This window comes from Streptomyces sp. NPDC111516, from assembly GCF_055635345.1.
In genome coordinates, this window is the sequence record NZ_JBVKBV010000001.1 from 1 (window position 1) to 458131 (window position 458131).

Sequence of the window (458131 nt, forward strand, 5' to 3'; positions counted from 1 at the left end):
TGCGTTTCCGACTCTATCAGACTCTTTCGTGTCCGATTCCCGGTCGAAGCGGGGTCGCTTTCCAGTTCTTCGCTTTCGCGTTTCCCTTTCCGGCGGTTCCAACCTTACCAGACTCTATTTCGTTCCGTTTCCGGTTCGAATTTGAATTCTGGTGGCCCTTGGAATGGCCTCGCCTTTCGGCGCGTCCGCTACATTAACCGATTCTTCTGGCAACTCATAATCGAGTCGATGGGATCGAATTACGGCATGCCGAATTCGCACCCGCCAGGGTGATTCATAGGTAGTGGTTGGCCGCTTCCGGATGCTCGGGGCGGTCCTGTGGACCGTACCGACAGCAGTACCCGTTTCAAGCGGCTCGGGCTACATTAGGCGGCTCCCGAGAGCGAGTCAAGTTGCGCGGCGGCGTGGCGCATGGGCCTTGTAGGGGCTCACGGTGGGATCCTTGTCGATCCAGAAGCGCCAGGGGTGTACGGATCCGTCGCCGCCCACTCCGGTGCGCGGGCCGCTGCGTACCTGGTCGCGGGATGGTGGGGTGCCGTGCAGTACGACCAGCGGGGCGCCGGCGTGGGCGATGGTGTCGGTGCCGTTGAGTGCGCGGTCGATGCCGAGGGCCGTGGCCAGTCGCGCCGGGCCTTTGGCCAGTTCCTTGTCATTACGGGCCGAGATTCGACGTTTACGAGCGAGGTCCGCGCCGACCTGGATGTCTCCTGCACGGAGCAGAACACCGCTTGCCTTGCCCTCGGGGCCGCACACCAGGTTGAGGCAGTGCCACATCCCGTACGTGAAGTAGACGTACGCGTGGCCGGGTGGTCCGTACATGACGCTATTGCGTGAGGTGCGGCCTCTGAACGCGTGCGATCCGGGGTCGATCTCGCCTGCGTAGGCCTCCACCTCGGTGAGGCGGAGCTCGATGGGACCGTCGGGCGTGGTGCGTACCAGGGTCCGGCCCAGGAGGTCGGGTGCCACCTCCAGTACGGGGCGGTCGAAGAAGTCGCGTGTCAGTGGAGTACGGTCCGGGCCCTCGATCATGGCCTTCGAGGGTACCGGGAACCGTCTACGGTCGCGGTGCGTATCTAGGGGTCAGGACCAAGGAGGAGTAAAGATGGGCTTCAAGCGGCTGCTCGCGAGCATGGGTGCCGGCGGTGCTTCGGTGGAGACCGAGCTGACCGAACTCAATGTCGTACCGGGTGGGGTCGTCCAGGGTGAGGTGCGGATCCAGGGCGGGTCCGTGGATCAGCAGATCGAGGGGCTCTCCGTCGGTCTGCAGGCCCGGGTCGAGGTCGAGGGCCAGGACATGGAGACCAAGCAGGACATCGAGTTCACCAAGCTTCGGCTCGGTGGCGCGTTCGAGGCGCGGGCCGGTGCCGTGCACGTCGTCCCCTTCGGGCTCGAAATTCCGTGGGAGACGCCGATCACGATGTTCGCCGGTCAGCATCTGCACGGCATGAACATCGGGGTGACCACGGAGCTGGAGATCGCGCGGGCGCTGGACTCGGGCGATCTGGACCCGATCAATGTGCACCCGCTGCCGGCCCAGCAGGCCATCCTCGACGCCTTCGGGCAGCTCGGTTTCGGCTTCCGCAGTGCGGACATGGAGCGCGGCCACATTCGCGGTACGCGCCAGCGGCTGCCGTTCTACCAGGAGATCGAGTTCTTCCCGCCGCAGCAGTACCGCGGGCTTAACCAGGTCGAGCTGACGTTCGTCGCGGACGACCGCGAGATGGACGTCGTCCTGGAGATGGACAAGAAGTCGGGGCTCTTCAGCGAGGGCAGCGACTCGTACCGCGCGTTCAAGGTCGGGCTGAACGACTTCCACGGGACCGACTGGGCGGCGTACCTCAACCAGTGGCTCGCCCAGGTCGGCGGCCGGCGCAACTGGCTCTAGGGTCGGGTGGGAGACCTGCTGACAGCAGGAGAGCGATCAGGAGAGGTGCTGACGTGACCGAGCAGAAGAGGGCGCCACTGCCGCACGACTTCCATCCCGTGGTGCCGTCGTTCACGGTGGTGAGCGAGGACCTCGCCCCCGGGGCCGTGCTGGCGGACGACCAGGTGTTCGCGGCCGGGAACACGTCGCCGCAGCTGCGGTGGGAGGGGTTCCCGGACCGCGCCAAGAGTTTCGCAGTGACGTGTTTCGATCCCGATGCTCCGACGGGCAGCGGATTCTGGCACTGGGTGGTCTTCGACATCCCGGCGTCGGTCACGGAGTTGCCGGCCGGTGCGGGCAGCGGGAAGTTCGAAGGGCTGCCCGCCGGTGCCGTACAGGTCCGTAACGACTACGGGTCGAAGGAATTCGGCGGTGCCGCTCCGCCGGCCGGGGAGAAGCACCGCTATGTCTTCACCGTGTACGCGGTGGACACCGAGAAGCTGGGTGTCGACAGCGATGCGTCCCCCGCGGTCGTCGGATTCAATCTTCGGTTCCACACGCTGGGCCGTGCTCAGCTGATCGGCGAGTACACGGGCCCTGCCTAGTGCCCCTCCCGGCGAGCCGAGAGTTCGCCTGCTGTTTGCCCTGCCCTGGTCTTGGAGAGATCAGGGCAGGGCATTTTTATTGCGTTGTCCATCACAGCCTGCCCAGCCAGAGTTGATCCGGGCCTGCCAGGGGGCGGGTGGCACACGGGAGGTGGGCGAGATGCGGGACACGCTGGTACTGAACGCGAGCTTCGAGCCGCTGTCGACGGTGACACTGAACCGTGCGGTGGTGCTGATTCTGCAGGACAAGGCCGTCGTCGAGCAGTCGCACCCCGATCTCCGTATGCGTGGCGCCGCCGTCGACATTCCGGTGCCCCGGGTGATCAGGCTCTGCCGGTACGTACGGGTGCCGTTCCGAAGACAGGCCCCGTGGTCCAGAAGAGGCGTGCTGATCCGGGACCAGCACCGGTGCGCGTACTGCGGGCGGCGGGCGAGCACCGTCGACCATGTGGTGCCGCGTGCCCAGGGCGGGCAGGACACCTGGCTCAACACGGTGGCGTCCTGTGCGGAGGACAATCACCGCAAGGCGGCCCGGACGCCGGAGCAGGCGGGGATGCCCCTGCTGCGGCAGCCGTTCGTGCCGTCTCCGGCGGAGGCGATGCTGCTGGCTCTGGGGGCGGGTGAGCGGTCGGCGCTGCCGGAGTGGCTGGACCGCACCGCGGCCTAGTCGCCGTGGTGCGTGCGTGATCGACGTAATCGACGTACGCATGTTGTCGTACCGGAAGCCCGTCTCCTGCGGGGGGGGCGGGCTTCCGTGTGTCAGCGGAGCAGCAGTTGGACGATGGCGACCGTGCCGACGGCGACGACGAGGACGCGCAGGACGGTGGGGCTGAGGCGGCGGCCGACCTTGGCGCCGATCTGGCCGCCGAGTGCCGAGCCGACCGCGATCAGTACGACGGCCGTCCAGTCGAAGTCCGCGACGAAGAGGAAGAAGAGCGCGGCGACGCTGTTGACGATGGCAGCCAGGACGTTCTTGACGGCGTTGAGGCGCTGCATCGTGTCGTCGAGCAGCATGCCCATGAGGGAGAGGTAGATGATCCCCTGGGCGGCGGTGAAGTAGCCGCCGTAGACGCTGGCGAGCATCAGTCCGACGAAGAGGAGCGGGCCGCCGTCGGGGCGTGCGGGGGTGCCGTCGTGCTCGCGTCGGCGCTGGACCGCTTTGCTGATGCGGGGTTGCAGGATGACCAGGACGAGGGCCAGGGCCACCAGGATCGGGACGATCGTCTCGAAGGCCGTGGAGGGCAGGGTCAGCAGGAGGGCGGCGCCGGTGAGGCCGCCGATCAGGGCGCCGATGGCGAGCTTGAGGACGCGGCGGCCCTGCCCCGCGAGTTCCGCGCGATAGCCGATGGCGCCGCTGACGGAGCCGGGTATCAGGCCGAGGCCGTTGGAGACGGTGGCGGTGACCGGGGGCAGACCGGTGGCGAGCAGCACCGGGAAGGTGATCAGAGTGCCCGACCCGACGATCGTGTTGATCGTGCCGGCGCTGATGCCCGCGGCGAAGACGGCGAGCATCTCCCAGGTGGTCATGGCGAATCCCCCGTGCATGATCGGTGGTTGGTGCACTGATCATGCACGAGGGCGTGAACGCGTCAGTCGACCGGGGGCTGTTCCCGGCGTTCCTTGCCGGTGTCGAACCCTGGAACGCCGTTGCCGAGGTTGCCGAAGGCTCCGCTGAGGCCCTTGAGTGCGTCCCCGATCTCGCTGGGCACGATCCAGAGCTTGTTGGCGTCGCCCTCGGCGATCTTCGGAAGCATTTGGAGGTACTGGTACGAGAGGAGTTTCTGGTCCGGGTCGCCGGCGTGGATGGACTCGAAGACCGTACGGATGGCCTGGGCCTCGCCCTCCGCGCGCAGGGCGGCGGCCTTGGCGTCACCTTCGGCGCGCAGGATCGAGGACTGCTTCTCGCCCTCGGCGGTGAGGATCGCGGACTGCCGGGTTCCTTCGGCCTGGAGGATCGCGGCGCGCTTGTCGCGGTCGGCGCGCATCTGCTTCTCCATCGAGTCCTGGATGGAGGTGGGCGGTTCGATCGCCTTGAGCTCGACGCGGTTGACGCGGATGCCCCACTTGCCGGTCGCCTCGTCGAGGACTCCGCGCAGGGCGGCGTTGATCTCCTCGCGGGAGGTCAGGGTCCGCTCCAGGTCCATGCCGCCGATGATGTTGCGGAGGGTGGTGACGGTGAGCTGCTCGATCGCCTGGATGTAGCTGGCGACTTCGTAGGTCGCGGCCCTCGCGTCGGTCACCTGGTAATAGATGACCGTGTCGATGTTGACGACCAGGTTGTCCTGGGTGATCACCGGCTGGGGCGGGAAGGGCACGACCTGTTCACGGAGGTCGATGCGGTTCCTGATCGAGTCGATGAACGGAACGACGATGTTCAGGCCTGCGTTGAGCGTGCGGGTGTAGCGGCCGAAGCGCTCCACGATGGCGGCGCTGGCCTGCGGAATGACCTGGATCGTCTTGATCAGGGCGATGAAGACGAGCACCACCAGAATGATCAGGACGATGATGATCGGTTGCATCGTGTTCCTCGTTGCCCTTCGGTTGCCGACGGATCGCGATGATCGAGATCGTGGGAGGGGCCGTATGTTCGTGCCGGGTCGGTCCCGATCTCATGATCATCGACATCGAGTCTGACAGAACGTGCTCTGTCGTGTGGGTGGTTCGGTCACATGACGACTGCTGTGGCACCGTCGATCTCTACGACATCGACCTGTTGGCCCGGATCGAAGCTCCGGTCTGCGTCGAGTGCGCGGGCGGACCAGATCTCTCCGGCCAGCTTGATCCGGCCGCCACTGCCGTCGACGCGTTCCAGGACGACTGCCTGACGTCCTTTCAGCGCATCGATACCGGTGGCGAGTTGGGGCCGGTTGGCACGGTGTCTGGCGGCGATCGGCCGGACCGCGGCGATGAGCGCCACGGAGACCACGACGAATACCAGTACTTGGGCCACGATGCCGCCGCCGAGTGCCGCGACGACCGCCGCGGCGACCGCTCCGACGGCGAACATGCCGAACTCGGGCATCGCGGTCAGGACGAGCGGGATGCCCAGTCCCACCGCGCCGATCAGCCACCACACCCACGCATCGATGTCCACGTGGTCATGGTAGGACCGCGGGTGCCCTCGCGGACAGGGCGCAGGCGGAGGTCGCGCCGGACAGGTTCCGGTCGGAGGGGTTCCGGTCGGAGAGGTTTCGTTCTGCCGGACCGGTTCCGTTCGTCGGACCGGTTCTGGTTCAGGAGAGCGGGAGTCCGTGGGCCGTGTAGCGGTCGCCGGTGTGCTCGACGACGAGCGGCAGGCCGAAGCAGAGAGAGAGGTTGCGGGAGCTGAGCTCGGTCTCCATGGGGCCCGCCGCGAGCACCTTGCCCTGGCGGATCATCAGGACGTGGGTGAAGCCGGGGGCGATCTCCTCGACGTGGTGGGTGACCATGATCATGGAGGGGGCGTACGGGTCGCGGGCCAGGCGGCCGAGGCGGCGGACCAGGTCCTCACGGCCCCCGAGGTCGAGTCCCGCGGCCGGCTCGTCGAGAAGCAGCAGCTCGGGATCGGTCATCATGGCGCGGGCGATGAGGGTGCGCTTGCGCTCGCCCTCGGACAGGGTGCCGAACTTGCGGTCGAGGTACTCGGTCATGCCGAGGCGGTCGAGGAAGGCGCGGGCGCGCTCCTCGTCGACGGCTTCGTAGTTCTCGTGCCAGGTGGCGGTCATGCCGTAGGCGGCGGTGAGCACCGTCTGCAGAACGGTCTGGCGCCTGGGCAGCTTCTCGGCCATGGCAATGCCCGCGATACCGATGCGGGGGCGGAGATCGAAGACATCGGTGCCGACGCCCCCGAGTTGCTCGCCGAGGATCTTGGCGGTACCGGTGCTCGGGAAGAGGTAGCTGGACGCGATGTTGAGGAGGGTGGTCTTACCGGCGCCGTTCGGGCCGAGGATGACCCAGCGCTCCCCCTCCTTGACCTGCCAGGAGACGTCGTCCACCAGAGCACGTCCGTCGCGGACCACGGATACGTCCACCAGCTCCAGTACATCGCTCATGGCGCGTTGTCTCCCCATGCAGTGTCGAGATCGTCGCGTGCCTGTGGGCACAGCTCCCAGGGAAATCTACGCCACCGCAGGATTGCTTCAGGCGCTGGGCCCGCATGAGGACAGGCCCCTGGTCCGTTCCCTAGGCTGTTCCCATGCTTTCGGAACCACGCTCAGGGCTGCTGGCCGCTTGGGGAAACGCGCTTCTGGCGGGGCTTGTGTCGCCGGACGACGCGGCGCTCGCCATTGTCGGGGAGGACGCGGTGCACCGCGTGGAGGGACTGCCGGGCGAAGCGGGGCCGGTCGGGCTCACGCTGGCGCTCGGGCGGTTGCGGGCGCTGGGGGTGGCCGGCTTCCGGGTCGCGCTGCCGGCCCCCGGGCATCCGCTGGGGCTGAGCGGTCCACCGGACTTCAATGCGCGGGCGTTGGAGGCCGAGGAGGCGGTGGTCGCGTTCGGTGCGCCGTACGGGCTGGTTCCCGAGGTCCATGCGGTGGGGCCGGAGGGAGATCTGCACGTCGAGGTGGTGTGGCACTGTCTGCCCGTGCGGGAGGCGCCGCCGGCCGATGTGCCGTCGCTGGGTGAGGCGGAGCGGGAGCTCGCCGAGGCGTTGCGCGATGCGACGGCGGTGCTGTCGCGGTTGGATGTGGCGGGTTCCGGGCCGGTGGCGGAGGCGGCGGTGGATGCGTACCGGGCGCGGACGGAGCGGGGGCGCGAGGTGCTGGCGCCGGGGTATCCGCCGCGGGCGGTGCGGGTGCTGGAGCTGGCGCAGCGGGTCGGGCTGCTGATCTCGGTAGCGTACGAGAACGGGCACGGCGGGGCCGTGAGCGCATCGGAGATCGCGGCTCGGGGGGAGGCGCTGAGGCCGGTGGAGCGGGTGGCTCGGCGGGCCCAGGTTGCCGCGTACAACGCGTATGTGGAGGAGAGGGAGCGGTAGGCCCTGGGCGGCCGGCTAGCGCTTGTGCCCGGGCGTACCGAGTGCCGCTTTGTCCTCAATCGCCGGACGGGCTTGAGGGTGCCGGGGTGAGCGTGCGCGTGCGGGTCGCCGGACGGGCTCGATGCGCCCGGCCGGCGCCACAAAACCGCCGTGGTCGGTCAGCCGTTCAGGCCGACGTTGCCGAAGGCCGGGTTGAGCAGGCCGATCACGTTGACGGTGTTGCCGACCAGGTTCACCGGGACGTGCACCGGGACCTGGACGACGTTGCCGCTGACCACGCCCGGGGAGTGGGTCGCGGCACCCTGGGCGTCGGCGCCGTGTCCGGTGGCAGAGGCCGCGCCGTCACCGGCGGCGATGATTCCACCGGTATGAATCCCAGTTCGGAGTGAGACGGTCCGCTTCGGTACCGGTCAGCCCGCCGCCCCGTGCCGGACGGCCCAGAGGGCCGCCTGGGTCCGGTCCGAGAGATCCAGCTTCATCAGAATGTTCGAGACGTGTGTCTTGACGGTCTTCTCGGAGAGGACCAGGGCTCGCGCGATCTCGCGGTTGGAGCGGCCGTCGGCGATGAGGCCCAGCACTTCCCGCTCCCGTTCGGTGAGGGTGCTCCCCCGGCCCGTGCCGCTGCCCGCGTCGTCCTGGGCGAGCAGGGCTCCCGCGACCTCCGGCTGGAGCAGGACGTGACCGGCGTACACCGAGCGGATGGCGCCCGCCAGGGCGTCCGGGTCGACGTCCTTGTATACGTAACCGGAGGCTCCGGCCCGCAGGGCGGGGACCACGGTGCGCTGTTCGGTGAAGCTGGTGACGATGAGGACCTTGGCCGGGTTCTCCAGCTCGCGGAGCTTGCGCAGGGCCTCGATCCCGTCCGTGCCGGGCATCTTGATGTCCATCAGGACGACGTCGGGACGGAGTTCCTCGGTCCTGGCCACCCCTTCCGCCCCGTCGGACGCCTCACCGACCACTTCTATGTCGTCCTGCACCTCGAGGAACGTACGCAGACCGCGGCGGACCACCTGGTGGTCATCGACCAGCAGCACCCTGATGATCTTGTCAGCCACCGGGTACCTCCATCTCGATCGTGGTGCCCTTGCCGGGCGCCGATTCAACGGTGAGCCTTCCGCCGACCCCGCTCGCGCGGTCCCGCATCGACACCAGGCCCAGGTGGCGGCCTGCCTGCCGGGTCGCCGCGGGTTCGAAACCGCTGCCGTCGTCGGTGATCCGCAGCAGTGTGCCGCCGCCGTGCCGGGCCAGTGTGACGCCGACATGCTCGGCGCCCGAGTGGCGCAGTGCGTTGTGCAGGGCCTCCTGGGAGACCCGGAGCAGCGCCTCTTCCTGAGCGGCCGGCAGGGCCCGTACGCCCAGGCTCTCGAAGGTGACCCGGGCCGAGTGGGCACGGTCCAGGACCTGGATCTGGGTGCGGAGGGTGGCGATGAGGCCGTCCTCGTCGAGCGCGGCCGGACGCAGTTCGACGACGGCGGCGCGCAGTTCCTCCACGGCCTCCGCGGCGAGCGCGGCGACCTGGTGGAGCTCGCCCTTGGCGCGGGCCGGGTCGCGGTCGATCAGAGTGGTGGCGGCCTGGGCCGTCAGCCGCAACGAGAACAGCTTCTGGCTGACCGCGTCGTGCAGTTCATGGGCGAGCCGGGAGCGCTCCTCGGCGATGGTGAGCTCCCGGCTGCGTTCGTACAGCCGGGCATTGGTGAGGGCGATCGCCGCATGCTGGGCGAGGATCGACAGCAACTCCTCGTCCTCGGCGGTGAAACCGCAGCTGCCCTCTGGTTTGGGACACCGCTTGTTGGCGAGGAAGAGTGCGCCGATGATCTCGTCGCCGTCCCGGACGGGCAGGCCGAGGAAATCGGACATGTCGGGGTGGGCGGCGGGCCAGCCCTCGAAGCGGGGGTCCTTGCGGACATCGGCGAGGCGCTCGGGCTTCGCCTCGTGGAGCATCGCGGCGAGGATGCCGTGCTGCCGGGGCAGGGGGCCGATGGCCTTCCACTGCTCGTCGCTGACGCCGTCGACGACGAACTGGGCGAAGCCGCCGTGGTCGTCGGGCACGCCCAGGGCGGCGTACTCGGCGTCCAGCAGTTCGCGGGCCGAGGCGACGATCGTCTTCAGGACGTCGCGCACTTCGAGATGCCGGCTCATGGCGAGCAGCGCGGCACTCACCGCTGCGAGGCCCGACGGAGGGCGATGACTCATGGCCTCACCGTACCGGCGGGGTGCGGGCGCCGTATCGGCCTGTGGACGGCCGCTGACTAGGGCGCACGGACTAGGGCCGGGGTCGGGTACGGCGAGGTCCGGCCTGGACCGGTACGGGTTCTACCGCGGTCCGGTACGGGGTTCGGCCCGGTCCGGTACGGGGCACGGTGCGGAGGCCGGGGCCTGCCGGGCCAAGGGGAAGGACGTCCATCCACCTCCCGAGAACCGGAGTCTCACACTCCGAATTGCTCGAGCAACCGTTGGTGAGTTTGTTGCCTGGTCTATGTGAGGCCGGGCATAGGACCCACGTCACTTACGAAGTCGGCTAGTCGATGGTTAAGTGCCACATCGGTGAGCATGAGCGCGAGCCGCCGCTTACGAGCAGAGGCGTGATCCACTACCCGGCATCGTACGTCACACCTTTGCCACGCCATTTTGCCGACGCTAAGAATTGCACTCGTCCCCGACGGAGAGGCGACATCACCGCCTCCCGTCTTCGTCCTCCGTGAGGACTCCCGCGATTCGAAGAGGTACGTCTGCATGTCCGAGTCCAGCATCCCCGGCCGTCGCCGTCGCCTGAACAAGGCCCAGAAGCTCTCCGTCGCGGGTATCTCCGCCGTCGCCGTCGCCTCGCTCTCGTTCTCGCTCGTCCCCGCCAATGCCGAAGGCAAGCCCAAGGCCCAGACGCCCGAGGCCGCCGCCCCCGTGGTTCTCACTTCGGCCGCCGGCACTCCGCAGGCCAAGGCACTGCAGGCCAGCCTCATCGAGCAGAACTCGACCGCCGAGCAGCTGGTGAAGGCCTCCGACCTCGCGAGGGCCAAGAAGGCCGCCGCGGTCGAGGCGAAGGTGCAGGCCGCCGCGGAGGTCAAGGCCGCCGCCGCTGCCAAGGCCTCCGCCGAGAAGCGCACCGGCACGCAGGCCGCCAGCCGTTCCGAGGTCCGTACCCCGGTCTACGCCAACAACCTGGACGGCTGGATCCGGCAGGCCCTGGACATCATGAAGTCGCGCGGTATCCCCGGCTCGTACGACGGTCTGCACCGCAACATCATTCGGGAGTCCTCCGGCAACCCGAACGCGGTCAACGGCTGGGACATCAACGCCAAGAACGGCACCCCCTCCCGCGGTCTGCTGCAGGTCATCCAGCCGACGTTCAACGCCTACCACGTCTCCGGCACCTCGTGGAACATCCACGACCCGGTCGCCAACATCACCGCCGCGGCCAACTACGCCGCCGACCGGTACGGCTCGATCGACAACGTCAACAGCGCGTACTGATCGAGTCCGGATATCCACGGACGACTTACGGATCCGCATGCGCATACGCCGAAGGGCGGCACCCCGCGCGGGGTGCCGCCCTTCGGCGTATGCGCATGCGGGTGTCCGCGCCTACTTGCGCATGACCTCCGGCTCGTGGCGGCGCAGCAGTCGCGAGACGACGACGCCGCAGATGATGCCGAGCAGCAGAAGCACCGAGATGTTGATGCCCCACTGACCGGCCGAGTGTTCCCACAGCGGGTCCAGGTCGGTCGGATTCTTCTGGTCCCACGGCGCCATGAGGTGCGACAGGTCGAGCGTCGTGCCCGCGCCGGCGATGGCCCAGCGGGACGGCATCAGCCAGGCGAACTGCTCCAGGCCGGGCGACCCGTACACCTGGAAGAGGATGCCGGTGAAGACGACCTGGACAATAGCGAACATGACCAGCAGCGGCATGGTCTTCTCGGCGGTCTTCACCAGTGAGGAGATGACCAGGCCGAACATCATCGAGGTGAAGCCGAGCGCGATGATCGTCACGCAGAGCTCGACGGCCGGCGGCATGATCAGGCCCTCTGCGGGCAGCTCGCGGGTGGCGAAGCCGATGCCGCAGATGATGACGCCCTGGATGGCCGTGATCACGCCGAGGACGATCACCTTCGACATCAGGTAGGCGGAGCGGGAGAGACCGGTGGCCCGTTCCCGCTCGTAGATGACGCGTTCCTTGATCAGTTCTCGTACGGAGTTGGCCGCACCGGAGAAGCACATGCCGACCGCGAGGATCAGCATGATCGTTCCGGCGGCTCCGTTGAACCGGGACGGCGGCTTCGGCGGGGCCAGGCCGAAGTCGGCGGGGATGACCACACTCACTACGCCCAGCACGGCGGGCAGGGCCACCATCAGGCCCATGAAGCCCTTGTCGGACGCGATCACCGAGATGTAGCGGCGCATCAGTGTGAACAGCTGAGCCGTCCAGCTCTGTGGCTTCGGCGGGCGGATCTGCTGCGGGTGCGGCATGTGTACGGACTGCACGGCGACGGCGTCGATGTCCGCGGCGTACATCTGGTAGTGCTGCGAACCGCGCCAGCGGCCCGCCCAGTCGTAGTCGCGGTAGTTCTCGAACGCGGAGAAGACATCGGCCCAGGTGGTGTAGCCGAAGAAGTTGAGCGCTTCCTCCGGCGGGCCGAAGTAGGCGACGGAACCGCCCGGCGCCATGACGAGCAGCTTGTCGCAGATCGCCAGCTCGGCAACGGAGTGGGTGACGACGAGGACCGTACGGCCGTCGTCGGCCAGGCCGCGCAGCAGCTGCATGACATCGCGGTCCATGCCCGGGTCGAGGCCGGAGGTCGGCTCGTCCAGGAAGATCAGCGACGGCTTGGTGAGCAGCTCCAGGGCCACGGAGACACGCTTGCGCTGGCCGCCGGAGAGGGAGGTGACCTTCTTGTCCTTATGGATGTCGAGCTTGAGCTCGGCGAGGACTTCGAGGATCCGGGCCTCGCGCTCGGCCTCGGTGGTGTCCGCGGGGAAGCGGAGCTTGGCCGCGTACTTGAGGGCCTTGGTGACGGTGAGTTCCTTGTGCAGGATGTCGTCCTGCGGGACCAGACCGATGCGCTGGCGCAGCTCGGCGAACTGCTTGTACAGGTTCCGGTTGTCGTAGAGGACGTCGCCCTGGTTGGCGGGCCGGTAGCCGGTGAGTGCCTTGAGCAGGGTGGACTTGCCGGAGCCGGACGGGCCGATGACCGCGATGAGCGACTTCTCCGGGACGCCGAAGGAGACGTCCTTGAGGATCTGCTTACCGCCGTCGACCGTCACCGTGAGGTGGCGGGCGGAGAAGGAGACCTCACCGGTGTCGACGAACTCTTCGAGCCGGTCGCCGACCAGGCGGAACGTCGAGTGACCGACGCCGACGATGTCGTGCGGGCCGATGAGCGCGGAGCCGGACTTGGAAAGCGGCTGACCGTTGACGTAGGTGCCGTTGTGGGATCCGAGGTCACGGATCTCGAAACGGCCGTCGGGGGTCGCGTGGAACTCGGCGTGGTGGCGCGAGACCTGGAGGTCGGAGACGACGAGTTCGTTCTCCAGCGCACGACCGATGCGCATGACGCGGTCGAGGGCCAGCTGGTGGAACGTGGTCGGGCTGCGGTCGCCGTACACCGACGGTGCCCCCGCGGCACCGCCCGCGCCGGGTGTACCGGGTGTATTCGCCACGCCCTGCTGGTGCGGGACCTGGGGCTGCTGAGACTGCGCGGGCTGCTGCGGCTGGGCCTGGGGCGGATTCTGCCAGCCCTGCTGGTGCGGCTGCGGCTGCTGTGGAATGGGGGCGGCCTGCTGGCCGGGCCAACCCGCGCCACCCTGCTGGGGCTGCTGGACGGGGGCCTGCTGCGCATCCGCGCCCTGCCCGCTGTACACGTCGGCACCCGCAGCGGCGCTGATGCTCAGCCGCGGTCCGTCAGTGGCGTTGCCGAGGTGCACGGCGGAGCCGGGCCCTATCTCAAGCTGATGGATTCGCCGGCCCTGCACATAGGTGCCATTGGTGCTGCCGTGGTCCTCGATGAACCAACTGTGGCCCCCCCAGCTGATCGTGGCATGCCGCCACGACACCCTGGCGTCGTCGAGCGTCAGGTCGCCCTGCGGATCACGCCCCAGGGTGTACGACCTGGACGGATCGAGCGTCCAGGTCCTGCCATTCAATTCCAGTACGAGTTCCGGCACTCCGCGCCCCACTAGTTGTCCCCCGAATTACCCCCGTCGCAGGGAGTCTAGGGATGCTGAACATCGTGGGGAACTATTCCAGGAGCGGTCCCCGATACAAAAGTCGGGCGGAGTGAAGACCCGGCCGAGGCCTGTGGTGTTGTGCCGTCGCCCCAGGATGAATCCGTACAGAAATCGGCAGGCACGTATGAGTACGTACGAACTGTGAGTGAACGGTTCAATCCAGGGTGATTACGCCTGCTCGGGGCCGGATCCGCTCGGGTCCGTCCGTGGCCGCCGGGCGTGCCCGAGCGTGTCCCGGCCGTCGTCGCACTGTGTTGCGTGTCGGTGGCGTGCGGAGACGGGGCGACGACGCGCTGTCCGGTCCTCGGGACGGGCCCCCGAGGCCATGGAGCGGACCGATACGGTGGGAGCACCATGAGCGCATCTCAGCCACCTCAGTCCTCCCCGTCTCCTGAGCCCCCTGAGTCCCGTCAGGGCACGGACAACCCCACCCTTCTCGTGAAGATCTTCGGGAAGGACCGCCCCGGGATCACCGCCGGGCTCTTCGACACCCTCGCCGCCTACTCGGTCGATGTCGTCGACATCGAGCAGGTCGTCACCCGTGGCCGCATCGTCCTGTGCGCACTGGTCGCCGCCCCGACCGCGGGCGGCACCACCGAGGGCGACCTGCGGGCGACCGTGCACAGCTGGGCCGACTCGCTGAAGCTGCAGGCCGAGATCATCTCCGGTACGGGTGACAACCGCCCGCGTGGCTCCGGACGCTCCCATGTGACGGTGCTCGGGCACCCGTTGACCGCGGAGTCGACCGCCGCCATAGCGGCCACGATCACTTCGACCGGCGGAAACATCGACCGGATCTTCCGGCTCGCGAAGTACCCGGTCACCGCAGTCGAGTTCGCGGTCTCCGGCACCGGGACCGAGGAACTGCGGACAGCGCTGGCGACGGAGTCCGCCGGGATCGGCGTCGATATCGCGGTCGTATCGGCCGGGCTGAGCCGCCGGGCGCAGCGGCTGGTCGTCATGGACGTCGACTCGACGCTCATCCAGGACGAGGTCATCGAACTCTTCGCCGCCCATGCGGGCTGCGAGGACAAAGTCGCCGAGGTGACCGAGCAGGCGATGCGCGGCGAGCTCGACTTCGAGCAGTCGCTGCACGCGCGGGTGGCGTTGCTGGCGGGGCTCGATGTGTCGGTGGTGGACAAGGTGCGCGCCGAGGTGCGGCTGACCCCGGGGGCCCGCACGCTGATCCGTACGCTGAAGCGGCTCGGCTACCAAGTGGGCGTGGTTTCGGGCGGGTTCACCCAGGTCACCGACGATCTGAAGGAACGGCTCGGGCTCGACTTCGCCTCTGCCAACACCCTGGAAGTGGTCGACGGAAAGCTCACCGGACGGGTCGTCGGCGACATCGTCGACCGGGCCGGCAAGGCCCGGCTGCTGCGCAGTTTCGCCGAGCAGGCAGGGGTGCCGCTGGCGCAGACCGTCGCGATCGGCGACGGCGCGAACGACCTCGACATGCTGAACACCGCCGGGCTCGGGGTGGCCTTCAATGCCAAGCCGGTGGTCCGCGAGGCGGCGCACACCGCGGTGAACGTGCCGTTCCTGGACACCGTGCTGTATCTGCTCGGTATCACCCGCGAGGAGGTCGAGGCCGCCGACGGTCTCGTCGACTGACGCGCACCCGCGTATGAGCAGGGCCCCGGGGATTTCCGCACCGGGGCCCTGTTCGTACGACGGCGGGAGCTGCGCGACGGCGGGAACCGTGCGACGGCGGGATCAGTCGTTGGGGGTCCAGTACTCGACCAGCTTGCCCACTCCGTGCTCCACACCCTTCCAGGAACCGGAGAATTCCACGACGGCGAAGGCGGCGGTCGGAAAGCCGCCGCGGTTCATCCGGGCCAGGGCGTCACCCTCGGCCGATTCCGAGAGGGCGTCGGCGACCGCGTGCATCCCGGGGTTGTGGCCGATGACAAGAAGGTCGTGCACATCGTCAGGGGTCTCGTTGATCAGGGCGATCAGTTCGCCGGGAGACGCCTCGTACAGTCGCTCCTCGTACACGGTCCTGGGACGGTGCGGCATCTCGTGCACCGCCAGCTTCCACGTCTCGCGCGTCCTGGCGGCGGTCGAGCAGAGGGCCAGATCGAGGACGATCCCGGAGTCGACGAGTTTGCGACCTGCGACGGGGGCATCCTTGCGGCCGCGCTCCGCGAGCGGCCGCTCATGGTCGGAGTCCTGCGACCATTCCGCCTTGGCATGCCTGAGAAGGACGATCCTGCGAGGTGTATCGACGCTCATACACCTCAGCTTCGCACGAAATGTGCCGCCCGGCGCAGGGTGTTGAAGGGCTTCCACGGGCCGCGCGGGAGCCGTCAGCCGGTCATCAGGACCACAATTCGCTCGAGCAACCGGCCGAGCGCGGGGTCGGTCGTCGTCGCGTGTGCGTCGCCGGATCCCACGATCATCAGCAGGAGTGCGGCGAACGCGATCGCGGGCAGCGCGACGGCCCACCATGGAAGCCGGACCTCGACGCTGCCCGTGGCCGGGTGGGTGGACCGGGTGTGCGTACGGGCCGGCATGTCCGCCTCCGTGAGTCATCGGTTCTGATACCCAGAACCTACGGACTCGGGGGCGCCGGTCCCATCCGGTGACCCACCCACTTCACCCTGACCCTGTCCCCCTAGGGGACGGTGGTGCTAGCCCTACCACCGGCCGTCGTCGGCCGCGCGGTTCAAGGGGTTCAGCGGGTTCAGGCAGGTTCAGGGGGATGCGATCGAGGCGATCACCCCGATGATCACGGTGACCAGCAGCATCGCCCCGAGCACGAGGAGAAGCTTCTTCTGGCCGTTCTGGGGATTCGGATCGAGTACAGGAGACATGGGCTCAGTCTCGCATCTCAGCATTCGTCCTCGATCGTCCGGTCCCGTCCGGCCAGAACCCCGACCACCATCTGCGGCACCATGAGGCCCGCCATCAGTGCGATCGGCAGCCCCCAGCCACCGCTGTGCTGGTGGAGCACGCCGATGAGCAGCGGGCCGGGGATCGAGATCAGATAGCCGGTGGACTGCGCGAACGCGGACAGCCGGACCACTCCGGCACCACTGCGGGACCGCATGCCGATCATGGTCAGGGCAAGCGGGAAGGCGCAGTTCGAGATGCCGAGCAGCAGCGCCCAGACCCAGGCACCGCCGGCCGGTGCGAGGTAGAGGCCGGCGTATCCGATGAGGCCGCAGGAGCCGAGGACGACGACGATCGGGCCCTGGTTCTTCATGGCGCCGGCGACCCGGGGGATGACGAACGCGAGCGGCACGCCCATCGCCATGGTCACGGCGAGCAGCACGCCCGCCGTACCGGCCGAGACCCCCGCGTCGCGGAAGATCTGCGGCATCCATCCCATGGTGATGTACGCGGCGGTGGCCTGCAGGCCGAAGAAGCAGGCGAGGCACCACGCGGTACGGCTGCGGGTGATCCTGAGCGTCGGGACATCCTGGTGGCGGGTGGCGGGCTGCCCCGGGGCACCGCGCCGGTCCCGTACCAGCGGTATCCAGGGCAGGATCGCGACGGCAGCGAGTACGGCCCAGATACCGAGGCCTGCCTTCCAGCTGCCGCCCAGCGCACCGGTCATCGGCACGGTCACGGCGGCGGCGAGCGAGGTGCCGAGGGCCAGCGCCATCGAGTAGAGCCCGGTCATGGAGCCGACGCGGTCCGGGAACCAGCGCTTGACGATCACCGGCATCAGGATGTTGCTGACGGCGATGCCCATGAGAGCGAGGGCGCTCGCAGCGAGGAAGCCGACCGTGCCGCCGACGAGCGGCCGGATCACCAGACCGGCAGTGATGGCGATCATGCCGACGCAGACGATCGCGCCCGGGCCGAAGCGACGGGCGAGTCGCGGCGCCATGACGCCGAAGACCGCGAAGCAGAGCGGTGGTACGGAGGTGAGGACACCGGCGACGCTGCCGCTCATGTGCAGCCCGTCCTGCACCTCTTCGAGGAGGGCACCGAGGCTGGTGATGGCGGGACGGAGGTTGAGCGCGGCAAGGACGAGCCCGATGGCGACGAGACGGAGCAGCCATGGGGACGGCCCGGGGTCGGTCTGCATGGCCTGTGCGGGCTGCGCGGCTTCCGGGGCCTGGGTCTTCGTCGGGGTGTCCGCGGTGGTGGCGGGGTTCAGGGTCCGGGTCGGGGTCGAGGTCCGGGGCTGCGGCTGGGTCTCGTCGTCGGGCATGAACGTCATCATAGAATCATGGGATGATTGATTGTCCAATCGTGCGCAACAACCCTTCACCACCCCCTACTCCTCTCCCCTCTCGTCACCGCAGCAACCCGTCACCGAAGCAACCCGAGCAAGGAGCACCATGGCGCTGACGTCTCCGCGGCGTTCGGCACTCGCCGACCAGGTGATTGCCCAGCTGAGGAATCAGATCACCTCGGGCGAGTGGCCCGTTGGTTCACGGATTCCCACCGAGCCCGAACTGGTGGAGCAGCTGGGCGTGGCCCGTAACACCGTTCGCGAGGCCGTGCGCGCGCTCGCGCACAACGGCCTGCTCGACATCCGGCAGGGCTCGGGTACCTATGTCGTCGCCACCAGCGAACTGGCCGGGGTGATGCACCGCCGCTTCGCCACCGCCGATCCGCGCCATGTCGCCGAGCTGCGCTCCACCCTGGAGTCGTCGGCGGCACGGCTGGCGGCTGCCCGGCGCACCGAGCGGGATCTGAAGCAGCTGGACGCGCTCATGGCGCGGCGGGAGGAGACCTGGGCCGCGGGTGATGCCGAGGCGTTCGTCGCGGCGGACGCGACGCTGCATCTGGCCGTGGTCGCGGCCTCGCACAATGATGTGCTGACCGGTCTCTATGCCGACCTGGGCGATCTGCTGCGCGACTATCTCAGGGTCGATGTCGGCCATGAGCTGGGGCCGGAGAGCCTCATGGACCACGGCCGACTGGTCGAGGCGATCCGGGCGGGGGACACGGAGACGGCGGCGGCCGAGGCCGCGAGTCATGCGCTGAGCTGTCTGGTGGACCGGGTGTGAGGGGGCGCGGCTGCCCGGCGGACCAGGCGTGAGGGCCGGAGTCACCTCGGACCGACCGAGGTCGCGTCGCGTCGAGTGGAGTCACTTCGCGTCGACCGCGGTCGCGTCGCGCGTCAAACAGAACTCTGCACCCGGTGTGTGACCCAGACCGAGCCGACTTCCTTCCAGCAGCGGTCGTCGAGCCGCACGGTCTGCCCCGGTCCCACATCGACCGGGGTGGCGTCGGCGTCCACGTCCCACCAACGGCGGCACTCGGTGTGCAGCTGCACGCGGTCGGTGGAGGGGTACGGGTTGTGGCAGTAGGCGACGACCCGGGAGCCCACGACCGACGTACGGCATTCGGATCCGGCGGGCTCCGGGTTGGGAGCGTCGGGGGCGGATGCTCCGGTTCCGGCCCGTCCCGCCATGGATATGACGGATATGCCCAGGGGTGCGAACAGTCCGGCGACGGCCATGGAGACCGCCAGCAGGGCCCAGGTTCGGCGACGTGCGGAGCGCACAGCGACCTCCTCACCGCAGCCTGACCAAAAGTCCGGTTCCACCACATTCTGCGGTGGATCGACCATCTTTTCGACTTGAGTGGGTCCAGGCCGGGCGCAGACGCACGACGGCCGCGTACCGCCTGCTCAGAGGCGGTACGCGGCCGTGTCACAGCCTGTCGGCGCGGGTTCAGGCACCCATCATGTGCACGCCACCATCGACGTGGACGATCTCGCCGGTGGTCTTCGGGAAGAAGTCCGAGAGCAGGGCGACGACACCGCGGCCGGCCGGCTCCGGGTCCGCCATGTCCCAGGCCAGCGGGGAGCGGGTGTCCCACACCTTGGCGAGGTCGGAGAAGCCCGGGATGGACTTGGCGGCCATGGAACCGAGCGGTCCGGCCGAGACCAGGTTGCAGCGGATGTTGTCCTTGCCCAGGTCACGGGCGAGGTAGCGGGAGGTGGCCTCCAGCGCGGCCTTGGCCGGGCCCATCCAGTCGTACTGCGGCCAGGCGAACTGCGCGTCGAAGGTGAGGCCGACGATCGAGCCGCCCTCGCTCATCAGCGGCTTGCAGGCCATGGCGAGCGACTTCAGCGAGAACGCCGAGACGTGCATCGCCGTGGCGACGGACTCGAACGGAGTGTTCAGGAAGTTGCCGCCGAGCGCGTCCTGCGGCGCGAAACCGATGGAGTGCACGACGCCGTCGAGCGAACCGAGCTCGTCACGGACCAGCCCGGCGAGGCGGTCGAGGTGCTCGGCGTTGGTCACGTCCAGCTCGATGACCTTGGCCGGCTTCGGCAGCTTCTTGGCGATGCGCTCCGTCAGCGTGGGCCTGGGGAAGGCGGTCAGGATGACCTCGGCACCCTGCTCCTGAGCCACCTTGGCGGTGTGGAAGGCGATGGACGACTCCATCAGCACACCGGTGACGAGGATGCGCTTGCCGTCGAGAATTCCGCTCATGGTGATCAGTGACCCATGCCCAATCCGCCGTCAACGGGGATGACGGCTCCAGTGATGTACGACGCGTCGTCGGAGGCGAGGAAGCGCACCGCGGCGGCGATCTCCTCGGGCTGCGCGTAGCGGCCGAGCGGCACCTGGGACACGATGCCCTTGCGCTGCTCCTCGGTGAGCGCCTGCGTCATGTCGGTGTCGACAAAACCGGGTGCGACGACGTTGAAGGTGATGTTCCGCGAGCCGAGTTCACGGGCCAGCGACCGGGCGAAGCCGACCAGACCGGCCTTGGAGGCGGCGTAGTTCGCCTGCCCGGCCGAGCCGAGGAGCCCGACGACGGAGGAGATGAGGACGACACGGCCCTTCTTGGCCCGCAGCATGCCGCGGTTGGCACGCTTGACGACCCGGAAGGTGCCGGTGAGGTTGGTGTCGAGTACGGACGTGAAGTCCTCCTCGGACATCCGCATCAGCAACTGGTCCTTGGTGATACCGGCGTTGGCGACCAGCACCTCGACGGGACCGTGCTTGTCCTCGATCTCCTTGTAGGCCTGCTCCACCTGTTCGGCGTCCGTGATGTCGCACCGGACGGCCAGAACGCCCGCCTCGGTGAGGATCTGGGGGGGCTCACCCGAGCGGTACGTGATCGCGACCTTGTCGCCGTTGTCGGCGAAAACGCGGGCGATGGCGAGGCCGATGCCCCGGTTTCCTCCGGTGACGAGAACCGAGCGGCTCAACGGATCACCCTTTCGATAGCGGTCTGGTACCTCGAAAACCTATCGGTACCACCCGCTCCGCAAGCAATCGGCCCCTGACAGCGCCTCACCCCGGGCACTGTGGGGTTCCTACAGTCGGCAGCGACCCGGCCTCATTCCACCATTCCGGGCGCATGCGCGGACAGGCCCTCTTCCCTCGCCGTTTCCAGCATTCGCTTGTCGTACGTGATCAGGGAGTCGAGGGCTCCGCCGATGACGAGCGCGCTCGCGACGTGGATGGCGTCAAGGGATCTCAGGGCCCCGGAGACCCTGGCGGCCAGATCTCGGACCTCTTCGGTCAGCAGGATCTCGGTGACCATCCCGTCCAGATCCGACAGCGCGTCGGGGAATGATCCGACCTTGTCGAGCTGCCGGACGGTCTCGACGATGCCGATGGTGCTGGTGGCCAAGGGCAGCCCGGGCCGGTCGGACAGGAAGGTCCTGAGTTCGGCGGCACCTGCCCTGCCCGTGAGCAGAGTGATGAGCGCCGAGGAATCCACGTAGATCAACGGTCGTCCTCCGCACGTTCGGCCAGGAGGAGCTCCAGCGGATCGGGGACACCTGAGGGGAGGTCGTATCGCGGGAAGTGGTCGAGGTCCGAGGTGGTCGCGGCCTTGAGTCGGATCTTTCCCTGGGTCACCAGGTCCGCATATCGGGAAATCTTCCCGGAACCCGGAAGCAGTATGGCGATCACCTTGCCGTGCCGGGTGACCTGGACCGCCTCCCCCTTCTCCACGCGGGCGAAGACGGCGCTCGGGTTGTACGAGAACTCTCGGACCGAGATTGCGCTCATCGGGACTCCCTTCATCGCGCAGCCCAGAAAGTACCTACACTTGTGGATTGTACCTACATGTAGCGGCCGACACTGCGTAGATGTCGCTGGCCTCCCCGGCGGAGCAAAGGCCGTACGCGACTCGAAGAACCTGCGCACCCCGCTGCGGTTCACGGCCTCGGGGTGGGCCGCGTTCAGGGCGGGCGTGATCGAAAGCGAGCTCTGATCGGCTGAGGCGCGCGCACGGCCGACTGCGCGTCCCCGTGTGCCCGTCCGGGGAAACCTGTGGCAGGTCGCCCTCGACGCACGGCATGGTTCACTGCGGACACATGCCGAAAAGACGGAGTACTACATGCCTCATGAGGTAGATCAGTCGTTCCTGGCCCTGCCCCTACGGGCCCTCGCCGACGCGGCGCTCGCCCGCGCGCGTGCGCTGGGGGCCGTGCATGCCGACTTCCGGTTCGAGCGGGTGCGCAGCGCGTCCTGGCGGCTGCGGGACGCCCGGCCCGCCGGGACCTCGGACACCACCGATCTCGGGTACGCGGTACGCGTGGTGCACGGCGGGGCGTGGGGGTTCGCGTCGGGCGTGGATCTGACGATGGACGCCGCGGCGAAGGTGGCCTCGCAGGCCGTCGCCATGGCGAAGCTGTCGGCGAAGGTGATCGCGGCGGCCGGGACCGATGAGCGGGTGGAGCTGGCGGACGAGCCGGTGCACGGTGAGCGGACCTGGGTCTCGGCGTACGACATCGATCCCTTCGACGTACCGGACGAGGAGAAGGCGGGGCTGCTCGCCGAGTGGAGCAGCCGGCTTCTGGGCGCGGAGGGTGTCGCCCATGTGGACGCCTCGCTGATGACCGTCCACGAGAACAAGTTCTACGCGGACACGGCAGGCACCGTCACCACCCAGCAGCGGGTGCGGCTGCATCCGGAGTTCACCGCGGTCGCCGTGGACGGGACCACCGGTGAGTTCGACTCGATGCGGACGATCGCCCCGCCGGTGGGCCGCGGCTGGGAGTACCTGACCGGGACCGGCTGGGACTGGGACGCCGAGCTTGAGCGGATTCCCGGGCTGCTGGCCGAGAAGATGCGGGCGCCGAGCGTCGAGGCGGGGACGTACGACCTGGTTGTCGACCCGTCGAATCTCTGGCTGACCATCCATGAATCGATCGGCCACGCCACCGAGCTCGACCGGGCACTGGGGTACGAGGCGGCGTACGCCGGGACCTCGTTCGCCACCTTCGACCGGCTGGGCAAGCTGGCGTACGGCTCCCCCGTGATGAATGTGACGGGCGACCGCACCACTGAGCACGGGCTCGCGACCATCGGGTACGACGACGAAGGGGTCGAGGCGCAGTCCTGGGACCTGATCAAGGACGGGACGCTGGTGGGATACCAGCTGGACCGGCGGATCGCGAAGCTGACCGGTCTGGGCCGGTCCAACGGGTGTGCCTACGCCGACTCGCCGGGCCATGTTCCCGTGCAGCGAATGGCGAACGTGTCGCTGCGGCCGGATCCGGGCGGGCTGTCCACGGAGGATCTGATCGGCGGGGTGGAGCGCGGGATCTATGTGGTCGGCGACCGGTCCTGGTCGATCGACATGCAGCGCTACAACTTCCAGTTCACCGGGCAGCGGTTCTTCCGGATCGAGAACGGCAGGCTGGCCGGGCAGCTGCGCGATGTCGCCTACCAGGCGACGACGACGGACTTCTGGGGCTCGATGGAGAAGGTCGGCGGCCCGCAGACGTACGTCCTGGGCGGCGCCTTCAACTGCGGCAAGGCCCAGCCGGGCCAGGTCGCGGCGGTCTCGCACGGCTGCCCTTCCGCCCTCTTCCGGGGCGTGAACATCCTCAACACGACGCAGGAGGCCGGACGATGAGCGGTCACCACGGAACCGGCCGGGGGTCCGGGGGTCGTCCCCCGGGACAGCACAGTCTCAACACGACGCAGGAGGCCGGACGATGAGCCGCGTCAGCAAGCCGCACGAGATCGTCGAGCGGGCGCTCGAACTGTCCACCGCCGACGGCTGTGTGGTCATCGCCGACGAGGAGTCGTCCGCGAATCTGCGCTGGGCCGGTAACGCGCTCACGACGAACGGGGTGACGCGGGGGCGGACCCTGACCGTCATCGCGACCGTCGACGGTGCGCAGGGCACCGCGTCCGGGGTGGTGTCGCGGTCCGCGGTCACCGCCGACGATCTGGAGCCACTGGTACGGGCCGCCGAGGCCGCCGCGCGCGGGGCCGGTCCTGCGGAGGACGCGCAGCCGCTGGTCGGCGGGGTGCCCGCCTCGCCCGACTTCGCGGACGCGCCGGCCGAGACGGGATCGGACGTCTTCGCGGAGTTCGCCCCGGCGCTCGGCGACGCCTTCGCCCGCGCCCGGTCCGGTGGCCGTGAGCTGTACGGCTTCGCCCACCACCAGCTGACCTCCACGTACCTCGGTACGTCGACGGGGCTGCGGCTTCGCCACGACCAGCCGAACGGGACGCTGGAGCTCAACGCCAAGTCCCCCGACCGGACCCGGTCGACCTGGGCCGGCCGTTCCACGCGCGACTTCAAGGACGTCGACCCGGCCGAGCTGGACGCGGAGCTGGCGCAGCGGCTGCGCTGGGCGGAGCGCCGTATCGAGCTGCCCGCCGGGCGGTACGAGACGCTGCTGCCGCCGACCGCGGTGGCCGATCTGCTGATCTACCAGCTCTGGTCGTCGACGGCACGGGACGCCGCGGAGGGCCGGACGGTGTTCTCCAAGCCGGGCGGCGGGACGAGGATCGGCGAGACCCTGTCCGAGCTGCCGCTGTCGCTGCGCAGCGACCCGCACGCCCCGGGCCTGGAGTCGGCTCCGTTCGTGATCGCCCATGCCTCCGGGGACGGCGCCTCCGTCTTCGACAACGGTCTGCCGCTGACGTCGACCGACTGGATCCGGGACGGCAGGCTGGAGCATCTGACGACCACGCGGCACACGGCGGGGCTGACCGGGCTGCCGGTCGCGCCGGCGATCGACAATCTGCTGCTGGAGGCCGGCGGTGAGCGGTCCCTGGCGGAGATGGTCGCCGCGACGACCGGCCGCGGGCTGCTGCTGACCTGCATGTGGTACATCCGGGAGGTCGATCCGGCGACGCTCCTGCTGACCGGGCTGACCCGTGACGGGGTGTATCTGGTCGAGGACGGCGAGGTCGTCGGCGAGGTGAACAACTTCCGGTTCAACGAGTCGCCGGTGGATCTGCTGTCGCGGGCCACGGAAGCGGGCCGTACGGAGAAGACGCTGCCGCGCGAGTGGGGCGACTGGTTCACCCGGGCCGCCATGCCCGCGCTGCGGATCCCGGACTTCAACATGAGCTCGGTGAGCGCGGGCGTGTGACCCGCCTAGACTGACTGATGCCTTTCGATACACGTAGCTGAGGAGACACGGAACCGTGACGGACATCGTCGACGAGCTGAAGTGGCGTGGGCTGTTCGCCCAGTCCACTGACGAGGACGCACTGCGCAAGGCTCTCGCGGACGGTCCCGTCACGTTCTATTGCGGCTACGACCCCACCGCGGCGAGTCTGCACGTCGGCCATCTGGTGCAGGTGCTCACCATGCGCCGACTCCAGCAGGCCGGGCTGCGGCCGCTCGCCCTGGTGGGCGGGGCCACCGGTCAGATCGGTGACCCGCGGCCGACCGCCGAGCGCACGCTGAACGACCCGGAGACGGTCGCCAACTGGGTGTCGCGGCTGCGCTCCCAGATCGAGCCGTTCCTGTCCTTCGAGGGCGAGAACGCGGCCGTCATGGTGAACAACCTGGACTGGACCGCGGGCATGTCCGCGATCGAGTTCCTCCGGGACATCGGCAAGCACTTCCGCGTCAACAAGATGCTGACCAAGGACTCCATCGCCCGGCGGCTGGAGTCCGACGAGGGCATCAGCTACACCGAGTTCAGCTACCAGCTGCTCCAGAGCATGGACTACCTGGAGCTGTACCGGCGCTACGGCTGCACCCTCCAGCAGGGCGGCAGCGACCAGTGGGGCAACCTCACCGCGGGCCTCGACCTGATCCACCGGCTGGAGCCGGGTGCCGAGGTGCACGCGCTGGCGACCCCGCTGATGACGAAGGCGGACGGGACCAAGTTCGGCAAGTCCGAGAGCGGGGCCGTCTGGCTCGACCCGGCGATGACGACGCCGTACGCGTTCTACCAGTTCTGGCTGAACGTGGACGACCGGGACATCTCCCGGTACATGCGCATCCTCAGCTTCCGGACCCCCGCGGAGCTGGAGGAGCTGGAGCAGGTCACCGAGGAGCGTCCGCAGGCCCGGACGGCGCAGCGCGCGCTGGCCGAGGAGCTGACGACGCTGGTGCACGGCGCCGACCAGTGCACCGCGGTCATCGCGGCGTCGAAGGCGCTCTTCGGCCAGGGCGAGCTCGGCGAGCTGGACGAGGCGACGCTGAGCGCCGCGCTGTCCGAGGTGCCGCACGCGCAGGTCACCGAGCTCGGCCCGCTGGTGGACCTCCTGGTGGAGGTCGGCCTGGCGCCGAGCAAGTCGGGCGCCCGCCGCACGGTGAAGGAGGGCGGTGCGTACGTGAACAACGTCAAGGTCACGGACGGCGAGAGCGCACCGGCCCGTGAGGAGCTGTTGCACGGTCGCTGGCTGGTGCTGCGCCGGGGGAAGAAGAACCTCGCCGCCGTCGAGGTCACCGGCTGATCCTGGAGAACGGACGTCGCACTGCGGCCGGGCACGCGTGAGGCGTGTCCGGCCGCGGTTGCGTTGTGGCCCGGCGGGCCGGGGGCCCGGCGCCGCCCGAGCTGCCCGTCGGCTCAGGGGCGCGGCCCGTCGGTTCAGGCCTTCTGTCCGGTACCCCGGAACGACGTCCACAGCATGTCGCCGACCCCGACGATGACCACGGCACCGATCAGCTGGAACAGATGGCGCGTCCAGTCGATACCCCTGGTGTCATTGACCCCGATCCAGGTTGCGGCGGTATTGCCGAGGACGCTGCCGAGGATGCCGAAGATCGTCGTCAGCCAGAGTGGGATGCTCTGTTTGCCGGGCAGGATCGCTTTCGCGATCAGGCCGAGTACCAGGCCCACGATGATTGCCCACAACCAGCCCATGTCACCTCCTCGTGCGACGTGATGTCGCGTACGTGCGCCCAGTCTCGGCCCGTGGGCCGTGGGCCGCATGCCGGACGCGTCCGTATGCGCGGCCCGGCTTCGGGTCGCACGAATACGGCGCGCCCCGGTCTCGAAGCCGTAGGACACCGGGCGTACCGTGGGTGCGGTCCGGTCCGGGGAGTGTCCGGCGCGGGAATGTGGTCTTCCCCGACCCGTGAGAGGTGCTGGGGATGGGTGGTGGAGGCGTGATGCGGAAGCAGAGCGGTGTCGAGGTCTTCCGGATCACGGGGGCGCGGCAGGGGCTCGCGGACGATGTGCGTGGCAGGCAGCGACGCTACGTGATCTCGATGTCCGTGCGGACGGTCTCGGTGATCCTGGCGGCTGTGCTGTGGAACGTCGAGCGGTACGTCGCGATTGTCGCGCTGGCGCTCGGGGTGCTGCTCCCGTACGTGGCGGTGGTCATCGCCAACGCGGGCCGGGAGAACGCCCCTTCGCTTCCTTCGACCTTCGTTCCGGCGCCGGTGCGGCCGGTGCTCGACGCCGCGCCCGGGGCGGGTTCCGCGGAATCCGGCCCGGAGGCCGACGGGGTCCGGCGCGCCGGGGAATCGGCATAGGCACAGTTGAGGCCGCGCCACACCCAGGGCTTGTGAAAACGACAGACCAATCATGAAGTTACGGTGCACCGCACCCGGGTCTGCGTGACATACTTCGTAAGCGCTCCGCATCCCCCGTCGGAGCGACAGACCGACGCCGGGCAGCTCCCCCCGTGGCTGCTCGGCGTCGCTTTTTCTCCGGTGGGGGTTGTCCCGGCGGCCGGTTCGCTCGGCCGTATGGGAGCTGACCTAGGGTTGAGTCCGTGAACTCCCCTGATTCCGCGGCCGAGAGCGCTGCCGCCGCACCCATCTGTTCTGCCAAGGGCTGCCGGGCCGACGCCGTGTGGGTGCTGGCCTGGAACAACCCGAAGCTGCACACCCCGGAGCGCCGTAAGACGTGGCTGGCCTGCGAGGAACACCGGGAGCACCTCTCCTCGTTCCTCGGCGTCCGGGGCTTCCTCAAGGATGTCGTGACGCTGGCGGAATGGGAGTCCGAAGGACCGGGATCGGGCCGGCCCTAGTGCCCCTCCCGGCACTAGCCACCGGACCGGGCCGGTCCCAGGGCCTGGTCGGCGGATCAGGTCCTAGCCACCGATCGCCGACATCGGCCGGTCGGGCTGCAGGAAGGACGGGTCGTCCAGACCGGACCCGGCCTTCTTTCCCCACATCGCGAGCGTCCAGATCCGAGCGATCTCCTCGTCCGGCGCGTCGGAGCGCAGGGCGCCTCGCAGGTCGGTCTCCTCGCGGGCGAACAGGCAGGTGCGCACCTGGCCGTCGGCGGTGAGCCTGGTCCGGTCGCAGGCCCGGCAGAAGGGGCGGGTGACGGAGGCGATGACGCCCACTCGGTGGGGTCCGCCGTCGACGAGCCAGCGCTCGGCGGGGGCGGAACCGCGCTCCGAGTCGCCCTCCTCGGTCAGGGTGAAGCGGGTGCGCAGCGACTGGAGTATGTCGCCTGCCGTGATCATGCCGTCACGCCTCCAGCCGTGCTGGGCGTCGAGCGGCATCTGCTCGATGAAGCGGAGCTCGTAGCCGTGCTCGACGGCCCACGCGAGCAGGTCGGGGGCCTCGTCGTCGTTGAGCCCCGGCATCAGGACGGTGTTGACCTTGACCGGGGTGAGACCGGCGTCGCGGGCGGCTTCGAGGCCGGCCAGCACGTCGTGGTGACGATCACGGCGGGTGAGTGTCTTGAAGGCGTCGGGGCGCAGGGTGTCCAGCGAGACGTTGACCCGGTCCAGGCCGGCGGCCTTGAGTGCGGCCGCGGTGCGCTTGAGTCCAATGCCGTTGGTGGTGAGCGACATCCTGGGGCGCGGGGTCAGCGCCGCGCAGCGCTCGACGATGGAGACGAGCCCGGGGCGCAGCAGCGGCTCACCGCCGGTGAAGCGGACCTCGGTGATGCCCAGCCGGGTGACGGCGATGCGGACCAGGCGGACGATCTCGTCGTCGCTGAGCAGGTCGGGCTTGGCCAGCCATTGCAGGCCCTCTTCCGGCATGCAGTACGTGCACCGCAGATTGCAGCGGTCGGTCAGTGACACGCGCAGGTCGGTGGCGACCCGGTCGTAGGTGTCGATGAGCATGTGGGCCCCCTCCCGCGGCTGCTTCCCGGCTGCCGTGTCCGGCTTTCCGGGCTGACTTCTCCGAGACTACGCGAGACCTGCGACATCGCAGGGGGCCCGTATGACACGAGGAGCGGAACGGTCGTGTCGTAGGACTCTACGACACGGCCGTTGCCGTACCCGGTTCCTTCTCGCTCAGTGCGCTCCGACACCGGTGAGGGACTTGACCTCCAGCTCGGCGTACTTGCCCTTGTCCGGCTCCTCCTTCGAAAGGAGGGAGCCGATCCAGCCGAGCAGGAAGCCCAGCGGGATGGAGATCAGGCCCGGGTTCTCCAGCGGGAACCAGGCGAAGTCGACGCCCTTGAACATCGAGGTCTTCGGGTTGCCGGAGACGACCGGGGAGAACAGCACGAGGATCACCGAACTCGCCAGACCACCGTAGATCGACCACAGCGCGCCCTGCGTGGTGAAGCGCTTCCAGAAGAGGCTGTAGAGGATCGTCGGCAGGTTGGCGGAGGCGGCGACGGCGAAAGCGAGCGCCACCAGTCCGGCGACGTTCATGTCGCGGGCGAAGGCTCCCAGGACGATCGCGACCGCGCCGATGAGGACGGTGGCCCAGCGCGCGGCCCGCATCTCCTCCTTCTCGGTGGCCTTCCCCTTGCGGATGACGTTGGCGTAGATGTCGTGCGCGAAGGAGGACGAGGACGCAAGGGTCAGCCCCGCGACGACGGCGAGGATGGTGGCGAAGGCGACGGCCGAGATGACGGCCAGCAGCACGGCGCCACCGGTGGAGCCGACCCCGCCGAGGTATTCGGCGAGCTGCGGGGCGGCCGCGTTGCCGGCCGGGTTCTTCGCCTTGATCTCGTCCGGGCCGATGAGCGCCGCGGCGCCGAAGCCGAGCGCGATCGTCATCAGGTAGAAGGCGCCGATGATGCCGATGGCCCAGTTGACCGACTTACGGGCGGCCTTGGCGGTCGGCACCGTGTAGAAGCGGATCAGGATGTGCGGGAGACCGGCGGTGCCCAGGACCAGGGCGATGCCGAGGGAGAGGAAGTCCAGCTTGGAGGTGCCGGTGGCGCCGTACTTGAGTCCGGGCTCCAGGAACGCCGCTCCGTGACCGCTCTTCGCGGCGGCCGTGCCCAGCAGGTCGGAGATGTTGAAGTCGAACTTCAGCAGCACCAGGAAGGTCATCAGGAGGGCACCGGCGATGAGCAGCACGGCCTTGACCATCTGGACCCAGGTGGTGCCCTTCATGCCGCCGATCGTGACGTACACGATCATCAGCACGCCGACCAGCGCCACGATGAGGATCTTGCCCGCGTCGCTGGTGATGCCGAGCAGCAGGGAGACCAGGACGCCCGCGCCCGCCATCTGCGCCAGCAGGTAGAAGATCGATACGACGATGGTGGAGACGCCGGAGGCGGTGCGGACCGGGCGCTGCCGCATCCGGTAGGCGAGGACGTCGCCCATCGTGTAGCGGCCCGAGTTGCGCAGCGGTTCGGCGACCAGCAGCAGGGCCACCAGCCAGGCGACGAGGAAGCCGATGGAGTACAGGAAGCCGTCGTAGCCGAAGAGGGCGATGGCCCCGGCGATCCCGAGGAACGAGGCCGCCGACATGTAGTCGCCGGAGACGGCGAGCCCGTTCTGGAACGCGGTGAACTGCCGTCCGCCCGCGTAGAAGTCGGCGGCGCTCTTGGTCTGCCGGCCGGCCCAGACGGTGATGCCCAGGGTCGCGGCGACGAACACCGCGAAGAGCGTGATGATCAGCGGCCGGTGCTCGGTGGTCGAGGAGGCGGCCAACTGGAGGGCGGGGTGCGAGTGGTACGCGGCGCTCATGCGTCGGCCTCCATACGGGACTTGATGGCCTCGGCCTTCGGGTCCAGCTTCGCGGCCGCGTGGCGCGAGTAGAACCAGGCGATGAGGAATGTGGTGACGAACTGGGCGAGGCCGAACACGAAGGCCACGTTGATGTTGCCGTACACCTTGGTGCCCATGAAGCCGCCCGCGTAGTTGGACAGCAGCACGTACAGCAGGTACCAGAGGACGAAGGCGATGGTCAGCGGGAAGGCGAACGAGCGGTACGTGTGGCGCAGTTCGCCGAACTCCGCGCTCTCCTGCGTCGCGATGAACGCCTCGGTCGTGGGCTCGGCAGGGCTGGTGGCCGTACTGACCTCGGGTGGCGGTGCATCGGTAGCCACGGAATCTCCTCGCGACGCGGGTGCGGTGGTGGGGACGGTGGATTTCACTGGGGAACCTCGATGTCGGGGATGGTGGTGCGTCTCCCCTGACAACGGCACGGACGGCGCCACGAAGCGGTTCACCGCGGCTGCGTACTTCTCGGACTCGGCTCCCCGAGCCCATCCGGGCGAACTGGGTGGTCCGAACTCATTGATCAATAGGGATGATCAGCGATAGCTTCACTCGTCATGTACGCGACTGGGCACGCCTGATGTCCGGTCGCCCGGCACGGATGATGTGGAGACCCCATGGCTCATCTGGGATCCAGACGGACGCGCGCACTGACGCTGCCCGTCGGATTGGCACTCACGGCCTCGCTCGGCTTCCTGCCGATGGGGGCCGCTTCTGCCGCACCGGTGGACGCGCAGCCCACGGCGGCGGTGTCGACGGACGGCCCGAAGCTCTCGTACGTCGTCAACACGCGGAGCAATCACGGGACCGTCAAGCAGGTGACGAAGGCGATAGCCGAGGCCGGTGGCACGGTCGTGGTCGCCTATGAGCAGATCGGCGTCATCGTCGTCGAGTCGCAGAACCCCGACTTCGCGAAGTCGATCCGTCGGGTCAAGGGTGTCGATTCGGCCGGGGCCACCCGCACCAGCCCCATCGTTCCGCAGGCCACCACGGACATCGGGGTCGCGCAGCCGCTCACCGCCGAGCAGGCCCGGAGCGCGGCGGCGGAGGCGACGGCGGACCAGGATCCGATGGAGCCCCTCCAGTGGGATCTGCCCGCCATCAAGGCGGACCAGGCACACCAGAAGACGCTGGGCAGCAGCAAGGTCACCGTCGCGGTCATCGACACGGGTGTCGACGACACCCACCCGGACCTGGCGCCGAACTTCAACCGCGGGGCCTCCGCGAGCTGCGTGTCCGGGGCGCCGGACACGACGGACGGCGCCTGGCGTCCGAAGGCCGGTGAGAGCGACCACGGCACGCACGTCGCGGGCACCATCGCCGCCGCGAAGAACGGCATCGGGGTCACGGGCGTCGCGCCGGGCGTGAAGGTCGCCGGGATCAAGGTCGCGAACCCGGACGGCTTCTTCTACACCGAGTCGATCGTCTGCGGCTTCGTCTGGGCCGCCGAGCACGGCATCGATGTCACCAACAACAGCTACTACACCGACCCGTGGATGTTCAACTGCAAGAACGACCCGGACCAGGGCGCCCTGGTCGAGGCCGTCACCCGCGCCACCGGGTACGCGGAGCGGAAGGGCACGGTGAACGTCGCCTCGGCCGGCAACAGCAAGTTCGACCTGGCCTCCGGCGCGATCGACGACACGACCAGCCCGAACGACACCACGGCCGTGACCCGGACGATCAACCCGCGCGAGTGCCTCGATATCCCGGCGATGCTGCCGGGCGTCGTGACCGTCTCGGCGACCGGTGCCAAGGGTCTGAAGTCCTCGTACTCGAACTACGGGAACGGCGTCATCGACGTCGCGGCTCCCGGCGGTGACTCGACGGTCTACCAGACGCCCGCACCGCCCGCCACGAACGGTGCGATCCTCTCCACGCTGCCGGGCGGCAAGTACGGTTACAAGAACGGTACGTCGATGGCTTCCCCGCATGTCGCGGGTGTCGCGGCCCTGATCAAGTCGACGCACCCGTACGCCTCGGCGGCCGAGGTGAAGGCGCTCCTGACGTCCGGAGCCGACGCCACCGCCTGCGGCGCGCCGTACGACATCAACGGTGACGGCAAGATCGACGCCGTCTGCGAGGGCGACGAGAACCACAACGGCTTCTACGGGGCCGGTGTGGTGAACGCGCTGAACGCCGTCCGCCGGTAGCAGCCCGCCGGGTCGTGCGATGCGGCGGGAGGGTCCGGAGCCTTCGGGCGGCCCCTCCCGCCGCCTCTTCCCGGCTGGTGGCACTCAGTGCCATAGTGCGGGAATGAGTCATGCACGAATGTCCGGTACGGAGCAGGCCTGGGCGGCGCTCGGCGGTGCTCCCGCGCTTCTCGCACACCTCGGAACGGGTGGCCCCGAGGGGCTGCTGCCCGCCCGGCTGCCCGTGATGGAACTGGCCCGTTCCGCCGTCGCGGTCTGCTCACTGGCCGCCGCCGAACTGGCCGCCCGCCGCACCGCGCGCCCCGTGCCGCAGGTCCGCGTCGACGACGGTGCGGTGGCCACGGCGTTCACCAGCGAGCGCCATCTGCGGATCGACGGCCGCGCGGCGACGACCTTCGCGCCGCTGTCCCGGTTCTGGCGCACGACGGACGGCTGGGTCCGTACGCACGCCAACTACCCGCACCACCGGGCCCGGTTGCTCGCCACGCTGGGGCTGCCCGCGGACACCTCGGACGACATCGCCGTGGACGCCGTCGCCACCTCCTTCGCCGGGCGCCCGAGCAGCGAGATCGAGGAGACGGTGTACGCGGCGGGCGGCCTGGCCGTCGCCGCCCGTACACCGAAGGAGTGGGCGGCCGACCCTCGGGGCGCCGCCGTCGCGGGTACGCCGCTGGTGGGCAGGGAACGCATCGACAGCGCGCCCGTCCGCCGGACGACGCCGCTCACCGGTGAACCGCTGTTGCCCGCCGCCGGGGTGCGCGTGCTGGACCTCACCCGGGTCATCGCGGGGCCCGTCGCCACCCGTACGCTCGCACTGCTCGGCGCGGACGTCCTGCGGATCGACGCCCCGCAGCTCCCGGAGAGCCAGGACGCGCACAGCGACACCGGTTTCGGAAAGCGGTCGGTGGATCTGGATCTCGGCAGCCGCTCCGGCGCGGCCGCCTTCGACGAACTGCTGGCCGACGCGGACGTGGTGGTCATCGGTTACCGGCCCGGTGCCGTCGAGCGGTTCGGCCTGACTTCGCAGGCCCTGGCCGCACGCAGGCCGGGGCTGGTGATCGGGCGGCTCTCGGCCTGGGGGCACGGCCCGTGGGCGCGGCAGCGCGGCTTCGACAGTCTGGTGCAGGTCGCCACCGGCATCGCCTCGGTCGAGGCCACGGCCGGGGCGGAGCACCCGCCCGGTGCGCTGCCCGCCCAGGCGCTCGACCACGGCACGGGCTATCTGCTGGCCGCCGCCGTGCTGCGCGCCCTGACCGAGCAGCACGACGAGGGCGGCTCCCGGCTGGCCACGCTCTCGCTCGCCCGTACCGCCGCCTGGCTCCTGGACGAACTGCCCGCCGGCCGGGAGGCCGAAGCCGCGGGTTCGTCGTACGCCCCGGAGAAGTGGCTCACGGAGACGGAGAGCCCGCTGGGACGGCTGCGTCATGCCCTGCCGCCGGTCGCCTTCGACGGCTCCCCCGCCGACTGGTCGCGTCCGCCAGGAGAGCTGGGGGCGGACGCGGCCGCCTGGCTCACGGCTCGATGAGGACCTTCGTGCGGCCGCCGGGTGCGAGCGCTCCGACGGTCAGCAGGAACTGCGCGGCGACGTAGGTGAGCATGACCCAGAAGTCGGGTACGGGAAGCTGCGGCCAGTCGGCGATGCCGGTGGCGATGAGCGCGTCGGAGAGGAGGAAGAGCGCCCCTCCGGCGGCCGCGTACCGGCCGAGGGTGCCGGCCCGGTACGCCATCGCCGTGAGCAGCAGGCTGTAGCCGGCCATCGGGATCCGCAGGTCCGGCGGAAGGCCGCCCCAGAGCAGAGCGACGAAGACGGCCAGGACGGCCGCGTACCCGGCCCCGGCGAGCAACGGGCTCCGGGCGCGTCCGAAGAGCCACAGATAGCAGACGTGGCCCGCGGCGAAGGAGCCCATCCCGATGAGGAATGCGGCGTCGGAGTCGGACAGCAGCAGCGTGTCGCCGCCCCAGCCGAACAGGAGCGCCGCGATGAGCAGCCGAGGGCCGCGCCGGGCGGCGGCGTACCCGGCCAGCAGTGGCATCAGCAGGGGCTTGGCAAGGACGTGGGCGACCGGGACGTCGGCGAGTACGCCGACGAGGTCGACGGCCGAGGCCACGAGAAAGGCGATGAGCAGCGGGCGTACGAGACGTTCCTGCCGGTCCGTGACGACGTCGGCGCTCATCCGGTGCGCTCCCGGTCGGGGACGGCCGTAGGGGCGGCCGCTCCGGTGGGCTGCCAGCCGGGCCCTCGGAAGACCCGTCCGGCTCGCTCGCTCCAACTGTCCGCCGCGCGCACGTCGCGGGCGATCGCGCCGTACTCGTGGGTGGCGACGCGGAGTGGGTTGAACGTGTCGATGTTCTTGGTGAGGCCGAACACGGGTCGCTCCGTCTCGGCGGTGAAGGACCCGAAGAGCCGGTCCCAGAGGATCAGGATGCCGCCGAAGTTCCGGTCCAGGTAGCCGCCCTGCGACGCGTGGTGCACCCGGTGGTGGGAGGGAGTGTTCAGTACGTACTCGAAGGGCCCGGGAAGCTTGTCGATGCGCTCCGTGTGCACCCAGAACTGGTAGACGAGGTTGGCCGACGAGCAGAACGCGAGTGCGGCCGGATGGACACCGCAGGCGATGAGCGGCACGTAGAAGGGCCAGACGGTCAGCGACGTCCAGGGCTGGCGCAGCGCGGTGGACAGGTTGAACTTCCGGCTGGAGTGGTGGACCACATGGCATGCCCAGAGGATCCGGATGACGTGGTGGCCGCGGTGGGACCAGTAGTAGAAGAAGTCCTGCGCGAGCAGCATCAGCAGAACCGTCCACCACAGCACGGGGACACGGAGCGGCGTCAGCTCGTAGACGGCGGTGTAGATGGCGACTATGGGCACTTTCCACAGCAGGTCGAAGACCAGGCTGCCGAGCCCCATGGTGATGCTGGTGACGGCGTCCTTCGTCTCGTACCCGGCGGCTTCCTCATCGGGATGGAAGTGGTGGAGGGCCATTTCGAGGACAGTGAGCAGGACGAAGGCCGGTATGGACCAGAGCACGACATCGGGCAGGTTCGGCGGCATGGGAGCACCGTAGAGCCCAGGATCGGCCGCGCACCAGACGTTGTTACCAACAAGTATGCGAGACGCGATGTCAGCAGTCTTTGGTGACATCCGCCAATGCGGACGTCGCGCGATCCCTGTACCGGGGCTTCCGCGAGTCGGGTTCGTACGCGCCCATGGGGACCCGTCACATGGAACCGCCAAGGCGCCAGGCACACTCTGCGTGTTGTAGTCCCCTTGACAAAAGGATGATTCACGCATGATCACGCTCACCAAGGAAGACGGCCCGGCGGACCTGGACGGAGTGACCCATCTGTCCATCGGCGTGTCCTGGGACCCCACGGCCGGCAGCAGCGGCGGTGTCATGGGCCTGCTCCGCCGCAAGGCCGGAACGGACCTCGACCTGATAGCCGTCGCCACGCAGGACGGGGACCCGGTGCGCCTGGCCGGCCTCGACTCGCTGGACCCCATGGGCAACGGCTCCCTGGTGCACAGCGGCGACAACCAGACCGGACGCGGGGACGGCGACGACGAGACCGTCACGGTCGAGTTCGCGCGCATCCCGCGCAACATCACGTCGATCGTGTTCGTCGCTGCCGCCTTCAAGAAGGGCAGCTCCTTCCAGAAGGCCCGCAATATCAGTTTCAAGGTCTACGACGCGACCGGGGGAAGCTCACAGCAGGTCGCCGACATATGGCCCAGCCTGCTCACCCAGGACAACGGCTGCGCGGTGGCCAAGGCCGTGCGGGTCGGCGACACGTGGAAGCTCGAAGTGATCAATGTGACGGGGAAGATCAAGCAGGGTGACGAGCATGCGCTGATGCGCTTCGCCGTCAGCAAGTAGCACGTCCCCGGGGCCCGGCGTCCGAGTGGTGCGCGGGCCCCTGGACGCGGCCCGCGCACGAGAGGCCGGAAGGACGTTCGCCCGTCCACGGTCCATCACGAGTCAGCGTGGCGTCGAGGCCGGCCAGGCGCGCGGGTACGGAACGCGCAGCGACTCGGCCGCGACCGGGACATGTTCGGCGGCCGCGTGGAGGCGCCCGTCGCGCAGCACCACGGCGCCGCTGCCGAGCATGGTCGTGACCAGCTCGGCGGCCAGCTCCTCGGGCGTGAGGCCCAAGAGGCGTGCCGCGTCCGTCAGCCACGCCCGCGCGTGCAGATACGGCTCGACCTCGTCGGCCTGGATCCCTTCGCGGATCATCAGGGCGAAGGCAAAGATCCGGCGGGCGCCATATCGGACCGCCCCGTCCGGGTCGTCGACGAGCCGCTGGGCGCGGCGCAGGCCAGCGGCGAGGGCGGCACCGGGGTCGGTGGGGATCGGTCCGTGCGAGGGGAGGACCACGCGCGGGGCGAGGTCGGCCATCCGCTTGAGAGAGGCGAGCGCTGTGCCGGCCGCGTCGAGCCCGTCGAGCGCGAGGTTCACCCAGCCGACGTCGTAGTCCGACAACGCGTCCCCGACCACGAGCAGCCGCTCCTCGGGCTGCCACAGCGCCAGATGCCCAGGTGTGTGCCCGGGGGTCCGGACCACCTCCCACTCGGCGTCCCCGAGCCGCAGGACCTGCCCGTCGTCGAGCGGCATGTCGACCGTGTACGGGGCGACGGGCTGGTCGAGATACTCGGCCGCGCAGCAGCCGGGGTCCCGCCGCCCGATGGCCTCGGCCTCCGGCGCCCCGGCGGCGACGGCGGCGCCTTGCGCCTGGAGGAGGGCGTTGCCGCCGACATGGTCGGAGTGCCAGTGCGTGTTCACGACCAGGTCGACGGGTCCGGCGTGCTCGCGTGCCCAGGCGGCGGTCTCCTCGGCATGGCCGACGAACCCGCTGTCGATGAGGGCCGGTTGCCGCCCGTGGAGCAGCAGCGCGTTGGCGTCGGGGAAGGGCCGCTGCCACCACGTCGCCCAGGCCGGCAGCGACGGCGCATCCGGCTGCGGGCTCACTGCTCGGGCCGGTTCACACGGATCAGCGTCTGCTGCCCGTTGGCGACGAGCTTCCGCTCCCCGTCGTTCTGGACGCCGAACACCTCCAGCCGGCACACGGTCAGCGTCCGGCCGGACTTCAGGGCGGTCCCGATCGCCTCGATGTGGTCGCCGGTGGCAGGCGCGAGGAGGTTGATCTTGTACTCGACGGTGAGCACCTCGGCGCCCTCGGGGAACAGGGTGTAGGCGGCGTAGCCGCCGGCGCTGTCCGCGATGGCGCTGGTGGCGCCGGCGTGAACGTAGCCGTGCTGCTGGGTCACCTCGGGACGGTTCGGGAGCACGATGTGCACCCGGCCGGGTCCGATGTGGGATATCCGTGCGCCGAGGTGGCTCATCAGCCCCTGGCGGTCGAAGCTGTCCTGGATGCGCTTCTGCACCTCGGGGCTCGCCTGCTCCTGGTGCGTCTGGTCTTCCACGTGCTCTCCTTCGACGGACATCACGATCTGTGAACGGGGTGGGGCGGGTTCGTCAGCCGGCCAGGCGTTCCACCAGCAGAGACCCGCCGATGCCGATCATCATGGCACCGGAGGCCCGGGCGACCGCACTGGCTGCCGACGTCCGGGTCCTCAGGACGGTGCGGGCGGCACTAGACCCCCACCGCCCCCAGCAACTCCCCCGCCGCATAGGTGACCGCCATCGCCAGCGCTCCCCCGCACATGTTCCGCAGCACAGCGGGCCCCGCCGTCGCCTCGCCCAGGCGGGCGCTCCACCAGCCCGTCACCGCCAGCGCCGCCAGTACCGACAGCACGGTCACGATCAGCCGCAGCGACGCCGGGGGCAGCACGATCGCGAGCAGCGGCAGCAGCGCGCCGACCGTGAACGCCAGGAAGCTCGCTGCCGCCGCGTGCCAGGGGTTCGTCAGCTCGTCCGGGTTGATCCCCAGCTCGACCACCGCGTGGGCGCGCAGCGCATCGCGTTCGGTGAGCTGGACGGCGGCGTCGCGGGCGACCTCGTGGCTCAGGCCCTTGCTCTCCAACAGGCCGGTCAGCTCGATGAGTTCCGCCTCGGGGGTCTCCTTCAGTTCCCGTTTCTCCGTCGCCAGTGCGGCCCTCTCCGAATCGCGCTGGGTGGAGACCGAGACGTACTCGCCCACCGCCATCGACATGGATCCGGCCAGCAGGCCGGCCAGGCCCGCGGTGAGCAGGGTGCCGCGGTCGGCGGTGGCTCCGGCCACGCCGACGACCAGGCCGGCGGTGGAGACCACACCGTCGTTGGCGCCGAGGACCGCGGCGCGCAGCCAGTTCAGCCGCGCGCCGAGTCCGTTGCCGTGCGGTTCGTCATGCGCCTGGGTATCCGTCACCCGGGGATGGTCTCACCCCGCCCGGTCACCAGACGCGTACCGACCCGCCCGGCGCGAAGGCGGGGCTGGTCGCGTCGGACGGGGTCTCCTTGAGGGGTTCGGCGATCTCGTCCACCGTGGGGCCGACGGTCGCGGCGATCCGGTCCAGGACGGCGAGGTCGAATCCGTAGACGCGTGCGGCGTTGCCGCCGGCCATCGCCGCGATCTCCTCGGGCGGCAGGCCCGCGTACGCGATCCGCAGGCCCTCCCGCGAGTACGGGGCGGTGCCTTCGTCGTGCGGGTAGTCGCTGCCCCACATGATCTTGTCGAGTCCGATCCGGTCGCGCAGCGGAACTTCGTGGGGCCGCATGAAGCTGGCACCGACGTAGCAGTTCTCACGCCACACCTCGCCGGGGCTCGCGCCCATCGAACCGGCAAGCCCGGCACCGAACTTGGACTCGGCAGTGGATGCCCGGGCCGAGGCCGCCACCAGCCGTCCGTGGTAGTAGTCCAGCATCTCGACGACGCCCGGGATCCAGCCGGAGCCCTGCTCGGTGAGGACGAGTCTGAGTCCGGGATGGCGGCGGAACGCACCGCCGAAGATCAGGTGCCACAGCGCCCGGTGCGAGAACCAGGTCGTCTCCACCATGAAGACGGCCCGGGCCGCCGGTTCGTCACCGAGCGGCGGGGAGGCCGATCCGCCGTGGTGGTTCACCGGTACGTCCAGCTCTTCGCAGACCGCCCACAGCGGGTCGTACACCCGGGAGTAGAGCTCCGGGACGCCGGAGCCGGGCGGGGCGCCGGGCAGCAGGATGCCGCCGGTCAGGCCCGCCTCCTTGGTGCGGCGGACCTCGCGGGCGGCCTCCGCCGGATCGTTGAGGAGGATCTGCGCGACGCCCGCGCGCCGGCCCGGCAGCTGCGCGCAGAAGTCGGCGAGCCAGCGGTTGTGGGCACGCAGGCCGGCCCAGCGCTGCTCGTACTCCGCCCGCGACGGTGCGGGCGCCATCAGGGAGGCGGAGGGGAAGAAGGGCGGGATGGTGTTGGGGAAGACGACCTCCGCGACGATGCCGTCCGCCTCCAGTTCCGCGGCGCGGCGCGCGGAGTTCCAGTTCCGGTCGGCGGTGTCGGCGAGGAGGTCCTCGTACGGATTGACGTAGGCCGCCGCCCACGCGTCGAAGTCGTCGTGGTACCTCGTCTCCAGGTACGGCCGGTAGTCGAGGAGGTCGGCTCCGGCGTGGCAGTCGGCGGAGATGACGGTGTAGCGGTCCATGTCGTGGTCCGTGTGCCGGTCCATCACGAGGCGCCCAGGACCGGGAAGTCGTGGTCGGTCAGCCAGTGCCGGCCCACGTCGCGCGACCTGGCCCAGGACGCCTCGACCGCTGTCTGGTCGGCGCTCTGGCCCAGGTCCTCGGGTGTAGGGCCGATGCGTTCGGCGATCGGGGCGAGCTTCGCCGTGTCGAAGCCGAAGACCTCGGCCGCGGCAAGGCCCAGTATCCGGCGGGTCTCGGCCACCGGGATGTCGTGAAAGGTGTCGCGCAGCCAGTTCGCGGTGTTCGGCCAGGTGCCTTCGGGGTGCGGGAAGTCGCTGCCCCACAGGATGTTGTCGACGCCGATCTCGTACCGCTGGGCGAGTTCGCGGCGTTTGGTGTTGGTGGCGCAGATGAAGACCTGGCGGTCGAGGTACTCGTGCGGCGGCCGCTTCAGTTCGGCGAACGGGGAGAGCTTCTTTCCGCCGTGGGCGCCGAGGTAGAGCCGGTCCATGAACCAGAGGAGGTTCGGCAGCCACCAGCAGCCGGACTCGGCGACGCCGAACCTCAGCCCGGGGTGGCGTTCGAAGGCGCCCGACCAGAGCAGGAACCAGAGCGGGCGGGACGGCCACCAGGTGACCTCGGAGACGTAGATCCCCAGGTGGTCGCCGTACTCGTGGCGCGGGGCCGCACCGGAGTGGGTGACGACCGGCATGGCCGTCTCGGCGGCGGCGGCCCACACGGGGTCGTAGCGGCGGTCGTGGTACGGGGCCTTGTCCACCCACATGGAGGGGATCATCAGCGCCCCGAGACCCGACTCCTTGGCCCGGTGGATCTCGGCGACGACCCGGTCGACCTCGCCGGTGACGGGCAACAGGGCTACACCGCAGTGGCGTTCGGGGTTCTGCGAGACGAAGTCTGCGAGCCAGCGGTTGTGGGCCTGTGCGCCCGCCATGCCGAGATCCGGATCCTGGTCGCCGGAGAGCCCGAGGCCGACGCCGAACGGAGCGGCGGTCCGGCTGTCGACGGCGTCCGCGTCGGGGAAGACTACCTCGGCCGCCACCCCGTCGCCGTCGAGCTCCTTGAGACGCTGCGCCGCGTCCCAACCGCCTTTCAAACCTTGCTCGTTGTCGTGGAACCACTTGTCTGCGAAGGCCTCGTTGCGTACGCCGAGGCGGGTCATCTCCGCACGGCGGCGGTCGCGTCCCGCGAGGAATTCGTCGAACTCCCGGTGGAAGCGGGCGTCGAGATAGGGCCGGTACTCCTCGGTGGGCAGCCCGGCGTGGCAGTCGGAGGAGATGATCAGGTACGGGTCGTCGGTCATCGCTCGCTCCTCAGTCGAGTATGAAGCTCTCCAGATACGACGGTTCGGCCCGGTCGAGCATCGACTGCGACCGGGCGCGGATCTGCCGGTCGCTGTGCTCGCTCTCCGGCAGCATCCAGAAGCGGTCGGCGCGTATCCCGTCGACGACGGTCGCGGCGACCTCCTCCACGGGGGTGAACTCCACCTGGTGGCCCGCCGACCGCATCGCGGACTCCCACTGGTCGAGGCTTCGGTACGGGGTCCTGCGCGGACGCTCCTTGGCGTACCGCGCGGGCCGGTTGCGGTGCGACTCCCACAGTCCGGTACGGAGCATGTGCGGGCCGGGGAAGAGGACCGAGGCGCCGACCGCCGCGCGCTCGGCCTTCAGATGCGCATACAGGGACTCGGTCATCGTGACGACGGCGGCCTTGGTGACCGCGTAGACGGAGGCGGTCGGCAGCGGGGCGATCCCGCCGTCGCCGGACGATGTGTTGACGACATGGCCGGGGCCGCCGTCCGCGATCATGCGCGGTACGAACGCCTGGATGCCGTGGAAGACACCCCACACGTTGACCGCGAACGCCCACTTCCAGTCGTTCGGCTCGTGCTCCCACATCCGGCCCTCGGCCCCGGAGCCGACACCGGCGTTGTTGCACAGCACATGCACGGCACCGAAGGTGTCGTACGCGGCTTCGGCCAGGGCCTGTACGGAGTCGCGTTCGCTCACGTCGACGACCTGCGCCAGTACCCGCGCACCGTCCTCGCGCAATCCGCCCGCCGCCTTGTCGAGCGCACCCTCCTCCACATCGGCGAGGACGACCTTCAGCCCCTCGGCCGCGAACCTGCGCGCCATCGCGAGGCCGATGCCGCTCGCCGCGCCGGTGACGACGGCGACCTGCCCCTCCTCCAGCCTCATCGGACGCTCCCCTCCGGCGGGCCGTCGTGGATCTGCTGCGGGTCGTCGTAACGCTGGTGGATGTACGGCAACAGCGCCTTTGCGCTCACCCGTTCCACGGCCCTGCCCCGCTGGTCGCTGGTCTTCTCGCCGATGGTGATGTCGACCAGTCGGCGTACAGGGAGGTCGGCGACCGGGTCGTACACCGACTCGCGCAGCACCACGTCGCCCGAGACGCGTTCCAGTCGGCGGACCTTCTCGTGGCGGGTGCAGTGGATCAGCACGGGGTCGGAGTCGAAGCCCTCGCCGCCCACGGCGGGCAGGAACTTGAAATAGAAGTCGAGCTTGTCGGCCGGTTCGGGCAGCGGGAGTGGTCCGCTCACCGCGCCGCGCACCTCGACGAACGCGATGCCGTGCCGGGCCAGCGCGGCCCGGATGACGAGGCCGTCGCGTTCGACGGTCACCTCGCCGAGCTTCTTCGGTTCGCCGAACACCTCGCGACCGCCGATCAGCGCCCGTTCATGGGTCATCGGCATGACGAGCGGGTACCAGCCCTCGTTCCCGTCATGGACGGCGGCGACCGCGACGGAGCCGGCACCGAGCGGGTAACCGGGGATTTCCACCGTGCTGATGGCGGCCCGGACGAGCGGGCGCGGGGCGGGCTTCAGGGGCGGCGGCAGGACGGCCGCCACCGCGTCGGGGTCGCTCTCCCAGAGGGCCACCACGCCGGTGGACCAGATGTCGGGGAGCGTGGAGCGGGCCGCGCGGGCCGCCGCGATCTCGGCCTCGGTGCGCGCGCCGTACCGTACACGTGCCATGGACCTACCACCCTTCTCGGTTGTCCGATGCCGGGGTTCTGTAACACAGTTACACCGACCCGGATGAAGGGTAAATAGGCGTGCACGTAACGGAGTTCGAAGAGCTGGGAGCACTGTGGCCCGATCGTCGCTGACCCGCGAAGAGGTACTGGACACCGCCACCGCCCTGGTGAGGCGGCACGGCCCGCAGGCCCTCACCATGCGCGGGCTCGCCGCCGAACTGGGCACCGCGGTCACGTCGATCTACTGGCACGTCGGCAATCGCGAATCGCTGCTGGACGCCCTCGTCGAGCGCACCGTGCAGGAGATGGGCACCCTCCGCCCGGCCGGCCGGACCCCGGCGGCCCGGATCGTCTCCGTCGCCCGCAGCCTGCGCCGCGAACTGCGGGCCCGGCCGCATCTGATCGCGATGGTCCACGAACGGGGGCTCACCGAGCGGATGTTCCTCCCCGCACAGCGGGCCCTCGTCCACGAGGTGCACGCGGCGGGGCTGCGCGGGGCGCGGGCCGCGGCAGCTGTGCGGGCGGTGCAGTTCCAGACCGTCGGCTTCCTGCTCGTCGAACGCAATCGGGAGCGGTCCCCCGTCCAGTCCCCCGGCGAGGGCGATCTGTGGGCCGCGTCCACCGCGGACGACGACCCGGCACTGGCCCGCGCGCTGGCCCGGCCCGCCGATCCGGACCGGCTGTTCGCGGACTCCGTGCGGGCCCTGGTGGAGGGGCTGCTGGCCGGCCCCGTACGTCGGGCGCCCGGGCGGGAGACGGTCGAATAGGAGACTGTCAGGGGCGGCCCGTATTCTCTGTGACCATGCTCGACGACCGCCAGACCGCAGCACCGTGGCCGACCGCCTACCCACAGGGGTACGCGGTCGTCGACGTGGAGACCACCGGACTCGCACGGGACGACCGGATAGTGTCCGCGGCCGTCTACCGCCTGGACGCGCAGGGCAATGTCGAGGACCACTGGTACACCCTCGTCAATCCGCAGCGTGATCCCGGTCCGGTCTGGATCCACGGGCTGACCAGCGAGGTCCTGGACGGTGCTCCGCTCTTCCCGGAGGTCGCCGCCCAGCTGTCCGAGCGGCTCGCGGACCGCGTGCTGGTCGCGCACAACGCGGCCTTCGACTGGTCGATGCTGGCCCGGGAGTACGCACGGGCCTCGGTCACCGCCCCCGTCGAGCAGCGGCTGTGCACCATCGCGCTCTCCAAGGAGCTGCGGCTGCCACTGCCCAACCACAAGCTGGAGTCGCTGGCCGCGCACTTCGGGGTCGTGCAGCAGCGCGCGCACCACGCGCTGGACGACGCCCGGGTGCTGGCCGAGGCGTTCCGGCCGAGTCTGCACGCGGCGGCACGGGGCGGGGTGCGGCTGCCGCTCCTGGAGTGCCGGCCGCTGACCGAGTGGTCGGACTCCCCGGTCACCCCGCGGATCGGCTACCAGCCCTCGTACGGTCAGGGCAGCTGGCGTCCCTCGCGCAAGCGTCAGGCATGCCCGTATCCGAACCCCGGGCGGTACGAGAAGGACAAGCCCCTCATGCAGGGCATGCGGGTCGCGTTCTCCGGGGACACCTCCATCGACCGCGAGCTGCTGGAGGACCGGGCCGTGGAGGCCGGGCTGCACGTGGCGACCAGCGTGTCCCGGCTGACCAGTCTGCTCGTCACCAACGACCCGGACGCGGCGACGTCGAAGACGGTGAAGGCGAAGTCGTTCGGGACACCGATCCTGGACGAGAGCGCGTTCACCCATCTGTTGCGCGATGTGGCGCCGGCGGCGGCGCAGCCTGCCGCGCGGTCATAGGAGTGAACCGGGGGCGACTCGCCCGCCCGCCGCTCGCCCGCCGCCGCTCCGGCGTCCCACCCTGTGGCGCATGGCACGATGTGAGGTTTGCGGAAACGACTACGGCATGTCCTTCGAGGTGCACGCGCAGGGCGCGGTGCACGTCTTCGACTGCTTCTCCTGCGCCATTCACCGCATGGCGCCCATCTGCGAGCACTGCCGGGTCCAGATCATCGGCCAGGGGGTCGAGGTCGACGGCCACTGGTTCTGCGGAGGTCACTGCGCCCGCGCCGAGGGGAAGGTGGGCATCATCGACAAAGTCTGAGCACCGGCCGTCGCCGCGCCCTCTTCCCCCACCCCTCCGCGATGCACCCCATGACGCAGTTGTACCGTCATGGGGTGTACCGCTTCCTGTTGACCCGGCAGTGGCTGATCCTCGCCCTCCTCGCCCTCGTACTGATTCCCACGATGGTCGAGCTGGGCTTCTGGCAGCTGCACCGGCATGAGCACAAGGTCGCGCAGAACTCCCTGATCTCCCGCAACCTCAAGGTGAAACCGGTTCCGGTCGCCTCGCTCACCTCGCCGGGTCACACGGTCCCGCGCTCCGACTACTGGCGCGCGGTGACGGCCACAGGTACGTACGACACCGCGCACGAGGTGGTCGTACGCCGCAGGACCTCCACCGACGGCCGGATCGGCGTCCATGTGCTGATCCCGCTCGACCTCAAGGGTGGCGGCACGGTCCTGGTCAACCGCGGCTGGGTACCCGCCGCCGACAGTCAGAGCGCCTTCCCGGACGTACCGGCCGTGCCCAAGGGCGAAGTGACCGTGACCGGCCGGCTCAAGGCCGACGAGACGACGAGCGCCAGCGGCATCAAGGACATCTCCGACCTGCCGGACCGCCAGGTGATGCTGATCAACAGCGCCCAGGAGGCCAAGAGGCTCTCCCGGCCGGTGCTGGGCGGCTACATCGAACAGACCGCACCGGAGCCGTCCGGCGACTCCCCGGAATTGATCGCCGCCCCCGACGACGGCTCGATCGGCCCGCACATGGCGTACGCCGTGCAGTGGTGGCTGTTCGCCGCCGGGGTCCCGGTGGGCTTCGTGGTCCTCGCCCGCCGGGAGAAGCGCGACCGGGTGGAGGCCGCGGCCAAGGCCGCCGTCGGGGAACGGGACGCCTCCGAGCCGAAGACGCCGGGGCAGCCTGGGCAGCCGGAGAAGCCGGAGAAGCCGGAGAAGCCGGAGCCCGCGACGGCCTGACGCCGTCTTCGGCGGGGTGCGGGGGGTGCCTTCGTGTTCCGGCGTATCGAGGTGACCCCTGCTCTCGAGGGACGGGACTGCTTAACGAGGCCCATGTACGGGAACACGCCAGAACGTGACCCCACGTATCGAGGACTACGCCCTCATCGGTGATCTGCAGACAGCCGCCCTGGTCGGCAGGAACGGTTCTGTCGACTGGCTCTGTCTGCCCCGCTTCGACTCGGGCGCCTGTTTCGCGGCCCTGCTCGGCGACGAGGAAAACGGCCACTGGCGGATCGCCCCGAAGGGCGCCGACGTCTGTACCCGGCGCGGCTATGCGGGTGACTCCCTCGTCCTGGAGACGTACTGGGAGACCCGTACCGGCACGGTCAAGGTCATCGACTTCATGCCGCAGCGCGACCGGGAACCCGATGTCATGCGGATCGTCGAGGGCGTAAGCGGCACGGTCGAGATGAGCTCCGTGATCCGGCTCCGCTTCGACTTCGGCTCGGTCGTGCCGTGGATGCGCCGCTCGCAAGGGCACCGGGTGGCGGTCGCGGGGCCGGACTCGGTCTGGCTGCGCAGCGAGCCGCCGGTCAAGACGTGGGGCCAGCAGTTCTCCACCCGCTCGTCGTTCAGCGTCTCCGCGGGCGAACAGGTGGCGTTCGTCCTGACCTGGCACCCCTCGCACTCGCCCCGCCCCGATCTCGTCAACCCGTTCGACGCGTTGGAGAACACCCTGTCCGACTGGACCGAGTGGTCCGCGCGGTGCAGGTACCGGGGCCCCTACCGGGAGGCGGTGATCCGCTCGCTGATCACGCTGAAGGCGCTCACCTTCGGCCCGACCGGCGGCATCGTGGCGGCACCCACCACCTCGCTGCCCGAGGAGATCGCCGGCGTACGGAACTGGGACTACCGCTTCTGCTGGCTGCGGGACTCCACGCTGACCCTCGCCGCGCTCATCTCGGCCGGCTATCTGGAGGAGGCCGCGGCCTGGCGGGACTGGCTGCTGCGGGCGGTCGCCGGGGACCCGGCCGATCTGCAGATCATGTACGGCCTGGCGGGCGAGCGCAGACTGCCCGAGGCGGAACTGGCGTGGCTGAGCGGCTACGAGAACTCCGCCCCGGTCCGGATCGGCAACGCCGCGGTCCGCCAGCGTCAGCTCGATGTGTACGGCGAGGTCATCGACTCGTTGCGGCTCGCGCGCGAGGCCGGTCTGGACGACAAGCCACACGCCTGGAATGTGCAGCTCAGCCTGCTCGGCTTCCTGGAGTCCACCTGGCGCGAGCCGGACGAGGGGCTGTGGGAGATCCGGGGCCAGCGCCGCCACTTCGTGCACTCCAAGGTGATGGCCTGGGTCGCCGCCGACCGTGCCGTACGCACCCTGGAGAAGAACCCCTCGCTGGCCGGCGACGCCAACCGGTGGCGGGCGATGCGGGACGCCGTGCACCGGGAGGTGTGCGAGAAGGGATACGACCCGGTACGGAACACCTTCACGCAGTCCTACGGCTCCCGGAACCTGGACGCCGCGACGCTGCTGATCGCCCGGACCGGTTTCCTGCCGACGGACGATCCCCGGATGATCGGAACGGTCGACGCGGTCAGGGACGAGCTGAGCAGCGGCTGCCTGGTCCGCCGCTACAGCACGGACGGCGCCTCGATCGACGGGCTGCCCGGCAGCGAAGGGGCCTTTCTGGCGTGCTCGTTCTGGCTGGCGGACGCCCTGCACCTGACGGGGCGCAGCGAGGAGGCCCGAGATCTCTTCGAGCAGCTGCTGGCGCTCCGCAACGATGTGGGGCTGCTGGCCGAGGAGTACGACACCGTCGGGCACCGACAGCTCGGCAACTTCCCGCAGGCGTTCAGCCACATCGGACTGGTGGGCACGGCCATGGCCCTGGCCGGGGAGGACACGCTGGAGGGCGAGGCGGCAGGATAGGGCCCATGGATCTTGGACTGAAGGACCGCGTGTACATCGTCACCGGGGCGACCCGGGGGCTGGGCAACGCCACGGCACGGGCGCTCGCCGAGGACGGGGCGCGGGTGATCATCACCGGGCGGGACGCGAAGCGCGTCGAGGCGGCCGCCGCCGAACTGGGGCCGGACGTCATCGGCCTCGCCGCCGACAATGCCGACCCCACCGCCGCGCAGCGTCTGGTGGACAGCGCGCACGAGCGGTTCGGGCGGCTCGACGGCATCCTCATCAGCGTCGGCGGACCGGCGCCCGGCTTCCTCGCCGACAACACCGACGAGCAGTGGCAGTCGGCCTTCGATTCGGTGTTCCTGGGTGCGGTACGTCTCGCCAGGGCCGCGGCCGCCACGCTCGGCGAGGGCGGGGTCATCGGATTCGTGCTCTCCGGCTCCGTGCACGAACCGATCGCCGGGCTGACGATCTCCAACGGGCTGCGCCCCGGCCTGGCCGGCTTCGCCAAGTCCCTGGCCGACGAGCTCGGTCCCCGGGGGATCAGGGTGGTGGGCGTGCTGCCGGGCCGGATCGACACGGACCGGGTGCGTGAACTGGATACGCTCTCGGGCGACGCGGAAGCCTCCCGAGCGGCCGGCGAGGCACGTATTCCGCTGCGGCGGTACGGCACGCCGGAGGAGTTCGGCCGGACCGCGGCATTCCTGCTCTCGCCCACGGCGTCGTATCTGACGGGCATCATGCTGCCGATCGACGGCGGCTACCGGCACGGCTTCTGAACCCGCGCCTCCCTGAACCGGACCGGTCTGCGAAGCGGCCCGGCCTCGTTCACCGTCCTGCCGGACGGGCGGGCCGGTCAAGCCTGTCCGACGGTACGTCAACTCACCCTTTCCGCACGGTGCTTGACTGCCCGCAGTCGTACCTCGGCCGGCAACTCGGCCAGCCCCGCCGAATCCCGCGCATGCGCCAGCGCCTCGTCGGTGAGGCGGCCGAGCGCCTCGTCCGGCGCCGCGTGCGGCTCCATCAGCAGGCGGATCCCGGCATGCGGCGCACTGCGTCGGCCGGTCAGCGTGACCTGGGCGCGGGCCACCCCGTCCAAGGTCCCCGCCTCCTGGGCGAGCACCCCTTCCAAGGCCCGGCCCCGCAGCAGCGCGCCCTCGCCGTCGCCGCTGTCCACCAGCACCTCGGCGAGGCGGGCCCGGCGCAGTTGGGCCAGCAGCCACCACAGGGCGAGGACGACCACGACGGCCAGGACCACGATCACCGTCGGCCACCACCAGCCCTCGCCGCGCCAGCGGTCCCGATCGGCCTGGCTGAGGAGCACATCGCCCTTGCCGTACCAGGGCCACCAGGACGGTACGGAGAGACCGAGTCCCGCGGCGAGCACCGCGCCACCGACACAGATCAGCACCAGCCCGGCCAGGCCGAGCAGTACCCGGTTGACGGTCCTGAGCAACGGGCTCACCCCTTCTTCGCCGGACGGCGGACCTGCACGGACAGGCTGGGCGGCCTGGCCAGCCCCAGTTCTCTGATGGCGGTGGAGAGCACGGTGTCCAGATCGGCCCGTACGTCGTCGAGTTCGCGGAAGTGCGACACTGCGCGCACCCCGGCCTTGCCGCGGCCCATCCGGACCCGTACCGACTGCACGCCGGACACCTCGACGGCCCGGTCGCGCAGGACCAGTGCCGCCGCGGCGCGGTCGAGACCGGCGCGTACGCCTGGACGGTCGCGGCGCATCGGCAGCAGGTCGCGGAGTCCGGGGGTGACGGCGAGCACGAGCAGCCACAGGCCGATCGCCAGGGCGGCCACCGCACCGGCCAGCACCCAGACGTTGTCCAGCGGCCGCTCGGCGAGTTCGTCGGCGAGCACGCGGCGCCACCGCATCGCCGGCCGGTCGGCCCGTACCGCCGCCACGTCGTAGAGGAGGAGGCCGGTGCCGCCGAGGGTCACCAACGCGAGGACCGCTGCGGGGATGCGGCGCGGGGACCAGAATCGGCCCGCCCTGTCGCCGCTCCCCTGCTGCGCGGGCACCGGGTCGTACGCGGCGGACGAGGCGGACTGGTCGAGTTCGAGCACGTCCCCCTGTTCGACGGGCCGGACGGCGGGCCGTTGTTCACGGTGTTCCGGGTCGTGGGGCTCGGTCATCGGATCCTCCCCTGTGCCGCGATGCCCGCTCCCGTCGGGTGCAGGCGCTCGACCTGTACGGCAACCTCGGGCACTTCCATTCCCGTCAACGCCCTTACCCGTTCGGCGACATGCCGACGCACCCCGCCGCACCGGCGGCCGATGTCGGTGGGGTATCCGAGCTCCAGGCTCACCCGTACCCGCGCGCTGCCACGTTGCACCGTGACCGTGGCACGCGGCGAGGCACCTTGCTCCGGCAGCTCGTCGATGGCCTCCTTCGCCGCCTGTGCGGCGATCTTCGCGACCACCCGGTCGGCGATCCGGGTCTCCCCGCGCTCACCGGCGGCGATCCGGCCGCCCACCCCCGACAACGCCGTCACCGCTGTCGGTCGCCGCGCTCGCGACTCCGGAAGAAGTCGCCGGGTTCCAGGTCACCTTCCAGGAACCGGCCGACGACGAAGCCGACCGCTCCCAACGCCGCCACCAGGAGAAAGGCCCCGAATCCGCCGAAGTACCCGGCGAATCCGAGCGCCATGCCGGCCACCATGCCGACCACCGCCATGCTCATCGTGCGCTCCTCAACTGGCTCGGTTCCGAGGCCCACAGGTTCGCAGGCCTAGTGAAGGCGTGGTTCGGACTCCTCTTCGTCGGGCTCGTCGGGCAGCTTCACATCGCTCACCGCGATATTGACCTCGACGACTTCCAGGCCGGTCATCCGCTCGACCGCCGCGATCACGTTCTCCCGTACATCACCGGCGACATCGATGATCGACACGCCGTAGTCGACGACGATCTCCAGGTCGAGAGCGGTCTGTGATTCGCCAACCTCCGCCTTGACCCCCCGGGTGACGGACTTGCCACCGCCGGGTACCCGTTCGCGCACCGCTCCGAACGTACGCGCGAAGCCACTGCCCATCGCATGGACACCGACCACGTCACGTGCCGCCATTCCCGCGATCTTCTCGACCACGCCGTCGGCGATGGTCGTACGGCCACGGGTGGCGGGGTCTCCGCCACCGCGCTTGATGAGCGGGGTCGCTTCTTTGTCGGGGCTCTCGGGCCGGTTCCGCTGCGGAGTCTCCGTCATCGCCACTCTTCCCTTCGGGCAGGTTGGACCTCGTTGCCCACATTAAGTGCGCTTGCCACGTCTCGCGCCATGGATGCGGCAGGCTGGGGAGATGACGACGGCTGACGGTCCGCACAGGGCCGACGGATGGACGGCGGCGGTACGGCAACGGCTCGGCCTCGGCCGGCTGCTTCCGCTGGGCGGTCCGGCGGACGGGGCCTGGATCTCGGAGCGGGCCGCGGTCGCGGTGCTGCGCGCCGCGGTGGGCGGGCCGGGACCGGGACCGGTGCTCGGGAAGCTCAGGATCTCGGTGGCGGATCCGGACGGGGCCCCGGCTCCGGAGGTGGAGCCACCGCCGAGTGCCCTGCCGCCGGGGCCGTTGCGGATGGAAGCGACCATGTCGGCGATGTCCGGTCTGCCGCTGCCCGCCGCTGCCGCGGAGCTGCGCTCGGCGCTGCTGGCGGCGGCCGGGCAGCGGCTGGGCCTGGTGGTCGCCGAGGTGGATCTCCGGGTGACGGAGCTGCTGGACACATCACCCGTACGGCCGACGCCCGAACCGGCCGGGGTGCGCGCGGCGAGTCCGGAGGGGGTGGCGGGGGCCGCCGCCGCGGGTGTTCCCGGTGTTGTGGCGCTGACCGGAGTGCTGGGCAAAGCGGTGCACACGGGCCCGGGCCGGCTACGGGTCGAGCTGGCGACGGACTCGGGCCACCGGGCGCTCGACGTGGCTCGCGGGGTGCGGAGCGCGGTGGCAGCGGCGGTGGAGGGGCATCCCTCGGTCGCGGTGCTGGTCACGGCGGTGGTGGAGCGGGACTGAGACCGGGCCCGGGACTGCCCCACCGGGCGGCTGCCGCACGGCGCCGGGCCGCGACTGCCGGGCGCGGCCGACCCGCCGGCCGCCTGGGGATCGGGCCTGTCCGGCGGCCGGGTCGGGTCCCGCTTCCGCTCAGTCGGTGATGCCCGCCAGGTCGCGCAGTCGACGGCCCTGCGCGGCGCGTTCGGCGATGCGCTGCTCCTCGTAACCACGGGAGACGGCACCGCTCAGCAGCGCCTTGGTCTCCACGACCGCGTCGCGCGGGGCGGCGAGCAGTGCGGCAGCCAGGTCGCGGGCCGCCGCGTCCAGTTCACCGGCGGGGACCACGAGGTTGGCCAGGCCGGTGCGCTCGGCCTCCTCGGCGTGCACGAAGCGGCCGGTGGCGCAGATTTCGAGCGCTCGGGCGTACCCCACCAGGTTCACCAGGGGGTGGGTGCCGGTGAGGTCGGGGACCAGGCCGAGGCTGGTCTCACGCATGGCGAACTGCACATCCTCGGCGACGATGCGCAGATCGCAGGCGAGGGCGAGCTGGAAGCCGGCCCCGATCGCATGCCCCTGGACGGCCACAACCGACACGATGTCGTTGCGGCGCCACCAGGTGAACGCCTCCTGGTACTCGGCGATGGTCGCGTCGAGTTCGGACTCCGGGCCGCGCGCCATGTCGAGGAAGGACGGCTCACCGTCGAACCCCTCGGGGGTGAACGCCTGCCGGTCGAGGCCCGCGGAGAAGGACTTGCCCTCGCCGCGGAGCACGACGACCCGCACGCTGCCGGGCAGTGCCCGTCCGGCCTCGGTCAACGCCCGCCACAGAGCGGGGGACTGAGCGTTGCGCTTGGCCGGATTGGTGAGGGTCACCGTGGCAACCGCGTCGTCGACGGTGAGTCGTACGCCGTCCTTGTCGAGCACAGAGTCGAGCGAGGTCATGGGGCGCCTCCGGATCGGTTCAGTCAGCATGTCCAACTAAGTGACTGAACAGTAACCACCCGGTCGACAGCCTGGTCGTCCGGGTGGCCACCGCCGAAACCGGTGAGCCCCGGGAAAGGTCCGGACGGACCTGTCCCGATCCGCCGAAGGCCGTCAGGCCGCGGCGGCCTTCTTGCCCCGCGTCGCTCCGCCGCGTCCACGCAGCGTGACTCCGGACTCACTGAGCATCCGGTGGACGAATCCGTAGGAGCGGCCGGTCTCTTCGGCCAACGCCCGGATGCTCGCACCGGAGTCGTACTTCTTCTTCAGGTCTGCCGCGAGCTTGTCGCGCGCGGCGCCGGTAACCCGGCTGCCCTTCTTCAGAGTCTCGGCCACCCGTGCCTCCTCATGGGAAGTGCGCTCTGGACTCTCATGATCACCCCTCGGGGACTTCCTGGCCACCCATTCGGCAAGGTCCGTACAACCGGATTCTGGTCCGGGGAACGGGCCGACACGACCGGAATCCCTCATTCCACGGGGCTCCTGGGGCGGGTGGGGACAGCCTCGGGATGAACTGCCAGGTCAGGGCCACACGGGGAATGCGGCCCCTCATGGGTGCGCCCGGCAGGTACCTGCCGGGCGCCGGTGTCGAGGTACGAGACGTACTCACGCAGATGATGGATCACGCATGGGCCGAATGATCCATACGGAGTGGATCAGACGGTGACCGGGCCGGGATCAGGCCAGTGCGACCAGATCCTGGTAGTCCGCGCCCCACAGGTCCTCGACGCCGTCGGGCAGCAGGATGATGCGCTCCGGCTGGAGGGCCTCGACCGCCCCCTCGTCGTGCGTGACGAGGACGACGGCACCCTTGTACGTGCGCAGCGCGCCGAGGATCTCCTCGCGGCTCGCCGGGTCGAGGTTGTTCGTCGGCTCGTCCAGGAGCAGCACATTGGCGGAGGAGACCACGAGGGTCGCGAGCGCGAGACGGGTCTTCTCGCCGCCGGAGAGCACCCCGGCGGGCTTGTCGACGTCGTCGCCGGAGAAGAGGAACGAGCCCAGCGTCTTGCGGACCTCGACGAGGTCGAGGTCTGGCGCCGCGGAGCGCATGTTCTCCAGGACGGTGCGGTTCGGGTCGAGGGTCTCGTGCTCCTGGGCGTAGTAGCCGAGCTTGAGTCCGTGGCCCTCGATGACCTGGCCGGTGTCGGGCTTCTCGGCGCCGCCGAGGAGTCGCAGCAGGGTGGTCTTGCCCGCGCCGTTGAGGCCGAGGATGACGACCCGGGAGCCCTTGTCGATGGCGAGGTCCACATCGGTGAAGATTTCGAGGGAGCCGTACGACTTGGACAGGCCCTCCGCCATCAGCGGGGTCTTGCCGCACGGTGCGGGCTCGGGGAAGCGGAGCTTGGCGACCTTGTCGGAGATCCGGACGGCCTCCAGACCGGAGAGCAGCCGCTCGGCGCGCTTTGCCATGTTCTGCGCGGCGACGGTCTTGGTGGCCTTGGCGCGCATCTTGTCGGCCTGCGAGTTGAGGGCCGCGGCCTTCTTCTCGGCGTTCTGCCGCTCGCGCTTGCGACGCTTCTCGTCGGCCTCGCGCTGCTGCTGATAGAGCTTCCAGCCCATGTTGTAGACGTCGATCTGCGAGCGGTTGGCGTCGAGGTAGAAGACCTTGTTGACGACCGTCTCGACGAGCTCGACATCGTGGGAGATCACGATGAAGCCGCCGCGGTAGGTCTTGAGGTAGTCGCGCAGCCAGACGATCGAGTCGGCGTCGAGGTGGTTCGTCGGCTCGTCGAGCAGCAGGATGTCGGCGTCCGAGAACAGGATGCGGGCCAGCTCGACGCGGCGGCGCTGACCGCCGGAGAGTGTATGGAGCGGCTGTCCGAGCACCCGGTCGGGCAGGCTGAGGGCGGCGGCGATGGTGGCGGCCTCGGCCTCGGCGGCGTATCCGCCCTTGGTGAGGAACTCCGTCTCCAGGCGCTCGTACTTCTTCATCGCCTTCTCGCGGGTGGCGCCCTTGCCGTTCGCCATCCGCTCCTCGTTCTCCCGCATCTTGCGCAGGATCTCGTCGAGACCGCGGGCGGAAAGGATGCGGTCGCGTGCGAGTACGTCGAGGTCGCCGGTGCGCGGGTCCTGCGGGAGGTAGCCGACCTCACCGGCGCGGGTGATGGTGCCGCCGACGGGATTGCCCTCGCCGGCGAGGCACTTGGTGAGGGTGGTCTTGCCCGCTCCGTTGCGGCCGACGAGGCCGATGCGGTCGCCCTTGGCGATACGGAAGGACGCGGACTCGATGAGGATGCGGGCGCCGGCGCGCAACTCGATGCCGGAAGCGGTGATCACGGTAAAACTCCAAGGCGGGTGGACTGCGGACGGGACGAGGGCGGAGGTGTCTCGACGCCGCCTAATGCACAAGGAGAATTGCCATACGGGTCATTCTACTGGCGCTGTGCAACTGCTTTTCCGCATGCGCTCACGGCACTTGTCCCGCCCCTGCTCGGCGCCGCCGTCCCGGAGCGGGCCGGGCCGAATCGGGCCGTTGTCAGTGGCGGGTGGAAGACTGAGACGCAGATCACAGAGATCGCAGAAGCGCGTTACGGGAGCACGAGAAGGGGTGAGCGTCATGGCTGGCGCACCGGCCGGAGTTCCGACGATCTATCCGACGATTCTGTACGACGACGCGAAGGCCGCGATCAAGACGCTGACGGAGGGCCTCGGCTTCAAGGAGGAGGCGGTGTACGAGGGCGAGAACGGCCAGGTTCTCCATGCGGAGCTGTCCTGCGGCAACGGCAGAGTGATGCTCGGTTCCAAGGGCCGCGAGGGCGTCTTCGCCAAGGCGATGCGGGAGGCGGGCCCCGCCGGTGTCTACGTCGTCGTGGACGAGGTCGATGCGCACCACGCGCGGGCCGTGGAGCACGGGGTGGAGATCCTGATGCCGCCCACGGACCAGGACTACGGCTCGCGGGACTACATGGCGCGGGACGGGGAGGGCAATGTGTGGAGCTTCGGGACGTACGCACCGGGGTCGGCGGGCTGACGGCCGGGCGGACGGTCGCGTGGAACGACCCGCCGAGGTGGCCGGCTGAGTGGCCGACTCACCGGCGGACGCGCGGCCGGACGGGCTCGGGGCGGGCCCGTCCGACGTGGTCGTACGCGTGCTACGCGCCGCCCGTGTGCACCTGGAACGCGGCCCGGCGCACCGCTTTGGCCAGTGCGGGGTCCGGATGCGCGGCGGCCAGGGCCACCAGGACCTGCACGGTGCGCGGGTGGCCGACGGCGCGTACTTCGTCCAGCAGCGCCGGCACCGTGCCCTGGACGGCCGAGTCGAGGTGCCGGACCAGCAGCGTGGTCTCGCCGTGGTCGGCGACGGCCGCCGCGGTGTCGACCCAGAGCCAGGTGGCCTCCTCCCGGCTGAGGACGTCCTGGGCGTCCTCGGGGTCGGTTCCGTCGTACTCCGCCAGCCAGAGCAGCGCGTAGGGGCGCAGCGAGAGGTCGCCGACGACGGAGCGCACCTCGGGTTCCGCCGGGGCGCCGACGACCCGGAGGGCTTCGAAGGCGAGGCCGCGCAGCAGTGCGTCCTCACCGCGGGCCACGGCGAGAAGTTCGGCGACGGCGCTGCCGACGGGGCGGGCGGCGAGCCAGGCGCGGTATTCGTCGCGGGCCGGGCCGGGGGTGAGCCGGGCGCAGCCGAGCAGCATGTCGGCGGCGGACTGCTCGATGTTCCCCGCGGGGCTCTGGGCTGCGACGCAGATCTGCTCCAGCTTGACCCAGACCGCCCAGTTGCCGAGCGGGGTGAGGGTGGCGTGTCCGGCGCCGAGCGTGAGCGCGCCGACGGCGGCCAGTCCCTCCAGGGCCCAGTCGAGGAGAAGGGCGACCAGGGCGGCGGGGTGCGCGGCGGGGGCGGATCCGGCCGGTGCGGGCAGCGGCTGCGGTCCGTACGGCACCTCGCAGCGCTCCTCGTGGAGTTCGGCGACGCGCTGGCCGAGCAGGTCCAGGAGGGCGGGCACGGTGACCGGGCCGGCCGAGAGCTGGAGGAGGGACAGCACCTGGGGCACGGCCTCGACGGCCTCGGCGACCGCGGTGGACTCGATGCCCTCGGGTGCGGGGTGGACGAGCGACCAGGCGTCGAAGAGCGCCACCCAGCCGCGGAGCACGGCGGAGTCGTCGCGGTCCCAGGCGCGCAGCCGCCAGCCGGGGCGCGCGGTGCCGCCGTGCAGTTCGACGAGACCGGCCAGGCGGGCCCGATCCCAGCCGGAGCGCACCTGGGCCGGGGACAACTCCAGGGCCGTCGCGGCCCGTTCGAGAGCCTGGGCGGCCGGTGGCGGTGCGCCGGGGATCGCGCCGCCGGCTGCCCAGTGGGCGATCCGTACGGCGTCGGCGAGGACCGTCCTGGCCTGGCGGGCCAGTTCCGTCCGGGGCGGGGTGCCCTCCGGAGGGCGGGGCGCCGGCCTGGTGCGCCGGGTGGTCACCGCCTTGCGAGCGGTGGCGATGGGTCGGGGGCGGACAAGTCGCAGCCTGGAGTCGCGCGGAGTACGGGACGTCACGGGGAGCAGTCTTGCCTCTGACTGCCCGAAAGCCCAAACGGAACCCGAATTCGCGGGAGACGGCGGTGCCGGGCGGGGTCCGGCACCAATCAGTCGATCCCTCTCATCAGGTCACATCAGGGGCGTGAGGAAGCGCCGCAGCGCCTCTTCGTAGTGGACCGGGTCGGCATTCCACATCGCCGCATGCGGAGCCTGCGGCACGGCACGCAGGGCGACCAGATCCGGGCGGCGTGCGGCGAGATCGCGGGACGGCTGCCAGGGGGCCAGGGTGTCGTCCGGGCCGTGGAAGATCAGGGTCGGGACGCGCAGCGCCGATGCGAGGGAACCGTCCAGGAGCCGGGCGCCGCGCAGCCCGGTCTGCCCCTGGGCGGCTCGGACGGCGAGCGGCAGCAGCGCGGCCGGGACGCCATGGGCGACGGCCAGGGCGCGCAGCGTGGTGACCCAGTCCAGGACCGGGGAGTCGAGGACGAGACCGCGGATCCGGTCGCGCAGCGCGGAGTTGACGGCCGCGTGCAGCGCCATCGAGGCACCGGTGGACCAGCCGTACAGGACGACCTTGTCGGCTCCGTACCGCACGGCGAAGCGGACGGCCGCGTCCAGGTCGCGCCATTCGGATTCGCCGAGGTGGGCGAGGCCGTCGGGGGAACGCGGGGCTCCGGCGTCGCCGCGGTAGGCCAGGTCGAGGACGGGCAGCCGCAGGTCGTGCAGGAACTCCATGACGTTCATGGGGTGTTCCCTGGTGGTGCCGAGTCCGTGCACGGTGATGACCCAGGTGTCGCGGGCGGCAGGCAGGAACCAGGCGGGCAATGTGCCCAGTTCGCCGGGGATCTCGACTTCGTTGTGATCGAGGCCGAGGGCCGAGGAGGGGTCGCCGCTGTGCAGCTGCGGGGTGATCCGGACCTTGGCGCCGGGTTCCAGGCTGCCGCGGTTGACCCGCTCCAGTCGGCGGACGACGGTGTCGGGGGCGTGATGGGCGTGTTCGATCACCGGGCCGACGACCGCGTGGACGTCGTCGCCCACCAGTCCGTACCTGCCGGGCCGCAGCGCGGCGAACGAGCGGGTCAGGGTGATCTGCCCGGCCGCCGTGGCGTGCACGGTGAGTCTGCGGTCGGCGGGGAGCGGTCGTCCGGACGGCGCCCTGAGTGCGGCGTCGCTGGCGTACCGGCCGGCCGCGACAGCTGCCGCACCGACGCCGAGGATCGTGGTGACGGCTGCTGCCGTGACTGTTGCCGGGCGCACGGTTCCAGTGTCGGGGCGTGTGCCGCACCCTGCCAGCGGACGGGAGCCGTCCGGTGTCCCGGCAGGGGGTCGCGGGACGGCCGGGAGCGGGTCAGCCGGGCTGTCCGTATCCCTTCAGGGCTTCCTGTACGTCACGCAGCTGGGCCGGGGAGAGCAGGCTCGGCGTGTGTCCGGGTACGGAGCTCGCGGTGAGCCAGAGCCGGCAGAGCCATTCCAGCTGGGCGGTCCTGTCGTACGCCTCGTCCAGAGTGGCTCCGTAGGTGACGGTTCCGTGGTTCTGGAGCAGGCAGCCCGTACGGTCCCGCAGGGCGGCCAGCATGTTCTCGGCCAGTTCCCCGGTCCCGTAGCGCGCGTAGGCCGCGACCCGGACGGGACCGCCGAGCATGGCGGCGGCGTAGTGGACCGGGGGGACCTCGGGAACCAGGGTGGAGACGGCCGTGGCGTGCACCGCGTGGGTGTGCACGACGGCGGCCGCGTCGCTGTTCCGGTAGACCGCGAGGTGGAGTGGGAGTTCGCTGGTCGGGGCCAGTTCCCCGAGGACCCGGTTGCCTGCCAGATCGACGCCGACGACGTCCTCGGGGCCGAGCCGGTCGTACGGCACTCCGCTCGGGGTGACCAGGACCGTCCCGCCGACCCGGGCCGACACGTTGCCCGAGGTCCCGACGACGAGGCCGTCCGCCGCCGTCCTGCGGGCGGTGGCGACGACACCCTCCCAGGCCCGTCCGATCGCGTCCCGCTGCTGATCGCTCATACGGAGATCCTGTCAGCCACTGAGGCCCGGGTCAGCCCGGAAGGCGAACAGACATGCGGTCGACCGAAAGTCATCACCATCACAAATCGGAAACGTTCACAAATAGGGGTGATGAGGGGCCGAAACGGGCCTCGCAGGACCCTGCGCCCCAATCGTGCCGCCCGCGGAGGGCAGGGGGAGAAGAAACAGAGCGACCGGACTCCGCTTGGAGTCATCGTGACGCCCCGTCCAGTTCATCTTCCGTTCACTCAGGTTGCCTACGGTCCACATGCCAATGACGTCGAACGATTGCCTGGGTAAATGGAACACATCACGCTGCTCCTCGCGATTGTGATCGTGACAGCTCTAGTGTTCGATTTCACGAACGGTTTCCATGACACCGCCAACGCGATGGCGACGACCATCTCGACCGGCGCACTCAGACCGAAGACAGCGGTGGCCATGTCCGCCGCTCTCAACCTCGTCGGCGCGTTCCTGTCCGTGGAGGTCGCCAAGACGATCTCCGGCGGGATCGTCAACGAGGACGGGCTGCGGACAGAAGTCATCTTCGCGGCACTCGTCGGCGCCATCCTGTGGAATCTGCTGACCTGGCTGGTCGGGCTGCCGTCCAGTTCCTCGCACGCCCTGTTCGGCGGCCTGATCGGCGCGGCGGTGATGTCGGCGGGCTGGTCGTCGGTCAACGGCGGCACCGTCGTCACCAAGGTGCTGCTCCCCGCGGTCGCCGCCCCGATCGTCGCCGGTCTGGCCGCGATGCTGGCCACCAGGCTGACGTACCGGATCGGCGGGAAGATCCGTAACGACGCCCAGGAAAAGGCCACCGCCAAGGGCTACCGCGCCGGTCAGATCGCCTCGGCCGGACTCGTCTCCCTCGCCCACGGCACCAACGACGCGCAGAAGACCATGGGCATCATCACCCTGGCGCTGGTCACCGGGGGCGTCCTGCACCCCGGTTCCAACCCGCCGGTCTGGGTGATCGTCTCCGCCGGTCTGGCCATCGCGCTCGGCACCTATCTGGGCGGCTGGCGCATCATCCGCACCATGGGCAGCGGCCTCACCGACCTCAAGCCGCCGCAGGGCTTCGCCGCCCAGACCAGTGCGGCCACGGTCATCCTGGCCTCCTCGCACCTCGGCTTCTCCCTCTCCACCACCCAGTCCTGCTCCGGCGCCGTGATGGGCGCGGGCCTCGGCCGCCAGGGCGGTGTGGTCCGCTGGTCCACCGCCACCCGGATGTTCGTCGCCTGGGGTCTGACCCTGCCGGCCGCGGGCCTGGTCGGCGCGGGCGCGGAATTCCTCACCAAACAGGGCACCTGGGGCGTCGTGGTCGTCGCGGCGCTGCTGGTCGTGGGCTCCGGGGCGATCTGGATGCTGTCGCGCCGCAAGCCGGTCGGCCACGGCGATGTCGCACCGGCTGACGGCATCACCGAGCCCGCGGGTGTCGTCACCACGGCCATCGCCGCCGTCAGCCCACCGCTCACCGCGGCCCAGGCAGCGGCGCAGGACCTCAAGACCACCATTCCGGCCCCGGCCGGAACCACCCCGGACCCGGCGCGACCCGCCACCGTCTAGGCCGACCGTCCAGGCCGGTCCGCCCGGGCCCGCCGTCCGGGCCCGCCGTCCGGGCCCGCCGTCTAAAGGATTCAGCATGAAAATCGACTGGGCAGCCCTCGGCACCGTCTTCGGCGTCTCCCTCGTCGCCACCGTCGCGCTGGTCGGCCTCTTCACCCTGGGCATCGTCGGCCTCTCCAAGCAGCCCGAACCGGCCACGCAGGGCGGCTCCGGCGGCTCACTGCTACTGGCCCGCGCCGGTGCGTACGTCTGCTTCGCGCTGTGCGCGGCAGCGGTCGCGTACGGGATCTATCTGATCGTCGCCTGAGAGCGGCCGCGCGCGCTCCCACTTCGGGCCGGACACACGCCGTGTGTCCGGCCCGAAGTGCTGCGCCCGACCCGGTGTGGGCCTCAGCACACTGCGCCGTCGCAGGTCAACGGCAGGTTGACGGGCGTTCGCGGAGCGTGATGGACTGCCGGAGCCAATTACGGCGACAGCAGAGGAAGCCGGTGCGAATCCGGCGCGGTCCCGCCACTGTCACCGGGGAGCAGTCCCCCACACGGAAGTCACGGCACGCGCGAGCGGGCTGGAAGGCCGGGGGAACTGCGGATCCGGGAGCCAGGAGACTCTCGTCGCCGGTCACGTCGAACCAGGGCGCGGACCCTGAGTGAGGACATATCGCCATGCCTGGCTGCCGTGCGTCCGTTGCTGTGGCGCTCTCGTCGAGAGCCGCCTGTACGAAGCTCCTTCGAGGCGTAACGGCCGGTTGAGCCGTGCGTGCCGACCGCGTTTTCGCGTACGGCGCCACAGCCGGCCTGATCGGCGATCTGCTGCTCGGTGACCCCCGCAGGGGGCATCCGGTCGCCGCCTTCGGGCGGGCCGCGGCGGGCGTCGAGCGCCGGTTGTGGCGCGACCACCGCGGGTGGGGCGCGCTGCACACCCTCGTCTGCGCCGGAGGTGCCGCGGGTGGTGCCGCGCTGATCACCCGTGCCGTACGCGGCCACCCAGCCGCCGCCGTCGCGTTGACCGCGGCCGCCACCTGGTCCGTCGTCGGTGGTACCTCCCTGGGGCGTGAGGCCCGGAGCATCGGCGACGCCCTGGCCGCCGGTGACATCGACCGCGCCCGCGAGCGGCTGCCGCATCTGTGCGGGCGCGATCCGCACTCCCTCGACGGGCCGCAGATCGCCCGTGCCGTGGTGGAGTCCGTGGCCGAGAACACCTCGGACGCCGTGGTCGGCGCCCTGGTGTGGGGTGCGCTGGCCGGTGTGCCCGGGCTCGTCGGCTTCCGGGCCGCGAACACGCTCGACGCCATGGTCGGCCACAAGTCGCCCCGCCACCGGCGCTACGGCTGGGCCTCGGCCCGCCTCGACGACCTCGCGGGGTGGCCCGGTGCCCGGCTCACCGCCCTGCTCGCCGTGGCCTCCGGGGGGCGGTCACGTGGAGCGGCACGGGCGTGGCGAGCCGACGCGGCCAAGCACCCGAGCCCCAACGCGGGCCCGGTGGAAGCCTCGTTCGCGGGCGCGCTCGGCGTGCGGCTCGGCGGGACGCTCGCGTACGGCGGCCGCGTCGAGCACCGTCCCGTCCTCAACGGGGAGACGGGCCGGGCGGTGGAGAGCCAGGACATCGAACGCGCGGTACGGCTGTCGCGCCGGGTGAGTGCGCTGGCCCTCGGCGTGTGCGTGGCGGGCCGACTGGGCGTGGCCCTCGCCGCCCGACGGATCGCGGAACGCCCGATGGCAGGACGTTCGATCGCAGGACCTTCGATCGCAGGACGGAGACGGACATGAGCGGCGGACTGCTGGTCGCCGGAACCACCTCGGACGCGGGCAAGAGCGTCGTCACCGCGGGCATCTGCCGCTGGCTCGTACGCCGGGGTGTGAAGGTGGCGCCCTTCAAGGCGCAGAACATGTCGCTGAACTCGTTCGTCACCCGCGAGGGTGCCGAGATCGGCCGCGCCCAGGCCATGCAGGCCCAGGCCGCACGGGTCGAGCCGACCGCGCTGATGAACCCGGTCCTGCTCAAGCCCGGCGGCGACCGATCCAGCCAGGTCGTCCTGATGGGCAGACCGGTGGGCGAGATGAGCGCGCGCGGCTACCACGGGGGCCGGCAGGAAGCGCTTCTCTCCACGGTCGTCGACTGTCTGGAGCAGCTTCGGGGCACGTATGACGCAGTGATCTGCGAGGGGGCGGGCAGTCCGGCCGAGATCAATCTGCGGCGCACGGACATCGTGAACATGGGCATCGCACGGGCGGCGCGCTTCCCGGTGGTGGTCGTCGGCGACATCGACCGCGGCGGCGTCTTCGCCTCCTTCTTCGGCACGACGGCGCTGCTCGACGCCGAGGACCAGTCGCTGATCGCGGGCTACCTCGTCAACAAGTTCCGCGGTGACGTGTCGCTGCTGGAGCCGGGCCTGGAGATGCTGCGCGGGATCACCGGACGGCGGACGTACGGGGTGCTGCCCTTCGCCCACGGCCTCGGCATCGACGAGGAGGACGGGCTGCGCGTCTCGTTGCGCGGGGCCGTGCGCGAGTCGGTCCTCGCGCCGCCGCACGGCGAGGACGTGCTGCGCGTGGCGGTGTGCGCCGTGCCCCTGATGTCGAACTTCACCGATGTGGACGCGCTGGCAGCCGAACCCGGCGTCGTCGTGCGGTTCGTGGACCGCGCCGAGGAGCTGGCCGACGCCGACCTCGTCATCGTGCCGGGCACCCGCGGCACCGTGAAGGCGCTGGCCTGGCTGCGCGAGCGCGGTCTCGCCGACGCCCTGGTGCGGCGCGCCGCCGAGGGCCGGCCGGTCCTCGGGATCTGCGGCGGCTTCCAGATCCTCGGCGAACACATCGAGGACGAGGTCGAGTCCGGGGCCGGGCACGTCGACGGCCTCGGCCTGCTGCCCGTACGCGTCCGCTTCGACCGCGAGAAGACCCTCGCCCGCCCCGTCGGCGAGGCGCTCGGCGTGCCCGTCGAGGGGTACGAGATCCACCACGGCGTCGCCGATGTACGCGGCGGCGAACCGTTCCTGGACGGCTGCGGGGTCGGCGCCGTACGGGGCACCCACTGGCACGGCTCGCTGGAGAGCGACGCGTTCCGGCGCCGCTACCTGACCGAGGTCGCGCGGGCCGCCGGCCGGCGCTTCGTCCCCGCCCCCGACACCTGTTTCGCCGCGTTGCGCGAGGAACAGCTCGACCGCCTCGGCGACCTCATCGAAGAACACGCGGACACCGACGCGCTGCTGCGGCTCATCGAGTCGGGCGCACCGTCCGGACTTCCCTTCATCGCCCCCGGAGCACCTGGAGCACGCGCATGAACGCCCCTACGAGCACCGTGCTGTTGTTGTCGACCGCCGACACGGACCTCCTCGCCGCCCGCGCCTCCGGCGCGCCGTACCGGATCGGCAACCCCACGCGCATCGACGTCCGCGAGGAACTTCCCGCACTGATCGAGGGCTCCTCGGTCGCCGTCGTCCGTCTCCTCGGCGGCAAGCGCGCCTGGGAGGACGGGCTGGCCGTCCTCAAGGCGTCCGGCATCCCGACGGTGCTGCTGGGCGGCGAGGCCGTACCGGACGCGGAGCTGATGGCCGAGTCGTCCGTACCGGCCGGTGTGGTCGCGGAGGCGCTGCGCTACCTCGTGGAGGGCGGCCCGGGAAACCTCGTGGAGCTGGCCCGCTTCCTGTCCGACACCGTCCTGTTGACCGGGCACGGCTTCGCCGAGCCGCAGCGGATGCCCGAGTGGGGCCTGCACGGCGGACGCGCGTTCGTCGAGGGCCGTCCGACCGTCGGGGTGCTCTTCTACCGGGCGCACCAGCTGTCCGGGAACACCTCGTTCGTGGACGTCCTGTGCGACGCGGTCGAGGCGCGCGGCGCCAACGCCCTGCCCGTGTACTGCGGTTCGCTGCGTGGCGCGGACGCCGGTCTCTACGAGCTGCTCGGCAGGGCGGACGCCCTGGTCGCCACGGTCCTCGCGGCGGGCGGCACCCGCGCGTCGGACGCCTCCGCCGGGGGCGACGACGAGGCCTGGGACATCGGCGCGCTCGCCGAGCTGAACATCCCCGTGCTCCAGGGCCTGTGCCTGACCTCCTCGCGCGCCGCGTGGGACGCCTCGGACGCGGCGCTCTCCCCCATGGACGCCGCGATGCAGGTCGCGATCCCGGAATTCGACGGCCGGCTGATCACCGTCCCGTTCTCCTTCAAAGAGCAGGGTCCGGACGACGTGCCCGTCTACCGCGCGGACCCCGAACGCGCCGCGCGCGTCGCCGGAATCGCGGTGCGCCACGCCGTCCTCAAGCACAGGTCGAACGCCGAGAAGAAGCTCGCCCTCGTCTTCACCGCCTACCCGACCAAGCACTCCCGCGTCGGGAACGCCGTCGGCCTGGACACGCCCGCATCCGCGGTACGGGTCCTGGACGCCCTGCGCGACGCCGGTTACCGGGTCGACGGGCACCCCGACAACGGCGACGAGCTCATCCACCGTCTCATCAACGCCGGTGGCCACGACGTGGAGTGGCTGACCGAGGAGCAGCTCGCGGCGGCCCCCGCACGCGTCCCGCTCGCCGACTACCGGGCCTGGTTCGAGAAGCTGGAACCGGAGCTGCGCGACTCGATGCTGGAGCACTGGGGCGAGCCGCCGGGCTCGCTGTACGTGGACGGGGACGACATCGTTCTCGCCTCGTTGCAGTTCGGGAACGTGGTGGTGCTGATCCAGCCGCCGCGCGGCTTCGGCGAGAACCCGATCGCGATCTACCACGACCCGGACATGCCGCCGTCGCACCACTACATGGCGACGTACCGCTGGCTGGAGGCCGCAACATCGGAGGCGGGCTTCGGCGCGGACGCCGTCGTCCACATGGGCAAGCACGGCACCATGGAGTGGCTGCCGGGCAAGGGCCTCGGCCTGTCCGCCGCTTGCGGCCCCGATGCCGTGCTCGGCGAACTGCCGCTGATCTACCCGTTCATCGTCAACGACCCGGGCGAGGGCACCCAGGCCAAGCGGCGCGGGCACGCCACCGTGGTGGATCATCTGGTGCCGCCGATGGCGCGTGCCGACACCTATGGCGACCTGGCCAAGCTGGAGCAGTTGCTCGACGAGTACGCGCTGGTCAGCGATCTCGACCCGACGAAGGCTCCGTCGGTGCGGGCGCAGATCTGGACGCTGGTGAAGGCCGCCGAGCTGCACCACGACCTCCATGTCGACGAGCAGCCCGGCGACGACGACTTCGACTCGTTCGTCATGCACATCGACGGCTACCTCTGCGAGATCAAGGACGTCCAGATCCGAGACGGCCTGCACATCCTCGGCGGCGGTCCCGTCGACGAGGCGCGGGTCAACCTGGTGCTGGCCGTGCTGCGCGCCTCCCAGGTGTGGGGCGGCACGGCGAACGCGCTGCCGGGGCTGCGGGCGTCGATCGCCGGGCACTTCGGGCTCAGCGAGAAGGAGTTGCTGGCCGAGCCGGGCGCCGCGGTGAAGGTGCCGGCCGAGCTGACCGAACTGGTCGACGGCCCGGCGCGCACCGGTGCGGACGCGATCGATCTGCTGGAGAAGCTGTGCCGCCGGCTCGCGGAGGGCATGGAGGAGCGCGGCTGGGACCTCGCGGCCGCGGCAGGGCTGGTACGCGACGTCCTCGGCTTCGAACTACCCGACGCCGTTGCCGTGTTGGGCTTCGCATGCGAGGAGGTCGTGCCGCGGCTGGCCCGGACGACGGACGAGATCGACCACATCCTGCGGGCGCTGGACGGCGGCTTCGTACCGGCCGGTCCGTCGGGCTCGCCCACGCGCGGTCTGGTCAACGTGCTGCCGACCGGACGCAACTTCTACTCGGTGGACCCGAAGGCGATTCCGTCCCGGCTGTCGTGGGAGGTCGGCCAGTCCCTCGCGGACTCCCTGATCGCCCGGTACCTCGCCGACACGGGCGACTACCCGAAGTCGGTCGGCCTGACCGTGTGGGGCACCTCCGCCATGCGCACGCAGGGCGACGACATCGCGGAGATCCTGGCGCTGCTCGGCTGTCGGCCGGTGTGGGACGACGCGTCGCGGCGGGTGACCGGCTTCGAGGTCGTACCGGTGAGCGAGCTGGGCCGGCCGCGCATCGATGTGACGGTGCGGATCTCCGGGTTCTTCCGGGACGCGTTCCCGCATGTGGTGGGGCTGATCGACGACGCGGTACGGGCGGTGGCGGAGCAGGACGAGCCGGCCGATGCCAACTACGTACGGGCGCACGCCGACGAGGACACGGCGGTCCACGGCGACCGGCGCCGGGCCACGGCACGCGTCTTCGGTTCGAAGCCGGGGGCGTACGGTGCGGGGCTGCTGCCGCTGATCGACGCGCGGAACTGGCGGTCGGACGCGGACCTGGCCGAGGTGTACGCGGTCTGGGGCGGTTACGCGTACGGGCGCGGGCTCGACGGGCGCGCGGCGCGCGGGGACATGGAGACGGCGTTCCGGCGGATCGCGGTGGCGGCGAAGAACGTCGACACGCGTGAACACGACCTGGTCGACGCGGACGACTACTTCCAGTACCACGGCGGCATGGTCGCCATGGTGCGGCATCTGACCGGCGAGTCGCCCGAGGCGTACGTCGGCGACAGCGCCACGCCGGACCAGGTGAAGACGCGGACGCTCGGCGAGGAGACGCACCGCGTCTTCCGGGCGCGGGTGGTGAATCCGCGGTGGATGGCGGCGATGCGGCGCCACGGGTACAAGGGCGCTTTCGAGATGGCCGCGACGGTGGACTACCTCTTCGGGTACGACGCGACGGCGGGGGTCGTCGACGACTGGATGTACGAGAAGTTGTCGGCGGAGTACGTGTTCGACGAGACCAACCGGGACTTCATGAAGAAGTCCAACCCCTGGGCGCTGCGCGGGATTTCGGAACGGCTGCTGGAGGCGGCCGACCGAGGGCTGTGGGCGGACCCGGACGCGGAGACGCTGGAACGGTTGCGGGCCACGTATCTGGAGCTCGAGGGCGATCTGGAGGGGGACGAGTGAGCGGAGTGCGCACGCCTGCTGTCCGGGGGCTCCGCCCCCGGACCCTCGCTCCTCGAACGCCGAAGCGGCCGACATCACGCCGTTCACCCAAGGAGGCATCGTGAGTACGCCGTACCCCTTCACCGCCATCGTCGGACAGGACGATCTCCGGCTCGGGCTGCTGCTGAACGCCGTCTCGCCCGCCGTCGGCGGCGTGCTGGTGCGCGGCGAGAAGGGCACCGCCAAGTCCACCGCCGTGCGTGCGCTCGCCGCGCTCATGCCGGAGGTCCCCGTGGTCTCCGGGTGCCGGTTCTCGTGCGACCCGGCGTCGCCCGATCCGGCGTGTCCCGATGGCCCCCATGAGGCCGGCCCCGGCGTGTCGCGGGACGCGCGCACGGTCGAGCTGCCCGTCGGCGCGTCCGAGGACCGTCTCGTGGGGGCGCTCGACATCGAGCGGGCGCTCGCCGAGGGCGTGAAGGCGTTCGAGCCGGGGCTGCTCGCCGATGCGCATCGCGGGATTCTCTACGTCGACGAGGTCAATCTCCTCCACGACCACCTCGTGGACCTGCTGCTGGACGCGGCCGCCATGGGCGCCTCGTACGTGGAGCGCGAGGGTGTGTCCGTACGGCACGCGGCGCGCTTCCTGCTCGTCGGGACGATGAATCCCGAAGAGGGCGAACTGCGGCCGCAGTTGCTGGACCGGTTCGGGCTGACCGTCGAGGTCGCCGCGTCCCGCGAGACCGAGCAGCGGGTCGAGGTCGTGCGGCGGCGCCTCGCGTACGACGACGATCCCGCCGCCTTCGCCGCCGAATGGGCCGACGAGGAAGGCGCGTTGCGGGCCCGGATCGTCGCCGCGCGTGCGCTGCTGCCCGACGTGCGGCTCGGGGACGGGGCGTTGCGGCAGATCGCGGCCACCTGTGCGGCCTTCGAGGTCGACGGGATGCGTGCGGACATCGTGATGGCACGGACGGCCACCGCGCTGGCCGCCTGGGCGGGACGTACGGATGTGCTGGCCGAGGACGTACGCCAGGCCGCCCTGCTCGCCCTCCCCCACCGCCGCAGGCGCAACCCGTTCGACGCGCCGGGCCTGGACGAGGACAAGCTCGACGACACGCTGGAGCAGAACAGCGGCGAGGACGACGATCCGGACCCGGACGGCCCCGGTGGCGGCGGCCGGCCCCCGCAGGGCGACGGGCCCGACACGCCGCCGCAGCCCGAGGGCGAGGCGGGCGACACGCCCGCGCAGTCCGTTCCCGAGCAGGGACAGGGACAGGAACAGCAGCCTTCCGGGGGCGGCGAGCAGCAGCCCGTACGGGCCGCCGAGCCGTTCCGTACGAAGATGCTGAGCGTGCCGGGTCTGGGCGAGGGCGCGGCGGGGCGGCGGTCCCGGGCGCGTACCGAACACGGGCGTACGACCGGCGCGCGGCGCCCGCAGGGCGCCCTGACCAAACTGCATCTGGCCGCGACCGTGCAGGCCGCTGCCCCGCATCAGCGGGCGCGGGGGCGGACGGGGCGGGGACTGGTGGTCCGGCGGGACGATCTGCGGCAGGCGACCCGGGAGGGACGCGAGGGAAACCTCGTTCTCTTCGTGGTGGATGCGTCGGGATCGATGGCTGCCCGGCAGCGGATGAGCGCCGTGAAGGGTGCGGTGCTTTCGCTGCTGCTGGACGCGTACCAGCGGCGGGACAAGGTCGGGCTGATCACCTTCCGGGGCAAGGACGCCGACGTGGTGCTGCCGCCGACGTCGTCGGTGGACGCGGCCGCGGCGCGGCTGGAGATGCTGCCGACCGGTGGGCGTACGCCCGTCGCGGCCGGGCTGTTGAAGGCGCACGAGGTGTTGCGGGTGGAGCGGCTGCGTGATCCGTCGCGGCGGCCGTTGCTGGTCGTGGTGACCGACGGGCGGGCGACCGGGGGGCCCGAGCCGGTGGCGCGGGCGGCACGGGCGGCGCGGCTGCACGAGGCGCAGGGCGTCGCGTCCGTCGTCGTGGACTGCGAGTCGGGGCCCGTACGGCTCGGGCTCGCGGCCGGCCTCGCACGGGATCTCGGCGGCACCGCCGTCACGCTCGACGAGCTGCGGGCCGACTCGATCGCCGGGCTCGTCAAGGACGTTCAGGGAACCAGCAGGAGGGCCGCGTAATGCCGCAGGGACAGCCGACCACCGTTCCGGACGACGGGCTCACCACCCGGCAGCGCCGCAACCGTCCGCTGCTGGTGGTGCACACCGGCATCGGGAAGGGGAAGTCGACGGCGGCCTTCGGGCTCGCGCTGCGGGCCTGGAATCAGGGGTGGCCGATCGGGGTCTTCCAGTTCGTCAAGTCGGCGAAATGGAAGGTCGGCGAGGAGAACGCGCTGAAGGTCCTCGGGGCGAGCGGCGAGGGCGGGTCCGTGGCCTGGCACAAGATGGGCGAGGGCTGGTCGTGGGTGCAGCGCGACAAACAGCTGAACAACGAGGAGGCGGCGCGCGAGGGCTGGGAGCAGGTCAAGCGCGACCTGGCCGCCGAGACGTACCGGCTGTACGTCCTCGACGAGTTCGCGTACCCGATGCACTGGGGCTGGGTCGACACCGACGAGGTGATCGAGGTGCTGCGGGACCGTCCCGGTACGCAGCATGTGGTCATCACCGGGCGCAACGCGCCGCAGGAACTGGTGGAGGCCGCCGACCTGGTGACCGACATGTCGAAGGTCAAGCACCCGATGGACGCCGGTCAGAAGGGTCAGCGGGGCATCGAATGGTGAGGGGCCCGCGGTGAACGTTCCGCGTCTGGTGATCGCCGCGCCCTCCTCGGGCAGCGGCAAGACCACCGTGGCCACGGGGCTGATGGCGGCCTTCGCGGGCCGGGGTCTTGCCGTGTCCGCGCACAAGGTCGGGCCCGACTACATCGACCCCGGCTATCACACGCTGGCCACGGGGCGGCCGGGGCGCAACCTCGACGCGTACCTGTGCGGTCCGGAACTGGTCGCTCCGCTGTTCGCGCACGGGGCGCTCGGCTGCGACCTGGCGGTCGTCGAGGGGGTGATGGGGCTGTACGACGGGGCGTCGGGGAAGGGTGAGCTGGCGTCGACCGCCCAGGTGGCGAAGCTGCTGCGGGCGCCCGTGGTGCTGGTCGTGGACGCGTCGTCGCAGTCGCGGTCCGTGGCCGCGCTGGTGCACGGCTTCGCCTCGTGGGACCCGCGGGTGCGGATCGGTGGCGTGATCCTGAACAAGGTCGGCTCGCAGCGGCACGAAGCGCTGCTGCGGGAGGCGCTGGACGAGTCGGGGGTGCCGGTGCTGGGGGTGCTCCGGCGGGCGGAGCAGGTGGCTGTGCCGTCGCGGCATCTGGGGCTGGTGCCGGTGGCCGAGCGGCGGGGCGACGCGGTGGCCGCTGTCGCGGCGATGCGGGGGCAGGTGGTGGCGGGGTGCGATCTGGAAGCGCTGATGGCGTTGGCGCGGTCGGCGCCCGCGGTGCCCGGTGAGGCGTGGGACGCGGTGGCGGCGGTGGGCGCGGGCGGGGCGGGGAAGCCGGACCTGGGCGCCGGGGTGGTCGCCGTCGCGTCCGGGGCCGCGTTCACGTTCTCCTACGCCGAGCAGACCGAACTGCTCGGCGCCGCCGGGGCCGAGGTCGTACCGTTCGATCCGCTGCGGGACGAGGTGCTGCCCGAAGGGACTCGGGGGCTCGTCATCGGGGGCGGGTTCCCGGAGGTGTACGCCCCCGAGTTGTCCGCCAACGAGCCATTGCGCAAGGCGGTCGCGGAACTGGCGGCCTCCGGGGCTCCGGTGGCCGCCGAGTGTGCGGGGCTGCTGTATCTGGCGCGTTCGCTCGACGGTCTGCCGATGTGCGGGGTCCTCGATGCCGAGGCGCGGATGTCCGAGCGGCTGGCGCTGGGCTACCGGGAGGCCGTGGCGGTCTCCGACAGCGTGCTGGCTGCGGCCGGGACGCGGGTGCGCGGGCACGAGTTCCACCGGACCGTGCTGGAGCCGGGCGCCGGGGCCGAACCGGCATGGGGCCTGCATCAGCCGGAGCGACGCGTGGAGGGGTTCGTGCAGCGGGGCGTGCACGCGAGTTATCTGCATACGCATGGGGCTTCGGCGCCCGCCATGGCCCGCCGATTCGTTGAGAGGTGCAAGGGATGAACCACGGTGACGTGACGCGCGGGCTGGTCGGTGTGGGGGTCGGGCCCGGTGACCCGGAGTTGGTGACCGTCAAGGGTGTGAACGCGCTGCGCGCTGCCGCGGTCGTCGTCGTGCCGGTGATGGACACCGGTGAGCGGGGGCGGGCCGAGGCGACCGTGCTGCATTACGTGGCGGCCGACAAGGTCGTACGGGTGGTGTTCGCGCTCAATGAGCGGACCGACCGGGCGCGCCGGGAGGCGGCGTGGGACGCGGCGGGCGAGCGGGTCGCCGAACTGCTGCGTACGCATGGTTCGGTGGCGTTCGCGACGATCGGTGACCCCAATGTGTATTCGACGTTCACGTATCTCGCGCACACGATCGGTGAGCTGCTGCCGGGGACGGCCGTGGAGACCGTGCCGGGTATCACGGCCATGCAGGATCTGGCCGCCCGCAGCGGTGCGGTGCTGACGGAGGGCACGGAGCCGTTGACGCTGGTGCCGGTGACCGCGGGGCCCGCGGTGCTGAAGGAGGCCCTCGAAGGTCCCGGGACGGTCGTCGCGTACAAGTTCGGGCGGCTGGCGGCGGAGGTGGCCACGGCACTGCGGGAGACGGGACGTACCGAGGACGCGGTGTGGGGTTCGGCGCTCGGGCTGCCCGAGGAGTCGATCCGGCCGGCGGCGGAGCTGGCCGAGGGGCCTTTGCCGTATCTGTCGACGCTGATCGCGCCGGCGCCGCGCGACGGCGGGCGGGGCGGGAAGTTGTGAGGCGCCCGGGTGCGGCCCGGTGGTCAGTCCGCGATGCCCACCACCAGCCAGATGAAGCCGACTCCGGCCACGGTGCACAGCAGCGTGGAGCGGGCCGGGTGTTCGTGGTGTGCCTCGGGCAGGATCTCGGCGGCGGCGAGATAGAGCAGTACGCCGCCGAAGAAGCCGAGATAGCAGCCGAGCGGTTCCTCCGGAAGGGTGAACAGCAGCGTCGTCGCCGCGCCCACGAGCGGTGCCAGGGCATCCGCGAACAGCATGAACAGGGCACTGCGGCGGGCGTTTCCGTACAGGCTGGTGACCGTGTAGGTGTTGAAGCCGTCGGCGAAGTCGTGCGTGATGACGGCGAGGGCGACGGCGGCTCCCATGCCGGCGCCCACCTGGAAGGCCGCGCCGAGCGCGACACCGTCCATCAGGCTGTGGCCGACCATCGCCGCCGCTGCCGTGAGTCCGACCTGCGGCACCCGCTCCTCGCCCGCGCCGTGTGCCGCCTGGCGTACGGCGAGCAGACGCTCCACCAGGTGCGCGACGAGGAAGCCGCCCACGAAGAGCAGCAGGGCGGCGGGGACGCCGAAGACGGGTTCGCCCGCGGCGTCGATCGCTTCCGGCAGCAGGTCCAGTCCGACCACGCCGAGCATCAGTCCGCCGGCGAAGCCGAGCACCAGATGGCGGCGGTCGGTGACGCGTTGGGCGACCCAGCCGCCGGCCAGGGTCATCAGGAACGCGCCGAGCGCGACGAACACCGCCATGCGCTCTTGCTAGCCGATTGACCCCGGTGCGCGCACCTCAGCGCGCGCTGCCATCCGCCCCGCCCTTCATCTCCCGTATTCCGTTTCCCGAAAGGACCCCGTCCCATGTCCGAAGCAGTCGACGCAGCCGGCCCGGTCGCCGCGCCCACCCACGGCAGAGTGACGTTCGTCGGTGCCGGCCCCGGCGCCGCCGATCTGCTGACCTTCCGGGCGGCGCGGGCCATCGCGGATGCCGACATCGTCATCTGGGCGGCGAGCCTGGTCCAGGCGGAGGTCCTGGAGCATGCCCGGGAGGGCGCGGAGATCCTCGACTCGGCGCAGATGTCGCTGGAGCAGGTCGTCGCCGTGTACGAACGTGCGGCGGCCGAGGGGCTGAAGGTGGCCCGTATCCACTCCGGCGACCCGGCCCTGTGGGGCGGCACGCAGGAGCAGGTCGACCGGTGTGCCGGGCTGGGGGTGGCGGTCGAGATCGTGCCAGGGGTGTCGTCGTTCTCGGCGGTCGCGGCGATCGCTCAGCGGGAGCTGACGATTCCGGAGGTCGCGCAGTCCGTGATCCTGACGCGTCTCGGTGGCGGCAAGACGCCGATGCCGCCGGGCGAAGAGGTACGGGAGTTCGCGCGTCACGGCACGACGATGGCGCTGTTCCTTTCGGCGGCCCGGTCCGGGCAGCTCACCCAGGAGCTGTTGGAGGGCGGCTATCCGACGTCGACGCCGGTCGTGATCGCATACCAGGCGACCTGGCCGGAGGAGCTGATCCTGCGCTGCACGATCGGGACGCTGGAGGAGACGGTCAAGGAGCACAAGCTCTGGAAGCACACCCTCTTCCTGGTCGGTCCGGCGCTGTCGGCGTCGGGGACGCGTTCGCACCTCTACCACCCGGGGCACTTCCACGGTTTCCGCAAGGCCGACAAGGCGGCGCGGGCCGAGCTGCGCGCCCAGCGGTCCGGCTCGTGACCGGGGTCTTCGGTACGGGGACCGCCGCACGGATCCGGGGATTCGGTACGGGTACCGCCGCGCCGATCCGGGTCTTCGGTACGGGGACGGGCGAGCCGCTCGGTCGCGAGGCCCGGGAGGCGCTGACCGTGGCCACGCTGGTGGTCGGCGCCCGGCGCCATCTGGAAGCCGCGGGGCTGCCGGAGCGGGTGCGGCGCGTCGTGCTCGGTCCGCTGGCGCCCGCGCTCGACCGAATCGCGGAGCGCGCGCCCGAGGCCGGTGAGCGGGTGGTCGTGCTGGCCTCCGGCGACCCCGGATTCTTCGGGATCGTACGGGCGCTGACGGAGCGTTTCGGGCCGGAGGCGCTCGATGTGCGGCCGGGTGCGCCGTCCGTCGCGGTCGCGTTCGCCCGGCTCGGGCTGGCGTGGGACGACGCGGTCGTGGTCAGCGCGCACGGCCGCGACCCGAGGACCGCCGTGAACGTGTGTCTGGCGCATCCGAAGGTGGCCGTCCTGACCGGGCCCGGCGCCGGGCCCGCGGAGCTGGCGGCCGGTCTTGTGCACGGAGCCGGGGGACGCACCCTGGTCGTCGCGACGGCGCTCGGCGATCCGGAACGGGAGCGCGTGGAGCGACTGACTCCGGCCGAGGTACTGGCCCGTGACTGGCCGGATCCGGTGAGCGTGGTGCTGTGCCTGGACGAGTCCCGGGTGCTCTCGCCCGTACGGACCATCGCGGGAGCATCCGCCGGGCCGGGGCAATGGGCACTGGACGAGGCGGAGTTCGAGCACCGCGACTCGATGATCACCAAGTTCGAGGTGCGGGCACTGGCGCTGGCCCGGCTGGGGCCGCGCACCGGTGACCTGGTGTGGGACATCGGCGCGGGTTCGGGTTCGGTGGCGGTGGAGTGCGCGCGCCTCGGCGCGGCCGCCGTCGCCGTGGAGAAGACCCCGGACGGGGTCGGGCGGATCAGGGCGAACGCGGCCGCACACGGGGTGTACGTCCGTGCGGTGCACGGCTCCGCGCCCGCCGTGCTCGACGGTCTGGGCGAGCCGGACGCGGTGTTCATCGGGGGCGGCGGGCGTGAACTGCCCGCCATCGTGACGGCGTGCGCCCGGCGTGCGCGGCGCTCGGTGGTGGTGGCGCTGGCGGCGCTGGACCGGGTGCCGCAGGTGCGGGCCGCACTGGCCGGTGCCGGGCTCGTGCCCGAAGGCGTGCTGCTGCAGTCCTCCCGACTGGCACCGCTGCCCGGCGAGGTGACGCGGCTCGCCGCGGCCAACCCGGTCTTTCTGCTGTGGGGCACCCGCCCCGCGGTTCGTGCAAGTGAAGGAGCAACCCAGTGATCGGCCTGATCTCCGCCACGGCGGCGGGCACCGTCGCCCGCGACCGGCTGGCCGCGGCGTGGCCCGGCCGCACCGCGGTCTACGAGGGACCGGTGCGCGAGGCCGTGCAGCGGGCGTTCGCCGAGTGCGAGCAACTGGTGTGTTTCCTGGCGACGGGGGCCGTGGTGCGGCTGCTCGCGCCGCTGCTGTCGGACAAGTCCTCGGACCCGGGTGTCGTCTGCGTCGACGAGGCGGGCCGCCATGCGGTGGCACTGCTCGGCGGGCACGGTGGCGGGGCGAACGCGCTGGCCGAGGCGGTCGGTGAGGTGCTGGGCGCGGCGCCGGTCGTGACGACGGCGACGGACGCGGCGGGAGTGCCGGGGCTGGACATGCTGGGCCTCCCCGTGGAGGGGGACGTGGCGGGCGTGTCGCGCGCGATGCTCGACGGGGCTCCGGTGGAGCTGCGCGCGGACGCGGTGCGCCCGTTGCCGCCGCTGCCGCCGAACGTGTCTCCCGGTGCCGGGGGCCCTGCGGTGCTGCATGTCACCGACCGGATCGTCGAACTCGGTTCTCCGGCCGCCGTGTTGCGGCCCGCGTCACTCACCGTCGGGGTCGGTGCGTCCAGGGGCGCACCGGTCGAGGAGGTCGTCGGGCTGATCCTCGACACCGTGGACGAGGCCGGGCTCTCGCCGCTGAGCATCGCGGAGCTGGTGACGGTCGACGCGAAGGCGGACGAGCCGGGGATCGTCGCGGCGGCCGAGCGGTTCGGCGTACCGCTGCGGACGTACGCCGCCGAGGAGCTGGCCCGTATCGAGGTGCCCAACCCGTCGGGCGCGCCGCTCGCCGCGGTCGGCACGCCGTCCGTGGCGGAGGCCGCCGCGCTCGCCGCGGGGGGCGAACTCCTCGTACCGAAGCGGAAGTCGGCGCCTGAGGGGCGGGCCGCGATGGCCACGTGTGCGGTGGTGCGCCGCAGCCCGCGCGGGCGCCTGGCCGTCGTCGGTCTCGGCCCGGGTGCGCGCGATCTGCTGACCCCGCGCGCCCGCGACGAACTGCGGCGGGCCTCGGTGCTGGTCGGGCTCGATCAGTACGTGGACCAGATCAGGGACCTGCTGCGGCCCGGCACCACCGTCCTGGAGTCGGGGCTCGGCGCCGAGGAGGCGCGGGCCCGCACCGCGGTCGCCGAGGCGCGCAAGGGGCATGCGGTGGCGCTGATCGGCAGCGGTGACGCGGGCGTGTACGCGATGGCGTCGCCCGCGCTCGCCGAGGCGGGCGCCGATATCGACGTGGTGGGCGTGCCGGGTGTGACGGCCGCGCTGGCGGCTGCCGCGATCCTGGGCGCCCCGCTGGGCCACGACCACGTGTCGATCAGCCTCTCCGATCTGCACACGCCGTGGGAGGTCATCGAGCGCCGGGTCCGGGCGGCGGCCGGGGCCGACCTCATCGTGACGTTCTACAACCCGCGCAGCCGGGGCCGCGACTGGCAGCTCCCGAAGGCCCTGTCGATCCTGTCCGAGCACCGGGAACCGGCGACGCCGGTCGGTGTCGTGCGCAACGCCTCGCGCCCGGACGAGAGCAGCCGGGTGACCTCGCTGGCCGCTCTGGACCCGGCGACGGTCGACATGATGACGGTCGTGACGGTCGGCAACACGGCCACCCGGGAGATCGCGGGCCGCATGGTGACACCGCGCGGCTACCGCTGGCAGTCGGCCACCACGGCCCCGGCGCGGGAGGGAGCCTAATGAACCGGCCCTGGGAGAGAACCGTTCACCCCATCGAGCAGGAGTCCTACCGGCGGCTGCGCGCCCGGCTGGACACCTCGCACTTCGCACCGCTGACCCGGGCCGTCGTGGAGCGGGTCATCCACTCCGCGGCGGATCTGGCGTACGCGACCGATCTGGTCTGCGACGAGGCTTCGCTCGTCGTCGCGCACGCGGCGCTGCACGCCGGTGCGCCGGTCGTCACCGATGTGGAGATGGTCGCGGCGGGCATCACCCGCCGCGAGACCGTGTGCCGGCTGAAGGAGGCCCGGTCGGGCCCCGGGCTGACCCGTTCGGCACACGCGATCCGGCTCGCGTACGAGCGGGTCGGACCCGGCGCGATCTGGGTGATCGGCAACGCGCCGACCGCGCTGGAGGAGTTGCTCGTCCTCGATGCCGCGCCCGCGCTCGTCATCGGGCTGCCGGTCGGTTTCGTCGGCGCGACCGAGTCGAAGGCGGCGCTGCGCGAGAGTGGTCTGCCCGCCGTGAGCAATGTGTCCGAGAAGGGCGGCTCGGCCGTCGCCGCCGCCGCCCTCAACGCCCTGCTGTACCACCCCGTACCGCGCACGACCACCGAGGAGAACCTGTGACCACCCCGGCCACCCGGCCCGCACTGCTCATCGCCGGCCACGGCACCAGGGACGAGGGCGGGGCCGCGGCGTTCCGTGACTTCGTGACGGAACTGGGCGAGCGCCACCCCGAACTGCCCGTCGCGGGCGGCTTCATCGAACTGTCCCCGCCGCCCCTCGGTGACGCCGTGACCGAGCTCGTCGGGCGCGGTGTCCGGCGTTTCGCCGCCGTGCCGCTGATGCTGGTGTCGGCCGGGCACGCCAAGGGGGACATTCCGGCGGCACTGACCCGTGAGAAGGAGCGCCACCCCGGCATCTCGTACACCTACGGCCGTCCGCTCGGCCCGCACCCGGCGCTGCTGAAGGTGCTGGAGCGCCGGGTCGACGAGGTGCTGGGCGACACCGACCGGTCCGAGGTGACGGTGCTGCTGGTGGGGCGCGGTTCGACCGACCCGGACGCCAACGCCGAGGTGTACAAGGCGGCGCGGCTGTTCTGGGAGGGCCGGGGTTACGCGGGGGTGGAGACGGCGTTCGTCTCGCTCGCGGCGCCCGACGTACCGTCCGGTCTCGACCGTTGCGTGAAGCTGGGTGCCGGGCGCATAGTCGTTCTGCCGTACTTCCTCTTCACCGGCATCCTGCCGGACCGGGTGCGTCGTCAGACCGAGGAGTGGGCCGCCGCCCACCCGGAGCCGGATGTCCGCTCGGCCGAGGTCATCGGCGCCGCCGAGGAACTGTACGACCTGGTCATGGAGCGCTACCGGGAGGCCGTCGAGGGCGATCTGCGGATGAACTGCGACTCTTGCGTGTACCGGATCGCGCTGCCGGGCTTCGAGGACAAGGTGGGGCTGCCGCAGCAGCCGCACTTCCACCCCGACGACGACGGCCACCATCACCATCACCCCCATGGCGGTCATGCACACTCACATTGAAAGCCCCGACGCGACAGGCGCGGGCACGCACGATCTGCGGCACCACGGTGACGCTGAAGTACGGGGACGGGGCCGGGATCTGACCGATCTCGCCGTCAACGTACGGACCGGTACGCCCCCCGCCTGGCTGCAGAAGCGGATCGCCGCGTCGCTGGGCACGCTCGCCGCCTACCCGGACGGCCGTCCGGCGCGGGCGGCGGTCGCGGCCCGGCACGGGCTTCCGGTGGAGCGCGTGCTGCTGACGGCGGGTGCGGCGGAGGCGTTCGTACTGATCGCACGGGCGCTGCCGGCCTGCCGTCCGGTGGTCGTCCATCCGCAGTTCACCGAGCCGGAGGCGGCGCTGCGCGCGGCCGGGCACGAGGTGCGGCGGGTACTGCTGCGGGCCGAGGACGGTTTCCGGCTGGACCCGGCGGCCGTGCCCGAGGACGCGGATCTGGTGGTGGTCGGCAATCCGACCAACCCCACCTCGGTCCTGCATCCGGCGGCCGTGCTGGAGAAACTGGCGCGTCCCGGGCGGATGTTGGTGGTCGACGAGGCGTTCATGGACGCCGTGCCGGGCGAGCGTGAGGCACTTTGCGGACGCCCGGACGTCCCCGGGCTCGTGGTGCTGCGCAGCCTCACCAAGACCTGGGGGCTTGCGGGGCTGCGGATCGGTTACGTGCTGGCCGCCCCGGAGACGATCCGCGTGCTGGAGAGGGCGCAGCCGCTGTGGCCGGTGTCGTCCCCGGCGCTGGCGGCGGCCGAGGCGTGCATGGAGCCGCGGGCCCTGGGCGAGGCGGCGGCCGCGGCGGAGCGGATCGCGGTGGACCGGGCCCATCTGGTCGCGGGACTGCGGGAGTTCTCCGAACTGCGGGTGGCGGAGCCCGCCGAGGGGCCGTTCGTCCTGGTGCGGCTGGAGGGGGCCGCCGAGGTACGGGAGCGGTTGCGGGCGCTGGGGTTCGCGGCACGGCGTGGAGATACGTTTCCGGGGCTGGGCCCGCAGTGGCTGCGGCTGGCGGTACGCGACCGGGCGACGACGAACCGCTTCCTCCAGGCGCTCGACCAGGCGCTGCAGACGCTGACCGCGGTCACACGCTGACCGGTCGGCCCACGGGGAGCGGCGCTCCGTCACACGAACGCCGCTCCCCGCTCCCCTCCTGGCTACGTCTGCCCCCCTCGGGCCTTGAGCCGTGCGGGGGTCAGCCCTGGGCGCGGCGCCTGGCCACGACCATCGCCCCCGCGCCCGCCGCCAGCAGCAGGGCGGCGCCGCCCGCGATGTACGGTGTGGCCGAACTGCCGCCGGTCTCCGCGAGGTTGGAGTCGACGGCCGGGGCGTGGCCGGTGCCGGTCTGGGGCTTCACATGGCCGCCGTCACCGCCACCGGTGGCACCGGAGGTGCTGCCCGACGTACTGCCGGAGGTGCTCCCGCCGGTCGCGCCGCCGTTGCCGGAACCACCGTTGCTCGCACCGCCGTTGTCGCCGCCCGGTCCCTTCGGGGTCTCGCAGGTCGCCTCGGCGAGCGTGACCTCGCCCCGCACATCGGCGACGTTCAGCTTGAGCGGGTTGACGGAGACCTTCAGCTGCAGTGCGACCGCCGCCGCGGTGCGCGAGGTGGTGTGTGTCTTCGACAGGTCGAGGGTCACCTCGCCGACGCCCGGCACCTGGACCTGCGTGGTGCCGCCCGCGCCGAGGTCGATCCGCTTGCCGAGGACCGACACATGTCCCAGCACGTTCGACTCGGCGACCGGCTTCCTGCCCACCTCGCAGACGGCCTTGGAGGTGACCTTCTCGACCTCGATCAGCGAGAGCAGCGGCAGTCCGGGCACATGGACCCGGGCCTTCGCCACATTGCTGTAGCCCTCGGCCCGGTGCTTGCCGACGGTGGCCTTCGCGGTGGCCACATCGGCACTCAGGACGCTGAACGGCCGTCCGCCGTCCACCCCGTCGAGCCGCACGCTCAGCGCGGTCTTCTCAGCACTGGCGGGTGCCTGCACTTCATTGAGCGTGGCCTTGAGCGGCACATCGATGGTCTTGTTCAGGAGCGAGACGTCGAGTGCGGTACGGAGCACGACCGCGCTCGCCTTCCCGTCGCCGGTGGTCGTGCTGGTCGCGGTGGTGGCGTGCGCCGGGACGGCGACCAGCAGGGCGACGGGAGCGGCGGCGACCGCCAGGGCAGCCAGGCGGAAGGTGTTGCTGTTCAAGATGGTGGAACCCCCACAAGAGATATGGAGCCACCGGCACCGTCCAATGGGGGACATCGCGAGCGCCGGTGACCTCGACCCCGAAAGTTTTACGCACAGAGGGTGAACCGTCAGACACCTGACGTGAGTTCACCCCAAAGGGGGGTTTCCGCGCCTGTATTCGAATATCTCGGTACGTTCGTTCCTCGGAGTCACCCGATCCGCTGAGCGCGGACGGCGCAGGCATCGACTACGCCGGGGTGCGCGCCAAGGTGTTTCAACGGCCCGGCAGCGATGCGGTAACTGCCGGTCAACACGGCACACCCCGGCCGGAAGGCGGCCTCGTGAGCCGCCCTCAGCCGATCACCCGCCCGTTCAGCACCACCCGTCGCGGCGCCGCCAGCACCCGTACGTCCGCCCGCGGGTCCTCGTCGTACACCACCAGGTCCGCCGGGGCCCCCTCCTCCAGCACCGGCCGCCCCAGCCACCGACGCGCACCCCAGGTGGTCGCCGACAGCGCGTCCAGGGCCGGGATGCCCGCCTTGACCAGTTCGGCGACCTCGTCCGCCACCAGCCCATGGGCGAGGACCCCGCCCGCGTCGGTGCCGACGAAGACCGGAATGCCGGCGTCGTACGCGGCGCGCACGGTGTCGTATCGCCGCTCGTGCAGCCGCCGCATATGGTCCGACCAGCGGGGGAACTTGGCGTCGCCGCCCGCCGCGAGCGAGGGGAACGTGGCGATGTTGACCAGCGTGGGGACGATCGCGACACCGCGCTCGGCGAAGAGCGGAATGGTCTCCTCGGTCAGCCCGGTGGCGTGCTCGATGCAGTCGATCCCGGCCTCGACGAGATCGCGCAGCGAGTCCTCGGCGAAGCAGTGCGCGGTGACCCGGGCGCCGAGCCGGTGCGCCTCGGCGATGGCCGCCCGGGCCGCCTCACGCGGCCAGCAGGCGGTCAGATCGCCCACCTGCCGGTCGATCCAGTCGCCGACCAGCTTCACCCAGCCGTCGCCGCGGCGCGCCTCCTGGGCGACGTACGCGACCAGCTCGTCCGGCTCGATCTCGTACGCGTAGTTCCGGGTGTACCTGCGGGGCCTGGCGATGTGACGGCCGGCCCTGATGATCTTCGGGAGGTCCTCGCGGTCGTCGATCCACCGGGTGTCGGCCGGCGAACCCGCGTCCCGCAGCAGCAGCGCACCCGCCTCCCGGTCGGCGACGGCCTGCTTCTCGCTGGTGGCCTCGTCGACGGCGCCGTGGTGGTCGAGCCCGACGTGGCAGTGGGCGTCGACCAGCCCCGGCAGCGCCCAGCCGGTGACGGTCACCGCCTCGTCCGCGCCGGGCGGCCTCGTGTACGAGATCCGTCCGTCGACGGCCCAGAGCTCGTCCCGGACGTCCTCCGGTCCGACGAGCACCCGCCCCTTCACGTGCAGCACCCGCGGTGCCGTGTGATCGCTCATGAACAGCACTGTACGAGGCCGCGCCCGGCCCCCTGGGTACGCTTCGACGGAAGCACTGTCCGTACGCGGCACCCGCGGCGCACCGACCCGATCCGAAGAGAGCACCACCGTGACGCACCCCTTCCTCGACCTCGCCCCTCTCACCGCCCCGCGTTTCGCGGCCATCGAGAAGCGGGTGGCCGGCCTCCTCGCCACCGAGCAGGACGTCGTCATCATGCAGGGCGAGGCGCTGCTCCCCCTCGAAGGCTGCATCCGGGGCGGCGCCCGGCCCGGTTCGACCGCGCTGAACGTGGTCACCGGTCCGTACGGGCAGACCTTCGGGAACTGGCTGCGGGACTGCGGTGCCAATGTCGTCGATCTCGCGGTTCCGTTCCACACGGCGGTCACCGCCGACCAGGTGGCGCGGGCACTGGCCGAGCACCCGGAGATCGACTTCGTCTCCCTGGTGCACGCGGAGGCGGCAACGGGGAACACCAATCCGGTCGCCGAGATCGGCGAGGTGGTCCGTTCGCACGGGGCGCTGTTCATGCTGGACGCCGTCGCCTCGGTGGGCGCGGAGCCGCTGCTGCCGGACGTGTGGGGCGTCGACCTCTGTGTGATCGGCGCGCAGAAGGCGATGGGCGGCCCGGCCGGGGTGTCGGCGGTGTCGGTGAGCGAGCGCGCCTGGGAGCGGATCGCGGCCAACCCGCAGGCCCCGCGCCGCTCGTACCTCTCGCTCCTGGACTGGAAGGAGCGCTGGATCGACAGCGGTCGCAGGACGCTGCTGCACGCCCCCGCCCAGCTGGAGATGCTGGCGCTGGAGGCCTGCGTGGAGCGGATCGAGGCCGAGGGCCTGGACGCCCTCATGGCCCGCCACGCCTCGGCCGCCGCGGCGACGCGTGCGGGCGCGGTGGCACTCGGCGGGGGCCTGTCGCCGTATGTGCACGAGGCGGGGGACGCGGCGCCGGTCGCGACGACCCTGCGCGCCCCCGAGGGAGTCGACGCCGCCGAGCTGGTCGCGCGGGCGCTCGCGGCCGACCCGTCGCTGCCGCTGATCGCGGGCGGGGGCGCGCTGTCCAAGGAGATGATCCGGGTCAATCACTACGGTGTGGATGCGACGCGGGGCGCGGTGCAGTCCTCGCTCGCGGCTCTGGGGTCGGCGCTGGCCGATGCGGGCCGGCAGGTCGACTTCGAAACTGCCCGCAAAGCCGTTTCGGAAACCTGGCCGAGCGAATAAACGCACACCGGAACGCCGGTATTCAACAAATGCGGGGAGCTGCTTTATTCAGAGCAGCTCCCCGCATTCTTCTGCCCGCTTTCCCTGACCCTAAACACCCGAGTTTCCAGGACCTCGATCCGGGCTCGATCGACACAATTCCGATGCGTCACCCGAGAGTTATGACCTTGTGACCGACTCCACATCACGCCCGTTATGCCGGATACATAGCGCCCAAAACAGGGGAAAGTGCGACCGGATCGCGCCGGGGCCCGCGCCCGCGTGATAGCACAGCGGATCACCCCACCCAACCCCTCGCATCGATGCAATTTCGAAATTTGCTCGGTAAATTCAATTCCCATGACCGCCGCACCCGCAGATTTTGCACGTGCCCGAAGCCAATTCCTCACCATCGACACCCCACGAGTGGAGGACGGAGCCGCGATCTGGCGCATCGCCCGCGACTCCGAGGTCCTGGACCTCAACTCCTCGTACAGCTACCTGCTGTGGTGCCGTGACTTCGCGGCCACCTCCGTGGTCTGCCGCGACGAGACCGGCGAGCCCGTCGCCTTCGTGACGGGGTACATCCGGCCGGACCGTCCAGAGACGCTCGTCGTCTGGCAGGTGGCCGTCGACGACGCCCACCGTGGGACCGGCCTTGCGGGAAAGCTCCTGGACGCGCTGACCTCGCGGGTCGCGGCCGAGCAGGGCCTGGCCTCGGTCGAGACGACCGTCACCCCGGACAACACCGCGTCGGACCGGCTGTTCACCTCCTACGCGCGGCGCCACGACGTGGCCCTGGAGCGCGAGGTGCTCTTCGACGGCGGGCTGTTCCCGGAGGGAACGCACCTCCCCGAAGTGCTGTACCGCATCGGCCCGTTCCACGCGTGAGCGCACCCGCACCGCCACCCGTCACACACCCCCCTCAAGCAGGAGATTCCCTGTGACCATCACCCCGCCCGCGCTGAGTGTCTTCGAGACCCTGGAGTCGGAGGTACGGAGCTACTGCCGCAACTGGCCCGCCGTGTTCGACCGTGCGCAGGGCGCCCGTCTGACCGACGAGGACGGCCACGGCTACCTCGACTTCTTCGCCGGCGCCGGATCTCTCAACTACGGCCACAACAACCCGGTGCTGAAGCGCGCGCTGATCGACTACATCGAGCGCGACGGCATCACCCATGGCCTCGACATGGCCACCACCGCGAAACGGGCCTTCCTGGAATCCTTCCAGAACAACGTGCTGCGCCCGCGTGATCTCCCGTACAAGGTGATGTTCCCCGGCCCGACCGGCACCAACGCGGTCGAGGCAGCGCTGAAACTGGCCCGCAAGGTGAAGGGGCGGGAGTCGATCGTCTCCTTCACCAACGCCTTCCACGGCATGTCGCTGGGCTCGCTCGCCGTCACCGGCAACGCCTTCAAACGGGCCGGGGCCGGCATCCCGCTGGTGCACGGCACCCCGATGCCGTTCGACAACTACCTCGACGGCCGGGTGCCCGACTTCCTCTGGTTCGAACGGCTCCTGGAGGACCAGGGCTCCGGTCTCAACAAGCCCGCCGCCGTGATCGTCGAGACGGTGCAGGGCGAGGGCGGCATCAATGTGGCGCGCCCCGAGTGGCTGCGGGCGCTCGCCGATCTGTGCCGTCGCCGCGACATGCTGCTGATCGTCGACGACATCCAGATGGGCTGCGGGCGTACGGGCGCGTTCTTCTCCTTCGAGGAGGCCGGCATCACCCCCGACATCGTGACCCTGTCCAAGTCCATCAGCGGCTACGGACTGCCCATGTCGCTCTGCCTGTTCACACCGGAGCTGGACGTCTGGGGGCCGGGCGAGCACAACGGCACCTTCCGCGGCAACAACCCGGCATTCGTCACGGCCGCGGCCGCGCTGGACGCCTACTGGGCGGACGGCCAGATGGAGAAGCAGACCCTGACCCGCGGCGAGCAGGTCGAGCAGGCGCTGCTGGCGATCTGCGACGAACACGCCCGGCTCGGCGCGCAGTTCCGAGGTCGTGGACTGGTCTGGGGCATGGAGTTCACCGACAAGGCGCGCGCCGCCGCGATCTGCACCCGCGCCTTCGAGCTGGGCCTCCTCGTCGAGACCTCCGGTCCGCAGAGTGAGGTCGTGAAGCTGCTGCCGCCGCTGACCGTCACCCCCGAGGAGCTGGACGAGGGCCTGCGGACGCTGGCCCGCGCGGTCCGCGAATCCGCCTGAACCCGACCCGGACCCGGACCGACCCGGCGCGGGTCCGACGAGAAACACCCCCGCAGAGAGAAAGGCACCGAACCACCGTGATCGTCCGATCGTTCAGTGACATCGAGAACACCGACCGGCATGTGAAGGCCGCCTCCGGAACCTGGGAGAGCAAGCGCATCGTGCTCGCCCGGGAGAAGGTGGGCTTCTCGCTCCACGAGACCACGATGTACGCGGGTACCGAGACATCGATGTGGTACGCGAACCACATCGAGGCCGTCCTGTGCATCGAGGGCGAGGCCGAGCTCACCAATGACGAGACCGGCGAGAAGCACTGGATCACCCCCGGCACGATGTACCTGCTGAACGGGCACGAGCACCACACCATGCGACCGAAGACCGATTTCCGTTGCGTCTGCGTCTTCAACCCTCCGGTCACCGGACGGGAGGAGCACGACGAGAACGGTGTCTACCCACTGCTGACCGAGGAGGGCTGAACCATGACCACCGATGTACGCACCGATCCGTACCCCACCCGCGGCGCGGCCGAGATGATCACTCCCCGTCAGGACCCGGTCATCTGGTCGGCGCCCGGTGCCCCGGGGCCGGTCGCCGTGAAGGATCTGCAGGGCTTCGAGCGCGACGGATTCCTCACCGTGGACCAGCTGATCACCCCGGACGAGGTCTCCGCCTACCACGCCGAACTGGACCGGCTGATCGCCGATCCGGCGGTGCGGGCCGACGAGCGCTCGATCATCGAGCCGAAGTCGCAGAAGGTGCGGTCGGTCTTCGAGGTCCACCGGATCAGCGAGGTCTTCGCCCGGCTGGTCGGTGACGAGCGCGTGGTGGGCCGGGCCCGGCAGATCCTCGGTTCGGACGTGTACGTCCACCAGTCCAGGATCAACGTCAAGCCGGGCTTCGGCGCTTCGGGGTTCTATTGGCACTCGGACTTCGAGACCTGGCACGCCGAGGACGGCCTGGCGAACATGCGGGCGGTGTCCGTGTCGATCGCGCTGACCGAGAACCACGACACCAACGGCGGGCTGATGATCATGCCCGGTTCGCACAAGTCGTTCCTCGGCTGTGCGGGCGAGACGCCGAAGGACAACTACAAGAAGTCCCTGAAGATGCAGGACGCCGGCACCCCCTCGGACGAGGCGCTGACGAAGCTGGCCGACCGGCACGGCATCAAGCTCTTCACGGGCAGGGCGGGTTCGGCGACCTGGTTCGACTGCAACTGCATGCACGGCTCGGGGGACAACATCACCCCGTACCCGCGCAGCAATGTCTTCATCGTCTTCAACAGCGTGGAGAACGCCGCCCAGGAGCCGTTCGCGGCACCCGCGCGGCGTCCGGAGTTCATCGGCGCGCGGGACTTCACTCCGGTGAGGTGATCCGGTGAGGGGGTGGGCGGCGTCCATCGCCCGCTCCCTCTCCTGAAATCGGTGGACCGCGAGGCCGTCACCAACGACAGTGTGGCCCATGACCTCACTCGTACGTCACATCACGATCGACTGCGCCGACGCCTACGAGCTCGCCGGCTTCTGGTCCGGGGTGCTCGGCGCGCCGCTCTCCGACGAGGACGCGCCCGGCGATCCCGAAGCGCTCGTCGAAACCCCCGGCGCCGCGCTGCTGTTCATCTCGGTGCCGGAGCCGAAGAGCACCAAGAACCGTCTCCATCTGGACATTCAGCCGCAGGACCGCACCCGGGACGAAGAGGTCGAGCGGCTGCTCGGTCTGGGCGCCACCCTCGTGGCCGACCACCGCAAGCCGAACGGCCGGGGCTGGGCGACGCTCGCCGATCCGGAGGGAAACGAGTTCTGTGTCGAGTGCAGTGCGGCGGAACGGGCCGCGTTGACCGGGACCCGGCTGCCGGTCACCGCGGACGACGTGACCACCGCGGTCCGTCTCGCGGTCGACGCGCTTCGCGGGTCCTCGGTGAGCGACTGGCTGGTCCCGGCCGGAGCGCTGGAGTGGAACTGCTGGGAGACCACGGAGCACCTGAGCGACGATCTCTTCTCCTACGCGGCCCAGTTGGGCCCGCAGCGGCCCCCGCTGGACGCGTATGTCCCGTACCGCTGGAACAGCGAACACCAGGGGGGTCCGGCGAACGCGGTCTTCGCGGACCGGTCTGCCGGACCCGCCGGCCTGCTCCGGACGCTGGAGGCGAGCGGCGCGCTGCTCGCGGCGATGGTACGGACGGCCTCGCCCGAGTTGCGCTCGTACCACTCCTACGGGGTGTCCGACCCGGAGGGCTTCGCCGCCATGGGCATCCTGGAGACCCTTGTCCACACGCATGACCTCGCCGCCGGTCTGGGCGTCCCCTGGGCACCGCCCGCCGGTCTCTGCGACCGGGTGCTGGCCCGGTTGTTCCCGGACGCCCCGAAGGACGCCGACCGGTGGACCGTCCTGCTCTGGGCCACCGGCCGCGCGGAGCTGCCCGGCCGGACCCGGGTCACCTCGTGGAAGTGGCACAGTGCGCCGCTGGAGGAGTCCGGTCAGGAGTGACGGGAGACCCACTTCGGGCAGTCGTGGCGGGGTGTTGCCACCTGTTCGGCGGTGCCCGGCCCGATGGTCCTGCACCCCTCGGGGTCTTGCCGAGCCAGCAGTCAGAGTTTCGCGTCGAGGACGTCCGACCACGCCGTGAGGTCCGTGATCCCGTCGGACCGGGGCAGCGACAGCTCGGCCCAGATGACCTTTCCCTGGGGGGTGTAGCGGGTGCCCCAGCGTTCGGTCAGCTGCGCCACGAGGAACAGGCCGCGGCCTCCTTCATCCGTCGCGGCGGCATACCGCAGGTGGGGTGAGGTACTGCTGCCGTCGGCCACCTCACAGGTCAGGGTGCGGTCGTACAGCAGTCGGATCGTGACCGGCGCGGAGCCGTAGCGGAGGGCGTTGGTGATCAGCTCGCTGAGCACCAGTTCCGTGGCGAACGCAAGCTCGGACAGACCCCAGTCATCGAGCTTCTCGATCACGGCGGCACGCGTCCCCGCCACGGCGGCGGGATCGAACGGCACTGCCCATTGGGCGACACGATCGGGCGGGATCGCTCGTGTGCGGGCGATGAGCAGCGCCACATCGTCCTTCGGCCGACTGGGCAGGAGCGCGTCGAGCACCGCCTGACAGCTCTCCTCCGGCGACCGGTCGGGGTGGGACGCCAGGGCCTGACGCAGCAGCTCGATCCCCACATCGATGTCTCGGGTGCGGTCCTCGATCAGCCCATCGGTGTAGAGGACGAACTGCGTACCCTCCACCACGTCCAGTTCCGCGGTCTCGAACGGCATACCGCCCACGCCCAGGGGCGGACCGGCCGGCAGGTCGGGGAACGAGACACTGCCGCCGGGCCGGACCAGTGCGGGCGGGGGATGCCCGGCCCGTGCCATGGCGCAGTGACGGGAAACGGGATCGTAGATCACGTACAGGCAGGTGGCTCCCGTGACCCCCGCACCGACGGCCGTCTCCGCCTCCTCCTGGTCGATGCGCCCGACCAGGTCGTCGAGGTGACTGAGGATCTCGTCGGGCGGCAGGTCGAGTGTGGAGAAGTTGTGCACGGCCGTACGCAGCCGTCCCATCGTGGCGGCTGCGTGCAGGCCGTGGCCGACAACATCCCCGACGACCAGCGCCACCCGACTGCCCGGGAGCGGGATCACATCGAACCAGTCGCCGCTCACCCCGGAGAGTGCGGGCAGGTAACGATGGGCGACCTCAAGGGCGCTCTGCTCGGGCAGGGCCCGCGGCAGCAGGCTGCGCTGCAGAGTCACGGCCATGACGTGCTCACGGGTGTAGCGGCGGGCGTTGTCGATGCTGACCGCCGCCCGGGCAACCAGTTCTTCGGCCAGGGACAGGTCGTCCTCCTCGAACGGCTGAGGCTTCTCCGAGCGCCAGAAGTTGGCCATGCCCAGGATGACGCCACGCGCCTGGAGGGGCACCGTGATGAGCGAATGGATGCCGTACTCGACGATCATTTCCGTCCGTTCCGGGTCCTGGGTGAGCCAGCCGGGTGTGGTGGCCAGGTCGGGCACCAGTTGCGGCCAGCCGGTGCCGAAGGCCCTTGCCTGCGGCGTGGGGGGAAGGAAGTTGATCAGGTGGCCGACTTCATAGAGGGGAGAGTCGTCCCGGATGCCGCGGACGGCGGCACGGCGCATTTCCGCGCCCGTACCGGTCGGCTCGTTCCCATGCAGGACCGGTTCGGCCAGATCGACGGTGACGAAGTCGGCGAGTCGGGGAACCGCGACTTCTGCCAGTTCCTCGGCCGTACTCATCACGTCGAGGGTGGTACCGATGCCGATCCCGGCGTCGTACAGCAGCCTCAGCCGCTCGCGGGCGCTCTCCGCCCTGCCGGACAGGGACCGCAGCTCTGTGGAGTCACGCAGAGTCGCGACCGTCCCCTCGGGGCCACCGTAACGATCCGTGAGCCGCTGGTTCACCGCGAGCAACCGGTTTCCCGCGAGGTGAACTTCGTCCGTGGCCGCGCGCCCCGAGGTCAGCAGCTCCACCGTGCCGGGATCAAGGCCGGGCAAGTCCGAGATGTGTCGCCCCTCCGCGTCGTGCGGCAGATCCAGCAGTCGTCGGGCCTCGTCGTTGGCCAACAGCAATCGACCGTCGTTGCTGACGATGAGCACGCCTTCGCGTACGGCGTGCAGCACCGCGTCGTGATGCTCGTACATGCGGGTCATCTCGGCGGGGCCCAGGCCGTGGGTCTGCCGCTGCAGCCGCCTGGCCACCAGCGCCGTCCCGGCCGTGGCCACGGCGAGCGCGGCCGCTCCGGCGCCGAGGATGATCGGAATCTGCCGGGCTGCCACACTCGTCACTTTCTCGGCCCTCATGCCGGCAGACACCAGGCCCACGACCTTGCCCGGGCGAGCATTGATGGGGACGGTCGCCTGCACCTCGCGGCCGAGCGGGCCGTTGACGGTCTCGGTATACACGTGGCCGGCCAGTGATGGCCCGATGGTGCCGACGATCCTCTTCCCGATCAGTTCCGGCCGGGGATGGGTGTAGCGGATCCCCCTCGTGTCCGTCACCACGATGAAGTCGACGCCTGCCGCCTTCCGTCCCGCCTCGGTGAGCGGCTGGAGCACCTTGGTGGGGTCGGGGGCCCTCAGCGCGGCCACAATGCCCGGGGAGTGCGCGAACGTCTGCGCGACGGCAATGGAACGGTCCCTCGCGTCCGCGTTGCTGTCGCGCTCGGACTGCAGAAGGAACGCCAGCACCACGGCCGCCACCAGGAGCACGACCACAGCCGCCTGCAGGGCGAAGACCTGCCCGGCGAGGCTCCGGGGGTGCTTGCCCGTGAGTGACCGAACCTGTGCGCTCCGGGATCGGCCGAAACGATTGCCCACATGGCCCTTTGTAACACCGCAAGGTCGAAGGTGCGTTCGGTAACCGGCCAGTGGTTTCTCCGGGAGGGGAACACACGACCGCGCTGACGGCGATCCGTCAGCCGTGGTTCCGGACCGGCGCCGAGACGGCATGGGCGCGGCCGGCCCGGATCGGCGGTGGAGGACCCGGCCGCGACGACCCTCCCCACCGAACGAGCGGTTCAGCGGGAGGGCATTCCCAGGACTTCAACGGGAGAGCACGTCCAGGGCCCGGTCCACGTCGGCCTCCGTGTTGTACAGGTGGAAGGCCGCGCGCAGACTCCCCGCCCGGTCCGAGACCACCACCCCGGCCCGCAGCAGCTCCGCCACCCGTCCGCCGAGTCCGGGCACGGCCACGATGACCGACTCCCCCGGTACCGCCTCGTGCCCCAGTCCGGCCAGCCCCGCCCGGAAGCGGGCCGCGAGCCCGGTGGCGTGGGCGTGGACGGCGTCGATGCCGACCTCGCCCAGCAGCGCGAGCGAGCGTTCAGCCCCGTGGTACGAGAGGAAGGACAGTGGTTCGTCGTAGCGGCTGGCGGTCGGCGCGAGCCGCTCGACGGAGCCGTACGTGCTGTTCCAGGGGTCGTCGGAGGCGACCCACGCGGCAAAGACGGCCGGCGGTTGAGCGAAATAGTCTCCATGCGCCCAGCGTGAAGCCCCCTTTATTCATCGTCAATTACCACGAATCAAGGTGCGCACCCAAGTAATGCTTACGACCTCCCCCACGACAGGGAACGGGCTCCCTGTCGTGGGGGAGGTCGTTATGCATGCGGCCCAGGGCAGGCCGTCGCACGTCGCCACCGACGTGCGGGCCGCACAGGCGACGCCACAGCCCGCCGACGGGCCGGTACAGGCACCACCACCGCCCGATTTCAGGCCCGCTCAGGCGTTGCTTCCCGTCTGCGGGACCTCGCAGGCGCCGTCGGCGTCGCACGCCGCGGCGTCGCCGCCGATCGCGGTCAGCGGCCGGTCCTTCCAGGCCTGCTCGAGCGCCTGGGCGAACACCTCGGCGGGCTGGCCGCCTGAGATCCCGTACCGCCGGTCGAGCACGAAGAACGGCACGGCGTTGGCCCCGAGCTCGGACGCCTCCCGCTCGTCAGCCCGCACCTCGGCGGCGTACGCCTCCGGATCGGCGAGAACGGCGCGCGCCTCGTCGGCGTCGAGACCGGCCTCGACGGCCAGCTCGACCAGCACGTCAGCGTCGAAGACGGAACGCTCCTCGGCGAAGTTCGCCCGGTAGGCGAGGCTCAGCAGCTCGTCCTGGCGGCCGCGGGCCTTGGCCAGGTGGAGCAGCCGGTGGATGTCGAAGGTGTTGCCGTGGTCACGGCCCTCGGTGAGGTAGCCGAGCCCTTCGGACTGCGCGTTGGCCGCGACGTTCGCCTCCATGGCCCGCGCCTCTTCGCGGGTGTGCCCGTACTTCTGCGCCAGCATGTCGATCACCTGCACGGTGTCACCCTTGGCATGCGTGGGGTCGAGCTCGAAGGACCGGTGCACGACCTCGACCTCGTCGCGGTGGGCGAACCCTGCCAGCCCCTTCTCGAAGCGGGCCTTCCCTATGTAGCACCAGGGGCAGGCGATGTCGCTCCAGATCTCGACGCGCATGTCTCTTCTTCTCTCCGTGTTCCCGTACGTACGGCTCAGGCGACGCGGAGCCACCCTCCGCTCCCGTCCACAACGTGCGAGCGGACCCTCTCATTCCCCGGCTGCGTCCGGACGGTCCTCCGCCACCCCGCGGACGCCTACGACGGCGCAATCCGACTCCACGTATCGGGCACCGTGAACAGTCCGACGAGCGGAGCCCGAAACAGCCTCGGCTACTCCGCGGTGCTGAGTTCCCAGAACCGGAAGACAGTCGATGTGTCCAGGCAGTTCTGCAGGCCCCGGACGTTCTCGTGGGCGACCGCGTACTGCTTGCCCTGCCAGAGCGGCAGGAGCGGGAGCTGGCGCGCCACGATGTCCTGCAGCTTCATGAACTCCTGCCGGGTGTCCGCGCGGTCGGTCATGGACGAGGTCTTCGGGATGATCCGCTTGGATATCTCGCTGTTCTCGTAATTGTTCGACAGGACGTTGCCCTTACCGAAGAACGGCTGGGTGAAGTTGTCGGGGTCGGGGTAATCCGGTACCCAGCCCTTGACATAGACGCCGTACTTGCCGTCGGCGATGTCCTTCTCGTATTGCTCGAACGGGACGGACTTCATCCTGGCGTCGAAGAGTCCGCTCTTGTTCAGCTGATCGGCGATGGTCCGCAGTTCGTCGTCGGTGGCGGGTCCGTAACGACTCGGGGTGGACCAGAGGGTGAGTTTCACCTTGTCGGTGATACCGGAGTCCCGCAGGACATCCCTCGCCCGTTGCGGTTGCGGGCCGTCGCCGTACGTGTCGAAGAAAGAGGTGCCGTGGCCGGTGATGCCGACCGGGACGATCGAGTAGAGCGGTGTCGCGGTGGACTGGTAGACCTGGCTGACCAGGGAGTTGCGGTCGACGAGATAGGCGATGGCCTTGCGCACGGCGAGCTTGCCGACCACGGGGTCGGCAACGTTGAAGACCATGTGCTGGACTTCGGCGCTGCTCCCCTGGACGACTTCGAGGCCGTCCTTCTGAGCGGTGGGCGAGGTGTCCAGGGCGGCTATCGCCTTGGCGGTGAGGCCACGGTAGGCGATGTCGACCTTGCCCTTTTCCAGGGACGTTTCGAGGGCCTGCTGATCGCCGTGGAAGAGTTCCAGCGTCACGCCGGAGTTCTTCACCTCGGCGTTTCCGTGGTAGCCGGGGTAGACCGAGAAGACGGCCCTCGACTTGTCGAAGGAGTCCAGCTGATAGGGACCGGAGCCAACCGGCTTGCCGCCCTTGAGCAGCCTGTTCTTTGGATAGGTGTGACGGTCCACGATGGAACCGGCACCCGATGCGATCTTGCTGGGAAATATCGCATCGGGCACGTTGAGGTGGAAGACGACGGTCTTCTCGCTCGGGGTGGTGATCGACGAGATGGTGGAGAGCAGCGGCGCCGGGCCCGCCGGGTCGTTGATTCCGATCGCCCGGTCGAAGGAGTATTTGACGTCCTCCGATGTGAGGCTGTTGCCGTTGCTGAACTTCAACCCGTCACGCAGGGTGCAGGTGTAGGTCTTGCTGCCGTCCGAAAAGTGGCACTCCTCGGCGGCCTCCGGCACAGGGGTGGAACTCCCGGGCGGGAAGCTCAACAAAGACTGGAAGACGTTGCTGAACAGCAGCCAGGACCCCGGGTCGTACCCCGCGGCCGGATCTGTCGCGAGAATGTCGTCGGACATCCCGACGACCATCTTCTCCTTGGCCTCGAACGGCCAGATCTGATCCTGTGAGCCACAACCCGTCAGCAGCACCGCTGCTAATCCCCCGGCGATCAGGGTGCTCGACCGCCTCGTACGAACCTTCACAGAACGCGCCTCATACTCTCGGCCGGCCACAGGGGCGTATCCGGACAACCGGGTCAGGACAGGAAATACTGCGAATGGCGCGCCCGACCGGCATTTTCGGCGCAGCCGGGCGCGGTGGTGCGGACCGAACATCGTGCCTGGACCCGGCGTTCACCAAGAATTCCAGGCATAATGACCAACTTTCACATTCCCAGCCGGTGAACGGCACGGGGCAGGCTATGGCCGGTCTCGTGGTGCCGTCGGCCAATCTAGTAGTTGACCGCATTGCGCGATGGCACATCATGCGCCAATTAATCCCCACGGTTCGCCGGTGATGTTGGCCTGGTTTGCCTAATATCACATGCTGATGTTCGAGTTGATCAACCCGGTCGCCACCCCGCCCGGCCATTCGACGAACCGGCCCTTGAGGGCGGTACGTGGGGCCACATGAGGGCGCCAAAAGCCCCCTTCCCGGACACCCGGGACTGCCCATCGGCCCCAGAGCTCGGTCCCGATCCACCGCCGCGCCATCGAGGCCGAAAATCGTCGGATCACCGCGGAACCCTCGAGGAGGACTTGAACACCTCCCGCTTGGAGCGGGCGGCCACTACAGCCTCACCACGCCGCGTCGAGCCGCCTTCGTATCCGGGCCACGCGCTCAGGAATCGGGCGCTGCCTGAGAGCAATGATGGGACTGGTCAACTCCCGCAGGAAGGAGCAGTTCTCAGGATCGACCGACGCGACGTCCTTGGCGCGCACAATCGCCGGGAACCCGGTCAGGGCCGGGTCGTCCGGGGTGAGGGCCTCGCGAGGCGGTGGCACCTCGCCATGGAAGGACTCCGGTTCGACCAACCCCACCAACGGCTCCTCCAGCAGCACGACGCTGTCGTCGGCGCGTCCCAACTCCTTGACCAGTTCGAGTTCCTGCAGCAGGGCGGGGGTCTTCTCTGCCGCCCAGACGACGACACGCTCGGCGAGGACGATGAGGACACGGACGATGTCCAGCCAGCCGTCGTCAGGCAGGTACAGGAACCGCTGCAGCCTCTTGGAGATGCCGAGCAGGGACTCGATCTGACCGTCGATCCCCAACGCGGCTGCATTGGTGTTGGCGACCTGCACGACATCAGTGATCTCGGCTATCCGATTCAGTAGAGGCTGACCATCCGCATAACGAAGAATCCGGGTATAGCCATCCGGATCGTCAGGACCGAATACTGGATCGGGTTTAGAGCTCACGAAGGAGGTCTCCGTAAGGTCGAAGTTGCGCAGCAACAGAACGGTAGGATCTCCCGAGCATGCTGACCGTCGCACGAGGTTCGTCGTCGCATGATGGATCTGTCCAGCCAAACGGAGGGCATGGACATCAAGATCTCGCGGGACGCCGACGAGCCCCTTCGGGTCGTAACGCCCCGTCCGGCGAGCTGCCCGCATCATCGCTTCCAAGTATCCGGTCTTGAACTCCGGGTCTGGGATTCGCACCGTGTCCAGTACGTCCAGCGCATGCCGAGCGATGTAGACATGCTCGCTCAGCTTGCTGTTCCCGGTATCAGCGATGTCCGCTGTGAACAATTCGACGATGCGCGCGTAGGTCTGCCCGGCCTCCGACTCTTCGCCGATTTCCATGCAGTTGATCGCCTTGTTGACCAAGGTGGCGGCGACGTTCACTCGCAGCCAGGCTTCACTGCTCGACTGCCAGCGCTCGACGATCTCGTCGCAGACTTCGATACTCGCCCGTGTGTGCTGCTGGTTGTTGTGAACATCTCTGCCGATGACGAGGAGCGTGCTGAGGTCCATGAGCGCCTTGCAGCTCAGCCATTCCATCTCCGTGTCTCCCCCTCGAGGGATCAACTCGACCATCCGCCTCAGCGACCCGGTCGCGTGTGCATGCAGCTCGGGCACCAGAGCTGCGTCACGGTAGAGTTCGATGGCTCCCGAGATCGTCTGCCGGGCGAGGCCGTCGCCACGCGGTGCATACAAGCCGACTAACCAATCGGTCAACATGAGCGAGTCGTCGAACCGGCCGAGCGAAACGCAGCGGTCGGCCGTCGCGCCAACTGTCATGCAGTGCGCCAGATCCTCATCGGGCGCCGGCCCGAGCTCACGGGCGAGCGCCGGCAGGGTGCGCATCAGCCAGACGTGAAACTCCGCATCCGCATCCACCCGCCTCGTCGCATGCTGACGCGCCGAATCCCATCGCGCCAGGACGTTGTCCACAGTCGCTTCCATATCGAATTCGGGCAATGAGATCAACCCTTTCCGGGTCGGGTGGCCCGAGGGTCTCTCACCCCCGGGCTACCCGATCCACGATGGCGCAGAAGCCCACCAAGCAGAAGAGAGCGAAGACGGCTGGTACCCACTGCTCGACGTAGGACAGGGGCAGGTACTTCGTCTCGCCCCGGCGACCGGATCGCCCACCGGTGCAGTGGCCGGGGACACGGGCTGTCCTACTTGGCGGTCCAAAGGCCCAGGTCATTCGGGCGGGCGTCGGCCGCTCGCCGCAGCGCGTCCGGGGAACCCAGCATGCCGTGTGGCAGATAGCCGGACCGGACGCCCAGCTCCCACCCGTGTACTTGGACCGCGAGGGCGGCCAGGGCAAGGGCGCCGATCGGCAGCAGGGTCCTGGGGGCGGGATCGGAGCCCACACTCTCCCGGTGCTCGATGAGCCGGGCCACGAGAGCCTGCTCGAAGGCGTCCTGATCGTCGTCGAGAAGCACGCGAAGGAGGCGCTGGTCCGGTGTCATGGGGCCGGCCGCGTCCAGTTGCCGGGCCGCCTCGGTGCGCCCGTCGGCGTCCGGCTTGCACAAGGTCACCGTGGGCCAGTCGCGGGGCAGGTGCCCGCGTGCCCGGGGCAGGTAGCCGCACAGCGCGTCCATCTCCGCAAGATCTGCCGGTTCCGACGTCGAGGTCGGCTTCGAGTACGGCACCCCCTCCCGGATCGCGGGCGCGTAGTCGTTCCGCAGCAGCAGACCGATCACCCGCTGCCAGTCCCACACCAGGCCGCTGACCATGCACATCGCAAACGTTTCGACCCACGTGGCGGCCGTGGGGGCCTGCTCGACGATGTCGCCGAAAGCGATGTTCTCGCTGCTGAGACTCTCGTCGATGAGCGGGAAGACGATCTCCTGGTCACCGTCGGGGAAGCAGCCGACGCTCAGCACCCCCAGGGAGCACTCCGCCGCAGTCCGCAGTGCCGTGTGCGCCTGCTCGTCGAGCACCGGCTCCTCCACGGTGCGGGCGGCGATGTGGTCGAGGAGTTCGTCACGCATCTCCTGCATCTTCTCCGGGGACGGGTCGTCGTAGCGCATCCAGTGCCACCGCCCCCGGGTCCGTCGGGCGATGTCGTCGAGGGCCTGGGATATCCGCTGTCCGCTGACCTCGTGGCGCGTCACTTCTTGCACGGCTGCCGTCCTCCCGTGATCTTTCCGGCTGAACGCGGCACGCTACCAGCGGGCTCGGACATCGGGTCCGGCCGCGAGATCCGGGCATCAACAGGGACATCGAGTGGGCGGTACCGCCCGGGAAGTCGCCCGGCCACAGGCCGCAGAGCACGGCCGGGCATCCCCGCGGAAGGAGCCGCCGGGTCCGGGACGTCCTGTCGGACCACGGGAGTCAGGCGTAGCTGAGGATCAGCAACGCCGTCATGAACTGCGCCGCGACGTGCAGACCCAGGAGCCAGCCGCGTGCAAAGGCGAATGGCAGCCACTTCCTCGGCCAGGCGACCGCCGCGACGCCGAGCACGACCGCTGCCAGAAGGCCCCCGGGAATCCAGCCGTGGGGGACGGTGGCGCAGTCCTCGCCGTACGTCACACAGCCGGAGGCCCGGGGTGTGCTCAGCACGAAGAAGATGGAGCCGAGGAGTACGGGCACGAGCATGCCGAGCGCGATCCAGGAAGCCGTGCGGATGCCGCGGTCGGTGCGTTCCGGGTCGGCCGCGCGCTCCTCTGCGGGGACGAGGGCAGGAGTGGTGTTCATGTGGACCACCCAACCCCCCGGCGGCGCCGCAGGGTTGGGGACCAGTACCCGATTCCGCTGAGTACACGTGCTCATTCGTCCGGTGGCGCGACACACGTGCGGGACGGATCAGCTCCCGTCGCGCAGATCCTCAAGTCCCGTCGCACGGAAGGCGATCCGGTCGAAGGTCGCCGCGCAGCCCTCGCCCGTGGGCGACTGGACCAGGAAGCCGACGGAGGCCTCGGCCGCGCGCTGCGGATCGCCGAGTGCGAAGACGCGCACGAAGGTCCACTGCTCGCCGTCGGCCGAGGCGTGGAAGGCGAACGCGTTGCCGGTGCGGCTGAGGCGCAACCAGCAGCTGTCGCCGTCCACGACGAAGGAGTTGGCGTCGTCGGAGTGACCGCGGGTGACGACCGTGCAGACGGTGGGCAGGTCCGGGGAGAGCTCCAGACAGATCTTGGCCCACTCCCGTTCCCCGACGTGGAGGTAGAGGACCCCCGCGTCGAAGGCCGCGGTGAAGTCGACCCGGACCCGGGCGAGCAGCTGGAAGTCGCCCCGAGGTGCGGTGCCGAGGAGGCGGGGTGCGTCGCTCGCGGAGTCCAGGGCTTCATCGCCGGGTGGTACGAAGCGGTCCTGACGGGCTCCGGCACGGCCGGTCAGTGTGCCGTTCTCGTACGTCCAGTCGGACGCGGGGCCGAACGGACGTAGTTCAAAGGGGAGTTCGGGAAGGTGCGGGGTCATGCGCGGCGGCCGTTCACTCGGCGGGGCAGGTTCAGGGGGTTGTCGTCGCGGAGCTCCGGGGGGAGCAGGGCCTCGGGGGTCGTCTGGTAGGTGACCGGGCGCAGCCAGCGTTCGATGGCGGTGGCGCCGACCGAGGTGGAGGTGGAGGTGGTGGCCGGGTAGGGGCCGCCGTGGTGCTGGGCGGGGGCGACGGCGACGCCGGTCGGCCAGCCGTTGACGAGGACCCGGCCGGCCAACGGGGTGAGGGCCGCGAGGAGTCCGGGGGCGTCGGTGTCGGCGCCGTCCGTGGCGATCTGGAGGGTGGCGGTGAGGTTGCCGGGAAGCCGGGAGAGGACGGCGGTGATCTCGTCCGCGGAGGCGTAGCGGGCGACGACGGTGACCGGGCCGAAGCACTCCTCCAGAAGCGCGTCGTGCGGGCCCTCGGCCGTCAGGAGGTGCGCCGGTACGGTGAGGAAGCCGGCCGCGACGGTGTGCTCGCCGCCCGCGCCGGGGGTGACCGGGGCCTCCACATCGGGCAGTTCGGCCCGTTCGCGTACGCCTGCGACGAAGGCGTCGCGCATCCGGTGGTCGAGCAGAACCCCGGCCTCGGTGTCGCTGACCGCGTCGGTCAGCGACTTCAGCAGCCGGTCGCCGCTCTCCCCCGCCGGGGCCAGGACGAAGCCGGGCTTGGTGCAGAACTGGCCCGACCCCATCGTCATCGAGCCCGCGAGCCCGGCGCCGATCTGCTCGCCGCGCTCGGCGGCGGCGGCCTCGGTGACGACGACGGGGTTGAGGGAGCCCAGCTCGCCGTGGAAGGGGATGGGGGCGGGGCGGGCGCCCGCCGCGTCGAACAGGGCGCGGCCGCCGCGTACGGAGCCGGTGAATCCGGCGGCGGCGACGAGCGGGTGCTTGATCAGTTCGATGCCCGCGTCGAAGCCGTGCACCAGGATCAGTACGTCCTCGGGCAGGCCGACGCGGGCCGCCGCCCGGCGCAGTACGGAGGCGCACAGTTCGGATGTGGCGGGGTGGTCGGGGTGCGCCTTGACGACGACCGGGCAGCCGGCGGCCAGTGCGCTCGCGGTGTCACCGCCGGGGACGGAGAAGGCGAGCGGGAAGTTGCTGGCCGCGTACACGGCGACGACGCCGAGCGGGATCTTGTAGCGGCGCAGGTCGGGCCAGGGCGGGGTCCTGGTGGCGTCCTCGTGGTCGATGTGGATGTCGAGGAAGGCGCCCTCGTCGACAACCTCGGCGAAGGCCCGCAACTGGGCTGCGGTGCGCGCGAGTTCACCGGTGAGCCGGGCCGGGCCGAGTGCGGTCTCGGCGTCGGCGGCCTCGATGATGTGCTCCCCGGCCTCGGTGAGCAGTTCGGCGGCGGTACGCAGGAACGCGGCGCGCATGGTGCGGTCGGCGAGCGATGCGCGTACCGCGTGGGCGGCCCGGACCGCACGGTCGACCTCCTCCGCCGTAGCCTCCACCGCAACCTGCTCACGCGGGTTCCCGGTGCGGGGGTCGACGCTCCAGACTGGTGCTGCTGCCACCGTGATTCCTTCCGCTCCACTGCCACACATCAGAAGTTGTTCGGTATTCTGAACAGGGTTCCCGATCGTGAATATGCGGCGACTCTATTTCCGGGCGTTCGGTGTTGGCAAGAAGTCGCTGGGTTCAAGAGGTCGCAGGATTTCGTAAGTGGGCTGGAAGGGGCGTAGAGCGATGTCGGCTGCCGAGTCTGGTGGGGCACAGGTCAAGTCCGCCGTGCGGACGGTGGAACTGCTCGAATACTTCGCCGGGCGACCCGGCATGCACTCGCTCGCCGCGGTGCAGGAGGCGGTCGGCTATCCCAAGTCCAGTCTCTACATGCTGCTGCGCACGCTGGTGGAGCTCGGCTGGGTGGAGACCGACGCGACGGGTACGCGGTACGGGATCGGCGTACGGGCCCTGCTCGTCGGCACCTCGTACATCGACGGCGACGAGGTCGTCGCGGCCGCCCGCCCGACGCTGGACCGGCTCTCCGACGACACGACGGAGACCATCCACCTGGCCCGCCTCGACGGTACGAACGTGGTGTACCTCGCCACCCGGCAGTCCCAGCACTATCTGCGCCCCTTCACCCGCGTCGGCCGTCGGCTGCCCGCCCATTCCACCTCGCTCGGCAAGGCGCTCCTGGCCACCCACAGCGACGAGCAGGTCCGCAAGATGCTCCCTCAGACGCTGCCCGCGCTGACCGAACACACCATCACCGACCGCGAGAAGCTCATCGAGGAGCTGCACCTCATCCGCGAACAGGGCTACGCGGTGGACCGCGAGGAGAACACCCTCGGGCTGCGCTGCTTCGGCGTCGCCGTCCCGTACCGCACCCCCGCCCGCGACGCCATCAGCTGCTCGGTGCCGGTCGCCCGGCTCACGCCCGCGCACGAGCAAATGGTGAAGGACGCGCTGTTCGACGCGCGGGACCGCCTGGCGCTGGCCACCCGGAGGCTCTGACCGTGCAAGTTGCCCTGCGCGAGGTGCGCGACAGCGATCTGCCCCTGTTCTTCTCGTTCATGTCCGACCCGGAGTCGGTCAGGGCGGCCGCCTTCACCAGCGAGGACCCCACCGACCGGCACGCGTTCGACGCCCACTGGCGGCGCATCCTGGCCGACGGCTCCGTCGTGATGCGGACCGTGGTCGCGGACGGCGCGGTGGTCGGCAGCGCCGGAGTGTACGGGTCGCCGGACGACCGCCAGGTCACCTACTGGATCGACCGGACGCACTGGGGCCGCGGGCTCGCGACGACCGCACTGCGGGCGCTGCTCGACGTCGTACCGGAACGCCCGCTGCACGCACGGGCCGCGGCCGACAACACCGGCTCGCGCCGGGTGCTGGAGAAGTGCGGGTTCGCCGTCACCGGCAAGGACCACGGGTACTCGCACGCCCGCGGCGAGGAGACCGACGAGCTGCTGTTCACCCTGCCGGGGTGACCGGGCGTTGATCCCTCGCCGCGCCGGGACGACCGGGGGAGGGTCCACTCACGCCGTCGGGACGACCAGCAGGTGGTCCGCCTCCGCCGTGCGGCGGAGGCGGATCGTCGTACGGCACGACGTGCGGGCGCGGGCCGCGCGGCAGCGTGGGTGCCATGACGCAGACACCGCTCGCACCCGCCGCCGTCACGACGCGGCGGACCGCCCGCTCCGCACTCCGTACCGTCGCCATCGCGTCCTGCCTTCCGTACATGGCCCTCAAGACCGCCTGGATCTCCGGCAGCCACCTCGGTGTGCCGGACGGCAGTCCGCTGCTCGACCACCGCACCACGATGGCCGCCGCCAACGCCGCGACACTCCTGATGGACAGCGCGGTCCTGGTCATCGCCCTGCTGCTCACCCAGGCATGGGGACGGCGGGTTCCCGCCTGGGTGCTCGTCCTGCCGATGTGGGTGGCCACCGGGCTGCTGCTGCCGATCATGACCGGGTACCCGTCGCAGCTCCTCGTCGGCCTGGCCGGCGGCGATGTCCAGGGCTCCGGACATGCCTCGCGTCCCTTCCTCGACGCGTGGGTCTTCGGCGTCGTCTACACAGGCTTCATCGTCCAGGGCCTCACCCTCGGCACCCTCTTCGCGCTGTACGCCAGGGACCGCTGGGGCCATCTCTGGCAGGGCGCGTTGAGTGATCTGCCGAGGAGCCCCACCGGTCCCGCCCAGCGTCTCGCCGCGACCGCGGCCTCGCTGCTCGCCGTCGTACCGGGCACCATGCATCTGCTCTGGGCCACGGGATCGGCCACGGGATCGGCCACGGGACTCGACGCGAGCCGGATCGCAGAACGCGACGCCGGGTTCCGCGTCATGGAAGCGATCGCCGTGTTCTTCGTCGCCGCCGCTGTCGCCGGGGTGCTGCTGCTCGCCTTCAGTCGCCGTTCCACGTTGCCTCTCGCGGTGCCGCTCGCCCTGTCCTGGGGCGGTTCCGGAGCCACGGCCTGCTGGGGCGGCTGGCTGGCCATCGCCTCGTTGAGCGGGGTTCAGGACGCCGCCGAACAGCCCACTGCCGCGATGATGCTGACATACGCTGTGCAGATGCTGGTCGGGACGCTGGTGGTCACCCTCGGCGCGTACTTCTTCTCGGAACGCGCGGCGGAACGGGCCTCCCGTCCCTCGGACTCGCACCCGTCGGAGCCACGCACCTCGGTGTCGGCCGCGCCTGCGCCGGGCTCCCTTTCGTCGGGCTCGTTCGCGGCGGCACCGCCCGCCCGTCCGTCCGGCTCCGGCACGTGACGCCGCTGCTCGGGCGGCGGGCCCGGCTGCGCTGGCTGCATCTGATCATCGGCGGCGCCCTGCTGATGCCGTACTTCCTGGTCGGGCTGGTGATCGTCGGCTCGCACCGACCCGGCACGAACATCCTCTCCGACCCCACCGGTCAGTTGACCGCATTCGCGTACGCGCTGCCCATGGTCGCGGTCACCACGCTCTTCGCACCGGCCCGGCCGTTGTCGGTGGCCACGGCCCGTGCGCTGTGCGGCATCCCCCGTGACCGGCCGCTCGCCGACGGTCCCGCGAGGACGCGGCAGGCGCGCGTCCGGACCGCCGGCTGGTACACGCTGCATCTCGCGCTCGGCGGCATCATCAGCGGGATGACGCTGGCGCTGACACCGTACGCGGTGGGCGTCATGATGTTGCCGTTCTCCGAAGCGGTACGGAACTCCCGTGTTCTCGACCTGCCCGAAGGGCTCGACCGGCCATGGATCCTCGCCCTGTCCCCACTCGCCGGCGCCGCGATGCTCGCTGCGCCGGCCGGTTGCGCTGCACTGGCGGGGGCGCTCCTCGCCGACCGGGCGCCGGTGCTGCTGGGCCCGACCCCGGAGGACCGGCTGGCGGCGGCGGAACGCCGAGCGGCCGATCTGGCGGCACGCAACCGGCTCGCCCGGGAGCTGCACGACTCGGTCGGTCATGCGCTGAGCGCGGTCACCCTCCAGGCGGGCGCGGCCCGCAAAGTCCTGGGCAGCGACCCGGAGTTCGTGCGCGAGGCACTGGCCGCGATCGAGGAGACCACCCGACGGACGGTCGGCGAACTCGACTGGGTGCTCGGCCTGTTGCGCAACGACGAGGAGCACGGCGGGCCCGGGGCGGCGGGCCCGGCGCTCGACGCGCTGAACGGGCTGCTGGAGCGCTGCGGGGTGCCGGTCTCGTGCGTCGTGGAGGGTGACACCGGCACGGTCCCGGCCGCTGTGTCGAGGGAGGCGTACCGGATCGTGCAGGAGGGACTGACCAACGCGCTGCGGCACGGCGTGCGCGGGGCGCCGGTGGAGCTGCGGATCGGGGTGGACGGGGAGGAGCTGGGGATCACCATGGACAATCCGTTGCCGGACCTGCCACCGGTGGTACGGCCCGGGGGCGGCCGCGGACTGCGAGGCATCACCGAACGGGCCGTGCTGCTGGGCGGCCGCACGGAAGCCGGACCGCACGACGGCACCGGCCTGTGGCGGCTGACCGCCCGGCTCCCCCTGCACGCCCCCGAGGAGAACCGATGAGCACGACGGTCCGGGTGGTCCTGGCCGATGACGAGCGCATGGTGCGTACGGCGTTGCGCGTCATCCTGGACGCGGAGCCCGACCTGGAGGTCGTCGGCGAGGCGGCAACCGGCGCGGAGGCCGTGTCCGTGGTGCGTGAGCTGCGCCCCGATGTCGTGCTGATGGACGTGCGGATGCCGGAGATCGACGGCATCCGGGCCACCGAGCAGATCCTCGGCACGCTCGACGATCCGCCGCGGATCGTCGTCGTCACCACCTTCGAGAACGACTCCTACGTGTACGACGCGCTCGTCGCCGGTGCTGCGGGTTTTCTGCTGAAGCGCGCGGCGGCCGAGGACCTCGTACAGGCGGTGCGGCTGGTCGCGCGGAGCGACTCGCTGCTGTTCCCGTCGGCGCTGCGGACGCTCGCCGACGAGCACGCGAGCCGACGGGCATCCGCCCCGCCGTCGTGGGTGGCCCGGCTCACCGACCGGGAGGCGGAGGTGCTGCGGCTGGTGGCGGCGGGGCTGACCAACGCGGAGATCGCCGAGCGGCTGCTGGTGGGGGCCTCGACGGTGAAGACACATGTGGCCGCGGTGCTGGCGAAGACCGGGGTGCGGGACCGCACCCAGGCAGTGATCGCGGCGTACGAATCGGGGTTCATCGCCCCCGGCCGGCCCGCCCGATCATGAGAAATCGGTGAGAAACGGCACAACCGGGAACACCTCACGGCGCCCCGCTCGTCCCCCCAGCGGGATGAACAAAACGATCAGGCACACCTCGGTCTTCTGTCTGCTGCTGATCCTCGCCCTGCTGGTGCGGGCGACCTGGGTGCAGGCATACCAGGGACAGGCGCTCGCAGACGACGAACACAACCGGCGGAACACCATCGCGCAGTACGCGCAGCCGCTCGGCGACATCATCGTGGCCGGGAACCCGGTCACCGGATCGAAGAGGACGGTGGGCAGCGACCTCGCGTACAAGCGCACCTACAAGCAGGGCGATCTCTACGCGGCCGTCACCGGCTACAGCTCGCAGGCGTACGGCGCCACACAGCTCGAAGGGATCTACAGCCATGTGCTGGACGGCACCGACGACCGGCTGAAGAACCCGATGGACGTGGTGACGAACAAGCAGGCCTCCCCCGGCAACGTCCTGACGACGATCGACCCGGCTGTGCAGAAGGCGGCGTACGGGGCGCTCGGCAACGACAAGGGGGCGGCGGTCGCGATCGACCCGAAGACCGGGCAGATCCTGGGCATGGTCTCCACCCCGTCGTACGATCCGTCGACGATCAGCGGGACGGCGGACGAGGACGCCTGGAAGAAGCTGCTCGCCGACAAGAACAAGCCGATGGTCAACCGCGCGCTGCGGCAGCCGCTGGCGCCCGGTTCGACGTTCAAGCTGGTGGTGGCTTCCGCAGCGCTGGAGAACGGGCTCTACAGCTCGGTCGACCAGCGCACGGACAGCCCCGACCCGTACACCCTGCCCGGCACCAGCACCGTCCTGAGGAACGAGAGCGCCTCGGCCCCCTGCGAGAACGCCACGCTGCGGACCGCGCTCCAGTACTCCTGCAACAACGTCTTCGCGAAGGTCGCCGCCGACCTCGGCCAGGACAAGGTCAGGGCGATGGCGGAGAAGTTCGGCTTCAACACCGAGAAGCTCGATGTGCCGGTACGGGCCACCAAGAGCATCTACCCGTCCGGCATGGACAAGGCGCAGACGGCGCTGACGGGCATCGGTCAGTTCGAGGTCACCGCGACGCCGATGCAGATGGCCATGGTCTCGGCCGCCCTCGCCAACGGCGGCGAGCTGGCCGCACCGCACATGGTGTCCGAGGTGACGGACTCCAAGGGCAATACGTTGCAGGACTTCGCCGACGGGGACACGAAGCGGGTCGTCTCGCAGTCCACCGCCGAGCAGATGCGCAGCGCGATGGTCACCGTTGTCGAACAGGGCACCGGCACCAATGCCCGGATATCCGGGGCCGAGGTGGGCGGCAAGACGGGTACCGCGCAGAACGGCGTGGGCAACAGCAACACCCCGTACGCCTGGTTCACCTCGTATGCGAAGGACAAGTCCAGCGGCAAGGAGGTCGCGGTCGCCGTGATCGTCGAGGACTCGGGCTCGGCCCGCTCGGAGGTCAGCGGCAACGGTCTGGCGGCACCGATCGCCCAGAAGATGATGAAGGCGGCGCTCAAGGGGTGAGGCCGAGGGGCGGGGCGAGAGCGGCGCGCCGGTGCGCTCTCGCCCCGCCCCGTCGGCGGCTCCTCACGGTCCCGGCCCCCTGGGTGGGCGCAGTGGCGGGCATCCGGCATGTGCCGTACACCCGTGCTGGGCCGTCGGGCGCGGCCTGCTGCGAAGTAGGGCATCTGCCCGATGCCGCCGGGCGTCCTCAGTCACCAGCCTGAACACGTGACGAACGTGCGGGTCAGGAGGGTTGCGGTGGGTGTGATGGCGAGGTCGGCGACGGTGCGGGTGTTGCGGGACCGTACGGCGGGGCTGTTCCTGGCGGCGGTCGTCGTCTCCGGTTTCGGGACGTCCGCGATGTGGCTCGCGGCCGGGGTCTGGGTCAAGTCGCTCACCGGCTCGGACAGTCTGGCGGCACTCGCCGTCTTCGCGATGTGGCTGCCGGTGCTGGTCGGGCCCGCGCTCGGTGCGATCGCCGACCGGCTCCCCAGGAAGCCGCTCCTCGTTGCGTCGAACCTCGTCATGGCGGGGCTGGTGGCCTCACTGGTCGTGGTCGACTCGGCGGGGCGGGTCTGGATCCTCTTCGCCGTGCTCGTCCTGTACGGAACGAGTTCCGTGCTGATGGACGCGGCCGAGTCGGCGCTGGTCGCCGGGGCCGTCGACGCCCGGCTGCTGGGTGATTTCAACGGGCTGCGGATGACGGCGAACGAGGGCATGAAGCTGCTGGCGCCGCTGACCGGCGCGGCACTGTACGGCGGGTTCGGGGGCGGCGCGGTGGCGCTGCTGGACGCGGTGTCGTTCGCGCTGGCGGCCGGGGTCTACGCGCTCCTGCCGGTGCGGGAGCCGGTCGCGACCGCCACGGCCGGATGCCGGTGCGAACTCGCCGCGGGTGCACGCCAGTTGTGGCGATCTCCGGCGCTGCGTCCGCTCGTGCTGGCGGGATCGGTGACGATGCTGTGCGCGGGACTCAACGGGGCGGCGGTCTACGCCTTCGTCGACGACGGTCTCGGGCACTCCCCCACCTACGCGGGCGTGCTGTACGCGGTGCAGGGCGCCGGGTCCGTCGCCGTGGGGCTGCTGGCAGGGCCGTTGCTGCGGCGGCTGCCGGAGCGGGTGTTCACGGCGGCCGGGATCGCGCTGTTCGCGGTGGCGGTGGGGGCACGGGCGCTGCCGTACGACGCGGTGGCGCTGGTGGGGAGCGCGGCCATCGGGATCGGGCTGCCGTGTGTGCTGATCGCCGCGATGACGGCGGTACAGCGGGAGACCCCGGAGGCCCTGCTGGGCCGCACCGCCGCGACGGTGAACACGCTGATGATGGTGCCGAACGCGGTGGCGCTGGCGCTCGGCGCCGGGCTGATCGCGCTGGTGGACATCCGGGTACTGCTGCCGCTGGTCGGTGCGGCGGCGCTGCTGACCGCAGCGCTGCTGGTCACGGGCCGGCGGGGGTTGCTGACAGCCGCCCCCACCGGCCCGCTTCCCTCATCGACCGAGGCGTGACAGCGCTCCGGCGACGGCACCCAGGGCCGCCGGTGCACGGCAGCACCGCGCCCCGCCGCCTCCGCCGCCAGGTCCACCGGACAGCCGCGGACCGCGGGCTGCGCGATGCAGGACGCCATGCCACGGTCCGCGAAGGTAAGGGAACGGCAAAGCCGGGTCGTTCGTTACCCCGGGCATGACCGCTATGACCCCCGGCTCGAACATCCCTCTCTCCGCCGCCCGCGTGGTAGTGGACGTCTCCGCCCCGGTGCGGCTCGACGTTTCGGGCCTGCTGCTCACCTCCGACGGCAAAGTGCGCTCCGACGACGACTTCATCTTCTACAACCAGCCCACCGGCCCCGGCGTGACGTACCGCTCCGGCGGCGGCACCGCGCCGGACGCGATCGTGGTGGACACCACCGCGGTCCCGCCCGGCATCGAGAAGATCGTCGTCACGGCGAGCCCGGACGCGGCGGGCCAGACCTTCCAGGGCATCGAACCCACCGCGACTGTGCGCAACGCCGACGACAGCAGTGTGCTCGCCACGTTCACGCCGCCCGGGCTGGGCGCCGAGACGGCGCTCGTGGTCATCGAGGTCTATCTCCGCAACGGTGCCTGGAAGGCCCGGGCGGTCGGCCAGGGCTATGCGAACGGACTGGCCGGAATCGCCACGGACTTCGGCGTCTCGGTCGAGGAGGAGCCCGCCGTCGCGCCCGCGCCCGTCGTGCCCCCGATGCCCGCCGCCCCGCCCGTGGACCCGCGGATCGCCGCGTCCGCGGCCCCCGCCGCCCCGCCCGCGCCCGCCGCCTCCGGCAAGATCAACCTCGACAAGGGCCGGGTCAGCCTCCAGAAGAACCAGACGGTCTCCCTGGTCAAGGCCGGCCGGCCGCTGCTCTCCCAGGTCAAGATGGGCCTCGGCTGGGAGCCCGCGTTCCGCGGCAAGGACATCGACCTCGACGCCTCGGTGATCGCCTACGGCCCCAACCGGAACCACCTGGACAGCTGCTACTTCGGCAAGCTCTCCATCCTGAACGGCGCGATCAAGCACTCCGGCGACAATCTCACCGGCGAGGGCGCGGGGGACGACGAGGTGATCGTCGTCGACCTGGGCCGGATCCCGGCGGAGGCGACCGGCCTGGTCTTCACGGTCAACTCGTTCACCGGCCAGAAGTTCACCGAGGTCGCCAAGGCCTACTGCCGGCTGATCGACGCCACCACCGGCGAGGAGCTGGTCCGCTTCGACCTGACCGGCGCCGAGCCGCAGACCGGCGTGATGATGGCCAAGCTGATCAAGCAGTTCTCCGGCGAGTGGGAGATGACGGCCATGGGCGACTTCGTGAAGTCACGCACCGTCCGCGGCATGGTGAAGCCCGCCGCCCAGGCGCTGTAACGCCGCAAAGGGCTTCCGGCGACAACCTCCGATACGGCTTCAGGGGCACCTGCGAGTGCCAGGTGCCCCTGAAAACGGAGAGCGTGACGGAACGGCGGACGCTGCGCGTGCTCGCCGGCCCTCTCAGAGCTTGGTCAGCTTGGAGTACGGGCTCAGGATCCTCCCCTGTCGCCCCGAGAAGTCGATGAGTACTGCGTCGTTGTCGCCCTCGACAGCGAGGACGCGACCCAGTCCGAACTGGTCGTGCGACACCCGGTCGCCCACATCGAACAATTCGACCGGTGGGGCCGCCTGGGCCGGGCGGTTGAAGGGACTGGAAGGCAGGTGGCGCCGGGAACCGGCTGACTGTTTCATTACCTTGAGTATGCGCCCTGGGAACGCCCGACGCCATGCCCGTCCACTCCTGGGGGCCCACTGATGCCGGATTCGTAATCAGCGATTCCAGGGCCAGTCCGCGTCCCGGCCCGCTTCCAGCAACGGCACCATGCGGAACGCCGCGTCCGAAAGACCCCCGAACGTGTGGCGGTTCCCACCTCCTGACGGGGCGTGCCCGACCCGGTATCCGGCCAGGTTCCAGGTGTAGACGGGCACCCCGGACGGCACGGCCGCGGTCGCGTCCGCGGCGTACGAGAACGACGCCTGCTCGTCGGTGACGACCAGTACCCGGTCATGCTTCTTGTAATGGCGGCGCACCGCCTCGGCGGTGTTGGTGCCGCCGAGGTCACCGAAGCGCTCCAGGACCTTCAGCACGGACTCGCGCCGGCGGTACCTCACCGGTGCGCTGTTCGTACCGAACTGCACCAGATCGGCATCGGCGGCCCGCAGCGCCAGCGCCGTGCCGAAGATCGCGGCGGCGTCGGCCCGGTTGAGCTGCGAGCGGTCCGACAGCGGCGACCACATCGAGCCCGAGCGGTCGACCAGGATCAGCGTCCGCCCCGGCAGCGCGGGCACATTGCTCAGGGAGTGTCCGAGCGCCTTCTCCAGCGGGTGGGCCCAGCGCAGTGAGGGCGCGTGCTGGTAGGCCGCGAGGTAGCGGAACGGGAACTGCCGCGACGCGGCGACCACGTCCGGGTCGCAGATCTTCGCCGCGACCTGCGCGGCGACCTCGTCGGATACGCCCGCCTCGTCGAAGTTGCGCAGATTGCGGACGAGCGCCATCGCGCCCATCGACGGAATCACCGCTTCCCAGGCCGCGGCGTCCATCGGCCCCTGCAGCCAGCCCGCCAGGGCCTCCCAGGTCATGCCCGCGGCCGCGAGCCGCTCCGCCCCGTCCGCGCCCTCGACCACGGCCCGGCGCTCCCCGACCGGAAGTTCCATCAGCACGCGGTGAGCGGTGAGGGTGCGGTCGGAGACCGGCACCACGGCCGCCTCCGGGTGGTGACGGCGGTCGAGGGCGTACCGGAACAGCTCGCCCTGCCACGGTTTGTGAGGGTCGGGCGAGGCGTGCACCAGGTTCAGGATGTCGCCGAAGCGGTAGCCCTTGGACGCGGTGTCGTACTTCAGCAGCGACTTGCCGTTGTAGAGGCGGCGTACGGCATCGGCGATGCCGCGCTTGACGGGCTTGGGCACGGCACGTCCGTAGCGCGAGGTCCAGTATCCGAGGAGCTCGCCGGGCTCGTCGGCGCGCAGCAGGACGGAGTCGACGACCTGGCGGTTGGAAGGTCCGTCCTCGGCCCCCGCGTCGAGCCGCGCCTTCACGTACTCGGCGGCGCCGACGATCGAGGCGGTACGCATCCGGCCGTCGCGGCGCAGCCAGTGGAGCAGGCCGGCGGTCCACTCCGGGTCGCCGACGGCGAGTACCCGCACCATTTCCGCGAAGCGGTCGTCGCGCTGCTCGCCGTTCTCGTAAAAAGTCTGCTGCGATACGAAATTGGCGACGGCGAGCAGGAAGAGTTCCGAGCGGTTGTCCCGGAGATGTCCTCGGCCGCCCTGATGGGTGGGCGCGGTGCGCCCGGTCGACTTCACGGGCGAGGTGACGCGGGACTTGGTGGTGTGGATGTTGAAGCGTGCCATGTGGATTCCCCCGAATTCATTGGGAGAAGGCACAGCGGAAAAGGGGGTGCCCGAGGTCAGGAGTCGGTGACGGGCTTTCCTGATGCTCTACCGCTTTGAGCTACCGGCCGTGGCCGGGCGGGACTTGAACCCGCAACCGTCAGACCCCATGAAGTATCCGTCACCTGCGCACCGGGCACCCCCCGATGTCTGTGCCTCCCGAGATCAGAGTCGGCGGCGGCGTTTTTCGTTTCAAGAAGTAGCCGCAGCCTGCGCACCGGGAGGTGCATGCAGTCATTGCTGATGAAGTTGTGATGTCCGGAGATCAGGGTCGGCGGAACCGACGAAGGCGCTCTGCCGCTGAGCCACGCCTGTACGAATACGGGCGGCGGGACTCGAACCCGCGACATCCTCCTGGGAAGTAGGTCCTGCCTGCGCACCTGGACACGGACAGGACTCTAGAGGGGAAACTCCACGGAGCGCGAGGGAATTACTCCCGCCGCGTCACCGGCCGTCAGGCGCGGTTCGGCTGACGCTTCCACGGACCGGTGATGGCGAGCATGATGCCCGGCGTCTGGATGTTGGCGTACAGCGTCTTGCCGTCGGGCGAGAACGTGACACCGGTGAACTCGCTGTACTCCGGCTCCTGTTCGCTGCCGATGTTCAGCTCGTTGCGCGCGATCGGGTAGGTGCGGCCGCTGTCGGTCGCCCCGAACAGGTGCTGGATGCCGTTGCCGTCCTCGGCGATCACCAGACCACCGTACGGCGAGACGGTGATGTTGTCCGGGCCGTCGAAGGCGCCGTCCTTCGACGGGTCGGCGTTCACTCCGAGGAGCACCTTCAGCGTCAGCGTGCGGCGCTTCGGGTCGTAGAACCAGACCTGGCCGTCGTGCTGGACGGGACTCTCGTCGCGGGCGAACGAGGAGACGAGGTACGCGCCGCCGTCGCCCCACCACATGCCTTCGAGCTTGCGGGCGCGGGTGATCTCGCCGGCCGCGAACTGCTTGCGCACGGAGACGGTCTTCGCGTCACGGTCGGGTACGTCGACCCAGTCCACGCCGTACACCGTGCCGGTCTTCGTGGCGCGGGACAGGTCGTCGACGAACTTGCCGTTGCTGTCGAAGCACTTGGTGGCCTGGAGGACACCGGCGTCGTCGGCGAGCGTGCGCAGCTTGCCGCGGCCGTGCCGGAAGCCGTGCGGCGGAACCCAGCGGTAGAGGAGCCCGTTGGGGCCCGCGGCGTCCTCGGTCAGGTAGGCGTGGCCGAGCTTGGGGTCGATGACGACGGCCTCGTGGGCGTACCGGCCGAACGCCTTGATGGGGCGCGGGTCGCGGTTGGCGCGCTTGTCGTACGGGTCGACCTCGAAGACATAACCGTGGTCCTTGAGCAGGCCGTTCTTGCCGGCCTTGTCCTCGGTCTCCTCGCAGGTGAGCCACGTGCCCCACGGGGTGGCGCCACCGGCGCAGTTGGTGGACGTACCGGCGATGCCGACCCACTCGGCGGTACGGCCGTCGCGGCGGGTCTCCACAACGGTGCAGCCGCCGGCCGCGATCGGGTCGTAGACGAGGCCCTCGGTGAGCGGTACCGGGTGCTCCCAGCCTGCGCGGGTGCCGCTCAGCTCATGGTTGTTGACGAGCAGGGTGACGCCGCGGGGGCCCTCGAAGGTGGCCGTGCCGTCGTGGTTGGAGGGGGTGTACTCGCCGGTCTCCAGCTTGGTGACACCGCAGTGGGTGATGACCTCGTACTCGAAGCCGGCAGGCAGCGCGAGGAGGCCCTCGGGGTCGGCGATCAGCGGTCCGTAGCCCGGTTCGCCGTGGTTTCCGTGGCCGTTCCCGTGCTCCTGGTCGCTGTTGCCGTGCTTCGCGTCCTCGGCGGCCAGGGCGCCGGGTGCGGTGGCGAGCGCGGCGACGGTACCGGTCAGGGCGATGCCGGCACCGGTGAGAGCGGACTGTTTGGTGAATTCCCTGCGAGTGAAGGGCATCACGTACTCCTGGAGCAACTGAGCGGGTTGTTGGCGCGCCCACGGTCGCGCCCCTGCCCGAACACCAGTTGAACTGTGGGCGACGTCGAGTGGCCTCCTTCCTGTGCAGTTGGCCGAAACGGCACCGCCGGATGCGGTGCCGGATGCGGATACAGACGGCCGGATGCGGACGGGCAACAGCGGCCGGCCGCGTACAGCTGCCCGTAGACGGCTGTCCGTAGCCGGCCGATGCCACGCCCGGTCGTGTGTCTCAGGCCCGCGACCGCGCCTTGAACGCCGCCTTGCGGGCCTCCTTGGCCTTCTTCTTGTCGCTGTGCAGCCGCCCCATCGCCTCGAGGACGTCCGCCGTCGCCGGGTGCTCCACCCGCCACGCCTCGCCGAAGAAGCCGCTGTGCTGACCCGCCAGGCCCTCCACCAGGCCCTGGAGCTCGTCGAGGTCGCCCTCGGCCTCCAACTGGGCCGCGATCGTGTCGATGGCGAGCCAGAAGATCATCGACTCGGGCGGCGCGGGCACGTCCGCCGCGCCCAGCTCCGCGAGCCAGACCCGGGCGAGGCCGCCCAGTTCGGCGTCGTCCAGCACCGCGCGTACCGCGGGCTCCGCCTCCGCGCCGACCAGGGCGAGCGCCTGCTGGCAGTTGAGCCGCCGCAGCGGCGCCTGCCGGTCCGTTCCGCGGGCCGCCGCCAGGAGTTCGGCCGCGGCGCCGTCCGCGCCGCGCCGGGTGAGCCACAGCTCGATCTCGCCGCGCGCCGCCTCCTCGGGGTAGTACGCGATGCCGCCGAGGAGTGCGTCGGCCCCCTTGTCCGCGAGGTCGCCGATCGCCGGGGCGTCCACCCCGGCCTCCAGCATCCGGGCCCGGATGCCGTACAGGCCGAGGGGGGTCAGCTTCACCATGCCGTACCGGGTGACGTCCTCGTCGTCGGCCGCGACGGCGGCTTCCTCGCCCTCCTCGGCCAGCAACGCCTCGTCCACCGGGCGGTATTCGACGATCCCCATGGGTTCGAGGACCCGGAACTGGTCGTCGAGGCGCATCATCGCCTCGGACACCTGTTCAAGGATGTCGTCGGTGGGCTCGCCCATGTCGTCCGGCACCAGCATCGACGCCGCGAGCGCGGGCAGCGGTACGGGCGCCACGTCCGCGCCGCCGTCGCCGACGGTGAGCAGGTACAGATTGCCGAGGATCCCGTCGAGGAATTCCGCCTCGGCCTCCGGATCCCAGTCCAGGGAATCGAAGTCCACCGTGCCGTCCTCGCCGACGAGGTCGGCGAAGTCCTCGAAGAAGGGCGCGGTGGCATCGGCGTGGACGGCATCCAGCCCGTCGAGCCAGATCGACAGGACGTCCTGCGGCGAACCTCCGGTGATCAGCGCCAGGTTCTCACCGGCGGCGGCGGTCCCCTCCGCGTCCTCCCCGTCGGTCTCCTCCGGGTCCTCGACGTCGACCAGTCCCGTGTCGACCGCGAGCCGCCACGCCTCGCTGGCCTCCGCCGCGCCGTCCTCGTCCGCCGTGCGGCCGAGGTGCTCGGCCGCCGCGGGCAGCTGCGCTTCGACGAGCTCGCCACCGGCGCCGACCCGGGTCTCCGGGCCGGCCCAGCGGGCGAGCCGGACGGCGCGGGCGAGCAGCGGCGCGGCGAGCGCGTCCCGTGCCAGCTCGGCCTCGGTGCGCAGCCTTACGGGCGGCAGGGTGGGGCGCTCTGCGGACATCAGGTGGTTCTCCTCGGGACGTACGGGGCGTACGGGGCGCGTACGGGATCGGGCGGCCCAAGCGTAGACGCATTTCGCCCCATGCCACCCGGTTCATGAAACGGACAGCTTCCGTCCACCGGGAGGTTCTTGACAACGAATGTGGCCACACAAGAGATTGACGCGCGTAGACCCAATCGTCCCCCTCGATATTCCGGAGCTCTTGATGCCCGCCGTATCGTCCAGAACAACCGCCGTATCCGCCGTGGTCGCCGCCGCGCTCGCCGCGGGCCTGCTCACCGGCGCAGCCACCGCTTCCGCATCCGCCTCCTCCTCCCCGGCCGTCTCCTCCCCGCCCGCCGACGGCCAGGTCCGGATCCACGACATCCAGGGCACCACCCGGATATCCCCGCTCGTCGGCCAACAGGTCGGCGGGGTCGCGGGCATCGTCACGGGTGTGCGGACGTACGGCTCGAAGGGCTTCTGGTTCCAGGACCCGAACCCCGACGCCGACCCCGCCACCAGCGAGGGCATCTTCGTCTATACCGGCTCCGCGCCGACCGTCGCGGTCGGTGACGCGGTCACGGTCGCGGGCACGGTCGCCGAGTTCGTCCCGGGCGGCGCCTCCTCCGGCAACCAGTCGCTCACCCAGATCACCAAGCCCACCGTCGCCGTGGTCTCCTCGGGCAACGCCCTGCCCGCGCCGGTGACGGTCTCGGAGCGCTCGGTCCCCGCCCGGTACACCCCGGCGGGCGACCCCGCGGCGGGCGGCTCGATCGACGCGCTCCCTCTCGCCCCGTCCCGCTACGCCCTGGACTACTACGAGTCCCTGGAGGGTATGAACATCCGCATCGGCTCCTCCCGGGTGGTCGGCGCCACCGACCCGCACGCCGAGCTGTGGGTGACGGTGAAGCCGCACGAGAACGCCGACAACCGCGGCGGCACGGTCTACGGCTCGTACACCGCGCAGAACACCGGCCGGCTCCAGATCCAGTCGCTGGCGCCGCTCACCGAGCAGCCCTTCCCGGCCGCGGATGTCGGCGATGTGCTGTCCGGTACGACCGAGGGCCCGCTCGACTTCAACCAGTACGGCGGCTACACGCTGACCGCCCGCACCCTGGGCAAGGTCACCGCCAACGGGCTGCGCCGGGAGACGACCCGCAAGCAGCACGACGACGAGCTGGCGGTGGCGACGTACAACGTCGAGAACCTCGACCCCGGCGACCCGCAGGAGAAGTTCGACGCGCTCGCCGCCGCGGTGGTCGACAACCTCGCCTCGCCCGACATCGTGGCGCTGGAGGAGATCCAGGACAACAACGGCGCGACGGACGACGGCACGGTCTCCGCCGACCGGACGGTCAAGATGTTCACCGACGCGATCGTGGCCGCGGGCGGCCCGGCGTACCAGTGGCGTTCCATCGACCCGGAGAACAAGAAGGACGGCGGCGAGCCCGGCGGCAACATCCGCCAGGTATTCCTCTTCAACCCGGAGCGGGTGTCGTTCACCGACCGCGCGGGCGGCGACGCGACGACCGCGACCGATGTCGTACGGGCCGGGGGCGGGGCGGCCCTGACCCTCTCCCCCGGCCGGATCGACCCGTCGAACCCGGCGTGGACGAACAGCCGCAAGCCGCTCGCCGGCGAGTTCTCCTTCCGCGGCCGTACGGTCTTCGTCGTCGCCAACCACTTCGCGTCCAAGGGCGGCGACGAGTCCATCGTCTCGCAGCACCAGCCGCCCACCCGCTCGTCGGAGGTCCAGCGGCACGCGCAGGGCAAGGCGGTCAACACCTTCGTCAAGAAGCTGCTGAGTGTCCAGAAGAACGCGGACGTCCTGGTCGTCGGCGACATCAACGACTTCGAGTTCTCCGGCACGACCGAGGCGCTGACGGCCGGTGGCGTGCTCTATCCGGCGATCAAGTCCCTGCCGCGCCAGGAGCGTTACTCGTACGTGTACCAGGGCAACACCCAGGTGCTCGACCAGATCCTGACCAGCCCGTCGATCCACGGCTTCCACTACGACAGCGTCCACATCAACGCGGAGTTCGCCGCGCAGAACAGCGACCACGACCCGCAGGTGCTGCGCTTCCGTCCGTAGCCCGGCCCCTACACGCCCGCCCTCGGCCGCATGCTGAGCGCGGGCGTGTACCGGTGCGCACCGCCGCCGGTCATCCCCGGGTACGACTGCACCCGCTCCCACTGCGGCGTCCTCGACCCGATCCCGTCGCCGGTCGCGGCCAGCGCCTCGACATGGGCCCGCGCGCTCTCCCATTCGGCGTAATTGAGTACGCGCGTTCCGTCGGTGCTGACGTGGAAGTGCCCGGAGAGGCCGCCGGGTGCGGGCGCCGGATCGGTCCCCAGCGCCTCGAACACGGCGTCCACCCAGTCCCGCTGCCGCGCCTTGTCCGGCCCCTCGAACTCGACGTCGACTATCACGACGCACCCCGGTTCCCGCTCGTCTCCCTCCCCCAGCGGTACGGAGCGGTACATCTCGAAGGTGTGCAGCCCGAGCCGCCGGATGCCAGGCACGGCGGCGTCGATGTCCGCGTTCCGCTCGTCCCGGCCGTGCCGGAAGAACTCCTGGTACGCCTGCTCATCACTCCACTGGCTGTAGTGGAACAAGGTCTTCCCGTCCTCACCGACATGGACGGTGTACGAGAGCAGCCCGGGATGCGGCCACTCCCGGCTTTCCCACGCGGTACGGGTGGCCTCGACCGTCCGTCGCTGCCGCTCGGGGGTGCCGACATCCCAGGTGCTCGCCTTGACCAGTCCGACGTCGTTACGGGCAGGATCGGGACGGGATTCGAATCGCACGCTCATGACGGGTCCTCCTGACCGGTGCACCCGCGTGGTGCGCCGCTGCCGACCACACTGGTAGGTCAAGTGCGCTTGAGGTCAACAACACTCTTCCGATGACGCCGTCAGACACACCGACGGGACAACGAACGGAGTACCGCATGGCACCGCATCTCAGGGCGATCACCCGCGAGGAGCATCTGGCGTTCGTCGCGAGCCGACCCGCCGTGAGCCATATGCAGGTTCCGTCGTGGGGCGATGTGAAGCCCGACTGGCGAGCGGAGAGCATCGGCTGGTTCGACCGCGACGCCACCGGCCGGGACCGGATCGTCGGAGCCGGGCTCGCCCTCTACCGGCCGATCCCCCGGGTGAAACGCTATCTGGCGTATCTGCCGGAGGGCCCCGTCATCGACTGGCACGACGCCGGTCTGGGGCGGTGGCTGACGCCGATGCTGGCCCATCTGAAGGCGCAGGGCGCGTTCTCGGTGCGCATGGGCCCGCCGGTGGTCGCCCGCCGGTGGGACGCCCGGACGGTCAAGGACGCCATCGCGGATCCGGCCGCCGGACGGCTGCGCGACGTACCGGCGGACACGGACGAGCCGCAGGCCGCCGCGCTGGTGGAACAGCTGCGCGCACTGGGCTGGCGGCAGGGCGAGGACGGCGGCGAGGACGGCTTCAACGCCGGACAGCCCCGGTACGTCTTCCAGGTGCCGTTCGCCGGCCGGTCGCTGGAGGAGATCCTGGGCAACCTGAACCAGCAGTGGCGGCGCAACATCAAGAAGGCGGAGAAGGCGGGCGTCAAGGTCGTCGAGGGCGGTTACGAGGACCTCCCGGCCTTCTACGAGCTGTACCGCGAGACGGCCGAGCGCGACCGCTTCATCCCTCGCCCACTCGGCTACTTCCAGCGCATGTGGACCGTGCTGCGGGCCGAGGACCCCGACCGGATGCGGCTCTATCTGGCCCACCACGACGGCGAAACGCTCTCCGCGGCGACGATGCTGACCGTGGGGAACCACGTCTGGTACTCCTACGGCGCCTCGACCGGCCGCAAGCGCGAGCTCCAGCCCAACAACGCCGTCCAGTGGCGCATGATGAGCGACGCGCACGAGAGGGGCGCGGCCGTCTACGACCTGCGCGGCATCACCGACACCCTGGACGAGAGCAACCATCTCCTGGGCCTGCTGCGCTTCAAGGCCGGCACCGGCGGCCGGGCCGCCGAGTACATCGGCGAGTGGGACTACCCGATCAACAGGGTGCTCCACAAGGCCTTCTCCCTCTACATGGCGCGTCGCTGACCCTCACCACCCGCGCCGGCCTGCCCGCCGAGCTCGCCCTCCGGTCCGAGGCCCGCCGCGGCACTACTGCGAGGAATCGGTCCGCCAGGCGGTCATGTACAGCTCGTCGAGCAGCCGTACGTCGCTGCCCTCCAGCGGGAAGGTGCGCGCCTCCAGTCCGGGGGCCGGCGCGATCTCCAGCGCGTCGCCCTCGATGAGATCCCCGCCGGTCGGGGTGGAGACCCACGCGAGAAGCGACCGCACCGTCTCCCCCGGCTTCAGCATGACCTCCTCCGGGCCCCGGTCGGTCCCCATGTACGAGGAGCCCGGATTCACCGGGACCGGCAACGGATCACCGGCCTCGTCCAGTGCCCGGACCGACGGATAGCCGTGGACGCGGTACGGCTTGCTGCCGCAGTTGGTGAGGGTGAGGCCGACGGCCCGGTGGCCCAGCGCGGCCTCGATCTCGCCCATGTCGACGACGACGCCGGAGGTCGGGCAGTCGGCCCGGTCGGCGCTCCCGGTGGGTGTGGGGCCGGGCCCCTGCGCCGACGGAGGCGGCGGCCGGTCGGGAAGCGCTGCGGGGACGCTCGGAAACGATGACGGCAGCTTGTCGGCGTGCACCCGGTACGAAAAGCTCGGTGTCGGCTCCGGCTCGCCCTCGCCCGCCGGCACGAGAAACCCGGCGCAACCCGAGAGCGACAGGCCCAGCGCCCCGGCCATGAGCACGGCCACCACCGGCCGCCGCCTCCCGGCCCCGGTTCTGTTCCCCGCCCCTGTCCGTTCCCGTACAGTCATGCACCCGCCCCCGGTGTCGGCCTGCCGCATAGGCGTTCGATCATGCCAGAGCGCGGATCCCCTTCTCGCGACTGTTGAATATCTCTTCCACGGTCACGGCGGAGGCATCGCTCGGCGCCGGACCGGTCCGCGAACCGCCGCAGCCCGCCGGGCGCGAGGCGACCGACGGGCTGCGGAGGGCGTACGGGGAACTGCGGCGGACGTACGAGGAACTCCTCGCCGCTACGCGCTAGTGCCCCTCCCGGCAAGCTTTGCCCCGTCGCGCCGCCCAGCACGCACTCCCCCAAGGCCTTAAGGGCCAGGGGGAACCCCCTTCCGCGTTGGCCAAAAGCCCTGGTAGCTCCTTCCCCAAGCTCTCAACTTCGTTCGAGCAGGGGAGACCCCACCCAAGGACTTCCGGCCGCCTTGCGATCGCACGCACCGGACGACGCTCCCTACGGGGCAAACATTGCCGGTCACGGCACTAGTTGTGGCTGTGCAGGATGTCGTTGAGACCGCCCCAGACCGCGTTGTTGGGGCGGGCCTCGACGGCGCCGGTGACCGAGTTGCGGCGGAAGAGGATGTTCGAGGCGCCGGAGAGTTCGCGGGCCTTGACGATCTGCCCGTCCGGCATCGTGATGCGGGTACCGACCGTGACGTAGAGCCCGGCCTCGACGACGCACTCGTCGCCGAGCGCGATCCCGACACCGGCCTCGGCGCCGATCAGGCAGCGCTCACCGATGACGATGCGCTCCTTGCCACCGCCGGAAAGGGTGCCCATCGTGGAGGCGCCGCCGCCGATGTCGGAGCCGTTGCCGACGACGACACCCGCGGAGATCCGGCCCTCGACCATGGAGGTGCCGAGGGTGCCGGCGTTGAAGTTGACGAAGCCCTCGTGCATGACGGTGGTGCCGGAGGCGAGGTGCGCGCCGAGCCTGACCCGGTCGGCGTCGGCGATCCGGACGCCCTTCGGTGCGACGTAGTCCGTCATCCGGGGGAACTTGTCGACCGAGGTGACCTGGAGGTGCAGGCCCTCGGCGCGGGCGTTCAGCCGCACCCTCTCCACGTCGTCCACTGCGACCGGGCCGAGCGAGGTCCAGGCGACGTTGGCGAGGAGGCCGAAGAGGCCGTCCAGGTTCTGGCCGTGCGGCTGGACGAGGCGGTGCGAGAGGAGGTGCAGGCGCAGGTACGCGTCGTGCGCGTCGAGCGGCTTGTCGTCGAGCGAGGCGATGACCGTACGTACGGCGACGACCTCGACACCGCGGCGGGCGTCCACGCCGATGGCCTTGGCGGCACCCTCGCCGAGGAGGCTGACGGCCTGGTCGGAGGTGAGCCGTTCGGTTCCGGCCGGGCCCGGCTCGGCGGTGAGTTCGGGGGCGGGGAACCAGGTGTCGAGAACGGAACCGTCGCCGGCGATGGTGGCGAGGCCGGCGGCGACGGCGCCGGTGGTGCGAGCAGGAGTCGTGTCGGTCATGACACGAAACCTAACCGGCGGGGCGCCGTCGTCGCCAACCGGTCTCGCCGGGTGGTCGCGCACGCACCCCGGGGCCCCGGCCACCCGCTCAGCCGGGCTGCGTCCGCCGCTCGGGTGCCGGTACGGGTTCCTCCACACGCACCGGCACCGTCGCGGGTCCGCACAGCCGCCGCGCCGCCAGCACCGCCGCCCCCGCACCGCCCGCCAGCACCGCGCACGCCGGCCACAGCAGTCCGGGCGCGGCGGCGTAGAGGGCGCCGCCGAGCGGTGGTGCCAGCACCTGCCCGCTGATGGAGGCGCCCGCGTACAGGCTCTGGAAGCGGCCCTGGGCATGGGCGGGGGCCTGATCGGCGACGTACGCCGTCGCGGTGGTCTTGTAGAGGATCTCGCCCGCCGTCAGCGACGCCATCATGGTGACGGCGAACAGCGCCCCGGCCCCCGGGATCAGCACCGCGTAGCCCAGTCCCACCAGCAGCAGTCCGGCGCCCACGATGCTCAGCGGCGCGCGCCGGCGCAGGGCGTGGGCCGCGGGGAGTTCCAGCAGGAGGATGAGGCCGCCGTTGATGGAGAGCAGCCAGCCGTAGAACTGGGCGCTGTGGCCGTGCCCGGTCAGGAAGGCGGGCAGGGTCGAGTACTGCTGGCGGTAGACGAGGTCGACGCAGAGGATCGAGGCGAGCAGGACCAGTACCGCGGGCCTGGCCCGCAGCTCCCGCCACAGCCCGGGTGCGCCGGGCGCGCGCACCGGCCGGCCGTGTGCGGAGCCGTGCGCCGGGAGCACCGTCGCCGCGTATCCGGCGAAGAACAGCGTCCCGAGGCCGTCGGCGACGAACAGCCAGTCGTACGAGAAACGGGCGGCGATCAGGGCGCCGAGCGGCGGGCCGACGGCGAACGCGGCGTTGCTCCCGGCCCGCACGAGGGCGAAGCTCTGGCGGCGGCCGCCCTCGGGAACGGAGACGGCGACGAGTGCGGAGTTGGCGGCGCGTACTACACCTGCCGCGTACTGCGCGAGCGGCAGCACCCCGTACATCGTGACGACCGGCAGGACCGGCAGGGTGGCGAGTGCCGTCCCGCTGACCAGTGCACCGGTCAGAAGCATCCGGCGGTGGCCGTAGTGGTCCCCGAACCAGCCGCCGGTGAAGTTCCCCGCGACCAGGCCGATGCCGCCGACCCCCGCGATCACTCCGGCCTGCGGGACGGTCAGCCCGCGCGGGCCGGTCAGATAGACGAAGAGAAAGACGAAGGTGAAGCTGACGACCCCGTTGAGGAAGGAGCCGAAGGCAAGCAGCCGTACCGTGCGCGGTACGTCCCGCACGAGTCCGAAGACCCTCATCAGCAGCACCCTCCCCAGTAAGTTCCTCTTGGGAACGGACTATGGCATCATGCTTGACTGCGGGTCAATCAGGTAGGAGACGGCAGCGGCGGACCGACGGAGGAGCCCATGCCCCAGCGCACCAGCCTGGCCGACGCCGACTGCGCGATCGCCCAGGCACTCGATGTCGTCGGCGACTGGTGGACCCTGCTGATCGTGCGGGACGCGGCGCGCGGGGTGCACCGCTTCGACGCGCTCCAGGAGGAGCTGGGCGTGTCCCGCAAGGTGCTGACCGAGCGGCTGCGGCTGCTGGTCGACGCGGGGGTGCTGTCCCGGGAGCCGTACCAGGACCGGCCGCCCAGGTACGAGTACCGGCTCACCCGGCGCGGGCGCGCGCTGCTGCCCGTGCTGATCGCGCTCCAGGACTGGGGTGACACCTGGGTGATGGGAGACGGGGAGACGATGGCGACCGCCACCGAGGCGTCGAAGGAGGCGGCCCGGGTGCACGCCCTGGTGGGCACGCGCCTGCCCGAGCTTCGACTGCTCGACCACGACGGCGTGCCGCGCGACCCGGTCGCCGACACCCCGTTCACCGTCCTGTACTGCTTCCCCGGCGCCTACGCCCGCCGGGACGCCTATCCGCCGGGGTGGGCCCGGATCCCCGGCGCCGGCGGCTGCACCCTCGAATCCTGCACGTACCGCGACCAGTTGGCCGAGTTCACGGCGGCGGGCGCGACCGTGCACGGGGTGTCCACCCAACGCCCGGACGAGCAACGGGCGTTCGCGGACGCGGAGCGGCTGCGGTTCCCCCTGCTGTCCGACGCGGAGCTGGAGCTGACGGCGGCTCTGCGACTGCCGACGTTCCGCGCAGCAGGGACGAGCCGGCTGAAGCGGCTGACGCTGGTGGTGGACCGGAACCGGACGGTCCGCGAGGCGCTGTACCCGATCACGGGCATCGAGGCGAGCGTGCAGGCGGCCCTGACGACGATCCGAGGAGCGGACCGGGCCGGCGCGTGACGCCCGAGTGGCACGGGCCCGTCAGCCGACGAGGCGCCCCAGCATCTCCCGCGCGTACGCCTCGTCGTACTCCCCACCGGTGAGCAGCACCTGCAGACAGATCCCGTCCATGAGCGCGACCAGCGCGCGCGCCGTGGCCGGATCGGTCCGCCGGGACAGCAGTTCGGCGGTGCCGTCGGTCCACTCGGCGGCGACCGGCTGCAGCGCGGGCCTGCGGAGCGCGGCGAGGTACAGCTCGTACTCCAGCTCGGCCCGCCCGTGCCCGCCGGAGAAGTACTCCCCCAGCAGCCCGGCCAGCTCCCCGGCGAGGTCGACGGCCGGGTCGGTCAGGGCCTCGCTCGCCCGCATGACCTCGGCAAAGTTCTCGTTCGACCGGCGCAGCGCCGCGATCAACAGCTCGTCCAGCGAGGCGAAGTGATACGTAGTCGAGCCTAGCGGCACATCGGCCTCGGCCGCGACGGTGCGGTGGCTGAGTCCAGCGATGCCCTTGGCGCCGACCACCCGGATCGCGGCGTCGATGATGCGGCCACGCCGCTCGGGGTCGTAACGACGTGTCATCAGTGGGCCCCTCCCAGGTTCAGCACCACCACTCCGGCGATGACCAGCGCTATGCCCGCCAGCTTGACCGGGTTGCCGGACTCCCCCATGAAGAGGATGCCGATGGCGGCGATCGCGGCGGTGCCGATCCCGGCCCATATGGCATAGGCGGTGCCCATCGACAGCGTCTTCAGCGTCTGGGCGAGCAGGGCGAAGGCGATGAGATAGCCGGCGACGGTGATCAGCGAGGGCCAGAGCCGGGTGAAGCCCTCGCTGTATTTCATGGCCGTCGTACCGGCCACCTCGGCCGCGATCGCCGCGGCAAGCAGTCCATAACCCATGTGTACGAGTGTACGCATCGCCGCTCGCACCACGGTACGGCGGATTCGCGCCACCCGGGGCGCTACGGTGTCCCGACCAGCACACAGGACGACGACACACAACGGAGCAGAAGTGGCGCAGGACGCAGGGTGGGGCGGCGGAGCACCGTACGGAGGCCCCCCGGGGCCACCGGGATGGGGCGGCTGGATGCCACCGCCGAAGCCGGGAGTGATACCCCTGGTGCCCCTGAAGCTCGGGGACATACTCGGCGGCGCCTTCAGCGCGATGGGGCGCTACTGGAAGCAGTTGTTCGGCATAGGCGTGACCGTGTACGGCGGGGCGCTGGTGATCGTGGGGGCGGCTGCCCTGATCGCGTACTCCGCGACCAGTGACCATCTGCACCACGTCGTCTCGCTCAGCGCCGAGGAGGATCCGACGTCGGCGGACGTGGTGCCGCTGGTGATCGGCTTCGGCGCCGTCTGGCTGGTCGCGATGATCGTGTTCATAGCCGGTACGGCCATGATGTACGCGACCGTTCCCGCGATCCTGCAGGAGGCCGTCCTGGGCAGGCCGACCACCTTCGGCGTGATCTGGCGCCGGGCCTGGGCCCGGGTACCGGCGGTGATCGGAACGGTGATCCTCACCGCGCTGATCGCGATGATCCCGATGGTGCTCGCGATGATCGGATTCGTCGCGATCGTGATCGGCGCCTCCACTCTCTCGCACGAGTCCGGCACCGTGCTGTGGACCTCGCTCGGCTTCCTGGGCGCCCTGGCCACCGCACCCCTGGCGGCCTGGCTCTGGGTGAAGTTCTGTCTGGCCCCCTCGGCCGTGGTCTTCGAGGGGCAGCGCCCGGTGGCGGGCCTGCGCCGCTCGTCGCAGCTGGTGCGCGGCGACTGGTGGCGGATCTTCGGGATCACCCTGCTGGCCTCCCTCATGGCGGCCGTGGCGGACTATGTCGTCCAGATCCCGTTCTCGTTCCTCGGCATGTTCTCCGGCGTCATCGGCGGCTCGACCCTGTCCGACGACCCGAACCCCGCCTCGATCGTCTTCGCCATGAGCGGCTACCTGGTGATCATGGCGCTGGGGCAGCTGGTAGGGCAGCTCGTCTCGACGACGTTCCCGCCGCTGGTGACCGGGCTCCTCTACGTCGACCGGCGCATCCGTACGGAGAACCTGGGCCCGGTCCTCGCCGAGGCGGCGGCCACACCGCCGCCCCCGTACGGCACCCACTACTGATCAGCCGGGCCGCCGGGCGGTCCGGTACGACGCCCCGGACTCCAGCGAACGGCGCCCGGGGCGTGTACTGCTCGGTACCGGACCGAATCGGCGGTCCCGGCCACCCCTGGTTATCCGAACTGACCGGGCTGGTAGTCGCCGGCGGGCTGCTGGGTGATGACGTTCACGCGGTTGAAGGCGTTGATGAGGGCGATGAGCGACACCAAGGCGCCGAGCTGCTCCTCGTCATAGTGCTTGGTGGCACTCGCCCAGACCTCGTCACTGACACCACCGGCCCCGTCGGCGATGCGGGTGCCCTGCTCCGCAAGTTCCAGGGCAGCGCGCTCGGCATCGGTGAAAACCTTGGCCTCCCGCCAGGCCGCGACCAGGTTGAGACGCACCGACGTCTCCCCGGCGTGCGCGGCGTCCTTGCTGTGCATGTCGACGCAGAAGCCGCAGCCATTGATCTGACTGGCACGGAGCAGCACCAGCTCCCGCGTCGCGGCCGGCAGCGTCGATTCCCCGATCACCTTGCCCGCCGAGACGATGTGCTTCAGCGCCCCGGCCGCGACCGGGTTGGCGAAGAGGTTCAAGCGAGCATCCATGGTGCACTCCTTTGCCGTTGTTGGCTTACACCTCTCTGACGGGAACAGCCCGGCGGATGTGACACGAGGGAATGTGACGTGCGTCTCGGAGGAGGAACGACGAACGGCCCCCGGCAGAAGCCGGGGGCCGTTCGTCGGTGATGCCTCAGACGTTGAAGCCGAGCGCGCGCAGCTGCTCGCGCCCGTCGTCCGTGATCTTGTCCGGGCCCCACGGCGGCATCCAGACCCAGTTGATCCGCAGCTCGTTGACGATGCCGTCGGTCGCAGACTTCGCCTGGTCCTCGATGACATCGGTCAGCGGGCAGGCCGCGGACGTCAGGGTCATGTCGAGGGTGGCGATGTTGGCGTCATCGATGTGGATGCCGTAGATCAGGCCCAGGTTGACGACGTCGATGCCCAGTTCGGGGTCGACGACGTCGTACAGGGCCTCGCGGACCTCCTCCTCGGAGGCCGGCTTGGTCGTGAGCTCCTCGTTGGATGTCACCGTGTTGTCGCTCATGCCGTCTTCCCTTCGGACAGCGCTTTCGCCGTCGCGTCCTTCCACGCCATCCAGCTCAACAGCGCGCACTTGACCCGGGCCGGGTACTTCGAGACACCGGCGAACGCGACCGCGTCCTCCAGCACCTCCTCCATCGCGTCGTCCGGCTCCAGCTGGCCCTTCGACTGCATCAGCTCCAGGAAGGTCTCCTGGATCTTCTGCGCCTCGCCCAGTTCCTTGCCGACCAGCAGGTCATTGAGCACCGACGCGCTGGCCTGGCTGATGGAGCAGCCCTGACCCTCGTACGACACATCGGCGATGGTCTCGCCGTCGTACTTCACCCGGAGAGTGATCTCGTCGCCGCACGTCGGGTTGACGTGGTGCACCTCGGCGTCGCCGTCCCGCAGGCCACGCCCGTGGGGGTGCTTGTAGTGGTCCAGGATCACTTCCTGGTACATGGAATCAAGCTTCACCAGTCAACCCTCAGCCGCTGTGCCAATTAACCGAAAAAGTTCCGTACGTGTTCCAGTCCGTCCACCAGGGCGTCGACCTCGGCGGGCGTGGAGTACAGATAGAACGACGCTCGCGTCGTCGCAGGAATTCCGAACCTCAGGCAGACCGGCCGGGCGCAGTGGTGTCCGACCCGGACCGCGATGCCCTGCTCGTCGAGCACCTGGCCCACGTCGTGCGGGTGGATGTCGCCGAGCGTGAAGGAGATCGTGGCGCCGCGGTCCTCGGCCGTCGCAGGACCGATGATCCTGAGGTCCGGGACCTCCAGGAGCCGCTTCACCGCGTACTGCGTGATCGCGTGCTCGTGCTGGTAGATCTTCTCCATGCCGATCGCCGACAGGTAGTCCACGGCCGCGCCGAGGCCGACGGCCTGGGCGATCGGGGGCGTACCGGCCTCGAACTTGTGCGGCGCGGGGGCGTACGTCGACGAGTGCATCGACACGGTCTCGATCATCTCGCCGCCACCGAGGAACGGAGGCAGGTCCTCCAGGAGCTCCTGCCGTCCCCAGAGCACGCCGATGCCGGTCGGGCCGACCATCTTGTGGCCGGTGAAGGCCACGAAGTCGGCCTGCAGCGCCTGCACGTCGAGCACCATGTGCGGTGCGGCCTGCGAGGCGTCGATGCAGACCAGCGCGCCGACCTGCTGGGCACGGCGGACGATCTTCTCGACCGGGTTGATCGTGCCCATGATGTTGGAGACCAGGGTGAAGGAGACGATCTTCGTCTTCTCCGTGATGATCTCGTCGATGTTGGACAGGTCGAGGCGGCCGTCGTCGGTGATGCCGAACCACTTCAGCTTCGCGCCGGTGCGCTGCGAGAGCAGCTGCCACGGCACGATGTTGGAGTGGTGCTCCATCTCCGTGGTGACGATCTCGGTGTCGTGGTCCACCCGGTAGGGCTCATCGGCCCAGCCGAGCATGTTGGCCACGAGGTTGAGCGACTCGGAGGCGTTCTTGGTGAAGATCACCTCGTTGCGGCTGGGCGCGTTGATGAACGCGGCGACCTTGTCACGGGCGCCTTCGTACAGCGCCGTGGCCTCCTCCGCGATCGTGTACACGCCGCGGTGCACGTTGGCGTTGTGCCGCTCGTAGTACTCGTTGAGGGCATCGAGGACCTGGCGCGGCTTCTGCGACGTCGCCGCACTGTCCAGGTAGACGACCTTCTTCCCGTCGTGGACCGTACGGTCCAGGAGCGGGAAATCCTTGCGGATCGCCTCGGTGTCGAGGAGGCCCGGCAGCTGTGTCACGCGGAAGCGCCACCCTTCACATATGCCTCGTAGCCCTCGTTCTCCAGCTTGTCGGCGAGCTCGGCGCCGCCGGACTCGGCGATACGGCCGTTGGCGAAGACGTGCACGAAGTCGGGCTTGATGTAGCGGAGGATCCGCGTGTAGTGCGTGATCAGCAGGGTGCCGACCTCGCCGGTCTCGCGGACCCGGTTGACGCCCTCGGAGACGATGCGCAGGGCGTCGACGTCCAGACCGGAGTCGGTCTCGTCGAGGATCGCGACCTTCGGCTTCAGGAGCTCCAGCTGAAGGATCTCGTGGCGCTTCTTCTCACCGCCGGAGAAGCCCTCGTTGACGTTGCGCTCGGCGAACGCCGGGTCCATCTGGAGCCGACCCATCGTCTCCTTGACCTCCTTCACCCAGGTACGCAGCTTGGGCGCCTCGCCTCGGACGGCGGTGGCGGAGGTGCGCAGGAAGTTGGAGACCGAGACACCGGGGATCTCGACCGGGTACTGCATCGCGAGGAACAGACCGGCGCGGGCCCGCTCGTCGACGGTCATCTCCAGGACGTCCTCGCCGTCCAGGGTCACCGAACCGCTGGTGATCGTGTACTTGGGGTGACCCGCGAGGGAGTACGCGAGGGTGGACTTGCCGGACCCGTTGGGGCCCATGATGGCGTGGGTCTCGCCCTGCTTCACGATCAGGTCGACGCCCTTGAGGATCTCCTTCGTGGCGTTGTCGGCCTCGACGGAGACGTGCAGGTCGCGGATTTCAAGCGTTGCCATGGGTGACTCAGGACTCCTGGGTGACGGAGACGAGCACATCGTCCCCTTCGATCTTGACGGGGTATACGGGGACGGGGCGCGTCGCGGGAAGAGCGGACGGCTTGCCGGTGCGGAGGTCGAAGCTGGAGCCGTGCAGCCAGCACTCGATCATGCAGTCCTCGACCTCTCCCTCGGACAGGGAGACGTTCGCGTGCGAGCAGATGTCGTTGATCGCGAACACCTCGCCCTCGGTACGGACGACGGACACCGGGACGCCGTCGAGCTCCACCCGCTTCGGGGTGTCGTCCTCCAGCTCACTCAGCGCACAGGCTTTCACGAAGGCCATCAGACGGAAGCCTTCAGCTCGGTCTCGATCTTGTCGAGCAGCCGCGCCTCGACGTCCGGCAGGCCGATCTGCTGGACGAGCTCGGCGAAGAAGCCGCGCACGACGAGCCGACGGGCCTCCTCGGCCGCGATGCCGCGGGACATCAGGTAGAAGAGCTGCTCGTCGTCGAAACGGCCGGTCGCGGAGGCGTGGCCGGCGCCGACGATCTCACCGGTCTCGATCTCCAGGTTCGGCACCGAGTCGACCCGCGCACCGTCCGTGAGGACGAGGTTGCGGTTCATCTCGTAGGTGTCGGTGCCCTCGGCCCTGGCCTGGATGAGGACGTCACCGATCCACACCGCGTGTGCGCCGTCGCCCTGGAGCGCGCCCTTGTAGGCGGCGTTGGACTTGCAGTGCGGGGTGTTGTGGTCGACCAGGAGGCGGTGCTCCTGGTGCTGGCCCTGGTCGGTGAAGTACAGGCCGAAGAGCTCGGCCTCACCGCCGGTGCCCGCATAGCTGACACGCGGGTGGAGACGGACCAGGTCACCGCCGAAGGTGACGACGATCGACTTGAACGAGGCGTCCCGGCCGACCAGCGCGTTGTGCTGGCCGACGTGGACCGCGGTCTCGTCCCAGTCCTGCACGGAGACGACGGTGAGCTTCGCGCCGTCACCGAGGACGTAGTCCACATTGGCGGCGAGCACCGCGTCACCGGTGTGGTCGATGACGACGACGGCCTCGGCGAAGGCACCCAGCTCGACGACCTGGTGGCCGTAGGCCACGCCGCCCTCGCCGTGCACCGCGATGCGGATCGGCTCGGTGAGCACGGCCTCCTTGGCGACCGTGACCACGGACGCCTGCTCGAAGGACGTGTACGCCTGGGCGGCGACGCGGTCCACCGGGATGCCCGCCCTGCCGATCCGGGAGTCGTCGCGGCCGACGGTCTCGACCGTGACGCCCTCGGGGGCCTCGATCGCGACCTTCACGGCGCCACCGGTGGCGGCGGCCGTGCCGTCGTGCAGTCCGCGCAGCCGCTCCAGCGGCGTGAACCGCCACTCCTCCTCGCGGCCGTGCGGGACCGGGAAGTCCGCGACGTCGTAGGACGGGGGCGCGCTCATGCGCGTGGCGACGGTCGACTCGGCGGCCACCGCGATGGACCCGGTGGTGGTGGACCCCGCCGGAATGTTCTGAGCCTCAGCCATGGCTGTCGTAGTGCTCGCTTTCTCTGTCAAAAGTCGGGGAGTTCGGTCGTCCGGCCGTGCGGGGCCGTGTTAGCCGACCGAGCCCTCCATCTGCAGCTCGATCAGCCGGTTGAGCTCAAGTGCGTACTCCATCGGCAGCTCCTTCGCGATCGGCTCTACGAAGCCGCGCACGATCATCGCCATCGCCTCGAACTCCGTCAGACCGCGGCTCATCAGGTAGAAGAGCTGGTCCTCGGAGACCTTGGAGACGGTCGCCTCGTGACCCATCGACACGTCGTCCTCGCGGACGTCGACGTACGGGTAGGTGTCGGAGCGCGAGATGGTGTCGACCAGCAGCGCGTCACAGAGCACGTTGGACTTCGCGCCCGGCGCGCCCTCGCCGATCTCGATCAGACCGCGGTAGGAGGTACGGCCACCGCCTCGCGCCACCGACTTGGAGACGATGTTGGAGGAGGTGTTCGGCGCCATGTGGACCATCTTGGCGCCGGCGTCCTGGTGCTGCCCCTCGCCCGCGAAGGCGATGGACAGGGTCTCGCCCTTGGCGTGCTCGCCCATCAGGTAGACGGCCGGGTACTTCATGGTGACCTTGGAGCCGATGTTGCCGTCGACCCACTCCATGGTGGCGCCCTCGTAGGCCACGGCACGCTTGGTGACCAGGTTGTAGACGTTGTTCGACCAGTTCTGGATCGTCGTGTAGCGGCAGCGGCCGCCCTTCTTCACGATGATCTCGACGACCGCGGAGTGCAGCGAGTCGGAGGAGTAGATCGGCGCGGTGCAGCCCTCGACGTAGTGGACGTAGGCGTCCTCGTCGACGATGATCAGCGTCCGCTCGAACTGACCCATGTTCTCCGTGTTGATACGGAAGTAGGCCTGCAGCGGGATGTCGACGTGGACACCCTTGGGCACGTAGATGAACGAGCCACCGGACCACACGGCCGAGTTCAGCGAGGCGAACTTGTTGTCGCCGACCGGGATGACGGTGCCGAAGTACTCCTTGAAGATCTCCGGGTGCTCCTTCAGCGCGGTGTCGGTGTCGAGGAAGATGACGCCCTGTTCCTCCAGGTCCTCACGGATCTGGTGGTAGACGACCTCGGACTCGTACTGCGCGGCGACACCGGCGACCAGGCGCTGCTTCTCCGCCTCCGGGATGCCGAGCTTGTCGTAGGTGTTCTTGATGTCCTCGGGCAGGTCCTCCCAGGACTCCGCCTGCTTCTCCGTGGACCGCACGAAGTACTTGATGTTGTCGAAGTCGATGCCCGACAGGTCGGAACCCCAGTTCGGCATCGGCTTCTTGTCGAAGAGCCTGAGGCCCTTCAGGCGCAGCTTCAGCATCCACTCGGGCTCGTTCTTCTTCGCCGAGATGTCGCGGACGACATCCTCGGAGAGCCCGCGCTTGGCTGCGGCGCCTGCCGCGTCGGAGTCGGCCCAGCCGAATTCGTACGTGCCCAGACCCTCGAGCTCAGGGTGGGCAGTCTCCGTGGGGAGCGTCATGCGGGGTTCCTCCCGGCCGTGCTTGCAGATACTGAATGGGTGGTCTGTGGTGCTGTGTGGCCGCTGCGCGGAATGTACGTCGTGCACACACCGTCGCCGTGGGCGATGGTGGCCAGACGCTGCACATGGGTCCCGAGGAGGCTGGAGAAGATCTCCGTCTCCGCCTCGCACAGCTGCGGGTACTGCTCGGCGACATGGGCGACCGGGCAGTGGTGCTGGCACAACTGCTCGCCCTGCTGCGGGCCGGGCGCGCTACGCGCGGTAGCAGCGTACCCGTCGGCCGACAAGGCCTTGGCCAAGGCCTCCGTCCGCGCGTCCGGGTCCGCGGCCTCGACCGCCGCGCGGTACGCCTCGGACTGGGCCGCGATCCTGGCCCGGGCGAAAGCGACGACCGCCTCGTCGCCCGAGGTCTCGGCGATCCAGCGCAGCGCGTCCGCGGCGAGCTTGTCGTAGGACTGGTCGAAGGCGTCCCGCCCGCAGTCGGTGAGGGCGAACACCTTGGCCGGGCGACCCCGGGTCCGCGCGCCGTACACCCGCTGTTCGCGGGCCTCGACGACGCCGTCGGAGACGAGGGCGTCGAGGTGGCGGCGGACCGCGGCCTGGGTCAGGCCCAGGCGCTTGGCCAGCTCGGCAACCGTGGACGGGCCGTGGTCCAGTATGGAGCGCGCGACGCGGTTGCGCGTCGAGCGCTCTCCGGTCGCGAGTTCCTCCTGCGGAGCTCCGCCAACGTATTTCACAACGCCATTGTTGCGTAATTCATCTCGCCCTGACAACCACGGTCCGGAACGATCTACGGTGCGGTATGTCACTTAGGGTTACCTAATGCGGCCCCGCGACACGAGTCCTTCCCGCCCCTGCCTAGACTTACCGGCCATGAAGAGCGAGTCCGCCCGCCCGTCACCCGGCCGCCACCCCCCGACGAGGCGCTCCGCGCCGAACCTCGCCATCGAGGTCCGTGGCCTGGTGAAGCGGTACGGCACCAAGACCGCGGTGGACGGCCTCGACCTGCGTGTACGCACCGGCGCCGTCACCGCCGTCCTCGGCCCCAACGGCGCCGGCAAGACCACCACCATCGAAACCTGCGAGGGGTTCCGCCGTCCGGACGACGGAACGGTGAAGGTCCTCGGCCTCGACCCGGTCGCCGACGCCGCGGAGCTCCGCCCCCGGATCGGTGTGATGCTCCAGTCGGGTGGTGTCTACTCCGGCGCGCGCGCCGACGAGATGCTCCGCCACATGGCGAAACTCCACGCCCACCCGCTGGACGTCGGCGCCCTGATCGAGCGCCTCGGCCTCGGCAGCTGCGGCCGGACGACCTACCGCCGGCTCTCCGGCGGCCAGCAGCAGCGGCTCGCCCTGGCGATGGCCGTCGTCGGCCGCCCCGAGCTGGTCTTCCTGGACGAACCGACGGCCGGCCTCGACCCACAGGCCCGCCGCTCCACCTGGGATCTCGTACGGGAGCTGCGCGCCGATGGCGTGTCCACGGTCCTGACCACGCACTTCATGGACGAGGCCGAAGAGCTCGCCGATGACGTCGCCGTCATCGACGCGGGCAAGGTCATCGCCCAGGGCAGCCCGGAGACGCTCTGCCGCGGCGGCGCCGAGAACACCCTGCGCTTCACCGGCCGCCCCGGGCTCGACCTCGGCTCCCTCCTGAAGGCGCTGCCCGACGGCACGCAGACCGCCGAGCTCACCCCGGGCACGTACCGCATCACCGGCGACGTCGGCCCGCAGCTGCTGGCCACAGTCACCTCCTGGTGCGCGCAGCACGGCGTGATGCCGTCCGCCATCTCCGTGGAGCGGCACACCCTGGAGGACGTCTTCCTGGAACTGACCGGCAAGGAGCTGCGCGCATGAGCGCCGGTACGTACACCCCGCGGCCGGGCGCCGCCCCGCTGTCCCGCATGATCACCGCACAGACCGCGCTGGAGACGCGGATGCTGCTGCGCAACGGCGAGCAGCTGCTGCTGACCGTGATCATCCCGACGCTGCTGCTGGTGCTGTTCAGCGTGGTCGACATCGTGGCTGTGCCCACTGAGACGATGGGGGCCGCCGGGAAGTCCGTGGACTTCCTGACGCCCGGCATCCTCGCGCTCGCCGTGATGTCGACGGCCTTCACCGGCCAGGCCATCGCCACCGGCTTCGAGCGGCGGTACGGCGTACTCAAGCGGCTCGGTGCGTCGCCGCTGCCCCGCTGGGCCCTGATGACCGCCAAGACCCTCTCGGTGCTGGTCACCGAGGTGCTGCAGGTGGTGCTGCTGACGGTGATCGCGTTCGCGCTGGGCTGGTCGCCGCACGGCAATCCGTTCGCCGTCCTGATGCTGCTCGTGCTCGGCACCGCGGCCTTCTCCGGGCTCGGGCTGCTGATGGCCGGGATGCTGAAGGCGGAGGCGACGCTCGCCGCGGCCAATCTGGTCTTCCTGCTGCTGCTGGTCGGCGGCGGTGTCGTCGTGCCGCTGGAGAAGTTCCCGGACGCGGTGCAGTCGGTGCTGGGGCTGCTGCCGATCGCGGCCCTGTCGGACGGGCTGCGCGCCGTACTGCAGCACGGCGCGTCGATGCCGTGGGGAGACCTCGGCATCCTCGCGGTGTGGGCGGTGCTCGGACTGGGCGCGGCGGCGAAGTTCTTCCGCTGGGAGTGAGGTTTCCTCCGCCGGGGAGTGAGCCCGTGGATGCGCTCCGTCGACGTTTCGGGTAACTCGTCCCCCTCGTGAAAGCTTGCACAAGCCGCCGCCTACGATGGTGCGCGTGCCCAAGCTGACCCGAGCCGAAGTCGCTCAAGCCGTGCGGAACCCGCTCCTCTACATCGCCGAGCGATGGACTCCGTCCCCCCGCACGGTCCGCCGTGCGGCCATGTCGGCCGTCGTCATGGCCGTGATGATCGTCGTGACCGGCGGCGCCGTACGACTGACGGGCTCCGGCCTCGGCTGCCCGACCTGGCCCAAGTGCACCGAGGAGAGCCTGACGGCGACGAGCGCGATGGGCATCCACGGCGCCATCGAGTTCGGCAACCGGATGCTGACGTACGTCCTGTGCGCGGCCGTCGGGTGGGCGATCATCGCCACCCGGTCCGCGAAGCCCTGGCGGCGCAGCCTCACCCGGCTCGGCTGGGTGCAGTTCTGGGTGGTCATGGGCAACGCGGTGCTCGGCGGCATCGTGGTGCTGGTCGGCCTCAACCCGTACACCGTCGCGGCGCACTTCCTGCTCTCCACGGCACTGCTCACCGTCGCGATGGTGACCTGGCAGCGGGTCCGGGAGGGCGACGCGGCGCCCCGGCCGCTGGTGGGCAAGTCGGTGTCCCAGCTGACCTGGCTGCTCGCGGTCGTGGCGGGGCTGCTGATCGCGGTCGGCACGGTCGTCACGGGCGCCGGACGGCACGCGGGTGACTCCAGCGACGTCCCCCGGATTCCGATCGACTGGCAGATGATCGCGCAGCTGCACGCCGATCTGGCCTGGGCCGTGGTGGCGCTGACCGTCGCCCTCTGGTTCGTACTGAAGGCCGTGGACGCGCCGATCGGCCCGCTGCACCGCACCCGCGATCTCTTCCTGGTGCTGCTGGGGCAGGGCGTGATCGGTTACGTCCAGTACTTCACGGACACCCCGGAGATCCTCGTCGGCCTGCACATGTTCGGCTCGTGCCTCGTGTGGATCGCGGTCGTGCGGGTGGTGCTGTCACTGCGGGAGCGCCCGGTGGACGTCGCTGCGGTGCCCGGCCCCCCTGCCGAACAGCCGGAGCCGGTCTCGGCGGGCTGAGCGCAGGAGGGGCGGACGCCCGGGCGCCCGCCCCTCCTGCGTACGTCGATATGCATACGCCGATCGCCGGACGGGCCTGATGTACAGGCCCGTCCGGCGATCGGCGTTTCGACGTATGTATGAGGGCCCGTTCGGTCAGGCCTTGTTGGACGGGCCGCCCACCTGGATGCCGGCCATCCGCGTCCACTCGTACGGGCCGGTGCGGACCTTCGCGGCGAACTCTCCGTCGAAGGACTCGTGCATGGTGATCCCGGCCTGCTGAGCGGCGCTCTCGGCGACCGCGTACGACGGGGCGACCAGATCGCCCCAGCCGCCGTCCTCGCCCACGAGAACGATGCGGGTGCCCATCTGCCCGATGTAGGCGAGCTGTCCCTCCGCACCGCCGTGCGCCTTGGCGAAGGCACCGATCTGCTTGGCGAGCCTCGCCGCCCTGCGCTCCGCGCGGGCAGCCTGCTTGCCGCTCTCCACCTGGGTCTCTGACGTCTCTGCCATGTTCAGGATGCTACCGATGGGTAGACCGACGTGCGACGGGCGGGGCACGTGGCCTGGGCCACGTGCCCCGCCCGTCGGCAGGTGTCGGTGAAGCGGGACTACCTCAGGAAGGGGTCGACCGCCACGGCGACGAAGAGCAGCGAGACATAGGTGATCGACCAGTGGAACAGCCGCATCTCCTTGAGCTTCCCGCCCGTCACCCCGGCGTTGGCCCGATTGAGCAGTCCGTGGGCCTCCCAGAGCCAGAACCCGCCGGTCAGCAGCGCCACCGCCGTGTAGAACCAGCCGGTGTAGCCGAGCGGGGTCAGCAGCAGCGAGACGGCGACCATCACCCAGCTGTAGACGACGATCTGGCGGGCCACCACCCGGTTGGAGGCGATGACCGGGAGCATCGGGACGCCGACCCTGGCGTAGTCGTCCTTGACCTTCATCGACAGCGGCCAGTAGTGCGGCGGCGTCCAGAAGAAGATGACGGCGAAGAGGATGACCGCGGCCCAGGACATCGAGTTGGTCACGGCGGACCAGCCGATGAGGACCGGCATGCAGCCGGCGATACCGCCCCAGACGATGTTCTGCGAGGTGCGGCGCTTCAGCAGCATCGTGTAAACGACGACGTAGAAGAGCAGCGCACCGAGCGACAACGCCGCAGACAGCCAGTTGACCAGCAGTCCGAACCAGACCGTGGAGATCACCGCGAGGGCGATACCGAAGGCCAGGCACTCACGCGGGGTCACCATTCCGGTGACCAGTGGACGCTGCGACGTACGGTCCATCAACGCGTCGATGTCGCGGTCGATGTACATGTTCAGCGCGTTGGCACCACCAGCGGAGAGATATCCCCCGATGGTGGTAGTGAGAACGAGCCACAGATCGGGTACACCCTGAGCGGCCAGGAACATCACCGGAACAGTGGTGATCAGCAACAGCTCGATGATCCGAGGCTTGGTCAACGCCACGAATGCCTTGACACGGGCCCCGAACGGGCGATGGCCCCCTGGGCTGGGAGTCAAGGCGACCCCTGCGGGTCGGGACTCGACGGCCGTCACGCACACCCCTGACAGAGAAATCCCAGCAAGCTCCGGGCGTGAAGGCCCAGTAAAGACTTGCGCGAACCAGACCACTGTAGACGTTGGGGACAGGCCTCCCTTCGCGGGGGTGCAGTCGTGTTGAAGTGGCGCAGAAGTAAAGGGACACACTCATCGGAGTGGCACCTGAGGGGCCTCGCTCACCGGGTGGCGCATAAGAGGAAGGACACGCTCATCGGAGGGCCCAGAAGTGGCCGGATGCGCTCATCGGAGGGCCCAGAAGTGAGCCGTCGTGCTCATACGGGAGGCGAACTCCGCGGACCACCCGCACCCTGGAAAGCAGCCGGAAAATGGGTGTTCCGACGGGGGTAGGCTCAACAGCGCCCGGTGCGGTCACAGTCACCGGTTTACAACAGTGGAGAGGAGCCCTGACTCAGGGTGAGCACCAAGCCGACCACCACAGACCTCCAGTGGACCGAATTGGACCAGCGGGCCGTGGACACTGTCCGCGTCCTTGCCGCCGACGCCGTACAGAAGGTCGGAAACGGCCACCCGGGCACGGCGATGAGCCTGGCTCCCGCCGCGTACACCCTCTTCCAGAAGGTGATGCGGCACGACCCCGCCGACGCGGAGTGGACCGGTCGCGACCGGTTCGTGCTCTCCGCCGGGCACAGCAGCCTTACCCTCTACATCCAGCTCTACCTTGCCGGATACGGCCTGGAGCTCGATGACCTCAAGGCCTTCCGTACCTGGGGCTCGAAGACCCCCGGTCACCCGGAGTACGGCCACACCACCGGCGTCGAGACGACCACGGGCCCGCTGGGCCAGGGTGTCGCCAACGCGGTGGGCATGGCGATGGCCGCCCGTTACGAGCGCGGTCTGTTCGACCCGGAGGCGGCCCCCGGCACCTCCCCGTTCGACCACATGATCTGGGTCATCGCGGGCGACGGCTGTCTCCAGGAGGGCATCTCCGCGGAAGCCTCCTCGCTGGCCGGGCACCAGAAGCTCGGCAACCTGGTCCTGCTGTGGGACGACAACCACATCTCCATCGAGGGCGACACGGAGACCGCGGTTTCCGAGGACACCCTCAAGCGGTACGAGGCGTACGGCTGGCACGTCCAGCGCGTCGACCAGCTGCCCAGCGGCGATCTGGACCCCGCGGGTCTGTACGCGGCGCTGCAGGCCGCCAAGGCCGAGACCGAGCGCCCGTCGTTCATCGCGGCCCGCTCGATCATCGCCTGGCCCGCCCCGCACGCCCAGAACACCGAGGCCTCGCACGGCTCGGCGCTCGGTGACGAAGAGGTCGCCGCGACGAAGAAGGTCCTCGGCTTCGACCCGGAGAAGTCCTTCGAGGTCTCCGACGAGGTCATCTCCCACACGCGTGAGGCGCTGGACCGCGGCCGCGAGACCAAGGCCGAGTGGGAGAAGTCCCTCGCCGCGTGGCGCACCGCCAACCCGGCGCGCGCCGCCGAGTTCGACCGGATCTCCGCGGGCGAACTGCCCACGGGCTGGGAGGACGAGCTCCCGGTCTTCGAGCCGGGCAAGAACGTCGCCACCCGTGCCGCCTCCGGCAAGGTACTCCAGGCTGTCGGCGAGATCGTCCCCGAGCTGTGGGGCGGCTCCGCCGACCTCGCGGGCTCGAACAACACCACGATCGACAAGAGGTCGTCGTTCCTCCCGGTGGGCAACCCGCTGCCGGAGGCCGACCCCTACGGCCGCACGATCCACTTCGGCATCCGCGAGCACGCCATGGCCGCGGCCATGAACGGCATCGCGCTGCACGGCCACACCCGTGTCTACGGCGGCACCTTCCTGGTGTTCTCCGACTACATGCGCAACGCCGTGCGCCTGTCCGCGCTGATGCACCTGCCGGTGACGTACGTGTGGACGCACGACTCCATCGGTCTCGGCGAGGACGGCCCGACCCACCAGCCGGTGGAGCACCTGGCCTCGCTGCGCGCCATCCCGGGCCTGAACATCGTCCGCCCGGCCGACGCCAACGAGACCGCCATCGCCTGGCGTGAGATTCTGCGCCGCTACACCAAGGTGTTCGGCAAGGGAGCCCCGCACGGCCTGGCCCTGACCCGCCAGGGCGTGCCGACGTACGAGGCGAACGAGGACGCGGCCAGGGGCGGCTACGTGCTCTTCGAGGCCGAAGGGCCCGGAGGGCAGAACACGGCGCCCCAGGTCCTCCTCATCGGTACGGGCTCCGAGGTGCACCTTGCCGTCGAGGCGCGCGAGGAGCTGCAGGCGGCCGGCATTCCGACCCGGGTGGTGTCGATGCCGTCGGTCGAATGGTTCGAGGAGCAGGACCAGGCGTACAAGGACAGCGTTCTGCCGCCGTCCGTGAAGGCGCGTGTCGCCGTCGAGGCGGGTATCGGTCTGACGTGGCACCGTTATGTCGGGGACGCCGGCCGGATCGTCTCGCTGGAGCACTTCGGTGCCTCGGCCGACGCCAAGGTCCTCTTCCGTGAGTTCGGGTTCACCGGCGAGCACGTCGCCGCCGCCGCGCGGGAATCTCTCGCCGCTGCCACGCGCTGACGCCGTTATACGACTAGTAGGAGATGCAATTCTCATGACAGACGCACTCAAGCGCCTCTCCGACGAGGGCGTGGCGATCTGGCTCGATGACCTGTCGCGCAAGCGGATCACCTCGGGCAACCTCGCCGAGCTGATCGACGAGCAGCACGTCGTGGGCGTCACCACCAACCCGTCGATCTTCCAGAAGGCGATCTCGCACGGCGACGGCTACGAGCAGCAGCTCACCGATCTCGCCACCCGCAAGGTCACCGTCGACGAGGCCATCCGCATGATCACGACGGCCGATGTGCGGGACGCGGCGGACATCCTGCGTCCGGTCTTCGACGCCACCGACGGCCAGGACGGCCGGGTCTCCATCGAGGTCGACCCGCGTCTGGCGCACCGCACCGCCGCCACCGTCGCCGAGGCGAAGCAGCTGGCATGGCTGGTGGACCGGCCCAACACGCTCATCAAGATCCCGGCGACGAAGGCCGGTCTCCCGGCGATCACCGAGGTCATCGGAAAGGGCATCAGCGTCAACGTCACGCTGATCTTCTCGCTGGAGCGCTACCGCGAGGTCATGGACGCCTACCTGGCGGGTCTGGAGAAGGCGAAGGCCGCGGGTCTGGACCTCTCCAAGATCCACTCGGTGGCCTCCTTCTTCGTGTCCCGCGTGGACACCGAGATCGACAAGCGTCTCGACGCGATCGGCACCGACGAGGCCAAGGCGCTCAAGGGCAAGGCGGCGCTCGCCAACGCCCGGCTCGCCTACCAGGCGTACGAAGAGGTCTTCGGCTCGGAGCGCTGGGCCGCCCTGGACAAGGCGCACGCCAACAAGCAGCGCCCGCTGTGGGCCTCCACCGGCGTCAAGGACCCCGCGTACAAGGACACCCTGTACGTCGACGACCTGGTCGCCCCCGGCACGGTGAACACCATGCCCGAGGCCACCCTGGACGCCACCGCGGACCACGGACAGATCACGGGCAACACCATCGCCGGCACCTACGAGCAGGCCCGTGCCGAGCTCGACGCGGTCGCGAAGCTCGGGATCTCCTACGACGACGCCGTCCAGCTCCTTGAGGACGAGGGCGTCGAGAAGTTCGAGGCGTCCTGGATCGACCTGCTCAACTCGACCGAGGCGGAGCTCAAGCGCCTCACCCCTTCGGAGGACTGACCACCTTGTCTGGTGTTCCCGGAGCCAACCCGCTTCGTGACCCGCAGGACCGACGGCTCCCGCGCATCGCGGGACCGTCGGGCCTGGTGATCTTTGGCGTCACGGGCGATTTGTCCCGTAAAAAGCTGATGCCCGCCGTCTACGACCTGGCCAACCGCGGCCTGCTGCCGCCGGGCTTCTCACTCATCGGCTTCGCGCGCCGCGAGTGGCACGACGAGGACTTCGCACAGGAGGTCCACGACGCTGTCAAGCAGCACGCGCGTACGCCGTTCCGCGAAGAGGTCTGGCAGCAGCTCATCCAGGGGATGCGCTTCGTCCAGGGCAACTTCGACGACGACGAGGCCTTCGAGACCCTGAAGGCCACGATCCAGGACCTCGACAAGGCACAGGGCACAGGAGGCAACTTCGCCTTCTACCTGTCCGTGCCGCCGAAGTTCTTCCCCAAGGTCGTCCAGCAGCTCAAGAAGCACGGGCTCGCCGACCAGAAGGAGGGTTCCTGGCGGCGTGCCGTCATCGAGAAGCCCTTCGGCCACGATCTGAAGAGCGCGCAGGAGCTCAACCAGATCGTCCACGACGTGTTCCCGCCCAACGAGGTCTTCCGGATCGACCACTACCTGGGCAAGGAGACGGTCCAGAACATCCTGGCGCTGCGGTTCGCCAACACGATGTTCGAGCCGATCTGGAACAGGTCGTACGTCGACCACGTCCAGATCACGATGGCCGAGGACATCGGCATCGGCGGCCGGGCCGGCTACTACGACGGCATCGGTGCCGCCCGCGACGTCATCCAGAACCACCTGCTCCAGCTGCTGGCGCTGACGGCCATGGAGGAGCCCGGCTCCTTCCACCCGAAGGCCCTGGTCGCCGAGAAGCTCAAGGTGCTCACGGCGGTGGAGCTGCCTGAGGACCTGGGCAAGCACACGGTGCGCGGCCAGTACATGCACGCGTGGCAGGGCGGCGAGGAGGTCCTCGGCTATCTGGAGGAGGACGGCATCGACCCCAAGTCGACGACCGACACCTTCGCCGCGATCAAGCTGACGATCAACAACCGCCGCTGGGCGGGCGTGCCGTTCTACCTCCGGACCGGAAAGCGGCTCGGCCGCCGGGTCACGGAGATCGCGGTCGTCTTCAAGCGCGCCCCGTATCTGCCCTTCGAGTCCGGCGCGACCAAGGAGCTGGGCGGCAACGCCCTGGTCATCCGGGTCCAGCCGGACGAGGGCGTGACCGTGCGGTTCGGCTCCAAGGTGCCCGGCACCTCGATGGAGGTCCGGGACGTCACGATGGACTTCGCGTACGGCGAGTCCTTCACGGAGTCCAGCCCGGAGGCGTACGAGCGGCTCATCCTCGATGTGCTGCTCGGCGACGCCAACCTCTTCCCGCGGCACCAGGAGGTCGAGCTCTCCTGGAACATCCTCGACCCGATCGAGGAGTACTGGGACAAGCACGGCAAGCCCGCGCAGTACCCGGCGGGCACCTGGGGCCCGGCCGAGGCGGACGAGATGCTCGCACGAGACGGACGGAGCTGGCGTCGGCCATGAAGATCGATCTCACGGAGACCACTTCCAGCAAGATCAACCAGGCACTGGTGTCGGCCCGCCGGGCCATCGGCACCCCCGCCATCGGCATGGTGCTCACCCTGGTCATCGTCACCGACGAGGAGAACGCGTACGACGCGCTCAAGTCGGCCGGCGACGCCTCGCGCGAGCACCCCTCCCGGATCATCGCGGTGATCAAGCGGGTCAGCCGCTCGCCGCGCAGCCGCCGGGACGCCCGGCTCGACGCCGAGGTGCGGGTCGGATCCGACGCGGGCACCGGCGAGACCGTCGTCCTGCGTCTCCACGGCGAGCTGGCCAACCACGCCCAGTCGGTGGTCCTGCCGCTGCTGCTGCCGGACGCCCCGGTCGTGGTCTGGTGGCCCGAGGGTGCACCCGACGATCCGGCGAAGGACCCGTTGGGCGCGCTCGCCCAGCGCCGGATCACCGATGCGTACTCCTCGGAGAACCCGGGTGACGAACTCGCGGTGCGCGCCCGGTCGTACACCCCGGGCGACACCGACCTGGCCTGGACCCGCATCACGCCGTGGCGCTCGATGCTGGCGGCCGCGCTCGACCAGCAGCACGTCGAGCTCGTCTCGGCGACGGTCGAGGGAGAGTCGGAGAACCCGAGCTGTGAGCTGCTCGCCATGTGGCTCGCGGACCGGCTCAAGGTCCCGGTGGAGCGCACCCTGTCCGCCGGCCCCGGTCTGACGGCCGTGCGGATGGAGACCAAGAACGGTGTCATCGTCCTGGACCGGCCGGACGGTTCGCTGGCCACGCTCTCGATGCAGGGCCAGCCCGACCGTGCGGTGGCGCTCAAGCGGCGGGAGACCGCCGAGTTGCTCGCCGAGGAGCTGCGGCGCCTGGACCCGGACAACACCTATGAGGCGACGGTGAAGTTCGGCGTGGAGAAGCTCGGCGGACCGGCGGAGCAGAAGCCTGCCGAGCCGAAGTCCGGCGGGACCGCCGCCGCTCCGGCCGCCGCCAAGAAGACGGCGGCCAAGAAGGCGGCGACGAAGTGAGTGTCCCTCAGCTTGTCGTGCACCGCGACAAGGAGCTGATGGCGCAGGCCGCCGCGGCCCGGCTGATCACCAGGATCGTGGACGCCCAGGCCGCCCGCGGCTACGCCTCGGTGGTCCTCACCGGCGGGCGCAACGGCAACGGCCTGCTGGCCGCCCTCGCCGCCGCGCCCGCCCGGGACGCGATCGACTGGTCACGGCTCGATCTGTGGTGGGGCGACGAGCGGTTCCTGCCGGAAGGCGATCCGGAGCGCAATGTCACGCAGGCCCGCGAGGCACTGCTGGACTCGGTGCCGCTGACCCCGTCCCGGGTGCACGCGATGCCCGCCTCGGACGGCCCCTGCGGCAATGACGCCGACGCGGCCGCGGCCGTGTACGCCGAGGAACTGGCCGCGGCGGCCGGTCCGGAGGACCACGGTCCGGTGCCGACGTTCGATGTGCTGATGCTGGGCGTCGGCCCGGACACGCATGTCGCGTCGCTCTTCCCGGAACTGCCCGCGGTACGGGAGACCGAGCGCACCGTCGTCGGTGTGCACGGCGCCCCCAAGCCGCCGCCCACCCGGGTCTCGCTCACGCTGCCCGCGATCCGGGCGGCGCGCGAGGTGTGGCTGCTCGCCGCGGGTGAGGACAAGGCGGAGGCCGCGGAGATCGCGCTCTCGGGGGCCGGGGAGATCCAGGCCCCGGCGGCCGGTGCGTACGGACGCAGCCGCACCCTGTGGCTGCTGGACGCGACGGCGGCCTCGCGGCTGCCGCGTGCGCTGTATCCGCCCGCCTCTCCCTGAGCGGACGTCAGTACCGTTGTGCCCGGGCCCGGTTCGCTCCCTGGAGCGGCCGGGCCCGCGGTGTGACATGGCATGGAACCGGGTGCGCCGTACCCCGACGACCGGATTTCGTGGCGTCGGCCGGCACCGGGGGCAGCAGGTTCCGTGTCACCGGCAGGGCACACGGCCGATCCAGCGCTCAGGTCCTGTCCTGCCGATCTTCGCGGGCCCGGAATCTGGCACGGCACCTCGCCGCGTTGTCGGAGTCACCCAAGTGCGTCCAGTACGAGGACGATCCTCCGCCTCGCGATGCACCGCACCAGACGCCCCGGGCTGATCCACGAAGATCGACAGGACAGGACCTAGCCGGCCGCCGGGGTGCGCTCCAGGAAGGGTTCCAGCAGGCCCGGGACGGCCTCCGAGGCGAAGTCGAGGCCCTCGCTCGCGTCCACGTCGTACGCCGTGTACGCGCCCGCTCCGGCGGCCGTCGTAGCGGTGAGGCTCAGCACCCCGGACCGCCGCTGGAAGTACGTCTGGCGGACCGTCCAGCCGATGACACCGGCCCGCTCCAGCGCGGCGGTCGAACGCCGGACCGTGCCCGACCGCACCACCAGGTAGTCGCCGCTGAGAGCATGCCCCAGACCGCGGTACGCGTCCCGGGCCAGGAACACCCCCATCGGCAGCCCCACGGCTGCGCAGCCGAGCGCGGTCCAGAGCAGTACGGGGGTCAGCAGCACGCCGAGCACGGCCTGGACGCATACGGGGACGACGACGGCCCAGAACGCCCGGCGCAGCCGGCGGCCGCGGGCCGCGAAGGGGTGCCCGGTCAGCTGGACGCCGGTCGGGGACGTGGTCTCGCGCAGGACGTCGGCGGCCACCGTGTCGGCGACGGGCCGGGGCGCGGCGGGCAGCAGGGTGTTGCGGTCGCCGTGCTGCTCCTCGTCGTCCTTGGCGAGCCCGGTGGTGATCGCGTCGACGCGGGCGGCACCGAAGAACCGGATGCCGAGCGGTTCGACGAGGTCGACGCCGCGCAGCCGCCGCTCCTCGATGGAGACGGACCGGGAGGTCAGCAGGCCGCGCCGGATGCGCAGGGTGCCGCCGGGTTCGCGCTCCAGCCGGTAGCTCCACCACATCTCGACCCACAGGCCGAGCGCGCCGACGACACCGGCGGCCACGGCTGCGACGGCGAGGATCACGATCATGACCGTCAGCGAGGTGTCCCGGAACCGGTCGCCGACCCAGTCGATCACCTGTCCCTGCGCTCCGAACCAGTCGCTGACCTGCATCACCGCACCGGCCGCCGCGCCGCCGAGCGCGGGGGCGACGAACGAGACCGGTGCGTAGCGGATCCAGCGCGGGTCGAGGGCGACGAGTTCGCCTTCGCGATGGGTGCCCGGAGTGCCGGTGGCCGTACGTTCCAGCAGTTCATGGCGGAGCCGTTCGCCCTCGGCCTTGGGCACCGGGTCCAGTTCCAGGGTGGATTCGCCGCCGGAGTGCTCGCCGGTGCCGATGCGGACGGTGACCAGACCGAGGACCCGTTGGAGCGGATGGGCGGTGAGGTCGACGCTGCGGATGCGCTCACGGGCCAGTGAACGCTTCTTGACCAGGAACAGCCCGGTGTGGAGCTCGACCCGTTCGGCGCCGATGCGGTAGCGGGTGCGGCGCCACGTCACGTAGCCGCCGGCCGCGGCGCAGCCGATCAGCAGGAGCGCGCCGGCCAGCACCCAGGCGACCGCGTGTCCGAAGCCGAACCGCCCGGAGAGCCCCAGCGTGGTGGGCGCGGCCGCACCGGCCGCCACCCCGGCCGTGACGAGTGCGCTGACGAGGACCGTACGCCGGTCCAGCCGCCGCCAGTCGGTGGCGGTATCGGGGCCGTCGGCGCGGTCGTCGTCCCCGGCGTCCGGGGAAACGGCCGCCTCGGCGGTCATGTGGCGTCCCCGGGGGTGTCCTGGGTGATCCGGGTCAGCCGCTCGGCGAGCTCGGCCGCCAGCTCGTGGCCAAGCCCCTCGATCCGGACCGCGCCCTTGGACGATGCGGTGGTCACGGTGACCGTGGCGAGCCGGTAGAGCTGTTCGAGCGGGCCGCGGACGGTGTCCACGGTCTGGATACGGGACATCGGGGCGATCCGCCACTGCTGTCGCAGGACGCCGGTTCTGACGTACACCGCTTCGTCGGTGACCTCCCAGCGATGAGCACGGAACCACCAGAGGGGGCAGAGGACGGCGCAGCCGACGCCGAGGACCGCGAGGATCGCGGCGGGCAGCAGCAGCCAGAAACGGGCGGGCTCGATGAGCGCGCCGAGCACGGCCAGGACGGCCACCGGCACCGCGGTCAGCAGCAGCCACTGGGCCCGCCACCAGCCGACGGCCCTCGGGTCCAGAGTGTTGTTCGGCGGCCTCAGCCGCACCGTCCGCTCCCCCGTGGTCATCGGCTCAGCGCCCCCTGCGGGCGCGGTACGCCGCAACGAGTGCGGCAGTCGAGCTGTCCAGCTGCTCGCCCCCCTTGCCTTCGGTCAGCACCGGCTCGATCTTCTTGGCGAGGACCTTGCCGAGTTCGACGCCCCACTGGTCGAAGGAGTCGATGTTCCAGATGGCGCCCTGGACGAAGACCTTGTGCTCGTACAGCGCGATCAGCTGGCCGAGCACGGACGGCGTCAGCCGGTCGGCGAGGATCGTCGTCGTCGGGTGGTTGCCCTGGAAGGTCTTGTGCGGCACGAGTTCCTCGGCGACGCCCTCGGCGCGGACCTCGTCCGGCGTCTTGCCGAAGGCCAGTGCCTGGGTCTGGGCGAAGAAGTTGGCCATCAGCAGATCGTGCTGGGCCACGAGACCGGGCAGCAGGTCGGCGACGGGCTCGGCGAAGCCGATGAAGTCGGCCGGGATGACCTTGGTGCCCTGGTGGATCAGCTGGTAGTAGGCGTGCTGCCCGTTGGTGCCGGGGGTGCCCCAGACGACCGGGCCGGTCTGCCAGCCGACCGGATTGCCGTCCCGGTCCACGGACTTGCCGTTGGACTCCATGTCCAGCTGCTGCAAGTACGCGGTGAACTTGGACAGATAGTGACTGTAGGGCAGCACGGCATGCGACTGCGCGTCGAAGAACGCGCCGTACCAGACGCCCAACAGGCCCAGCAGCAGCGGGACGTTGTCCTCGGCGGGGGCGGTGCGGAAGTGCTCGTCGACGAGGTGGAAGCCGTCGAGCATCTCGCGGAACCGGTCCGGGCCGATGGCGATCATCAGCGAGAGTCCGATGGCGGAGTCGTACGAGTAACGGCCGCCGACCCAGTCCCAGAACTCGAACATGTTGGCGGTGTCGATGCCGAAGTCCGCGACCTTCTCGGCGTTCGTGGACAGCGCCACGAAGTGCTTGGCGACAGCGTCCTGATCGGCCCTCAGACCGGTCAGCAGCCAGTTGCGGGCCGAGGTGGCGTTGGTGATGGTCTCGATCGTGGTGAAGGTCTTCGACGCGATGACGAAGAGCGTCTCGGCCGGGTCGAGATCGCGCACGGCCTCGTGGAGGTCGGCGCCGTCGACGTTCGACACGAAGCGGGCGGTGAGCGAGCGGTCCGTGAAGGAGCGCAGCACCTCGTACGCCATGGCGGGGCCGAGATCGGAACCGCCGATGCCGATGTTGACGATGTTCTTGATGCGCTTGCCGGTGTGACCGGTCCACTCCCCCGACCTGATGCGGTCGGAGAAGGCCGCCATTTTGTCGAGCACGGCGTGCACGGCCGGCACCACGTTCTCGCCGTCGACCTCGATCACCGCGTCGCGCGGGGCACGCAGCGCGGTGTGCAGGACGGCGCGGTCCTCGGTGGTGTTGATCTTGTCCCCGCGGAACATCGCGTCCCGCAGCTCCGCCACCCCGGTGGCCGCGGCGAGCTCACGCAGCAGCCGGAGCGTCTCGCCGGTGACCAGGTGCTTGGAGTAGTCGACGTAGAGATCGCCGACCCGGAGGGTGTATCCGGTGCCGCGCTCCGGATCGTCCGCGAAGAGCTGCCGCAGATGCGTCGTTCCGAGCTGCTCGCGGTGCTTGCCCAGAGCGGTCCACTCGGGCGTCTGGTTGAGCCTGGTTCGGCTTGGTGTATTCATCCCGGATATCAGCCCACTTCTTCTCGTGCCTGCAGGTGCCCCGCTGCCCTTCCAACCTAATTGATCAGAAGGGTGGACGAGACGACGGCGAGCTGCGGCACGGTAAAAGCGGTCCGGCCGGGCACCTCGGAGGTGCCCGGCCGGTGAACAACAACCAGTGCCGTGAGAGGCACTAGATTTCGCCCCGGAGTTTCGCCAGGGCCTCGGCGAGGATGGCCTCGCCGTCCGCATCGCTGCGCCGCTCGCGTACGTACGCGAGGTGCGTCTTGTACGGCTCGGTGCGCGGCGGGTCCGGCGGGCTGTCCCGGTCCTGGCCGGCCGGGAAACCACAGCGTGGGCAGTCCCAGGTCTCCGGTACCTGCGCGTCACTGGCGAAGCTCGGCTGCGTCTCGTGCCCGTTCGAGCACCAGAAGGAGATGCGGAGGCGCGGTGCGGACTCGCCCCGCTCGGCCTCCCCCATCGGCCCCGCTCCGACCCGGCTTCCCCGGATCGCGTTGCCACTTGCCACGGTCGTAACTCCCTGCGTGATGGTGCTCGAAGATGCCCCAGTCTACGTAAGGCCCAACGCGCGTCCAGTGAAAGGAGTTACACCCTCACCGGGAATCGCCTACGACGGGTCAGTTGTCCAGCTTGATCAGCAGACCAAGCACAACAATGCACGCGAACCAGGCCACACCGACGAAGACCGTGATCCGGTCGAGGTTCCGCTCGGCGACCGAGGAGCCGCCCACGGACGACTGCATACCGCCACCGAACATGTCGGAGAGGCCGCCACCCTTTCCCTTGTGCATCAGCACCAGCAGCATCAGCAGCAGGCTGAAGACGATCAGGGCGATCTCGAACGCCAAAACCACGGCTGGTCCCTACTTTCCGGAATTCTCTGGACTGCATGTGCGAACAGCGGAGGCCGGGAGACTACCCCTCCTCGGCCCCCGCAAGGGTACGACGGATCCGCGCTACCGCATACTCACCGGTCCCGGAAGCGGACGATCTTGACGAACTCGTCGGCGTCCAGTGCGGCGCCACCGATCAGCGCACCGTCCACATCGGGCTTCGACATGATCTCGGCGACGTTCCCGGACTTCACGGAGCCGCCGTACTGGATACGGACCGCATCGGCCAGGTCCTGGGAGTACAGCTCGGCGAGGCGGCTGCGGATCGCCCCGCACACCTCCTGTGCGTCGTCGGCGCCGCAGACCTTGCCGGTCCCGATCGCCCAGACCGGCTCGTACGCGATCACGATCGACGCGGCCAGCTCGGCGGGAACGTCCTTGAGACCGCCGTCGACCTGCGCGAGCGTGTGCGTGACGTGGTCGCCCGCCTCGCGGACCTCCAGCTCCTCGCCGACGCAGAGGATCGGGGTCAGGCCGTGCTTGAAGGCGGCCTTCACCTTGGCGTTGCAGAGCTCGTCGGTCTCGCCGTGGTACTGGCGGCGCTCGCTGTGGCCGACGGCGACATAGGTGCACTTCAGCTTGGCGAGCATCGGGCCGGAGATCTCACCGGTGTACGCGCCGGAGTCGTGCGCCGAGATGTCCTGGGCGCCGTACTTGATCTTCAGCTTGTCGCCTTCGATCAGGGTCTGCACGGAGCGCAGATCGGTGAAGGGCGGCAGGACGGCGACCTCTACGGCGTCGTAGTCCTTGTCGGTCAGCGCGAAGCCGAGCTTCTGGGTGTGGGCGATGGCCTCGAGGTGGTTGAGGTTCATCTTCCAGTTGCCCGCCATCAGCGGGGTACGGGTGGTCATGAAAGGTCAGTCCTCCAGTGCGGCGAGGCCGGGAAGCGTCTTGCCCTCGAGGTATTCGAGGCTGGCGCCGCCACCGGTCGAGATGTGTCCGAACGCGTTCTCGTCGAAGCCCAGGATGCGGACGGCAGCGGCGGAGTCGCCACCGCCGACCACACTGAAGCCCGAGGAGTCTACGAGAGCCTGGGCGACGGCCCGGGTGCCCTCGGCGTAGTCGGGGTGCTCGAAGACGCCCATCGGGCCGTTCCAGAAGACGGTGACGGCGTCGGCGAGCTTCGAGGCGTACAGCTTGTTGGTCTCGGGGCCGTTGTCCAGGCCCATGAAACCGGCGGGGATCGCGTCCGCGGGCACGGTGCGGTGCTCGGTCGGAGCCTTGGCCTTGAGGTCGGGGAACCGCTCGGAGACCACGACGTCGACGGGGAGCACGAACTCCACGCCCTTCGCCCTGGCACGCTCGAGGTACTCCAGCACCGCCGGGATCTGGTCCTCCTGGAGGAGGGAGCTGCCGACCTCGTGGCCCTGGGCCTTGAGGAAGGTGTACGCCATGCCGCCGCCGATGAGGATGCGGTCGGCGCGCTCCAGCAGGTGGTCGATCACGCCGAGCTTGTCGGAGACCTTCGAGCCGCCGAGCACGACGGCGTACGGGCGCTCGACGTTCTCGGTGAGCTTCTTCAGGACGCCGACCTCGGTGGCGATCAGGTCGCCGGCGGCGTGCGGCAGCCGGGCCGGGAGGTCGAACACCGAGGCGTGCTTGCGGTGCACGGCTCCGAAGCCGTCGCCCACGTACACATCGGCGAGTTCGGCGAGCCGGTCGGCGAACGCGCCGCGCTCCGCGTCGTCCTTCGACGTCTCACCGGGGTTGAAGCGGAGGTTCTCGATGACGGCGACCTTGCCGTCGGTGAGCGCGGCGACCGTGGCGCGGGCGGACTCGCCGACGGTGTCGGTCGCGAACGCCACGTCCGCGCCGATGAGTTCACCGAGGCGGGCGGCGGCGGGTGCCAGGGAGAAGGCGGCGTCCGGGGCGCCCTTGGGGCGGCCCAGGTGCGAGGCGACGATGACCCGCGCACCGGCCGCGGCGAGTTTCTCCACGGTCGGCTGGACGGCCCGGATGCGGCCGTCATCGGTGATGGTGGTGCCGCTCAGCGGCACGTTGAGGTCGGCGCGGACGAATACGCGCTTGCCGGTGACCCCTTCGGCGAGAAGTTCGTCGATCGTCTTCATCTTGCTGGACTCCTTGGGAGGACGAGAGGGCATGCAACGGGGCTCGAACGGCGCCGCGTTGCGCTGTTCGAGCCCCGTGCTCACTTCGAGGTGCCTGCCGATCCGACGGTCAGAGCTGGCTGCCGACGAACACGGTCAGGTCGACGAGGCGGTTGGAGTAGCCCCACTCATTGTCGTACCAGCCGATGACCTTGACCTGCGTGCCCTCTGCCATGGTCAGCAGGGAGTCGAAGGTGCAGGACGCCGGGTCCGAGACAATGTCCGAGGACACGATCGGGTCCTTGGTGTAGGCCAGCTTGCCCTTGAGCGGGCCTTCCTCGGCGGCCTTCTGGAACGCGGCGTTGACCTCGTCGCGGGTCACCTCGCGCTCCAGCGTGATGACCAGGTCGGTGACCGAACCGGTCGGGACCGGGACGCGCATCGCCATGCCGTCGAGCTTGCCCTTGAGCTGCGGGAGCACCAGAGCGGTGGCCTTGGCGGCGCCCGTCGTGGTCGGGATGATGTTCTCCGCGGCGGCGCGGGCGCGACGCAGGTCGGAGTGCGGGAAGTCCAGGATGCGCTGGTCGTTCGTGTACGCGTGAACCGTCGTCATGAGGCCCTTGACGATGCCGAAGTTCTCGTCGAGGACCTTGGCCATCGGCGCGACACAGTTGGTGGTGCAGGAGGCGTTGGAGATGACGTGGTGGCTGGCCGCGTCGTACTTGTCCTCGTTGACACCCATCACGATCGTGATGTCCTCGTTCTTGGCCGGGGCCGAGATGAGGACCTTCTTGGCGCCACCCGCGATGTGCTTCTCGGCGTCGGCCTTCTTGGTGAAGATGCCGGTCGACTCGATGACGATGTCGACGCCCAGCTCACCCCAGGGGATGTCGGCCGGGTTGCGCTCGGAGAGCACCTTGATGGTGTGGCCGTCGACGGTGATGCTGTCGGCGGTGTGACCGACCTCGGCCTTGAGACGGCCCAGGATCGTGTCGTACTTCAGAAGGTGTGCCGTGGTCGCGGTGTCACCCAGGTCGTTGACAGCCACGATCTCGATGTCCGCACCCTGCTCCAGCAACGCGCGGAAGTAGTTACGACCGATGCGGCCAAAGCCGTTGATGCCTACGCGGATCGTCACGAACCGATCTCCTCGTTAGGTACGCGGGGTTTCCCCCGGCGAGTTGTATGAGATGTCCCCGACCGCTTCCGACCCTACCTCTCCGATGGCCGGGGAGTGACATCGAGCGGGGCCGTAAGAAGCGCCGAGGCCCGTACCCCGCCGTAGGAGTACGGGCCTCCGGATACCCGGCTGCACAGGCAGTGGCGATTACGGAGTGTCAACACTCTCGGGAAGGCCGCGCGTTCTGGATTCGGACGATTTCATGGCCTTTGGCGGGTCACCCCACCAGGCCGTCGGCGAGCTCCTCGCTGAGGGTGGATTCCGTACCCGGAATGCCCAGGTCCTGGGCCCGCTTGTCGGCCATCGCCAGCAGCCGACGGATCCGGCCGGCGACCGCGTCCTTGGTCAGCGGCGGTTCGGCGAGCGCGCCCAGCTCCTCCAGGGATGCCTGCTTGTGCTCCATGCGCAGCCGCCCGGCGGCCGCGAGGTGCTCGGGCACCTCCTCGCCCAGGATCTCCAGCGCACGCCCCACCCGGGCGCCCGCGGCGACCGCGGCCCGCGCGGAACGGCGCAGGTTGGCGTCGTCGAAGTTGGCGAGCCGGTTGGCGGTGGCGCGGACCTCGCGCCGCATCCGCCGCTCCTCCCAGGCCAGCACCGACTCATGGGCGCCGAGCCGGGTGAGCAGGGCCCCGATCGCGTCGCCGTCGCGGACGACGACCCGGTCCACTCCGCGCACCTCTCGGGCCTTCGCCGCGATGGACAGCCTGCGGGCCGCGCCGACCAGCGCGAGCGCCGCCTCCGGGCCCGGGCAGGTCACTTCCAGCGAGGAGGAACGACCCGGCTCGGTGAGCGAGCCATGGGCCAGGAAGGCTCCGCGCCAGGCGGCCTCGGCATCACAGGTGGCCCCCGAGACCACCTGCGGGGGCAGGCCGCGGATGGGACGGCCGCGGCCATCCACCAGTCCGGTCTGGCGGGCCAGCTGGTCGCCGCCCGCCACCACCCGTACGACATAGCGGGAGCCGCGCCGCAGCCCGCCGGGAGCCATCACGATCAGCTCCGAGCTGTGCCCGAAGATCTCCAGGATGTCGCGCTTCAGCCGGCGCGCCGCCATCGCGGTGTCCAGCTCCGCCTCGATCACAATCCGGCCGCTCACCAGGTGCAGCCCACCTGCGAACCGAAGAATCGCCGAGACTTCTGCCTTCCTGCAGCAGGTCCGGGTCACGGGAAGCCGAGAGATTTCGTCCTTCACCGCGGGCGTCATCGCCATGGGCCGATCCTTCCATGCATCCGAAAAATACGGTCGTACGCGGCGGCCAACAGCTCCGGGTCATGAATCGGAACACCGTCGGGTGAGGCCACCGGCGCCAGCTCGACCGCGGCACCGAGCCGCTTGGCGGCGTCGGCGAGGGACTCACGATCGGGCACGGCGGCTTCGTCGGCCAGCACCACGTCCATGGCGAGTTTAGGGGCGTGTCGTCCCAAAACCTCCAAATGACGCTGCGGGGAGAAGCCATCAGTTTCGCCGGGTTGCGGTGCGAGGTTGAGCGAGAGCACCTTGCGGGCCTTGGTCTCGATGAGCGCGTCGAGCAGTTCCGGTACGAGCAGGTGCGGGATCACGGAGGAGAACCAGGACCCCGGGCCGAGCACCACCCAGTCGGCGTCCAGGACGGCGGCGACGGCCTCGGGAACGGCCGGCGGGTCGTGCGGGACGACGTGGACGGACTGCACCTCGCCCGGGGTGAGCGCCACGGTGGCCTGGCCGCGGACCGTGTCCACGTGGTCGGGGCGGGCCGGGTCGTGTCCCCGTACGAGTGCCTGGAGCTCCAGTGGCACAGCGGACATGGGCAGCACCCGGCCGTGCGCCCCGAGGAGCTTGCCGACCAGGTCCAGGGCCTGGACGTGGTCGCCGAGCTGCTCCCACAGGGCGACGATCAGCAGGTTGCCGACCGCGTGCTCGTGCAGGTCGCCCTTGGACTGGAAGCGGTGCTGGATGACCTGGGCCCAGGTCTGGCCCCAGTCGTCGTCACCGCACAGGGCGGCGAGCGCCTTGCGGAGGTCGCCGGGTGGCAGGACACCGAGCTCCTCGCGGAGCCGACCGCTGGAGCCGCCGTCGTCGGCGACCGTGACCACGGCCGTGAGGTCGCCGGTGATCCGGCGGAGCGCCGCGAGCGACGCGGACAGGCCCATGCCGCCGCCGAGGGCGACGACTTTGGGCTGCGCGCCGCGCTTGCGGGCGGACAGTGCAGAGGTGGCTCTGCGCAGCCTCCGCAGGCGCAGATTACGACTGGTCACTCGCGCCCCATGTCCCGGTGGACGAGTACGGTCTCGATGCCTTCGGTCGCGAGCCGGGCCGCGAGCTTCTCGGACATGGCGACCGAGCGGTGCTTGCCGCCCGTGCAGCCGACGGCGATCGTCACGTAGCGCTTGCCCTCGCGGCGGTACCCGGCGGCGATGAGCTGGAGCAGTTCCGTGTACTGGTTGAGGAATTCCTTGGCGCCGGGTTGGTCGAAGACGTAGTCGGAGACCTCCGCGTTGAGCCCGGTGAACGGGCGCAGCTCGGGGACCCAGTGCGGGTTGGGCAGGAAGCGGCAGTCGACCACCAGGTCGGCGTCGACCGGCAGGCCGTACTTGAAGCCGAACGACATGACCGTGGCGCGCAGCTCCGGCTCCTCGTCGCCGGCGAACTGGGCGTCCATCTTGGCGCGCAGTTCGTGCACGTTGAGGCTGGAGGTGTCGATCACCAGGTCGGCGTCGCCGCGCAGCTCGCGCAGCAGGTCACGCTCGGCGGCGATGCCGTCGACGATCCGGCCGTCGCCCTGGAGGGGGTGCGGGCGGCGGACCGACTCGAAGCGGCGGACCAGGGCGTCGTCGGAGGACTCCAGGAAGACGACCCGCCGGGTGACGTGCTTGGCCTCCAGGTCGGCGAGGGAATCGCGGAGGTTGTCGAAGAAGCGGCGGCCGCGTACGTCGACGACGACGGCGATCCGGGCCACGTTGCCCTGCGAGCGGGCGCCGAGCTCGACCATGGTGGGGATCAGGGCGGGCGGCAGGTTGTCCACGACGAACCAGCCGAGGTCCTCCAGACACTTGGCCGCTGTGCTGCGGCCCGCGCCCGACATCCCCGAGATGATCACCAGCTCGGGAATGGCCGCGGCCCCGTCGCCCGTGTCGATCGTGGTGCCCGTACTCACGTGTCCTGCTCCGTCTGCTCGGTCGGTGTTGTCGTGCCCGACTTCGTGTTCGTGTTCGTGCTCAGTCATGTCGTGCTGCCCCCGTCGTCCTCTTCGATGATCTCTCCTGTCGCCGTGTTCACGGCGGGCGTGGCCGGGGCGGCCGAGGCCAGGGCGACGGCCACTGATTCCGCCGTTCTGCGGCCTATCCCCGGCACCTCGCAGATCTCGTCGATTGTCGCCTGCTTCAGCTTCTTCACGGAGCCGAAATGCTTGATCAACGCCTGTTTCCGGGTCTCGCCGAGACCGGCGACAGCATCCAGGGGGCTGGAACGGATGCGCTTGGCCCGCTTGGCGCGCTGATACGTGATCGCGAAGCGGTGGGCCTCGTCGCGGACGCGCTGGAGGAGGTAGAGGCCTTCGCTGGAGCGGGGCAGGACGACGGGGTCGTCGTCATCGGGCAGCCAGACCTCTTCGAGGCGCTTGGCGAGGCCGCAGACGGCGATGTCGTCGATCCCGAGCTCGTCCAGGGCGCGCCTGGCCGCGGCGACCTGCGGCTGGCCGCCGTCGACCACGACGAGCTGCGGCGGATAGGCGAACCGCTTGGGACGGCCGTCGTCCTCACGGGGCTCGGCGTCCGGATCAGGGGCGGTGTCCATGCCGGCGGCCGGGTCGGCCGGGGCCGTCGAGGCGGTTTGCGGGGCCGGGACGGGGCCGCTCGGGGCGGGGGTCTCCTCCCACTCCCCCGTCCGTTCCTTCTCCTGGAGATACCGCTTGAAGCGGCGGCCGATCACCTCGTGCATCGACCGGACGTCGTCCTGGCCCTCGAAGCCCTTGATCTGGAAGCGGCGGTACTCGCTCTTGCGGGCAAGACCGTCCTCGAAGACGACCATGGAAGCGACCACGTCGTCGCCCTGCAGATGGGAGATGTCGAAGCACTCGATGCGCAGCGGAGCCGTGTCCAGGCCGAGAGCCTCGGCGATCTCCTCCAGGGCCCGGGAGCGGGTCGTCAGGTCGGAGGCGCGTTTGGTCTTGTGCAGCCCCAGGGCCTGCTGGGCATTGCGCTGGACCGTCGCCATCAGGTCCTTCTTGTCGCCGCGCTGCGGGATGCGCAGGCTGACCTGGGAGCCCCGCCGGTCGGCCAGCCACTGGGAGACCGCATCGGGGTGCTCGGGGAGGGCCGGGACGAGAACCTCCTTGGGGACGGAGTCGCCCGTCTCCTCTCCGTACAGCTGTTGCAGGGCGTGCTCGACCAGGCCCGAGGTGTCGACGTTCTCGACCTTGTCGGTGACCCAGCCGCGCTGGCCGCGCACCCGGCCGCCACGCACATGGAAGATCTGGACGGCGGCTTCGAGCTCGTCCTCGGCGACTGCTATCAGGTCGGCGTCGGTGGCGTCGGCGAGGACGACGGCGCTCTTCTCCATGGCCCGCTTGAGGGCCTCCACGTCGTCACGGAGCCGGGCCGCCCGCTCGTACTCCATCTCTTCGGCCGCCGCCATCATGTCCTTCTCCAGGCGGCGGATGTACGTGCCGGTGCGGCCGGCCATGAAGTCACAGAAGTCGACCGCCAGTTCGCGGTGTTCCTCGGGGGTGACCCGGCCGACGCAGGGGGCCGAGCACTTGCCGATGTAGCCGAGGAGACACGGGCGGCCGGTCCTGGCTGCGTTCTTGAAGACTCCGACGGAGCACGTACGCACCGGAAAGACCCGGAGCATCAGGTCGACCGTCTCGCGGATCGCCCAGGCATGCCCGTACGGACCGAAGTAGCGCACGCCCTTCTTCTTGGCTCCGCGCATGACCTGGACGCGCGGGAATTCCTCGTTGAGCGTGACCGCGAGATACGGATAGCTCTTGTCGTCGCGGTACTTGACGTTGAACCGGGGGTCGAACTCCTTGATCCAGGAGTACTCCAGCTGGAGCGCCTCGACCTCCGTGGAGACGACGGTCCACTCCACCGAGGCGGCCGTGGTGACCATCGTGCGCGTACGCGGGTGGAGCGCGGCCAGGTCCTGGAAGTAATTGGCCAGGCGCTGGCGCAGGTTCTTGGCCTTTCCGACGTAGATCACCCGGCGGTGTTCGTCGCGGAATTTGTAGACCCCCGGGGAGTCGGGGATCTGTCCCGGCTTGGGGCGGTAGCTGGAGGGGTCTGCCATGTGTCCCACCCTACTTGCGGGCAGTGACAGGGCGGCCTGCTCGGCCGTGGTGCCGTGCTCCGGGGCGCGGCTCGAGGGAGCGCGCCCCGCTGCTCTCGGCACCCGGCTGAGGGAGGGTGCCACCCACCTTTTCGGCTACGGCTCCGACGACCCAACGGGAGGGCCGTGCGGCGAATCCGCCCTCCGCGTCAGGCGTCGGGGCCCGCGACGAGCTTTCCGCCCTCGATCCTGACCGGGACGGAGGGCAGCGGCGCGGTCGCCGGGCCGTGCGTCACCTTGCCGGTCGTCGTGTCGAAGCGGCTGCCGTGGCAGGGGCAGTTCCCCACGTTGTCCTCGACCTTGTCCAGCAGGCAGCCCGCGTGGGTGCACTGGGCGCTGAACGCCTTGTACTGGCCCTTGGCCGGGCAGGTGACGACGACCCGCTGGTCGCGGTAGAGCTTGGATCCGCCGACCGGAACCTCTTCCGGCACGCCGAGCTCGACGGGGGCGGTCGGCGTCGGCGTCTCGGCGTGGCCGAGCTTCGACTCGGTCGAGCAGGCGGCCACTCCCAGCCCGGCGACGCCGGCGAGAGCGGCACCCTTCAGCACAGTACGGCGGGCGGCGGGCTGGCCGGGCATGCGGTCTCCACTGGTCGGAGGGGCGGGGTACAGAGGAATACCGGGGGCAACTGAGGCACCATGCGGACCGGAGGTACCGCGGGTATCAGAGCCATCGGTGACAGAACCGACGATACCGGCGGAGATCGGGGGCCCGACGGCCGGGCTGCCAAAGGCCCGTTGTGCCTGGTCAGGGGGATGGTGGTCGGATCAGAGCGGGTGGGCGTTCCGGGGTGCGGGGAGCCTACGGATGGAGCGGCCGACGGGCGCCGGGAGCTTCGGTGAGGGGCGGGGCCCCTACCGGCCGAAGACTCCCCCGTACCGACACAGGTGGCGGCCCCGGGGCTCCGGGGGCCGCCACCTGAACGCGCGGGCAATCAGGCCTTGCGCGCGCGGGTCGCCTTCTTCGCCACAGGCTTCTTCGCCGCAGCCGTCCTGTCGGTCCTGGCCGTGGCCGACTTGGCGGCCTGGCCCGTGGTCGTCCTGGCCGTGGCCGTCGTCCTGGCCGGGGCCGACTTCGCGGCGACCACCTTCTTCGCCACCACCTTCCGCGCCGGCTTGCGGGCCGCCGGCACCGCGGCTTCGCTCACCCGGTCCGGGTCCAGGATGCCCTGGAGGAACTTGCCGGTGTGGCTGGCCGGCACCCCGGCGACCTGCTCCGGGGTTCCCTCGGCCACGACCAGACCGCCGCCGTTGCCCCCTTCGGGGCCCATGTCGATGACCCAGTCCGCGGTCTTGATCACATCGAGGTTGTGCTCGATGACGATCACCGAGTTGCCCTTGTCGACCAGCCCGGAGAGCACCTTGATGAGCTTGCTGATGTCCTCGAAGTGCAGACCCGTGGTCGGCTCGTCCAGGACGTAGACCGTGCGACCGGTGGAGCGCTTCTGCAGCTCGCTCGCGAGCTTCACACGCTGCGCCTCGCCGCCGGAGAGCGTCGGCGCGGACTGGCCGAGCCTGACGTATCCGAGGCCGACCTCATGGAGCGTGCGGAGGTGGCGGGCGATCGTCGGGACGGCCTCGAAGAACTCCAGCCCCTCCTCGATCGGCATGTCCAGCACCTCGGCGATGGACTTGCCCTTGTAGTGGACCTCCAGGGTCTCCCGGTTGTAGCGCGCTCCGTGGCAGACCTCGCACGGGACGTACACATCCGGCAGGAAGTTCATCTCGATCTTGATCGTGCCGTCGCCGGAGCAGTTCTCGCAGCGGCCGCCCTTGACGTTGAAGGAGAAACGACCCGGCAGATAGCCGCGCACCTTCGCCTCCATCGTCTCGGCGAACAGCTTGCGGACGTGATCGAAGACGCCGGTGTACGTGGCCGGGTTGGACCGGGGTGTGCGGCCGATGGGCGACTGGTCGACGTGCACCACCTTGTCGACCTCGTCGTCCCCGTCGACCCGGGTGTGGCGGCCGGGGACGGACTTGGCGCCGTTCAGCTCGCGCGCCAGATGGGTGTAGAGGATGTCGTTGACCAGCGTCGACTTTCCGGAGCCCGAGACACCGGTGACGGCCGTGAGCACGCCGAGCGGGAAGGAGACGTCGATGTCCTGGAGGTTGTTCTCCCGGGCGCCGTGCACCGTGAGCGTGCGCGACGGGTCGACGGGGCGCCGGATGTCCGGCATCACGATCGCCTTCTTGCCGGTCAGATAGTGACCGGTGATCGACTCGTCGTTGCCCAGCAGTTCCGCGAGCGATCCGGAGTGGACCACCTTGCCGCCGTGCTCGCCGGCACCGGGGCCGATGTCGACGACCCAGTCGGCGACCTTGATGGTGTCCTCGTCGTGCTCGACGACAATGAGGGTGTTGCCCATGTCGCGGAGCCGGACCAGGGTCTCGATCAGCCGGTGGTTGTCCCGTTGGTGCAGGCCGATGGACGGCTCGTCCAGCACGTACAGCACACCGACCAGACCGGAACCGATCTGGGTGGCCAGCCGGATGCGCTGGGCCTCGCCGCCGGACAGGGTGCCTGCCGCACGGTTGAGCGAGAGGTAGTCGAGGCCGACGTCGACCAGGAACCTAAGCCGCTCGTTGACCTCCTTCAGTACCCGCTCGGCGATCTTCTTGTCGCGGGCGTTCAGCTTCATCCGGCCGAGGAACTCGGCGCACTCGCTGATCGACATCGCGGAGACCTCGGCGATGGACTTCTCCATCACCGTGACCGCGAGGACGATCGGCTTGAGCCTGGTGCCCTCACAGGTCGGGCAGGGCACCTCGCGCATATATCCCTCGAAGCGCTCCCGGCTGGAGTCGCTCTCGGCCTCGGAGTGGCGCCGCTTGACGAACTGCACCGCCCCCTCGAAGGCGGGGGTGGTGTAGGCGCGCTCGCGCCCGTACCGGTTGCGGTAACGGACCTCGGTCTGGATCTTGTGGCCGAAGAGCAGGGCCTTCTTGGCGCGCTGCGGCAGTCCGGCCCACGGGATGTCCGTACGGAATCCGAGGGCCTCGGCGAGGGCGCCGATCAGCCGGCCGAAGTACTCCTTGGTGTGGCCGTGCGACCAGGGGTGGATCGCGCCCGCGTCGAGCGACCTGTCCTCGTCGGGGACGATCAGCTCCGGGTCGACCTCCATGCGCGTACCGATGCCCGTGCAGTCGGGGCAGGCGCCGAAGGGCGAGTTGAAGGAGAAGGAGCGCGGCTCCAGCTCCTCGAAGGAGAGGTCGTCGTACGGGCAGTAGAGGTGCTCGGAGTACATCCGCTCACGCTCGGGGTCGTCCTCGGGGAGGTCGACGAAGTCGAGCACGACCATGCCGCCGGAGAGCCCGAGCGCGGTCTCGACCGAATCGGTCAGTCGGCGCTTGGCGCTGTCCTTCACCGTGAGACGGTCGATGACCACCTCGATGGTGTGCTTCTCCTGCTTCTTCAGCTTGGGCGGCTCGGAGAGATGGATGGTCTCGCCGTCGACCCGGGCCCTGCTGTAGCCCTTGGTCTGCAGATCGGCGAAGAGGTCGACGAACTCGCCCTTGCGCTCGCGCACCAGCGGCGAGAGCACCTGGAAGCGGCTGCCCTCGGGCAGGCCGAGCACCTTGTCGACGATGGCCTGCGGCGACTGGCGCGAGATGGGACGGCCGCACTCGGGGCAGTGCGGCTTGCCGATCCGGGCGAAGAGCAGCCGCAGGTAGTCGTAGACCTCGGTGATGGTGCCGACCGTCGAGCGCGGGTTGCGCGAGGTCGACTTCTGGTCGATGGAGACGGCGGGCGAGAGACCCTCGATGAAATCGACGTCCGGCTTGTCCATCTGGCCGAGGAACTGGCGGGCGTACGAGGAGAGGGATTCCACATAGCGCCGCTGGCCCTCGGCGAAAATCGTGTCGAACGCGAGAGACGACTTGCCCGACCCGGAAAGCCCGGTGAAGACGATGAGGGAGTCGCGGGGGAGGTCGAGCGAGACGTTCTTGAGGTTGTGCTCGCGAGCGCCACGGACGATGAGACGGTCGGCCACGCCGGTCCGCACCTTTCTGGAGAGAAATGGGGGAACTGAGCCGCTGTCCCAGGGTACGGGGGGCGCCACAGCGATGTACGAAGCTTTCGACTCCGAGCGTATAGCACGCACATTCGATTTACGGACGACTGCCGCCTCCTTCACCCGATTGAGTGGCGGGGCTAGGCTCGACATCATGATTGATCATGCACACGACCTGGACGCCGTACGTGAAGCGACTGATCGACTGCTCAGCGCCACCGAGAAATTGGACGATGCCGCGCTCGCCCAGCCGTCGCGATTGCCGGGCTGGAGCCGGGGCCATGTCGTTGCGCACCTCTCTCGTAACGCCGACGCGCTCGTAAATGTTCTCCAGGGCCGGCCCATGTACGCAGACAGCGAAACCCGCGACCGCGACATCGAGCGCGACGCACCCCGGCCGAAGGCCGAGCAGCTGGCCGACCTGGTCGGCAGCGCGGCCCGCTTCGTGGATGCCGCATCGGCCCCGGCGGACTGGTCCCGCACGGTGACGATGCGCAACGGCGTGACGGACTCGGCCTCCCGGATTCCCTTCCGCCGCCGCGTCGAGGTCGAGCTGCACCATGTCGACCTGGGCATCGGCTACGAGCTGGAGGATCTTCCCGAAGAATTCGTCGACCGGGAGATCGATTTCCTCGCCGAGCGGTTCGGGCAGCATCCGGAGGTCGTGTCCACGGGTGTGGCCGCCGACGACGGCCGGTTCTGGACCACGGGCGGCGGCGCGGAAGGTGCCCCGGTCATCGTCCGCGGCACCGCCCCCGAGCTGCTCGGCTGGCTCTGCGGACGCCGCGACGGGGCGGCGCTGACCGTCGAAGGCGGGCCCCTTCCCGCACTTCCCCCGCTATAGGCTGAGTCGTATGACGTACAGCGGAGCGGTCAAGGTCGGCGGACGTGCGGATGTACACGAGTTGACGGATCTGATGATCTCCAAGGTCGCCGTCGGCCCGATGAACAACAACGCCTATCTGCTGCGCTGCCGGGCCACCGGCGAGCAGCTCCTGATCGACGCCGCCAACGAGGCCGGGACCCTGCTGCGACTGATCGGTGACGACGGCATCGCCTCCGTCGTCACCACCCATCGGCACGGCGACCACTGGCAGGCGCTGGGCGAGGTGGTGGCGGCCACCGGCGCGCGTACGTTCGCCGGGAGGTACGACGCCGAGGGCATCCCGGTCCCGACCGATGTCCTGGTCGACGACAACGACACGATCCGGGTGGGCCGGGTCGGCCTGACCGCCCGTCATCTCGTCGGTCACACCCCGGGCTCCATCGCGCTCGTCTACGACGACCCGCACGGCGCTCCGCATCTGTTCACCGGGGACTGTCTCTTCCCGGGCGGTCCTGGCCGGACAACAACCCCTGAAGAGTTCAACTCGCTGATGGGCGACCTGAAGACCAAGGTGTTCGACGTCCTGCCGGACGAGACCTGGGTATATCCGGGCCACGGCAACGACACCACGTTGGGTGCGGAGCGGCCGAGCCTGGCCGAGTGGCGCGCCCGCGGCTGGTAGCCGCCCGCCCGCACACACCGGCCCCCGCACCGGCCGGACGCCAACACCTTTGCGCTGCCTGGACGGCGGAGGCCGCCACCGGGATGCTCCCGGTGGCGGCCTCGCGTGTGCTCTGGGCGGGGTCAGCTGATGCGGACCAGGCCACCGCCACCGCCGGGAGCGGCCCGGATCTTCCAGTTCGTCCCCGTCTGCGGCCCCCTTTTCCGGGCGCCGGTCGCATGCTGGTGGGCCCGGTTGACCATGGAATCGACCGAGACGGTCCACTCCACCCGGCCCACCGCGTCGTCACGGACCTGGACGTACTCCAGCAGCCTCGCTCAGGTCCCGTCCGCCCCCCAGCGGGCGAACCGCTCGTAGACCGTCTGCCACGGCCCGTACCGCTCGGACAGATCGCGCCACGGAGCCCCGGTCCGCAGCCGCCACAGCACCCCGTTGACCTGCCGGTGATCCCACCATGGACGGCCACGACCATCCACCCGCGGCAACAAGGGCTCTATCCGCTCCCACGCCGCGTCCGTCAACTCACCCCGACCTACCACGCGATCAATCATCAGACAGGCCGTAGCCCACTCGTCGGACCGCGGGCGGGGTCCAGCGGCCGTCGAGGGCTTCCGGCCGCGGCGCGTACAGGCGCAGGGTGAGGCCGAGCGGGCCGGCGGGCGAGGGCAGCCAGTTCGCCCGCCGCTCGGGGCCGGGGTCGCGGCGGGAGATCAGGATGTCGAGCGAGCCGTCCGGGTTGTAGCTGAGCGGATCGCGGTCGCCCAGGGCGAAGCGGTCGATCTCGTTGGCGACCTGGAACCCCTCGGCGTCGTACATCGTGACTGACCAGAACGCTTCGACGGGCGGCAGACCATCGGCGGAGAAGTGCAGCAGGTAGTCGTGCTCGCCGGTGACGGGGGCACCGTCCGCGTCGGCGGCGAGCACGGGGTAGATCGCGTCCTCCGGGGGATTGGCCCCCAGTCCGATCGCCGCGACGGCGGCCCGCTTGAAGTAGTTGTTGCCGTACACGCCCATGGTCTCGGCGGTGACCCGCCAGCCGTTGACGGCGGTGCCGATGGTGGCGGGGGATGCCATGATCGCCTCGCGGGCGGCCCGCGCCCCCGCCTCCAGTGCGGCCACGTCCGCGTCGGAGAACCCGGCGGGGTCGAAGTCCCGCCCCGGGACGATGCCCAGGTGCGCGATACGCGCCAGCACGGCGAAGTCCGTGGCGTGCGGCGGGTTGACGGCCAGCGCCCGGGCCGCCCGGGCGAAGAACTCGACCGCGCTGAACCCGTTGACGGTGGCCAGCGGATCGCTCGCGACGTCAGCCGTCGGATCGACCGGGTGCTCGACCGGGTCGAGGGCCGCCAGCGTGAGACCGTCCTGGATGCGCCGGACCTTGTCGTAGTCGTCCGGCCCGTTCGTCTGGATCCGCCCGATGATCCACACGTACGGGGTCGGGGCGCGCAGGACGTTCGCCCCGGCCGGCAGCTCGCCCTGGTGACCGGGCCCGGTCACCAGGTAGTCCTGGTCGCCGGAGCCGGTGGTGCGCGGACCGAGGGTGGCGAACACGTCGGTCCACATGTCCAGCAGCGGAACCATGAAGTACCGGCCCGCGGTGTCCGAGACGTGCAGCGCCACCGGACCGGCCGTCAGATCCAGCCACGCGGACGAGTACAGGGTGTCGAAGTTCGGCCGAACCACCGAGCGGAACTCCGCCGACGGGAACTCCCGCAGGTGGTGGAACTCGTTCGGCGGCCCGAAGACCGGTTTGATCCCGGCGGGCACGGACACCGCCTGCCGTCGGGTGACATCCATCGTCACCAGCGGGTACAGGTACACGTACGCCTCGTGGGCCAACGTCTGCAGGTCGTCCGACATCATGCTCGTGCTCCCTCACATCCGGACCGGGGGCGGCAAAAAGCCTCTCGACGGACACTTCCGGCCCCCGGCGCCACCGGCAAGGCCGAACGGCCGAACGGGTGAACGGGTGAACGGGTGAACGGGTGAACGGATAGTGTCGCGGTTATGGCGACAGGACCCATGGGCCTCGCGGCCCCATCTCCCGAGCCGTCGCGGACGACATCCGCCGGCCAGCGTTCGCGTCGACCAGTGCGAGAGCCCGGAATCCGCTGGCGGGGACATCCTCGTCAAGGCGATCACCCGGGCCCGCGTCCGGGGCGGGACCTGGGTTCGCGGCCCGCCCCGGCGTTTGTCCTCCAGCCCGGCAATACCCTGCTCGGTATAGCGGGACTTGCAGCGGTCCACCGTCAGCGGCGCCACACCGGCGAGCGCGGCGATGTCCTTTCGGCGTCACCCTTCGGCCGACCACAACACGATCCGCGCGCGAAGCGCCACGACAGCCGGCAGATCCCGGGAACCCGCCAACACCCGCAGCTCAGCCATCTGTTCAGACGAGAGATCCATACAAGACTCAACGATCACAGACACCCCAGGTTCCACAAACAGGATCACGAGACACTAGGGCATACAGGGCAATACGCCTAGATCAAATGCCCTCTAAGCAGCAACCTCTTTTGGCCAGGTCGTAGGCGGCGAACAGGTGGCGTACTCCGCCGTAGCGGTTGTAGGTCGCGCGCCGCCGGCGGTGTGGTTCACGGTCGGGGTCCTTGTGTATGCCGCCGCGTTCGGCCCACTGCCGCCCGGGATGGGGCATCAGGTTGAGCGGTCCGAACTCGTCAATGCACAGGACGACTTCGAGCTCGCTGTCCTCGGGTATGACCTCACCATCGGCGATGGCGTAGAGGTGCTCGACCCTCGCCTTTTTGACCGCGTAGTCGGGGTCGCGGGAGGTCTTCCAGGTCTTCACGCGTTGAAAGGAGACGCCTTCCTCGCGGAGCAGGATGCGCAGGCCCTCGTGGCTGATGTCGTCGACCACCCCCTCGGCGACCAGGAAGTCCGCCAACTTGGACAGGCTCCACGTCGAAAACGGCAGGTCATGCTCGGTCGGCTTCGACCTGGCGATCTTCTTGATCTCGCGCCACTCGGGCAGCGTGAACGTCTTGGGGCGGCCGCCCTTGTACTTCGGATACAGCGACTCGAAGCCGTCGGCGTTGAAGTTGTGGATCACATCCCGGACCCGGTCATCGCTGGTGAACGACACCTCGGCGATCTTCGCCACCGCCATGCCCTGGGCGGACAGCAACACCATCTGGGCCCGCCGCCAGGTCACCACCGATCCGGTGCCCCTGCGGATGATCCGCAGTAGTCGTCTGCCCTCGTCATCGTCGATCTCGCGTACATGTACTCGTTCCGCCGCCCAGCCAGGGTGACGGCCACGCGCCGCCCGGCACAACACCCGGACGGTGCGTCACATCAAAACGGGGCAAACGTTGTCTGCTACGGCACTAGCGGGTCAGCGTCTCGAAGCCGACATCTTCGCAGTACTGCACGACGCGCCCCTCCGCCTCGGAGTCACTGTTGTTCATCGCTGCCACCGTCGCCTCCGCCAAGGTGCGGCCTCCGCCAACGGTCTCATCCCGGAGCGGTCGCATCGCGAGGAAGGCGTCCTGAGCGACGGCCCCGACCTCGTCGTACCCTGACGACTCCGGCGTGTCCGTGCCCGCCGCGTTCCGCGCCTTCTGCCACGTCCCCAGCTGCGTGCAGTAGTTCTCCCGCTGCGCGGTCAGCCGCTGCTCGTCCTTGCCCTCGGACGAGGAACACCCGGCCGTCACCGCCACCAGGGCGAGGACCGGGACTACCGCCTTAAGCACGCGCACCACGTTGCCCCCGACTGAAACTGCGTCCGCTCGTACCTGTCACCTGCAACTCCCGCAGCAGGATACCCGCGTGGGACCCCTTGGCCGCCGCAGCGGTCGCTGACTCAGCGGCGCAGCGCCCGGCCGTCACCGTCACCCGCCTCTATGGGAAGGCCACCGCGCAGGCGTGGGACCGGCTGCATCCCCGGCTGACCACTCCCCATCATCGAGGGCACCGTCATCTGGCTGATCGTGGAGAAGCTGCCCAGCGGCGGGGTGAACAAGCCGCTCTGGCTGTGCATGTCTCATCGGAGAGTTGCCGCACGGAAACTCGCGGGGCCCCGTGTGGGACGTGGAAGGCGTAACAGCCTTCCACTGCGGTCTCGTTCACGAGAACGTTATTGGTGGTCCGAGACCGAGCATTTCGGCGTACGGGAGAGGGCAGGGCTTGAACGCGTCCTCGCGTGTGAGCTTCCGCCCCCTGTATTCGATGCGTTCCACGAGGGCGAGCACCCATGGGGGGTAGGGCTCGGTTCCGTCCGCCGGCGGGGCGGGCGGGGCGTCGTCAGGCATGGCGTGGTCCCCCTTTTCGTGGTGGTGGTCTGGGCGTCCGGCTGATGACGCGGGGTCTCTGGAAGGTTACCTGTGGTACAGGAAGATCCCGTGGTCAAACCCTCGCCGCAGGGCGGGAGTTGACCGGAAGCGGCCGACGAGGCACCACGCCTTTGCAGTCGCCGCCGCAGGCGTCCTCTTTGATCACCAGCCCCGAACGACCTATGTCCGCCTGACGGCCTCGCAGGCATGGGTGGTGCGGGGCCAGAAGGGACGCGTACGGGGCCCCGTCGGTCCACGGAGCCCTCGCCCAGATTCAACCTCGTCATGCTCCTGCTCGACGCCTACCAGGACGGCACCCACCGGCCCCAGCTCAGCGCCCGCTACGGACTCGACCGCCGCATCGTCCGCATCGCGCTCCAGCACCAGCAACCACGCGAGCTCAAGCATCGCACGCCCGACCCCATCGTGCTTCTGGTGGCAATCGACCCCGTCGACTCAACAAACTGCACAACATGCTCACCGGGTGGTGTCAGCACCGTCCCCGTGATCACGGTCAAATTTCGGTGGCAAACCGTCAAACTTCCCTACGTTGTCTGCGGGACCGGGCGAGCCCTTCGTATGGTTGACCCACCCAGAGGTCGTCGTCGGCATCGGCCTGTGCGATCAGCGCGGTGAACACCCGCTCCCAGGTGCCGTCGATGGCCCACATCCGCAGCCGGTTGTAGACGCCTCGCCAGTTCCCGGGCGGGGTCGGCAACACCAAGCTTTTCGACCAGCCGCCCGACGAGACCTGGGTCTATCCGGGCCACGGTCACGACACCACGCTCGGCGACGAGCGTCCGCAGCTGCCGCAGTGGCGCGCCCGAGGCTGGTGACGGCGGCCGCGGGGGCACCCTCCACCCGTACGGGCACCGGCCGGGGCGGGCAACGGAGCAGTTGCGCGCCCCGGCCGGTGCTGGTTCCCACCCTCTCGGACGGCCGACGGGGACCGGCGGGTCAGGCGTCGACGCCGGCGCCCTCGTCCTTGGTCTTGTCCGCTTCCGCGGCGGCCTCGGCCCGCTCCTGCTTCTTGTTGGCCATGAGGCTGGTGATCGTGGTGATCACCAGCACGCCGCAGATGACGCCGAGGGAGACCGGGATGGATATCTCGGGGACGTGGACTCCGGACTCGTGCAGTGCGTGGAGCACCAGCTTCACGCCGATGAAGCCGAGGATGACCGAGAGGCCGTAGCTGAGGTGGACCAGCTTCTTCAGCAGGCCGCCGATCAGGAAGTACAGCTGCCGCAGCCCCATCAGGGCGAAGGCATTGGCCGTGAAGACGATGTACGGGTCCTGGGTCAGGCCGAAGATCGCTGGGATGGAATCCAGCGCGAACAGCACATCGGTGGTGCCGATGGCGAGCATGACGATCATCAGCGGCGTCAGGATGCGCTTGCCGTTGTTACGGATGAAGAGCTTGGTGCCGTGGTATCGGTCGGCGACCCCGAAGCGGCGCTCGATCGTCTTGAGGAGACGGTTCTCCTCGAACTCCTCCTCTTCCTCGTCGGCCCGCGCCTCCTGGATGAGCTTCCAGGCGGTGTAGATCAGGAACGCGCCGAAGATGTAGAAGACCCACGAGAAGTTGGCGATGACGGCGGCACCGGCGGCGATGAAGATCGCTCGCAGGACCAGCGCGATCAGCACGCCCACGAGCAGCACCCGTTGCTGGAGGTGGGAGGGGACCGAGAACTTCGCCATGATCAGGACGAAGACGAAGAGGTTGTCGACACTGAGCGACTTCTCGGTGATGAAACCGGCGAAGAACTCACCCGAAGCCTGACTCTCGCCGAAGACCAGCAGGCCGAGTCCGAAGAGCGCGGCCAGCGCGATCCAGACGATCGTCCAGATTCCGGCTTCCTTGGTCGTCACGTCATGGGGTTTGCGCCCGATGAAGAAGTCGACGGCAATAAGGGCTGACAGACCAAGAATGGTCAGCACCCAGAGGGTCCATGAAACGTCCACTGCGCCTCCGGCAGTTCGCTACGGCTACTGATCAGCGTCGTCGCTGCCGGAGGTCTCTTCCACCCGGGCGCACGGGCTGCGCACCACGGGCCGGCGCCCCGGGACCGGTCACAGTCCGTATTGACGGGAACGCCGCGTATGGGAGTACTCCCCTCCGCCCAAAAGACAGTACAGGAAATGCCAAGAGAAGGTAAAGCCAAGGGTAAAGATCTATCAAACAGGCTGGTCAGAGAGGGGTAAGGCTCGGTTGTCGGTGGCTCCGCCGCTCAGGCCCGCCGGGGGTGGCGGGCTGCGGCCACCCTGGCGAGTACCTGTTCGAGGACCCGGCTGCCGGGCGGCATCCTCAGTGGCTCGTACGTCCAGGCGTGGCCCACCCAGGGGTCGGCCAGGTGGTCGTCGGCGACCGGGGTGATCCGGAGCAGCGAGCGCCACAGCGGGTCGAGCACCGGTCCGTACGCACTGGCATCCTCCCGGTCCGCGACCATCAGCAGATGGACGCCGACCGAGGGGCCCTCGTCGGCGAGGTACCGAAGCTGGGTGACGGCCCGGTCGTCGAAACCGTGCGGGAAGTCGTTGACGATCAGCAATTGCTCGCCCGTGTCCAGGTCCGGTGGAAGCGAATCCGCGGCGCCGGCCCGTATCGCCATCTGCACCAGGTCGACGCGCCGGGTGAGCCGGGCGAGGACCGAGGTCACGCCCCCGGCTCCGGCGGCGGGCGGACCGGCGAGGGCCCCGGACTCGACCAGCGGCGCGAGCGCTCCGGCCGCCGAGCCCGCGGGGTCGATGACGTGGACGGAGAACTCGTCGGCCGGGTACACGGCCAGCAGTCGGGCCGCGTGCGCGACCGCGTTCTCCATGGCGAGGCGGCGCAGCCGGGCCGTATCCATCAACGCCGCGGCCTCGGACGCCGTACGGCCGCTGTCGACCCAGATGCCCCGCTCCAGCGGCAGCCGGACCAGCAGCGGGATACGCAGCTTCGGGCTCTCGGGCAGATGGAGCTCGCCGATGCGCAGCGCCATGGGGATCTCCATCGGAACGCGGTAGGCGTGCCAGACGGGGTTGTCCCACCCCGCGAACGCGGCGGGGAGCGCGGGTTCGACGACGGCGGACTCGGCGGCGAGCTGGGCGAGGTCGCGGTCGAGGGCCTCGCGGGCCCGGGCGGTCAGCTCGTCGCGCTTGGCCCGGGCCTGTGCGCGGGCCCGGTCACCGGCGCCGCCGATCCGGTTGCGCGGGTCGGACAGGGTCCGGTCCAGCTCCTGGTCCATGCGGGACTCGGCGAAGTCGACGGCGCTGCGGTACGCGGCGGTGGTGCGGGCCAGGTCCTCGAACATGCCCCAGATCTGGTTGTAGAGGCGCTCGTCCATCGACCAGCCGGTCGCGTCCCCGGCGACGGGCTGTGCGGGGCGGCCCGGCTCGGCGGACGGCGCGGTGGGAGGGGGCGGCGGGGGCGCGGCGGCCTGGCGGCGCGGGTGCGCGTAGTTGATGGGGCCACCCGTCGCGGCCGTGGCCGCGGACGGCGGGGCGGTGGGTTCGGTGAGCGCTTCGGGTGACTGGGCGGCCGTCGGTGGTACGACGGGTGGCCGGGGGCGGTCCGCGGGCGGTACCGGGCCCGTGCCGTGACCGCCCCGGTCCGTGTCCGGGGTGCGCGGCGAGGGCGGTGCGACCGAGCGGGCCGTCGCGCGGGTGACCGCGTCCTGGATCGTGTGGGCCAGCTCGGCCGCCCGGGGCAGGCCCTGGTCGGCGAGCATGGCGGCGAGGCCGGCCGCGTATCCCTGGCCGACCGCGCGGACCTTCCAGGCGCCCTGGCGGCGGTAGAGCTCCAGGGCGGTGACCGCGGACTCGGTGTCCAGGCCGGTGAGGGTGAAGGTGGCGATCTCGGTGCCGTCGAGCCCGGTGACGGCGACGTACGGTGCGGCGACCGCGCCGAACCGGACCGGGCAGCCGACGCCCATGGGCAGGGCCAGCAGCACGGTGACCCGGTGCACCGGGGCGGGCAGCGCATCGAGGTCCACCGCGAGCCGGTGGTCGGCGGCGGCTTGTCGGGACACTTCGAGCCCGGGCAATCGGGGTGATCCCGGGTGGGCGATCCACTCGGTGCCGCGCACCGTGCCGTTCTCGTCGCCGAGCGTGGCACCGGCCACGACGGGCGTACCGGCCGATACCCGGATCTCCAGACGGGTCTGGGGCAAGGTGTGGTTCTGCCCCCGGACCAGCTCGGCCGTCATTGCCCTGTCCCCTCGGTGAGTTACTGCTGCGTCATGCGGTGTCGCACGGTGCGGTGTCGCACGGTGCGGTGTCGCGCGATGTGGTGTCATGCGGGCCGGTCCCATGTGGTGCAGCTCCCGGCGGCCGATGCCTCCGGGAGCTGCACGTGCCGATGTGGACCGGCCGGTCAGGCCATGCCTACAGGTGCGGCAGGATCGCCGGCATCAGGTCCTGGAAGGTGCGGCCGTTGGCCGGGTTGCCGAGAGCGGTCATCTGCCATCCGTTCCCCGAACGGTGCACCTTCGCCATGATCTGGGCGGTGTACTGCCCGCCGCCGTCCAGCGTGTAGCGGGCGAGCTCCTGGCCATTGGTCTCGTCGACGATGCGGCAGAAGGCGTTCTGCACCTCCTGGAACGTCTGGCCGGTGAAGGAGTTCACCGTGAAGACGATCTGGTCGATGTGGACCGGCACCCGCTGCAGGTCCACGAGGATCGCCTCGTCGTCGCCGCCGTGACCGGCGCCGCCGACCAGGTTGTCCCCGGTGTGCTTGACCGAGCCGTCGTCACTGACGAGGTGTCGGAAGAAGACCACGTCGACCGGCTGCTTGTCGGCGAACAGCACCGCCGACGCGTCGAGGTCGATCTCCCGCGTACGCGAACCGAACAGACCACGGCGCGGCGCCGCCTGCCAGCCGAGCCCCATCCGTACCGCGGTCAGGGTCCCCCCGTCGCTCTTCTGCAGGCTGATGGCCTGACCCTTGGTCATATTGACCGTCACGCGCTGTCCCCTCTCCGCTTGCCCCGCATCCGTCCGTGCGCGGTTTCCCAGCACCCTACGCAGTCGCACCGAGGGAGCGGCTGCTCGGGGCGTTTTTGTGTCGGTCCTGCAACACACCCGATGCGACGGGAGTCAGGCAAAACCCGCCTCGCGCATCTGGCGCAACTCCTTCTTCAACTCACCGACCTCGTCGCGCAGTCGGGCCGCCACCTCGAACTGCAGGTCCGCGGCGGCCGCCCGCATCCGGTCGGTCATCTCCTCGATGATTCCGGCGAGTTCGGTCGCGGGCCGGTCGGTGACCACCGCGCCGTTGCCACCGGCCTTCTTGGCGCCGGCCGTCTTCGCGCCTGCCGTCTTGATGCCCAGCGTGGGAACGGGGGCCTTGGCACCCTTCGCCTGGCGGTAGCCGCTGCCGAGCAGCTGCTCGGTGTCGACCTCCTCGCGGGCGATCGTGGCGACGATGTCGTTGATCTTCTTGCGCAGCGGCTGCGGGTCGAGGCCGCGCTCGGTGTTGTAGGCGATCTGCTTCTCGCGGCGACGATTGGTCTCGTCGATGGCCTGCGCCATCGCCGGGGTGATCTTGTCCGCGTACATATGGACCTGCCCCGACACGTTACGGGCGGCGCGCCCGATGGTCTGGATCAGGGACGTCCCCGAGCGCAGGAAGCCCTGCTTGTCCGCGTCGAGGATGGCGACGAGCGACACCTCGGGCAGGTCGAGGCCCTCACGCAGGAGGTTGATGCCGACCAGTACGTCGTACTCACCGGAGCGCAGCTCGCGCAGCAGTTCGATGCGGCGCAGGGTGTCGACGTCGCTGTGCAGGTAGCGGACCTGGATTCCGAGCTCCAGGAAGTAGTCGGTGAGGTCCTCGGCCATCTTCTTGGTGAGGGTGGTGACCAGGACCCGCTCGTCCTTCTCGGCGCGCGTGCGGATCTCGTGCACCAGGTCGTCGATCTGCCCCTCGGTGGGCTTGACGACCACCTCCGGGTCGACGAGGCCGGTGGGACGGATGATCTGCTCCACGAAGCCGTCCCCCCTGGACAGCTCGTACTTCCCGGGTGTGGCGGAGAGATAGACGGTCTGGTTGATCCGGCCCAGGAACTCCTCCCACTTCAGCGGGCGGTTGTCGAGCGCGGAGGGGAGCCGGAAGCCGTGGTCCACGAGGGTCCGCTTGCGGGAGGCGTCGCCCTCGTACATCGCGCCGATCTGCGGGACGGTGACATGCGACTCGTCGAGGACGAGGAGGAAGTCCTCGGGAAAGTAGTCGAGGAGGGTGTTGGGGGCGGTGCCGGGTGAGCGGCCGTCGAAGTGCATCGAGTAGTTCTCCACGCCGGAGCAGGTGCCGATCTGCCGGAGCATCTCGATGTCGTACGTGGTGCGCATCCGCAGCCGCTGGGCCTCCAGCATCTTGCCCTGCTTCTCCAGCTCCGCGAGGCGCTGCTCCAGCTCCTGCTCGATGCCGTTGACCGCTTTCTCCATGCGCTCGGGGCCGGCGACGTAGTGGCTGGCGGGGAAGACGTGGAGGGACTGGTCCTCGCTGATGACCTCGCCGGTGAGCGGGTGGAGGGTGGAGAGTGCCTCGATCTCGTCACCGAACATCTCGATGCGGACGGCGAGCTCCTCGTAGACCGGGAAGATCTCAATGGTGTCGCCGCGGACCCGGAACGTGCCGCGGGTGAACGCGAGGTCGTTGCGGCTGTACTGGATCTCGACGAAGCGGCGCAGCAGTTGGTCGCGGTCGATCTCGTCACCGACCTTGAGCTGGACCATCCGGTCGATGTACTCCTGGGGCGTACCGAGGCCGTAGATGCAGGAGACGGAGGCGACCACGACGACATCGCGCCGGGTGAGCAGCGAATTCGTCGCGGAGTGGCGCAGCCGTTCGACCTCCTCGTTGATCGAGGAGTCCTTCTCGATGTAGGTGTCCGACTGCGGGACGTACGCCTCGGGCTGGTAGTAGTCGTAGTACGACACGAAGTATTCGACGGCGTTGTTGGGCAGCAGTTCGCGGAACTCGTTCGCCAGCTGGGCCGCGAGCGTTTTGTTCGGCGCCATCACGAGGGTGGGGCGCTGCAGCTTCTCGATCATCCAGGCGGTGGTCGCCGACTTGCCGGTGCCGGTCGCACCGAGCAGGACCACGTCCTTCTCGTCTGCGCGGATGCGTCGCTCCAGCTCGGCGATGGCCGCGGGCTGGTCACCGCTGGGCTGGTAGGGACTGACGACCTCGAAAGGCGCCACCGAACGTTCGATCTTCGAAACGGGCCGCATGCAACCACCGTACGACCCACCACTGACAACCGGGCCGGGTCGGCCGTGGTGCCGGGCCGAAGGTCACCATTCTCCTGGCGGCGCGGGATCGCGGGGCCGGGAGTCGAACGACGCCGGATCGGCACGTGTTCCGAACTTCGGGACCTGCCGGGCGACCTGCCGGGGGGCCGGGATTCCGGGGCGACGTCCGGCCCCGTTCAGAGCCTTGGGGTCGTCCCAGTCCGGGGTGCCCATCACCATCAGGGGGTCGAACATCACGACCACCGCGGCGAGGAGCAGGAAGCAGCCGGGACCGATCAGCAGCGGTACGAGGGGGGCGGTCTGCCCGTCGTCCGAACCGGCACCGGCGAGGGCGCCGGGATGCAGATGGACGCTGAGCGCGGCCATTCCGGTGTAGTGCATGCCGCTCACCGCGACGCCCATCACGACGCTGGCGCCGAGGCTGGGCAGGAAGCCGTGGATGGAGACGGCCGCCCAGAGCGCGGCCGTGGCGGCCACCACGGCGATGACTACGGAGAGGGTCACGGTGATCGTGTCGTACTCGAACTGCCCCGGAAGACGCATTCCGGCCATACCCAGGTAGTGCATGGTGGCCACGCCGAGCCCGGTGATCATGCCGCCCGTCACCAGCGCCATACGGGTGGCGCCCCGGTACCCGACGATGAAGATGCCGATGGCGACCATGCCGATCGCGACCGCGAGACTGGCGAAGGTGATCGGCTTGTCGTAGTCGATGGCCACCCCTTCGACGGAGAAACCCGTCATCGCGACGAAGTGCATCGTCCAGATGCCGGAGCCGATGGAGGTCGCGCCGAGGGCCAGCCAGCCGGCCTTGAAGGAACGCTCGGTGCGCAGCGAACGAGTCGTGCAGCGCAGCCCGAGGGCTGCGCCGAGGCAGGCCATGAGGAAGGCCGCGACGGGCGTCACCGCTCCGTAGCTGAAACCGTCGATGGTGCCCTGCATGCTCGTACGCCCTTCGCGGAAGCCCGGGTTCGAGGTGACCCTAAGGCGCGAGGCCCGGCAGACAAACAGAAGAGCTGCATTTTATCGACACGGAAATCGGTCCGTGACCCGGTCTCAGGAGCGGCGTTCACGTTGTGGCCGTCCTTCGCCTTCCCTCGTTGGGGGACGGCTGCCACTCTCGGCCCGTCCGTACCTCTGACGCGAGGAGTACACGTGTACGCACGTACCGCCACCGCCGCCGTCGCTGCTGCCGCCCTCATGGGTGCCGGCGCGCTCCTGCTGTCGACCACCGATACGCGGACCACGACCACGGTCACGGCCGGGCACACCGGCATGGTCACGGGCATCCGGACCGTGAGTGCCCGGACCGAGGACACGAAGCCGGACGCTCCGGTCGTCCTCGCCCACCGGGGCGCTTCGGCCTATGCGCCGGAGAACACCCTGGCGGCCGTCGACAAGGCCGACACCCTCGGCTTCGACTGGGTGGAGAACGATGTCCAGTTCACCAAGGACGGCGTACTGGTGGTCGTGCACGACACCGATCTGAAGCGGACCACCGACGTCGAGGAGGTCTTCCCGGACCGCGCGCCGTGGGCGGTCAAGGACTTCACGGCCGCCGAGATCGCCCGGCTGGACGCGGGCAGTTGGTTCGGTCCGCAGTTCGCCGGTACCCGGGTGCCCACCCTCGAGCAGTACCTGGACCGGATCGAGCACAACCACCAGAATCTGCTGCTGGAGATCAAGAGCCCGGAGATCTATCCGGGCATCGAGAAGGAGACCCTGCGGGTGCTGGGCCGGAAGGGGTGGCTCGACCGCAACCACGTCAAGCACCGGCTCGTCATCCAGAGCTTCGGCGCGGACAGTGTGAAGAAGGTGCACCAACAGCGTCCGGACGTCACGACCGGCTTCCTCGGCACGCCGGCAATGGCCGATCTGACCTCCTACACGGCGTTCACCGACCAGATCAATCCCTCGCACACGTCGATCTCCGCCGACTACGTGAACGCGGTGCATGCGCTGAAGGGCGCACACGGCAAGAAGCTCCGGGTCAACACCTGGACGGTCAACGACGCGGCGACCGCGGCGAAGGTGGCGGGCTTCGGCGTCGACGGGATCATCACCAACACCCCTGATGTGGTGCGCGAGGCCACGGGCTGACAGCTCGGCGCACCGCCTCCGCGGCCCGTTGTCAGTGATCGGCCGTACGGTGGTTTCCATGAACAGCAACGGGGTTGTCGAGTGGGCCGTCGTCGAGAGCGACATCGGCCCGCTGCTGCTGGCCGCGACCGACGCGGGGCTGGTGAGCGTGGACTTCCATGACCGTCCCGAGGTCAGGGAGAGGGCGGTCGGGCAGTTGCGGACGCGACTCGGTGCGGAGCCGGTGGAGAATCCCGGCTCCGCACGGCTCGCCGAGCCGATACGCCAGCTCGCGGAGTATTTCGCGGGATCGTTGCGGGAGTTCTCGCTCGACCTGGACTGGTCGCTGACATCCGGCTTCAATCGCCAGGTGCTCCGCGAGCTGGCGGCGGGGGTGCCTTACGGGGCGGTCGCCGGGTACGGGGATCTGGCCGAGCGCGTGGGGCAGCCGGGGGCCGCGCAGGCGGTCGGGGCGGCCATGGGCTCCAATCCGCTGCCGGTGGTGGTGCCGTGCCACCGAGTGGTGGAGAGCGACGGCGGACTCGGCGGGTTCGGCGGGGGCCTCGAAACCAAACGGAAGCTGCTGGCTCTGGAGGGTGTGCTGCCACAGCCGCTGTTCTGATTCGGGTTGCGGGCGAGGGATTCGGGTTGCGGGCGGCGGCCGATCCTCTCCGGATCGATGATTCGGGTCACCGGGACATCAGCGCCCGGCCCGCCGCTGCCCGTGCCCGCCGCTGCCCACGTCTTCCGCTGACCGTGCCTGCCCCCCGTCCAGTGGTACCCGGTTTCGTACCCGTGTACGGGCTGGCACACTGCGCCAGTGACCAACACCTTCGATGCACCTGACACCCCCACCGGGTCCGGCCTTCCCGGCGCCGGCCCGGTCACGGCGGCCGAGCTGCCCGGACTGCGGCGCAGAACGTCCGCGGTACTCATGGCCAGCCAGATACTCGGCGGCCTCGGCGTTCCCATCGGTATCGCCCTGGCCCCGGTCCTGGCCACGGAGGTGAGTGGTTCCGAGGCACTGTCCGGTCTGGCCCCGACCGCGTCGGTGGCCGGTACGGCGCTGCTCTCGCTGCCGCTGGCCGCGCTGATGACCTCGCGGGGCCGGCGCCCCGGTCTCGTACTGGCGTATCTGATCGGTGCGCTCGGCGCGGGGCTCGTGGTCCTGGCCACCGTCGTGGAGAGCTTCCCGCTGCTACTGCTCGGCATGGCAGGCTTCGGTGCCGGTTCCTCGGCCAATCTGCAGGCCCGGTTCGCCGCCGCGGATCTGGTCGAGCCCGACCGGCGCGGCCGGGCGATCTCCACCGTCATCTGGGCCACAACGATCGGTTCGGTGCTGGGGCCGAACATCGCGGCCCCGGTGGGACATGTCTTCCGCGGCACCGCGATTTCCGAACAGGCGGGTCCGTTCTTCTTCGCGGCCGGGATCTTTCTGCTGGCCGCCCTGGTGGTCTGGGTGCTGCTGCGGCCGGATCCGCTGCTCACCGCCCGGGCACTGGCCCCGCAGGAGAGCGAGTCCCCCGCAGGCCGTTCGCTGCGCGCCGGTATCGCGGCGGTCCGGGCGTCTCCGATGGCGCGGCTGGCTCTGGTGACGGTGGCCGTCTCGCACACCGCGATGGTCTCGATCATGGTGATGACCCCGGTCGATATGGGCCATCACGGCGCCGGGCTCCAGCTGATCGGCCTGGTGATCAGTGGCCACATCGCGGGTATGTACGCGTTCTCCCCGGTGATGGGCTGGTTGTCCGACCGGTTCGGCCGGCTCACCGTGATCGGCCTGGCAGTCGGGTTGCTCTCCTGCGCGGCACTTCTGGCCGGCACGGCGGGCGCCAGTCACGGGCAGACGGCGGCCGGTCTCTTCGTGCTCGGGCTGGGCTGGTCGGCCGGGCTGGTCGCGGGTTCGGCGCTGCTCACCGATTCCGTGCCGCAGCCCGCCCGCGCCGCCGTGCAGGGTCTGTCGGATCTGACCATGAACACGGCGGCGGGCATCGGCGGCATGATCGCCGGGGTGATCGTCGCCCGGGCGAGCTACGGCTGGCTGAACGTCGTCGGAGCATGTCTGCTGCTGCCCATGGCCGCGCTGGCCCTGCGCCGGGCGCTCACCCGGCCCGCGACACACGCCGAAACAGCAACCCCCGATACGGCGCCCGCGGCCACCGCACCCGATGCAACTGCTGCCCCCTCCTCCGACGTCTGAGGCTTCAGAGGCTGATGTGGTACGCCTTGCGGAGCGTCTCGTGCACGGTCCACGTCGTACGGTCGCCCTCGCGCAGTACGCAGGCGTCCCCCGGCCCGATCTCCAGCGTCGCCCCGCCCTCGACGGCCACGGTCGCGCGACCGCTGACGACCACGAACAGCTCATTGGCCTCGGTGTCGGTGACCACGCCGGGCGTGATCTGCCAGATGCCGCGCACCTGCTTGCCGTCGGGCGACTCCCAGAGCACCTTGCCGGTCACCACGGGGTCGCCCGAGACGATCTGTGCGGGGTCGAGCGGTTCCGGTTCGAGCTCGGCGTCCGGAATGTGCACGGCGAACGAGGCAGAAGCTTGATCAAATGTGGTCATGGCCGGTCACCCTAGCGACCGCTCCGGAGCGACTCGGCACCAGGACCGGGAAACCATGCGCAGAAGACGAGTAACCGCGCAGCAGGTTTGAGGCTGGCGCGCCCGCGACAGGGATGTGGACATGTCATTGAATGCGTCGCACAGCGCACATTCCTACGCCTCCGTCCTCTCCACCGAGGTGCGGGCTGCCCTCGCCACGCACCACCCCGTCGTGGCTCTGGAGTCGACGATCATCGCCCACGGCCTGCCGCGCCCACGCAATCTGCGGGTCGCCGAGGAGCTCGAAGGGCTCGTACGGTCCGCGGGCGCGGTGCCCGCCACGATCGCCGTACTCGACGGAAGGGCCCACATCGGCCTGGACAAGAACCGGTTGGAGCGGGTCGCCACCGACCCGGAGATGCGGAAGCTGGGCCACCGGGACCTCGCGCCGGCCCTGGCGGCGGGCGCGAGCGGGGCGACGACCGTGTCCGCGACGGCGTTCCTGGCCGCGCACGCGGGCCTGCGCGTCTTCGCGACCGGCGGTCTCGGCGGCGTACACCGGGACTGGACGGAGACCCAGGACGAGTCCGCGGACCTCCGGCTCCTCGCGCGGACCGGCATCACCGTGGTGTGCGCGGGGGTGAAGTCGATCCTGGACGTCCCCGCGACGTTGCAGCGTCTGGAGACGCTCGGGGTCGGCGTGCTCGGTTACGGCACCGACCGCTTTCCCGGTTTCTACCTGAACAGCTCGGGCGAACCGGTCGACTGGACCGTGCGGACGCCCGAGGAGGTCGCGGAGGTGATGCGGGCCCAGGACGCGCTCGGTGGTCCCGGCTCCGCGCTGATCGTCGCCAACCCCGTTTCCGTGGAGGACCAGTTGGACCCCGCGCTCCATGACCGCGTGCTGGCCGAGGCCCTCGACGCGTGCCGGGAGCGCGGCATCGTGGGCCAGGCCGTCACACCGTTCCTGCTGGACCGGCTGATGCGGGGGACCGGGGGCGCTTCGCTGGAGGCCAATCTGGCGGCCGTGCGCGGAAACGTATCGCTTGCCGCGCGGATCTCCGGTGCGTGGGCCGTCGGCGCGCAGGACACGACATCGCGCCGGAACCCGGCGGCCGGTCAATGACCGACGACAGGTCGATGACCAACAGCGGGTCAATGAGCGGCGGCGGTCTGCTCGTCGTCGGCGACGTGGTCACCGACGTAGTGGCCCGGCATACGACGGCGCTGATCCACGGTACGGACACCTCGGCCCGGATCCGCACCCTCCCCGGCGGCGCGGGCGCCAACGTCGCCTGCTGGGCGGCGCGTTCCGGCTGTCGCGATGTACGGCTGCTGGCCCGCGTCGGCGCCGACCGCGCGGTCTGGCACCGTGACGCGCTCCAACGCGCAGGGGTTCGTTGCCTGCTGGCCGTGGACGACGAGATGCCGACAGCCACCGTCGTCGCCCTCGTCGATTCCGCCGCCGAGCGCACCTTCCTCACCGACAGCGGTGCCGTGCTCCGCCTCTCCCCCGACGACTGGTCACCGTCGATGCTCGACGGCATCACCCATCTCCACCTCTCCGGGTACCTCCTCTTCGCCGCCACGAGCCGGGCAACGGCCCTGCTCGCCCTGCGGGAGGCCGGGCGGCGGCGGGTCACGGTGAGCGTCGACCCGGCTTCGGCCGGCTTCCTCGCCGAGCTGGGCGTCGACCGGTTCCTGACAGTCGTGGAGGGCACGGATCTGCTGCTGCCCAATGCGGACGAGGCCCGACTGCTCACCGGAATCCCCGAACCGGCCGACGCCGCGGCCAAGTTGAGTCTTCTGGTGCCCCGGGTGGTCGTCACGCTCGGCGAGGGCGGGGCCCTGCTGGCCGTCGCGGGCGCGGTGACCCGGCACATCCCGGCTGTTCAGGTCCGGGGTGCCGTGGACTCGACGGGCGCGGGCGACGCCTTCACCGGCGGCTTCCTCGCGGCGCACCTCTCGGGGGCGGACGATGCCTCGGCCGTGGAGGCGGGCTGCCGGTCGGGGGCGGAGGCGGTCACCACCGTGGGGGGCCGCCCCGGTCCATGACGCGCCCGGCTCGCCTGATCGGCCCCGCCCGCTACCCGCTCCGCCCCCACCCGGTCCAGGCGGGGTGCAGCGGGTCGTCGGCCCGTACGACCGCATCCGCGCGCCCGCCGGGCGCCACCTCGTCCTCGTACCGCGCGAAGGCGGGCAGGGTCCAGCGCTCGCTCGCCTCGGTACGCCGCCGCAGTGCGCCGGGCGACAACCGCAGATGGACGCTCAGATCGAACGGGAACCAGTGCCCCAGCAACAACGGGCCGTGCACCACCAGCACACCGCCCTCGGGCAGGGGTTGATACGGACTACGCGTGGCCCGGTCCGTCACCGGATCCCAGAGATCGGGCAGCACCCGCCCGCTCCCACCCGCCTCCAGCGGCCCGAACACCTCGCGCCACAGCGCGCCCGTGTCGAACCAGCTCTCGTAGTACGAGTCGGGGTCCTCCTTCCCGTACTCGTACCGAAGACTCGCAGGCCGGAGGAACCCCTCGGTGGACACCACCAGCACCGCACGCCCCCGGACCCGCAGCGCCTGTGCGACTCGCCCGGCCAACTCCCCGGTACGGGCCGCCGGGGCGCCATCGACGGCGACCTTCAGCCAGGGCCCGGCGTCGGCCGGCTCCAGACCGTCGGCATGCGCGGCGCAGGTTTCGGCCAGCCGCTCCCAGGTGATCGCTTCGAATCGCACCCGACCGTCATCACCCCGGCCCCACGCCCCGGCGCCGGCCGCTCCTCTTACGACCTCCCCCACGATAGGGAGCGGATCAGCGAGCGGCGTCGTGCGGCTTCGATTGCAAGGCGGAGGAAGGAATCGGATGGGGTCTCCCCTGGTCGAGCGAAGCCGAGAGCTCGGGGAAGGAGCGTCGTTGACTGACGACAACGCCGAAGGGGGCCCCTCCCTGCTCGAGCGAAGCCGAGAGCTTGGGGGAGGAGGCGCAGGGCGTCAGGAGCCCGTTCCCTATCGTGGGGGAGGTCGTTAGTCTCCGCTGCCCGCCAGGTGGCTCCGGGCCAGGCCGCACCACTCGGTGGGCGAGCGGGCGCAGGCCGGGTTCCCGGTCGGCTGCCGCTTCGGCGAGCCTGCGGATCCCGGCGAACCACTGCCCGGTGACACGGTCCGGCGCGTCGATGCGCCGGAAGCCACTGCGTCACGCGGTCTACTTCTTCGCGCCGCAGTCCACCGCGTCGGCGTCGTCCGAGAGGGCGCTGCCCTCGGGCAGCAGATAGGTCACCCAGAGCACGACCGGCTCGCTCCCCAGATTGCGTCCGATGTGCCGGTGATCGGCACCGGACGGCTCGATGAAGGACGAGCCCGCAGGCGTCACCTCGACCGAGCAGTCGTCCAGAGTGCGCGTCAGCGTCCCGGACTTGACGACGGCGATCAGCTGGCCGCCATGGGTATGCCAGCCGGTGGACCCGCCCGGCTCGACGGTAATGGTCCGGAAGGTCACATCGGTGCGGCCGTTCGGGGTCTTCACCTTCAGCTTCCCCGCCGATGTGCCCTTCGCAACCACCGTGCCGCTGACACCGCTGCCGGGGGTGGCGACGGCCGCCGACGGTACGAAGCCGAGCGCGGCCACGCAGCCGCCGACGACCAGGGCCTTGGCGAGCCGCCCCTGCCGTACCCGCTGCCCGCGGTCACCCTGCTGTCTGCCGACCTTCACGCACGACTCCTCTGCCTCAGCGTCCCGGAAGCTTCCTGGACACCCCGGACTGGACGTCTCGTACCGGAATTCCGAACCGGACTTCCGAACGAGGCATCCCGAATGCCCCCACGCTACCCGCGAGTTGAGCCGCACAACCGCCCCGATCCGACGGTCGTTCATGCGCCGCTCCGGTCATCCCCCGCTGCGGCCCATCGGTCATTCGCCGCGGAGCTCGGCGACGATCGGCCCGTCGCCCGACACCTCGATGCGCCCGTCCTCGACGGCCTCGGCGAGCGTCAACTCCCCCCGCCCGAGCGCCAGGCAGACCTCGACGTCGAGGGCGATGCGGGCATCGGCGTGGTCAGCGGGGCCATCCCCGTACACAGCCGCCGCACCAGCCGTCGAGACCCCCGTCCCACCGGCCGTCGCTCCACCGGCGCGTACATGGAACTCGCCCTCTTCCAACCGGACTTCGACGACCCCGGCATGGGTCAGCCCGTCCAGGGCGCGCAGCAGCGGAAGCGCGAACCAGTGCGCCCGCACGGCATCGGTGGGCCGCCGCTCGGTGAGCGCGGGCGCGCCCCACTCCGCGAGGGCGGCGAGTACGGGCAGCAACCCGCGGCCGCGCTCCGTCAGTTCGTACACCGAGGCCGCGGCGGGCGGCGGGAGCCGACGGCGGGTGGCCAGGCCGCCGTGCTCCATGTCCTTGAGCCGGGAGGCGAGGACGTCCGTACTGACGCCCGGCAGGTCGGCGTGGAGGTCGGTGTAGCGGCGGGGGCCCGCCAGCAGTTCACGGACGATCAGCAGCGTCCACCGGTCGCCCACGGAATCGAGGGAGCGTGCGGTGGCGCAGAACTGGTCGTAACTCCGGCGGCGGGCCGGGCGGGTTGCGGGCTGTTGCTGACGTGGCATGCGACGCAGTCTAGACATGTTGTTGGACTTTCCAAGCCCGAGCTTGGTAAAACCAAGTATCGCTATCAGGTCGGGGAGGCCACCGCATGGAATTCCGGCAGTCCAGCAAGCTCGACGAGGTCTGTTACGAGATCCGGGGCCCGGTCATCGAGCACGCCAACGCCCTGGAGGAGGCGGGCCACAGCGTGCTCCGCCTCAACACGGGCAACCCGGCACTCTTCGGTTTCGACGCGCCGGAGGAGGTCGTCCAGGACATGATCCGGATGCTCCCGCAGGCCCACGGCTACACCGATTCGCGCGGCATCCTGTCCGCCCGCCGGGCGGTGGCGCAGCGCTACCAGGCGATGGGGCTGGCGGACGTCGGGGTCGACGACATCTTCCTCGGCAACGGCGTCTCGGAGCTGATCTCCATGGCCGTCCAGGCGCTCCTGGAGGACGGTGACGAGGTGCTCATCCCGTCCCCCGACTATCCGCTGTGGACCGCCGTGGTGACCCTCGCGGGCGGCAAGGCCGTGCACTACACCTGCGACGAGGCCTCGGACTGGAACCCGGACCCCGCGGACATGGCGTCGAAGATCACCGACCGCACCAGGGCCGTCGTGATCATCAACCCGAACAACCCGACCGGTGCCGTCTACCCGCGCGAGGTCCTCGAAGGCATTCTCGATCTGGCGCGCAGGCATGGCCTGATGGTGTTCGCGGACGAGATCTACGACCAGATCCTGTACGACGACGCCGAGCACCACAGTGTGGCGTCCGTCGCCCCGGACCTGGTCTGTCTCACCTTCAGCGGTCTGTCGAAGACGTACCGCGTGGCGGGCTTCCGCTCCGGCTGGCTGGTGATCTCCGGCCCGCAGCAGCACGCCCGCAACTATCTGGAGGGGTTGACCACACTCGCCTCCATGCGTCTGTGCCCCAACGCACCCGCGCAGTACGCCATCCAGGCGGCGCTGGGCGGCCGGCAGTCGATCCGGGAACTGGTCACACCGGGGGGCCGACTGTACGAGCAGCGCAACCGGGCCTGGGAGAAGCTGAACGAGATCCCCGGGGTGTCGTGCGTCAAGCCGAAGGGCGCGCTGTACGCGTTCCCGCGCATCGACCCGAAGGTGCATCGCATCGTCGACGACGAGAAGTTCGTCCTGGACCTGCTGCTGCGGGAGAAGATCCAGGTCGTGCAGGGCACCGGCTTCAACTGGCCGCGGCCCGACCACTTCCGGATCCTCACGCTCCCGTACGCTGACGACCTCGACGCGGCGATCAGCCGCATCGGCCGCTTCCTGACCGGATACCGCCAGTGATCGGATGCCCCCGGTGACCTGCTCCGCCTGCCGCTTTCCCGTCCATACCCAGTTCGCCTCGTTCGGGCTCATCGGTCCGATCGTGGAGGACGGACTCGATCCGGCCACCGACCCGGCCTGGGCCGAGTCGGGCGCGGCGTCACCGGCCGAGTACGCGCGCTGGTCCGGTCATCTGTGCGGTATGACCTGCCTGCGCATGGTGCTCGGCGCCGGGGCGCCCTCCCTGTTCGCGCTGCGCGACGGGGCGCTCCGGTACGGCGCGTACACACAGGACGCGCAGGGGGAGATCCGGGGGCTGATCTACGCCCCCTTCGCCGAGTACGCCCGCGAGGTGCACGGCGTGGACGCCACGGTGCACCGCCATCTCTCACCGGAGGAGATCCTCGGCCTGCTGGACGGCGGCCGCACGGTCATGGCCTCGGTGCACTACGGCATCCGGTACCCGCAGCGGCCCGCTCCTGGCCGGGGCGGGCATCTGGTGCTGCTGACGTCCCGTACGGCCGACGCCACGGGCGTCCACTTCCACAACCCGTCGGGCACGACGGCGGGAACACGGGCCGCGGAGCTCGCGCTGCCCGACTTCGAGCGCTTCTTCGCGGGGCGCGGGGTGTCGCTGCCCGCGAGCGTGTGAGCAGCGCGTCGCCTGAAACGGGAGCGGGCCCGGGGGCGTAGCCGGCCTCCGAGCCCTGGTGTGCCACCCATTCGGCACGCCGACACTTTTAAGGACCCGTGTCAGGTTTATGTCGCCGCGTCCTGCCTTTAGACGACCGCAGATCGAAGCTCTGCGAGCCGGAGTCGAACCGGCATCTCGACGCCCATGGGCACGGGCCCGTTTGATTCGGCGATGGGTGGCGAATGCTGAGTCTGGAGCAAGAGTCTGAGATTGATCGCGGTCTGCCTCTGCCATTTGGGCCACCCCGGCCCGTTCATGTGCGGGAAGCAAAGAATGCCGGGGGGAGGACTCGAACCTCCACTGGAACCGCGTCGTCACGACAAGCTTCAGTTTCAGCTTGCGCTCCTCGCGCACCCCGGCCGCAATGAGTCGGCCGGGGAATCAATGGTCGGTCACCCGAAGAGGTAACCGAATACCGCATCACCCACCCGCTGGTCGGTGACATCCACGCCGTTGGCTTCCTCGCGGGCGTACTTCACAGCCTGCTGGAGTTTCTCCACCCGGTCCAGCAGCTCGTTGACACGCCGCGCGGGAAGGGCTCCGGAGAACTTCACCGTCGTCCAGTAACCGATCGGGACGTCCTCGTAGTACACCTCGACCTGCGCCGGGTGCTTCTCGGTGGCCTCCGCCTTCACGTGGTTGCGGGGCACCTTCTTCGTACGGAGAGTCCGTACCGGTTCGGTCTTCCAGGAGTCCGTCGACGGGTCCTGGGTCCAGGCCTCCGCGGCGTCGAGCACGGGCAGCTTGCGGACAAAGGTGTTGAGGTCCGTCAGCTGCTTCTCCAGGAAGAGCAGGTACGAGACCGGCACATCGCTCACGAGCACCCGTCCGTCGACCTTCACATCCGCGCGGGCCGAGCAGTTCGCCCAGTCCTTCGTGGCGGTCACATCGAAGAGCCGGGTCAGGGTCGCCGCGGTCTCCCGCAGCACGTCCTCCGCCTTGATCTGCACCAGCGTCGACTCGGGCGGCAGCTGCTCGCCCTCCTCGTCCTTCGGCTGGTACGTCCGGGAGATCCCGGCCAGCAGACCGGTCTTCTGGAGGCCGTGATGCGCCGCCGTCAGGTCCTGGTGAGCCTTGGACTTGACGCCCTTCTCCACTGCGATGATCTGATTGAGTTTCGCCACTCGCGCAAACTAGTGCCGTGACCGGCAATGTTTGCCCCGTAAGGAGCGTCGTCCGGTGCGTGCGATCGCAAGGCGGCCGGAAGTCCTTGGATGGGGCCTCCCCCGCTCGAACGAAGCTGAGAGCTTGGGGAAGGAGCTACCAGGGCTTTTGGTCAACGCGGCGAGCATGCGTGCTGGGCGGCGCGACGGGGCAAAGCTTGCCGGGAGGGACACTAGCAGCGCCGACTCGGCCGGGACAAACACTTATTCGAGGTGCCGGCACCTCGGGTTCTCGCGGTTCAGGCGGGCTCTTCTTCGGCACCGAACGCCCCGGCGGCGGAAGCGATATGACTTACCGTCAATTCCTGACACGTTCGCTGACGCGGAGGCCACACCGCGCTTCCGCTTCCCGAACGGACTGACCATCCAGGACGGCCGGGGAATGCCCAGGACTCGGTGGCCCGGCTCGAAGAGCGCACCAGCGCCGACTTCTGACCCCGGCCGCCGCCCGGCCACGACGTCGGTCACGCCGCCGCGCGGGTCCTGCGCCGGTGCGGCCGGTTGATCCGGTGCGCCAGTGCGTGAACTCCCGCCACGGTCACCGGGAGGAGCGCCAGCGTCGCCGCCGCCGCGCCGGTGCCGCCGCTCTTGATACCGGCCGCCTTGAGCCGTCGCACGGCCCAGACCGAGTACGGAATGACGACCGTCGGCGCCGTGGCCACCCCGGGCGTGTAGCCGCGGTACGCCAGCGACTGCGCCAGGTGCGCGACACCATGCAGCCCGAAGCCGGCCAGCACGGTCCGGAAGAACGGGCTGCGGCCACCGGTACGCGCCCCGTCCGCCGATGCCGCCGCCATGACCACGCCCATGAGACCGATGGCGACGCCGACGTCCCGCTGCGAGAGTTCCATCCGCTCCCAGACCGCTTCGGGCACTTTCGGGAACCGCTCCTGGAACACGGGCCGGGCCGCCCGCGTCCAGCCGGCCATGGTGGCCAGCTCCTCCAGATCGTTGGCCACCCAGGCGGCGAACAGCCCCCAGGTCACCGCCTTGGAAACCTTTGCCTCCGCCATACCGGGCCCCCTGTGTCGCAGTACGATGACTGCACCCTACAGCGCAACGCAACGTTGCGTTGCTTTTCTCTGGAGTGCTCATGCCCGACCCGACCGTGAACCGCCGCCCGGGCAGGGGCCCCCGCGCCGCGGAGGCGATCTTCGACACCACGCTGCGCCATCTCGCGGAACGCGGCTACGCCCGGCTCACCATCGAAGCCGTCGCCCAGGAATCCGGGGTCAACAAGACGACGATCTACCGCTGGTGGCCCTCGAAACCGGCGCTCCTGCGGGCGGCCCTGATCCATGCCCGGGTCCTCGACATCGACATCCCCGACACGGGCAGCCTCCGCGGTGATCTGATCTCCCTCACCGAGCAGATCACCGACCTGCTCACCGACGGGCGCACGGAACCCGTCGCCCGCGCCATGACCTCGGGCACCGGCCTGCCCGACGACGAACTCGCCGCCCTCACCCGCGAATTCTTCGCCGATCGCTTCTCCCGTGAACAGCCGGTGTTCACCCGCGCCGCCGCCCGCGGCGAACTCCCCGTGAACGCCGACCCGATGCTGCTGCTGGACCTGATCGCGGGGGCCGTCTGGATGCGGGTGCTGCTCCGCCGCGAACCGGTGCCGCCCGACTTCGCCCGGGATGCCGTCGATGCCGTACTGCCTCACTGACAGCGACGGGAGCGGGAGCGGTCCGGTCGGATACTGTGCCGCGGCCGGGTACGGGACCAGACACACGCACGGAGCGGGGAACGATCCACATGGGCACGCCAGTACGTCACTTCACGGCCACGACACCGGACGGTCAGGTATTCACGGTCAATATCGAGCGGGACTTCCGGTACGACCCGTACCGCGACTTCCTCGTCTGCACCCACTGCGACTGGTCGCCGTCACTGCTGACCATGAAGAGGATCGCCGACATGGCCGGGGAGCATCTGGCATCGGTGCACGGTGCCGGGTGTGAGTAGTTGCCGTACAGAAAGTGCCGCTGAGATTGATCTTGCTGGCGCCGGGCTACTTCGCCGGGGCTTGGAGCTGGCGGGGTACGTCACCGGCTCGCAGTTCCCGCAGGTCCGGGATGTGGTTGTAGAGGGTGCCGGGTGAGACCCCCAACAGATTGGCGATCGAGGTGATCGAGCGGCCGGGGTCGGGCAGCAGGTCGCGGGCGGCGCGGATGACTTCCTCGGTGGCGACGCTGGGACGTCCGCCGACGCGGCCGCGGGCGCGGGCGGCGGCCAGGCCCTCGTTGGTGCCGATGACGATGAGTTCGCGGATGAACTCGGCGAGCGCGGCGAAGACGTGGAAGATGAGCCGGCCGCCGGGGGTGGTGGTGTCGAGGTTCTCGTGCAGCGAGGTGAAGCCGATCCCGCGCTCGCGCAGCTCGGCGACCATGTTGATGAGGTCCTGGAGACTGCGGCCGTAGCGGTCGAGTGAGGGGACGACGAGCGTGTCGCCGGCGTCGAGGAAGGCGTGGCACGCCTTCAGCTCGGGGCGGAGCGCGTTCTTGCCGGACTTCTTGTCCGCGAAGATCTTCCGGCACCCGGCGGCGGTGAGCGCGTCCAGCTGCCGCTCCAGCCTCTGCCCGCCGGTCGACACCCGGGCGTACCCGATCTTGATCTCGGTGCGGACGAGCGGTTCGGCGACGAGGAGGTCCGGCTCGGCGGCCGGTTCGAGGGCGGTCATGGCCCCGGATCATGTCAGAAAACGGTGGCCTGAGGTTCTTGAATGCCCCAGGTTTTTGAAGGGGTTTTTGAAGGCTCTGCGGGGTGCGGGAGGCCCTGCCGGGCGATCTTCAGAAAACGATAGTTATTTGAAGATCGGGATCTATGGCCGCAGAGCCACCCCGGCCTCCCGGAGCAGGGCGGCGAGGTCGCCCGGGATCGGCATGGGAGTGGTGAGCCCGACTCGCGTGCGGCCGGTGTTGCCATCCGGGTACTTCCCGGCGGCCGAGCCGGGAGCGGCCACGACCAAGCGCACCAACTGGCCGAGGGCCTCGCGCCCATCGCGGTCGCGCAAGGCGAGGCGGAGCATCACCCCATGGGTGCGGGTGTGGGGCCATGGCCAGGGCTGGGACAGGATGTGGGCCCGCTCGGCGGCCCGCCACCGCTCCGCCGCAGGCCCCGGTGCGCGGGCTGCGGCCATCTCGGCGGTGAACGCCTCAAGCAGGGCGGGCGGCATGGGGGCGCGGCGGGACACGAAGACCTCCAGGAGTTCAGGATTTCTTGAATTCAAGCATCCGTGTATCGTCTTGTCCATGCTGACCCTCGCCACCGACCTCGACGCCCTGACCCGCTTCGGCCGGGCGCTGGCCGACCCGATCCGCTGCCGCCTGCTGCTCGCGCTGCGCGAGGCCCCGGCCTATCCCTCCGACCTCGCCGACACGCTGGGGATCTCTCGCACCCGGCTGTCGAACCACCTGGCGTGTCTGCGCGACTGCGGCCTGGTCGTGACCGTTCCCGACGGCCGCCGCACCCGGTACGAGCTGGCCGACCCCCGCCTTGGCCATGCGCTGGACGACCTGCGCAACGCCGTGGTAGCCGTCGCCACCGACCGCACGTGCGTCGACGCCGACGACAAGGGGTGCTGCTGATGGCCTCGATATCCCTCGGACCCAGCCCTGCCCGCCGTGATGTCCTCGCGCGCCGAATAAGGCTGCTGGTCGCGGCGACGATCACCTACAACATCATCGAGGCGATCATCGCCATCACGGCCGGGACGATCGCCTCTTCCACGGCCCTGATCGGCTTCGGCCTGGACTCGGTCATCGAGGTGTCCTCCGCCGCGGCGGTGGCCTGGCAGTTCTCCGCCCGCGAGCACGCCGTGCGCGAGGCCCGGGAGAAGACCACCCTACGGATCATCGCGGTGTCCTTCTTCGCGCTCGCCGCGTACGTCACCTTCGACGCCGTCCGCGCGCTGACCGGCACCGGTGAGGCCGAGCGGTCCGTCCCCGGCATCGTGATCGCCGCCCTGTCGCTGGCGATCATGCCGTTCCTGTCGGCCGCCCAGCGCAAGGCCGGCCGCGAACTCGGCTCCGCCAGCGCGGTCGCCGACTCCAAGCAGACCCTCCTGTGCACCTACCTGTCCGCCGTGCTGCTGGTCGGCCTGGTGCTCAACGCAACGCTCGGCTGGTCCTGGGCCGACCCGATCGCCGCGCTCGTCATCGCCGCCATCGCGGTGAAGGAAGGCCGCGACGCCTGGCAGGGCAAGGGCTGCTGCGCGCCCGCGGCCGCGGCGGTGCCGTCAGCCGGCGCGGAGGCGGACGCGTGCGGCTGCCGCCCCGGCTGCGACTGCTGCTGACCCCCACCACCCCGCCGCGAGGGCCCCGGGCACCGGGCGGATTCAAGGGGCCCTCGCCGCGTGCGCGGCCCTACTCCTCGTCGTCGGCTTCCTCGGGGGCGTCCGGGTCGCGCAGCGGGCGCAGGCCCTTGCCGGGACCGCTGTCGTGGATGTTGAACAGGTAGCGGCCCAGGAAGTTGATGTGCCGGTCCTTGAGCGGGGAGAGTCTCGCTGCGTCCTCGTCCTTGATTTCGTGGCCCTCGGCGCGGAGCTGGGCGACGGCGGCGTCCAGGTAGCGGGTGTTCCACAGCACCACGGCGTTGAGGGCCAGTCCGAGCGCGGCGAGCTGGTCCTCCTGGCCCTCGCGGTACGCCTGTCGGATCTGGCCGCGGCCGCCGTGGCAGATCGCGCGGGCGAGCCGGTGGCGGGACTCCTGGACGGTGAGCTGCCGGTTCATCAGCCGCCGGTAGGTGTCGTCCACGGGGTCGACCAGGGCGAGCAGGTGCATGGTCTTGTCGATCCGCCCGTACTCGGCGAACGCCGCCCCCAGCGGGGTCGGGTGCCCTTCGCGGCCGAACATCCGCAGCAGGTCGTAGGCCCGCACCTGGTTGGTGATGAGCGACCCGGCCACCCGGAGCATGTCCGGCCAGTGGGTGGCGATCCTCTTCAGGTTGACCTTGTTGCAGGCCACGTCCTCCAGCGGGCCGTACCCGTCGGCCGGCTCCTCGCCGTCGGGCAGGTCGGTCCGCCAGAACCGCTGATCGTTCAGGTCGCGGAAGCGCGGGGCGAAGCGGAAGCCGAGCATCTTGTACAGGCCGAAGGCCATGTCGGAGTAGGAGGCGTTGTCGGTGGCCACCATCTCCGGCTTCACCCCGCCGTCCAGGTTCAGCAGGGTGTCCAGGGTGTAGAGGCTGTCGCGCGGGGTGCCGCGCACGACCATCGCGCCGATCCCGGCGACCTGGTCGTTGACGGCGTTGAGCCAGGTCACGCCGCGTTTGTAGCCGTAGTACTTGGGCGAGGGACCGGTGTTGATGCTCTTGACGGGAACGACGAAGCGCAGACCGTCGACGGAGGCGAGCAGCCCGCCGCCCCACATCTGGGCCAACTCGATGCGGGACTGCGCGCCGATCAGCGCGGCGTTCGCCGCGGCGATGGTGTCGGCGCGCACATAGTTCTGGTCGACGTGCGAGAGCCGCGAGCGGGTCAGCGCCTTACTGTTCGGGTCGATGACCGGGGTCAGGCCGATGTTGCAACTCTGGGAGACCAGCAGGGCGACCAGGGAGACGAGCAGACCCTCCATGCGGGTGCGCCGGTCGGAGACGTGCCCGAAGGAGTCGAGGAACGAAGTCCAGGAGTGCACCTCGAACAGCAGGTCCGGCAGGTCGATCCTGGGCAGCATGGCCTCCGTGGTGGCCTTCAGCCAGGTCAGCGACTCCGGCTCGCCCACCGCGCCGAGCTTGTCCACGCTCAGCCGGGCACGTCCCCCGCCCTCGGGGACGACGATCTCCACCTTCGCATCGGCGCCCGCCTCTTCCAAGCGGTCAGCCATCTGCCGCCATGCCGCATCCAGCCCGCGCGTGAGCTGGGCCAGGTGCTCGGTCGCGTCCTCGGTCAGGGACAGGCCCGCGAGCACGTCCGGGCGCATCGCCTCCCACCGCGGACCGTCCAGCAGCCGGGCGCGCGGGTCCGCCCACCGGTTCGAGGGGGCCGCGAAGACGTCGCGCCGGTTCAGCGCGCGGTGCAGCTGCTCCAGCACGCACACCACGTAAGCGTCCCGGTCCACTACGCCCTGGGGCAGCTTGGCGTTGGAGAACACCGCACGGCGCCACATCGCGGGCACCAGTTCGGCGTCGACCTCGCGGGGCAGCAGCGGCCGGTCCTTGACCCGGCGGCGCGAGAGCGCCGGAAGGCGGCGTACCGCCTTCAGGACGCGCCGCCCGGCCGGGGCCGCGTCCAGCGCCTCCGACTCGCCCAGCAGGGAAAGGAACGGACGCACGGTGTTGTAGCGCAGGCCGAGCTTCTCGCGCATCGCGGCCTCGGCCGACCGTCGTCCTCGGGCACGAGGGCCTCCACCGTCGCGACGGCCCCGGCCACCGCCGTACGCGGCACGGCCTCCTCCACCGCCGCCCACAGCGCGGCGACGTCCAGGTCCGCGTCGTGCTCGGCGACCAGGTCCAGCTCCTCGGTGAGGATCTTCGACGCCTTCGCCAGGATGCGCGCCGCCTTCTCCAACTGCGGCAGCATCGCCAACCGATCCCGCTCCGAGGCCCGCCGGGCGGGGCTGATCAGCCGGTTCGCCATCAGCACCGCGAACAGGTCCAGCGCGTCATCGACCGCCTGCGCCTCCAACTGCCGCACCACCGCCGTCAGCAGCGCCGTGCGCCGCGGCTCCGGAGCCCCCTCGATCGTCTGCGCCTTACTGAGCTGCCCGTACCGGGCCAGCGTGGACAGCCGGTTCACCGGCACCCGCGACAGATTCACCCGCCCGAGCGCGAACGCGGAGATCTCCTCCACCCGTTCCATCGCGCGGACCATCGCGGTACCCGTCGACTTCACTGGCGGCGTACGCAGCCGCTCCAGCTCCGAGACCCGCTTGCCCTCCGGCACCACCAGCAGCCCGGCCAGCGCCGGCGCGAGCGCGGGATCGGCCCGGTGCGCGGCTCGGGACACCGCTTCATACAGGCGCCGCTCGGCCGCCGTACGGGCCTCCGACACCTGCCGGGCCAGCACCGACACCCCCGGCAGCAGCACCCGGTTCTTCCGCAGCCACGTCACCGCGTGGTTGAACAGCGCCACCGGCCCCTCAGCGTGCGTCCACGCCCGCCCGTACAGGAATCCGCGGAACTCCCGGCCCCATCGCCGGTCGGTGAAGTCGCGGTACTTGAACCGCTCCTGGATCTCCTGCGCGTGCTCGTACGGAGTCCTGCGCCGCTCGGGATACCGCTTCACGCACGCGGCGTCCTCGATGCCGAGCTGCGCAGCCAGGTACTCCACGACCTCCCACGGCACGGCCAGCGGATCGTCGCCCAGGAACCGGCCGATGTAGCGGACGGTGCAGATCTGCACCGCCATGCCCAGCCGGTGCGCGTCCGTACGCCGCAGCGCGATCAGATCCCGGTCGTCGTCATCCAGGAAGAAGAACCGCTCCAGCTCTGGGCGCGTGGGCACCTGGGTGAACGTCCCATACGCCTCGGCCTGCTCATCAGTCAGAAACTCCACCGGCACGAGCCGGACCGTAGCCAGCGCCAACAGCCGCTCGGCGGACTTTCCACGAACCTCAGCGGCAGCCGCATCCCTTGTGCTAGCCGACCATGATCAATCTCAACGGCACTTCCTGTACCGCAACTACTCACACCCGGGTGCCGACCGGGGCCTGTCCCAGCAGGAGAACGAGGGGTTTCGCAAGGCACGGCTGATCATGCTGCCGATCGCCGCCGTGTTGCTGATCGCTCTCTTCGTCTATCTGCAGCATTCCTGAGATCCGGACCGGGCCGGGCGAGTGCGGTGCGGGACCGGGGTCCGGCCGGGTTCAGCCTCCGCCGAGTTCCATGAGCGCGTTCACCGGATCGGTGTCCGGAGTGGCGCGGGGCCACCAGTCGCCCTCGCCCGGCTCGGATTCGTAGCCGTACCAACGGCCGTCGTGGCCGAAGCGGAGCTGGAGTGTGCCGCCGGGGTGGGTGAGGTGGTTGCGCCAGGGCTGGAAGCGGGGAAAGCCGGCGGCCGCGAGTGCGGGGCGGGCCCGGTCGAAGGGGCCGGCCGGGGGGTCCCAGGGTGTTTCGAGGACGGCCAGCCCTCCGGCGCCGCCCTGGCGCCAGGCCGCTACCGCCCGGGCCAGGTCGGTGGTGGTGCGGCCGGTTGCGTACGCCAGCTCGCGGTAGAGGGCGCGGGTGGTCGCGGTGAGTCCGGCGGTGGGACGGGACGCGGCCAGACGTACCGCGTCCTGCCAGGGGGTGAGTCCGGCGAGCGGGTCGAGGCCGGTGGTGAGGAGCGTGTGCGCACGGGCCGCGGCATCCGTGGCCAGGTGGTCGAGGGCGAGCGGGTCGCCGGCGCCGGGCAGACTCGGATACGAGGGTGGCTGCCCGTGGTGCGGCAGAACCGGGAGCGGTGCGGGGAGCGGCGGGAGGTAGCGGTCCGCAAGGGCTTCGCCGGCCGGCACGGATGGGGTGGCGGGGGCGGTGGGGCGTTCCCGGGCGGAGTGCGCGGCGTTGCGGCGGCCCAGCTCTTCGAGGAGTTCGCGCTCGCCCCGGCCGCGCAGAAGCAGAAGGACGAACGGGTCGGCGTCCAGCAGCCGGGCCATCTGGTAACAGAGGGCGGCCACATGCTTGCAGGGCCAGCCGTGGTCGGGGCAGGAGCAGCCGGGATCGAGGTCGCCCGCGGTGGGCAGCAGTCCGATGCCGGCTTCGGCCGCCGCGTCGGCCAGCGAGTGCGGCATCTCCTTGGCGAGCAGTGCGGCAAGGTGACCGGGGCGGGCGGCCGCCGTGTCCAGGAAGACGTCCCAGTCGGCGTCGGTGAACGACCGCAGACGCAACTCGGCGCGGTAGGGACGGGGGCGGCTGCCGTGGACGTAGGCGACGACCCGTCCGGGGGTGACGGTGATCGCTGCGACCTTGCCGCTGTCGGCGTACGTGCGGCCGCGGGAGAGCCGGCCCTCGTCCATCGACAGGGACTCCAGGGCGTCCACCCAGGCACGGCCCCACCAGCTGTCCGCGAAGGGGGCGTCGCCGTCACTGGTGCGGGGCGGTACCGCCTCGAAGGTGCGCCGCAGGTCGTCGGGGCCGGGGCGTGGGCGTGCCACGGGGCGGGGGTCATGGCCGGTGTGCAGGCGGGGGCTCATGACGGCCTCCGGAGCGAGACGAGATCGGCGAGGTCGCGGTCGCTGAGCTCGGTCAGCGCGGTCTCACCGGCGCCGAGGACCGCATCGGCCAGGACCCGCTTGGCCCGCAGCAACTCGTCGATCCGGTCCTCGACCGTGCCCTCCGCGATCAGCCGGTGCACCTGCACGGGTTGTGTCTGGCCGATCCGGTACGCCCGGTCCGTGGCCTGTTCCTCGACGGCCGGGTTCCACCAGCGGTCGTAGTGGATGACGTGGGCCGCTCTGGTGAGGTTCAGTCCGGTGCCCGCCGCCTTGAGGGAGAGCAGGAAGACCGGGACCTCGCCGGACTGGAAGCGGTCCACCATCCGTTCCCGCTCGGCCACCGGCGTACCGCCGTGCAGGAGTTGGGAGGGAACGGCGCGCGAGGCGAGGTGGGCGGAGAGGAGCCGTGCCATCGTCACGTACTGGGTGAAGATGAGGACGGAGCCGTCCTCGGCGAGGATCGTGTCGAGGAGTTCGTCGAGCAGGGCGAGCTTTCCCGAACGGCCGGTGAGGCGGGTCGGCTCCTCCTTCAGATACTGCGCGGGGTGATTGCAGATCTGCTTGAGCGAGGCCAGCAGCTTCATGATCAGACCGCGCCGGGCGATGCCCTCCGAGGCCTCGATGAACGCCATCGTCTCGCGGACCGCCGCCTCGTAGAGCGTGGCCTGTTCGCGGGTGAGGAAGACGGGGTGGTCGGTCTCCGTCTTGGGCGGCAACTCGGGGGCGATGCCCGGGTCCGACTTCTTGCGACGCAGGAGAAAGGGCCGGACCAGCCGGGAGAGCCGTTCGACCGCTTCGTCGTTGGCGAGCCCGGCGGCCGTATCGGTGCTCTCGACGATACGGGCGTGGCGGGCCCGGAACGCCTTGAGAGGGCCGAGCAGTCCGGGGGTGGTCCAGTCGAGCAGGGCCCACAGCTCGGAGAGGTTGTTCTCCACAGGCGTGCCGGTGAGGGCGACCCTGGCCGGGGCCTGGATGGTACGCAGCGCCTTCGCCGTGGAGGAGTGCGGGTTCTTCACGTGCTGGGCCTCGTCGGCGACGATCAGTCCCCAGCTGTGGTCGGCGAGTTGCGCCGCGCTCGAACGCATCGTGCCGTACGTGGTGAGAACGAAGCCGCCGTCGGGATCGGCGAGTGTGCGGCCGGTGCCGTGGAAGCGGCGCACGGGGACACCGGGAGCGAAACGGTTGATCTCCCGGTGCCAGTTGCCAAGGAGGGAGGCGGGGCAGATCACCAGGGTGGGCGCGGGATGGGCGCGGTGCAGATGCAGGGCAATGAGGGTGATCGTCTTGCCCAGGCCCATGTCGTCGGCGAGGCAGCCGCCGAGGCCGAGCGAGGTCATCCGGTCCAGCCAGGCCAGGCCGCGCAGTTGGTAGTCGCGGAGCGTGGCGTCGAGGCCGGGCGGTGCGGCGATGGTGGTGTCGTCGGCGGTGATGCGGGTTCGGAGCGCGGCCAGCGCGCCGACGGGCACCGCTTCGACCTGCTCTCCGTCGACTTCGGCGCTGCCGGTCAGCGCGACGGCGAGGGCGTCGACCGGATCGAGCAGCCCGAGCTCCCGCTTGCGCGCCCTGCGTACGAGCGCGGGGTCGACGACCACCCACTGGTCCCGCAGCCGCACCACCGGCCGGTGGGCCTCCGCGAGAACGTCCATCTCCGCCTCGGTCAGCCGCTCGTCGCCCAGCGACAACTGCCAGTTGAAGGAGAAGAGCTGCTCGGCGTCGAAGAACGAGGTGCCGTCGGTGGCCGAGCCCGGCGCGGGACGCACGACGGCGGCGGCGGTGAGGGAACGGGCGAGCTCCCTGGGCCAGTGGACACTCACCCCGGCCGCCGCCAGCCGGGCTCCGGCGTCGCCCAGCAGCTCGTACAGCTCGTCCTCGTCGAGCGCGAGCACATCGGGCACCGGCTGGTCCAGCAGCCGCTCCAGCGGCGTCCAGACGCGGGCTGCACGGCGCAGTGCGAGCACCGCGTCGATCGTGGCCCGGGGACCGAACGGCTCTCCGGCCCCACCGTGCCACAGGGCGGCGGCGTCGACGACGTAGGTCGGGTCGGCCAGGCTGTGCACCTGGGTGATGGCCGCGGCGGCGTGCCGTGCGGCGCCGGGACGAGCATCCGCGGCTGCCGCGGCGGGGGCGTCGTCGTCGCGGCCGTTTCGGTCGTTGTCGGCGTCGTGGTCGCCGCCGCCGTTTTCATGGTGGTCGGCGTACGTATCCGCCGTGTCGAAGAGTTCGTACGCCGACAGATCGAGGCGCAGCGAGACCCGTACGCCCGCGTCGAGCCCGGCCGCGACTTCGACGGCCCAGTCACGGGCTTGCGGCAGATGCTGGGCCTCACGGGCCGCGAAAGGTGCCCCCATCGCGTACGCCGCGGCGGGCGTACGAGGCAAGGTGTCGGCCACCGCGTCGAGGAATGCCCCGAGCAGCCACTCCGGGTCGGGGACCTGGAGCGGTGCGCGGTCCGGGAGCGGGACCGCGTACCCCTCGGCCGGCATGGCGGCGGCGATCGCGCGGAGGTGGGCGATGTCCTCGGCGTCGCGCGGTCCGGCCCGCCAGGCGTCGTGGTCGTCGCCCGTCAGGCCGGGGAGCAGTCTGCCGCGCGCCACCAGGTTGAGCGCCTGGAGCGAGGCGGCGCCCCAGCAGCGGGTCGCGGGGTGGGCGGACTGCTGGTGCCGGGCACGGGCCAGCAGCGGCAGGGCATCACACAGGGGCAGCAGGACCGCGGGCACCGTACGCCGCCGGACGCCGTCCTGCTGTCCGTGCCGACGGACGACGGCGATCTCCACGGCGACCGCACCGGGCACCGCACCCTCACGCCCCCCGGAACCGTCGGCTGCCGGCTCCGGGAGGGGGCCGCCATCGGGATCCCAGAAGGCGACGCGCCCGTCCCTCGGCAGCGATGCCGGAAGGAAGACGGCGGCACACCTCAGAAGGCGGACGGCGGACTCGTCCAGCCGGTGTTCTGCCGTGGTCATCGGTCCCCTCCCGTCCCGCCCTGATCCTCGTGATCGTCCTGATCCCTATGACTCCTGCGAGTCTAGGCGGGGGGTGTGACAACCGGTCGTGCGCCTTCATTCCAGCAGGTCAGAGGCGCTACGGCCAGGCCTCCGGTCCGCGTGACGGAGCAGTCCGGATCAGCGCCCGGCCCCGTGCGTGGCTCAGCGCCTGGCTCGGCGCCGAGCTCCACGCACGCCTCAGTGCCTGGCGAACGGCTTCGAACGAGACGACCGCGCGGGTGCGGTGGCCGCGAGAACAGCGGGCGTGGGAGCGGGCGCCCCGGACTGCGACTTCTGCGCCCGCGACCGTGGCTGCGGATGCGGCTGCGCCTGCCCGGTGCGCTCGGGCTGGGCCTGGGCCGGACGCTCGGGCTGCACCTGCGCGGGGCGCTGCGGCGGCCGCACGGCCTGCTGCGGCTGCGACTCCGTCTGCTGGGCGGGCTGCTGGGCCCTCTCCAGGAAGCGGAGCAGCTCCACCGGGAACGGAAGCACCAGCGTGGAGTTCTTCTCGGCCGCGACCGCGACCACCGTCTGCAGCAGACGCAGCTGCAGCGCGGCCGGCTGCGTGGACATCTCCCTCGCCGCCTCGGCGAGTTTCTTCGACGCCTGAAGCTCGGCGTCCGCGTTGATGACGCGAGCCCGCCGCTCACGGTCGGCCTCGGCCTGCCGGGCCATGGACCGCTTCATCGTCTCGGGCAGCGAGACGTCCTTGATCTCCACCCGGTCGATCTGCACGCCCCACCCGACCGCCGGGCTGTCGATCATCAGCTCGAGTCCCTGATTCAGCTTCTCGCGGTTGGACAGCAGATCGTCGAGGTCGCTCTTGCCGATGATCGACCGCAGTGAGGTCTGTGCCATCTGCGAGACCGCGAACCGGTAGTCCTCCACCTGGACCACCGCATTCGCCGCGTCGACCACCTTGAAGTAGATGACGGCGTCGACCCGTACCGTCACGTTGTCCCGGGTGATCCCGTCCTGCGCGGGCACCGGCATCGTCACGATCTGCATATTGACCTTGTGCAACCGGTCGACGCCGGGGATCACCATGGTGAATCCGGGCCCTCGCACATCGTTACGGAGCCTGCCGAGCCTCAGCACGACACCCCGCTCGTACTGCTTGACGACCTTGGCCGCCGCCGACAGGTACAGCGCACACGCCGAGGCCGCGACCACTATCGCGATTACGAGATCCTGGACCATGACGGCCCCCTGAATACCGGAAACACTGAAACACGGCAATCAATCGCTATTACCACGGTATGCCCACTATCACCCGATATGAACATGGGGCAGGGCTCTCCGCTTACGGCCGTCCCCCGCCCGGCCCGCCCCGGATGCCGGGTCGCCGGGGAGCGGGCAGGGTGACCAGCGTCAGCACGTTCTCCGTGGCGTACGCAGTGCACGCGAGCGGTGCTGACGGCTGAGCCGGACGAGACAGACGAGGACCCGCCCATGCCCGTGATCGATCACCGACGCCGCCGTCTCGGCACAGCGGCCGGGACCGTGCTCCTGACCCTCACCGTCGCAGGCTGTTCCGGCCTCGGCCGGACCGCGGTCGGGCCGGTCATCTACACGACCGAGCGGAACGCCGTGGTCATGGTGAACAGCCCCTCGGTGAAGGGCTGCCACCGGCTCGGTCCTGCGGGTGCCAAGGAAGTGACCAACGGCACCCTGATCGACATCATTCTGTACCGCACACCCGACTGCACCGGGCCGGGTACGACATATGTCGCGACCACGGTCAGCGACGTCAGCGGCGCCCGTAACCTCCCGTGGCGCAGCTTCACCACAGTCCACTGACCGGCCACGAGCAACCACCGACCGGCCGGGCCCGGCGCGGGGAGCCGCTACGCGCGCCCACGCACGTAAGCGACCAGCTCCGCCGTACGGCCCCGCCGCTCGCGGGCTATCAGGACGAGCAGCCCGATGAGCAACGTCGGCATGATCGCGTTCACCCGGTCGAGCAGCGTCAGTTGGACGATGGACGCGCCGGCCATCAGTCCGCAGAAGGCAATGGCCGCCACTCCGGCCAGGACCGGGATCAACAGGGCAATGGCCCCCACCATCTCCAGCCCTCCGATGATGTACATCGCGGCCTGGTTCCAGCCCATGCGGTCGAAGGACTCGATCGCCGTCTCATGGGCGATCAGCTTGGCGAACGCGCTGAACCCGAAGAACAGGGCGAGTACGACCCGTGCAACGGTCAGCGCGACGGTCGCCCGGCTGCGGCCCCCGGCCCGGGCATCGGAAGAAGTCTGGGAATCGGTGTCGGCAGAGGCATCGGCAACGGAGGCGGCGGGGGTGCTCGGGGCCTGCGTGGACTGGGACATCCGGGTCTCCTCGGGGAAGCTACGCGCTGTGGTGTTCGCGAAGAGGTAGACCGGCCCGCGGTCCCGGATTCATCGCTCGCCGGACCACGAATCCAATTCCCCACACCGGACGACGGGCGACCAGGGCCGCGCCGACGTGCTGGAGGTCGGCCGGGCGGGCCGGGTTCCGCGACGGTGGCCGCGCCGCGCACCAAGGTGCTGACGGACTGACCGGCGGTCACCGCGCGGTGTACCGACGGGCCTTCGGCGCCGAGGTCGTCGGCCGGCCCGTCAGTACTCCGGGTATCGCTCGGCCGGCCACGCCACCGCGTGCTCGAACTCCACGCACAGGTCGTCGGCCACCTCCGTGATCACCACTCGTCCTTCGGTCGCGACCAGCCAGGACGGCGGAAGGTGTACGTCCCCGTGGCGGGCGCCGAGCAGATTGCCGCAGACCGCACCGGTGGAGTCGCTGTCGCCCGAGTGGTTGACCGAGAGCAGCAGCGACTGGGCCACCTGGTCGGCGCCCGGCAGCACCAGGGCGCAGTACACGGCGATGGCGAGGGCCTCCTCGGCCACCCAGCCCGCGCCCAGCGTCTCCACCTTCTCGGGGGTCGGCTCGCCCTCGTCGGCCAGGTCGACGGCCGCGCGCAGGGCCGCCGTCGTCTCCTCGTGCCCCGGGTGGCGGCGCAGCAGCTCCATGGCCCGCAGTACCGCGCCCGCCATCGAATCGCCCTCCAGGAGATGGGCGACGATCGCGGCGAACGCACCGGCGGCGTACGCACCGGTCGGGTGGCCGTGGGTGATCTGCGCGCACCAGTGGGCGAGCCGGAAGCCTGCTTCGGCGTCCTTCCCCACCAGTCCGAAGGGGGCGGACCGCATTACCGTGCCGCAGCCCTTGGACCCGGTGTTGACGGGACCTGGCTCGCCGAGCCGCCTTGACGGTTCGGGGACATGGCCGGTAGCGAGGCCCGTCAGGCAGGCGTTGCCGGGGGCCCGGCGCGCGTACAGCCAGGGCTGCTGCCTGAGCCAGCCGGTCCGCACCGGGTTGTCGGCTCCGCCGGCCGGCGGAGCGGGGTGGTTCTGGGTGTCCAGCCAGCGCAGGTACGCGTTCCGCACGATCCCGATCTCGGCGCCGCCGATCCCCTTGGACATCGCCCGGGAATGGGCCCTGATCAGCCCCTCAGCCGTGAACAGGGTCATCTGCGTATCGTCCGTGACACGTCCGACGACCCCCTCCTCGTCCGCGAGAAGTCCCTGCACACCGTGTTCACCGTGCGCGCGGCGGATACCGGCGAGCGAGAGGAACTCCACGGGATTTCCCAGGGCGTCCCCGATCGCTCCGCCCAGCAGACAGCCCCGGACCCTCGCCCTGCGGCCGACGCGGTCCCCCCATGATGTGCCGTTCACGCACGATCCCCTCGATCCCACTGTCGACATGTCCCCAAAATGGCGTCGCGGGTCCATCCTGGTAGGAGAGGGCGATTGCCATGCGTACCGGTAATGAACCGACGACTGCCCGCAGTCCCTTGCGGATGCGGCTCTGCCTGAGTCTATGGGGGCTGGCCTGGGCCGTCTTCGGCCTGGCGGCCTTCACGCTGACCGACCGCCCGGGGTGGGCCGCCGCCTGCGGTGCACTGCTTCTGCTGGTCCTCGTGGACATGGCGGTGATCATCCATCACATCCACCAGGGCCCGCATTACCAGCCGGGCCGCAATATTCCGCCGTACGAACCCGACCACGGCGGGCACGGCAGGTACGGGCACTGACCGGGGCGCGACGTCCGCCGGGCGGTCATACCGCCCGGCGGTGCGGTGTCAGCCCTCCGTACGGAAACTGGCCGCCTTCAGGTACTCCGGGTTCGGGTCGAGGGCCGCGGCCAGCCGGAAGTGGCGGGCGGCCCGGTCGGAGCGGCCGGAGCGTTCGAAGGTGCGGGCGAGCGCGAAATGTGCGAAGGCGTTGTCGGGTTCACGCTCCAGGACGAGTTCGAATTCGAGCTCGGCAGGACGCAGTTGGGCGGCGGCGAAGAAGGCACGGGCCCGCAGCAGTCGGGCGGCCGTGTTCTCCGGATGGGCCGCGATCACCGAGTCCAGGAGCTTCACCGCACCCCGGGGGTCGCGCGCTGCCAGCAGGTGTTCGGCCGCGCGGAAGTCGATGACGTCGGTTTCCGGGGTCCTCTCGGGCACGATTGCATCCTTCCCTTCAGTACGAGGGTTCTCAACACCCGGCCGGGGACCGGTATTCCGGTACGGACATCAGCCGGCCGCGGCCCGCTTCGTCAGCTCCGACCAGACCTTGCGGACCTGCGGCTCCAGGTCCTCCAACGGTCCGTCGTTGTCGATGACCAGATCGGCCACGGCACGCCGCTGCTCCCGGGTGGCCTGCGCGGCCATCCGGGCGCGGGCCTCGGACTCGGTCATGCCGCGCAGCCGTACGAGCCGGTCGAGCTGAGTCTGCGGACCGGCGTCCACGACGACGACCAGGTCGTAGAGCGGGGCGAGGCCGTTCTCGGTGAGGAGTGGGACGTCGTGGACGACGACCGAGTCGGGGCCCGCGGCCCGTTCCAGCTCGGCGGAGCGGGCGCCGACCAGCGGGTGGACGATCGCATTGAGGGTGGCGAGCCGGTCGGCGTCGGAGAAGACGATCGAGCCGAGCCTGGGCCGGTCCAGGGAGCCGTCGGCAGTGAGGATGTCCGCGCCGAACGCCTCGACGACGGCCGCGAGCCCGGGTGTCCCCGGCTCGACGACCTCCCGGGCGATCCGGTCCGCATCGATCAGCACGGCTCCGTATCCGACGAACAGCCGTGACACTTCACTCTTGCCGGCGCCGATCCCGCCGGTCAGGCCCACTTTCAGCATGCCGGGCAGCCTAGTGCCCCTCCCGGCAGGCTTTGTCCGGGGGCAGGAACTGCCGGTCACGGCACCGGTACGAGGGTGGCCGGCGGGGCCGGTCAGATGTCTCCCTCGCGCTCCGCGAGGAACCGCTCGAATTCGAGACCGATCTCGTCGGCCGATGGCAGGTCGACCGGCTCGGCGACCAGATTGCCCCGGGTCTCGGAGCCCGCGAGCGCGTCGTACTGGTGCTCGAGGCCCTCGACGAGCGAGACGAGCTCCTCGTCGCCCTGGTCGATCTGCCGGGCGATCTCGGTCTGGGTGCGGTGGGCCTCCGTACGCAGCGCATGGGCGACGGTCGGCAGGACCAGACCCGTCGCGGCCGTGATCGCCTCCAGGGCAGTGAGCGCGGCGTCCGGGTAGGGGGAGCGGGCGACGTAGTGCGGCACATGGGCGGCTACGCCGAGGACGTCGTGTCCGGCCTCCATCAGCCGGTACTCCACCAGGGCCTCGGCCGAGCCGGGGACCTGCGCCTCGTCGAACGGGCTGCGGTGGCCGGGCATGAGGTCCGTGCGGTTGCCGTGCGGGGTGATGCCGACGGGGCGGGTGTGCGGGACGCCCATCGGGATGCCGTGGAAGTTCACCGCGAGACGGACGCCGAGGCGCTCGACGATCTGCTCGACGGCGGCGGCGAAGCGCTCCCACTCCACATCGGGCTCGGGCCCGGAAAGCAGCAGGAAGGGCGCCCCGGTCGCGTCCTGGACGACCCGGACGTCCAGCGTCGGCGTCTCGTAGGCCGCCCAGCGTTCGCGCCGGAAGGTCAGCAGCGGGCGCCGCGCGCGGTAGTCGACGAGCCGGTCGTGGTCGAAGCGGGCGACGACCTGGTGCGGCAGCGTTTCGAGCAGGCCGTCGACGATCTGTTCCCCGGTCTCGCCCGCGTCGATGTATCCGTCGAAGTGGTAGAGCATGACCAGACCGGCCGACTCCTGGGCGAGCGCCATGTCGACGACGGCCAGCCCCTTCGGCTCCCATTCGTACAAACTCTGCGGATCAAGCACGGTTACCGCTCCTCCTCGTGTTCCCTGAGAAGAACGTCCGGCCGGGCACGAGCATTCCCGGACCATGCCCCTTCACCCGTCGGTTCATGCGCGGAACTTGTGCGAGAACGCGGGCGTGCAGCGCCGTCACCACCTTCTGCGTGGATGTGAACACCTCGACGAGGGCGCCGAGTTGACAACGGAAGGCGAGTCGCACCGGGCGCCCGCGAACAATGGTCCACACCTTGGCACGGCAACACCTCGTCCCTACCGTCACTGGGCAGCACGTTCAGGCCGCGGACACGAGTGAGGCCCGCCCCCGAAGGGAGCGGGCCTCACTTTTCAGCTACTGCGGTCGATCACCGACCGGAGGGGGCGCGGAGCGTCAGCTCTGGCCGCCCGCCAGCTTCTCGCGCAGGGCAGCCAGGGCCTCGTCCGACGCCAGGGCGCCGGAGTTGTCCGCGGACTCCGAGGAGTACGAGCCGCCACCGCTGCCGCCGGAGGCAGCCGGGGCGCCACCGGCCGGGGCAGCAGCACCCTCGGCAGCAGCGGCCTCGTCGGCCTCGCGGGACTTGATGACCTGGGCCTGGTGCTGCTCGAAGCGCTGCTGCGCCTCGGCGTACTGCGTCTCCCACGCCTCGCGCTGGGTCTCGTAGCCCTCGAGCCAGTCGTTGGTCTCGGGGTCGAAGCCCTCGGGGTAGATGTAGTTGCCCTGGTCGTCGTAGGACGCGGCCATGCCGTACAGGGTCGGGTCGAACTCGACCGACGCCGGGTCGGCACCGAAGGACTCGTTGGCCTGCTTCAGCGAGAGGCTGATGCGGCGACGCTCCAGGTCGATGTCGATGACCTTGACGAAGATCTCGTCGTTGACCTGGACGACCTGCTCCGGGATCTCCACGTGGCGCTCGGCCAGCTCGGAGATGTGGACCAGACCCTCGATGCCCTCGTCGACGCGCACGAACGCACCGAAGGGAACGAGCTTGGTGACCTTACCGGGAACGACCTGCCCGATCTGGTGCGTACGGGCGAACTGCTGCCACGGGTCTTCCTGCGTCGCCTTGAGCGACAGCGAGACGCGCTCGCGGTCCATGTCGACGTCGAGAACCTCGACGGTGACTTCCTGGCCGACCTCGACAACCTCGGAGGGGTGGTCGATGTGCTTCCAGGACAGCTCGGAGACGTGCACGAGACCGTCGACGCCGCCGAGGTCCACGAACGCACCGAAGTTGACGATCGAGGAAACGACGCCGGAGCGGACCTGGCCCTTCTGCAGGGTCGTGAGGAAGGTCTGGCGGACCTCGCTCTGGGTCTGCTCCAGCCAGGCACGGCGGGACAGGACCACGTTGTTGCGGTTCTTGTCCAGCTCGATGATCTTGGCCTCGAGCTCCTTGCCCACGTAGGGCTGGAGGTCGCGGACACGGCGCATCTCGACGAGGGAGGCCGGCAGGAAGCCACGGAGGCCGATGTCGAGGATGAGACCACCCTTGACGACCTCGATGACGGTACCGGTGACGATGCCGTCCTCTTCCTTGATCTTCTCGATCGTGCCCCAGGCACGCTCGTACTGAGCGCGCTTCTTGGACAGGATCAGGCGGCCTTCCTTGTCCTCCTTCTGGAGAACCAGGGCCTCGATCTCGTCGCCGACCTTGACGACCTCGTTCGGGTCGACGTCGTGCTTGATCGAAAGCTCGCGGGAGGGGATGACGCCTTCGGTCTTGTAACCGATGTCGAGCAGGACCTCGTCCCGGTCGACCTTCACGATGACGCCGTCGACGATGTCGCCGTCGTTGAAGTACTTGATCGTCTCGTCGATCGCGGCGAGGAAGGCTTCCTCGTTACCGATGTCGTTGACCGCTACCTGCGGGGTGGTGGCGGTGGTCTCGGTGCTGCTCGTCATGTGGGAAAGGGCTCCGGTACGGACAGTGAGTCGTAGGTACTGCTACGCCGGGAGCCCGTATCGCCTCTGCAGAAGCCGGACAGCTCGGGAAGCACCGGACCCGCCGAACGGGAAGCGCCTCGTGAACCGAGGGGACATACAACAGATGCGAGCGCGGCCTGCTAGGTCTGAGGCGCGCAGGCTCGCAGCGCAACTTGTAGCATACGGGGGCAGCCGGGCACGGTCAATGCGCGAAGGCGCACACCCGGGGCACAACGGCCCATATCCGGCGCAATTCGTGTTCTCCGAGGCCACATCGGCCCCGGGAGACAAATCCGTGGCACGGAGCCGTAAGGACAGGCACCCCTGGTTACGCACCGCGTGCGGCGGGGTGAAGGCAAACTACAACGACGGACACGATGAGCCAAGAGATCCACCCGGTTGAGGAGCCCGAAGCGACACGCCGCAGCGCGTCGCAGGCCGAGAGCAGCCGGGCCAGTCGCGGCTGGTGGGACCGGAACGCCGACGAGTACCAGAGCGACCACGGCTCCTTTCTCGGCGACGACCGTTTCGTCTGGGGCCCGGAGGGGCTCGACGAGGCCGAGGCCGGTCTGCTCGGCCCCGTCCGGTCGCTCAAGGGCCTGGACATCCTGGAGATCGGTGCGGGCGCCGCTCAGTGCTCGCGCTGGCTCGCCGCCCAGGGAGCCCGTCCGGTGGCCCTGGACCTCTCGCACCGCCAGTTGCAGCACGCCCTGCGGATCGGCGACGAGGTCCCCCTGGTGGAGGCGGACGCCGGGGCGCTGCCGTTCCGGGACGCCTCCTTCGACCTGGCGTGCTCCGCCTATGGCGCGGTGCCGTTCGTCGCCGACCCCGTGCAGGTGTTCCGCGAGGTGCACCGGGTGCTGCGCCCAGGGGGCCGCTGGGTCTTCTCGGTCACGCATCCGATCCGCTGGGCGTTCCCGGACGAACCGGGGCCCGAGGGACTCTCGGTCGCGGCCTCGTACTTCGACCGCACCCCCTACGTCGAGCAGGACGAGCGAGGCGACGCGGTCTACGTCGAGCACCACCGGACGCTGGGCGACCGGGTGCGCGACCTGGTGGCCGGCGGTTTCCGTCTGGTCGACCTCGTCGAACCGGAGTGGCCCGCCTGGAACCACCAGGAGTGGGGCGGCTGGTCCCCGCTGCGCGGGAGTCTGATCCCGGGCACGGCGATCTTCGTCTGCGTACGGGACTGATCCGCGGGGGCCCGGACCGGCCTCGGGTTACGGGCGCGGGGGCGCCGCGTACGAGACTGGGGGCGTGATCCGTACCGACGCCCTGGACCAGTTGCCCGTACGCACCGCTGTGCCCGCCCTGGAGCGGACGCTGGACGACCGCGGGGTCGCGGTGCTGTGCGCGCCCCCCGGCACCGGCAAGACCACCCTCGTACCGCTGGTCCTGGCCGGTCTGGCCGGGGGCGGCCCGGTGCGCAGGGTGGTGGTCGCCGAGCCGCGGCGGATCGCGGCGCGGGCGGCGGCGCGGCGCATGGCGTGGCTCATCGGGGAGCAGGCCGGCGGGCGGGTGGGCTTCACGGTCCGCGGCGAGCGGGTGGTGGGGCGCGACACCGTGGTGGAGGTGGTGACCACCGGGGTGCTGCTCCAGCGGCTGCAGCGCGACCAGGAGCTGGCCGGGGTCGATGCGGTGATCATCGACGAGTGCCATGAGCGGCATCTGGACGCGGACACGGTCGCCGCGTTCCTTCTTGATGTGCGGGAGGCGATCCGGCCCGATCTGCGGCTGGTCGCCGCGTCCGCGACGACGGACGCGCAGGGCTGGGCGCGGCTGCTGGGTGACGCCCCCGTGGTGGAGGCGCAGGGTGTTTCGCATCCGGTGGAGGTGGTGTGGGCGCCGCCCGCGGGGCCGGTGCGGCCGCCGCACGGGATGCAGGTCGATCCGGCGCAGCTGACGCATGTCGCGGCGACTGTGCGGCGGGCGCTCGCCGAACGGGACGGCGATGTGCTGTGTTTCCTGCCCGGTGTCGGCGAGATCGGCCGGGTGGCGGGGCAACTGGCGGGGGTGTCCGCCGAGGTGCTCCAGGTCCATGGGCGGGCTCCGGCGGCGGTGCAGGACGCGGTGCTGGCCGGGTCGTCGGACCGGCGGCGGGTGGTGCTGGCGACCTCGGTGGCGGAGTCGTCCCTGACGGTGCCCGGGGTGCGGGTCGTGGTCGACTCGGGGCTGGCCAGGGAGCCGCGCACCGATCATGCGCGGGGGCTGAGCGCGCTGACGACCGTACGGGCCTCGCAGGCGGCGGGCAGGCAGCGGGCGGGCCGGGCCGGGCGTGAGGCACCGGGGACGGTGTACCGGTGCTGGGAGCAGGCGGAGGACGGGCGGCTCGCACGGTTCCCGTCCCCGGAGATCAAGGTCGCGGATCTGGCGGCGTTCGCGTTGCAGGCGGCGTGCTGGGGCGATCCGGACGCGTCGCGGCTGGCGCTGCTCGATCCGCCGCCCGCGGGCGCGATGGGCGCGGCACGCGAGGTGTTGAAGGCGGTCGGCGCGGTGGACGCGGCGGGGCGGGTCACCGACCGGGGTGTACGGATGTCCCGGCTGGGCCTGCATCCACGGCTGGCGCGGGCCCTGCTGGACGGCGCCGCCGAGGTGGGCGGGCGGCGGGCGGCCGAGGTGGTGGCGCTGCTGAGCGAGGAGCCGCCGCGGGAGTACGGCGACGATCTGGCGGTGGCGCTGCGCACCGCCCGGCGGGGCCGGGACGGGTACGCGGCGCGGTGGCGGCAGGAGGTCCGGCGGCTGTCGTCGTCGGTCGGGGACGCGGGTGGGGGTTCCGGCCCGGACGACGGTGCCGTCGGTCTGGTGGCCGCGCTGGCGTTCCCGGAACGGGTGGCGCGGGCGCGGGGCGACGGGGCGTTCCTGATGGTGTCGGGGACGGGGGCGGAGCTGCGGGACGGGTCGGGGCTGCGCAGTGCGCCGTGGCTGGCGGTCGCGGTCGCCGACCGGCCCGCCCATGCCGCGTCCGCGCGGGTGCGGCTCGCCGCCGCCGTCGACGAGGACACGGCGCGGGCGGCCGCCGGACATCTGCGGTTCGCGGGCGAGGAGGTCCGCTGGGCGGGCGGCGATGTGGTGGCCCGGCGGGTGGAGCGGCTGGGCGCCGTCGAGCTGTCGGTGCGCCCGCTGAAGCAGCCGGCGCCGGAGCTGGTGCGCGAGGCGCTGGTCGAGGGTCTGCGGCGCGAGGGGCTCGGGCTGCTGCGCTGGACACGGGACACCGGGCAGCTGCGGGAGCGGCTCGCCTTTCTGCACCGGGAGCTGGGGGAGCCCTGGCCCGGGGTGTCGGACGGTGCGCTGCTGGACCGTACCGAAGAGTGGCTGGAGCCCGAGCTGTCGCGGGCCCGGCGCCGTTCCGATCTGGCGCGGATCGACGCGGGGCAGGCGCTGCGGCGGCTGCTGCCGTGGGCTACCGGTGAGGCGGCCCGGCTGGACGAGCTGGCGCCGGAGCGGATCGAGGTGCCGAGCGGTTCCCGCATCAGGGTGGAGTACGGCGGGGCGCAGCCCGTACTCGCGGTGAAGCTCCAGGAACTGTTCGGCCTGCAGGAGACTCCGAGGGTGGCCGGGGTGCCCGTGCTGGTCCATCTCCTGTCCCCCGCCGGCCGCCCGGCGGCGGTCACCGCGGATCTGACGTCGTTCTGGCGGGACGGATACCGGGCCGTGCGGGCGGAGCTGCGCGGCCGGTATCCGAAGCATCCGTGGCCGGAGGACCCCACGACGGTGGAGGCGACCCGGTTCACGAAGAGGGCCAGGCTCAGGCCGGAGTAGGTTGCGGGTCCGGGGCGGCGGCCGTCGCCCCGTCGGGCGGTTCGCCGCCCGGGCGCCGGGAGCGCGCCTCCAGCCACAGGGCGAGCGCGAGCAGGACCGTGCCGAGGCCGAGGAAGCCCCAGGGCAGGTACGAGGTGAGCAGCAGGACCAGCAGGCGCTGGGACTCGACCAGGGCGACGATCGAGTCGACGTAGTCCGCGCGCATCTTCACGTGCCCGGCGAACACGGTGACGGTGTCCTGGGGCAGGCCCATCGCCTTGGCGTTGCGCAGCTCCTCCTTGTGGATCTCCTCGCCGTTGACGGGCGCTCCGGTGACCGGGTCCACCCAGAACATCCGCTTGGTGGTGTACCAGCGGGTCATGCCCGTCTTGGCGATCTGTTCCGGGGTGACGCCCTTGATGGGCATCTTCTTCGGCATCGGGACCTTGGTCCACGGGATGGTCTGCTCGAAGTAGTAGACGTCCATGCCGTGGAAGGTGCGGGTGCCCTTGTAGTGGATGGGCGAGCTGGTGCGGGCCTGCGCGTCGAAGTACTCGTAGTCGCGCTTCTCGGTGAGGAAGGGCCACTTGAACTCGATGCCCTCGCGCCTGACCGGGTCGCCGTCGACGGATTCCCCGGTGGCGTGGACGGGGGCCTGGCTGTGGGCGTCGAAGATGTAGCGCTCGGGGATCTCGGAGACCATCTTGCCGTCGGGGCCGGCCACGTAGCTGAGGGCGTCCCAGACGACGACGTCGCGGCCGGCGCTGCGCTCGATCTTCTCGGACTCCTCCACGTTGCCTTTGAGGGTCTGCACGATGGTGACCTTGGGGACCCGCTTGACCTTCATGTTGTCGTTGTAGTCGAGGAGAGTGGCGGGCTTCGCCTCCAGCACCGTCTCCTGGTACTGGCTGGGCGGGATCTTCGCGAGCCTGGGGAAGGCGTACCAGCGCAACAGCGGCGACATGGCGGCGAAGAAGACGGCGAAGGCCAGGAGTACGAGGCTGGCTCGGCGGCGCATGGTGGTGCCCTCCCTCAGCTTCTGTTGCTTATTCCGGTTACTGGTTCTTGGGTCCCGGGACGGTGGTCAGCAGAGGTTTGGGCGAGGTCTCTCCGGGCGGGGCGCCGATCGCGCTGATGGTGAAGACGAGCGCGAGGGCTGCGGCCAGCCCGATGGCGGCGGCGACGAGGGCACGCATGCCGGTCCTCCCGGAGAACACGTATCTGATGGGTCGTCAGGGTTGGGGCACCGTAGCAACGCGGGCGCGAGATGAGAACACCGGGCGCGGGATGGGAATAAGCGCAACAGCCCCTCTGCCGGGTGAGGGCGGAGGGGCTGTCGTGACGTGCGGCCTGGCTGATCAGGCGGCGGGGGGCTCCGGCGTCTGCGATGTCTCCGGAGCCGGCGGGGCCTCGACCTCGAGCTCGATGACGATCGTGGCGCCGCCCTCGGTGGTGAGGCGCAGCTTGTACGTGCCCGCGGTGTCGTCGGCGTAGATCTTCGGGAGCTTCAGGGTGCCGTCGGCGCCGGTCCTCAGGTTCGTGAGGGTGCGGACCGTCTTGCCGTCCGCGTCCTTGAAGTACGGACCCTTGTCGTTCTCGGCGGGCTCCGCCGCGTCGGTGATCACGGTGGCGGTGACGGCCACACCGTCGGCGACCGCGCCCTTGTAGGTGGCCTTGACCTCGACGGTGTCGGCGAACTCGGCGCCGGGCGCGGCGGTCAGGGCCTTGTCGTCGGTCCTGGCGATCGCGTCGGCCCGACGGGCGGTGACGGTGGCGCTGTAGGTGACGGCCGGCAGCGAGCGACCGGTGGCGACGGCCCGCACCGTGAACTTCCCCGTCTTCTCGCCCGCCTTCAGCACCGGGGCGGTGACCGTGCCGTCGGCCGCGGTGAGGAGGGTGACCGCCTTCTTCCCGCCGTCGAAGGCCGCGTCCGTGTCACCGGCGATGGTGAAGGTCACGGACACCCTGGCGAGCGGGCCGCCGAGGCTGTTCCTGGCCCGCACCTTGATCCGCTCGGCGAACGCGTCGCCCGCGGTGGCGGTCAGCGGGCCGGTGCCGGCGTTCTCCAGGCCCGCGAGGGTCTGGGACGGCGTGGGGGTGGGAGTGGGGGTGGGAGTGGGGGTCGGGCCGGTCGTGCCGCCACCGCCCGGCTTCGAGGGGGCCGGGCTCGGCTTCGGCCCGGGCTTGGCGGACCCGGACTGCGAAGGGGACGGACTCGGGCTGCCGGGCCTCGCGTCCGTACCGCCGAGGCCGGGCGGGATCACGCCGGTGCCGTCGGGGATCTCGTGGGTGCCGCGCTTGTAGTAGTCGAACCAGGAGCGGACGGTACGGAGGTAGGCGTCCGAGTGGTTGTAGCTCAGGACCGCCCGGTCGAGATCCGTGGCGATGGACAGATCGCGGGAGCCGGCGCAGAGGTAGCGTCCGGCGGCGAGCGCCGCGTCGTAGATGTTGTTGGGATCCTTGCGGCCGTCGCCGTTGCCGTCCTGGCCCCAGGTCGCCCAGGTGGACGGGATGAACTGCATCGGGCCGACGGCGCGATCGTGCGTCGCGTCCCCGTCGTACGCCCCGTTGTCGGTGTCCTGGATCAGGGCGAAGCCCCGGCCGTCGAGGACCGGGCCGAGGATCGGGGAGAACGTGGTGCCGTTCGCGTCGACCCGGCCGCCGCGGGCATGGCCGGACTCGACCTTGCCGATCGCGGCGAGCAGCTGCCACGGCAGCCGGCAGGCGGCGTCGCTGCCCGCGATGGTCTGTTCGGCCTTCTTGTACGCGGCCAGGATCGAAGCCGGGATACCGGATTCGGCACTGCCGGTGACGGGCAGATTCGTGGACGTGCCCGGCTTGTCGGGCGTGTTCAGCGGGGGCAGGTCCGTGTAGTACGGCGAGTTGCCGGTGGCCGCGCTGTCGTCGGGCGAAGGTGTCGTTCCGGTGGACTTCGGGTCGCCGCTGCCGCCGACCAGCGGTGCGCCAGGGGCCCCGGAGGCGGAGAGCGCCGCCACGGCGACGGCGGCCACAGCGGTGGTGGTCGCCCCCTTGCGAAGTCGGCGACCGAACTGCGCTGCCATACCTCTGGCCCCTCCCCTTCGACGGCTGTCCGCGCTCCCCAGCGCCTGGACTCAGGCGACCCTACGGCAACTCGTGCGGCCGGAACACCGTGCACTGACCGGTTCTTACCTGATTTTCACGTTCCGGACAGCAAGTTGTACGGCGGTCGCCGGACGGGCAACAGCGGCTCGCGCATACTTGCCGCCATGCCGTTCACCCTCAGTCATGCCGCCGCCGTGCTCCCGGGGATACGGCGCAACGGAACGGCGCGCGGCCCGCTCCTCGCCTCGGCGCTCGTCGCGGGCTCGTTCGCGCCCGACATGACGTACTACGCGGCTACCGCGATCCCGGGAGCCATGGAGTTCGGGCAGGTCACCCATTCCGTGTGGGGCGTGTGCACGGTCGATGTGCTGATCACCGGGGCCGTGGTGGCGTTGTGGCTGCTGCTGCGCGAACCGTTGGTGGCACTGATGCCGGGGGCCTGGCAAGGGCGGGTGCACACCTTCGTACGGGGCCGGCGCGCACCCGGGCGACCGGCCCGGGGTGTCCGGGACGGTGGGTGGTTCGCGCTCTCGGCGGTCATCGGGTCCGCCACCCATGTCGTCTGGGACGCCTTCACCCATCACGACCGGTGGGGTGTGCGACTGGTGCCGGTGCTCGACGGGAGCGTGGGCGGACATCCCGTGTTCCAACTGGTGCAGTACGGCAGTTCGGCCGTGGCACTGGCCGTGCTCGCCTGGTTCACGGTGTCGGGGCTGCGGCGGACAGGGGCGCGCCCGGCCCCGTCGTCCGTGCCCGTGCTGAACCGTCGGGGGCGATGGCCGGCGGGGGCGCTGCTGAGTGTCTGCGTACTGCTCGGCGTCGTACACCGGTGCGCACGCCGGTACGCGTACGTCGGGCACATCGACACCCCGCTGGACATCATCCCGACCGCCTGTTTCGGCGCCGGGGCGGGACTGGTGGTGGGCCTGGTGCTGTACGGGGCGTGGATGCGGCTGCGGCGACCGCGTGCGTCCGTGCCCTCGGTCGCCGGACGGGCCTGATTCTCCGGGAGTCTCCGAAAACCCCCGGGCCCGTCCGGCGCCGGAGCGTCGGTGCGCCGCGTTACCGCGCCGCGCTTGTGCGGTGTGTCAGTGCGCCGCGGACTCCCAGTCCGTGCCGACACCGACCGAGACATCGAGCGGGGCGCGCAACTGCACGGCCGTGGACATCTCGTGGCGGAGGATCTCCTCCACCTGCGCGCGCTCGCCCTCGGCGATCTCCAGCACGATTTCGTCGTGGACCTGGAGCAGCATCCGGGACTTCAGCTTCGCCTCGGTCAGCGCCCGGTCGACGTGGAGCATGGCGACCTTGACGATGTCCGCCGCCGTGCCCTGGATCGGTGCGTTGAGCGCCATCCGCTCGGCCATCTCGCGGCGCTGGCGGTTGTCGCTGTTGAGGTCGGGGAGGTAGCGACGGCGACCGAAGACGGTCTCCGTGTAGCCGGTGGCCCTGGCCTCCTCCACCACGCGGCGCAGATAGTCACGCACTCCGCCGAACCGCTCGAAGTAGGTGTCCATCAGGCCGCGCGCCTCGCCCGCCTCGATGCTCAGCTGCTGGGAGAGGCCGAACGCGGAGAGCCCGTACGCGAGTCCGTAGCTCATGGCCTTGATCTTCCGGCGCATCTCCGGGTCGACGGCCGACTTGTCGACGCCGAAGACCTGCGAGGCGACCGTCGTGTGCAGGTCCTCGCCGGAGGTGAACGCCTCGATGAGGCCGGCGTCCTCGGAAAGGTGGGCCATCACCCGCAGTTCGATCTGGCTGTAGTCGGCCGTCATCAGCGTTTCGAAGCCTTCGCCGACGACGAAGCCCCGGCGGATGGCCCGGCCCTCGTCCGTACGGACCGGGATGTTCTGCAGGTTGGGGTCGGTGGAGGAGAGCCGGCCGGTCGCCGCCACCGTCTGGTTGAACGTGGTGTGGATACGGCCGTCGGCCGCGATCGTCTTGATCAGGCCCTCGACGGTGACCCGCAGCTTCGCCTGTTCGCGGTGGCGCAGCATGATGACCGGCAGCTCGTGCTCGGTCTGGGCGGCGAGCCAGGCCAGGGCGTCGGCGTCCGTCGTGTATCCGGTCTTCGTCTTCTTCGTCTTGGGCAGGCCCAGCTCACCGAAGAGGACTTCCTGGAGCTGCTTGGGCGAACCGAGGTTGAACTCGTGGTCGACCGCGGCGTGCGCCTCCTTCACCGCCTGCTGCACCGCGCCGGCGAACTGCTGCTCCATGCCTTCCAGATGGGCCCGGTCCGCGGCGATGCCGTGCCGCTCCAGACGGGCCAGCAGGACGGACGTCGGCAGCTCCATGTCATGCAGCAGCTCGGCCGCGCCGACCTCGGCGAGCCGGGTGGTGAAGGCGTCCCCCAGGTCCAGGACTGCGCGGGCCTGCGTCATCAGGGCGTCGGCCTCGGCCTGGTCGTCCGCGCCGAAGGCCAGCTGCCCGTCGGACGCCGTCGCGGGGGCCAGCTCCCGGCCCAGGTACTCCACCGCCAGTGCGTCCAGCGCGAAGGAACGGCGGCCGGGCTTGACCAGATAGGCGGCCAGCGCCGTGTCCATCGTGACGCCGTCGACCTGCCAGCCGTGCTCCGGGAAGACCCGCATGGCACTCTTCGCGTTGTGCATGACCTTCGGCCGCTCCGGGTCGGCGATCCAGGCGGCGAACGCCTGCTCGTCGCCCTCGTCGAGCTCCGCGGGGTCGAACCAGGCCGCCGCGCCGTCGGCCGCGGCGAGCGCGACCTCGGTGACCGTGCCGGCACCCACTGCCCACGTGTCGACGGTGGCGACGCCGAGCGGCTGCCCGCCGTGCTCGGCGAGCCAGGGCGCCAGCTCGCCCGCGCCCAGCACCGCGCCGTCCAGCTCGATGCCCGCGGCGGGCGCCGGGGCCCGGTCCTCGGCCGCGCCCGGGTCGACGGCCAGCAGCCGCTCGCGCAGGCTCGGGTTACGGATCTCCAGGACGTCGAGCACGCCGGTCACCGCGGTGCGGTCGTACGGCGCGCGCTCCAGGTCCTGCGGGGTCTTCGGCAACTCCACGTCGCGGACCATCTCCGTCAGCCTGCGGTTCATCCGCACCGCGTCCAGATGGTCCCGGAAATTCTGACCCGCCTTGCCCTTGACCTCCTCGGCCCGCTCAACCAGGTCGTCGAACGAACCGAACTGGTTGATCCACTTCGCGGCGGTCTTCTCACCGACGCCGGGAATGCCGGGAAGGTTGTCCGACGGGTCACCGCGCAGCGCCGCGAAGTCCGGGTACTGCCGCGGCGTGAGCCCGTACTTCTCCTCGACCTTCGCCGGGGTGAAGCGCGTCAGCTCCGAGACGCCCTTCGTCGGGTACAGCACGGTGACGTTGTCCGTGATCAGCTGGAACGAATCCCGGTCACCGGTGACGATCAGCACCTCGAAACCGGCCGCCTCGGCCTGCGTGGCCAGCGTGGCGATGATGTCGTCCGCCTCGAAACCGTCGATCGCGAAACGGTCGGCGTGCATCGCGTCGAGCAGCTCGCCGATCAGCTCCACCTGGCCCTTGAACTCGTCCGGGGTCTTCGAACGGTTCGCCTTGTACTCCGGGAACTCCTCCGAGCGCCAGGTCTTGCGCGAGACGTCGAACGCCACCGCGAAATGCGTCGGCGCCTCGTCACGCAGCGTGTTCGCCAGCATCGAGGCGAAGCCGTACACCGCGTTCGTCGGCTGCCCCGACCCTGTTGTGAAATTCTCCGCAGGCAGCGCAAAGAACGCCCGGTACGCCAGGGAGTGCCCGTCCATCAGGAGCAGGCGCGGTCGGTTGTCTGCCGTCTTCTTCGATGCCGTCTCAGCCACGTCCCCGATCCTGCCACGGACCACTGACAATCCCGACCGCACGTGACTCCCCGGACGCTCCGTCGGGGCCGCGTGGCAGGATCGCGCGAGGAACACGTACCGCATCGATGCGTACGCGCACCGCGCGCATGGGCATCGGTATCGCCTCGAAGAGGAGCGCACCATGGCCACGAAGCCGCCCACAGGTGACCCGGTCCAGGACGCACCGCAGGTCGAACCCGCGCAGCACGCGGCCGCCGGACTGCCGGCCGTGGCCCACAGCCTGCTCATCGCCCAACAGCAGATGGGCCTGCGGCGCACCGCGCAGACCCTCCTCAAGGTCAACCAGAAGAACGGCTTCGACTGCCCCGGCTGCGCCTGGCCCGAGGGCGACAAGCGGCACACCGCGGAATTCTGCGAGAACGGCGCCAAGGCCGTCGCCGAGGAAGCGACGCTGCGCCGCGTCACCCCCGACTTCTTCGCCGCGCACCCGGTCGCCGATCTCGCCTCGCGCAGCGGGTACTGGCTCGGCCAGCAGGGGCGGATCACCCAGCCCATGTACCTCCCCGAGGGCGCCGAGCGGTACGAGGCGGTCGCCTGGGAGCGCGCCTTCGGCATCATCGCCGAGGAACTGGGCGCGCTCGACTCCCCCGACGAGGCCCTCTTCTACACCTCGGGGCGCACCAGCAACGAGGCGGCGTTCCTGCTCCAGCTGTTCGCCCGCGAATTCGGCACCAACAACCTCCCCGACTGCTCCAACATGTGTCACGAGTCATCCGGCTCGGCACTCGTGGAGACCATCGGCATCGGCAAGGGCAGCGTCTCGCTGGAGGACCTCCACCAGGCCGACCTGATCATCGTCGCCGGACAGAATCCCGGCACGAACCACCCCCGGATGCTCTCCGCCCTGGAGAAGGCCAAGTCGGCGGGCGCGAAGATCATTTCGGTGAATCCACTGCCCGAGGCCGGCCTGGAGCGGTTCAAGAACCCGCAGACCCCGCTCGGCATGGTCAAGGGCGCCGCGCTCAACGATCTCTTCCTGCAGATCCGTATCGGCGGCGACCAGGCCCTCTTCCGACTCCTCAACAAGATGATCCTCCAGACCGAGGGCGCCGTCGACGAAACCTTCGTACGGGAGCACACCCACGGCTACGAGGAGTTCGTGACCGCGGCCCGCGAAGCCGACTGGGAACAGACCCTCGCCGCCACCGGCCTCGACCGCGGCGCCATCGAGGAGGCCCTCGCGATGGTCCTCGCCTCGAAGCGCACCATCGTGTGCTGGGCCATGGGCCTCACCCAGCACAAGCACTCCGTGCCGACCATCCGCGAAGTGGTCAACTTCCTCCTGCTGCGCGGCAACATCGGCCGCCCCGGCGCGGGAGTCTGTCCCGTCCGCGGCCACTCCAACGTCCAGGGCGACCGCACCATGGGCATCTTCGAACGGCCCGATCCCGCATTCCTCGACGCCCTCGACAAGGAATTCTCGATCACCTCTCCGCGCCACCACGGCTACGACGTCGTCCGCTCCATCGAGGCACTGCGCGACGGCGACGCCAAGGTCTTCTTCGCCATGGGCGGAAACTTCGTCGCGGCCACCCCCGACACGGAAGTCACCGAGGCCGCGATGCGCCGCGCCCGCCTCACCGTCCACGTCTCCACCAAGCTCAACCGCTCGCACACCGTGACCGGCACCCGCGCGCTGATCCTGCCGACACTGGGCCGTACCGACAAGGACGTCCAGGCGAGCGGCAAGCAGTTCGTCACCGTCGAGGACTCCATGAGCATGGTCCACGCCTCGCGCGGCAACCTCACCCCGGCCGGCCCCCATCTGCTCTCCGAGCCCGCCATCGTCGCCCGTCTCGCCCGCGCCGTCCTCGGCCCCGGATCGACCACCCCCTGGGAGGAGTTCGAGAAGGACTACGCGACGATCCGCGACCGCATCTCCCGCGTCGTCCCCGGCTTCGAGAACTTCAACGCCCGCGTAGCCGCTCCCGGCGGCTTCACCCTCCCCCACGGCCCCCGCGACGAACGCCGCTTCCCCACCACGACCGGCAAGGCCAACTTCACCGCCGCACCCGTCGAGTACCCCGAACTCCCCGAAGGCAGGCTGCTGTTGCAGACCCTGCGCTCGCACGACCAGTACAACACCACGATCTACGGCCTCGACGACCGCTACCGCGGCATCAAGGGCGGCCGCCGCATCGTCCTGGTCAACCCCGAAGACGCCCGCGCACTCGGCCTGGCCGACGGCGCGTACACCGACCTGGTCGGCGAGTGGAAGGACGGCGTGGAACGCCGCGCCCCCGGCTTCCGCGTCGTGCACTACCCGACGGCCCGGGGCTGCGCCGCCGCCTACTACCCGGAGACCAACGTGCTGGTCCCCCTCGGCTCCACGGCCGACACCAGCAACACCCCCGCCAGCAAGTCCGTCGTCGTGCGCTTCGAAAACATCCAGGGGCAGGCCGACCGGGAATGATCCGTACCACAGCTCACTAAGCGTTCGCTCAGTCGTCTGATAAGAACAACGCATACAGCAATAAGCCTGTGAACCACCGCAGACGATCGGAGCCGGACCCCATGGGCGAGCACACCACACCCAAGTTCCCCCAGGAGATCATCGACGAGTACGCCGCACTCGGTGTCGACCTGCCCGCCCTCTTCTCCGCCGGCCACCTCGGCGAGCGCATGGGCGTCACGATCACCGAAGCCTCCGCGGACCGCGTCGTCGGCACCATGCCCGTCGAGGGAAACACCCAGCCGTACGGACTGCTCCACGGCGGCGCCTCCGCCGTCCTCGCCGAGACCCTCGGCTCGATCGGCTCCATGCTCCACGGCGGCGCCGCCAAGCTCGCCGTCGGCGTCGACCTGAACTGCACCCATCACCGAGGGGTAGGAAGCGGTCTCGTCACCGGCGTCGCCACCCCCGTACACCGCGGCCGCTCCACCGCCACCTACGAGATCGCCATCACCGACGAGCACGACAAGCGGGTCTGCACCGCCCGACTCACCTGCATGCTCCGCGACGCACCCCAACCCGACGCCGCCTGACCAACCGGAACCCACCGCACCACACGCACCACACCGCTGCCCGACCGGACCACAATCCGGCCGGGCAGCGCCATTCCCACCCACAACCGCCCACGCACACAACACAGTTGGGCAACCGAACTCGTCAACACCCTTGACCACGCACTCCGTTATATGGCCCACTCAGCAATCCACGCACACCACACCGCGTCGACCACATCGACCCAGATGTAACACTGCGTAACAAGCGCGCCAGGCGCAAACGGCTCCACGCAGCACCCCGAACCCGGCCCCACCGCCGCCGGGCAGCTCGTCGCGCCCTCACGGGCCCCTTCCCGCCCCCACCGCGCGACAGCAGCAAGATCGGCCCAAGCCCCTTAGCAGAGCTGCGTGTTCTCACCATGCGGTCACTTTGCCCGACCGGCAAAAAACCGTACATGTCAGCACAGCCACCTCAAGCCTTGCTCAAAGGCATAACAAGACAGTCACATCCTGCGGCGGACCCATCCCGGACCCCCACACCTGCGCCTAGAGTCACCGCCAGTCACCGCGCCGCCGGGCGCGTCTGCAGCACGGCCCTGTACCAACCAGTACGGCCCGGCGAACGACACGGCACCTCAAGCAGAGGAGGCCGCGCCAGGGAAAGGACCTTTCGTGCGACACCGTTCTTTGCTCATCCTCACCACAGTGCTCACCACAGGAGCACTGACACTCACCGCCTGCGGGTCGCGCGACGACAGCAAGAAGAGCAGCAGCGGCGACACCCAGACCGTCGTCATCGGCGTCGACGCGCCCATCACGGGCGACCTGTCCGCCCTCGGCCTCGGCATCAAGAACTCCGCGGACCTCGCCGCCAAGACGGCGAACAAGGAAAAGACCGTCCCCGGCATCAAATTCGAGGTCAAGCCGCTCGACGACCAGGCGCAGCCCTCCGTCGGCCAGCAGAACGCCCAGAAGTTCATCGACGACGACACCGTCGTCGGCGTCGTCGGCCCGCTGAACTCCGGCGTCTCCCAGTCGATGCAGAAGCCGCTCAACGACGCCTCCCTCACCCAGATCTCCCCCGCCAACACGGGCACCGAGCTGACCCAGGGCGACAACTGGAAGACCGGCGACAAGAAGCGCCCCTACAAGACCTACTTCCGCACCGCCACCACGGACCAGATCCAGGGCGCCTTCGCAGCGAAGTACCTCTTCAACAACGCGAAGATCAAGCAGGTCTACCTCATCGACGACCAGAAGCCCTACGGCGCCGGTCTCGCCGCCTCCTTCAAGAACACCTTCACCACCCTCGGCGGCAAGATCGTCGGCACCGACCACGTCAACCCCGACGACCGCGACTTCAACGCCGTCGTCACCAAGGTCAAGAAGTCCGGTGCCAAGGCCGTCTACTACGGCGGCGAGTACCCCGCCGGCGCACCCCTGAGCCAGCAGCTCAAGGACAGCGTCCAGATCCCCCTCATGGGCGGCGACGGCATGTACAGCGCCGACTTCATCAAGCTCAACAAGAAGGCCCAGGGCGACATCGCCACCTCCGTCGGCAAGCCCGTCGAAGAACTCGACTCCGCCAAGAAGTTCATCGCGGACTACAAGACGGCCGGATACAAGGACGCCTACGAGGCCTACGGCGGCGGCACCTACGACGCCACCTGGTCGATCATCGAGGCCGTCAAGCTCGCCGTCGCCGAGAACAACGGCAAGCTCCCCGACAACGCCCGCGTCAAGGTCCTCGAAGCCATGGCCAAGGTCAAGTTCGACGGCGTGACCGGCCCCGTCTCCTTCGACGAATACGGCGACACCACCAACACCATGATGACCGCCTACCAGGTCGACGGCGGCAAGTGGACCTCCAAGCTCAGCGAGGCCTACAAGCCCTGACCCCCGCAGGCCCTCCCGGGCACGCACTGAACTGACACCCAGACCGCGCGGGAGCGCTGCCAGCGCTCCCGCGCGGTGCCATATCCGAACCACTCCACGGAGGCCCTGCGGTGAACGAACTGCCGCAACAGCTGGCCAATGGACTCATCCTCGGCGCGATGTACGGTCTCATCGCGATCGGCTACACGATGGTCTACGGAATCATCCAGCTCATCAACTTCGCCCACGGCGAGATCTTCATGATCGGAGGCTTCGGAGCTCTCACCGTGTACCTCTGGATGCCGGCCGGCGTCTCCCTCCTCGCGATCATCCCACTCATGATCATCGGCGGCGTCATATGCTCCGTCGCCGTCGGAACAGCCGCCGAACGCTTCGCCTACCGGCCCCTGCGCAACGCCCCCCGACTGGCCCCATTGATCACCGCCATCGGACTCTCCCTCGCACTCCAGCAGGCCATCTGGAAGTGGTACCCCGACGCCAAGAAGGACCGCTCCTTCCCCCAGTTCAAGGGCGAAGCGATCGACATCTTCGGCGCCCACATCCAGCGCGGTGACCTCTTCGTCCTCATCACCGCCCCCATCTGCATGATCGCCCTCGGCCTCTTCGTCTCCAAGACCCGCACCGGCCGCGGCATGCAAGCCACCAGCCAGGACCCCGACACCGCAAAGCTCATGGGCATCAACACCGACCGCATCATCGTCATGGCCTTCGCCATCGGTGCCGCGTTCGCCGCCATCGCCGCCGTCGCCTACGGGCTCAAGCAGGGCGTGATCGGCTTCAGAATGGGCTTTCTCATGGGCCTCAAGGCCTTCACCGCAGCCGTGCTCGGCGGCATCGGCAACATCTACGGCGCCATGCTCGGCGGCATCGTCCTCGGCGTCGCCGAATCCCTCGCCATCGGCTACATGAGCGACGTCCCCGGCATGGAACTCTTCGGCGGCGGCGCCTGGAAGGACGTATGGGCCTTCGTCCTCCTCATCGTCGTCCTGCTGATCCGGCCCCAGGGCCTGCTCGGCGAACGCGTCGCGGATCGGGCGTGATACGGATGACCACCAACCACACCACCGCACCCGGGGCCGCCCCCTTCCTCGCGATCCCCGCAGCCGCCGCCCGCATCGGCACCCTAGCGGGCGCTGCCGTCGCACTCGCCGGCACCTTCCTCGCCTGGACCTGGACCAGCGAATTCCCCGGCGACCTCACTGTCACCGGCTACCCCGGCGGCCTCCAGGTCCTCACCCTCATCAGCGCCGCACTCACCTTGCTCTTCGCACTGTCCGGGTACGGCATCCGAGGCCTCGGCTTGCTCACCCCCGGCGGCACCAACAGCCCCGTCCGCCTCCTGGCGCTCGGCACCCTCGGCACCACCGGCTACACCATCGGCGCCATCGCGTACGACCTCGGCGGCGTCGTCAACCTGGAGCCCGGCGCCTGGGTCAGCGGCATCGGCGCACTCATCGCCGCCGTCGCCGCACTCGGACTCCCCGGCGACCAGCCGCACACCACCACCGCAACCACCGCCTGGGAACGCTTCCGCGACAGCCTCCGCGCACCGTCGGCCCCCCGGGCCAAGGCCCTCCCCGACTGGGCCGAAATCCTCATCATCGTCGTCTCGTTCGGCATCGGCCTCTACATCTTCGCCTACGGCATCGACACCGACTACACCGAACTCTTCATCGGCTTCCTCATCACCGTCGGCTTCGCCTTCACCGCCCTCCACCGGGCCGGACTCGTCTCCCGCCTCACCGCGCTGACCACGAAGCACCGCAACATCACCCTCGCCGCCGCCCTCGTCGCAGCCGTCTGCTTCCCCTTCACACAGCAGAAGGAGGAATACGCGCTCATCGGCGCCAACATCCTCATCTTCGGCACCGTGGCACTCGGCCTCAACGTCGTCGTCGGCCTCGCCGGCCTCCTCGACCTCGGATACGTCGCCTTCCTCGGCGTCGGCGCCTACGCCGCCGCCCTGGTCTCCGGCTCCACCATGTCGGCCATCGGCGTCGAATTCCCCTTCTGGGCTGCCGTCCTGACCGGCGCCGGCGCCTCGCTCGTCTTCGGCGTCCTCATCGGCGCCCCGACCCTGCGACTACGCGGCGACTACCTCGCCATCGTCACCCTCGGCTTCGGTGAGATCTTCCGCCTGACCGTGAACAACCTCAACGGCAACAGCGGACCCGACCTCACCAACGGCTCCCAGGGCATCCCGAGCATCCCCGACCTCAACTTCTTCGGATTCGACTTCGGGCTCAAGCACGACATCCTCGGCTTCAACCTCGGCAGGTCCGCCAACTACTACCTGCTGATGCTCGTCTTCACCGCCGTCGTCGTCCTCGTCTTCCGCCGCTCCGGAGAATCCCGCATCGGCCGCGCCTGGGTCGCCATCCGCGAGGACGAGACCGCAGCCACCGCCATGGGCATCAACGCCTTCCGGCTCAAACTGCTGGCCTTCGCCCTCGGCGCCACCCTCGCCGGCCTCGCCGGCACCGTCCAGGCACACGTCAACTACACCGTGACACCCGAGCAGTACCAATTCGCCGGCTCCGTACCACCCAACTCCGCCTTCCTCCTCGCCGCCGTCATCCTCGGCGGCATGGGAACCCTCAGCGGACCCCTCGTCGGCGCCGCACTGCTCTACCTCATCCCGGCCAAGCTGCAGTTCATGCAGGACTACCAGCTCTTCCTCTTCGGCGTCGCACTCATCCTCCTGATGCGCCTGCGTCCCGAAGGCCTGGTCGCCGACCGCAGGAAGCAGCTCGAATTCCACGAGAACGACCCGATCGACGTACCGGAACCACGGCAGTCCGAAGAGACCGGCGCCGGCATCGCCAAGGCGGGGGCGTGACCACCATGACCACCACCACGAAAACCGCCACGACAGTCCTCGACGCGAACGGCGTCACCATGCGCTTCGGCGGCCTCACCGCCGTACGCAACGTCGACCTCACCGTCAACGCGGGCGAAATCGTCGGCCTCATCGGCCCCAACGGCGCCGGCAAGACCACCTTCTTCAACTGCCTCACCGGCCTCTACGTCCCCACCGAGGGCAAGGTCAGCTACAAGGGCACCGTCCTGCCGCCCAAGCCCCACCTCGTCACCCAGGCAGGCATCGCCCGCACCTTCCAGAACATCCGGCTCTTCGCCAACATGACCGTCCTGGAGAACGTCCTCGTCGGACGCCACACCAGGACCAAGGAAGGCCTCTGGTCCGCCCTCCTGCGGCTCCCCGGCTTCACCAAAGCCGAGAACGCCAGCCGCGAACGCGCCATGGAACTCCTGGAATTCATCGGCCTCCAGGACAAGGCCGACCACCTCGCGCGCAACCTCCCCTACGGAGACCAGCGCAAGCTGGAAATCGCCCGCGCCCTCGCCAGCGACCCCGGACTCCTCCTCCTCGACGAGCCCACCGCCGGCATGAACCCGCAGGAAACCCGCGTCACCGAAGAGCTCATCTTCGCCATCCGCGACCAAGGCATCGCCGTCCTCGTCATCGAGCACGACATGCGGTTCATCTTCAACCTCTGCGACCGCGTCGCCGTCCTCGTCCAGGGCGAGAAACTCGTCGAAGGCACCTCCGACGTCGTCCAGAGCGACGAACGCGTCGTAGCCGCCTACCTCGGCACCCCCTTCGAAGGCGCCCCCGGCGCCGAAGAAGTCGCCGAGGTCGAAGCCGCCGAAGCCGTCGCCACCGAGGCGGCTGACGCCGCCGCCGACAGCAACAGCAACAGCAACAGCACCACCGGCACCACCAGCACCGAGGAGGAGGACGCCCGATGACCGCACTACTGGAGGTCGAGGACCTCCGCGTCGCCTACGGCAAGATCGAAGCCGTCAAGGGCATCTCCTTCACCGTCGAAGCCGGCCAGGTCGTCACCCTCATCGGCACCAACGGTGCGGGCAAGACCACCACCCTGCGCACCCTCTCCGGGCTCCTCAAGCCCGTCGGCGGCCGCATCACCTTCGACGGCCAACCACTCACCAACATCCCGGCCCACAAGGTCGTCTCCCTGGGCCTCGCCCACTCCCCCGAGGGACGCCACATCTTCCCCCGGCTGACGATCACCGAGAACCTCCAACTCGGCGCCTACCTCCGCAGCGACAAGGCAGGCATCGAGAAGGACATCCAGCGCGCCTACGACCTCTTCCCCATCCTCGGGGAACGCCGCAAGCAGGCCGCCGGAACCCTCTCGGGCGGCGAACAGCAGATGCTCGCCATGGGCAGGGCCCTCATGTGCCAGCCCAAACTCCTGATGCTCGACGAACCCTCCATGGGCCTCTCCCCGATCATGATGCAGAAGATCATGGAGACCATCGTCGAACTCAAGGCCCAGGGCACCACCATCCTGCTCGTCGAACAGAACGCCCAGGCCGCACTCTCCCTCGCGGACCACGGCCACGTCATGGAGGTCGGCAAGATCGTCCTCTCCGGCACCGGCGCGGACCTCCTCCACGACGAGTCCGTCCGCAAGGCCTACCTCGGCGAGGACTGACCCCCTCCCGTACGCATGAAGGAGGCCCGCACCCGGCTGACCGGGTACGGGCCTCCTTCACAAGCGCGTACGAGCTACTCGGCCGCCTTCTTCTTCTCCTCGGCGTCCTCGATCAACGCCTCGGCAAGCTGCTGCATGGACAGCCGACGGTCCATCGACGTCTTCTGGATCCACCGGAACGCGGCCGGCTCCGACAGACCGTAATCCGTCTGCAGAATGCTCTTCGCCCGGTCCACCAGCTTCCGCGTCTCCAGCCGCTGCGCGAGGTCGGCGACCTCACCCTCCAACGCCTTCAGCTCCGCGAACCGCGACACCGCCATCTCGATGGCCGGCACCACGTCGCTCTTGCTGAACGGCTTCACGAGATACGCCATCGCCCCGGCGTCCCGCGCCCGCTCCACGAGATCGCGCTGCGAGAACGCGGTGAGCATCAGGACGGGCGCGATGGACTCCTCGGCGATCTTCTCCGCGGCGGAGATCCCGTCGAGGACCGGCATCTTCACATCGAGGATGACCAGGTCCGGCCGGTGCTCCCGGGCCAGCTCGACGGCCCTCTGACCGTCCCCGGCCTCACCGACGACCGCGTAGCCCTCTTCCTCCAGCATCTCTTTGAGATCGAGACGGATGAGCGCCTCGTCCTCCGCGATGACGACGCGGGTCGTCAGCGGCGGAACGTGCGACTTGTCGTCGTCGGCGGGCTGGGGCGGCTCGGGGGTTGTCACGGTGCTCCTCATTTCAAGGCAGGTGCTGCTACCTGAGACTACCTAGCTCCTGTATGTTTGAGTCACAGCGGGCCTACGCTAACCTTTGATGCTAAGGCCAGCCCTGGTAGTCCAGCGGAAGAGACACGGTGCTCAAACCACCGACAGCGTGGGTTCGAATCCCACCCAGGGCACTTTCCCTTCGATTCCAAGGTCCAGCTACTGCTTGACGATCTTCACTCCTATTGGTGAACGCTCCTTCGAATCTGGCACACGCCAGCGAAGGCCACACAAGACTCCACCGTATGGAACAGCACAATCCATCGATACGTGACGAAGCGCTCGCCCTCTTGCACAGTGGCTCCACCAATCGAGCGGTTGCAGAACTCCTCAACGTCCCTCGTGGCACAATCGGCTGGTGGCTGCACCAGGACCGCAAGCTCCGCGGCGTGCAATATGAGCAGCCCACCGACTGCCCCGCATGTACGGGTCGGGGCATCGATCGCGTTGCGTACGCGTATCTACTGGGGCTCTACCTCGGCGACGGCCACATCATCTCCAAGCCCAAACAGCACCACCTGTCGATCTTCTGCGGCGACACATGGCCCGGCCTGATCGAAGAAGCAGAGTCGGCGATGCTCAGGGTGATGCCCATGCCGCGCACCGCACGGCGCAGCAGAAACGGCTGCGTCGAGGTCAAGTCCTTCACGAAGCACTGGACATGCGTCTTCCCGCAACACGGACCTGGCAAGAAGCACGACCGCCGCATCATCCTCGAACCCTGGCAGCAGGAGATCGTCGACGCCCACCCCTGGGACTTCATCCGCGGACTCGTCCACTCCGACGGCTGCCGGAACATGAACTGGACGACTCGGATGGTCGGTGGCGTGCGGAAGCGGTACGAGTATCCGCGGTACTGGTTCACGAACGTCTCGGACGACATCAGACAGCTCTACACCGACACCCTCGACAAGCTCGGCATCGAGTGGACGCACTGCACACGCGCGGGCAAGAAGTACAACATCTCCGTCGCCCGACGGGCGTCCGTCGCGCTCATGGACGCCCACGTCGGGCCGAAGTACTGACGACCGGCCTACTTCGGACCGTCGCCCTCGCCGATGCGGTGGACCCGGACCAGGTTCGTCGAGCCCGGTACTCCCGGCGGGGAGCCGGCCGTGATGATCACGACGTCGCCCTTCTCGCAGCGGCCGATCTTCAGCAGCTCCTCGTCGACCTGGGCCACCATCGCGTCCGTCGATTCAACCTGCGGGCCGAGGAAGGTCTCGACGCCCCAAGTCAGGTTGAGCTGGGAGCGGGTGGCCGGGGCCGGAGTGAAAGCCAGGAGCGGGATGGGCGAGCGGTAGCGGGAGAGGCGCCTGACCGTGTCGCCGCTCTGGGTGAAGGCGACCAGGAACTTGGCGCCCAGGAAGTCGCCCATCTCGGCCGCCGCGCGGGCCACCGCGCCGCCCTGGGTGCGGGGCTTGTTGCGGTCGGTCAGGGGCGGGAGGCCCTTGGCGAGGATGTCCTCCTCGGCGGCCTCCACGATGCGGGACATCGTGCGGACCGTCTCGATGGGGTACTTGCCGACGCTGGTCTCGCCGGAGAGCATCACCGCGTCCGTGCCGTCGATGACCGCGTTGGCGACGTCGGAGGCCTCGGCGCGGGTGGGGCGGGAGTTGTCGATCATCGAGTCGAGCATCTGGGTGGCGACGATGACCGGCTTGGCGTTGCGCCTGGCGAGTTTGATCGCGCGCTTCTGGACGATCGGCACTTGCTCCAGGGGCATTTCGACGCCGAGGTCGCCGCGGGCGACCATGATGCCGTCGAAGGCGGCGACGATGCCGTCGATGTTGTCGACGGCCTGGGGTTTCTCCACCTTGGCGATGACGGGGAGGCGGCGGCCCTCCTCGTCCATGATGCGGTGGACTTCCTCGATGTCGCGTCCGCTGCGTACGAAGGACAGGGCGATGATGTCGGCGCCGGTGCGCAGGGCCCAGCGGAGGTCTTCGATGTCCTTGTCGGAGAGTGCGGGGACGGAGACGGCGATGCCGGGGAGGTTGAGGCCCTTGTGGTCGGAGACCATGCCGCCTTCGATGACGGTGGTGTGGACTCGGGGGCCGTCGACTTCGGTGACTTCGAGGGTGACGCGGCCGTCGTCGACGAGGATGCGTTCGCCTGTGGTGACGTCGGTGGCGAGGCCGTCGTAGGTGGTGCCGCAGGTGTGGCGGTCGCCTTCCATGGGTTCGACGGTGATGGTGAAGTCGTCGCCGCGTTCAAGGAGTACGGGGCCTTCGCGGAAGCGTCCGAGGCGGATCTTCGGGCCTTGAAGGTCGGCGAGGATGCCGACGCTGTGTCCGCTTTCGTCGGAGGCCTTGCGTACGTGGCGGTATCGCTCTTCGTGTTCGGCGTAGGTGCCGTGGCTGAGGTTGAGGCGGGCGATGTCCATTCCCGCTTCGACCAATGCCTTGATCTGGTCGTATGTGTCGGTGGCGGGTCCCAGGGTACAAACGATTTTCGCTCGGCGCATGGTTCGAGCCTAGACCTTACCTACGGGTAGTTAATTGGCTGCGCATGACTGCTCAACGACCTTTGGATGAAGGGTTATTGACAAGTGTTGAATTGTGCGCCGGGGTGCTCGGATGAGCATTCTCTTTATAGTTTTGGCGGTGACATGGTGAAGCGGGCGTTCACCTGGGCGTAGACGGTCTGGCGTTGTGGTTCGAGGTCGAGGGCGGGGGCGGGTTCGGCCGCTGCGCCGTAGGCGGCGCGGGCGCGGATGCCGCCGGGGGCGGCGGGCATGGGGGCTGCGGCGATGGCGTTCTCCGCGCCGAGGTCGGCGAGTTCGACCAGGGCGGTGAGGTGCGCGCCGAGGGCGTCGGCGTATTCGCGGGCTCGTTGGACGGCTTCGTGTACGGCTTGGCGGCGGGCGTTCGCGTGGGCGGGTGAGTCGGGGCGCAGTCCCCACCAGGGGCCGTCGATGCGGGTCATGTCGAGATCGGCGACGCGGGTGGTGAATTCGCCGAGTGCGGTGAAGTCGTTGAGGACGGCGGTGACGTGGACGCGGCCGTGGTAGGCGCGGATTTTTTCGTCGCGGCCGCGTTGGGTGAGTTCGGGGGTGATGGAGAATGCGCCGGTTTCGAGTTTTTCGACCGCTTGTCCGTAGGAACGTGCGAATTCGAGAACTTGCGTGTTGCGTCGGGTGAGGTCTTCGAGGGCGGCGCGGCGGTCTTTTCCACGGGCGCTGACGGTGATGCCGATGTGGGCGGTCTCGGGGTCGACTTCGAGGCGGGCTTCGCCTCGGACGGCGACGCGGGGGTGGTCGGGGGTGCCGTAGGGCGGTGGGGTGTCGGTCATGGGTCCACTGTCGCATCCGGGTGCGACAGCTGGTGGTCATCAGATCGAAACCTGCAAGGGGTGTTGCCGGGTGTGGCTCCTGGGTCATTATCTACGCGCGTTGTGTGCTGCGAGAACTGAGCTGTACGAGCGCTGAGCTGTACCAGAACCGAGCTGTGCCAGAGCTGAGCTGTACCAGAACTGAGCTGTACGAGATCTGAGATGTGGGAGACGAAATGCCGCTGAACCGTAGGACGTTCCTGGGCACATCGGCGGCCGCCGGTGCCGGCGTGGCGATCGCGGGTGGCTCGGCCGTTCCCGCGGCCGCCCAGGGTGGTGGCGACGGGCAGGGCCAGGAGCGTGCGTCGAAGCGGTACTCGTTCACGGTGATGGGCACCACCGATCTGCACGGGAACGTCTTCAACTGGGACTACTTCACCGACCAGGAGTTCGATGACAAGGCCCACAACGACGTCGGTCTGGCGAAGATCTCGACCTTGGTGGACCAGGTGCGCCGGGAGAAGGGCCGTCACAACACCCTGTTGATCGATGCAGGTGACACGATCCAGGGCACCCAGTTGTCGTACTACTACGCGAAGGTCGATCCGATCACGGCGAAGCGCGGGCCGGTGCACCCGATGGCGCAGGCGATGAACGCGATCGGATACGACGCGGCGGCGCTCGGCAATCACGAGTTCAATTACGGCATTCCGGTGCTGCGGAAGTTCGAGGAGCAGTGCGATTTCCCGCTGTTGGGTGCGAACGCGCTGGATGCGAAGACGTTGCAGCCGGCCTTCGCCCCGTACGTCATCAAGAAGCTGCGTACCCCGCACGGTCGGGATGTGAAGGTGGCGATCCTGGGGCTGACCAACCCGGGCATCGCCATCTGGGACAAGGCGAACGTCAGCGGGAAGATGGTGTTCCCGGGGCTGGAGGAGCAGGCGGCGAAGTTCGTGCCGCGGCTGCGTTCGATGGGTGCGGATGTCGTGATCGTCTCGGCGCACTCGGGCACGAGTGGTACGTCGTCGTACGGTGATCAGGTCCCGTATGTCGAGAACGCGGCGGGTCTGGTGGCCGAGCAGGTGCCGGGTATTGACGCGATTCTGGTCGGGCACGCGCATCTGGAGATCCCCGAGTACTTCGTGGAGAACAAGCAGACGGGTAAGAAGGTGGTGCTCTCGGAGCCGTTGAAGTGGGGGCAGCGGTTGACGCTGTTCGACTTCGATCTGGTGTGGGAGAAGGGTCGCTGGGTGGTGGAGAAGGCGGGTTCGCAGGTGTTGAACTCCAACACCGTGGATGAGGACCCGGAGATCACGGGGTTGCTCGTGGACGAGCACAAGAAGGTCGTGGCGTATGTCAATCAGGTCATCGGCACGTCGACGGCGGCGATGACGACGGCGGAGGCGGCGTGGAAGGACGAGCCGATCATCGATCTGATCAATGTCGTCCAGGCGGATACGGTGAAGGCGGCGCTGGCGGGTGGTGCGTACGCGGCGCTCCCGGTTCTGTCGCAGGCGTCCTGTTTCTCGCGTACGGCGCAGATCCCGGCCGGGAAGGTGACGATCAAGGACGCGGCGGGGCTGTATCCGTTCGAGAACACCCTTGAGGCCCGGTTGCTGACGGGTGCGCAGATCAAGGATTATCTGGAGTTCTCGGCCCGGTACTACGTGCAGACGGCGGCCGGTGCTCCGGTGGACACGGCGAAGCTGACGAACGCGGACAACACTCCCGACTACAACTATGACGCGGTGTCGGGTCTGACGTACGAGATCGACATCGCGAAGCCGAATGGTTCGCGGATCGTTGGTCTGGCGTTCGAGGGGAAGCCGATCGATCCGGCGGCGCAGTTCGTGCTGGCGGTGAACAACTACCGGGCGAGCGGCGGTGGCAATTTCCCGCATGTCGCGGGTGCGAAGCAGTTGTGGGCGAACTCGGAGGAGATCCGTAACACGATCATCGGCTGGGTGCAGGCGAAGGGTTCGGTGGATGGTGCGCAGTTCGCTTCGGTGGACTGGCGTCTGACGCGGGACGGTACGCCGGTGTTCTAGGACGATCTGTGTGCCCCGCATCGGGCCGGGCCGACCCGGCACCCGGCCCGATCGCGTGCGTGCGGATGAGAGGACGTGTTCAGGGGTTGATGGTGTGTTCGGTGAACTGGCCGCAGGAGCGGAATCCCAGGCGGCGGTAGACGGGCTCGCCGTCGGTGGACGCCTGCAGGACCGCGATGTGGTGGTTGCGGTCGCGGGCCGTGTGGAGTGCGGCGAGTGTGATGGCACCGCCGTAGCCGCGTCGGCGGTGGGCGGCCAGAGTGCAGATGTTGTAGATCCCGGCAACCCTCGCGTGATGAAACACTTCGGCCGAGCAGACCGGACGGCCGTCTACGTAGCCGACCAGGTAACGGGCCGGACAGTGCGCGGCGAGGGCCTGCGGGGCGGCCTGGGTGAAGAAGCGGCGGACGGTGTCGGCGGGCGGGGTCCAGTTCGCGGCGAGAACTGCGGCGTAGTCGGCGAGCTGTTCGGGCGTGGCCACCGTCTGGATGTCCAGTCCTGGGGCGGCGGGCAGCGGCAGGGTGTCGTCCAGCTCGGCCCACATCGCCGTCTCGCGTTCGGATGCTGGCAGACCAGCCGCCGTCAGGCGGGCGGTGAGGTCCGGTGGCCTCGAGGCGGGCCCCACCCACCAGGAGAAGCGGCGGCCGGTGCGAGCCAGTGTCTGGGCGGTCTCGGTGATACGTGCCGTAGCGGTGGTGACGGTGAAGCGGGCTGCGGCGACGATGTTGAAAGTGTCGTCGTCCAGGCCGCTGTCGGCGACCAGGAGGTCATCAGTCTCTGTAACGGTCGCACGGCTCATGCTCCGATGCAGGTGACAGGCATGTTCTGCCAGATTCTGCTCCATCCTGTCCGTCAAGTCGGCGTCATTGAGAAAATGGACATTCATAACGAATGATCCCAGCATGACTGGGCGCAGGTTGCACGTGATTTTGGATCGCTCGGTGGCGGCCGCCTGCGGCCACTCACGTGAGATCATCCATCCATGAGCAGCGACCTGGAAGTGAGTGCTCTGGCGATCAATGTCACGATCCCGCAGGCGCTCCGCTGGACGGACATTCGGCGCGGTGAATCGTTCACACTGACCACACTCAACGTCCGGCTTCTCCCGGACGGTCACCTCGCCGCAAAGGCCTATGGCCGACCGGTCGGTGGTGGTCGGGGGGCATACGTCTCGTTCCCTGTCCCCGACAAACCCGAGCTGGCGGCCCTGATCGCCGGCGCTGCCGGCCGTGCCGGGGCGTTGTGGGCCGCCCATCGTGGTCTCGGCTGAGCTTGGTTCGACTCGAAGGCGGACGGTGGCAGTCCCGGACTTTGCCCTCGCGGCGCGGCCTGGGAGGGTAGATCTTCTTACCTGACGCGGGTGCGACTGACGGATCCTGAGCTGGAGTTCATCGGGCCGTAAACCTGTCCATCGGGCTACCTCGCGGGCCTTCACCTGCGCGCGTCGGTGATCCGGCTCAAGGACCTGATCCGGACCGCCCATTGATCACGACTCGATACGCGCCCAGGCGGTTGCTCGTTGGGTCGGCGGCCGTCCTTTCCTTGTGGAGGGGGCGGCCGCCTGTTGTCTGTGTGCCGGGGGTCAGTTGCTTTGGGCGAGGGGGATGAGGTCGGGGTTCTGGGTGGGGACGGTGGGGGTTTTGGGGGTGAGGCCGAAGGTGGTGAAGGCGGTGCGTGCGGGGAGGGGGTAGGCGTTGGTGCCGGTCAGGTCGTTGAGGATGGTGGCGCTGCGCCAGGCGGCGAGTCCGAGGTCGGGGGCGCCGACGCCGTGGGTGTGGCGTTCGGCGTTCTGTACGTAGACGTGGCCGGTGACGGTGGGGTCTAGGACGAGGCGGAACCGGTCGTCGATGCGGGGGCGTGCGGAGGTGTCGCGGTGCATGTGGGGGGCGAGCCCGGTGAGGATGCGGTCGAGGGGGCGTTCGCGGTAGCCGGTGGCGAGGACGACGGCGTCGGTGGTGAGTTGGGAGCGGGTGTTCTGCTGGGTGTGTTCGAGGTGGAGTTCGATGCGGGTGTTGGCGACGCGTCCTGCGGTGCGTACGGAGACGCCGGGGGTGAGGGTGGTGTCGGGCCAGCCGCCGTGGAGGGTGCGGCGGTAGAGCTCGTCGTGGATGGCGGCGATGGTGTCGGCGTCGATGCCTTTGTGGAGTTGCCATTGGTGGGGGACGAGTTCGTCGCGTACGGATTCGGGGAGGGCGTGGAAGTAGCGGCTGTAGTCGGGGGTGAAGTGTTCGAGGCCGAGTTTGGAGTACTCCATGGGGGCGAAGGCCTGGGTGCGGGCGAGCCAGTGGAGTTTTTCGTGGCCTGCGGGGCGGGCGCGCAGGAGGTCGAGGAAGATTTCGGCGCCTGATTGTCCGGAGCCGATGACGGTGATGTGTTCGGCGGCGAGGAGTGTTTCGCGGTGGTGGAGGTAGTCGGCGGAGTGGATGACGGGGACGGCTTCGGCTTCGGCGAGGGGTTTGAGGGGGGCGGGGATGTGTGGTTCGGTGCCGATTCCGAGGGCGATGTGGCGGGTGTGGGAGCGGCCGAGTGCTTCGGCTTCGCCGTCGGTGTCGAGTTGGGTGAAGTCGACTTCGAAGAGGCCTCGTTCGTTGTTCCAGCGGACGGCGTCGACCTGGTGGCTGAAATGGAGCCCGGGGAGGTGGTCGCTGACCCAGCGGCAGTAGGCGTCGTATTCGGCGCGTTGGATGTGGAAGCGTTCGGCGAAGTAGAAGGGGAAGAGCCGGTCGCGGGTGCGCAGGTAGTTGAGGAAGGTCCAGGGGCTCGTGGGGTCGGCGAGGGTGACGAGGTCGGCGAGGAAGGGGACTTGGAGGCTGGCTCCGTCGATGAGGAGGCCGGGGTGCCAGTGGAAGGCTGGGCGTTGTTCGTAGAAGGTGGCGGTGAGTGGGTGGGGGTTGCCGGGGATGCCGTGGGCGAGGGCGGCGAGGGAGAGGTTGAAGGGGCCGATGCCGATGCCGATGAGGTCGTGTGGCTGGTTGGTTTCGGGGGTGGGCAGGTCGGTCATCGGGGGGTGTTGCCTTCCGCGAGGTCGTTGGTGAGTTGGTTGACGAGGTCGAGGAGTGTGCGGAGGTCGTCGGGGGTGGTGTGGGGGTTGAGGAGGGTGGCTTTGAGCCAGAGGCGGTTGTCGGTGTGGGCGCGGCCGAGTACGGCGTGGCCGCGGGTGAGAAGGGTGCGGCGGATGGTGGCGACGGTGTGGTCGTCGGCGTCGGTGGGGCGGAAGAGGACGGTGCTGATGGTGGGGCGGTCGTAGAGGTCGAGGGTGGGGGTGTTGGCGATGAGGTCGGCGAGGTGGTGGGCGGTGGCGATGGTGCGGTCGATGAGGTCGGCGAGGCCGGTGCGGCCGAGGGCTTTGAGGGTGACGGCGATCTTGAGGGCGTCGGGGCGGCGGGTGGTGCGCAGGGAGCGGCCGAGGAGGTCGGGGAGGCCGGCTTCGGTGTCGTCGTCGGCGTTGAGGTAGGAGGCGCGGTGGTGGAGTGCGTCGAGGTAGGTGTGGTCGGGGACGGCGAGGATGCCTGCGGAGGCGGGTTGCCAGCCGAGTTTGTGCAGGTCGAGGGTGACGCTGTGGGCGCGGTCCAGGCCGTGGACCTTGCCTCGGTGGGTGGGGCTGAAGAGGAGGGGTCCGCCGTAGGCGGCGTCGATGTGGAGTTCGGCGCCGTGGGTGGTGCAGAGGTCGGCGATGTCGGCGAGGGGGTCGATCCGGCCGGTGTCGGTGGTGCCTGCGGTGGCGATTACGAAGAGGGCACGGTGGGGGCGGTGGTGTTCGGTGAGGGCTTCGTCGAGTGCGGCGAGGTCCATGACGCCGGTGGGGGCAGGGATGGTGACGGGTGTGGGGAGTCCGAGGAGCCAGGTGGCGCGGGTGATGCTGTGGTGGGCGTTGGCGGCGCGGATGGTCTGGACGGGGCCGTTGCGTTCGCGGGCGAGGAGCAGGGCGAGTTGGTTGGCTTCGGTGCCGCCGGTGGTGACGAGTGCGTCGGGTGAGGGGTGGTGGGGGTAGATCTCGGTGGCGAGTGCGGCGGTGGTGTCGGCTTCCAGGGCGGAGGCGGCGGGGGCCTGGTCCCAGGAGTCCATGGAGGGGTTGAGGGCGGAGGCGGCGAGGTCGGCGGCGGTGGCGAGGGCGAGGGGCGGGGTGTGGAGGTGGGCGGCGCAGAGCGGGTGTGCGGGGTCTGCGGCGCCTTCGGCGAGGGCGGTGACGAGGGTGCGCAGGGCGTCGTGGGGGTCGGTGCCGTGGTCGGGGATGACGGGGTGGGTGGTGGTGCGCGTGCGGGGGGTGACGGCGTCGGGTCCGCCTGCGGGGAGGGGGCCGTCGCGTCGGTGGGCGCCGTCGTGGAGTGCGGTGAGGACGGTGTCGATGAGGGGGCGCAGGGCGGCGGGGCCGGTGGTGGAGCCGGCGAGTGGTGGGGTGGGCATGGCGGTGGGCCCTTCGGGTGCGCGCGGGTGGGCATGGGTGGACATGCCAGCTTGTCGGGATTTTCAGGGGCGCGGCCGGAGAGCTTGGTGATCTGAACTCGAAAGGGGGATGCGGGAAGGGCGGGGGCCGTTTTCGGGGGTTCTGGTGGTATGGGTGTGGCGCCGGATATGAGTGTGCCCGGCGCCTCCCCGTGTGGTGGGGTGGCGTCGGGCACGGGTGGTGCGGGCCGGGAGGCCGGCACGGGTGGTGCGGACCGTGTGGGATCAGTGGGCGTTGCGTACGGCGAGGGTGCGGCGCAGGTCGTCGATCTGGTCGGTGAGTTTGCGGCGGAGGGCCGGGATGAGGTCCTTGTGGTTCAGGGCCTGTTCGCCGAGGTGGAGGCTTTCCTCGTCGACGGCGTACGCGGGGAATGCGTAACGGCCGGCGGCTTCGGCGATGGCGGGGCCGCGGCGGGCGGCGAGCCGGGTGGCCTCGGGGTAGTAGCGGGGCACGTAGTCCCGTACGAGGTCGGTCTGTTCGGGCTGCCAGAAGCCCTGGGCGGTGGCGGTGAAGAGGTAGTTGGAGAGGCTGTCGTCGTTGAACAGGGAGTGCCAGGCGGCGGCCTTGGCCTCGGGGGTGGGGAGGGCGGCGCGGCAGCGGGCGGCGCCTTGCTGTCCGGTGGCGCTGGGGTCGTGTTCGAGTTCGGCGGCGATGGTGGTTTCGTCGGTGGCGCCGAGGACGGCGAGGCGGGTGAGGATGCGCCAGCGCAGTTCGGGGTCGAGTTCGGGTCCGCCGGGGACGGTGCCGTTGGTGAGCCAGTCCTGGATGGTGTCGGGCTGGGTGGCGGCGTCGATGAGGTGGCGTACGGCGATGAGTCGGAGGCCGGGGTTGTGGCCGTCCTCGGTGCGGCGGATGAGGTCTCGGCACAGTGCGGTGAGGGTGGCGAGGGCGGCGGGTCGGTGCTCGGGGGTGAGGTAGTGGTCGGCGATGTGGATGTCGGCGAAGGCGAGTACGCCCTGGGCGAGGGCGAGGTCGGTCTCGTGCGGGAGGTGTGCGCGGGCCGCTTCGAGGTACGTGGTGGGGGCGAGTTCGCCGTCACGGACCATGTCTCGGGCGGCGTTCCAGACGACGGCGCGGGTCAGTGCGTCGGGGATGCCGGAGAGGTCGCGTACGGCGGTTTCCCAGGATGTGGGGTCGAGGCGGACCTTGGCGTAGCTGAGGTCGCCGTCGTTGATGACGACGAGGGCGGGGCGGCGTCCGGACAGTGCCTGGGCCGTGCCGTTGTGGGGGACGTCGATCTCGAACCGGTCGCGCGGGACGAGGCGGTCGTGGCCGAGGTGGGCGTCGGGGGTGTGGTCGTACGCGCCTACGGCGATGCGGTGGGGGCGGCTGCCGTTGTGGTCGACGGTGAGGGACCACGTACCGTCGGATTCCTCGATTCGGGGGGTGAGGGTGTCGACTCCGGTGGTGCGCAGCCAGGCGTCGGCCCAGGCGTGGACGTCGCGGTCGGTGGCCGATGCGAGGTTGTCGATGAAGTCGGCGAGGGTGGCGTTGGCGAACTTGTGGCGGGCGAAGTGGGTGTTGATGCCGGCCAGGAAGTCCTTCTCGCCGAGCCAGGCGACGAGTTGGCGCAGGGCGGATGCGCCCTTGGCGTAGGAGATGCCGTCGAAGTTGAGCATCGCGGACGCGGTGTCGGGGACGGCGGCCGGGTCGGGGGCGACGGGGTGGGTGGAGGGGCGCTGGTCGGCGTCGTATCCCCAGCCCTTGCGGGCGACGCCGAAGTCGACCCAGGTGCCGGTGAAGCGGGTGGCTTCGGCGAGGGTCTGGTAGCCCATGTACTCGGCGAAGGACTCGTTGAGCCAGATGTCGTCCCACCAGGCGAGGGTGACGAGGTCGCCGAACCACATGTGGGCCATTTCGTGGGCGATGACCATGCCGCGGGTCTGGCGTTCGGTGTCGGTGACGGCGGAGCGGTAGATGAACTCGTCGCGGAAGGTGACGAGTCCGGGGTTCTCCATGGCGCCGGCGTTGAACTCGGGTACGAAGGCCTGGTCGTAGGAGTCGAAGGGATAGGGCTCGTCGAACTTCTCGTGGAAGCGGTCGAAGCAGGCGCGGGTGATGTCGAGGATTTCCTCGGCGTCCGTGTCGAGGTACGGGGCGAGCGAGCGGCGGCAGTGGACGCCGAAGGGCAGTCCGGCGTGTTCGGTGGTCACGGAGTGCCAGGGGCCCGCGGCGACGGCGACGAGGTAGGTGGAGATCGGCGGGGTCGCGGCCAGGGTCCAGCGCCCGTCGCCCCGGTGCTCGGCGATGCCGTTGCCGAGGACGGTCCAGCCGTCGGGGGCGGTGACGGTGAGCTCGAAGACGGACTTGAGGTCGGGCTGGTCGAAGGCGGCGAAGACGCGTTGGACGTCCTCCATGAACAGCTGGGTGTAGACGTACGTTTCGCCGTCGGTCGGGTCGGTGAAGCGGTGCATGCCTTCGCCGGTGCGGGAGTAGCGCATGGCGGCGTCGATGCGCAGTTCGTGGGCGCCTGCGGTGAGTGCGGTGAGCGGGAAGCGGTTCTCGGTGAGGTCTGCGGGGTCGAGGGGCTGTCCGTCGAGGCTGATCGAGCGCAGGGTGGCCGGCTTGAGCTCGACGAACGTGTCTCCGGCCGTGGCTGCGGTGAACCGGATGACGGTACGGGAGTCGAAGGTTTCCTCCCCTCCGGTCAGATCGAGGTCGATCAGGTACCGGTGTACGTCGAGGAACTGGGCTCGGGTCTGCGCTTCGTCGCGCGTCAGTACGGACATGCGTCCATGCTGCCGTACGGGGTGGGCGGGGCGCAGGCGGGTTCTCCCATGGCTGATTGCAGCCTGGTGGGCGGGGTCGGGCGGGGGGCCCGGGCCCCACTCGCCTCGATGGAGCCCTGTCCCCCCTGTGCGGTGGTCGGTCGAGCCCTGCGCAACCGTACGGACGACTGCCGCGTCCCGGGTTGCGACAGGCGCTGCGGGCCGGCGCCGGACGGGAGTATCGGGATAAATGGGGCGGATGGTGTCCGATGCGGTGAAGGGGGCGTCGGGGTCGGGTGTCGGTCGCTCGTGTGCTGCGGGACGTCGACGGGTCGTGGGGGTCGCGCCGTGGGGTCTGGCGGCGGGGGCGGTTGCCTGGTGTCTTGCGGGGAGTTGGCGCGCCACGCACACGCAGAACTATCCCTGGAACGTCTGGATTCCGATCGGATACGGGGCGGTCAAGGGCGTGTTCCTGGGGCTGCTGGCCGGTTGGTGCGCCGTCGTGGGTCTTCGGGTCGCCCGGGCGGCTTGGCGAGGGCAGGACACCGGGGCGGCGCGTTTCGCGGGCCCGGTCTTCGTCGGCGGCCTGCTGGGCGGGCTCGTACCGGGGACGCTCCGGGACTTCCTGGGTGCGCCGCAGCCTCAAACCCTGTACTACTTCGACGGGCCGAGGCCCGAATCGCAGTGGTACTGGCGGCCGTTGCTGTCCGAGTGGCTGACGTACACGGTGCTGCCGGCGCTGGGCTGTGCGGTGCTGCTGACCGTGGGTGCGCTGGTGTCCCTCCGGTCCTCGCGCCGCGAGGGCATCGGCTGGGCGGTGCCGGCCCTGGTGGGGGCGGGCCTGCTGGTCCTCCCCCATTACGCGGCCGCCGGACTGCCCGCGCCGGAGGGCAACGGTGATCATGTCAACGAGTCGGCCTCGGCCGGGCTCGTCGTCCTGGCCACGGGGATCGGGTTGCTGGTAAGTGCCTGGGCGGTGTGGTCGAGGCGCAGGCGGTCGGTCCGGCGGGCCGGCCCGCTTCCGTCGCGTTCGGCGGACGGGCCGGCCTCGGCCGGATGAGAAACGGGCCTGGACGTTGCGTCCTCGACCGGACGAGGAGCGGCGCCTGGACGCTGCGCCTTCGGCCGACGAGAGGAGGAGCACGACGGCCGCCGGATCTCCGGTGCTCAGGCCTCCCCGTTCGAGGCCGATTCGTCCGCGATCCGCTCGTGGTGGCGGATGACCTCCGCCACGATGAAGTTCAGCAGCTTCTCCGCGAAGGCCGGGTCCAGGTGCGCGCTCTCCGCCAGCTGCCTCAGCCGGGCGATCTGCCGACTCTCGCGGGCCGGGTCGGCCGGAGGAAGCTGGTGGGCGGCCTTGAGGTGGCCGACCTGCTGGGTGCACTTGAAGCGCTCGGCGAGCATATGGACGACGGCGGCGTCGATGTTGTCGATGCTCTCGCGCAGCCGGTTCAGTTCCGCGCTCACGGACTCGTCGATGTCCCTCGTGGTCATGGTCACCGAGCTTACGGCCTGTCGGCGAGGAGCGGGTCGCTCAGAGGGCCGGGCCCAGCGGGGTGATCGTCGGTGGGTGATCGGGGTCCGGGACCTGGTCGCTCCAGCCGCCCGGGACGTTGCGGCCCTGCTGTTCGCGGAACCGGACCGGGGCGGTGCCGACCCGGCGGGCGAAGAGGCGGGAGAAGTACGCCGGGTCGTCGTAGCCGACGCGTCGGGCGACCGCGGCGACCGGCAGGTCGCCGGCGGCGAGGAGTTCCTTGGCGCGGCCGAGCCGGATGCCGAGGAGGTAGTCCTTCGGGCTGCAGCCCGCGCCCCGCCGTACCACCGTGCGCAGTTCGGCGGGTGTCATGCCGTGCCGGGCCGCGTGCTCGGCGACGGACAGCGGCTGGAAGGCGTCGCGGGCGAGGGCCTGGAGGACCGGGTCGCCGTCCGGGCTGACATCGGCGCGGGCCCGGCGCAGGGCGACGAGGAGTTCGTGGACGGCGGCGCCGGTCTCCACCTCCAGCAGCGGGTTGCCGCGCCGGGCCGCCCGCACCATCCGCCCCACCGCGGCTCGGGGGCCCGCCGTGTCGGCGAGCGGGACGAGCGGGCGGTCGGGCTCGATGTAGCCGAGTTCGGTGTACGTGGCGGTGGCGGGGCCGGTGAAGTCGACGAAGCTCTCGTCCCAGCCGGTGCCGGGGTCGGCGCCGTAGTGGTGCGGGGTACCGGGGGTCAGCCAGATCAGGCTGGGGGCGACGACGGGGACCCGGCGGCCGTCCGTGCCACTGAACCAGCCGCTGCCGGAGTTGATGACGACGGCCACGTGGTGGTCCAGGGTGCGCGGACCGACCGTCGGCAGTGCGCCGTGTTGCAGTCCCACGCCCAGGCAGACCAGGCCCAGCCGGTGGTGGAGCGGGCTGGGAGTGAAGAAGCGCATCCAGGTGTGGTACATCGGCCTTCCGTCCTCCCCTTTCATCGCGTTGGTCCGAACAATTGTGTCCAAACAGCAGTGATCTTTGTCCATGGACCGGCCGCACGCCAGGGGGCGAAGGTTGGTTGCAACATTCCTCCCGGGTTCGCCCGCTCCGTGGTGCGTGCCGTCGTGCGACCCGGGGCAGCGCGGCTCCGGGGGACCGCACGCACAGGAGAGTACGAGCACGATGGCTGACTTCACCGTGGGGGACGACCACTTCCGGCTCGACGGGAAGCCCGTACGGCTGCTCTCGGGAGCCCTGCACTACTTCCGGGTCCACGAGGCGCAGTGGGACCACCGGCTGTCGATGCTGCGCGCCATGGGCCTCAACTGCGTCGAGACGTATGTTCCGTGGAATCTCCATGAGCCGCGGCCCGGCCGGTTCCGGGACGTGGCGGCGCTGGGCCGGTTCCTGGACGCGGCCCAGCGGGCCGGGCTGTGGGCGATCGTCCGCCCGGGCCCGTACATCTGTGCCGAATGGGAGAACGGTGGTCTGCCGGCCTGGGTGACGGGGCGGTTCGGGCGGCGGGTGCGGACCCGTGACGAGGAGTACCTGGGTGCCGTGGAGCGGTGGTTCACGGCGCTGCTGCCGCAGGTGGTGCAGCGGCAGATCGGGCGCGGCGGCCCGGTGATCATGGTCCAGGCGGAGAACGAGTACGGGAGCTACGGCACCGATCAGGTCTATCTCCGGCGGGTGGCCGGGATGCTGCGGGAGCTCGGGGTCACGGTGCCGCTGTTCACCTCCGACGGGCCGGAGGACCACATGCTCACGGGCGGTTCCGTGCCGGGGCTGCTCGCCACGGCGAACTTCGGGTCGGGTGCGCGGGAGGCGTTCGAGGTGCTGCGCCGCCATCAGCCGAAGGGGCCGCTGATGTGCATGGAGTTCTGGTGCGGGTGGTTCGAGCACTGGGGTGCCGAGCCGGTCGTACACGACCCGGAGCGGGCCGCCGACGCGCTGCGGGAGATCCTGGAGTGCGGGGCCTCGGTGAACATCTACATGGCGCACGGGGGCACGAATTTCGCCGGGTGGGCGGGTGCCAACCGGTCCGGTCCGCTGCAGGACCAGGACTTTCTGCCGACGGTGACGTCGTACGACTACGACGCGCCGATCGACGAGTACGGCCGCCCCACGGAGAAGTTCCGGCGGTTCCGCAAGGTGCTCGCCGAGTACGCGGACGGGCCGCTTCCGGAGCTTCCGCCCGAGCCCACGGGCCTTGCCGCTCCGGTACGGGCGGAGCTGACCAACTGGGCTCCGCTGACCGCCGTACTGGAGGCGCTGGGCGATGAGGAATCGACGCCGTCCGGCGTTCCGCCGACCTTCGAGGAGCTGGGGGTCGACCGGGGCCTGGTGCGCTATCAGGTCGCTGTCCCGGGTCCGCGCCGCCCGTACACCCTGGGTGTGGCGGGGCTCCGGGACCGGGCCGTGGTGTACGTGGACGGTGTCCGCGAGGGCGTGCTGAGCGACGAGAACGGCACCCTGGACGAGCCGGTGGCCGGGCCTGCGGAGGTCGAACTGTGGGTGGAGTCCCTGGGCCGCGTCAACTACGGGCCGCGGCTCGGTGAGCCCAAGGGGATCACGGGCGGGGTGCTGCATGAACGGCAGTTCCTGCACGGTGTACGGGCCCGGGGGCTGCGGCTGGAGGCGTTCGAGGAGCCGGACGCGCTGGCCGGGGTGGCTTTCGGGAGCGTCGCGGGGGCCGGGCGTACGGGGCTGTTCCGGGGGGAGTTCGAGGTCGCGGGGGTGGGCGGCACCGGGCATGCCGGGCTGGAACTGCCCGGCTGGACGCGGGGGTTCGTGTGGGTGAACGGTTTCTGCCTGGGGCGCTACTGGTCGGCGGGGCCGCAGCGGACGCTGTACGTGCCGGGGCCGGTGCTGCGGGAGGGCGCCAACGAGGTGTGGGTGCTGGAACTGGAGGACGCGGGCGCACCGTATGCCGAGCTGGGCCCGGGGGTGCCCGTCCGGACGGGCACCCCCGGGGATGTTCAGGTGTGAGTCAGCCACCGGCCGTGACAGGAGCCGGGCCCGGGACCGGGGTCAGAGCGTCGCCGCCGCGGAGGCGATGGCGGCGGCGAACGTCGAGACGCTCACGCGGCCCACAAGCTTCACTTTTCGGCCAAGATCATCCGTTCCGGCTACAGTGGAGGCCGGTTCGAGCGTCGCGGAGGGGGTGGGGTCGTGACGGACAGCAGCCGGGGGAACGACCAGGGGGCCGGCCGGAACAGCGGTCAGGGCAACGGCCGGGGCGGCGGTCCGGTGGTCCACGGCTTCCCCCACCTCGACACCGTCCGGTCCGCGATCACGGCGCTGTACCGGAGGCTGTCGTACGACGGTGTCCGCGGCTACGCCACGAGCCTGGCCCCCGCCGACGCCGCCTTCTCCGACCAGGACGATCTGCACCTCGGCGCCCAGCGGGTGGCGCGCGCCATCGTCCAGCACCTGCATCTGCCGGACGCGCGGATGATCGTCGGCTTCCGGACGATGGAACACGCCGCCGATGTCGAACTCGCCGCGGGGCCCGAGTACTTCATCGAACTCAACGACCGCTTCCGCACCCATCGCAGGGACATCGGCGCCGCGCTCTCGCACGAGGTCATGCACGTGCTGCTGCACCGCCTCGGCCTGGAGTTCCCCGGTACGCGCGACAACGAGATCCTCACCGATACGGCGACGACGTACCTGGGCGCGGGCTGGCTGCTGCTGGACGCGTTCCGCGAGGACGCCGTCTCCAGCCAGAAACTCGGCTATCTCACCCCGGAGGAGTTCGGATACGTCCTCGCCAAGCGGGCGTTCGCCTTCGACGAGGACCCCTCCCCGTGGTTCACGAGCCCGCAGGCGTACACGGCCTACACGAAGGGCCGCGCTCAGGCCCTCCACGACACCCGGCAGCCGCCCCTCACGGCCGCGGGCTGGGCGGCCCGTCACCGCTACGCCAAGGACCGGCGGCACGCCCAGGACCACCCGGCCGCGGGGGCGGCCCCGGGCGCCGACGCCCGGTACGCCTTCGAGAACGGCCCACAAGGACTGCGGGTCTCCTTCGCCTGCCCCACCTGCCACCAGCGCATCCGTGTTCCGGTGCGAGGCCGGGTTCGGGCCCGGTGCGGGCTGTGCCGGACGGTCCTGGACTGCACCACCTGAAGCAAAACCGGGGGCTCCGCCCCGGAGCGGGCCGTCCGGCGGCCGAGGACGGAGCGGTGACCGGACGCGGCCCGCCCGGTCACCGCACGCGTTCCGCGGCGCTACGCGGCCCTGCGGCCACGCCCTGCCGCCGCACCACCGCGTCCGGCCCCGGAACGCCCGGCACCACGTGCCTCACCGCCGCCACGGCCACCGGCACCCGCACCGCCGCCACGGGAAGAACCGCCGGCGCCCCGGCCCTCGGCGCCGCCGCTCTGGCCGGCACCACCGCGCCGGCCCCGGCCGCGGCTGCCCGAGCGGAAGCCGGAGCCTCCGGCCGCCGCCCCGCCCGACCGGGTACGCGGCTTCGGCTGGGTCGGCTGCGGGACCTCGATGACGATCGCGACGCCGGACGGCTCACGGGCTCCGGTGATCCGGGTGAGCTCCTCGTCGCTGGACTTGATCCGGGTGGTCCGCGGGGCGATGCCCGCATCGGCCATCAGCCGGGTCATCTCCCGCTTCTCCTCGGGCAGCACCAGGGTGACGACGCTGCCGGACTCCCCGGCACGCGCCGTGCGCCCGCCGCGGTGGAGGTAGTCCTTGTGATCGGTCGGCGGGTCCACGTTCACGACCAGGTCGAGGTCGTCGACGTGGATGCCACGCGCCGCCACGTTCGTCGCCACGAGCGCGGTGACCTGGCCGTTCTTGAACTGGTCCAGCGTCCGGTTGCGCTGCGGCTGCGAGCGCCCGCCGTGCAGGGCGGCGGCGCGCACACCGCTGGCCAGCAGCCGCTTGGCGAAGCGGTCGGCTCCGCGCTTGGTGTCCACGAACATGATCACCCGGCCGTCACGGGCGGCGATCCGGGTGGCGACGGCCTTCTTGTCGGTCTCGTCGGCCACGTGCAGCACATGGTGCTCCATGGTGGTGACCGCGCCCGCGGACGGGTCGACCGAGTGCACGACGGGGTCCGTCAGGAACATCTTGACCAGGCGGTCGATGTTCTTGTCGAGCGTCGCGGAGAACAGCATCCGCTGACCGTCCGGCTCGACCTGCTTGAGCAGGGCGACGACCTGCGGCATGAAGCCCATGTCGGCCATCTGGTCGGCCTCGTCGAGGACGGTGATGGCGACCTGGTCGAGGCGGCAGTCGCCACGCTCGATGAGGTCCTTCAGCCGGCCGGGAGTGGCGACGAGCACCTCGGCGCCGCGGCGCAGCGTGCCGGACTGCTTGCTGATCGACATGCCGCCGACGACGGTGGCCAGGCGCAGGTTCACCGAGGTCGCGTACGGCGTCAGCGCGTCGGTGACCTGCTGGGCGAGCTCGCGGGTCGGCACGAGGACGAGCGCGAGCGGTGCGCGCGGCTCGGCGCGCCGCCCGCCGGTACGGGCCAGCAGCGCGAGGCCGAAGGCAAGGGTCTTGCCGGAGCCGGTACGGCCGCGGCCGAGGATGTCCCGGCCGGCGAGCGAGTTCGGCAGGGTGGCGCCCTGGATCGGGAACGGATCGGTGACGCCCTGCGCGGCAAGGGTCTTCAGCAGGGCTGCGGGCATGTCCAGCTCGGCGAACGCCTCGACGGCGGGCAGTGCGGGGGTCATGGTTTCGGGCAGGGCGAATTCGCCCTGCGGCGGCGTGGCCCTGCGACGGGGCGACGCCTTGCCGGATCCCTTGCCGGAACCCTTAGCGGTTGCCTTTGCCAGGGCCGTGCCGCGCCCCCTCGACGGGCGGTTGCGGGCGGGTCGGTCCTGGCGTTCGGAGCGGGTCATACGGAATTGCCCTCCTGGGGGATTCCTGGGGATTCCTAGGGATTCCTGGGAACTGCTTGGGACTGCTGAGGAGTGCTGGGGACCTCCGCGGGACGGGCGGTGCTTCTTCGCCCTGCCCTGCGGACAGCACAAGCCGGGACCCGCACCTTCACGGTGCGGGCCCCGGCTGCGAGGTACGCGTCCGGCAATTAGGCCGGGACGATGTTCTCCGCCTGCGGGCCCTTCTGGCCCTGCGTGACGTCGAAGGAGACCTTCTGGCCCTCCTGGAGCTCACGGAAGCCCGAGGTGGCGATGTTGGAGTAGTGGGCGAAGACGTCGGCGCCGCCGCCGTCCTGCTCGATGAAGCCGAAGCCCTTTTCCGAGTTGAACCACTTCACGGTTCCAGTAGCCATGTCATTCTCCTAAAAGAGGTGCAGTGCCGGAAATCCGCACTTTACGAATTCCAAGTCGCCGCATTGAGCCCCATCCGGAGAAAGCCGGAAAACAATAATGCGCCTGAGGAAGCATTCCCGTCAGGCGCACATAATGTTCATGGGTACCAAAACTGCAACACGGCAACCGTAGCACGATCTGTCGGCCGGCGGTGGAACACGCCGCGCCGCCGGTCGGCAGATTTTTTGCCCGGACCCATGGGGCAACTGGCCGGGAGCGGGCTCGACACGCCGCCGAAAACTTTCCCGCAGCAGGTGCCGGAGCGGCTGGGCGACCTCGGCCTGCAGGCCTGAGCGGCCGCCGGTTCGGGCTCCGACTCGTACGGCGTCGTCGTCATCATTTCTGTACCGGTTACGCCGAGCGGGTGACCCGGAGCGATCGCGTCACGGTTGACGTCGGCCTTGTCCGGGGAGCGTGCCGCTGCCGCTGCTTCTCGTGGGTCAGGTGCCCAGGGCGATGCCGTCCAGGACCATCGAGAGGTACTGGCGGGCGATCTCCTCGGGGCTGTGGTGTCCGCCGGGCCGGTACCAGGATGCCGCGACCCAGACGGTGTCGCGGACGAAGCGGTAGGTCAGGCGAATGTCGAGGTCGGCGCGGAAGGTCCGGTCGGCGACGCCGCGTTCCAGCGTGCCGAGCCAGGCCTTCTCGAACTTCTGCTGGGAGTCGGCGAGGTACTGGAAGCGCGGCTGGGTGGCCAGGTGCTTGGACTCCTTCTGGTAGATGGCGACGGCGGCGCGGTGCCGGTCGATCTCCCGGAAGGACTCGGTGACGAGCGCCTCGATGGTCTCCCGGGGGCCGAGTCCGGCGGCGAGCACCGCGTCGTACCCCTCCCAGAGTTCGGCGAGGAAGGTCGAGAGGATCTCGTCGATCATCGATTCCTTGGAATCGAAGTGGTAGTAGAGGCTGCCCGCGAGCATCCCGGCCGCGTCCGCGATCTTGCGGACGGTGGTGGCGTTGTATCCCTGCGCGGCGAACACCTCGGCGGCGGTGTCGAGCAGTTCGCGGCGACGCTCGGGCGCAGGGGTCACCTGGGGCTTCTTCTTGTTAGGCACTCGCCCATTCTCCGCCCGCCGGGACACCTCCTCGGACACCCGCCCGGTCGGGCCGGCGCCCGAGGAGGCGGAGGTCAGATTTCGTACGGGGCGCTGTCGTCCCCGGTCCGGCGAATCGTGCGCAGGGGCTTTCCGGGCCGCCATACCTGGACCACCAGCTCATCGGAGTCCAGCGTCGTACGGACCACCTCCTGGAGTTCCGCGCGGAAGAGGTGGAACGGCTCCGGCGGCTTCACCTCCTCGGTGAAGCGGGCCAGGATCCCGGGGTCCGTCTCCTCCACCGCGCGGCCGGAGACCCGGACGTCGCCGTCGAGCATCTCGGCGTCCGGTCCCGGATTGGCCTGCACCGCGAACCGCGGATCGCGCAGCAGGTCCAGCGCCTTGCGCGAGTTCGGCATCATGCCGAGCCACAGCTCACCGAAGAGGACGTACACCTCCAGGCCGGTCACCCGCGGCGATCCGTCCTTGCGCAGGGTCGCCAGGACCTGGTGCTTGTACTGCCCGAAACGGGCCTGGACGGTGTCGGCGAAGGCCGGCTGTGCGGACTGGAACTCTTTCCAGGAACTCGATGTCATGAGGCCATGGAACCCTGGAATCCCGACATCCCCTGTCCGGAATTCCGCTCGGCCCGACGGCTCGTCCGCCCGAAGCCTCATCCTCTCGACAGGGTGACCATCAGCGCCCACCCTTGAGTCCGGAGCACTCCCGGCGACTCCCCTTGCGCCAACAACGCGTCGTAGCGGTCGAGTTCGACGTCCCGGCCGTCGAGCACCGCACCGTCCTCCAGCGCGACGGCCAGGACCGCGCCGCCCGGCGGCACCGACAGCCGGACGGTGCCGCGTACCACCGCGACCTCCGCGCTCGTACGCTCCCTGCGGTACATCACGTTGAAGTTCACGACCGGGCCGCCGAGCAGCCGGCCGTACGTCTCCAGGTCGCCGGGGAAGTCGTGCGGCCAGTACGGCTCGTCGACGATGTGGTGCTCGCCGCCCACCATCAGGTCCATCCCGGCACCCTCGACCACGGTCAGCGTGCGGTCGACGCCGGGGAACGAGGAGAACGGCCCGTCCGCGGACACGTCGGCCAGGCTGACCCGCCAGTCGAAGGCGTCCAGCGGCGCACCCTCGGGGTACGCCGCGATCTCCCGGGTGACTCCTCCGCCGTTCTTCCAGGGCGTGGCCGTCCGGTCGGCCGCCCGCAGCACCCGGGCCGTCACTTGACGATCCCCTGCGCCCGGGCCGCGGCCAGCCACTGCGGGAATTCGGCGACCAGCCGGTCGTACAGCTCGGCGTCCGGGACCTTGCACGGGTCGGATCCGGCGTGGAAGAAGCCGGCATTGTCGACGGGGCGCTTGGCCGGTACGGCAAGTTCGTCGAGCTTGTGCAGGAAGTCGAACTGCGTACTGCGCTTGTTGCCGAAGCCGACGAACTGCCAGAAGAGCGGCAGTTTGGCCGCCTTGCACAGATAGCGTTCCGCCGCGTGCTTGCTGACCGGGCCACCGTCGGTCTGGAAGACGACGAGTGCGGGGGCGGTCGAGCCGCTGTCGAGGTAGTGGTCGATGACCGCGTCCATGGCCAGGTGGTAGCTGGTCTTCCCCATGTGTCCGAGGCCCGCCACGATCGCCTCCACCCGGCCGCGGTGGTTGTCCAGGGCGATGTCGGTGACGGCGTCGATGCCGGTGGAGAAGAAGACGACGGGTACCCGGCCGTCGTCGTCCAGATGCGCCGAGAGGCCAAGCACCCGGTCCGCCAGGGCCTGGACGCTGCCGTCCTTGTAGTACTCCTTCATCGAGCCGGAGTAGTCGAGCACCAGGTAGACCGCGGCCCGTTCGCCGCTCATGCCGCACTTCGTCAACGACACCGACGCGCTCTTGTAGAGGCTGACCAGCGCGGGGGCGGTCTCCTCGATCTTGCGGAGGCTGACGGCCGGACCTGCTGTGGCGGACGAGCCGGTCATGCGCGTTCTCCGATCCCCGACGTGTCAGAACACTGAGAACACCGAGCGTAAGGCACCCGGATATGTCCCGGCCGGCAGCGTTCGCTATCTTGATCGCCGCCGTCCCCACCGGCCGCTCGTGTCTGCCCACCATGAAGGAGCCTGCCGTGGAGGCCGCGGTCACCACCTGTTATCGCCATCCGTCGTACGAGACGTATGTGAGCTGCACGCGCTGCGAACGCTTCATCTGCCCGGACTGCATGCGTGAGGCCGCCGTAGGCCACCACTGCGTGGAGTGCGTGAAGGAGGGGCAGCGCTCGGTCCGGCAGGCGCGCACGGTGTTCGGCGGTGCGGTGCCAAGGAGCGCGGTGCCGCTCGTCACGTACGTGCTGATGGGCCTCAACATCCTGGCGTATCTGGGCGAGCTGGTCCGTCCGGGGATCGTCGACCGGTTCGCGATGCTCGGGGCGGGTCTGAACGGCCCGGACGGCGCCCAGTACGTGTACGCGGCCGGGGACTTCCCCGGCTTCGATGTGATCGGTGTGGTGGGCGGCGAGTGGTACCGGCTGCTGACCGGGGCCTTCCTGCATCTCCCGCCGGACGAATCGTCCTTCGGCTCGCTGCCGTTCGGGGTACTGCACATCCTCTTCAACATGTACACGCTGTGGAATCTGGGCCGCGTCGTCGAGGAACAGCTCGGCCGGGCCCGTTATCTCGCGCTGTATCTGCTGTCCGCGCTGGGCGGTTCGGTCCTGGTGTATCTGATCGCGCCGTTCGACAGCACGGTGGGCGCCTCGGGTGCGATCTTCGGTCTCGGCGCGGCGTTCTACGTCATCAACCGGCGCCTGGGCCGCGACATGCAGGCGGTGAACCGGTTCATGGCCGGGTTCCTGATCTGGATGCTGGTCTCGGCCGGATTCACCTCGTGGCAGGGCCACTTGGGCGGGCTGCTGACGGGCGCCGTCGTCACGGTCGCATACGCCTACGCCCCGGCGAAGCGGCGTACGGCGATCCAGGCGGCCTCGGGTGTGGTGCTGCTCGCCGTGCTGGTGCTGCTGGTGGTGCTCAAGACGTCCGCGCTGACGGGGTGAGCGGTCCGCCCGCTCCAAAAAGCGCCACGGCGCCTGCCGAGATCGTCCGGTCGGGGACGGGCAGGCGCCGCGTTCAGTTCCGTACGCCGTTGTACGGGACGTCTTGTGTGCCGTGTGATCAGACCGTCAGGGCACGGTCCGTCGGGCGGATCGGGGCCGGCAGGGCGCTGGCTCCGGTCAGGAAGCGGTCCACGCCGCGCGCCGCGGAGCGGCCCTCGGCGATGGCCCACACGATGAGGGACTGGCCGCGGCCCGCGTCACCGGCGACGAAGACTCCGTCGACGTTGGTGGCGTAGTCCGCGTCGCGCGCGACATTGCCGCGCTCGTCGAGCTCCAGGCCGAACTGCTGGACCAGGCCGTTGGACTGGTCGGTGCCGGTGAAGCCCATGGCCAGGGTGACCAGCTGAGCGGGGATCCTCCGCTCGGTGCCGGGCTTCTGCTCCAGCTTGCCGTCCTTGAACTCCACCTCGACCAGGTGCAGCGCCTGGACGTTGCCGACGGTCTGCCCCTCTTCGGGAGCGGAGCCCTCGAAGAGGGTGGTCGAGACGGAGTAGACCCGCTCGCCGCCCTCCTCGTGCGCGGAGGTGACCTTGTAGAGCATCGGGAAGGTCGGCCAGGGCTGGTTGGTGTTCCGGTCCTCGCCCGGCCGGGGCATGATCTCCAGCTGGGTGACGGAGAGCGCACCCTGGCGGTGGGCGGTGCCCACGCAGTCGGCGCCGGTGTCGCCGCCGCCGATGACGACGACGTGCTTGCCCTCGGCGGTGATCGGGGAGACCGTCAGGTCGCCCTCCTGCACCTTGTTGGCGAGCGGCAGGTACTCCATCGCGAAGTGCACGCCGTTCAGCTCACGGCCCGGAACGGGCAGATCGCGGGAGACGGTGGCACCGGCGGCGACGACGACCGCGTCGTAGCGGCGGCGGAGCTTGGCGGCGTCGATGTCCTTGCCGATCTCCGTCTCCGTACGGAACTTGGTGCCTTCCGCGCGCATCTGCTCGATGCGGCGGTTGATGTGCGACTTCTCCATCTTGAACTCGGGGATGCCGTACCGGAGAAGGCCCCCGATGCGGTCCGCGCGCTCGAAGACGGCGACCGTGTGGCCGGCCCGGGTGAGCTGCTGGGCCGCGGCGAGACCGGCCGGGCCCGAGCCGATCACGGCGACGGTCTTGCCGGAGAGCCGCTCGGGCGGCTGCGGGGTGACGTCGCCGTTGTCCCACGCCTTGTCGATGATGGAGACTTCGACGTTCTTGATGGTGACGGCCGGCTGGTTGATGCCGAGCACGCACGCCGACTCGCAGGGAGCGGGGCACAGACGGCCCGTGAACTCCGGGAAGTTGTTCGTGGCGTGCAGGCGCTCGGACGCGGCCGACCAGTCCTCGCGGTAGGCGTAGTCGTTCCACTCGGGGATGAGGTTTCCGAGCGGGCAGCCGTTGTGGCAGAACGGGATGCCGCAGTCCATGCAGCGGCCGGCCTGCTTGCTGATGATCGGGAGCAGCGAGCCCGGAACGTAGACCTCGTTCCAGTCCTTGACGCGCTCGCCCACGGGGCGGGTCTCGGCGACCTCGCGCCCGGTGGTCAAAAAGCCCTTGGGGTCAGCCATTGGTCGCCGCCTCCATCATCTTCTCGGTGGTCTCCTGTTCGGAGAGACCGGCGAGCTCAGCGGCGTCCTTGGCGGCGAGCACTGCCTTGTACGTGGACGGGATGATCTTGCTGAAGCGGGAGACACCGCCGTCGGCGTCGTCCCACTCGGCGAGCAGCTTCTCGGCGACCGTGGAGCCGGTCTCCTCCTGGTGGCGGCGCACCACGTCGTGCAGCCACTGCTCGTCGGTGTCGGAGAGGGCCTCGATCGCGCCGAGGTTGCCGGAGTTGACGTTGTCACGGTCCAGGTCGATGACGTACGCGACGCCGCCCGACATACCGGCGGCGAAGTTGCGTCCGGTCTCGCCGAGTACGACGGCGTGGCCGCCGGTCATGTACTCGCAGCCGTGGTCGCCCACGCCCTCGGAGACGACGGTGGCGCCGGAGTTGCGGACGCAGAACCGTTCACCGGTCCGGCCGCGCAGGAACAGTTCGCCGCCGGTGGCGCCGTAGGCGATGGTGTTGCCCGCGATGGTGGAGTACTCGGCGAGGTGGTCGGCGCCGCGGTCCGGGCGGACGATGACGCGGCCGCCGGAGAGGCCCTTGCCGACGTAGTCGTTGGCGTCGCCCTCCAGTCGCAGCGTCACTCCGCTCGGCACGAACGCGCCGAAGGACTGGCCTGCGGAGCCGGTGAACGTGATGTCGACGGTGTCCTGCGGCAGACCGGCGCCGCCGAACTTCTTCGTCACCTCGTGGCCGAGCATGGTGCCGACGGTCCGGTTGATGTTCCGGATCGCGATCTGGGCCCGGACCGGCTGGGCGGCCTCGGCGCTCTCCGCGTTCAGAGCGTCGGCGGCGAGCCTGATCAGCTCGTTGTCGAGGGCCTTGGCGAGACCGTGGTCCTGCTCGATCCGCTGGTGGCGGACCGCACCCTCGGGCAGCTCGGGGACGTGGAACAGGGGCTCCAGGTCGAGGCCCTGCGCCTTCCAGTGGGTGATCGCGCGGTCGGTGTCGAGCAGCTCGGCGTGGCCGACGGCCTCCTCGATCGTACGGAAGCCGAGCTCGGCGAGGAGCTCGCGGACCTCCTGGGCGATGAACTCGAAGAAGTTGACGACGTACTCGGCCTTGCCGGAGAAACGACTCCGCAGGACCGGGTTCTGGGTGGCGATGCCGACCGGGCAGGTGTCCAGGTGGCAGACGCGCATCATGACGCAGCCGGAGACGACGAGCGGCGCGGTGGCGAAACCGAATTCCTCGGCGCCCAGCAGCGCGGCGATGACGACGTCGCGGCCGGTCTTCAGCTGGCCGTCGGTCTGCACGACGATGCGGTCGCGCAGGCCGTTGAGCAGCAGGGTCTGCTGGGTCTCGGCGAGGCCGAGCTCCCAGGGGCCGCCCGCGTGCTTCAGCGAGGTGAGCGGGGAGGCACCCGTTCCGCCGTCGTGGCCGGAGATCAGGACGACATCCGCGTGCGCCTTGGAGACACCCGCGGCGACCGTGCCGACGCCGACCTCGGAGACCAGCTTCACGTGGATGCGGGCCGCCGGGTTGGCGTTCTTGAGGTCGTGGATCAGCTGAGCCAGGTCCTCGATGGAGTAGATGTCGTGATGCGGCGGCGGGGAGATCAGACCGACACCCGGGGTGGAGTGCCGGGTCCTGGCGACCCACGGGTAGACCTTGTGGCCGGGCAGCTGGCCGCCCTCGCCGGGCTTGGCGCCCTGCGCCATCTTGATCTGGATGTCGTCCGCGTTGACCAGGTACTCGCTGGTCACACCGAAGCGGCCGGAGGCGACCTGCTTGATGGACGAGCGGCGCGCCGGGTCGTACAGCCGGTCGGCGTCCTCGCCGCCCTCACCGGTGTTGGACTTGCCGCCCAGCTGGTTCATGGCGATGGCGAGGGTCTCGTGCGCCTCGCGGGAGATCGAGCCGTACGACATGGCGCCGGTCGAGAACCGCTTGACGATGTCGGAGACGGACTCGACCTCGTCGACCGGGATCGGCTCACGGTCGCTCTTGCCGTTCTCATTTGTCTTTAGGGCGAGCAGACCGCGGAGCGTCATCAGGCGCTCGGACTGCTCGTTCACCCGGTCGGTGTACTTCTTGAAGATGTCGTACCGCTTGTTGCGCGTGGCGTGCTGCAGGCGGAAGACCGTCTCCGGGTCGAACAGGTGCGGCTCGCCCTCGCGGCGCCACTGGTACTCGCCGCCGATCTCCAGCGCGCGGTGCGAGGCGGAGATGCCGGACGCGGGGTAGGCCTTGGCGTGGCGGGCGGCGACTTCCCGGGCGATGACGTCGAGGCCCGCGCCGCCGATCTTGGTGGCGGTGCCGTTGAAGTACTTCGCGACGAAGCCCTCGTCCAGGCCGACGGCCTCGAAGACCTGGGCACCGCGGTAGGAGGCGACCGTCGAGATGCCCATCTTGGACATGACCTTGAGGACGCCCTTGCCGAGCGCGTAGATCAGGTTCCGGATGGCCTTCTCGGGCTCGATGCCCTCGATGAACGTACCGGCGCGCACCAGGTCCTCGACGGACTCCATCGCCAGGTACGGGTTGACCGCGGCGGCACCGTAGCCGATCAGCAGCGCGACGTGGTGGACCTCGCGGACGTCTCCGGCCTCGACCAGCAGCCCCACCTGGGTGCGCTGCTTGGTGCGGATGAGGTGGTGGTGGACGGCCGAGGTGAGCAGCAGCGACGGGATCGGGGCGTGCTCGGCGTCGGAGTGCCGGTCGGACAGGACGACGAGGCGGGCGCCGTCCTCTATGGCGGTGTCGACCTCGGCGCGGATCTGCTCGATCCGCTCCGCGAGGGCGTCGCCACCGCCGCCGACCCGGTAGAGCCCGGAGAGCGTGGCGGCCTTCATGCCCGGCATGTCGCCGTCGGCGTTGATGTGTATCAGCTTGGCCAGCTCGTCGTTGTCGATCACCGGGAACGGCAGCGTGACGCTGCGGCACGACGCGGCGGTCGGCTGCAGCAGGTTGCCCTGTGGGCCGAGCGTGGAGCGCAGCGAGGTGACGAGCTCCTCGCGGATGGCGTCCAGCGGCGGGTTGGTGACCTGGGCGAACAGCTGGGTGAAGTAGTCGAAGAGCAGCCGGGGGCGCTCGGACAGGGCGGCAATCGGGGAGTCCGTGCCCATGGAGCCGAGGGGTTCGCCGGCTGTGCGGGCCATCGGGGCGAGGATGACGCGGAGCTCTTCCTCGGTGTAGCCGAAGGTCTGCTGGCGGCGGGTGACGGAGGCGTGCGTGTGCACGATGTGCTCCCGCTCGGGGAGGTCCTCCAGCTCGATCTCGCCGGTCTCCAGCCAGTCCTCGTACGGCTGCTCGGCGGCGAGGGCGGCCTTGATCTCGTCGTCCTCGATGATGCGGTGCTCGGCGGTGTCGACCAGGAACATCCTGCCGGGCTGGAGGCGGCCCTTGCGGACGACCTTCGCGGGGTCGATGTCCAGGACACCGACCTCGGAGGAGAGCACGACGAGGCCGTCGTCGGTGACCCAGTAGCGGCCGGGGCGCAGACCGTTGCGGTCCAGGACCGCGCCGACCTGGGTGCCGTCGGTGAAGGTGACGCAGGCCGGGCCGTCCCAGGGCTCCATCATCGTGGAGTGGTACTGGTAGAAGGCGCGCCGGGCTGAATCCATGGAGTTCATCGATTCAGGGCTCTCCCACGCCTCGGGGACCATCATCAGCACCGAGTGGGGCAGCGAACGGCCACCGAGGTGGAGCAGCTCCAGGACCTCGTCGAAGGAGGCGGAGTCGGAGGCGTCGGGGGTGCAGACAGGGAAGATCCGGTCGAGCTGCTCCGTACCACCGTGTCCATCGGCGGAGCCGAACACACTCGACGCGAGCTGGGACTCGCGGGCCTTCATCCAGTTGCGGTTGCCCTTGACCGTGTTGATCTCGCCGTTGTGCGCGACGAAGCGGTACGGGTGGGCGAGCGGCCAGCTCGGGAAGGTGTTCGTGGAGAAGCGCGAGTGGACCAGCGCGACGGCGGTGGCGAAGCGGCGGTCGGAGAGGTCCGGGAAGAACGGCTCCAGCTGCCCCGTGGTGAGCATGCCCTTGTAGACGATCGTGCGGGCGGAGAGCGAGGGGAAGTACACCCCGGCCTCCCGCTCGGCGCGCTTGCGCAGCACGAAGGCCTTGCGGTCGAGTGCGATGCCGGCGCTCGTACCGTCGGCGACGAAGAGCTGGCGGAACTCGGGCATGGTGGCGCGGGCGCCCTTGCCGAGGATGTCCGGGGTGACCGGGACCTGGCGCCAGCCGAGGACCTTGAGGCCCTCCTCGGCGGAGATCTTCTCCAGCTTCCGGACGGCCTCGGTGGCGTCGTCCGCGGGCAGGAAGGCGATTCCGACGGCGTAGGCGCCGGCCTCGGGGAGGTCGAAGGCGACCTCGTCGCGGAGGAAGGTGTCCGGCACCTGGAGGAGGATTCCGGCGCCGTCGCCGGAGTCGGGCTCGGATCCGGTGGCACCGCGGTGTTCGAGGTTGCGCAGTACGGTCAGCGCCTGCTCGACCAGCTCATGGCTGGCCACACCGGTCAGAGTGGCCACGAACCCGACCCCACAGGCGTCGTGCTCGTTACGGGGGTCGTACATCCCCTGCTGGGCGGGGCGACCGTCCATGGGCGACCAGGCGTCGGTACGCATCGGCTCTCCCGTCGTCGTCGTGGCATATGCAGTGCCGAGGGACGACGTTGGCCCTCTGCGAAATTTCGTGCAGGTTTACATGATGGGGCGCTTCTCAAGAAGCGGATAGTTCGTTCCAACATACGGACACTGCCTGAGGCGGTGGGGGGTCGCAGTCGGAGGATCGGCGCCCGGGGGGACCGCAGAGAGCAGGCGTCGTTGCCCGCGGTGTCTACGGCTCATGCCCGGCAGCAAAGAAAACGAAACCGCCGGGTAATGGCTACTTATGTGGAGCCCTGTATAGAGACTCATTTTACGTGGGAGGATGCCGTTCCGCCCAGAGGCGGTCACCAAGACGTACGTCACACGGATGGCGGACACGTTGCCGAAGCGAAGCCCGTCCGGCGTTCGAGGACAAAGCCTTCAGCCGGACGGGCTCGATGTCATGCTCCTTGGAGGCAAAGCTCGCCGGAAGGGACAGAGCTTGCCGGGAGGGGTGCTAGCTTCCGACGGCCACGCCGAACAGCGTGCCGAGACCGTAGGTGATCGCCGCGGCGACCCCGCCGAGCACCAGCTGCCGCAGCCCGCTGTACAGCCAGCTGCGCGCGGTCACCCTGGCGACCACCGCCCCGCAGGCGAACAGCCCGACCAGTGCGAGCAGCACGGCCGGCCACAGCGCACTCGCGCCGAGCAGGTACGGGAGTACGGGCAGCAGCGCGCCCAGCGCGAACGCGCCGAACGAGGACACGGCGGCGACGAGCGGCGAGGGCAGATCGCCCGGGTCGATGCCGAGCTCCTCGCGGGCGTGGATCTCCAGGGCCTGCTCCGGGTCGCGCGACAGCTGCCGTGCGACCTCGCGGGCGAGGCCGGGCTCGACGCCACGGGACTCGTAGAGCGCGGCGAGCTCACGCTCCTCGTCCTTGGGGTGCTTGCGCAACTCGCGCCGCTCGACGTCGAGTTCGGCCTCGACGAGCTCACGCTGCGAGGCGACGGAGGTGTATTCGCCGGCCGCCATGGAGAACGCACCGGCGGCCAGGCCCGCCAGACCGGTGATCACGATCGTCTGCTGGGAGACGGCACCACCCGCGACGCCGGTCATCAGCGCGAGGTTGGAGACCAGCCCGTCCATGGCACCGAACACCGCAGGGCGCAGCCAGCCGCCGTTCACGTCGCGGTGGGTGTGGTTGTCGCGGTGCGCCTCGTGCAGTACGGCGTCGGTCTCGATGATGGACACAGCTCTCCCCTTCTCCGGCAGCGGGTTTCACGCGCTCCGCCCCCGCTCAACACCGTCGAAAGTACGCACGAAAAAGGGCCCCCGCCAGCAAGGCAGGCCGTACTTACCCGCCCCAGTGACCAGGTGAGTACGGCCTGGCTTACCGACGCCGAGCCGTCATCCAACTGGCCCTTTTGTTGCGATTATCGGCCTCTGTCATGGTTCCGCGTGGCACAGATCGAGCGTACGAGAACTGGCTCGGTGTGAGCGAAGGGTCGACGCGATGGAGTCGATTGCAGGAAATCCGGCAGAGCCGCGGACCGGCGGCACGGCGGCCAGGCGGCACGGCGCACCCTCCGCGGTACGGCACGGCGCACCGGTGGCGGCAGGGGGTGGCGCGGACCGGGACTCGGGTGCGCGGGGGGACCTGGGCGACCGGGCCAGGGGTTCCCTGCTCGGTCTCGCGGTCGGTGACGCGCTGGGCGCACCGGCGGAGAACCTGCGGCCGTCCGAGATCCGCCGGCGCTGGGGCCGGATCGAGGGCTTCGTGAGCGACGACCCCGCGGGCACGGACGACACGGAGTACGCGATCTTCTCCGGGCTGCTCCTCGCCCGGCACGGTTCGGCGCTGACCGTCACCCAGGTGGAGCGGGCCTGGCATCTGTGGATCGCCGATCTGGACGAGGGGCCGTTCCGCGGCGCCGGGTTCAGTGAGCGGGGCACGCTGGAGAATCTGCGCCGGGGCCTCGCCGCCCCGATCTCTGCTCAGCACCGGCACGCCTGGAGCGACGGCCTGGCGATGAGAGCGGCGCCGTTCGGTGTCTTCGCGGCGGGCCGGCCGTACGAGGCGGCGCGTCTGGTCGCGGTGGACGGGCGGGTCAGCCATGACGGGGAGGGCATCTACGGCGGCCAGGCGGTGGCGGCCGGGGTGGCCGCCGCGATGGTGGGGGCCGGGCTCGCGTCGGTGATCGCCGCCGCGCTGTCCGTCGTTCCCATGGACTCCTGGACGGCGCGCTCGCTGCGGCGCGCGGTGGCGGCCGCGCAGCGCTCGTACCCCGACCGGCTCACCATGGAGCGCGCGGTGCGTTCCGCGGTGGTGGTCGGCGGCTACCCGTGGACGGATCTGGCGCCGGAGGCGGTCGGCCTGGCGTTCGGCGCGTTCGCGGCGGCGCGCGGCGACTTCCGCACGGCGGTGCTGACCGCGGTCAACATGGGCCGGGACGCGGACACCACGGCCGCGGTGGCGGGCGCCCTGGCCGGCGCCCTGCACGGGGCATCCGCGATTCCCCGCCACTGGGGGGAGGCGATCGGCCCGGTCCGGGGCAGCTGTCTGCCGTCGATGCGGGGCTACCACGTCCTGGACATCGCGGAGTTGCTCACCCCGGACGACCCGGACGAGGCGTACGCGGGCGCGGGGGCGGGCGCGGGCGCGGGGGCGGGGGCGGGGGGCGAAGCCGGTACGCCGGAGGGCGGCCCGACGCGCGACACCGGTTCCGGGTACGTGTCGCCCGGAGCCCCGCACGTCACCGACGACGAGGCCCCGGACCTGAACCACCCGGGTGCGGACACGGGCCCGGACCATGCGGACGCGGCCCCGGCCCCGGACGGCACCCCCCGCACCCCCGTGTCCCCCGCCGCCCGTCTCGGTACCCGTCCGGCGCCCGGGCTTCGGGCCCGGATCGAGGGGCTGTTGCTCGGGCTCGCCGCCGGGGACGCCGCCGGATGGCCGGCCGCGCGGCACCGGGCCACCCGGATGCCCGAGTGGACCCGGCGCCTGACCCGGGAACTCGACACCTTCGCCGAGCAGAACGCCACCACCACGCTGCCCGTGCCCATCGCGCTCAACCAGCCGCCCGAACCCCTGCGGCTCGGCCCCTCCGACGACGCCGAATGGGCGGCGTTCGCCGCCCAGGCCGTGCTCACCTCGGCCGCCGGTCCGCTGCACGGGCTGTCCCCCGAACGCCGGATGCGGGCCGCCATCGACGTCGCCTGGAACGCGCTTGCGGCCGAGGTCGCCGCGGCCGCCGCCCGGGCCCCCGAGGTCGAGTCCGCGGTGCTCCCGCTGCGCGCCCGGATCTCGGTGCGGGCCGGGCTCGGCAATCTCGCCGCCGGACTGCGCCCGCCCGCCACCGGCCACGACAACCCGCACTACTTCGACGACGCGGCCTGCGTACGGGCCGCCGTGCTCGCCGTCGTCCACCCCGCCGAACCCACCCTCGCCGCCGACCTCGCCGAGTTCGACGCCCGCTACACGCAGGACGGCGACGGTGTGCACGGCGCGCGGGCGATGGCCGCCGCGATCGCCGAGGCGCTGGGCGGCGCGGACGTGGACACCGCGGTGAACGCCGCGCTCGCCCAGCTCCCCGACGGCACGGAGATCGCCCGCAACGCCGCCCACGCCGTCCGGATCGCCCGTGACTTCGTCGGCGAAGCGGCGGGCGCGTTCGCCCTCGTACCGGTGCTGGAGCATCAGATCGTCGACCACGTCTACAGCTACGGGATCGCCGCCGCCGAGACCGTCCCGGTCGCCCTCGCCCTCGCCACGGCGGCGCGCGGGCAGATCGCCCAGGCCGTTCCCGCGGCGGCGTGCCTGTCCCGGGTGGCCGACTCGGCGCCCGCCCTGGCCGGTGCGCTGACCGGTGCGCTCGGCGGCATCGGCGCCGTCCCCAACGGCTGGCGCGAGGCCTGCCGCACCCTGGCCGGGTGTGCGCTGCCCCGTCTCGCGGGGACCGATCTCATCGAACTCGCCGGGCTGCTGGCAGACACGGAACCGAAGCCCACGGGTGGACAATTCGGACATGACATCCACCATGCCCGCGCGGTCCGAGGCGAGGACCACGGCACTCACACTCGATGAACGGATCACGGGAGCGCTCGTCGGCGCCGCGGTCGGCGACGCGCTCGGCGGTCCGGTCGAGGGCCGGTCCCCCGAGCAGATCACGGCCCGCCACGGCGGGCGGATCAGCGGCATCGTCGGCCCGTGGGACGGCGACGACTGGCGTACGGCCCGCCCCATCGCCCCGTACCACAAGGGCGACGGACACGTCACCGACGACACCTTGATGACCCATGCGCTGGTACGGGTGTACGGGGCGGTGCGCGACCACCTCGACGCGTACGCGGTCGCCGGCCACCTGGTCCCCGAGCTGATCTCCACGCCCCGGTGGATCCCGGAGCTGGAGGCGGACGCGCTGCCGCTCCAGCGGATCTTCCTCGCCGAGAAGTGGATCGTCGCACGGCTGCACTACGGCCATGTCGATCCGCGTGAGGCGGGCTCCGGAAACATCGTCAACTGCGGTGCGGCGATGTACATGGCGCCGGTCGGCCTGGTCAACGCCGCGCACCCGCAGGCCGCGTACGCCGAGGCGCTGGATGTCGCCGGCGCCCATCAGTCCTCGTACGGCAGGGAGGCGGCCGGAGTCTTCGCGGCGGCCGTCGCCGCCGCCTGCGCCCCGGGCGCGACGCCCGCCACCATCGTCGACACCTGTCTCTCGCTCGCCAAGGACGGCACCCGGTCCGCCATCGAGGCGGTGTGCGAAGCGGCCGACCGGTACGGGGACTTCGAGTCGGCGCTGGCCCCGCTGCGCACCGCCGTCGCCCCCTTCGACACCGTCGGCCCCGACTACCGCTCCCCCTCGCTGGGCGCCCGCCGGCCGTCCCGGCTGCATTCCATCGAGGAACTCCCGATCGCGCTCGGCATGCTGCTCGTGGCGGACGGCGACTACCGGCACACGGTCCTCGGCTCGGTCAACTACGGCCGGGACTGCGACTCGATCGCCACGATGAGCGGCGCCGTCGCGGGCGCGCTCCACGGCGAGCGGACGATCCCCGCCACCTGGGTGAAAACGGTCGCCGAGGCCAGCCGGCTCGATCTGCACGCCCCCGCGCGAACCCTGGCGGACGTCGCCCGCGAGGTGTTCGTACGGGACACCGCCCGCCGCCGCGCGCACGAGTCGGCGTTCGCCGCGCTGGCGGGCACGCCATGACGGTACGGGTGACGTGGGTACAGCCCGAGGACCTGGTCGGGCACGAGCTGCGCCAGGCGGCCGAGGACGGACGGGACGCGCGGACCGTCGCACGCCGGTGGTACGAGGCGGGTGGCGCCCCCGCCCCGGAGCGCGCGGGCGCGTCGACTGCTCCGGCACCGGAGCTGCGCGCGCTCGCGGAGCGGCTGCTGGACGAACTCGCCCTGCTGGAATCGCCGTTGGAGGCCGACGAGCCGACGGAGCTGGCCGCCATCCGGGCCGCCTGCCCAGACTGGCCTGCCCCGCGCGCGGAGCCGCCGCCGGTGAGCCAGGACCGGCTGCACGCCGCCTGGCTGGGCCGGGCCGCGGGCTGCCTGCTCGGCAAACCCGTCGAGAAACTGCCGCTCGCCGGCATCCGCGCTCTGGCCCGCGCCACCGGCAACTGGCCCCTGACCACCTGGTTCACCGCCAAGGGGCTGCCCGCCGAACTCGCCGCCACCTACCCCTGGAACCGCCGCTCCGCGCCCACCTCCCTGGCCGAGAACATCGACGGCATGCCGGAGGACGACGACCTCAACCACCCACTGCTCACCGTGCTGTTGCTCCAGCGGTACGGACCGTCCTTCACCACCTGCGACCTCGCCCGCCTCTGGCTCGACGAGCTTCCGGCCGGCCGGACGTTCACCGCCGAGCGGGTCGCGTACCGCAATCTGCTCGACGGCATCGAGCCCCCGCACACCGCCGGGTACCGCAACCCGTTCCGGGAGTGGATCGGTGCGCGGATCCGGGCGGATGTGCACGGCTGGACGCATCCGGGCGACCCGTCGGCCGCGGCGGAACAGGCGCATCGGGACGCCGTCCTCACCCATACCGCCAACGGGGTGTACGGGGCGATGTCCACCGCCGCGATGCTCGCCGAGGCGGCCGGCGGCGAGAGCGATGTGCACGGCTGTCTGGCCGCCGGGCTGCGTGTCGTACCGCCGCGTTCCCGGTTCGCGCACGCGATGCGTTTCGGCATCGGGGCGGCCCGCGGCGACGGCTTCGACGCGGCCGTCGACCGGCTGCACGCCGAGTACGGCGGCCACCACTGGGTCCATGTGCTGCCCAACGCCGCGCTGCTCGCGGCCGCCCTCACCCACGCCGACGGCGACTTCTCCGACTCCATCTGCCGTGCGGTGTCGGGCGGCTGGGACACCGACTCCAACGGTGCGACCGCCGGTTCGCTCGCCGGTCTGCTGGCCGGGAGCCCCGACGCGCTGCCCGGCCGCTGGACCACCCCGCTGAAGAACCGCCTCGCCACGTCCGTCCCCGGCTTCGGCTCCATCGGCTTCGACGCACTCGCCGAACAGACCCACCGGCTCACCCACAAGGAGGCACTCCGCCCATGACCGCCATCGCGGTGCTCGGCAGCACCAATATGGACCTCGTCGCATACGTCGCACGGGCCCCGGAGCGCGGCGAGACCGTCACCGGACGGGAGCTGCGCACCATCCCCGGCGGCAAGGGCGCCAACCAGGCCGTCGCCGCCGCACGCGCGGGCGCCGATGTGACGATGATCGGCGCGGTCGGCGACGACGCGTACGGGCCCCTGCTGCGGTCCAACCTGGAGCACGCGGGCGTCGACACCGATCTGCTGCACACCGCCGAAGGCCCAAGCGGCACCGCGCACATCGTCGTCGACGACACGGGCTCCAACTCCATCGTGGTGATCCCCGGCGCCAACGGCACCGTCACCGGACTCGGCCCCGGCGAAATGGCCGCCATCGCCGGAGCCGATCTGCTGCTCCTCCAGCTGGAGCTGCCGCTGTCCGCCGTACTGGAGGGCGCGCGAGTCGCCCACGCCCAGGGCGTACGGACCATCCTCACCCCGTCCCCCGTACAGCCCCTGCCTTCCGAACTCCTCGACTGCGTCGATGTGCTGATCCCCAACGAGCACGAGGCAGCCGCGCTCTCCGGCTCCGCCGACCCCCGCGCGGCGGCGCAGATCCTGCTCGGCCAGGTCCCGGCGGTCGTCATCACCCTCGGCCCGAAGGGTTGCCTGTACGCGGGCCGGGGCGGCGAACCCGTTCTGTTCCCCGCGCCCGAGGTCACCGCCGTCGACACCACCGGGGCCGGGGACACCTTCGTCGGCACGCTGGCCGTGGCGCTCGGCGAGCGACGGCCCGTACCCGAGTCACTGGCCTGGGCGTCGTCCGCCGCCGCGCTCTGCGTGCAGCGGCCGGGCGCCTCGACCTCCATGCCGTACCGCAGCGAGATCGACGCCGCATGAACGCGCCCACGCAGGCACCTCTGGCCGGACTGCGGGTCATCGACCTCGCGACGCTCTTCGCCGGCCCGCTCTCCGCCACCATGCTCGGCGACTTCGGCGCCGAGGTGATCAAGGTCGAGCATCCGCGCAGGCCCGATCCGTCGCGCGGGCACGGCCCGACGAAGGACGGCGTCGGCCTGTGGTGGAAGCTGCTCGGCCGCAACAAGCGCAATCTGACCCTCGACCTGTCCAGCCCCGGTGGGCGCGACATCCTGCTCCGGCTGGCCGCCGGAACCGATGTGATCATCGAGAACTTCCGGCCCGGAACGCTGGAGCACTGGGGCCTCGGCTGGCCGGAGCTGCGCGCCGTCAACCCGCGGCTGGTGCTGGCCAGGGTCACCGGCTTCGGTCAGTTCGGCCCGTACGCGCACCGCCCCGGTTTCGGCACCCTGGCCGAGGCGATGAGCGGGTTCGCCGCGATCACCGGGGAGCCGGAAGGGCCGCCCACGCTCCCGCCGTTCGGGCTCGCCGACTCGATCGCGGCGCTGGCCACCGCGTACGCCGTGATGGCCGCGCTCGCCGGACGCGACCGGACCGGGGAGGGGCAGATCGTCGACATGGCGATCATCGAGCCGATCCTGACCGTGCTGGGGCCGCAGCCCGTCTGGTACGACCAGCTCGGCTACGTACAGCCGCGCACCGGCAACCGCTCCCGCAACAACGCGCCGCGCAACACGTACCGCACCGCGGACGGGCACTGGGTCGCGGTCTCCACCTCCGCGCAGTCGATCGCCGAGCGGGTGATGCGTCTGGTCGGCCGGCCCGGACTGATCGACGAACCCTGGTTCGGCTCCGGCACCACCCGCGCCGAGCACGCCGACGAGCTCGACGAGGCGGTCGGCAACTGGATCGCCCGGCACACCCGTGAGGAGGCGGTGTCCGCATTCGAGAAGGCGGAGGCGGCGATCGCGCCGATCCATGACATCCAGGACGTGATGGAGGACCCGCAGTACCGGGCCCTCGGCTCCATCACCGAGGTCGACGACCCGGAGCTGGGACCGTTGAGGATGCAGAACGTCCTGTTCCGTCTCTCCGGGACGCCGGGCGCGATCCGCTGGGCGGGCCGGCCGCACGGCGCGGACACCGACGAGATCCTCACCGGTCTGGGCCTGTCGGCTCCGGAGATCGCCGCGCTGCGGGCGGAGCACGTGCTGTGACGGCGGCGGTCCCCCTCACCTTGCTGTACGTACCCGGCGACCGGCCGGAGGTGGTGCGCAAGGCGCGCGACGCGGGCGCGGACGTGGTGATCGTCGATCTGGAGGACGCGGTCGCGCCGGACCGCAAGGAGTACGCGCGGTCGGCCACCGCCGAACTCCTGTCCGAGCCTGCCGAGGACACGGCCGTACCGGTCCACGTCCGGGTCCACACCGAGGCGGACATCCTCGCCCTGGCCGCGCTGCCGGGCCTCGCCGGACTCCGGCTGCCCAAGATCACACACGCGGCGTCCGTCCATCGCATCGCGGCCGTGGCACCGGGGGTCGCGCTCTGTCCGCTGCTGGAATCGGCGCTCGGCATCGAGCACGCCTACACGGTCGCCGCCGCCCATCCCCAGGTGCGCTCCATCGCCCTGGGCGAGGCGGACCTCCGAGCGGATCTGGGGGTACGGGACGATGCCGGGCTCGACTGGTCGCGCAGCCGGGTCGTGGTCGCCGCGCGCGCGGCCGGACTGGCGCCGCCCACCCAGTCGGTGTTCCCGGACGTACGGGACCTGGACGGCCTGGCGGCGTCCTGCGCGCGGGGCCGGGCGCTGGGTTTCCTGGGGCGGGCGGCGATCCATCCCCGCCAGCTCCCGGTCATCGAGCGGGCGTTCCGCCCCACGGCTCAGGAGGTCCAGGCGGCGACGGAGATCGTGGAGGCGGCCGCGACGGACGAGGGCGCCCTGGCTCTCCCGGACGGCCGGTTCGTCGACGCGGCGGTGGTGGCGTCGGCCCGTCGCACGCTTGCGCTGGCCGCGCGGGTGGGGTGACGGGGGCCGGTGCGGGCGGTCGGTCGGTCGAGGACGCGTGTGGGGCCCGAACCAGCTGGTTCGGGCCCCACACGTACACACATACAGCGCAACGGCTCAGCCGTTCTTCGCCGCCTCCGCGGCCGCGGCGCCCTTCTTCTCCGTCGTCTTCGCGGTACTGTCCGCGTCGCCCGTGGCGTCGCCGTCCTTCGCGTCGCCGTCCTTCGCGTCGCCGTCCTTCGCGTCGCCGTCCTTCGCGTCGCCGTCCTTCGCGTCGCCGTCCTTCGCGGCATCGACGCCTCCGGCGTCACTCGCGTCCTCGACGCCTCCGGCGTCCACCGCGTCCGGTTCCACGATCTCCTCGCGTCCCGGCCGTACCTTCGCCGAGATCACCATGTACAGCACCGCCAGCACGAACACGATCCCCGCGGTCCACACATTGAGGCGTACGCCCAGGATGTGGTGGGCCTCGTCGACCCGCATGTACTCGATCCAGCCCCGTCCCGCGCAGTACGCGGCGACGTACAGCGCGAACGCCCGGCCGTGTCCGAGCCTGAAGCGGCGGTCTGCCCAGATCACCAGCAGGGCGACACCGATGCACCACAGCGACTCGTACAGGAACGTCGGGTGGTACGTGCCGGCGACCCGGTTGGGGCCCTCACTGATCTTCAGCGCCCACGGCAGATCGGTCGGCTTGCCGTACAGCTCCTGGTTGAACCAGTTGCCCCAGCGGCCGATCGCCTGAGCGAAGGCGATGCCGGGGGCGAGCGCGTCGGCGTAGGCGGGCAGCGGGATCCCGCGGCGGCGGCAGCCGATCCAGGCGCCGACGGCACCGAGGGCGATCGCACCCCAGATGCCGAGGCCGCCCTGCCAGATCTTGAAGGCGTCGACCCAGTTCTCACCGTCGCCGAAGTACAGCTGGTAGTCGGTGATGACGTGGTAGAGCCGGCCGCCGACGAGGCCGAAGGGCACGGCCCAGACGGCGATGTCGGCAACGGTGCCGGCTCTGCCGCCCCGGGCGATCCAGCGTTTGTTGCTGAACCAGACGGCGACGAAGACACCGATGATGATGCAGAACGCGTAGCCGCGGAGCGGGATCGGGCCGAGATTGATCACGCCGGTCGACGGACTGGGAATGAAGGCAAGGTCCATGGCAGGGTCGACGCTACCTTGCCGGGTGGGGCGTTCGGCAACCCACCCGGCAACGTCTGGGTAACGCGCAGGTCATCCGTCCCCCCTGCGTGTCGCCCTGCCGACACCGGTCAGGAGCCCGACGGAGCCGGGGTGACCGTGCCCGGCTTCTTGCCCTTGTTGGCCTCGGCGACCCACTTCTTCAGGTTCGCCGCGGTGATCGGTTCGTCCCCCTTCTTCGGGAAGATCGGCTCTCCGTTGAGCAGCGCGGCCGGCGTGCCCTGGAATCCGCCGTTCTGGAACGCCGTGTTGGACTTCTGGACCCAGCCGTCGTGCTTGCCGTCCTCCACACAGCTGCGGAAGGCGGTGGTGTCGAGCCCTGGGACCTTCCCGGAGAGCTCGATCAGCTTGGCGTTGTCACCGAAGGCGTCGTCGGTCTCCGGCGGCTGGTTGCGGTAGAGGACGTCGTGATACGCGGAGAATTTGCCGGCGTCCTGTGCGCAGGCTGCCGCGTTGGCCGCCCGCAGCGAGCCGCTGCCGCCGAGATTGCCGTCGATCAGCGTGGCGAGGTGGTACTCGACCTTGGCCTGTCCGCTGCTCGCCAGTTGGTGGACGGTGTCCCTGAACGCTTTCTCGAACTGGGCACAGACCGGACAGCGGAAGTCCTCCCAGATGGTGAGCGTGGACGGGGCGTTGTCCGCGCCGACCTGGATGGCCAGGCCGTCCTTGCCGGTCGCGCCGGACGGGGCGACGGCGGGGCCCGCCGTCTTGCCCTTGCCGCCGGTGTTCGCGGCGATCACGCCGACGACCGCGGCCAGCGCCAGCACACCCACCACGGCGCTGCTGACGATCAGCGTGCGCCTGCGGCGCTCATGCGACTTCTCGCGCTCTCGCTGCCGGACGAGCCGGTCTCGCGCGGCCCTTTTTCCCTGTTCGTTGTTCTCGCTCACACCCGCAGCAACGAACCGGGGAGGCACGCGCGCGCCTCCCCGGTCCAGGTCCACCCGTTTGGGTTACACCCGTTTCAGACCGACCGGCAAATGGGGGACGGTCTCAGCGCTTTCGAACGCCTTCGGCGAGTTCGCCCGCCAGGGAGCGCACCGCGACCAGGCCCGCCTCCTCGTCGGGGGCGTCGAGCATGCCCTTGACGAAGGCGGAGCCGACGATCACCCCGTCGGCGAAGCCCGCGACCTCGGCGGCCTGTCGGGCGTTGGAGACGCCGAGGCCGACACAGACCGGGAGGGACGTGGTGGCGCGCGTGCGCGCGACCACGTCCTGGGCCTGCTCGCCGACGGACTCACGGGTGCCCGTGACGCCCATCAGCGAAGCCGCGTAGACGAAGCCGGAGCCGGCCGCGGTGATGGTGGCGAGGCGCTCGTCCTTGCTGCTCGGCGCGACGACGAAGACGGTCGCGAGACCGTGCTTGTCGGCGTGCTCGCGCCACAGCTCGGACTCCTGGACCGGCAGGTCGGGCAGGATGCACCCGGCGCCGCCCGCCTCGGCGAGCTCGGCCGTGAAGCGCTCGACGCCGTACCGGTCGATCGGGTTCCAGTACGTCATGACGAGGATCGGGACCCCGGTCGCCTCGTACGCCTCGCGGACCGTACGCATCACGTCGGCGATCTTCACGCCGCCGCGCAGGGCGATGTCGTCGGCGGTCTGGATGACCGGACCGTCGAGCACCGGGTCGCTGTGCGGCAGCCCCACCTCGACGATGTCCGCACCGCCCGCCACGACCGCCTTCACGGCGGCGATCGCGCCGTCGACGGTCGGGAAGCCGGCCGGGAGGTACGCGATGAGCGCGGCCCTGTTCTCCGCCTTCGCCGTCGCGAGGGAGGTGCTCAACAACTCCACGTTGCCGCTCACTGGGTGATCTCCTCTTCCCCGTCGGCCACATCGGCCTCGACGGTTCCGTCGGTCTCGCCGTACAGCCCGAAGTAGCGGGCCGCCGTGTCCATGTCCTTGTCGCCGCGGCCGGACAGATTGACCACGAGCAGTCCGTCCTTGCCGAGCTCCTTGCCGACTTCCAGCGCTCCGGCCAGCGCGTGGGCGCTCTCGATGGCCGGAATGATCCCTTCGGTGCGGGAGAGGAGGCGCAGCGACTGCATGGCGGCGTCGTCGGTGACCGCGCGGTACTCGCCGCGGCCGATGTCCTTGAGGTACGCGTGCTCCGGGCCGATGCCCGGGTAGTCGAGACCGGCCGAGATGGAGTACGGCTCGGTGATCTGGCCCTCGTCGTCCTGGAGGACGTAACTGCGCGAGCCGTGCAGGATGCCGGGCTCGCCCGCGGTCAGGGTCGCCGCGTGCTCGCCGGTCTCCACTCCGTGTCCGGCGGGCTCGCAGCCGATCAGCCGGACGCGGGCGTCCGGGATGAAGGCGTGGAAGAGCCCGATGGCGTTGGAGCCGCCGCCGACGCAGGCGATCGCGGCGTCCGGCAGCCGGCCGGTCCGCTCCAGGATCTGGCGGCGGGCCTCGACGCCGATGACGCGGTGGAAGTCGCGGACCATGGTGGGGAAGGGGTGCGGTCCCGCGACGGTGCCGAAGAGGTAGTGCGTGTGGTCCACATTTGCGACCCAGTCGCGGAACGCCTCGTTGATGGCGTCCTTCAGGGTCCTGGAGCCGGACTTCACGGCGATGACCTCGGCGCCGAGCATCCGCATCCGTGCCACGTTCAGCGCCTGCCGCTCGGTGTCGATCTCACCCATGTAGATGGTGCATTCGAGGCCGAAGAGCGCGCAGGCGGTGGCGGTGGCGACGCCGTGCTGGCCGGCGCCGGTCTCGGCGATGACCCGGGTCTTGCCCATGCGCCGGGTGAGCAGCGCCTGGCCCAGCACGTTGTTGATCTTGTGTGAGCCGGTGTGGTTCAGGTCCTCGCGCTTGAGGAAGATCCGGGCGCCGCCCGCGTGCTCGGCGAAGCGCGGGACCTCGGTCAGTGCGCTGGGGCGGCCGGTGTAGTTGACCATGAGCTCGTTGAGCTCGGCGGCGAAGGCGGGGTCGGCCTTGGCCTTGTCGTACTCGACGGCGACCTCGTCCACGGCGGCGACGAGCGCCTCCGGGATGAACTTGCCGCCGAACGCACCGAAGTACCCCTCGGCGCTGGGGATCAGACCCTCCGGGTCCGGGATGAAGAAGTCAGATGACATCCGACGTGCTCCTCGACATTGCAATGGGTGGGTTCACCGTATGCGCCGTGAGCGGAGCGCCGCCGCGACCGGGGCGGTCGGGCGGTGCGGTCGTACGTACGGCAGGAATGCTGCGGTTCGTCGGCCGGGGCTCGCTACTGCGCGGACCCCGTGCGCCATCGCATTCCGTTGACCTGGCCGGGCTCGTCGCCGATCACGTAACGCACGCGCCTGCCGTGCACACGTCGGGCCGGGGCGCGGCACCCGCGGGGGCGGCAGCCGCGCGCCAGCGGCGCGTGCGGGTCCCGGGCGGCCGTCGTACCGGCGGGGCGCAGGCCCGGCCGGACACGGGACGCGGGACGGTGGGCGGACACGGTTGCGGTCAGCCCCGTCCGTGCCGGAGTGCCGGGTGCGCACCCGCGGCGACCAGGTCGGCGACGGCAGCCCGCGGGTCGCGGCCGGTGACCAGGGATTCGCCCACGAGCACCGCGTCGGCACCCGCGTTGGCGTACGCGATCAGGTCGTGCGGACCGCGGACGCCGGACTCGGCGACCTTGACGATGTGGTCCGGGATCTCGGGGGCGACGCGCTCGAAGGTGGAGCGGTCGACCTTGAGGTCCTTCAGGTTGCGCGCGTTGACGCCGATGATCTTCGCGCCGGCGTCCACGGCGCGCTCCGCCTCCTCCTCGTCGTGCGCCTCGACCAACGGCGTCAGGCCGATGGACTCGGCGCGCTCGATCAGGGAGACCAGCGCCTCCTGGTCGAGGGCGGCGACGATCAGCAGGGCGAGGTCGGCGCCGTAGGCGCGAGCCTCCCAGAGCTGGTACGACGTGACGATGAAGTCCTTGCGCAGGACCGGGATGTCGACCTTGGCGCGGACGGCCTCCAGGTCGGCGAGTGAACCTCCGAAGCGGCGCTCCTCGGTGAGGACCGAGATGACGGACGCGCCGCCCGCCTCGTAGTCCGCGGCGAGCGCGGCCGGGTCGGCGATCGCCGCCAGCGCCCCCTTGGAGGGGCTTGAGCGCTTGACCTCGCAGATGACGGTCACGCCCTCGCCGCGCAGTGCGGCGACTCCGTCCTTGGCCGCCGGGGCGCGCGCCGCGCGTTCCTTCAGCTTGTCGAGGCTTACGCGCGCCTGCCGCTCTGCGAGGTCGGCGCGTACGCCGTCGATGATCTCGTCGAGCACACTCACGCGAGCGGCCCCCTTCCGGGACGGTGATGAGGGAACAGGATCAGCCACATCAATGCTATCCGCAGGAGGCCGGAGGGCTCGAATCCAGTGGGCGAATGTCCCAGTACCTGGGCATTCAAGGCGCCAGCGCCGAGCCGAACGGCAAATTTCGGACGACCGAGAAAGTCAGCAGCACCGCCCCGATCCCCCACCAGACGACGGGCTTCGCGGTGAGGGTCATGGGCCGTCCCCGGGCGGCGCGGGACATCCAGACCACCCAGAGGACAGTGAAGAGCCCGTAGCCGACGACGGCGAGCGCGTTGGAGCCGAGGGCGGCGGCGATGTCGCCGTGTGCGACGGCGTGCGCGCTGCGCAGCCCGCCGCAGCCCGGGCAGTACAGACCGGTGAACCGGAGCAGCGGGCAGACCGGGTAGTGGCCCGGTTCATTGGGGTCGACGGAACCGACGTAGCCGAAGGCGCCGATGACGACGGCCAGCACTCCCACCGGGGTGGCGAGCCGCCGGACGCGGGAGGTGGGGACGGGGGCCGGCGGGAAGACCGGCGGGTACGGGTGACCGGACGTCGGCGGCGGCTGCTGTCCGGACGCCGGTGGCTGTCCGGGCATCGGTGGCGTCGGCGGGCGGCCCGGGGCGGGCCGGGAGCCCGGCGCCCGGGGTGCGGCGGCTGGAGTAGGCGTTGCGTCCACCCGGTGATTGTCCCCGCTGATACGGAAAGGCGCAGCCCGGTCCGGGCTGCGCCTCGCGATTCGTACGTGTGCTGCGTGTGTCAGGAGATCTGGGCCTGTCCGGCCGCCGCCCTGGCCGCGGCCATCTCCGCCGACTCCTTCGGCATACCGAGGCCCGCGGCCTTCATCGCGAGGCCGACGACCCCGCCGAGGAGGATGACGGCCATGCTTGCCCAGAAGCCGATCGGGTTGGCCGCGACCACGAAGACGCCGGCGGCGCAGAAGCCGATGAAGGAGATGATGACACCGGTCCAGGCGGCCGGGGTGTGTCCGTGGCTGCTGCCCGCCATGAGTTGCTCCTTGTTGGTGATGCGCTGTTGGTATCGCTGTACGCAAAGCTGGTGCCGCTGTTGGTGCCGCTGTGCAGAAAGCTCGGCTTCATTGTCCCGTACGTGCCGATAGGACGTGAGCTGGGGGGTCATGGCTCGCGCGTCGGGTCCTCGCCGCGGTCCAGGGCCTTCCACAGGTCCTCCGGCCGGTCCGGGTCCGGGGCGGTGCGTGCGGCCTTGCGGGGGCGGGGGGTGCCGTCCCGTTCGTACCGTCCCGACATGGTCGGCCAGAGCTTCCCGTACCGCAGGGCGAGCAGCCCGGCGAGGAGGATCAGCAGGCCGCCGGCCGCGGTGACGTAGGGCCACCCGGTGTGGCCGAGGGCGCCGATGGTCGCCGAGGCGTCACCGGTGGTCTGGGCGGCCTTCTCGTCGAGTGCCGCGCTGTCGGAGGCGCCGAGGCAGGCGCTCAGTCCGGCACCGAGGCCGCTGAGGGCGAGGAGCCCGGCGACGATCAGCCGCCCGCCGCCGCGGACGGCGAACACGGCGACGAGGGCGGCCAGGCCGACTACGGCGAGGGCCGCCGGGAGGCCCGTGACGTCCTGGCCGTCGGCGGTCAGCGGCAGGGAGCCGCCGCCGACGGCCGCCCGGCCCTCGGCCCAGGTCTGGCCGGAGGCGAGCAGGACGACGGTGGCCCCGGCCGCCCCGAGGAGCAGGCCGGCGGCCAGGCTGCGGCGGCTTCCCGACGCGTCGGGCGCGGTGGCCGCTTGGGCACGGGGCTGGGGTACGGGGACAGCACTCACATACCCCACTATCCCCTACGGCCTCGTCAGCCGTGGAGCCGGTTGGCCGTATGCACCGCCCGGAGCACGGCCGCGGCCTTGTTGCGGCACTCGGTGTCCTCGGCCACCGGGTCGGAGTCGGCGACGACACCCGCTCCGGCCTGGACGTACGCCGTGCCGTCGCGGAGCAGGGCGGTACGGATGGCGATGGCGGTGTCGGAGTCCCCGGCGAAGTCGAGGTAGCCGACGCAGCCTCCGTACAGTCCGCGGCGGGTCGGCTCGAACTCCTCGATGATCTGCATCGCGCGGGGCTTGGGGGCGCCGGAGAGGGTGCCCGCGGGGAAGCACGCGGTGAGGACGTCGAAGGCGGTGCGGCCCTCGGCGACGCGGCCGGTGACGGTGGAGACGATGTGCATGACGTGCGAGTACCGCTCGATCGACATGAAGTCGACGACCTCGACGGTGCCGGGTTCGCAGACCCGCCCCAGGTCGTTGCGGCCGAGATCGACGAGCATCAGGTGCTCGGCGCGCTCCTTGGGGTCGGCGAGGAGTTCCTCGGCGAGGGCCTGGTCCTCCTGCGGGGTGGCGCCGCGGTGCCTGGTCCCGGCGATCGGGTGGACCATGGCGCGGCCGTCCTCGACCTTGACGAGGGCTTCCGGGCTGGAGCCGGCGACGTCGAAGCCGTCGAAGCGGAAGAGGTACATGTACGGCGACGGGTTGGTGGCGCGCAGTACCCGGTAGACGTCCAACGCGCTTGCCGTGCACGGGGTTTCGAAGCGCTGGGAGGGCACGACCTGGAAGGCCTCGCCGGCCCTGATGCGCTCCTTCACGTCCTCGACGGCGTCCTGGTACGCCTTGCCGCCCCACAGTGCGTTGTACGGGGGGAGCTCGGACGGCGGGAGGGTGGCGGGGGCGTTCTCGACCGGGCGGGAGAGGTCCTGCTCCATGGCGTCGAGACGGGCGACGGCGTCCGCGTACGCCTCGTCGACGCCGGTCGCGAGGTCGTTGTGGTTGATCGCGTTGGCGATCAGGAGGACGCTGCCGTCCCAGTGGTCGAGCACGGCCAGGTCCGAGGTGAGCAGCATCGTCAGCTCGGGGAGGCGGAGGTCGTCCTCGACGCTGTCGCCGATCTTCTCCAGGCGGCGCACGATGTCGTAGCCCAGATAGCCGACCATCCCGCCGGTGAACGGGGGCAGTCCGTCGTCGACGACCAGGTCGTGCGGGGTGTGCAGGGTCTCGATGGTGGCGCGCAGGGCCCGCAGCGGGTCGCCGTCGACGGGGACGCCGACGGGCGGGGTGCCCAGCCAGTGGGCCTGCCCGTCGCGTGCGGTGAGGGTGGCGGCGCTGCGTACCCCGATGAAGGAGTAGCGCGACCAGGTGCGCCCGTTCTCGGCGGATTCGAGGAGGAAGGTGCCGGTGCGCTCGCCCGCGAGTTTGCGGTAGAGCCCGACCGGGGTGTCGCCGTCCGCGAGGAGGCGGCGGCTGACCGGGATGACGCGCCGGTCGACGGCCAGTTTGCGGAAGGTTTCGAGATCCATGGCGGCTGACCCTACTGCGCGAGCGGGAGGACGTCGGCGTCGAAGCAGGTGCGGTCGCCGGTGTGGCAGGCGGCACCCGTCTGGTCGACCCTGACGAGGACGGTGTCGGCGTCGCAGTCGAGGGCGACGGACTTGACCTGCTGGATGTGGCCCGAGGTGTCGCCCTTGACCCAGTACTCCTGGCGGCTGCGGGACCAGTAGGTGCAGCGGCCGGTGGTGAGGGTGCGGTGCAGTGCCTCGTCGTCCATCCAGCCCAGCATCAGCACTTCGCCGGTGTCGTACTGCTGGGCGATGGCCGGGACGAGGCCGTCGGCGCCGCGCTTGAGGCGGGCTGCGATGGCCGGGTCGAGGTTGCCGGACGGCGGCGGGGTGCTGGGCGTGCGCGCGCTGGTCATGCGCCCATTGTGCCGTGGGTGCGGGAGCGGTTCCGGGTTGCGTCCACTGGGCGGAACGCGCGCGACGGTCGTACGCTGGCGACCATGTCGACCCATGCGAAGCGTGAACGACTTCTGCTCGCCGACCTGTTGGAGGCGGCGGGACCGGAAGCCCCGACCCTGTGCCACGGCTGGACGACCCGGGACCTGGCCGCCCATGTGGTGGTCCGGGAGCGCCGGCCGGACGCGGCGGGCGGGTTGGTGCTGGGGCTGCTGAGGAACCGCCTCGAACGGGTGCAGGAGGAGTACGCGGCGAAGCCGTACGAGGAACTGATCCAGCTGATCCGCACCGGGCCGCCGCGGATGTCCCCGTTCGGTCTGAAGCCGATCGACGAGGCCGCCAACACCGTCGAGTTCTACATCCATGCGGAGGATGTGCGCCGGGCCCAGCCGGACTGGTCGCGGCGGGAGCTGGATCCGGTCTTCGCCGACGTGCTGTGGTCGCGCGCCGAGAAGACGGCCCGGATGCTGGGCCGCAACTCCCCGGTGGGGCTGGTGCTGCGCCGCCCCGACGGCCAGACGGCCGTGGCGCACAAGGGCACCCCGGTGGTGACGGTCACCGGCGAGCCGGGCGAGCTGCTGCTCTTCGCGTTCGGCCGGCAGGACGCGGCGACGGTGGGCCTGGACGGCGACCAGGAGGCGATGGCCCGGCTGCACACGGCGGAGCTGGGGATGTAGGGCCGAGCTCCGCTCACGGGTCCGGGTCAGCGGGGGAGTTCCGCGCGGCGCAGCCGGGTGAAGGCCAGACCGGCTGTCGCCCCGGACGCGCACACTGCGGCGCTGGTGACGAAGACCGGGCCCGTCCCCCAGGTGGCGACGGCGGCTCCCGTGACCGGGTAGCTGAGCGGCGCGATCGCGTGGGTGAAGAGCGTCGACACCGAGGTGACCCGACCCAGATAGGCGGGGTCCGTGACCGTCTGGATCAGGGCACCGCACAGGGAACCGCCGAGGCCCGCGAAGAGCCCGATGCAGACGGCGACGGCGACGGCGGGGCCCAGCGAGGGCGTGTGGGCCAGGGCCGCTATGGCGACGGCGCCGATCAGCGTCATCAGGCACATCACGAGCCCGGCCCGCGGTACCCGGCCGCGCACGGCGAGCACCAGGGCCGACGCACCGGCGCCGATCCCGAACGCGGCGACGATCCAGCCCATGCCGGAGGCGCCCCAGCCTCGCTCGCGGGCGAGCAGGATCAGTCCGAGGTTGAGCGGCCCCGCGAAGCCCAGTTCGCTGAGGGCGACGGCGAGCATCAGCGGTCCGAGCACCGGGTGACGTCGGATGTGGCGCAGCCCGTCGGCCAGGTCGTGCCGGGCGGTGCCGGACGGTTCGGCGGATTCCCGGGCGGGCAGTGGGCTGATCCGCAGGGACAGGAGCAGCGGCAGTGATACGGCGAAGAGCACCCCGGCCGCGGCGAACGCGAGCCGCGGACCGCCGACGGCCACCGCGACACCACCGAGCGGCGCTCCGACGACATTGGCGGCGCGCGCGGCGAGTCCGCGCAGCCCCTGGACGCGGGCCAGCTGACCGGCGGCGGTGATCCGGGGCGGCAGGGCGCCGACGGCGGGCAGAAAGAGTGCGTCGACCACGCCGAAGACCAGCGCGATGGCGATCAGCATCCACACGGCGGGCGAGGTGACCAGCAGCGCGCCCGCCAGGCCCAGGACGACCAGGCAGCGGGCGGCGTCGCTGCCGATGACGACGCGACGCGGTCCGATCCGGTCGGCGAGCACTCCCCCGCCGAGCATCAGTAAGGCCCTGGGTATGGAGCCGACGGCGAGGACGAGGCCGGTCTGCGAGGCGCTGCCGGTGCGGGCGGCGGCCCAGGCGAGTGCCATGTAGTAGACGCTGTCGCCGATCATCGATGCGGCGTAGGCACCGAGCCAGCGCAGGACGTTTCCGTCGCGGTGGGCGGGGCGTTCGGGAGTTTTCGTGACGGTGACGGTCATGAGGGTCGTCCTCCCAGGACGGCGAGTCAGGTGCGGAACGGGAATGCGTACAGGTGCATGGCGACGTTCTCGCGCCCTTCCGTGTCCCCGGCCTCGTCGCGGGCGCGGCCGAGTTCCTCGTACCGGTCGATCAGCTCGTGCACCTCGCGGCTGAGCGCGGCGAGTTCCTCGGCGGTGAGCCGGGCCAGGTACTCGGAACCGGACGAGGCGCTGCGCCACTCGGGCGGCCAGCTCTGGGCCGAGTCGAGGTAGCGGAGGTACAGCTCGTTGCGCTGTTCGAACGAGAGCCGGCCGACAGCGGTGTGCGCGGCGACCTTCTCGGGCGCGTCGCTGAAGTCCTCGTCGCGGAAGCTGAGCCCCTTCGAGGCGGGCTGCCACCAGCGCTCGCGTCCGTCCTTGCCCTGCTGCTCGGCCTCCTCGATCAGGCCGTGGTCGGCGAGCTTGCGCAGGTGGTAGCTGACCAGCGAGACCGCCTCGTCGACCTGTTCGGCGAGCTGGGAGGCGGTGGCCTCACGGGAGATGTAGAGCAGTCGGTACAGCTTCATCCGCAGGGGGTGCCCGAACGCCTTCAGCGTCTCCAAATCCGAGATCCGGCGCGATTCATTGCTTGCCATGCCCTCACCGTAGACAGGAAAGGAAACTTGCGCAATCTTTATTGCGCAATAAAAGTTGTGGGATCACGGGGGTGGTGTTGCCGCGGTCGGAGCGAAGACAGCCCGCAAAACGGCGATCGCCGGACGAGGCCGAAAAATCGGCTCCGTCCGGCGATCGATGAGTACGCGGGTCAGCGCACCGGGTGTCCGGCCTCCCTGAGCGCGCCCTTGACCTCGGAGATCCGCAGATCGCCGAAGTGGAAGACGGACGCGGCGAGCACCGCGTCGGCCCCCGCCGCGATGGCCGGTGCGAAGTCCGCGAGCCGGCCCGCGCCGCCGGAGGCGATGACGGGGACGGTCACGTGCTGCCGTACCGCCGCGATCATCTCGGTGTCGTAGCCGTCCTTGGTGCCGTCGGCGTCCATGGAGTTGAGCAGGATCTCGCCCGCGCCCAACTCGGCGGCCCGGTGTGCCCATTCGACGGCGTCGATGCCGGTGCCCTTGCGGCCGCCGTGCGTGGTGACCTCGAAGGTGCCCGCGGGGGTGCGCCTGGCGTCCACGGAGAGCACCAGGACCTGACGGCCGAAGCGCTCGGCGATCTCCCGGATGAGGTCGGGGCGGGCGATGGCCGCGGTGTTGACGCCGACCTTGTCCGCGCCGGCCCGCAGCAGCTTGTCGACGTCGTCGGCGGTACGGACGCCGCCGCCGACGGTGAGCGGGATGAAGACCTGCTCGGCGGTGCGGCGCACCACGTCGTAGGTGGTCTCCCGGTCGCCGCTGGACGCGGTGATGTCCAGGAAGGTCAGCTCGTCGGCGCCCTCGGCGTCGTACAGCTTCGCCATCTCGACGGGGTCGCCCGCGTCGCGCAGGTTCTGGAAGTTGACGCCCTTGACGACCCGGCCCCGGTCGACGTCCAGGCACGGAATGACGCGTACCGCGAGAGTCATCGCGCACCTGCCCGGTAGGCCTCGACCTCGACCTCGACGACCAGGCTCGGGTCCACCAGACCGGACACGATGATCATCGAAGCCGCGGGGCGGACATCGTCGAAGAGTTCCTTGTGGGCGCGGCCGACCTCGTCCACGTCCCGGGCGTGCGTGACGTACATCCGGGTGCGGACGACGTCCTCACGGCCCAGACCGAGCTGCTTCAGCGCGTCGAAGGCGACCTTGAAGGAGGTGACGGTCTGCTCGTACGGGCCGCCCGCGGAGATCTGTCCGTTCTCCACCGACGTGCAACCCGCCACCAGGACGAGGCCGTTCGGCAGCTCGACCGCGCGGGAGTAGCCGAACTTCTCCTCCCAGGGGGCACCTGAGGAGATGCGGTTGACGGAATCGCTCATCCGGAGACCACCTGCAGCGCTTCTTCGAGGGTGAACGCCTTCGCGTACAGCGCCTTGCCGACGATCGCGCCCTCGACGCCCGCCGGGACGAGCGAGGCGATGGCCCGCAGGTCGTCCAGCGAGGAGACGCCGCCGGAGGCGACGACGGGCTTGTCGGTGGCGGCGCAGACGTTCTTCAGGAGCTCCAGGTTGGGGCCCTGGAGCGTGCCGTCCTTGGCGATGTCGGTGACGACGTAACGGGCGCAGCCCTCGGAGTCGAGGCGGGCGAGCGTCTCGTAGAGGTCGCCGCCGTCGCGGGTCCAGCCGCGGCCGCGCAGCGTCGTGCCGCGGACGTCGAGGCCGACGGCGATCTTGTCACCGTGCTCGGCGATGATCTTGGCGACCCACTCCGGGGTCTCCAGGGCGGCGGTGCCGAGGTTGACCCGGGTGCAGCCGGTGGCGAGGGCGGCGGCGAGCGAGGCGTCGTCGCGGATGCCGCCGGAGAGCTCGACCTTGATGTCCATGGAGCGGGCGACCTCGGCGATCTGCGCCCTGTTGTCACCGGTGCCGAACGCGGCGTCCAGGTCGACGAGATGCAGCCATTCGGCACCCGCCTGCTGCCAGGCGAGAGCGGCCTGCAGCGGGTCGCCGTAGGAGGTCTCGGAACCGGACTCGCCGTGGACGAGGCGGACGGCCTGGCCGTCGCGGACGTCGACGGCGGGGAGGAGTTCAAGCTTCGGCATTACAGCGTCTCAATCCAGTTGGTCAGCAGCTGGGCGCCGGCGTCGCCGGACTTCTCGGGGTGGAACTGGGTGGCCCACAGGGCGCCGTTCTCCACGGCCGCGACGAACGGCTCGCCGTGGGTGGCCCAGGTGACCCGGGGCGCGCGGATCTTGGCGTTGGTGACCTCCAGGCTCCAGTCGTGCACTGCGTAGGAGTGCACGAAGTAGAACCGGGCCTCGGGGTCGAGACCTGCGAAGAGCTGGGAGTCCTCGGGGGACCGCACGGTGTTCCAGCCCATGTGCGGGACGATCGGGGCCTTCAGCGGTGCGACGGTACCGGGCCATTCGTCCAGCCCCTCCGTCTGAACGCCGTGCTCGATGCCGCGCTCGAAGAGGATCTGCATACCGACGCAGATGCCCATGACGGGGCGGCCGCCGGCCAGCCTGCGGCCGATGATCCATTCGCCGCGGGCCTTCTTCAGCCCCTCCATGCAGGCGGAGAACGCGCCGACACCGGGCACCAGCAGCCCGTCGGCGTTCATCGCCTTCTCGTAGTCGCGGGTGATCTCGACATCCGCACCGACGTGGGCGAGGGCCCGCTCGGCGGAGCGGACGTTGCCGAAGCCGTAGTCGAAGACGACGACCTTCTTCTTGCCGCCCAACCTCTTGTCACTCGTCTTGTCGCTCACAGTCCTACCTCAGTCCCAGAGTCCCTGGATCCGCATGACGCCCGCGACCAGGCACATCACGGACCCGATACCGAGCAGGACGATGACGCCCCTGGGCATCTTCTGCTTCGAGAAGGAATAGACGCCGCCTGCCAGGAAGAGGCCGACGACTATCAGTACGGTGCTGAGGCCGGTCACAGCGCACCCTTCGTGGAGGGAATGATTCCGGCGGCCCGCGGGTCGTGCTCACTGGCGTAGCGCAGGGCACGGGCGAGCGCCTTGAACTGGCACTCCACGATGTGATGGGCGTTGCGCCCGTACGGCACGTGGACGTGCAGGGCGATCTGCGCCTGGGCGACGAAGGACTCCAGGATGTGCCGGGTCATCGTCGTGTCGTACGAGCCGATCATGGGCGCCATGTTCTCGGGCTCGGTGTGCACCAGGTAAGGGCGGCCCGAAAGGTCGACGGTGACCTGGGCCAGCGACTCGTCCAGCGGGACGGTGCAGTTGCCGAAGCGGTAGATGCCGACCTTGTCGCCGAGTGCCTGCTTGAACGCGGCGCCGAGCGCGAGGGCGGTGTCCTCGATGGTGTGGTGCGAGTCGATGTGCAGATCGCCGTCGGTCTTGACCGTGAGGTCGAAGAGCCCGTGCCGGCCGAGCTGGTCGAGCATGTGGTCGTAGAAGCCGACCCCGGTCGACACCTCGACCTTGCCGGTTCCGTCGAGGTTTATCTCGACGAGGACCGAGGTTTCCTTGGTGGTGCGTTCGACTCTTCCTACGCGGGCCGCGCGAGTCATGCGTCGTGCTCCTTCTTGGCGATCTCATTTACAAGCGTGCGTACCGCATCGAGGAACGCGTCGTTCTCTGCCGGGGTGCCCGCGGAGACCCGCAGCCATCCCGGTACGCCGTTGTCCCGGACCAGGACGCCCCGGTCGAGGATCCGCTGCCAGGCGGTGTGGCTGTCGGCGAAGCGGCCGAACTGGACGAAGTTGGCGTCCGAGTCGGTGACGTCGTAGCCGAGCGCGCGCAGCTCCGTGACGATCCGGTCGCGCTCGCTCTTGAGCTGGGCGACGTATCCGAGCAGCGTATCGGTGTGCTCCAGGGCGGCGAGCGCGGTGGCCTGGGTGACGGAGGACAGGTGGTACGGCAGCCGCACCAACTGGACCGCGTCGACGACGGCGGGGTCGGCGGCGAGGTAGCCGAGGCGCAGCCCGGCGGCGCCGAACGCCTTCGACATGGTGCGCGAGAGCACCATGTTCGGCCGGCCCTCGATCAGCGGGAGCAGTGAGGCATGGTAGCTGAACTCGCCGTACGCCTCGTCGACGACGACCATCGACGGCTTGGCGGCCTGGGCCGCCTCGTACAGCGCGAGGACGGTGTCGGCGTCCACGGCGGTGCCGGTGGGGTTGTTGGGCGAGGTGATGAAGACGACGTCGGGCCGGTGCTCGGCGATGACCTTCCGGGCCGCGTCGACGTCGATGGTGAAGTCCTCGTTGCGCGGTCCGGAGATCCAGCCGGTGCCCGTGCCTCGCGCGATGAGGGCGTGCATGGAGTACGAGGGCTCGAAGCCGATCGCGGTACGTCCCGGGCCGCCGAAGGTCTGGAGCAGCTGCTGGAGCACCTCGTTGGAGCCGTTGGCGGCCCACACGTTGGCGAGGGCGACCTCGTGGCCGGCGGTGCGGCTGAGGTAGCGGGCCAGTTCCGTACGGAGTTCGACGGCGTCCCGGTCGGGGTAGCGGTTGAGGCCGCGGGCGGCCTCGCGGACACGCTCGGCGATCCGGTCCACGAGCGCGTCGGGCAGCGGGTACGGGTTCTCGTTGGTGTTCAGCCGAACCGGTACGTCGAGCTGCGGGGCCCCGTACGGGGACTTGCCGCGCAGTTCGTCGCGGATCGGGAGCTCGTCGCTGCGGGTGGCCTTGCGAGGGGTGTTGCTGTGCGTCACTGCTGTGGAACCTCTCCGCCGAACCTGGCCTTGAGCGCGGCGCCGTGGGCGGGGAGGTCCTCCGCCTCGGCGAGGGTCACGACATGGTGGGTGACCTCGGCGAGCGCGTCGCGGGTGTAGTCGACGATGTGGATGCCGCGCAGGAAGGACTGCACCGAGAGGCCCGAGGAGTGGCAGGCGCAGCCGCCGGTGGGCAGGACGTGGTTGGAGCCGGCGCAGTAGTCGCCGAGCGAGACCGGGGCCCACGGGCCGACGAAGACCGCTCCGGCGTTGCGTACCCGGTCGGCGACGGCGGCGGCGTCGGCGGTCTGGATCTCCAGGTGCTCGGCGGCGTACGCGTCGACGACCTTGAGGCCGTCCTCCAGGTCGTTGACCAGGACGATCGCGGACTGGCGGCCGGCCAGCGCGGGCTCGATCCGGTCGGTGACGTGCTTGGTCGCGGCGACCTGCGGCTTCAGCTCGGCCTCGGTGGCGGCGGCCAGCTCCTCGGAGTCGGTGACGAGGACGGCGGCGGCCATCGGGTCGTGCTCGGCCTGGCTGATCAGGTCGGCGGCGACGTGCACCGGGTCGGCGGTGGAGTCGGCGAGGATCGCGATCTCGGTGGGGCCCGCCTCGGCGTCGATGCCGATCCGGCCCTTGAGGAGGCGCTTGGCGGCGGCGACATAGATGTTGCCGGGGCCGGTGACGAGGTTCACCGGAAGGCATTCGGCTGTTCCGTACGCGAACATCGCGACGGCCTGGGCGCCGCCCGCGGCGTACACCTCGTCGACGCCGAGCAGGGCGCAGGCGGCGAGGATGGTCGGGTGCGGCAGACCACCGAAGCCCTTCTGCGGCGGGGACGCGACGGCGATGCCCTCGACACCCGCCTCCTGGGCCGGTACGACGTTCATGACGACGGACGACGGGTAGACGGAGCGCCCGCCCGGTACGTACAGCCCGACGCGCTCGACCGGCACCCACTTCTCGGTGACGGTGCCACCGGGGACGACCTGGGTGGTGTGCGTGGTTCGGCGCTGCTCGCGGTGGACGAGGCGGGCGCGGCGGATCGACTCCTCCAGCGCGGCCCGTACGGCGGGGTCGAGCCCCTCCAGCGCCTCGGCGATCGCCGCGGCCGGAACGCGGACCGAGTCGATCCGTACGCCGTCGAATTTCTCCCCCCACTCGATCACTGCCGCCGAGCCACGATGGCGTACGTCCTCGCAGATGGGCCGCACCGTCTCCAGGGCGGCTTCCACGTCGAACTCGGCACGGGGCAGCAGGTCGCGCAGGTCTCCACCCTCGGGGAGGACATCGCCGCGCAGATCGATTCGAGAGATCACACCGCAATTCTCGCAGACCGCCCGCGGCGTCCGGTCGCCCGTATCACTGGCTGATACATCTCCCGGGTGTCACTGCTGACCAATAGCGTTCACGTCGTCACCCAGCGGGAAGAACAGCTCCGAGCGGAAGGGGCACCCCGTGACCGAACCGCACGACGGCGATTTTCCGGACGGTCTCAGCGCGGCCGAGCTGGGCATGTGGCAGGCCTTCCGGAACGGCAGCACCTACGATCTGCGCGCCCGCGACCCAGCGCGGGACGATCCGTTCGCGCCGCGCGTCTGGGGACCGGAGCGCAGTGTCGACGGGCGCGTCGTCGCCCGGCTGTTGCTGGCCGGACCGCCACCGCGGCCCGGCCGGGTCGCCGCGCTGAAGCTCCGGGGCGTACGGATCACCGGGACACTCGATCTCGCGGGCGGGCGCGTCGCGCCGTACGTCGAGCTGACCGGCTGCCGCTTCGAGAACGAGGTGGTGCTGCCCGAATGCCATTTCACGACGTTGCGGATCGTCGGCTGCGCGATGCCGAGACTGGAGGCGGCCCGGCTGCGCACCGAGGGCGATCTGCATCTGCCACGCTGCCGCGTCAAGCGCGGGATCCGGCTCACCGACGCCCAGATCGGCACCGATCTGCTGATCAACCAGATCGAGATCGGGCCGGACCGGGGCGGGCGCGCCCTGGCCGCCGACGGGCTGGCGGTCGCCCAGGACCTCCAGGCGGAGCTGATCGAGGCGCGCGGCGAGCTGAGCCTGCGCGGGGCGAAGGTCGGCGGTTCGCTGAGTCTGCGCGGCAGCCGGCTGCGCGGCAGGGAGGGCCGACGCGCGCTGAACGCCCCGCAGTTGACGGTCGAGCGGACGCTGTACATGAGCGAGGCGTGGGTCAGCATCGACACGGGGATCCAGGGCACCACTCCCCCGTACGGCATCGTCATGGCCCCGACCCCGACCCCGGCGCGCGGGACGCGTTCGCAGATCTTCGATTGCCGCGGCGGAGTGCGCCTGGACGACGGACGGTTCGGCGACGCGGTCGATCTGCACAAGGCACGGTTCGTACTGGCCAGGCACGAGGAGCTGTCGCTGCGCCGGATCGTCACCCCGGAGCTGCGGTTCAACGCGGAGCGGCCGGAGGAGGGCCGGGTCGTGCTGAACGGCGCGAAGGTCGTCACACTGATCGATGTGTCCACCAGCTGGCCTGGGCCCGGCGGTCTGGCGATGGGCGGTTTCGTCTACGAGAACCTCGTCCCGTACGGACACTTCCCGCTCTCCCGGCGCCTGGAGTGGGTGGCGGCGGCGACCCCGGAGTACGTACCGGAGCCGTACGAGCGCCTCGCGACGGTACTGCGCAACTGCGGGGAGGACGCGGACGCCCGAGAGGTGCTGCTGGCCAAGCAGCGGCGGCGGCGCGAGACGCTGCCGCCCGCCGCGAAGCTCTGGGGCTTCCTGCAGGACTGGACGGTGGCGTACGGCTACCGGCCGGGGCGGGCCGCGGTGTGGATGGCGGTGCTGTGGGCGGCAGGCGCGCTGGCCTTCTCCCGGCACGTCCCGGCGGCGATCAAACAGGATGAGCACCCGCTGTGGAACCCGGCACTGTACGCGCTCGACCTGCTGGTGCCGGTGATCAATCTCGGTCAGGACGGTTACTGGCGGATGGAGGGCGGCTGGCAGTGGGGGTCGGCCGTGCTCATCCTGCTCGGCTGGATACTGGCCACGACGGTCGCGGCCGGCGCGTCCCGGCTGCTGCGCCGGGGCTGACCGGATCCGGCCACGACCGGGACTTCGGGCGGCAGCCCGGCCACCCCGAGGCGTGTCGCGGGGCGGCCGTCACGGTTGCCTCGGCCGCGGCCTTCGCGGCGGCCTCCGCCATGGCCGTCACGGCGGAGGCCACGGTCGAACGACCGGCCGAGCCGCGAGCGAAGTACCGGAAACGTCTCGCCGGATCAACAGGAACAAGCCGGATTCCCGGCCTTCCTTTGCTTTTTATTGACCAAGTTCGATACAACCCATTCACTCGGCACCAAAGCTTCACAGTGCCCCTCTGGCGCCGTCCCGACCAGCGCTTTTCAATGGTCTGCACCATGCCATTCCTTCGCGCTCTGCTCCGTACCGCGCGCATGATCCGGCGCTCCCCGCAGGGGTCCGCCGGACTGCCCGCGGACGACGTGGTGCTGCTCGACGCCCCCGACGAGCGGCTCTCCCCGGCGCTCGTCGCCGCCGCCGCCGGGGAGTACGAACCGGCCGCGAAACTCCTCGCCACCACCCGGGACGGCGCCGAGTGGGAGAACCGGGACCGGTACCTCGGCCGGCTCGTCACGTTCGCCCGCAACCGCGACGGCTGGCTGACCGACTGGCTCGACGCCGCGCCGCACGACCCGGACGCGCTGCTCGTCAAGGCGGAACTGGCGGTCCGCCGGGCCTGGGAGTCGCCCGTCCGGGCCGAGCAACTGCGCGAGGTGGGGCCGCTGATCACCGCGGCGGCCGAGAGCGATCCGCGCGACCCGGTGCCCTGGCGGCTCGCGCTCGACCACGCGCGCGGCACCCATGCCACGCACACCACCTTCGAGGCGCTGTGGGAGCAGGCGATCCAGCGCTCCTCGCACCACTTCGGCTGCCATGTCGCGGCGCTGCGCTACCTCTCCGCCGCCTGGTACGGCTCGCACCGCGAATGCTTCGACTTCGCCGAGCGGGCCGCCGAGGACTCGCTGCCCGGCTCGCTGGTGCAGGCGCTGCCGCTGCGGGCCGCCTTCGCCCTGCTGATCGAGGGGCCACACGCCCGTACCACCTCGGTGCGGGAGGAACGGATCGACGCGGCGGCGGATCTGGCCATCACCCTGTCCGCCTCGTTCGCGCCCGGCGACCCCTGGCCCGCCGAGGTCCGCAACCTGCTGGCGTTCGTGCTGGTCGCCCGGGGCCGCTGGGGCGAGGCGCTGGAACAGTTCCGGCGGATCGGACCCCACGCGGCGTCGTTCCCGTGGTCGTCCGTCTCCGACGATCCGCTCGGCCGGTTCCTCGACGCGAGGAACGACGCGCGGCTCCGGGTGGCCTGTGTGACAACTTTGCCGGGACGGGCCGACCGGGGCCGGCCCCGCGGCCATTACGCTTGACCGTTGTGACCACCGCTCACCTGCCTCTGTTCCCGCTGAACGCGGTGCTGTTCCCCGGCCTCGTGCTGCCGCTCAACGTCTTCGAAGAGCGTTATCGCGCCATGATGCGCGAGCTGCTGAAGACCGACGACGACCAGCCCCGCCGCTTCGCCGTGGTCGCGATCCGCGACGGCCACGAGATCGCCCCGACGGCCGCCGGAATGCCGGATCCGACGAGCACCCCCGTCGAGCGCGGCCCCGCGGACGGCTTCGGCCCCGACCCGATCCAGACCTTCCATCGGGTCGGCTGCATCGCCGACGCGGCAAAGATCCGGGAACGGCCGGACGGCAGCTTCGAGGTCCTCGCGACCGGCACCACCCGGGCCAAGCTGCTCTCCGTGGACGCGAGCGGCCCTTATCTGACGGCCGAACTCGACGAGCTGGAAGAGGAACCCGGCGAGGAGGCGGGCGCACTCGCCGAGGGCGTCCTGCGGGCCTTCCGCAGCTACCAGAAGCGGCTGGCCGGGGCGAGCGAACGGTCCCTGACGACGGGCGCGAACCTGCCCGACGACCCCTCCGTCGTCTCGTACCTGGTCGCGGCGGCCGCCGTACTCGACATCCCGTCGAAGCAACGGCTGCTCCAGGCACCCGACACCGCGACCCGGCTGCGCGAGGAACTGACGCTGCTGCGTTCCGAGACCGCCGTCATCCGGCATCTGCCGTCCTTGCCCGCGGCCGACCTGACGCGTCCCCCCATCCACCCGAACTGACCGGCCCACCCGAGGACCCTCCCCCGTGGCGAAGAAGCCGAAGAAGCAGCAACAGCCCGGCGGCACCCCGGCGACGGTCGCGCTGACCGCGACCGGCACGGCGTTCACCGTCCACTCCTACGACCACGACCCGGCGTCGGCCTCCTACGGCGAGGAGGCGGCCGAGGCCCTGGGCGTCTCCCCCGACCGGGTCTTCAAGACCCTGGTCGCGGAGGTGGACGGCACCCTCACCGTGGCGGTCGTCCCGGTGGCCGGCTCCCTCGACCTCAAGGCGCTGGCCTCCGCGGTGGGCGGCAAACGGGCCACGATGGCCGACCCCGCAGCGGCGGAACGCACCACCGGCTACGTACGGGGCGGCATCTCGCCCCTGGGCCAGCGGAAGCGGCTGCGTACGGTGCTGGACGCGTCGGCACGGTCCCACGAGACCATCTGCGTCTCGGCGGGCCGACGCGGCCTGGAGGTCGAACTGTCCCCTGTGGACCTGGCGTCGCTGACGGGGGCGGTGTTCGCGGAGATCGGCCGGGGGTAGGCCCGTCCCATCCTGCGGTCCTCCTGGCCGCCCCCCACCGCGCCCCGCGCCCTAAGAGGAGCTCACAAAATGGGCGTCCGGCTCGCGGCGTCTGGCACGCACGCTCGCTGCGTTGCCGAAACGCCCTAGTAGCTCCGCTACAAGGACCTTCCAGCGCCTTGCGATCGCACGCACCAGACGCCGCGAGCTGATCGGACTCCCATTTTGTGAGCTCCTCTAAGACCCGGCCGGTGGCACCGGCGGCACATCCCCACCCGCACCCGAACCACCGGACGCCGCTCCCGGACCCGCCCCCGGCACGGGCCCACCCGAGGCCCACCCCGCAAACGCCCCCCACTCCGGCTCCGGATCCCGCGGCCCGAACAACGCGGTCAGCCCCAGATGAACCGCCATCGCCCCGATCGACCACACCAGCAACGCGGCCCAATTCGCCCGCAGCCGAAGCGGCGCGTCGAAGACCACCCCCTTGCCGACCGCCCGCGCGTGCGCGACCACGTCCTGGTTCGGTCCGAGCCACACCCCGAGCCGCCAGGCCAGCAGCGAACCGAACAGCCCGCCCAGCGCGAGCCCCACCACGAGGGCGATGCCGCCGCGCCGTTGGAACCAGAAGACCAGCGCCGCGGAGAGCGCGCCGAAAGCCAGCGCGAGCAGCACGAACGTACCGTCGGCGCCGATCGCCTCCTCGCCCTCGCTGTCGCTGAGGAAGACGGCCGTGCCGTCGGAGATCAGCGGAACCCGCGGGGCCAGCCACACCCAGAGGAGTCCGAGCCCGACGCCGGCGACGGTCACGAGCACGGTGACGACAGCGGCCCGCCACAGATCCGACCCGCGGTCGTTCTCCCCCTGGGACTCCACCGAGGTGGCCCCGGAGCCGGGGCCACCAGGACCACCGGGCCCACCCCATTTCGCAGGGGTCTGCCAGGGGCCGTTGGACGAGGGCTGGTGCGGCGGCGTCAGAGGTGCTGTCACCGTGCCATCGTGCCAGGCGTACCTCTGCCGCGCCTCACCGGACCGCTGCCCTGCGGTACGCCCAGGTGGCCACGGCCAGCGAGAGGACGCCGACAACGGCACAGACCGCGAGATCCAGCGCGACGACCGCCCAGTCGGGGTGCGCGTCGAAGGACCGCGAGAGCGCCTCGACACCGTACGTCGAGGGCAGCAGATCGCGGGCCCAGCCGATCGGCGCGGGCAGCCGGTCGGGCGGCAGGATGCCGAGCAGCAGCGCCGCCGACATGCCCAGCTGCCCGAGCAGGGTGGCCAGCTCCTGCCGGGGGGCGAGCAGTCCCAGCGCCGCGCCGAGCCCGGAGAGCGCCGCCCCGGAGAGCGGGATGACGACGACGAGCACCCACAGATGCGTCAGCGGCAGTCCGAACAGCACGCTCCCCGCCACGGCCGTGACGATCGTGCCGGGCACGGTGAAGGAGGCGTACGCTCCCGCCGCGCCGAGCACCACGGCGGCGGGCGGCACCGGCAGGGTCGCGTAGTGGTCGAGCCCGCCGCCGGCCCGCAGTTGCCCGAAATACTGGGCGAGCAGGTTGAGCGCGACGAAGGCCACCACGAGGACGCTGGAACCGGCGACGACGGCCCGCGCCTCGGAGCCGCCGTCGACGACCCCGCGCATCAGCACCATGATCCCGACGGACTGGAAGGTCGCGACGAAGAGCAGCGGGATACGGGCGACCCTGGCCCGGGACAGCTGGGCGCGGTAGACGGCCGCGAGCGAGGGGAACAGCCGGGCCCGCGGCGCGAGCGGTGCGGCAGCGGCCTCCTCATGACCGGCCCGGCCGTCATCGGCGGTCCGGACGGGTCCGGTCACCGCCTGTGCGGGAACGATGCTCGTCACCTGGCGCTGCTCCTGTTCGTTCCCTGCGGAGCCACGCACGCGCGCCCGGCAGCCCCACTCGTCCCGGTCGCCCCGCGCGCCCCGATCACCCCGGTCATGCCTTCACCAGTCCCTTGGCCGCGTCCCCGCCGAGCGCGAGGTAGACGTCCTCCAGGCTCGGCCTCGCCAGCGTGAAGTCGTCGAGTGCCGCGAAGGCCGCGCCGCCGGTCACGGCGGCGACCGCCGCCCGTGCGTCGTCGGGGCCGAGCCGCAGCACCCAGCGACGCCCGGACTCCTGGGCCGAGCCGCGAAGCGCGGCCACTTCGGGTACGTCCAGGGGCGCCCGTTCCCGCCACACCAGCTCGACCCGGACCTCGCCCGCGACCCGCTCCTTGAGCCCGGTCGGCGTGTCGCAGGCGATGACCCGGCCGCGTTCGATCACGGCGACCCGGTCAAGGACCGTCTCGGCCTCGATGACGTTGTGGGTGACGAGCAGCACCGTCGCGCCGCGTTCGGCCCGGCGCCGGTCCACGGCGGCCCAGACGGCGCGCCGCGCGACGGGATCCATCCCGGTCGTCGGCTCGTCCAGCACCAGCACCGGCCGCTCGCCGACCAGCGCGGCGGCGAAGCAGGCGAGCCGCCGCTGTCCGCCGGAGAGCTTCTTCAGGGGACGTGCCGCGATCTCGGTGAGGCCGAGTTCGTCGAGTACGGCGTCGCGCTCGGCGCGGGCGTCCCGTACCGGCAGGCCGCGCAGCCGTCCGGTGGTCTCGGCGGCGAGCGACACGGTCAGTTCGTCGAGGGCGGTGGACTCCTGGCCGAGGTACCCGATCAGCCGGGCGGCCCGCTCGGGGTGGCGCACGAGATCGTGGCCCAGCACGGTGACGCTGCCGGAGTCGGGCCGCATCAGCCCGGTGAGCTGCCGCACGAGGGTGGATTTTCCGGCGCCGTTGGGGCCGAGCAGTCCGAAGATCTCGCCGCGCCGCACATCCAGGCTGATCCCGTCGGTGGCGCGCACCTCGGGGGTGCCGGGCGCACCGCGGCGGCCGCGGGCGGCGGGATAGGTCTTGACCAGATCACGCACCGCGCACACGGTTCCGGTCGCCGTCTGCGCCTGTGCTGTGCCCGTACTCACGAGGTACGAGAGTACGGGGTCGGATGCCCCGTATCGTGCCCGGGGCCGGGCGGCCGGGCACCGGTGGGGCGATCTCCGACCGGGTTCCCGCCCGCGGGCCCGCCGGGGCGTCAGTCGGCGGACGGACCCGTCCGCTCCGTCACGGGGGTGTGTTCGGCCGCGGCCCGTACGTCGATCTCCCGCCAGAATCCCGCCCGGATCGCGTAACGGTCGTGCTCGTCGATCTGGTCGTCCTTGTGGGCGAGGAGGCCGAACCGTGCCGCGTACCGCAGGAGTTCGCCGTCGATGCGGTGCGGGATGCGCGGGTACATGGTCGACAGCTTCTGCAGATGAGTGGTCTCCGGCAGCCGCTCCATCCAGCGGCGGGCGAAGACCTGGCCCACCTCGAAGGGGTCGCCGCCGACGGTGGTGATGTCCTCCTCGCGGTCCGCCCAGCGCTGCTCGGCGCTGGTGAGCTGGGCCAGTGTCGGGAGGGACGCGGTTTCGGCGGGCTCGCCCAGTCCGCCGCGGTCCATCCAGCCCTTGTCGGAGGACCAGCGCAGGGTCGCGTTGGCGGGCGCGGGCTGGACGGCCTGGGTGCCGGGGCCGCGCAGGCTGCCCGCCAGGTCCTTGGGGGTGGGGACGCCCCTTCCGCCGGGGCCGGGCCGGTCGGCGGGAGTGGTGGTGCTCTCCGCCGGCGCGGGGACGGTGCCGTTGGTGTCCTCCTCGGCCTGGGCCTCGGAAGCCCGCTCGGCGGAGGCGGCGAGGGCCGCCTCGGGCAGCGGTGCGGAGAGGATCGCGGCGATCTCCGGGCGGGGCGCGGGCGGTGGGGCGCAGACGCCGCCGGTCTCCTTGGCCTGTACGGCCTGGGTGATCCAGGCCCGGTCGAGCACCCTTCGTTCGTCGGCCTCGGCGACCAGGTCCTCGGACTGGTTGTAGTCGCCGTCGGCGGCCTGGACGGCCCACAGATGGACGGCGACGCCGTGTTCCTTGGCGGACATCAGTCCGGGCAGCAGATCGCCGTCGCCGGTCACCAGCACCACGTCGGAGCAGGCGCGGTTCCTGGCCAGTTCGGTGAGCTCGGCGTGCATCGCGGCGTCGACGCCCTTCTGTGCCCAGCGCCCGTCACTGCGGGTCAGAGCGCCGAGCCGGACGGTCACCCGGGGCATCACCCGCAGTCTGCGGTGCTCGGGCTGCGGTACGCGGTCGGGGGCGCCGTCGAACCAGTAGATCCGCAGCAGCGGCTGCTGCGTATCGGCCTCGGCCAGCTCCCGCAGGCCCCGGATGAGGGCCGCGTGGTCGACGGTGATGCGGGAACGGGCGGGCTCTCCGGCCAGCAGACTCGCGGCTGCACCCAGGAGGTAGCCGGCGTCCACCAGGACGACGCAACGGTCCACGCGTTCCACCCTCTTCCAGAAGTTCGGGTGTGGTCTTTGCCAAGGGTTTCCTTCGAGTCTGCCCGACCGCGCAGGGGTTGACGGCCGGAACTCGATCATCGGCGTGGCGGATCGGGAAAACGGCGCATGATACCCCCCTCATTACGCACGGTAATGATCCAACATGCATGCTTTATATCGTTATGTGAATCTGAACGCGGTCCTGGCCCCGAGAGTCCCCACAGGAGGAACACCATGGCCAAGAACAAGAACCGCAAGCAGGGCAGCCGCCAGACCCGCGCGTCCGGTCCGGAGCACGGTCCGGAAGAGACCAAGTCGAACGCGTACGAGTCGCAGATACAGCCTCAGTCGCAGGCCCAGGGCAGCCCTGCCGATGTTGCCCGTAAGCACCAGCGGCGCTTCGGCCACAACTGACCCGGGCGGATCTCCGGTCCGGCCACAGGCCGGGTGACCGAGAGGGGCGCGCCCGTTTTCGCGGGAGCGCCCCTCTCGTACAGCGGTCGTGGTCCTGCTCAGCCGGCCAGGCAGGACGGCCCGAGCAGCACCTTCAGGTCACCGAAGAGCGCCGGGTCGGGCTTCACCCGGTGCCGGTCGAGCCGGAGCACCGTCGTCTTGCGGGGGCCCTGGAGCTTGATCCGTACCTCGGTGTCGCCCCGGTGGTTGCTGAGGACCTCGCCGAGGCGGCTGACCATCGGCGGGGTGATCTTGACGGTGGGGATGGTCAGGACCACGGGAGCGTTGGTGCCGGCCGACGAGATGTCGGGGACCTGCATCTCCATGGCGACGAGCCGGGGCACGTCCTCGCGCTTGTCGAGGCGTCCCTTGACGAAGACGACGGTGTCCTCGACGAGCTGGGTGGAGACCAACTGGTAGGTGGCGGGGAAGAACATGCACTCGATGGATCCGGCCAGGTCCTCGACGGTGGCGATGGCCCAGGCGTTGCCCTGCTTGGTCATCTTGCGCTGCAGGCCGGAGATGATGCCTCCGACGGTGACGATGGCACCGTCGGAGTGCTCCCCGCCGGTCAGCTGCGAGATCGAGGAGTCGGCCTTGTCGGACAGCACGTGTTCCAGACCGAAGAGCGGGTGGTCGGAGACGTACAGGCCGAGCATCTCGCGCTCCTGGGCCAGCAGGTAGGACTTCTCCCACTCGATGTCGGAGAACTCCACGTCGAGCCCGAAGCCCGGCTCGTCGGTCTCCTCCTCGCCCATCCCGCCGAAGAGGTCGAACTGCCCCTCGGCCTCCTTGCGCTTGACCTGCACCACGTTGTCGATCATCGGTTCGTGGTGGGCGACCAGGCCCTTGCGGGTGTGGCCCATCTCGTCGAACGCGCCGGCCTTGATCAGCGATTCGACGGTGCGCTTGTTGCAGACGACCGCCTCGACCTTGTCGAGGAAGTCGGGGAAGCTGCTGTACTTCCCCTTCGCCTTGCGGCACCGGATGATCGAGTCGACGACGTTCTGACCCACGTTGCGGACGGCCGTCAGGCCGAAGAGGATCACGTCGTCGCCCTGCGCCGCGAAGTTCGACAGCGACTCGTTCACATTGGGCGGCAGCACCTTGATGCCCATGCGGCGGCACTCGTTGAGATAGACCGCCGACTTGTCCTTGTCGTCCTTGACGGAGGTCAGCAGCGCCGCCATGTACTCGGCGGGATAGTTCGCCTTCAGATACGCGGTCCAGTAGGTGACCAGGCCGTACGCGGAGGAGTGCGCCTTGTTGAACGCGTATCCGGCGAACGGGACCAGCACGTCCCAGAGGGCCTTGATCGCGGCGTCGGAGAAGCCCTTCTCCTTGGCCCCCGCCTCGAAGAGGACGAAGTTCTTCGCCAGTTCCTCGGGCTTCTTCTTGCCCATCACGCGGCGCAGGATGTCGGCCTCGCCGAGCGAGTAGCCGGCGACGATCTGGGCGGCCTTCTGCACCTGCTCCTGGTACACGATCAGGCCGTAGGTGAGGCCGAGGACCTCCTTGAGGGGCTCCTCCAACTCCGGGTGGATCGGGGTGATCTCCTGCCGGCCGTTCTTGCGCTCGGCGTAGTTCGTGTGCGAGTTCATGCCCATCGGACCCGGCCGGTACAGGGCCGAGACGGCGGAAATGTCCTCGAAGTTGTCGGGCTGCATCTGGCGCAGCAGGGAGCGCATCGGGCCGCCGTCGAACTGGAACACGCCGAGCGTGTCACCGCGGCAGAGCATCTCGTACGTCTTGGGGTCGTCCAGCGGGAGGCCGAGCAGGTCCAGCTTGACGCCCTTGTTGGACTCCACCATCTTCACGGCGTCGTCCATGATGGTCAGGTTTCGCAGGCCCAGGAAGTCCATCTTCAGCAGGCCGAGCGACTCGCACTGCGGGTAGTCCCACTGCGTGATGGTGACGCCGTCGGTGTGCCGCACCCAGATCGGGGCGTGGTCGACGATCGGCTCGCTGGACATGATCACGCCCGCGGCGTGCACGCCCATCTGCCGGACCAGGCCCTCGACGCCCTTCGCGGTGTCGATGACCTTCTTCACGTCCGGCTCGTTCTCGTACATCCCCCGGATCTCGCCCGCCTCGCTGTAGCGCGGGTGCTTGGGGTCGGTGATGCCGTTGAGGTCGATGCCCTTGCCGAGGACGTCGGCGGGCATGGCCTTGGTGAGCCGGTCGCCCATCGCGTACGGGTAGCCGAGGACGCGGGCGGAGTCCTTGATGGCGTTCTTCGCCTTGATCTTGCCGTACGTGCCGATCATGGCGACCTTGTCGGCGCCGTACTTCTCCGTCACGTACCTGATCACTTCGACGCGCCGGCGCTCGTCGAAGTCGATGTCGACATCGGGCATGGAGACGCGCTCGGGGTTGAGGAACCGCTCGAAGATCAGTCCGTGCTCGATCGGGTCGAGGTCGGTGATGCCCATCGCGTACGCCACGATCGAACCGGCTGCGGAACCTCGGCCGGGACCGACCGCGATGCCGTTGTTCTTCGCCCACATGATGAAGTCGGCGACCACGAGGAAGTAGCCCGGGAACCCCATCTGGATGATGATGTCCATCTCGTACTCGACCTGCTTCTGCCGGTCGTCGGGGACACCTCCCGGGAAGCGGCGCTCCATCCCGCGCCGCACTTCCTCCTGGAACCAGGTGATCTCCGTGAACCCGTCCGGGATGTCGAACTTCGGCATCAGGTCGCGCTTCTCGAACATGCCGCTGGTATCGATCTGCTGCGCGACCAGCAGCGTGTTGGCGCATCCCTCCTGCCAGGCGTCGGAGGAGTCGACGGCGTACATCTCGTCGGTCGTCTTGAGGTAGTAGCCGGTGCCGTCGAAGCGGAAGCGGTCCGGGTCGGAGAGGTTCTTGCCGGTCTGGATGCACAGCAGCGCGTCGTGGGCCGTGGCCTCGTGCGCGTAGGTGTAGTGCGAGTCGTTGGTCACCAGCGGCGGGATCTTCAGCTTCTTGCCGATTTCGAGGAGCCCGTCACGGACCCGGCGCTCGATCTCGATGCCGTGGTCCATCAGTTCCAGGAAGTACTTGCCCTCGCCGAAGATGTCCTTGTAGTCGGAGGCCGCCTGGACCGCCTCGTCGAACTGGCCGAGCCGCAGCCGGGTCTGCACTTCGCCCGAGGGGCAGCCGGTGGACGCGATCAGGCCCTCGGACCACTGAGCGATGGTCTCCTTGTCCATCCGGGGCCACTTCTGCAGCCAGCCCTCGGCGTACGCGTCCGAGGAGAGCCGGAAGAGGTTGTGCAGCCCCGTCGCGTTCGACGCCCAGATCGTCTTGTGGGTGTAACCACCCGAACCCGAGACGTCGTCGCGCTTCTGGTGCGGCTGGCCCCACTGGATCTTCCGCTTGTGCTTGCGCGACTCCGGAGCGACGTACGCCTCGATCCCGATGATCGGCGTCACGCCCGCCTTCTGCGCCGAATGGAAGAAGTCGTAGGCACCGTGCAGATTGCCGTGGTCGGTCATCGCGATATGGGACATGCCCATTTCATTGCACGCGTTGAACATGTCCTTGAGCCGCGCAGCACCGTCCAGCAGGGAGTACTGGGTGTGGACGTGAAGGTGCGTGAAGGGCGGCTTGGTCACGGCGCTGTGCCTCCGGGAAACGGGCGATGACTGACTGGGGGGACAGCGTGGAAGTCTACGTCTCCGAGGTGAAGGGCGAGGGGCACTCCCGGGTACGGTCGCGCGTTGGAGGGGCGGAGAAGCCGTCCCCTTTGTCATGCACGTCAGGTACCAGGAGGCACCCAGAGATGTCGGAAGCGCAGACCGGCGCGGCGCAGCGCGGGGAGCAGATTCTCGAGGTCTTCGACACCGCGTTCGGGGAGCTGCTGGCCGCCGATCCGGCTGCCTTCCGCGTCAAGTTCCGCAAGATGGCGGGCTCGGCGTTCGCCTTCTACCGGGGCACGGCGTGCCTGTTCTACAACGACCTGGAGCGGGAGCGGCACGGCGGCCCGTACCTGGACGAGCGGACCGGCCGGGTGTGGATCCACGGCGATCTGCACGCGGAGAATTTCGGCACGTACATGGATGCCAACGGCCGGCTGATCTTCAATGTGAACGACTTCGACGAGGCGTATGTCGGCCCGTTCACCTGGGACCTGAAGCGGTTCGCCGCCTCCGTCGCGCTGATCGGGTACGCGAAGGCACTGGGCGACGACCAGATCACCGAACTGGTCCGGATCTACGCGGCGGCCTACCGCGAGCGGATCCACACGCTGGCGACGGGCGCGAAGAATGACGAGGTGCCGCCCTTCACGCTCGACACGGCCGAGGGCCCGCTGCTGGACGCGCTGCGTGACGCCCGGTCGCTGACCCGGTTCGCGCTGCTGGACTCGATGACGGAGATCCGGGACTTCGAGCGCCGCTTCGCGCCGGGCGGCGGCTCGATCGATCTGGACGCGGCGACGCGCTACAAGGTGCTGGACGCCTTCGACGGCTATCTGGAGACGCTGCCGGAGTCGAGCCTGGCCCGCCCCGACTCGTACCGGGTGAAGGATGTCGTCGGCCGTCGCGGCATCGGCATCGGTTCGGCCGGGCTGCCCTCGTACAACGTCCTTCTGGAGGGCAACAGCGATGCCCTGGAGAACGATGTGGTGATCTATCTCAAGCAGGCGCAGACCCCCGCGGTCTCCCGGCACATCACCGACGCGGCCGTGCGCGAGTACTTCCAGCACGAGGGCCACCGCACGGTCATCTCGCAGCGCGCCCTGCAGGCGCACGCCGACCCGTGGCTCGGCTGGACCGAGCTGGACGGGGCCGGGCAGCTGGTCGCCGAGGTGTCTCCGTACGCGGTCGATCTGGACTGGTCCGACATCGACGATCCGGCGGAGATCGCCGCGGTCGTCGCCGACCTCGGCCGGGCGACGGCCACGATGCATTCCGCGGCGGACGACGAGAGCGGCCACTCACTGGTGCCGTTCTCCACGGAGCGGGCGATCGACGCGGCGATCGCGGCGGACGAGGAGGGCTTCGCCGGCCTGCTGGTGGACTTCGCCCACAGCTACGGCGCCCGGGCCCGCGCCGACCACCAGATCTTCGTGGACCTCTTCCGCAACGGCCGGATCCCCGGACTGTAGCGCTCCGCACGAGCGGCCCCCTTCGGGGGGAGCTGACAGGTTCACATGCGACACTCCTCAACGATGGACGTATCCGGGACGCAGCTCAGAGTCGTTCGCGCGGCGCTTTTCACAGCGCTCGTCGTGACGCTCTCGGCCGGGTCCCATGTGCTGCTCTCCCAGGTCTCGCTGCCGCTGACCGTCGTCGCCCTGCTGGCCGGCCTGGTCTTCGCCGTGGCGTACGCGCTGGCCGGCCGGGAGCGCGGCTTCGGGGCGATCGCCGGGCTGCTGGTCCCGCTGGAACTGACCGCCGACACCGTGTTCACCACCGGCCAGCACCTCTGTTACGGCGCCGCCGGCGGCCCGATCGCAGGGCCGCTGCGCTCGGTCGGTGTCGATGTGCTGTGCGGCGGCGGTGACATCGGCGCCGGTGCGGCACCGGCCGACGATGTCGGCACCCCGCTCGCCTCGGTGACCGGCGCCGGGCACACGGCGGCCACGCTGCTGGCCTCCCCCGGCCCCGCCGTGCCGTGGCTGCTGCTGGCCGCGCATGTCACGGTCGGGCTGCTCGCCGCGGCCTGGCTCCGGCGGGGCGAGTCCGCGCTCGTCGGCCTGCTGGGCGCGGTCGCCGTACTGGCGTTCCGGCCGCTGCTGACCGCGGTCGCCGTGGTGGGTACGGCCCGCCACTCCGGACACCGCAGGGTGCGCCCCGCCGGACACGGCCCGCACCTGCTCGTCCACGCCCGTCTGCTCGTGCACTCCGTGGGACGGAGGGGACCGCCGCGCTCGGCCTGCACCATCGCCTGAGCACGCACATCCCTGACGACATACCAGCCACTCCATGGAGAAACGAACATGAGCAAGCGCAACAGCCAGGCCAACAAGGCGGCGGCCCGCGAGCGTCTGCGCGCCGAACGCGAGCGCCAGGCCAAGAGGGACAAGACCCGCAGGCAGATCATCGTCGGCGTCTCGGTCGTCGGTGTGCTGGCGATCGTGGGCGCCGGCACCTGGGGCATCATGCAGCTGAACAAGCCGTCCCACTGGGCGGCGGCCAAGGACGCGAAGAACGTCACGGCGCCCAAGAACACCTCCGGCGAGAACGGCACGACCGTCGTCATCGGCAAGTCGACCGCCAAGAAGACCCTGGAGGTCTACGAGGACCCGCGCTGTCCGATCTGCGCCACGTTCGAGCAGACCGTCGGCGAGACGGTGCACAAGGACCTCGATGCCGGGAAGTACAAGATCAAGTACATCGGCGCCACGTTCCTCGACAACATGGCCAACGGCGAGGGCTCGAAGAACGCGCTGAGCGCGCTCGGCGCCGCACTCAATGTCAGCCCGGAGGCCTTCCTGGACTACAAGTCCGCGCTCTTCTCCGCGAAGTACCACCCGGAGGAGACCGACGACAAGTTCAAGGACGACGCGTACCTGATCAAGATCGCCGACACGGTCGACGCCCTGAAGGGCAACAAGGCGTTCCAGAAGGACGTTGAGGACGGTACGTACGACAGCTGGGCGATGAAGATGTCCGCGGCGTTCGACAAGAGCGGCGTGAAGGGCACTCCGACGCTGAAGATGGACGGCAAGACGCTCACCGACGGACAGAGCGAGAACGCTCCGATGACGGTGGACCAATTCAACACCGCGATCACCGCCGCGCTGAAGGGCTAGCCGAGCGGCGAAACCCCGGCAGCGGATCCCCGGCGGGCAGGCGAACTTCCTTGGTTCGCCTGCCCGCCGGACGGACGCGCTCGTACCGGACGCTCAGCGGGACGCAGAAGGTCGAGCGGGTGGGCCGTCCCGTGCACTGAGGGGCTGTTTTCGGCCACTGCGGCACATGTTGACGGCACATTACATCGCTACGGCGGGTGGCATCTCCCCCGGCTCCAATGGGGACACACCACCCGCCGGGGTAACGCGACACGTTACGCAGGCGTCTCAAACTCTGGAACGCACAGAAATATTTCTTCTCGTTTCCCCGGTTTGCCCCACGATCGATTGGGCTTGATCGATTCTCCTCAACATCTGACATGCGCACGTAATCTCCCGGCGGCGGGTGAGGAAATTCCTCCCCCACACGTCCGCGAGGAGTCCCTGTGCGCACTCTTGCCCGTATATCACCGCGTATACGTAACCGTGCGATCGGCACCGCCGTTCTGGCCGGAACCCTGGCCCTGGCACCGCTCTCCGCGTCCTCCGGCTCCGCCGCCGCGAAGGCGTCCACCTCCTCAGCATCCGCCACGTCGGTCGCATCCGCCGCATTCGCCGAGAAGTGCGCGAGCGAGGCGAGCACCTCCGCCACCGCGCGCGAGGCCCGCCCCTCGGGCACCAAGCACGCCGCGGACCCCAACGAACTCACCGCGGCCCAGGCCAAGGCCATGGACACCCAGCTCAAGGAGAGACTCGCGGACCGACGGCTCAGCGGCTCCACGCTCGCCGCGGGAGCCACCATCCCGGTGTACTTCCACGTGGTGCACTCCGGAACGACCGGCAAGCTGAGCGCGTCCGCCATCAGCAGCCAGATGAACGTGCTGAACGCGGCCTACAGCGGCCAGGGCTCCGGCAACACCAACTCCGGCTTCCAGTTCTCGCTGGCCGGCACCGACTACACGGACAACGCCTCCTGGTACAACCTCTCGTCGGGCTCCGCCGCGGAGAAGTCGATGAAGACGGCGCTGCGCAAGGGCGGCAAGAACGCGCTCAACATCTACACCGCCAACCTCGGCGGCGGCCTGCTCGGCTGGGCGACCTTCCCCAGCTCGTACAACTCCAGCCCGAGCATGGACGGCGTCGTCATCCTCGACGCCTCGCTGCCCGGCGGCTCCGCCACCAACTACAACGAGGGCGACACCGCCACCCACGAGGTCGGCCACTGGATGGGGCTCTACCACACCTTCCAGGGCGGCTGTAACGGGAACGGCGACTACGTGGCCGACACTCCGGCCGAGGCGAGCCCTGCGTACGCCTGCCCGACCGGGCGCGACACCTGCACCAACAAGACGGGGGTCGACCCGATCCACAACTTCATGGACTACACGTACGACTCCTGCATGACCCAGTTCACCCCGGGCCAGGTGCAGCGGATGAGCGACAGCTGGACCGCCTACCGCGGCTGATCCGCCCCGTACCGTCCGAAGGGCCCCGCTCGGTGCGGGGCCCTTCGCCGGTCTCGGTCACAGCGTGGCGAGGAAGCCGAGCGCGACCTTCCAGGCCAGCGCGGCCGATGCCGCGTCGTGGTCCGGCAGTTCGGGATCGGTGAACAGATGGCCCGCTCCGGGGTAGCGGTAGATCTCGACATCGGCGCCGGTCCGCTGCATCTGCAGATACCAGGAGTTCAGCCAGTCGTGCGTCTCGAACGGGTCGGGGTCCGCGACGTGCAGCTGTACCGGCAACTCGTCCACCGAGGCGTTCTCGGCGATGTCCGAGGTGCCGTGGAACATCAGCAGACCGCGGGCCTTCTCGTCGCCGAGCGCCAGGGTCTGCGCGGTGGAGGCGCCGAAGGAGAATCCGGCGTACACCAGACCCCGGTCCGAGTAGGGCGCGGCGGCCAGCACGGCCCGCCTGAGCAGTTCGTCCTTGCCCACCTCCTCCTTGTAGGCCAGGCCCTCCTCGACGGTTTCGAAGGTGTGCCCCTCGAAGAGATCGGGCACCTGCACCTCGTGCCCGGCTGCGCGTAGCCGGGCGGCGGCCGCGTGCACCGCGGGGCGCAGACCGTACGTCGAGTGGAAAAGCATGATGTTCATGAGGCCCATGGTGCCAGTTACGGTCGGAAGCATGGAGAACGACGGGATGGAGAGCGTGCTGCGTCCGCTGGTTGTCGTCGGCGGCTCGGTCGTGATCACGCTGCTGGTCGGCTGGCTGGTCGATCTGCTGCTCAGACGGACCGACGGCCGGCACCACGAGACACCGTTGTGGGGCCTGCTGCGGCGCTGCCGGATCCCGCTCCAAGTGACTCTGTGCGCGGCGCTGCTGCGGGGAACGTACACCCAGACCCGGCTCGATGTGGTCAAGGTCCACCGGGCGGGGATCGGCCAGTTCCTGACGCTGGTGCTGATCGGGGCGTCGGCCTGGCTGGTGGTACGGATCGCGGCGGCCGTCGTCGACTCCGTCTACGCCCGGTACGCCGCGAACACCCGCGATCCGGCGCGGGTGCGGCGGGTCCGCACGCAGGTGACGCTGATCCAGCGGGTGGTCACCGCGATCGTGGCGACGGTCGCCGTCGGCGCGATGCTGCTGACGTTCCCCGCGATGCGGACGTTCGGCGCCTCGATGCTGGCCTCGGCCGGTGTGCTGGGCATCGTCGCGGGCATCGCGGCCCAGTCGACGCTCGGCAATCTCTTCGCGGGGCTGCAGATCGCGTTCGGCGACATGGTGCGGATCGGCGACACGGTGGTGGTGGACGGCGAGTGGGGCACGATCGAGGAGATCACCCTGACCTTCCTCGCGGTACGCACCTGGGACGAGCGGCGGATCACGATGCCCGTCTCGTACTTCACCAGCAAACCGTTCGAGAACTGGTCGCGCGGCGGCGCACAGATGACCGGCTCGGTCTTCTTCCACCTCGACCACTCGGCCCCGGTCGCCGCGATGCGCAAACAGCTGCGGGACATCCTGGGCGAGTGTGCCGCCTGGGACGGACGCAACTGGTCCCTGGCGGTCACGGACACCACTCCGTCGACGATCCAGGTCCGCGCGGTGGTCACGGCGAAGGACGCGGACGACATCTGGACGGTGCGCTGTGCCGTGCGCGAGCAGCTCATAGGCTGGCTGCGCGATCACCACCCGTACGCGCTGCCGCGGATCGCGACGGCTCCCGCGGTGCTTCCGCCGGCCGACGAGTGGCCGAACCCACCCGGCCCGGCGGACGAGAAGCCGACCGGCTGGGACAGGTCCCCACGCACCGGACGCGGCTGACCGGGCGTGGGGCGCCCGGCGGGGCACCGCCTCATCGCAGGCTGCGTACGTCCAGCTGTCGCAGCACCCGGTCGACGACCTCCGGGTCCGTACCCGCCTCGTTGCGGGCCGAGAGCACCGCGTGGCGGGCGGCCGACATCATTTCGCGCTGGACGCGGCTGATCGCCTTGAAGCGCTCGGCACGTTTCGCGTACGCCTCGCGGCGCTCGTCGTCGACCATGTCGGGACTGATCCGCGCCCCCACGTCGTACGCGAGCCGCTGCAGCCGCTCCGCGACCTCGTCCGGGAACTCCTCGACCGCCTCGATCTCCTTGAGTCGCTGCTTCGCGGCCTTCGCGGCGCGGATCGCCAGATCCTTCTCCAGGGCCTCCTCGGCGTCCGTGTCCGCCTTGACCCGGAGCTTGCGGACCAGCCACGGCAGGGTGAGCCCCTGGACGACGAGCGTGGCCATGATCACGGCGAAGGCGATGAAGATGATCTCGTCGCGCCCCGGGAACGGCTTCCCGTCATCCGTCTTCAACGGAATCGCGAGCGCCAGCGCGACCGAGGCCACTCCGCGCATCCCGGACCACCACATGACGACGGTCTCCCGCCAACTGGTGGGGATCTCCTCGCTGACGTCGCGCCGGGTGTGCAGCCGCTTGGCGAGCCAGGTCGCGGGCAGCAGATACAGCAGGCGTACGCCGACGACGACCGCCACGATGGCCAGCCCCCAGCCGAACATCTGGAGTTCGCGGCCGCCGGCCGTGCCGAAGACGTTGTGCAGTTCGAGGCCGATCAGCCCGAAGGCGACCCCGGTGACGAGGGTGTCGACGATCTCCCAGAAGGAACGGCCGGTGAGGCGGCCGAGGACGTCGTCGGCGTCGGCGGTGCGCTCGGCGAGGAAGAGCGCGGTGGTCAGAACGGCGAGAACGCCCGACCCCATCAGCTCCTCCGCGAGCACATAGCTCACGAACGGCACCAGCAGGGTGAGGCCGACCTGGAGGGTGGCATCGCCGAGCAGGCCCATGAGTTTGATGGTGATCCAGCCGAGCACCAGACCCACCACCACGGCGACGACGGCGGAGAGGATCAGCAGCCCGAACGCCTTCGGCAGCGAGAACGTGCCGCTCACCGCGGCGGCGATCGCCACGTGGTACAGCACGATCGCGGTCACGTCGTTGAACAGCCCCTCGCCCTCCAGGATGGAGACGAGCCTGCGCGGCAGCCCGACCGAGCCCGCGACGGCCGTCGCGGCGACCGGGTCGGGCGGGGCGACGAGCGCGCCGAGCGCCACGGCGGCGGCGATGGGCAGCCCGGGGACGACCGCGTTGGCCACCGCGGCGACGGCGGCCGTCGTGATGAAGACCAGCGCCACGGCCAGCAGAAAGATCGGTCGTTTATTGGCGGCGAACTGCCGCCAGGAAGTGCGCTGCACGGAGGCGTAGAGCAGCGGCGGCAGCAGCGCGGGAAGAATGATCTCGGGTGGGATGTTCACATTCGGCACGAAGCTGAGAAACGCCATGCCGACTCCGGCGAGCGTCATCAGCACCGGTGCGGGCAGTCCGAGACGCTGCCCCAGTGGCACTGTGACCACGGCTCCGAGCAACAGCAGGAGGAGCAGTGCCATTTGGTCCACGAGGTGCCTTCCGGAACACGGCGAGCCGACCTCTTTGGTCGGCCGATCTGGACTCAAAGCCTGCCACGCAGGGCCCGCAATCCAGACAACAGCCCCTCTATGCCCGCCTCTGCACCGCTTCCCCGACCGACCATTCCTCCGATGTCTGATGGTCGGCCCCCTTCCGTAACCTCCCGGGGCGCGGGTCGTCGGCTACAGGGCGCGCCGCATCGCCCGGTGCGAGATCCCCGCGTCCGGGAACTCGGGGCCGTACGCCACATACCCGAGCCGCTCGTAGAAGCCGAGCGCATGGGTCTGGGCGTGCAGGTCGACGGCCGCCAGCCCGAGGTCCCGGGCCGCGTCCTCGATGGCCCAAACCAGCGCCACGCCGACGCCGAGACCGCGCGCCCGCCTGATCACCGCCAGCCGGCCGAGCGAGCCGACGGTAGGATCGCCGCCGGTCCTGTCGGCGGCGGCCGGACCGTGCAGCAGCCGCCCGGTGCCGAGCGCCGAGCCGTCCGCCGCGACGGCGATCACATGCACCGCGTCCGCGTCGTGGGCGTCGTACTCGATCTCCTCGGGCACGTTCTGCTCACTGACGAAGACGTCCTTGCGGACCTGGAAACAGGCGACGCGGTCCTGCTCGTCGACGACGGTACGGGTGGTGTACGGAGCAGGCGTGCCGGTCATTCGCTCTCCGCCGCGATCGTGTCCAGGGCGTGCTGGAGATCGTCCGGGTACGCGCTGGCGAACTCCACCCAACTGCCGTCGGACGGGTGCTCGAAGCCGAGCCGGACGGCGTGCAGCCACTGCCTCGTCAGGCCGAGGCGCTTGGCCATCGTCGGATCGGCGCCGTAGGTGAGGTCACCGACGCAGGGGTGACGGTGGGCCGACATGTGCACCCGGATCTGGTGCGTACGGCCCGTCTCCAGCTTGATGTCCAGGAGGCTGGCGGCGCGGTAGGCCTCGATGAGGTCGTAGTGCGTCACGGAGGGCTTGCCCTCGGCCGTGACGGCCCACTTGTAGTCGAGGTTGGGGTGACGCCCGATGGGGGCGTCGATGGTGCCGCTCATCGGGTCCGGGTGGCCCTGCACCAACGCGTGGTACTTCTTCTCGACGACCCGGTCGCGGAACTGCGCCTTCAGCAGGGTGTAGGCCCGCTCGGACTTTGCGACGACCATCAGGCCGGAGGTGCCGACGTCGAGGCGGTGCACGATGCCCTGGCGCTCGGCGGCGCCGGACGTGGAGATCCGGTACCCGGCCGCGGCGAGACCGCCGATGACGGTCGTGCCGGTCCAGCCGGGGCTCGGGTGGGCGGCGACCCCGACCGGCTTCACGATCACGACGATGTCGTCGTCGTCGTGCACGATCTCCATGCCCTCGACGGGCTCGGCGACGATCTGCACCGGAGCGGCCGCCTGCGGCATCTCGACTTCCAGCCAGGCGCCGCCCCGTACCCGCTCGGACTTCCCGACCACCGCACCGTCCACCTGTACCTTCCCGGCAGCGGCCAGGTCGGCGGCCTTGGTGCGGGAGAAACCGAACATCCGGGAAATGGCGGCGTCGACACGCTCGCCCTCCAGACCGTCGGGTACGGGCAGCGTGCGGACCTCGGGATACGTACTCACCTGTCGAGTATGCCTTGCGCCCACTAGTCCTTGTGCACGGTGCCGTCGGGGTCCAGACCCTTGAAGGAAAGGATCACGATCAGGATGCCGCCGCAGACGATCGCGGAGTCGGCAAGGTTGAAGACGGCGAAGTGCGCGGGCGCGATGAAGTCCACCACCGCGCCCTGGAAGGTGCCGGGAGCGCGGAAGATGCGGTCGGTGAGGTTGCCGAGCGCACCGCCGAGCAGCAGGCCGAGCGCGATGGCCCACGGCAGGCTGTAGAGCTTGCGGGCGAGACGGGCGATCACCACGATGACCGTCGCGGCGATGAAGGTGAAGATGATCGTGAAGGCCTCGCCGATTCCGAACGCGGCGCCCGCGTTGCGGATCGCGTCGAGCCTCAGCCAGTCGCCGATGATCTCGACCGGCGGGTGGTGCTCCAGCTTCGCGACGACGATCATCTTACTGATCAGGTCGAGCAGATAGGCGAAGACGGCCACGCCGAAGAGCACCATGATCTTCCGCTTGCCCCTGCTCGGGGCCGTCTCCTCGGCCCGGCCCTCGGCCCGGCCCTCAGCCTCGTCTCCTTCGGTCCCCTCGGCATCGGGGATGTCCGGCGTACCGATGATGCGCTCCGCCTCTGCCACGTGAGTCCCTCAACCTAGGTTCCTGACTGAGGACGAGGGTACGACACACGGCCCCGGATCAACCGCGGCGCTCCTGCTTCTGTTTGTCCTCGACGCAGAGCGTCGCGCGGGGGAACGCCTGCATCCGAGCCTTGCCGATCGGATTGCCGCAGACCTCGCACAGTCCGTACGTCCCGGTGTCCAGGCGGGCCAGCGCTCGCTCGGTCTGGTCGAGCATCTCCTGGGCGTTGGCGGCGAGCGACATCTCGTGCTCGCGGGTGATGTTCTTGGTGCCGGTGTCCGCCTCGTCGTCACCCGCCCCGTCGCCGGAGTCGCGCATCAGCCCGGCGAGTGCGGCGCTCGCGGCCTCCAGTTCGCTGCGCAGCCGCATGATCTCGCTGCTCAGCAGGGCCCGCGCCGCCGCGACCTCCTGCGGCGTCCAGGGATCCTCGCCCGGCCGGACCGCCAGTTCGCCGGGGGCTGTCGTGGCGACTCCACGGGCCGGGGGCACGGGCGAGGCGCCCTTGCCGGCCATGCGGGTCCGGGCCGCGCTCTTCTTGGCTACCACCGTGTGGGCTCCCGTCTGCTCGGCGGCCTCGGCCGCCACCATGGCCGCTGCGGCGGCCTTCCTGGCCGCGGTCTTCTTCGCGGCTGTCTTCTTTGCGGCTGTCTTCTTCGCGGCTGTCTTCCTGGCCGGCGCCGCGTGCCCGGCGCCCGCGTGTGCGGCGGGCACCGCTTTCTTCTTGGCCGCGGTCCTCTTACCTGCGTCCTTGCCGGCCGGGGCCTTCCTGGCCGGCACCTTCTTCTCAGCCACTTTCTTCACGGCAGCCTTCTTCGCAGCCTGCTTCACTGCCGCCACACTCGTGGATCCCGCTGACGCCGACTTCTTCTCGGCGGTCTTCTTCACCACCATGGCCGCGGCCCCTTCACATATTGTGATCTTGCACGCGAATCGTGCTGGGACGATAAATCGACCCCAGCGCCGCGGCAACGGGGCACGCCGCCGGATCGCCCTCCCCGTGTCCGGATTCCGACGCGCCTGAATCCGTTGTGCCCAGCTCCCCGCCGGGTAATCCGCCTCCCGGCCGCCCGCCCGGAGTCCGTGCGTACGCGTCTGCCCAATCGGGTCACGCCACGCCCCAGCGGTTAAACCGGTCGGCCGTCGCCCGTACGGGCCCGTACACTGGCCTGAGCGAGAGGCGTGGATGGGACGAGTAGCGTCGTACGCAGCCAGGAGCGACCCGGGGACGGTGGGAGCCCGGGGGCGAGCGCGTCGTGAAGATCACCCGGAGCCGTCGGAAGAACGCTTTGGACAGTGGGCTCCGCCCACGGGCGCAAGGCAAGTAGAACCGGCATCGCGACCCCAATGAGGGGGCCACGGGCGCACGCCCGGGGCCAAGGAGGGTGGTACCGCGGGAGTCGACGAGGCTCTCGTCCCTCCGACGGAAGTGGAAAACGTCCGCCGGAGGAAGTCCGCTCATGACATCGCCGCAGTACCGCCAGGTACCCGCCCAGGTCGACCTGCCCGCGCTCGAGCACGCCGTGCTCGACTTCTGGCGCGAGAGCAAGGTCTTCGCCAAGAGCCTCGAACAGTCCGAGGGCCGCCCCGAGTGGGTCTTCTACGAGGGCCCGCCCACCGCGAACGGCATGCCCGGCGCCCACCACATCGAGGCCCGCGTCTTCAAGGACGTCTTCCCCCGCTTCCGCACCATGCAGGGCTACCACGTCGGCCGCAAGGCCGGCTGGGACTGCCACGGGCTGCCGGTCGAGCTCGCGGTCGAGAAGGAACTGGGATTCAACGGCAAGAAGGACATCGAGGCGTACGGCATCGCCGAGTTCAACGCCAGGTGCCGCGAGTCCGTGACCCGGCACACCGACGCGTTCACCGAGCTCACGACCCGGATGGGCTACTGGGTCGACCTCGACGACGCGTACCGCACGATGGACCCCGAGTACGTCGAGTCGGTGTGGTGGTCGCTGAAGGAGATCTTCAACAAGGGCCTGCTGGTCCAGGACCACCGCGTCGCCCCCTGGTGCCCCCGCTGCGGCACCGGACTCTCCGACCACGAGCTGGCGCAGGGGTACGAGACGGTCGTCGACCCGTCCGTCTTCGTACGCTTCCCCCTCACCTCCGGCCCGCTGGCCGGCGACGCCTCGCTCCTCGTCTGGACGACCACGCCCTGGACCCTGGTCTCCAACACCGCCGTCGCCGCGCACCCCGACGTCACCTATGTCGTCGCGACGAACGGCGAGGAGAAGCTCGTCGTCGCGCAGCCGCTCGTCGAGAAGGCGCTGGGCGAGGGCTGGGAGCCCACCGGTCAGGCCTTCACCGGCCGCGAGATGGAGCGCTGGACATACGAGCGGCCGTTCACCCTGGTGGACTTCCCGACCGTCGGCGAGGGAAGCGATGGACACAGCCCGGCCGAGGCGCATTACGTGGTCAACGCCGAGTACGTGACGACCGAGGACGGTACGGGTCTGGTCCACCAGTCCCCCGCCTTCGGCGCCGACGACCTCGTCGTCTGCAAGGCCTACGGCCTCCCGGTCGTGAACCCGGTCCGCCCCGACGGCACCTTCGAGGAGAACCTGCCGCTGGTCGGCGGCGTCTTCTTCAAGAAGGCCGACGAGGCGCTCACCGAGGACCTGGCCGCCCGCGGCAAGCTCTTCCGGCACGTCCCGTACGAGCACAGCTACCCGCACTGCTGGCGCTGCCACACCGCGCTGCTCTACTACGCGCAGCCGTCCTGGTACATCCGTACGACCGCGATCAAGGGCCGGCTCCTCGAAGAGAACGAGAAGACGAACTGGTTCCCGGACTCGGTCAAGAACGGCCGCTTCGGTGACTGGCTGAACAACAACGTCGACTGGGCGCTGTCCCGCAACCGCTACTGGGGCACCCCGCTGCCGATCTGGCGCTGCGAGGACAGCCACCTCACCTGCGTCGGCTCGCGCGCCGAGCTGAGCGAGCTCACCGGCACCGACCTCTCCGGTCTCGACCCGCACCGCCCGTTCATCGACGAGATCACGTTCACGTGCTCGCACGAGAACTGCCAGCTGGAGGCGTACCGCGTCCCCGAGGTCATCGACGCCTGGTACGACTCGGGCTCGATGCCGTTCGCGCAGTGGGGCTACCCGTACAAGAACAAGGAGATCTTCGAGAGCCGCTACCCGGCGCAGTTCATCTCGGAGGCCATCGACCAGACCCGCGGCTGGTTCTACACGCTGATGGCGGTCGGCACGCTGGTCTTCGACAAGTCGTCGTACGAGAACGTGGTCTGCCTGGGCCACATCCTCGCCGAGGACGGCCGCAAGATGTCCAAGCACCTCGGGAACATCCTGCAGCCGATCCCCCTCATGGATCAGCACGGCGCGGACGCGGTGCGCTGGTTCATGGCGGCGGGCGGCTCCCCGTGGGCGGCGCGCCGCGTCGGCCACACCACGATCCAGGAGGTCGTTCGCAAGACCCTCCTGACGTACTGGAACACGGTCGCCTTCCAGGCCCTGTACGCCCGTACGTCCGGCTGGGCGCCGTCCGCGGCCGATCCGGCCCCGGCGGACCGCACGGTCCTGGACCGCTGGCTGCTGAGCGAGCTGAACGCACTGGTGGACCAGGTCACACAGGCTCTGGAGGGATACGACACCCAGCGCGCCGGCAAGCTGCTGTCGTCGTTCGTCGACGACCTGTCCAACTGGTACGTACGCCGCTCTCGCCGCCGCTTCTGGCAGGGCGACAAGGCCGCGCTGCGCACGCTGCACGAGGTCGTCGAGACGGTGACCCGGCTGATGGCCCCGCTCACCCCGTTCATCACCGAGCGGGTCTGGCAGGACCTGGTCGTTCCGGTCGCTCCGGACGCCCCCGAATCGGTCCACCTCTCGGCCTGGCCCAAGGCGGACCTCGCGGCGATCGACCCGGCGCTCTCCACCCGGATGGCGCTGGTGCGCCGCCTGGTCGAGCTGGGCCGGGCCACCCGTGCCGAGTCGGGTGTCAAGACCCGTCAGCCGCTGTCCCGGGCGCTGGTCGCGGCGGCGGGCTTCGAGTCCCTCTCCCCCGAGCTGCACGCCCAGATCACGGAGGAGCTGAACGTCTCCTCGCTGGCCTCGCTCTCCGAAGTCGGCGGCTCGCTGGTCGACACGACCGCGAAGGCGAACTTCCGTGCGCTCGGCAAGCGGTTCGGCAAGGGCGTCCAGGCGGTGGCCAAGGCGGTCGCGAACGCCGACGCCGCGGCCCTGTCGCTGGCCCTGCGCGAGGGCACGGCATCGGTCGAGGTGGACGGCGAGAGGGTCACCCTCTCCCCCGACGAGGTGATCATCACCGAGACGCCGCGCGAGGGCTGGTCGGTGGCGTCCGACTCGGGCGCCACGGTCGCCCTGGACCTGGAGATCACCCCGGAGCTGCGCCGCGCGGGCCTCGCCCGTGACGCGATCCGCCTCATCCAGGAGGCCCGCAAGAACAGCGGCTTGGACGTCGCGGACCGCATCGCCGTCCGCTGGACGTCGGCCTCCCCCGACACGGTGGGGGCCCTGACCGAGCACGCGGCCCTGATCGCGGACGAGGTCCTCGCCCTGGACTACGCACAGGGCGAGGCGGACACGGAGTACGGCGCCCCGTTCGAGGACGAGGGCCTGTCGCTGACGTTCCGCCTCCGCAAGACGGAGCGGTAACCCCCACCTCGTGGAGGCCCGCCGGAACAACCGTTCCGGCGGGCCTCCTGCATTCTCCGAGGCGGTCAGGCCGCCCCCGGGACACTCCAGCACCTCCGGCGGTCGAGGAGCGGGGGTCCGGGGGCAGAGCCCCCGGTTACGGGAGGGGCGGGCAGGGGAGCAAGCCCGCCGCTGGCCGCAACCACACCCCGCCCGCCCACGGCAAAAGGGCCGGGCCCCGGGGAAACCCCGGGGCCCGGCCCTCAGCCTGCCGACGGCTACGCGCTCACCGCGCGCACCCGGCTCAGTTGTCGTCCTCGTCGATCAGGAACCCGCGCATCGGCGACGGCGCCTGCTGCATCGGCTGCGGCGCCTGCGGCCGCACCGGTGCCATTGGCTGGGTCATCGCCGGCGACATCTGCTGCTGGCCACCGTACGAGGGTCCACCGCCCATGGACGGGCTGCCGCCCATCTGCTGGTTGCCGTGACCACCGTGGTTGCCGCCGCCCATGGTGTGGCCCATGGCACCCGCACCGGCCGGAGCCAGCGAGGGCGACGGCGGCAGCGAAGCGGTCGCCGGGGTCCGCGGCGGGGCCAGCGAGTCGTCGGCCTGGGTCTCCAGCTGACGCAGCTGGCTCTCCAGGTAGGACTTCAGCCTGGTCCGGTACTCGCGCTCGAAGCCGCGCAGGTCCTCGACCTTGCGCTCCAGCGTCGCGCGGGCCGACTCCAGCGAGCCCATCGCCACGCGGTGCTTCTCCTGCGCGTCCCGCTCCAGCGCGTCCGCCTTGGCTCGCGCATCGCGCTCCAGGCCCTCAGCACGGCTGCGCGCCTCGCCGACGATCTTGTTGGCCTCGGAACGGGCCTCCGCGATCGCCTGGTCGGCGGTCTGCTGCGCGAGCGAGAGGACACGGGCGGCGCTGTCGCCGCCGGGACCCTGACCGGGCTGCTGCATCTGCGGCGGCTGCTGCATCTGCTGCATCTGCTGCTGCGGGGCGTGACCTCCCATGGGTCCGCCCATCGGGCCGCCCATGGGGCCGCCCTGCATCGGACCGGGGCCGTGCGGGCCCTGCGGACCGGGGCCGTGCTGGCCCTGGGGACCGGGACCATGACCGCTGGGGCCGGCGGGCAGCTGCGGAGCACCACCGGGCAGCTGGGGCGGACCCATCTGCGGGGGCTGCTGCTGGACCGGCGGACCCGATATGGCGGCGGGCACAGGCGCCCCGGGCCGGTCCTGCGGCTCCGGCTTGCGCATCCCCTGCTGCTGGTTCTGCGCGGCGGCACGCGTGGCCGCGGCCAGCTTGGCGCGCAGGTCCTCGTTCTCACGGAGCAGGCGGGTCAGCTCGGACTCCACCTCGTCGAGGAAGGCATCGACCTCGTCCTCGTCATAGCCTTCTCGGAGGCGGACGGTCGTGAACTGCTTGTTCCGCACGTCCTCAGGAGTCAGCGGCATCTCTTCTTCACCTCTACGTAGTCGTCGGCAGTCGGCAAGACCGTATCGCTCACAGCCTGATCACGATGCTGATCAGGATGTAGACGATGATCATCAGAACGAAGAAGGACAGGTCGAGTGCCACGCCCCCGAGACGCAGCGGCGGGATGAACCGCCGCAGAAGCTTGAGCGGTGGATCAGTGATCGTGTAGGTGGCCTCGAGTATGACCACCATCGGCTTGCCGGGCTGCCATGAACGTGCGAACTGGAAGACGTAGTCCATGACCAGCCGGAAGATCAGCACGATGAGGAAACACATCAACGCGATATAGACAACCTGCAGTGCGACGCCCATTTCGCGCTTCCCTCTCCCCTGGCTCTCGTAGCTCCGGCCTCAAGGCCGGGTTGTTCCCGGTGTCGTGTTCTCAGCTCTGGTTGAAGAATCCGCCCTCAGCAATGCGGGCCTTGTCCTCCGCCGTGACATCGACGTTAGCAGGCGAGAGCAGGAACACCTTCTGCGTCACGCGCTCAATGCTGCCATGGAGACCGAAGACGAGTCCTGCAGCAAAGTCGACAAGTCGCTTTGCGTCCGTATCGTCCATCTCCGTGAGATTCATGATCACCGGAGTGCCCTCACGGAAGTGTTCCCCGATGGTACGGGCCTCGTTGTAGGTCCGGGGGTGCAACGTCGTGATGCGGTAGGGCTCCCGCTCGGACACAACCTTGGGCATGATCACCGGCGCGTTCTTCTCCATGTTCGGACGTTCAGGTGTGATGGATGCCACGGGGGCGATTCGGGCGGGTCGCTCCCTTTCCGCCGGGATCTGAACCGGTTCCCGCTGCGCGGGAGGCTGCACCACTCGTACCGGTTCGTCCCGTTCCCGATCCCGCTCCACCTGATGCGCGGGCTGGTGCCGCCGCCGGTCGCGCTCGGGCTCCGGCTCGGGTTCGAATTCGTCGTCGGGGTCGAACCCCGGACCGTCGTACCCATCGTCCTCCACGAGGCCGAGGTAGACCGCCATCTTGCGCATCGCGCCGGCCATGCTCTGAGTCCTCCGCTCTGTGGTGGATCGGCATCTGTCACCAAGTGCCCCGCGATCCACTGAGGCCTGCCCGCCATAGGCGGGAATGACCATATTTTCTGCTGTGGTCCGACCTGCTTGGCGACGTTACCCGAGCCTCGGTCGGACTCCGAGTACCGCCGTACCGACGCGCACATGTGTCGCTCCGGCCGCAACCGCTTCCTCGAGGTCCGCGCTCATCCCTGCGGAGACCATGTTCGCAGCCGGATGGTTCCCGCGCAGGCGGGATGAGAATTCCATCAGCCGGTCGAAGGCTGCGCGTTGCCGTCCCGCGTACGGTCCGGCGAGCGGCGCGACGGTCATCAGACCGCCGAGCCGCAGTCCGGGCGCGGCTTCGACCGCCGCGGCCAACTCCTCGATCCCGTCGGGCGCGACGCCGCCCCGGTCGCCCCGCTCACCACTCTCCGCGTCGAGTGCGACCTGGATGAGACAGCCGAGTTCACGCCCTTCGCGCACGGCCGCCGCCGAGAGAGCCGTGACCAATTTGGCCCGATCAACCGACTGTACGACATTGGCGTAACTCGCCACAGAACGAACCTTATTGGTCTGCAGTTGACCGACAAAGTGCCAGGTGAGCGACAGATCCGCACATTCGGCTGCTTTGGGTGCCGCATCCTGGTCACGATTCTCTGCGACATGACGCACACCGAGTTCATGCAGAATCCGCACATCGCTCGCGGGGTAGGTCTTGGTGACCACGATGAGGGTCACTTCTTCCCGCTTGCGGCCGGCGGCGATACAGGCGGAAGCAATGCGTTCTTCCACCCGTGCCAGATTTTCGGCGAGTTGAGTCTTACGGTCCGTCATGCCCTATCAGTCCAACCAGACATATCCGGCGAGCCGCCCGGTGACGCGGTCGCGGCGGTACGAGAAGTGGTCGCCCGATTCGAGAGTGCAGACCGGCGATGCGTGCCGGTCCTCGACCCCGAGGGCTTCGAGTTGCGCGTGGACCCCCGCGGTGACATCCACGGCCGGGGTGCCCCAACTGGTCTCGGACCAGGAGGCCGGGACGCTCTCGGCGACCTCGGCGCGCATCCGGGACGGGACTTCGTAGCACCGTCCGCACACTGCCGGTCCGGTGCGGGCGACGATCCGGGAGGGTTCGGCGCCCAGTGCGACCATGGCCTCGACCGTGGCCGGAACGACTCCGGCGACGAGACCGGGACGGCCCGCGTGCGCGGCCGCCGCGACCCCGGCGACCGGGTCGGCGAGCAGTACGGGGGTGCAGTCGGCGGTGAGCACGGCGAGCGGAAGTCCGCGCCGTACGGTCACCACCGCGTCCACCGCGGGGATTTCCGAAGCGTCTCCCCACGGGCCGTCGACGATCGCGACGTCCCGCCCGTGCACCTGGTTCATCCAGACGACCTGCGCCGGGTCGAGACCGAGGGCCCGGGCGGCCCGCTCCCGATTGGCCAGAACGGCGGCGGGGTCGTCTCCGACCGCGCCGCCGAGGTTGAGCTCCTCGTACGGAGCGGCGCTCACCCCGCCCCACCTGGTGGTGAAGGCGAAGTGCGCGCCGCGGCCCCCCGAGGTTACTGAGGACACTGCGGGAACTGCGTGATGCGGACCTATCACTTCAAGAAGTCCGGAACATCCAGCTCTTCGGCCTGGGAGTCCTGGTAGGGACGGGCCGGCGGGATGTGCGGCGGCGTGACCGGCGGCAGGTGGCTCTCGCCGACCGCCGGTACGGGCTCGGCCTGGACCGGGGACTCCTCGCGCGGGGTCACGGAGCCCAGTCCGCCGGTCTGGCGCACGGGCTCGGCGGTCCGGACCGGCGGAGCCGGGTCCTCGCGCTTGGCGGAGTTCGCGCCCAGGACGTTCTCGCGCCGGGCCGGCGGCTGTCCGCCGTCGAAGCCCGCCGCGATCACGGTGACGCGCACCTCGTCGCCCAGTGCGTCGTCGATGACCGCACCGAAGATGATGTTCGCTTCGGGGTGCGCCGCCTCGCTCACCAGCTGGGCGGCCTCGTTGATCTCGAAGAGACCGAGGTCGCTGCCGCCGGAGATGGAGAGCAGGACACCGCGGGCGCCGTCGATGGACGCCTCCAGGAGCGGCGAGGAGATCGCCATCTCCGCGGCGGCCACGGCGCGGTCGTCGCCGCGGGCCGAGCCGATGCCCATGAGCGCCGACCCGGCCTCGGACATGACCGACTTGACGTCGGCGAAGTCGAGGTTGATCAGACCCGGGGTCGTGATGAGGTCGGTGATGCCCTGGACACCGGAGAGCAGCACCTGGTCGGCCGACTTGAACGCGTCGAGCACGCTGACCTGGCGGTCCGAGATGGACAGCAGTCGGTCGTTGGGAATGACGATGAGGGTGTCGACCTCTTCGCGGAGCTCGGCGATGCCGTCCTCCGCCTGGTTCGCGCGTCGCCGGCCCTCGAAGGTGAACGGGCGGGTGACCACACCGATCGTGAGGGCGCCGAGCGAGCGCGCGATGTTGGCGACGACGGGTGCGCCGCCGGTGCCGGTGCCGCCGCCCTCTCCGGCGGTGACGAAGACCATGTCGGCCCCCTTGAGGACCTCCTCGATCTCCTCACGGTGGTCCTCTGCCGCCTTGCGACCGACGGCCGGGTTGGCCCCGGCGCCGAGGCCGCGGGTGAGTTCGCGGCCGACGTCGAGCTTGACGTCGGCGTCGCTCATCAACAGGGCTTGCGCATCAGTGTTGATCGCGATGAACTCGACGCCCTTGAGACCGACCTCGATCATTCGGTTGATGGCATTGACACCACCGCCGCCGACACCGATGACCTTGATGACTGCGAGGTAGTTCTGCGGTGCTGCCACGTCGAAGGCCTCTCGCCTCGAGTTACGTGTCGTCGCTGTGCGGTGGTCCCGCCGCGACGACGGATGCCGATTGGGACGGTCCGAAACGCCGACCCAAACCCTAACGTTGAAGTTTAGGGTTACCAGTGTGTCTGCTTCATGGACTCTTCCGAACAGGACACTAAGTCGACAAGTGGCGCACGTTCAACGAACACGCCGAACCTCCCGTTTTTCTTTTCACCCTATGTGATCACCCGTAGCGCTGACCAACCAGGGTGCTGGCCAGGCCAAATGTGCGTCAACTACCCGACACGGCAGGGGCGGTGGGTGCACTCACGTCGAAGTGTCCCGCTTTGGGAGCGGCTTTCATGAGAGCGGTGAGGACTCGCGCCTTCACCGGCCCGTCCTCGCCGCTGCCCCAGATCACCGTGCGGCCACGGGTGAGTTCCAGGGAGATCGAGTCGTACGAGGTGACCCGTACGACCTTGGTGTCCTTGGCCACGCCCTCCGGAAGTCCACCCGCGACCCGGACCGCCTCCCGCACCAGCCGGGCACTGCCGAAGCGGCGCAGACTCGCTGACTGATCAGGTGTCAATTCAAGCAGAGGTACATGCCCGGGCGATTTGTCCACCGTTGCGAAACGCACTCCTTTCGCGTCCACTTCAGTAAATTTTGTGCCCTTTTTCATCAACAGGACCGGCTGCCGTTCGGTCACCTTGAGCCCGATTCCGTGCGGCCACGACCGCACGACATCCACCGAGTCGATACGGGGCAGCTTCCGGCGCAACCGGTCGGCGATGGCATCGGTGTCCACAGAGATCAGGGGAGCGCCGATCGGTACGGCCGCGACGGCCTCCACCTCGGCCGGTGTCAGCACGTCGAGGCCGGTGATCCTGACCTGTTCGGCCCGGAGCCAGGAGGAGCCGTAGAGCGCCCACGCAGCGCCGGAGCCGAACAGGAGCACCAGCACGCCGATGACGATCAGCTGTCTGCGGCTGCGCCGCCTGCGCCCTTCGGGGCGCGGGCGCGGCGGGCGGGCCGGGGAGTCCTCCTGCTGCGCTGCACCGCGCTGGGCGGTCGTCGGTCCGGCCACGCTCGCTCCTTATGCCGGGTCCGGGGGCGCCGCCCCCGGACCCGTCCGCCTCACGCGCCTCGGCGTGCGGCAATCGCCTCGTACACCATGCCGACGAGCAGGTCGTCGGCGTCCCTGCGGCCGAACTCGGCGGCGGCGCGGGACATCTCGTACAGCCGGTGCGGATCCGCGAGCACCGGCAGGACGTTGCCCTGTACCCACTCGGGGGTGAGCGCCGCGTCGTCCACCAGCAGACCGCCACCGGCGTTGACCACCGGCTGGGCGTTCAGCCGCTGTTCGCCGTTGCCGATGGGCAGCGGTACGTAGGCGGCGGGGAGCCCGACGGCGGAGAGTTCGGCGACGGTCATCGCGCCCGCGCGGCAGAGCATCATGTCGGCCGCCGCGTACGCGAGATCCATCCGGTCCACGTACGGTACCGGGATGTAAGGCGGCATACCGGGCATGTTGTCGACGCGCGGCAATTCATTCTTCGGGCCGACCACGTGCAGGATCTGGATCCCGGAGCGCTGCAGCAGCGGGGCGACCCGCTGGACCACCTCGTTGAGGTGGCGGGCGCCCTGCGAGCCGCCGGAGACCAGCAGCGTCGGCAGGTTGGGATCGAGGCCGAAGGCCGCACGCGCCTCGGGACGGACCCGGGCCCGGTCCAGGGTGGCGATGGTCCGGCGCAGCGGGATGCCGATGTAGCGGGCACCTCGCAGCTTGCTGTCGGGGGTGGAGACGGCGACCCCGTGGGCGTACCGGGAACCGATCTTGTTGGCCAGGCCCGGCCGGGCGTTGGCCTCATGGACGACGATCGGCACTCCGGCCCGCTTGGCGGCGAGGTACCCGGGCAGGGCTACGTAGCCGCCGAAGCCGACGACACAGTCCGCCTCGGTGCGCTCCAGGACCTGCTCGGCGGCCTTGATGGTGCCGCGCAGCCGTCCCGGGACGGTGATCAGTTCCGGGGTGGGCTTGCGCGGCAGCGGCACGGCCGGGATCAGGGCGAGTTCGTACCCCCGCTCGGGTACGAGCCTGGTCTCGAGTCCGCGCTCCGTGCCGAGGGCAGTGATTCCCACGGTCGGGTCCTGCCTGCGCAGGGCGTCCGCGAGGGCAAGCGCGGGCTCGATGTGGCCGGCGGTCCCCCCACCGGCGAGTACGACATGCACCGAAATTCACCGCTCTCCGGACGGACGCTTCTTGACGCGCCGTCTCATCGTCTTCCATCTCACCCCGGGCCTCCGCATAGCCAGGGCCGCCTTCGCGGCGGGATCCTCTCGCGCGAACGCGATCAGCAACCCGACAGCGAACATGGTCGGCAGCAGGGCCGATCCTCCGTAGGAGAACAGCGGGAGCGGGACACCGGCGATCGGCAGCAGGCCGAGCACCGCACCGATGTTGATCACGGCCTGCGCCGTGATCCAGGTGGTCACACCTCCCGCGGCGTACCTCACGAAGGGGTCCTCCGTGCGTCCGGCCACGCGGATACCCGCATAGCCTAGAGCCGCGAAGAGGGCGAGTACCGACAGCGTCCCCGCCAACCCCAGTTCCTCCCCGGTGATGGCGAAGATGAAGTCGGTGTGCGGTTCAGGTAGTTGACCCCATTTTTCCACACTCGCACCGAGCCCGGAACCGAACCATCCACCGGACGCCAGAGCATAGATTCCGTGCACGGCCTGCCAGCAGGAATCCCCGGGTCCGGGTTCACTGGCGCCGATGCAGGCGAGCCTGGACATCCGGTTCGGACTGGTCTTGATCAGCACGAAGGCGATCACTCCGGCGAAGCCGAGCACCCCGGCGAAGAGCCGGGTCGGCGCCCCGGCCAGCCAGAGCAGTCCGAACAGGATCGCCGTGAGAATGATCGCAGTGCCCATGTCACCGCCGAGCATGATCAGTCCGAGGAGCATGAAGGCGACCGGGACGAGCGGGACGAGCATGTGCTTCCACTGCGTCAGCAGCCGTTTGTCCTGTTTACGGGCGAGCAGGTCCGCGCCCCACAGGACCAGGGCGAGCTTGCCGAACTCGCTGGGCTGGAGCTGGAAGGGGCCGCCCAGGTAGAGCCAGTTCCGGTTGCCGTTGACCGACATCCCTATCCCGGGCACCTGGACCAGCACCATCAGGAAGACGGCTCCCATGAGCAGCGGGTAGGCGAAAGCCCGGTGCAGTTTGACAGGCATCCGGGCGGCGAGCGCCATCAGTCCGGCGCCGATGACGGCGGCGAGGAACTGCTTACGGAAGAAGTAGGTGCCGGGTTTGTCCAGCTCCAGGGCCTTGATCATCGAGGCGGAGTAGACCATCACCAGGCCGAGCACGGTGATCAGCAGGCCGGCGCCCAGGATCACGTAGTACGCGGTCAGAGGGCGGTCCCAGGCCCGGCGCGCCCGCTCGTACATCCGCCGCACGCCGCCACCGCGAGGGGCACGGGGGGTGCCGGTGGAACGCCCGTTGGGCCGGGGCACCGAGGGTCGCCGGGAGCCGGTGACCGACCGGACCCGCAAGGCTGGGCCGAGCGGCGCCGGGGCGGCCGCGCCGGCGAGGAGCGGCGGGGCGAGCGCCCGGCTGATCGCCGCGGTGGCCCGTGAGCGGTCCCCACGGGGTGCGGCGGAGCTCTCTTCGGCCGGCATTGTCGCTGTCCCCTCCACTGCTCGTGCCCGGGGTCGCCGCCACGGGCCGCGGCCCGTGGCGCGGCCGTCCGCACCCGGTCGTCCGGGACGGTACGGTGCGGAGGCCGGGCCCGTCAGGCGCTCTCGGCGGCGAGTGCGCGGACCGCGTCCGCGAATGCCTCGCCCCGCTTGTTGTAATTGACGAACATGTCCATCGAGGCGCAGGCCGGGGCCATCAGTACGGTGTCTCCCGGCCGGGCGAGCCGTGCCGCCTCGCGGACCGCCTCGGACATCGCCCCAGTGTCGGTCCGGTCGAGGTCGACCACCGGGACTTCGGGGGCGTGTCGCGCGAGGGCTTCGCGGATCAGGCCCCGGTCCCGGCCGATCAGTACGACGCCCCGCAGCCGCCCGGCGGCCCCGGTCACCAGCTCGTCGAACGTGGCGCCCTTGGCGAGGCCGCCGGCGATCCAGACGATCGGGTCGTAGGCCGCGAGGGAGGCCTCGGCGGCGTGGGTGTTGGTGGCCTTGGAGTCGTCGATGTACGCGACCTGGGCGACATCCGCGACATGTTCGATGCGGTGCGGGTCGGGGCGGAAGGCCCGTAGTCCGTCCCGTACGGCCGCGGGCTCGACACCGAAGGCGCGGGCCAGGGCCGCGGCCGCCAGGGCGTTGGCGATGTTGTGCGGGGCCTGCGGGTTGACGTCGGTGACCTCGGCGAGCTCCTGGGCCTGCTTCTGCCGGTTCGGCACGAAGGCGCGGTCGACGAGGATGCCGTCGACGACGCCCAGCTGGGACGGGCCCGGCGTGCCCAGGGTGAAGCCGATGGCGCGGCAGCCCTCTTCGACGTCGGCAGCGCGGACCAGGTCCTCGGTCGCCTTCTCGGCCGCGTTGTAGACGCAGGCGACGCGGTTGCCCTCGTAGATCCGGCCCTTGTCCGCGACGTACGCCTCCATGGAGCCGTGCCAGTCGAGGTGGTCGGGGGCCAGATTGAGGACGACCGCCGAGTGGGCGCGCAGCGATGGCGCCCAGTGCAGTTGGTAGCTGGACAGCTCGACGGCGAGTACGTCGTACTCCTCGTCGCCGAGGACGGCGTCGAGGAGGGAGACGCCGATGTTGCCGACCGCGGCGGTGCGCAGCCCGGCCGCCTCCAGGATGGAGGCGAGCATCCGTACCGTCGTCGTCTTGCCGTTGGTACCGGTGACCGCGAGCCAGGGCGCCGGTTCCCTGCCGCCGTGGCCACGCAGCCGCCAGGCGAGTTCGACGTCGCCCCAGACCGGGACGCCCGCCTCGGCGGCTGCGGTGAAGAGCGGCTTGTCGGGCTGCCAGCCGGGGGTGGTGACGATGAGCTCGGTGGACTCGGGCAGGGTCGCCCCGTCGCCGAGGCGCACGGTGATGCCCTGCGCCTCCAGCTCCGCGGCCTGCGTACGGGAACGCTCGTCGTCCCCGTCGTTGACCACCGTGACGACGGCGCCGAGGCCGTGCAGCACCGTGGCCGCCGGGATTCCGGAGACTCCGAGTCCCGCGACGGTGACGTGCTTGCCCTGCCAGTCCTGGTTGCTCACTTCTCGGCTGCCCATCCCGCGTAGAAGAGACCGAGTCCGACGATCACGCACATGCCCTGGATGATCCAGAAGCGGACCACGACAAGGACTTCGGACCACCCCTTGAGTTCGAAGTGGTGCTGGAGCGGCGCCATCCGGAATACCCGCTTACCGGTCATCTTGAAGGAGCCGACCTGGATGACCACGGACATGGTGATCATCACGAAGAGGCCGCCGAGTACGGCCATCAGGAACTCCGTACGGGAGCAGATGGCCAGACCCGCGAGGGCGCCGCCGAGAGCGAGCGAGCCGGTGTCGCCCATGAAGATCTTGGCGGGCGAGGTGTTCCACCACAGGAAGCCGAAGCAGGCGCCCATCAGCGCGGAGGCGACGACCGCCAGGTCGAGTGGATCTCGTACCTCGAAACAGGCGTTGGGGTTGGTCAGGGTCGTCGCGTTGGCGCAGGACTCCTGGAACTGCCACAGCCCGATGAAGGTGTACGCGCCGAAGACCATCACCGACGCACCGGTGGCCAGGCCGTCCAGACCGTCCGTCAGGTTCACGCCGTTGGACATGGCGAGGATCATGAACAGCGCCCAGACGACGAACAGCACCGGGCCGATCGACCAGCCGAAGTCCGCGACGAACGACAGCTTGGTGGAGGCAGGGGTGTTGCCGCGGGCGTCGGCGAACTGGAGCGAGAGCACCGCGAAGGCGATGCCGACGATCAGCTGGCCCGCCATCTTCGCCTTGGCCCGCAGACCCAGCGAGCGCTGCTTGACGATCTTGATGTAGTCGTCGAGGAAGCCGACGAGACCCATGCCGGCCATCAGGAAGAGCACCAGCACACCGGAGAAGCGCATCTCCTCGCCGGTGATCACCTTCGCCAGGACGTACGCGATGATCGTCGCCAGGATGAAGGCAATACCACCCATGGTGGGCGTGCCCTTCTTGGACCCGTGGGTGCGCGGGCCGTCGTCCCGGATGAACTGCCCGTATCCCTTGCGGGCCAGCAGCTTGATCAGCAGCGGAGTTCCGACCAGGGTCAGGAAGAGCCCGATGGCCCCCGCGAAGAGGATCTGCCTCATCGGCCGGCGACCTCGCCCTCGGACGCGTTCTCCAGCAGTGCCATGGCGACCTGCTCCAGGCCGACCGACCGGGACGCCTTCACCAGCACGACGTCTCCCGGGCGCAGTTCACTGCGCAACAGGTCGACGGCAGCCTGTGCGTCGGACACGTGCACCGACTCCTCACCCCACGAACCCTCGTTGTATGCGCCCAGTTGCAGCCAGGAGGCCTCTCTGCCTCCGACCGCGACGAGCTTGCTGACGTTGAGTCGGACAGCTAGCCGTCCGACCGCGTCGTGCTCGGCGAGCGAGGCGTCGCCGAGCTCGGCCATGGGGCCGAGCACCGCCCACGTACGCCGGCCCTTCCCCATGGCGGCCAGCGCGCGCAGCGCTGCCTTCATGGATTCGGGGTTCGCGTTGTAGGCGTCATTGACGAACGTCACGCCGTCCGGACGCTCGGTGACCTCCATGCGCCAGCGGGAGAGGGTGCCCGCCTCGGAGAGCCCTTCGGCGATCTCGTCTGCGGACAGGCCCAACTCATGGGCGACGGCGGCCGCGGCGAGCGCGTTCGACACGTGGTGCTCACCGTACAGGCGCATGGTCACGTCGCTGCACCCGGTGGGTGTGTGGAGCTTGAAAGCGGGACGGCCGTCGTCGGTGAGACGGACGTTCTCTCCCCGTACGTCCGCATCCGCGGCTTCGCCGAAGAGCAGCACCCGGGCTTTCGTACGGGAGGTCATGGCCCGCACGAGCGGGTCGTCGGCGTTGAGCACGGCGAGGCCGTCCTCCGGCAGCGACTCGACCATCTCGCCCTTGGCCCTGGCGATTTGCTCACGGCCGCCGAACTCGCCGATGTGGGCGGTGCCGACGTTGAGGACGAGGCCGATCCGGGGTGGGACGAGGCCGGTGAGGTAACAGATGTCACCGACGTAGCGTGCGCCCATTTCGAGGACGAGGTGCTGGGTGTCCTCGGTGGCGCGCAGGGCGGTGAGCGGCAGGCCGATCTCGTTGTTGAGGTTGCCCGCCGGGTAGACCGTGGGGCCCTTGCGTTCGAGGAGCTGGGCGATGAGGTCCTTGGTGGATGTCTTGCCCGCGGAGCCGGTGAGGGCGACGACGGTGGTACCGAGGCGGCCGACGACAGCGCGGGCGAGCGCGCCGAGGGCGGCCACCACGTCATCGACGACGATCGCCGGAACACCGACGGGGCGGGCGGCCAGCACGGCTGCCGCGCCCGCCTCGACGGCGCGCTGCGCGTAGTCGTGGCCGTCGACCCGCTCCCCGGCGAAGGCGACGAACAGGCTGCCGCGCTTCACCTCTCGGGAGTCGATGACGACGGGACCGCTGACGGTTGCTGCCGGATCGGGTATGTCGTACGACTGCCCGCCGACGATTTCGGCGATCTCGGCGAGGGAAAGGGCGATCACTTGGTCATCCCTGACTGTTCTCGTGGGTGTGGGCGCGGTGGGCGGTGTTGTCGGTGCCGCTGCGCCCCAGGGAGCGTTCGATGGCCGCGCGCAGGACCACGCGGTCGTCGAAGGGGCGTACCACGCCGTGGATGTCCTGGCCCTGCTCGTGGCCCTTGCCGGCGATCAGCACGGTGTCACCGGGCTCCGCGCGGGCGACCGCGGCGGCGATGGCGGCGGCCCGGTCTGCGTCGACCAGGACGTCGCCCCGCTCGTGGACGGGCACCTCGGCGGCGCCCGCGAGCATGGCGGCGAGGATTCCGAGGGGGTCCTCGGAACGGGGGTTGTCGGAGGTCAGTACTGCGGTGTCGGCGAGACGGGCCGCCGCGGCGCCCATCGGGCCACGTTTGGTGACGTCACGGTCGCCGCCGCAGCCGAGGACGATGTGCAGCCTGCCCTCGGTGACCTTCCGCAGGGAGCGCAGCACGGATTCGACGGCGTCGGTCTTGTGCGCGTAGTCGACGACCGCGAGGTACGGCTGTCCGGCGTCGACGCGTTCCAGCCTGCCGGGCACGCCCGGAACGGCGGCGACGCCGTCGGCAGCGGTCTGCGGGTCGAGGCCCGCGACGGCGAGCGTGACGATCGCGGCGAGGGTGTTGGCGACGTTGAACGGGCCGGGCAGCGGGGCACTGGCGGCGATCCGCTCGTCCTTGGGGCCGACGACGGTGAAGGTGGAGCCCTGCGGCCCGACTTCGACGTCCTCGGCGCGCCAGCCGGCGTCCGGGTGGCCCTCGGCGGAGAAGGTGACGACGGGGACGGTCGCCTCGGCGATCAGCCTGCGGCCGTACTCGTCGTCGAAGTTGACGACGCCCTGCCGGCTGCGCCGGGGGGTGAAGAGCTGCGCCTTGGCCTGGAAGTAGTCCTCCATCCCGGTGTGGAACTCCATGTGCTCCGGGCTGAGGTTGTTGAAGACCGCGACGTCGAAGACGCAGCCGTCGACCCGGCCGAGCACCAGGGCATGACTGGAAACCTCCATGGTCACCGAGTCGACCCCGCGTTCGCGCATGACGGCGAACAGGGCCTGCAGGTCGGTGGCTTCCGGGGTGGTCCGCTCGGACTTGATGCGCTCGTCGCCGATCCGTGTCTCCACGGTGCCGATCAGCCCGGTGGCGCGCCCGGCGCCGCGGAAGCCGCCCTCGATGAGGTACGCGGTGGTGGTCTTCCCGGAGGTTCCGGTGATGCCGATCTGAAGGAGGTCGCCGCCGGGCCGTCCGTAGATCTCGGCGGCGAGTTCGCCCATCCGGCCGCGCGGGTCCTCGGTGACCAGCACCGGCAGTCCGGTGGCGGCGGCGCGCTCGGCGCCCGCCGGGTCGGTGAGTACCGCGGCCGCGCCGAGGCCGGCCGCCTGGGCGGCGAAGTCGGCGCCGTGGAAGCGGGCGCCCGGCAGGGCCGCGTACAGGTCGCCGGGGCGGACCGCCCGCGAGTCGTGGGTGATGCCGGTGACCTCGCCGGTTCCCGGCGGCTCGACTCCCAGCCGGGCTGCCAGATCGCCGAGGGGCGTGGGCCCGATCCGGTCCGGGCGGGGCGCTCCCGGGTAGTTCACAGGGGCGTCCTTCTGGGTGGTTTGGAACTGATCAGCGTGGGGCACGGCGGTGAGCGTACCGGGCGCACCCGGCCTCTCGCGAAGTGAGGGGGCGGGGTTCTGGTGGTTCCCGTTCCGGTTCCCGGGATCGGGGGTGATGGTTGTCACTGGTCGGTTTCCCCGTGTTCACTCGCCGGGCTGGAAGGACACCGGCAGCCGGGCTGGCTCGCTGCCGGACGGTGGGGTCTGGAGGGTCTTCAGCGCGAACTCCATGACCTGTTTGTAGATCGGTCCGCAGATCTGGCCGCCGAAGTAGCTGCCCTTGGTGGGGTTCTGGATCGCGCAGTAGACGGTGATCTGCGGGTCGTCGGCGGGTGCGAAGCCCGCGAAGGACGCCGTGTAGCCGTGGTAGCCGCCGCGTACGGGGTCGACCCGGTTGGCGGTACCGGTCTTGCCTGCCACCCGGTAGCCGGGGATCTTGGCCTTCGTTCCGGTGCCCTCCTCGTCCCCGACCACCGATTCCAGCATGGTGGCGAGCGTCCTGGCGGTCTTTTCGCTGACCACCCGGGTCCGTTCGGGAGCGGGGGCGGCCTTGAAGTGGCCGTCGGGGCCCTTGGTGCCGCGTACCAGCGTGGGCGCGACGCGGACCCCGCCGTTGGCGATCGTCGAGTAGATGGAGGCGGCCTGCATGGCGTTGAGCGAGAGGCCCTGGCCGAACGGGATCGTGTACTGCTGCGAGGTCGACCAGTTCTCGGGCTTGGCGAGGATGCCGGGGGTCTCGCCCGGGTAGTCGAGGCCGGTCGGCGAGCCGATCCCGAACTTGCGCAGGTAGGAGTAGAGGACCTTGTTGGCCTGGGCCTGGGTCCTGCCGAGTTCCCCGGTGGCCAGGATGGTGCCGATGTTGCTGGACTTGGCGAGTACGCCGTTGAGCGTCAGGTACCAGGTGGGGTGGTCGATGTCGTCCTTGAAGAGCCGGTCCCCGCGGTGCAGCCGGTTGGGTACGGTGACGTGGGTGCCGGGAGTGGCGACGCCCTCCTCCAGCACTGCGGCCATGGACATGACCTTGCTGGTGGAGCCGGGCTCGTACACGTCCTGGAGCGCCGCGTTGCCCAGCGAGGCGGCGTCGGCCTGCGAGAGGTCGTTGGGGTCGAAGCCGGGCGCGTTGGCCATGGCGAGGACCTCGCCGGTCCTGGTGTTCTGCACGATCACGTAGCCGCGGTCCGCCTTGGACTTCTTCACCTGGTCGGTGATGGCCTGCTGGGCGGCCCACTGGATGTCGCGGTCGATGGTCAGCTCGACGTCGGACCCGGCGACGGCCGGGACCTCCTTGGTGCCCGCGGTGGGCACCCGCCGGCCGCCGGACTGGGCGTACCTGATCGTGCCGTCCTCGCCCGCGAGCTCCTTGTCCAGCCGCGATTCGAGGCCGCCCGCGCCCTTGCCTTCGGCGTTGACATAGCCGAGTATCCCGGCGGCGAGCCCTCCGTTGGGGTAGACCCGTTTGGTGGTCGACTCCTGGAAGACCCCTGCCAGCACATTGGCTCCGGGACCGCCGGCCGCCTTGTCCTTCGCCGCCTTCTCGGCGAAGACGGACTTGAGGTCCCTGATCTGATTCCAGACCTGCGGGGTGCGGCGGCGGGCCAGGACGGTGTAACGGCCCTTCTGGGAAAGTTTCGCGGTGAGCTCGGCGGCGTCGACGCCGAGGATCGGGGCGAGGAGCGCCGCCGCCTGCCGGGGCGCGTCGGGGGCCTTGCTGAACTCGGGCGTGAACATCGACGGGTCGGCGGTGATGTCGTACGCGTCGACGCTGGTGGCCAGCGCGATACCGCTGCGGTCGGTGATCTCGCCGCGCTCGGCGGAGATCGTGTAGCTGAGGTAGCGGTTCTCCTTGGCCTTGGCCGCGTACGCGTTGGCGTCGACGGCCTGGACCTGGAGGAGCCGGACGACGAACACCAGCATGACGAGCGTCAGGGCGACGCTGACCAGGCGGAGCCGGGGGCGCGGGCTGCCGAGACGGAGGGGGCGCGCGGACCGGTTGCGGGGCGCGCCGGCGCGTGGCGCCGGGGACGACCGGCGGCGGGCGGCGGGTCGGGGGCGCCCCTGGCCGCCTGCGGCGCTGCGGGGGCGCGCGGGGCCGGGGACCCGGCGGCGCGGTGGTTCCTTGGGAGACACTGCGTCACCTGCCGGGGCTCGTCGATGGCTGGACTGCCGGAGTACGCGGCCCGGCATGCGGGGCCGCGGAGGTGCTGGGCTTCACGGCGGCGCCCGAAGGGGTGGCCGAGAGAGAGTGCGAGGGCGAGCCGGTGGCCGACGCCGGGGCGCCGGCGGACGGGGCGGTCGCGGGGGGCTTCTCGGGGGTACGGGGTTTCCGCGGCGGCGGTGCGGGGGCCGGCTCGGCGGTGGTCTCGGCGGGGACGCCGCGGACCTTGCCGTCCGGGTCGAGGAAGGCGGGGCTGCCGCCGGGCACCATGCCCAGTTCGCGGGCGCGCCGCTCCAGGGCGTCCGGCTCGGAGTAGCTGTCGACGTCACGCTGGAGGGCCTGCTGCTCGTCGGTGAGCTCGGTGGTCCGCTTCTTCAGCTCGCTCAGCCTGAACGATCCTTCGTTGAGCGCCGAGTTGAGCACCAGGAGCGTGATCAGACCGCCGCCGAGGAGCAGCACCACCAGCAGGACGAAGGGGGTACGGGCCGCGTTGCTGGGCCCGGCCGGCATCAGCCGGGCAAGCCGCGCCGCCCGCCCTTTCAGCTGCCCGGCCGCCTTGCTCACCGCGCCGCCCCGGACGTCGCCGGTGTCCGGGTTCCCGGACACCGGATGCTCATCGCTCCTCCTCGCGGATCCGCTGGGCGCCGCGCAGCCGGGCGGGAGCGGCGCGCCGGTTCTCGGCGACCTCCTCCTCCGTGGGCAGCTCCGCGCCGCGGGTCAGCAGCTTCAGCCGGGGCTGGTAGCGCTCGGGCACGACCGGCAGTCCGGGCGGCGCCGTGGTCGCGGCGCCCGCCGCGAAGACCTGCTTGACCAGCCGGTCCTCCAGCGAGTGGTACGAGAGGACAGCGATGCGGCCGCCGACCGCGAGGCTCTGCACGGCGGCCGGAATCGCCCGCTCCAGGACGGCGAGCTCGCCGTTGACCTCGATGCGCAGTGCCTGGAACGTGCGCTTGGCGGGGTTGCCGCCAGTGCGCTTGGCGGCCTGCGGCAGCGAGTCCCGGATCAGCTCGACGAGCCGGGCGCTGTTGCTGAACGGCTCCTTCTGGCGCTCGCGCACGATCGCGGAGACGATCCGCTTGGCCTGCTTCTCCTCGCCGTACGCCCGCAGGATCCGTACCAGTTCGCCCGGCGGATAGGTGTTGAGCACCTCGGCCGCGCTGATACCGGCCGTCTGGTCCATACGCATGTCGAGAGGGGCGTCCTGGGCGTACGCGAATCCACGGTCGGCCTCGTCCAGCTGCATGGAGGAGACGCCGAGGTCGAAGAGAATGCCCTGGACCTTCGGGATGCCCAGTCGGGCGAGCACCTCGGGCAGTTCGTCGTAGACCGCGTGGACCAGGGTGGCCCGGTCGCCGTACGGGGCGAGCCGCTCGCCGGAGAGCCGCAGCGCCTCCTTGTCGCGGTCCAGCGCGATGAGCCGTACGGAGGGGAAGGCGGAGAGCAGCGCCTCGCTGTGTCCGCCCAGGCCGAGGGTGCAGTCGACAACCACCGGCTGCTGCGGGCCCGGCGCCTCCAGAGCCGGGGCCAACAGGTCCAGGCACCGCTGGAGCATCACCGGAACGTGTCGGGTCTGGCTCATGCGCCCTCTCAGGCTCAGGTCCCGTGCGGTGGCACGTACGGCCTGGTCCCCGCCCGCTCAGAAGGGGAGGGCGGCCGGCGCCGGGGAAGAGGCGTCGGCCGACCGGCGAGCGGGAGAGGGCCGGACCGTACGTACGCCGCACACGGGGGAAATCTACGGAATGTGCAGGGTGTCGGTAACTTCCCGTCACTTTAGTCCACCCTGCCATTCGATCGATTCCCGATCAATCAACGGGGCACCGCGTCGCCCCGCCCCCCCTGTCCACCCGGCCGACTGAACAACTGTGAGGCTTGTGGGTTACCTCACAACAAGCCTCGTTGACGTTCTTTGTCCCTTCTCACAGCGCGACGCGACCACCGCCGAGAGCTAACGTCATAACCATGTCGACTTCCGCACACTCCCCCGCCGGGCCTTCCGCGCCGCCTGCCGACCGGGCCCGCACCGGAGGCACGGTCACCGACCGCCTGGTCGAGGCAAACATCCGGTACGCCGCCGGGTTCGAGGACCCGGGCATGGACGCCAAGCCGGTGCTGCGCGTCGCCGTGGTCGCCTGCATGGACGCCCGGCTCGACCTGCACGACGCTCTCGGCCTGTCGCTCGGCGACTGCCACACCATCCGCAACGCGGGCGGCGTGGTCACCGATGACGTGATCCGTTCGCTGACCATCAGCCAGCGGGCTCTGGGCACCCGCAGCGTCATACTCATTCATCACACGAATTGCGGCCTGGAATCGATCACGGAGGAGTTCCGCCAGGAGCTGGAGGTCGAGGTCGGCCAGCGTCCGGTCTGGGCCGTCGAGGCGTACAAGGACGCGGACCAGGACGTACGGCAGTCGATGCAGCGCGTGCGCACCTCGCCGTTCCTGCTGCACACCGATGACGTCCGCGGCTTCGTCTTCGATGTGACCAGCGGCTTGCTGCGCGAGATCTTCCCGTCCTCCTCATCCTGACCGCGGGCCCGGACGGTGTCCCTCGGGATACCGTCCGGTGTCGTTCATCGGGAGCCAATAAACCCACCGAACCGGACATATCGCCGCGACTTATCCACAGGCGAGTGACACGAAGCGGTAACGGCAACAAGAATGCGCATGTGGCATCTCGCCGGACGTTTCCTTTCCGGAGGGGTGTCCGTGTTTCGGGGTGGGCCGGGCCGCTGCAGGCGTGTCGGTCCGTGAAGGGGATCCCCTGCTCCTGGTGAGCGTGGGGCAGGGCCGAGGAGGGCCGGGTGACGACCTATGACGATCGAGCGAGCCTCACAGATCTGACCACGACTGCGGAGCGGGTGCGCAGGTCGGTGGAGAGCGTGATCGAGGGCAAGCCCGAGGTCGTACGGCTTTCGCTGACCGTGTTGCTGGCGGAGGGGCATCTCCTCATCGAGGATGTCCCCGGCGTCGGCAAGACGATGCTGGCCAAGGCGCTGGCGCGGTCCATCGACTGCTCGGTGCGGCGTATTCAGTTCACGCCGGACCTGCTGCCCTCGGACATCACCGGTGTGTCCATCTTCGACCAGCAGCGGCGCGACTTCGAGTTCAAGCCGGGAGCGATCTTCGCCCAGATCGTGATCGGCGACGAGATCAACCGGGCCTCGCCGAAGACCCAGTCGGCGCTGCTGGAGTCGATGGAGGAGCGCCAGGTCACCATCGACGGGCACACGTACGAGCTGCCCGACCCGTTCATGGTGGTGGCCACCCAGAACCCGGTGGAGATGGAGGGCACCTATCCGCTGCCCGAGGCCCAGCGAGACCGGTTCATGGCGCGGGTGTCGATCGGCTATCCGAATGCGGAGGCCGAACTGCGGATGCTCGATGTGCACGGCGGAATCTCGCCGCTCGACGATCTCCAGCCGGTGGCGCACGCCCACGACATCGTGAAGCTGATCGACGCGGTACGGACGGTCCATGTGGCCGACGCCGTGCGGCGGTACGCGGTGGAGCTCGTCGGGGCCACCCGCAGCCATCCCGATCTCAGACTCGGCGCCTCGCCGCGGGCCACCCTGCACCTGCTGCGCGCGGCGAAGGCGTCCGCGGCGCTGAGCGGCCGGGACTACTGCCTGCCGGACGACGTGCAGGCGCTGACGGTCCCGGTGCTCGCGCACCGACTGCTGCCGACGGCACAGGCCCAGCTGAACCGCCGTACCGCCGAGCAGGTCGTGCTGGAGATCCTCCGACAGACACCGGTGCCGACGGCCGGCGATGGCGGTGGCGGTGGCGTCCCACGGGTGCAGCCCCAGCACCAGCCGGGCCGTCCGGTGTACGGCCGGCAGCAGCCCGGCGTACGGCGGGTGTGATGACCGCCGGGGGGCCGGCCTCGATGGACGACGGCGACGGAAAGGGCGCTCTGCGGGCCGCTCTGAGCGGACTGACCACGCGTGGGCGGTCCTTCCTCGCGGCCGGTGTCGCCGCGGCGGTCTGCGCCTATGTGCTGGGGCAGGCGGACCTGCTGCGGGTCGGGCTGCTGCTCGCCGCGCTGCCGCTGGTCTGTGTGGTGGTGCTCGTCCGCACCCGTTACCGGGTCACGGGCACCCGGCGGCTCTCGCCCTCCCGGGTGTCCGCGGGCACGGAGGCGCGGGTTCATCTGCGGATGGAGAATGTGTCCCGGCTGCCGACCGGGCTGCTGATGCTGCAGGACCGGGTGCCCTATGTGCTCGGGCCGCGGCCCCGGTTCGTGCTGGACCGGGTGGAGGCGGGCGGCCGTCGCGAGGTGTCCTACCGGGTGCGGTCGGATCTGCGTGGGCGCTATCCGCTGGGGCCGCTGCAGTTGCGGCTGAGCGATCCGTTCGGGATGTGTGAGCTGACCCGTTCTTTCAGCGCGTACGACACCCTCGTCGTCATTCCGCGGACCGAGCCGCTGCCGCCCGTACGGCTGGCGGGCGAGGCCCCGGGGTACGGCGAAGGACGGCAGCGTTCGCTGGCGCTGGCCGGTGACGACGACGTGATTCCGCGCGGTTACCGGCACGGCGACGATCTGCGCCGGGTCCACTGGCGCTCCACCGCGCGGTACGGCGAGCTGATGGTGCGCCGCGAGGAGCAGCCGCAGCGGGCCAGATGCACGGTCCTGCTGGACACCAGGCGGATCGCCCATCAGGGGTCGGGGCCCGACTCCGCCTTCGAGTGGGCGGTGTCGGGGGCCGCGTCCACGCTGGAGCACATGCTGGAGCGCGGCTTCGCGGTCCGGCTGCTGACCGACGACGGGAACGCGGTGCCGGGCGAGGGCGAGGGCGGCTTCGCCGGATCGACACAGGAGTCCGCCGACTCCGCGGGGCTGATGATGGACACCCTGGCGGTGGTCGGCCACTCCGAGGGGGGCGGTCTGTCGCGCGCGTACGACGTGCTGCGCGGCGGCAACGAGGGCCTGCTGATCGCGTTCTTCGGTGATCTGGACGAGGAGCAGGCGGCGGTGGCGGCCCGGATGCGGCAGCGCAGTGGCGGCGCCGTCGCGTTCGTACTGGACAGCACTGCCTGGGTACATGACGATGTCCCGCCCGCGGGTGCGGACGCGGCGTTCGAGCGGCGGCTTCGGCTGCTGCGCGAATCGGGCTGGACGGCGGTGGCCGTGGCGCCCGGGACCGGTCTCGCCCGGTATTGGCAGCAGGCGGCGGGACACCCGGGCGTGGCGACGCAGACGGCTGCCGTCGGCGGCACCACAGATGGCACGACAGGTTTCTCCGGGGGATGGTCATGAGCGGTCGCGGTCGGCTGACGCTGTGCGCCTTTGCGGCGACGCTCATGGCGGCGGGCTCGATGCTGCCGCTGGTCGAGCCCGCCGGGTGGATCCTGCAGGCCGCGTTCCTGCTGGCGGTTCAGAGCGGGATGGGCATGCTCGCCCGCCGGTTGCCCATGCCCCGGATGCTGGTCGTCGTGGCGCAGACGCTGGTCACGCTCGTCCTGCTGACGGTCGTCTTCGCCAGGGGGCAGGCTCTGATCGGGCTCCTGCCGGGTCCGGAGGCCGTCCAGCGGCTCGCGGATCTGCTGATGTCGGGCGCCGACGATGTCGGAAGGTACGCCGCTCCGGCGCCCGTGACGGACGGCATTCGGCTGATGCTGATCGGCGGTGTCCTGCTGGTCGGCCTGATCGTGGACGCCCTCGCTGTGACGTTTCGCAGCGCGGCCCCGGCCGGCCTGCCGCTCCTCGCGCTGTACTCGGTTGCCGCGGGGCTGTCCGAGGGCGGAGCGGACTGGCTCTGGTTCCTGCTCGCGGCCGGCGGCTATCTGCTGCTTCTGCTGGCCGAGGGCCGGGACCGGCTCTCCCAGTGGGGACGGGTCTTCAGCGGCGCGGCCGGATCCCGGGGCGGCGCGACGGCCGGTGCGGCGTTTTCCGCCGACCGCCCGACGGCCCCGGTCCGCACCGGACGCCGCATCGGTGCGCTCGCGCTGGGGATCTCGCTGTTCGTACCGGCGGCGCTGCCCGCGCTGGACAGCGGCCTGCTGGCCGGTACGGGGGACGGGAACGGCAAGGGGAACGGCGGCGGCACCATCTCCGCGGTGAACCCTCTGGTCTCGCTGCAGAACAACCTGAACCAGCCGGAGAACCGGGAGGTGATGTCCTACCGCACCAATTCCACTGACCCGCAGGGCTTCTACCTGCGGATCCTGGCCCTGGACCGGTTCAACGGGAACGAGTGGCGGCCCTCCACGCGCCGCCTGAAGGGTGTGCCGAAGCGACTCCCGGCCCCGGAAGGTCTCGGCCCGGACGTCATGGTCACGGAGACCAGCACGAACATCTCCGCGTCGAGCTCCTACCAGCAGACCTATCTGCCGCTCCCCTACCCCGCGACCGAGGTCAGGATCGGCGGACGCTGGCGGTACGAGCCGATGGGACGGACCCTCGTCGGTGACGGCGGGGAGACGACCCGCGGTGCGCAGTACCAGGTCTCCAGTCTGGTGGTCCAGCCGACCGCCGATCAGCTGGCCGCGGCGGGTGCCGCGCCGGTCGCTCTGCAGCGCGAGTACACCCGTGTTCCCGACTCCCTGCCGAAGGTGGTCAGGCAGACCGCGGACCGGGTGACGAAGGGCGCGAGCAACGATTACGAGCGGGCGGTGAAGCTGCAGGACTTCTTCGCCTCGGAGGGTGGCTTCAGCTACGACACCTCGGTGAACTCGGGCACCGGGAGCGCGGCGATCGGCCGGTTCCTGAAGGAGAAGCGGGGCTTCTGCGTCCACTTCTCGTTCACGATGGCCGCGATGGCGCGCACGCTGGGCATTCCGGCCCGGGTCGCGGTGGGCTTCACTCCCGGCACCGCGCAGTCGAACGGTTCGTTCTCGGTGGGACTGCGCGATGCGCATGCCTGGCCGGAGCTGTATTTCGAGGGTGTCGGGTGGACCCGTTTCGAGCCGACCCCGACGCGGGGTACCGCCCCGTCCTACACCCAGCCGGACGCCCCGTCGGGCGGCACGTCCGACCAGGCCCGGCCGGAGAAGGGCGCGTCGGCCGCTCCGACGGTCGCACCGTCCGTCGCGGAGAGCTGCCCGGCTCAGATGCGCAAACAGGGCGAGTGCGGCAGCTCGGCAGCGCCGGGAGTGGTGGCCCCGACGGATTCCGGGACGCCCACGGGCACCGTGCTCGGCGTGGTCCTGGGCGCGTTGGTGATCCTGGTGCTGCCGTTGCTGCCGATGCTCTGGCGGCTTCGGGTACGCAAGCACAGGCTGAGTTTCTCCGCAGGGCGTACGCCGGCGGATGCGACGGCGAGAACGCTGGCGGCCTGGCGGGAGATCATCGACACGGCATGGGATCACGGCATCGAGCCGGACGACTCCCGGACCCCGCGCAGGACGGCGGCCAGGGTGGTGCGGCTGGGCCGGCTCGAACCCGACGGGGCCGCCGCGGTGCACCGGGTGGCGGGGGCTGTGGAGCAGGTGCTCTACGCTCCGGAGCCCCGGTCGGGTACCGGGCTCGCCGAGGACGTGGAGGCGGTACGGGCGGGACTGCGGGCGTCGTCCGGCCGGTTCGCCAGGGCGCGCGCGATCATGGCACCGCGCTCGGCCGTTCGGGTGATCTGGGCGGCGTCGGACCGCTGGGCCGCGTTCACCGGCAGGTGGGCGGCGCGGTGGGGCCGGGACCGGTGGACGGGGTGGCTGCGACGGCCGTCCCGCCAGCAGGGGGTCACAACCGCTGGGCCAACACCTTGTTTTAGCGAACACAGGCACGATTGAGTGAATGTGTTCCGGTCTGTGGGTGTGCCTGACGGGGTGTGCGTCATGTGTGTGACGCGATCTGGGACGCCGGGTGCGGCATCAGCAGTCGGGGCCCCGTATCACCAGCGTGATGGTTCGGGGCCTCCCTGTCGCCTCTGGCCACACCCACGTGGCCGGGTCGTAGGGATTCCGCCCGCCCGGGACGGACCGCATCCGGGATATGCGTCGCCGACCAGGCCGCGAAAGCAGAGGACCAGTGCGCCCAAGACCGTTCGGGGCGTACCGGTGAGACAGGACTCACTCCTGCTCACCGCCCAGGAACGGTGAGCGGGCGGGACATGCGCGATGCCAGGCGCCCTGGCCTGAATGGCGCGCGGGCTTGACTCTCCAGCCTGCCCGGCGACCGAGGACAAAGGCGGCAGCGAGGGCCGATCCGGACGGCCCGGCCCGGGCACGCATGAGGGGCGGCCGCGGAAACGCGGCCGCCCCTCACCCAAAGATCGTCCGGGGCCTACTGGCCCTGCTCGTCACGGCGGCGCTGCCACCGCTGCTCGATCCGGTTCATCACGGTCCGGCGTTGCCTGGGGCGGCGGCTGTCGCCGCCTCCGGCTGCCTGCCGTTCGCCCGGTTTGGGCGCCTTGCGCCAACCAGTGACCGCAAGAACCGCACAGCCGAGCATGACGAGGAACCCCACCACGCTGATCCAGATCTGCTGGGCGACCATTCCGGCCATGAGGAGCGCGATACCCACCAGGAAGCCTGCGACCGCCTGGTAGACCCGTCGCCGGGTGTACGTACGCAGCCCGCTTCCCTCGAGCGCTGTCGCGAACTTGGGATCTTCGGCGTACAGCGCTCGCTCCATTTGCTCGAGCATTCGCTGCTCGTGCTCCGAGAGCGGCACGGAGTCCTCCTCGTCGTCGGCCGCGGGGGGCGGCCGGTATGCGGCCCTTCCAGGATAGGCAGGGATTCGCCCCCGTGAAACCCGCCCTCTTTGCCAATCAGCCAGTCCGGGCCGCCACGACGGCTCAGCTGCTGAGGCGTTGATTCCCCAACCTCCGATCCGTCATGCCGGATGGTGTCCCCCGATCATACGGGGCGAAGCCCCCGATCGGGGGTCCTGGGCCGTACTCCATCTGCGGCTGCGTCCCTGATCAGCCGCGCTACAGCCGCGCTACCACCGGCACCCGGCCACGCACGGCCGCGCTTCGTGCCCGGAACGCCTCAGGCGCGCTTCGTACCCAGTACGTGCAGCTGCGTCGCGACCGAGTGGAAGGCAGGCAGTTCGGCCGCCGCCGCCTCGAGCTTCAGCAGGGCCTCCATGGCGCCGGGTTCGGTGTCCACCAGGACGCCCGGTACGAGGTCGGCGAAGACCCGTACGCCGTGGACCGAGCCGACCTCGACGTCCGCCGTGGAGACCAGCTCGGTGAGTTGCTCCGCGGTGTAGCGCCGGGGCACCGGGTCCCCCTCGCCCCAGCGGCCCGCCGGGTCGCCGAGCGCCTGCCGGGCCTCGGTGAAGTGACCGGCGAGCGCCCGGGCCAGGACGGCGCCGCCGAGCCCGGCGGCGAGCAGGCTGAGCGCACCGGCCGGACGGAGCGCCTCGACCGCGTTGCGCACACCCTCGGCGGGGTCGTCCACGTACTCCAGGACTCCGTGGCACAACACCGCGTCGTAACCACCGCGCTCGACCACCTCGAACAGGCCGTGGATGTCGCCCTGAACCCCGCGGACCCGGTCGGCGACCCCGGCCTCGGCGGCGCGGCGCTCCAGGGCGAAGAGCGCATTGGGGCTGGGGTCGACGACGGTGACCCGGTGGCCGAGGCGTGCCACCGGCACCGCGAAGTTGCCGGTACCGCCGCCGGTGTCCAGGACGTCCAGGGCGTCCCGGCCGGTCGCCTTGACCTGATGGTCGAGGGCGTCCTTCAGGACCTCCCAGACCACAGCGGTACGGAGGGAGGCGCGGGGGCGCAGCTGGTCCGACACGGCAGATGACTCCTCGGCACGGTGCCGCCACTGACGGCGGAGCGTGAACAGTGCAGGTGGTACACGTGCTGTCCACCCTATTGCCTCGCGCCACCGTCGCCGTCATCCCGCGTCGGGCCGCTCCTTCCGGGCCTGCGGGAGCACCGGCTGAAGCAACAGCAGCCGCTCGACCAGGCGCAGGAACATCTCCGCGTCACGCAGCAGGTCGTCGGCGTCCCGTCGGCTGGCCGCGCCCGGTATGCCGGCTTCCGCGCGGGCCCTGCGGCGGGCGCCGGAGGCGAACAGCGCGCTCCATTCGGTCAGCTCGGGGGCTATTTCCGGGAGGACTTCCCAAGCACTGCGGATCCGCTCCCGGCGCCGCCTGGAGGTCTCGGGGCGGGCCCGCGCGGCGAGCACGGCGGCGGCGGTGCGCAGCGCAGCGAGGTGGGCGGTGGCATACCGCTCGTTCGGCACATCGAGAACGGCGGCCTCGTCGAGGCCGGTGCGGGCCTTGGCGAGCAGATCGAGGGCGGCGGGCGGCGCCGTGGTGCGGCGCAGAACGGGATGGACATCGCTTGCCGGGCCGGTCAGTGAGGGGGCAGGGCCGTCTGCGCGGCGCCGGGGTGCGGCTGCTGCGGACGAGTGGGCCATGACGAAACCTCCTGTCTCGTGTAACGGCTCCGTGGCCGTATGTATCCATCGTGACGGGCACCACTGACAATCGACCTCATCCCCGCCCTGACCTGCGCCTTTGCTTCGATCGCGAGTTCGGGCTAAGTTTTTGAACTGACTAGTCAGTTCAAAACGAGGAGAGAGTCTGTGGACAGCCCGCACGGGGCAGCCGTCACCGCCGAGGATCTCGGGCTCAGGGGACCGCGCGGCTGGGCCTTCCGGGGCGTGGGCATCAAGGCCGGGCCCGGCTCACTGGTGGCGATCGAGGGCCCCTCCGGCTCCGGCCGCACCTGCCTGCTGCTCGCGCTCACCGGCCGGATGCGCCCCACCGAGGGCCTGGCGGAGATCGGCGGACTGCGCCTGCCGCGCAAGATGGCCGCCGTACGCCGCATCAGCTCGCTGGGCCCGGTGACCGGGGTCAGCGAACTCGACCCGGCCTTCACCGTTGCGGAGCACCTGCGCGAGCGGGCCCTGCTGCAGCGCCGCTTCGACGGTTCGCTGCGTGCTCTGCTGCGTCCGCGCACCGAGCGCGTCGCCGCAGCGCGGGGACGGATCGACGCGGCGCTGGAAGCCGCCGGACTCGACCTCGCCACCCTGCCCAAGGCCGAGCGGACCTCCGTACGGGATCTGGAACGGCTGGAGGCGCTGCGGCTGGCCATCGCCCTCGCGCTGCTCGGCCGGCCCCGGCTGCTCGCGGTGGACGACACCGACCTCAAGCTCTCCGACGCCGAACGCGCCGAGGCCTGGGAGCTGCTGCGGTCCGTCGCCGACAGCGGCACGACCGTGCTCGCCGTGTGCAGCCAGGCGCCCGAGGGCGCCATCACCGTACGTACCGACACCACGGCCGCACCGGCGGACACGCGGGATGCCGCGGCCGAGGAGACCACGACCGAGGAGGGACCGGCCGATGCGTTCGCCGAGACTGGCCGCGCTTGAGCTGAAGCGTTTCGGCAGGGGGAAGCTGCCGGTCGCCGCGCTGATCGCGCTCCTGCTGCTGCCGCTGCTCTACGGCGCCCTGTACCTGTGCTCCTTCTGGGACCCGTACGGCCGCCTCGACAAGATCCCGGTCGCGCTGGTCAACAACGACAAGGGCGCCACCGCCGCCGGAAAGCACATCGCGGTCGGCGACGAGATCACCGGCAAGCTCCTGGACTCCAAGACCTTCGAGTGGCACGAGGTGAGTTCAGCCGAGGCGCACAAGGGCGTCGAGGACGGTACGTACTACCTCTCGCTCACCATGCCGTCGGACTTCAGCAAGCGGATCGCGTCCAGTTCGGGTGACTCCCCCGAGACCGGCGCGCTCCAGGTGCGGACCAACGACGCCAACAACTACATCGTCGGGCAGATCTCCCGGACGGTGTTCTCCGAGGTGCGCACCGCCGCGTCGACCAGCGCCTCGCGCAGCTTCCTCGACCAGATCTTCATCAGCTTCTCCGACCTCCACGACGCGACGGCGGAGGCCGCCAAGGGTGCCGACGACCTCAAGGGCGGCATCGGCAAGGCGAAGAAGGGATCGCAGGATCTGGCGGACGGGCTGAAGGATGCCAAGGCCGGCAGCAGCAGTCTGGCCGGTGGGATCGTCAAGCTGAACAAGGGCGCGGGCGACCTCGAGACCGGCTCCCGGCAGGTCGCCGACGGCACCCAGCTGCTCGCCGACAAGGTCAACGGTGTGGCGGCCGACGTCCGCCCGTTCCTGAAGGACAACGGCAAGTCCATCGGCGACACCGCCCGGCTGGTCGCCGACTCCTCGCAGACCGTACGGGACAACCTCGACCTGCTGGTGAAGTCGGCGCCCACCGCGGCCACCGCCGCCCACACGGCCTTTGACGACCTGGCCGAGGTCTACCGCACCAGCTGCACGGAGCAGCCGCCCGCCGACCCCACCGTCTGCCCGCCGCTGAAGCGCGCGAAGACCGCGGCGGCCGATGTCACGAAGGTCGCCGACGATGTGAATGTGCTGGTCACGAACCAGAACGGCGATCTGAAGAAGCTGCGTGGCCGGCTGACCACGCTGCAGCGGCAGGCCAATGACCTGGCCGAGAGCGCGCCGCACCTGGACAAGGACCTGAAGTCCGCCGTGTCGAAGGTCAATGCACTGAACACCGGCGCCCACAAGGTCGCCAAGGGAGCGAACGAACTGCACACCGGCCTGGCCACGGCCAGGACGGGCTCCGCGAACCTGGACACGGGAGTGAGCAATCTCAAGAAGGGTGCGACCGACCTGGACGGCGGGCTGATCCGGCTCGGCGACGGCTCGGCCACCCTCGCCGACGGACTCAACGACGGCGTCGGCAAGATCCCCGACTACGACAAGAAGGACCGCGACGCGCGTACCGAAGTCATGGCCGACCCGGTGCAGCTGGCCTCCAAGTCGCTGCACGCGGCCCCCAACTACGGCACCGGCTTCGCCCCTTACTTCATCCCGCTCTCCCTCTGGGTCGGCGCGATGGTGGCGTACATGCTGATCCAGCCGCTCAACCGGCGCGCACTCGCCGCCGGGGCCTCCGCCTGGCGGATCGCCTTCGCGGGCTGGCTGCCGGTGGCCGCGATCGGCCTGGTGCAGGTGGCCGCCCTGATGTCCGTACTGCACTGGGGGCTCGGGCTGCAGATGACCCGCGCCGCCGGGACGATCGGCTTCCTCGCGCTGGTGACCTGCTGCTTCGCAGCGATCGTGCAGTGGCTCAACGCCCGGTTCGGGGCCGCGGGACGCATCCTCGTACTGGCGGTGCTGATGCTCCAGCTGACCTCGGCCGGGGGTACGTATCCCGTGCAGACCAGCCCCGGATTCTTCAATGCGATCCACCCCTACCTGCCGATGAGTTACGTCGTCGAGGGCCTGCGCAGGCTGATCACGGGCGGCGACCTCGCCCCGGTCTGGCAGGGCAGCGCGGTGCTGCTGGCCTTCACGGCGGGGGCGCTCGCCCTGACCGCGTTCGCCGCGCGCCGCAAGCAGGTGTGGACCCTGGACCGGCTGCATCCGGAGCTGAGCCTGTGAGCGCACCCGGACCTGTGAGAATCAGGGGCATGGAAAGCAGTAGCACCACGCGCCGCCAGGCCACCCGGCAGAAGCTCTACGAGGCGGCGGTGACTCTCATCGCCGAGAAGGGCTTCTCCGCGACCACGGTGGACGAGATCGCCGAGCGCGCCGGGGTCGCCAAGGGCACGGTCTACTACAACTTCAAGAGCAAGACCGAACTCTTCGAGGAGTTGCTGCGCCACGGCGTCGGGCTGCTCACGGCATCGCTGCGCTCCGCGGCCGAGGACACCGAGGAGCGCGGCGGTACCCGGGTCGAGGCCCTGGACGCGATGATCAGGGCTGGTCTGGTCTTCATCGACCGCTATCCGGCCTTCACCCAGCTGTACGTGGCGGAGCTGTGGCGCACCAACCGGGCCTGGCAGTCGACCCTCCTGGTGGTGCGTCAGGAGGCCGTCGCCGTGGTCGAGGGGGTGCTGCGCGAGGGGGTGAAGAACGGTGAGCTCAGCGAGGAGATCGATGTCCAGCTGACGGCCGCGGCCCTGGTCGGCATGGTGCTCGTGGCCGCACTGGACTGGCAGGCGTTCCAGCCGGAGCGGTCGATCGACGATGTGCACTCGGCGCTCTCGCTCCTGCTGCACGGCCGGGTCAGCGGACGCTGACCGGGCGGCGCGGGCCGACCCGGCAGCCTTGGCCGGCCCGTCGCACGGACACGCGAAGACGCCGGTCCGGTGAGGCTCGATCCCCCCGAGCCTGCGCCGGACCGGCGTCTCCTGTGCTGTCGGAGAGCCTTCCCCCGTGACCCCCGATTCCCCCGTGGTCCTCGGGCTCTCCGTCGTACTCCCCCGTTCCGGAAGGAGTTGCCGCACCCGCTCCGCCGCCCCGTGTCGGCGGTGCCGGTGCCGCGCCCCTCTCCGTGGGCTCCACTCTCCCGTCCGCGCAGGTCGGAACCCATCCGCACATCTACTCATCTCGTTTCCTAGGTACGGATACTCAGGGCTGCGCACCGATCCCCACCCCGGGCCCTGCGCCATCTGGTTACGATCGCGTCCGTGTCCGTACTCCCTCTGGTGTTCACAAGCGGCTGGGCGAGCGGGATCAACGCCTATGCGGTGGTCCTGTTGCTCGGTGTCTTCGGCGCGACCGGCCTCAGCGACGAGGTGCCCGCGTCGCTGCAGCGCACCGATGTCCTCGTCGTGGCCGGTGTGCTCTTCCTGTGCGAGGTGGTGGCGGACAAGATCCCGTACGTGGACTCGGTCTGGGACTCGGCGCACACCGTCATCAGACCCGTCGCCGGGGCCGTCGTGGCGGCGCTGCTGGCCGGCGGGAGCGGTTCACTGCCGGAGCTCGTGGCCGGGGCCGTCGGCGGTTCCGCCGCTCTGATGAGTCATCTGGTGAAGGCGGGCACCAGGATGGCGGTCAACACCTCCCCCGAGCCGTTCAGCAATATCGCGGTGAGCACGGCCGAGGACCTGGGCGTCGCGGGAATCGTCACCTTCGCGATCTTCCATCCGCTGGTGGCCGCGGTCATCGCCGGGACACTGCTGTTGCTCGGCATGGTGGTACTGGTCTTCCTGGCCTCCCGGATCCGCCGGTTCCTGCGCCGCAGGGCGCAGCGCCGCCAGGAGAAACGCCTGGCGGGAGCCGGATCGCACTGGCCGCTGGACTGAGTGTCGGAGGTGGCCGTTAAGGTCACTGACATGGCACGTATTGCGGTGATCGGCGCCGGGATGGGCGCGATGGCGGCGGCCGCCCGGCTCGCCGTGGCAGGCCACCGGGTGACGGTGTACGAGCGGTCGGACACCTTCGGCGGCTCGGTCGGCCGGTACGCCCATGAGGGCTTCGCCTTCGACACCGGTCCCACGCTGCTGCATCTGCCCGCGGTCTACCGCGACTTGTTCGTGAAGACGGGCAAGGAGCCGCTGGAGCGGTGCGTCACGATGACCCAGGTCGATCCGGCGAGTCGCCACATCTTCGCGGACGGCACGGCGGTCTCGCTGCCGAACGCGTCACGGGCCGGGGTGGTCGCCGCCCTGGACACCGCGCTCGGAGGCGGCGCGGGCGCGGCCTGGGGCGAGTTCCTCGACCGGGCGCGCGACGCCTGGGACCGATCCCGGCGTCCGCTCCTGGAGGAGCCGTTGCGCTCCGACTGGCAGGTGCTGGGCCGGGATCCGTATCCGGCGCTCCGGCAGCGCCGCCTGCTGCGCCCGGCCCGTCGGGCGGACACGGTGGCGGAGATCGGCGCGTGGGAGCTGCCGGACCCGCGGCTGGCCGCCCTTCTCGACGGGTACGCCCTCTCGTACGGGCTCGACCCGCTGCGCGCCCCGGCGGCGGCCGCCCTGCTGCCGTACATGGAGGAGACCTTCGGCAGCTGGTACGTCTCCGGCGGGATCCGGGCCCTGGCGCAGGCGGTGTACGAGCGGTGCCTGGCCCGGAAGGTGGAGTTCGTCTTCGGCGGCGAGGTGGCCCGGGTCGTCGAGAAGGACGGCCGGGCGGCAGGCGTCGAGCTCGTGGACGGGACGGTTGCCGAGGCCGCCCATGTGGTGCTGGGGGCCCACCCGCATCCGGGACTGGTGCCCGGTCAGGAGCTGTGGCGGGACGGCGATGTAGCGGTTCAGCCGCGGCCGGGGCAAGGGGTGGTGCCGGGCCGGTTCCTGGTCCTGCTGTCGCTGCGCGGCGCTCGGCCGGGGGACGCCGTGCACCGGACCCTGGTGCACCCGACGGACGGCGCTGCGGAGCGCGAGGCGGTGTTCGGCGGCCGGCTCGCCGGCCGTCCCACGGTGACGGTGCTGCGCCCGGACGACCCGTCGACCCGCCCCGACGAAGCGCACGAGGCGGTGACGCTGATGGCGACGGTCGCCCCGCACGGGGCGGTCGACTGGACGGACCAGACGTTGCGCGAACGGTGTGCCGACGCGCTGATCGAGGCGGCCGGCGCGGCCGTGCCCGGCCTGCGGGAGCGGCTGCTCCACGCCGAGGTGCGGACCCCGGCCGAGACGGCGGGCGACACCGGCGCCGAGGGCGGTTCGGTGCCCGCGCCCGCGCTGGCCGGGGCGCAGGGCGCGTATCTGCATCCGGGCAATCGCACCCGGCTGCCGGGGCTCTACGCCGCGGGCGGCTGGTCGCACCCGGGCGGCGGGCTCGCCCATGCCGGGATGTCGGGGGCGCTGGTCGCCGGACTGATCGTGGAGGGGGACGGGTTCCGGGGCTCGCAATGATCCCGGAAGCCGCCTGCCGGGCCCGTCGTCAGTAGCGGTACTGCTGTTCGTCGTAGCCGTTGCCGTTGCCGTTGGCATGGCCGTTCGGGTACGGGGCGGGCTGCTCCGGGGGCGTGGGCGGGTACTGCTCGCCCTCGCGCTGCTGCGGCACCCAGACTCCGCCGGGCGGGGTCTCGGGGGCGTACTGCTGGGCGTACGGATCGGCGGTGTACTGCTGCTGACCGCCGTAGCTGTCGTAGCCGTTGCCGTAGCTGTCGTACGCGGCGTACTGCGTGGAGCCGCCGGTGGTGCCGGTCCCGATGTACGGGTCGGAGTACGCGGCGTACTGCTGCTGACCTGTGCCGTAGTCGTACTGCCCCTGCCCGGCGAAGGAGTCCTGGCCGCCGAAGGAGTCCTGGCCCGCATACGGATCCTGGCCCGGCGCGGCGTACGTGGAGTGGCCGGCGTAGGGGTCATACGCGGCGTACTGCGGCTGCTGTTCCGCCTGCCTGCCCTGGCTCTGGCCCTGCCCCTGCTGCGACCGCTGGTGATCGCTGTAGATGCCGTACTGCCCGGTGTCGTCGGGCAGCGGCTCCGGCTCGTAGACCGCCGTCCGCTCCGCCGGAGTCTCCGGCGGAGCGGACGATGCCGCCGCGGTGCCCGCCTGCGCCGGGATCTGCTCGCCGTCCTCCAGCTCCAGGTCCGACACTTCGAGCGTGGGCTCGCGGCCGTCCCGGTCGCCCCCGCCCCGGCGGCGACGGCTCTCGCCGGGGCTGCCCCCTATCGCCCAGCCGGTGGAGAAGCCGCGCCGGAAGGACAGCGTGACGTACGTCTGACCGGTCGCGAACGCGATCGCGCCCAGGGCGATGACGAACACGGACGGCATCAGCACGCCGACGACCACACAGCCGAAGCCCGCGAAGGCGAGCAGACGCCAGCGAAGGCGTGCCTTGTACTGCAGGAGCACCTCACCGAGCAGCCACAGCGCGACGATTCCGAACGCGATGTAGAGGACCGTCCAGCCCATGCCCGCCCCCTCCTACGGCCACCGCCCCGGGTCGCGGCGGGTACGGCCGGTCACGACTGCTTGTGCAGTCCGAGATTCTCGTAGATTTCGAGCGTCGCCGTCGAGTTGTTGAGCGTGATGAAGTGCAGTCCGGGCACACCCTCGGATCGCAGCCTCGCGCAGAACTGCGTTGCGAAGTCGATTCCAATGGAGCGTACAGCGGCGGGATCGTCCTTGGCGGCGAGGATGCGTTCTTTCAGGGAGGAAGGGAAAGACGCGTTGCTGAGCTGCGCGAACCGTTCCAACTGCTTGACACTCGTCAGCGGCATGACCTCGGGGATGATCGGGGTTTCGCAACCCGCAGCGACCACCCGGTCACGCATCCGCAAATAGTCCTCCGGATTGAAGAACATCTGCGTGATCGCATAGTCGGCACCGGCACGGCACTTGTCGACGAAATGCCGGACGTCGGTGTCCCAGTCGGTCGAGCGCGGGTGCATCTCGGGAAATGCCGCGACGCCGACACAGAAATCTCCGGATTCCTTGATGAGCCGGACGAGATCGGCGGCGTAGCGCACGCCCTGCGGGTGCTTGACCCACTCACCCATCGGGTCGCCGGGCGGGTCTCCGCGCACGGCGAGGATGTTCCGGATTCCGGCGTCGGCGTACTGCCCGATCATGTTGCGCAGCTCGGCGACGGAGTGGTTGACCGCCGTGAGGTGCGCGACCGGGGTGAGAGTGGAATCGGCGGCGATCTGCTCGGCCACCCTGACGGTACCGGCCCGCGTGGAGCCACCCGCCCCGTACGTCACGGAGACGAAGCTCGGCCCCACCGCCTCGACGCGGCGCAGCGCACTCCAGACGTTGCGCTCGCCCTTCTCGGTCTTGGGCGCCCAGAACTCGAACGAATACGAAGTCTTGCCGGTCGCGAGGAACTCACGCACCGTGCGCGCGTGATCTGTCCTGGTAGATGGTGTGCCAAGGGCCATACCGGCAGGTTAACCAGAGCACGACGACCACAGGACCAGACCAGCGTTAATTGTCCGAATTGACCGGTTGTTTGTCCACCCTTCGGACAGCCCGCTTCGGGCAGCCGGCTGTCGGGCATTCGGCCTCGGGCACCCGGCCGGATCACGTCCCGGCGCGCGCCCGGATTCGCTCGGCCAGCCCGGCGGTGACAGCGGCCGGGTCGGCGGCCTCGGTGATCGCCCGTACGACGACCACCCGGCGCGCTCCGGCGTCCAGCACCTCGTCGAGATTGCCCGCGTCGATCCCGCCGATGGCGAACCACGGGCGTCGGGTGCCGAGCGAGGCGGCGTACCGCACGAGGTCCAGGCCCGGGGCGTGCCGGCCGGGCTTGGTCGGGGTGGGCCAGCACGGACCCGTGCAGAAGTAGTCCACACCAGGTTCGGCGACGGCCGCGTCGACCTCGGACTCGGCGTGGGTGGAGCGGCCGATCACCACGTCCTCGCCGATGATGGCGCGGGCGGCGGGGACCGGCAGGTCGCCCTGGCCGAGGTGCAGCACGTCGGAGCCGATGGCGTGGGCGACATCGGCCCGGTCGTTCACCGCGAGGAGCTTGCCGTGGCGCTTGCAGGCGTCGGCGAAGACAGCCAGGTGTTCGAGTTCCTCGGCCGCTTCCATGCCCTTGTCGCGGAGTTGGACGATGTCCACCCCGCTGGAGAGCACGGCGTCGAGGAACGCGGGGAGGTCGCCCTGGCGCTTGCGGGCGTCCGTGCACAGATAGAGCCGGGCGTCCGACAACGACGCGCGAGGCGTGGACATGGTGCGGTTCCCCCCTGGAGAGCGTGGCGGAGCTGGAGTGCGCGGTGGAACGGTTGCCGGTTCCGGCGTGGGGCGCGGACCGCGCGGTGGTGCGCGGTCCGCCCCTCACATACGGCCGGCGGTCAGACGGCGAGCGCCTGGGCGCGGCGCTTCACCTCCGTGCCGCGATTCTCGCTCAGTGCCTGGGCAGGGGTGCCCGGCAGGGTCGGGTCGGGGGTGAAGAGCCATTCCAGCATCTCTTCGTCGGTGTAGCCGTCGTCCCTCAGGAGCGTCAGGGTGCCGGAGAGGCCCTTGACCACCTTGTCGCCGTCGATGAAGGCGGCAGGCACCTGGAGCGCCCGGTTCTCACCACGTCGTACGGCGATGAGCTGGCCCTCCTTGACCAGCTGCCGTACGCGCGTCACCTCGACACCGAGCATTTCGGCGATGTCGGGGAGGTGGAGCCAGGCGGGGACGAGAGCATCGATCTTTGCGTCAATCTCGGTCACAGGGACAAGCGTGCCATCCCGGACCGACAGCCGGTACCCGGACTCAGCCCTTCAGGGCATCGCGGACCACGTCCGCGACGCGGCAGTGGCTCTGCCGGTCGCGGGTGACCCAGCCGTGCGCGGTCGTCAGGGAGCGCGAGTAGCAGGCTCCGGTGTCCGTGGTGCCCCGGTAGTTCTCGGTCGAGGCTCCGTCGGCGGACTGGACGACACCGCCCGTGCGGACGATGCTGCCGGTCGAGTCCACGGTGTCGTCCGTGACCGAGTCCGTGTGCCACGCGTGTGCGGAGCCCTTACGGAACGTGTCGACGAGCACACGACGCTGGGTGACGTCAGCCCTTATGTCGTAGTTGTTGTAATCGCCGTACAACGGAATGTCCATGTCCACGTCGATGGGGTAGGACCAGGTGTGCCGCTGCGCGTCCGTGCGCCCGTGGGTCTTGGTCGTCACCGTGGTGGAACCGTGGTCACGCTGATGCATCACCTGATGGCTGCCCGTGCGGGAGACGTTGTCCGTGTTGGTGTAAGCGAACTCCTGCTCGACGGTGGTGGTGACCCGGCCCTTCGAAGTCTCGACATAGCCCGAGATCTTCCAGGAGCGGCCGGTCGACACGGAGACGTCCGTGGAGCCGTCCTTGCCCGGGGTCTGGACGGTTTTCACGACCGGGGTGTGGCTGAGCGTGTTGGTGGTCACCTTGCCACTCGTGCGGGACGCGTGCGCGTCCGTGTCGAGGAAGAGCGAACCATCGACGGTCCAGCCGTCGGCCGCACCGTACGGGGTGATGCTGATGGCGTGCGGCTTGCCGTCGGCCAGCAGACCCGCGAAGGGGGTGAGGTCGATGTCGTAGGCCTCGGTCTTGAACTGGTCGATGGCCGGGATCGGGCGCCACAGGGTCGGGACGATGCCGCCGGAGTACACCACGGGGTACGGCTGGGCGAGACCTGCGGGCTGTCCGTCCACCGCGACCTGCACCTCACGGTAGGGCCCGCCGCCGCAGAGATAGTCCGGAGCGGTTTCCGCCAGGTCGCTGGGGACCGCGTCGAACCACTGCTCGTCGCAGCCGCCCCCGCGTGCGTAGACCTCCAGGCGCGCGTTGGTCAGATTGCGCGGGAAGGTGACCTCGGTGCGGGTGGAGCCGCCCTTGCCGACGTTCATCCAGGGGGCGCCGCCGGAGCCGGTGTCACCGAGCGGGACGATGCTGTCAGCCGTGGTGGCGGCCGGGTGGCGCTTGTCGGCCTGGTAGTACGTGACCGTCAGCTTGATCTTGTACACGCCGGTGTACGTCTCGTTGACGACATTGCCCAGTTCGAGCTGGAGCTTCTGCGGGTCCTTGAGGAGCGGCGCGAAATCGGTGATGTCCTTGGCGACGTGCCAGCTGATGCCGTCGTCGTCGGGCTCGGCGGTGCTGGTGCGGAAGACCTCCGCGCCACCGATGAAGACCGCGGCGAGGCGGTCGTACTGACGCCCCTTCACGCTGCCCGACCAGTCGAGGACGACCTTGTTCCACGGACCCTTGCACTTCTCGGGCGGGGTGAGCGTGGTGGTGTACGGCGGTCCGCCGAGGGTGTAGCCGAAGTCGTGGTCGACGGCCGTCACCGAGCAGTGCTCGGTGTCCGGGCGGGAGACCGGCGGCAACGCGTCGATCGGGTCCTGGTAGTCAACAGCCGGGTTGGAACCAGGCTTGGGAGTGGCGCCCGCGTATGCCGGAGCGGCGAGTGCGCCTCCGACGAGGGCGATCGACGCCGAGGCCATGGAGATTCCGCGCAGCGCGCGGGCCCATCCGTGTCGAAACATGCGCATCCTTCGAAGAGTATGAAATGAGTACTCCAAAAAAATGCACAGTGCACTAACTTTCGTTTCCCCCCAAGAGGTCGTCCACATAGCGGACGCCAACGTTCGTTGCTCGTACGCTTACTGACGAATCGCCGACTTGAGCGGTACGGAGGGGTCGGCGGCGCGCGCCGGATCGAGCCGCGCGCCCGCTTCGATGAGCTTGCGCCCCTGCGCCAGATCGCGCGGCCGGCCCACGGCGAGGACCGCGACCAGGACGCCGTCGCGCAGCCAGCACACCGACCAGGCGGGGCCGGCGGGATCGCCGCGCCACAGCAGCGTGTCGGCGCTCCCGTGGTGGCCCGCGTACTGCACGAACCGGTCGAACTGCTCGGACCAGAAGTACGGCACGGGGTCGTACGTCAGCGGCGCGGGGCCACCGTCGGCAGCGGCGGCGATGATGTTGGCGGCGGCGGTCCGCGGGCCCTGGAGTGCGTTGTCCCAGTGGTGGACGAGAAGGCGCTCGCCGTACCGGGCGGAGGGGAACGAAGCGCAGTCACCGACCGCGTAGACATCGGGCTGCGAGGTGCGCAGCGCCCCGTCGGCGGTCACCGATCCGTCGGGGCCGAGCGCGATGCCGGAGCCCGCCAGCCAGCCGGTGGCGGGCCGTGCGCCGATTCCGACGACGACCGCTCCGGCCGGGATCGTACGGCCGTCCGCGAGGATCACCCGGCCCGGTTCGATGCGGGCGACCCGGGCTCCGGTGAGGAGTTCGGCGCCGCTCTCGGCGTACCAGGCGCTCATCGGGGCGGCGACCTCGGCGGGCATCGCGCCCGCGAGGGGCCGGTCGGCGGCCTCGACGACGGTGACGGCGCAGCCCGCGGCGCGGGCCGCCGTGGCGAACTCGGCGCCGATCCAGCCCGCGCCGACGACCACGACGCCGTGCTGCTCGTCGAGGACGGGGCGCAGCCGCGCCGCGTCGTCGAGGGTGCGCAGCAGATGGACGCCGGGAACGCCCTCGGCTCCGGGCAGGACGACCGGTTCGGCGCCGGTCGCGATCACCAGCACGTCGTAGGGCACGGGTCCCGAAGGGGTGTCCAGCTCATGTGCGCCGGGGCGCACACCGGTGACTTCGCGGCCCAGTTGCAGATCGATGTCCAGCGCATCGAAATCGATGTCGAAGGCGGAGCCCTCGGCCTTGCCGAGCAGTACCGCCTTGGACAGCGGGGGCCGGTCGTAGGGCTGGTGCGGTTCGGCGCCGATCAGCGCGACGGGGCCGGTGAAGCCCTGCTCCCGCAGGGCCACCGCCGTCTGCACCCCCGCCATGCCCGCGCCGACGATGACGACGCGGCGCCCGGCGCGCCGGCCCGGCTGCTCTGACTGCTGCTGCTCGCTCACCCGTACACCTTACGCATCTGACGGTACGTCAGGAAAGGGGGATCTCTTCCACCGTGCTCGTCCCGCTGCCCTCCTGCGACTCCCATTCCCATCGCTCGTCCAGCCGAACCCGGCCGTCGGCGAGATCGACGACGGTGGAGACACAGTGGCCGCAGGACGTCGTTCCGTCCTGCTTCAGCTGGACGTACCTGAAGTCGAGGGCGTCGCCGACGCGGGTACCGACGAGGTGGCCGCGGACCACGTCGCCGCCGGCGTACTCGGCCCAGATCCGGCCGCCCTCCTCGTGGTACGTGAAGCGGGTACGGGTACCGACCTGGCCCGGGGCCTGGTCGACGACCGGTGAGAGGACGAGTCCGTCGAGCGAACGGGCCACGGTGGCTGCTCCCTTACGGGGTCCGGAGGGCGAGGTTTAGGGTGGCCAACGTAAAGCACTCGCGGGAGCCCGGACGCACCGGGCTGAGAGGGAGGCTGGGGCGGCCTCCGACCGTACGAACCTGATCCGGGTCATGCCGGCGAAGGGAGGGGCTGGACGCCCATGCGTTCTTCTCGGAACGGAAACGGATCCGACGTCCTGGTCATCGGGGGCGGGATCATCGGTCTGGTGACCGCCTGGCGGGCCGCGCAACGCGGACTGCGCATCGCGGTCGCCGACCCCGAACCGGGCGGCGGGGCCGCCCAGGTGGCGGCCGGCATGCTGGCAGCCGTCACCGAACTCCACTACGGCGAACAGATGCTGCTGGGCCTCAATGTCGCCTCGGCCGCCCGCTATCCGGCCTTCGCGGCCGAACTGGAAGCGGCGAGCGGGCGCGAGACCGGCTTCCGCGCCTGCGGCACCCTGGCCGTCGCGCTGGACTGCGACGACCGCGCCCATCTGCGGGAACTGCATGCCCTGCAGCAGCGTTCGGGCCTGGAGTCGGAGTGGCTCACCGGCCGCGAATGCCGCCGTCTGGAGCCGATGCTCGCACCCGGCGTCCGCGGCGGTCTGCGGGTGGACGGCGACCACCAGATCGATCCGCGCCGGCTGGCCGCCGCGCTGCTGACCGCCTGCGAGCGGGCCGGGGTGGTCTTCCACCGCGACCGGGTGGAGCGCCTGACGGTCGTACGCGACCGGGCCACCGGAGCCGTGCTCGCCGGGGGTACGGAGCTCGGCGCCGACCAGGTCGTGCTCGCCGCGGGCAGCCTCAGCGGCCGGCTCCCCGGGCTGCCGGGCGACGTCGTGCCGCCGGTCCGGCCGGTGAAGGGGCAGGTGTTGCGGCTGACCGTGCCCGCCGCGTACGCGCCCTTCCTCACCCGGACGGTCCGGGCCGTGGTCCGGGGCAGCCATGTCTATCTCGTACCGCGTGAGAACGGCGAGCTGGTCGTCGGCGCCACCAGCGAGGAGATGGGCTGGGACACCACCGTCACCGCGGGCGGCGTCTACGAGCTGCTGCGGGACGCCCACGAGCTGGTGCCCGGCATCACCGAGCTGCCGCTCACCGAGACCCGCGCGGGTCTGCGCCCCGCCTCCCCCGACAACGCCCCGCTGCTCGGCCCCACCGCCCTGCCCGGCCTCCACCTCGCCACCGGCCACCACCGCAACGGAGTGCTGCTGACCCCCGTCACCGGTGACGTCATGGCGGCACTGCTGGCAGACGGCGAGCTGCCCGAGCAGGCCCGCCCCTTCACCCCGCACCGCTTCCCGCCCACCGCCGCCCCCGTACGTCAGGAGCAGCCCACATGACCGAGCCCGCGCCCCTCTCCGAGCCCGCGCCCTGCCCCCGGCCCGCACCGCCCTCCGATCCCGCCCCCATCTCCGTCTCCGTCTCCGTGAACGGCGCCCTCCGTCTCCTCGCCGCGGGCACCACCCTGGACGCCCTTGCCGCCACCCTGACCACGGCGCACTCCGGCGTCGCCGCCGCCGTCAACGAGACCGTCGTCCCGCGCGGCCGGTGGTCCGCCACGGTGCTCGGCGACGGTGACCGCGTCGAGGTCCTGACCGCGGTCCAGGGAGGGTGACGATGGCCGACGACCGCTTCACCCTCGGCGACACCACCTTCGGCTCCCGGCTGATCATGGGAACGGGCGGAGCACCCAGCCTCGACGTGCTGGAGCGTTCCCTGGCTGCCTCCGGCACCGAGCTGACCACCGTCGCGATGCGCCGCCTCGACCCGACCGTGCAGGGCTCGGTGCTCTCCGTCCTCCAGCGGCTCTCCATCCGCGTGCTGCCGAACACGGCGGGCTGTTTCACCGCGGGCGAGGCCGTGCTGACCGCCCGGCTGGCCCGCGAGGCGCTCGGCACCGACTGGATCAAGCTGGAGGTGGTGGCCGACGAGCGGACGCTGCTCCCCGACCCGATCGAGTTGCTGGACGCCGCGGAGACCCTGGTGGACGACGGCTTCACCGTGCTGCCGTACACCAATGACGACCCGGTGCTGGCCCGCAGGCTCCAGGACGTGGGGTGCGCGGCGATCATGCCGCTCGGCTCCCCCATCGGCTCCGGTCTCGGCATCCGCAATCCGCACAACTTCCAGCTGATCGTCGAGCAGGCCCGGGTGCCGGTGATTCTCGACGCGGGCGCCGGAACGGCCTCGGACGCGGCGCTCGCGATGGAGCTGGGGTGCGCGGCGGTGATGCTGGCGTCCGCGGTGACCCGGGCCCAGGAACCCGAGCTGATGGCCGCGGCGATGCGGCACGCGGTGGAGGGCGGGCGGCTGGCGTACCGCGCGGGCCGGATCCCGCGCCGGCACTTCGCCGAGGCTTCGTCGCCGGTGGAGGGGCGTGCGGCGCTGGACCCGGAGCGCCCGGCCTTCTGACCCGCCGGGAGGCCGTGGACCGCATGTCCCTGTCACGGCTCGGCTGCAGTACGGACCCGGGACCGCTCCGGTCCGTCGGAGGTGTCCGTGGCGGCTCGTAGACTCACATGCGTGGATACGACCCTCCAGGACCCTCTCGTCGGGCAGCTGCTCGACGGCCGCTACCGCGTCGATGCCCGCATCGCCGTGGGCGGCATGGCCACGGTCTACCGGGCCGTGGACACCCGGCTCGACCGGGTGCTCGCCCTCAAGGTGATGCACCCGGCGCTCGCCACCGACGCCTCGTTCGTCGAGCGCTTCATCCGCGAGGCCAAGTCCGTGGCCCGGCTCGCGCACCCCAATGTGGTCGCGGTCTTCGACCAGGGCGCCCAGGGCCAGTACGTGTACCTCGCGATGGAGTACGTCGCGGGCTGCACCCTGCGTGACGTGCTGCGCGACCGCGGCGCTCTGCAGCCGAGGGCCGCACTGGACATCCTGGAGCCGGTCCTCGCCGCCCTCGGCGCCGCGCACCGCGCGGGCTTCGTACACCGCGACATGAAGCCGGAGAACATCCTCATAGGGGACGACGGCCGGGTCAAGGTCGCCGACTTCGGTCTCGTACGGGCGGTGGGCGCCGTCACCAGCACCACCGGGTCGGTCCTGGGCACCGTCTCCTATCTCGCCCCCGAGCAGATAGAGCACGGCACGGCGGACACCCGTACCGATGTGTACGCCTGCGGTGTCGTCCTGTACGAAATGCTGACCGGTTCCAAGCCACGCGCCGGAGACACGCCCGCCCAGGTCATCTACCAGCACCTCAACGAGGACGTCCCGGCCCCGTCGGCCGTCGTCCCCGGGCTCCCGGTCGCGCTCGACGACCTGGTGGCGAGCGCGACCGCCCGCAACCCCGAGGTCCGCCCGTTCGACGCGGTGGCGCTGCTCGCCGAGACCCGTGAGGCCCGCTCCGGCCTCACCGACGCCCAGCTGGACGCCGTACCGCCGCAGGCCCTCGCCGAGGCGCACGACGCCGCCGAGGACCGTACGAGCGTGATCCCGCGGCTGGTCCCGGCCGATCAGGGCGTCGCCCATCACACCAGCAGGCTGGAGATGCCCGCGCCGATGCCTACGGGGCCCGCGCCGCGCGGACCGTGGCGGCTCGGTCCACGGCGCTCCGTCATGGCCGCGGTCGTCGCCGTGCTGCTGGTGCTGGGGGTCGGCACCGGTGTCTGGTACATCAACTCCGGGCAGTTCACCCGGGTGCCCTCGCTGCTCGGCCAGACCGAGGAGACCGCCCAGCAGCGGCTCTCGGACGCGGGTCTGGAGCTCAAGGGCGTCAAGCGGTCCTACAGCGACACGGTGCAGCGCGGCAAGGTCATCAGCAGCGATCCCGGATCCGGTGCCCGCATCCGGGGGAACGACGCGGTGACGCTGGTCGTCTCGCGCGGCCCCGAGATCGTGAAGGTGCCCGATGTCCAGGGCCGCGCGCTCGCCGACGCCCGCCGTGAGCTGAAGAAGGCCGGCCTGGTGCCCGGCATGGTCACCAAGGAGTTCAGCGAGCAGACGGGGCGGGGCGAGGTGATCCGTACGGAGCCCGCGGCCGGCACCGAACGCCACCCGGACTCCGCGGTCGCCCTGGTCGTCAGCAAGGGTGCCCCGGTCGACGTCCCCGATGTCACCGGGCTGTCCGTCGTGGACGCCACCGCCGCGCTGGACGAGCAGGGCCTGAAGGCCGAGGTGCTGCCCGACCGGGTCAACTCCCCCGAGGTCGCGGGCGACATCGCCCATCAGTCACCGGCCCAGGGCAGCCAGGCCGCCGAGGGCGACACCATCACGCTCACGGTCTCCAAGGGACCGCGAATGATCGACGTCCCGGACGTCACCGGGAAGAACGTCGACGAGGCCAGGAGCAAGCTGGAGAACGCGGGCTTCGAGGTCAAGGTCGACCGCCCGTTCCTCTCCTTCAGCGACACCGTCGCGAGCCAGTCCGTCGGCGGCGGCAAACAGGCCCCCGAGGGCAGCACCATCACCATCAAGACCAAGGGACTCTAGATCCGTATGCGCAACCCGGTCGGCGGCCATGTTCCCGTGGCCGGAGGCCTCGCCAAGGCCGGCCTCCCGTACGCCCGCGAGATGGGGGCAGAGGCCGTCCAGGTCTTCGTCGCCAACCCGCGCGGCTGGGCGACGCCCGTCGGCAACCCGGCCCAGGACGAACAGTTCCGCGCCGAATGCGCCGCCGAGTCCATACCGGCGTACGTCCACGCCCCGTACCTGATCAACTTCGGCTCGCACACCGGGGCCACCGTCGACAAGTCCGTGGAATCGCTGCGACACTCACTGCGCCGGGCCCGCGAGATCGGCGCCCTGGGCGTCGTGGTGCACACCGGATCGGCGACCGGCGGCCGCCCGCGCGAACAGGCCCTCGCGCAGGTACGTACGCACATGCGGCCGCTCCTGGACGAGCTGACGCACGACGACGACCCGTATCTGCTGCTGGAGTCGACCGCCGGGCAGGGCTCCTCGCTCTGCTCACGTACCTGGGACTTCGGCCCGTACTTCGAGGCGCTCGACGCCCACCCCAAGCTCGGCATCTGCCTCGACACCTGCCACATCTACGCGGCGGGCCACGATCTGACCGGCCCGGCGGGCATGCGCCAGACCCTGGACCTACTGGTGGACACGGTCGGCGAAGGCCGGCTGAAACTGATCCATGCCAATGACTCCAAGGACGTGGTGGGGGCCCACAAGGACCGCCACGAGAACATCGGCACCGGGCACATCGGCGAGGAACCGTTCCGGGAAGTGTTCGCCCACCCGGCGACCGCCGGAGTGCCGCTGATCATCGAGACGCCGGGCGGCAAGGACGGCCACACGGCGGACGTGGCACGGCTGAAGCGGCTGCGCGACCGGGGCTGAGCGCCCTCGTTCCCGCACCGATTCCCCTTGATGAGTACCCCATGGGGGTATACGGTCCTTTGCTGTCGGCAGGACCGCTACTCGGCATTGGGGGATCGCCATGAAGCACGACACACAACACGGGCAGCACAGCCACCATGGGCAGGGCGAGCAGCACGGGCAGCACACAGACCACAGCCGGCGTGTAGATCACGGCGAGCACGCAGCCCACTCAGGTCACGCCGACCACACCGGCCACACCGGCCGCCACCCTGGCAAGGCCGGTTGGGCCATGGCCGCGCAGGCCACCCTGCACTGCCTCACCGGATGCGCCATCGGCGAGATCCTCGGCATGGTGATCGGCACGGCGCTCGGCTGGGGCAACATGCGGACGATGGTGCTCGCGATCGTCCTGGCCTTCTTCTTCGGCTACACGCTGACGCTGCGCTCCGTCCGGAAGGCGGGCGTCGATCTCCGTACGGCCCTGCGGGTCGCCCTCGCCGCCGACACGCTCTCCATCGCGGTGATGGAGCTGATCGACAACGGCGTGATCACACTGTGGCCGGGTGCCATGGAGGCAACCCTCTCCGACACGCTGTTCTGGGGCGCGCTCGTCCTCTCGCTCGCCGTCGCCTTCGTCGTCACCACACCGGTCAACAAGTGGATGATCGGCCGCGGCAAGGGCCACGCGGTGGTGCACCAGTACCACCACTGAGGGCGGACCGGGCCGGCGCGGGAGCCGTCGGGTCAGAGCTCGGGGCCGTCCCCGGGCTCTTCCTGGTAGGAGTAGCGCTGCTCGCGCCAAGGATCGCCGATGTTGTGATAGCCGCGCTCCTCCCAGAAGCCGCGGCGGTCGGCCGTCATGTACTCGACGCCGCGGACCCACTTGGGCCCCTTCCAGGCGTAGAGGTGCGGAACGATGAGCCGCAGCGGGAAGCCGTGCTCGGCGGTGAGCAGCTCACCACCCTTGTGAGTGGCGAAAAGTGTTCGGTCCGAGGCGAAGTCGGAGAGCCGCAGATTCGAGCTGAACCCGTACTCGGCCCAGACCATCACATGGGTGACGTTCGGCGCGGGCGGTGCAAGTTCCAGGATCGTACGGGCGAGCACGCCGCCCCATTCGGCGCCGAGCATGCTGAATTTGGTGACGCAGTGCAGGTCGGCGACCACCGAGGTGAACGGCAGCACCGAGAATTCCTCATGGTTCCAGCAGTGCTTCTCGCCGTCCGCCGTGGCACCGAAGACCCGGAACTCCCAGCGGTCGGGCTTGAACTTGGGCACGGGCCCGTAGTGGGTAACCGGCCAACCACGCTGGAGTCGCTGTCCCGGCGGAAGCTCGGACTGCTCTGACGCGCGGTTTTCCCGGCTTTCCGGCTGACCCATGACTCCATGGTGACAGACAGGCAGGGGTGGTTCCGACCAGGACGTAGGCAATTCGGGCAACTCGTACTAAGCATGCACTTACTGGACGATCACCGGGTGCGGTGCGAAGATGCGGCAAACTTGACCAGTTCACCGGTTGGAAGGAGCCTCTGCGATGCAGGGCGACCCCGAGGTCCTTGAGTTCCTGAACGAGCAGCTGACCGCCGAATTGACTGCCATCAACCAGTACTTCCTGCATGCAAAGATGCAGGACAACTTCGGCTGGACGAAGCTCGCGAAGTACACCCGCTCCGAGTCGTTCGACGAGATGAAGCACGCGGAGACCCTCACGGACCGCATCCTCTTTCTCGATGGACTGCCCAACTACCAGCGGCTGTTCCATGTGCGGGTGGGCCAGACCGTCACCGAGATGTTCCAGGCGGACCGTCAGGTCGAGGTGGAGGCGATCGACCGCCTCAAGCGCGGGATCGAGCTGATGCGCGGCAAGGGCGACATCACGTCCGCAAACATCTTTGAGTCGATCCTGGAGGACGAGGAACACCACATCGACTACCTCGACACCCAGCTGGAACTGGTCGAGAAACTCGGCGAGGCGCTCTACATCGCCCAGCAGATCGAGCAGCCGGACAGCTAGGGCTTCTCGTTACAGCCAGGGCTTCTCGTTCGGACCGGATCAGGCCGGTCCGGACCGGACCGGATCAGGCCGCTTCGGAGAGCAGGATGCCCGGGGTCACGCCCGGGACGGTGCCGGGAGCGATAGCCGGATCGGCCTCGGGAGCGGTGCCGGACGTCTGCTTCCGGTCGAGCAGTTCGCGGCGCGGACAGGCGCCCCGGCCGAGCATGGCCTGGATGGCGCGGACGCAGCCGCCGCAGTCCGTGCCCGCCTTGCAGACGGAGGCTATCTGTCGGGGTGTGCACGCCCCGGCGTCCGCATGTTCCTTGACCTGCTTCTCTGTGATGCCGAAGCACGAGCAGACGTACACGCGGTTCACCTCCCGGCGGGATCGGTCGATTTGCCACCCCGTTGACCGGTGAGGCTAACCTAACCTTACCCGGCGCCCTGGGCCCTTGAAAGCCTCCGAACGCCCTGTGGGACACGGATCACATCGATCCGTGTCCCACAGTCATACGCGTACCACCTGCGGTGATGCCTACTGGTCCCGGTACATCTCAGCGACCAGGAACGCCAGGTCAAGGGACTGGCTGCGGTTGAGCCGCGGGTCGCAGGCCGTCTCGTAGCGCTGGTGCAGATCGTCGACGAAGATCTCGTGTCCGCCACCGACGCACTCGGTGACATCGTCACCGGTGAGCTCGACGTGGATGCCGCCCGGGTGCGTACCGAGGCCCTTGTGGACCTCGAAGAAGCCCTTGACCTCGTCCAGGACGTCGTCGAAGCGACGGGTCTTGTGACCGGAGGCGGCCTCGAAGGTGTTGCCGTGCATCGGGTCGGTCACCCACGCCACGATGGCACCGGAGGCGGTGACCTTCTCGACCAGGTCGGGCAGCTTGTCGCGGACCTTGTCGGCGCCCATGCGGACGATGAAGGTCAGCCGGCCGGGCTCGCGCTCGGGATCGAGGCGTTCGATGTAGCCGAGCGCCTCGTCGACCGTGGTCGTCGGGCCGAGCTTGATGCCGATCGGGTTGCGGATCTTCGACGCGAACTCGATGTGCGCGCCGTCCATCTGACGGGTGCGCTCACCGATCCAGACCATGTGCCCGGAGGTGTCGTACAGCCGGCCGGTGCGCGAGTCGGTACGGGTCAGCGCCGACTCGTAGTCCAGCAGCAGGCCCTCGTGCGAGGCGTAGAACTCGACCGCCTTGAACTCGGCCGGGTCCGTACCGCACGCCTTCATGAAGTTCAGCGCGTTGTCGATCTCGCGGGCGAGCGCCTCGTAGCGCTGGCCGGACGGCGACGACTTCACGAAGTCCTGGTTCCAGGCGTGCACCTGGCGCAGGTCGGCGTAACCGCCGGTGGTGAAGGCGCGGACCAGGTTCAGCGTGGAAGCCGATGCGTGGTACATCTGCTTCAGCCGCTCCGGGTCCGGGACGCGGGATTCCTCGGTGAAGGCGAAGCCGTTGACGGAGTCGCCGCGGTAGGTCGGCAGGGTGACGCCGTCGCGGGTCTCGGTCGGCTTGGAGCGCGGCTTGGAGTACTGGCCGGCGATCCGGCCCACCTTGACGACCGGCACGGAGGCCGCGTAGGTCAGGACGGCGCTCATCTGGAGCAGCGTCTTCAGCTTGGCCCGGATGTGCTCGGCCGACACGGCATCGAAGGCCTCGGCGCAGTCGCCGCCCTGCAGCAGGAACGCCTCGCCCTTGGCGACGGCTCCCATGCGGGCACGCAGCTGGTCGCACTCGCCCGCGAAGACGAGCGGCGGATACGACGCGAGGTCCGCGAGCACATCGCGCAGAGCCTCGGCATCGGGGTACTCGGGCTGCTGCGCCGCGGGAAGGTCTCGCCAGGTCGCCTTCTCGGCGACACTCTGGGATTCAGCGTTCACGATCACGTCAGCAAGAATACGGGGTCGGCGCTCCCCTGCCGGTACTCGACCGCCTGGTGAGACGGACCCATCGGCCTTGTCGCACCGGGCGGCCGCGCGGTGGCGGGGAGCGGAGTTGCCGCGTCGCAGGAAGGACCCGGCACCGCGGCAGCGGGGAATCACGCCCTGCCCACGGAATCGCGCCCGGTCGGTCACGCTGCCATGCGCTACGATCCACGGCATGTTCGCGCAGACAAACCAGAACTGGTGGTGGACCGCTCATCCGGCGGCCCACTGATCGATCGCGCGCGACAGACCACGCGAAGGCCGCCCGAGGGGCGGCCTTCTCTGCGTTTCGTGAGCCGTTCCTCCATTCCGGAAGGAACACCCCCAATGTCTCAGCCACACCGCACCGACCTCGTCATCGAGCGGCTGCTCCGTGACGACAGCCCGCCGTTCGCGCTGCTGCGCAGGCGCACTCCCGGCCGCGATCAGGACACCGTCGAGGTGCTGATCGGCCGGGTACGGGAAGTGGACCGGCTCGCCGATCTCCCGGTCGGCGAGCTGCCGTCGCTCGCCCTGGTGCCGTTCCGGCAGATCGCCGAGCGCGGTTTCGATGTGCACGACGACGGGACGCCGCTGTCCGTGCTGGTCGCCGAGGAGACGTACGAGCTGCCGCTCGCCGCGGTGCTGGACCACTTGCCGGTCCATGACGTGCGGGTCGAGGGTGGCGGGTTCGACGTCCCGGACGAGGAGTACGCCAGGATCGTGCGGCGGGTCATCGAGGACGAGATCGGGCGGGGCGAGGGCGCGAACTTCGTCGTCCGGCGGACCTTCCGGGGCGAGATCCCCGGCTTCGGGCGGGCGGACGCGCTGGCCCTCTTCCGGCGGTTGCTGGCCGGTGAGCGGGGCGCGTACTGGACGTTCGTGGTCCACACGGGTGACGGTGGGGTCGAAGCGCCGCCCTCCTCGACGGAGCGGCGGGATACGGGGGACAGCCGGGCCGAAGGCCCCTCCTTCTCGGGGCGGCGGCGGGTGACGGGCGGGCGGACGCTCGTCGGCGCGAGCCCCGAGGTGCATGTGCGGATGTCCGGCGGAACGGTCGTGATGAACCCGATCAGTGGCACGTACCGCTACCCCGCCGAGGGCCCGGGCGTCGAGGGGCTGCTGGCCTTCCTCTCCGACCGCAAGGAGCGGGACGAGCTCTCCATGGTGGTCGACGAGGAACTCAAGATGATGTGCACCGTCGGTGACATGGGCGGAGTGGTGGTCGGGCCGCGGCTCAAGGAGATGGCCCATCTCGCGCACACGGAGTACGAGCTGCGTGGGCGCTCCTCGCTGGATGTGCGGGAGGTGCTGAGGGAGACCATGTTCGCGGCCACGGTCACCGGTTCGCCCGTGCAGAACGCCTGCCGGGTCATCAAGCGGTACGAGCCCGGTGGGCGCGGCTACTACGCGGGCGCGCTGGCGCTGCTGCGGCAGGAGCCCGGCGGGGCGCAGTCCCTGGACTCGCCGATCCTGATCCGTACCGCCGACATCGCCGCCGACGGGCGGTTGCGGGTGCCGGTCGGGGCGACGCTGGTACGCCACTCCGATCCGGGCAGCGAGGTCGCCGAGACCCACGCGAAGGCGGCCGGAGTGCTGGCCGCACTGGGGGTGCGGCCGGGCCGGCCGCGCGACGGGGCGGTGCGTCCGCAGCTGGCCGGCGACCCGCGGGTGCAAGGGGCGCTGGACGCCCGGCGGGACGGTCTGGCGCCGTTCTGGCTGCGGATGCAGGAGCGTACACACGAGCTCTGCGGCCATGCGCTGGTGGTCGACGGGGAGGACACCTTCACCGCGATGCTGGCGCATCTGCTGCGCTCATCGGGTCTGGAGGTGTCGGTGCACCGCTACGACGAGCCGGGGCTGCGCGAGCGCGTACGGGCGCACGCGGGCCCGGTCGTGCTGGGCCCCGGGCCCGGGGATCCGGGCGACACGGCCGATCCGAAGATGCGGCTGTTGCGTGAGTTCGCCGCGGAGCTGGTCCGTGATCACCGGCACGGCCTGCTCGGGGTCTGTCTCGGCCATGAGCTGATCGCGGCGGAGCTGGGTCTGGAGATCGTCCGCAAGACCGTGCCGCACCAGGGCGCGCAGACCAGGATCGAGCTGTTCGGGCGCCCCGAGACGGTCGGCTTCTACAACAGCTTCACCGCGCGCTGCGACGACGGTGCGGTCACCGAGCTGGCGGCGCACGGTGTCGAGGCGAGCCTGGACGCGGCGACCGGGGAGCTGCATGCGCTGCGCGGGCCGGGCTTCGCCTCGGTCCAGTTCCACCCGGAGTCCGTGCTGACCCTGCGCGGCGCGACGATCGTGGCCGAGCTGCTGGCGGGGCTGCCGGTCGCCGGCTGAAGGGGCGGAGGGGCCCCGGAGGAGCTCCGGGGTCTCAACTCTCCGCAGACGCGGGGACGAGGACGTTGTCGCTGCGGCGGTCGGCCAGGTAGTCGGCGACGTTCCGGACGGTGGCGTCGATGATCTGGGCCACGGCGTCCTGGGTGTAGTACGCCTGGTGCGAGGTCACGATGACGTTCGGGAAGGTGACGAGCCGGGCGAGTGTGTCGTCGTCGATGCCCTCCAGGGACTTGTCGAGGAAGAACAGCCCGGCCTCCGCCTCGTACACATCGAGTCCGACGCCCAGAAGACGGCCCGCACGGAGCTCGGCGACCAGTGCCGTCGCGTCGATGAGTCCGCCGCGGCTGGAGTTGATCAGGATCGCGTCGTCCTTCATCCTCGCCAAGGCGTCCGCGCCGATGATGTGGTGGGTCGCGGGCAGCAGCGGGACGTGCAGGCTGACCAGGTCGGACTCGGCGAGGAGCCGCTCCTTGTCGACGTACTCCATGCCGAGGCCGACACAGGCGGGATTCTCGGCGATGTCCCAGCCGAGCAGCTTCATGCCGAAGCCGTGGGCGATACGGGTGAAGGCCTCGCCGATCTTGCCCGTACCGATCACACCGGCCGTCCGGCCGTGCATGTCCCGGCCGAGGAGGCCGTCGAGCCGGAAGTCGAAGTCACGGGTGCGGCTCGCGGCCCGGATGATGCGGCGGTTGACCGCCAGGGCGAGGGTCCAGGCGAATTCCGCCACCGAGTACGGCGAGTAGGAGGAGACCCGGGCGACCCGCAGGGCGAGCCGTTCCGCGACGTCGAGGTCGATGTTGTTGAAGCCCGTGGAGCGCTGGGCGATCATCTGCGTGCCGCCCACGGCGAGGGTCTGCAGGACGCCGCTGCCCAGATCGGCGTTGACGCTGGTGGAGATGACCTCGTATCCCGCGGCGATGGGCGCGGTGTCCTCGGTGAGGAAGACGTCCAGGCAACGGACCTCGTGCTCTGCGGCAAAGGCCTTCTCGATCAGCGGCTTCTCGTCGGACTGCACACCGAATGCCAGGATTTCCACGACGTCTCCAGCTTTCTTGTTACGCGCGAAATGCAGCGTTACGTACCGGATGTTCGCGAATATACGGCCCGCGCCCCTGGTGCGCCGCTCAGAGCCTGTCAGGTGGCCTTCGATCGGAGGTCGCCCGACAGGCTCTCAGCCGAAGAAGACTCCGGCCTCCGCGTAGAGGGCCGGATCGACCGTCTTGAGGCGGGCGGTCGCCTCCGCGATCGGCACCCGCACGATGTCGGTGCCCTGCAGGGCGACCATCATGCCGAAGTCGCCGTCCCGCACGGCGTCGATGGCGTGCAGGCCGAAGCGGGTGGCCAGCCAGCGGTCGAAGGCGCTGGGTGTGCCGCCGCGCTGGACATGCCCGAGGACGGTCGTTCTGGCCTCCTTGCCGGTGCGGCTCTCGATCTGTTCGGCCAGCCATTCACCGACGCCGGAGAGCCGGACATGGCCGAAGGAGTCGTGCGAGCCGTCCTTGAGGATCAGCTCGCCCTGCGTGGGCATGGCCCCTTCGGCGACCACCACGATCGGTGCGTAGCTGGCCCTGAAACGGGCGGTCACCCAGGAGCAGACCTGCTCGATGTCGAAACGCTGTTCCGGGATGAGGATGACGTTCGCACCGCCGGCCAGCCCCGAGTGGAGCGCGATCCAGCCGGCGTGACGGCCCATCACCTCGACGACGAGGACCCGCATATGGGATTCGGCCGTGGTGTGCAGTCGGTCGATCGCCTCGGTCGCGATGGAGACGGCCGTGTCGAAGCCGAAGGTGTAGTCCGTGGCGGAGAGGTCGTTGTCAATGGTCTTGGGTACGCCGACGCACTTGATGCCGTGCTCGTCGGACAAGGTCGCCGCCACGCCGAGGGTGTCCTCGCCGCCGATCGCGATGAGCGAATCGACCTCGTACGCGGCGAGGCTGTCCCTGATCCGGCGGACGCCGTGCTCCGCGCCGAGCGGATTGGTGCGCGAGGAACCGAGGATGGTGCCGCCGCGCGGCAGGATGCCACGCACCGCCGGGACGGAGAGCGGAACCGTCTCGCCCTCCAGCGGGCCGCGCCAGCCGTCCCGGAATCCGATGAAGTCGTAGCCGTACTCCTGTACGCCCTTGCGGACGACGGCGCGGATGACCGCGTTGAGCCCGGGGCAGTCGCCGCCCCCGGTCAGTACTCCGACCCGCATGGAAGCATCCCTTCGCCGAAGTGAGCTCAACCATGACCACGCTAATCGTGATCCAGGTCACTCGGGGATGGGCCGGAAGGTCAATTCCGTTGCGTTGGCGGATGATTGGCTCTGCTGCACGCTCCGGCGCGTTCAGGCGTCGTCGAGGCCGCGCTCGATCGCGTACCGCACGAGCTCCACCCTGTTGTGCAGTTGGAGCTTGCCCAGGGTGTTCTGGACGTGATTCTGGACGGTGCGGTGCGAGATGACCAGACGCTCCGCGATCTGCTTGTACGAGAGCCCCTTGGCGACCAGCCGCAGCACCTCTGTCTCGCGCTCGGTGAGCCGTGGGGCCTTGGGTTCGTCGGACGCGACGGGGGTGGGGTCCGAGGCGAGCCTGCGGTACTCGCCGAGGACCAGTCCGGCCAGTCCCGGGGTGAAGACGGGATCGCCGACGGCGGTGGACCGCACGGCCTCGGTCAGCTCCTGCGTACTCGCCGACTTGAGCAGATAGCCGGTGGCACCGGACTTGACCGCCTCCAGTACATCGGCGTGCTCGCCGCTCGCGGAGAGCACCAGCACCCGCAGCCCCGGGTGGGAGCCGACGAGCTCCTTGCAGACCTGCACGCCGGGCATGCCGGGCAGATTGAGGTCGAGTACGAGGACGTCGGGGGTGGCGGCCTTCGCCCGGCGCACGGCCTGCGGTCCGTCACCCGCCGTCGCCACGACCTCGAAACCGGACTCGGAAAGATCGCGGGCCACCGCGTCGCGCCACATCGGGTGGTCGTCGACCACCATCACCCTGATGGCCCGCTCCTCGGCGCCCTGGGTGTTCTCCGTGCTCATCTGCCTGATCCTGCCTTCCCCCGCGAAACCTATGAATCCTGTGAAGCGTTCGAAGCGCTTTGAAACCTACGGGACTTACGGGACTACGCGACCTTCGGGACCCTCAACTCGACCTCGGTGCCCTGGCCGGGCACCGAAATCAACTCCGCTGTGCCGCCCAGGTCACGCAGCCGCCCCCGGATCGACAGGGCGACCCCCATCCGCCCCTCCCCCTCCGCCTGGGCGAGCCGCCCTTCCGGGATGCCCGGGCCGTCGTCCCGGACCGTCACGATCACCTCGTCCGGCCAGTCCTCGACGAGGATCCAGGCCTGGGCGTTCTCCCCCGCATGGACCCTGACATTGTCCAGGGCGGCACTGACAGCGGCCGCCAGCTCCTTCGCGGCCGGGGGAGCGAGCAGCACCGGAGCGCCGGGCTCCGCGAAGCTGATCCGGGAGCCGGCGTGCGGGGCGAGCAGGGAGCGCAGGTCGCAGCCGGCCTGCCCGGACGGCCCGTCCTCCTCGTCGTCGACCTCGACGCTGCGGACCACCGCGCCCTCGGCGGCGTCCTCGGAGACCCGGGTGGTGGGCACGAGCCCGCTGGAGACCAGGGTGCGCAGGGCGACTTCCTGCTCCCCGGCCATCCGGCCCAGCTCGGCGGCCTCGCCGCCCAGCGCGGTGCCGCGGCGCTGCACCATCGCGAGGACCTGGAGCACGCTGTCGTGGATGTCGCGGGCCAGCCGTTCCCGCTCGCGGGTGGCGGCCTCGATCTCCAGCGCGCGGGCGAGGGTGCGTTCACTGGCCCTGGCCACCTCGACGACGTAACCGATGGCGATGGAGGCCACGCAGACCAGCAGGACGTTGTGGAAGGTGTCCCGGCTGGGCTCGCCGCGCTCGATGATGTTGGCGACGGCGACGAAGGTGGAGGCGAAGGCCGCCCAGCGCCAGCCGCCCTTGATCGCGAAGGCCAGCACGGCACCCGCGGTCCAGATCGACGGCAGCGTCGGACCGTCGACGTGCTGGGCCTCGAAGTCGGCGAGCGGGGTGAGGAGGATGCCGACGAGGGCGATGGCCAGGTCGGCGCCGAGGAAACGCTTGGTGCAGGCGGCGGCGCCCGCGACCTTCGGGAGAGTGGCGAGCGTCCAGGCCGACATCACCACCAGGAAGGCCACGGCCACCCACGGGCGGTCGTACCTGTCCCGGCCGAAGACGGCGAGCAGCACCGCGTAGAGCATCGTCAGAATGCGGTACGCCGTCAGCGCACTCCACAGCGGCTGCTCGACCGACATCCGTACGACCCGCTCGCGCTTGGCCATTTCCCCACCCCCCGGACGGAAACGACGCGGTCACCCGCCGAACCGTTCCGTCACTCCTGCGTCACTCCTGCGTTCCGGATCCTCCGGCCGCACGCTTCTCCTCCTCGGCGCGGCGCTTCGCCTCGTCCGCGATCTGCCGCTTGGCGGCGGTCGCATAGATGTCGACGTACTCCTGGCCGGAGAGTTTCATGATCTCGTACATCACCTCGTCGGTGACCGAGCGCAGGATGAAGCGGTCCCCCTCCATGCCGTGGTAGCGGCTGAAGTCGAGCGGTTTGCCGATCCTGATCCCGGGACGCATCAGCTTGGGCATCACCTGGCCGGGCGGCTGGATCTTCTCCGTGTCGATCATCGCGACGGGGATGACGGGCGCTCCGGTGGCCAGCGCCACCCGGGCGAGCCCGCCGGGCTTGCCGCGGTAGAGACGGCCGTCGGGCGAGCGGGTGCCCTCCGGGTAGATGCCGAAGAGCCCGCCGCTCTCGATGACCTCGATGCCCGCCTTGATGGCCGCCTCACTGGCGCCGCGGGCACCCGAGCGGTCCACCGGGAGCTGGCCGACGCCCTTGAAGAAGGCGGCGGTCAGCCTGCCCTTCACCCCGGGTGCGGTGAAGTACTCGGACTTGGCGATGAAGGTGACCTTGCGGTCCAGGACGGCCGGCAGGAAGAAGGAGTCGGAGAACGACAGATGGTTGCTCGCGAGGATCGCCGGTCCCTGTGCGGGAATGTTCTCCAGGCCCTCCACCCACGGCCGGAAGGCGAGCTTCAGACCCCCGCCGATGGAGAACTTCATTGCGCCGTAGATCAACTCGGGTGCCTCCTGTGTCCTGTCGGAACGACCTTAACCCGTGTGGCCGTCCGCGCTCCCGCCCGGCATCGGACCGAAGTGGTGGCCGCGGCCGCGGCCATGGCGGCTGCCGGTGCCGACCACCGCGGCCCGTGTCGGTGACCACCCCGGTCGGTGTCGGTGACCACCCTGGTCGGTGTCAGTCCGGTCGCGTACGGTGAAGTAATCCTTCCGCGCTCCCCCCTTTCGCTCCCCTTCGAGCCTCACGAACAGGAGACCCCGGTGCCGGTCCTGCCTGGAGCCGAGCCGTTCCGCCACGAGGGCGGAGAGGTCGGCGTCCTTCTCTGTCACGGATTTACCGGTTCCCCGCAGTCGCTGCGCCCCTGGGCCGATCATCTGGCGGAGCGCGGGCTCACCGTGTCACTGCCGCTGCTGCCGGGGCACGGCACCCGCTGGGAGGACATGCAGCTCACGGGCTGGCAGGACTGGTACGCGGAGGTGGACCGGGAGTTGCGCGCCCTGTTGGAGCGGTGCGGCCAGGTCTTCGTCTTCGGTCTCTCCATGGGAGGCGCGCTGACGCTGCGGCTGGCGGCGAAGCACGGGGACGCGATCAGTGGTCTGGTGCTCGTCAATCCGGCGAACAAGGTGCATGGCCTGTCGGCGTACGCGCTGCCGGTGGCCCGCCATCTGGTGCGGACGACGAAGGGGCTGGCGAGCGATATCGCCCTGCCGGGCTCCGCCGAGGTGGGGTACGACCGGGTGCCGCTGCACGCGGCGCATTCGCTGCGGAACTTCTTCCGCCTGGTCGATGCCGAGCTGCCGCAGGTCACCCAGCCGATCGTCCTGCTGCACAGCCCGCAGGACCATGTGGTGCCGCCCGCGGACTCGGCCCGGATCCTCAGCAGGATCTCCTCGACGGACGTCGAGGAGATCCTGCTGGAACAGAGCTACCACGTGGCGACGTTGGACCACGATGCGGAGCGGATCTTCGACGAGAGCTACCGGTTCATCGGCCGCCTCGCTCCGAGCGTCGGAAAGAAGGGGAGCACGTCAGGTGGCTGAGCACGACGCGGAGCGCGCGGGCAGCGAGGAGGGGCGCGAGCCCCTTCCCGCGGAGGGAACGGCCGTTCCCGAGGACGGTACGGATACGGGCGCGGGCCCGCAGGATGCCGCTGCCGCCCGGACGACGCCGCCGGGCGGCGACGGCGACGGACCCGACCGGTCGATCGACGAGAAAGCCGCGTGGGAGGCGATCGTCGCGGGGTACGGCGAGGAGCCGGCGGACCCGCCGGGCACCAGGCCGTTCAGGTCGATCGAGGATCTCGCATTGCCGGAGGACGATCAGTCGGGCGTCCTGGACCCGGACAAGGGGGTCGGGAAGAAGTCCCCGAAGCCGCCGGAGAAGCCGCTCGGCAGCTCGATCGTGTTCGCGCCCGGCGTCGCCGGCCCGCGGGACTACGAGCTCTCGGAGCCGAAGGACGACGACCTCGACGAGAGCGACGAGGGGCATTTCGTCCCCCCGGAGCCGCCGCCGCTGCCGGAGGCCGATGTCACGGCGAAGTTCGCCTGGCTCGCGGTCGTCGGCGGTCCGGTGCTGATGCTGATCGCGGTGCTGCTGCGGTGGGACATGACCTGGTGGCTCACGACGATCTGCGTCGGCGGCTTCCTGGGCGGCTTCGTCACGCTGGTGGCGCGGATGGAGGACGACGACGAGGACGGCGACGACCCGGGCCGCGGAGCGGTGGTCTGAGACCGGTCCGGCCGAGGCCCCGGGCCGCTGCCGCGCGGCTCAGAGCCTGGTCGCGGGCACCCGTAGCGCTGCCAGCACCGGCAGGTGGTCCGTGGCCGCTCGCAGGTCCGCTTCGGTGACACCGGGCAGCCCTGCCGGGACACCGCAGCCGAGCACCTCGATCCCGTTTGTCGCGAAGACCGCGTCGATGCGCCGCCGCGGCCGGTCCGGCGAGAAGGTGTGCTCGCCGCCCCACGGCCGGACGGTCCAGCAGTCCTGGAGGCGCCCGGCCAGCCGCCGGAATGCGGCCCCGGTCGGTACGTCGTTGAGGTCGCCCGCCCCGATGGCGTGCTCGACGCCCATCGCGTCCAGCCGTTCCAGCAACATCTCGGTCTGGGCCAGGCGTTCGTCGCGCTGCAGGCTCAGGTGGAAGCTCAGCAGACCGATCCGGGTGCCTGCGATCCGTACCACCGACGTGGCGAAACCCCGGCGGTGCAGTCCGGGGTTGAACGGCAGCAGGACGTCCTCCGTGCGCTCCACCGTGGCCCGCAGCGAGCAGAGCAGCAGCGGACCGGCCGCCGTGGCGCCGCCGCTGAGGACGACGAGGTCGGTGCGGGCCGCGAGCCAGGCGGCGCGCTTGCGCCAGCGGAAGAAGCGCGGGGCTTCCTGGATGAGGACGAGGTCGGGGGCGCAGGCCCTGATGACGCGGGCCAGCGCCGCGCGGTCGTCGCGCATCGAGCGGATGTTGTAGCTGAGCACTCTGATGACGGCCGAACCATCCGGCTCGGTACGGGAGTCGGGCAGTGGCGTCAGGACCATGCGTCTCACGATACGACGGACGCCCGCCGCACCCCACAGGGGCGCGACGGGCGTCCGGTTCTGTCCGGTTCCGGCCGGCTCAGCCCTGGCGGGCCAGGTCAGCCGCGCCCACCAGCCCTGCCTTGCCGCCCAGTTGGGCCGCGAGCACCTGGGCGTGCGGACGCCACTCGCCGCCGATCAGCCAGCGCCGGAACGACTTGCGGATCGGGCCGAGGACGAGTTCCCCCTCGTCCGACACGCCACCGCCGACGATGAACGCGGACGGGTCGAACAGCGAGGCGAGGTCGGCGAGTCCGGCACCGGCCCAGCGGGCCAGCTCGCGGAACGAGTCGATCGCCACCGGGTCGCCCTGCCGGGCGGCCGCGCTGATGTGCTTGCCCTCGATGCCGTCCACCGTGCCGTCGCCGAGGGACAGCAGGATCGTGGCGTTCTCCGGAGTGGCGTTGGCGCGCTGCTTCGCGTACCGGACGAGTGCGCGCCCGGAGGCGTACTGCTCCCAGCAGCCCTGGCTGCCGCAGCCGCAGAGCAGCCCGTCCGGGACGACCCGGATGTGGCCGAACTCGGCGGCCACACCGAAGCGGCCGCGGCGCAGCTTGTTGCCGATGATGATGCCGCCGCCGAGACCGGTGCCGAGCGTGATGCAGATGACGTCGTCGTGGCCCTGCCCGGCGCCGAAGCGGTACTCGCCCCAAGCGGCGGCGTTGGCGTCGTTCTCGACGACGACCGGAAGGCCGACGCGCTGTTCGACCTTGTCCTTCAGCGGCTCGTGCCGCCAGTTGATGTTCGGTGCGAACAGCACGGTGGCACGCTTGTCGTCGACGTATCCGGCAGCTCCGATACCGACGGCCTCGATCTGGTGGCCCTCGCTCGCGCCGGACACCGCCGACGCGATCGCGTCCACAATGCCGTCGGCCGTCGGCGGGGTCGGCACCTTGAACGTCGAGAGGATCCGGCCCTCTTCGTCGACCACTCCAGCTGCGATCTTCGTCCCGCCGATATCGACGCCGATGGTGAGTCCCATGAATCCCTCAGTTTCGGTCGAGCCCCGCTGTGGCCAACGGTACCCGAGCCGGGGGCCCGGCCCATCCGTGCCGGTCAGTCCAGGTCGATGTGCTCGCCTGCGGCGGGGCCCTCGTCGCGGGGGTCGGTGGGGTCGTCGGCCTTCTTTTCGGTGCCTGCGGGGTCCCCGGCGCCCCGGGTCCAGCGACGTTCCTGGCCTTCCACCGCGGAGCGGTAGGCGGCGAGGAGCTCACTGCCGGCCGCGGCGATGTGGTCGAAGACGTCCGGATTGCGTTCGATGACGGGCTCGACGGCCGACTTCGCCTGCTTGATGATCTGCCGCACGGTGCCCTGGGCCGCCGCGCCGAGGAACGGCGTCTGGAGGGAGGAGATCTTGTCGGCCACGGCGTCGACCAGCTTGCGCAGCTCGTCGGCGGCGGCGCCGGGCGGCGGGCCGTGCTGGGCACGGCGGCGGGCCTTCTCCGCTTCGAGGTCCTCGGCGCAGGCCTTCGCCCACGCGTCGTCGTCGGCGGGACGATCGGTGGCTTCGCTCATGGCGGACTCCTGCGACGTGGTGTGCCTGCGTACTACCGACGTTACCGGAACCGTGACGCGCCGTTCAGCTCGTCCGGGGCCACAGCCCGGGGTCCGGCGTGAACCTGACGCGGAGCACGCCGTCGGTGAGGGCGGCGCCGGATACGGTGCAGCGGCGGAGCCCGGACTCCAGGGGAACGATCCGGTGGAACGGACCCACGGTGAGGAGCAGTTCGTTGCCGCGGCGCACCAGCTGGAGGTCCGTCTTGACGGCGCCGGGCAGGGGCAGGCACCAGACGAGCACCGGGTCGCCGTCGCCGGACCGCTGGGCGGTCACGATCCGGGGACCGGGCAGCAGTGCGTCCAGGCCGTCCGGGGCGTTCGGGTCCTCGATCCACCAGGGGTCGTCGGCGCGGCCGGGCCTGCGGTCGTCCAGCTCCGCGGCGAGTCCGTCGCCCTCGAAGAGGCCGCCTCCCGTGCCCGCCTCCTCGAAGACAGTGCTGCTTGCGCCGGTGTCGAGGAGGGTGAGGTCGTCCGGGCCGCGCGGGTCGCGGCCGAGGTGGGGCACTTCGCACAGGGCCGCCGCGGGCACCCATTCCTCGTACCAGTGGTCGATGGTCTTCTCCTGCTGCGCGGCGAGGGCCGCGAACCAGGGGTCGCCGGAGTGCCTGGGCAGCACCCGGTTCACCACCAGGGTGTCGACACGCAGTCCGTGCAGGGCGAGTCCGGTACGGGCGGTGCGCAGGGCGTCCTCGGCGGCGGGGCCGGGCTCGGCGACCAGCCGGAGCGTGGTGTTGCGGTCCTCGATCAATGCCTGGACGGCGGCCAGCTCGGCGTCCTTGCGGGCGGCGGCCTCGTACAGCCACTGGGCGGGCATGGGTACGCCGGCGAGTTGGGCGAGCATCGGGCGCAGGGCGCGGGCGGCCTGGCGTTCCTGGGGCAGCAGCCGGCGCAGATAGCGGCGCAGCTGTTCGGGCAGGGCGAGCGCGGCGAGCGCTTCGCGCAGCGGCGGCAGGTCGACGACGAGGAGTTCGTAGCCGTCGGCCGACCAGTCGCCCTCGGCGGCGCGACGCAGGGTGTGCAGGAGGGCGAGCTGGGCGCTGCCGGGGAGTTCGGTGAGTTCCTCGGCGTCCAGCCGGTTCCCGCCGAGCAGGTCGAGCACGCCGGACGCCCGGTCCTGGAGGGTGAGGAGTTCGCCGCGGAAATGCTCACCGGAGTCGATGCGGGCGGACCACAGGTTGTCGGTGACTTCGGCGGGTTCCGTGCCCGCGGGGAAGCCGGGTATCGCGTCGGCGGAGAGCAGCAGGGTGCGGCGGCCCCGGCGGGCCGCGGCCAGGGCGGTCGCCGCCGCGACGGTGGTACGGCCCGCGCCGCCGGGGCCGGTGACGAGAACCGTACGCACCGGGTCAGGCCTTCTGGACGGACTCGACGCGCTTCTTCAGACCGGCCAGGGCGCGGTCGATGATGACCTTCTCCGCCTTGCGCTTGATCATGCCGAGCATCGGGATCTTGACGTCGACGGTCAGTCGGTAGGTGACCTCGGTGCGGTCGCCGTCGCCGAGCGGGGCCAGTGCGTAGGAGCCGTCGATGGCGCGCAGCATCTGGGACTTGACGAGGGTCCAGCTGACCTCGTGGTCGCCGATCCAGGTGTACGCGAGGGTGTGGTCGTCCTTGATCGCTCCGGCGTCGAGGACGAGACGGACCTTCTCGGCGCGGCCCCGGTCGTCGGTGGAGAGGACCTCGGCCTCCTTGACCTCGCCGGTCCACTCCGGGTAGCGGGCGAAGTCGGCGATCACTCCCATGACGTCGGCCGGCGCCGCCTCGATCGTGATGCTCGAGCTGGTGTGTTCAGCCATCGCCGTGGCTCCTCCAGTGCGGTGTACCGGTGCGTCGGCAGATGCCTGCCGTCAGAAGGCTATCGCGTGTACGCGGCGCCACGGCCCAGGGTCCGGCGCCGGTGCGGTCACCACTCCAGGGCCCAGGGCCTGCCCGTGGACGCGAAGTGACCCACGTTCACGCACTCGGTGGCACCGATCCGCATCCGGCGTACCAGGGGCTGGTGGACATGGCCGAACAGCGCGTACCGGGGGCGGGTCCTGCGAATGGCGTCGAGCAGGGCCCGGCTGCCGCGTTCGAAGCGGCGCGCGACCGTGTCGTACGTCAGCTCCGGCACGTCGGGCGGGATGTGGGTGCACAGGACGTCGACCGGGCCGATCGCCTCGATCTTGGCGGCGTACTCCTCGTCGCTGATCTCGTACGGGGTCTTCATCGGGGTCTTCAGCCCGCCGCCGGCGAATCCGATCACCAGGCCGCCGATCTCGACGCGTTCGCCGTCCAGGACGGTGGTGCCCGGACGTGCGTACTCGGGCCACAGGTCGGGGATGTCGACGTTGCCGTAGGTGGCGTACGTCGGGGTGGGGAAGGCGGCGAAGAGCTCGGCGTACTGCTTGCGCACCGCTGAGACGATCGCGGCGTTGCGGTCCATGCCCGCCCACAGGCCGCGGCCGAACTCGCGGGCCTCGTCGAAGCGGCGCGCGGTGCGCAGCGCGACGATCCGGTCGGCGTTCTCCACGCCGAAGAGGTCGGGGAAGATGCCGCGCGAGTGGTCGGCGTAGTCGAGGAAGAGCACCAGGTCACCGAGGCAGATCAGGGCGTCGGCACCGTCCCCGGCGCGGGCCAGGGCCTCGGTGTTGCCGTGCACGTCACTGACCACATGAACGCGGGTGCGCCGCGAGGTCGGGGTTCCTTCGCTGTTCGGTCCGGCTGGCATGACGATCACCCTAGAACCCCGCCGTGCACCTGGGTAGAGGCCGCCGGACCTGCGATTACCCCCGGCCGGTAGCGGAGGTGGACTAGTGTGCGCCCAAGGATCACGGTTGTGTGTGACGCATAAGACATCTGGCCGGAACCCCCTATCGAGAACCGAGTACTGGTGGGTAACGTCCGGGCAGTCCAGTCGTGCTCACCCCACTGAGCATCAGCCATTCTTGGACCGCAGCCGGTGCGTCACACAGAGCCGTGGCACCGGAGCCCGATGAGGAGCAGCAGTCTTGCGCGAGTTCAGCCTTCCGGCCCTGTACGAGGTCCCCTCGGACGGCAACCTGACGGATCTCATCCGCCGCAATGCCGCTCAGCATCCGGATGTCGCGGTGATGAGCCGCAAGGTGGCGGGGGCGTGGACCGATGTCGACGCCACACAGTTCCTGGCCGAGGTCAGGGGCGTCGCCAAGGGCCTGATCGCCGCGGGCGTCGAGGCGGGCGACCGGGTTGCCCTGCTCTCCCGGACCCGCTACGAGTGGGTGCTGCTCGACTTCGCGATCTGGAGCGCGGGCGCGGTCACCGTCCCGGTGTACGAGACGAGCTCGCCCGAGCAGATCCAGTGGATCCTCGGGGACTCCGGCGCCACGCTGTGCATCGTGGAGTCCGAGGCGCATCAGGACTCCGTGGCCTCGGTCCAGGCGGATCTGCCGGAGCTGAAGGGCGTCTGGCGGATCGATGACCGGGCGATCCAGCGGCTGACGGCGATCGGCGAGGACGTCTCGGACGAGACCCTCGACCTGCGGATGGCGTCCGCCAAGGCCGACGACCCGGCCACCATCGTCTACACCTCGGGCACCACCGGCCGCCCGAAGGGCTGTGTGCTCACGCACCGCAGCTTCTTCGCGGAGTGCGGCAATGTGGTGGAGCGGCTGAAGCCCCTCTTCCGTACCGGTGAGTGCTCGGTGCTGCTCTTCCTGCCCGCCGCGCATGTCTTCGGACGGCTGGTCGAGGTGGCCTCGGTGATGGCCCCGATCAAGCTCGGCTGCGTACCGGACATCAAGCACCTCACCGATGAACTGGCCTCGTTCCGGCCGACGTTGATCCTCGGTGTGCCGCGGGTCTTCGAGAAGGTCTACAACGCGGCGCGCGCCAAGGCACAGGCCGACGGCAAGGGCAGGATCTTCGACAGGGCCGCGGACACGGCGATCGCGTACAGCCGCGCGCTGGGCACTCCTCAGGGCCCGTCCATGGGCCTGAAGTTCAAGCACAAGGTCTTCGACCGGCTGGTCTACGGCAAGCTGCGGGCCGTGCTCGGCGGCCGCGGCGAGTACGCGATCTCCGGCGGCGCACCGCTGGGCGAGCGGCTCGGCCACTTCTACCGCGGTATCGGCTTCACCGTCCTGGAGGGCTACGGCCTCACCGAGACGTGCGCGGCCACGGCCTTCAATCCGTGGGACCGGCAGAAGATCGGTACGGTCGGCCAGCCGCTGCCCGGCTCGGTTGTCCGGATCGCCGACGACGGCGAGGTGCTGCTGCACGGCGAGCACCTGTTCACCGGCTACTGGAACAACGAGACGGCGTCGGCCGAGGCGCTGGCCCACGGCTGGTTCCACACGGGCGACATCGGCACGCTCGACGAGGACGGCTATCTCGCGATCACCGGTCGCAAGAAGGAGATCATCGTCACGGCGGGCGGCAAGAACGTCGCTCCCGCCGTGATCGAGGACCGTATCCGCGGGCACGCCCTGGTCGCCGAGTGCATGGTGGTCGGCGACGGGCGGCCGTTCGTGGGCGCGCTGATCACCGTGGACGAGGAGTTCCTGGGCCGCTGGGCGCAGGAGCACGGCAAGCCGGCCGGCTCGACGGCCGCGTCGCTGCGCGAGGACCCGGAGCTGGTGGCCGAGGTGCAGCGGGCGGTGGACGACGGGAACGCCGCGGTGTCCAAGGCCGAGTCGGTACGCAAGTTCCGCATCCTGTCCTCCCAGTTCACCGAGGAGGCGGGCCACATCACGCCGTCGCTGAAGCTGAAGCGGAATGTGGTGGCGAAGGACTTCGCGGACGAGATCGAGGCGATCTACCGGGGCTGACGGACGTCGGCCGGGGCCGATGACCGGCTGCCGGAACCGATGGTCATCGGCCGGGAACCGGCCGTTCAGAGCAGCGCCTTGAGCCTCTCGGCCAGCAGGTCCCAGCGCCACTTCTCCTCGACCCAGGCCCGCCCCCGCTCCCCCATCCGCTGCCGCAGCTCCGGGTCGCGGAGCAGCGTGACGATCCGGTCGGCCGTCTCCTCCGCCGAGCCGCCGCGCACCACCCACCCGGTCTCGCCGTCGAGCACGGCGTCCGGCGCGCCTCCGGAGTCGCCCGCCACCACCGGCAGTCCGGTCGCGGACGCCTCCAGGAAGACGATGCCGAGGCCCTCCACGTCGAGGCCGCCCCGACGGGTCCGGCACGGCATGGCGAAGACGTCGCCGGCGCCGCAGTGGGCGGGCAGCTCGTCCCACGGCACCGGCCCCGTGAAGTGCACCGAGTCGGCAACACCCGTCCGTACGGCCAGCTGTTCCAGCTCCTTGCGGTACGGCCCGCCGCCCACGATCAGCAGCACCGCGTCCGGCACCCGCTCCAGGATCGCGGGCATCGCGAGGATCAGCGTGTCCTGGCCCTTGCGCGGCACGAGCCGTGACACGCAGACGACGACGGGCCGGTCCGAGAGTCCGAGCCGGGCCCTGATCAGGTCTCCGCCGGAGTCCGGGTGGAAGGTCTTCTCGTCGACGCCGGGCGGCAGCTGGACCATACGGCCCGCCGCCTCGGGGGTGAGTGCGGTGGCGATCCGGGAGCGGGTGTACTCCCCCAGGTAGGTGATCGTGTCCGTGGTTTCGCCGATCCGGCCCAGCAGCTGCCGGGCCGCGGGCAGCTGGGCCCAGCCCGCCTCGTGACCGTGCGTGGTGGCGACCAGCCGCCGGGCGCCGGCCCTGCGCAGCGCCGGTGCCATCAGCCCGAGCGGGGCCGCGGCGCCGAACCACACGGACGTGCAGCCGTGTATGCGCAGCAGCTGCGTGGCACGCCGGGTGACCCTCGGGGTCGGCAGCAGCATCGTCGTCCGGTCGCGGACGACGGTGAAGGGCTGCTCGGCGTCGAAGGCGGCAGTCGCCGCGACGCCTTCGGGGCTGCGCTTCCAGGTGGAGGCGTATACGACGATCTGTCCGGGGTCCAGGCGCAGGGCCATGTTGTGCAGAAAGGCCTGGATACCGCCGGGGCGGGGCGGGAAGTCGTTGGTCACGATCAGGGTCTTGTCCATCCCTGCCGACAGTACCGGGCGGTCCGATGGCCCTCGCACAGGCCGGGCGGGCATCATGGCTCCCCGTACCACCGAGTACCCACCGGGCACCCCACCGAGGTATCCACCGACGAAACGGATGAGGCGGTCATGACCGGATCGACCGGCACGCGGCTCGCTCTCGGGGTCTGGGCCCTCACCAGGGTCGTGCTGCTGCTCTGCGTCACCAAGGTGATCACCCTGTCCGGACCGGACGTGACCAGCGACGTCTCGGTGATCTACCACGGCTGGTCCGAGGTCCTGAAGTCCGGTACGTACCCGCGGTCCGACGTCACCTGGCAGTACCCGCCCCTGGCCGCGCTCGCCGTCCTCTCCCCCGCCCTGCTGCCTTTCCTGGACTATGCGTCGGCCTTCTTCGTCCTCGCGTTCCTGTGCGACGGGCTGGTGCTGGGGCTCCTGCTGTACGCGGGCCGCGGGACCGGCCGGTGGACGGCGGGCGCCTGGGTGTGGGTGGCGGGGGTGCCACTGCTCGGTACGACCGCGTACGCCCGTTACGACGTGATGGTGACGGCGGTGGCGGTGGCGGCGCTGCTGGCGGGCGTGCGGCATCCACGGGTGCTGGGCGCGCTGGCCGCCGTCGGTGCGCTGCTGAAGGTGTGGCCGGCGCTGATCCTGGCCGGTACCGCGCGCGGGCCGTGGACGCGCCGGGCGTGGACGGCCGCGGCGGTGACGGCGGCCGGGCTGCTGCTGGCGTGCACCGTGGCGATGCCGGGTGCGCTGGCCTTCCTCGGCTTCCAGCGGGACCGGGGCACCGAGGTCGAGTCGCTGGGAGCGCTGGTCTTCCACGTGTGGCGGAATTTCGGCTGGCAGGGCCGGGTGGAGCTGCACTACGGCTCCCTGGAGTTCCTGGGTCCGCATGTGCCGCTGGTGAGCACGCTCGCCCTCGGTCTGTCCGTCGTCGCGTTCGGCTGGCTGCTGGTGTGGCGGCTGCGGGCCCGCGACTTCCGGGTGAGCACCCCGGCCGACGCGGCGTTCACGGCGGTGCTGCTGTTCACGACCACGAGCCGGGTGATCAGCCCCCAGTACATGCTCTGGCTGGTCGGCCTTGCGGCGGTCTGCCTGGTCTTCCGCGGGAGCCGGATGGTGCTCCCGGCCGGTCTGGTGCTGCTCGCCACGGGCATCACGCAGTGGGAGTTCCCGTTCGGGTTCGTCCATGTGGTGAGCAGTGACGCGACGGGCGTGACGCTGATGTTCCTGCGCAACGGCCTGCTGGTCGCGGCGACGCTCATCGCCTGCCGGCGGCTGTGGCGGCAGACGGTGTCCGGTGCGCCGCGCGACGGCGCCGGGCCCTCGGCCGCCGAATCCGACGCCGGGCACGAGACGGAACCGGTCGGCTCCTGAACCACGCGCGGCGGACAGCGCCCCGCGGTCAGCCGAGCCGGGCGCGCAGATACTCCCGCCAGAGCGCGGTGAATTCCTGCGGGGTCGTGGCGAGCACCTCCTGCATGGCCTGCTCCACCGCGCCGTCCCGCCCCGAGTGCCCTCCGACGGCCCGGTAGAAAGCGAACAGCTTCTTCTCGCCCCAGTGGTCGGCGATCAGCTCGCAGGCCAGCCAGCCGCCCTCGTACGCCTTCGCCAGGCGTGCCGAGTCGCCCGCGAAGTCGAAGTCCTCGTCCGTGGGGAGTCCGGCGGGCAGCTCGCCGCGCGCGACGGCGTCGGCCAGTTCGGGCGCGGCCCGGGCGGCGGTACGGTCCTCGGCGCGGTAGGCCGCCCAGTCGGCGAAGCCCTCGGAGAGCCAGGTCGGGGTGGCGGCGGAGGTGCGGGCGCGGGTGGCGACATGGGTGATCTCGTGGGTGAGGACGATGCGCTGCCCGAAGGTGCTGAGCACGCCGTACGCCTGCGGGTTGACGATCACCCGGTCCGCGGGCGCCCGGTCCGCACTGCCGGTGCGCCCGGTGGTCACGGCCGCGATGCCCCGGTAGTTCGCCGCCGGTGACCCCAGCAGCCCGGCCATGTCCTCCACGGTGTGCGGTACGAGCACCAGCACGCGGCCGGCCCAGCGTTCCGGCCAGGCCCCGGAGACGGCGGGCACCGCCCGGTCCGCGGTCCGGGCGATCCCGCGCAGCTCCTGCTCCGTGCGGCCGACCCCGAGGACGAGGCTGTGCTCTCCGCGTACCACCCGCACATCGCCCTGCTGCCAGAGCTGCCCGGCGCCGTCCTTGCCCGCCCGGTCGCCGGTGATGTACCAGCGGCCGTCCGCCCGGTCCCGTCGCAGATCGAGCACCCGGTCCACGGCGACCGGGGCTGCGTCGTAACCCTTGATCGCATAGCGCAGCCGGACGTCGGCGGTGACCCGGTCGGTGCCCTGTGCGGTCACGTCCGTCAGCCGGTACGTCCACGAGTTCAGCGGTACGTCCGCGAGGTTGTCCAGTTCCCGGCGCTGGGCCGTGCGCAGCCCGGTGGCCCGCGGGTCCACGACGGCCAGGTAGGCGTCCGTGTCGTGGGCCGGGACGGCGGCCGCGCGGCGGTCCAGGGTGGCCCGGACACCTTGGACGGTGGAGCCCGGGACGGCGTCGTCGTCTGGGGCCGCGCAGGCGGAGACCAACAACAACCCGACTAGCAGCACGCCGGCCGCGCGCCGTCCTCCGTCACATCCCCGCCGTGCGGTACGCCGTCTGTGGGTCACCCGGCCGAGCGTACGGGTCAGATGCGGGTGACCGACGAGACGGGCATCATGCCGACGGGGTCGTAGCGCACCGGGGCGCCCGGGTACGGGGCGTGGATGACCTGGCCGTTGCCGACGTACATGGCGATGTGGCCGGCGTTCGCGCGGTAGGCGACCAGGTCGCCGGGGCGGGCCTCGGCGAGCGGCACCAGGTGTCCCGCGTACCGCTGGGCCTGCGAGGTGCGCGGCAGGCCGACCCCGGCCTGGGCGTACGCCCACTGCATCAGCCCGGAACAGTCGAACCCGGCGGGCCCGTTGGCCCCCCAGATGTACGGGCGGCCCAGTGCCTGGCGGGCCGCCGCCACCGCGGCGGCCGCCCGTACGGAGCCCGCCGGGAGATCGGCCGTCGCCGGGAACACGTCGTAGCGGCCGGAGCGCGAGGCCCGCTCGAGGTCCGCCCGGCCGACGGCGGGCAGCGCGTCCAGCGCCTGCTTGGCCTGGGCGAGCTTGCGCTCGACGGTCTGTTTGTGGCGGGTGGCGGCCGCCCGGTTGCGCTCCAGCTCGGCCAGCGCCCGGGCGGCCTCCGCGCGGGTCTGCGCGAGTCCGCGCTGCGTCTGCTGGAGTTCCCGCACCTCGGCGCTCCGACGCTCGGTCAGGCGGTCCAGAGTGGCCGCCCGGTCGAGGTAGGTGTCCGGGTCGGAGGAGAGCAGCAGGGCGAGCGAGGGGTCCAGGCCGCCCGAACGGTACTGCGCGCCCACCACCGAACCGAGCTCCGTACGCAGCCGGTTGAGGTGTTCCTGGCCGCGGGCCGCCCGGTCCCGGGCCCGGTTCACCTCGCCGCGCAGCCGGCCGGCGTTCTCGTAGGCCGCGTTGTACTGCTCGATGGCCCGCTCGGCCTCGCCGTACAGCCGGTCGACCCGGGCCTTGGCGTTCTGGGACGTGTCCTGCGGGTCGGCGTTCGCCGTGGCGGCCCCGAGAGTGGCGGCCGCGGTGGCGGCCGCGGCCGACAGAACAGTGATCCGGGCACCCCTGTTGAGTCCGGGCTGTGTGGAACGACGATGGGACACCACAGGACGTCGTACTCCCTTCCGCTGTACGCAGATGTGCGCAGCCCCTGCCGCCCGGGGCGGGCGGACCGACGACCGGGAGCTGCACAGCAGGCAGACAGTAGTCGGACGGTTACGGAGCAGCCAAAGGCCGCGTCGCGCGGCAGGGCGGCGGAAACGACGACGCCCCGCCGGTGACCTGTGGTCTCCGGCGGGGCGGACGGTCTGCGCGGGCGTGGGAATTCGCCCGTTCGGGCGCCGTCAGCCGACGCGCACGCCGAACTGGAAGCTGCCGATGGTGTTCATCGACTCGTAGCGGACGACCGTGCCCGGGTACGGGGCGTGCAGGACGGTGTTGTTGCCCGCGTAGAGGCCCACGTGCTCGGTGTTGTTGAAGAAGACCAGGTCGCCCGGCTTCAGTGCGCCGCGCCCGATATGGGCGCCGTCGTTGACCTGGGTGTACGTGACCCGGGAGATGTTGACGCCGGCCTGGGCGTAGGCCCACTGCGTCAGCCCGGAGCAGTCGAAGGCTCCGGGGCCGGTACCGCCACGCTGGTACGGCTTGCCCACCTGGGCGGCGGCGGCGTTCAGGGCGGCGGCACCCCAGGCGGAGGCGGGGACCTCCTTGCCCAGCTCGACCCGGTCGCCGGCGGCGCGGCTGGCACGCTGCTCGTCCTCGCGCATCTTCGCGCGCTCGGCCTCGGTCATCGAGTTGAGCAGGCGCTGCGCCTCGGCAAGCTTGTCCTGGAGCTTCTTCTTCTTCGCGCCGAGCGTCTTGCGTACGTCCGCGAGGTCACCGAGCTTGTCCTGGGCCTCCTTGCGCTCCTGCGCGAGGACCCGCTGCTTCTCCTGGATCTTCCCCAGGGTCTCGGTCTGCTTGGCCGTCAACTGGTCGAGGGCCGAGGCCTCGTCGAGGAAGGTGTCCGGGTTGGACGAGAGGAAGAGCTGCACCGACGGGTCGATGCCACCGGATCGGTACTGCGCGGTGGCGAGCGAACCGAGGCCGCTGCGGAGCGCGTTGATCTCCTGCTGGCCGCGGGCCACCTTGTCCTGCAGCGCGCTGACTTCCTTCTCCAGCTTCTGCTGCTTCTCCTTGGCGCCGTAGTACTGCTCGTTGGCCGCGCCGGCCTCGTGGTTGAGCTTCTCGACCTTCGCCTTGACCTCGCTCTTGGAGGGCTTGGGGTCGGCGTGGGCTGCCTGGGAGGTCAGAGCGACGGCTGCGGCGGCGGTCGCGGTGAGCACGGTCACACGGGCGCGGCTCGGCTGCTTGGGACGACGGTGGGACGCCACGAAGGCGAGCTCCTTCTTCCTCCAGCCGCCTACCGGGCTGTGGGGGACATGAATCCCCGGCTCCGTGCACGTCACGGACTCGGCGGTGCCTTCGCCGTCACCCCGGATGGGTGATCAACCGTGCGAAGGTTCGATGCCCGACCCTAGTGACCAACTTGTGATCAGTTCAAATCCTCGCAAGAAAAATCTCGTCACAGGAGGTACTTCTTTACCCACACCACACGGGGTGTAGCGGCGACTTGACGGTCCGTTCCCCGATTTCCACCGAGTTCCATCGAGTTCCGACAAGCATCACTAGACGCGCGAAAGGCGTTTCAGGAGCAAGACGGACGCAACGGGCCTGGCGCCCGCCTTCGCCACTCCGTCGGCGACTTCACGGTCGGTGGAGACCACGACGACCGGTCGGCCCGGCGGTTCGGCGCGCGCCAGCTGGCGGATGAGCTCATCGGCGGTCACACCGGGCTTGCTGAACAGCACCCGGACCCCGCGCGGCGGTGCGAGCAGTACCGGGGCGGCCAGTTCGGCGCCGTCGAAGACACAGGTCATCTCCGCGCCGGTCTGCGCCGCGAGCACCGCGAGACCACCCAGCAGCCGCAACCGCTGCTTCTCCAGCGGCAGCTGCGGATAGCCGGTCTTGGTGACGTTGTAGCCGTCCACGATCAGATGCGCCTGCGGCAGCGCGAGCAACTGGTCGAGCAGGGCCGGATCGGTCTCCGAAAGCGCCCTGGCCGCAATGTCCTTGGGCGACATCCTGCCGGGCTCGACCGCGTCGACACCGTCCGCGGGGCGGATCGAGGAGGGCGGCAGGGCCAGTTCGCGACGGAGCCCGCCGGCCGCGTCGAGCACCGTGTCCAGCAGCAGCCGCAGCCGCATGTCCTCGACCGAACGGCCCTCCCGGGCCGCTCTGCGACCTGCCTCGACGGCCGCCTCGGCCTCACCGAGCCGCGCCTTGAGCCGACGGGTCTCGCTCTCGGCCGCGGAGACCTGGGCGGCCGCCTCGGACCGCGCGGCGTCGGCCTCGGCCCGGCTGCGGCGCAGTGCGGCCTCGCCGCGCTTGACCTCGTTGACGGCACTGCGCAGTTTGCGCTGGAGGGAATCGGCCTCCTTGCGGGCCGCGTCCAGCTCGCCGCGGAGCCGTTCGGTCCCGCTCTTCGTCTGGGAGCGGGCGTGCGCGAGTTCCTCGCGCAGCCGTTCCAGTTCGCGGCGGCTCTCCTCGTCGGCGCGCTCGGCATCGGCCCGCTGGACCTCCTCGCCGGCGGCGGCGACCAGCTTCACCCAGCCGGCCCGGCGCAGCACATAGGCGGCGGCGGCCACATCGACGGGGTCGGCGGCGGCAGGCGGCGAACCGGCCTCCAGCGCCGCGGTCAGCTCCGGCTGCCGCTCCTTGAGCAGTTCACCGATCCGCTGACGGAACAGCGCGTCGCCCTCCAGGGCGGCCGCCATCGCGTTCCCGGCGAACTTGGCGCGCCGGGTCGGGGTGAAGCGGACGTACTGTCTCAGCTGGGCCGGGAGTTCGGTGACCGTCAGGCCGCCGAACGCGTCCGAGACCAGTGCGACGACCCGTCGCCGTACAGCTTCGGGCAGCGGGCGGTCGAGCGCCTCTGCGGCGTCGCCGGCCGCCTCGGCCGGCTCTGCGCCGCCAGCGGGCTGCTCCACCATCCGTCACCCCAAATTGTCTGTACGCGCGCCTCCGTCAGGAGTCGGCACCCGGCCTGGCCACCAGTTCGATCTGATCCACCGCGTTGCACCAACGGCAGCGCACCGACTCGATGGTCTCACTGACCACCTCGCGCTCCTCGACGGTGGACTCCCCGGCCAGGTCGAGATGGACGTACTCGACGACCTTGGAGGAGCGCGTCACGTCGAAGCGCGTGAGATTTCCGCAGAGCGTGCAACGCCAGCGGGTCCCGTCGGTCGGCTGGGGGACCGTCGTCATCGTGCGTCCTCTTTCGTCGAGCCTCGTGCTGCCTGCTTCAAGGATCTCGCGGTGCGCCGTCGAACTGCGGATGTCCTGCCGTAACCCTACGGCCTCGGTGCGTCCCCCAGACACGGCGAGGCGGTCTGCCCCGTTCCCTCCGCTTGCGTCATGCTCTGTTCATGATCGATCGGCGTGCCGCGGCCGGCAGACTGACCAGTGGGCTTCTACGGACGGTCACCTCGGGCGGACCATCGGTGACACATGCCCTGATCGCCCTGTGCTGTCTGATCTTCCTGATCAGTCCGCTCTCGGGCTTCAACTCGTCCTACGGCACCGCCGACGCCCTGCTCGCCGCCCAGGCCGGGTACTTCGAACGCTGGGGTGTGATCCCGAGCGAGCTGTGGGACGGTTCCGCACGCGCCCTGCTCACCCCGCTCACCGCGCTCTTCGTGCACGGCAGCTGGCTGCACCTGCTCGGCAACATGCTCTTCCTGTACGTGTTCGGGGCGATGACCGAGGAGCGCATGGGCCGTGTCGAGTTCACCTACTTCTACGTCGCCTGCGGCTATCTCGCCCTGGTCGCCTACGCCGCCGCGCACGCCACGTCCGACCAGACGCTCGTCGGGGCGTCGGGGGCGATCTCGGCGGTGCTCGGGGCGTTCCTCTATCTGTTCCCCAGGGCCCGGGTCACCAGCCTGTTCCCGTTCCTCTTCTTCCTGCCGCTGCGCTTCCCCGCCTGGATCGTGCTGATCTTCTGGTTCGCCCTGCAGTGGCTGGCGGTCCGGAGCGCGGGCAGCGGGGGGCCCGGCGTGGCTTATCTGGCCCATGTGGTCGGCTTCGCCCTCGGCTTTCTCTACGCCTGGGGGCGTTACCGGCGTACGGATAGAGTGAAGACTCCAGCCAGGGCCACCGAGGGAGAAAGCCAGCCGTGATCACCGCGATCGTGCTCATCAAAACCAGCGTGGACCGGATTCCCGAGATCGCCGAAGCCATCGCCGCACTGGACAGCGTCAGCGAAGTCTTCTCGGTCACCGGTACGTACGACCTGATCGCCATGGTCCGGGTGGCCAAGCACGACGATCTGGCGGACGTCATCCCCGGCCGGATCAGCAAGATCCCCGGCGTCGAGGCCACCGACACGCATGTGGCCTTCCGTACGTACTCGCAGCATGACCTGGAGGCCGCCTTCGCCATCGGCCTCGACGCGTAGGTACGCCCCCGACCAAGGCGTGACACTTCGGCGGGGGACGGGCTCGGACGCCCGTCCCCCGCCGAAGTGTTACGCGGCCGTCAGAGCTGCGCCGTACCCCGGTCCGGGACGCAGCGGCCGTCCTCCGTGCGGTACTTCCACCGGGCGCCCTCGCTCACCAGCTCCTTGACCGCGCGGACGAAGCGCTCGATGTGTTCGTCCGGCGTACCGGCCCCGAAGCTCACCCGGATCGCGTTCAGAGACCGCTCGCCCGGCTCCGCCTCCGGTGCGCCGCACTCGCCGGCCTCCTGCGGGTCGCTGCCCAGCAGGGTGCGGACCAGCGGGTGTGCGCAGAACAGTCCGTCGCGGACCCCGATGCCGTACTCGGCAGAGAGCGCGGCGGCGAAGTGCGAGCTGTTCCAGCCCTCCACCACGAAGGAGATGACGCCGACCCTCGGGGCGTCGTCGCCGAACAGCGAGAGCACCTTGACCTCGGGGACCTCGGCGAGACCGGTCCGGACCGCGGTGACGAGGTGCTGCTCCCGGGCGACCAGGTTGTCGAAGCCGGCCTCGGTGAGCGCCTTGCAGGCGGAGGCGATGGAGTACACGCCGACGACATTGGGGGAACCGGCCTCGTGGCGGGCGGCGGTGGTGTGCCACTCGACGTCCACACCGCCGTCGCCGCGCCGGGCGACCTTGCGCGAGGCGCCGCCGCCGGCCAGGTACGGCTCGGCGTCCCGCAGCCAGTCGGCCCGGCCCGCGAGCACACCCGAGCCGAACGGCGCGTACAGCTTGTGCCCGGAGAAGGCGACCCAGTCGACGTCCAGCTCGGCGATGTCGACGGGGTGGTGCGGGGCGAGCTGCGCGGCGTCCAGCACGATCCGGGCACCGTGCGCGTGCGCGGCGGCTGCCAGCTCCTTCACCGGCCACAGCTCACCGGTGACGTTGGAGGCACCGGTGACGCAGACCAGCGCCGGGCCGTAGGGTTCACGGTCGGCGAGCGCCCGCTCCAGCGTCTCGACGGCCTGGGCCGGGGTGCGCGGGGCGTTGAGGTAGGTCACCCGGGCGTCGCGCCACGGGAGCAGCGAGGCGTGGTGCTCGGTCTCGTACACGAAGACCTGGCAGTCGGCGGGGATGACGGCGGCCAGCAGGTTGAGGGAGTCGGTGGTCGACCGGGTGAAGATCACCTGGTCCTCCGCGCGGCACCCGAGGAACTCCGCGACCGTCGCGCGGCTGTTCTCGAAGAGGTCCGTGGAGAGCTGCGAGAGGTACCCGGCACCACGGTGGACGCTGCCGTAGTACGGGGCATACGCGGCGACGTCGTCCCAGACGCGCTGCAGGGCCGGGGCGCTGGCGGCGTAGTCGAGAGCGGCGTACGTGACCTCACCACCCGTGACGAGCGGAACCGTTACATCCTTGCCCAGAACCGGCAGGGGGGTACAAAGCGACTGGTCGGCGGCAGCGGTGAAGACAGACATGGCGAACTCCCGTAACAGGCAGGCGAATCGCGTGCGCCGGCGGATACGCGGCAGCGCAGCGAAAAGAGAAAAAGAGGGGTGCGGAGGAGGGCCGAGAGCCCTATCGCATTCGCTTGCTCACAAGAGACTCCCTAGGGACCAGGACCCCGGGGGTTGGCATTCACAGATGCCGAGGGGCCCGCGCTTGCCGCAGACCTCGCTGCCTACGGCCTGGTCTTCACCCGGGGCACCCCGCCACGGACGGAGGGTTGCCGGACAGCGGGCCGGGGCCGTAGTCGCTGTCACTCATGACCTGCGCAGCATCTTGCCATACGCGCGTCGACGCGCAAGGCGCGGTCCAGGATCCGGACCGCGCCCCACGTCACCTTCCCTCAGGTCGCCCGACAAGCTCTCAGGGCCTGTCGGGTGACCTTCGATCGGGGAGCGGACGCCGCGTGGTGCGTGCGATTCCAAGGCGCCGGAAGCGTGCGTGCCACGTCGTGGCCGCCCGATCAGAGGTCACCCGACAGGCTCTCAGGCGTTGCTGACCGCCACCCAGCGCTCCAGCGCCTGCCGGGCCGCCCCCGAGTCGATGGACTCGGCGGCCTTCTCGATCCCGGCGGCGATCTGCTCGTTCAGCGTGCCGTCCGTCGGGTCCAGGGCCACCAGCGCCGCCGCGGAGTTGAGCAGCACGGCCTCCCGTACGGGCCCGTGCTCGCCGGCCAGTACCCGGCGGGCCACATCCGCGTTGTACGAGGGGTCGCCACCGCGGAGCGCCTGTGGCGGCACCAGCTCCAGACCGACGTCGCGCGGGTCGAACGCCTCCTCGCGCACCGATCCGTCCCGGACCACCCAGACCCGCGAGGTCGCGGTCGTCGTCAGCTCGTCCAGGCCGTCGTCACCGCGGACGACCAGCGCGGAATTGCCTCGCTCGGCGAGGACACCGGCGACGATGGGCGCCATCCGCAGGTCGGCGACGCCGATGGCCTGCGAGCGCACCTTCGCCGGGTTGGTGAGCGGCCCCAGGATGTTGAACGTCGTCGGGGCGCCGAGCTCCTTGCGGGCCCTGGCCACGTAGCGCAGAGCCGGGTGGAACTTCACCGCGAAGCAGAGGGTGATGCCCGCTTCCTCGGCGACCTCGACGACCCGCTCCGCGCTGAGCTCCAGGTTGACGCCGAGCTTCTCCAGCACGTCGGAGGAACCGCTCGCCGACGAGGATGCGCGATTGCCGTGCTTGACGACCTTGGCACCGGTACCCGCGATGACGATCGCCGACATCGTGGAGATGTTGACCGTCTTGGCGAGGTCGCCGCCGGTGCCGACGATGTCGACCGTACGACCGGGTACGTGGATGGTGTTGGCGTGCTCGTACATCGCCCGCACCAGGCCGGACACCTCGTCGACCGTCTCGCCCTTGGCACGCAGCGCCACCGCGAAACCGGCGATCTGCACGTCGCTCGCCTCACCGCTCATGATGCGGTCCATCGCCCACGCGGTGTCGTCCGCGGTCAGGTTCTCGCCGCGCAGCAGCGGGTTCAGCAGGCCGGGCCAGGAACGGTCCGCCACGCTGTCGCCGCCGACCGGGGTCACAACGTTCATGGTCCGCTCCTGGGGTCCACAGCCGATAAAAGGGGTCACCCCCACCCTATCGAGGGCCGGGGACAGCGAAGAGCCCCGTCCATCGGATGGACGGGGCTCCTGCTGTGGCGATCAGTTCAGGCGATCAGTGGTGACCGTGGCCGCTGGTGATCTCCTTGTACTCCTCGACGGTGGGCTTGGCGATCTGGTTGTTCTCGCCGTAGTAGCCCTTGCTGAGCCTGGCCCGCAGCTTCTGCAGGGCGGACACCTTGCGCTCGACACCGTTCTTGTCGACCGTCGGGCCGATCTCGGCCGGCTCGTACTGCTCGTGCGCGGTGAGTGTGTGCAGCTGCTCGGGGCCGAGCGGCTCGTGGATCTCGACGAACTCACCGTGCGGCAGGCGCTTGATCAAGCCGGACTCGCGCCCGTGCAGCACCTTCTCCTTGTCGCGGCGCTGGAGGCCGAGGCAGATCCGCCGGGTGGCGATGAACGCGAGGACCGGTCCCACGAAGATGAAGATCCGGACGAACCAGGAGATGGCGTTCAGCGACAGGTGGAAGTGCGTGGCCCACAGGTCGTTGCCACCGCCGACGAAGACGATGAAGTACTCGGTGATCCAGGCGACGCCGAAGGCCGTCCGGGTCGGGGCGTTGCGCGGGCGGTCCAGGATGTGGTGCTCGCGCTTGTCCCCGGTGACCCAGGACTCGATGAACGGGTAGACCGCGATGATCGCGAGAACCAGTCCGAAGGCCATCAGCGGGATGAACACACCCAGGACGAGCGTGTGACCCCAGAGGTTGATCTCCCAGCCAGGCATCACTCGGATCAGACCCTCGGCGAAGCCCATGTACCAGTCGGGCTGGGCGCCGGTGGACACCTGGTCCGGGCGGTACGGGCCGATGGCCCAGATCGGGTTGATCGAGGCGATCGCCGCAATGATGGCGACGATGCCGAAGACCAGGAAGAAGAAGCCACCGGCCTTCGCCATGTACACCGGCAGCAGCGGCATGCCGACCACGTTCTTGTTGGTGCGGCCGGGACCCGCGAACTGCGTGTGCTTGTGGTAGAAGACCAGGATCAGGTGCGCCACCAGCAGGCCGAGCATGATGCCCGGCAGCAGCAGGATGTGGATCGAGTAGAACCGGGCGACGAAGTCGTGGCCGGGGAACTCTCCGCCGAACAGGAACATCGAGATGTACGTGCCGACGATCGGCATCGACAGGATCGCGCCCTGGGTGAAGCGGACACCCGTACCGGACAGCAGGTCGTCCGGGAGCGAGTAGCCGGTGAAGCCGGTGAACATACCCAGCACGAACAGCAGGAAGCCGAACAGCCAGTTGATCTCACGCGGCTTGCGGAAGGCACCCGTGAAGAACACGCGCATCATGTGCACGAACATGCCGGCCAGGAAGATCAGCGCGGCCCAGTGGTGGATCTGGCGAACCAGCAGACCACCGCGGACGTCGAAGCTGATGTCCAGTGTCGAGGCATAGGCCTCGGACATCTTGATGCCCTGCATCGGCTCGTACGAGCCGTGGTACACGACCTCGTTCATGCTCGGGTGGAAGAACAGCGTCAGATACACACCCGTGAGGATGATGATGATGAAGCTGTAGAGGGCGATCTCACCGAGCATGAAGGACCAGTGGTCCGGGAAGATCTTGCGCATGTTGGCCTTGGCCAGGGAGTAGATCCCGAGCCGGCCGTCCGCCCAGTCGGCCACCCGCTCGCCGGCGGGCGCCTTGCGATTGCCCGGTGCGGAAGCACCGGGTGTGTTCGTGGTCGCAGTACTCATCCGCGCTCCCAGAATGCAGGACCGACGGGCTCTTCGAAGTCACCGAGCGCCTCGAGGTTGCCCTCGCTGTTCACACCGATCCGCAGCTGCGGAAGGGCGTGACCGGCCGGACCGAAGATGACGCGGGCGCCGTCGGAGAGGTCGAAGGTGGACTGGTGGCACGGGCAGAGCACGTGGTGCGTCTGCTGCTCGTACAGGCTGATCGGGCAGCCGACGTGGGTGCAGATCTTGGAGAAGGCCACGATGCCCTCGTGGGCCCACTCGCGCTCGCGCTTGTCCTTGATGTTCTTCGGCTCGATGCGGATGATCATCAGCGCGGCCTTGGCGATCTGGTTCTGGAAGTCCTCCGCCTCCTCCGTCAGCCCCTCGGGCATGGCGAAGGTCAGCGAACCGACCGAGACGTCCTCGGGACGCAGCGGCAGCATCGTGTTCATGTTGATGAGCTGCTTGCCCTTGCCCCACAGGGTGTTGCGGAGCTTCTTCTCCGGCAGCGGACCGAGGTCGCGCAGCAGCATGACACCGGAGAGCGGCACCAGGGCCAGCGCGCCGAACATGGTGTTGCGGATCAGCTTGCGCCGACCGATCGCGGACTCCTGGGCACCTGCCGCGAAGTCGGCGAGGACCTTGGCCTTGACCTCGGGCTCGGCCTCGATGGCGTGCCGGTCGTCGGCGACCTCCACGTCGGACATCAGGGTGCGCGCCCAGTGGACGGCACCTGCGCCGATCGCGAAGAGGGCCACGCCCAGGGTCAGGCCCAGGGAGAAGTTGAGCGCGCTCACATGGCCGAAGGGCCAGATGAACACGATCTTGTCGACCGGGAAGATGACGTACGAGGCGATGAAGCCGACCGTCGCCACCATGGACAGCGTGAACATGAGCGCGACGGTGCGCTCGGAGCGCTTCGCGGCACGTTCGTCGATGTCCTGGATGCGCGGCTTGTGGGCCGGCAGCCCCGGGTCGGCGAACGGGTCGTCCGCGACCTTTACCGCGCCGTGCGCGTGGTCCTGCTCAGCGGGCAGGTTCTCGTCTGGAATCTCTTGGCTACTCATGACTTCTTGGCCTTAGCGGTGTGGGCCGCGACCCAAATGGCAAGTGCGATCAGGGCGCCGAGCCCGAAGATCCAGGCGAACAAGCCTTCGCTGACCGGCCCCAGGCCACCCAGCGTGAGTCCGCCCGGGTTCTCGGTCTGGGCGCTGTTCACGGTCTGGACGTACGCGATGATGTCCCGCTTCTGCTGCTCGGGCATCGTCGTGTCCGGGAAGGACGGCATGCTCTGCGGGCCGGTCTGCATGGCCTCGTAGAGGTGCTTCGGGTCCACGCCTTCGAGGCTGGGCGCGTACTTGCCGTTCGTCAGCGCACCGCCCTGGCCGGTGAAGTTGTGGCACTGCGCACAGTTGGTACGGAACAGTTCGCCACCCTTGGCGATGTCCGCGCCGGCAGGGTCGACCTGGCTCTTGGTCGGAACGATCGGACCGGCGCCGAGCGACGCGACGTATGCCGCGAGCTGGTCGATCTCGGCCTGGCTGTAGATGACCTTCTTCTTCGGTACCTGGGCACCCGGCTGCTGCGCCGGCATGCGGCCCGTACCGACCTGGAAGTCCACGGCGGCGGAGCCCACGCCCACCAGGCTCGGCCCGTCGGTGGTGCCCTGACCGCCGATTCCGTGGCAGCTGGCGCAACCGACGGAGTACAGCTTCTTGCCCTCGTCGATGGCGAGGGACTGGGCGGTGTCGTCGGCCTGCGCCTTACTCGCGGGCGCAAACGCGGCGTACAGCCCCCCAGTAGCCGCCAGCGCGAGGAGTAGTACGACGACCGCCGCCAACGGATGGCGTCGTCGTGCGGAGAGCTTTTTCACGGATTACCCCGGTGTCAGGATCTTCTGCGTCGATGCTGGATGTGGTTCGGGTTCGAGCCCGGTTACTTGATCATGTAGATCGTGGCGAAGAGGCCGATCCACACGACATCGACGAAGTGCCAGTAATAGGACACGACGATGGCAGCGGTGGCCTGTTCGTGGGTGAACCTCTTGGCTGCGTATGTCCTGCCCAGAACGAGCAGGAAGGCGATGAGACCGCCTGTCACGTGCAGCCCGTGGAAGCCGGTCGTCAGGTAGAACACCGAGCCGTACGGGTCGGAGGACAGCGAGAGGCCGTCCTTCTTCACCAGCTCGGTGTACTCGAAGACCTGGCCTCCGATGAAGATCGCACCCATCACGAAAGTGATCACGAACCAGGTACGGAGCTTCTTCACGTCGCCCCGCTCCGCGGCGAAGACGCCGAGCTGGCAGGTGAGTGAGGAGAGCACCAGGATCGTGGTGTTCGTCGCCGAGAACGGGAAGTTCAGGGCCGAAGCCATTTCCTTCCAGTGATCCGGTCCCGTCACCGATCGCAGGGTGAAGTACATCGCGAAGAGGGCCGCGAAGAACATCAGCTCGGAACTCAACCAGATGATGGTTCCGACGCTGGTGAGGTTCGGTCGATTGACCGACGGGTGCGCGTGCCCGGTTTCTACTGTCGTTGCTGTCGCCACGCTCGACATTATGTCGGTCCCTTATCCCGCCCTCACCCCGGGGGGTGCTGTTCGGTGTGTCAACAGGGTGTGCCCTCCCCGAATGGCCCATGAATCCGCTGTCCCGGGCGGTGCTGACAGCCCATCGGGCGGAGTACGATCCGCGCATCGGTTCATGCCGGCAAGCCCCGAAGACACGGATGTCACGGAGGAACAATGCAGCCGACCGCCACGGTCCTGGTCTACAGCGACGACGCCAACACCCGTGAGCAGGTGAGGCTGGCAGCCGGGCGCAGGCCCGCGGCCGATGTGCCACCGGTGGAGTTCCTGGAGTGCGCCACCATGCCCGCCGTCCTGGAGGCACTGGACAACGGCGGCATCGATGTCTGCGTCCTGGACGGCGAGGCGGCGCCCGCGGGCGGCATGGGCGTCTGCCGGCAGATCAAGGACGAGATCTTCCACTGCCCGCCCGTACTGCTGCTGATCGGGCGCCCGCAGGACGCCTGGCTGGCCACCTGGAGCCGTGCGGACGCCGCGGTGACCCTGCCGGTCGAACCGGTCGGGTTCGCGGACGCCCTGGCCGCTCTGCTGCGCAGCAGGGACTGCGTGGACGCCTGAGGCCTGCCGCGGTTCTGCCTGGAGCCTGTCGGGTGACCTTCGATCGACCCGACAGGCTCTGAGGGGCAGCGCACTCCCCGGGCCGGTCAGACCTCGGGGCGCAGTCGCGCCGCCTGGATCGTTTCCGTGCGGTCCGGCGCGTCGTTCTTCTGCAGGGCGCTGCCCTTCTGCCATTTCGCCCAGGACAGGTTCCAGTCGCCGAAGCCGTTGTCGAACGGCGTCATCGTCTCGCCCTGGCTGCCGACGACCTGGACGATGTCGCCCGTGTGCACGGTGTTGAAGAACCACTGGGCCAGGCTGGTGCTCATGCCCGTACAGCCGTGGCTGACGTTGGCGTACCCCTGCGATCCCGTGGACCAGGGGGCCGCGTGCACGTACTCGCCGCTCCAGGTGACGCGGGTCGCGTAGTAGACCATCAGGTCGTACCCGTCGGACGAGTCCGACGAGATGCCGATCGTCTCGCCGCGCATGCGTACGGCGTACTCCTTGCTCAGCACGACCTTGACACCGTTTCTGGTGGCGAAGCCGGGCTTCCCGGTGGTCACCGGAATGGTGTTGATCACCTTCCCGTTGCGCTTGACCGTCATCGTGTGCGCCGCGGCGTTCGTGATGGCCTCGATGCGGTCGCCCGTGGTGAGCTTCAGCGCCTTCGCAGGCGCTCCGTAGAGGTTGTCGCCGACCTTGAGACCGGTCAGGCCGCTGGTGACGTCGATGGTGGCTCCGGCGGGCCAGTAGTCCTTGGGACGGTAGTGCAGGGTCTTGTCGTCGACCCAGTACCAGGAACCGGTCACGGCGGGCTTGGAGCGGACCCGCAGGGCGCGCTCCACGGTGACTCTGGACGCCTTGTCCTTGACCGGAGTGCTGAGTTGCGCCGTGATGGGCTGTCCTACGCCGTAGGTGCCGGCCTGAGGGCCGAACGCGACCTTCAGGAGCTTCTTGGCCCGGGCGGAGGCGGTCTCGAACGAGAGCGTACGGGCGCCCGGGGCGCCGTCGCCGTCCTCCAAGCTGACCTGGACGGTGTAGCGGGTGCCGACGGCGAGCGGGGAGGTGGAGTGCCAGCGCCTCCCGTCGGCGTCCAGTTCGCCCGCCAGATGGCGTCCGGCCGAGTCCGTGGCCGTCACGTCCGTGATCCGGCTGTCGTCGTCCTCGACGTTGACCTCGAGCGGCTTGTCGGGGTCGGCCTTCTCGTCGCCCGCGGGGACGTTGGCGGAGATCTCGTCCGTCGCGTCGTACGGTTTCGCCGCGAGCGGGTGGCCGTCGGACCCCCCACAGGCGGTCACACCTGCGACCAGGGTCACGACCAGCAGAGTGCTGCTGACTACGGGGTGGAAGCGCGGCGTGTTGCTCATGAACACACGTTACGAAGATTCATCCCAATCAGCGCGCAATGTGACTGCAAACGGGGGGCCCGTACTTCTTTTGGTGGAGAAGTACGGGCCCCCCGTCAGGTGGAGCGGTGACGCTGGGTCACTGGGTGCGGTTCTCACCGCGGTAGTACTCGAAGACCCAGCCGAACAGGCCGACCAGGACCATCGGGACCGCGTAGTAGAGCAGCCACCAGCCGAAGACGATGCCCAGGAAGGCGAGGGCACCGCCGAAGGCCAGCGCGAGCGGCTGCCAGCTGTGCGGGGAGAAGAACCCCACCTCGCCGGCCTCGTCCGCGACATCGGCTTCCTTGTTGTCCTGAGCCATGGCGTCGACCCGCTTCGCCGTGAAGGCCAGGTAGAAGCCGATCATGACGCTCAGGCCGAAGGCCAGGACGAGCGCGGTGGTACCGGCCGGCTCCTTCGACCACACGCCGTACGTGACGGCCATGGCGAGCATGAAGACGCTCAGCCAGAGGAACATCTTGCCCTGGATATTCACTTACCGGCCTCCTTGCCACCAGCGAGGGCCTTCTCACCCTCGGGGTGGGGCTCCAGCAGTTCGAGCGCCGCGATCTCCGGGTGATGCAGGTCGAACGCCGGGGACTCGGAACGGATCCGCGGCAGGGTGAGGAAGTTGTGCCGCGGCGGCGGGCAGGAGGTCGCCCACTCCAGGGAACGGCCGTAGCCCCAGGGGTCGTCGACCTCGACCTTCTTGCCGTACTTGGCGGTCTTCCACACGTTGTAGAAGAACGGCAGCATCGACAGGCCGAGCAGGAACGAGGAGATCGTCGAGATCGTGTTCAGCGCGGTGAAGCCGTCGGCGGCGAGGTAGTCCGCGTAACGACGCGGCATGCCCTCGGCACCGAGCCAGTGCTGCACCAGGAACGTGCCGTGGAAGCCCACGAACAGCGTCCAGAACGTGATCTTGCCGAGCCGCTCGTCCAGCATCTTGCCGGTGAACTTCGGCCACCAGAAGTGGAATCCGGAGAACATCGCGAAGACCACGGTGCCGAAGACGACGTAGTGGAAGTGCGCGACGACGAAGTACGAGTCGGAGACGTGGAAGTCCAGCGGGGGCGACGCCAGGATCACGCCGGTCAGACCACCGAAGGTGAAGGTGATCAGGAAGCCGATGGCCCAGAGCATCGGTGTCTCGAAGGACAACGACCCCTTCCACATCGTGCCGATCCAGTTGAAGAACTTCACACCGGTCGGTACCGCGATGAGGAATGTCATGAACGAGAAGAACGGCAACAGCACACCGCCGGTGACGTACATGTGGTGCGCCCACACGGTCACGGAAAGGCCTGCGATCGCGATCGTCGCGCTGATCAGGCCGATGTAGCCGAACATCGGCTTGCGGCTGAACACCGGAATCACTTCGGAAATGATTCCGAAGAATGGCAGGGCGATGATGTACACCTCTGGATGGCCGAAGAACCAGAAGAGGTGTTGCCAGAGCAATGCGCCGCCATTGGCCGCGTCGAATACATGCGCACCGAATTTACGGTCCGCCTCCAGCGCGAAGAGCGCGGCGGCGAGGACCGGGAAGGCCAGCAGGACCAGCACACCGGTCAGCAGGACGTTCCAGACGAAGATCGGCATGCGGAACATCGTCATGCCGGGGGCGCGCATGCAGATGATCGTGGTGATGAAGTTGACCGAGCCGAGGATCGTGCCGAAGCCGGAGAAGGCCAGACCCATGATCCACATGTCGGCGCCGATGCCCGGCGAACGGACCGTGTCCGAGAGCGGGGAGTAGGCGAACCAGCCGAAGTCGGCCGCACCCTGCGGGGTGAGGAAGCCGGCCACCGCGATGATCGAGCCGAAGAGGTACAGCCAGTACGCGAACATGTTCAGCCGCGGGAACGCCACATCGGGCGCGCCGATCTGCAGCGGCATGATCCAGTTCGCGAATCCGGCGAACAGCGGCGTCGCGAACATCAGCAGCATGATCGTGCCGTGCATCGTGAACGCCTGGTTGAACTGCTCGTTCGACATGATCTGCGTGCCGGGACGGGCCAGTTCGGCGCGCATGAAGAGCGCCATCAGACCGCCGATGCAGAAGAACGCGAACGACGTGACCAGGTACATCGTGCCGATCGTCTTGTGGTCAGTGGTGGTCAGCCACTTGACGACGACGTTTCCCGGCTGTGTGCGCCGGACCGGCAGCTCGTCCTCGTACGAGTCGTCTGCTGCCGCGGCACCCTGAGGTTCGTTGAGGATGCTCACAGTTTGTTCGTCTCCGCATTCCTGGCCGGGTCAGTCTGCTCGATGCCGGCCGGCACGTAGCCCGTCTGGCCCTTCTTCGCCAGCTCCTTGAGGTGCGCCTGGTAGCGCTCCGGGGAGACGACCTTGACGTTGAAGAGCATCCGGGAGTGGTCGACGCCGCAGAGCTCGGCGCACTTGCCCTTGAAGGTGCCCTCCATGTTGGGGGTCACCTCGAAGGCGTTGGTGTGGCCCGGAATGACGTCCTGCTTCATGAGGAACGGCACCACCCAGAAGGAGTGGATGACGTCACGCGAAGTCAGAACGAAGCGGACCTTCTCGCCCTTCGGCAGCCACAGGGTCGGACCCGGGTTGCCGTTCTGCGGATTCCTCGTTCCCGGAATGCCGTAGTCGTAGACGCCCCCAGCACCCTTGGGGAAGTCCTTCCGGAACCTGTCCGGGATGGCGTCCAGTTCCTTGGGGATCTTATTGCCCGTGGAGGGCGAGCCCTCCACGTTCTCGATGTAGTTGAATCCCCAGCTCCACTGGTAGCCGACCACGTTGATGGTGTGGGCCGGCTTCGGGGAGAGCTCGAGGAGCTTGGATTCATCGCGCGCGGTGAAGTAGAACAACACCGAGACGATGATCAGAGGGACCACGGTGTACAGCGCCTCGATGGGCATGTTGTACCTGGTCTGCGGGGGAACCTGCACCTTGGTGCGGCTGCGCCTGTGGAAGATGATCATCCACAGGATCAGGCCCCAGACCAGCACACCCGTGGCGAGCGCTGCCGCCCACGAGCCCTGCCAGAGGGAAAGGATCCTTGGTGCCTCTTCCGTTACCGGCGTAGGCATACCAAGGCGGGGGAAATCCTTGTATGTGCAACCGGTTGCGGTCGCCAGGATCAGGCCCGCAGTCAGCACCTGCGGCAGCTTCCGCCGCATCGGGCGCCGCGACGAGCGGTCGGAGCCGTTGGGACTCACGTAGCGCCTTCCCGAGAGTCTCGCCCGCGCGGTCGGCGCGGCCGTGTCTCTGGTCGGTCGCCGCCCTGACGCGGGCAGGGGTTTGGATGTTTATGCGGACCAAACCCTACTGGACGCTATTTGGGGTCGCGCGGGGAGGGTGCCCAACGCGCCGTCCGACTCCCCGAAGGGGTGGAATACCGGCCTCCCGCCGTCATCTGACGCCCCCTCTCCCAGGGCCTGCCGTCCGGATCGGGCCTGATCCGGACGGCAGGCCCTGGCCGCGCGGACGGCCCGTCCCCGGGTCCGGGCCCCGCGGGGGCTAGCGTGGCGGCGTGCCCTACTTCGACGCCGCCTCCTCCGCTCCCCTGCACCCCGTCGCCCGTCAGGCGCTGCTTGCCGCGCTGGACGAGGGGTGGGCCGACCCGGCCAGGCTCTATCGCGAGGGGCGGCGGGCCCGCCTCTTGCTGGACGCGGCCCGGGAGGCCGCCGCGGAGGCCGTCGGGTGCCGTCCGGACGAGCTCACGTTCACTCCTTCGGGCACGTGGGCGGTGCACTCCGGAATTTCCGGAGCTCTCGCGGGGCGTCGGCGTGTCGGCCGCCATCTGGCCGTCTCCGCGGTCGAGCACTCGTCGGTACTCCATGCGGCGGCCGCCCATGAGGCGCAGGGCGGATCGGTCTCCGAGGTCGCGGTGGACCGGTCGGGGGCGGTGAGCGCGGCGGGGTACGCGGACGTGCTGCGCGAGGACACCGCGCTGGCCTGTCTGCAGTCCGCCAATCACGAGGTCGGCACCGAGCAGCCGGTGGCCGAGGTGGCGGAGGTCTGCAGGGCGGCAGGGGTGCCGCTGCTGGTGGATGCCGCGCAGTCGCTGGGCTGGGGGCCGGTGCCGGACGGCTGGTCGCTGCTGGCGGCAAGCGCGCACAAGTGGGGCGGGCCCTCGGGGGTCGGGCTGCTCGCGGTGCGCAAGGGGGTGCGGTTCGCGGTTCAGGGACCGGCCGACGAACGGGAGTCGGGGCGGGCCGCGGGGTTCGAGAACCTTCCGGCGATCGTGGCCGCGGCGGCCTCGCTGCGGGCGGTGCGGGCGCAGGCGGCTGCCGAGTCCGCACGGCTTCGGGCCCTGGTGGACCGCATCAGGGCCCGGGTGCCCGAGCTGGTGCCGGATGTGGAGGTGGTCGGCGATCCGGTGCGGCGGCTGCCGCATCTGGTGACCTTCTCCTGTCTCTATGTCGACGGGGAGACACTCCTCCATGAGCTGGACCGGGCGGAATTCTCCGTGTCGTCCGGCTCCTCCTGCACCAGCAGCACGCTGATTCCGAGCCATGTGCTCAAGGCGATGGGGGTGCTGTCGGAAGGGAACGTCCGGGTGTCGCTGCCGGCCGGCACGGCGGACGAGGACGTCGACCGCTTCCTGGACGTGCTGCCCCGGGTGGTGGCGGAGGTACGGGAGAGGCTGGGCGCGCCCGTCTCGGCCGCACCCTCCCCCGCCACGGCCGCGTCCCTGGTGGTCGATGCCCTCGGGAAGCGGTGCCCGATCCCGGTGATCGAGCTCGCAAAAGTGATCGGGGAGGTGCCGCCGGGCGGGACGGTGACCGTGCTCTCCGACGACGAGGCGGCCCGCCTGGACATTCCGGCCTGGTGCGCGATGCGTGAGCAGGAGTACGTGGGCGAGGAGCCGGCGGACCGTGGCTCGGCCTATGTGGTCCGCCGGCTGACCTGAGGTGCCACGGGATCAGCCCAGGTGCGCCCGGACCTCGGCTGCGGCGTCGTGACCGTACGCCTTGGTGAAGCGGTCCATGAAGTGGGTGCGGCGCAGGGTGTACTCCTGGGTGCCGACGGTCTCGATGACCAGCGTGGCGAGCATGCAGCCGACCTGGGCGGCGCGCTCCAGGCCGACGCCCCAGGCGAGACCGGAGAGGAAACCGGCGCGGAAGGCGTCGCCGACACCGGTCGGGTCGGCCTTGATCTCCTCCTCCGGGCAGCCGACCTCGATCGTCTCCTGGCCGGCCCGTTCGATCCGGACACCGCGGGCGCCGAGCGTGGTGACCCGGTGGCCGACCTTGGCCAGGATCTCCTCGTCGGTCCAGCCGGTCTTGGACTCGATGAGCCCCTTCTCGTACTCGTTGGAGAAGAGGTACATGGCGCCGTCGAGGAGGATCCGGATCTCGTCGCCGTCCATCCGGGCGATCTGCTGCGAGAAGTCCGCGGCGAACGGGATGCCCCGGGTCCGGCACTCCTCGGTGTGGCGGAGCATCCCCTCGGGGTCGTCGGCGCCGATCGAGACAAGGTCGAGGCCGCCGACCCGGTCGGCGACGGCCTTCAGCTCGATGAGGCGGGCCTCGCTCATCGCACCCGTGTAGAAGGAGCCGATCTGGTTGTGGTCCGCGTCCGTCGTGCAGACGAAGCGGGCGGTGTGCAGGACCTCGGAGATCCGGACCGAACCCGTGTCGACGCCGTGGCGGTCGAGCCAGGCGCGGTACTCGTCGAAGTCGGCGCCCGCGGCACCGACCAGGATCGGGCTGGTGCCCAGCAGGCCCATGCCGAAGCAGATATTGGCAGCGACACCGCCCCTGCGCACGTCGAGGTTGTCGACCAGGAAGGAGAGCGAGACCGTGTGCAGCTGATCCGCGACCAGTTGGTCGGCGAAACGGCCGGGGAAGGTCATGAGGTGATCGGTGGCGATGGAGCCGGTGACTGCGATTCGCACGGGGAGACTGCTCCTGCGGAGATCGGAGGGAACGGGTGACTGCGTTCCCTGGGCGGCGTGACAGTTCACGCTACCTCTCCCCGCACCCACCCCGAAGGGGTGAAAACTACCCGATAGTAGGTCTTTCTTCCCGGGGCGCGTGATGCCTACGGTGCGGTTATGTCGAACCACATCGCTACGCGCGAGTCCGAGATGAGCCTGGCCGAGCTGCGCGGTGACTGCGCGCGGATGGCTCCGCACTGGGTGGTCCCCACGAAGTCCGCCCCCGCCCGGGTCGCGCCGTCCCTGATCCACGGCGTGACCGTGCCGGCCGCCTCCGCCCGGCTGATCGACGCCATGTCCGATTACGGCGACTGAGAACGGCACCGATTCACCTCCGACGCCCCCTGAGGGAACCGGGCGCTCCTGTGCCCCGTCCCACCGTTGTCCCCGACCCCGTGGGACGGACGGCAGGCCGGATCAGGCCTGTGACGGCAACGCAGGCGAAGGAGCGGATCCGGTGAGCACCGAGCGACCCGACAACGACGTGACGAGCCCCCGGCGGCGTTCGCCGCTCGCCGTGGCCTCGGTGGTGGCTGCCGTACTGCTGGCCGGGGGCGGCGGCGCGTACTGGGCCGCAACCGCGGCGGACGGCGACGGCAGGAGCGGCGACAACGCGGCGGGCAGTGAGAAGCCCGCCCCTCCCCCGCTGGCCGTGGACGGGCGCGCGGGCGGCCCGGCGGAACCCGGGGGGCCCTCCCGAGGCATCGCGATCGGTGAGCCCGATCCGAACGGTGGCCGGGTCGTCTACCGCGCCTCCGGCGAGCTGCCCGAGGGGCCGCGCACGGCGGCGGTGCGGCGCGCGGAAGGAACCGTCTCCGCGGCGGAGGTGGCCCGGCTGGCGAAGGCACTGGGCCTGGAGGGCACGCCGCGGGCGGAGGGCACGTCCTGGAAGGTGGGGTCCGACGGGGACGGCTCGGGCCCGGTCCTGCGGGTGGGCAAGCAGGCTCCCGGCACCTGGAGTTTCGCCCGGTACGGCTCCGGCGGTACGGACAACTGCGAGAGCACCACGGTCTGTTCCGGCCGGAAGGCGGCCCCGGACGGCGGCTCCGCGGTGAGCGAGGCCGCCGCCAGGGCTGCCGCGACGCCGGTCCTGAAGGCGGCGGGCCTGGGCGACGCCGCTCTCGACGCCCGCCAACTCATGGGTTCGGTACGGGTGGTGAACGCCGACCCGAAGGTGGACGGCCTTCCCACCTACGGCTGGTCGACCGGGATCCAGGTCGGTCCGGACGGTGAAGTGGTCGGCGGCAGTGGTCAGTTGAAGGGACTGGAGAAGGGTGACAGCTATCCGGTGATCAGCGCGGGCGAGGCGCTGAAGCAGCTGAACGGGGCGACGTCCCGGACGGACGGGCGCGCGGACATCGGCGGCTGCGCCACTCCCGTACCGCTGCAGGATGGCCTGAAATCACCTGAGGTCCACTGCGGGACGCGGACCGGTGCGGAGCCGCCGACGACGACCGTGACGGTCGACAAGGCGGTGTTCGGACTGGCGAGCCAGTACGTGGCGGGCAAGCGGACGCTCGTACCGTCCTGGCTCTTCTCGGTGCGGCCGGCCGCGCCCGGCCTGGGCAGCACCGTGTCGCAGGTCGCCGTGGACCCCGCGTACCTGACGAAGGACGCACCATCGACGACCCCGCCCCGTGGGGACACGGAGACCCCGCGGCAGGTCCTGTCGTACAGCTCCGACGGACGGACCCTGTCGGTGACGTTCTGGGGCGGGGTGTGCAGCACGTACGCGGCGAGCGCGACCGAGGACGGGAAGACTGTGCGGGTGACCGTGTCGGAGTCGAAGCCGGCCGACAACAAGGTCTGCGTCATGCTCGCCAAGGAGCTGACCCGGACGGTGACGCTGGACGCACCGCTCGGTGACCGGACGGTGGTCGACGCGGCGTCCGGCGGCGACGTGCCCCGCGCCTGACGCGCGCCCGCGCCGTACGACGACGGTGGCGGTCCCGGAATCCGGGCCGCCACCGTTCGTTCTGCCGATTCCGTCAGCGGTCAGCTGAAGGAGTCACCGCAGGCGCAGGAGCCCGTGGCGTTCGGGTTGTCGATCGTGAAGCCCTGCTTCTCGATGGTGTCGACGAAGTCGATGGAGGCGCCACCCAGGTACGGAGCGCTCATCCGGTCGGTGACGACCTTGACGCCGTCGAAGTCCTTCACGACGTCGCCGTCGAGCGAACGCTCGTCGAAGAAGAGCTGGTAGCGCAGGCCCGAGCAGCCGCCGGGCTGGACGGCTACGCGCAGCGCGAGGTCGTCACGGCCTTCCTGCTCCAGCAGGCCCTTGACCTTGGCTGCGGCGGCGTCGGACAGGAGGATGCCGTCGCTCACGGTGGTGGTCTCGTCCGATACGGACATCTGCTTCTCTCCCGGGTTGTACGGAGACTGCTTGCCGACGTTGCAACCGTCGGGACCGCGGATTCATTCCGGACCGAGCGCTTGCCTGTTCCATTCATGCTCGCACACCGGCCGCCCGGCGGTATGCGTCACATCGACACTATGGCCGTCGTCAAAGTGACGTGAACCGGATATGATAGATAACGTCAATTCGACGAAAAGGCTTTCCGCAGAGAAGAAAGGGTGCGTGACGTGACCACGGCCCACCCCGTCCAGGATCTCGACGTCCAGCCGACGCCCCTCGCCCTGCTCCTGCTCGGCCGCGAGGCCGACCCGAAGAGCGAGCGCGGCGTCGAGTGTCCCGGCGACCTGCCCTCCCCGTCCGACCCGGACCTGGTGGAACGTGCCCGCGCGGCCAGGGAGAAGCTCGGGGACAAGGTGTTCGTCCTCGGCCACCACTACCAGCGCGACGAGGTCATCCAGTTCGCGGACGTCACCGGCGACTCCTTCAAGCTCGCCCGGGAGGCGGCGGCGCGCCCGGAGGCGGAGTACATCGTCTTCTGCGGCGTGCACTTCATGGCCGAGTCCGCGGACATCCTGACCACCGACGACCAGAAGGTCGTGCTGCCGGACCTGGCGGCGGGCTGCTCGATGGCCGACATGGCCACCGCCGAGCAGGTCGCCGAGTGCTGGGACGTACTGACCGAGGCCGGAGTCGCCGAACAGGTCGTACCTGTCTCGTACATGAACTCCTCCGCCGACATCAAGGCCTTCACCGGCCGGCACGGCGGCACGATCTGCACCTCGTCCAATGCGAAGCGCGCCCTGGAGTGGGCCTTCGAGCAGAGGGAGCCCTCGGCGGGCAAGATCCTCTTCCTCCCTGACCAGCACCTGGGCCGGAACACCGCGGTCCGGGACATGGGGATGTCCCTGGAGGACTGCGTCCTCTACAACCCGCACAAGCCGAACGGCGGCCTGACCGCCGAGGAGCTGCGCAACGCCAGAATGATCCTGTGGCGCGGGCACTGCTCGGTGCACGGGCGCTTCTCGGTCGACTCCGTCAACGATGTGCGCGAGCGCATCCCGGGCGTCAACGTGCTGGTGCACCCGGAGTGCAAGCACGAGGTCGTCGCAGCGGCGGACCACGTCGGCTCGACGGAGTACATCATCAAGGCCCTGGAGGCGGCGCCGGCCGGCTCGAAGTGGGCGATCGGCACCGAGCTGAACCTGGTGCGCCGCCTGGCGAACCGTTTCGCGGCCGAGGACAAGGAGATCGTCTTCCTCGACAAGACGGTCTGCTTCTGCTCGACGATGAACCGGATCGACCTGCCGCACCTGGTGTGGGCCCTGGAGTCGCTGGCCGAGGGCAACCTGATCAACCGGATCGAGGTCGACCCGGAGACGGAGAAGTACGCGAAGCTGGCGCTGGAACGGATGCTGGCGCTGCCGTAGGGCTTCGCACCGACCCCCGGTCCCCGAACGCCGGACGGGCTGGATCCGAAGACGCACAAGGGCCCCGGCACCGTCGAAACGGTGCCGGGGCCCTTGTGCGTGCCTTGCGTTACGCCTTCGCGGGCTCCGGCTCCTTGACGGTGGCGTCCACCGCCTCGGCCGGCTCCGGGAGGCCTGCCTTCTTCGCCCGCTTGATCGCCTTCTTCTTCGCACGGCGCTCCTTGCGGAGCTCGACCATCGCGTAGAGCGTCGGCACCAGGAGCAGCGTCAGCAGGGTCGAGGTGACCAGGCCGCCGATCACCACGACCGCGAGCGGCTGCGAGATGAAGCCGCCCTCGCCGGTGACGCCGAGCGCCATCGGGAGCAGGGCGAAGATCGTCGCGAATGCTGTCATCAGGATCGGGCGGAGCCGGTGGCGGCCGCCTTCGATGACCGCTTCGACGACGCCCATGCCCTGCGTCCGGTACTGGTTGATCAGGTCGATCAGCACGATCGCGTTGGTGACCACGATGCCGATCAGCATCAGCATGCCGATCATCGCCGCGACGCCCATCGGGGTGCCGGTGATGACGAGCAGGCCGATGGCGCCCGTCGCCGCGAACGGGATGGAGACCAGCAGGATCAGCGGCTGGACGAGCGACCGGAAGGTCGCGACCAGCAGCATGAAGACGATCGCGATCGCCGCCAGCATGGCCAGGGCCAGCTTCACGAACGCGTCGGTCTGGTCCTCGGTGACGCCGCCGATGGTGGCGGTGGCGCCGTCCGGGAGGTCCAGGGCCTTGATCGCGTTCTGGAGGTCGGTGCCGACCGCGCCGGTGTCGTCACCGATGGGCTTGGCGGTGATCGTCGCGGCGCGCTGGCCGTCGATCCGGGTCATCGAGACCGGTCCGGGGACCAGCTCGACGTCGGCGATCTGACCGAGCTTGACCGGGCCGAGGGGGAGGTTCTTCAGCTCGGCCATCGTGGTGGCCGGGTGGGCGGAATTGATGACGACGTCACGCTCGGTGTCGTCCATGATCGCCTTGCCGGCCGGGGTCCCCCGCACCGCCCCGGCGACCGCCCCGCCGAGCGTGGTCTGGTCGAAACCGGCCTCCGCGGCCTTGGCATTGGCCTTGACCGAGATTCGCGGGACGCTCTGCGCCAGGTCGCTCTGGACGTCGGTGACGTCCTTGAGCTTGGCCACCTCGGCCCGTACCTCTTCGGAGGCCTTCTTCAGGACGTCCGCGTCCGCGGCCTTGACCACGACGCTGAGGTCCTGGCTGCCGAAGCCGTCGGCCGCGGCAATGGTGGTGTCACCGATGCCGTCGAGCTTGCCCAGGGCCTCGTCGATGCGCTTCTGGGCGGCGTCGTAGTCGGACGAGTCCTTCAGGGTGACCTGGTAGGACGCCTGGTTGGCACCCGTGCCGCCGCCGAAGGCCGCCATGAAGCCGGAGGAGCCGACGGTGACCTGGTAGTCCTTGACGCCCTTGTCGTCGGCGAGGACCTTCTCCACCTTCTTGGCCGCTTCGTCGGCGGCCGCCAGGCTGGTGCCCGGGGTGAGCTCCTGTTTGATGGACAGCACCTCCTGCTCGCCCGGGTCGAAGAAGGTGGTCTTCAGCAGCGGGGCCATGCCGAAGGTGCCGAGGAGCACGACGACGGCGATGACGACGCTGGTGATGCGGCGACGGGTGGCGAAGCGCAGCACCGGAACGTACAGCCGCTGGAGCCGGCTGCGGGCTTCCTTCTCCTCGGCCTCGCGACGGGCCTTGTCCGGGTCCTCGGCAGTGCCCTTCGGCGCGCGCAGGAACCAGTACGACAGGACGGGGACGACGGTCAGCGAGACCAGCAGGGAGGCCAGCAGGGCCGCGGTGACGGTCAGTGAGAACGAGCCGAAGAGCTCGCCGACCATGCCGCCGACGAGGCCGATCGGCAGGAAGACGGCGACCGTGGTGAGGGTCGAGGAGGTGACCGCGCCGGCCACTTCCTTCACCGCGGCGATGATCGCCGACTGGCGCTCCTCGCCGTAGCCGAGGTGACGCTTGATGTTCTCCAGCACGACGATCGAGTCGTCGACGACCCGGCCGATCGCGATGGTCAGCGCGCCGAGCGTGAGCATGTTGAGCGACAGGTCGCGGGTCCAGAGCACGATCAGCGCGAGGACCACGGAGAGCGGGATGGAGACCGCGGTGACCAGGGTCGAGCGCAGCGACGCCAGGAAGACCAGGATCACGATGACCGCGAAGAGCAGACCGAGCGCGCCCTCGGTGGTCAGACCGGAGATCGCCTTGGAGACGGCGGGGCCCTGGTCGGAGACGACGGTCAGTTCGGCGCCGGCACCGAGGTCCTTGCGGAGGTCGGGGAGCTTGTCCTTGACCGCCTCCGAGATGGCGACGGCGCTGCCGTCCTTGTCCATCGTGGCCATCACGGCGAGGCTCGGCTTGCCGTTGGTACGGGTGATGGAGACCGCGGTGGACGGCACCTGCTTCACCGTGGCGATGTCACCGACGCGGACCGGCTTGCCGGGCTTGCCCGTCGCCGGGTCCTTGCCGGTGACCCGCAGGTCCTCGATCTGCTTCAGGGAGGTGAAGGCGCCGCCGACCTGGACGGTGCGGCTCTTGCCCGACTCGGAGAAGGAACCGGCGGGGACGGTCGCGCCGCCCGCCTGGAGCGCCTGGGAGAGCGTCGCGGCGTTCAGGCCCGCCGCGGCGAGCTTCTTGTCGTCGGGGGTGATGGAGACCTGGAGGTCCTGCACACCGTCGATGGCGACCTGGCCGACTCCGTCGATGTCCTCCAACGCGGGGACGACAGTGCGGTCCAGCTGGTCGGCGAGCGCCTGCTGGTCCTTGTCGGAGGTGACGGCGAGGACGACGGTCGGGATGTCGTCCGTCGAGCCCGCGACGACCTGCGGGTCCACGGAGTCCGGAAGCTGGGCGCGGGCGCGGTTCACCGCCTGCTGGATGTCGGCGACGAGCTGCTTGGTGCCCTCGCTGCCGAAGTCGAAGGTCGCCATGATGACGGCGTTGCCCTCGCTGGCGGTCGAGGTGGTGCCGGTGACTCCGTCGACGGCCTTGATGGAATTCTCGAGCGGTTCGACGACCTGCTTCTCGACCACATCGGGGGACGCACCCTGATAGGGGGCGAGCACCGAGACCATCGGGAGTTCGATGGTGGGCAGCAGCTGCTGCTTGAGCTGCGGGATCGCGATCGCTCCGAATACGAGGGCGACGATCGAGATCAGTCCGATCAGGGCCCGTTGCGCGAGGCTGAATCTGGACAGCCAGGACATGGGTGGGTCTCTCTTCTGTGGCTTTGAGCGGCAGATGGGCGGGCGACCAGGGGACAGCCCCGACCCAGCTATACGATCGCCCACCCGCAAGGGCTCGGGCGTCGGCCCCAGGGCCACTTTCTTATGCCGCGCATACCGCAGGTGGAGTACGCCGTTTCTCCACCTGTCACTCCAACCTGGGGCGCACCAGGCCCGATTCGTACGCAATGACCACCAATTGAGCCCGGTCCCGTGCGCCCAGCTTCGCCATCGCCCTGTTCACATGCGTCTTGACGGTGAGCGGGCTGACGGCGAGCCGCTCGGCGATCTCGTCGTTGGAGCGGCCGCCCGCGACCAGGACCAGCACTTCGCGCTCGCGGCCGGTGAGCGCGTCGAGCCGCGCGGAGTACTCGGCGGTGTCCGGCCCGGCACCCCCCGAACTGCCGCCCTGCGCAAGGAAGGTGGCGATCAGCCCCTTGGTCGCGGCGGGCGAGAGCAGCGCCTCGCCACCCGCGGCGATCCGGATGGCGTTGAGGAGTTCCTCCGGTTCCGCCCCTTTTCCGAGGAAGCCGGACGCCCCTGCCCGCAGCGACTGCACCACGTACTCGTCCACCTCGAAGGTGGTGAGCATGACGACCCGTACGTCCGCCAGTTCCGGATCGGCGCTGATCATGCGCGTCGCGGCGAGTCCGTCCGTACCGGGCATCCGGATGTCCATCAGCACCACGTCGGCACCGGTCGACCGGGCGAGCTCCACGGCCTGAGCACCGTCGGCCGCCTCGCCGACCACCTCCATGTCGGCCTCCGAGTCGACCAGCACCCGGAACGCGCTGCGCAGCAGCGCCTGGTCGTCGACGAGCAGCACCTTGATGGGCGGTGTCATGCGTTCTCCCCCGTCCGGCCCGCCGCGCCCGGCCCTTCCGGCTCTGCCGTACGGGCCTCGACGGGCAGGATCGCATGGACCCGGAAACCGCCGCCGTAGCGGGGCCCCGCGGTGAGGGAGCCGCCGAGTGCGGTGACGCGTTCGCGCATGCCGAGGAGGCCGTGGCCGCCGCCGTCCGCGTTGTGGCCACCCCCGCCCGATCCGTTGTCGATGACGGTGATCTCGGCGGTGGCCCCGACCCGTACGACGCTCACCTCGGCCTTCGCGCCGGGGCCCGCGTGCTTGCGCACATTGGTCAGCGCCTCCTGGATCACCCGGTACGCGGCCAGGTCGACGGCCGCGGGCAATGGGGGCCGCCGGTCGGTGCAGGCCACCTCGACCGGGAGCCCGGCCCGCCGGACGGTGTCCACCAGCTCGTCGAGGACGGCGAGCCCCGGGGCCGGTTCGGTCGGCGCCTCCGGGTCGCCGGACTGGCGCAACAGCCCGACGGTGGCCCGCAGTTCGTCGAGCGCGGAGCGGCTGGCCTCCCGGACGTGGGCCAGCGCTTCCTTGGCCTGGTCGGGACGCTTGTCCATGACGTGGGCGGCCACCCCGGCCTGGACGTTGACCAGGGCGATGTGGTGGGCGACGACGTCGTGCAGATCGCGGGCGATCCGCAGCCGCTCCTCGGCGACCCGGCGCCGGGCCTCCTCGTCGCGGGTGCGCTCGGCCCGTTCGGCGCGCTCCCTGATCGCGTCGACGAAGGCGCGCCTGGAACGGACGGCGTCCCCCGCGGCGCCGGCCATGCCGGTCCAGGCGAAGACAGCGAAGTTCTCCTGGCTGTACCAGGGCGGCGGACCGAAGAACATCGCGGTGGCCGTCAGCACGGCCATGGTCAGCAGCCCGACCCGCCAGGTGGTGGGCCGGTCGGTGCGGGCGGCGACCGTGTACAGCGCGATGACGGTGCTCATCACCACGGGCGCGGGCGGGTCGGATCTCACCAGTTCGACGACCGTCAGCCCGGCGGTGGCCACGAGCACCGCCATGGGATTGCGCCGCCGCCAGATGAGCGCCACGGCACCGAGCACCATCAGGAGCACGTCGCCCGCCTCGGGCGCGCGGGTGCCGAAGGCGGCACCGTTCGGTGCGCCCGAGTGGACGAACGAACCGATGATCATGGCCACGAGTACGGCCAGGGCAAGCGCGGAGTCCAGCGCGAGGGGATGGTCGCGCAGCCAGTGCCGGACGCGCAGAACCCCGGTTCCGAGGGTGGTCACGTCAAGCTACGTTACGGCGTGTCGCGCGTGAATCGGTCCGAGCCGTACGGAGAAATCGGCCGTACCGGCCGTACCGGCCATAAGGAGAAGTCGTACCGCCCGTACGGAGAACATCGCACGAAGGAGCGCGGTCGTGCGGCGATGGCGGTATGGGCGTACGGAAGCGCTGAAGCGCCGCGGACACGGCCGTGCCCCGTGACCGGCGGACCGGACACGGGGCACAGGGCACGGACTCGTGCGGATGCTCGCGGGTGCGTGCAGGTGCTGGAGTGCGGCCGGCGTCAGCCGGGGATCAGGCCGTCGTCCCGGAGCATGGCGCGCACCTCTTCGAGGGTCGCGTCGGACGACGGCAGGATCAGTTCGGACGGCTCCAGGGAGTCGTCCGGCAAGGGTTCACCGAGCTCGTGCACCCGGGCGAGGAGCGCGTGGAGAGTGGAGCGGAAGCCGGGGCTGTCGCCGCGCTCCATCTCGGCGAGCAGTTCGTCGTCGAGCTTGTTGAGCTCGGCGAGATGGCTGTCGGCCAGGGCTACCTGGCCCTCCCCCATGATCCGTACGATCATGACGCCGCCTCAACTCTTGTCGAACCTGTGCGGGGACTGGGACGACTGCTGCTGCGCCGCGTCCTGCGGGCCGCCCTCGATCGCCTGCTGCTGAGTGGGGCCGCCGGCCAGCTCGGCCTTCATGCGCTGCAGCTCCAGCTCCACATCCGTACCACCGGAGATCCGGTCGAGCTCGGCGGCGATGTCGTCCTTGGCCGTACCGGTCGGGTCGTCCAGGGCGCCGGAGGCGAGCAGCTCGTCGATCGCGCCGGCCCGGGCCTGCAGCTGCTGGGTCTTGTCCTCGGCCCGCTGGATCGCCAGGCCGACATCGCCCATCTCCTCGGAGATCCCGGAGAAGGCCTCGCCGATCCGGGTCTGCGCCTGGGCAGCGGTGTAGGTGGCCTTGATGGTCTCCTTCTTGGTACGGAAGGCGTCGACCTTGGCCTGGAGCCGCTGGGCCGCGAGAGTGAGCTTCTCCTCCTCGCCCTGCAGCGTGGTGTGCTGCGTCTCCAGGTCGGTGACCTGCTGCTGGAGTGCGGCGCGCCGGGACAGCGCCTCGCGGGCCAGGTCCTCGCGGCCGAGCGCGAGCGCCTTGCGGCCCTGGTCCTCCAGCTTGGACGACTGACCCTGCAGCTGATTCAGCTGCAGCTCCAGCCGCTTGCGCGAGGTCGCCACATCGGCGACACCGCGGCGTACCTTCTGAAGCAGCTCCAGCTGCTTCTGGTACGAGTAATCGAGGGTCTCGCGCGGATCCTCGGCCCGGTCAAGGGCCTTGTTTGCCTTCGCGCGGAAGATCATCCCCATACGCTTCATGACACCGCTCATGGGCTTCGCGCGCCCCCTTCTGACGGACTGAGCTCCAGCACTCCAACAGAACCCACAGTACGGGTCCTGCCTCTATTACCGCACTGTTCGAGCACGGATGTGCTCCTCCCCAAGGACGACTGCACCCGGTCATCACTCCGGCCCAGGGTGTAGGTGGCGGTCCGGGAGACCGGGGGCGTCCACCGTGCGGAATCCCCATGGACACCTGCGAGGACGCCGTCCGTTGCCGGATCGTTCCCGACCGGCCTGGGGCGGTGACGATCGAACCCGTACCCTTGGGCCTTGTGTTCCGTAGCCGTTCGAAGGAAGAGAAGGCGTCCACCGGCAAGGTGACGGCCGACCTCTCCAAGCAGCCCCGCGACCCGCAGGCCCCCAAAGGTCGCCCCACCCCCAAGCGCAGCGATGCCCAGTCGCAGCGCCGTCGCGCCTCCAGTGGCGCGCCGCTCGATCGCAAGGAGGCCATGAAGCGGCAACGCGAAGCGCGCCGTGTGGACATGGCCAAGCAGCGTGAGGCGCTCGCCAGTGGCGACGAGCGCTATCTGCCGGCTCGCGACAAGGGCCCCGTGCGGCGCTTCGTCCGCGACTACGTGGACTCTCGCTTCTGCATCGCGGAGTTCTTCCTGCCGCTGGCCGTGATCATTCTGATCCTCAGCGTGATCCAGGTACAGAACATCCAGACCATCTCGCTGCTGCTCTGGCTGATCGTGATCGTGCTGATCGTGCTCGACTCGATCGGTCTCGCGTTCCGCCTGAAGAAGCAGCTGAACGCGCGCTTCCCCGATATGCCGAAGCGTGGCGCGGTCGCCTACGGCCTGATGCGTACGCTTCAGATGCGTCGGCTCCGGCTGCCGAAGCCGCAGGTCAAGCGCGGAGAGCGGCCCTGAGTACGGATGTCTCCGGCTCGGTCGGCGGTCCGTCCGCCGGCCGGCCGGCCCGCGCCACCTCTGCCGCCGCTCTCGTCACTGGGTTCTCGGGAGCCTCCTCGGTATGGCTGAAGGGGCTCGGCGGGCTGCGCAACACGGTCCGCCAGGAGCTGGTCGCGCGCCAGCTCGACGAGCAGATCGCCGCCCGCTTCCCGGTCGGGCAGCGGCTGCGCGTCCTCGACGTCGGCATGGGCCAGGGCACCCAGGCGCTGCGTCTGGCCAGGGCCGGGCACTCCGTGACGGGTCTGGAGTCCGATTCGGAGATGCTGCGGGTGGCCCGTGAGTCGCTCGGCAGCGAGCCCGCGGGCATCCGCGAGCGGGTCCGGCTGATCGAGGGCAACGGCCTGGACACGGGGGTGCACTTCCTGCCCGGCAGCTTCGACGTGGTGCTCTGCCACGGTGTGCTGATGTATGTCCGGGAGCCGGACGCGATGGTGGCCGGTCTGGCCCGGATGCTGGCCCCTGGCGGGCTGCTCTCGCTGCTCGTACGGAACGCCGACGCGCTGGCGATGCGGCCCGGGGCGGCCGGGGACTGGAACGCGACGCTGGCCGCCTTCGAGACGGATACGTACACCAACCGGCTGGGTCTCACGGTGCGGGCCGACCGGCTGGATGCCCTGACGGCCACGCTCGCCGGGATCGCGGCCCCCCTGCACGCCTGGTACGGGGTACGCGTCTTCACGGACAACGTGAGCAACGACGTGGAACTGCCGGCCGCCGCCGAACTGGAACGGTTGCTGGCCGCGGAGGACCGGGCCGGGCGGACGGATCCGTACCGCCGGGTGGCCGCGCTGCTGCATCTGTGCGGAGTGCGGGGCTAGGACGATCTGTGCGCGGTGCGGGGCTCCGGAGATCTCGGCCGGAGCCGTCCGGCGGCCTACCCGATCGGCCGAATCCAGCAGGCCACCGAGAGCCGCAAAAGCAACAATCCGAGCATGGACGCATTCCACTCCCCCAGCCATATACGCCGGCTGCTGCTGCCTCTGACCGCGGGGTTCTGTGCGGTCGCCCTGGTGAGCGGCTGCTCGGACGCGGAATCCGCTCCGCCCAAGACCGGTCCCACCGCTTCGGCCTCCACCGCCCGGGCCGCGGGTGATCTGCAGAGCGAATACCAGACCGTGATCAAGAACGTGCTGCCGTCGGTCGTTCAGATCGAGACCTCCAGCGGCCTGGGCTCAGGCGTCGTCTACGACTCCAAGGGCCATATCGTCACCAACGCCCATGTGGTCGGCGCCGACACGACGTTCAAGGTCACCGTCGCCACCGGCGAGAAGGTGCTGAAGGCCTCGCTGGTCGCCTCCTATCCGGAACAGGATCTGGCAGTCCTCAAGCTCGACACCACCCCGGACGGGCTGAAGCCCGCGAAGTTCGGTGACTCGCAAAAGGTCGAGGTGGGACAGATCGTGCTGGCGATGGGCTCGCCGCTCGGACTGTCCTCCAGCGTCACCCAGGGCATCGTCTCGGCGCTCGGCCGGACCGTCAGCGAGAGCCGGGCCGGCGGCGGCACGGGCGCGACGATCGCGAACATGGTGCAGACCTCGGCGGCGATCAATCCGGGCAACAGCGGCGGTGCGCTGGTCAACCTGGACAGCGAGGTGATCGGCATCCCGACACTGGCGGCGATCGACAGACAGATGGGTGACACCGCGGCGCCCGGCATCGGGTTCGCGATCCCCGTCTCGATGGTGAAGACGATCGCCGATCAGATCATCAAGTTCGGCGAGGTCAGGGACTCGGGCCGGGCGGCGCTGAACATCACCGGGCGCACGGTCGTCGACCAGAACTACCAGCCTGCCGGGGTGGCCCTGGTCAGCGTGACGAAGGGCGGCGCCGCGGAGAAGGCGGGGCTGCGGGCCGGCGACATCATCACCAAGATCGGCGATCTGCCGGTCACGACGATCACCTCCCTGTCGGAGGCGCTGGCCTCGGACAAGCCCGGCCAGAAGGTCACCGTGACGTATCTGCGCAACGGGGCGGAGAAGACGGCGCAGGTAACCCTGGGTGAGATCTAGGTGTTCCGGTGTTCTGGCCGGCCCTGATCCGCCGGACAGGCCCCCTGCCGTGACCGGCAACCTTCGCCGGTCACGGCACCGGCGTTCCCGGCCGTACAGGCAGAGCCATCGGCGTACGGGCCGGCAGCCCCGGCCCGTACGGGCTCAGGGCCCGGGCCCGTACCGCTGTCGCGCGCGGGGACGCGGGGATCAGCCCTCGTCGGCCTGGAGGCTCATGGGGCCGTAGATCTTGGTCGTGTCCTCGAAGAGCGTCACCTGGTCCGCCCCGCCGTCGAGGAGTTCCTTCCAGTACTCGCCGATCCAGGACTCAGCGTCACCCTGCGTAGTGAATTCTTCCGGCTGCAGGGCCGGCTCCGTCTCCGTACCGTCGGACTTCTCGAACCGCCACGTCCATGCCATGTCCGCCTCCTGGGTCGCTTCGCTGCCCGCAGCCTAGTGCCTACGACCAGTGCCGGTACGGGCCCTGCGCCTGCCCGGACGTCCCCCAGGTCGCGCACCGGTTGCGCGGACGCGGGAGGATCGGAAGCGTGGAACTGACTCTGCTCGGCACCGGAGCCCCCGACGGGCTGCCGCGCCCCGAATGTCCCTGCGCCGCCTGCGCCGCCGCCCGCGGGACGGCCTCGCGGGCCGCGACCGCCCTGCTGGTCGACGACGCGCTGCTGCTCGATCTCACCCCGGGCGCCGTGTTCGCCGCGGCCCGCGCGGGGCACACGCTCACCGGCGTACGGCAGGTGCTGCTCTCGCATCCGCACGACGGGCCCGCCATGGAGCTGCCCCGGGGGCTGCCTTCGGCGGGACGGGTGCCGGACGGGCAGGAGCTGACCCTGATCAGCGGGCACCGGGTGCGGGCGGTGGCGATGGACGCGCCGGGCACCGGCTACGAGGTGACCTCGCCGGAGGGCGTACACCTGCTGTACCTGCCGCCGGGTGCCGCGCCCTCCGGTCTCGCGGACCGGGCACCGCGGCCGTACGACATGGTGGTCGGCGACGTGGTCGGGCGGCCGGACGCGGTGGCGCGGCTGCGGGCCGTCGGGGCGATCGGGCCCACCACCGAGATCATCGCCGTCCATCTGGACCATGACGCACCGCCCGGCGCGGAGCTGGGCCGGCGGCTCGCGGCGGCCGGCGCGCGGACCGTCCCGGACGGGACGACGCTGGTGGTGGGCGAGTACCACACGGTGCCGGCGGTACCCCGGCGCACGCTGGTGACGGGCGGTGCCAGGTCGGGGAAGTCGGTGGAGGCCGAGCGGCGCCTGGAGACGTTCCCCGAGGTGGTGTACGTGGCGACCGGTGGCGGCCGGGAAGGGGACGCGGAGTGGGCGGCCCGGATCGGGCTGCACCGGGAGCGCAGGCCCGCCGCCTGGCGCACCGAGGAGACCTGTGAGCTGGTGGAGCTGCTGGAGTCGGACGGGCCTCCGCTGCTGATCGACTGTCTGTCGCTGTGGCTGACGGACGCGATGGACCGGGTGCGTGCCTGGGACGACGCGGCGTGGGCGGGCAGCGGCGAGAGCGCGCTGCGGGAGCGGACCGCCGAGCTGGTCGCCGCGGTGCGCGGGACGCGGCGCACGATCGTCGCCGTGACCAACGAGACCGGCTCGGGCGTGGTGCCCGCGACGGCTGCCGGGCGACGGTTCCGGGACGAGCTGGGCCGGTTGAACGCCGCGTTCGCCGACGAGTGCGAACAGGTGCTGCTGGTGGTGGCCGGACAGGTGCTGACGCTGCGCGGCTGACCGGGCCGCGCGGGCGACGACGCGGGAACGGAACACGAAGGAACGGAATCGCGGGAACAGGAGGAGCGGCCATGGCACGTATGCGACCGATGTTGAGCGGGGTTCCCGAGACCCTGCTGTGGACGCTCTACAACCGGGCGTACGAGGCGGGGCAGCGCTATCCGGTGCTGGACGACCCCGTGGCGCTCCGGCTGATGAAGGATCTGGACTACCCCTTCGAGGAGCGGTTCGGGCAGCCGAACGCGTTCCACTCGCAGGCCCAGGGGCTGCGCTCCCGCTGCTTCGACCTGGCCGTGCAGGAGTATCTCGCCGACCGTCCGCGGGCCACCGTGGTCGCGCTCGGCGACGGCCTGGAGACCGGTTTCTGGCGGGTCGACAACGGCCGGCTGAACTGGCTGAGCGTGGAGCTTCCGGAGGTCGCCGAGCTGCGGCGGGCGCTGCTGCCCGCCTCCGGACGGCTGCGCACCCTGTCCTGCTCGGCGACCGATCTGTCCTGGCTGGACGAGATCGAGGACCCGGAGTACCGCGGAGTGGTCGTCACGACGCAGGGGCTGCTGATGTATCTGCCCCCCGCGGAGGTACGGAGGATCCTGGCGGCCTGCGCTGAACGGCTGCCCGGCGGCGTCCTCGTGCTGGACACGATGGCGCGCTGGCTGGCCAGGGGCACGGTGACCGGCACGTCGAAGGTCGGCGGGATGACCATTCCGCCGATGCGCTGGGCGATGAACCCCGGCGAGCGGCACAAGCTGCGCAGTGCGCACCCGGCGATCACCGAGGTGCGGGCGCTGCGGCTGCCGCGGGGGCGGGGTGCGATGGGCGAGCTGATCCGGCTCCAGTCGCTGCTGCCGGGGCTGCGGACCCTGACGCCCGCGATGACGCAGCTGCGGTTCGGGTACGGATCCCCGCACTGATCCGGTGTCAGAAACGCGGCGGGTACTGTTCCGCAGTGAGCCCGCCGCCGGGCTCGCCGGCCCAATCCACGTATCGACCCGCGAGGCAGACCCCCGTGAATCTGGACGACTTCTCCGACCTGATCGAACGCCCCGACGGCGGCGTACGGCGCGACGCCGAGGAACGCCGGGAGCGCCTGGTCGTTCCTCCGGGCGCCCTCGGCCGCCTGGACGAGCTGGGCGAATGGCTCTCGGCCGCCCAGCAGTCCGTACCGGTCAAGGCGATCGAGCAGCCGCGCGTGGTGCTCTTCGCCGGTGATCACGGGGTCGCCGAACTGGGTGTTTCCGGACGCGCGGCAGGGAGCGCGTACGAGCTGGTCCGGGCCACGCTGGACGGTGCGACTCCGCTCGCCGTGCTGGCCCGTCAGTTCTCCGTACCGGTACGGATCGTCGACGCCGGGCTGGACTGCGACCCGGAGCTGCTGCCGGAGCCGGTGGTACGTCACCGGGTGCGGCGCGGCAGCGGCCGGATCGACATCGAGGACGCCCTGACGGCCGAGGAGGCCGAGCGGGCGGTACGTCTGGGGATGGCGATCGCCGACGAGGAGGCCGACTCGGGCACCGATCTGGTGGTGCTGGGCGATCTGAGCGTCGGCGGTACGACGGCCGCGGCCACGCTGATCGCGGCGCTGTGCGGCACGGACGCGTCGGTGGTCACCGGGCGCGGTGGCGCGGGGATCGACGATCTGGCGTGGATGCGCAAGTGTGCGGCGATCCGGGACGCGCTGCGCCGGGCCCGGCCCGTCCTCGGCGATCAGCTGGAGCTGCTGGCCACGGTGGGCGGCGCGGATCTGGCGGCGACGACCGGGTTCCTGTTGCAGTGCGCGGTGCGCAGGCTGCCGGTGATCCTGGACGGTGTGGTCTCGGCGGCCTGTGCGCTGGTGGCGCAGCGGGCGGCCTTCCGGGCACCGGACTGGTGGCTGGCGGGTCAGGCGAGCGGCGAGCCGGGGCAGGCCAAGGCCCTGGACCGGATGGCACTCAACCCCTTGCTGGACCACGGCGTCATCGTGGGAGAAGGAAGTGGGGCATTGCTCGCGCTTCCGCTCGTTCGGGCCGCGGCAGCGCTGGCGGCGGAGCTGCCGGAGCGCCCACCCGTCGCCGACGAGAAGGACGGCGTCGGCGAAGCGGCCGAGGAAGGCATGGCGGAAGGCGACGCGACCGGCGACTGACGGACCCGGCACGGCTGCGGCCCGCCGGAAACCGGCCGCAGCACGGTCCCCTCATGGGGCGCGATGCACCATATGATCGCTTTTTATGGGAGAGGTCCGATTGGCCACCGAGGAATCCGGGCGGGGCAGCACCCGGGCGCCGAGCACCGTCCGGTCGCGCCGCTGTGCCGCGTTCGCCATCTGGTACCTGCGTGTCGTGTCGTTCATCAATTTCCTGAGTGCCGTCTGGGTCACTCTCGGCAACGACCTGCGCCGCCACAACACCGCGAACTACTTCACCCCGTACCTGCTCACCGCGGGCTTCTCCTCCGGGGTGGTCGCGCTCTTCCTCGCGATCACCATGCGCCGCCGCAAGCGGGCCGCCTGGATCGTGAACATGATGGTGAGCAGTCTTCTGCTGGTGCTCTTCGTCCTGGTGATCCCGTTCCCGGAAGTCCGGCAGTACCCGCAGAACTGGATCTCGCTGACGCTGACCGCCGCCTTCGTCCTGGCGCTGGCCCTCGGCCGGCGTGAGTTCTACGCGAAGGGCGACAGTTCCAATCCGAAGCTGGCCGCGGTCGTCGCGGTCGGCGGGCTGCTGGCCACCTCGCTGATCGCCGCGGGCCTGGTCACCCTCACCAACACCGCGCACGACGAATTCCGTTCGACCTTCCTGGACCGCTGGCGCTACGGCACCCTGCGACTGATCTCGATCACCGACAACGACACCAACTACCCCGGGATCACCACGCCGGGCTGGGTCAACGTCAGCATCAACATCCTCTCCACCGCGCTGCTGATCGCCGTCGTGTACGCGGCGTTCCGGGCCCGCCGGGCCGTCGACCCGATCACCCCCGAGGACGAGGCCCGGCTGCGCGTGCTGCTCGACAAGCACGGTGAACGGGACTCGCTCGGCTACTTCGCGCTGCGCCGGGAGAAGAGCGTCATCTGGTCGCCGACCGGGAAGGCCGCCGTCGCCTACCGGGTGGTCGGCGGGGTCTCGCTCGCCTCCGGTGATCCCATCGGCGACCCGGAGGCCTGGCCCGGGGCGATCGAGCCGTGGCTGGCCGAGGCCCGCGAGCACGGCTGGATCCCGGCGGCGATGGGGGTGAGCGAGGAGGGCGGCACCATCTACGCGCGGCACGGCCTCGACGCCCTGGAGCTGGGCGACGAGGCGATCGTGGAGACCGCCGACTTCACCCTCGAAGGACGGGCGATGCGGACCGTCCGCCAGGCGTACAACCGGATCAAGCGCGCCGGGTACGAGGTGACCGTGCGCCGGCACGCCGACATTCCGGACGACGAGATGGCCGAACTGGTCCGGTGCGCCGACGACTGGCGCGACGGGGCTACCGAGCGCGGCTTCTCCATGGCGCTGGGCCGGCTCGGCGATCCGGCCGACGGCCGGTGCGTGATGCTCGAATGCCGCAACGCGGCCGTCGGGAAGGCCGGCGCGCCCACAGAAGAGGGCGCCGTGGCCGCCGAAAGTGGCGCCGTGACCGCCGAAAAGGGAAGCACCCCCGCCGCGAAGGGCACCGCGCCGGGCGAGTTGCGCGCCGTACTGAGCTTTGTGCCGTGGGGGCCGAACGGCCTCTCGCTGGACCTGATGCGCCGTGACCGCGACTCCGAGAACGGCCTCATGGAGTTCATGGTCATCGAACTCCTGCAGCGCGCCGAAGAGATCGGGATCACCCAGGTCTCGCTGAACTTCGCGATGTTCCGGTCCGTCTTCGAGCGGGGTTCACGGCTCGGCGCCGGACCGGTGCTGAGGCTGTGGCGCTCCATGCTCAGCTTCTTCTCGCGCTGGTGGCAGATCGAGTCGCTGTACCGCGCCAACGCCAAGTACCGGCCGATCTGGGAGCCACGCTTCATGCTCTTCGAAAAGAGCTCCGACCTGCTACGCATCGGCCTCGCCGCGGGCCGTGCCGAAGGGTTCCTGGAGGCGCCCGGTCTGCCCAAGTGGCTGCACCGCTCGCATCTCGGGGCCGGTGGATGAGTTTCGTACGCGCGCTGAGCGGGGCGGCCCGCCGCGAATGGGGTCCGCTCTTCACCACCGTACGCGCGGGGCTCGCCGTCTCCCGGCTGCGGGCGATCCCCCTGGCACTCGCCGCGGTCTGCCTGACGGCGCTGCTCCATGCGGTGCAGAACCAGCCGTGGGGGGCCGGGGCGGTGCGCGGGCTCGGGGCGGTGCGGGCCGAGGATCCGTTGTGGCAGGCCCTGCTGCGTACCCCGTTGTCGCTCTTCGTCCCGGCACCGGACCTGCCGGTGTGGGGGGCGCTGGCGCAGATCCTGGTGGTGTTCGGGACGGCCGAGATCTGTCTGGGCCGTTGGCGCACGCTCCTGATCGCGTACGTCGCGACGCTGGCCGGGACGCTGTACGCGCGGATCGGTGTCGCGCTCGGCCCGGACGGGCTGTTCGGGCTGCCCGCCGAGGACGCGCGGATCGTCGACACCGGCCCGTCGGCGGCGGTGGTCGGTCTCGCCGTCTACGTGTGCTGCCTCTACCGGGCCTGGTTCACCGGTGCGCTGGTGATCGCGGCGATGGTGGTCGAGATGCTCGCCAAGAACAACCTGGCCGGCAAGGAGCATCTGGCGGCGATCGCCGCGGTGCTCGTGCTGTGCGCCGTCACGGTCGGCCGGAACCGGCGCCGGTATGCGCGCGGCCGTGATCAGGGCTTGCGTCCGGGGGCCGGGACCCGGTCGGGTGCCCCGCCGATGAGGTCCTGAAATCTGCGGCGCGGGCCCGCCCAGCGCACATCGTGGTGGTAGGCGCGCAGCACCGCTCGGGCACGGGTGCGGTGACGGTTGCGGTAGAAGCGCTTCGCCCACATCGAGGTCGGCCGGGCCAGCCGGATCGCGCCGATCAGCGCGACGAACGGGACCAGGGTGCCGACGACCGCGAGCCGCGCCTTGCCCTTGAACAGGGCGATCAGCACGAAGCAGAAGTTGACGATCAGGGTCAGGACGACCCCGAGCCTGCCCTGCTGCTCGTCGGCGCTCAGCTCGTTCACGCCGAGCGGCGAGAATCCGGCCAGGACCAGCAGTACCAGCGCCGCGGTGAGGACGACGACCTCCACGCTCTGCCGGCCCTCCTCGGTCCAGTACACGTCGTCGAGATGGAGGATCAGGGCGAACTCGTCCAGCACCAGACCCGCACCCATGCCGAAGATCACCGCGCAGACCGCCGCGGTGACGCCGTGGTGCTCGCTGGCCACCGCCCCGAAGCCGCCGATGACGCTCAGCACCACGCCGGGCACCACGTGGTGGACGTGCACTCCGCCGGGCGTGATGTTGCGGAACGGCCCCTTCCCCGCCCTGATCATCCGGGTGATGAACCGGGTGATGGCGAAGGTGAGCACGAAGGCGGCCAGAGCGAGGAGCAACGGCAGCTTCCCCGGCTCGACGATGTTCACTTCGAACCAGTGACCCATGCCACCCACTCCCGATAAGCCGTTTTCGTCATGGTTCGTCGTGCTATGACCAATCTATCGGCCGGTCACAGCGATTAGCCTGCGCGCCGTGACCTCCCTGAACCTGCACGGCCTGCGTTTCGCGTTCGGCACCCTGACCGTGCTTCCCGTCCGCGTCACCCGCTGGGACCGCGGTACCGCCCGCGCCGGAATGCTGTGCGCGCCGCTGGCCGGTCTCGTCGTGGGGCTTCTCGCGGCGGTGCCCGGCGGCCTGTTGCTGCTGCTCGGCTCCGGTCCGCTGCTCGCCGCCGTCGCCTCCGCCGCCGTGCCCGCGGTGCTGACCCGGGGCCTGCATCTGGACGGTCTGGCGGACACCGCCGACGGCCTGGGCAGCGGCAGGCCCGCCGACGACGCACTGCGGATCATGAAGCAGTCGGACATCGGGCCGTTCGGGGTGATCACCCTGCTGTTCGTACAACTGGCCCAGGTCGCGGTCCTCGACCAGTTGTACGGGCAGAGCTGGGCGCGCGGCGCGGTGGCGGCGGCCGTCGCCGCGGTCACCGCCCGGCTCGCGCTCACGCTGGCGTCCCGTCAGGGCGTGCCGGCGGCCCGCCCGGAAGGGCTGGGTGCGGCGGTGGCGGGGACGGTCACGGTCCGGGCCGCGGTGGCGGCCGGGGCGGTCGTGGTCGCGGCCTGCGCGGGTGCCGGTGCGCTCTTCGGCGGCTACGGGGCGCTGCACCACGCCCTCGCCGCGCTGCTCGCCCTCGGCGCCGCCCAACTCCTGCTGAGACACTGCGTGCGCCGCTTCGGCGGGGTGACCGGCGATGTCTTCGGCGCGCTGGCGGAGACGGCGGCGACGGCGGCCCTGGTGGTGCTGGCGCTCGGTTAGGCCCTGTCCTGCCGGTCTTCGCGGGCCCGGAACGCCCGGCACGACACCTCGCCGCGTTGGGCCTAGACTCTGTCGGCTTCGGAGCCCGATCCGGCCGTGCCGTTCCGGGAACGCTCCCTCGGGCACTCCTGGCGCCACACGCCCAGTTCGTACTTCTTCCGCAGCGAGCTGAGCCCCAGCCGCTTCGACGCGGCGCAGAACCGGGCGACCGGCAGCTCGTACTCCACGTGGAAGACGGCCTTGCCCGCCTTCACGAACGGGGTGAGGGCCTCGCACTCCTCGTACTGCGCGCACTGCTCGTTGACCGCGAAGTCGAAGTCGGGCTCCAGCTCCGGTATCTGGCCGAGATCGTTCTTCAGGCCGACGGCGAGTCCGTGGCGGTGGGCGATACGGGCGACGAGCCGGTTGTAGCGCAACTGGTCGGCGGCGGTCAGCGGGAAGCCCGTACGGTTGCGGTAGCCGTCCATGTTGTCGGGTTCGACCGCGTCGAAGCCCTTCTTCGCGCACATCGCGATCCGCCGTTCCATCAGCGGCTCCAGGACGTCCGTGCGGCGGATGTCGAGCCAGTACTCCCCCTCCCAGCCGTTGCTCCTTCCCCGTACCGAGGCGGGGAACTTCCCGGCGTCCGGGCGGAAGTCCTCCCAGGCACCGGTGGAGAGGTAGCAGATCACCTTGCGGCCCCGGCGGTGCAGATCGGCGACCGCCGAGGCCTTGTGGTCGAAGCCGTCGATGTCGTACACCGGGACGTCCACCGTGGGGTCCAGCCGGCCGGAGAGCTGCCACTGCCAGCCGATGCCCGGCTCCGGCCGCCAGCGCTCCTTCGAGGCGGGCTCCGCAGCCGTGGTGCAGCCGGTCAGCAGGGCCGACAGCATCAGTACGGTGACGGGCAGCGCCCGGCCCGTTCCCCGCACACGTGCAGCCCCGCGGGCGCGCATGATCTTCTCCCCCTGTTGGTCCGGCACCACCAACGACCCTACGTCCACGGTCCGTTCCGGCCGCACGGACCCGGCCCCGGGCCGCCCCCGGGACGCCGCGGCGGGCCGCCGACGGCCCGCCGCCGTGATACCGCAGCAAAGGCGCGCGTAGGCTCATTCCCGGCACATTGCGGCGGCGTCTACGATGCGCCGGGCACGGTCGGCCCACCCATCGACCGACAACTAACTCAACGGAAGCGAGATTTCACCACCGTGACTGCTCTCACTCTCAGCACTGCCGGTGCGGCGACGCTGCGCGCCGACGCACTCGTCGTCGGCGTCGCCAAGGGCGCTGGGTCCAAGTCCGGGGACCTGGTCCTCGCACCGGGCGCAGAGGCCGTGGACAAGGCGTTCGACGGAAAGCTCGCCACCGTCCTGGAGGCCCTGGGCGCCGCAGGTGCCGAGGGCGAGGTGACCAAGCTCCCCGCCCCCGACGGCCTCAAGGTCCCGGTCGTCATCGCGGTCGGCCTCGGCTCCGTCCCGGCGAAGGACGAGGCGTACGACGCCGAGGCGCTGCGCAAGGCCGCGGGCTCCGCCGCGCGCGCCCTGGCCGGTTCGAAGAAGGCCGGCTTCGCGCTGCCCATCGCCTCCGTCGAGGACGCCGGGGCGATCGCCGAGGGCGCGCTCCTCGGTGCGTACGCCTTCACCGCGTACCAGGGCGGCGAGAACAAGCTGGCGCCCAAGAACAAGAAGAACGGCAACGGCCCGAAGCAGCCGCTCGCCGAGGTCGCCCTGCTCGGCGCCAAGCCGCGCGACAAGGCGTTCAAGGCGGCCGCGGACCGCGCGCTCGCGATCGTCGAGGAGATCAACCGCGCCCGCGACCTGATCAACACCCCGCCGAACGACCTGTACCCCGAGTCCTTCGCCGCCGTGGCCACCGCCGCGGGCAAGGAGCACGGCATCAAGGTGCAGGTCCTCGACGAGAAGGCGCTCGTCAAGGGCGGCTTCGGCGGCCTGCTGGGCGTCGGCCAGGGCTCGACGCACGGCCCGCGCCTGGTGAAGCTCGCCTACACGCACCCGAAGGCGGAGAAGACCCTGGCCCTCGTCGGCAAGGGCATCACCTACGACTCGGGCGGCATCTCGCTGAAGCCGGCCGGCCACAACGAGACGATGAAGTGCGACATGAGCGGCGCCGCCGCCGTCTTCGCGAGCGTCGTCGCGGCCGCCCGTCTGGGCCTGCGGGTCAATGTCACCGGCTGGCTGGCGCTCGCCGAGAACATGCCGTCGGGCAACGCCACCCGCCCCGGTGACGTGCTGCGCATGTACAGCGGCAAGACCGTCGAGGTCCTCAACACGGACGCCGAGGGCCGGCTCGTCCTCGCCGACGCGCTGACCCGCGCCTCCGAGGAGAACCCGGACGCGATCGTCGACGTGGCGACCCTGACCGGTGCCATGGTGCTGGCGCTGGGCAACCGCACCTTCGGCATCATGGCCAACGACGACGCCTTCCGTACCTCCATCCACGAGATCGCCGAGGAGGTCGGCGAGGCCTCCTGGCCGATGCCGCTCCCCGCCGACCTGCGCAAGGGCATGGACTCCCCGACCGCCGACATCGCCAACATGGGCGAGCGGATGGGCGGCGGCCTGGTGGCCGGTCTGTTCCTGCAGGAGTTCGTGGGCGAGGGCATCGCCTGGGCGCACCTGGACATCGCGGGCCCGGCCTTCCACGAGGGCGCGCCGTACGGCTACACGCCGAAGGGCGGCACCGGTTCCGCGGTCCGCACGCTGGTGAAGCTGGCGGAGCGCACCGCGGCCGGGGACCTCGGCTGACGTTCCCAGCTGGTGTACGGCCCCGGGCATACGTCCGGGGCCGTACGTGTTCCCCTGTCGGCATCGCGGCCCCGAATCCGGCCGGTTTCGCTCTCGACGAAATCCGTACGCCCTCCCGTCTCCCAACACCACCCTTCCGAGGCCGCGCTACGCTCCTACTCCTTTTTATTTCTACGCAGCGGTAACCACTCGAGACGGATGATCATCCGTCTCAGACCCGGGCCCCGCGTCCCGCCCACCGTCAACAAGTGCGAAGATGGGTTCTCGGCAGGACAGGGCCCCCACCACAGGGCCGAAAACAAAAGCGGCCGAACACCAGCCGACCGGCCGGTCATCCCCCAGCGACGGGGCCCGGCATACGGCGCACATGCATGGAGGACGTGACGTGGCGAACGACGCCAGCACCGTTTTCGACCTAGTGATCCTCGGCGGTGGTAGCGGCGGTTACGCCGCGGCCCTGCGCGGAGCGCAGCTGGGCCTGGACGTCGCTCTGATCGAGAAGGGCAAGGTCGGCGGCACCTGCCTGCACAACGGCTGCATCCCCACGAAGGCCCTGCTGCACGCCGGCGAGATCGCCGACCAGGCGCGCGAGGCCGACCAGTTCGGCGTCAAGGCCACCTTCGAGGGCATCGACATCCAGGCCGTCCACAAGTACAAGGACGACGTGATCTCGGGCCTGTACAAGGGTCTTCAGGGTCTCATCGCCTCGCGCAAGGTCACCTACATCGAGGGCGAGGGACGGCTCTCCTCCCCCACCTCGGTGGATGTGAACGGCCAGCGCGTCCAGGGCCGCCACGTGCTGCTCGCGACCGGCTCCGTGCCGAAGTCGCTGCCGGGCCTGGAGATCGACGGCAACCGCATCATCTCCTCGGACCACGCGCTGAAGCTGGACCGCGTCCCGAAGTCCGCGATCGTGCTGGGCGGCGGCGTCATCGGCGTCGAGTTCGCCTCGGCGTGGACGTCCTTCGGCACCGACGTCACGATCATCGAGGGCCTGAAGCACCTCGTCCCGGTCGAGGACGAGAACAGCTCGAAGCTTCTCGAGCGCGCCTTCCGCAAGCGCGGCATCAAGTTCAACCTCGGTACGTTCTTCCAGAGCGCCGAGTACACGCAGGACGGCGTCCGCGTGACCCTCGCCGACGGCAAGACCTTCGAGGCGGAGGTGCTGCTGGTCGCCATCGGCCGCGGCCCGGTCTCGCAGGGCCTGGGCTACGAGGAGGCCGGCGTCGCGATGGACCGCGGCTACGTCCTCGTCGACGAGTACATGCAGACCAACGTTCCGACCATCTCGGCCGTGGGCGACCTGGCCCCGACGCTCCAGCTCGCCCACGTCGGCTTCGCCGAGGGCATCCTGGTGGCGGAGCGGCTGGCCGGTCTGAAGACCGTTCCGATCGACTACGACGGTGTCCCCCGGGTGACGTACTGCCACCCCGAGGTCGCCTCCGTGGGCATCTCCGAGGCCAAGGCCAAGGAGCTCTACGGCGCGGACAAGGTCGTCGCTCTGAAGTACAACCTCGCGGGCAACGGCAAGAGCAAGATCCTCAAGACCGCGGGCGAGATCAAGCTCGTCCAGGTCAAGGACGGTGCCGTGGTCGGCGTCCACATGGTCGGTGACCGTATGGGCGAGCAGGTCGGCGAAGCCCAGCTGATCTACAACTGGGAGGCGCTGCCCGCCGAGGTCGCGCAGCTCATCCACGCCCACCCGACCCAGAGCGAGGCGCTCGGCGAGGCCCACCTGGCCCTGGCCGGCAAGCCCCTGCACTCCCACGACTGATCAGTCGACCGGGCGCGACGACCGACCTACTTCCGCACTTTCGTAAGGAGCAACTGAAACCATGTCGGTTTCCGTAACCCTTCCGGCGCTCGGCGAGAGCGTCACCGAGGGCACTGTCACCCGCTGGCTGAAGGCCGAGGGCGAGCGCGTCGAGGCCGACGAGCCGCTGCTCGAGGTTTCGACCGACAAGGTCGACACCGAGATCCCGGCCCCCGCGGCCGGCATCCTCTCGGCCATCAAGGTCGCCGAGGACGAGACCGTCGAGGTCGGCGCCGAGCTGGCCGTCATCGACGACGGCACGGGTGCGCCCGCGGCCGCCGCGGCTCCGGCCGCCGAGCCCGCGGCCGCCCCGGCCCCGGCCCCGGCCCCGGCCCCGGCGCCGGTCGCCGAGGCCCCCGCCGCCCCGGCCCCCGTGGCCGAGGCTCCGGCCGCCGCCGCTCCGGCCGGTGGCGCCGCCGGTACCGACGTCACCCTCCCGGCGCTCGGCGAGAGCGTCACCGAGGGCACCGTCACCCGCTGGCTGAAGGAGGTCGGCGAGGAGGTCACGGAGGACGAGCCCCTCCTGGAGGTCTCCACGGACAAGGTCGACACCGAGATCCCGGCCCCGGTTTCCGGTGTGCTGCTGGAGATCGTCGTCGCCGAGGACGAGACCGCCGAGGTCGGCGCCAAGCTCGCCGTCATCGGCGCCCCGGGGGCCGCTCCGGCGGCTGCCCCGGCACCGGCTGCTCCGGCGCCCGCCGCCGCCCCGGCCCCGGCCGCCCCGGCCCCGGCCGCCCCGGCCCCGGCTGCTCCGGCCGCCCCCGCACCGGCTCCGGCCCCGGTGGCGCCCGCCGCCCCGGTCGCCGCTCCGGCTCCGGTGGCCCCGGCCGCTCCGGCGCCCGTCGCCGCCCCGGCCCCGGTCACCCCGGTTCCGGCTGCCGCCCCCGTCGACGAGGGCGCGTACGTCACGCCGCTGGTCCGCAAGCTCGCCGCCGAGAGCGGTGTCGACCTCGGTGCGGTCAAGGGCACCGGCGTCGGTGGCCGTATCCGCAAGCAGGACGTCGTCGCCGCAGCGGAGGCCGCCAAGGCCGCCGCCGCTGCTCCGGCCCCCGTCGCGGCTGCCCCGGCGGCCGCGAAGGCGCCGAAGCTCGAGGTCTCCCCGCTGCGCGGTCAGACGGTCAAGATGACCCGCATGCGCAAGGTCATCGGCGACAACATGATGAAGGCGCTGCACTCGCAGGCCCAGCTGACCTCGGTCCTCGAGGTCGACATCACCAAGCTGATGAAGCTGCGCAACCAGGCGAAGGCCGCGTTCGCCGCCCGTGAGGGCGTCAAGCTGTCCCCGATGCCGTTCTTCGTGAAGGCGGCGGCCCAGGCGCTGAAGGCCCACCCGGTCATCAACGCCCGGATCAACGAGGACGAGGGCACCATCACGTACTTCGACTCGGAGAACATCGGCATCGCCGTGGACGCCGAGAAGGGTCTGATGACCCCGGTCATCAAGGGTGCGGGCGACCTGAACATCGCCGGTATCTCGAAGAAGACCGCCGAGCTGGCCGGCAAGGCCCGCGGTGGCGGCCTGACGCCGGACGACATGTCCGGTGCCACCTTCACCATCAGCAACACCGGCTCGCGCGGTGCGCTGTTCGACACCGTCATCGTGCCGCCGAACCAGGCAGCCATCCTGGGCATCGGTGCCACGGTCCGCCGCCCGGTGGTCATCGACCACCCGGACCTCGGCGAGACGATCGCGGTGCGCGACATGACGTACCTCTCGCTCTCCTACGACCACCGTCTGGTGGACGGCGCGGACGCCGCCCGTTACCTGACCGCGGTCAAGGCGATCCTGGAGGCCGGTGAGTTCGAGGTCGAGCTCGGCCTCTGAACACCGCGGTTGTAACCAGCCTCACCAGCGGCGCCCCCGTCCGGACCACTTCCGGGCGGGGGCGCCGCCGTATTGTCTAGTCACCACCGGTCGCCGCTTCGGCGTCGGCCGGGTCGGCAGCACCGGTTTCCCCGAAGGAGCCCCTCATGACCCCGCCCGTCGTCCACTCGCTGCGCGAACAGATCCGCGAGCACATCGTGGACGGGATCGTCAGCGGGCGCTGGAAGCCGGGCGAGCGGATCGTGGAGCGGCGGATCGCCACCGAGCTGGAGGTCAGCCAGACGCCCGTACGCGAGGCGCTGCGGGAGCTGGAGACGCTCCGGCTGATCGAGTCGGCGCCCAACAAGGGCGTGCGCGTACGGAACCTGACCGCGGCCGACCTGGAGGAGTCCTATCCGGTACGGGCCGGCCTGGAGCAGATCGCCGCGGAACTGGCGGCTCCGGCGCTCGGCGAGGACTGCTCGCGGCTGTCGCCGCATGTGGCGGCGCTCTACGAGGCCGACCGCCTGGCCGACGGCGAGGCACAGGTGCGGCACACGGTGGCGTTCCACCGGGAGATGGTGCGGGCGGCCGGGAACGCCGTACTGCTGCACACCTGGGAGGGGTTGGGCATCGAGGTGTTCACCGCCCTGTCGATCCGGTGGCTGGGCACGGTGCAGAAGTCGTACGCGGAGGAGCACGAGGCGCTCATCGAGGCCTTCCTGCGGAAGGACCCGGACATCGGGGTGCTGGTCAAGGCCCACGTCCTCGGCTGCGCCCCCCGCGCCTGAGTTCGTACGCGTCACGCGCCCGAGCGGCATACGCCTCGCGGCCTGAGCGGCGTAGGCATTTGGGCCGCGGATGCGTATGCGTCTCCGCTCGTATGGGCTACACATCTGTCGCAAGCAGCGCTCATTCGTGCAAACCCGATGCCCCTTTTGGGCACTAAATCCCGTCACTCCGTGCCCGGTTCCACGGCACCGAATGCCACTTTCTTCATATCGAGAAGTTTTGCCATTCATCCTTTGATCGATCATCGATCGGCGACTTACAGTTCACTCCGCGGGCCCACCGGCCCCATCGCCCTGTCCTGCCAGTCAGGGCCTTTCTCCACCCCCCTCCACTCCGGAAGGCGGCGATCATGACCGACCCCGTAGGAAAGCTTCCGAGCGAGCTCGACCAGCTCCCGGACCGTGACCCCGAGGAGACCGCCGAATGGGCGGCCTCCCTGGATGCCGTCACCAAGGCCGCGGGCCCGCACCGCGCCGCGTACCTGATGCGCCGCTCGCTCCAGCACGCCGAGGGCGCCGGTCTCGCGCTGCCCAAGCTGCTGGAGACCGATTACGTCAACTCCATCCCGACCGCCGCCGAGCCCGCGTTCGACGGCGACCTGGAGATGGAGTCCCGGATCACCGCCTGGAACCGCTGGAACGCGGCGGCGATGGTCACCCGTGGCTCCCGGCTCGGCGTCGGCGGCCACATCGCCACCTTCGCCTCGGCGGCCTGGCTGTACGAGACCGGCTTCAACCACTTCTTCCGCGGCAAGGAGGGGGACGGCTCCGGCGACCAGCTCTACATCCAGGGCCACGCCTCCCCCGGCATCTACGCCCGCGCCTTCCTCGACGGCCGGCTCAGCGAGCAGCAGCTCGACAACTTCCGCCAGGAGGCGGGCGGCGACGGTCTGCCGTCCTACCCGCACCCGCGGCGGCTGCCCTGGCTGTGGGAGTTCCCCACCGTGTCGATGGGCCTGGGCCCGCTCTCGGCGATCTACCAGGCGCGCTTCAACCGTTACCTGACCAACCGCAACATCAAGGACACGTCGAACTCGCACGTCTGGGCCTTCCTCGGCGACGGCGAGATGGACGAGCCCGAGGCGACCGCGGCCCTCGCCCTCGCGGCGCGTGAGCGGCTCGACAACCTGACCTTCGTCATCAACTGCAACCTGCAGCGCCTCGACGGCCCGGTCCGCGCCAACTTCCGCGTGGTCCAGGAGCTGGAGGGCGCGTTCCGCGGCGCCGGCTGGAACGTCATCAAGACGCTCTGGGGCAACGCCTGGGACGAGCTGTTCCAGCTGGACACCACCGGTGCGCTGGTCCGCCGGCTCCGGGAGGTCCCGGACGCACAGTTCCAGACGTACGCCACCCGCGACGTCGCGTACATCCGTGAGCACTTCTTCGGCGCCGAGCCCGCGCTCGCCGAGCTGGCGAAACTGCTCACGGACGCGAAGATCGCCGAGTGCTTCTACACCTCTCGCGGCGGCCACGAGGCCCGCAAGGTCTACGCGGCGTACAAGGCCGCCGTCGAGCACAAGGGCGCGCCGACCGTGATCCTCGCCCAGACGGTGAAGGGCTACACGCTCGGCAAGGGCTTCGAGTCCAAGAACGCCAACCACCAGATGAAGAAGCTGACGATCGACGAGTTCAAGGGCATGCGCGAGCTGCTCGGACTCCCGATCCCGGACAGCGCCTTCGCCGACGGCCTGGTGCCGTACGGCCACCCTGGCGCCGACTCCCCCGAGGTCCGCTACCTCCAGGAGCGCCGCGCCGCCCTCGGCGGCCCCGCGCCGGCCCGCCGGGTGCACGCGGCGGCGCTGCCCGAGCCCGAGGAGCGCGCGTTCAAGGCCCTGTACAAGGGTTCCGGCAAGCAGGAGATGGCCACCACCATGGCGTTCGTACGCCTGGCCAAGGACCTGATGCGGGACAAGGAGACCGGTAAGCGCTGGGTACCGATCGTCCCGGACGAGGCGCGTACGTTCGGCATGGAGTCCCTGTTCCCGTCGGCCGGGATCTACTCGCCGCTGGGCCAGACGTACGAGCCGGTCGACCGCGACCAGCTGATGTACTACAGGGAAGCCACGGACGGCCAGATCCTCAACGAGGGCATCACCGAAGCCGGCGCCATGGCCGACTTCATCGCCGCGTCCACGTCGTACGCGACGCACGGCGAGCCGATGATCCCCTTCTACATCTTCTACTCGATGTTCGGCTGGCAGCGTACGGGCGACCAGTTCTGGCAGCTCGGCGACCAGCTCGGCCGGGGCTTCGTGGTCGGTGCCACGGCGGGCCGTACGACGCTGACGGGTGAGGGCCTCCAGCACGCGGACGGCCACTCGCACCTGATCGCGGCCACGAACCCGGCCGCGCTCAACTACGACCCGGCGTTCGCGTACGAGATCGCGGTGATCGTCAAGGACGGTCTGCGCCGGATGTACGGCCCCGACGCCGAGAACGTCTTCTACTACCTGACGGTCTACAACGAGCCGAAGCAGCAGCCCGCGATGCCGGAAGGCGTCGAGGACGGCATCATCAAGGGCCTCTACCGCTTCAAGGAGGGCACGCCCGCGGCGGCGGACGCCCCGCACATCCAGCTGCTGGCCTCCGGTACGGCGATCCACTGGGCCCTGGAGGCCCAGGAGTTGCTGGCCGCTGACTGGGGTGTCCGGGCCGACGTCTGGTCCGCCACCTCGTGGGGCGAGCTGCGCCGCGAGGCGCTGGAGTGCGACGAGGCGCTGCTCCGCGGTGAGCAGCGGGTGCCGTACGTGACCCAGGCGCTGGACGGCGCACCGGGTCCGGTCCTCGCGGTCAGCGACTGGATGCGACAGGTCCCGGACCAGATCAGTCAGTGGGTGGAGCAGGACTGGTCCTCGCTCGGCACGGACGGCTTCGGCCTCTCCGACACCCGCGACGCGGCCCGCCGCCACTTCGGCGTCGACGCCCAGTCGATCACGGTCGCGGCCCTGGCCCAGCTGGCCCGCCGCGGTGAGGTGACCGCGTCCGCGGTCAAGGACGCCCGGGACCGGTACGGGCTGTGACGTGAGGAGCGGCCGGGCCCGCCCGGCCGCCGGTGCGCGGGCCGGGAATCGCTCCCGGCCCGCGATCGAGGGCAGCGCGCATGCGGCCACAATGGCCGCATGCGTGCTGCCCGTCTCATCAAAATGGTGCTGCTGCTGCAGTCCCGTACCGCCATGACCGCCGCCGAGCTCGCCCAGGAGCTGGAGGTGTCCGAGCGGACCGTCACCCGGGACGCCCAGGCGCTCTCCGAGGCGGGTGTCCCGGTGTACGCGGACCGGGGCCGGGCCGGGGGCTACCGGCTGGTCGGCGGGTACCGTACGCGCCTCACGGGGCTCGCCCGCAGCGAGGCCGAGGCGCTCTTCCTCCTCGGGCTGCCGTCCGCCCTGCGCGAGATGGGTCTGGAGGACGCCGCGTCCGCGGCCCGGCTCAAGGTGTCGGCGGCGCTGCTCCCGTCCCTGCGGGACGCCTCGGCAAGTGCCGCCCGGCGCTTCCACCTGGACGCTCCCGGCTGGTACCAGGAACCGGTCACTCCCGAGCTGCTGCCCACCGTCGCGGAGGCGGTCTGGGACGACCGGATCGTCCACGCCCGCTACCGCCGCAGCGGCCGGGACGACGAGGTGGAGCGGGAACTGGCCCCGTACGGGCTCGTCCTGAAGGCCGGGGTCTGGTATCTCTGCGCCCGGGTGGCGGAGGACTTCCGGGTGTACCGGATCGACCGGTTCTCGGCCGTCACGGTGTCGGACGAGCGGTTCGCGCGCGACGAGCGGTTCGATCTGCCGGTGTTCTGGGACGAGCGGGCCGCGCAGTTCGCCCGCTCGCTCCTGCGTACCGAGGTGACGGTACGGGTGTCGGAGGAGGGGGTACGCCGACTGCCGTACACGCTGGACCGTTCGGCGGTCCACGACGCGCTGGACGCGGCGGGACCGGCCGATACGCGAGGGTGGCTCACGGTCACTCTGCCGGTCGAGTCCCTCGATATCGCGTACAGCCAACTGCTCGCCCTGGGGCCGGAGTTGGAAGTCCTTGAACCGGCCGCTCTGCGGGCCCGGTTCGCCGCGGCCGCCGAACGTCTGCGCGACCTCTATGGCTGAGGGGTCCTTTTCGCCGCGTCCGCGTGCATCGCCTGCCGACAAGGCCGATGCTTGAGCCGTGATGGACGAGACGGAGTTCTGGGAGATCGTCGACAGCACCCGCGAGGCCGCCGAGGGCGACCCCGAGGACCAGGCCGATCTGCTCGTCGAACGGCTGGTGCGGCTCGATCCCGACGCCGTGCTGGATTTCGCCAGGCACTTCGAGGCCCGTTACAACCGCGCGTACCGCTGGGATCTGTGGGGCGCCGCCGCCGTGCTGCTGGGCGGCGCGAGCGACGACGCCTTCGATTTCTTCCGCTGCTGGCTGATCGGGCAGGGCCGGGAGGTCTTCGAGGGTGCGCTGCACGATCCGGACGCCCTCGCCGATCTCCTCGACGACTTCGACGCGGAGGCCGACGGGGAGGCCGAGGATCTCGGCTACGCCGCCGACGAGGCGTACGAACAGCTCACCGGCGTGGTCACCCCGGACCTCGGCCTGCCGCCCCAGACCGCCGAGCCGGCGGGCACCCCGTTCAGCCTCGAGGACGAAGGGGTCCTGGCGGAACGCTTCCCCGCGCTCTGGGAGCGGTTCGGGTCCGACTGAACCCGCCGGGCCCTGCCGTCACGCCGTCACACGGTCACGCCGTCACGGCGGAAGCGGGTTCTGTCGCCGCGTCAGAAGTGCGTTCCGCCGTCGATCCGGATCTCCGTACCCGTGATGAACGCCCCGTCCTGTGATCCGAGCATCGCGACGACGCCCGCGACGGTGTCCGGGCTGGCGAAGCCCTCGCCGAGCGCCGGGGACAGCTTCGCGAAGAGCGACATGTCGGCATCGGCGGGCAGCCCGGGGCCGTTGCCGCTGGTCATGTCGGAGGAGATGGAGCCGGGCGCGACGGCGGCGAACCGCAGCCCCTGCTTGCTGTACTCGCTCGCCAGCGCGTGCGTCATCGACTGGATGCCGCCCTTGCTCGCCGCGTACGCCGCCATGTAGGGGTGCGCGAAGCTCGCCGAGGTGGAAGAGAAGTTCACGACGGCGGGCTTGTCGCCCGCCAGCAGGGCCGGTATCGCCTCGCGGATCATCAGGAACGTACCCGTGAGGTTGACCGCGAGGATCTTGTTGAAGAACTCCAGCGTCGTCTTGTGCGTGTGCTCGGAGCGCAGGATTCCGGCCGCGTTGACCAGCACGTCGAGGCCGCCGAGGGTGGCCACGGCGGAGGCGACGCCCGCCCGGACCGCGGACTCGTCCGAGATGTCGAGGACGAGGGTGGTGAGGCGCTCGGCGGTGCCGTTCGCCACGGCGGTCCCGTAGGTGGCCTTCAGCCCGTCCTCGTTGACATCGGCCGCGACGACGTGGCCGCCCTCGGCGAGGAGGCGGTGGACGGTGGCCTGTCCGATGCCGGAGCCACCACCGGTGATGAGTGCGCGACGGCCTTCGTAACGGTTCATTTCTGTTCTCTCCCGATCCCGGTGACTGCTGTCCCGAAACGTTCTCGAAGCTCTCCCGAAGGTTCTCGATCCCGTCTCGACCGGTGTCCACCGTACGCCTAAGTGGCACGATTTGCCATGACGTCATTTTGCGCACACCCTTCCCCTGCCGGGGTAATCTCCTGGGAATGAGCCCCAAGCCGAGTCAGCCGTCCCTCACCGAACGCCGTAAGGCCGCGACCCAGCTGGACATCGCGCGCGCCGCCGCCGCGCTCTTCGCCGAGCGCGGGCCCGAGGGCACCACGGCGGAGGACATCGCCCGCCGGGCGGGCGTCGCGCTGCGCACCTTCTACCGGTACTTCCGCTCCAAGCAGGACGCGGTGGGCCCGCTGCTCTCCGGCGGCGCCGAGCGCTGGCGGGCGCTGCTCGAAGCGGCCGAGCCGGGGGCCGCGCTCGCCGGGGTCCTGGAGAGGGCGGTCACCGAGGCACTCCGGGTGCCGGGCGCGGACGCCGCCGAGCAGCTCGGCTGGACGCGCGGGCTGCTGCGGGCGGCGGCGGCGGACCCGGCACTGCGTGCCGTCTGGTACCGGGTCAATCAGGATTCGGAGGAACGGCTGCTGCCGGTGCTGACCCGGCTGGCCGGCGAGGGGGCGGACCCGCTGGAGGTCCGGCTCGCCGCGGCGGCCGCCACGGACGCGGTACGCGTAGCGCTGGAGGCCTGGGCGGAGACCGACGCGCCCACGAGCGGGCCCGGCTCACCCGCCGATCTGGCGGTGCGCTGTCTGCACGAACTCATGGGCGGCATGCGGCTGTTCAAGGGCTGAGCGGGATCCGAACGGTCAGGGGGCGAGCGAGCGGCCCATCATGACGTCGTCGACGTAACTCCCGCCCAGGAAGAACTCCCCGGGCTGCACGCCCTCGACGACGAACCCCTCCGACTCGTAGAGGGCCCGCGCGGGTGCGTTGTGCCCGAGCACCCGCAGCGTGATCCGGTTCGCCCCGTCGCCCCGCGCGGCCGCGAACGCGGCCCGCAGCAGGGTCCTGGCGACTCCGCGGCCGCGCGCCCAGTCGGCCACGGCGAGGCCCCGTATCTGCCGGACATGGGAGTTGGAGGCCAGCGGGGTCGGCAGGACCAGCCTGACGTACCCGGCGATGGACACCGCCCCTGCCGCGTTCTCCGCCTCGGCGACGAGAAATTCCTCGGGCCTGTGGCGGTCGTCGAAGAACGGCGCGTACGGCGGCTGCGGCTTCGGCATGACCGCGTGCAGCGTGGACCACGTGGAGCGGTCGAGTTCGCCGAGAGCGGCTTCGTCGGCGAGGGCCGCGGGGCGGACGGGACTGACGGGGCTGACCGGGTGCGGATGCATATCAGGCATGCGTGCCACTGTGCCATGCCGCACCTTGCCCGGTCAGCACGGTTTTTCGTCTCAGCGCATATCGGCGGGGCGTTCGGCCGACTCGAACGGGAACCGGCGGCGGAAGTCGTCGGCGGCGTCCTCCAGGGTGCAGAAGCTGACGCCCTCGTGCCTGGAGACGTACTCGATGAAGCGCTCCAGCATCAGCAGCACCTGCGGCCGGCCGCTGACGTCCGCCATCACCGCGGCGGGCAGCGAGGCGGCGGCGGTCTGCGCCCTGCGGCATGTGCGCCATTACCGGGATGTCGCCCTGCAACTGCTGTTCGAGTGATTCGGGCGTGACGAGTGATATGGGCGAGGCGCCCTGTACGCCGCTGCGGCAGGATGGGGCCATGGTGTACTCCCGTATCGCTGTCACCGGATCCACCGGACTCATCGGAGCCGCGCTGGTGCGCTCGCTGCGGGCCGACGGACACGAGGTGGTGCGCCTCGTGCGGCACCCGGCGCGCGCCGGGGACGAGGTCGAGTGGGGCCCGAAGCGCGGTTACGTCGACGGGGCGGGCCTGGTCGGCTGCGACGCCGTCGTCCATCTCGCCGGCGCCGGGGTCGGCGACCATCGCTGGACAGAGGAGTACAAGCGGGAGATCCGGGACAGCCGGGTGCTGGGCACGGCGGCGATCGCCGAGGCGGTGGCCTCCCTCGACGTACCGCCGAAGATGCTGCTGTGCGGGTCCGCCATCGGCTACTACGGCGACACCGGGGACCGCGCGGTCGACGAGAGCGCCCCGGCCGGCGAGGGCTTCCTACCGTCCGTCTGTGTGGACTGGGAGGCAGCCGCGGCTCCGGCGGAGGCTGCAGGCATCCGGACGGTGTACGCGCGCACAGGTCTGGTCGTCGCCCGGGAGGGCGGGGCCTGGGGACGGCTGTTCCCCCTGTTCCGGGCGGGGCTCGGCGGGCGGATCGGCAACGGGCGCCAGTACTGGAGCTTCATCGCGCTGCACGACCACATCGCCGCCCTGCGACACCTCCTCGACACGGATTCGCTGTCCGGACCGGTGAACCTGACCGGCCCCGACCCCGTCACCAATGGCGAGGTGACGGCCGCGATGGGGCGCGTGCTGCACCGCCCGACGCTGTTCACCGTCCCGGCGCCCGCGCTCCGGGTCGCCCTGGGGGACTTCGCGGAGGACGTGCTGAGCAGCCAACGGGTACTGCCCGCACGGCTGCTGGACTCGGGATTCACCTTCGCCTTCCCCGGCATCGACGGCGCCATTCGCTCGGCGCTGCGCTGACGACCAACGGTCGAATCACACGGATGTGCGACCCCGTGCAACGGTGCCCCGGGCCGCGCGCGACTGTACCCGCATCGGACCGCTCCTAGCCTCGTGGCGAACTCGGGCATTCCGGGGGCCTGTTGGGGGCAAGAGCCTCCCAGCAGTCGCGCCGACTCGGGGAGGGGCACATGCTCAGCACGACACACCACGCGGACGTCGTCATCATCGGCGCCGGGATCGCCGGCCTGTCAGCAGCCCATCTATTGACCAGTGCAGGGGTCAGCGTCAGCGTCCTGGAGGCCGGTCCACGTGTCGGCGGCCGGATGACCACCGAGGAGGTGGACGGGTTCCGGCTCGACCACATCGGCCCGCTCCTCAGCACCTCGCATCCGGAACTGCGCACCGCACCCGGCCTGGAAGGGCTTGTGCTGCGGAACTTCGCTCCCGGGGTCCTCGTCCACAGCGAGGGCCGCCAGTACCGGACCGGCGATGCACGCCAGGTACGGAGCGCGCGGGGCGCATTCAAGGCGGCGCGCGCCCTGGCGAGCGCCCCCCGCCAGCCAATGGGCGGGCCGCTCGACCAGGCCAGGCTCGGCGCTGCTCTCGCCCGGCTCGCGACCACCCCGGCCGCCCGCGTACTGGCGCGGCCGGAGCGGACCGCGCTCGCCACCCTGTCCACCCGCGGCCTGCCCTCCCGTACGGTCAATGGCTTCCTGCGCCCGCTGCTCACCGCGCTGCTCAGTGACCCCGGGCTCACCACATCGAGCCGGTGCGCCGATCTCGCCCTGCGCAGCTACGCGCGCGGCCGGCTGTGCGTACCGTCCGGCGGCTCGGCCACACTGCCCGAGCTGCTGGCGGCGGCCCTGCCGCCCGGCACCGTGCGGACCGGCGTCCATGTCACCGCCGCCGACATCACCTCCGTACGCACCAAGGAACACGGTGAACTGGGCTGCCGTTCCCTGCTGCTGGCCACCGGCGCGAGCGCCGCCGCCGAGCTGCTCCCCGGTCTGCGGGTGCCGCCCTTCCATCCGGTGACGGTCCTGCACCACACCGCCCCAGCTCCCCCGCCGACCGGCGCCTCGCTGCTGCTGGACGCCGACCGCTCGGGCCCGGTCGCCCACACCTGCGTGATGAGCGAGGTCGACCCCTCACGTGCCCCGCACGGCCGGACCCTGATCACGTCGACGGTGCTCGGCTCCCCGCCGCCCGATCTCGACAGGTCGGTCCGCACCCATCTCGCCGCGTTGTACGGCACCCCCACGGACGACTGGGAACTGCTGGCCGCCCACCACGACCCGGAGGCGGTCCCCGCCATGCCGCCGCCGCACGATCTGCGCCGCCCGGTCAGGCTGCTCGCCGGACTGTACGTGTGCGGCGACCACCGGGACACGAGCACGGTGCAGGGTGCCCTGTTCTCGGGCCGTCGCGCGGCGCACGCCATCCTCGGCGATCTGGGCATCCGGCCCGGTCACCTGGAGGCGGAGCTGCGCGAAGCGGCCTGAGAGGAGCTCAGCTCGCCCGCGCACATCCTGCCCGGTCCCGCCGACCCTAACCCCCAACACCCTTTACAGATCGGATCTCTCACCCCACCTCCTGTTTTGGAGAGTGGTCCACACCACTCCCGCAAACACCCTTGTCGCAGGACACATCTACCGCTACGGTCCTGGCGGAACCCGACTCCAGGAGACCGTAGTGCGCCGAGCCGTGCCCGTTCTGCCGCTCCTTATAGCTCTAGTCATCGGATCTATCACTCCCGTCGCGGTGGCGAACGAGCCTCCGGACGAACCCGCATCGAGCACAAGCGCCGCAACGGCCGCCCCAGGGCCGCCCGTTGTCCCCAGACCGATCCGGTGGACCGATCAGGGCGGTCACACAGAACTGTCGGCGAAGACCCGCATCCTGGTGGACCCCCGGTCCCGGTCCACGACCGCGCTCCCCGCCGGACGGGCCGAACTCCCGGGCCCCGCACGGCAGTCCGTGCAGGACCTGGCCAAGCAGCTGCGCACGGAGGTGGCCCAGGTCAGCGGGGTCACTCCGGCCATCAGCAGCGACATCCGGCACGCGCGGGCCGGCGACATCGTGCTGACGCTCACCGAGCACGGGGCACTGGGCGCGGAGGGCTACCGGTTCGAAAGCACGGATGCCGTCCGCATCGAAGCCGCCTCCACCCACGGCCTGTTCTACGGGACGCGCACGCTCCTGCAGCTGCTGCGCACCGCCCCCGATCACCTCACCGTGCCGAAAGCCGTCTCCACCGACCGTCCCGCCCAGCCGGTCCGGATGACCATGCTCGACGCGGGCCGCAAGTACTGGCAGCCGGAGTACCTGGAGAAGCTGGTCCGCCGGATGGCCGACCAGAAGCTCAACACCCTGTTCCTGCAGTTCTCCGACTCCGAGGGCTTCCGCCTCTTCAGCCCGGAGTTCCCGGGACTCGCGGACCCCGCGCACAGCTACGACCGCTCCGACATCGAGCGGCTGAAGCGCGTCGCCGCCCGCTATCACGTGCAGGTGATGCCCGGAATCGACGTGCCCGGACACGCCACCGTGATCACCGACGCCTTCGGAATCGGCTTCGGTGACGGCCCCGAACCGTGCACCCAGGCACACACCCACTCGCACCTCACGCCGAACTGGATGGTCGACCTCACCAGCGAGAAGGCGGTCGCGACGACCCGCCGGATCGTCGACGAGTTCGCCGGCTGGTTCGACGCCCCACTGTTCAGCATCGGCGCCGACGAGTTGCCCGGTCAGCTCGCCAACTGCCCCCGCGTCAAGAACTATCTCGCCGCCGATCCGGACACCAGCACCCTCGGTGACCTGCTGAACGGCTACATCAACACCCTCGACGACGTCGTGGCCGCGCACGGCAAGCGCACCGCGATCTACAACGGCTCCGAGCACCTCGCCGCACCCCAGCAGCAGGTCCACGCGCCCGTGGTGTTCCTGACCTGGGAGGGGACCGGCACCGAGCCCGTCATCCCCGGCCACGACGAGATCGCCATCGGCCCGTTCTACGACACGCCGAACAACTATCACCACTTGTACCCGGACGAGGCGTGGATGTACGACTCCTGGGTGCCCAGCACCGCACCGGATCTCCTCGGATCCGGTCTGATGAACTGGGCCGACTACAACTTCTGGGCCGACGACGGCTACTTCGAGCAGCAGATGGCCACCGGCCGCGCGATCATGGCGGACCGCTCCTGGAACGCCTCCGCCACCCCGGACACCGTGCAGGACTTCCGGACACTGGTCGCCCGGCTCGGCGACCCGCCCGGCCTGCGGCCCGACCCGGTGACACCCCGGGTCGACGACGGCCGGCCGAGCCACCACTGGACCTTCGACCAGGCCTCCTACCCGAGCGGCTGGACGTGGGCCGGCAGCCCCGGCAACACGATCTTCGCCGAGGACACCGCGGGGAACCTGCCGGGGACCTCGTACATCATCAACAACCCCACTCCGGTCCCGGACGGGGTGAGCGGCCAGGCCTGGCGCTTCGACAGCGACCGCGACGGGGTGGGCTTCGGCGGCCTCGACCTGGCCGAACCGTGGACCGTCTCCGGCTGGGTCAGGACGACCGGCAGGACCAGTGACCAAGTACTGCTCGGTTCGAAGGCCGGCGCGCTCAAACTCCAGCAGTGGGGCACCGGCAAGGTCGGCTTCACACGCTACGGCGCGGCCGACCACAGCTTCGACTACACCCTGCCGCTGAACCAGTGGGTCCAGCTGACCTGGGTCACCGAGCCGGGCCGCACCACCCTGTACGCGAACGGCGAGCGCGTCGGCACGGTCGACGCCTCCATCCCGCTCCCGCTGCGTTCGATCGGCACCGAGAAGGCCGGGCTGCGCGGAGATCTCGACGAAGTCACCACCTGGGACGAGGCGTTGAGCCCCGAACAGGTCCGGGCCGACTACGCGCACTACGACCGCTGACCGGAAGGAACCCGCAGTGACCCGCACCCGCACCAGACTTGTCGGAGCGACGGCCCTGGCGGCCCTCGCCGGCCTCCTGACCACCCCGGCCTCCGCCGCGCCCGAACCCCCGTCGAAGGACTACGAGCCGACGGTGGAGTCCCTCAACAGCCACCCCACGCCGACGTGGTTCAACGACGACAAGTTCGGCATCTTCATCCACTGGGGCGCCTATTCGGTGCCCGCCTGGGGCCCGCGCGGCAGCTACGCCGAGTGGTACTGGAACTACATGAACAGCAAGGGCAGCGCCACCAACACCCACCAGAAGGACACCTACGGCACGGCCGCGAACTACGACGACTTCATCGGCCGGTGGAAGGCCGAGAAGTACGACCCGGACGCCTGGGTGAAGCTGTTCAAGGACGCCGGTGCCAAATACTTCGTGCTGACCTCCAAGCACCACGAAGGCGTCGCACTGTTCGACAGCAAGGTCAGCGGCCGCGACACCGTGGACCTCGGCCCGAAGCGCGACCTTGCGGGCGACCTGTTCAAGGCGGCGCGCAAGGACACCGAGGGCGGCCGGCTGAAGGCGGGCTTCTACTACTCGTTGTACGAGTGGTACAACCCGTCGTACACCGGCAGCCCGGTCCGCAACCCGTACACCGGCGCCGAAGTCCCGTACACCGGCGCCCCGTCGGTCAAGGACTACGTCGGCGACTACATGGTCCCGCAAATGAACGAGCTGGTCGATCAGTACGATCCCGACATCATCTGGTGCGACGGGCAGTGGGACAAACCCGCGTCGTACTGGAAGACCGCGCCCGTCATCGCCGACTACTACAACCGCGCGAAGAACCGTGCGCACCCGAAGGAAGTCGCGGTCGCCAACCGCTGCAAGATCGAGACCGGTGCGCTGGACAGCAAGGAACTCGACTTCCAGACCCCCGAGTACACGGTCAAGCCGGACATCGACCCGAACAAGTGGGAGGCGAGCCGGGGCATCGCGCACTCCTACGGCTACAACCAGAACGAGCCCGAGGAGGACCACCTCACCTCCGACCAGCTGATCGACTCGCTCACCGACATCGTCAGCAAGAACGGCAACCTGCTGCTCGACATCGGCCCGCGCGCCGACGGCACCATCCCCGAGATCCAGCAGCAGCGGCTGCTCGACATCGGCGCCTGGCTGAAGATCAACGGCGAGGCGATCTACGGGACGACCTACTGGCACCATGCCGAGGAGCCGTCCAGCGACGACAAGATCCGCTACACGGTGAAGGACGGCACGCTGTACGCGACCGCGCTGGAGTGGCCCGGCACCGAACTCACCCTCGGCGCCGACACGCCAGTCACCGCCGACTCCCGTATCACGCTGCTCGGTTCGGACGGCAGCGCACTGCCCTGGCACAAGGACTCCGCAGGCCGCGTGATCGTCGAGACGCCGAAGGACGGGGCGTCGGCCACCAGGAGCACGAGCGCGTACGTCTTCAAGGTCACCACCCCGGGCGTGCACACCCTCGTCCGCACGAGGACCGAACTGCCGAAGGAGCTCAACCCCGGACGCGCCGCCGACGGCACCCTGACCCTCACCAACACCGCCCGCACGCGCGCACCCGGGACCGGGATCGGGCTGTCCGGACCCGAGGGCTGGACCGTCACCCCGGCGGCCACCCGCGTGCACCCGCTGTCGCCGGGCGCGGACGCGAAGGTCCCGTTCACCGTGACGCCGCCCGCTTCCGCGGCCCCCGGTACGTACACACTGGACATCACCCTGCGCCACGGCCCTCTCACCACCACCACGACGGTCAAGGTCAAGGTGGCCCCGGAGAACCTCGCCCGGAACAAGCCTGCCACCCAGAAGAGCACCGCGTGGGACGCCCCTGCCTCCCGCGCCGTCGACGGGAACACCGACGGCTCCTTCGGGGCGGGCTCGGTGACCCACACCGCCGAGCCCTCGTCGCAGGCGTGGTGGCAGGTCGACCTGGGCGCCTCGAAGTCACTGTCCGCAGTCGACATCTGGAACCGCACCGACTGCTGCTCCGACCGGCTGAAGGACTTCTGGGTCCTGACCTCGGACACCCCGATCACGGCCGACGGACTCGACGAGGCACGGACCGCACCCGGTGTGACGGCGGTGCATGTCACCGGCCAGGCCGGACGGCCGTCCACCGTGCAGCTCCCGGCGGGCACCTCCGGCAGGTACGTCCGCGTGCAGCTGACCTCCGGCACCAACCCGCTGTCGCTGGCGGAGGTCGAGGTGCGCGGGCACTGAGAGAGCCCTGCCGAAACGGGTGGTGGCCCGGACCGATCGCTCCCGGTCCGGGCCACCCCCCGTTCCGTCGCGCGCAGGAGTCACGCGGAAGAGTCATCCGTGATCCCGCGGGAGGGATCACCCGAGGGCCGCGACCCGGTCCCGGTATCCGCGTACCGCGGCCGCGTCCCGGTACGGCTCAAGGCGGCGCTCGAAGTCCCGTACGTACTCCGTCGCCCGCACCGACCGCATCTCGGCCGCCTGCTGGGCGGCCTCCGCGCCGAGCAGGCACGCCTGGTCGAGCTCACCGAGCCCGAGCCGCGCGGAGGCCAGCACCACCCGGCAGAACAGCCTGCTGCGGGCGTAAGCAGGGGCGCGCAGCTGGAGGGAGCGCTCCGCGTGCTGTGCCGCGGCCTTGTACTGCTGCAGATCCCGGTGGCAGTGGCCGAACTCGTCGGCGAGCTGGGCCTCGTCGAAGTACCGCCCCCAGGGCGGCACCTCGTCCCCGGGACGCGCGGTCTCCAGCGCGCGTTCCGCCCGTGCCAGCGAGGCGGTGCAGGGCCTGGCCTCGCCGAGCACCCCGTGCCCGCGTGCCTCGACGGCGTGCAGCAGGGCCTGGACGACGGGCGGCGCCGACGAACCGATGCCCTGCTGGGCGACGCGGGTCAGCTGCACGGCTTCCCTGCCGTGCCCGAGGTAGACCGCCTGCCGGCTCATGGTGACCAGGACGTAAGCACCGAACGCGCGGTCCCCGGCGGCCTGGGCGAGCCGCAGCGCCTGGACGAAGTACCGCTGGGCCAGGCCGTGGGCCGCGATGTCGTACGAGGTCCAGCCCGCCAGCCGGGTCAGCTCGGCCGCGGCGGAGAACAGCCGGCGCCCGGTGGCCTCCCCGTACGTCCCGCGCAGCATCGGTTCCGCCTCGTGCTCCAGATACCGGACGAGGGCCTGCCGGGCGTGGCCGCCGCCGTAGGCGTTGTCGAGGGTGCGGAAGAGCTCACCGACCGAGCGCAGGGCGGCGACGTCTCCGACGCCGACCCGCTGGCCGGAGCCGCGGTCGTACTGCCGCTGCCGCGGGACGCCGGGCGCGCCTGCCTGCCCTGTTCCCGGGGCCGCGGGAGCGTTCGGGGGTGTGGGGGATCCGGGGGGTGCGGACGGTCCGGAAGGCCGGGACGGAGCGGGCCCACGCGCCCCGCTGCAGCCGCCGGCGCCGGCCGCCCCCGTACCGCTGTGCGCACTGCCCCCGGGCCGGTGCGCACCGTGTGAGCCGGGTAACCCCTGCGCTCCGATCCCACGTGCCCCACCGGCCCGCCCCACACCACCGACATCAATGGCCCCCGTGGCCCCAGCAGCCCCGACGGACCTGCCGAGCCCACCAGCCGCACGAGCACCACCCACCGCATGGGCACCACCGGCCCCAGCAACCCCGCCCGGCACCGGTGACGAGGACTCGCTCCCCCGTCCCACCCACTCATCGGCTCGGCCGATCAGCCAGTCCCGGCTGGGGACGACGAGCCCGGCCGGGGTGAAGGCGATCTTGCGGAGCTCCGCATGGCTGCCCGAGTCCTTCCGCCAGAGCCCACTGACGATGTCGATCGCCTCGGCGGGCGTGGCCGCGAACTCCAGGCCCGCGTAGACGGGGGCGCACGCGTCGAGGCCCAGGTCCTGCGCGGAGAGGCGGCGCCCGAGCCGCCGGGTGAAGACCTCGGCGATCAGCGCGGGGGTCGTCCCGCGCGGCTGCTGGCCGCGCAGCCAGCGGGTCACGGAGGTCTTGTCGTACCGCAGGTCGAGGCCGTGTTCCAGGCCGAGTTGGTCCACTCTGCGGGCGAGTCCGGCATTCGAGAAGCCGGCCTCGGAGATGAGCGAGGCGAGTCGGCGGTTGGGGGTGCGCTGCGGAGGTCGTTCCGACATCAGCTGTACGGTCTCCTGCCTTCGGGGCCGGGCGGGCAGCCCTAATGGAACGGCGCGAATTTAGCGGCCTCTGGCGCAACGTCAGCCGCCTTCGCTTCACTTTCATCCGATCGTGTGAGGATTGAGGGTGGCGCTGACGGGTTCGACCTGCTCGGCCGCTGCCCGGGGCCCGGTCGTACAGTGGCCGGGGCGTGATTCAGTGCATGGTGGCGTGGCTCCGGGCACCCCCGGCTCCCGGCACCTCGAGTAGGGAGGCATCTGTCGTGACCGAGCTTCGGTTCGTCCGGCTGGGATTCGGCGAGGAAGCCGTCGACTACCAGGAGGCCTGGCAGAAGCAGCGCGAGGTGCACGCGGCCAGATTCGAGGACGCCGTCCCGGACACGTGCCTGCTGCTGGAACACCCGCCCGTCTACACGGCCGGGCGGCGCACGACCGACAGTGAGCGCCCGCTGGACGGCACCCCGGTCGTCGATGTGGACCGCGGCGGCAAGATCACCTGGCACGGCCCCGGACAGCTGGTCGGCTACCCGATCCAGAAGCTGCCCAGGCCGGTGGATGTCGTCGCGCACGTCCGCCGGCTGGAGGACGCGCTGATCCGCACCGCCGCCGAGTTCGGTCTGGAGACCTCCCGGGTCGAGGGCCGCAGCGGGGTCTGGGTGCTCGGCGACCCGGTCGAGGACCGCCCGGCGATCGGCGGCCTCTCCCTCGACTTCGACCCGCGGCTGCAGGACGAGGAGTTCGACCCTCGGCTGAACGGCCCCGAGTACGCCCCGTCCAACGCCGGCCAGCGCCGCGAGGACCGCAAGCTGGCCGCGATCGGCATCCGGGTGGCCAAGGGCGTGACCATGCACGGCTTCGCGCTCAATGTGAACCCGGACAACACCTGGTTCGACCGCATCGTGCCGTGCGGCATCCGGGACGCGGGCGTCACGTCGCTCGCGTACGAGCTGGGTCGCGACATCGCAATCGCGGACGTGCTCCCGGTCGTCGAGAAGCACCTCCGGGACGTCCTGGAGAACGCGGAGCTCGCCCCGCGCACCATCGAGCGCCCGGCGGATACCGTGGCCACGGCATGACAGCCTGGACATCCGGCGGGGAATAGGCCCTGCCGGCCACAGGTTGGCCAGACGTAAAGCCGTTTGAACCACGGGCGTACCCTGGTGTTCGCCGAAGAATCCAATGCAGTGAAAGCAAAGGGGAGTGCCGGAGTGTCCGCTGTCGCACCCGACGGGCGCAAGATGCTGCGCCTCGAGGTCCGGAACAGCCAGACCCCCATCGAGCGCAAGCCCGAGTGGATCAAGACCCGGGCGAAGATGGGCCCCGAGTACAACCAGCTGCAGAAGCTCGTGAAGAGCGAGGGCCTGCACACGGTGTGCCAGGAGGCCGGCTGCCCCAACATCTTCGAGTGCTGGGAGGACCGCGAGGCCACGTTCCTCATCGGGGGCGACCAGTGCACCCGGCGCTGTGACTTCTGCCAGATCGACACGGGCAAGCCGCAGGCGCTGGACCGGGACGAGCCCCGCAGGGTCGGCGAGTCCGTCGTCACGATGGACCTGAACTACGCCACCATCACGGGCGTCGCGCGCGACGACCTGGAGGACGGCGGTGCCTGGCTGTACGCCGAGACCGTCCGCCAGATCCACGCGCTCACCGCGGAGCGGGCGGCCGGCCGCACCAAGGTCGAGCTGCTGATCCCCGACTTCAACGCGGTGCCCGAGCAGCTCGCCGAGGTCTTCTCCTCGCGCCCCGAGGTGCTCGCGCACAACGTCGAGACGGTGCCGCGGATCTTCAAGCGGATCCGCCCCGGTTTCCGTTACGAGCGTTCCCTGGAGGTCATCACGCGGGCCCGCGAGGCCGGTCTGGTGACCAAGTCCAATCTGATCCTCGGCATGGGCGAGACCCGCGAGGAGGTCAGCGAGGCGCTCCAGGATCTGTACGACGCGGGTTGCGAGCTCATCACGATCACGCAGTACCTGCGGCCGTCCGTACGCCACCACCCGGTCGAGCGCTGGGTGAAGCCGCACGAGTTCGTGGAACTGAAGGAGGAGGCCGACGAGATCGGCTACTCCGGCGTGATGTCCGGGCCGCTGGTCCGTTCCTCGTACCGCGCGGGCCGCCTTTTCCAGCAGGCGATCGAGCGGCGCGACGCCGTCGCGGCGACACCCGCCGTGTGAATCCGAGCACAAGAAGCTACCGAGCGGTAATAGCTCATTCGAAGCGGCCCATACGCTCCCCGCAGGTCGGGGGCGCGTATGGGCCGCGTCGGCGTGCGCTCAGCCCATATCAAGGTTTCATTGGTGTTTGACCGACCGGTCATGCGCTGGTAACACCGAGCAATGACGCTGGGTACATACGGAGCAGTGGCTCTGCGGGCCGCTGCAACCCTGCTTCCCGCACCCAGCGCACGCCACCCACTTCGCGCAACGCAGTCCCGGGCAGATCGGCCCGGGCAGCTGAGTCCACGCAACTCAGTCCGCACATCCGCTCCGAGGAGATTTCCACGATGCAGGCCGTGCCGGTACGCGCCACCGCCATCCCTTCCGTCACCGATGCCCTCCGTGCCGTCGAGTCGCTGCTGCTGAGCAGCGGCCAGCGCACAGCCCGCCGCAATGCCTGGACGGCCGTCCTGGAGGACCGGCGCCGGGCCAAGGACCGGGTCGAGGCCGAGTACGTACTGGAGGCCGCGGCCGACCAGCGTTCCTAGGCCACGTAAACTTCCGTACATGGCGAGGAAGGCAAACACTGAAGGCGCGGACAGCGCCGAGAACGCGGGGCGGCTCAAGCAGATCGCCCTGACCTACAAGATGACCAGGCGGACCGACTCCAAGATCGGTCTTGTCGTCGCGGGTGTGGGAATCGTCACCTTCGGTGTCCTTCTCGCGGTCGGTTTCCTGACCGGCCACCCGATCTATCTGGGCATCCTGGGCTTCGTGCTGGGCCTCCTCGCGATGGCGATCGTCTTCGGACGGCGAGCCGAGCGCGCGGCCTTCGGGCAGATGGAGGGACAGCCGGGCGCTGCGGCGGCGGTGCTGGACCGGGTGGGCCGGGGCTGGACCACGACACCCGCGATCGCGATGAACCGCAGCCAGGACGTCGTCCACCGTGCCGTGGGCAAGGCGGGCATCGTGCTGGTCGGCGAGGGCAACCCGAACCGGGTGAAGGTGCTGCTCGCGGCCGAGAAGAAGAAGATGGCGCGCATCCTGGTCGACGTACCGGTGCACGACATCATCGTCGGCAACGACGAGGGCCAGGTGCCGCTCAAGAAGGTGCGCACGAAAATGCTGAAGCTGCCGCGCATCCTGACCGGCCCGCAGGTGACGGCCGCCAACGACCGGCTGCGCGCGATGGGTGACCTGATGAGCAACATGCCGCTGCCCAAGGGTCCGATGCCGAAGGGCATGCGGATGCCACGCGGCGGAAAGATGCGCTGACGCTTCCGCTGGACGCGTGAAGAGGGCGGGTCGCGAACCGAACCGGTTCGCGACCCGCCCTCTTCGTCGTTCCGGCCTCGCTCAGATGCGGACCTGGACCGCGCGGGCCAGCCGGTCGTGCAGGCCGCGGCCGTCGCGGTCCCAGACCAGGGCCGGGATCGCCAGGCACAGCAGCACGCTCCGGACGATCGCCCGCCCGAACGTGAGCCGGCCGCCGCTCTCGGCGACGACCCGGATGCCCAGGACGCGCTTGCCGGGCGTGCAGCCGATGGTCCCGACGGTGAGCACGCTCAGCACGAGAAAGACGCCGAGCGCCCAGTTTCCCGCCGACTGCTGGTCACCGCGAGCGAACAGCCCGTATGCGATCAGCATGCACAGGGCCCAGTCGATGAAGAGCGCGCCGAGGCGCCGCCCGAACGGCGCCACGGATCCCGGCCCGTGCTCGGGCAGACCGAGCCGCTTGCCCCGGTGGCCGACATCGGCCCCCATCTCCTCGGCGGCCGCACGCGGCCCCGAGAGCCACGATCCGATTGCTTGCCTGGTGTCCACCCGAACACGGTACTGCGCGGTGCCCCGCTGCCCGCCGGGCGGGGGGGGCGCTGCGGGCTCCCGAGCGGCCCGGACGAGGGACCAGAACCGGCCTCGACGTGCCGCGCATGCTCGGCTCGGTTAACTTCTGCGAAACAAATGGGTCATGCTTGAGAAATCCGGCCTGCCTAAGGTCGGCAGCGTGTGCCACCGCACTGGCCGCACCACGAGCTGCAACCCCGTCCCTCCCGGGCCGGGAGTAGGAGGAATTGGATGTTCCAGAACGCCGACGACGCGAAGAAGTTCATCGCTGACGAAGACGTCAAGTTCATCGATGTCCGGTTCTGTGACCTGCCCGGTGTGATGCAGCACGTCACAGTGCCGGCCGCGACCTTCGACCCGGCCGACGAGCTTGCCTTCGACGGCTCGTCGATCCGCGGTTTCCAGGCCATCCACGAGTCCGACATGGCGCTGCGCGCGGACCTGTCGACCGCCCGTGTCGACCCGTTCCGCCGCGACAAGACCGTCAACATCAACTTCTTCATCCACGACCCGATCACCGGCGAGCAGTACAGCCGTGACCCGCGGAACGTGGCCAAGAAGGCCGAGGCGTACCTCACGTCCACCGGCATCGCCGACACCGCGTACTTCGGTCCCGAGGCAGAGTTCTACGTCTTCGACAGCGTCCGCTTCCAGACGTCGTCGAACGAGAGCTTCTACCACATCGACTCGGAGGCCGGTGCCTGGAACACCGGTGCACTCGAGGACAACCGTGGGTACAAGGTCCGCTACAAGGGCGGCTACTTCCCGGTCCCCCCGGTCGACCACTTCGCCGACCTGCGTGCCGAGATGTCCCTGGAGCTGGAGAAGAGCGGGCTCCAGATCGAGCGCCAGCACCACGAGGTCGGCACCGCCGGCCAGGCGGAGATCAACTACAAGTTCAACACGCTGCTCGCCGCGGCCGACGACCTGATGCTCTTCAAGTACATCGTGAAGAACGTCGCCTGGCGCAACAACAAGACCGCGACGTTCATGCCGAAGCCGATCTTCGGCGACAACGGCTCGGGCATGCACGTCCACCAGTCCCTGTGGGCCGGCGGCGACCCGCTGTTCTACGACGAGCAGGGCTACGCGGGCCTCTCGGACACCGCCCGCTACTACATCGGCGGCATCCTCAAGCACGCCCCGTCGCTGCTGGCCTTCACCAACCCGACGGTGAACTCGTACCACCGCCTGGTCCCCGGCTTCGAGGCCCCGGTCAACATGGTGTACTCGCAGCGCAACCGTTCCGCCGCGATGCGTATCCCGATCACGGGCTCCAACCCGAAGGCCAAGCGCGTCGAGTTCCGCGCCCCGGACCCGTCGTCCAACCCGTACCTCGCCTTCTCCGCTCTGCTGATGGCGGGCCTCGACGGCATCAAGAACAAGATCGAGCCCGCCGAGCCGATCGACAAGGACCTGTACGAGTTGGCTCCCGAGGAGCACGCGACCGTCCAGCAGGTCCCGACCTCCCTCCCGGCCGTCCTGGATGCGCTGGAGGCGGACAACGAGTACCTGCAGGCCGGCGGCGTCTTCACGTCCGACCTGATCGAGACGTGGATCGACTACAAGCGCACCAACGAGATCGCCCCGATCCAGCTGCGCCCGCACCCGCACGAGTTCGAGCTGTACTTCGACCTGTAGGCCTCGCCCGGCCCGGTTGTCCGATGTACGGGCCGTACACGCGGCAGTGAGGGCCGTTCCCCTGAGGGAGCGGCCCTCACTGCCATCGGCGCTCCGCTCCCCCGGTCAGTGCCGCAGAGCCGTTCCCACCTCGGCCTTGGTCCGGCCCGACAGTTTGCGGTTGCTTCGGGCCGCGGCTTCCTTGGCCGCCCCGGCGCCGACGTCGTCGACCGTCACCACCACCGTGTCGAGCAGATTGCCTTGCGGGTCACGGAAGTTGACCTGCACGATGTACGACTTCTTCGAGTCGGTGCTGTTCGTCACGGTGACCTTCGCGGTGGCGCGGCCTTCGTGGTCGGTGGCCGACGCGGACAGCTTGACGTCGTTCTTGGCGTTCACGCCGTTCTTGAAGTTCTTGATCTTCTCGCCCGCGGCGGCCGTCGCCGAGGCCACCACCTCCGCACCCCTGGACGCCACCGATGCCGCGGCGGACCCGGCCTCGGACGCCGTGCTTGAGGGGTTGCCGCCGCCGGAACAGGCGGCGGCCATCGGCAGCACGGCCGCCGTCAGCAGTGCGGCGTACCGTCCTCGCGCAGCTTTCCTCGTCATCGTGCCTCCCAGCACTTGCCGGTCACTCGTCGCCCCAGTCAAAGCGGCTGCGGGTGGCGCCGCATGCCGTGTACGCCGGACGGGTGACGGGCCGGGGCGGTGCGGCCGGGCCTCGGCGTCCGGGGCCTTTGCCACTGCCACGTGCAGCGGGTTCGGAGCAGGCGTATGTACACGCACGCACCCGAAGCCTGTGCGCGCGGCACAGGCTTCGGGTCATTGGCAGGTGACGGTCAGCGGCCGTACCGGATCAGGGCGCGGACCATGCGGCAGGTCGTGTCGGACGGCGGATGGATACCGATGCGCTCGGCGATCGTGCGTATCTTGTCGTTGGTCGCGGTCGACGGGTAGTAGACGCCCGTGTCGAGCAGGGCGATCGCCAGGCGCATGGCCTTCAGGCGGCGGTTGTGGGTGACGTACCACTCGCGGGGCCGGCCCGCGGGGAGCGGCTTCTTCCGCAGGGGCTTGTGGAGCGGCTCGGTCGTGACTGCGGCAACGGCCATGGGCAACCTCCTGGCACGGTCGTGGAACCCTCACGAACTCCCTCTATTTTACGGCCCACCACTGACAATCGTCGCTGGCCGGCGGGGCTTTCGGGACGTCCATCCCGTACCGTTGGCCCATGGAGATCTGGATCAATCCCGCCTGTTCCAAGTGCCGCGGCGCGGTGGAGCTGCTCGACGCGGAGGGTGCCGAATACACCGTTCGCCGCTATCTGGAGGACGTGCCGTCGCCGGACGAGATCCGGGCGGTGCTCGACCGGCTCGGGCTGGAGCCGTGGGACATCACGCGGACGCAGGAGGCGGAGGCGAAGGAGCTCGGGCTCAAGGAGTGGCCGCGCGAAGCCGGTTCACGGGAGCGGTGGATCTCGGCGCTCGCCGGGCATCCGAAGCTGATCCAGCGGCCGATCATCACGGCCGACGACGGGACCGCAGTCGTGGCGCGCACGGACGAGGCCGTACGGGACGCCATGAAGCGCTGAACACGCCGCGGGGCGGGAGCGGCCGGGTCATCGCTAGTGCCGGGAGGGGCACTAGCTCTCGGCCGTCAGGAAGTCCTCCATCCTGCTGTTCAGTTCGGTGACCGTCGGCTCGTGCAGCGGCAGCGTGTGGTGTGTCGCGCCAGGAATCGTCGCCGTCCGCGCGTGCGGGAGCAGCCGGGCCGCGGCGGCGGCGACGCGGGCCGCGTCGTGGGCCCGGCTGCGTTCGGCGAGCAGGATCAGGGTCGGCACGTCCAGTCCGCCCAGGGCCCCGGGTGCGGGGCGGGGTCCGGTGACGGGGCGGGCGGACGGGAAGCCGACTGCCGCGCAGCGCAGTTCCAGCCACGCCGGGTCGAGCTCGGCATGGCCCGTCTCCCAGTCCAGGAAGGCACGTGTCCGTTTCGCACCGGGGCGGAGCAGCATCGGCAGCGCGTGCAGCAGGTAGCCGGGGCGGAAGCCGGCGAAGCACTGGGTCGGGTCGAGGAGGATCAGTTTCCGGACGCGGTGGGGCGGCGCGTGCAGCGCATGGTGGAGGGCGATCCAGGCCCCGTACGAGTGCCCGCACAGTGCGCTCCCGTCGGCGTTCAGGCCGACCAGCACCGCGTCGAGCCATGTCGTCAGGTCCTCCACCGTACGGATCGGGCGCTTGCCCGCGACGCTGCGGCCCGGGTCACCGACGAGGTCGACGGCATGGACGCGATGGGTACGGCCCAGATGGGCGGCCTGGGCGTACCAGACAGTGGAGGTACAACCACCGCCGGCCAGCAGCACCAGGGGCGGGGCACCCTCGGAGCCGTAACTGTTGACGTGGGTGGTGCCGTACGGGGTGGGCACCTGGGTGCTGCGGGTGCCCGTCGGCCACTTGGCCGCCAGGACCTCGTCGTACGCGGCGAGGAATGACGTAGTGGTGGTCATGGGATGCCTCCCCGATCGGATACCACGTCGATATTATCTCGCTCGGCGAGATAATGAAGGTGATCGGAGTAAGGAGGCGACTCGGTGACCGGCCAGGGACCCGAGCTGGAGATCGTCCATCTACTGCGCAAGGTGACGGTCGAATTCGGACTGCGTCAGGCCGAGTTCGCCAACCGGCACGGCATGCACCCCACCGATGTGCGGGCCCTGATCTGCCTGCTGGACGCCGGACGGGCCGGCACGGACGCGACGGCAGGGTGGCTCGGCGCACAGCTCGGACTCA

The 458131-nt window shown here is 70.3% G+C and carries 417 protein-coding genes, 1 tRNA gene, 8 pseudogenes and 3 riboswitches (1 of these 429 cut by a window edge); of the genes and pseudogenes, 179 read left to right on the top strand and 247 right to left on the bottom strand.

Annotation, left to right across the window (positions count from 1 at the left end; translation table 11 throughout):
* Window positions 1-387 precede the first annotated feature (387 nt).
* Complete coding sequence (locus tag ACZ7L9_RS00005) at window positions 388-1029, bottom strand: DNA-3-methyladenine glycosylase (protein WP_471411016.1); 642 nt, start codon at window positions 1027-1029, stop codon at window positions 388-390.
* 73 nt (window positions 1030-1102) lie between these two features.
* Here ACZ7L9_RS00005 and ACZ7L9_RS00010 point away from each other — a divergent pair, with 73 nt between their 5' ends.
* The 3 genes from ACZ7L9_RS00010 (at window position 1103) to ACZ7L9_RS00020 (ending at window position 3136) form a co-directional block, all read left to right on the top strand.
* On the top strand, window positions 1103-1885 hold the full coding sequence (locus tag ACZ7L9_RS00010; RefSeq protein ID WP_471411018.1) for a sporulation protein: 783 nt from the start codon (window positions 1103-1105) through the stop codon (window positions 1883-1885).
* 53 nt (window positions 1886-1938) lie between these two features.
* On the top strand, window positions 1939-2469 hold the full coding sequence (locus ACZ7L9_RS00015; protein ID WP_471411020.1) for a YbhB/YbcL family Raf kinase inhibitor-like protein: 531 nt from the start codon (window positions 1939-1941) through the stop codon (window positions 2467-2469).
* A gap of 160 nt (window positions 2470-2629) precedes the next feature.
* Complete coding sequence (locus ACZ7L9_RS00020) at window positions 2630-3136, top strand: HNH endonuclease (RefSeq protein ID WP_093895792.1); 507 nt, start codon at window positions 2630-2632, stop codon at window positions 3134-3136.
* A gap of 92 nt (window positions 3137-3228) precedes the next feature.
* Here the strand turns inward: ACZ7L9_RS00020 and ACZ7L9_RS00025 are convergent, their stop codons facing one another.
* The 4 genes from ACZ7L9_RS00025 to ACZ7L9_RS00040 form a co-directional block, all read right to left on the bottom strand.
* Complete coding sequence (locus ACZ7L9_RS00025) at window positions 3229-3996, bottom strand: sulfite exporter TauE/SafE family protein (RefSeq protein ID WP_471411022.1); 768 nt, start codon at window positions 3994-3996, stop codon at window positions 3229-3231.
* Between the two features lie 62 nt (window positions 3997-4058).
* Window positions 4059-4988 (bottom strand): SPFH domain-containing protein, encoded by a 930-nt coding sequence (locus ACZ7L9_RS00030; RefSeq protein WP_471411024.1) that lies wholly within the window; start codon window positions 4986-4988, stop codon window positions 4059-4061.
* A gap of 146 nt (window positions 4989-5134) precedes the next feature.
* Window positions 5135-5563, bottom strand: coding sequence for an NfeD family protein (locus ACZ7L9_RS00035; protein ID WP_471411026.1), 429 nt, complete (start codon window positions 5561-5563; stop codon window positions 5135-5137).
* Between the two features lie 139 nt (window positions 5564-5702).
* On the bottom strand, window positions 5703-6500 hold the full coding sequence (locus ACZ7L9_RS00040; RefSeq protein WP_471411028.1) for an ABC transporter ATP-binding protein: 798 nt from the start codon (window positions 6498-6500) through the stop codon (window positions 5703-5705).
* A 143-nt stretch (window positions 6501-6643) separates the two neighbouring features.
* Here ACZ7L9_RS00040 and ACZ7L9_RS00045 point away from each other — a divergent pair, with 143 nt between their 5' ends.
* Window positions 6644-7423, top strand: coding sequence for a hypothetical protein (locus tag ACZ7L9_RS00045; protein ID WP_471411030.1), 780 nt, complete (start codon window positions 6644-6646; stop codon window positions 7421-7423).
* A gap of 158 nt (window positions 7424-7581) precedes the next feature.
* On the opposite strand, the gene ACZ7L9_RS00050 is transcribed toward ACZ7L9_RS00045, so the two are convergent.
* Genes ACZ7L9_RS00050 through ACZ7L9_RS00060 form a run of 3 tightly spaced genes read right to left on the bottom strand, consistent with a single transcriptional unit; the run spans window position 7582 to window position 9616 of the window.
* Window positions 7582-7797 carry a chaplin gene (locus ACZ7L9_RS00050; RefSeq protein WP_471412699.1) on the bottom strand — a complete coding sequence of 72 codons (216 nt, stop codon included), beginning with the start codon at window positions 7795-7797 and terminating at the stop codon, window positions 7582-7584.
* Between the two features lie 36 nt (window positions 7798-7833).
* A complete protein-coding gene (locus tag ACZ7L9_RS00055; protein ID WP_266745386.1) occupies window positions 7834-8478 on the bottom strand; it encodes a response regulator in 645 nt (214 codons plus the stop codon).
* Window positions 8471-9616, bottom strand: a complete 1146-nt coding sequence (locus ACZ7L9_RS00060; protein WP_471411032.1) for a GAF domain-containing sensor histidine kinase — start codon at window positions 9614-9616, stop codon at window positions 8471-8473. Before ACZ7L9_RS00060 ends, ACZ7L9_RS00055 begins: the two co-directional genes overlap by 8 nt.
* A gap of 540 nt (window positions 9617-10156) precedes the next feature.
* Between ACZ7L9_RS00060 and ACZ7L9_RS00065 the strand changes: the two genes are divergently transcribed.
* Window positions 10157-10891, top strand: a complete 735-nt coding sequence (locus tag ACZ7L9_RS00065) for a transglycosylase SLT domain-containing protein (RefSeq protein ID WP_471411034.1) — start codon at window positions 10157-10159, stop codon at window positions 10889-10891.
* Between the two features lie 111 nt (window positions 10892-11002).
* Here ACZ7L9_RS00065 and ACZ7L9_RS00070 read toward each other — a convergent pair whose 3' ends face one another.
* Window positions 11003-13591 carry an ABC transporter ATP-binding protein/permease gene (locus ACZ7L9_RS00070; protein ID WP_471411036.1) on the bottom strand — a complete coding sequence of 863 codons (2589 nt, stop codon included), beginning with the start codon at window positions 13589-13591 and terminating at the stop codon, window positions 11003-11005.
* A gap of 405 nt (window positions 13592-13996) precedes the next feature.
* On the opposite strand from ACZ7L9_RS00070, the gene serB reads away from it, so the two are divergent.
* Entirely contained in the window at window positions 13997-15253 is a 1257-nt protein-coding gene (serB, locus tag ACZ7L9_RS00075) for a phosphoserine phosphatase SerB (protein WP_471411038.1), read from the top strand.
* A gap of 102 nt (window positions 15254-15355) precedes the next feature.
* Here the strand turns inward: serB and ACZ7L9_RS00080 are convergent, their stop codons facing one another.
* From ACZ7L9_RS00080 to ACZ7L9_RS00095, 4 genes are all read right to left on the bottom strand, one after another.
* The gene (locus ACZ7L9_RS00080) at window positions 15356-15874 is read right to left on the bottom strand and encodes a SixA phosphatase family protein (RefSeq protein WP_383762465.1); all 519 of its coding nucleotides are present in this window, start codon (window positions 15872-15874) and stop codon (window positions 15356-15358) included.
* Window positions 15875-15948: 74 nt separating this feature from the next.
* Window positions 15949-16155 (bottom strand): hypothetical protein, encoded by a 207-nt coding sequence (locus tag ACZ7L9_RS00085; protein WP_471411040.1) that lies wholly within the window; start codon window positions 16153-16155, stop codon window positions 15949-15951.
* A gap of 180 nt (window positions 16156-16335) precedes the next feature.
* Window positions 16336-16455: an SGM_5486 family transporter-associated protein gene (locus ACZ7L9_RS00090; RefSeq protein WP_471411042.1), complete on the bottom strand. Its 120-nt coding sequence runs from the start codon at window positions 16453-16455 to the stop codon at window positions 16336-16338.
* Window positions 16456-16472: 17 nt separating this feature from the next.
* On the bottom strand, window positions 16473-17804 hold the full coding sequence (locus tag ACZ7L9_RS00095) for a CynX/NimT family MFS transporter (RefSeq protein WP_471411044.1): 1332 nt from the start codon (window positions 17802-17804) through the stop codon (window positions 16473-16475).
* A 130-nt stretch (window positions 17805-17934) separates the two neighbouring features.
* Between ACZ7L9_RS00095 and ACZ7L9_RS00100 the strand changes: the two genes are divergently transcribed.
* A complete protein-coding gene (locus ACZ7L9_RS00100; protein WP_471411046.1) occupies window positions 17935-18609 on the top strand; it encodes a FadR/GntR family transcriptional regulator in 675 nt (224 codons plus the stop codon).
* Window positions 18610-18722: 113 nt separating this feature from the next.
* Here ACZ7L9_RS00100 and ACZ7L9_RS00105 read toward each other — a convergent pair whose 3' ends face one another.
* The 5 genes from ACZ7L9_RS00105 to ACZ7L9_RS00125 form a co-directional block, all read right to left on the bottom strand.
* A complete protein-coding gene (locus tag ACZ7L9_RS00105; RefSeq protein WP_471411048.1) occupies window positions 18723-19109 on the bottom strand; it encodes a hypothetical protein in 387 nt (128 codons plus the stop codon).
* A gap of 169 nt (window positions 19110-19278) precedes the next feature.
* Window positions 19279-20046 carry an enoyl-ACP reductase FabI gene (fabI, locus tag ACZ7L9_RS00110; protein ID WP_471411050.1) on the bottom strand — a complete coding sequence of 256 codons (768 nt, stop codon included), beginning with the start codon at window positions 20044-20046 and terminating at the stop codon, window positions 19279-19281.
* A gap of 5 nt (window positions 20047-20051) precedes the next feature.
* Window positions 20052-20771: a 3-oxoacyl-[acyl-carrier-protein] reductase gene (gene fabG / locus ACZ7L9_RS00115; protein ID WP_471411052.1), complete on the bottom strand. Its 720-nt coding sequence runs from the start codon at window positions 20769-20771 to the stop codon at window positions 20052-20054.
* Window positions 20772-20902: 131 nt separating this feature from the next.
* Window positions 20903-21289, bottom strand: a complete 387-nt coding sequence (locus tag ACZ7L9_RS00120) for a type II toxin-antitoxin system VapC family toxin (RefSeq protein ID WP_471412700.1) — start codon at window positions 21287-21289, stop codon at window positions 20903-20905.
* 5 nt (window positions 21290-21294) lie between these two features.
* Complete coding sequence (locus ACZ7L9_RS00125; RefSeq protein ID WP_471411054.1) at window positions 21295-21582, bottom strand: type II toxin-antitoxin system Phd/YefM family antitoxin; 288 nt, start codon at window positions 21580-21582, stop codon at window positions 21295-21297.
* Between ACZ7L9_RS00125 and ACZ7L9_RS00130 the strand changes: the two genes are divergently transcribed.
* From ACZ7L9_RS00130 to tyrS, 4 genes are all read left to right on the top strand, one after another.
* The gene (locus tag ACZ7L9_RS00130; protein ID WP_471411056.1) at window positions 21473-21787 is read left to right on the top strand and encodes a DUF397 domain-containing protein; all 315 of its coding nucleotides are present in this window, start codon (window positions 21473-21475) and stop codon (window positions 21785-21787) included. The genes ACZ7L9_RS00125 and ACZ7L9_RS00130 overlap by 110 nt on opposite strands.
* A 126-nt stretch (window positions 21788-21913) precedes the next feature.
* The gene (locus ACZ7L9_RS00135) at window positions 21914-23437 is read left to right on the top strand and encodes a TldD/PmbA family protein (protein WP_471411058.1); all 1524 of its coding nucleotides are present in this window, start codon (window positions 21914-21916) and stop codon (window positions 23435-23437) included.
* An 82-nt stretch (window positions 23438-23519) separates the two neighbouring features.
* Complete coding sequence (locus ACZ7L9_RS00140; protein ID WP_471411060.1) at window positions 23520-24914, top strand: metallopeptidase TldD-related protein; 1395 nt, start codon at window positions 23520-23522, stop codon at window positions 24912-24914.
* 55 nt (window positions 24915-24969) lie between these two features.
* Entirely contained in the window at window positions 24970-26235 is a 1266-nt protein-coding gene (gene tyrS / locus ACZ7L9_RS00145) for a tyrosine--tRNA ligase (RefSeq protein ID WP_471411062.1), read from the top strand.
* 134 nt (window positions 26236-26369) lie between these two features.
* On the opposite strand, the gene ACZ7L9_RS00150 is transcribed toward tyrS, so the two are convergent.
* Window positions 26370-26645, bottom strand: coding sequence for a GlsB/YeaQ/YmgE family stress response membrane protein (locus ACZ7L9_RS00150; protein WP_471412702.1), 276 nt, complete (start codon window positions 26643-26645; stop codon window positions 26370-26372).
* Window positions 26646-26893: 248 nt separating this feature from the next.
* On the opposite strand from ACZ7L9_RS00150, the gene ACZ7L9_RS00155 reads away from it, so the two are divergent.
* The gene (locus ACZ7L9_RS00155; RefSeq protein WP_471411064.1) at window positions 26894-27259 is read left to right on the top strand and encodes a DUF3099 domain-containing protein; all 366 of its coding nucleotides are present in this window, start codon (window positions 26894-26896) and stop codon (window positions 27257-27259) included.
* Window positions 27260-27501: 242 nt separating this feature from the next.
* The gene (locus tag ACZ7L9_RS00160; protein WP_471411066.1) at window positions 27502-27759 is read left to right on the top strand and encodes a hypothetical protein; all 258 of its coding nucleotides are present in this window, start codon (window positions 27502-27504) and stop codon (window positions 27757-27759) included.
* A 63-nt stretch (window positions 27760-27822) separates the two neighbouring features.
* Here the strand turns inward: ACZ7L9_RS00160 and moaA are convergent, their stop codons facing one another.
* The 3 genes from moaA to ACZ7L9_RS00175 all read right to left on the bottom strand — a co-directional run bounded on the left by moaA (window position 27823) and on the right by ACZ7L9_RS00175 (window position 30989).
* Complete coding sequence (gene moaA, locus ACZ7L9_RS00165) at window positions 27823-28812, bottom strand: GTP 3',8-cyclase MoaA (RefSeq protein WP_471411068.1); 990 nt, start codon at window positions 28810-28812, stop codon at window positions 27823-27825.
* 174 nt (window positions 28813-28986) lie between these two features.
* The gene (locus tag ACZ7L9_RS00170) at window positions 28987-30627 is read right to left on the bottom strand and encodes a solute symporter family protein (RefSeq protein WP_471411070.1); all 1641 of its coding nucleotides are present in this window, start codon (window positions 30625-30627) and stop codon (window positions 28987-28989) included.
* On the bottom strand, window positions 30624-30989 hold the full coding sequence (locus ACZ7L9_RS00175; RefSeq protein ID WP_471411072.1) for a DUF485 domain-containing protein: 366 nt from the start codon (window positions 30987-30989) through the stop codon (window positions 30624-30626). Before ACZ7L9_RS00175 ends, ACZ7L9_RS00170 begins: the two co-directional genes overlap by 4 nt.
* 288 nt (window positions 30990-31277) lie before the next feature.
* Between ACZ7L9_RS00175 and ACZ7L9_RS00180 the strand changes: the two genes are divergently transcribed.
* Both ACZ7L9_RS00180 and ACZ7L9_RS00185 read left to right on the top strand, forming a co-directional pair.
* Entirely contained in the window at window positions 31278-32813 is a 1536-nt protein-coding gene (locus ACZ7L9_RS00180) for a S8 family peptidase (protein WP_471411074.1), read from the top strand.
* A gap of 103 nt (window positions 32814-32916) precedes the next feature.
* On the top strand, window positions 32917-34338 hold the full coding sequence (locus ACZ7L9_RS00185) for a CoA transferase (protein ID WP_471411076.1): 1422 nt from the start codon (window positions 32917-32919) through the stop codon (window positions 34336-34338).
* On the opposite strand, the gene ACZ7L9_RS00190 is transcribed toward ACZ7L9_RS00185, so the two are convergent.
* Window positions 34325-34987: a lysoplasmalogenase gene (locus ACZ7L9_RS00190; RefSeq protein WP_471411078.1), complete on the bottom strand. Its 663-nt coding sequence runs from the start codon at window positions 34985-34987 to the stop codon at window positions 34325-34327. The two genes, ACZ7L9_RS00185 and ACZ7L9_RS00190, sit on opposite strands and share 14 nt — an antisense overlap.
* Window positions 34984-35862 carry a sterol desaturase family protein gene (locus ACZ7L9_RS00195; protein WP_471411080.1) on the bottom strand — a complete coding sequence of 293 codons (879 nt, stop codon included), beginning with the start codon at window positions 35860-35862 and terminating at the stop codon, window positions 34984-34986. The genes ACZ7L9_RS00190 and ACZ7L9_RS00195 overlap by 4 nt, the downstream gene beginning before the upstream one ends.
* A 238-nt stretch (window positions 35863-36100) precedes the next feature.
* Here ACZ7L9_RS00195 and ACZ7L9_RS00200 point away from each other — a divergent pair, with 238 nt between their 5' ends.
* Window positions 36101-36685, top strand: a complete 585-nt coding sequence (locus ACZ7L9_RS00200; protein WP_471411082.1) for a TerD family protein — start codon at window positions 36101-36103, stop codon at window positions 36683-36685.
* Between the two features lie 102 nt (window positions 36686-36787).
* Here the strand turns inward: ACZ7L9_RS00200 and ACZ7L9_RS00205 are convergent, their stop codons facing one another.
* The 7 genes from ACZ7L9_RS00205 to ACZ7L9_RS00235 all read right to left on the bottom strand — a co-directional run bounded on the left by ACZ7L9_RS00205 (window position 36788) and on the right by ACZ7L9_RS00235 (window position 43355).
* Window positions 36788-37774 (bottom strand): MBL fold metallo-hydrolase, encoded by a 987-nt coding sequence (locus ACZ7L9_RS00205; protein WP_471411084.1) that lies wholly within the window; start codon window positions 37772-37774, stop codon window positions 36788-36790.
* The gene (locus ACZ7L9_RS00210; protein ID WP_471411086.1) at window positions 37771-38229 is read right to left on the bottom strand and encodes a PaaI family thioesterase; all 459 of its coding nucleotides are present in this window, start codon (window positions 38227-38229) and stop codon (window positions 37771-37773) included. Before ACZ7L9_RS00210 ends, ACZ7L9_RS00205 begins: the two co-directional genes overlap by 4 nt.
* A 170-nt stretch (window positions 38230-38399) precedes the next feature.
* Window positions 38400-39113 carry a VIT1/CCC1 transporter family protein gene (locus tag ACZ7L9_RS00215; RefSeq protein ID WP_471411088.1) on the bottom strand — a complete coding sequence of 238 codons (714 nt, stop codon included), beginning with the start codon at window positions 39111-39113 and terminating at the stop codon, window positions 38400-38402.
* 25 nt (window positions 39114-39138) lie between these two features.
* Window positions 39139-40362 carry an amidohydrolase family protein gene (locus tag ACZ7L9_RS00220; protein ID WP_471411090.1) on the bottom strand — a complete coding sequence of 408 codons (1224 nt, stop codon included), beginning with the start codon at window positions 40360-40362 and terminating at the stop codon, window positions 39139-39141.
* Between the two features lie 23 nt (window positions 40363-40385).
* Window positions 40386-41663, bottom strand: coding sequence for an amidohydrolase family protein (locus ACZ7L9_RS00225; RefSeq protein ID WP_471411092.1), 1278 nt, complete (start codon window positions 41661-41663; stop codon window positions 40386-40388).
* A 10-nt stretch (window positions 41664-41673) separates the two neighbouring features.
* Window positions 41674-42558 (bottom strand): SDR family NAD(P)-dependent oxidoreductase, encoded by an 885-nt coding sequence (locus ACZ7L9_RS00230; RefSeq protein WP_471411094.1) that lies wholly within the window; start codon window positions 42556-42558, stop codon window positions 41674-41676.
* On the bottom strand, window positions 42555-43355 hold the full coding sequence (locus tag ACZ7L9_RS00235; protein ID WP_471411096.1) for an acetoacetate decarboxylase family protein: 801 nt from the start codon (window positions 43353-43355) through the stop codon (window positions 42555-42557). Before ACZ7L9_RS00235 ends, ACZ7L9_RS00230 begins: the two co-directional genes overlap by 4 nt.
* Before the next feature lie 115 nt (window positions 43356-43470).
* Here ACZ7L9_RS00235 and ACZ7L9_RS00240 point away from each other — a divergent pair, with 115 nt between their 5' ends.
* The 6 genes from ACZ7L9_RS00240 to ACZ7L9_RS00265 all read left to right on the top strand — a co-directional run bounded on the left by ACZ7L9_RS00240 (window position 43471) and on the right by ACZ7L9_RS00265 (window position 49061).
* Entirely contained in the window at window positions 43471-44124 is a 654-nt protein-coding gene (locus ACZ7L9_RS00240; RefSeq protein ID WP_471411098.1) for a TetR/AcrR family transcriptional regulator, read from the top strand.
* A gap of 29 nt (window positions 44125-44153) precedes the next feature.
* On the top strand, window positions 44154-45146 hold the full coding sequence (locus ACZ7L9_RS00245; RefSeq protein WP_471411100.1) for a DEDDh family exonuclease: 993 nt from the start codon (window positions 44154-44156) through the stop codon (window positions 45144-45146).
* Window positions 45147-45216: 70 nt separating this feature from the next.
* On the top strand, window positions 45217-45450 hold the full coding sequence (locus ACZ7L9_RS00250) for a hypothetical protein (RefSeq protein ID WP_072482991.1): 234 nt from the start codon (window positions 45217-45219) through the stop codon (window positions 45448-45450).
* Between the two features lie 74 nt (window positions 45451-45524).
* Window positions 45525-46385 (top strand): SURF1 family cytochrome oxidase biogenesis protein, encoded by an 861-nt coding sequence (locus ACZ7L9_RS00255; RefSeq protein WP_471412704.1) that lies wholly within the window; start codon window positions 45525-45527, stop codon window positions 46383-46385.
* Between the two features lie 115 nt (window positions 46386-46500).
* Window positions 46501-48300, top strand: a complete 1800-nt coding sequence (locus ACZ7L9_RS00260) for a glycoside hydrolase family 15 protein (RefSeq protein WP_471411102.1) — start codon at window positions 46501-46503, stop codon at window positions 48298-48300.
* A 5-nt stretch (window positions 48301-48305) separates the two neighbouring features.
* The gene (locus ACZ7L9_RS00265; protein WP_471411104.1) at window positions 48306-49061 is read left to right on the top strand and encodes an SDR family oxidoreductase; all 756 of its coding nucleotides are present in this window, start codon (window positions 48306-48308) and stop codon (window positions 49059-49061) included.
* Window positions 49062-49159: 98 nt separating this feature from the next.
* Here ACZ7L9_RS00265 and amaP read toward each other — a convergent pair whose 3' ends face one another.
* From amaP to ACZ7L9_RS00290, 5 genes are read right to left on the bottom strand one after another with little or no spacing between them, the layout of a single operon-like run.
* Window positions 49160-49738 carry an alkaline shock response membrane anchor protein AmaP gene (amaP, locus tag ACZ7L9_RS00270; protein WP_471412705.1) on the bottom strand — a complete coding sequence of 193 codons (579 nt, stop codon included), beginning with the start codon at window positions 49736-49738 and terminating at the stop codon, window positions 49160-49162.
* A 5-nt stretch (window positions 49739-49743) separates the two neighbouring features.
* Window positions 49744-50427 carry a DUF6286 domain-containing protein gene (locus tag ACZ7L9_RS00275; RefSeq protein WP_471411106.1) on the bottom strand — a complete coding sequence of 228 codons (684 nt, stop codon included), beginning with the start codon at window positions 50425-50427 and terminating at the stop codon, window positions 49744-49746.
* Complete coding sequence (locus ACZ7L9_RS00280) at window positions 50424-50777, bottom strand: Asp23/Gls24 family envelope stress response protein (RefSeq protein WP_471412707.1); 354 nt, start codon at window positions 50775-50777, stop codon at window positions 50424-50426. Before ACZ7L9_RS00280 ends, ACZ7L9_RS00275 begins: the two co-directional genes overlap by 4 nt.
* A 5-nt stretch (window positions 50778-50782) precedes the next feature.
* Entirely contained in the window at window positions 50783-50974 is a 192-nt protein-coding gene (locus ACZ7L9_RS00285; protein ID WP_471411108.1) for a hypothetical protein, read from the bottom strand.
* 48 nt (window positions 50975-51022) lie between these two features.
* Complete coding sequence (locus ACZ7L9_RS00290) at window positions 51023-51493, bottom strand: Asp23/Gls24 family envelope stress response protein (RefSeq protein ID WP_471411109.1); 471 nt, start codon at window positions 51491-51493, stop codon at window positions 51023-51025.
* Window positions 51494-51584: 91 nt separating this feature from the next.
* Between ACZ7L9_RS00290 and ACZ7L9_RS00295 the strand changes: the two genes are divergently transcribed.
* Window positions 51585-52286, top strand: a complete 702-nt coding sequence (locus ACZ7L9_RS00295) for a hypothetical protein (protein WP_471411111.1) — start codon at window positions 51585-51587, stop codon at window positions 52284-52286.
* 129 nt (window positions 52287-52415) lie between these two features.
* On the opposite strand, the gene ACZ7L9_RS00300 is transcribed toward ACZ7L9_RS00295, so the two are convergent.
* The 3 genes from ACZ7L9_RS00300 to ACZ7L9_RS00310 form a co-directional block, all read right to left on the bottom strand.
* On the bottom strand, window positions 52416-53207 hold the full coding sequence (locus ACZ7L9_RS00300; RefSeq protein WP_471411113.1) for an enoyl-CoA hydratase/isomerase family protein: 792 nt from the start codon (window positions 53205-53207) through the stop codon (window positions 52416-52418).
* Between the two features lie 153 nt (window positions 53208-53360).
* On the bottom strand, window positions 53361-53582 hold the full coding sequence (locus ACZ7L9_RS00305; RefSeq protein ID WP_007263382.1) for a helix-turn-helix domain-containing protein: 222 nt from the start codon (window positions 53580-53582) through the stop codon (window positions 53361-53363).
* A gap of 342 nt (window positions 53583-53924) precedes the next feature.
* On the bottom strand, window positions 53925-55523 hold the full coding sequence (locus ACZ7L9_RS00310) for an ABC-F family ATP-binding cassette domain-containing protein (RefSeq protein ID WP_471411115.1): 1599 nt from the start codon (window positions 55521-55523) through the stop codon (window positions 53925-53927).
* A 280-nt stretch (window positions 55524-55803) separates the two neighbouring features.
* Between ACZ7L9_RS00310 and ACZ7L9_RS00315 the strand changes: the two genes are divergently transcribed.
* A complete protein-coding gene (locus tag ACZ7L9_RS00315; protein WP_471411117.1) occupies window positions 55804-56217 on the top strand; it encodes a VOC family protein in 414 nt (137 codons plus the stop codon).
* A 121-nt stretch (window positions 56218-56338) separates the two neighbouring features.
* On the opposite strand, the gene ACZ7L9_RS00320 is transcribed toward ACZ7L9_RS00315, so the two are convergent.
* The 3 genes from ACZ7L9_RS00320 to ACZ7L9_RS00330 form a co-directional block, all read right to left on the bottom strand.
* Complete coding sequence (locus ACZ7L9_RS00320; RefSeq protein ID WP_471412709.1) at window positions 56339-57649, bottom strand: hypothetical protein; 1311 nt, start codon at window positions 57647-57649, stop codon at window positions 56339-56341.
* A gap of 186 nt (window positions 57650-57835) precedes the next feature.
* Window positions 57836-58963, bottom strand: a complete 1128-nt coding sequence (locus ACZ7L9_RS00325) for an alpha/beta hydrolase (RefSeq protein ID WP_471411119.1) — start codon at window positions 58961-58963, stop codon at window positions 57836-57838.
* A 91-nt stretch (window positions 58964-59054) separates the two neighbouring features.
* Complete coding sequence (locus tag ACZ7L9_RS00330) at window positions 59055-59714, bottom strand: class II aldolase/adducin family protein (protein WP_471411121.1); 660 nt, start codon at window positions 59712-59714, stop codon at window positions 59055-59057.
* A gap of 300 nt (window positions 59715-60014) precedes the next feature.
* Between ACZ7L9_RS00330 and ACZ7L9_RS00335 the strand changes: the two genes are divergently transcribed.
* From ACZ7L9_RS00335 to cobI, 9 genes are all read left to right on the top strand, one after another.
* Window positions 60015-61280, top strand: a complete 1266-nt coding sequence (locus tag ACZ7L9_RS00335) for an inorganic phosphate transporter (RefSeq protein WP_471411123.1) — start codon at window positions 60015-60017, stop codon at window positions 61278-61280.
* Window positions 61281-61356: 76 nt separating this feature from the next.
* Window positions 61357-61587 carry a hypothetical protein gene (locus tag ACZ7L9_RS00340; protein ID WP_266745434.1) on the top strand — a complete coding sequence of 77 codons (231 nt, stop codon included), beginning with the start codon at window positions 61357-61359 and terminating at the stop codon, window positions 61585-61587.
* Window positions 61588-61760: 173 nt separating this feature from the next.
* Window positions 61761-61888: riboswitch (cobalamin riboswitch) on the top strand.
* 145 nt (window positions 61889-62033) lie between these two features.
* Complete coding sequence (locus ACZ7L9_RS00345; protein WP_471411125.1) at window positions 62034-63047, top strand: cobalamin biosynthesis protein; 1014 nt, start codon at window positions 62034-62036, stop codon at window positions 63045-63047.
* Entirely contained in the window at window positions 63044-64561 is a 1518-nt protein-coding gene (locus ACZ7L9_RS00350; protein ID WP_471411127.1) for a cobyric acid synthase, read from the top strand. Before ACZ7L9_RS00345 ends, ACZ7L9_RS00350 begins: the two co-directional genes overlap by 4 nt.
* The gene (gene cobN / locus ACZ7L9_RS00355; protein WP_471411129.1) at window positions 64558-68235 is read left to right on the top strand and encodes a cobaltochelatase subunit CobN; all 3678 of its coding nucleotides are present in this window, start codon (window positions 64558-64560) and stop codon (window positions 68233-68235) included. Before ACZ7L9_RS00350 ends, cobN begins: the two co-directional genes overlap by 4 nt.
* Before the next feature lie 100 nt (window positions 68236-68335).
* A complete protein-coding gene (locus ACZ7L9_RS00360) occupies window positions 68336-70351 on the top strand; it encodes a putative cobaltochelatase (RefSeq protein WP_471411131.1) in 2016 nt (671 codons plus the stop codon).
* Window positions 70351-70950 carry a cob(I)yrinic acid a,c-diamide adenosyltransferase gene (gene cobO, locus ACZ7L9_RS00365; RefSeq protein WP_471411133.1) on the top strand — a complete coding sequence of 200 codons (600 nt, stop codon included), beginning with the start codon at window positions 70351-70353 and terminating at the stop codon, window positions 70948-70950. Before ACZ7L9_RS00360 ends, cobO begins: the two co-directional genes overlap by 1 nt.
* A 10-nt stretch (window positions 70951-70960) precedes the next feature.
* Window positions 70961-72325: a cobyrinate a,c-diamide synthase gene (locus tag ACZ7L9_RS00370; protein WP_471411134.1), complete on the top strand. Its 1365-nt coding sequence runs from the start codon at window positions 70961-70963 to the stop codon at window positions 72323-72325.
* Window positions 72322-73068 carry a precorrin-2 C(20)-methyltransferase gene (gene cobI / locus ACZ7L9_RS00375; RefSeq protein ID WP_471411136.1) on the top strand — a complete coding sequence of 249 codons (747 nt, stop codon included), beginning with the start codon at window positions 72322-72324 and terminating at the stop codon, window positions 73066-73068. The genes ACZ7L9_RS00370 and cobI overlap by 4 nt, the downstream gene beginning before the upstream one ends.
* Window positions 73069-73091: 23 nt before the next feature.
* On the opposite strand, the gene ACZ7L9_RS00380 is transcribed toward cobI, so the two are convergent.
* A complete protein-coding gene (locus tag ACZ7L9_RS00380) occupies window positions 73092-73814 on the bottom strand; it encodes a ZIP family metal transporter (RefSeq protein WP_471411138.1) in 723 nt (240 codons plus the stop codon).
* Between the two features lie 105 nt (window positions 73815-73919).
* Between ACZ7L9_RS00380 and cobM the strand changes: the two genes are divergently transcribed.
* The 6 genes from cobM to cobC all read left to right on the top strand — a co-directional run bounded on the left by cobM (window position 73920) and on the right by cobC (window position 80399).
* Window positions 73920-74768 (top strand): precorrin-4 C(11)-methyltransferase, encoded by an 849-nt coding sequence (gene cobM / locus ACZ7L9_RS00385; protein WP_471411140.1) that lies wholly within the window; start codon window positions 73920-73922, stop codon window positions 74766-74768.
* A gap of 65 nt (window positions 74769-74833) precedes the next feature.
* Entirely contained in the window at window positions 74834-76087 is a 1254-nt protein-coding gene (cbiE, locus tag ACZ7L9_RS00390; protein ID WP_471412711.1) for a precorrin-6y C5,15-methyltransferase (decarboxylating) subunit CbiE, read from the top strand.
* Window positions 76084-77805: a precorrin-3B C(17)-methyltransferase gene (gene cobJ, locus ACZ7L9_RS00395; protein ID WP_471411142.1), complete on the top strand. Its 1722-nt coding sequence runs from the start codon at window positions 76084-76086 to the stop codon at window positions 77803-77805. Before cbiE ends, cobJ begins: the two co-directional genes overlap by 4 nt.
* Complete coding sequence (locus ACZ7L9_RS00400) at window positions 77805-78413, top strand: precorrin-8X methylmutase (protein ID WP_471411144.1); 609 nt, start codon at window positions 77805-77807, stop codon at window positions 78411-78413. The genes cobJ and ACZ7L9_RS00400 overlap by 1 nt, the downstream gene beginning before the upstream one ends.
* On the top strand, window positions 78410-79321 hold the full coding sequence (locus ACZ7L9_RS00405; protein WP_471411146.1) for a sirohydrochlorin chelatase: 912 nt from the start codon (window positions 78410-78412) through the stop codon (window positions 79319-79321). Before ACZ7L9_RS00400 ends, ACZ7L9_RS00405 begins: the two co-directional genes overlap by 4 nt.
* A complete protein-coding gene (cobC, locus tag ACZ7L9_RS00410) occupies window positions 79305-80399 on the top strand; it encodes an Rv2231c family pyridoxal phosphate-dependent protein CobC (protein WP_471411147.1) in 1095 nt (364 codons plus the stop codon). Before ACZ7L9_RS00405 ends, cobC begins: the two co-directional genes overlap by 17 nt.
* A 100-nt stretch (window positions 80400-80499) precedes the next feature.
* Here the strand turns inward: cobC and ACZ7L9_RS00415 are convergent, their stop codons facing one another.
* Together ACZ7L9_RS00415 and ACZ7L9_RS00420 are read right to left on the bottom strand one after the other, a co-directional pair.
* On the bottom strand, window positions 80500-81501 hold the full coding sequence (locus ACZ7L9_RS00415; protein WP_471411148.1) for an SCO1860 family LAETG-anchored protein: 1002 nt from the start codon (window positions 81499-81501) through the stop codon (window positions 80500-80502).
* Between the two features lie 334 nt (window positions 81502-81835).
* Window positions 81836-82912, bottom strand: coding sequence for an amidohydrolase family protein (locus tag ACZ7L9_RS00420; RefSeq protein ID WP_471412712.1), 1077 nt, complete (start codon window positions 82910-82912; stop codon window positions 81836-81838).
* Between the two features lie 133 nt (window positions 82913-83045).
* On the opposite strand from ACZ7L9_RS00420, the gene ACZ7L9_RS00425 reads away from it, so the two are divergent.
* The 6 genes from ACZ7L9_RS00425 to ACZ7L9_RS00450 all read left to right on the top strand — a co-directional run bounded on the left by ACZ7L9_RS00425 (window position 83046) and on the right by ACZ7L9_RS00450 (window position 88830).
* Window positions 83046-84152, top strand: coding sequence for a pyridoxal-phosphate-dependent aminotransferase family protein (locus tag ACZ7L9_RS00425; protein WP_471411150.1), 1107 nt, complete (start codon window positions 83046-83048; stop codon window positions 84150-84152).
* A 405-nt stretch (window positions 84153-84557) separates the two neighbouring features.
* Window positions 84558-85022: a diaminobutyrate acetyltransferase gene (ectA, locus tag ACZ7L9_RS00430; RefSeq protein WP_471412713.1), complete on the top strand. Its 465-nt coding sequence runs from the start codon at window positions 84558-84560 to the stop codon at window positions 85020-85022.
* A gap of 52 nt (window positions 85023-85074) precedes the next feature.
* Window positions 85075-86343: a diaminobutyrate--2-oxoglutarate transaminase gene (gene ectB / locus ACZ7L9_RS00435; protein ID WP_471411152.1), complete on the top strand. Its 1269-nt coding sequence runs from the start codon at window positions 85075-85077 to the stop codon at window positions 86341-86343.
* A 77-nt stretch (window positions 86344-86420) separates the two neighbouring features.
* Entirely contained in the window at window positions 86421-86819 is a 399-nt protein-coding gene (locus ACZ7L9_RS00440) for an ectoine synthase (RefSeq protein ID WP_471411154.1), read from the top strand.
* Window positions 86820-86822: 3 nt separating this feature from the next.
* Entirely contained in the window at window positions 86823-87716 is an 894-nt protein-coding gene (thpD, locus tag ACZ7L9_RS00445; protein WP_471411155.1) for an ectoine hydroxylase, read from the top strand.
* Window positions 87717-87804: 88 nt separating this feature from the next.
* Window positions 87805-88830, top strand: a complete 1026-nt coding sequence (locus ACZ7L9_RS00450; RefSeq protein WP_471411156.1) for a VOC family protein — start codon at window positions 87805-87807, stop codon at window positions 88828-88830.
* A gap of 101 nt (window positions 88831-88931) precedes the next feature.
* On the opposite strand, the gene ACZ7L9_RS00455 is transcribed toward ACZ7L9_RS00450, so the two are convergent.
* From ACZ7L9_RS00455 to ACZ7L9_RS00495, 9 genes and pseudogenes are all read right to left on the bottom strand, one after another.
* Window positions 88932-91661: a SpoIIE family protein phosphatase gene (locus tag ACZ7L9_RS00455; RefSeq protein ID WP_471411157.1), complete on the bottom strand. Its 2730-nt coding sequence runs from the start codon at window positions 91659-91661 to the stop codon at window positions 88932-88934.
* A 225-nt stretch (window positions 91662-91886) separates the two neighbouring features.
* A pseudogene (locus ACZ7L9_RS00460) lies at window positions 91887-92291 on the bottom strand (aminotransferase class V-fold PLP-dependent enzyme); the annotation flags it as partial.
* 270 nt (window positions 92292-92561) lie between these two features.
* On the bottom strand, window positions 92562-93281 hold the full coding sequence (locus tag ACZ7L9_RS00465; RefSeq protein WP_471411158.1) for a DsbA family oxidoreductase: 720 nt from the start codon (window positions 93279-93281) through the stop codon (window positions 92562-92564).
* A gap of 212 nt (window positions 93282-93493) precedes the next feature.
* Window positions 93494-95083, bottom strand: a complete 1590-nt coding sequence (locus ACZ7L9_RS00470) for an ABC transporter substrate-binding protein (protein ID WP_471411160.1) — start codon at window positions 95081-95083, stop codon at window positions 93494-93496.
* Between the two features lie 594 nt (window positions 95084-95677).
* Window positions 95678-97276 (bottom strand): hypothetical protein, encoded by a 1599-nt coding sequence (locus ACZ7L9_RS00475; protein ID WP_471411161.1) that lies wholly within the window; start codon window positions 97274-97276, stop codon window positions 95678-95680.
* 230 nt (window positions 97277-97506) lie between these two features.
* Window positions 97507-98460 carry an immunity 49 family protein gene (locus ACZ7L9_RS00480; protein ID WP_471411163.1) on the bottom strand — a complete coding sequence of 318 codons (954 nt, stop codon included), beginning with the start codon at window positions 98458-98460 and terminating at the stop codon, window positions 97507-97509.
* Window positions 98461-98671: 211 nt separating this feature from the next.
* A complete protein-coding gene (locus tag ACZ7L9_RS00485; protein ID WP_471411164.1) occupies window positions 98672-99034 on the bottom strand; it encodes a hypothetical protein in 363 nt (120 codons plus the stop codon).
* Between the two features lie 108 nt (window positions 99035-99142).
* Window positions 99143-99754: a DUF1349 domain-containing protein gene (locus ACZ7L9_RS00490; protein WP_471411166.1), complete on the bottom strand. Its 612-nt coding sequence runs from the start codon at window positions 99752-99754 to the stop codon at window positions 99143-99145.
* A complete protein-coding gene (locus ACZ7L9_RS00495) occupies window positions 99751-101271 on the bottom strand; it encodes an aldehyde dehydrogenase (NADP(+)) (protein WP_471411168.1) in 1521 nt (506 codons plus the stop codon). Before ACZ7L9_RS00495 ends, ACZ7L9_RS00490 begins: the two co-directional genes overlap by 4 nt.
* Before the next feature lie 172 nt (window positions 101272-101443).
* On the opposite strand from ACZ7L9_RS00495, the gene ACZ7L9_RS00500 reads away from it, so the two are divergent.
* The 8 genes from ACZ7L9_RS00500 (at window position 101444) to ACZ7L9_RS00535 (ending at window position 110261) form a co-directional block, all read left to right on the top strand.
* The gene (locus ACZ7L9_RS00500) at window positions 101444-102214 is read left to right on the top strand and encodes an IclR family transcriptional regulator (protein ID WP_471411170.1); all 771 of its coding nucleotides are present in this window, start codon (window positions 101444-101446) and stop codon (window positions 102212-102214) included.
* A 2-nt stretch (window positions 102215-102216) separates the two neighbouring features.
* Window positions 102217-102690: a GNAT family N-acetyltransferase gene (locus ACZ7L9_RS00505; RefSeq protein WP_471411171.1), complete on the top strand. Its 474-nt coding sequence runs from the start codon at window positions 102217-102219 to the stop codon at window positions 102688-102690.
* A gap of 155 nt (window positions 102691-102845) precedes the next feature.
* Complete coding sequence (locus ACZ7L9_RS00510; protein ID WP_471411173.1) at window positions 102846-103973, top strand: hypothetical protein; 1128 nt, start codon at window positions 102846-102848, stop codon at window positions 103971-103973.
* Window positions 103970-105226, top strand: coding sequence for a sensor histidine kinase (locus ACZ7L9_RS00515; protein ID WP_471411175.1), 1257 nt, complete (start codon window positions 103970-103972; stop codon window positions 105224-105226). Before ACZ7L9_RS00510 ends, ACZ7L9_RS00515 begins: the two co-directional genes overlap by 4 nt.
* The gene (locus ACZ7L9_RS00520; RefSeq protein ID WP_471411176.1) at window positions 105223-105897 is read left to right on the top strand and encodes a response regulator transcription factor; all 675 of its coding nucleotides are present in this window, start codon (window positions 105223-105225) and stop codon (window positions 105895-105897) included. The genes ACZ7L9_RS00515 and ACZ7L9_RS00520 overlap by 4 nt, the downstream gene beginning before the upstream one ends.
* Before the next feature lie 64 nt (window positions 105898-105961).
* The gene (locus tag ACZ7L9_RS00525; RefSeq protein ID WP_471411178.1) at window positions 105962-107413 is read left to right on the top strand and encodes a peptidoglycan D,D-transpeptidase FtsI family protein; all 1452 of its coding nucleotides are present in this window, start codon (window positions 105962-105964) and stop codon (window positions 107411-107413) included.
* Between the two features lie 246 nt (window positions 107414-107659).
* A complete protein-coding gene (locus ACZ7L9_RS00530) occupies window positions 107660-108892 on the top strand; it encodes an MFS transporter (RefSeq protein WP_471412715.1) in 1233 nt (410 codons plus the stop codon).
* Window positions 108893-109067: 175 nt separating this feature from the next.
* Window positions 109068-110261, top strand: coding sequence for a TerD family protein (locus ACZ7L9_RS00535; RefSeq protein ID WP_471411180.1), 1194 nt, complete (start codon window positions 109068-109070; stop codon window positions 110259-110261).
* A gap of 123 nt (window positions 110262-110384) precedes the next feature.
* Here ACZ7L9_RS00535 and ACZ7L9_RS00540 read toward each other — a convergent pair whose 3' ends face one another.
* The 4 genes from ACZ7L9_RS00540 to ACZ7L9_RS00555 form a co-directional block, all read right to left on the bottom strand.
* Window positions 110385-110615 carry a hypothetical protein gene (locus tag ACZ7L9_RS00540; RefSeq protein WP_037711258.1) on the bottom strand — a complete coding sequence of 77 codons (231 nt, stop codon included), beginning with the start codon at window positions 110613-110615 and terminating at the stop codon, window positions 110385-110387.
* Window positions 110616-110693: 78 nt separating this feature from the next.
* On the bottom strand, window positions 110694-112274 hold the full coding sequence (locus ACZ7L9_RS00545) for a TROVE domain-containing protein (protein ID WP_471411183.1): 1581 nt from the start codon (window positions 112272-112274) through the stop codon (window positions 110694-110696).
* A gap of 493 nt (window positions 112275-112767) precedes the next feature.
* The gene (locus tag ACZ7L9_RS00550) at window positions 112768-114234 is read right to left on the bottom strand and encodes an alkaline phosphatase PhoX (RefSeq protein ID WP_471411185.1); all 1467 of its coding nucleotides are present in this window, start codon (window positions 114232-114234) and stop codon (window positions 112768-112770) included.
* Window positions 114235-114484: 250 nt separating this feature from the next.
* Window positions 114485-115933, bottom strand: a complete 1449-nt coding sequence (locus ACZ7L9_RS00555) for a hypothetical protein (protein ID WP_471411187.1) — start codon at window positions 115931-115933, stop codon at window positions 114485-114487.
* A gap of 205 nt (window positions 115934-116138) precedes the next feature.
* Here ACZ7L9_RS00555 and ACZ7L9_RS00560 point away from each other — a divergent pair, with 205 nt between their 5' ends.
* Entirely contained in the window at window positions 116139-118007 is a 1869-nt protein-coding gene (locus tag ACZ7L9_RS00560; RefSeq protein WP_471411189.1) for an endonuclease/exonuclease/phosphatase family protein, read from the top strand.
* A gap of 8 nt (window positions 118008-118015) precedes the next feature.
* Here the strand turns inward: ACZ7L9_RS00560 and ACZ7L9_RS00565 are convergent, their stop codons facing one another.
* On the bottom strand, window positions 118016-118729 hold the full coding sequence (locus tag ACZ7L9_RS00565) for an antibiotic biosynthesis monooxygenase (protein ID WP_471411191.1): 714 nt from the start codon (window positions 118727-118729) through the stop codon (window positions 118016-118018).
* A gap of 137 nt (window positions 118730-118866) precedes the next feature.
* On the opposite strand from ACZ7L9_RS00565, the gene ACZ7L9_RS00570 reads away from it, so the two are divergent.
* Entirely contained in the window at window positions 118867-120000 is a 1134-nt protein-coding gene (locus ACZ7L9_RS00570; RefSeq protein WP_471411193.1) for a lipid II:glycine glycyltransferase FemX, read from the top strand.
* A gap of 63 nt (window positions 120001-120063) precedes the next feature.
* Here ACZ7L9_RS00570 and ACZ7L9_RS00575 read toward each other — a convergent pair whose 3' ends face one another.
* Complete coding sequence (locus ACZ7L9_RS00575) at window positions 120064-120708, bottom strand: DUF4232 domain-containing protein (RefSeq protein WP_471412716.1); 645 nt, start codon at window positions 120706-120708, stop codon at window positions 120064-120066.
* Between the two features lie 143 nt (window positions 120709-120851).
* Between ACZ7L9_RS00575 and ACZ7L9_RS00580 the strand changes: the two genes are divergently transcribed.
* Window positions 120852-121010 (top strand): hypothetical protein, encoded by a 159-nt coding sequence (locus ACZ7L9_RS00580; protein ID WP_471412804.1) that lies wholly within the window; start codon window positions 120852-120854, stop codon window positions 121008-121010.
* A 230-nt stretch (window positions 121011-121240) separates the two neighbouring features.
* On the opposite strand, the gene dapD is transcribed toward ACZ7L9_RS00580, so the two are convergent.
* Together dapD and ACZ7L9_RS00590 are read right to left on the bottom strand one after the other, a co-directional pair.
* Entirely contained in the window at window positions 121241-122230 is a 990-nt protein-coding gene (gene dapD / locus ACZ7L9_RS00585; RefSeq protein ID WP_471411195.1) for a 2,3,4,5-tetrahydropyridine-2,6-dicarboxylate N-succinyltransferase, read from the bottom strand.
* A gap of 88 nt (window positions 122231-122318) precedes the next feature.
* Window positions 122319-123560 (bottom strand): MFS transporter, encoded by a 1242-nt coding sequence (locus ACZ7L9_RS00590; protein ID WP_471411197.1) that lies wholly within the window; start codon window positions 123558-123560, stop codon window positions 122319-122321.
* Between the two features lie 108 nt (window positions 123561-123668).
* Here ACZ7L9_RS00590 and ACZ7L9_RS00595 point away from each other — a divergent pair, with 108 nt between their 5' ends.
* Window positions 123669-124556, top strand: coding sequence for a winged helix-turn-helix transcriptional regulator (locus ACZ7L9_RS00595; RefSeq protein WP_471411199.1), 888 nt, complete (start codon window positions 123669-123671; stop codon window positions 124554-124556).
* Between the two features lie 21 nt (window positions 124557-124577).
* Here the strand turns inward: ACZ7L9_RS00595 and ACZ7L9_RS00600 are convergent, their stop codons facing one another.
* Both ACZ7L9_RS00600 and ACZ7L9_RS00605 read right to left on the bottom strand, forming a co-directional pair.
* A complete protein-coding gene (locus tag ACZ7L9_RS00600; RefSeq protein ID WP_471411201.1) occupies window positions 124578-125114 on the bottom strand; it encodes a TetR/AcrR family transcriptional regulator in 537 nt (178 codons plus the stop codon).
* Window positions 125114-125434 carry a DMT family transporter gene (locus ACZ7L9_RS00605; RefSeq protein ID WP_471411203.1) on the bottom strand — a complete coding sequence of 107 codons (321 nt, stop codon included), beginning with the start codon at window positions 125432-125434 and terminating at the stop codon, window positions 125114-125116. Before ACZ7L9_RS00605 ends, ACZ7L9_RS00600 begins: the two co-directional genes overlap by 1 nt.
* A 220-nt stretch (window positions 125435-125654) precedes the next feature.
* Between ACZ7L9_RS00605 and ACZ7L9_RS00610 the strand changes: the two genes are divergently transcribed.
* The gene (locus tag ACZ7L9_RS00610; RefSeq protein WP_471411205.1) at window positions 125655-126653 is read left to right on the top strand and encodes a DUF7847 domain-containing protein; all 999 of its coding nucleotides are present in this window, start codon (window positions 125655-125657) and stop codon (window positions 126651-126653) included.
* 110 nt (window positions 126654-126763) lie between these two features.
* Here ACZ7L9_RS00610 and ACZ7L9_RS00615 read toward each other — a convergent pair whose 3' ends face one another.
* The 9 genes from ACZ7L9_RS00615 to ACZ7L9_RS00655 all read right to left on the bottom strand — a co-directional run bounded on the left by ACZ7L9_RS00615 (window position 126764) and on the right by ACZ7L9_RS00655 (window position 133966).
* The gene (locus ACZ7L9_RS00615; RefSeq protein WP_471411207.1) at window positions 126764-127237 is read right to left on the bottom strand and encodes a carboxymuconolactone decarboxylase family protein; all 474 of its coding nucleotides are present in this window, start codon (window positions 127235-127237) and stop codon (window positions 126764-126766) included.
* 145 nt (window positions 127238-127382) lie between these two features.
* Window positions 127383-127736, bottom strand: coding sequence for a metal-sulfur cluster assembly factor (locus tag ACZ7L9_RS00620; protein ID WP_371665221.1), 354 nt, complete (start codon window positions 127734-127736; stop codon window positions 127383-127385).
* Window positions 127733-128188 (bottom strand): Fe-S cluster assembly sulfur transfer protein SufU, encoded by a 456-nt coding sequence (sufU, locus tag ACZ7L9_RS00625; protein WP_148834121.1) that lies wholly within the window; start codon window positions 128186-128188, stop codon window positions 127733-127735. Before sufU ends, ACZ7L9_RS00620 begins: the two co-directional genes overlap by 4 nt.
* Window positions 128189-128214: 26 nt before the next feature.
* A complete protein-coding gene (locus ACZ7L9_RS00630; RefSeq protein ID WP_471411209.1) occupies window positions 128215-129471 on the bottom strand; it encodes a cysteine desulfurase in 1257 nt (418 codons plus the stop codon).
* Window positions 129468-130232: a Fe-S cluster assembly ATPase SufC gene (sufC, locus tag ACZ7L9_RS00635; protein ID WP_351078837.1), complete on the bottom strand. Its 765-nt coding sequence runs from the start codon at window positions 130230-130232 to the stop codon at window positions 129468-129470. Before sufC ends, ACZ7L9_RS00630 begins: the two co-directional genes overlap by 4 nt.
* A gap of 7 nt (window positions 130233-130239) precedes the next feature.
* Window positions 130240-130557 carry a bifunctional 3-phenylpropionate/cinnamic acid dioxygenase ferredoxin subunit gene (locus ACZ7L9_RS00640; protein ID WP_471411211.1) on the bottom strand — a complete coding sequence of 106 codons (318 nt, stop codon included), beginning with the start codon at window positions 130555-130557 and terminating at the stop codon, window positions 130240-130242.
* Window positions 130557-131738 (bottom strand): Fe-S cluster assembly protein SufD, encoded by a 1182-nt coding sequence (gene sufD / locus ACZ7L9_RS00645; protein WP_471411213.1) that lies wholly within the window; start codon window positions 131736-131738, stop codon window positions 130557-130559. Before sufD ends, ACZ7L9_RS00640 begins: the two co-directional genes overlap by 1 nt.
* A 69-nt stretch (window positions 131739-131807) precedes the next feature.
* Window positions 131808-133229, bottom strand: coding sequence for a Fe-S cluster assembly protein SufB (gene sufB, locus ACZ7L9_RS00650; protein ID WP_471411215.1), 1422 nt, complete (start codon window positions 133227-133229; stop codon window positions 131808-131810).
* Complete coding sequence (locus ACZ7L9_RS00655) at window positions 133226-133966, bottom strand: helix-turn-helix transcriptional regulator (RefSeq protein ID WP_471411217.1); 741 nt, start codon at window positions 133964-133966, stop codon at window positions 133226-133228. Before ACZ7L9_RS00655 ends, sufB begins: the two co-directional genes overlap by 4 nt.
* Before the next feature lie 136 nt (window positions 133967-134102).
* Here ACZ7L9_RS00655 and ACZ7L9_RS00660 point away from each other — a divergent pair, with 136 nt between their 5' ends.
* From ACZ7L9_RS00660 to ACZ7L9_RS00670, 3 genes are all read left to right on the top strand, one after another.
* A complete protein-coding gene (locus tag ACZ7L9_RS00660; protein WP_471411219.1) occupies window positions 134103-135083 on the top strand; it encodes an ABC transporter ATP-binding protein in 981 nt (326 codons plus the stop codon).
* Window positions 135080-135865: an ABC transporter permease gene (locus tag ACZ7L9_RS00665; protein WP_471411221.1), complete on the top strand. Its 786-nt coding sequence runs from the start codon at window positions 135080-135082 to the stop codon at window positions 135863-135865. The genes ACZ7L9_RS00660 and ACZ7L9_RS00665 overlap by 4 nt, the downstream gene beginning before the upstream one ends.
* A 97-nt stretch (window positions 135866-135962) precedes the next feature.
* The gene (locus tag ACZ7L9_RS00670) at window positions 135963-136976 is read left to right on the top strand and encodes a COX15/CtaA family protein (RefSeq protein WP_471411223.1); all 1014 of its coding nucleotides are present in this window, start codon (window positions 135963-135965) and stop codon (window positions 136974-136976) included.
* Between the two features lie 135 nt (window positions 136977-137111).
* Here ACZ7L9_RS00670 and ACZ7L9_RS00675 read toward each other — a convergent pair whose 3' ends face one another.
* Together ACZ7L9_RS00675 and ACZ7L9_RS00680 are read right to left on the bottom strand one after the other, a co-directional pair.
* Window positions 137112-137468: a hypothetical protein gene (locus tag ACZ7L9_RS00675; RefSeq protein ID WP_471411225.1), complete on the bottom strand. Its 357-nt coding sequence runs from the start codon at window positions 137466-137468 to the stop codon at window positions 137112-137114.
* Window positions 137469-137566: 98 nt separating this feature from the next.
* Window positions 137567-138520 carry a heme o synthase gene (locus ACZ7L9_RS00680; RefSeq protein WP_471411227.1) on the bottom strand — a complete coding sequence of 318 codons (954 nt, stop codon included), beginning with the start codon at window positions 138518-138520 and terminating at the stop codon, window positions 137567-137569.
* Between the two features lie 411 nt (window positions 138521-138931).
* On the opposite strand from ACZ7L9_RS00680, the gene tkt reads away from it, so the two are divergent.
* From tkt to pgl, 5 genes are read left to right on the top strand one after another with little or no spacing between them, the layout of a single operon-like run.
* Window positions 138932-141034 carry a transketolase gene (tkt, locus tag ACZ7L9_RS00685; protein ID WP_471411229.1) on the top strand — a complete coding sequence of 701 codons (2103 nt, stop codon included), beginning with the start codon at window positions 138932-138934 and terminating at the stop codon, window positions 141032-141034.
* Window positions 141035-141068: 34 nt separating this feature from the next.
* A complete protein-coding gene (gene tal, locus ACZ7L9_RS00690) occupies window positions 141069-142187 on the top strand; it encodes a transaldolase (protein ID WP_471411231.1) in 1119 nt (372 codons plus the stop codon).
* A 5-nt stretch (window positions 142188-142192) separates the two neighbouring features.
* Entirely contained in the window at window positions 142193-143725 is a 1533-nt protein-coding gene (gene zwf / locus ACZ7L9_RS00695; RefSeq protein WP_471411233.1) for a glucose-6-phosphate dehydrogenase, read from the top strand.
* Entirely contained in the window at window positions 143722-144744 is a 1023-nt protein-coding gene (gene opcA, locus ACZ7L9_RS00700) for a glucose-6-phosphate dehydrogenase assembly protein OpcA (protein ID WP_471411235.1), read from the top strand. The genes zwf and opcA overlap by 4 nt, the downstream gene beginning before the upstream one ends.
* Window positions 144741-145523 (top strand): 6-phosphogluconolactonase, encoded by a 783-nt coding sequence (gene pgl, locus ACZ7L9_RS00705; RefSeq protein ID WP_471411237.1) that lies wholly within the window; start codon window positions 144741-144743, stop codon window positions 145521-145523. Before opcA ends, pgl begins: the two co-directional genes overlap by 4 nt.
* A gap of 341 nt (window positions 145524-145864) precedes the next feature.
* Here the strand turns inward: pgl and ACZ7L9_RS00710 are convergent, their stop codons facing one another.
* The 14 genes from ACZ7L9_RS00710 to uvrA form a co-directional block, all read right to left on the bottom strand.
* The gene (locus ACZ7L9_RS00710) at window positions 145865-147430 is read right to left on the bottom strand and encodes a PH domain-containing protein (RefSeq protein ID WP_471411239.1); all 1566 of its coding nucleotides are present in this window, start codon (window positions 147428-147430) and stop codon (window positions 145865-145867) included.
* Window positions 147427-147930, bottom strand: a complete 504-nt coding sequence (locus ACZ7L9_RS00715) for a PH domain-containing protein (protein ID WP_471411241.1) — start codon at window positions 147928-147930, stop codon at window positions 147427-147429. The genes ACZ7L9_RS00710 and ACZ7L9_RS00715 overlap by 4 nt, the downstream gene beginning before the upstream one ends.
* A gap of 4 nt (window positions 147931-147934) precedes the next feature.
* Entirely contained in the window at window positions 147935-149587 is a 1653-nt protein-coding gene (pgi, locus tag ACZ7L9_RS00720; RefSeq protein ID WP_471411243.1) for a glucose-6-phosphate isomerase, read from the bottom strand.
* 172 nt (window positions 149588-149759) lie between these two features.
* Window positions 149760-150095 carry an RNA polymerase-binding protein RbpA gene (locus ACZ7L9_RS00725; protein ID WP_072483070.1) on the bottom strand — a complete coding sequence of 112 codons (336 nt, stop codon included), beginning with the start codon at window positions 150093-150095 and terminating at the stop codon, window positions 149760-149762.
* Between the two features lie 109 nt (window positions 150096-150204).
* Window positions 150205-150441: a preprotein translocase subunit SecG gene (secG, locus tag ACZ7L9_RS00730; protein ID WP_471411245.1), complete on the bottom strand. Its 237-nt coding sequence runs from the start codon at window positions 150439-150441 to the stop codon at window positions 150205-150207.
* A gap of 113 nt (window positions 150442-150554) precedes the next feature.
* Window positions 150555-151331: a triose-phosphate isomerase gene (gene tpiA, locus ACZ7L9_RS00735; RefSeq protein ID WP_471411247.1), complete on the bottom strand. Its 777-nt coding sequence runs from the start codon at window positions 151329-151331 to the stop codon at window positions 150555-150557.
* A 6-nt stretch (window positions 151332-151337) separates the two neighbouring features.
* The gene (locus ACZ7L9_RS00740) at window positions 151338-152549 is read right to left on the bottom strand and encodes a phosphoglycerate kinase (protein ID WP_471411249.1); all 1212 of its coding nucleotides are present in this window, start codon (window positions 152547-152549) and stop codon (window positions 151338-151340) included.
* Window positions 152550-152658: 109 nt separating this feature from the next.
* The gene (gene gap / locus ACZ7L9_RS00745) at window positions 152659-153666 is read right to left on the bottom strand and encodes a type I glyceraldehyde-3-phosphate dehydrogenase (RefSeq protein WP_471411251.1); all 1008 of its coding nucleotides are present in this window, start codon (window positions 153664-153666) and stop codon (window positions 152659-152661) included.
* Between the two features lie 259 nt (window positions 153667-153925).
* Window positions 153926-154915, bottom strand: a complete 990-nt coding sequence (gene whiA / locus ACZ7L9_RS00750) for a DNA-binding protein WhiA (protein WP_266745531.1) — start codon at window positions 154913-154915, stop codon at window positions 153926-153928.
* On the bottom strand, window positions 154906-155940 hold the full coding sequence (locus ACZ7L9_RS00755; RefSeq protein ID WP_471411253.1) for a gluconeogenesis factor YvcK family protein: 1035 nt from the start codon (window positions 155938-155940) through the stop codon (window positions 154906-154908). The genes whiA and ACZ7L9_RS00755 overlap by 10 nt, the downstream gene beginning before the upstream one ends.
* Window positions 155937-156908, bottom strand: coding sequence for an RNase adapter RapZ (gene rapZ, locus ACZ7L9_RS00760; protein ID WP_471411255.1), 972 nt, complete (start codon window positions 156906-156908; stop codon window positions 155937-155939). Before rapZ ends, ACZ7L9_RS00755 begins: the two co-directional genes overlap by 4 nt.
* The gene (uvrC, locus tag ACZ7L9_RS00765) at window positions 156905-158971 is read right to left on the bottom strand and encodes an excinuclease ABC subunit UvrC (RefSeq protein ID WP_471411257.1); all 2067 of its coding nucleotides are present in this window, start codon (window positions 158969-158971) and stop codon (window positions 156905-156907) included. The genes rapZ and uvrC overlap by 4 nt, the downstream gene beginning before the upstream one ends.
* A gap of 188 nt (window positions 158972-159159) precedes the next feature.
* Window positions 159160-159588: a Rieske (2Fe-2S) protein gene (locus ACZ7L9_RS00770; RefSeq protein WP_471411259.1), complete on the bottom strand. Its 429-nt coding sequence runs from the start codon at window positions 159586-159588 to the stop codon at window positions 159160-159162.
* A gap of 356 nt (window positions 159589-159944) precedes the next feature.
* Window positions 159945-163004 carry an excinuclease ABC subunit UvrA gene (uvrA, locus tag ACZ7L9_RS00775; RefSeq protein WP_471411261.1) on the bottom strand — a complete coding sequence of 1020 codons (3060 nt, stop codon included), beginning with the start codon at window positions 163002-163004 and terminating at the stop codon, window positions 159945-159947.
* Between the two features lie 175 nt (window positions 163005-163179).
* Here uvrA and ACZ7L9_RS00780 point away from each other — a divergent pair, with 175 nt between their 5' ends.
* Window positions 163180-163869, top strand: coding sequence for a maleylpyruvate isomerase family mycothiol-dependent enzyme (locus tag ACZ7L9_RS00780; protein ID WP_471411263.1), 690 nt, complete (start codon window positions 163180-163182; stop codon window positions 163867-163869).
* A gap of 10 nt (window positions 163870-163879) precedes the next feature.
* The gene (locus ACZ7L9_RS00785; RefSeq protein WP_471411265.1) at window positions 163880-164533 is read left to right on the top strand and encodes an MBL fold metallo-hydrolase; all 654 of its coding nucleotides are present in this window, start codon (window positions 163880-163882) and stop codon (window positions 164531-164533) included.
* Window positions 164534-164689: 156 nt separating this feature from the next.
* Here ACZ7L9_RS00785 and ACZ7L9_RS00790 read toward each other — a convergent pair.
* From ACZ7L9_RS00790 to ACZ7L9_RS00810, 5 genes and pseudogenes are all read right to left on the bottom strand, one after another.
* Window positions 164690-165072: pseudogene (locus ACZ7L9_RS00790) on the bottom strand (IS5 family transposase); the annotation flags it as partial.
* Window positions 165073-165076: 4 nt separating this feature from the next.
* Window positions 165077-166396, bottom strand: a complete 1320-nt coding sequence (locus tag ACZ7L9_RS00795; RefSeq protein WP_471411267.1) for a DUF1254 domain-containing protein — start codon at window positions 166394-166396, stop codon at window positions 165077-165079.
* Window positions 166397-166408: 12 nt separating this feature from the next.
* Entirely contained in the window at window positions 166409-166813 is a 405-nt protein-coding gene (locus ACZ7L9_RS00800) for a helix-turn-helix domain-containing protein (protein ID WP_471412717.1), read from the bottom strand.
* A 235-nt stretch (window positions 166814-167048) separates the two neighbouring features.
* Window positions 167049-167828: pseudogene (locus ACZ7L9_RS00805) on the bottom strand (helix-turn-helix domain-containing protein); the annotation flags it as partial.
* Window positions 167829-167880: 52 nt separating this feature from the next.
* On the bottom strand, window positions 167881-168246 hold the full coding sequence (locus ACZ7L9_RS00810; RefSeq protein WP_471411269.1) for a hypothetical protein: 366 nt from the start codon (window positions 168244-168246) through the stop codon (window positions 167881-167883).
* A gap of 134 nt (window positions 168247-168380) precedes the next feature.
* Between ACZ7L9_RS00810 and ACZ7L9_RS00815 the strand changes: the two are divergent.
* Window positions 168381-168537: pseudogene (locus tag ACZ7L9_RS00815) on the top strand (NF041680 family putative transposase); the annotation flags it as partial.
* A gap of 823 nt (window positions 168538-169360) precedes the next feature.
* On the opposite strand, the gene ACZ7L9_RS00820 reads toward ACZ7L9_RS00815, so the two are convergent.
* Entirely contained in the window at window positions 169361-169549 is a 189-nt protein-coding gene (locus ACZ7L9_RS00820; protein ID WP_471411271.1) for a hypothetical protein, read from the bottom strand.
* On the opposite strand from ACZ7L9_RS00820, the pseudogene ACZ7L9_RS00825 reads away from it, so the two are divergent.
* Window positions 169524-169661, top strand: a pseudogene (locus tag ACZ7L9_RS00825) (MBL fold metallo-hydrolase); the annotation flags it as partial. The gene ACZ7L9_RS00820 and the pseudogene ACZ7L9_RS00825 overlap by 26 nt on opposite strands.
* A 121-nt stretch (window positions 169662-169782) precedes the next feature.
* Here ACZ7L9_RS00825 and ACZ7L9_RS00830 read toward each other — a convergent pair.
* From ACZ7L9_RS00830 to ACZ7L9_RS00850, 5 genes are all read right to left on the bottom strand, one after another.
* Window positions 169783-170787 carry a TerC family protein gene (locus ACZ7L9_RS00830; RefSeq protein ID WP_471411273.1) on the bottom strand — a complete coding sequence of 335 codons (1005 nt, stop codon included), beginning with the start codon at window positions 170785-170787 and terminating at the stop codon, window positions 169783-169785.
* 266 nt (window positions 170788-171053) lie between these two features.
* Window positions 171054-173012 carry a TerD family protein gene (locus ACZ7L9_RS00835; RefSeq protein WP_471411275.1) on the bottom strand — a complete coding sequence of 653 codons (1959 nt, stop codon included), beginning with the start codon at window positions 173010-173012 and terminating at the stop codon, window positions 171054-171056.
* A 178-nt stretch (window positions 173013-173190) separates the two neighbouring features.
* Window positions 173191-173769, bottom strand: coding sequence for a TerD family protein (locus ACZ7L9_RS00840; protein WP_471411277.1), 579 nt, complete (start codon window positions 173767-173769; stop codon window positions 173191-173193).
* A gap of 132 nt (window positions 173770-173901) precedes the next feature.
* The gene (gene uvrB, locus ACZ7L9_RS00845; protein WP_471411279.1) at window positions 173902-176037 is read right to left on the bottom strand and encodes an excinuclease ABC subunit UvrB; all 2136 of its coding nucleotides are present in this window, start codon (window positions 176035-176037) and stop codon (window positions 173902-173904) included.
* 63 nt (window positions 176038-176100) lie between these two features.
* Complete coding sequence (locus tag ACZ7L9_RS00850; protein WP_471411281.1) at window positions 176101-177000, bottom strand: MHYT domain-containing protein; 900 nt, start codon at window positions 176998-177000, stop codon at window positions 176101-176103.
* A 333-nt stretch (window positions 177001-177333) separates the two neighbouring features.
* On the opposite strand from ACZ7L9_RS00850, the gene ACZ7L9_RS00855 reads away from it, so the two are divergent.
* The 3 genes from ACZ7L9_RS00855 to ACZ7L9_RS00865 all read left to right on the top strand — a co-directional run bounded on the left by ACZ7L9_RS00855 (window position 177334) and on the right by ACZ7L9_RS00865 (window position 180337).
* Window positions 177334-178158 carry a glycerophosphodiester phosphodiesterase gene (locus ACZ7L9_RS00855; protein WP_471412719.1) on the top strand — a complete coding sequence of 275 codons (825 nt, stop codon included), beginning with the start codon at window positions 177334-177336 and terminating at the stop codon, window positions 178156-178158.
* 58 nt (window positions 178159-178216) lie between these two features.
* Window positions 178217-178759, top strand: coding sequence for a methylated-DNA--[protein]-cysteine S-methyltransferase (locus tag ACZ7L9_RS00860; protein WP_471411283.1), 543 nt, complete (start codon window positions 178217-178219; stop codon window positions 178757-178759).
* Window positions 178760-178957: 198 nt separating this feature from the next.
* Complete coding sequence (locus ACZ7L9_RS00865; protein ID WP_471411285.1) at window positions 178958-180337, top strand: MFS transporter; 1380 nt, start codon at window positions 178958-178960, stop codon at window positions 180335-180337.
* A gap of 4 nt (window positions 180338-180341) precedes the next feature.
* On the opposite strand, the gene ACZ7L9_RS00870 is transcribed toward ACZ7L9_RS00865, so the two are convergent.
* A complete protein-coding gene (locus ACZ7L9_RS00870) occupies window positions 180342-180704 on the bottom strand; it encodes a cupin domain-containing protein (protein WP_471411287.1) in 363 nt (120 codons plus the stop codon).
* Between the two features lie 121 nt (window positions 180705-180825).
* On the opposite strand from ACZ7L9_RS00870, the gene ACZ7L9_RS00875 reads away from it, so the two are divergent.
* Window positions 180826-181809 carry a pseudouridine-5'-phosphate glycosidase gene (locus ACZ7L9_RS00875; protein WP_471411289.1) on the top strand — a complete coding sequence of 328 codons (984 nt, stop codon included), beginning with the start codon at window positions 180826-180828 and terminating at the stop codon, window positions 181807-181809.
* A 14-nt stretch (window positions 181810-181823) separates the two neighbouring features.
* Window positions 181824-182738, top strand: coding sequence for a carbohydrate kinase family protein (locus tag ACZ7L9_RS00880; RefSeq protein WP_471411291.1), 915 nt, complete (start codon window positions 181824-181826; stop codon window positions 182736-182738).
* Window positions 182739-182769: 31 nt separating this feature from the next.
* On the opposite strand, the gene ACZ7L9_RS00885 is transcribed toward ACZ7L9_RS00880, so the two are convergent.
* The 3 genes from ACZ7L9_RS00885 to ACZ7L9_RS00895 all read right to left on the bottom strand — a co-directional run bounded on the left by ACZ7L9_RS00885 (window position 182770) and on the right by ACZ7L9_RS00895 (window position 185284).
* Window positions 182770-183417, bottom strand: a complete 648-nt coding sequence (locus ACZ7L9_RS00885; protein WP_471411293.1) for a nucleoside/nucleotide kinase family protein — start codon at window positions 183415-183417, stop codon at window positions 182770-182772.
* Window positions 183418-183883: 466 nt separating this feature from the next.
* Window positions 183884-184390: a cupin domain-containing protein gene (locus tag ACZ7L9_RS00890; RefSeq protein ID WP_471411295.1), complete on the bottom strand. Its 507-nt coding sequence runs from the start codon at window positions 184388-184390 to the stop codon at window positions 183884-183886.
* Between the two features lie 198 nt (window positions 184391-184588).
* A complete protein-coding gene (locus tag ACZ7L9_RS00895; RefSeq protein WP_471411297.1) occupies window positions 184589-185284 on the bottom strand; it encodes a winged helix-turn-helix transcriptional regulator in 696 nt (231 codons plus the stop codon).
* Between the two features lie 86 nt (window positions 185285-185370).
* On the opposite strand from ACZ7L9_RS00895, the gene ACZ7L9_RS00900 reads away from it, so the two are divergent.
* Together ACZ7L9_RS00900 and ACZ7L9_RS00905 are read left to right on the top strand one after the other, a co-directional pair.
* Window positions 185371-186582 (top strand): pyridoxal phosphate-dependent aminotransferase, encoded by a 1212-nt coding sequence (locus ACZ7L9_RS00900; RefSeq protein ID WP_471411299.1) that lies wholly within the window; start codon window positions 185371-185373, stop codon window positions 186580-186582.
* A 13-nt stretch (window positions 186583-186595) separates the two neighbouring features.
* Window positions 186596-187213, top strand: a complete 618-nt coding sequence (locus tag ACZ7L9_RS00905) for a cysteine peptidase family C39 domain-containing protein (RefSeq protein ID WP_471411301.1) — start codon at window positions 186596-186598, stop codon at window positions 187211-187213.
* A 316-nt stretch (window positions 187214-187529) separates the two neighbouring features.
* Here the strand turns inward: ACZ7L9_RS00905 and ACZ7L9_RS00910 are convergent.
* From ACZ7L9_RS00910 to ACZ7L9_RS00920, 3 genes and pseudogenes are all read right to left on the bottom strand, one after another.
* Window positions 187530-187615: pseudogene (locus tag ACZ7L9_RS00910) on the bottom strand.
* Window positions 187616-187647: 32 nt separating this feature from the next.
* Complete coding sequence (locus ACZ7L9_RS00915; protein WP_356480751.1) at window positions 187648-188379, bottom strand: DUF7873 family protein; 732 nt, start codon at window positions 188377-188379, stop codon at window positions 187648-187650.
* Between the two features lie 503 nt (window positions 188380-188882).
* Window positions 188883-189431, bottom strand: coding sequence for an HXXEE domain-containing protein (locus ACZ7L9_RS00920; protein ID WP_471411303.1), 549 nt, complete (start codon window positions 189429-189431; stop codon window positions 188883-188885).
* Between the two features lie 80 nt (window positions 189432-189511).
* Here ACZ7L9_RS00920 and ACZ7L9_RS00925 point away from each other — a divergent pair, with 80 nt between their 5' ends.
* Together ACZ7L9_RS00925 and ACZ7L9_RS00930 are read left to right on the top strand one after the other, a co-directional pair.
* A complete protein-coding gene (locus ACZ7L9_RS00925; RefSeq protein WP_471411304.1) occupies window positions 189512-190090 on the top strand; it encodes a TetR/AcrR family transcriptional regulator in 579 nt (192 codons plus the stop codon).
* Between the two features lie 89 nt (window positions 190091-190179).
* On the top strand, window positions 190180-190389 hold the full coding sequence (locus tag ACZ7L9_RS00930; protein ID WP_471411306.1) for a hypothetical protein: 210 nt from the start codon (window positions 190180-190182) through the stop codon (window positions 190387-190389).
* Window positions 190390-190435: 46 nt separating this feature from the next.
* On the opposite strand, the gene ACZ7L9_RS00935 is transcribed toward ACZ7L9_RS00930, so the two are convergent.
* Together ACZ7L9_RS00935 and ACZ7L9_RS00940 are read right to left on the bottom strand one after the other, a co-directional pair.
* Entirely contained in the window at window positions 190436-191104 is a 669-nt protein-coding gene (locus ACZ7L9_RS00935) for a recombinase family protein (protein WP_471411307.1), read from the bottom strand.
* Between the two features lie 141 nt (window positions 191105-191245).
* Window positions 191246-191617, bottom strand: a complete 372-nt coding sequence (locus tag ACZ7L9_RS00940) for a DUF3703 domain-containing protein (RefSeq protein WP_471411308.1) — start codon at window positions 191615-191617, stop codon at window positions 191246-191248.
* Between the two features lie 58 nt (window positions 191618-191675).
* Between ACZ7L9_RS00940 and ACZ7L9_RS00945 the strand changes: the two genes are divergently transcribed.
* Together ACZ7L9_RS00945 and ACZ7L9_RS00950 are read left to right on the top strand one after the other, a co-directional pair.
* A complete protein-coding gene (locus ACZ7L9_RS00945; RefSeq protein ID WP_376284711.1) occupies window positions 191676-192011 on the top strand; it encodes an ArsR/SmtB family transcription factor in 336 nt (111 codons plus the stop codon).
* Entirely contained in the window at window positions 192011-192718 is a 708-nt protein-coding gene (locus ACZ7L9_RS00950; RefSeq protein ID WP_471411310.1) for a cation efflux transmembrane domain-containing protein, read from the top strand. Before ACZ7L9_RS00945 ends, ACZ7L9_RS00950 begins: the two co-directional genes overlap by 1 nt.
* A gap of 70 nt (window positions 192719-192788) precedes the next feature.
* Here the strand turns inward: ACZ7L9_RS00950 and ACZ7L9_RS00955 are convergent.
* Window positions 192789-195922 (bottom strand): annotated as a pseudogene (locus ACZ7L9_RS00955) (Tn3 family transposase).
* A 73-nt stretch (window positions 195923-195995) separates the two neighbouring features.
* Between ACZ7L9_RS00955 and ACZ7L9_RS00960 the strand changes: the two are divergent.
* Window positions 195996-196175: a hypothetical protein gene (locus ACZ7L9_RS00960; RefSeq protein ID WP_471411312.1), complete on the top strand. Its 180-nt coding sequence runs from the start codon at window positions 195996-195998 to the stop codon at window positions 196173-196175.
* Window positions 196176-196226: 51 nt separating this feature from the next.
* Here ACZ7L9_RS00960 and ACZ7L9_RS00965 read toward each other — a convergent pair whose 3' ends face one another.
* From ACZ7L9_RS00965 to ACZ7L9_RS00975, 3 genes are all read right to left on the bottom strand, one after another.
* On the bottom strand, window positions 196227-197531 hold the full coding sequence (locus ACZ7L9_RS00965; RefSeq protein WP_471411313.1) for an SWIM zinc finger family protein: 1305 nt from the start codon (window positions 197529-197531) through the stop codon (window positions 196227-196229).
* A complete protein-coding gene (locus ACZ7L9_RS00970) occupies window positions 197528-200515 on the bottom strand; it encodes a DEAD/DEAH box helicase (RefSeq protein WP_471411315.1) in 2988 nt (995 codons plus the stop codon). The genes ACZ7L9_RS00965 and ACZ7L9_RS00970 overlap by 4 nt, the downstream gene beginning before the upstream one ends.
* Before the next feature lie 219 nt (window positions 200516-200734).
* Entirely contained in the window at window positions 200735-201736 is a 1002-nt protein-coding gene (locus ACZ7L9_RS00975) for an SPFH domain-containing protein (RefSeq protein WP_471411317.1), read from the bottom strand.
* Between the two features lie 252 nt (window positions 201737-201988).
* Here ACZ7L9_RS00975 and ACZ7L9_RS00980 point away from each other — a divergent pair, with 252 nt between their 5' ends.
* Complete coding sequence (locus ACZ7L9_RS00980) at window positions 201989-202336, top strand: hypothetical protein (protein ID WP_471411319.1); 348 nt, start codon at window positions 201989-201991, stop codon at window positions 202334-202336.
* 47 nt (window positions 202337-202383) lie between these two features.
* Here ACZ7L9_RS00980 and ACZ7L9_RS00985 read toward each other — a convergent pair whose 3' ends face one another.
* Together ACZ7L9_RS00985 and ACZ7L9_RS00990 are read right to left on the bottom strand one after the other, a co-directional pair.
* Window positions 202384-202866 (bottom strand): DoxX family protein, encoded by a 483-nt coding sequence (locus tag ACZ7L9_RS00985; protein ID WP_471411321.1) that lies wholly within the window; start codon window positions 202864-202866, stop codon window positions 202384-202386.
* 270 nt (window positions 202867-203136) lie between these two features.
* Window positions 203137-204285 carry an ADP-ribosylglycohydrolase family protein gene (locus tag ACZ7L9_RS00990; RefSeq protein ID WP_471411323.1) on the bottom strand — a complete coding sequence of 383 codons (1149 nt, stop codon included), beginning with the start codon at window positions 204283-204285 and terminating at the stop codon, window positions 203137-203139.
* Between the two features lie 50 nt (window positions 204286-204335).
* Between ACZ7L9_RS00990 and ACZ7L9_RS00995 the strand changes: the two genes are divergently transcribed.
* Window positions 204336-204614, top strand: a complete 279-nt coding sequence (locus ACZ7L9_RS00995) for a DUF6343 family protein (protein ID WP_471411325.1) — start codon at window positions 204336-204338, stop codon at window positions 204612-204614.
* Between the two features lie 48 nt (window positions 204615-204662).
* Here ACZ7L9_RS00995 and ACZ7L9_RS01000 read toward each other — a convergent pair whose 3' ends face one another.
* The 4 genes from ACZ7L9_RS01000 to rpsA all read right to left on the bottom strand — a co-directional run bounded on the left by ACZ7L9_RS01000 (window position 204663) and on the right by rpsA (window position 208610).
* Window positions 204663-205031 (bottom strand): tetratricopeptide repeat protein, encoded by a 369-nt coding sequence (locus ACZ7L9_RS01000; RefSeq protein WP_471411327.1) that lies wholly within the window; start codon window positions 205029-205031, stop codon window positions 204663-204665.
* A gap of 69 nt (window positions 205032-205100) precedes the next feature.
* Complete coding sequence (coaE, locus tag ACZ7L9_RS01005) at window positions 205101-205703, bottom strand: dephospho-CoA kinase (protein ID WP_471411329.1); 603 nt, start codon at window positions 205701-205703, stop codon at window positions 205101-205103.
* A gap of 92 nt (window positions 205704-205795) precedes the next feature.
* Window positions 205796-206716: a proteasome assembly chaperone family protein gene (locus tag ACZ7L9_RS01010; RefSeq protein ID WP_471412721.1), complete on the bottom strand. Its 921-nt coding sequence runs from the start codon at window positions 206714-206716 to the stop codon at window positions 205796-205798.
* A 382-nt stretch (window positions 206717-207098) separates the two neighbouring features.
* A complete protein-coding gene (rpsA, locus tag ACZ7L9_RS01015; protein ID WP_072483117.1) occupies window positions 207099-208610 on the bottom strand; it encodes a 30S ribosomal protein S1 in 1512 nt (503 codons plus the stop codon).
* Window positions 208611-209008: 398 nt separating this feature from the next.
* Here rpsA and ACZ7L9_RS01020 point away from each other — a divergent pair, with 398 nt between their 5' ends.
* A complete protein-coding gene (locus ACZ7L9_RS01020) occupies window positions 209009-209824 on the top strand; it encodes a class I SAM-dependent methyltransferase (RefSeq protein WP_471411331.1) in 816 nt (271 codons plus the stop codon).
* 64 nt (window positions 209825-209888) lie between these two features.
* Window positions 209889-212390 (top strand): ATP-dependent helicase HrpB, encoded by a 2502-nt coding sequence (gene hrpB, locus ACZ7L9_RS01025; protein WP_471411333.1) that lies wholly within the window; start codon window positions 209889-209891, stop codon window positions 212388-212390.
* On the opposite strand, the gene pgfA is transcribed toward hrpB, so the two are convergent.
* The 3 genes from pgfA to ACZ7L9_RS01040 all read right to left on the bottom strand — a co-directional run bounded on the left by pgfA (window position 212377) and on the right by ACZ7L9_RS01040 (window position 215431).
* Complete coding sequence (gene pgfA / locus ACZ7L9_RS01030) at window positions 212377-213387, bottom strand: cell envelope lipid trafficking protein PgfA (protein ID WP_471411335.1); 1011 nt, start codon at window positions 213385-213387, stop codon at window positions 212377-212379. The two genes, hrpB and pgfA, sit on opposite strands and share 14 nt — an antisense overlap.
* Before the next feature lie 37 nt (window positions 213388-213424).
* On the bottom strand, window positions 213425-213565 hold the full coding sequence (locus ACZ7L9_RS01035) for an SPW_0924 family protein (RefSeq protein ID WP_266745573.1): 141 nt from the start codon (window positions 213563-213565) through the stop codon (window positions 213425-213427).
* Window positions 213566-213727: 162 nt separating this feature from the next.
* A complete protein-coding gene (locus ACZ7L9_RS01040) occupies window positions 213728-215431 on the bottom strand; it encodes a lytic transglycosylase domain-containing protein (RefSeq protein WP_471411338.1) in 1704 nt (567 codons plus the stop codon).
* Window positions 215432-215617: 186 nt separating this feature from the next.
* On the opposite strand from ACZ7L9_RS01040, the gene ACZ7L9_RS01045 reads away from it, so the two are divergent.
* Window positions 215618-216454 carry a DUF4184 family protein gene (locus tag ACZ7L9_RS01045; protein ID WP_471411340.1) on the top strand — a complete coding sequence of 279 codons (837 nt, stop codon included), beginning with the start codon at window positions 215618-215620 and terminating at the stop codon, window positions 216452-216454.
* A gap of 87 nt (window positions 216455-216541) precedes the next feature.
* Here ACZ7L9_RS01045 and polA read toward each other — a convergent pair whose 3' ends face one another.
* Window positions 216542-219253 (bottom strand): DNA polymerase I, encoded by a 2712-nt coding sequence (gene polA, locus ACZ7L9_RS01050; RefSeq protein ID WP_471411342.1) that lies wholly within the window; start codon window positions 219251-219253, stop codon window positions 216542-216544.
* 163 nt (window positions 219254-219416) lie between these two features.
* Between polA and ACZ7L9_RS01055 the strand changes: the two genes are divergently transcribed.
* The 7 genes from ACZ7L9_RS01055 to ACZ7L9_RS01085 all read left to right on the top strand — a co-directional run bounded on the left by ACZ7L9_RS01055 (window position 219417) and on the right by ACZ7L9_RS01085 (window position 228621).
* On the top strand, window positions 219417-221708 hold the full coding sequence (locus tag ACZ7L9_RS01055; protein WP_471411344.1) for an FdhF/YdeP family oxidoreductase: 2292 nt from the start codon (window positions 219417-219419) through the stop codon (window positions 221706-221708).
* Between the two features lie 101 nt (window positions 221709-221809).
* Window positions 221810-222280, top strand: a complete 471-nt coding sequence (locus ACZ7L9_RS01060) for a PaaI family thioesterase (RefSeq protein WP_471411346.1) — start codon at window positions 221810-221812, stop codon at window positions 222278-222280.
* Between the two features lie 648 nt (window positions 222281-222928).
* Window positions 222929-224137 (top strand): branched-chain amino acid ABC transporter substrate-binding protein, encoded by a 1209-nt coding sequence (locus ACZ7L9_RS01065; protein WP_471412722.1) that lies wholly within the window; start codon window positions 222929-222931, stop codon window positions 224135-224137.
* Window positions 224138-224247: 110 nt separating this feature from the next.
* Complete coding sequence (locus ACZ7L9_RS01070) at window positions 224248-225177, top strand: branched-chain amino acid ABC transporter permease (protein WP_358860792.1); 930 nt, start codon at window positions 224248-224250, stop codon at window positions 225175-225177.
* A gap of 5 nt (window positions 225178-225182) precedes the next feature.
* Entirely contained in the window at window positions 225183-226976 is a 1794-nt protein-coding gene (locus ACZ7L9_RS01075) for a branched-chain amino acid ABC transporter permease (RefSeq protein WP_471411348.1), read from the top strand.
* A gap of 5 nt (window positions 226977-226981) precedes the next feature.
* Window positions 226982-227908 carry an ABC transporter ATP-binding protein gene (locus tag ACZ7L9_RS01080; protein ID WP_471412723.1) on the top strand — a complete coding sequence of 309 codons (927 nt, stop codon included), beginning with the start codon at window positions 226982-226984 and terminating at the stop codon, window positions 227906-227908.
* Complete coding sequence (locus ACZ7L9_RS01085) at window positions 227905-228621, top strand: ABC transporter ATP-binding protein (RefSeq protein ID WP_471411350.1); 717 nt, start codon at window positions 227905-227907, stop codon at window positions 228619-228621. Before ACZ7L9_RS01080 ends, ACZ7L9_RS01085 begins: the two co-directional genes overlap by 4 nt.
* A 74-nt stretch (window positions 228622-228695) precedes the next feature.
* On the opposite strand, the gene ACZ7L9_RS01090 is transcribed toward ACZ7L9_RS01085, so the two are convergent.
* Window positions 228696-229343 carry an ANTAR domain-containing response regulator gene (locus ACZ7L9_RS01090; protein ID WP_471411352.1) on the bottom strand — a complete coding sequence of 216 codons (648 nt, stop codon included), beginning with the start codon at window positions 229341-229343 and terminating at the stop codon, window positions 228696-228698.
* Between the two features lie 100 nt (window positions 229344-229443).
* Here ACZ7L9_RS01090 and ACZ7L9_RS01095 point away from each other — a divergent pair.
* Window positions 229444-229516, top strand: a tRNA-Leu gene (locus ACZ7L9_RS01095).
* Between the two features lie 111 nt (window positions 229517-229627).
* A complete protein-coding gene (locus ACZ7L9_RS01100) occupies window positions 229628-230407 on the top strand; it encodes a helix-turn-helix domain-containing protein (RefSeq protein ID WP_471411354.1) in 780 nt (259 codons plus the stop codon).
* 8 nt (window positions 230408-230415) lie between these two features.
* Here ACZ7L9_RS01100 and pyk read toward each other — a convergent pair whose 3' ends face one another.
* The gene (pyk, locus tag ACZ7L9_RS01105) at window positions 230416-231849 is read right to left on the bottom strand and encodes a pyruvate kinase (protein WP_471411355.1); all 1434 of its coding nucleotides are present in this window, start codon (window positions 231847-231849) and stop codon (window positions 230416-230418) included.
* A 125-nt stretch (window positions 231850-231974) separates the two neighbouring features.
* Window positions 231975-232676: an SIMPL domain-containing protein gene (locus ACZ7L9_RS01110; protein WP_471411357.1), complete on the bottom strand. Its 702-nt coding sequence runs from the start codon at window positions 232674-232676 to the stop codon at window positions 231975-231977.
* A 215-nt stretch (window positions 232677-232891) separates the two neighbouring features.
* Between ACZ7L9_RS01110 and ACZ7L9_RS01115 the strand changes: the two genes are divergently transcribed.
* Window positions 232892-234703: a bifunctional metallophosphatase/5'-nucleotidase gene (locus tag ACZ7L9_RS01115; protein WP_471411359.1), complete on the top strand. Its 1812-nt coding sequence runs from the start codon at window positions 232892-232894 to the stop codon at window positions 234701-234703.
* A gap of 79 nt (window positions 234704-234782) precedes the next feature.
* On the opposite strand, the gene ACZ7L9_RS01120 is transcribed toward ACZ7L9_RS01115, so the two are convergent.
* Window positions 234783-235547 (bottom strand): GNAT family N-acetyltransferase, encoded by a 765-nt coding sequence (locus ACZ7L9_RS01120; RefSeq protein ID WP_471412724.1) that lies wholly within the window; start codon window positions 235545-235547, stop codon window positions 234783-234785.
* Between the two features lie 138 nt (window positions 235548-235685).
* On the opposite strand from ACZ7L9_RS01120, the gene ACZ7L9_RS01125 reads away from it, so the two are divergent.
* Window positions 235686-235973, top strand: coding sequence for a hypothetical protein (locus ACZ7L9_RS01125; RefSeq protein WP_471411361.1), 288 nt, complete (start codon window positions 235686-235688; stop codon window positions 235971-235973).
* A gap of 312 nt (window positions 235974-236285) precedes the next feature.
* Here ACZ7L9_RS01125 and ACZ7L9_RS01130 read toward each other — a convergent pair whose 3' ends face one another.
* From ACZ7L9_RS01130 to pepN, 3 genes are all read right to left on the bottom strand, one after another.
* Complete coding sequence (locus ACZ7L9_RS01130; protein WP_471411363.1) at window positions 236286-237704, bottom strand: lysine N(6)-hydroxylase/L-ornithine N(5)-oxygenase family protein; 1419 nt, start codon at window positions 237702-237704, stop codon at window positions 236286-236288.
* Complete coding sequence (locus ACZ7L9_RS01135; RefSeq protein WP_471411364.1) at window positions 237701-239107, bottom strand: pyridoxal phosphate-dependent decarboxylase family protein; 1407 nt, start codon at window positions 239105-239107, stop codon at window positions 237701-237703. The genes ACZ7L9_RS01130 and ACZ7L9_RS01135 overlap by 4 nt, the downstream gene beginning before the upstream one ends.
* Before the next feature lie 264 nt (window positions 239108-239371).
* Window positions 239372-241876, bottom strand: coding sequence for an aminopeptidase N (gene pepN, locus ACZ7L9_RS01140; RefSeq protein WP_471411366.1), 2505 nt, complete (start codon window positions 241874-241876; stop codon window positions 239372-239374).
* A 313-nt stretch (window positions 241877-242189) separates the two neighbouring features.
* Between pepN and ACZ7L9_RS01145 the strand changes: the two genes are divergently transcribed.
* Window positions 242190-242915, top strand: a complete 726-nt coding sequence (locus ACZ7L9_RS01145) for a hypothetical protein (protein WP_471411368.1) — start codon at window positions 242190-242192, stop codon at window positions 242913-242915.
* A gap of 107 nt (window positions 242916-243022) precedes the next feature.
* Here ACZ7L9_RS01145 and ACZ7L9_RS01150 read toward each other — a convergent pair whose 3' ends face one another.
* The gene (locus ACZ7L9_RS01150) at window positions 243023-243349 is read right to left on the bottom strand and encodes a chorismate mutase (protein WP_471411370.1); all 327 of its coding nucleotides are present in this window, start codon (window positions 243347-243349) and stop codon (window positions 243023-243025) included.
* Window positions 243350-243389: 40 nt separating this feature from the next.
* Entirely contained in the window at window positions 243390-244283 is an 894-nt protein-coding gene (locus ACZ7L9_RS01155) for a helix-turn-helix domain-containing protein (RefSeq protein ID WP_471411371.1), read from the bottom strand.
* Between the two features lie 208 nt (window positions 244284-244491).
* Here ACZ7L9_RS01155 and ACZ7L9_RS01160 point away from each other — a divergent pair, with 208 nt between their 5' ends.
* Together ACZ7L9_RS01160 and ACZ7L9_RS01165 are read left to right on the top strand one after the other, a co-directional pair.
* Window positions 244492-246297: a glycoside hydrolase family 35 protein gene (locus ACZ7L9_RS01160; RefSeq protein ID WP_471411373.1), complete on the top strand. Its 1806-nt coding sequence runs from the start codon at window positions 244492-244494 to the stop codon at window positions 246295-246297.
* Window positions 246298-246558: 261 nt separating this feature from the next.
* A complete protein-coding gene (locus ACZ7L9_RS01165; protein WP_471412726.1) occupies window positions 246559-247440 on the top strand; it encodes a hypothetical protein in 882 nt (293 codons plus the stop codon).
* 101 nt (window positions 247441-247541) lie between these two features.
* Here ACZ7L9_RS01165 and ACZ7L9_RS01170 read toward each other — a convergent pair whose 3' ends face one another.
* The 6 genes from ACZ7L9_RS01170 to ACZ7L9_RS01195 all read right to left on the bottom strand — a co-directional run bounded on the left by ACZ7L9_RS01170 (window position 247542) and on the right by ACZ7L9_RS01195 (window position 252619).
* Window positions 247542-249179, bottom strand: a complete 1638-nt coding sequence (locus ACZ7L9_RS01170; protein ID WP_471411375.1) for a DEAD/DEAH box helicase — start codon at window positions 249177-249179, stop codon at window positions 247542-247544.
* A 188-nt stretch (window positions 249180-249367) separates the two neighbouring features.
* A complete protein-coding gene (locus ACZ7L9_RS01175) occupies window positions 249368-249571 on the bottom strand; it encodes a cold-shock protein (protein WP_003969786.1) in 204 nt (67 codons plus the stop codon).
* Between the two features lie 480 nt (window positions 249572-250051).
* Entirely contained in the window at window positions 250052-250663 is a 612-nt protein-coding gene (locus tag ACZ7L9_RS01180; RefSeq protein WP_471411377.1) for a TetR/AcrR family transcriptional regulator, read from the bottom strand.
* Between the two features lie 74 nt (window positions 250664-250737).
* A complete protein-coding gene (locus tag ACZ7L9_RS01185) occupies window positions 250738-251238 on the bottom strand; it encodes a pyridoxamine 5'-phosphate oxidase family protein (protein WP_471411379.1) in 501 nt (166 codons plus the stop codon).
* A gap of 77 nt (window positions 251239-251315) precedes the next feature.
* Window positions 251316-251879, bottom strand: coding sequence for a HutD/Ves family protein (locus tag ACZ7L9_RS01190; protein WP_471411381.1), 564 nt, complete (start codon window positions 251877-251879; stop codon window positions 251316-251318).
* A complete protein-coding gene (locus ACZ7L9_RS01195) occupies window positions 251876-252619 on the bottom strand; it encodes a vWA domain-containing protein (RefSeq protein WP_471411383.1) in 744 nt (247 codons plus the stop codon). Before ACZ7L9_RS01195 ends, ACZ7L9_RS01190 begins: the two co-directional genes overlap by 4 nt.
* A gap of 146 nt (window positions 252620-252765) precedes the next feature.
* Between ACZ7L9_RS01195 and ACZ7L9_RS01200 the strand changes: the two genes are divergently transcribed.
* Entirely contained in the window at window positions 252766-253689 is a 924-nt protein-coding gene (locus ACZ7L9_RS01200; protein WP_471411385.1) for a rhomboid family intramembrane serine protease, read from the top strand.
* 118 nt (window positions 253690-253807) lie between these two features.
* Here the strand turns inward: ACZ7L9_RS01200 and ACZ7L9_RS01205 are convergent, their stop codons facing one another.
* The 3 genes from ACZ7L9_RS01205 to ACZ7L9_RS01215 form a co-directional block, all read right to left on the bottom strand.
* Entirely contained in the window at window positions 253808-255286 is a 1479-nt protein-coding gene (locus ACZ7L9_RS01205; RefSeq protein WP_471411387.1) for a glutamate synthase subunit beta, read from the bottom strand.
* On the bottom strand, window positions 255279-259895 hold the full coding sequence (gltB, locus tag ACZ7L9_RS01210; RefSeq protein ID WP_471411389.1) for a glutamate synthase large subunit: 4617 nt from the start codon (window positions 259893-259895) through the stop codon (window positions 255279-255281). Before gltB ends, ACZ7L9_RS01205 begins: the two co-directional genes overlap by 8 nt.
* 478 nt (window positions 259896-260373) lie before the next feature.
* Entirely contained in the window at window positions 260374-261108 is a 735-nt protein-coding gene (locus ACZ7L9_RS01215) for a VIT1/CCC1 transporter family protein (RefSeq protein WP_471411391.1), read from the bottom strand.
* Between the two features lie 262 nt (window positions 261109-261370).
* Between ACZ7L9_RS01215 and ACZ7L9_RS01220 the strand changes: the two are divergent.
* The 7 genes and pseudogenes from ACZ7L9_RS01220 to ACZ7L9_RS01250 form a co-directional block, all read left to right on the top strand.
* Window positions 261371-262321, top strand: a pseudogene (locus ACZ7L9_RS01220) (ADP-ribosylglycohydrolase family protein); the annotation flags it as partial.
* Window positions 262322-262426: 105 nt separating this feature from the next.
* The gene (locus ACZ7L9_RS01225; protein ID WP_471412727.1) at window positions 262427-263944 is read left to right on the top strand and encodes an ADP-ribosylglycohydrolase family protein; all 1518 of its coding nucleotides are present in this window, start codon (window positions 262427-262429) and stop codon (window positions 263942-263944) included.
* Window positions 263886-265073: an ADP-ribosylglycohydrolase family protein gene (locus tag ACZ7L9_RS01230; RefSeq protein ID WP_471411393.1), complete on the top strand. Its 1188-nt coding sequence runs from the start codon at window positions 263886-263888 to the stop codon at window positions 265071-265073. The genes ACZ7L9_RS01225 and ACZ7L9_RS01230 overlap by 59 nt, the downstream gene beginning before the upstream one ends.
* Window positions 265070-266440 (top strand): ADP-ribosylglycohydrolase family protein, encoded by a 1371-nt coding sequence (locus tag ACZ7L9_RS01235; protein ID WP_471411395.1) that lies wholly within the window; start codon window positions 265070-265072, stop codon window positions 266438-266440. Before ACZ7L9_RS01230 ends, ACZ7L9_RS01235 begins: the two co-directional genes overlap by 4 nt.
* Entirely contained in the window at window positions 266437-267321 is an 885-nt protein-coding gene (rbsK, locus tag ACZ7L9_RS01240) for a ribokinase (protein WP_471411397.1), read from the top strand. The genes ACZ7L9_RS01235 and rbsK overlap by 4 nt, the downstream gene beginning before the upstream one ends.
* Window positions 267318-268517 carry a CaiB/BaiF CoA transferase family protein gene (locus ACZ7L9_RS01245; protein WP_471411399.1) on the top strand — a complete coding sequence of 400 codons (1200 nt, stop codon included), beginning with the start codon at window positions 267318-267320 and terminating at the stop codon, window positions 268515-268517. Before rbsK ends, ACZ7L9_RS01245 begins: the two co-directional genes overlap by 4 nt.
* Window positions 268514-269326 carry an HpcH/HpaI aldolase/citrate lyase family protein gene (locus tag ACZ7L9_RS01250; RefSeq protein ID WP_471411401.1) on the top strand — a complete coding sequence of 271 codons (813 nt, stop codon included), beginning with the start codon at window positions 268514-268516 and terminating at the stop codon, window positions 269324-269326. Before ACZ7L9_RS01245 ends, ACZ7L9_RS01250 begins: the two co-directional genes overlap by 4 nt.
* A 96-nt stretch (window positions 269327-269422) precedes the next feature.
* On the opposite strand, the gene lgt is transcribed toward ACZ7L9_RS01250, so the two are convergent.
* The 11 genes from lgt to hisI all read right to left on the bottom strand — a co-directional run bounded on the left by lgt (window position 269423) and on the right by hisI (window position 278455).
* The gene (gene lgt, locus ACZ7L9_RS01255) at window positions 269423-270457 is read right to left on the bottom strand and encodes a prolipoprotein diacylglyceryl transferase (protein WP_471411403.1); all 1035 of its coding nucleotides are present in this window, start codon (window positions 270455-270457) and stop codon (window positions 269423-269425) included.
* Between the two features lie 110 nt (window positions 270458-270567).
* Window positions 270568-271386 carry a DsbA family protein gene (locus ACZ7L9_RS01260; protein ID WP_471411405.1) on the bottom strand — a complete coding sequence of 273 codons (819 nt, stop codon included), beginning with the start codon at window positions 271384-271386 and terminating at the stop codon, window positions 270568-270570.
* A gap of 103 nt (window positions 271387-271489) precedes the next feature.
* On the bottom strand, window positions 271490-272302 hold the full coding sequence (trpA, locus tag ACZ7L9_RS01265) for a tryptophan synthase subunit alpha (protein ID WP_471411407.1): 813 nt from the start codon (window positions 272300-272302) through the stop codon (window positions 271490-271492).
* Window positions 272299-273579 (bottom strand): tryptophan synthase subunit beta, encoded by a 1281-nt coding sequence (gene trpB / locus ACZ7L9_RS01270; protein ID WP_471411409.1) that lies wholly within the window; start codon window positions 273577-273579, stop codon window positions 272299-272301. Before trpB ends, trpA begins: the two co-directional genes overlap by 4 nt.
* 134 nt (window positions 273580-273713) lie before the next feature.
* Window positions 273714-273893, bottom strand: coding sequence for a tryptophan biosynthesis modulator TrpM (trpM, locus tag ACZ7L9_RS01275; protein WP_471412728.1), 180 nt, complete (start codon window positions 273891-273893; stop codon window positions 273714-273716).
* Between the two features lie 47 nt (window positions 273894-273940).
* Complete coding sequence (gene trpC, locus ACZ7L9_RS01280) at window positions 273941-274750, bottom strand: indole-3-glycerol phosphate synthase TrpC (RefSeq protein ID WP_471411411.1); 810 nt, start codon at window positions 274748-274750, stop codon at window positions 273941-273943.
* A gap of 115 nt (window positions 274751-274865) precedes the next feature.
* Window positions 274866-275435 carry a DUF2752 domain-containing protein gene (locus ACZ7L9_RS01285; protein WP_471411413.1) on the bottom strand — a complete coding sequence of 190 codons (570 nt, stop codon included), beginning with the start codon at window positions 275433-275435 and terminating at the stop codon, window positions 274866-274868.
* Between the two features lie 80 nt (window positions 275436-275515).
* Window positions 275516-275764 carry an HGxxPAAW family protein gene (locus ACZ7L9_RS01290; protein ID WP_471411415.1) on the bottom strand — a complete coding sequence of 83 codons (249 nt, stop codon included), beginning with the start codon at window positions 275762-275764 and terminating at the stop codon, window positions 275516-275518.
* 128 nt (window positions 275765-275892) lie between these two features.
* Entirely contained in the window at window positions 275893-276552 is a 660-nt protein-coding gene (locus tag ACZ7L9_RS01295; RefSeq protein ID WP_471411417.1) for a TIGR02234 family membrane protein, read from the bottom strand.
* 17 nt (window positions 276553-276569) lie between these two features.
* Window positions 276570-278060 (bottom strand): anthranilate synthase component I, encoded by a 1491-nt coding sequence (locus tag ACZ7L9_RS01300; protein WP_471411418.1) that lies wholly within the window; start codon window positions 278058-278060, stop codon window positions 276570-276572.
* Between the two features lie 11 nt (window positions 278061-278071).
* Window positions 278072-278455, bottom strand: a complete 384-nt coding sequence (gene hisI / locus ACZ7L9_RS01305; protein ID WP_471411420.1) for a phosphoribosyl-AMP cyclohydrolase — start codon at window positions 278453-278455, stop codon at window positions 278072-278074.
* A gap of 84 nt (window positions 278456-278539) precedes the next feature.
* Here hisI and ACZ7L9_RS01310 point away from each other — a divergent pair, with 84 nt between their 5' ends.
* Window positions 278540-279172, top strand: a complete 633-nt coding sequence (locus ACZ7L9_RS01310; protein ID WP_471411422.1) for a TIGR03085 family metal-binding protein — start codon at window positions 278540-278542, stop codon at window positions 279170-279172.
* A gap of 26 nt (window positions 279173-279198) precedes the next feature.
* On the opposite strand, the gene ACZ7L9_RS01315 is transcribed toward ACZ7L9_RS01310, so the two are convergent.
* The 10 genes from ACZ7L9_RS01315 to hisD all read right to left on the bottom strand — a co-directional run bounded on the left by ACZ7L9_RS01315 (window position 279199) and on the right by hisD (window position 287002).
* Complete coding sequence (locus ACZ7L9_RS01315; protein WP_471411424.1) at window positions 279199-280437, bottom strand: MFS transporter; 1239 nt, start codon at window positions 280435-280437, stop codon at window positions 279199-279201.
* A gap of 26 nt (window positions 280438-280463) precedes the next feature.
* Window positions 280464-281051 carry an ArsR/SmtB family transcription factor gene (locus tag ACZ7L9_RS01320; protein ID WP_471411426.1) on the bottom strand — a complete coding sequence of 196 codons (588 nt, stop codon included), beginning with the start codon at window positions 281049-281051 and terminating at the stop codon, window positions 280464-280466.
* A gap of 170 nt (window positions 281052-281221) precedes the next feature.
* Window positions 281222-281977 (bottom strand): imidazole glycerol phosphate synthase subunit HisF, encoded by a 756-nt coding sequence (hisF, locus tag ACZ7L9_RS01325; protein WP_471411428.1) that lies wholly within the window; start codon window positions 281975-281977, stop codon window positions 281222-281224.
* Window positions 281974-282372: a RidA family protein gene (locus ACZ7L9_RS01330; protein WP_471411430.1), complete on the bottom strand. Its 399-nt coding sequence runs from the start codon at window positions 282370-282372 to the stop codon at window positions 281974-281976. The genes hisF and ACZ7L9_RS01330 overlap by 4 nt, the downstream gene beginning before the upstream one ends.
* On the bottom strand, window positions 282369-283094 hold the full coding sequence (gene priA, locus ACZ7L9_RS01335; RefSeq protein ID WP_383750135.1) for a bifunctional 1-(5-phosphoribosyl)-5-((5-phosphoribosylamino)methylideneamino)imidazole-4-carboxamide isomerase/phosphoribosylanthranilate isomerase PriA: 726 nt from the start codon (window positions 283092-283094) through the stop codon (window positions 282369-282371). Before priA ends, ACZ7L9_RS01330 begins: the two co-directional genes overlap by 4 nt.
* Complete coding sequence (gene hisH, locus ACZ7L9_RS01340; protein ID WP_471412729.1) at window positions 283094-283735, bottom strand: imidazole glycerol phosphate synthase subunit HisH; 642 nt, start codon at window positions 283733-283735, stop codon at window positions 283094-283096. Before hisH ends, priA begins: the two co-directional genes overlap by 1 nt.
* 36 nt (window positions 283736-283771) lie before the next feature.
* Complete coding sequence (locus tag ACZ7L9_RS01345; RefSeq protein ID WP_471411432.1) at window positions 283772-283939, bottom strand: hypothetical protein; 168 nt, start codon at window positions 283937-283939, stop codon at window positions 283772-283774.
* Entirely contained in the window at window positions 283936-284538 is a 603-nt protein-coding gene (gene hisB, locus ACZ7L9_RS01350) for an imidazoleglycerol-phosphate dehydratase HisB (RefSeq protein WP_471411434.1), read from the bottom strand. Before hisB ends, ACZ7L9_RS01345 begins: the two co-directional genes overlap by 4 nt.
* The gene (locus tag ACZ7L9_RS01355) at window positions 284535-285683 is read right to left on the bottom strand and encodes a histidinol-phosphate transaminase (protein ID WP_471411436.1); all 1149 of its coding nucleotides are present in this window, start codon (window positions 285681-285683) and stop codon (window positions 284535-284537) included. The genes hisB and ACZ7L9_RS01355 overlap by 4 nt, the downstream gene beginning before the upstream one ends.
* Entirely contained in the window at window positions 285680-287002 is a 1323-nt protein-coding gene (gene hisD, locus ACZ7L9_RS01360; protein WP_471411438.1) for a histidinol dehydrogenase, read from the bottom strand. The genes ACZ7L9_RS01355 and hisD overlap by 4 nt, the downstream gene beginning before the upstream one ends.
* Window positions 287003-287141: 139 nt before the next feature.
* On the opposite strand from hisD, the gene ACZ7L9_RS01365 reads away from it, so the two are divergent.
* The 4 genes from ACZ7L9_RS01365 (at window position 287142) to ybaK (ending at window position 291376) form a co-directional block, all read left to right on the top strand.
* Complete coding sequence (locus ACZ7L9_RS01365; protein WP_471411439.1) at window positions 287142-288749, top strand: oxidoreductase; 1608 nt, start codon at window positions 287142-287144, stop codon at window positions 288747-288749.
* A gap of 311 nt (window positions 288750-289060) precedes the next feature.
* Window positions 289061-290098: a hypothetical protein gene (locus ACZ7L9_RS01370; protein ID WP_471411441.1), complete on the top strand. Its 1038-nt coding sequence runs from the start codon at window positions 289061-289063 to the stop codon at window positions 290096-290098.
* A gap of 5 nt (window positions 290099-290103) precedes the next feature.
* Complete coding sequence (locus tag ACZ7L9_RS01375) at window positions 290104-290847, top strand: LON peptidase substrate-binding domain-containing protein (RefSeq protein WP_471411443.1); 744 nt, start codon at window positions 290104-290106, stop codon at window positions 290845-290847.
* Between the two features lie 25 nt (window positions 290848-290872).
* Window positions 290873-291376, top strand: a complete 504-nt coding sequence (gene ybaK / locus ACZ7L9_RS01380; RefSeq protein ID WP_471411444.1) for a Cys-tRNA(Pro) deacylase — start codon at window positions 290873-290875, stop codon at window positions 291374-291376.
* Between the two features lie 216 nt (window positions 291377-291592).
* Here the strand turns inward: ybaK and ACZ7L9_RS01385 are convergent, their stop codons facing one another.
* The 4 genes from ACZ7L9_RS01385 to ACZ7L9_RS01400 all read right to left on the bottom strand — a co-directional run bounded on the left by ACZ7L9_RS01385 (window position 291593) and on the right by ACZ7L9_RS01400 (window position 295715).
* Window positions 291593-292345 carry an ABC transporter permease gene (locus ACZ7L9_RS01385; RefSeq protein WP_471411446.1) on the bottom strand — a complete coding sequence of 251 codons (753 nt, stop codon included), beginning with the start codon at window positions 292343-292345 and terminating at the stop codon, window positions 291593-291595.
* Between the two features lie 34 nt (window positions 292346-292379).
* Window positions 292380-293192 (bottom strand): ABC transporter permease, encoded by an 813-nt coding sequence (locus tag ACZ7L9_RS01390; RefSeq protein ID WP_471412730.1) that lies wholly within the window; start codon window positions 293190-293192, stop codon window positions 292380-292382.
* 121 nt (window positions 293193-293313) lie between these two features.
* A complete protein-coding gene (locus ACZ7L9_RS01395) occupies window positions 293314-294288 on the bottom strand; it encodes an ABC transporter ATP-binding protein (RefSeq protein WP_471412731.1) in 975 nt (324 codons plus the stop codon).
* A 152-nt stretch (window positions 294289-294440) separates the two neighbouring features.
* Window positions 294441-295715, bottom strand: a complete 1275-nt coding sequence (locus tag ACZ7L9_RS01400) for an NYN domain-containing protein (RefSeq protein ID WP_471411448.1) — start codon at window positions 295713-295715, stop codon at window positions 294441-294443.
* Window positions 295716-295940: 225 nt separating this feature from the next.
* Here ACZ7L9_RS01400 and ACZ7L9_RS01405 point away from each other — a divergent pair, with 225 nt between their 5' ends.
* Window positions 295941-296120, top strand: coding sequence for a hypothetical protein (locus tag ACZ7L9_RS01405; RefSeq protein ID WP_471411450.1), 180 nt, complete (start codon window positions 295941-295943; stop codon window positions 296118-296120).
* A 98-nt stretch (window positions 296121-296218) separates the two neighbouring features.
* Here the strand turns inward: ACZ7L9_RS01405 and dnaE are convergent, their stop codons facing one another.
* Window positions 296219-299758 (bottom strand): DNA polymerase III subunit alpha, encoded by a 3540-nt coding sequence (gene dnaE / locus ACZ7L9_RS01410; protein ID WP_471411452.1) that lies wholly within the window; start codon window positions 299756-299758, stop codon window positions 296219-296221.
* Window positions 299759-299925: 167 nt separating this feature from the next.
* On the opposite strand from dnaE, the gene ACZ7L9_RS01415 reads away from it, so the two are divergent.
* From ACZ7L9_RS01415 to ACZ7L9_RS01430, 4 genes are all read left to right on the top strand, one after another.
* Window positions 299926-301251, top strand: a complete 1326-nt coding sequence (locus tag ACZ7L9_RS01415; RefSeq protein WP_471411454.1) for a DUF2252 domain-containing protein — start codon at window positions 299926-299928, stop codon at window positions 301249-301251.
* A 63-nt stretch (window positions 301252-301314) separates the two neighbouring features.
* Window positions 301315-302037, top strand: coding sequence for a hypothetical protein (locus ACZ7L9_RS01420; protein ID WP_471411456.1), 723 nt, complete (start codon window positions 301315-301317; stop codon window positions 302035-302037).
* Between the two features lie 48 nt (window positions 302038-302085).
* A complete protein-coding gene (locus tag ACZ7L9_RS01425) occupies window positions 302086-302901 on the top strand; it encodes a DsbA family protein (protein WP_471411458.1) in 816 nt (271 codons plus the stop codon).
* A 425-nt stretch (window positions 302902-303326) separates the two neighbouring features.
* Entirely contained in the window at window positions 303327-304346 is a 1020-nt protein-coding gene (locus ACZ7L9_RS01430) for a zinc metalloprotease (protein WP_471411460.1), read from the top strand.
* A 57-nt stretch (window positions 304347-304403) separates the two neighbouring features.
* On the opposite strand, the gene ACZ7L9_RS01435 is transcribed toward ACZ7L9_RS01430, so the two are convergent.
* Window positions 304404-304982, bottom strand: coding sequence for a dienelactone hydrolase family protein (locus tag ACZ7L9_RS01435; protein ID WP_471412732.1), 579 nt, complete (start codon window positions 304980-304982; stop codon window positions 304404-304406).
* Between the two features lie 37 nt (window positions 304983-305019).
* Between ACZ7L9_RS01435 and ACZ7L9_RS01440 the strand changes: the two genes are divergently transcribed.
* On the top strand, window positions 305020-306144 hold the full coding sequence (locus ACZ7L9_RS01440; RefSeq protein WP_471412733.1) for a mechanosensitive ion channel family protein: 1125 nt from the start codon (window positions 305020-305022) through the stop codon (window positions 306142-306144).
* A gap of 31 nt (window positions 306145-306175) precedes the next feature.
* Here ACZ7L9_RS01440 and ACZ7L9_RS01445 read toward each other — a convergent pair whose 3' ends face one another.
* From ACZ7L9_RS01445 to ACZ7L9_RS01465, 5 genes are all read right to left on the bottom strand, one after another.
* The gene (locus ACZ7L9_RS01445; RefSeq protein WP_471411462.1) at window positions 306176-307762 is read right to left on the bottom strand and encodes a Na+/H+ antiporter; all 1587 of its coding nucleotides are present in this window, start codon (window positions 307760-307762) and stop codon (window positions 306176-306178) included.
* A gap of 192 nt (window positions 307763-307954) precedes the next feature.
* The gene (locus tag ACZ7L9_RS01450; RefSeq protein WP_471411464.1) at window positions 307955-308431 is read right to left on the bottom strand and encodes a GNAT family N-acetyltransferase; all 477 of its coding nucleotides are present in this window, start codon (window positions 308429-308431) and stop codon (window positions 307955-307957) included.
* Entirely contained in the window at window positions 308428-309369 is a 942-nt protein-coding gene (locus ACZ7L9_RS01455) for an RluA family pseudouridine synthase (RefSeq protein WP_384456781.1), read from the bottom strand. Before ACZ7L9_RS01455 ends, ACZ7L9_RS01450 begins: the two co-directional genes overlap by 4 nt.
* 23 nt (window positions 309370-309392) lie before the next feature.
* The gene (gene lspA, locus ACZ7L9_RS01460; protein WP_471411466.1) at window positions 309393-309995 is read right to left on the bottom strand and encodes a signal peptidase II; all 603 of its coding nucleotides are present in this window, start codon (window positions 309993-309995) and stop codon (window positions 309393-309395) included.
* Between the two features lie 58 nt (window positions 309996-310053).
* Entirely contained in the window at window positions 310054-310887 is an 834-nt protein-coding gene (locus ACZ7L9_RS01465; RefSeq protein ID WP_471411468.1) for a TraR/DksA family transcriptional regulator, read from the bottom strand.
* Between the two features lie 566 nt (window positions 310888-311453).
* On the opposite strand from ACZ7L9_RS01465, the gene ileS reads away from it, so the two are divergent.
* Window positions 311454-314636 carry an isoleucine--tRNA ligase gene (ileS, locus tag ACZ7L9_RS01470; RefSeq protein ID WP_471411470.1) on the top strand — a complete coding sequence of 1061 codons (3183 nt, stop codon included), beginning with the start codon at window positions 311454-311456 and terminating at the stop codon, window positions 314634-314636.
* Between the two features lie 283 nt (window positions 314637-314919).
* Here ileS and ACZ7L9_RS01475 read toward each other — a convergent pair whose 3' ends face one another.
* The 16 genes from ACZ7L9_RS01475 to rsmH form a co-directional block, all read right to left on the bottom strand.
* The gene (locus ACZ7L9_RS01475) at window positions 314920-316065 is read right to left on the bottom strand and encodes a DivIVA domain-containing protein (RefSeq protein ID WP_471411472.1); all 1146 of its coding nucleotides are present in this window, start codon (window positions 316063-316065) and stop codon (window positions 314920-314922) included.
* Window positions 316066-316114: 49 nt separating this feature from the next.
* On the bottom strand, window positions 316115-316399 hold the full coding sequence (locus ACZ7L9_RS01480) for a YggT family protein (RefSeq protein WP_351198716.1): 285 nt from the start codon (window positions 316397-316399) through the stop codon (window positions 316115-316117).
* 70 nt (window positions 316400-316469) lie between these two features.
* A complete protein-coding gene (locus ACZ7L9_RS01485) occupies window positions 316470-317087 on the bottom strand; it encodes a cell division protein SepF (protein ID WP_114244064.1) in 618 nt (205 codons plus the stop codon).
* Window positions 317088-317213: 126 nt separating this feature from the next.
* Window positions 317214-317933: a YggS family pyridoxal phosphate-dependent enzyme gene (locus tag ACZ7L9_RS01490; protein WP_471411474.1), complete on the bottom strand. Its 720-nt coding sequence runs from the start codon at window positions 317931-317933 to the stop codon at window positions 317214-317216.
* A 6-nt stretch (window positions 317934-317939) separates the two neighbouring features.
* Window positions 317940-318701: a peptidoglycan editing factor PgeF gene (gene pgeF, locus ACZ7L9_RS01495; protein WP_471411476.1), complete on the bottom strand. Its 762-nt coding sequence runs from the start codon at window positions 318699-318701 to the stop codon at window positions 317940-317942.
* Window positions 318698-319912 (bottom strand): cell division protein FtsZ, encoded by a 1215-nt coding sequence (ftsZ, locus tag ACZ7L9_RS01500; protein ID WP_471411478.1) that lies wholly within the window; start codon window positions 319910-319912, stop codon window positions 318698-318700. The genes pgeF and ftsZ overlap by 4 nt, the downstream gene beginning before the upstream one ends.
* A 277-nt stretch (window positions 319913-320189) precedes the next feature.
* Complete coding sequence (locus ACZ7L9_RS01505) at window positions 320190-320984, bottom strand: cell division protein FtsQ/DivIB (RefSeq protein WP_471411480.1); 795 nt, start codon at window positions 320982-320984, stop codon at window positions 320190-320192.
* Between the two features lie 50 nt (window positions 320985-321034).
* Window positions 321035-322129: an undecaprenyldiphospho-muramoylpentapeptide beta-N-acetylglucosaminyltransferase gene (murG, locus tag ACZ7L9_RS01510; protein WP_471411482.1), complete on the bottom strand. Its 1095-nt coding sequence runs from the start codon at window positions 322127-322129 to the stop codon at window positions 321035-321037.
* Window positions 322130-322135: 6 nt separating this feature from the next.
* Window positions 322136-323584 carry a putative lipid II flippase FtsW gene (gene ftsW, locus ACZ7L9_RS01515; protein ID WP_471411484.1) on the bottom strand — a complete coding sequence of 483 codons (1449 nt, stop codon included), beginning with the start codon at window positions 323582-323584 and terminating at the stop codon, window positions 322136-322138.
* Window positions 323585-323697: 113 nt separating this feature from the next.
* On the bottom strand, window positions 323698-325125 hold the full coding sequence (gene murD, locus ACZ7L9_RS01520) for a UDP-N-acetylmuramoyl-L-alanine--D-glutamate ligase (RefSeq protein ID WP_471412734.1): 1428 nt from the start codon (window positions 325123-325125) through the stop codon (window positions 323698-323700).
* Window positions 325122-326192 carry a phospho-N-acetylmuramoyl-pentapeptide-transferase gene (gene mraY / locus ACZ7L9_RS01525; protein ID WP_384456309.1) on the bottom strand — a complete coding sequence of 357 codons (1071 nt, stop codon included), beginning with the start codon at window positions 326190-326192 and terminating at the stop codon, window positions 325122-325124. The genes murD and mraY overlap by 4 nt, the downstream gene beginning before the upstream one ends.
* The gene (locus ACZ7L9_RS01530) at window positions 326189-327595 is read right to left on the bottom strand and encodes a UDP-N-acetylmuramoyl-tripeptide--D-alanyl-D-alanine ligase (RefSeq protein WP_471411486.1); all 1407 of its coding nucleotides are present in this window, start codon (window positions 327593-327595) and stop codon (window positions 326189-326191) included. Before ACZ7L9_RS01530 ends, mraY begins: the two co-directional genes overlap by 4 nt.
* Before the next feature lie 4 nt (window positions 327596-327599).
* On the bottom strand, window positions 327600-329324 hold the full coding sequence (locus ACZ7L9_RS01535; RefSeq protein ID WP_471411488.1) for a UDP-N-acetylmuramoyl-L-alanyl-D-glutamate--2,6-diaminopimelate ligase: 1725 nt from the start codon (window positions 329322-329324) through the stop codon (window positions 327600-327602).
* 18 nt (window positions 329325-329342) lie between these two features.
* Window positions 329343-331325: a peptidoglycan D,D-transpeptidase FtsI family protein gene (locus ACZ7L9_RS01540; RefSeq protein ID WP_471411490.1), complete on the bottom strand. Its 1983-nt coding sequence runs from the start codon at window positions 331323-331325 to the stop codon at window positions 329343-329345.
* Window positions 331326-331329: 4 nt separating this feature from the next.
* Window positions 331330-331917 (bottom strand): cell division protein FtsL, encoded by a 588-nt coding sequence (ftsL, locus tag ACZ7L9_RS01545; protein ID WP_471412736.1) that lies wholly within the window; start codon window positions 331915-331917, stop codon window positions 331330-331332.
* Between the two features lie 49 nt (window positions 331918-331966).
* The gene (gene rsmH / locus ACZ7L9_RS01550; RefSeq protein ID WP_471411492.1) at window positions 331967-332932 is read right to left on the bottom strand and encodes a 16S rRNA (cytosine(1402)-N(4))-methyltransferase RsmH; all 966 of its coding nucleotides are present in this window, start codon (window positions 332930-332932) and stop codon (window positions 331967-331969) included.
* Between the two features lie 380 nt (window positions 332933-333312).
* Here rsmH and ACZ7L9_RS01555 point away from each other — a divergent pair, with 380 nt between their 5' ends.
* The 4 genes from ACZ7L9_RS01555 (at window position 333313) to ACZ7L9_RS01570 (ending at window position 339081) form a co-directional block, all read left to right on the top strand.
* Window positions 333313-333882: a beta-class carbonic anhydrase gene (locus ACZ7L9_RS01555; RefSeq protein WP_471411494.1), complete on the top strand. Its 570-nt coding sequence runs from the start codon at window positions 333313-333315 to the stop codon at window positions 333880-333882.
* Between the two features lie 275 nt (window positions 333883-334157).
* Window positions 334158-335219: an AAA family ATPase gene (locus tag ACZ7L9_RS01560; protein WP_471411496.1), complete on the top strand. Its 1062-nt coding sequence runs from the start codon at window positions 334158-334160 to the stop codon at window positions 335217-335219.
* Entirely contained in the window at window positions 335219-336613 is a 1395-nt protein-coding gene (locus tag ACZ7L9_RS01565) for a DUF58 domain-containing protein (RefSeq protein ID WP_471411498.1), read from the top strand. Before ACZ7L9_RS01560 ends, ACZ7L9_RS01565 begins: the two co-directional genes overlap by 1 nt.
* Window positions 336610-339081, top strand: coding sequence for a transglutaminase TgpA family protein (locus tag ACZ7L9_RS01570; RefSeq protein WP_471411500.1), 2472 nt, complete (start codon window positions 336610-336612; stop codon window positions 339079-339081). Before ACZ7L9_RS01565 ends, ACZ7L9_RS01570 begins: the two co-directional genes overlap by 4 nt.
* A gap of 493 nt (window positions 339082-339574) precedes the next feature.
* On the opposite strand, the gene ACZ7L9_RS01575 is transcribed toward ACZ7L9_RS01570, so the two are convergent.
* The 3 genes from ACZ7L9_RS01575 to ACZ7L9_RS01585 form a co-directional block, all read right to left on the bottom strand.
* Window positions 339575-339964, bottom strand: coding sequence for a DUF3040 domain-containing protein (locus ACZ7L9_RS01575; protein WP_471411502.1), 390 nt, complete (start codon window positions 339962-339964; stop codon window positions 339575-339577).
* Window positions 339965-340284: 320 nt separating this feature from the next.
* Window positions 340285-341043, bottom strand: coding sequence for a class I SAM-dependent methyltransferase (locus ACZ7L9_RS01580; RefSeq protein ID WP_471411504.1), 759 nt, complete (start codon window positions 341041-341043; stop codon window positions 340285-340287).
* Between the two features lie 102 nt (window positions 341044-341145).
* Entirely contained in the window at window positions 341146-341673 is a 528-nt protein-coding gene (locus tag ACZ7L9_RS01585; protein ID WP_471411506.1) for an SAV_6107 family HEPN domain-containing protein, read from the bottom strand.
* A 168-nt stretch (window positions 341674-341841) separates the two neighbouring features.
* Between ACZ7L9_RS01585 and ACZ7L9_RS01590 the strand changes: the two genes are divergently transcribed.
* From ACZ7L9_RS01590 to ACZ7L9_RS01610, 5 genes are all read left to right on the top strand, one after another.
* Entirely contained in the window at window positions 341842-342630 is a 789-nt protein-coding gene (locus tag ACZ7L9_RS01590; protein WP_471411508.1) for an ATP-binding cassette domain-containing protein, read from the top strand.
* Window positions 342602-344689 (top strand): YhgE/Pip family protein, encoded by a 2088-nt coding sequence (locus ACZ7L9_RS01595; RefSeq protein WP_471411510.1) that lies wholly within the window; start codon window positions 342602-342604, stop codon window positions 344687-344689. The genes ACZ7L9_RS01590 and ACZ7L9_RS01595 overlap by 29 nt, the downstream gene beginning before the upstream one ends.
* A gap of 29 nt (window positions 344690-344718) precedes the next feature.
* Window positions 344719-345330, top strand: a complete 612-nt coding sequence (locus ACZ7L9_RS01600; protein ID WP_406380926.1) for a TetR/AcrR family transcriptional regulator — start codon at window positions 344719-344721, stop codon at window positions 345328-345330.
* A gap of 390 nt (window positions 345331-345720) precedes the next feature.
* Window positions 345721-346338 carry a DUF4126 domain-containing protein gene (locus ACZ7L9_RS01605; RefSeq protein WP_471411512.1) on the top strand — a complete coding sequence of 206 codons (618 nt, stop codon included), beginning with the start codon at window positions 345721-345723 and terminating at the stop codon, window positions 346336-346338.
* A 30-nt stretch (window positions 346339-346368) separates the two neighbouring features.
* A complete protein-coding gene (locus ACZ7L9_RS01610; RefSeq protein ID WP_471411514.1) occupies window positions 346369-347886 on the top strand; it encodes a phytoene desaturase family protein in 1518 nt (505 codons plus the stop codon).
* A gap of 28 nt (window positions 347887-347914) precedes the next feature.
* On the opposite strand, the gene ACZ7L9_RS01615 is transcribed toward ACZ7L9_RS01610, so the two are convergent.
* The 7 genes from ACZ7L9_RS01615 to ACZ7L9_RS01645 form a co-directional block, all read right to left on the bottom strand.
* Window positions 347915-348892, bottom strand: a complete 978-nt coding sequence (locus ACZ7L9_RS01615; protein WP_471411516.1) for a hypothetical protein — start codon at window positions 348890-348892, stop codon at window positions 347915-347917.
* 50 nt (window positions 348893-348942) lie between these two features.
* The gene (gene metF / locus ACZ7L9_RS01620; protein WP_471411518.1) at window positions 348943-349860 is read right to left on the bottom strand and encodes a methylenetetrahydrofolate reductase [NAD(P)H]; all 918 of its coding nucleotides are present in this window, start codon (window positions 349858-349860) and stop codon (window positions 348943-348945) included.
* A gap of 142 nt (window positions 349861-350002) precedes the next feature.
* A complete protein-coding gene (gene thiE, locus ACZ7L9_RS01625; protein WP_471411520.1) occupies window positions 350003-350656 on the bottom strand; it encodes a thiamine phosphate synthase in 654 nt (217 codons plus the stop codon).
* A gap of 122 nt (window positions 350657-350778) precedes the next feature.
* A complete protein-coding gene (locus tag ACZ7L9_RS01630) occupies window positions 350779-351144 on the bottom strand; it encodes an Rv2175c family DNA-binding protein (RefSeq protein WP_362204522.1) in 366 nt (121 codons plus the stop codon).
* 43 nt (window positions 351145-351187) lie between these two features.
* Window positions 351188-352942 (bottom strand): peptide-N4-asparagine amidase, encoded by a 1755-nt coding sequence (locus tag ACZ7L9_RS01635; RefSeq protein ID WP_471411522.1) that lies wholly within the window; start codon window positions 352940-352942, stop codon window positions 351188-351190.
* A gap of 111 nt (window positions 352943-353053) precedes the next feature.
* On the bottom strand, window positions 353054-354310 hold the full coding sequence (locus ACZ7L9_RS01640; RefSeq protein WP_471411524.1) for an NAD(P)/FAD-dependent oxidoreductase: 1257 nt from the start codon (window positions 354308-354310) through the stop codon (window positions 353054-353056).
* Window positions 354311-354338: 28 nt separating this feature from the next.
* Window positions 354339-354683: an avidin-fold protein gene (locus ACZ7L9_RS01645; protein WP_471411526.1), complete on the bottom strand. Its 345-nt coding sequence runs from the start codon at window positions 354681-354683 to the stop codon at window positions 354339-354341.
* 51 nt (window positions 354684-354734) lie between these two features.
* Window positions 354735-354848: riboswitch (TPP riboswitch) on the top strand.
* On the opposite strand from ACZ7L9_RS01645, the gene thiO reads away from it, so the two are divergent.
* The 6 genes from thiO (at window position 354846) to ACZ7L9_RS01675 (ending at window position 360688) form a co-directional block, all read left to right on the top strand.
* Window positions 354846-356030, top strand: coding sequence for a glycine oxidase ThiO (gene thiO, locus ACZ7L9_RS01650; protein WP_471411528.1), 1185 nt, complete (start codon window positions 354846-354848; stop codon window positions 356028-356030). (Overlaps the previous riboswitch by 3 nt.)
* Window positions 356027-356305 carry a sulfur carrier protein ThiS gene (gene thiS, locus ACZ7L9_RS01655; protein WP_471411530.1) on the top strand — a complete coding sequence of 93 codons (279 nt, stop codon included), beginning with the start codon at window positions 356027-356029 and terminating at the stop codon, window positions 356303-356305. Before thiO ends, thiS begins: the two co-directional genes overlap by 4 nt.
* Window positions 356306-356307: 2 nt before the next feature.
* Window positions 356308-357102, top strand: coding sequence for a thiazole synthase (locus ACZ7L9_RS01660; protein WP_471411532.1), 795 nt, complete (start codon window positions 356308-356310; stop codon window positions 357100-357102).
* Window positions 357103-357213: 111 nt separating this feature from the next.
* Complete coding sequence (gene pknB / locus ACZ7L9_RS01665; RefSeq protein ID WP_471411534.1) at window positions 357214-359130, top strand: Stk1 family PASTA domain-containing Ser/Thr kinase; 1917 nt, start codon at window positions 357214-357216, stop codon at window positions 359128-359130.
* A gap of 6 nt (window positions 359131-359136) precedes the next feature.
* Window positions 359137-359994, top strand: coding sequence for a deoxyribonuclease IV (locus tag ACZ7L9_RS01670; protein WP_471411536.1), 858 nt, complete (start codon window positions 359137-359139; stop codon window positions 359992-359994).
* Window positions 359995-360094: 100 nt separating this feature from the next.
* On the top strand, window positions 360095-360688 hold the full coding sequence (locus ACZ7L9_RS01675) for a DUF4396 domain-containing protein (protein WP_471411538.1): 594 nt from the start codon (window positions 360095-360097) through the stop codon (window positions 360686-360688).
* A gap of 32 nt (window positions 360689-360720) precedes the next feature.
* Here ACZ7L9_RS01675 and ACZ7L9_RS01680 read toward each other — a convergent pair whose 3' ends face one another.
* Entirely contained in the window at window positions 360721-361353 is a 633-nt protein-coding gene (locus tag ACZ7L9_RS01680; protein WP_266745686.1) for a sulfite oxidase-like oxidoreductase, read from the bottom strand.
* Between the two features lie 154 nt (window positions 361354-361507).
* Between ACZ7L9_RS01680 and bfr the strand changes: the two genes are divergently transcribed.
* Window positions 361508-361987 carry a bacterioferritin gene (bfr, locus tag ACZ7L9_RS01685; protein WP_471411540.1) on the top strand — a complete coding sequence of 160 codons (480 nt, stop codon included), beginning with the start codon at window positions 361508-361510 and terminating at the stop codon, window positions 361985-361987.
* Window positions 361988-362051: 64 nt separating this feature from the next.
* Here bfr and ACZ7L9_RS01690 read toward each other — a convergent pair whose 3' ends face one another.
* Window positions 362052-362336 carry a (2Fe-2S)-binding protein gene (locus tag ACZ7L9_RS01690; protein WP_471411542.1) on the bottom strand — a complete coding sequence of 95 codons (285 nt, stop codon included), beginning with the start codon at window positions 362334-362336 and terminating at the stop codon, window positions 362052-362054.
* Between the two features lie 168 nt (window positions 362337-362504).
* Entirely contained in the window at window positions 362505-363860 is a 1356-nt protein-coding gene (locus ACZ7L9_RS01695) for a class II 3-deoxy-7-phosphoheptulonate synthase (RefSeq protein WP_471411544.1), read from the bottom strand.
* 214 nt (window positions 363861-364074) lie between these two features.
* Here ACZ7L9_RS01695 and ACZ7L9_RS01700 point away from each other — a divergent pair, with 214 nt between their 5' ends.
* Together ACZ7L9_RS01700 and ACZ7L9_RS01705 are read left to right on the top strand one after the other, a co-directional pair.
* On the top strand, window positions 364075-364131 hold the full coding sequence (locus ACZ7L9_RS01700; protein ID WP_107408160.1) for a trp operon leader peptide: 57 nt from the start codon (window positions 364075-364077) through the stop codon (window positions 364129-364131).
* Window positions 364132-364226: 95 nt separating this feature from the next.
* Window positions 364227-366221 (top strand): anthranilate synthase family protein, encoded by a 1995-nt coding sequence (locus ACZ7L9_RS01705; protein ID WP_471411546.1) that lies wholly within the window; start codon window positions 364227-364229, stop codon window positions 366219-366221.
* 34 nt (window positions 366222-366255) lie between these two features.
* On the opposite strand, the gene ACZ7L9_RS01710 is transcribed toward ACZ7L9_RS01705, so the two are convergent.
* The 5 genes from ACZ7L9_RS01710 to ACZ7L9_RS01730 all read right to left on the bottom strand — a co-directional run bounded on the left by ACZ7L9_RS01710 (window position 366256) and on the right by ACZ7L9_RS01730 (window position 371346).
* A complete protein-coding gene (locus ACZ7L9_RS01710; protein ID WP_471411548.1) occupies window positions 366256-367260 on the bottom strand; it encodes a 2-hydroxyacid dehydrogenase in 1005 nt (334 codons plus the stop codon).
* A gap of 135 nt (window positions 367261-367395) precedes the next feature.
* Entirely contained in the window at window positions 367396-368424 is a 1029-nt protein-coding gene (locus tag ACZ7L9_RS01715; RefSeq protein WP_471411550.1) for a 6-phosphofructokinase, read from the bottom strand.
* A 132-nt stretch (window positions 368425-368556) separates the two neighbouring features.
* Window positions 368557-369249 (bottom strand): response regulator, encoded by a 693-nt coding sequence (locus ACZ7L9_RS01720; protein WP_471411552.1) that lies wholly within the window; start codon window positions 369247-369249, stop codon window positions 368557-368559.
* Between the two features lie 83 nt (window positions 369250-369332).
* Window positions 369333-370541, bottom strand: coding sequence for a MacS family sensor histidine kinase (macS, locus tag ACZ7L9_RS01725; protein WP_471411554.1), 1209 nt, complete (start codon window positions 370539-370541; stop codon window positions 369333-369335).
* Window positions 370542-370602: 61 nt separating this feature from the next.
* On the bottom strand, window positions 370603-371346 hold the full coding sequence (locus ACZ7L9_RS01730) for a lysophospholipid acyltransferase family protein (RefSeq protein ID WP_471411556.1): 744 nt from the start codon (window positions 371344-371346) through the stop codon (window positions 370603-370605).
* Between the two features lie 261 nt (window positions 371347-371607).
* Here ACZ7L9_RS01730 and ACZ7L9_RS01735 point away from each other — a divergent pair, with 261 nt between their 5' ends.
* Entirely contained in the window at window positions 371608-372387 is a 780-nt protein-coding gene (locus ACZ7L9_RS01735; RefSeq protein WP_471411558.1) for an alpha/beta hydrolase, read from the top strand.
* Window positions 372380-373075 (top strand): hypothetical protein, encoded by a 696-nt coding sequence (locus ACZ7L9_RS01740; protein WP_471411560.1) that lies wholly within the window; start codon window positions 372380-372382, stop codon window positions 373073-373075. The genes ACZ7L9_RS01735 and ACZ7L9_RS01740 overlap by 8 nt, the downstream gene beginning before the upstream one ends.
* Window positions 373076-373114: 39 nt before the next feature.
* Here the strand turns inward: ACZ7L9_RS01740 and ACZ7L9_RS01745 are convergent, their stop codons facing one another.
* The 6 genes from ACZ7L9_RS01745 to ACZ7L9_RS01770 all read right to left on the bottom strand — a co-directional run bounded on the left by ACZ7L9_RS01745 (window position 373115) and on the right by ACZ7L9_RS01770 (window position 378176).
* Complete coding sequence (locus ACZ7L9_RS01745) at window positions 373115-373873, bottom strand: endonuclease/exonuclease/phosphatase family protein (protein WP_471411562.1); 759 nt, start codon at window positions 373871-373873, stop codon at window positions 373115-373117.
* Window positions 373874-373952: 79 nt separating this feature from the next.
* Window positions 373953-374894: an ROK family glucokinase gene (locus ACZ7L9_RS01750; protein ID WP_384450474.1), complete on the bottom strand. Its 942-nt coding sequence runs from the start codon at window positions 374892-374894 to the stop codon at window positions 373953-373955.
* Window positions 374895-374968: 74 nt separating this feature from the next.
* The gene (locus tag ACZ7L9_RS01755) at window positions 374969-375427 is read right to left on the bottom strand and encodes a DUF5304 domain-containing protein (protein WP_471411564.1); all 459 of its coding nucleotides are present in this window, start codon (window positions 375425-375427) and stop codon (window positions 374969-374971) included.
* Between the two features lie 64 nt (window positions 375428-375491).
* Window positions 375492-376808: an ArsA family ATPase gene (locus tag ACZ7L9_RS01760; RefSeq protein ID WP_471411566.1), complete on the bottom strand. Its 1317-nt coding sequence runs from the start codon at window positions 376806-376808 to the stop codon at window positions 375492-375494.
* A 4-nt stretch (window positions 376809-376812) separates the two neighbouring features.
* Entirely contained in the window at window positions 376813-377262 is a 450-nt protein-coding gene (locus tag ACZ7L9_RS01765; RefSeq protein WP_471411568.1) for an SRPBCC family protein, read from the bottom strand.
* A gap of 107 nt (window positions 377263-377369) precedes the next feature.
* Entirely contained in the window at window positions 377370-378176 is an 807-nt protein-coding gene (locus ACZ7L9_RS01770) for a metallophosphoesterase family protein (RefSeq protein ID WP_471411569.1), read from the bottom strand.
* A 280-nt stretch (window positions 378177-378456) separates the two neighbouring features.
* Between ACZ7L9_RS01770 and ACZ7L9_RS01775 the strand changes: the two genes are divergently transcribed.
* Entirely contained in the window at window positions 378457-380253 is a 1797-nt protein-coding gene (locus tag ACZ7L9_RS01775; RefSeq protein WP_471411570.1) for an AMP-dependent synthetase/ligase, read from the top strand.
* A gap of 65 nt (window positions 380254-380318) precedes the next feature.
* Here ACZ7L9_RS01775 and ACZ7L9_RS01780 read toward each other — a convergent pair whose 3' ends face one another.
* Window positions 380319-381461, bottom strand: coding sequence for a glycosyltransferase family 4 protein (locus ACZ7L9_RS01780; protein WP_471411571.1), 1143 nt, complete (start codon window positions 381459-381461; stop codon window positions 380319-380321).
* Window positions 381462-381590: 129 nt separating this feature from the next.
* Between ACZ7L9_RS01780 and ACZ7L9_RS01785 the strand changes: the two genes are divergently transcribed.
* Window positions 381591-382841: a glycosyltransferase 87 family protein gene (locus ACZ7L9_RS01785; RefSeq protein WP_471411573.1), complete on the top strand. Its 1251-nt coding sequence runs from the start codon at window positions 381591-381593 to the stop codon at window positions 382839-382841.
* 28 nt (window positions 382842-382869) lie between these two features.
* On the opposite strand, the gene ACZ7L9_RS01790 is transcribed toward ACZ7L9_RS01785, so the two are convergent.
* The 5 genes from ACZ7L9_RS01790 to ACZ7L9_RS01810 form a co-directional block, all read right to left on the bottom strand.
* Entirely contained in the window at window positions 382870-384063 is a 1194-nt protein-coding gene (locus ACZ7L9_RS01790) for a hypothetical protein (protein WP_471412737.1), read from the bottom strand.
* An 80-nt stretch (window positions 384064-384143) separates the two neighbouring features.
* On the bottom strand, window positions 384144-385175 hold the full coding sequence (locus ACZ7L9_RS01795) for a C40 family peptidase (protein WP_471411574.1): 1032 nt from the start codon (window positions 385173-385175) through the stop codon (window positions 384144-384146).
* Between the two features lie 237 nt (window positions 385176-385412).
* Entirely contained in the window at window positions 385413-386441 is a 1029-nt protein-coding gene (locus ACZ7L9_RS01800; RefSeq protein WP_471411576.1) for a C40 family peptidase, read from the bottom strand.
* 294 nt (window positions 386442-386735) lie between these two features.
* Window positions 386736-388097 carry an NYN domain-containing protein gene (locus tag ACZ7L9_RS01805; RefSeq protein ID WP_471411578.1) on the bottom strand — a complete coding sequence of 454 codons (1362 nt, stop codon included), beginning with the start codon at window positions 388095-388097 and terminating at the stop codon, window positions 386736-386738.
* Between the two features lie 37 nt (window positions 388098-388134).
* Window positions 388135-388377: a hypothetical protein gene (locus tag ACZ7L9_RS01810; protein WP_266745708.1), complete on the bottom strand. Its 243-nt coding sequence runs from the start codon at window positions 388375-388377 to the stop codon at window positions 388135-388137.
* Between the two features lie 161 nt (window positions 388378-388538).
* Between ACZ7L9_RS01810 and ACZ7L9_RS01815 the strand changes: the two genes are divergently transcribed.
* Complete coding sequence (locus ACZ7L9_RS01815) at window positions 388539-389291, top strand: rhomboid family intramembrane serine protease (protein WP_471411581.1); 753 nt, start codon at window positions 388539-388541, stop codon at window positions 389289-389291.
* Window positions 389288-389569 carry an Lrp/AsnC family transcriptional regulator gene (locus ACZ7L9_RS01820; protein ID WP_093543818.1) on the top strand — a complete coding sequence of 94 codons (282 nt, stop codon included), beginning with the start codon at window positions 389288-389290 and terminating at the stop codon, window positions 389567-389569. The genes ACZ7L9_RS01815 and ACZ7L9_RS01820 overlap by 4 nt, the downstream gene beginning before the upstream one ends.
* Before the next feature lie 80 nt (window positions 389570-389649).
* On the opposite strand, the gene ACZ7L9_RS01825 is transcribed toward ACZ7L9_RS01820, so the two are convergent.
* The 6 genes from ACZ7L9_RS01825 to ctaE all read right to left on the bottom strand — a co-directional run bounded on the left by ACZ7L9_RS01825 (window position 389650) and on the right by ctaE (window position 396916).
* Entirely contained in the window at window positions 389650-391026 is a 1377-nt protein-coding gene (locus ACZ7L9_RS01825) for an aminotransferase class V-fold PLP-dependent enzyme (protein WP_471411584.1), read from the bottom strand.
* Between the two features lie 175 nt (window positions 391027-391201).
* Window positions 391202-391319, bottom strand: a riboswitch (SAM riboswitch).
* 220 nt (window positions 391320-391539) lie between these two features.
* On the bottom strand, window positions 391540-392604 hold the full coding sequence (trpD, locus tag ACZ7L9_RS01830) for an anthranilate phosphoribosyltransferase (RefSeq protein WP_471411586.1): 1065 nt from the start codon (window positions 392602-392604) through the stop codon (window positions 391540-391542).
* A gap of 124 nt (window positions 392605-392728) precedes the next feature.
* Window positions 392729-394378, bottom strand: coding sequence for a cytochrome bc1 complex cytochrome b subunit (gene qcrB, locus ACZ7L9_RS01835; protein WP_471411588.1), 1650 nt, complete (start codon window positions 394376-394378; stop codon window positions 392729-392731).
* Window positions 394375-395427 carry a cytochrome bc1 complex Rieske iron-sulfur subunit gene (gene qcrA, locus ACZ7L9_RS01840; protein WP_471411589.1) on the bottom strand — a complete coding sequence of 351 codons (1053 nt, stop codon included), beginning with the start codon at window positions 395425-395427 and terminating at the stop codon, window positions 394375-394377. The genes qcrB and qcrA overlap by 4 nt, the downstream gene beginning before the upstream one ends.
* Window positions 395424-396233: a cytochrome bc1 complex diheme cytochrome c subunit gene (qcrC, locus tag ACZ7L9_RS01845; RefSeq protein WP_471411591.1), complete on the bottom strand. Its 810-nt coding sequence runs from the start codon at window positions 396231-396233 to the stop codon at window positions 395424-395426. The genes qcrA and qcrC overlap by 4 nt, the downstream gene beginning before the upstream one ends.
* A 62-nt stretch (window positions 396234-396295) precedes the next feature.
* Window positions 396296-396916, bottom strand: a complete 621-nt coding sequence (ctaE, locus tag ACZ7L9_RS01850; protein WP_471411592.1) for an aa3-type cytochrome oxidase subunit III — start codon at window positions 396914-396916, stop codon at window positions 396296-396298.
* A 186-nt stretch (window positions 396917-397102) separates the two neighbouring features.
* Between ctaE and ACZ7L9_RS01855 the strand changes: the two genes are divergently transcribed.
* The gene (locus tag ACZ7L9_RS01855) at window positions 397103-397504 is read left to right on the top strand and encodes a hypothetical protein (RefSeq protein WP_471411594.1); all 402 of its coding nucleotides are present in this window, start codon (window positions 397103-397105) and stop codon (window positions 397502-397504) included.
* 86 nt (window positions 397505-397590) lie between these two features.
* Here ACZ7L9_RS01855 and ACZ7L9_RS01860 read toward each other — a convergent pair whose 3' ends face one another.
* The 4 genes from ACZ7L9_RS01860 to ctaC all read right to left on the bottom strand — a co-directional run bounded on the left by ACZ7L9_RS01860 (window position 397591) and on the right by ctaC (window position 402062).
* Window positions 397591-398853 (bottom strand): L,D-transpeptidase, encoded by a 1263-nt coding sequence (locus ACZ7L9_RS01860; RefSeq protein WP_471411596.1) that lies wholly within the window; start codon window positions 398851-398853, stop codon window positions 397591-397593.
* Window positions 398854-398971: 118 nt separating this feature from the next.
* The gene (locus ACZ7L9_RS01865) at window positions 398972-399370 is read right to left on the bottom strand and encodes a cytochrome c oxidase subunit 4 (RefSeq protein WP_471411598.1); all 399 of its coding nucleotides are present in this window, start codon (window positions 399368-399370) and stop codon (window positions 398972-398974) included.
* Complete coding sequence (gene ctaD, locus ACZ7L9_RS01870; protein WP_471411600.1) at window positions 399367-401103, bottom strand: aa3-type cytochrome oxidase subunit I; 1737 nt, start codon at window positions 401101-401103, stop codon at window positions 399367-399369. The genes ACZ7L9_RS01865 and ctaD overlap by 4 nt, the downstream gene beginning before the upstream one ends.
* Window positions 401100-402062: an aa3-type cytochrome oxidase subunit II gene (gene ctaC, locus ACZ7L9_RS01875; protein WP_471411602.1), complete on the bottom strand. Its 963-nt coding sequence runs from the start codon at window positions 402060-402062 to the stop codon at window positions 401100-401102. The genes ctaD and ctaC overlap by 4 nt, the downstream gene beginning before the upstream one ends.
* 314 nt (window positions 402063-402376) lie before the next feature.
* On the opposite strand from ctaC, the gene ACZ7L9_RS01880 reads away from it, so the two are divergent.
* Entirely contained in the window at window positions 402377-403759 is a 1383-nt protein-coding gene (locus tag ACZ7L9_RS01880; protein ID WP_471411604.1) for an aminotransferase class V-fold PLP-dependent enzyme, read from the top strand.
* A gap of 12 nt (window positions 403760-403771) precedes the next feature.
* Here the strand turns inward: ACZ7L9_RS01880 and ACZ7L9_RS01885 are convergent, their stop codons facing one another.
* Window positions 403772-404746 (bottom strand): carbohydrate kinase family protein, encoded by a 975-nt coding sequence (locus tag ACZ7L9_RS01885; RefSeq protein ID WP_471411606.1) that lies wholly within the window; start codon window positions 404744-404746, stop codon window positions 403772-403774.
* Between the two features lie 159 nt (window positions 404747-404905).
* On the opposite strand from ACZ7L9_RS01885, the gene ACZ7L9_RS01890 reads away from it, so the two are divergent.
* Together ACZ7L9_RS01890 and ACZ7L9_RS01895 are read left to right on the top strand one after the other, a co-directional pair.
* On the top strand, window positions 404906-405103 hold the full coding sequence (locus ACZ7L9_RS01890) for a hypothetical protein (protein WP_471411608.1): 198 nt from the start codon (window positions 404906-404908) through the stop codon (window positions 405101-405103).
* A gap of 142 nt (window positions 405104-405245) precedes the next feature.
* On the top strand, window positions 405246-406703 hold the full coding sequence (locus ACZ7L9_RS01895; protein ID WP_471411610.1) for a hypothetical protein: 1458 nt from the start codon (window positions 405246-405248) through the stop codon (window positions 406701-406703).
* 80 nt (window positions 406704-406783) lie between these two features.
* Here ACZ7L9_RS01895 and ACZ7L9_RS01900 read toward each other — a convergent pair whose 3' ends face one another.
* A complete protein-coding gene (locus tag ACZ7L9_RS01900; RefSeq protein ID WP_030933606.1) occupies window positions 406784-407140 on the bottom strand; it encodes a HesB/IscA family protein in 357 nt (118 codons plus the stop codon).
* A gap of 222 nt (window positions 407141-407362) precedes the next feature.
* On the opposite strand from ACZ7L9_RS01900, the gene nadA reads away from it, so the two are divergent.
* Window positions 407363-408571, top strand: a complete 1209-nt coding sequence (nadA, locus tag ACZ7L9_RS01905) for a quinolinate synthase NadA (RefSeq protein ID WP_471411612.1) — start codon at window positions 407363-407365, stop codon at window positions 408569-408571.
* A 109-nt stretch (window positions 408572-408680) separates the two neighbouring features.
* Here nadA and ACZ7L9_RS01910 read toward each other — a convergent pair whose 3' ends face one another.
* The 5 genes from ACZ7L9_RS01910 to ACZ7L9_RS01930 form a co-directional block, all read right to left on the bottom strand.
* On the bottom strand, window positions 408681-411836 hold the full coding sequence (locus ACZ7L9_RS01910) for an efflux RND transporter permease subunit (protein ID WP_471411614.1): 3156 nt from the start codon (window positions 411834-411836) through the stop codon (window positions 408681-408683).
* Window positions 411837-412002: 166 nt separating this feature from the next.
* The gene (locus tag ACZ7L9_RS01915; RefSeq protein WP_471411616.1) at window positions 412003-412698 is read right to left on the bottom strand and encodes a response regulator; all 696 of its coding nucleotides are present in this window, start codon (window positions 412696-412698) and stop codon (window positions 412003-412005) included.
* A complete protein-coding gene (locus ACZ7L9_RS01920) occupies window positions 412695-413954 on the bottom strand; it encodes a sensor histidine kinase (protein WP_471411618.1) in 1260 nt (419 codons plus the stop codon). Before ACZ7L9_RS01920 ends, ACZ7L9_RS01915 begins: the two co-directional genes overlap by 4 nt.
* 281 nt (window positions 413955-414235) lie before the next feature.
* A complete protein-coding gene (pspAA, locus tag ACZ7L9_RS01925) occupies window positions 414236-414514 on the bottom strand; it encodes a PspA-associated protein PspAA (RefSeq protein WP_471411620.1) in 279 nt (92 codons plus the stop codon).
* A gap of 9 nt (window positions 414515-414523) precedes the next feature.
* Complete coding sequence (locus ACZ7L9_RS01930; RefSeq protein ID WP_471411622.1) at window positions 414524-415306, bottom strand: PspA/IM30 family protein; 783 nt, start codon at window positions 415304-415306, stop codon at window positions 414524-414526.
* Between the two features lie 296 nt (window positions 415307-415602).
* Here ACZ7L9_RS01930 and ACZ7L9_RS01935 point away from each other — a divergent pair, with 296 nt between their 5' ends.
* The 3 genes from ACZ7L9_RS01935 (at window position 415603) to ACZ7L9_RS01945 (ending at window position 418253) form a co-directional block, all read left to right on the top strand.
* The gene (locus ACZ7L9_RS01935; RefSeq protein ID WP_471412738.1) at window positions 415603-416202 is read left to right on the top strand and encodes a DUF3043 domain-containing protein; all 600 of its coding nucleotides are present in this window, start codon (window positions 415603-415605) and stop codon (window positions 416200-416202) included.
* Between the two features lie 125 nt (window positions 416203-416327).
* Window positions 416328-417062, top strand: coding sequence for a class I SAM-dependent methyltransferase (locus tag ACZ7L9_RS01940; protein ID WP_471412739.1), 735 nt, complete (start codon window positions 416328-416330; stop codon window positions 417060-417062).
* A 114-nt stretch (window positions 417063-417176) separates the two neighbouring features.
* Window positions 417177-418253 (top strand): S1C family serine protease, encoded by a 1077-nt coding sequence (locus ACZ7L9_RS01945; protein WP_471411624.1) that lies wholly within the window; start codon window positions 417177-417179, stop codon window positions 418251-418253.
* Window positions 418254-418442: 189 nt separating this feature from the next.
* On the opposite strand, the gene ACZ7L9_RS01950 is transcribed toward ACZ7L9_RS01945, so the two are convergent.
* Complete coding sequence (locus tag ACZ7L9_RS01950) at window positions 418443-418652, bottom strand: hypothetical protein (protein ID WP_384460531.1); 210 nt, start codon at window positions 418650-418652, stop codon at window positions 418443-418445.
* A gap of 128 nt (window positions 418653-418780) precedes the next feature.
* Here ACZ7L9_RS01950 and ACZ7L9_RS01955 point away from each other — a divergent pair, with 128 nt between their 5' ends.
* The 5 genes from ACZ7L9_RS01955 (at window position 418781) to ACZ7L9_RS01975 (ending at window position 424808) form a co-directional block, all read left to right on the top strand.
* Window positions 418781-419983, top strand: coding sequence for a bifunctional adenosylcobinamide kinase/adenosylcobinamide-phosphate guanylyltransferase (locus ACZ7L9_RS01955; RefSeq protein ID WP_471411626.1), 1203 nt, complete (start codon window positions 418781-418783; stop codon window positions 419981-419983).
* A gap of 71 nt (window positions 419984-420054) precedes the next feature.
* Window positions 420055-420894 carry a class I SAM-dependent methyltransferase gene (locus tag ACZ7L9_RS01960; RefSeq protein WP_471411628.1) on the top strand — a complete coding sequence of 280 codons (840 nt, stop codon included), beginning with the start codon at window positions 420055-420057 and terminating at the stop codon, window positions 420892-420894.
* A gap of 95 nt (window positions 420895-420989) precedes the next feature.
* The gene (cobT, locus tag ACZ7L9_RS01965; protein WP_471411630.1) at window positions 420990-422102 is read left to right on the top strand and encodes a nicotinate-nucleotide--dimethylbenzimidazole phosphoribosyltransferase; all 1113 of its coding nucleotides are present in this window, start codon (window positions 420990-420992) and stop codon (window positions 422100-422102) included.
* 85 nt (window positions 422103-422187) lie between these two features.
* Window positions 422188-424077 carry a phosphatidylglycerol lysyltransferase domain-containing protein gene (locus ACZ7L9_RS01970; RefSeq protein WP_471411632.1) on the top strand — a complete coding sequence of 630 codons (1890 nt, stop codon included), beginning with the start codon at window positions 422188-422190 and terminating at the stop codon, window positions 424075-424077.
* Window positions 424074-424808, top strand: coding sequence for a hypothetical protein (locus tag ACZ7L9_RS01975; protein WP_471411634.1), 735 nt, complete (start codon window positions 424074-424076; stop codon window positions 424806-424808). The genes ACZ7L9_RS01970 and ACZ7L9_RS01975 overlap by 4 nt, the downstream gene beginning before the upstream one ends.
* Here ACZ7L9_RS01975 and ACZ7L9_RS01980 read toward each other — a convergent pair.
* The gene (locus ACZ7L9_RS01980) at window positions 424751-425512 is read right to left on the bottom strand and encodes a hypothetical protein (protein ID WP_471411636.1); all 762 of its coding nucleotides are present in this window, start codon (window positions 425510-425512) and stop codon (window positions 424751-424753) included. The two genes, ACZ7L9_RS01975 and ACZ7L9_RS01980, sit on opposite strands and share 58 nt — an antisense overlap.
* 88 nt (window positions 425513-425600) lie before the next feature.
* On the opposite strand from ACZ7L9_RS01980, the gene ACZ7L9_RS01985 reads away from it, so the two are divergent.
* A complete protein-coding gene (locus ACZ7L9_RS01985) occupies window positions 425601-426380 on the top strand; it encodes an adenosylcobinamide-GDP ribazoletransferase (RefSeq protein ID WP_471411638.1) in 780 nt (259 codons plus the stop codon).
* Between the two features lie 62 nt (window positions 426381-426442).
* Here the strand turns inward: ACZ7L9_RS01985 and ACZ7L9_RS01990 are convergent, their stop codons facing one another.
* Window positions 426443-427315, bottom strand: coding sequence for an endo alpha-1,4 polygalactosaminidase (locus tag ACZ7L9_RS01990; RefSeq protein WP_471412740.1), 873 nt, complete (start codon window positions 427313-427315; stop codon window positions 426443-426445).
* Window positions 427316-427567: 252 nt separating this feature from the next.
* On the opposite strand from ACZ7L9_RS01990, the gene ACZ7L9_RS01995 reads away from it, so the two are divergent.
* From ACZ7L9_RS01995 to ACZ7L9_RS02025, 7 genes are all read left to right on the top strand, one after another.
* Window positions 427568-429124, top strand: a complete 1557-nt coding sequence (locus ACZ7L9_RS01995; protein WP_471411639.1) for a leucyl aminopeptidase — start codon at window positions 427568-427570, stop codon at window positions 429122-429124.
* A 385-nt stretch (window positions 429125-429509) separates the two neighbouring features.
* The gene (lpdA, locus tag ACZ7L9_RS02000; RefSeq protein WP_471411641.1) at window positions 429510-430898 is read left to right on the top strand and encodes a dihydrolipoyl dehydrogenase; all 1389 of its coding nucleotides are present in this window, start codon (window positions 429510-429512) and stop codon (window positions 430896-430898) included.
* 61 nt (window positions 430899-430959) lie between these two features.
* The gene (sucB, locus tag ACZ7L9_RS02005) at window positions 430960-432762 is read left to right on the top strand and encodes a 2-oxoglutarate dehydrogenase, E2 component, dihydrolipoamide succinyltransferase (protein WP_471411643.1); all 1803 of its coding nucleotides are present in this window, start codon (window positions 430960-430962) and stop codon (window positions 432760-432762) included.
* Window positions 432763-432908: 146 nt separating this feature from the next.
* The gene (locus tag ACZ7L9_RS02010; RefSeq protein WP_384464671.1) at window positions 432909-433532 is read left to right on the top strand and encodes a GntR family transcriptional regulator; all 624 of its coding nucleotides are present in this window, start codon (window positions 432909-432911) and stop codon (window positions 433530-433532) included.
* Window positions 433533-433882: 350 nt separating this feature from the next.
* Complete coding sequence (gene aceE, locus ACZ7L9_RS02015; RefSeq protein WP_471411645.1) at window positions 433883-436552, top strand: pyruvate dehydrogenase (acetyl-transferring), homodimeric type; 2670 nt, start codon at window positions 433883-433885, stop codon at window positions 436550-436552.
* A gap of 99 nt (window positions 436553-436651) precedes the next feature.
* Window positions 436652-437623, top strand: a complete 972-nt coding sequence (locus ACZ7L9_RS02020) for a helix-turn-helix transcriptional regulator (protein ID WP_471411647.1) — start codon at window positions 436652-436654, stop codon at window positions 437621-437623.
* 61 nt (window positions 437624-437684) lie between these two features.
* Window positions 437685-438206, top strand: a complete 522-nt coding sequence (locus tag ACZ7L9_RS02025) for a DUF4240 domain-containing protein (protein WP_471412742.1) — start codon at window positions 437685-437687, stop codon at window positions 438204-438206.
* A 71-nt stretch (window positions 438207-438277) separates the two neighbouring features.
* Here the strand turns inward: ACZ7L9_RS02025 and ACZ7L9_RS02030 are convergent, their stop codons facing one another.
* Complete coding sequence (locus tag ACZ7L9_RS02030; RefSeq protein WP_471411649.1) at window positions 438278-439048, bottom strand: SDR family NAD(P)-dependent oxidoreductase; 771 nt, start codon at window positions 439046-439048, stop codon at window positions 438278-438280.
* 167 nt (window positions 439049-439215) lie between these two features.
* Between ACZ7L9_RS02030 and ACZ7L9_RS02035 the strand changes: the two genes are divergently transcribed.
* Entirely contained in the window at window positions 439216-439851 is a 636-nt protein-coding gene (locus ACZ7L9_RS02035) for a TetR family transcriptional regulator (protein ID WP_471411651.1), read from the top strand.
* A 15-nt stretch (window positions 439852-439866) separates the two neighbouring features.
* Here the strand turns inward: ACZ7L9_RS02035 and ACZ7L9_RS02040 are convergent, their stop codons facing one another.
* Both ACZ7L9_RS02040 and ACZ7L9_RS02045 read right to left on the bottom strand, forming a co-directional pair.
* Window positions 439867-440394, bottom strand: coding sequence for a GNAT family N-acetyltransferase (locus tag ACZ7L9_RS02040; protein ID WP_471412743.1), 528 nt, complete (start codon window positions 440392-440394; stop codon window positions 439867-439869).
* Between the two features lie 60 nt (window positions 440395-440454).
* Window positions 440455-440586, bottom strand: coding sequence for a hypothetical protein (locus ACZ7L9_RS02045; protein WP_471411653.1), 132 nt, complete (start codon window positions 440584-440586; stop codon window positions 440455-440457).
* Here ACZ7L9_RS02045 and ACZ7L9_RS02050 point away from each other — a divergent pair.
* From ACZ7L9_RS02050 to ACZ7L9_RS02070, 5 genes are all read left to right on the top strand, one after another.
* The gene (locus tag ACZ7L9_RS02050; protein WP_471411655.1) at window positions 440570-440713 is read left to right on the top strand and encodes a hypothetical protein; all 144 of its coding nucleotides are present in this window, start codon (window positions 440570-440572) and stop codon (window positions 440711-440713) included. The two genes, ACZ7L9_RS02045 and ACZ7L9_RS02050, sit on opposite strands and share 17 nt — an antisense overlap.
* A 61-nt stretch (window positions 440714-440774) precedes the next feature.
* Window positions 440775-441674, top strand: a complete 900-nt coding sequence (locus ACZ7L9_RS02055; RefSeq protein ID WP_471411657.1) for a TIGR01777 family oxidoreductase — start codon at window positions 440775-440777, stop codon at window positions 441672-441674.
* Between the two features lie 170 nt (window positions 441675-441844).
* A complete protein-coding gene (locus ACZ7L9_RS02060) occupies window positions 441845-443158 on the top strand; it encodes an NAD(P)/FAD-dependent oxidoreductase (RefSeq protein WP_471411659.1) in 1314 nt (437 codons plus the stop codon).
* A 259-nt stretch (window positions 443159-443417) separates the two neighbouring features.
* Window positions 443418-445589, top strand: coding sequence for a family 20 glycosylhydrolase (locus ACZ7L9_RS02065; RefSeq protein WP_471411661.1), 2172 nt, complete (start codon window positions 443418-443420; stop codon window positions 445587-445589).
* A gap of 16 nt (window positions 445590-445605) precedes the next feature.
* Window positions 445606-447840 carry an alpha-L-fucosidase gene (locus tag ACZ7L9_RS02070; protein ID WP_471411663.1) on the top strand — a complete coding sequence of 745 codons (2235 nt, stop codon included), beginning with the start codon at window positions 445606-445608 and terminating at the stop codon, window positions 447838-447840.
* A gap of 117 nt (window positions 447841-447957) precedes the next feature.
* Here the strand turns inward: ACZ7L9_RS02070 and ACZ7L9_RS02075 are convergent, their stop codons facing one another.
* Window positions 447958-449727 (bottom strand): regulator, encoded by a 1770-nt coding sequence (locus tag ACZ7L9_RS02075; protein ID WP_471411665.1) that lies wholly within the window; start codon window positions 449725-449727, stop codon window positions 447958-447960.
* A gap of 263 nt (window positions 449728-449990) precedes the next feature.
* Between ACZ7L9_RS02075 and lipB the strand changes: the two genes are divergently transcribed.
* The 4 genes from lipB (at window position 449991) to ACZ7L9_RS02095 (ending at window position 453158) form a co-directional block, all read left to right on the top strand.
* On the top strand, window positions 449991-450803 hold the full coding sequence (gene lipB, locus ACZ7L9_RS02080; protein WP_471411667.1) for a lipoyl(octanoyl) transferase LipB: 813 nt from the start codon (window positions 449991-449993) through the stop codon (window positions 450801-450803).
* Window positions 450804-450935: 132 nt separating this feature from the next.
* Window positions 450936-451901, top strand: a complete 966-nt coding sequence (gene lipA / locus ACZ7L9_RS02085; RefSeq protein WP_471411669.1) for a lipoyl synthase — start codon at window positions 450936-450938, stop codon at window positions 451899-451901.
* 329 nt (window positions 451902-452230) lie between these two features.
* Complete coding sequence (locus tag ACZ7L9_RS02090; RefSeq protein ID WP_471411671.1) at window positions 452231-452431, top strand: SCO2195 family GlnR-regulated protein; 201 nt, start codon at window positions 452231-452233, stop codon at window positions 452429-452431.
* 19 nt (window positions 452432-452450) lie between these two features.
* Window positions 452451-453158 carry a DUF4191 domain-containing protein gene (locus tag ACZ7L9_RS02095; protein ID WP_471411673.1) on the top strand — a complete coding sequence of 236 codons (708 nt, stop codon included), beginning with the start codon at window positions 452451-452453 and terminating at the stop codon, window positions 453156-453158.
* An 81-nt stretch (window positions 453159-453239) separates the two neighbouring features.
* On the opposite strand, the gene ACZ7L9_RS02100 is transcribed toward ACZ7L9_RS02095, so the two are convergent.
* Complete coding sequence (locus ACZ7L9_RS02100) at window positions 453240-453707, bottom strand: RDD family protein (RefSeq protein WP_471411675.1); 468 nt, start codon at window positions 453705-453707, stop codon at window positions 453240-453242.
* Between the two features lie 252 nt (window positions 453708-453959).
* On the opposite strand from ACZ7L9_RS02100, the gene glnA reads away from it, so the two are divergent.
* Window positions 453960-455369 (top strand): type I glutamate--ammonia ligase, encoded by a 1410-nt coding sequence (gene glnA / locus ACZ7L9_RS02105; RefSeq protein WP_471411677.1) that lies wholly within the window; start codon window positions 453960-453962, stop codon window positions 455367-455369.
* A gap of 105 nt (window positions 455370-455474) precedes the next feature.
* On the opposite strand, the gene ACZ7L9_RS02110 is transcribed toward glnA, so the two are convergent.
* Window positions 455475-455957 carry a hypothetical protein gene (locus tag ACZ7L9_RS02110; protein ID WP_471411679.1) on the bottom strand — a complete coding sequence of 161 codons (483 nt, stop codon included), beginning with the start codon at window positions 455955-455957 and terminating at the stop codon, window positions 455475-455477.
* A gap of 230 nt (window positions 455958-456187) precedes the next feature.
* Entirely contained in the window at window positions 456188-456457 is a 270-nt protein-coding gene (locus ACZ7L9_RS02115) for a hypothetical protein (RefSeq protein WP_471411681.1), read from the bottom strand.
* Between the two features lie 119 nt (window positions 456458-456576).
* Here ACZ7L9_RS02115 and ACZ7L9_RS02120 point away from each other — a divergent pair, with 119 nt between their 5' ends.
* Entirely contained in the window at window positions 456577-456936 is a 360-nt protein-coding gene (locus tag ACZ7L9_RS02120; RefSeq protein WP_376472295.1) for an arsenate reductase family protein, read from the top strand.
* A 51-nt stretch (window positions 456937-456987) separates the two neighbouring features.
* Here the strand turns inward: ACZ7L9_RS02120 and ACZ7L9_RS02125 are convergent, their stop codons facing one another.
* On the bottom strand, window positions 456988-457848 hold the full coding sequence (locus tag ACZ7L9_RS02125) for an alpha/beta fold hydrolase (protein WP_471411683.1): 861 nt from the start codon (window positions 457846-457848) through the stop codon (window positions 456988-456990).
* 84 nt (window positions 457849-457932) lie between these two features.
* Between ACZ7L9_RS02125 and ACZ7L9_RS02130 the strand changes: the two genes are divergently transcribed.
* Window positions 457933-458131, top strand: the start of a protein-coding gene (locus tag ACZ7L9_RS02130; protein ID WP_471411685.1) for a MarR family winged helix-turn-helix transcriptional regulator. Its footprint extends 308 nt past the window's final position; the window shows 199 of its 507 coding nt (coding positions 1-199); its start codon is at window positions 457933-457935; its stop codon lies off the right edge, out of view.

Coding starts and splice junctions, on each gene's coding strand:
- ACZ7L9_RS00315 (WP_471411117.1), top strand. CDS start 55,804: ATGGCTGGCGCACCGGCCGGAGTTCCGACGATCTATCCGACGATTCTG.
- ACZ7L9_RS01405 (WP_471411450.1), top strand. CDS start 295,941: ATGGCCAAGAACAAGAACCGCAAGCAGGGCAGCCGCCAGACCCGCGCG.
- ACZ7L9_RS02010 (WP_384464671.1), top strand. CDS start 432,909: ATGACCCCGCCCGTCGTCCACTCGCTGCGCGAACAGATCCGCGAGCAC.
- ACZ7L9_RS02110 (WP_471411679.1), bottom strand. CDS start 455,957: ATGACGAGGAAAGCTGCGCGAGGACGGTACGCCGCACTGCTGACGGCG.
- ACZ7L9_RS00560 (WP_471411189.1), top strand. CDS start 116,139: ATGCCCGCCGTATCGTCCAGAACAACCGCCGTATCCGCCGTGGTCGCC.
- ACZ7L9_RS00030 (WP_471411024.1), bottom strand. CDS start 4,988: ATGCAACCGATCATCATCGTCCTGATCATTCTGGTGGTGCTCGTCTTC.
- aceE (WP_471411645.1), top strand. CDS start 433,883: ATGACCGACCCCGTAGGAAAGCTTCCGAGCGAGCTCGACCAGCTCCCG.
- ACZ7L9_RS00005 (WP_471411016.1), bottom strand. CDS start 1,029: ATGATCGAGGGCCCGGACCGTACTCCACTGACACGCGACTTCTTCGAC.
- ACZ7L9_RS00200 (WP_471411082.1), top strand. CDS start 36,101: ATGATCACGCTCACCAAGGAAGACGGCCCGGCGGACCTGGACGGAGTG.
- hisI (WP_471411420.1), bottom strand. CDS start 278,455: ATGACCAGCGCGCGCACGCCCAGCACCCCGCCGCCGTCCGGCAACCTC.
- ACZ7L9_RS01945 (WP_471411624.1), top strand. CDS start 417,177: ATGGACGCATTCCACTCCCCCAGCCATATACGCCGGCTGCTGCTGCCT.
- ACZ7L9_RS00850 (WP_471411281.1), bottom strand. CDS start 177,000: ATGCAGGGCACCATCGACGGTTTCAGCTACGGAGCGGTGACGCCCGTC.
- ACZ7L9_RS01600 (WP_406380926.1), top strand. CDS start 344,719: ATGGAAAGCAGTAGCACCACGCGCCGCCAGGCCACCCGGCAGAAGCTC.
- ACZ7L9_RS00785 (WP_471411265.1), top strand. CDS start 163,880: ATGACGTACAGCGGAGCGGTCAAGGTCGGCGGACGTGCGGATGTACAC.
- ACZ7L9_RS00020 (WP_093895792.1), top strand. CDS start 2,630: ATGCGGGACACGCTGGTACTGAACGCGAGCTTCGAGCCGCTGTCGACG.
- ACZ7L9_RS01680 (WP_266745686.1), bottom strand. CDS start 361,353: ATGGGTCAGCCGGAAAGCCGGGAAAACCGCGCGTCAGAGCAGTCCGAG.
- rsmH (WP_471411492.1), bottom strand. CDS start 332,932: ATGAGCCAGACCCGACACGTTCCGGTGATGCTCCAGCGGTGCCTGGAC.
- opcA (WP_471411235.1), top strand. CDS start 143,722: ATGAAGATCGATCTCACGGAGACCACTTCCAGCAAGATCAACCAGGCA.
- ACZ7L9_RS00190 (WP_471411078.1), bottom strand. CDS start 34,987: ATGAGCGCCGACGTCGTCACGGACCGGCAGGAACGTCTCGTACGCCCG.
- ACZ7L9_RS01170 (WP_471411375.1), bottom strand. CDS start 249,179: ATGACCCGCTCCGAACGCCAGGACCGACCCGCCCGCAACCGCCCGTCG.
- ACZ7L9_RS01195 (WP_471411383.1), bottom strand. CDS start 252,619: ATGACCGGCTCGTCCGCCACAGCAGGTCCGGCCGTCAGCCTCCGCAAG.
- ACZ7L9_RS00870 (WP_471411287.1), bottom strand. CDS start 180,704: ATGACCACATTTGATCAAGCTTCTGCCTCGTTCGCCGTGCACATTCCG.
- ACZ7L9_RS00935 (WP_471411307.1), bottom strand. CDS start 191,104: ATGACCGCCCTCGAACCGGCCGCCGAGCCGGACCTCCTCGTCGCCGAA.
- ACZ7L9_RS01290 (WP_471411415.1), bottom strand. CDS start 275,764: ATGGCGGGCAGCAGCCACGGACACACCCCGGCCGCCTGGACCGGTGTC.
- ACZ7L9_RS01810 (WP_266745708.1), bottom strand. CDS start 388,377: ATGACGACGGTCCCCCAGCCGACCGACGGGACCCGCTGGCGTTGCACG.
- sufD (WP_471411213.1), bottom strand. CDS start 131,738: ATGGCTGAGGCTCAGAACATTCCGGCGGGGTCCACCACCACCGGGTCC.
- ACZ7L9_RS01930 (WP_471411622.1), bottom strand. CDS start 415,306: ATGAAGCGTATGGGGATGATCTTCCGCGCGAAGGCAAACAAGGCCCTT.
- ACZ7L9_RS00710 (WP_471411239.1), bottom strand. CDS start 147,430: ATGACCGCCGAGGCGGCCGTTTCCCCGGACGCCGGGGACGACGACCGC.
- ACZ7L9_RS01825 (WP_471411584.1), bottom strand. CDS start 391,026: ATGTCTGTCTTCACCGCTGCCGCCGACCAGTCGCTTTGTACCCCCCTG.
- macS (WP_471411554.1), bottom strand. CDS start 370,541: ATGGCCAAGCGCGAGCGGGTCGTACGGATGTCGGTCGAGCAGCCGCTG.
- ACZ7L9_RS00065 (WP_471411034.1), top strand. CDS start 10,157: ATGTCCGAGTCCAGCATCCCCGGCCGTCGCCGTCGCCTGAACAAGGCC.
- ACZ7L9_RS01230 (WP_471411393.1), top strand. CDS start 263,886: ATGACATCCACCATGCCCGCGCGGTCCGAGGCGAGGACCACGGCACTC.
- ACZ7L9_RS00675 (WP_471411225.1), bottom strand. CDS start 137,468: ATGGCAGAGACGTCAGAGACCCAGGTGGAGAGCGGCAAGCAGGCTGCC.
- uvrC (WP_471411257.1), bottom strand. CDS start 158,971: ATGGCAGACCCCTCCAGCTACCGCCCCAAGCCGGGACAGATCCCCGAC.
- ACZ7L9_RS00770 (WP_471411259.1), bottom strand. CDS start 159,588: ATGCCCGGCCAGCCCGCCGCCCGCCGTACTGTGCTGAAGGGTGCCGCT.
- ACZ7L9_RS01040 (WP_471411338.1), bottom strand. CDS start 215,431: ATGGCAGCGCAGTTCGGTCGCCGACTTCGCAAGGGGGCGACCACCACC.
- ACZ7L9_RS00010 (WP_471411018.1), top strand. CDS start 1,103: ATGGGCTTCAAGCGGCTGCTCGCGAGCATGGGTGCCGGCGGTGCTTCG.
- ACZ7L9_RS00180 (WP_471411074.1), top strand. CDS start 31,278: ATGGCTCATCTGGGATCCAGACGGACGCGCGCACTGACGCTGCCCGTC.
- ACZ7L9_RS01660 (WP_471411532.1), top strand. CDS start 356,308: ATGGCCGACGACCGCTTCACCCTCGGCGACACCACCTTCGGCTCCCGG.
- pepN (WP_471411366.1), bottom strand. CDS start 241,876: ATGTCCGTACTGACGCGCGACGAAGCGCAGACCCGAGCCCAGTTCCTC.
- sufB (WP_471411215.1), bottom strand. CDS start 133,229: ATGACGCTCCCCACGGAGACTGCCCACCCTGAGCTCGAGGGTCTGGGC.
- ACZ7L9_RS00925 (WP_471411304.1), top strand. CDS start 189,512: ATGCCCGACCCGACCGTGAACCGCCGCCCGGGCAGGGGCCCCCGCGCC.
- ACZ7L9_RS01125 (WP_471411361.1), top strand. CDS start 235,686: ATGAGCAGCGACCTGGAAGTGAGTGCTCTGGCGATCAATGTCACGATC.
- ACZ7L9_RS01075 (WP_471411348.1), top strand. CDS start 225,183: ATGACCACCAACCACACCACCGCACCCGGGGCCGCCCCCTTCCTCGCG.
- ACZ7L9_RS01020 (WP_471411331.1), top strand. CDS start 209,009: ATGAGCCAAGAGATCCACCCGGTTGAGGAGCCCGAAGCGACACGCCGC.
- ACZ7L9_RS01205 (WP_471411387.1), bottom strand. CDS start 255,286: ATGGCTGACCCCAAGGGCTTTTTGACCACCGGGCGCGAGGTCGCCGAG.
- ACZ7L9_RS00195 (WP_471411080.1), bottom strand. CDS start 35,862: ATGCCGCCGAACCTGCCCGATGTCGTGCTCTGGTCCATACCGGCCTTC.
- ACZ7L9_RS02125 (WP_471411683.1), bottom strand. CDS start 457,848: ATGACCACCACTACGTCATTCCTCGCCGCGTACGACGAGGTCCTGGCG.
- ACZ7L9_RS01980 (WP_471411636.1), bottom strand. CDS start 425,512: ATGGGTCACTGGTTCGAAGTGAACATCGTCGAGCCGGGGAAGCTGCCG.
- ACZ7L9_RS02025 (WP_471412742.1), top strand. CDS start 437,685: ATGGACGAGACGGAGTTCTGGGAGATCGTCGACAGCACCCGCGAGGCC.
- ACZ7L9_RS00250 (WP_072482991.1), top strand. CDS start 45,217: ATGGCACGATGTGAGGTTTGCGGAAACGACTACGGCATGTCCTTCGAG.
- ACZ7L9_RS00600 (WP_471411201.1), bottom strand. CDS start 125,114: ATGACACGTCGTTACGACCCCGAGCGGCGTGGCCGCATCATCGACGCC.
- ACZ7L9_RS01320 (WP_471411426.1), bottom strand. CDS start 281,051: ATGGCAAGCAATGAATCGCGCCGGATCTCGGATTTGGAGACGCTGAAG.
- thpD (WP_471411155.1), top strand. CDS start 86,823: ATGACCACCGATGTACGCACCGATCCGTACCCCACCCGCGGCGCGGCC.
- ACZ7L9_RS00100 (WP_471411046.1), top strand. CDS start 17,935: ATGGCGCTGACGTCTCCGCGGCGTTCGGCACTCGCCGACCAGGTGATT.
- ACZ7L9_RS02120 (WP_376472295.1), top strand. CDS start 456,577: ATGGAGATCTGGATCAATCCCGCCTGTTCCAAGTGCCGCGGCGCGGTG.
- ACZ7L9_RS00265 (WP_471411104.1), top strand. CDS start 48,306: ATGGATCTTGGACTGAAGGACCGCGTGTACATCGTCACCGGGGCGACC.
- ACZ7L9_RS01420 (WP_471411456.1), top strand. CDS start 301,315: ATGGACGTATCCGGGACGCAGCTCAGAGTCGTTCGCGCGGCGCTTTTC.
- ACZ7L9_RS02055 (WP_471411657.1), top strand. CDS start 440,775: ATGGTGTACTCCCGTATCGCTGTCACCGGATCCACCGGACTCATCGGA.
- uvrB (WP_471411279.1), bottom strand. CDS start 176,037: ATGCGGCCCGTTTCGAAGATCGAACGTTCGGTGGCGCCTTTCGAGGTC.
- ACZ7L9_RS01465 (WP_471411468.1), bottom strand. CDS start 310,887: ATGGTGGTGAAGAAGACCGCCGAGAAGAAGTCGGCGTCAGCGGGATCC.
- ACZ7L9_RS00500 (WP_471411170.1), top strand. CDS start 101,444: ATGTCGGCTGCCGAGTCTGGTGGGGCACAGGTCAAGTCCGCCGTGCGG.
- ACZ7L9_RS00570 (WP_471411193.1), top strand. CDS start 118,867: ATGGCACCGCATCTCAGGGCGATCACCCGCGAGGAGCATCTGGCGTTC.
- ACZ7L9_RS00665 (WP_471411221.1), top strand. CDS start 135,080: ATGAGCGCCGGTACGTACACCCCGCGGCCGGGCGCCGCCCCGCTGTCC.
- ACZ7L9_RS00530 (WP_471412715.1), top strand. CDS start 107,660: ATGGCGAGGTCGGCGACGGTGCGGGTGTTGCGGGACCGTACGGCGGGG.
- cobO (WP_471411133.1), top strand. CDS start 70,351: ATGCCGCAGGGACAGCCGACCACCGTTCCGGACGACGGGCTCACCACC.
- ACZ7L9_RS00525 (WP_471411178.1), top strand. CDS start 105,962: ATGAACAAAACGATCAGGCACACCTCGGTCTTCTGTCTGCTGCTGATC.
- ACZ7L9_RS00670 (WP_471411223.1), top strand. CDS start 135,963: ATGGTGCGCGTGCCCAAGCTGACCCGAGCCGAAGTCGCTCAAGCCGTG.
- ACZ7L9_RS01770 (WP_471411569.1), bottom strand. CDS start 378,176: ATGCCAGCCGGACCGAACAGCGAAGGAACCCCGACCTCGCGGCGCACC.
- ACZ7L9_RS02020 (WP_471411647.1), top strand. CDS start 436,652: ATGCGTGCTGCCCGTCTCATCAAAATGGTGCTGCTGCTGCAGTCCCGT.
- ACZ7L9_RS00605 (WP_471411203.1), bottom strand. CDS start 125,434: ATGGGTTATGGACTGCTTGCCGCGGCGATCGCGGCCGAGGTGGCCGGT.
- ACZ7L9_RS00520 (WP_471411176.1), top strand. CDS start 105,223: ATGAGCACGACGGTCCGGGTGGTCCTGGCCGATGACGAGCGCATGGTG.
- tal (WP_471411231.1), top strand. CDS start 141,069: ATGACAGACGCACTCAAGCGCCTCTCCGACGAGGGCGTGGCGATCTGG.
- cobI (WP_471411136.1), top strand. CDS start 72,322: ATGAACCACGGTGACGTGACGCGCGGGCTGGTCGGTGTGGGGGTCGGG.
- ACZ7L9_RS00485 (WP_471411164.1), bottom strand. CDS start 99,034: ATGAACACCACTCCTGCCCTCGTCCCCGCAGAGGAGCGCGCGGCCGAC.
- ACZ7L9_RS00400 (WP_471411144.1), top strand. CDS start 77,805: ATGAACCGGCCCTGGGAGAGAACCGTTCACCCCATCGAGCAGGAGTCC.
- ACZ7L9_RS00275 (WP_471411106.1), bottom strand. CDS start 50,427: ATGACCGAGCCCCACGACCCGGAACACCGTGAACAACGGCCCGCCGTC.
- ACZ7L9_RS01815 (WP_471411581.1), top strand. CDS start 388,539: ATGATCGATCGGCGTGCCGCGGCCGGCAGACTGACCAGTGGGCTTCTA.
- ACZ7L9_RS01900 (WP_030933606.1), bottom strand. CDS start 407,140: ATGTCCGTATCGGACGAGACCACCACCGTGAGCGACGGCATCCTCCTG.
- cobC (WP_471411147.1), top strand. CDS start 79,305: ATGCACACTCACATTGAAAGCCCCGACGCGACAGGCGCGGGCACGCAC.
- qcrB (WP_471411588.1), bottom strand. CDS start 394,378: ATGAGTACTGCGACCACGAACACACCCGGTGCTTCCGCACCGGGCAAT.
- pgfA (WP_471411335.1), bottom strand. CDS start 213,387: ATGCGCCGCCGAGCCAGCCTCGTACTCCTGGCCTTCGCCGTCTTCTTC.
- ACZ7L9_RS01595 (WP_471411510.1), top strand. CDS start 342,602: ATGCGTTCGCCGAGACTGGCCGCGCTTGAGCTGAAGCGTTTCGGCAGG.
- ACZ7L9_RS00090 (WP_471411042.1), bottom strand. CDS start 16,455: ATGTCTCCTGTACTCGATCCGAATCCCCAGAACGGCCAGAAGAAGCTT.
- ACZ7L9_RS01490 (WP_471411474.1), bottom strand. CDS start 317,933: ATGACGGACCGTAAGACTCAACTCGCCGAAAATCTGGCACGGGTGGAA.
- glnA (WP_471411677.1), top strand. CDS start 453,960: ATGTTCCAGAACGCCGACGACGCGAAGAAGTTCATCGCTGACGAAGAC.
- hisF (WP_471411428.1), bottom strand. CDS start 281,977: ATGACTCTCGCGGTACGCGTCATTCCGTGCCTGGACGTCGACCGGGGC.
- fabI (WP_471411050.1), bottom strand. CDS start 20,046: ATGAGCGGAATTCTCGACGGCAAGCGCATCCTCGTCACCGGTGTGCTG.
- ACZ7L9_RS01970 (WP_471411632.1), top strand. CDS start 422,188: ATGGGAGAGGTCCGATTGGCCACCGAGGAATCCGGGCGGGGCAGCACC.
- ACZ7L9_RS02090 (WP_471411671.1), top strand. CDS start 452,231: ATGCAGGCCGTGCCGGTACGCGCCACCGCCATCCCTTCCGTCACCGAT.
- ACZ7L9_RS00780 (WP_471411263.1), top strand. CDS start 163,180: ATGATTGATCATGCACACGACCTGGACGCCGTACGTGAAGCGACTGAT.
- ACZ7L9_RS00565 (WP_471411191.1), bottom strand. CDS start 118,729: ATGAGCGTGCGATTCGAATCCCGTCCCGATCCTGCCCGTAACGACGTC.
- ACZ7L9_RS00640 (WP_471411211.1), bottom strand. CDS start 130,557: ATGGCCTTCGTGAAAGCCTGTGCGCTGAGTGAGCTGGAGGACGACACC.
- ACZ7L9_RS00965 (WP_471411313.1), bottom strand. CDS start 197,531: ATGAGCCCCCGCCTGCACACCGGCCATGACCCCCGCCCCGTGGCACGC.
- cobM (WP_471411140.1), top strand. CDS start 73,920: ATGTCCGAAGCAGTCGACGCAGCCGGCCCGGTCGCCGCGCCCACCCAC.
- ACZ7L9_RS01060 (WP_471411346.1), top strand. CDS start 221,810: ATGGGCGAGCACACCACACCCAAGTTCCCCCAGGAGATCATCGACGAG.
- ACZ7L9_RS01135 (WP_471411364.1), bottom strand. CDS start 239,107: ATGCCCACCCCACCACTCGCCGGCTCCACCACCGGCCCCGCCGCCCTG.
- ACZ7L9_RS01085 (WP_471411350.1), top strand. CDS start 227,905: ATGACCGCACTACTGGAGGTCGAGGACCTCCGCGTCGCCTACGGCAAG.
- ACZ7L9_RS00040 (WP_471411028.1), bottom strand. CDS start 6,500: ATGAGCGATGTACTGGAGCTGGTGGACGTATCCGTGGTCCGCGACGGA.
- ACZ7L9_RS01235 (WP_471411395.1), top strand. CDS start 265,070: ATGACGGTACGGGTGACGTGGGTACAGCCCGAGGACCTGGTCGGGCAC.
- ACZ7L9_RS00380 (WP_471411138.1), bottom strand. CDS start 73,814: ATGGCGGTGTTCGTCGCGCTCGGCGCGTTCCTGATGACCCTGGCCGGC.
- ACZ7L9_RS02075 (WP_471411665.1), bottom strand. CDS start 449,727: ATGTCGGAACGACCTCCGCAGCGCACCCCCAACCGCCGACTCGCCTCG.
- ACZ7L9_RS01045 (WP_471411340.1), top strand. CDS start 215,618: ATGCCGTTCACCCTCAGTCATGCCGCCGCCGTGCTCCCGGGGATACGG.
- ACZ7L9_RS00970 (WP_471411315.1), bottom strand. CDS start 200,515: ATGACCACGGCAGAACACCGGCTGGACGAGTCCGCCGTCCGCCTTCTG.
- ACZ7L9_RS00895 (WP_471411297.1), bottom strand. CDS start 185,284: ATGCCACGTCAGCAACAGCCCGCAACCCGCCCGGCCCGCCGCCGGAGT.
- ctaE (WP_471411592.1), bottom strand. CDS start 396,916: ATGTCGAGCGTGGCGACAGCAACGACAGTAGAAACCGGGCACGCGCAC.
- ACZ7L9_RS00555 (WP_471411187.1), bottom strand. CDS start 115,933: ATGTCCGCAGAGCGCCCCACCCTGCCGCCCGTAAGGCTGCGCACCGAG.
- ACZ7L9_RS00920 (WP_471411303.1), bottom strand. CDS start 189,431: ATGGCGGAGGCAAAGGTTTCCAAGGCGGTGACCTGGGGGCTGTTCGCC.
- mraY (WP_384456309.1), bottom strand. CDS start 326,192: ATGAGGCAGATCCTCTTCGCGGGGGCCATCGGGCTCTTCCTGACCCTG.
- ACZ7L9_RS01615 (WP_471411516.1), bottom strand. CDS start 348,892: ATGGGCTGGACGGTCCTCTACATCGCGTTCGGAATCGTCGCGCTGTGG.
- ACZ7L9_RS00510 (WP_471411173.1), top strand. CDS start 102,846: ATGACGCAGACACCGCTCGCACCCGCCGCCGTCACGACGCGGCGGACC.
- ACZ7L9_RS02115 (WP_471411681.1), bottom strand. CDS start 456,457: ATGGCCGTTGCCGCAGTCACGACCGAGCCGCTCCACAAGCCCCTGCGG.
- ACZ7L9_RS00980 (WP_471411319.1), top strand. CDS start 201,989: ATGCCCGTGATCGATCACCGACGCCGCCGTCTCGGCACAGCGGCCGGG.
- ACZ7L9_RS00335 (WP_471411123.1), top strand. CDS start 60,015: ATGGAACACATCACGCTGCTCCTCGCGATTGTGATCGTGACAGCTCTA.
- ACZ7L9_RS00620 (WP_371665221.1), bottom strand. CDS start 127,736: ATGAGCGACAACACGGTGACATCCAACGAGGAGCTCACGACCAAGCCG.
- ACZ7L9_RS01055 (WP_471411344.1), top strand. CDS start 219,417: ATGGCCACGAAGCCGCCCACAGGTGACCCGGTCCAGGACGCACCGCAG.
- ACZ7L9_RS00715 (WP_471411241.1), bottom strand. CDS start 147,930: ATGACCACGGGGGAGCGGACGGTGCGGCTGAGGCCGCCGAACAACACT.
- ACZ7L9_RS00490 (WP_471411166.1), bottom strand. CDS start 99,754: ATGACCCCGCACCTTCCCGAACTCCCCTTTGAACTACGTCCGTTCGGC.
- rpsA (WP_072483117.1), bottom strand. CDS start 208,610: ATGACGAGCAGCACCGAGACCACCGCCACCACCCCGCAGGTAGCGGTC.
- ACZ7L9_RS02095 (WP_471411673.1), top strand. CDS start 452,451: ATGGCGAGGAAGGCAAACACTGAAGGCGCGGACAGCGCCGAGAACGCG.
- ACZ7L9_RS02040 (WP_471412743.1), bottom strand. CDS start 440,394: ATGCATCCGCACCCGGTCAGCCCCGTCAGTCCCGTCCGCCCCGCGGCC.
- priA (WP_383750135.1), bottom strand. CDS start 283,094: ATGCCGAAGCTTGAACTCCTCCCCGCCGTCGACGTCCGCGACGGCCAG.
- ACZ7L9_RS02060 (WP_471411659.1), top strand. CDS start 441,845: ATGCTCAGCACGACACACCACGCGGACGTCGTCATCATCGGCGCCGGG.
- ACZ7L9_RS02050 (WP_471411655.1), top strand. CDS start 440,570: ATGAAGCGCTCCAGCATCAGCAGCACCTGCGGCCGGCCGCTGACGTCC.
- ACZ7L9_RS00150 (WP_471412702.1), bottom strand. CDS start 26,645: ATGGGCTGGTTGTGGGCAATCATCGTGGGCCTGGTACTCGGCCTGATC.
- gltB (WP_471411389.1), bottom strand. CDS start 259,895: ATGCGTACCGACGCCTGGTCGCCCATGGACGGTCGCCCCGCCCAGCAG.
- ACZ7L9_RS00590 (WP_471411197.1), bottom strand. CDS start 123,560: ATGAGGGTCTTCGGACTCGTGCGGGACGTACCGCGCACGGTACGGCTG.
- ACZ7L9_RS01715 (WP_471411550.1), bottom strand. CDS start 368,424: ATGCGGGTCGGAGTACTGACCGGGGGCGGCGACTGCCCCGGGCTCAAC.
- ACZ7L9_RS01155 (WP_471411371.1), bottom strand. CDS start 244,283: ATGTACCACACCTGGATGCGCTTCTTCACTCCCAGCCCGCTCCACCAC.
- ACZ7L9_RS01120 (WP_471412724.1), bottom strand. CDS start 235,547: ATGGAGCAGAATCTGGCAGAACATGCCTGTCACCTGCATCGGAGCATG.
- ACZ7L9_RS00740 (WP_471411249.1), bottom strand. CDS start 152,549: ATGAAGACGATCGACGAACTTCTCGCCGAAGGGGTCACCGGCAAGCGC.
- ACZ7L9_RS01890 (WP_471411608.1), top strand. CDS start 404,906: ATGTCGAACCACATCGCTACGCGCGAGTCCGAGATGAGCCTGGCCGAG.
- ileS (WP_471411470.1), top strand. CDS start 311,454: ATGACATCGCCGCAGTACCGCCAGGTACCCGCCCAGGTCGACCTGCCC.
- thiO (WP_471411528.1), top strand. CDS start 354,846: ATGCGTTCTTCTCGGAACGGAAACGGATCCGACGTCCTGGTCATCGGG.
- ACZ7L9_RS01670 (WP_471411536.1), top strand. CDS start 359,137: ATGCGCAACCCGGTCGGCGGCCATGTTCCCGTGGCCGGAGGCCTCGCC.
- ACZ7L9_RS00235 (WP_471411096.1), bottom strand. CDS start 43,355: ATGGCACGTGTACGGTACGGCGCGCGCACCGAGGCCGAGATCGCGGCG.
- ACZ7L9_RS00025 (WP_471411022.1), bottom strand. CDS start 3,996: ATGACCACCTGGGAGATGCTCGCCGTCTTCGCCGCGGGCATCAGCGCC.
- ACZ7L9_RS00125 (WP_471411054.1), bottom strand. CDS start 21,582: ATGAGCGCAATCTCGGTCCGAGAGTTCTCGTACAACCCGAGCGCCGTC.
- ACZ7L9_RS00300 (WP_471411113.1), bottom strand. CDS start 53,207: ATGACCTCGCTCGACTCTGTGCTCGACAAGGACGGCGTACGACTCACC.
- ACZ7L9_RS01745 (WP_471411562.1), bottom strand. CDS start 373,873: ATGGTCCTGACGCCACTGCCCGACTCCCGTACCGAGCCGGATGGTTCG.
- ACZ7L9_RS01610 (WP_471411514.1), top strand. CDS start 346,369: ATGGCACGTATTGCGGTGATCGGCGCCGGGATGGGCGCGATGGCGGCG.
- ACZ7L9_RS01705 (WP_471411546.1), top strand. CDS start 364,227: ATGTCTCAGCCACACCGCACCGACCTCGTCATCGAGCGGCTGCTCCGT.
- ACZ7L9_RS00945 (WP_376284711.1), top strand. CDS start 191,676: ATGCTGACCCTCGCCACCGACCTCGACGCCCTGACCCGCTTCGGCCGG.
- ACZ7L9_RS01570 (WP_471411500.1), top strand. CDS start 336,610: ATGAGCGGTCGCGGTCGGCTGACGCTGTGCGCCTTTGCGGCGACGCTC.
- qcrA (WP_471411589.1), bottom strand. CDS start 395,427: ATGAGTAGCCAAGAGATTCCAGACGAGAACCTGCCCGCTGAGCAGGAC.
- ACZ7L9_RS00535 (WP_471411180.1), top strand. CDS start 109,068: ATGACCGCTATGACCCCCGGCTCGAACATCCCTCTCTCCGCCGCCCGC.
- ACZ7L9_RS00060 (WP_471411032.1), bottom strand. CDS start 9,616: ATGAGTCATCGCCCTCCGTCGGGCCTCGCAGCGGTGAGTGCCGCGCTG.
- sufC (WP_351078837.1), bottom strand. CDS start 130,232: ATGGCAACGCTTGAAATCCGCGACCTGCACGTCTCCGTCGAGGCCGAC.
- ACZ7L9_RS01720 (WP_471411552.1), bottom strand. CDS start 369,249: ATGAGCACGGAGAACACCCAGGGCGCCGAGGAGCGGGCCATCAGGGTG.
- ACZ7L9_RS00220 (WP_471411090.1), bottom strand. CDS start 40,362: ATGGACCGCTACACCGTCATCTCCGCCGACTGCCACGCCGGAGCCGAC.
- ACZ7L9_RS00660 (WP_471411219.1), top strand. CDS start 134,103: ATGAAGAGCGAGTCCGCCCGCCCGTCACCCGGCCGCCACCCCCCGACG.
- ACZ7L9_RS01330 (WP_471411430.1), bottom strand. CDS start 282,372: ATGAGCGATTCCGTCAACCGCATCTCCTCAGGTGCCCCCTGGGAGGAG.
- ACZ7L9_RS00170 (WP_471411070.1), bottom strand. CDS start 30,627: ATGAGCGCCGCGTACCACTCGCACCCCGCCCTCCAGTTGGCCGCCTCC.
- ACZ7L9_RS02045 (WP_471411653.1), bottom strand. CDS start 440,586: ATGCTGGAGCGCTTCATCGAGTACGTCTCCAGGCACGAGGGCGTCAGC.
- rbsK (WP_471411397.1), top strand. CDS start 266,437: ATGACCGCCATCGCGGTGCTCGGCAGCACCAATATGGACCTCGTCGCA.
- ACZ7L9_RS01115 (WP_471411359.1), top strand. CDS start 232,892: ATGCCGCTGAACCGTAGGACGTTCCTGGGCACATCGGCGGCCGCCGGT.
- ACZ7L9_RS00595 (WP_471411199.1), top strand. CDS start 123,669: ATGCCCCAGCGCACCAGCCTGGCCGACGCCGACTGCGCGATCGCCCAG.
- ACZ7L9_RS00080 (WP_383762465.1), bottom strand. CDS start 15,874: ATGAGCGTCGATACACCTCGCAGGATCGTCCTTCTCAGGCATGCCAAG.
- trpB (WP_471411409.1), bottom strand. CDS start 273,579: ATGTCATCTGACTTCTTCATCCCGGACCCGGAGGGTCTGATCCCCAGC.
- ACZ7L9_RS01110 (WP_471411357.1), bottom strand. CDS start 232,676: ATGACCGACACCCCACCGCCCTACGGCACCCCCGACCACCCCCGCGTC.
- ACZ7L9_RS01950 (WP_384460531.1), bottom strand. CDS start 418,652: ATGGCATGGACGTGGCGGTTCGAGAAGTCCGACGGTACGGAGACGGAG.
- ACZ7L9_RS01415 (WP_471411454.1), top strand. CDS start 299,926: ATGTCGGAAGCGCAGACCGGCGCGGCGCAGCGCGGGGAGCAGATTCTC.
- ACZ7L9_RS00085 (WP_471411040.1), bottom strand. CDS start 16,155: ATGCCGGCCCGTACGCACACCCGGTCCACCCACCCGGCCACGGGCAGC.
- ACZ7L9_RS01915 (WP_471411616.1), bottom strand. CDS start 412,698: ATGACACCGCCCATCAAGGTGCTGCTCGTCGACGACCAGGCGCTGCTG.
- ACZ7L9_RS01585 (WP_471411506.1), bottom strand. CDS start 341,673: ATGGCCCACTCGTCCGCAGCAGCCGCACCCCGGCGCCGCGCAGACGGC.
- ACZ7L9_RS00140 (WP_471411060.1), top strand. CDS start 23,520: ATGAGCCGCGTCAGCAAGCCGCACGAGATCGTCGAGCGGGCGCTCGAA.
- ACZ7L9_RS01960 (WP_471411628.1), top strand. CDS start 420,055: ATGGCACGTATGCGACCGATGTTGAGCGGGGTTCCCGAGACCCTGCTG.
- ACZ7L9_RS00835 (WP_471411275.1), bottom strand. CDS start 173,012: ATGACGGCCGAGCTGGTCCGGGGGCAGAACCACACCTTGCCCCAGACC.
- ACZ7L9_RS00285 (WP_471411108.1), bottom strand. CDS start 50,974: ATGAGCATGGCGGTGGTCGGCATGGTGGCCGGCATGGCGCTCGGATTC.
- lgt (WP_471411403.1), bottom strand. CDS start 270,457: ATGGACCTTGCCTTCATTCCCAGTCCGTCGACCGGCGTGATCAATCTC.
- ACZ7L9_RS01185 (WP_471411379.1), bottom strand. CDS start 251,238: ATGACATCGAGTTCCTGGAAAGAGTTCCAGTCCGCACAGCCGGCCTTC.
- ACZ7L9_RS00465 (WP_471411158.1), bottom strand. CDS start 93,281: ATGCGCGTCGAGATCTGGAGCGACATCGCCTGCCCCTGGTGCTACATA.
- whiA (WP_266745531.1), bottom strand. CDS start 154,915: ATGGCGATGACGCCCGCGGTGAAGGACGAAATCTCTCGGCTTCCCGTG.
- ACZ7L9_RS01785 (WP_471411573.1), top strand. CDS start 381,591: ATGACCGGATCGACCGGCACGCGGCTCGCTCTCGGGGTCTGGGCCCTC.
- ACZ7L9_RS00130 (WP_471411056.1), top strand. CDS start 21,473: ATGGCGATCACCTTGCCGTGCCGGGTGACCTGGACCGCCTCCCCCTTC.
- ACZ7L9_RS01035 (WP_266745573.1), bottom strand. CDS start 213,565: ATGCGTGCCCTCGTCGCCGCCGCCATCGGGCTGGCCGCAGCCCTCGCG.
- ACZ7L9_RS00985 (WP_471411321.1), bottom strand. CDS start 202,866: ATGTCCCAGTCCACGCAGGCCCCGAGCACCCCCGCCGCCTCCGTTGCC.
- pspAA (WP_471411620.1), bottom strand. CDS start 414,514: ATGATCGTACGGATCATGGGGGAGGGCCAGGTAGCCCTGGCCGACAGC.
- pyk (WP_471411355.1), bottom strand. CDS start 231,849: ATGCGCCGAGCGAAAATCGTTTGTACCCTGGGACCCGCCACCGACACA.
- ACZ7L9_RS01100 (WP_471411354.1), top strand. CDS start 229,628: ATGGAACAGCACAATCCATCGATACGTGACGAAGCGCTCGCCCTCTTG.
- ACZ7L9_RS01910 (WP_471411614.1), bottom strand. CDS start 411,836: ATGTCCTGGCTGTCCAGATTCAGCCTCGCGCAACGGGCCCTGATCGGA.
- serB (WP_471411038.1), top strand. CDS start 13,997: ATGAGCGCATCTCAGCCACCTCAGTCCTCCCCGTCTCCTGAGCCCCCT.
- ACZ7L9_RS00860 (WP_471411283.1), top strand. CDS start 178,217: ATGAACAGCAACGGGGTTGTCGAGTGGGCCGTCGTCGAGAGCGACATC.
- hisB (WP_471411434.1), bottom strand. CDS start 284,538: ATGACTCGCGCGGCCCGCGTAGGAAGAGTCGAACGCACCACCAAGGAA.
- rapZ (WP_471411255.1), bottom strand. CDS start 156,908: ATGACTGAGCACGAACACGAACACGAAGTCGGGCACGACAACACCGAC.
- ACZ7L9_RS01475 (WP_471411472.1), bottom strand. CDS start 316,065: ATGCCGCTGACTCCTGAGGACGTGCGGAACAAGCAGTTCACGACCGTC.
- ACZ7L9_RS01425 (WP_471411458.1), top strand. CDS start 302,086: ATGAGCAAGCGCAACAGCCAGGCCAACAAGGCGGCGGCCCGCGAGCGT.
- ACZ7L9_RS00290 (WP_471411109.1), bottom strand. CDS start 51,493: ATGACGGAGACTCCGCAGCGGAACCGGCCCGAGAGCCCCGACAAAGAA.
- ACZ7L9_RS00990 (WP_471411323.1), bottom strand. CDS start 204,285: ATGTCGACAGTGGGATCGAGGGGATCGTGCGTGAACGGCACATCATGG.
- ACZ7L9_RS01130 (WP_471411363.1), bottom strand. CDS start 237,704: ATGACCGACCTGCCCACCCCCGAAACCAACCAGCCACACGACCTCATC.
- ACZ7L9_RS00540 (WP_037711258.1), bottom strand. CDS start 110,615: ATGAAACAGTCAGCCGGTTCCCGGCGCCACCTGCCTTCCAGTCCCTTC.
- ACZ7L9_RS00975 (WP_471411317.1), bottom strand. CDS start 201,736: ATGGTCCAGGATCTCGTAATCGCGATAGTGGTCGCGGCCTCGGCGTGT.
- ACZ7L9_RS01160 (WP_471411373.1), top strand. CDS start 244,492: ATGGCTGACTTCACCGTGGGGGACGACCACTTCCGGCTCGACGGGAAG.
- ACZ7L9_RS00900 (WP_471411299.1), top strand. CDS start 185,371: ATGGAATTCCGGCAGTCCAGCAAGCTCGACGAGGTCTGTTACGAGATC.
- ACZ7L9_RS00795 (WP_471411267.1), bottom strand. CDS start 166,396: ATGATGTCGGACGACCTGCAGACGTTGGCCCACGAGGCGTACGTGTAC.
- ACZ7L9_RS01675 (WP_471411538.1), top strand. CDS start 360,095: ATGAAGCACGACACACAACACGGGCAGCACAGCCACCATGGGCAGGGC.
- trpD (WP_471411586.1), bottom strand. CDS start 392,604: ATGAACGTTGTGACCCCGGTCGGCGGCGACAGCGTGGCGGACCGTTCC.
- ACZ7L9_RS01435 (WP_471412732.1), bottom strand. CDS start 304,982: ATGGGCCTCATGAACATCATGCTTTTCCACTCGACGTACGGTCTGCGC.
- ACZ7L9_RS01635 (WP_471411522.1), bottom strand. CDS start 352,942: ATGCGCATGTTTCGACACGGATGGGCCCGCGCGCTGCGCGGAATCTCC.
- ACZ7L9_RS01300 (WP_471411418.1), bottom strand. CDS start 278,060: ATGGATCTCGAAACCTTCCGCAAACTGGCCGTCGACCGGCGCGTCATC.
- ACZ7L9_RS00855 (WP_471412719.1), top strand. CDS start 177,334: ATGGTCACGGGCATCCGGACCGTGAGTGCCCGGACCGAGGACACGAAG.
- ACZ7L9_RS01855 (WP_471411594.1), top strand. CDS start 397,103: ATGCAGCCGACCGCCACGGTCCTGGTCTACAGCGACGACGCCAACACC.
- ACZ7L9_RS01225 (WP_471412727.1), top strand. CDS start 262,427: ATGCGGGGCTACCACGTCCTGGACATCGCGGAGTTGCTCACCCCGGAC.
- ACZ7L9_RS00330 (WP_471411121.1), bottom strand. CDS start 59,714: ATGAGCGATCAGCAGCGGGACGCGATCGGACGGGCCTGGGAGGGTGTC.
- ACZ7L9_RS00550 (WP_471411185.1), bottom strand. CDS start 114,234: ATGCCCTTCACTCGCAGGGAATTCACCAAACAGTCCGCTCTCACCGGT.
- sucB (WP_471411643.1), top strand. CDS start 430,960: ATGTCGGTTTCCGTAACCCTTCCGGCGCTCGGCGAGAGCGTCACCGAG.
- ACZ7L9_RS00950 (WP_471411310.1), top strand. CDS start 192,011: ATGGCCTCGATATCCCTCGGACCCAGCCCTGCCCGCCGTGATGTCCTC.
- ACZ7L9_RS01755 (WP_471411564.1), bottom strand. CDS start 375,427: ATGAGCGAAGCCACCGATCGTCCCGCCGACGACGACGCGTGGGCGAAG.
- ftsW (WP_471411484.1), bottom strand. CDS start 323,584: ATGCCGGCCGAAGAGAGCTCCGCCGCACCCCGTGGGGACCGCTCACGG.
- ACZ7L9_RS00340 (WP_266745434.1), top strand. CDS start 61,357: ATGAAAATCGACTGGGCAGCCCTCGGCACCGTCTTCGGCGTCTCCCTC.
- ACZ7L9_RS01975 (WP_471411634.1), top strand. CDS start 424,074: ATGAGTTTCGTACGCGCGCTGAGCGGGGCGGCCCGCCGCGAATGGGGT.
- ACZ7L9_RS01315 (WP_471411424.1), bottom strand. CDS start 280,437: ATGACCGTCACCGTCACGAAAACTCCCGAACGCCCCGCCCACCGCGAC.
- ACZ7L9_RS01555 (WP_471411494.1), top strand. CDS start 333,313: ATGTCGACTTCCGCACACTCCCCCGCCGGGCCTTCCGCGCCGCCTGCC.
- tpiA (WP_471411247.1), bottom strand. CDS start 151,331: ATGACCACCCGTACCCCGCTGATGGCGGGCAACTGGAAGATGAACCTC.
- metF (WP_471411518.1), bottom strand. CDS start 349,860: ATGGCCCTTGGCACACCATCTACCAGGACAGATCACGCGCGCACGGTG.
- ACZ7L9_RS01080 (WP_471412723.1), top strand. CDS start 226,982: ATGACCACCACCACGAAAACCGCCACGACAGTCCTCGACGCGAACGGC.
- ACZ7L9_RS00185 (WP_471411076.1), top strand. CDS start 32,917: ATGAGTCATGCACGAATGTCCGGTACGGAGCAGGCCTGGGCGGCGCTC.
- ACZ7L9_RS01175 (WP_003969786.1), bottom strand. CDS start 249,571: ATGGCTACTGGAACCGTGAAGTGGTTCAACTCGGAAAAGGGCTTCGGC.
- ACZ7L9_RS01750 (WP_384450474.1), bottom strand. CDS start 374,894: ATGGGACTCACCATCGGCGTCGATATCGGCGGGACGAAGATCGCAGCT.
- ACZ7L9_RS00450 (WP_471411156.1), top strand. CDS start 87,805: ATGACCTCACTCGTACGTCACATCACGATCGACTGCGCCGACGCCTAC.
- ACZ7L9_RS00230 (WP_471411094.1), bottom strand. CDS start 42,558: ATGAGGCTGGAGGAGGGGCAGGTCGCCGTCGTCACCGGCGCGGCGAGC.
- ACZ7L9_RS00995 (WP_471411325.1), top strand. CDS start 204,336: ATGCGTACCGGTAATGAACCGACGACTGCCCGCAGTCCCTTGCGGATG.
- ACZ7L9_RS01565 (WP_471411498.1), top strand. CDS start 335,219: ATGACCGCCGGGGGGCCGGCCTCGATGGACGACGGCGACGGAAAGGGC.
- ACZ7L9_RS00225 (WP_471411092.1), bottom strand. CDS start 41,663: ATGACCGACGACCCGTACCTGATCATCTCCTCCGACTGCCACGCCGGG.
- dapD (WP_471411195.1), bottom strand. CDS start 122,230: ATGACCGACACGACTCCTGCTCGCACCACCGGCGCCGTCGCCGCCGGC.
- ACZ7L9_RS01310 (WP_471411422.1), top strand. CDS start 278,540: ATGTCGACCCATGCGAAGCGTGAACGACTTCTGCTCGCCGACCTGTTG.
- ACZ7L9_RS00095 (WP_471411044.1), bottom strand. CDS start 17,804: ATGCCCGACGACGAGACCCAGCCGCAGCCCCGGACCTCGACCCCGACC.
- ACZ7L9_RS01485 (WP_114244064.1), bottom strand. CDS start 317,087: ATGGCCGGCGCGATGCGCAAGATGGCGGTCTACCTCGGCCTCGTGGAG.
- ACZ7L9_RS02035 (WP_471411651.1), top strand. CDS start 439,216: ATGAGCCCCAAGCCGAGTCAGCCGTCCCTCACCGAACGCCGTAAGGCC.
- pgi (WP_471411243.1), bottom strand. CDS start 149,587: ATGAATACACCAAGCCGAACCAGGCTCAACCAGACGCCCGAGTGGACC.
- ACZ7L9_RS01245 (WP_471411399.1), top strand. CDS start 267,318: ATGAACGCGCCCACGCAGGCACCTCTGGCCGGACTGCGGGTCATCGAC.
- ACZ7L9_RS02030 (WP_471411649.1), bottom strand. CDS start 439,048: ATGAACCGTTACGAAGGCCGTCGCGCACTCATCACCGGTGGTGGCTCC.
- cobN (WP_471411129.1), top strand. CDS start 64,558: ATGAACGCCCCTACGAGCACCGTGCTGTTGTTGTCGACCGCCGACACG.
- thiE (WP_471411520.1), bottom strand. CDS start 350,656: ATGTCCACGCCTCGCGCGTCGTTGTCGGACGCCCGGCTCTATCTGTGC.
- ACZ7L9_RS01440 (WP_471412733.1), top strand. CDS start 305,020: ATGGAGAGCGTGCTGCGTCCGCTGGTTGTCGTCGGCGGCTCGGTCGTG.
- ACZ7L9_RS01480 (WP_351198716.1), bottom strand. CDS start 316,399: ATGGGCGTCGCACTGCAGGTTGTCTATATCGCGTTGATGTGTTTCCTC.
- ACZ7L9_RS01450 (WP_471411464.1), bottom strand. CDS start 308,431: ATGACCGGCACGCCTGCTCCGTACACCACCCGTACCGTCGTCGACGAG.
- ACZ7L9_RS00155 (WP_471411064.1), top strand. CDS start 26,894: ATGCGGAAGCAGAGCGGTGTCGAGGTCTTCCGGATCACGGGGGCGCGG.
- ACZ7L9_RS00880 (WP_471411291.1), top strand. CDS start 181,824: ATGACCAACAGCGGGTCAATGAGCGGCGGCGGTCTGCTCGTCGTCGGC.
- ACZ7L9_RS00875 (WP_471411289.1), top strand. CDS start 180,826: ATGTCATTGAATGCGTCGCACAGCGCACATTCCTACGCCTCCGTCCTC.
- ACZ7L9_RS00930 (WP_471411306.1), top strand. CDS start 190,180: ATGGGCACGCCAGTACGTCACTTCACGGCCACGACACCGGACGGTCAG.
- coaE (WP_471411329.1), bottom strand. CDS start 205,703: ATGCTGAAAGTGGGCCTGACCGGCGGGATCGGCGCCGGCAAGAGTGAA.
- ACZ7L9_RS00295 (WP_471411111.1), top strand. CDS start 51,585: ATGACGACGGCTGACGGTCCGCACAGGGCCGACGGATGGACGGCGGCG.
- ACZ7L9_RS01990 (WP_471412740.1), bottom strand. CDS start 427,315: ATGCGCGCCCGCGGGGCTGCACGTGTGCGGGGAACGGGCCGGGCGCTG.
- ACZ7L9_RS01780 (WP_471411571.1), bottom strand. CDS start 381,461: ATGGACAAGACCCTGATCGTGACCAACGACTTCCCGCCCCGCCCCGGC.
- ACZ7L9_RS01150 (WP_471411370.1), bottom strand. CDS start 243,349: ATGACCACGAGGGACATCGACGAGTCCGTGAGCGCGGAACTGAACCGG.
- ACZ7L9_RS01370 (WP_471411441.1), top strand. CDS start 289,061: ATGGTCTGCACCATGCCATTCCTTCGCGCTCTGCTCCGTACCGCGCGC.
- ACZ7L9_RS00615 (WP_471411207.1), bottom strand. CDS start 127,237: ATGGATGCTCGCTTGAACCTCTTCGCCAACCCGGTCGCGGCCGGGGCG.
- ACZ7L9_RS01765 (WP_471411568.1), bottom strand. CDS start 377,262: ATGGCTGAACACACCAGCTCGAGCATCACGATCGAGGCGGCGCCGGCC.
- ACZ7L9_RS01860 (WP_471411596.1), bottom strand. CDS start 398,853: ATGAGCAACACGCCGCGCTTCCACCCCGTAGTCAGCAGCACTCTGCTG.
- ACZ7L9_RS00350 (WP_471411127.1), top strand. CDS start 63,044: ATGAGCGGCGGACTGCTGGTCGCCGGAACCACCTCGGACGCGGGCAAG.
- ACZ7L9_RS00545 (WP_471411183.1), bottom strand. CDS start 112,274: ATGGCACGCTTCAACATCCACACCACCAAGTCCCGCGTCACCTCGCCC.
- bfr (WP_471411540.1), top strand. CDS start 361,508: ATGCAGGGCGACCCCGAGGTCCTTGAGTTCCTGAACGAGCAGCTGACC.
- moaA (WP_471411068.1), bottom strand. CDS start 28,812: ATGCTCATCGACACCTACGACCGGGTCGCCACCGACCTGCGCGTGTCA.
- ACZ7L9_RS00045 (WP_471411030.1), top strand. CDS start 6,644: ATGCTTTCGGAACCACGCTCAGGGCTGCTGGCCGCTTGGGGAAACGCG.
- ACZ7L9_RS00135 (WP_471411058.1), top strand. CDS start 21,914: ATGCCTCATGAGGTAGATCAGTCGTTCCTGGCCCTGCCCCTACGGGCC.
- thiS (WP_471411530.1), top strand. CDS start 356,027: ATGACCGAGCCCGCGCCCCTCTCCGAGCCCGCGCCCTGCCCCCGGCCC.